The sequence below is a fragment of the Streptomyces sp. NBC_00448 genome, assembly GCF_036014115.1.
In the GTDB taxonomy this organism is placed as follows: Bacteria; Actinomycetota; Actinomycetes; order Streptomycetales; family Streptomycetaceae; genus Actinacidiphila.
This window is the reverse complement of the sequence record NZ_CP107913.1, coordinates 2,463,565-2,924,937: the sequence shown is the minus strand read 5'-3', so window position 1 is coordinate 2,924,937 and position 461,373 is coordinate 2,463,565. Positions and strand designations below refer to the sequence as shown.

365 protein-coding genes, 8 pseudogenes and 2 riboswitches (2 of these 375 cut by a window edge) are annotated in these 461,373 nt (G+C 72.7%); of the genes and pseudogenes, 219 read left to right on the top strand and 154 right to left on the bottom strand.

Translation table 11 applies throughout. The annotated features are described in order from the left end of the window. The 7 genes and pseudogenes from OG370_RS12305 to OG370_RS12275 all read left to right on the top strand — a co-directional run. On the top strand, positions 1-1,096 hold the 3' portion of the coding sequence (locus OG370_RS12305) for a cytochrome P450 (RefSeq protein ID WP_328463501.1). Its footprint begins 122 nt before the window's first position; 1,096 of the gene's 1,218 nt are visible here — the last part of the coding sequence; its start codon lies beyond the left edge, outside the window; the stop codon is at positions 1,094-1,096. A 145-nt stretch (positions 1,097-1,241) separates the two neighbouring features. After that, positions 1,242-10,769, top strand: a complete 9,528-nt coding sequence (locus OG370_RS12300) for a type I polyketide synthase (protein ID WP_328463499.1) — start codon at positions 1,242-1,244, stop codon at positions 10,767-10,769. Between the two features lie 57 nt (positions 10,770-10,826). Next, a pseudogene (locus OG370_RS12295) lies at positions 10,827-18,230 on the top strand (type I polyketide synthase); the annotation flags it as partial. A 74-nt stretch (positions 18,231-18,304) separates the two neighbouring features. Continuing rightward, positions 18,305-18,820: pseudogene (locus tag OG370_RS12290) on the top strand (acyltransferase domain-containing protein); the annotation flags it as partial. 207 nt (positions 18,821-19,027) lie between these two features. Next, the gene (locus OG370_RS12285; RefSeq protein ID WP_328474034.1) at positions 19,028-35,098 is read left to right on the top strand and encodes an SDR family NAD(P)-dependent oxidoreductase; all 16,071 of its coding nucleotides are present in this window, start codon (positions 19,028-19,030) and stop codon (positions 35,096-35,098) included. Positions 35,099-35,241: 143 nt separating this feature from the next. Then, entirely contained in the window at positions 35,242-35,529 is a 288-nt protein-coding gene (locus OG370_RS12280; RefSeq protein ID WP_328463495.1) for a hypothetical protein, read from the top strand. A 210-nt stretch (positions 35,530-35,739) separates the two neighbouring features. Beyond that, complete coding sequence (locus OG370_RS12275) at positions 35,740-37,263, top strand: long-chain-fatty-acid--CoA ligase (protein ID WP_328463493.1); 1,524 nt, start codon at positions 35,740-35,742, stop codon at positions 37,261-37,263. Positions 37,264-37,393: 130 nt separating this feature from the next. Here OG370_RS12275 and OG370_RS12270 read toward each other — a convergent pair whose 3' ends face one another. The 4 genes from OG370_RS12270 to OG370_RS12255 all read right to left on the bottom strand — a co-directional run bounded on the left by OG370_RS12270 (position 37,394) and on the right by OG370_RS12255 (position 44,156). Beyond that, a complete protein-coding gene (locus OG370_RS12270) occupies positions 37,394-38,725 on the bottom strand; it encodes a S53 family peptidase (protein ID WP_328463491.1) in 1,332 nt (443 codons plus the stop codon). A gap of 32 nt (positions 38,726-38,757) precedes the next feature. Beyond that, the gene (locus tag OG370_RS12265; RefSeq protein WP_328463489.1) at positions 38,758-40,701 is read right to left on the bottom strand and encodes a hypothetical protein; all 1,944 of its coding nucleotides are present in this window, start codon (positions 40,699-40,701) and stop codon (positions 38,758-38,760) included. A gap of 85 nt (positions 40,702-40,786) precedes the next feature. Next, positions 40,787-40,948 carry a hypothetical protein gene (locus OG370_RS12260; protein WP_328463487.1) on the bottom strand — a complete coding sequence of 54 codons (162 nt, stop codon included), beginning with the start codon at positions 40,946-40,948 and terminating at the stop codon, positions 40,787-40,789. A 289-nt stretch (positions 40,949-41,237) separates the two neighbouring features. After that, positions 41,238-44,156, bottom strand: a complete 2,919-nt coding sequence (locus tag OG370_RS12255) for an ATP-binding protein (protein ID WP_328463485.1) — start codon at positions 44,154-44,156, stop codon at positions 41,238-41,240. A 336-nt stretch (positions 44,157-44,492) separates the two neighbouring features. Between OG370_RS12255 and OG370_RS12250 the strand changes: the two genes are divergently transcribed. The 4 genes from OG370_RS12250 to OG370_RS12235 all read left to right on the top strand — a co-directional run bounded on the left by OG370_RS12250 (position 44,493) and on the right by OG370_RS12235 (position 48,655). After that, a complete protein-coding gene (locus OG370_RS12250; RefSeq protein WP_328463483.1) occupies positions 44,493-46,091 on the top strand; it encodes a hypothetical protein in 1,599 nt (532 codons plus the stop codon). A gap of 179 nt (positions 46,092-46,270) precedes the next feature. Then, positions 46,271-46,630 (top strand): PaaI family thioesterase, encoded by a 360-nt coding sequence (locus OG370_RS12245; RefSeq protein ID WP_328463481.1) that lies wholly within the window; start codon positions 46,271-46,273, stop codon positions 46,628-46,630. Between the two features lie 61 nt (positions 46,631-46,691). Next, positions 46,692-47,372 carry a sugar O-acetyltransferase gene (locus OG370_RS12240; RefSeq protein ID WP_328463479.1) on the top strand — a complete coding sequence of 227 codons (681 nt, stop codon included), beginning with the start codon at positions 46,692-46,694 and terminating at the stop codon, positions 47,370-47,372. Positions 47,373-47,713: 341 nt separating this feature from the next. Further along, complete coding sequence (locus tag OG370_RS12235) at positions 47,714-48,655, top strand: carbohydrate kinase family protein (protein WP_328463477.1); 942 nt, start codon at positions 47,714-47,716, stop codon at positions 48,653-48,655. A gap of 79 nt (positions 48,656-48,734) precedes the next feature. Here OG370_RS12235 and OG370_RS12230 read toward each other — a convergent pair whose 3' ends face one another. Further along, the gene (locus OG370_RS12230; protein ID WP_328463475.1) at positions 48,735-49,331 is read right to left on the bottom strand and encodes a hypothetical protein; all 597 of its coding nucleotides are present in this window, start codon (positions 49,329-49,331) and stop codon (positions 48,735-48,737) included. Positions 49,332-49,623: 292 nt separating this feature from the next. Next, positions 49,624-50,232, bottom strand: a complete 609-nt coding sequence (locus tag OG370_RS12225; protein ID WP_328463472.1) for a TetR/AcrR family transcriptional regulator — start codon at positions 50,230-50,232, stop codon at positions 49,624-49,626. 199 nt (positions 50,233-50,431) lie between these two features. Between OG370_RS12225 and OG370_RS12220 the strand changes: the two genes are divergently transcribed. Together OG370_RS12220 and OG370_RS12215 are read left to right on the top strand one after the other, a co-directional pair. Next, the gene (locus OG370_RS12220) at positions 50,432-51,337 is read left to right on the top strand and encodes an ABC transporter permease (RefSeq protein WP_328463470.1); all 906 of its coding nucleotides are present in this window, start codon (positions 50,432-50,434) and stop codon (positions 51,335-51,337) included. Continuing rightward, positions 51,324-52,133 carry an ABC transporter ATP-binding protein gene (locus OG370_RS12215; protein ID WP_328463468.1) on the top strand — a complete coding sequence of 270 codons (810 nt, stop codon included), beginning with the start codon at positions 51,324-51,326 and terminating at the stop codon, positions 52,131-52,133. The genes OG370_RS12220 and OG370_RS12215 overlap by 14 nt, the downstream gene beginning before the upstream one ends. A 95-nt stretch (positions 52,134-52,228) precedes the next feature. On the opposite strand, the gene OG370_RS12210 is transcribed toward OG370_RS12215, so the two are convergent. Further along, positions 52,229-53,593, bottom strand: coding sequence for a dicarboxylate/amino acid:cation symporter (locus OG370_RS12210; protein ID WP_328463463.1), 1,365 nt, complete (start codon positions 53,591-53,593; stop codon positions 52,229-52,231). A gap of 600 nt (positions 53,594-54,193) precedes the next feature. On the opposite strand from OG370_RS12210, the gene OG370_RS12205 reads away from it, so the two are divergent. From OG370_RS12205 to OG370_RS12190, 4 genes are all read left to right on the top strand, one after another. Then, positions 54,194-55,126, top strand: a complete 933-nt coding sequence (locus OG370_RS12205; RefSeq protein WP_328463461.1) for a hypothetical protein — start codon at positions 54,194-54,196, stop codon at positions 55,124-55,126. Beyond that, the gene (locus OG370_RS12200) at positions 55,123-55,968 is read left to right on the top strand and encodes a collagen-like triple helix repeat-containing protein (protein WP_328463459.1); all 846 of its coding nucleotides are present in this window, start codon (positions 55,123-55,125) and stop codon (positions 55,966-55,968) included. The genes OG370_RS12205 and OG370_RS12200 overlap by 4 nt, the downstream gene beginning before the upstream one ends. Positions 55,969-56,136: 168 nt before the next feature. Then, positions 56,137-56,766, top strand: a complete 630-nt coding sequence (locus OG370_RS12195) for an AAA family ATPase (RefSeq protein ID WP_328463457.1) — start codon at positions 56,137-56,139, stop codon at positions 56,764-56,766. Between the two features lie 124 nt (positions 56,767-56,890). Beyond that, the gene (locus tag OG370_RS12190) at positions 56,891-58,291 is read left to right on the top strand and encodes an RICIN domain-containing protein (protein WP_328463455.1); all 1,401 of its coding nucleotides are present in this window, start codon (positions 56,891-56,893) and stop codon (positions 58,289-58,291) included. Between the two features lie 51 nt (positions 58,292-58,342). On the opposite strand, the gene OG370_RS12185 is transcribed toward OG370_RS12190, so the two are convergent. After that, positions 58,343-62,386, bottom strand: coding sequence for a discoidin domain-containing protein (locus tag OG370_RS12185; protein ID WP_328463454.1), 4,044 nt, complete (start codon positions 62,384-62,386; stop codon positions 58,343-58,345). Positions 62,387-63,091: 705 nt separating this feature from the next. Here OG370_RS12185 and OG370_RS12180 point away from each other — a divergent pair. From OG370_RS12180 to OG370_RS12140, 9 genes are all read left to right on the top strand, one after another. After that, positions 63,092-63,706 carry a GNAT family N-acetyltransferase gene (locus tag OG370_RS12180; RefSeq protein ID WP_328463453.1) on the top strand — a complete coding sequence of 205 codons (615 nt, stop codon included), beginning with the start codon at positions 63,092-63,094 and terminating at the stop codon, positions 63,704-63,706. A gap of 244 nt (positions 63,707-63,950) precedes the next feature. Next, positions 63,951-67,628 (top strand): prenyltransferase/squalene oxidase repeat-containing protein, encoded by a 3,678-nt coding sequence (locus OG370_RS12175; protein ID WP_328463452.1) that lies wholly within the window; start codon positions 63,951-63,953, stop codon positions 67,626-67,628. Then, on the top strand, positions 67,625-68,761 hold the full coding sequence (locus OG370_RS12170) for a hypothetical protein (RefSeq protein ID WP_328463451.1): 1,137 nt from the start codon (positions 67,625-67,627) through the stop codon (positions 68,759-68,761). The genes OG370_RS12175 and OG370_RS12170 overlap by 4 nt, the downstream gene beginning before the upstream one ends. A 78-nt stretch (positions 68,762-68,839) precedes the next feature. Further along, positions 68,840-70,096 carry a CbiQ family ECF transporter T component gene (locus OG370_RS12165; RefSeq protein ID WP_328474032.1) on the top strand — a complete coding sequence of 419 codons (1,257 nt, stop codon included), beginning with the start codon at positions 68,840-68,842 and terminating at the stop codon, positions 70,094-70,096. Beyond that, a complete protein-coding gene (locus OG370_RS12160; RefSeq protein WP_328463449.1) occupies positions 70,093-71,862 on the top strand; it encodes an ABC transporter ATP-binding protein in 1,770 nt (589 codons plus the stop codon). The genes OG370_RS12165 and OG370_RS12160 overlap by 4 nt, the downstream gene beginning before the upstream one ends. Positions 71,863-71,954: 92 nt before the next feature. After that, positions 71,955-72,764, top strand: a complete 810-nt coding sequence (locus OG370_RS12155; protein ID WP_328474030.1) for an ECF transporter S component — start codon at positions 71,955-71,957, stop codon at positions 72,762-72,764. A gap of 91 nt (positions 72,765-72,855) precedes the next feature. Next, a complete protein-coding gene (locus OG370_RS12150; RefSeq protein ID WP_328463447.1) occupies positions 72,856-73,710 on the top strand; it encodes an HD domain-containing protein in 855 nt (284 codons plus the stop codon). Between the two features lie 18 nt (positions 73,711-73,728). Further along, positions 73,729-73,905, top strand: a complete 177-nt coding sequence (locus OG370_RS12145) for a hypothetical protein (protein ID WP_328463445.1) — start codon at positions 73,729-73,731, stop codon at positions 73,903-73,905. Positions 73,906-74,011: 106 nt separating this feature from the next. Continuing rightward, positions 74,012-74,671 (top strand): MSMEG_1061 family FMN-dependent PPOX-type flavoprotein, encoded by a 660-nt coding sequence (locus tag OG370_RS12140; RefSeq protein WP_328463443.1) that lies wholly within the window; start codon positions 74,012-74,014, stop codon positions 74,669-74,671. Between the two features lie 82 nt (positions 74,672-74,753). Here OG370_RS12140 and OG370_RS12135 read toward each other — a convergent pair whose 3' ends face one another. Beyond that, positions 74,754-75,179, bottom strand: coding sequence for a winged helix-turn-helix transcriptional regulator (locus OG370_RS12135; protein ID WP_328463442.1), 426 nt, complete (start codon positions 75,177-75,179; stop codon positions 74,754-74,756). A 75-nt stretch (positions 75,180-75,254) separates the two neighbouring features. On the opposite strand from OG370_RS12135, the gene OG370_RS12130 reads away from it, so the two are divergent. Both OG370_RS12130 and OG370_RS12125 read left to right on the top strand, forming a co-directional pair. Next, positions 75,255-76,175 (top strand): NADP-dependent oxidoreductase, encoded by a 921-nt coding sequence (locus tag OG370_RS12130; protein WP_328463441.1) that lies wholly within the window; start codon positions 75,255-75,257, stop codon positions 76,173-76,175. 261 nt (positions 76,176-76,436) lie between these two features. Beyond that, a complete protein-coding gene (locus OG370_RS12125) occupies positions 76,437-77,468 on the top strand; it encodes a serine hydrolase domain-containing protein (RefSeq protein ID WP_328463439.1) in 1,032 nt (343 codons plus the stop codon). Between the two features lie 204 nt (positions 77,469-77,672). Here the strand turns inward: OG370_RS12125 and OG370_RS12120 are convergent, their stop codons facing one another. Further along, positions 77,673-79,304 carry an MFS transporter gene (locus OG370_RS12120; RefSeq protein WP_328463437.1) on the bottom strand — a complete coding sequence of 544 codons (1,632 nt, stop codon included), beginning with the start codon at positions 79,302-79,304 and terminating at the stop codon, positions 77,673-77,675. Positions 79,305-79,722: 418 nt separating this feature from the next. Between OG370_RS12120 and OG370_RS12115 the strand changes: the two genes are divergently transcribed. From OG370_RS12115 to OG370_RS12105, 3 genes are all read left to right on the top strand, one after another. After that, positions 79,723-80,547 (top strand): LLM class F420-dependent oxidoreductase, encoded by an 825-nt coding sequence (locus OG370_RS12115; RefSeq protein WP_328463435.1) that lies wholly within the window; start codon positions 79,723-79,725, stop codon positions 80,545-80,547. Further along, positions 80,547-80,978, top strand: coding sequence for a TIGR03668 family PPOX class F420-dependent oxidoreductase (locus OG370_RS12110; protein WP_328463433.1), 432 nt, complete (start codon positions 80,547-80,549; stop codon positions 80,976-80,978). Before OG370_RS12115 ends, OG370_RS12110 begins: the two co-directional genes overlap by 1 nt. 500 nt (positions 80,979-81,478) lie before the next feature. Continuing rightward, positions 81,479-84,676, top strand: a complete 3,198-nt coding sequence (locus tag OG370_RS12105) for a family 78 glycoside hydrolase catalytic domain (protein ID WP_328463431.1) — start codon at positions 81,479-81,481, stop codon at positions 84,674-84,676. 47 nt (positions 84,677-84,723) lie between these two features. Here OG370_RS12105 and OG370_RS12100 read toward each other — a convergent pair whose 3' ends face one another. Beyond that, positions 84,724-84,897 carry a hypothetical protein gene (locus OG370_RS12100; RefSeq protein WP_328463429.1) on the bottom strand — a complete coding sequence of 58 codons (174 nt, stop codon included), beginning with the start codon at positions 84,895-84,897 and terminating at the stop codon, positions 84,724-84,726. A 681-nt stretch (positions 84,898-85,578) separates the two neighbouring features. Between OG370_RS12100 and OG370_RS12095 the strand changes: the two genes are divergently transcribed. Both OG370_RS12095 and OG370_RS12090 read left to right on the top strand, forming a co-directional pair. Next, positions 85,579-86,673, top strand: coding sequence for a hypothetical protein (locus OG370_RS12095; RefSeq protein WP_328463428.1), 1,095 nt, complete (start codon positions 85,579-85,581; stop codon positions 86,671-86,673). Further along, entirely contained in the window at positions 86,670-87,281 is a 612-nt protein-coding gene (locus OG370_RS12090) for a hypothetical protein (protein WP_328463427.1), read from the top strand. Before OG370_RS12095 ends, OG370_RS12090 begins: the two co-directional genes overlap by 4 nt. 407 nt (positions 87,282-87,688) lie before the next feature. Here OG370_RS12090 and OG370_RS12085 read toward each other — a convergent pair whose 3' ends face one another. Further along, entirely contained in the window at positions 87,689-90,124 is a 2,436-nt protein-coding gene (locus OG370_RS12085; protein WP_328463425.1) for a tetratricopeptide repeat protein, read from the bottom strand. A gap of 222 nt (positions 90,125-90,346) precedes the next feature. On the opposite strand from OG370_RS12085, the gene OG370_RS12080 reads away from it, so the two are divergent. Beyond that, the gene (locus tag OG370_RS12080) at positions 90,347-93,466 is read left to right on the top strand and encodes an AfsR/SARP family transcriptional regulator (protein ID WP_328463423.1); all 3,120 of its coding nucleotides are present in this window, start codon (positions 90,347-90,349) and stop codon (positions 93,464-93,466) included. Positions 93,467-93,499: 33 nt separating this feature from the next. On the opposite strand, the gene OG370_RS12075 is transcribed toward OG370_RS12080, so the two are convergent. The 5 genes from OG370_RS12075 to OG370_RS12055 form a co-directional block, all read right to left on the bottom strand. After that, on the bottom strand, positions 93,500-95,005 hold the full coding sequence (locus tag OG370_RS12075; protein WP_328463421.1) for an ABC1 kinase family protein: 1,506 nt from the start codon (positions 95,003-95,005) through the stop codon (positions 93,500-93,502). 216 nt (positions 95,006-95,221) lie between these two features. Beyond that, complete coding sequence (locus tag OG370_RS12070; protein WP_328463419.1) at positions 95,222-95,737, bottom strand: hypothetical protein; 516 nt, start codon at positions 95,735-95,737, stop codon at positions 95,222-95,224. 117 nt (positions 95,738-95,854) lie between these two features. Further along, on the bottom strand, positions 95,855-96,619 hold the full coding sequence (gene fabG / locus OG370_RS12065) for a 3-oxoacyl-ACP reductase FabG (RefSeq protein WP_328463417.1): 765 nt from the start codon (positions 96,617-96,619) through the stop codon (positions 95,855-95,857). Next, positions 96,609-98,042, bottom strand: coding sequence for a coproporphyrinogen-III oxidase family protein (locus OG370_RS12060; RefSeq protein ID WP_328463415.1), 1,434 nt, complete (start codon positions 98,040-98,042; stop codon positions 96,609-96,611). The genes fabG and OG370_RS12060 overlap by 11 nt, the downstream gene beginning before the upstream one ends. A gap of 84 nt (positions 98,043-98,126) precedes the next feature. Then, complete coding sequence (locus OG370_RS12055; protein WP_328463413.1) at positions 98,127-102,338, bottom strand: type I polyketide synthase; 4,212 nt, start codon at positions 102,336-102,338, stop codon at positions 98,127-98,129. 730 nt (positions 102,339-103,068) lie between these two features. On the opposite strand from OG370_RS12055, the gene OG370_RS12050 reads away from it, so the two are divergent. The 4 genes and pseudogenes from OG370_RS12050 to OG370_RS12035 all read left to right on the top strand — a co-directional run bounded on the left by OG370_RS12050 (position 103,069) and on the right by OG370_RS12035 (position 107,490). Then, the gene (locus OG370_RS12050) at positions 103,069-104,604 is read left to right on the top strand and encodes a pyridoxal phosphate-dependent decarboxylase family protein (protein ID WP_328463411.1); all 1,536 of its coding nucleotides are present in this window, start codon (positions 103,069-103,071) and stop codon (positions 104,602-104,604) included. Further along, a complete protein-coding gene (locus OG370_RS12045; protein WP_328463409.1) occupies positions 104,601-105,263 on the top strand; it encodes a hypothetical protein in 663 nt (220 codons plus the stop codon). Before OG370_RS12050 ends, OG370_RS12045 begins: the two co-directional genes overlap by 4 nt. 364 nt (positions 105,264-105,627) lie before the next feature. Next, positions 105,628-106,899 (top strand): annotated as a pseudogene (locus tag OG370_RS12040) (glycoside hydrolase family 71/99-like protein); the annotation flags it as partial. A 75-nt stretch (positions 106,900-106,974) separates the two neighbouring features. Next, positions 106,975-107,490 (top strand): GNAT family N-acetyltransferase, encoded by a 516-nt coding sequence (locus tag OG370_RS12035; RefSeq protein WP_328463407.1) that lies wholly within the window; start codon positions 106,975-106,977, stop codon positions 107,488-107,490. 280 nt (positions 107,491-107,770) lie between these two features. Here the strand turns inward: OG370_RS12035 and OG370_RS12030 are convergent, their stop codons facing one another. After that, the gene (locus OG370_RS12030; RefSeq protein ID WP_328463405.1) at positions 107,771-108,787 is read right to left on the bottom strand and encodes a Gfo/Idh/MocA family protein; all 1,017 of its coding nucleotides are present in this window, start codon (positions 108,785-108,787) and stop codon (positions 107,771-107,773) included. A gap of 107 nt (positions 108,788-108,894) precedes the next feature. Here OG370_RS12030 and OG370_RS12025 point away from each other — a divergent pair, with 107 nt between their 5' ends. Genes OG370_RS12025 through OG370_RS12015 form a run of 3 tightly spaced genes read left to right on the top strand, consistent with a single transcriptional unit; the run spans position 108,895 to position 111,672 of the window. Then, complete coding sequence (locus OG370_RS12025; RefSeq protein WP_328463403.1) at positions 108,895-110,253, top strand: multidrug effflux MFS transporter; 1,359 nt, start codon at positions 108,895-108,897, stop codon at positions 110,251-110,253. 17 nt (positions 110,254-110,270) lie between these two features. Further along, the gene (locus tag OG370_RS12020; protein WP_328463400.1) at positions 110,271-110,465 is read left to right on the top strand and encodes a hypothetical protein; all 195 of its coding nucleotides are present in this window, start codon (positions 110,271-110,273) and stop codon (positions 110,463-110,465) included. After that, entirely contained in the window at positions 110,431-111,672 is a 1,242-nt protein-coding gene (locus OG370_RS12015; protein WP_328463399.1) for a serine hydrolase domain-containing protein, read from the top strand. Before OG370_RS12020 ends, OG370_RS12015 begins: the two co-directional genes overlap by 35 nt. Positions 111,673-111,712: 40 nt before the next feature. Here the strand turns inward: OG370_RS12015 and OG370_RS12010 are convergent, their stop codons facing one another. After that, the gene (locus OG370_RS12010) at positions 111,713-112,372 is read right to left on the bottom strand and encodes a TetR/AcrR family transcriptional regulator (protein ID WP_328463397.1); all 660 of its coding nucleotides are present in this window, start codon (positions 112,370-112,372) and stop codon (positions 111,713-111,715) included. A gap of 91 nt (positions 112,373-112,463) precedes the next feature. Here OG370_RS12010 and OG370_RS12005 point away from each other — a divergent pair, with 91 nt between their 5' ends. From OG370_RS12005 to OG370_RS11990, 4 genes are all read left to right on the top strand, one after another. Further along, positions 112,464-113,390 carry an aldo/keto reductase gene (locus OG370_RS12005; RefSeq protein WP_328463395.1) on the top strand — a complete coding sequence of 309 codons (927 nt, stop codon included), beginning with the start codon at positions 112,464-112,466 and terminating at the stop codon, positions 113,388-113,390. 170 nt (positions 113,391-113,560) lie between these two features. After that, the gene (locus OG370_RS12000; protein ID WP_328463393.1) at positions 113,561-113,782 is read left to right on the top strand and encodes a type II toxin-antitoxin system VapB family antitoxin; all 222 of its coding nucleotides are present in this window, start codon (positions 113,561-113,563) and stop codon (positions 113,780-113,782) included. Further along, positions 113,779-114,198 carry a PIN domain-containing protein gene (locus OG370_RS11995; protein ID WP_328463391.1) on the top strand — a complete coding sequence of 140 codons (420 nt, stop codon included), beginning with the start codon at positions 113,779-113,781 and terminating at the stop codon, positions 114,196-114,198. Before OG370_RS12000 ends, OG370_RS11995 begins: the two co-directional genes overlap by 4 nt. 146 nt (positions 114,199-114,344) lie before the next feature. Next, positions 114,345-115,097 carry a CDP-alcohol phosphatidyltransferase family protein gene (locus tag OG370_RS11990; protein WP_328463389.1) on the top strand — a complete coding sequence of 251 codons (753 nt, stop codon included), beginning with the start codon at positions 114,345-114,347 and terminating at the stop codon, positions 115,095-115,097. Here OG370_RS11990 and OG370_RS11985 read toward each other — a convergent pair. Beyond that, a complete protein-coding gene (locus OG370_RS11985; RefSeq protein WP_328463387.1) occupies positions 115,069-115,575 on the bottom strand; it encodes an adenylyltransferase/cytidyltransferase family protein in 507 nt (168 codons plus the stop codon). The genes OG370_RS11990 and OG370_RS11985 overlap by 29 nt on opposite strands. Positions 115,576-115,801: 226 nt before the next feature. Between OG370_RS11985 and OG370_RS11980 the strand changes: the two are divergent. From OG370_RS11980 to OG370_RS11970, 3 genes and pseudogenes are all read left to right on the top strand, one after another. Further along, positions 115,802-116,995 (top strand): annotated as a pseudogene (locus OG370_RS11980) (glycosyltransferase); the annotation flags it as partial. A 733-nt stretch (positions 116,996-117,728) separates the two neighbouring features. Beyond that, positions 117,729-119,423 (top strand): lipopolysaccharide biosynthesis protein, encoded by a 1,695-nt coding sequence (locus OG370_RS11975; RefSeq protein ID WP_328463385.1) that lies wholly within the window; start codon positions 117,729-117,731, stop codon positions 119,421-119,423. Between the two features lie 305 nt (positions 119,424-119,728). Beyond that, positions 119,729-121,003: a hypothetical protein gene (locus OG370_RS11970; protein WP_328474028.1), complete on the top strand. Its 1,275-nt coding sequence runs from the start codon at positions 119,729-119,731 to the stop codon at positions 121,001-121,003. 16 nt (positions 121,004-121,019) lie between these two features. Here OG370_RS11970 and OG370_RS11965 read toward each other — a convergent pair whose 3' ends face one another. Next, entirely contained in the window at positions 121,020-123,206 is a 2,187-nt protein-coding gene (locus OG370_RS11965) for an MMPL family transporter (protein WP_328463383.1), read from the bottom strand. A gap of 127 nt (positions 123,207-123,333) precedes the next feature. On the opposite strand from OG370_RS11965, the gene OG370_RS11960 reads away from it, so the two are divergent. Next, entirely contained in the window at positions 123,334-123,924 is a 591-nt protein-coding gene (locus OG370_RS11960) for a TetR/AcrR family transcriptional regulator (protein WP_328463381.1), read from the top strand. An 18-nt stretch (positions 123,925-123,942) separates the two neighbouring features. Here OG370_RS11960 and OG370_RS11955 read toward each other — a convergent pair whose 3' ends face one another. The 6 genes from OG370_RS11955 to OG370_RS11930 form a co-directional block, all read right to left on the bottom strand. Then, the gene (locus OG370_RS11955; RefSeq protein ID WP_328463379.1) at positions 123,943-125,436 is read right to left on the bottom strand and encodes a hypothetical protein; all 1,494 of its coding nucleotides are present in this window, start codon (positions 125,434-125,436) and stop codon (positions 123,943-123,945) included. 176 nt (positions 125,437-125,612) lie between these two features. Further along, complete coding sequence (locus OG370_RS11950) at positions 125,613-126,095, bottom strand: VOC family protein (protein ID WP_328463377.1); 483 nt, start codon at positions 126,093-126,095, stop codon at positions 125,613-125,615. A gap of 143 nt (positions 126,096-126,238) precedes the next feature. Then, the gene (locus OG370_RS11945; RefSeq protein WP_328463375.1) at positions 126,239-129,475 is read right to left on the bottom strand and encodes a glycosyltransferase family 2 protein; all 3,237 of its coding nucleotides are present in this window, start codon (positions 129,473-129,475) and stop codon (positions 126,239-126,241) included. Positions 129,476-129,569: 94 nt separating this feature from the next. After that, complete coding sequence (locus tag OG370_RS11940; protein ID WP_328474026.1) at positions 129,570-130,712, bottom strand: RNA polymerase sigma factor; 1,143 nt, start codon at positions 130,710-130,712, stop codon at positions 129,570-129,572. Between the two features lie 8 nt (positions 130,713-130,720). After that, complete coding sequence (locus tag OG370_RS11935; protein WP_328463373.1) at positions 130,721-131,128, bottom strand: YciI family protein; 408 nt, start codon at positions 131,126-131,128, stop codon at positions 130,721-130,723. A gap of 120 nt (positions 131,129-131,248) precedes the next feature. Beyond that, positions 131,249-132,574: an alpha/beta hydrolase gene (locus tag OG370_RS11930; protein WP_328463371.1), complete on the bottom strand. Its 1,326-nt coding sequence runs from the start codon at positions 132,572-132,574 to the stop codon at positions 131,249-131,251. Between the two features lie 263 nt (positions 132,575-132,837). Between OG370_RS11930 and OG370_RS11925 the strand changes: the two genes are divergently transcribed. From OG370_RS11925 to OG370_RS41465, 5 genes and pseudogenes are all read left to right on the top strand, one after another. After that, positions 132,838-133,992, top strand: a complete 1,155-nt coding sequence (locus tag OG370_RS11925; protein ID WP_328463369.1) for a glycosyltransferase — start codon at positions 132,838-132,840, stop codon at positions 133,990-133,992. A gap of 124 nt (positions 133,993-134,116) precedes the next feature. Then, entirely contained in the window at positions 134,117-135,262 is a 1,146-nt protein-coding gene (locus OG370_RS11920; RefSeq protein WP_328463367.1) for a DUF4185 domain-containing protein, read from the top strand. Between the two features lie 75 nt (positions 135,263-135,337). Next, positions 135,338-135,517, top strand: a complete 180-nt coding sequence (locus OG370_RS11915) for a CopG family transcriptional regulator (RefSeq protein ID WP_328463365.1) — start codon at positions 135,338-135,340, stop codon at positions 135,515-135,517. 1 nt (position 135,518) lies between these two features. Further along, positions 135,519-135,863, top strand: a complete 345-nt coding sequence (locus OG370_RS11910; protein ID WP_328463363.1) for a VOC family protein — start codon at positions 135,519-135,521, stop codon at positions 135,861-135,863. A 42-nt stretch (positions 135,864-135,905) separates the two neighbouring features. Next, positions 135,906-136,013 (top strand): annotated as a pseudogene (locus OG370_RS41465) (SAM-dependent methyltransferase); the annotation flags it as partial. Positions 136,014-136,064: 51 nt separating this feature from the next. Here the strand turns inward: OG370_RS41465 and OG370_RS11905 are convergent. Next, the gene (locus tag OG370_RS11905) at positions 136,065-136,619 is read right to left on the bottom strand and encodes a GNAT family N-acetyltransferase (protein WP_328463362.1); all 555 of its coding nucleotides are present in this window, start codon (positions 136,617-136,619) and stop codon (positions 136,065-136,067) included. 226 nt (positions 136,620-136,845) lie between these two features. On the opposite strand from OG370_RS11905, the gene OG370_RS11900 reads away from it, so the two are divergent. Continuing rightward, positions 136,846-137,613: a DUF899 family protein gene (locus OG370_RS11900; RefSeq protein WP_328463360.1), complete on the top strand. Its 768-nt coding sequence runs from the start codon at positions 136,846-136,848 to the stop codon at positions 137,611-137,613. Continuing rightward, positions 137,553-137,903, top strand: a pseudogene (locus OG370_RS41460) (hypothetical protein); the annotation flags it as partial. The gene OG370_RS11900 and the pseudogene OG370_RS41460, both read left to right, overlap by 61 nt. Positions 137,904-138,115: 212 nt before the next feature. Here OG370_RS41460 and OG370_RS11890 read toward each other — a convergent pair. After that, positions 138,116-138,574 (bottom strand): hypothetical protein, encoded by a 459-nt coding sequence (locus OG370_RS11890; RefSeq protein WP_328474896.1) that lies wholly within the window; start codon positions 138,572-138,574, stop codon positions 138,116-138,118. A 67-nt stretch (positions 138,575-138,641) separates the two neighbouring features. Between OG370_RS11890 and OG370_RS11885 the strand changes: the two genes are divergently transcribed. The 6 genes from OG370_RS11885 (at position 138,642) to OG370_RS11860 (ending at position 147,560) form a co-directional block, all read left to right on the top strand. Next, positions 138,642-139,088 (top strand): MarR family transcriptional regulator, encoded by a 447-nt coding sequence (locus tag OG370_RS11885; RefSeq protein ID WP_328463358.1) that lies wholly within the window; start codon positions 138,642-138,644, stop codon positions 139,086-139,088. Beyond that, positions 139,081-140,496 (top strand): MFS transporter, encoded by a 1,416-nt coding sequence (locus tag OG370_RS11880; protein ID WP_328463356.1) that lies wholly within the window; start codon positions 139,081-139,083, stop codon positions 140,494-140,496. The genes OG370_RS11885 and OG370_RS11880 overlap by 8 nt, the downstream gene beginning before the upstream one ends. An 11-nt stretch (positions 140,497-140,507) precedes the next feature. After that, a complete protein-coding gene (locus tag OG370_RS11875; RefSeq protein WP_328474024.1) occupies positions 140,508-141,056 on the top strand; it encodes a cysteine hydrolase family protein in 549 nt (182 codons plus the stop codon). 261 nt (positions 141,057-141,317) lie between these two features. Then, positions 141,318-144,281: a family 78 glycoside hydrolase catalytic domain gene (locus OG370_RS11870; RefSeq protein ID WP_328463354.1), complete on the top strand. Its 2,964-nt coding sequence runs from the start codon at positions 141,318-141,320 to the stop codon at positions 144,279-144,281. Between the two features lie 185 nt (positions 144,282-144,466). Next, a complete protein-coding gene (locus OG370_RS11865; RefSeq protein WP_328463352.1) occupies positions 144,467-146,506 on the top strand; it encodes a LamG-like jellyroll fold domain-containing protein in 2,040 nt (679 codons plus the stop codon). A gap of 280 nt (positions 146,507-146,786) precedes the next feature. Then, a complete protein-coding gene (locus OG370_RS11860) occupies positions 146,787-147,560 on the top strand; it encodes a glycosyltransferase family 2 protein (protein WP_328463350.1) in 774 nt (257 codons plus the stop codon). A gap of 18 nt (positions 147,561-147,578) precedes the next feature. Here OG370_RS11860 and OG370_RS11855 read toward each other — a convergent pair whose 3' ends face one another. Further along, complete coding sequence (locus tag OG370_RS11855; protein WP_328463348.1) at positions 147,579-148,460, bottom strand: NmrA family NAD(P)-binding protein; 882 nt, start codon at positions 148,458-148,460, stop codon at positions 147,579-147,581. Between the two features lie 223 nt (positions 148,461-148,683). Here OG370_RS11855 and OG370_RS11850 point away from each other — a divergent pair, with 223 nt between their 5' ends. Continuing rightward, positions 148,684-148,926, top strand: coding sequence for a hypothetical protein (locus tag OG370_RS11850; protein ID WP_328463346.1), 243 nt, complete (start codon positions 148,684-148,686; stop codon positions 148,924-148,926). 33 nt (positions 148,927-148,959) lie between these two features. On the opposite strand, the gene OG370_RS11845 is transcribed toward OG370_RS11850, so the two are convergent. The 4 genes from OG370_RS11845 to gmd form a co-directional block, all read right to left on the bottom strand. After that, entirely contained in the window at positions 148,960-149,784 is an 825-nt protein-coding gene (locus tag OG370_RS11845; RefSeq protein WP_328463344.1) for a glycosyltransferase family 2 protein, read from the bottom strand. Continuing rightward, entirely contained in the window at positions 149,781-150,560 is a 780-nt protein-coding gene (locus OG370_RS11840; protein WP_328463342.1) for a hypothetical protein, read from the bottom strand. The genes OG370_RS11845 and OG370_RS11840 overlap by 4 nt, the downstream gene beginning before the upstream one ends. Then, positions 150,557-152,782, bottom strand: a complete 2,226-nt coding sequence (locus tag OG370_RS11835) for a LamG-like jellyroll fold domain-containing protein (RefSeq protein WP_328463340.1) — start codon at positions 152,780-152,782, stop codon at positions 150,557-150,559. Before OG370_RS11835 ends, OG370_RS11840 begins: the two co-directional genes overlap by 4 nt. A 67-nt stretch (positions 152,783-152,849) precedes the next feature. Then, complete coding sequence (gmd, locus tag OG370_RS11830) at positions 152,850-153,863, bottom strand: GDP-mannose 4,6-dehydratase (protein ID WP_328463338.1); 1,014 nt, start codon at positions 153,861-153,863, stop codon at positions 152,850-152,852. 186 nt (positions 153,864-154,049) lie between these two features. On the opposite strand from gmd, the gene OG370_RS11825 reads away from it, so the two are divergent. Next, complete coding sequence (locus tag OG370_RS11825) at positions 154,050-155,000, top strand: GDP-L-fucose synthase family protein (RefSeq protein ID WP_328463336.1); 951 nt, start codon at positions 154,050-154,052, stop codon at positions 154,998-155,000. A gap of 113 nt (positions 155,001-155,113) precedes the next feature. Here the strand turns inward: OG370_RS11825 and OG370_RS11820 are convergent, their stop codons facing one another. Next, positions 155,114-156,535: a sugar transferase gene (locus OG370_RS11820; protein ID WP_328463334.1), complete on the bottom strand. Its 1,422-nt coding sequence runs from the start codon at positions 156,533-156,535 to the stop codon at positions 155,114-155,116. Positions 156,536-157,129: 594 nt separating this feature from the next. Here OG370_RS11820 and OG370_RS11815 point away from each other — a divergent pair. Beyond that, positions 157,130-158,239: a small ribosomal subunit Rsm22 family protein gene (locus OG370_RS11815; RefSeq protein WP_443060654.1), complete on the top strand. Its 1,110-nt coding sequence runs from the start codon at positions 157,130-157,132 to the stop codon at positions 158,237-158,239. Here the strand turns inward: OG370_RS11815 and OG370_RS11810 are convergent. From OG370_RS11810 to OG370_RS11795, 4 genes are all read right to left on the bottom strand, one after another. Beyond that, a complete protein-coding gene (locus OG370_RS11810) occupies positions 158,214-158,816 on the bottom strand; it encodes a hypothetical protein (protein WP_328463332.1) in 603 nt (200 codons plus the stop codon). The genes OG370_RS11815 and OG370_RS11810 overlap by 26 nt on opposite strands. Positions 158,817-158,897: 81 nt before the next feature. Continuing rightward, entirely contained in the window at positions 158,898-160,022 is a 1,125-nt protein-coding gene (gene corA, locus OG370_RS11805) for a magnesium/cobalt transporter CorA (protein ID WP_328463330.1), read from the bottom strand. Next, on the bottom strand, positions 160,019-161,650 hold the full coding sequence (locus OG370_RS11800; RefSeq protein ID WP_328463328.1) for a phytoene desaturase family protein: 1,632 nt from the start codon (positions 161,648-161,650) through the stop codon (positions 160,019-160,021). The genes corA and OG370_RS11800 overlap by 4 nt, the downstream gene beginning before the upstream one ends. 51 nt (positions 161,651-161,701) lie before the next feature. After that, complete coding sequence (locus tag OG370_RS11795; protein WP_328463326.1) at positions 161,702-163,048, bottom strand: FAD-dependent oxidoreductase; 1,347 nt, start codon at positions 163,046-163,048, stop codon at positions 161,702-161,704. Between the two features lie 103 nt (positions 163,049-163,151). Here OG370_RS11795 and OG370_RS11790 point away from each other — a divergent pair, with 103 nt between their 5' ends. After that, complete coding sequence (locus tag OG370_RS11790; protein ID WP_328463324.1) at positions 163,152-163,856, top strand: TetR/AcrR family transcriptional regulator; 705 nt, start codon at positions 163,152-163,154, stop codon at positions 163,854-163,856. A gap of 66 nt (positions 163,857-163,922) precedes the next feature. On the opposite strand, the gene ddaH is transcribed toward OG370_RS11790, so the two are convergent. Together ddaH and OG370_RS11780 are read right to left on the bottom strand one after the other, a co-directional pair. Further along, the gene (ddaH, locus tag OG370_RS11785) at positions 163,923-164,744 is read right to left on the bottom strand and encodes a dimethylargininase (RefSeq protein WP_443060653.1); all 822 of its coding nucleotides are present in this window, start codon (positions 164,742-164,744) and stop codon (positions 163,923-163,925) included. A gap of 360 nt (positions 164,745-165,104) precedes the next feature. Next, a complete protein-coding gene (locus tag OG370_RS11780; protein ID WP_328463322.1) occupies positions 165,105-165,761 on the bottom strand; it encodes an LUD domain-containing protein in 657 nt (218 codons plus the stop codon). Positions 165,762-165,921: 160 nt separating this feature from the next. On the opposite strand from OG370_RS11780, the gene sigJ reads away from it, so the two are divergent. Then, positions 165,922-166,863, top strand: a complete 942-nt coding sequence (gene sigJ, locus OG370_RS11775) for an RNA polymerase sigma factor SigJ (RefSeq protein ID WP_328463320.1) — start codon at positions 165,922-165,924, stop codon at positions 166,861-166,863. A 15-nt stretch (positions 166,864-166,878) separates the two neighbouring features. Here the strand turns inward: sigJ and OG370_RS11770 are convergent, their stop codons facing one another. Next, positions 166,879-167,424 (bottom strand): AAA family ATPase, encoded by a 546-nt coding sequence (locus OG370_RS11770; protein WP_328463318.1) that lies wholly within the window; start codon positions 167,422-167,424, stop codon positions 166,879-166,881. 227 nt (positions 167,425-167,651) lie between these two features. Here OG370_RS11770 and OG370_RS11765 point away from each other — a divergent pair, with 227 nt between their 5' ends. After that, a complete protein-coding gene (locus tag OG370_RS11765; protein ID WP_328463316.1) occupies positions 167,652-168,101 on the top strand; it encodes a hypothetical protein in 450 nt (149 codons plus the stop codon). Between the two features lie 42 nt (positions 168,102-168,143). Here OG370_RS11765 and OG370_RS11760 read toward each other — a convergent pair. From OG370_RS11760 to OG370_RS11750, 3 genes and pseudogenes are all read right to left on the bottom strand, one after another. Next, positions 168,144-168,988 (bottom strand): annotated as a pseudogene (locus tag OG370_RS11760) (heme ABC transporter ATP-binding protein). Continuing rightward, a pseudogene (locus tag OG370_RS11755) lies at positions 168,982-169,317 on the bottom strand (iron chelate uptake ABC transporter family permease subunit); the annotation flags it as partial. The pseudogenes OG370_RS11760 and OG370_RS11755, both read right to left, overlap by 7 nt. Before the next feature lie 352 nt (positions 169,318-169,669). After that, on the bottom strand, positions 169,670-170,320 hold the full coding sequence (locus OG370_RS11750; RefSeq protein ID WP_328474018.1) for a biliverdin-producing heme oxygenase: 651 nt from the start codon (positions 170,318-170,320) through the stop codon (positions 169,670-169,672). Between the two features lie 224 nt (positions 170,321-170,544). On the opposite strand from OG370_RS11750, the gene OG370_RS11745 reads away from it, so the two are divergent. Beyond that, positions 170,545-171,315: a bifunctional DNA primase/polymerase gene (locus OG370_RS11745; protein ID WP_328463314.1), complete on the top strand. Its 771-nt coding sequence runs from the start codon at positions 170,545-170,547 to the stop codon at positions 171,313-171,315. 51 nt (positions 171,316-171,366) lie between these two features. Here the strand turns inward: OG370_RS11745 and OG370_RS11740 are convergent, their stop codons facing one another. Further along, positions 171,367-172,359, bottom strand: a complete 993-nt coding sequence (locus OG370_RS11740; protein ID WP_328463312.1) for a hypothetical protein — start codon at positions 172,357-172,359, stop codon at positions 171,367-171,369. Between the two features lie 61 nt (positions 172,360-172,420). Continuing rightward, positions 172,421-173,278, bottom strand: a complete 858-nt coding sequence (map, locus tag OG370_RS11735) for a type I methionyl aminopeptidase (protein WP_328463310.1) — start codon at positions 173,276-173,278, stop codon at positions 172,421-172,423. 118 nt (positions 173,279-173,396) lie between these two features. Between map and OG370_RS11730 the strand changes: the two genes are divergently transcribed. The 4 genes from OG370_RS11730 (at position 173,397) to OG370_RS11715 (ending at position 176,306) form a co-directional block, all read left to right on the top strand. Further along, positions 173,397-173,591 (top strand): hypothetical protein, encoded by a 195-nt coding sequence (locus OG370_RS11730; protein WP_328463308.1) that lies wholly within the window; start codon positions 173,397-173,399, stop codon positions 173,589-173,591. 297 nt (positions 173,592-173,888) lie between these two features. Continuing rightward, the gene (locus tag OG370_RS11725; RefSeq protein ID WP_443060652.1) at positions 173,889-175,205 is read left to right on the top strand and encodes an MFS transporter; all 1,317 of its coding nucleotides are present in this window, start codon (positions 173,889-173,891) and stop codon (positions 175,203-175,205) included. A gap of 124 nt (positions 175,206-175,329) precedes the next feature. Further along, a complete protein-coding gene (gene npdG, locus OG370_RS11720; protein WP_328463306.1) occupies positions 175,330-176,049 on the top strand; it encodes an NADPH-dependent F420 reductase in 720 nt (239 codons plus the stop codon). Positions 176,050-176,114: 65 nt separating this feature from the next. Next, on the top strand, positions 176,115-176,306 hold the full coding sequence (locus tag OG370_RS11715; protein WP_328463304.1) for a hypothetical protein: 192 nt from the start codon (positions 176,115-176,117) through the stop codon (positions 176,304-176,306). 302 nt (positions 176,307-176,608) lie between these two features. Here the strand turns inward: OG370_RS11715 and OG370_RS11710 are convergent, their stop codons facing one another. After that, positions 176,609-177,394, bottom strand: coding sequence for a site-2 protease family protein (locus OG370_RS11710; protein WP_443060861.1), 786 nt, complete (start codon positions 177,392-177,394; stop codon positions 176,609-176,611). Positions 177,395-177,649: 255 nt separating this feature from the next. Between OG370_RS11710 and OG370_RS11705 the strand changes: the two genes are divergently transcribed. Beyond that, positions 177,650-181,228, top strand: a complete 3,579-nt coding sequence (locus OG370_RS11705; protein ID WP_328463302.1) for an AfsR/SARP family transcriptional regulator — start codon at positions 177,650-177,652, stop codon at positions 181,226-181,228. 41 nt (positions 181,229-181,269) lie between these two features. Here the strand turns inward: OG370_RS11705 and OG370_RS11700 are convergent, their stop codons facing one another. The 5 genes from OG370_RS11700 to panB form a co-directional block, all read right to left on the bottom strand. Next, entirely contained in the window at positions 181,270-182,100 is an 831-nt protein-coding gene (locus tag OG370_RS11700) for an ABC transporter permease (RefSeq protein ID WP_328463300.1), read from the bottom strand. Then, a complete protein-coding gene (locus OG370_RS11695; protein WP_328463298.1) occupies positions 182,097-183,161 on the bottom strand; it encodes an ATP-binding cassette domain-containing protein in 1,065 nt (354 codons plus the stop codon). The genes OG370_RS11700 and OG370_RS11695 overlap by 4 nt, the downstream gene beginning before the upstream one ends. 140 nt (positions 183,162-183,301) lie before the next feature. Next, positions 183,302-184,018 carry an anti-sigma factor family protein gene (locus tag OG370_RS11690; RefSeq protein WP_328463296.1) on the bottom strand — a complete coding sequence of 239 codons (717 nt, stop codon included), beginning with the start codon at positions 184,016-184,018 and terminating at the stop codon, positions 183,302-183,304. A 5-nt stretch (positions 184,019-184,023) separates the two neighbouring features. Beyond that, positions 184,024-184,584: a sigma-70 family RNA polymerase sigma factor gene (locus OG370_RS11685; RefSeq protein WP_328474012.1), complete on the bottom strand. Its 561-nt coding sequence runs from the start codon at positions 184,582-184,584 to the stop codon at positions 184,024-184,026. A 336-nt stretch (positions 184,585-184,920) separates the two neighbouring features. Further along, the gene (gene panB / locus OG370_RS11680; RefSeq protein ID WP_328463294.1) at positions 184,921-185,784 is read right to left on the bottom strand and encodes a 3-methyl-2-oxobutanoate hydroxymethyltransferase; all 864 of its coding nucleotides are present in this window, start codon (positions 185,782-185,784) and stop codon (positions 184,921-184,923) included. 168 nt (positions 185,785-185,952) lie between these two features. On the opposite strand from panB, the gene OG370_RS11675 reads away from it, so the two are divergent. From OG370_RS11675 to OG370_RS11665, 3 genes are all read left to right on the top strand, one after another. After that, the gene (locus OG370_RS11675; RefSeq protein ID WP_328463292.1) at positions 185,953-187,548 is read left to right on the top strand and encodes an MFS transporter; all 1,596 of its coding nucleotides are present in this window, start codon (positions 185,953-185,955) and stop codon (positions 187,546-187,548) included. Beyond that, positions 187,545-188,198 carry a TetR/AcrR family transcriptional regulator gene (locus OG370_RS11670; RefSeq protein WP_328463290.1) on the top strand — a complete coding sequence of 218 codons (654 nt, stop codon included), beginning with the start codon at positions 187,545-187,547 and terminating at the stop codon, positions 188,196-188,198. Before OG370_RS11675 ends, OG370_RS11670 begins: the two co-directional genes overlap by 4 nt. Before the next feature lie 521 nt (positions 188,199-188,719). Next, positions 188,720-189,640 (top strand): endonuclease/exonuclease/phosphatase family protein, encoded by a 921-nt coding sequence (locus OG370_RS11665; RefSeq protein WP_443060860.1) that lies wholly within the window; start codon positions 188,720-188,722, stop codon positions 189,638-189,640. Between the two features lie 99 nt (positions 189,641-189,739). On the opposite strand, the gene OG370_RS11660 is transcribed toward OG370_RS11665, so the two are convergent. Next, on the bottom strand, positions 189,740-191,494 hold the full coding sequence (locus tag OG370_RS11660; RefSeq protein ID WP_328463286.1) for an NAD+ synthase: 1,755 nt from the start codon (positions 191,492-191,494) through the stop codon (positions 189,740-189,742). A 106-nt stretch (positions 191,495-191,600) separates the two neighbouring features. Between OG370_RS11660 and OG370_RS11655 the strand changes: the two genes are divergently transcribed. After that, on the top strand, positions 191,601-192,425 hold the full coding sequence (locus OG370_RS11655) for a phosphotransferase family protein (protein ID WP_328463284.1): 825 nt from the start codon (positions 191,601-191,603) through the stop codon (positions 192,423-192,425). Between the two features lie 245 nt (positions 192,426-192,670). Here the strand turns inward: OG370_RS11655 and OG370_RS11650 are convergent, their stop codons facing one another. The 5 genes from OG370_RS11650 to OG370_RS11630 all read right to left on the bottom strand — a co-directional run bounded on the left by OG370_RS11650 (position 192,671) and on the right by OG370_RS11630 (position 199,285). Continuing rightward, a complete protein-coding gene (locus OG370_RS11650; RefSeq protein ID WP_328463282.1) occupies positions 192,671-194,332 on the bottom strand; it encodes a glycoside hydrolase family 13 protein in 1,662 nt (553 codons plus the stop codon). Between the two features lie 156 nt (positions 194,333-194,488). Next, positions 194,489-195,382 carry a carbohydrate ABC transporter permease gene (locus OG370_RS11645; protein WP_328463280.1) on the bottom strand — a complete coding sequence of 298 codons (894 nt, stop codon included), beginning with the start codon at positions 195,380-195,382 and terminating at the stop codon, positions 194,489-194,491. 6 nt (positions 195,383-195,388) lie between these two features. Beyond that, on the bottom strand, positions 195,389-196,351 hold the full coding sequence (locus tag OG370_RS11640) for a carbohydrate ABC transporter permease (RefSeq protein ID WP_328463278.1): 963 nt from the start codon (positions 196,349-196,351) through the stop codon (positions 195,389-195,391). 90 nt (positions 196,352-196,441) lie between these two features. Further along, positions 196,442-197,842: an ABC transporter substrate-binding protein gene (locus OG370_RS11635; protein ID WP_328463276.1), complete on the bottom strand. Its 1,401-nt coding sequence runs from the start codon at positions 197,840-197,842 to the stop codon at positions 196,442-196,444. 417 nt (positions 197,843-198,259) lie between these two features. Beyond that, entirely contained in the window at positions 198,260-199,285 is a 1,026-nt protein-coding gene (locus OG370_RS11630) for a LacI family DNA-binding transcriptional regulator (protein ID WP_328463274.1), read from the bottom strand. Positions 199,286-199,455: 170 nt separating this feature from the next. On the opposite strand from OG370_RS11630, the gene OG370_RS11625 reads away from it, so the two are divergent. Further along, a complete protein-coding gene (locus OG370_RS11625) occupies positions 199,456-201,762 on the top strand; it encodes a galactose-binding domain-containing protein (RefSeq protein ID WP_328463272.1) in 2,307 nt (768 codons plus the stop codon). 80 nt (positions 201,763-201,842) lie between these two features. Here OG370_RS11625 and OG370_RS11620 read toward each other — a convergent pair whose 3' ends face one another. Continuing rightward, entirely contained in the window at positions 201,843-202,697 is an 855-nt protein-coding gene (locus OG370_RS11620) for a helix-turn-helix domain-containing protein (RefSeq protein WP_328463270.1), read from the bottom strand. Between the two features lie 211 nt (positions 202,698-202,908). Further along, complete coding sequence (locus OG370_RS11615) at positions 202,909-203,148, bottom strand: hypothetical protein (RefSeq protein WP_328463268.1); 240 nt, start codon at positions 203,146-203,148, stop codon at positions 202,909-202,911. Between the two features lie 274 nt (positions 203,149-203,422). Between OG370_RS11615 and OG370_RS11610 the strand changes: the two genes are divergently transcribed. The 3 genes from OG370_RS11610 to OG370_RS11595 all read left to right on the top strand — a co-directional run bounded on the left by OG370_RS11610 (position 203,423) and on the right by OG370_RS11595 (position 205,910). After that, complete coding sequence (locus tag OG370_RS11610; RefSeq protein ID WP_328463266.1) at positions 203,423-204,673, top strand: helix-turn-helix domain-containing protein; 1,251 nt, start codon at positions 203,423-203,425, stop codon at positions 204,671-204,673. 170 nt (positions 204,674-204,843) lie between these two features. Next, the gene (locus tag OG370_RS11600; RefSeq protein ID WP_328463264.1) at positions 204,844-205,071 is read left to right on the top strand and encodes a DUF397 domain-containing protein; all 228 of its coding nucleotides are present in this window, start codon (positions 204,844-204,846) and stop codon (positions 205,069-205,071) included. Between the two features lie 176 nt (positions 205,072-205,247). Beyond that, complete coding sequence (locus tag OG370_RS11595; protein ID WP_328463262.1) at positions 205,248-205,910, top strand: HAD family hydrolase; 663 nt, start codon at positions 205,248-205,250, stop codon at positions 205,908-205,910. Between the two features lie 76 nt (positions 205,911-205,986). On the opposite strand, the gene OG370_RS11590 is transcribed toward OG370_RS11595, so the two are convergent. The 3 genes from OG370_RS11590 to OG370_RS11580 form a co-directional block, all read right to left on the bottom strand. Beyond that, on the bottom strand, positions 205,987-206,412 hold the full coding sequence (locus OG370_RS11590) for a hypothetical protein (protein WP_328463260.1): 426 nt from the start codon (positions 206,410-206,412) through the stop codon (positions 205,987-205,989). A 197-nt stretch (positions 206,413-206,609) separates the two neighbouring features. Then, entirely contained in the window at positions 206,610-207,335 is a 726-nt protein-coding gene (locus tag OG370_RS11585) for a dienelactone hydrolase family protein (protein WP_328463258.1), read from the bottom strand. Between the two features lie 266 nt (positions 207,336-207,601). After that, a complete protein-coding gene (locus tag OG370_RS11580) occupies positions 207,602-208,906 on the bottom strand; it encodes a helix-turn-helix domain-containing protein (protein ID WP_328463256.1) in 1,305 nt (434 codons plus the stop codon). Positions 208,907-209,379: 473 nt separating this feature from the next. Here OG370_RS11580 and OG370_RS11575 point away from each other — a divergent pair, with 473 nt between their 5' ends. Then, on the top strand, positions 209,380-210,012 hold the full coding sequence (locus OG370_RS11575) for a hypothetical protein (RefSeq protein WP_328463254.1): 633 nt from the start codon (positions 209,380-209,382) through the stop codon (positions 210,010-210,012). 120 nt (positions 210,013-210,132) lie between these two features. Here OG370_RS11575 and OG370_RS11570 read toward each other — a convergent pair whose 3' ends face one another. Further along, on the bottom strand, positions 210,133-210,396 hold the full coding sequence (locus OG370_RS11570; RefSeq protein ID WP_328463252.1) for a hypothetical protein: 264 nt from the start codon (positions 210,394-210,396) through the stop codon (positions 210,133-210,135). Here OG370_RS11570 and OG370_RS11565 point away from each other — a divergent pair. From OG370_RS11565 to glnA (OG370_RS11490), 16 genes are all read left to right on the top strand, one after another. Then, complete coding sequence (locus OG370_RS11565; RefSeq protein WP_328463250.1) at positions 210,395-210,829, top strand: hypothetical protein; 435 nt, start codon at positions 210,395-210,397, stop codon at positions 210,827-210,829. The two genes, OG370_RS11570 and OG370_RS11565, sit on opposite strands and share 2 nt — an antisense overlap. A 219-nt stretch (positions 210,830-211,048) precedes the next feature. Continuing rightward, positions 211,049-212,791: a DUF6801 domain-containing protein gene (locus OG370_RS11560; protein ID WP_328463248.1), complete on the top strand. Its 1,743-nt coding sequence runs from the start codon at positions 211,049-211,051 to the stop codon at positions 212,789-212,791. Positions 212,792-212,873: 82 nt separating this feature from the next. Continuing rightward, a complete protein-coding gene (locus tag OG370_RS11555; RefSeq protein ID WP_328463246.1) occupies positions 212,874-213,863 on the top strand; it encodes an ABC transporter ATP-binding protein in 990 nt (329 codons plus the stop codon). A gap of 25 nt (positions 213,864-213,888) precedes the next feature. Beyond that, positions 213,889-214,734, top strand: coding sequence for an MlaE family ABC transporter permease (locus tag OG370_RS11550; RefSeq protein ID WP_328463244.1), 846 nt, complete (start codon positions 213,889-213,891; stop codon positions 214,732-214,734). 3 nt (positions 214,735-214,737) lie between these two features. After that, entirely contained in the window at positions 214,738-215,628 is an 891-nt protein-coding gene (locus OG370_RS11545) for an MlaE family ABC transporter permease (protein WP_328463242.1), read from the top strand. After that, complete coding sequence (locus OG370_RS11540) at positions 215,625-216,911, top strand: MCE family protein (RefSeq protein ID WP_328463240.1); 1,287 nt, start codon at positions 215,625-215,627, stop codon at positions 216,909-216,911. Before OG370_RS11545 ends, OG370_RS11540 begins: the two co-directional genes overlap by 4 nt. Continuing rightward, positions 216,908-217,939, top strand: coding sequence for an MCE family protein (locus tag OG370_RS11535; RefSeq protein ID WP_328463238.1), 1,032 nt, complete (start codon positions 216,908-216,910; stop codon positions 217,937-217,939). The genes OG370_RS11540 and OG370_RS11535 overlap by 4 nt, the downstream gene beginning before the upstream one ends. Continuing rightward, complete coding sequence (locus OG370_RS11530; RefSeq protein ID WP_328463236.1) at positions 217,936-219,015, top strand: MCE family protein; 1,080 nt, start codon at positions 217,936-217,938, stop codon at positions 219,013-219,015. The genes OG370_RS11535 and OG370_RS11530 overlap by 4 nt, the downstream gene beginning before the upstream one ends. Beyond that, positions 219,012-220,181, top strand: a complete 1,170-nt coding sequence (locus OG370_RS11525; RefSeq protein WP_328463234.1) for an MCE family protein — start codon at positions 219,012-219,014, stop codon at positions 220,179-220,181. Before OG370_RS11530 ends, OG370_RS11525 begins: the two co-directional genes overlap by 4 nt. Beyond that, the gene (locus tag OG370_RS11520) at positions 220,178-221,368 is read left to right on the top strand and encodes an MCE family protein (protein ID WP_443060651.1); all 1,191 of its coding nucleotides are present in this window, start codon (positions 220,178-220,180) and stop codon (positions 221,366-221,368) included. The genes OG370_RS11525 and OG370_RS11520 overlap by 4 nt, the downstream gene beginning before the upstream one ends. Then, positions 221,368-222,666, top strand: coding sequence for an MlaD family protein (locus tag OG370_RS11515; protein ID WP_328463232.1), 1,299 nt, complete (start codon positions 221,368-221,370; stop codon positions 222,664-222,666). Before OG370_RS11520 ends, OG370_RS11515 begins: the two co-directional genes overlap by 1 nt. Continuing rightward, positions 222,663-223,382, top strand: a complete 720-nt coding sequence (locus OG370_RS11510) for a hypothetical protein (protein WP_443060650.1) — start codon at positions 222,663-222,665, stop codon at positions 223,380-223,382. The genes OG370_RS11515 and OG370_RS11510 overlap by 4 nt, the downstream gene beginning before the upstream one ends. A 15-nt stretch (positions 223,383-223,397) precedes the next feature. Next, on the top strand, positions 223,398-224,117 hold the full coding sequence (locus OG370_RS11505; RefSeq protein ID WP_328463230.1) for a hypothetical protein: 720 nt from the start codon (positions 223,398-223,400) through the stop codon (positions 224,115-224,117). Positions 224,118-224,299: 182 nt separating this feature from the next. Next, positions 224,300-224,854: a hypothetical protein gene (locus OG370_RS11500; RefSeq protein WP_328474006.1), complete on the top strand. Its 555-nt coding sequence runs from the start codon at positions 224,300-224,302 to the stop codon at positions 224,852-224,854. Positions 224,855-224,912: 58 nt separating this feature from the next. Further along, positions 224,913-225,707 (top strand): hypothetical protein, encoded by a 795-nt coding sequence (locus OG370_RS11495; protein ID WP_328463228.1) that lies wholly within the window; start codon positions 224,913-224,915, stop codon positions 225,705-225,707. A 141-nt stretch (positions 225,708-225,848) separates the two neighbouring features. Then, positions 225,849-227,210: a type I glutamate--ammonia ligase gene (glnA, locus tag OG370_RS11490; RefSeq protein WP_328463226.1), complete on the top strand. Its 1,362-nt coding sequence runs from the start codon at positions 225,849-225,851 to the stop codon at positions 227,208-227,210. Positions 227,211-227,299: 89 nt separating this feature from the next. On the opposite strand, the gene OG370_RS11485 is transcribed toward glnA (OG370_RS11490), so the two are convergent. Then, complete coding sequence (locus OG370_RS11485) at positions 227,300-227,734, bottom strand: Asp23/Gls24 family envelope stress response protein (protein ID WP_328463223.1); 435 nt, start codon at positions 227,732-227,734, stop codon at positions 227,300-227,302. 123 nt (positions 227,735-227,857) lie between these two features. Here OG370_RS11485 and OG370_RS11480 point away from each other — a divergent pair, with 123 nt between their 5' ends. After that, on the top strand, positions 227,858-228,535 hold the full coding sequence (locus tag OG370_RS11480) for a histone deacetylase (protein WP_328463221.1): 678 nt from the start codon (positions 227,858-227,860) through the stop codon (positions 228,533-228,535). 82 nt (positions 228,536-228,617) lie between these two features. Further along, a complete protein-coding gene (locus OG370_RS11475) occupies positions 228,618-231,632 on the top strand; it encodes a bifunctional [glutamine synthetase] adenylyltransferase/[glutamine synthetase]-adenylyl-L-tyrosine phosphorylase (RefSeq protein ID WP_328463219.1) in 3,015 nt (1,004 codons plus the stop codon). Positions 231,633-231,732: 100 nt separating this feature from the next. On the opposite strand, the gene OG370_RS11470 is transcribed toward OG370_RS11475, so the two are convergent. The 7 genes from OG370_RS11470 to OG370_RS11440 form a co-directional block, all read right to left on the bottom strand. Continuing rightward, positions 231,733-232,644, bottom strand: a complete 912-nt coding sequence (locus tag OG370_RS11470; protein ID WP_328463217.1) for a phosphatase PAP2 family protein — start codon at positions 232,642-232,644, stop codon at positions 231,733-231,735. An 89-nt stretch (positions 232,645-232,733) separates the two neighbouring features. Continuing rightward, a complete protein-coding gene (locus OG370_RS11465; RefSeq protein WP_328463215.1) occupies positions 232,734-233,774 on the bottom strand; it encodes a LacI family DNA-binding transcriptional regulator in 1,041 nt (346 codons plus the stop codon). A 34-nt stretch (positions 233,775-233,808) separates the two neighbouring features. Then, positions 233,809-235,632, bottom strand: coding sequence for a glycoside hydrolase family 13 protein (locus tag OG370_RS11460; RefSeq protein ID WP_443060649.1), 1,824 nt, complete (start codon positions 235,630-235,632; stop codon positions 233,809-233,811). Positions 235,633-235,781: 149 nt separating this feature from the next. Continuing rightward, positions 235,782-236,687: a sugar ABC transporter permease gene (locus tag OG370_RS11455; protein ID WP_328463213.1), complete on the bottom strand. Its 906-nt coding sequence runs from the start codon at positions 236,685-236,687 to the stop codon at positions 235,782-235,784. A gap of 13 nt (positions 236,688-236,700) precedes the next feature. Then, complete coding sequence (locus OG370_RS11450) at positions 236,701-237,699, bottom strand: carbohydrate ABC transporter permease (RefSeq protein ID WP_443060648.1); 999 nt, start codon at positions 237,697-237,699, stop codon at positions 236,701-236,703. A gap of 126 nt (positions 237,700-237,825) precedes the next feature. Then, on the bottom strand, positions 237,826-239,121 hold the full coding sequence (locus OG370_RS11445; RefSeq protein WP_328463211.1) for an extracellular solute-binding protein: 1,296 nt from the start codon (positions 239,119-239,121) through the stop codon (positions 237,826-237,828). 367 nt (positions 239,122-239,488) lie between these two features. Then, a complete protein-coding gene (locus tag OG370_RS11440) occupies positions 239,489-240,394 on the bottom strand; it encodes a hypothetical protein (RefSeq protein ID WP_328463209.1) in 906 nt (301 codons plus the stop codon). 272 nt (positions 240,395-240,666) lie between these two features. Here OG370_RS11440 and OG370_RS11435 point away from each other — a divergent pair, with 272 nt between their 5' ends. Further along, positions 240,667-241,203 (top strand): GNAT family N-acetyltransferase, encoded by a 537-nt coding sequence (locus OG370_RS11435; RefSeq protein ID WP_328463207.1) that lies wholly within the window; start codon positions 240,667-240,669, stop codon positions 241,201-241,203. Positions 241,204-241,251: 48 nt separating this feature from the next. Here the strand turns inward: OG370_RS11435 and OG370_RS11430 are convergent, their stop codons facing one another. Both OG370_RS11430 and glnII read right to left on the bottom strand, forming a co-directional pair. Beyond that, a complete protein-coding gene (locus OG370_RS11430; protein WP_328463205.1) occupies positions 241,252-243,366 on the bottom strand; it encodes a hypothetical protein in 2,115 nt (704 codons plus the stop codon). A gap of 158 nt (positions 243,367-243,524) precedes the next feature. Beyond that, positions 243,525-244,544, bottom strand: a complete 1,020-nt coding sequence (gene glnII, locus OG370_RS11425; RefSeq protein WP_328463203.1) for a glutamine synthetase — start codon at positions 244,542-244,544, stop codon at positions 243,525-243,527. A 223-nt stretch (positions 244,545-244,767) separates the two neighbouring features. On the opposite strand from glnII, the gene OG370_RS11420 reads away from it, so the two are divergent. The 3 genes from OG370_RS11420 to OG370_RS11410 all read left to right on the top strand — a co-directional run bounded on the left by OG370_RS11420 (position 244,768) and on the right by OG370_RS11410 (position 246,515). Further along, on the top strand, positions 244,768-245,142 hold the full coding sequence (locus OG370_RS11420; protein WP_328463201.1) for a 5-carboxymethyl-2-hydroxymuconate Delta-isomerase: 375 nt from the start codon (positions 244,768-244,770) through the stop codon (positions 245,140-245,142). Positions 245,143-245,144: 2 nt separating this feature from the next. Further along, positions 245,145-246,014: a Gfo/Idh/MocA family protein gene (locus OG370_RS11415; protein WP_328474002.1), complete on the top strand. Its 870-nt coding sequence runs from the start codon at positions 245,145-245,147 to the stop codon at positions 246,012-246,014. 132 nt (positions 246,015-246,146) lie between these two features. Continuing rightward, a complete protein-coding gene (locus OG370_RS11410; protein ID WP_328463198.1) occupies positions 246,147-246,515 on the top strand; it encodes a hypothetical protein in 369 nt (122 codons plus the stop codon). Positions 246,516-246,581: 66 nt separating this feature from the next. Here OG370_RS11410 and OG370_RS11405 read toward each other — a convergent pair whose 3' ends face one another. Continuing rightward, entirely contained in the window at positions 246,582-247,028 is a 447-nt protein-coding gene (locus OG370_RS11405; protein ID WP_328463196.1) for a group II truncated hemoglobin, read from the bottom strand. A 166-nt stretch (positions 247,029-247,194) separates the two neighbouring features. Between OG370_RS11405 and OG370_RS11400 the strand changes: the two genes are divergently transcribed. Beyond that, entirely contained in the window at positions 247,195-248,202 is a 1,008-nt protein-coding gene (locus OG370_RS11400) for an NADPH:quinone reductase (RefSeq protein WP_328463194.1), read from the top strand. A gap of 96 nt (positions 248,203-248,298) precedes the next feature. Here the strand turns inward: OG370_RS11400 and OG370_RS11395 are convergent, their stop codons facing one another. From OG370_RS11395 to OG370_RS11380, 4 genes are all read right to left on the bottom strand, one after another. Next, on the bottom strand, positions 248,299-248,769 hold the full coding sequence (locus OG370_RS11395; protein WP_328463192.1) for a Clp protease N-terminal domain-containing protein: 471 nt from the start codon (positions 248,767-248,769) through the stop codon (positions 248,299-248,301). 7 nt (positions 248,770-248,776) lie between these two features. Next, positions 248,777-248,971, bottom strand: a complete 195-nt coding sequence (locus tag OG370_RS11390; protein WP_328463190.1) for a helix-turn-helix domain-containing protein — start codon at positions 248,969-248,971, stop codon at positions 248,777-248,779. Positions 248,972-249,135: 164 nt separating this feature from the next. Next, on the bottom strand, positions 249,136-250,407 hold the full coding sequence (locus OG370_RS11385; protein ID WP_328463189.1) for a serine hydrolase: 1,272 nt from the start codon (positions 250,405-250,407) through the stop codon (positions 249,136-249,138). Positions 250,408-250,600: 193 nt separating this feature from the next. After that, a complete protein-coding gene (locus OG370_RS11380; RefSeq protein ID WP_328463188.1) occupies positions 250,601-251,221 on the bottom strand; it encodes a MarR family winged helix-turn-helix transcriptional regulator in 621 nt (206 codons plus the stop codon). A 45-nt stretch (positions 251,222-251,266) separates the two neighbouring features. Here OG370_RS11380 and OG370_RS11375 point away from each other — a divergent pair, with 45 nt between their 5' ends. After that, positions 251,267-252,268 carry an EamA family transporter gene (locus tag OG370_RS11375; RefSeq protein ID WP_328463187.1) on the top strand — a complete coding sequence of 334 codons (1,002 nt, stop codon included), beginning with the start codon at positions 251,267-251,269 and terminating at the stop codon, positions 252,266-252,268. Between the two features lie 195 nt (positions 252,269-252,463). Further along, the gene (locus OG370_RS11370) at positions 252,464-253,096 is read left to right on the top strand and encodes an NAD(P)-dependent oxidoreductase (protein ID WP_328463186.1); all 633 of its coding nucleotides are present in this window, start codon (positions 252,464-252,466) and stop codon (positions 253,094-253,096) included. Positions 253,097-253,135: 39 nt separating this feature from the next. Here the strand turns inward: OG370_RS11370 and OG370_RS11365 are convergent, their stop codons facing one another. The 3 genes from OG370_RS11365 to OG370_RS11355 form a co-directional block, all read right to left on the bottom strand. After that, positions 253,136-254,350: a serine hydrolase domain-containing protein gene (locus OG370_RS11365; protein ID WP_328463185.1), complete on the bottom strand. Its 1,215-nt coding sequence runs from the start codon at positions 254,348-254,350 to the stop codon at positions 253,136-253,138. Between the two features lie 285 nt (positions 254,351-254,635). Continuing rightward, complete coding sequence (locus OG370_RS11360) at positions 254,636-256,588, bottom strand: ABC transporter ATP-binding protein (RefSeq protein ID WP_328463183.1); 1,953 nt, start codon at positions 256,586-256,588, stop codon at positions 254,636-254,638. Beyond that, positions 256,585-258,555 carry an ABC transporter ATP-binding protein gene (locus tag OG370_RS11355; RefSeq protein WP_328463181.1) on the bottom strand — a complete coding sequence of 657 codons (1,971 nt, stop codon included), beginning with the start codon at positions 258,553-258,555 and terminating at the stop codon, positions 256,585-256,587. The genes OG370_RS11360 and OG370_RS11355 overlap by 4 nt, the downstream gene beginning before the upstream one ends. Before the next feature lie 139 nt (positions 258,556-258,694). Here OG370_RS11355 and rpmG point away from each other — a divergent pair, with 139 nt between their 5' ends. Continuing rightward, a complete protein-coding gene (rpmG, locus tag OG370_RS11350; protein ID WP_328463179.1) occupies positions 258,695-258,859 on the top strand; it encodes a 50S ribosomal protein L33 in 165 nt (54 codons plus the stop codon). 5 nt (positions 258,860-258,864) lie between these two features. After that, on the top strand, positions 258,865-259,125 hold the full coding sequence (locus OG370_RS11345; protein WP_328463177.1) for a type B 50S ribosomal protein L31: 261 nt from the start codon (positions 258,865-258,867) through the stop codon (positions 259,123-259,125). Positions 259,126-259,264: 139 nt separating this feature from the next. Here OG370_RS11345 and OG370_RS11340 read toward each other — a convergent pair whose 3' ends face one another. Both OG370_RS11340 and OG370_RS11335 read right to left on the bottom strand, forming a co-directional pair. Then, entirely contained in the window at positions 259,265-260,137 is an 873-nt protein-coding gene (locus OG370_RS11340; protein WP_328463175.1) for an ABC transporter permease, read from the bottom strand. Continuing rightward, positions 260,134-261,090 carry an ABC transporter ATP-binding protein gene (locus OG370_RS11335; protein ID WP_328463173.1) on the bottom strand — a complete coding sequence of 319 codons (957 nt, stop codon included), beginning with the start codon at positions 261,088-261,090 and terminating at the stop codon, positions 260,134-260,136. Before OG370_RS11335 ends, OG370_RS11340 begins: the two co-directional genes overlap by 4 nt. A 133-nt stretch (positions 261,091-261,223) precedes the next feature. Here OG370_RS11335 and OG370_RS11330 point away from each other — a divergent pair, with 133 nt between their 5' ends. The 4 genes from OG370_RS11330 (at position 261,224) to OG370_RS11315 (ending at position 266,126) form a co-directional block, all read left to right on the top strand. Next, entirely contained in the window at positions 261,224-261,853 is a 630-nt protein-coding gene (locus tag OG370_RS11330) for a histidine kinase (protein WP_328463171.1), read from the top strand. After that, on the top strand, positions 261,853-262,548 hold the full coding sequence (locus OG370_RS11325) for a sensor histidine kinase (protein ID WP_328463169.1): 696 nt from the start codon (positions 261,853-261,855) through the stop codon (positions 262,546-262,548). The genes OG370_RS11330 and OG370_RS11325 overlap by 1 nt, the downstream gene beginning before the upstream one ends. Next, positions 262,545-263,294 carry a response regulator transcription factor gene (locus tag OG370_RS11320; protein WP_328463167.1) on the top strand — a complete coding sequence of 250 codons (750 nt, stop codon included), beginning with the start codon at positions 262,545-262,547 and terminating at the stop codon, positions 263,292-263,294. The genes OG370_RS11325 and OG370_RS11320 overlap by 4 nt, the downstream gene beginning before the upstream one ends. 402 nt (positions 263,295-263,696) lie before the next feature. After that, positions 263,697-266,126, top strand: coding sequence for a hypothetical protein (locus OG370_RS11315; protein WP_328463165.1), 2,430 nt, complete (start codon positions 263,697-263,699; stop codon positions 266,124-266,126). Between the two features lie 200 nt (positions 266,127-266,326). Here OG370_RS11315 and OG370_RS11310 read toward each other — a convergent pair whose 3' ends face one another. The 3 genes from OG370_RS11310 to OG370_RS11300 all read right to left on the bottom strand — a co-directional run bounded on the left by OG370_RS11310 (position 266,327) and on the right by OG370_RS11300 (position 269,233). Then, a complete protein-coding gene (locus OG370_RS11310) occupies positions 266,327-267,475 on the bottom strand; it encodes a Gfo/Idh/MocA family protein (protein ID WP_328463163.1) in 1,149 nt (382 codons plus the stop codon). Between the two features lie 214 nt (positions 267,476-267,689). Continuing rightward, entirely contained in the window at positions 267,690-268,556 is an 867-nt protein-coding gene (locus tag OG370_RS11305; protein WP_328463161.1) for an Fpg/Nei family DNA glycosylase, read from the bottom strand. 5 nt (positions 268,557-268,561) lie between these two features. Next, complete coding sequence (locus OG370_RS11300) at positions 268,562-269,233, bottom strand: TetR/AcrR family transcriptional regulator (protein ID WP_328463159.1); 672 nt, start codon at positions 269,231-269,233, stop codon at positions 268,562-268,564. A 148-nt stretch (positions 269,234-269,381) separates the two neighbouring features. Between OG370_RS11300 and OG370_RS11295 the strand changes: the two genes are divergently transcribed. Together OG370_RS11295 and OG370_RS11290 are read left to right on the top strand one after the other, a co-directional pair. After that, the gene (locus OG370_RS11295) at positions 269,382-270,317 is read left to right on the top strand and encodes an SDR family oxidoreductase (protein WP_328463157.1); all 936 of its coding nucleotides are present in this window, start codon (positions 269,382-269,384) and stop codon (positions 270,315-270,317) included. Positions 270,318-270,544: 227 nt separating this feature from the next. Beyond that, a complete protein-coding gene (locus OG370_RS11290; protein WP_328463155.1) occupies positions 270,545-270,949 on the top strand; it encodes a VOC family protein in 405 nt (134 codons plus the stop codon). A 146-nt stretch (positions 270,950-271,095) separates the two neighbouring features. Here OG370_RS11290 and OG370_RS11285 read toward each other — a convergent pair whose 3' ends face one another. Together OG370_RS11285 and glnA (OG370_RS11280) are read right to left on the bottom strand one after the other, a co-directional pair. Continuing rightward, positions 271,096-271,965, bottom strand: a complete 870-nt coding sequence (locus tag OG370_RS11285; RefSeq protein WP_328463153.1) for a PhzF family phenazine biosynthesis protein — start codon at positions 271,963-271,965, stop codon at positions 271,096-271,098. A 234-nt stretch (positions 271,966-272,199) separates the two neighbouring features. Continuing rightward, positions 272,200-273,609, bottom strand: a complete 1,410-nt coding sequence (gene glnA / locus OG370_RS11280; RefSeq protein WP_328463151.1) for a type I glutamate--ammonia ligase — start codon at positions 273,607-273,609, stop codon at positions 272,200-272,202. A gap of 252 nt (positions 273,610-273,861) precedes the next feature. Between glnA (OG370_RS11280) and OG370_RS11275 the strand changes: the two genes are divergently transcribed. Further along, entirely contained in the window at positions 273,862-274,329 is a 468-nt protein-coding gene (locus OG370_RS11275) for an RDD family protein (protein WP_328463150.1), read from the top strand. Between the two features lie 224 nt (positions 274,330-274,553). Here OG370_RS11275 and OG370_RS11270 read toward each other — a convergent pair whose 3' ends face one another. The 4 genes from OG370_RS11270 to lipB all read right to left on the bottom strand — a co-directional run bounded on the left by OG370_RS11270 (position 274,554) and on the right by lipB (position 277,739). Further along, positions 274,554-275,234 carry a DUF4191 domain-containing protein gene (locus tag OG370_RS11270; protein WP_328463149.1) on the bottom strand — a complete coding sequence of 227 codons (681 nt, stop codon included), beginning with the start codon at positions 275,232-275,234 and terminating at the stop codon, positions 274,554-274,556. A 32-nt stretch (positions 275,235-275,266) separates the two neighbouring features. Next, positions 275,267-275,548 carry a hypothetical protein gene (locus OG370_RS11265; protein WP_443060647.1) on the bottom strand — a complete coding sequence of 94 codons (282 nt, stop codon included), beginning with the start codon at positions 275,546-275,548 and terminating at the stop codon, positions 275,267-275,269. A gap of 257 nt (positions 275,549-275,805) precedes the next feature. Then, positions 275,806-276,795, bottom strand: coding sequence for a lipoyl synthase (gene lipA, locus OG370_RS11260; RefSeq protein ID WP_328463148.1), 990 nt, complete (start codon positions 276,793-276,795; stop codon positions 275,806-275,808). Between the two features lie 167 nt (positions 276,796-276,962). Beyond that, complete coding sequence (gene lipB / locus OG370_RS11255; RefSeq protein ID WP_328463147.1) at positions 276,963-277,739, bottom strand: lipoyl(octanoyl) transferase LipB; 777 nt, start codon at positions 277,737-277,739, stop codon at positions 276,963-276,965. A gap of 311 nt (positions 277,740-278,050) precedes the next feature. Here lipB and OG370_RS11250 point away from each other — a divergent pair, with 311 nt between their 5' ends. Continuing rightward, positions 278,051-279,703, top strand: coding sequence for a regulator (locus OG370_RS11250; RefSeq protein WP_328463145.1), 1,653 nt, complete (start codon positions 278,051-278,053; stop codon positions 279,701-279,703). 179 nt (positions 279,704-279,882) lie between these two features. Here the strand turns inward: OG370_RS11250 and OG370_RS11245 are convergent, their stop codons facing one another. The 18 genes from OG370_RS11245 to OG370_RS11160 form a co-directional block, all read right to left on the bottom strand. After that, on the bottom strand, positions 279,883-281,139 hold the full coding sequence (locus OG370_RS11245) for an FAD-dependent oxidoreductase (RefSeq protein ID WP_328463143.1): 1,257 nt from the start codon (positions 281,137-281,139) through the stop codon (positions 279,883-279,885). Between the two features lie 279 nt (positions 281,140-281,418). Then, a complete protein-coding gene (locus OG370_RS11240) occupies positions 281,419-282,333 on the bottom strand; it encodes a TIGR01777 family oxidoreductase (RefSeq protein WP_328463141.1) in 915 nt (304 codons plus the stop codon). Positions 282,334-282,355: 22 nt separating this feature from the next. Beyond that, on the bottom strand, positions 282,356-282,868 hold the full coding sequence (locus OG370_RS11235) for a DUF4240 domain-containing protein (protein WP_328473998.1): 513 nt from the start codon (positions 282,866-282,868) through the stop codon (positions 282,356-282,358). 307 nt (positions 282,869-283,175) lie between these two features. Beyond that, on the bottom strand, positions 283,176-284,210 hold the full coding sequence (locus tag OG370_RS11230) for a GNAT family N-acetyltransferase (RefSeq protein ID WP_328463139.1): 1,035 nt from the start codon (positions 284,208-284,210) through the stop codon (positions 283,176-283,178). Positions 284,211-284,397: 187 nt separating this feature from the next. Next, a complete protein-coding gene (aceE, locus tag OG370_RS11225) occupies positions 284,398-287,082 on the bottom strand; it encodes a pyruvate dehydrogenase (acetyl-transferring), homodimeric type (protein WP_328463137.1) in 2,685 nt (894 codons plus the stop codon). Positions 287,083-287,344: 262 nt separating this feature from the next. Next, positions 287,345-287,983: a GntR family transcriptional regulator gene (locus OG370_RS11220; RefSeq protein ID WP_328463135.1), complete on the bottom strand. Its 639-nt coding sequence runs from the start codon at positions 287,981-287,983 to the stop codon at positions 287,345-287,347. 196 nt (positions 287,984-288,179) lie between these two features. Beyond that, a complete protein-coding gene (sucB, locus tag OG370_RS11215) occupies positions 288,180-289,958 on the bottom strand; it encodes a 2-oxoglutarate dehydrogenase, E2 component, dihydrolipoamide succinyltransferase (RefSeq protein WP_328463133.1) in 1,779 nt (592 codons plus the stop codon). 50 nt (positions 289,959-290,008) lie between these two features. Beyond that, positions 290,009-291,397 carry a dihydrolipoyl dehydrogenase gene (gene lpdA / locus OG370_RS11210; protein WP_328463131.1) on the bottom strand — a complete coding sequence of 463 codons (1,389 nt, stop codon included), beginning with the start codon at positions 291,395-291,397 and terminating at the stop codon, positions 290,009-290,011. 260 nt (positions 291,398-291,657) lie between these two features. Further along, positions 291,658-293,172 carry a leucyl aminopeptidase gene (locus OG370_RS11205; protein ID WP_328463129.1) on the bottom strand — a complete coding sequence of 505 codons (1,515 nt, stop codon included), beginning with the start codon at positions 293,170-293,172 and terminating at the stop codon, positions 291,658-291,660. Positions 293,173-293,484: 312 nt separating this feature from the next. After that, complete coding sequence (locus tag OG370_RS11200; protein ID WP_328463127.1) at positions 293,485-294,297, bottom strand: adenosylcobinamide-GDP ribazoletransferase; 813 nt, start codon at positions 294,295-294,297, stop codon at positions 293,485-293,487. A gap of 42 nt (positions 294,298-294,339) precedes the next feature. Further along, on the bottom strand, positions 294,340-294,921 hold the full coding sequence (locus OG370_RS11195; RefSeq protein WP_328463125.1) for a 3'-5' exonuclease: 582 nt from the start codon (positions 294,919-294,921) through the stop codon (positions 294,340-294,342). Positions 294,922-294,988: 67 nt separating this feature from the next. Beyond that, the gene (locus OG370_RS11190) at positions 294,989-295,630 is read right to left on the bottom strand and encodes a DUF1707 SHOCT-like domain-containing protein (RefSeq protein WP_328463123.1); all 642 of its coding nucleotides are present in this window, start codon (positions 295,628-295,630) and stop codon (positions 294,989-294,991) included. 78 nt (positions 295,631-295,708) lie between these two features. After that, positions 295,709-296,572, bottom strand: a complete 864-nt coding sequence (locus tag OG370_RS11185; protein ID WP_328463121.1) for a hypothetical protein — start codon at positions 296,570-296,572, stop codon at positions 295,709-295,711. Between the two features lie 174 nt (positions 296,573-296,746). Continuing rightward, positions 296,747-298,237, bottom strand: coding sequence for an arabinofuranosidase catalytic domain-containing protein (locus OG370_RS11180; RefSeq protein WP_328463119.1), 1,491 nt, complete (start codon positions 298,235-298,237; stop codon positions 296,747-296,749). A 235-nt stretch (positions 298,238-298,472) separates the two neighbouring features. Then, positions 298,473-299,189, bottom strand: coding sequence for a response regulator transcription factor (locus tag OG370_RS11175; RefSeq protein WP_328463117.1), 717 nt, complete (start codon positions 299,187-299,189; stop codon positions 298,473-298,475). 9 nt (positions 299,190-299,198) lie between these two features. Next, positions 299,199-300,614: a sensor histidine kinase gene (locus OG370_RS11170; protein WP_328463115.1), complete on the bottom strand. Its 1,416-nt coding sequence runs from the start codon at positions 300,612-300,614 to the stop codon at positions 299,199-299,201. Between the two features lie 244 nt (positions 300,615-300,858). Beyond that, positions 300,859-301,137 carry a PspA-associated protein PspAA gene (gene pspAA, locus OG370_RS11165; RefSeq protein ID WP_328463113.1) on the bottom strand — a complete coding sequence of 93 codons (279 nt, stop codon included), beginning with the start codon at positions 301,135-301,137 and terminating at the stop codon, positions 300,859-300,861. A 32-nt stretch (positions 301,138-301,169) separates the two neighbouring features. Further along, positions 301,170-301,964: a PspA/IM30 family protein gene (locus tag OG370_RS11160; RefSeq protein ID WP_328463111.1), complete on the bottom strand. Its 795-nt coding sequence runs from the start codon at positions 301,962-301,964 to the stop codon at positions 301,170-301,172. A gap of 195 nt (positions 301,965-302,159) precedes the next feature. Here OG370_RS11160 and OG370_RS11155 point away from each other — a divergent pair, with 195 nt between their 5' ends. From OG370_RS11155 to OG370_RS11145, 3 genes are all read left to right on the top strand, one after another. Then, complete coding sequence (locus OG370_RS11155; protein ID WP_328463110.1) at positions 302,160-302,750, top strand: DUF3043 domain-containing protein; 591 nt, start codon at positions 302,160-302,162, stop codon at positions 302,748-302,750. Between the two features lie 227 nt (positions 302,751-302,977). Continuing rightward, entirely contained in the window at positions 302,978-303,751 is a 774-nt protein-coding gene (locus tag OG370_RS11150) for a methyltransferase domain-containing protein (RefSeq protein ID WP_328473996.1), read from the top strand. Between the two features lie 118 nt (positions 303,752-303,869). Next, positions 303,870-304,991: a S1C family serine protease gene (locus tag OG370_RS11145; protein ID WP_328463109.1), complete on the top strand. Its 1,122-nt coding sequence runs from the start codon at positions 303,870-303,872 to the stop codon at positions 304,989-304,991. Positions 304,992-305,125: 134 nt separating this feature from the next. Here the strand turns inward: OG370_RS11145 and OG370_RS11140 are convergent, their stop codons facing one another. Then, positions 305,126-305,356, bottom strand: coding sequence for a hypothetical protein (locus OG370_RS11140; RefSeq protein ID WP_328463108.1), 231 nt, complete (start codon positions 305,354-305,356; stop codon positions 305,126-305,128). A 211-nt stretch (positions 305,357-305,567) separates the two neighbouring features. Here OG370_RS11140 and OG370_RS11135 point away from each other — a divergent pair, with 211 nt between their 5' ends. Both OG370_RS11135 and OG370_RS11130 read left to right on the top strand, forming a co-directional pair. Further along, positions 305,568-306,791 carry a bifunctional adenosylcobinamide kinase/adenosylcobinamide-phosphate guanylyltransferase gene (locus tag OG370_RS11135; protein ID WP_328463107.1) on the top strand — a complete coding sequence of 408 codons (1,224 nt, stop codon included), beginning with the start codon at positions 305,568-305,570 and terminating at the stop codon, positions 306,789-306,791. Positions 306,792-306,931: 140 nt separating this feature from the next. Next, a complete protein-coding gene (locus OG370_RS11130) occupies positions 306,932-307,993 on the top strand; it encodes a nicotinate-nucleotide--dimethylbenzimidazole phosphoribosyltransferase (RefSeq protein ID WP_328463106.1) in 1,062 nt (353 codons plus the stop codon). Between the two features lie 72 nt (positions 307,994-308,065). Here OG370_RS11130 and OG370_RS11125 read toward each other — a convergent pair whose 3' ends face one another. Continuing rightward, entirely contained in the window at positions 308,066-308,941 is an 876-nt protein-coding gene (locus tag OG370_RS11125; RefSeq protein WP_328463105.1) for a GNAT family N-acetyltransferase, read from the bottom strand. 9 nt (positions 308,942-308,950) lie between these two features. Then, positions 308,951-309,427 (bottom strand): hypothetical protein, encoded by a 477-nt coding sequence (locus OG370_RS11120; protein ID WP_328463104.1) that lies wholly within the window; start codon positions 309,425-309,427, stop codon positions 308,951-308,953. Between the two features lie 79 nt (positions 309,428-309,506). On the opposite strand from OG370_RS11120, the gene OG370_RS11115 reads away from it, so the two are divergent. After that, the gene (locus tag OG370_RS11115; RefSeq protein WP_328463103.1) at positions 309,507-310,079 is read left to right on the top strand and encodes a PadR family transcriptional regulator; all 573 of its coding nucleotides are present in this window, start codon (positions 309,507-309,509) and stop codon (positions 310,077-310,079) included. A gap of 93 nt (positions 310,080-310,172) precedes the next feature. Here OG370_RS11115 and nadA read toward each other — a convergent pair whose 3' ends face one another. Further along, a complete protein-coding gene (gene nadA, locus OG370_RS11110; protein WP_328463101.1) occupies positions 310,173-311,366 on the bottom strand; it encodes a quinolinate synthase NadA in 1,194 nt (397 codons plus the stop codon). 249 nt (positions 311,367-311,615) lie between these two features. Here nadA and OG370_RS11105 point away from each other — a divergent pair, with 249 nt between their 5' ends. Then, positions 311,616-311,969 (top strand): HesB/IscA family protein, encoded by a 354-nt coding sequence (locus OG370_RS11105; RefSeq protein ID WP_328463099.1) that lies wholly within the window; start codon positions 311,616-311,618, stop codon positions 311,967-311,969. 109 nt (positions 311,970-312,078) lie between these two features. Here the strand turns inward: OG370_RS11105 and OG370_RS11100 are convergent, their stop codons facing one another. Together OG370_RS11100 and OG370_RS11095 are read right to left on the bottom strand one after the other, a co-directional pair. Continuing rightward, on the bottom strand, positions 312,079-313,638 hold the full coding sequence (locus OG370_RS11100) for a hypothetical protein (RefSeq protein WP_328463098.1): 1,560 nt from the start codon (positions 313,636-313,638) through the stop codon (positions 312,079-312,081). 144 nt (positions 313,639-313,782) lie between these two features. Then, positions 313,783-313,983, bottom strand: a complete 201-nt coding sequence (locus OG370_RS11095) for a hypothetical protein (RefSeq protein ID WP_328463097.1) — start codon at positions 313,981-313,983, stop codon at positions 313,783-313,785. A 193-nt stretch (positions 313,984-314,176) separates the two neighbouring features. Here OG370_RS11095 and OG370_RS11090 point away from each other — a divergent pair, with 193 nt between their 5' ends. After that, a complete protein-coding gene (locus tag OG370_RS11090) occupies positions 314,177-315,154 on the top strand; it encodes a carbohydrate kinase family protein (protein ID WP_328463096.1) in 978 nt (325 codons plus the stop codon). 61 nt (positions 315,155-315,215) lie between these two features. On the opposite strand, the gene OG370_RS11085 is transcribed toward OG370_RS11090, so the two are convergent. Further along, positions 315,216-316,721 (bottom strand): cysteine desulfurase/sulfurtransferase TusA family protein, encoded by a 1,506-nt coding sequence (locus tag OG370_RS11085; RefSeq protein WP_328463095.1) that lies wholly within the window; start codon positions 316,719-316,721, stop codon positions 315,216-315,218. Positions 316,722-317,024: 303 nt separating this feature from the next. On the opposite strand from OG370_RS11085, the gene ctaC reads away from it, so the two are divergent. The 4 genes from ctaC to OG370_RS11065 all read left to right on the top strand — a co-directional run bounded on the left by ctaC (position 317,025) and on the right by OG370_RS11065 (position 321,631). After that, positions 317,025-318,017, top strand: a complete 993-nt coding sequence (gene ctaC, locus OG370_RS11080; RefSeq protein ID WP_328463092.1) for an aa3-type cytochrome oxidase subunit II — start codon at positions 317,025-317,027, stop codon at positions 318,015-318,017. Continuing rightward, positions 318,014-319,759, top strand: a complete 1,746-nt coding sequence (ctaD, locus tag OG370_RS11075) for an aa3-type cytochrome oxidase subunit I (RefSeq protein ID WP_328463090.1) — start codon at positions 318,014-318,016, stop codon at positions 319,757-319,759. The genes ctaC and ctaD overlap by 4 nt, the downstream gene beginning before the upstream one ends. Further along, a complete protein-coding gene (locus OG370_RS11070; protein ID WP_328463088.1) occupies positions 319,756-320,154 on the top strand; it encodes a cytochrome c oxidase subunit 4 in 399 nt (132 codons plus the stop codon). Before ctaD ends, OG370_RS11070 begins: the two co-directional genes overlap by 4 nt. Before the next feature lie 136 nt (positions 320,155-320,290). Next, positions 320,291-321,631 (top strand): L,D-transpeptidase, encoded by a 1,341-nt coding sequence (locus tag OG370_RS11065; protein WP_328463086.1) that lies wholly within the window; start codon positions 320,291-320,293, stop codon positions 321,629-321,631. Between the two features lie 71 nt (positions 321,632-321,702). On the opposite strand, the gene OG370_RS11060 is transcribed toward OG370_RS11065, so the two are convergent. Then, positions 321,703-322,122 carry a hypothetical protein gene (locus OG370_RS11060; protein ID WP_328463084.1) on the bottom strand — a complete coding sequence of 140 codons (420 nt, stop codon included), beginning with the start codon at positions 322,120-322,122 and terminating at the stop codon, positions 321,703-321,705. 177 nt (positions 322,123-322,299) lie between these two features. On the opposite strand from OG370_RS11060, the gene ctaE reads away from it, so the two are divergent. From ctaE to OG370_RS11030, 6 genes are all read left to right on the top strand, one after another. Further along, positions 322,300-322,920: an aa3-type cytochrome oxidase subunit III gene (ctaE, locus tag OG370_RS11055; RefSeq protein ID WP_328463083.1), complete on the top strand. Its 621-nt coding sequence runs from the start codon at positions 322,300-322,302 to the stop codon at positions 322,918-322,920. Positions 322,921-323,028: 108 nt separating this feature from the next. Beyond that, the gene (gene qcrC / locus OG370_RS11050) at positions 323,029-323,838 is read left to right on the top strand and encodes a cytochrome bc1 complex diheme cytochrome c subunit (RefSeq protein ID WP_328463081.1); all 810 of its coding nucleotides are present in this window, start codon (positions 323,029-323,031) and stop codon (positions 323,836-323,838) included. After that, on the top strand, positions 323,835-324,899 hold the full coding sequence (gene qcrA / locus OG370_RS11045) for a cytochrome bc1 complex Rieske iron-sulfur subunit (RefSeq protein WP_328463079.1): 1,065 nt from the start codon (positions 323,835-323,837) through the stop codon (positions 324,897-324,899). The genes qcrC and qcrA overlap by 4 nt, the downstream gene beginning before the upstream one ends. Next, the gene (gene qcrB, locus OG370_RS11040) at positions 324,896-326,533 is read left to right on the top strand and encodes a cytochrome bc1 complex cytochrome b subunit (RefSeq protein WP_328463077.1); all 1,638 of its coding nucleotides are present in this window, start codon (positions 324,896-324,898) and stop codon (positions 326,531-326,533) included. The genes qcrA and qcrB overlap by 4 nt, the downstream gene beginning before the upstream one ends. Positions 326,534-326,694: 161 nt before the next feature. Continuing rightward, complete coding sequence (gene trpD, locus OG370_RS11035; RefSeq protein WP_328463075.1) at positions 326,695-327,762, top strand: anthranilate phosphoribosyltransferase; 1,068 nt, start codon at positions 326,695-326,697, stop codon at positions 327,760-327,762. A 160-nt stretch (positions 327,763-327,922) separates the two neighbouring features. Next, positions 327,923-328,040: riboswitch (SAM riboswitch) on the top strand. Between the two features lie 272 nt (positions 328,041-328,312). Beyond that, on the top strand, positions 328,313-329,632 hold the full coding sequence (locus tag OG370_RS11030; protein ID WP_328473995.1) for an aminotransferase class V-fold PLP-dependent enzyme: 1,320 nt from the start codon (positions 328,313-328,315) through the stop codon (positions 329,630-329,632). A gap of 168 nt (positions 329,633-329,800) precedes the next feature. Here the strand turns inward: OG370_RS11030 and OG370_RS11025 are convergent, their stop codons facing one another. Together OG370_RS11025 and OG370_RS11020 are read right to left on the bottom strand one after the other, a co-directional pair. Further along, positions 329,801-330,082 carry an Lrp/AsnC family transcriptional regulator gene (locus tag OG370_RS11025; protein ID WP_328463073.1) on the bottom strand — a complete coding sequence of 94 codons (282 nt, stop codon included), beginning with the start codon at positions 330,080-330,082 and terminating at the stop codon, positions 329,801-329,803. Further along, positions 330,079-330,858: a rhomboid family intramembrane serine protease gene (locus OG370_RS11020; protein WP_328463071.1), complete on the bottom strand. Its 780-nt coding sequence runs from the start codon at positions 330,856-330,858 to the stop codon at positions 330,079-330,081. Before OG370_RS11020 ends, OG370_RS11025 begins: the two co-directional genes overlap by 4 nt. 167 nt (positions 330,859-331,025) lie before the next feature. Here OG370_RS11020 and OG370_RS11015 point away from each other — a divergent pair, with 167 nt between their 5' ends. The 7 genes from OG370_RS11015 to OG370_RS10985 all read left to right on the top strand — a co-directional run bounded on the left by OG370_RS11015 (position 331,026) and on the right by OG370_RS10985 (position 339,727). Beyond that, entirely contained in the window at positions 331,026-331,286 is a 261-nt protein-coding gene (locus OG370_RS11015) for a hypothetical protein (RefSeq protein WP_328463069.1), read from the top strand. 264 nt (positions 331,287-331,550) lie between these two features. Beyond that, positions 331,551-332,960, top strand: coding sequence for an NYN domain-containing protein (locus OG370_RS11010; protein ID WP_443060859.1), 1,410 nt, complete (start codon positions 331,551-331,553; stop codon positions 332,958-332,960). Between the two features lie 356 nt (positions 332,961-333,316). Continuing rightward, positions 333,317-334,351, top strand: a complete 1,035-nt coding sequence (locus OG370_RS11005; protein WP_328463067.1) for a C40 family peptidase — start codon at positions 333,317-333,319, stop codon at positions 334,349-334,351. Positions 334,352-334,630: 279 nt separating this feature from the next. Beyond that, a complete protein-coding gene (locus OG370_RS11000; protein ID WP_328463065.1) occupies positions 334,631-335,677 on the top strand; it encodes a C40 family peptidase in 1,047 nt (348 codons plus the stop codon). Between the two features lie 390 nt (positions 335,678-336,067). Next, positions 336,068-337,339 (top strand): hypothetical protein, encoded by a 1,272-nt coding sequence (locus OG370_RS10995; RefSeq protein WP_328463063.1) that lies wholly within the window; start codon positions 336,068-336,070, stop codon positions 337,337-337,339. Beyond that, positions 337,336-338,520, top strand: a complete 1,185-nt coding sequence (locus OG370_RS10990; RefSeq protein ID WP_328463061.1) for a M48 family metalloprotease — start codon at positions 337,336-337,338, stop codon at positions 338,518-338,520. The genes OG370_RS10995 and OG370_RS10990 overlap by 4 nt, the downstream gene beginning before the upstream one ends. 76 nt (positions 338,521-338,596) lie before the next feature. Further along, positions 338,597-339,727, top strand: a complete 1,131-nt coding sequence (locus OG370_RS10985) for a glycosyltransferase family 4 protein (RefSeq protein ID WP_328463059.1) — start codon at positions 338,597-338,599, stop codon at positions 339,725-339,727. Positions 339,728-339,990: 263 nt separating this feature from the next. Here the strand turns inward: OG370_RS10985 and OG370_RS10980 are convergent, their stop codons facing one another. Further along, the gene (locus OG370_RS10980; RefSeq protein ID WP_328463057.1) at positions 339,991-341,787 is read right to left on the bottom strand and encodes an AMP-dependent synthetase/ligase; all 1,797 of its coding nucleotides are present in this window, start codon (positions 341,785-341,787) and stop codon (positions 339,991-339,993) included. Between the two features lie 141 nt (positions 341,788-341,928). Between OG370_RS10980 and OG370_RS10975 the strand changes: the two genes are divergently transcribed. From OG370_RS10975 to OG370_RS10950, 6 genes are all read left to right on the top strand, one after another. Beyond that, positions 341,929-342,690: a metallophosphoesterase family protein gene (locus OG370_RS10975; RefSeq protein WP_328463055.1), complete on the top strand. Its 762-nt coding sequence runs from the start codon at positions 341,929-341,931 to the stop codon at positions 342,688-342,690. A gap of 110 nt (positions 342,691-342,800) precedes the next feature. Beyond that, positions 342,801-343,325, top strand: a complete 525-nt coding sequence (locus OG370_RS10970; RefSeq protein WP_328463053.1) for an SRPBCC family protein — start codon at positions 342,801-342,803, stop codon at positions 343,323-343,325. A gap of 2 nt (positions 343,326-343,327) precedes the next feature. After that, positions 343,328-344,512 (top strand): ArsA family ATPase, encoded by a 1,185-nt coding sequence (locus tag OG370_RS10965; protein WP_328463051.1) that lies wholly within the window; start codon positions 343,328-343,330, stop codon positions 344,510-344,512. A gap of 566 nt (positions 344,513-345,078) precedes the next feature. Beyond that, positions 345,079-345,495 (top strand): DUF5304 family protein, encoded by a 417-nt coding sequence (locus OG370_RS10960; protein WP_443060646.1) that lies wholly within the window; start codon positions 345,079-345,081, stop codon positions 345,493-345,495. Positions 345,496-345,549: 54 nt separating this feature from the next. Next, positions 345,550-346,491, top strand: a complete 942-nt coding sequence (locus tag OG370_RS10955; protein ID WP_328463049.1) for an ROK family glucokinase — start codon at positions 345,550-345,552, stop codon at positions 346,489-346,491. A 174-nt stretch (positions 346,492-346,665) separates the two neighbouring features. Continuing rightward, positions 346,666-347,409, top strand: a complete 744-nt coding sequence (locus tag OG370_RS10950) for an endonuclease/exonuclease/phosphatase family protein (protein WP_328463047.1) — start codon at positions 346,666-346,668, stop codon at positions 347,407-347,409. Between the two features lie 132 nt (positions 347,410-347,541). Here OG370_RS10950 and OG370_RS10945 read toward each other — a convergent pair whose 3' ends face one another. Both OG370_RS10945 and OG370_RS10940 read right to left on the bottom strand, forming a co-directional pair. Continuing rightward, positions 347,542-348,051 carry a hypothetical protein gene (locus OG370_RS10945; RefSeq protein WP_328463045.1) on the bottom strand — a complete coding sequence of 170 codons (510 nt, stop codon included), beginning with the start codon at positions 348,049-348,051 and terminating at the stop codon, positions 347,542-347,544. Next, positions 348,044-348,823 carry an alpha/beta hydrolase gene (locus tag OG370_RS10940; RefSeq protein WP_328463043.1) on the bottom strand — a complete coding sequence of 260 codons (780 nt, stop codon included), beginning with the start codon at positions 348,821-348,823 and terminating at the stop codon, positions 348,044-348,046. Before OG370_RS10940 ends, OG370_RS10945 begins: the two co-directional genes overlap by 8 nt. 138 nt (positions 348,824-348,961) lie before the next feature. Here OG370_RS10940 and OG370_RS10935 point away from each other — a divergent pair, with 138 nt between their 5' ends. From OG370_RS10935 to OG370_RS10920, 4 genes are all read left to right on the top strand, one after another. Further along, entirely contained in the window at positions 348,962-349,684 is a 723-nt protein-coding gene (locus tag OG370_RS10935) for a lysophospholipid acyltransferase family protein (RefSeq protein ID WP_328463041.1), read from the top strand. Between the two features lie 217 nt (positions 349,685-349,901). Further along, entirely contained in the window at positions 349,902-351,215 is a 1,314-nt protein-coding gene (gene macS, locus OG370_RS10930; RefSeq protein ID WP_328473989.1) for a MacS family sensor histidine kinase, read from the top strand. After that, a complete protein-coding gene (locus OG370_RS10925) occupies positions 351,212-351,997 on the top strand; it encodes a response regulator transcription factor (RefSeq protein ID WP_328463039.1) in 786 nt (261 codons plus the stop codon). The genes macS and OG370_RS10925 overlap by 4 nt, the downstream gene beginning before the upstream one ends. 69 nt (positions 351,998-352,066) lie before the next feature. After that, entirely contained in the window at positions 352,067-353,095 is a 1,029-nt protein-coding gene (locus tag OG370_RS10920) for a 6-phosphofructokinase (RefSeq protein ID WP_328463037.1), read from the top strand. Between the two features lie 259 nt (positions 353,096-353,354). Here the strand turns inward: OG370_RS10920 and OG370_RS10915 are convergent, their stop codons facing one another. After that, positions 353,355-354,308: an IS481 family transposase gene (locus tag OG370_RS10915; RefSeq protein ID WP_328463035.1), complete on the bottom strand. Its 954-nt coding sequence runs from the start codon at positions 354,306-354,308 to the stop codon at positions 353,355-353,357. 388 nt (positions 354,309-354,696) lie between these two features. Here OG370_RS10915 and OG370_RS10910 point away from each other — a divergent pair, with 388 nt between their 5' ends. Beyond that, positions 354,697-355,374: a uridine kinase family protein gene (locus OG370_RS10910; RefSeq protein ID WP_328463033.1), complete on the top strand. Its 678-nt coding sequence runs from the start codon at positions 354,697-354,699 to the stop codon at positions 355,372-355,374. A 33-nt stretch (positions 355,375-355,407) separates the two neighbouring features. Here OG370_RS10910 and OG370_RS10905 read toward each other — a convergent pair whose 3' ends face one another. Together OG370_RS10905 and OG370_RS10900 are read right to left on the bottom strand one after the other, a co-directional pair. Further along, positions 355,408-356,154: a hypothetical protein gene (locus OG370_RS10905; RefSeq protein WP_328463032.1), complete on the bottom strand. Its 747-nt coding sequence runs from the start codon at positions 356,152-356,154 to the stop codon at positions 355,408-355,410. Positions 356,155-356,223: 69 nt separating this feature from the next. After that, positions 356,224-358,302, bottom strand: coding sequence for an anthranilate synthase family protein (locus OG370_RS10900; protein WP_328463030.1), 2,079 nt, complete (start codon positions 358,300-358,302; stop codon positions 356,224-356,226). 283 nt (positions 358,303-358,585) lie between these two features. On the opposite strand from OG370_RS10900, the gene OG370_RS10895 reads away from it, so the two are divergent. Both OG370_RS10895 and OG370_RS10890 read left to right on the top strand, forming a co-directional pair. Then, positions 358,586-359,935 carry a class II 3-deoxy-7-phosphoheptulonate synthase gene (locus OG370_RS10895; RefSeq protein ID WP_328463028.1) on the top strand — a complete coding sequence of 450 codons (1,350 nt, stop codon included), beginning with the start codon at positions 358,586-358,588 and terminating at the stop codon, positions 359,933-359,935. A 164-nt stretch (positions 359,936-360,099) separates the two neighbouring features. Continuing rightward, on the top strand, positions 360,100-360,417 hold the full coding sequence (locus OG370_RS10890) for a (2Fe-2S)-binding protein (RefSeq protein ID WP_328473987.1): 318 nt from the start codon (positions 360,100-360,102) through the stop codon (positions 360,415-360,417). A 21-nt stretch (positions 360,418-360,438) separates the two neighbouring features. Here OG370_RS10890 and bfr read toward each other — a convergent pair whose 3' ends face one another. After that, a complete protein-coding gene (bfr, locus tag OG370_RS10885; protein WP_328463026.1) occupies positions 360,439-360,918 on the bottom strand; it encodes a bacterioferritin in 480 nt (159 codons plus the stop codon). Between the two features lie 179 nt (positions 360,919-361,097). Between bfr and OG370_RS10880 the strand changes: the two genes are divergently transcribed. Then, positions 361,098-361,712: a sulfite oxidase-like oxidoreductase gene (locus OG370_RS10880; RefSeq protein WP_328463024.1), complete on the top strand. Its 615-nt coding sequence runs from the start codon at positions 361,098-361,100 to the stop codon at positions 361,710-361,712. Between the two features lie 274 nt (positions 361,713-361,986). Here OG370_RS10880 and OG370_RS10875 read toward each other — a convergent pair whose 3' ends face one another. Continuing rightward, positions 361,987-363,444: an aminotransferase class I/II-fold pyridoxal phosphate-dependent enzyme gene (locus tag OG370_RS10875; protein ID WP_328463022.1), complete on the bottom strand. Its 1,458-nt coding sequence runs from the start codon at positions 363,442-363,444 to the stop codon at positions 361,987-361,989. Positions 363,445-363,590: 146 nt separating this feature from the next. Between OG370_RS10875 and OG370_RS10870 the strand changes: the two genes are divergently transcribed. From OG370_RS10870 to OG370_RS10850, 5 genes are all read left to right on the top strand, one after another. After that, a complete protein-coding gene (locus tag OG370_RS10870) occupies positions 363,591-364,637 on the top strand; it encodes a hypothetical protein (protein ID WP_328463020.1) in 1,047 nt (348 codons plus the stop codon). Further along, a complete protein-coding gene (locus OG370_RS10865) occupies positions 364,622-365,431 on the top strand; it encodes a deaminated glutathione amidase (protein WP_328463018.1) in 810 nt (269 codons plus the stop codon). The genes OG370_RS10870 and OG370_RS10865 overlap by 16 nt, the downstream gene beginning before the upstream one ends. Further along, positions 365,428-366,354, top strand: coding sequence for an ABC transporter substrate-binding protein (locus tag OG370_RS10860; RefSeq protein WP_328463016.1), 927 nt, complete (start codon positions 365,428-365,430; stop codon positions 366,352-366,354). The genes OG370_RS10865 and OG370_RS10860 overlap by 4 nt, the downstream gene beginning before the upstream one ends. Positions 366,355-366,392: 38 nt before the next feature. Continuing rightward, positions 366,393-367,430 (top strand): amino acid ABC transporter permease, encoded by a 1,038-nt coding sequence (locus tag OG370_RS10855; protein WP_328463014.1) that lies wholly within the window; start codon positions 366,393-366,395, stop codon positions 367,428-367,430. An 86-nt stretch (positions 367,431-367,516) separates the two neighbouring features. Then, complete coding sequence (locus OG370_RS10850; protein WP_328473985.1) at positions 367,517-368,278, top strand: amino acid ABC transporter ATP-binding protein; 762 nt, start codon at positions 367,517-367,519, stop codon at positions 368,276-368,278. Positions 368,279-368,360: 82 nt separating this feature from the next. On the opposite strand, the gene OG370_RS10845 is transcribed toward OG370_RS10850, so the two are convergent. The 5 genes from OG370_RS10845 to thiO form a co-directional block, all read right to left on the bottom strand. Beyond that, positions 368,361-369,248: a deoxyribonuclease IV gene (locus tag OG370_RS10845; protein WP_328473982.1), complete on the bottom strand. Its 888-nt coding sequence runs from the start codon at positions 369,246-369,248 to the stop codon at positions 368,361-368,363. A 25-nt stretch (positions 369,249-369,273) separates the two neighbouring features. Next, on the bottom strand, positions 369,274-371,229 hold the full coding sequence (gene pknB, locus OG370_RS10840) for a Stk1 family PASTA domain-containing Ser/Thr kinase (protein WP_328463012.1): 1,956 nt from the start codon (positions 371,227-371,229) through the stop codon (positions 369,274-369,276). A 337-nt stretch (positions 371,230-371,566) separates the two neighbouring features. Beyond that, positions 371,567-372,388, bottom strand: a complete 822-nt coding sequence (locus tag OG370_RS10835) for a thiazole synthase (protein ID WP_443060645.1) — start codon at positions 372,386-372,388, stop codon at positions 371,567-371,569. Positions 372,389-372,390: 2 nt separating this feature from the next. Continuing rightward, positions 372,391-372,597, bottom strand: a complete 207-nt coding sequence (gene thiS / locus OG370_RS10830; protein ID WP_328463010.1) for a sulfur carrier protein ThiS — start codon at positions 372,595-372,597, stop codon at positions 372,391-372,393. Next, positions 372,594-373,757: a glycine oxidase ThiO gene (gene thiO, locus OG370_RS10825; RefSeq protein ID WP_328463008.1), complete on the bottom strand. Its 1,164-nt coding sequence runs from the start codon at positions 373,755-373,757 to the stop codon at positions 372,594-372,596. The genes thiS and thiO overlap by 4 nt, the downstream gene beginning before the upstream one ends. Further along, a riboswitch (TPP riboswitch) is annotated at positions 373,753-373,866 on the bottom strand. It overlaps the preceding gene by 5 nt. Before the next feature lie 150 nt (positions 373,867-374,016). On the opposite strand from thiO, the gene OG370_RS10820 reads away from it, so the two are divergent. The 5 genes from OG370_RS10820 to OG370_RS10800 all read left to right on the top strand — a co-directional run bounded on the left by OG370_RS10820 (position 374,017) and on the right by OG370_RS10800 (position 378,713). Beyond that, the gene (locus OG370_RS10820) at positions 374,017-375,228 is read left to right on the top strand and encodes an NAD(P)/FAD-dependent oxidoreductase (RefSeq protein ID WP_328463006.1); all 1,212 of its coding nucleotides are present in this window, start codon (positions 374,017-374,019) and stop codon (positions 375,226-375,228) included. Positions 375,229-375,321: 93 nt separating this feature from the next. Continuing rightward, positions 375,322-375,696: an Rv2175c family DNA-binding protein gene (locus OG370_RS10815; RefSeq protein ID WP_328463004.1), complete on the top strand. Its 375-nt coding sequence runs from the start codon at positions 375,322-375,324 to the stop codon at positions 375,694-375,696. 96 nt (positions 375,697-375,792) lie between these two features. Next, positions 375,793-376,452 (top strand): thiamine phosphate synthase, encoded by a 660-nt coding sequence (gene thiE, locus OG370_RS10810; RefSeq protein ID WP_328463002.1) that lies wholly within the window; start codon positions 375,793-375,795, stop codon positions 376,450-376,452. Positions 376,453-376,773: 321 nt separating this feature from the next. Continuing rightward, positions 376,774-377,694 (top strand): methylenetetrahydrofolate reductase [NAD(P)H], encoded by a 921-nt coding sequence (gene metF, locus OG370_RS10805; protein WP_328463000.1) that lies wholly within the window; start codon positions 376,774-376,776, stop codon positions 377,692-377,694. 23 nt (positions 377,695-377,717) lie between these two features. Further along, positions 377,718-378,713, top strand: coding sequence for a hypothetical protein (locus tag OG370_RS10800; RefSeq protein ID WP_328462998.1), 996 nt, complete (start codon positions 377,718-377,720; stop codon positions 378,711-378,713). 66 nt (positions 378,714-378,779) lie between these two features. Here the strand turns inward: OG370_RS10800 and OG370_RS10795 are convergent, their stop codons facing one another. The 3 genes from OG370_RS10795 to OG370_RS10785 all read right to left on the bottom strand — a co-directional run bounded on the left by OG370_RS10795 (position 378,780) and on the right by OG370_RS10785 (position 384,165). Continuing rightward, positions 378,780-381,029: a terpene synthase family protein gene (locus tag OG370_RS10795; RefSeq protein WP_328462996.1), complete on the bottom strand. Its 2,250-nt coding sequence runs from the start codon at positions 381,027-381,029 to the stop codon at positions 378,780-378,782. 199 nt (positions 381,030-381,228) lie between these two features. Next, a complete protein-coding gene (locus tag OG370_RS10790) occupies positions 381,229-382,782 on the bottom strand; it encodes a phytoene desaturase family protein (RefSeq protein ID WP_328462994.1) in 1,554 nt (517 codons plus the stop codon). Between the two features lie 759 nt (positions 382,783-383,541). Beyond that, complete coding sequence (locus OG370_RS10785) at positions 383,542-384,165, bottom strand: TetR/AcrR family transcriptional regulator (protein ID WP_328462992.1); 624 nt, start codon at positions 384,163-384,165, stop codon at positions 383,542-383,544. Between the two features lie 169 nt (positions 384,166-384,334). On the opposite strand from OG370_RS10785, the gene OG370_RS10780 reads away from it, so the two are divergent. The 3 genes from OG370_RS10780 (at position 384,335) to OG370_RS10770 (ending at position 386,424) form a co-directional block, all read left to right on the top strand. Beyond that, positions 384,335-384,868: an SAV_6107 family HEPN domain-containing protein gene (locus tag OG370_RS10780; RefSeq protein ID WP_443060644.1), complete on the top strand. Its 534-nt coding sequence runs from the start codon at positions 384,335-384,337 to the stop codon at positions 384,866-384,868. A 69-nt stretch (positions 384,869-384,937) separates the two neighbouring features. Continuing rightward, entirely contained in the window at positions 384,938-385,720 is a 783-nt protein-coding gene (locus OG370_RS10775) for a methyltransferase (protein WP_328462990.1), read from the top strand. A 269-nt stretch (positions 385,721-385,989) separates the two neighbouring features. After that, entirely contained in the window at positions 385,990-386,424 is a 435-nt protein-coding gene (locus OG370_RS10770; protein ID WP_328462988.1) for a DUF3040 domain-containing protein, read from the top strand. 230 nt (positions 386,425-386,654) lie between these two features. Here the strand turns inward: OG370_RS10770 and OG370_RS10765 are convergent, their stop codons facing one another. From OG370_RS10765 to OG370_RS10750, 4 genes are all read right to left on the bottom strand, one after another. Then, positions 386,655-389,054, bottom strand: a complete 2,400-nt coding sequence (locus OG370_RS10765; RefSeq protein ID WP_328462985.1) for a transglutaminase TgpA family protein — start codon at positions 389,052-389,054, stop codon at positions 386,655-386,657. Beyond that, positions 389,051-390,505: a DUF58 domain-containing protein gene (locus OG370_RS10760; RefSeq protein WP_443060643.1), complete on the bottom strand. Its 1,455-nt coding sequence runs from the start codon at positions 390,503-390,505 to the stop codon at positions 389,051-389,053. Before OG370_RS10760 ends, OG370_RS10765 begins: the two co-directional genes overlap by 4 nt. A 221-nt stretch (positions 390,506-390,726) precedes the next feature. Beyond that, a complete protein-coding gene (locus tag OG370_RS10755) occupies positions 390,727-391,770 on the bottom strand; it encodes an AAA family ATPase (protein ID WP_328462983.1) in 1,044 nt (347 codons plus the stop codon). A gap of 151 nt (positions 391,771-391,921) precedes the next feature. Further along, a complete protein-coding gene (locus OG370_RS10750; RefSeq protein WP_328462981.1) occupies positions 391,922-392,476 on the bottom strand; it encodes a beta-class carbonic anhydrase in 555 nt (184 codons plus the stop codon). A 198-nt stretch (positions 392,477-392,674) separates the two neighbouring features. On the opposite strand from OG370_RS10750, the gene mraZ reads away from it, so the two are divergent. From mraZ to OG370_RS10665, 17 genes are all read left to right on the top strand, one after another. Continuing rightward, on the top strand, positions 392,675-393,115 hold the full coding sequence (mraZ, locus tag OG370_RS10745) for a division/cell wall cluster transcriptional repressor MraZ (RefSeq protein ID WP_328462979.1): 441 nt from the start codon (positions 392,675-392,677) through the stop codon (positions 393,113-393,115). 320 nt (positions 393,116-393,435) lie between these two features. Then, on the top strand, positions 393,436-394,404 hold the full coding sequence (rsmH, locus tag OG370_RS10740; protein ID WP_328462977.1) for a 16S rRNA (cytosine(1402)-N(4))-methyltransferase RsmH: 969 nt from the start codon (positions 393,436-393,438) through the stop codon (positions 394,402-394,404). Further along, positions 394,401-395,099, top strand: a complete 699-nt coding sequence (locus OG370_RS10735) for a hypothetical protein (RefSeq protein WP_328462975.1) — start codon at positions 394,401-394,403, stop codon at positions 395,097-395,099. The genes rsmH and OG370_RS10735 overlap by 4 nt, the downstream gene beginning before the upstream one ends. 4 nt (positions 395,100-395,103) lie before the next feature. Further along, positions 395,104-397,293, top strand: a complete 2,190-nt coding sequence (locus OG370_RS10730) for a peptidoglycan D,D-transpeptidase FtsI family protein (RefSeq protein ID WP_328462973.1) — start codon at positions 395,104-395,106, stop codon at positions 397,291-397,293. A gap of 38 nt (positions 397,294-397,331) precedes the next feature. Then, the gene (locus tag OG370_RS10725; RefSeq protein ID WP_328473974.1) at positions 397,332-398,975 is read left to right on the top strand and encodes a UDP-N-acetylmuramoyl-L-alanyl-D-glutamate--2,6-diaminopimelate ligase; all 1,644 of its coding nucleotides are present in this window, start codon (positions 397,332-397,334) and stop codon (positions 398,973-398,975) included. Further along, positions 398,972-400,423: a UDP-N-acetylmuramoyl-tripeptide--D-alanyl-D-alanine ligase gene (locus tag OG370_RS10720; RefSeq protein WP_328462971.1), complete on the top strand. Its 1,452-nt coding sequence runs from the start codon at positions 398,972-398,974 to the stop codon at positions 400,421-400,423. Before OG370_RS10725 ends, OG370_RS10720 begins: the two co-directional genes overlap by 4 nt. After that, positions 400,420-401,484: a phospho-N-acetylmuramoyl-pentapeptide-transferase gene (mraY, locus tag OG370_RS10715; RefSeq protein ID WP_328462969.1), complete on the top strand. Its 1,065-nt coding sequence runs from the start codon at positions 400,420-400,422 to the stop codon at positions 401,482-401,484. Before OG370_RS10720 ends, mraY begins: the two co-directional genes overlap by 4 nt. Before the next feature lie 140 nt (positions 401,485-401,624). Beyond that, positions 401,625-403,028, top strand: coding sequence for a UDP-N-acetylmuramoyl-L-alanine--D-glutamate ligase (gene murD / locus OG370_RS10710; protein ID WP_443060858.1), 1,404 nt, complete (start codon positions 401,625-401,627; stop codon positions 403,026-403,028). 517 nt (positions 403,029-403,545) lie between these two features. Further along, positions 403,546-405,018 carry a putative lipid II flippase FtsW gene (gene ftsW, locus OG370_RS10705; RefSeq protein ID WP_328473972.1) on the top strand — a complete coding sequence of 491 codons (1,473 nt, stop codon included), beginning with the start codon at positions 403,546-403,548 and terminating at the stop codon, positions 405,016-405,018. A gap of 6 nt (positions 405,019-405,024) precedes the next feature. After that, positions 405,025-406,113, top strand: a complete 1,089-nt coding sequence (murG, locus tag OG370_RS10700; protein WP_328473970.1) for an undecaprenyldiphospho-muramoylpentapeptide beta-N-acetylglucosaminyltransferase — start codon at positions 405,025-405,027, stop codon at positions 406,111-406,113. A gap of 83 nt (positions 406,114-406,196) precedes the next feature. Further along, on the top strand, positions 406,197-406,985 hold the full coding sequence (locus OG370_RS10695) for a cell division protein FtsQ/DivIB (protein WP_328462966.1): 789 nt from the start codon (positions 406,197-406,199) through the stop codon (positions 406,983-406,985). Between the two features lie 261 nt (positions 406,986-407,246). Beyond that, positions 407,247-408,512, top strand: coding sequence for a cell division protein FtsZ (gene ftsZ / locus OG370_RS10690; RefSeq protein WP_328462964.1), 1,266 nt, complete (start codon positions 407,247-407,249; stop codon positions 408,510-408,512). A gap of 31 nt (positions 408,513-408,543) precedes the next feature. After that, positions 408,544-409,296: a peptidoglycan editing factor PgeF gene (pgeF, locus tag OG370_RS10685; protein ID WP_328462962.1), complete on the top strand. Its 753-nt coding sequence runs from the start codon at positions 408,544-408,546 to the stop codon at positions 409,294-409,296. 6 nt (positions 409,297-409,302) lie between these two features. After that, positions 409,303-410,022, top strand: coding sequence for a YggS family pyridoxal phosphate-dependent enzyme (locus tag OG370_RS10680; protein ID WP_328462960.1), 720 nt, complete (start codon positions 409,303-409,305; stop codon positions 410,020-410,022). A gap of 94 nt (positions 410,023-410,116) precedes the next feature. Next, positions 410,117-410,734: a cell division protein SepF gene (locus OG370_RS10675; protein WP_328462958.1), complete on the top strand. Its 618-nt coding sequence runs from the start codon at positions 410,117-410,119 to the stop codon at positions 410,732-410,734. 92 nt (positions 410,735-410,826) lie between these two features. Next, positions 410,827-411,114, top strand: coding sequence for a YggT family protein (locus OG370_RS10670; protein WP_328462956.1), 288 nt, complete (start codon positions 410,827-410,829; stop codon positions 411,112-411,114). 46 nt (positions 411,115-411,160) lie between these two features. Further along, entirely contained in the window at positions 411,161-412,453 is a 1,293-nt protein-coding gene (locus OG370_RS10665) for a DivIVA domain-containing protein (RefSeq protein WP_328462954.1), read from the top strand. A 416-nt stretch (positions 412,454-412,869) separates the two neighbouring features. Here the strand turns inward: OG370_RS10665 and ileS are convergent, their stop codons facing one another. Continuing rightward, positions 412,870-416,016, bottom strand: coding sequence for an isoleucine--tRNA ligase (gene ileS, locus OG370_RS10660; protein ID WP_328462952.1), 3,147 nt, complete (start codon positions 416,014-416,016; stop codon positions 412,870-412,872). 649 nt (positions 416,017-416,665) lie between these two features. On the opposite strand from ileS, the gene OG370_RS10655 reads away from it, so the two are divergent. From OG370_RS10655 to OG370_RS10640, 4 genes are all read left to right on the top strand, one after another. Next, the gene (locus OG370_RS10655) at positions 416,666-417,643 is read left to right on the top strand and encodes a TraR/DksA family transcriptional regulator (protein WP_328462950.1); all 978 of its coding nucleotides are present in this window, start codon (positions 416,666-416,668) and stop codon (positions 417,641-417,643) included. A gap of 484 nt (positions 417,644-418,127) precedes the next feature. After that, complete coding sequence (lspA, locus tag OG370_RS10650; RefSeq protein ID WP_328462948.1) at positions 418,128-418,724, top strand: signal peptidase II; 597 nt, start codon at positions 418,128-418,130, stop codon at positions 418,722-418,724. Positions 418,725-418,825: 101 nt separating this feature from the next. Continuing rightward, the gene (locus OG370_RS10645) at positions 418,826-419,767 is read left to right on the top strand and encodes an RluA family pseudouridine synthase (RefSeq protein WP_328462946.1); all 942 of its coding nucleotides are present in this window, start codon (positions 418,826-418,828) and stop codon (positions 419,765-419,767) included. A gap of 20 nt (positions 419,768-419,787) precedes the next feature. Then, the gene (locus tag OG370_RS10640; protein ID WP_328462944.1) at positions 419,788-421,380 is read left to right on the top strand and encodes a Na+/H+ antiporter; all 1,593 of its coding nucleotides are present in this window, start codon (positions 419,788-419,790) and stop codon (positions 421,378-421,380) included. A 59-nt stretch (positions 421,381-421,439) separates the two neighbouring features. On the opposite strand, the gene OG370_RS10635 is transcribed toward OG370_RS10640, so the two are convergent. Continuing rightward, positions 421,440-422,492 (bottom strand): mechanosensitive ion channel family protein, encoded by a 1,053-nt coding sequence (locus tag OG370_RS10635; RefSeq protein ID WP_328462942.1) that lies wholly within the window; start codon positions 422,490-422,492, stop codon positions 421,440-421,442. A 127-nt stretch (positions 422,493-422,619) separates the two neighbouring features. Here OG370_RS10635 and OG370_RS10630 point away from each other — a divergent pair, with 127 nt between their 5' ends. Next, positions 422,620-423,195, top strand: coding sequence for a dienelactone hydrolase family protein (locus OG370_RS10630; RefSeq protein ID WP_328462940.1), 576 nt, complete (start codon positions 422,620-422,622; stop codon positions 423,193-423,195). A gap of 111 nt (positions 423,196-423,306) precedes the next feature. Here OG370_RS10630 and OG370_RS10625 read toward each other — a convergent pair whose 3' ends face one another. The 4 genes from OG370_RS10625 to OG370_RS10610 all read right to left on the bottom strand — a co-directional run bounded on the left by OG370_RS10625 (position 423,307) and on the right by OG370_RS10610 (position 429,031). After that, positions 423,307-424,122 carry a thioredoxin domain-containing protein gene (locus tag OG370_RS10625; RefSeq protein ID WP_328462938.1) on the bottom strand — a complete coding sequence of 272 codons (816 nt, stop codon included), beginning with the start codon at positions 424,120-424,122 and terminating at the stop codon, positions 423,307-423,309. 73 nt (positions 424,123-424,195) lie between these two features. Continuing rightward, a complete protein-coding gene (locus tag OG370_RS10620) occupies positions 424,196-424,879 on the bottom strand; it encodes a hypothetical protein (RefSeq protein ID WP_328462936.1) in 684 nt (227 codons plus the stop codon). Positions 424,880-425,020: 141 nt separating this feature from the next. Beyond that, positions 425,021-428,584, bottom strand: coding sequence for a DNA polymerase III subunit alpha (gene dnaE / locus OG370_RS10615; RefSeq protein WP_328462934.1), 3,564 nt, complete (start codon positions 428,582-428,584; stop codon positions 425,021-425,023). 273 nt (positions 428,585-428,857) lie between these two features. Then, complete coding sequence (locus OG370_RS10610) at positions 428,858-429,031, bottom strand: hypothetical protein (RefSeq protein ID WP_328462932.1); 174 nt, start codon at positions 429,029-429,031, stop codon at positions 428,858-428,860. 225 nt (positions 429,032-429,256) lie between these two features. On the opposite strand from OG370_RS10610, the gene OG370_RS10605 reads away from it, so the two are divergent. The 4 genes from OG370_RS10605 to OG370_RS10590 all read left to right on the top strand — a co-directional run bounded on the left by OG370_RS10605 (position 429,257) and on the right by OG370_RS10590 (position 433,503). After that, positions 429,257-430,474: an NYN domain-containing protein gene (locus OG370_RS10605; protein ID WP_328462930.1), complete on the top strand. Its 1,218-nt coding sequence runs from the start codon at positions 429,257-429,259 to the stop codon at positions 430,472-430,474. A gap of 381 nt (positions 430,475-430,855) precedes the next feature. After that, positions 430,856-431,866, top strand: coding sequence for an ABC transporter ATP-binding protein (locus OG370_RS10600; protein ID WP_328462928.1), 1,011 nt, complete (start codon positions 430,856-430,858; stop codon positions 431,864-431,866). Continuing rightward, the gene (locus OG370_RS10595; RefSeq protein WP_328462926.1) at positions 431,863-432,681 is read left to right on the top strand and encodes an ABC transporter permease; all 819 of its coding nucleotides are present in this window, start codon (positions 431,863-431,865) and stop codon (positions 432,679-432,681) included. The genes OG370_RS10600 and OG370_RS10595 overlap by 4 nt, the downstream gene beginning before the upstream one ends. A gap of 45 nt (positions 432,682-432,726) precedes the next feature. Then, positions 432,727-433,503: an ABC transporter permease gene (locus OG370_RS10590; protein ID WP_328462924.1), complete on the top strand. Its 777-nt coding sequence runs from the start codon at positions 432,727-432,729 to the stop codon at positions 433,501-433,503. Position 433,504: 1 nt separating this feature from the next. On the opposite strand, the gene ybaK is transcribed toward OG370_RS10590, so the two are convergent. Together ybaK and OG370_RS10580 are read right to left on the bottom strand one after the other, a co-directional pair. After that, positions 433,505-434,047 carry a Cys-tRNA(Pro) deacylase gene (ybaK, locus tag OG370_RS10585; RefSeq protein ID WP_328462922.1) on the bottom strand — a complete coding sequence of 181 codons (543 nt, stop codon included), beginning with the start codon at positions 434,045-434,047 and terminating at the stop codon, positions 433,505-433,507. A gap of 18 nt (positions 434,048-434,065) precedes the next feature. After that, complete coding sequence (locus OG370_RS10580; protein ID WP_328462920.1) at positions 434,066-434,782, bottom strand: LON peptidase substrate-binding domain-containing protein; 717 nt, start codon at positions 434,780-434,782, stop codon at positions 434,066-434,068. Between the two features lie 175 nt (positions 434,783-434,957). On the opposite strand from OG370_RS10580, the gene hisD reads away from it, so the two are divergent. The 8 genes from hisD (at position 434,958) to hisF (ending at position 440,979) form a co-directional block, all read left to right on the top strand. Next, on the top strand, positions 434,958-436,265 hold the full coding sequence (hisD, locus tag OG370_RS10575; RefSeq protein WP_328462918.1) for a histidinol dehydrogenase: 1,308 nt from the start codon (positions 434,958-434,960) through the stop codon (positions 436,263-436,265). Next, a complete protein-coding gene (locus OG370_RS10570; protein ID WP_328462916.1) occupies positions 436,262-437,410 on the top strand; it encodes a histidinol-phosphate transaminase in 1,149 nt (382 codons plus the stop codon). Before hisD ends, OG370_RS10570 begins: the two co-directional genes overlap by 4 nt. After that, positions 437,407-438,000, top strand: coding sequence for an imidazoleglycerol-phosphate dehydratase HisB (gene hisB, locus OG370_RS10565; protein WP_328462914.1), 594 nt, complete (start codon positions 437,407-437,409; stop codon positions 437,998-438,000). Before OG370_RS10570 ends, hisB begins: the two co-directional genes overlap by 4 nt. Beyond that, positions 437,997-438,149, top strand: a complete 153-nt coding sequence (locus OG370_RS10560; RefSeq protein ID WP_328462912.1) for a hypothetical protein — start codon at positions 437,997-437,999, stop codon at positions 438,147-438,149. The genes hisB and OG370_RS10560 overlap by 4 nt, the downstream gene beginning before the upstream one ends. A gap of 13 nt (positions 438,150-438,162) precedes the next feature. Continuing rightward, a complete protein-coding gene (hisH, locus tag OG370_RS10555) occupies positions 438,163-438,801 on the top strand; it encodes an imidazole glycerol phosphate synthase subunit HisH (protein ID WP_328462910.1) in 639 nt (212 codons plus the stop codon). 197 nt (positions 438,802-438,998) lie between these two features. Next, complete coding sequence (gene priA, locus OG370_RS10550; protein WP_328462908.1) at positions 438,999-439,724, top strand: bifunctional 1-(5-phosphoribosyl)-5-((5-phosphoribosylamino)methylideneamino)imidazole-4-carboxamide isomerase/phosphoribosylanthranilate isomerase PriA; 726 nt, start codon at positions 438,999-439,001, stop codon at positions 439,722-439,724. After that, positions 439,721-440,227 (top strand): Rid family hydrolase, encoded by a 507-nt coding sequence (locus OG370_RS10545; RefSeq protein ID WP_328462906.1) that lies wholly within the window; start codon positions 439,721-439,723, stop codon positions 440,225-440,227. The genes priA and OG370_RS10545 overlap by 4 nt, the downstream gene beginning before the upstream one ends. After that, complete coding sequence (gene hisF, locus OG370_RS10540; RefSeq protein ID WP_328462904.1) at positions 440,224-440,979, top strand: imidazole glycerol phosphate synthase subunit HisF; 756 nt, start codon at positions 440,224-440,226, stop codon at positions 440,977-440,979. Before OG370_RS10545 ends, hisF begins: the two co-directional genes overlap by 4 nt. Positions 440,980-441,014: 35 nt before the next feature. On the opposite strand, the gene OG370_RS10535 is transcribed toward hisF, so the two are convergent. Next, positions 441,015-441,629 carry an O-methyltransferase gene (locus OG370_RS10535; protein ID WP_328462902.1) on the bottom strand — a complete coding sequence of 205 codons (615 nt, stop codon included), beginning with the start codon at positions 441,627-441,629 and terminating at the stop codon, positions 441,015-441,017. A 126-nt stretch (positions 441,630-441,755) separates the two neighbouring features. On the opposite strand from OG370_RS10535, the gene OG370_RS10530 reads away from it, so the two are divergent. Both OG370_RS10530 and OG370_RS10525 read left to right on the top strand, forming a co-directional pair. Beyond that, a complete protein-coding gene (locus OG370_RS10530) occupies positions 441,756-442,376 on the top strand; it encodes a helix-turn-helix domain-containing protein (protein WP_328462900.1) in 621 nt (206 codons plus the stop codon). A gap of 282 nt (positions 442,377-442,658) precedes the next feature. Then, a complete protein-coding gene (locus OG370_RS10525; RefSeq protein ID WP_328462898.1) occupies positions 442,659-443,966 on the top strand; it encodes an MFS transporter in 1,308 nt (435 codons plus the stop codon). A 177-nt stretch (positions 443,967-444,143) separates the two neighbouring features. Here OG370_RS10525 and OG370_RS10520 read toward each other — a convergent pair whose 3' ends face one another. Together OG370_RS10520 and OG370_RS10515 are read right to left on the bottom strand one after the other, a co-directional pair. Then, the gene (locus OG370_RS10520) at positions 444,144-444,776 is read right to left on the bottom strand and encodes a TIGR03085 family metal-binding protein (RefSeq protein WP_328462896.1); all 633 of its coding nucleotides are present in this window, start codon (positions 444,774-444,776) and stop codon (positions 444,144-444,146) included. A 109-nt stretch (positions 444,777-444,885) separates the two neighbouring features. After that, positions 444,886-445,884: a hypothetical protein gene (locus OG370_RS10515; RefSeq protein WP_328462893.1), complete on the bottom strand. Its 999-nt coding sequence runs from the start codon at positions 445,882-445,884 to the stop codon at positions 444,886-444,888. Positions 445,885-446,010: 126 nt separating this feature from the next. Between OG370_RS10515 and hisI the strand changes: the two genes are divergently transcribed. Together hisI and OG370_RS10505 are read left to right on the top strand one after the other, a co-directional pair. Then, positions 446,011-446,361: a phosphoribosyl-AMP cyclohydrolase gene (gene hisI, locus OG370_RS10510; protein ID WP_328462891.1), complete on the top strand. Its 351-nt coding sequence runs from the start codon at positions 446,011-446,013 to the stop codon at positions 446,359-446,361. Positions 446,362-446,531: 170 nt separating this feature from the next. Further along, positions 446,532-448,040: an anthranilate synthase component I gene (locus OG370_RS10505; protein ID WP_328462889.1), complete on the top strand. Its 1,509-nt coding sequence runs from the start codon at positions 446,532-446,534 to the stop codon at positions 448,038-448,040. Between the two features lie 198 nt (positions 448,041-448,238). On the opposite strand, the gene OG370_RS10500 is transcribed toward OG370_RS10505, so the two are convergent. Continuing rightward, positions 448,239-449,450 carry a S53 family peptidase gene (locus OG370_RS10500; protein WP_328462887.1) on the bottom strand — a complete coding sequence of 404 codons (1,212 nt, stop codon included), beginning with the start codon at positions 449,448-449,450 and terminating at the stop codon, positions 448,239-448,241. Between the two features lie 353 nt (positions 449,451-449,803). Between OG370_RS10500 and OG370_RS10495 the strand changes: the two genes are divergently transcribed. From OG370_RS10495 to gltB, 11 genes are all read left to right on the top strand, one after another. Next, the gene (locus OG370_RS10495) at positions 449,804-450,523 is read left to right on the top strand and encodes a TIGR02234 family membrane protein (protein WP_443060857.1); all 720 of its coding nucleotides are present in this window, start codon (positions 449,804-449,806) and stop codon (positions 450,521-450,523) included. Positions 450,524-451,010: 487 nt separating this feature from the next. After that, the gene (locus OG370_RS10490; protein ID WP_328462883.1) at positions 451,011-451,265 is read left to right on the top strand and encodes an HGxxPAAW family protein; all 255 of its coding nucleotides are present in this window, start codon (positions 451,011-451,013) and stop codon (positions 451,263-451,265) included. Between the two features lie 212 nt (positions 451,266-451,477). Continuing rightward, positions 451,478-451,957, top strand: a complete 480-nt coding sequence (locus OG370_RS10485; RefSeq protein WP_443060642.1) for a DUF2752 domain-containing protein — start codon at positions 451,478-451,480, stop codon at positions 451,955-451,957. A gap of 160 nt (positions 451,958-452,117) precedes the next feature. Beyond that, the gene (trpC, locus tag OG370_RS10480) at positions 452,118-452,927 is read left to right on the top strand and encodes an indole-3-glycerol phosphate synthase TrpC (protein ID WP_328462881.1); all 810 of its coding nucleotides are present in this window, start codon (positions 452,118-452,120) and stop codon (positions 452,925-452,927) included. 80 nt (positions 452,928-453,007) lie between these two features. After that, a complete protein-coding gene (gene trpM / locus OG370_RS41455) occupies positions 453,008-453,151 on the top strand; it encodes a tryptophan biosynthesis modulator TrpM (RefSeq protein ID WP_402445462.1) in 144 nt (47 codons plus the stop codon). Between the two features lie 58 nt (positions 453,152-453,209). Beyond that, a complete protein-coding gene (gene trpB, locus OG370_RS10475; RefSeq protein ID WP_328473966.1) occupies positions 453,210-454,454 on the top strand; it encodes a tryptophan synthase subunit beta in 1,245 nt (414 codons plus the stop codon). Continuing rightward, complete coding sequence (gene trpA / locus OG370_RS10470; protein WP_328462879.1) at positions 454,451-455,269, top strand: tryptophan synthase subunit alpha; 819 nt, start codon at positions 454,451-454,453, stop codon at positions 455,267-455,269. Before trpB ends, trpA begins: the two co-directional genes overlap by 4 nt. Positions 455,270-455,586: 317 nt before the next feature. Beyond that, complete coding sequence (locus OG370_RS10465; protein ID WP_328462877.1) at positions 455,587-456,411, top strand: DsbA family protein; 825 nt, start codon at positions 455,587-455,589, stop codon at positions 456,409-456,411. A gap of 94 nt (positions 456,412-456,505) precedes the next feature. Beyond that, complete coding sequence (gene lgt, locus OG370_RS10460) at positions 456,506-457,516, top strand: prolipoprotein diacylglyceryl transferase (RefSeq protein WP_328462875.1); 1,011 nt, start codon at positions 456,506-456,508, stop codon at positions 457,514-457,516. 176 nt (positions 457,517-457,692) lie between these two features. Next, entirely contained in the window at positions 457,693-458,430 is a 738-nt protein-coding gene (locus tag OG370_RS10455; RefSeq protein WP_328462873.1) for a VIT1/CCC1 transporter family protein, read from the top strand. Between the two features lie 403 nt (positions 458,431-458,833). Then, positions 458,834-461,373 carry the 5' portion of a glutamate synthase large subunit gene (gltB, locus tag OG370_RS10450; protein ID WP_328462871.1) on the top strand. Its footprint extends 2,065 nt past the window's final position, so the window shows 2,540 of its 4,605 coding nt (coding positions 1-2,540); it begins with the start codon at positions 458,834-458,836; its stop codon lies beyond the right edge, outside the window.

The window sequence follows — 461,373 nt, the reverse complement described above, 5'->3', positions numbered from 1 at the left end:
GGTGCCCGGCTACGACGCGATCAACGAGACGCTGCGGGCCGGCGAGTTCGGTCCCTGGGACGACCGGTACAACCGGCTGTTCACGGCCGCCGAATGGAAACTGCACCCGTCGGTGATCGCCCTGACCAACAGCATCCTGGACACCAACCCGCCGGACCACACGAGGATGCGCGACGTGATGGCGCGGGCGTTCAGCGCCCGCCGGGTCGCCGCGCTCGAACCCATGATCCGGCAGATCGCCCGGGACCTGCTCGACGAGATGGCCGAGGAGGCGGCGGACGGCTCCCCGGTCGACTTCATGGACCGGTTCGCCTTCAACCTGTCCGTCGGCGTGGTCGGCGAGCTCTTCGGCATGCCGAAGGAGGACTGGCCGCGGTTCAAGCAGCTGGCCAACGACTGGACGCTGGTCTTCGAGGTGACGCCGACCGAGGAAGACACCGCCATCGCCGACACGGCCTACGCGGAGTTCGAGAAGTACTTCCAGGACCTGGTGGCCAAGCGCAGGATCGAGCCGGGCGACGACCTGGTGAGCGCCGTCGTGCAGATCACCGACCAGGAGAACGCCCCGCTGACCGCGGAGGAACTGGTCTGCAACCTCGGCGTGGTGCTGGCCGCGGGGATCGAGACGACCACGCACATCTTCGGCAACGGGCTCAACCTGCTCTTCAAGCACCCGGAGGTCGCCGCCGGGCTGCGGGCGAAGGAGATCTCGGCGGACAACTTCGTCGAGGAGGTCCTGCGGTTCGACTCGCCGGTCCAGCTCATCGCCCGGGTCGCCCGGGAGGACGCGGAGATCGCCGGCACCACGATCCCGATGGGCGAATGGGCGCTCCTCGCGCTCGGCGCCGGCAACCGGGACCCGAAGCGCTACACCGACCCCGACCGCTTCGACCCGACCCGCACCGCCATCCAGCCGGTGTCCATGGGCGCGGGCATCCACCACTGCCTCGGTGCGCCGCTGGCCCGGCTGGAGGGCGCGGTGGCCTTCTCCGAGCTGCTCGAACGGTTCCCCGACATCGCGCCGGCCGGTGAGCCGACCCGACGGGACCGCCTGACGATTCGCGGGTACGAGAACCTGCCCGTGACCCTCGGCTGACGTCGAAAGCGGCAGCGTCCGGCCATGGCCGCCGTGTTCGGTGAAACGTGCACGGCGGCCGCCGACGGGACGGGCCGGCCGAGAACACACCGGAATCATTCCCGGCTCCTGTCCTGGTGCCAGTCGGACCTCTGTGGAGAAATCGATGACTGAATCCCCCACTGGTAGCGGAGCGAACATCGCGATAGTCGGCATTTCCTGCCGGCTGCCAGGAGCCGCCACCCCGGACGGTCTCTGGGAACTGCTTCGCGACGGCCGGCACGCCATGGGAATGGCGTCCGACAAGAACCGGGCGTCGATTCCGGACGGCGTCGACTGGCCGGGCGGATTCGTCGACGACATCGACGCGTTCGATGCCGCGTTCTTCGGCGTCTCCCCGAACGAGGCGGCGGCGATGGACCCGCAGCAGCGCGTCGTCCTGGAGCTGTGCTGGGAGGCGCTGGAGGACACGGGCATCGTTCCGGCCGCCCTGTCCGGGAGCCGCGCGGGCGTGTTCCTCGCCAGCATCTCCAGCGACTACGCCACCTTGCTGGCCCGCCGGCAGGGGGACGTCAACCGCTACACGCTGACCGGCCTGAACCGGGGGATCATCGCGAACCGGGTCTCCTACAGCCTGGGCCTGCGTGGGCCGAGCCTGACCGTGGACTCCGCGCAGTCCTCCTCGCTGGTCTCGGTGCACCTGGCCGCCGAGAGCATCCGGCGCGGCGAGACGGACCTGGCCCTGGCGGGCGGGGTCAACCTCATGCTGGACCCCGGCAGCACCGCCATGACGGAGCAGTTCAACGCGCTGTCCCCGGACGGGCGTTGCTACACCTTCGACGCCCGCGCCAACGGCTTCGTCCGGGGCGAGGGCGGCGCCGTCGTCGTCCTCAAGAGCGCGGAGCGGGCACAGGCCGACGGTGACCGGATCTACGGCCTGATCCTGGGCAGCGCCGTCAACAACGACGGCCGCACCGACGGCCTCACCGTGCCCAGCGAGCAGGCGCAGCGCGACGTCATCCGGCTGGCGGTCCAGGCGGCCGGCGTCCGGCCGGAAGACGTCCAGTACGTCGAACTGCACGGCACCGGCACCAAGGTCGGCGACCCGATCGAGGCGGCGGCGCTGGGCGCCACGCTCGGCGCGGACCGGCCGGCGGCCAAGCCGCTGCTCGTCGGCTCGGTGAAGACCAACATCGGGCACCTGGAAGGCGCGGCCGGCGTCGCCGGGCTGCTGAAGGTGCTGCTCAGCATCGAGCGCCGCCGCGTTCCGGCCAGCCTCAACTTCGAGCACCCCCACCCCGCCATCCCGCTGGCCGAACTCGGTCTGAGCGTGCAGCGCGCGGAAGGGCCGTGGCCGGACGAGCGGCACCGGCTGGTAGCGGGGGTCAGCTCCTTCGGCATGGGCGGCACCAACTGCCATCTCATCGTGGCCGAGCCGCCGTCGGCTGAACTGCCGCCCGCTGAACTGCCGTCGGGCGAGCCGCTGTCGGGCGAGCCGGAGACGCGGACCCGGCCGGCCGTTCCCACCGACCACGTCGCCGCGCACGGCTGGCCGCTGTCCGGCCGTACCGCGCCGGCGCTGCGGGCACAGGCGGGCCGGCTGCGCGCGCACGTCGAGTCGAGGCCCGGCGTGCCCACCGCCGACACGGGCCTTTCCCTCGCCACCACGCGCCAGGCGTTCGAGCAGCGCGCCGTCGTCCTCGGCGCCGGCCCCGCGGAGTTCCACGCCGGGCTCCAGGCCCTGGAGACCGGCGACCAGGCGGCGAACGTGGTGGAGGGCACCGCCCGCGCCGTCGGCGGGACCGTCTTCGTCTTCCCCGGGCAGGGGTCGCAGTGGGCGGGCATGGCCCGGGAGTTGCTGGACACCTCCCCCGTCTTCGCCGAGCACCTGACCGCGGCCGCGCAAGCGCTCGCCGAGTACCAGGACTGGTCGGTGCTCGACGTGGTGCGCGAGCTGCCCGGGGCCCCGTCGCTGGACCGGGGCGACGTCGTGCAGCCGGTGCTGTTCGCCGTGATGGTCGCCCTGGCCCGCCTCTGGCAGGCGCAGGGCGTCACCCCGGACGCCGTGATCGGGCACTCCCAGGGCGAGATCGCCGCCGCGCATGTCGCCGGCGCGCTGTCCCTGTCCGACGCCGCCGCCGTCGTCGCGCTGCGCGGCCAGGCCCTCAACGCCGTGGCCGGACTCGGCGGGATGGTGTCGGTGGCCGAGCCGGTCGACGCGGTCCGCGGCCGGATCGCCGGCTACCCCGGCCTGCTCGGCGTGGGCGCCGTGAACGGGCCCGGCAGCACCGTGGTCTCCGGTGACCCCGCCGCGCTCGCGGAGTTGATGGCCGCGTGCCGGGCCGACGGCGTCCGCGTCCGCGAGGTCCCGATCGACTACGCGTCGCACTCACCGCAGGTCGACGCCATCGAGCAGGACCTGCTGCGGCTGCTCGGCTCGATCCGACCCCGGCGGGCGGAACTGGCCTTCTACTCGACCGTCACCGGTGGCCTGCTGGACACCACCGAACTGACCGCCGCCTACTGGTTCCGCAACCTCCGCCAGACCGTCGAGTTCGAGTCGGCCGTCCGGGCCGCGCTCGCCGACCACCACCGTGCCTTCGTCGAGACCAGCCCGCACCCGGGACTGGTCGGCAGCATCGGGGAGACGCTGCGGGACGCGGGGGTCACCGACTCGCTCGCGACCGGGACGCTCCGCCGCGGCCACGGCAGCCTCCGGCAGTTCTTCACCGCGGTCGGCCAGTACTACGTGCAGGGCGGCGCCCTCGACTGGGAACCGGCGCCGGGCGTCGGCAGCCGCGTCCCCCTGCCGACGTACGCCTTCCAGCGCGAGCGCTACTGGTTCGCCGTCCCGGACGCGTCCGACGGCCGTCCGGGCGGGGCGGAGGAGATCCTGCCGCGGCCGGCCGAACCGGCCCGGCCCGACCGGGAGCCCGTCGCGGACACCGCCGCCCGCACCGAGGACCTGGTGGGCCTCGTCCAGAAGGCGACCGCCATCACCCTGGGGCACGCGGCACCCGGCGCCGTCGACGTCACCCGTACGTTCAAGGACCTCGGGCTCGACTCGGGGGCAGCGGTCGAGCTGCGCGGCCGGCTCGCCGCCGCCACCGGCCTCGAACTGCCGGACACCCTGGTGTTCGCGCATCCGACGCCGGCCGCGCTCGCCCGTCACCTGCGCGCGGAACTGGCCGGGGACACGGCCGCCGGCACGGACCTCGACCAGCCGGCCGGGCAGCCGGCGGCGAGCTCGGAGCCGCTGGCGATCGTCGGGATGGCCTGCCGGTACCCCGGCGACGCCAACTCGCCCGAGTCGCTGTGGGAACTCGTCGCCGGCGGTCGTGACGCGATCGGGGAGTTCCCCGACAACCGCGGCTGGGACCTGGCGGCGCTGTACGACCCGACCCGGGGCCGCTCGGGCACCTCGTACACCAGGAACGGCGGCTTCCTGCACGACGCGGACGAGTTCGACCCGGACTTCTTCGGCATCAGCCCCCGCGAGGCGACGGCCATGGACCCCCAGCAGCGGCTGCTGCTCGAAACGGCCTGGCAGGCGCTGGAGGACGCCGGCATCGACCCCGCCACGCTGCGCGGCGGCCAGGTCGGCGTGTTCACCGGGGTGATGGCCCAGGACTACGGCCCGCGGCTGCACGAGCAAGCCGACGGATATGACGGCTACCTGCTGACCGGCAACAGCCCAAGCGTCGCCTCCGGACGCGTCGCCTACGCGCTCGGCCTGCACGGCCCCACGTTCACCGTCGACACCGCGTGCTCCTCCTCGCTGGTGGCGCTGCACCTCGCCGCGCAGGCGCTGCGCTCGGGCGAGTGCACGCTGGCGCTGGCCGGCGGGGCCACCGTCATGGCCAGCCCCGGGATATTCGCCGAGTTCAGCCGGCAGAGCGGCCTCGCGACCGACGGCCGCTGCAAGGCGTTCTCGGCGGCGGCCGACGGCACCGGCTGGGCGGAGGGCGCCGGGGTCCTCGCGGTCGAGCGGCTGAGCGACGCCAAGCGGAACGGCCACCGGGTCCTGGCGCTGCTGCGCGGCTCGGCCGTGAACCACGACGGCGCGTCCAACGGGCTTACGGCGCCGAGCGGTCCGGCCCAGCAGCGGGTGATCCGGGCGGCGCTGGCGTCGGCCGGGCTCGGCCCCACCGACGTCGACGCGGTGGAGGCGCACGGTACGGGCACGCGGCTCGGTGACCCGATCGAGGCCGAGGCGCTGCTGGCGACGTACGGGCAAGGTCGCGACGCTGAGCGGCCGTTGTGGCTCGGCTCGATGAAGTCGAACATCGGCCACACGCAGGCGGCCGCCGGGGTGGCCGGGGTGATCAAGATGGTGCAGGCGCTGCGGCACGAGGTGCTGCCGGCGACGCTGCACGTGGACGCGCCGTCTCCGCACGTGGACTGGGAGTCGGGTGCGGTCAGGCTGCTGACCGGCGCGCGGCCCTGGCCGGCCGGGGAGCGGGTCCGCCGCGCGGGCGTGTCCTCCTTCGGGATATCCGGCACCAACGCCCACGTCATCCTCGAAGAAGCGGCCGAGGAGGCTCCGGAGCCCGAGGCGGGCACCGGGACCGGGGGGCCGATCGAGGCCGGCGACCGGACCGAACTGCCGTTGGTGCCGGTGGTGGTGTCGGCGAGGGATGAGGTGGGGTTGCGGGCGCAGGCGGGTCGGTTGCGGGAGCATCTGCTGGCGCGTGCGGAGCTTGGTGTGTTGGATGCGGCGTTCTCGGCGGCGACGACGCGGGCGCATTTGGAGCATCGTGCCGCGGTGTCTGCTGGTGATCGGGAGTCGTTGTTGGCGGGGTTGGTGGCGTTGTCGGTGGGTGAGCCGGGTGTGGGGGTGGTGCAGGATCGTTCGGTGTCGGGGAAGACGGTGTTTGTTTTTCCTGGTCAGGGTGCGCAGTGGGTGGGTATGGCGGTGGGGTTGTTGGATTCTTCTGTGGTGTTTGCGGGGGAGGTGGCGGCGTGTGAGGAGGCGTTGGGTGGGTTTGTGGATTGGAGTGTGGTGGAGGTGTTGCGGGGGGTTGAGGGTGCGCCGTCGTTGGAGCGGGTGGATGTGGTGCAGCCGGTGTTGTTTGCGGTGATGGTGGGGTTGGCGGCGTTGTGGCGGTCGTGTGGGGTGGAGCCGGATGTGGTGGTGGGGCATTCGCAGGGGGAGATTGCGGCGGCGTATGTGGCGGGTGGTTTGTCGTTGGTGGATGCGGCGCGGGTGGTGGCGTTGCGGTCGCGTTTGGTGGGGGAGTTGTTGGCGGGGTTGGGGGGGATGGTGTCGGTGGGGTTGTCGGCTGATGAGGTGGCGGTCTTGATTGAGCGGTATGAGGGGCGGGTGTCGGTGGCGGCGGTGAATTCTCCGCGGTCGGTGGTGGTTTCGGGTGAGGCGGGGTTGTTGGAGGAGTTGTTGGAGGGGTGGAAGCGGGATGGGGTGCGGGCGCGGCGGGTGCCGGTGGATTATGCGTCGCATTCGGTGCAGGTGGGGGTGATGGAGGAGGCGTTGTTGGAGGTGTTGGCGCCGCTGGTGCCGCGTCCGGGGCGGGTGCCGTTCTTTTCGACGGCGGTGGGTGGGTTTGTGGGGACGGAGACGTTGGATGGCGGGTATTGGTTTGGGAATTTGCGTGGGCGGGTGGGTTTTGAGGGTGCGGTGCGGGAGTTGGTGGGGGAGGGTGCGGGGTTCTTTGTGGAGATGTCGCCGCATCCGGTGTTGGTTTCTGCGGTGTCGGAGACGGTGGGTGAGGTGGAGGGTGGTGATCGGGTCAGGGTGATCGGGTCGTTGCGGCGTGGTGAGGGTGGTCCGGGTCGGTTCGCGATGTCGCTCGCTGAGGCGCATGTGGCGGGGGCACAGGTCGACTGGTCCGCGTTCTTTGCCGGTTCGGGTGCCGGGCGGGTTGATTTGCCGGGGTATGCGTTCCAGCGGTCGCGGTACTGGTTGCCGGTGGGGGCCGGGGGTGGGGATCTGGCGGGTGCTGGGTTGGCGCGGTTCGGGCATCCGATGCTGTCGGCCGCGGTGCGCGTCGGCGACCGTGACGAGTGGGTGTTCACCGGGCGGGTGTCGCAGGAGGTCCAGCCGTGGACGCGCGATCACGCGGTGTTCGGCATGGTGATCGTGCCGGGGGCCGCGCTGGTGGAGTTGGCGCTGGCGGCGGGGGTGCGCGCGGGGTGCCCGGTCGTCGAGGAACTGGTGTTGCAGGTTCCGTTGCTGCTGGCCGAGGGCTCGGCGCTCGATCTCCAGGTCACCGTCGGAGCGCCGGACGATCAGGGGCGCCGGGACGTCGCGATCTACACGGCGCCGGGTGAGAGCGGTGGGCAGGAGGCCGCTCAGCCCACCTGCCACGCCCGCGGCAAGCTCGGCTCGGAGGTCGAGGCTCCCGCGGTGCCGTTCCCCGCGTACTGGCCGCCGGAGGGCGCCGTCGCGGTGCCGGTCGAGGGACTGTACGAGCGGCTGGCGGAGGCCGGTTACGAGTACGGGCCGCTGTTCCAGGGGTTGCAGGCGGCCTGGCGCGACGGCGAGCAGGTCTACGCCGAGGTGGTCCTGCCGGACGACCACGCCGGCTCCGGCCAGGGGTTCGGCATCCACCCGGCGCTGCTGGACGCCGCGTTGCACGGCAGCCTGCTGGAGATGCAGGCCGGCTCCCCGGTGGGCCTGCCCTTCGCGTGGTCGGGGATCAGGACCGGGCCGGCGTCCGGGCCAAGGGCCCGGGTCATGCTCACCCCGACGGGCGACTCCGCGTTCCGTATCGACATGGCCGACGACTCAGGGGCCGTGATCGCGGCGGTGGACGCCGTCGCCTTCCGTCCTGTCGACCAGGCGCAGCTCGAACGCGCGCAGGGCAACGGGCAGGACAGCCTCTTCACGGTCGAGTGGGTCCCGGTCCGGGCGGCGGACGACGCCGGGTTGGTGCCGGCCCTGGTGCCGGTGGCCCTGCTCGGCGAACCGGCCGGCCCCGGTGAGCGCTACGCGGATCTGGACGCCCTGGAGTCGACCCTGGCCGCGGGCGCGGCGGTGCCGGACGTGGTGGTCGCCACGGTCGGTGCCACGTCAGGTCCTGGCGACGAAGCCGACGCCGCACGTGCGGTGGCGGCGCGGACGCTGGAGCTGGTGCAGGGGTGGCTGGATGCGGATGCGCTGTCGGGTGCGCGGTTGGTGCTGGTGACGCGGGGCGCGATCGCGGTCGGTGGGGAGGCGCCGGATGTGGCGGCGGCTGCCGCGTGGGGTCTGGTGCGCAGCGCGCAGTCGGAGCACCCGGGGCGGTTCGTGCTGGTGGACCTGGACCCGGCCCTGGACCCGGCTCTGAACCTGGAGTCGGACCTGGAGGCTGTCGGCCGGAAGGCGGAGCCGGACTGGGCCACGCTGGCCTTGCTCGACGAGCCGCAGGTGGCGGTGCGCGAGGGACGGGTGCTGGCACCCCGGCTGACGCGGGCCACCGTGCCCGCCGAGGGGCCGTGGCGGTTGGCGTCGGTCGCGAAGGGATCGCTGGAGGGCCTGGCGCTCGTCCCGTCCGGTGCCGATCGTCCGCTGGATGCGGGCGAGGTCCGGGTCGCGGTGCGGGCCGCGGGGCTCAACTTCCGTGACGTGCTCATCGCGTTGGGCGTGTACCCGGGTGACGCGCCGCTGGGCAGTGAGGCGGCGGGGATCGTCCTGGAGACCGGCCCCGGAGTCACGGACCTGGCGCCCGGTGACCGGGTGATGGGCCTCATCCTCGAGTCGTTCGGTACGGCGGCGATCGCGGATCGGCGGATGGTCGCGCCGATGCCCGAGGGCTGGTCGTTCGAGCAGGCGGCGGCGGTGCCGGTGGTGTACCTGACCGCCTACTACGGGCTGGTGGACCTCGGCGGGTTGGCGGCCGGGGAGCGGGTGCTGGTGCATTCCGCGGCGGGCGGGGTCGGGATGGCGGCGGTGCAGATCGCCGCGCATCTGGGCGCGGAGGTCTATGCGACGGCGAGTCCGGCGAAGTGGGATGCCGTACGGGCCTTGGGTGTGCCGAGTGAGCGGATCGCGTCGTCGCGGGATCTGGAGTTCGCGGAGGTGTTCGCGCGGGAGACCGGCGGTGCGGGTGTGGATGTGGTGCTGGACGCGTTGGCGGGTGAGTTCGTTGACGCCTCGCTCGGGTTGCTGCCGCGGGGTGGGCGGTTCCTGGAGATGGGGAAGGCGGATGTTCGTGACCCGCGGGCGGTGGCTGAGGCTCATCCGGGTGTGGAGTACCAGGCGTTCGACCTTTTCGAGGTGAGTCCTGAGCGGCTGGGGCAGATGCTCGGTGAGGTCGTGGAGATGCTCGACGGGGGTGTGTTGTCGCACGCGCCCATCCGTACCTGGGATATCCGGCGGTATGCGGAGGCGTTCCGGTTCCTGCGGGAGGGGCGTAACACCGGGAAGGTGGTGTTCACCGTTCCGCAGCCGGCGGACCCGCGTCACGCGGTGCTGGTGACGGGTGGGACCGGGGGTCTGGGTGCGCTGGTGGCGCGGCACTTGGTCACTGCTGGTGGTGCGCGGCATCTGGTGCTGGCGTCGAGGCGTGGTCTGGAGGCGCCGGGTGCGAGCGAACTCGCCGCGGAGTTGGAGGCGGCGGGGTGCCGGGTGCGGGTCGCTGCGTGTGATGTGGCGGACCGGGAGCAACTGACGGAACTCCTCGGATCGTTGGAGGTTCCGCTGGCGGGTGTGGTGCACGCGGCCGGCGTCCTGGACGACGGAGTGGTCGCGTCGCTGAGCCCCGAGCAGTTGGACCGGGTGATGCGGCCGAAGGTCGACGCGGCGCTGCTGCTCGACGAGTTGACGGCCGGCACCGACCTCCAGTCGTTCGTCCTGTTCTCCTCGGTCGCCGCGCTCATCGGCAATCCCGGGCAGGGCAACTACGCAGCCGCCAACGCCGTACTGGACGCCGTCGCCGCCCGGCGCCGGGCGCAGGGCCGTCCGGCCGTGTCGCTGGCCTGGGGCCTGTGGGAGACCCGCACCGGGATGACCGGGGAGCTGGACGACGCCGACCTGACCAGGCTGAACCGGCTGGGCCTCCAACCGCTGCCCTCGGAGTTGGGGCTCGAACTGCTCGACGCGGCGCAGCGGGTGGATGCCGCGCTGGTCGCGCCGGTGCAGTTGGACCTGGCCTCGATCCGGGCGCAGGCACGGCAAGGGATGGCGCCGCCCTTGCTCGCCGGACTCGTACGGGTCCAGGTGCGGCAGGCCCGGGCCGCGGGCGGGAACGGGTCGCTGGCCTCCCGGCTGGCCCAGGTGGGACGGGAGGACTGGGAGCAGGTGACGCTGGACCTGGTGACGGCGCAGGTCGCGGCGGTGCTCGGGCACGCGTCGGGATCGGCCGTGGACCCGGGCCGGGCGTTCAAGGAGCTGGGCTTCGACTCGCTCTCCGCGGTCGAGCTGCGCAACCGGCTGACCCAGGCGACCGGACTCAAGCTGCCGACCACGCTCGTCTTCGACCATCCCACCGCGATCGCCGTCACCCAGTACATGATCCCGGTCGCCATGCCCGGCACCGTGCCGAACGGCCGCCGCTCGTCGGAAGAGGACGAGATCCGGGACGTACTGACATCGATCCCGATCAACCGCCTGCGGGCGTCGGGGCTGCTCGACGCGCTCCTGGAACTGGTGAACAACGCCTCGGACGACGGCTCTTCGGCGGAGGACAGCGCCGAGTCGATCGACGACATGGACGCCGCGGCCCTGATCCGGATGACCGAAGAGACCGCAGTTTAAGCACAAGCGTGCCAACCGACTTACCCCCGCTTTGCGCCTGAACCTGGAGGAACAAGCATGGCTGGCGACCAGAACGAGCTCGTCGAGGCCCTGAGGCGGTCGGTCAAGGAAGCCGAGCGACTTCGGCAGCAGAACCGGCGACTCATGGCGCAGTCCACCGAGCCGCTGGCGATCGTGGGGATGAGTTGCCGTTATCCGGGTGGCGCGTCGTCGCCCGAGCAGTTGTGGGACCTGGTGGCGACCGGCCGGGACGCGATGGCGGGGCTGCCCGAGGACCGTGGCTGGGACCTGGAGCGGCTGCACGACCCGGACCCGGACAAGGTCGGGACGTTCTACGCCCAGCGCGGCGGATTCGCCGACGGGGTGGGCGACTTCGACGCGGGGTTCTTCGGGATCAGCCCGCGCGAGGCGCTGGCGATGGACCCGCAGCAGCGGTTGCTGCTGGAGGGGTCGTGGGAGGCGCTGGAGGACGCCGGGATCGACCCGGCCTCGCTCCGCGGCAGCGACACCGGCGTCTTCTGCGGCGTCGGCATCTCGGACTACCCGGGGTCGGGGTCGGCGCCGGGCGGCCGGTCGGACCTGGAGGGTTTCCGACTGACCGGCGGAACGACGAGCGTGGTGTCGGGCCGGGTGGCGTACAGCCTGGGGCTGGAGGGTCCCGCGGTGTCGGTGGACACGGCGTGCTCCTCCTCCTTGGTGGCGATGCACCTGGCCGCGCAGGCGCTGCGTTCCGGTGAGTGCTCGCTGGCGCTGGCCGGCGGCGTGACGGTGCTGTCCACGCCGTTCCTGCTGGTGGAGTTCTCCCGGCAGCGCGGGCTGGCCGCGGACGGCCGGTGCAAGTCGTACGCGGAGGGCGCCGACGGGACCGGTTTCTCGGACGGTGTCGGTCTGGTCGTGATGGAGCGGTTGTCGGACGCCCGGCGCCGCGGACACCGGGTGCTGGCGGTGGTCCGGGGAAGTGCGGTGAACCAGGACGGCGCGTCCAACGGGTTGACCGCGCCGAGCGGCCCGTCGCAGGAGCGGGTGATCCGCGCGGCGCTGTCCGCGGCCGGCCTGCGTCCCGACGAGGTCGACGCGGTCGAGGGCCACGGCACGGGCACGCGGCTCGGTGACCCCATCGAGGCGCACGCGCTGCTCGCGACGTACGGGCAGGACCGCGAGGCCGGTGACCCGCTGTGGTTGGGCTCGATCAAGTCGAACATCGGCCACTCCTCGATGGCGGCCGGCGTGGCCGGGGTCATCAAGATGGTGCAGGCGCTGCGGCACGAGCGGCTCCCGGCGACGTTGCACGTGGACGCCCCGTCCTCGCAGGTGGACTGGGAGTCGGGTGCGGTCAGGCTGCTGACCGACGCCCAGCCCTGGCCGGCCGGTGAGCGTCCCCGCCGTGCGGGCGTGTCGTCCTTCGGGATCTCGGGCACGAATGCCCACCTGATCCTGGAGGAGGCGCCCGCGCAGAGCGACACGGAGCCGGAAGCGGGCACGGGTTCGGGCACAGGATCGGGCACGGGTGCGCAGGCGTCCGCCCCGGCGGAACGCGAGGTCCGGCCGGTGGTGCCGGTGGTGGTGTCGGCGAGGGACGAGGTGGCGTTGCGGGCGCAGGCCCGGCGGTTGCGGGAGCACCTGCTGGCGCGGCCGGAACTCGGTGTGCTGGACACGGCGTTCTCGGCCGCGACCACGCGATCCCACCTGGAGGAGCGGGCCGCGGTGGTGGCCGGTGACCGGGAGTCGTTGCTGGCGGGGTTGGCGGCGCTCTCGTTGGGTGAGCCGGGTGCGGGTGTGGTGCAGGGGCGGGCGGTGCCGGGGAAGACGGCGTTCGTGTTCTCGGGTCAGGGGGCGCAGCGGGCGCGGATGGGGTTGGGGTTGGCGTCGGTGTTCCCGGTGTTCGGGAGGGCGCTGGACGAGGTGTGCGCGGAGTTGGACCCGCTGTTGGAGCGGCCGTTGTCGCAGGTGTTGGCGGGCGAAGAGGGCTCGGTGGAGGCCGAGTTGCTGAACGCGACGCAGTTCACGCAGGCGGGGTTGTTCGCGGTGGAGGTGGCGTTGTTCCGGTTGGCGGAGTCGCTCGGCGTGAGGCCGGACTTCCTGGTCGGTCACTCGGTGGGCGAGATCGCGGCGGCCCACGTCGCCGGGGTGCTGTCCCTGCCGGACGCGAGCGCGTTGGTGGCGGCTCGGGGCAGGTTGATGGGTGCGTTGCCGGCCGGCGGGGCGATGGCGGCGGTGCAGGCCGGTGAGGAGCAGGTGCGGGGGTCGTTGGCCGGGTTCGAGGGCCGGTTGTCGATCGCCGCGGTGAACGGTGTCCGGGCGGTCGTGGTGTCCGGTGAGCGGGAGGCGCTGGAGGAGTGGCTGGGGTTGCCGGTGTGGGAGGGGGTGAAGACGACCCGGTTGCGGGTGTCTCATGCGTTCCACTCGGCGTTGATGGAGCCGATGTTGGCGGAGTTCGCGGAGGTGGCGGGTCGTTTGCGGTTCGCTGAGCCCGTGATTCCGGTGGTGTCGAACGTGACGGGTGCGGTGACGTTGCCGGGTGAGTTGGCGGACCCGTCGTACTGGGTGCGGCACGCGCGGGAGGCGGTGCGCTTCGCCGACGGGATCAGCGCGCTGGCCGGGCTCGGGGTGACGCGGTTCCTGGAGCTGGGGCCGGATGGATCGTTGACCGCGCTCGCCCGCCAGGCGGTGGAGGCCGCCAGCGGCGACGAGGCCGCCGGGCATGCGGTGTTCGTGGCGGCGCTGCGGGCCCGGCAGGAGGAGCCGGCCGCGTTCGCCGGGTTCGCCGCGACCGTGCACGCGGCCGGAGTGCCCGTGGACTGGGCCGCGTTCTACGCCGGCACCGGCGCCAGGACCGTATCCCTGCCGACGTACGCCTTCCAGCGAGAACGCTACTGGCAGTTGTCGGGGGCCGGGGCCCAGGGCTCGGTCGCGGCCGGGGCCGAGCGTGTCGATCACCCCTTGCTGACCGCGGGCGTGCGGATCGGCGACCAGGACCAGTGGCTGTTCACCGGGCGGTTGGGCACGGACACGGACTCCTGGGTCACCGAGCACATGCTGTTCGGCACGGTCGTCGTGCCCGGCGTCACGCTGGTGGAGCTCGCGCTGACGGCGGGCGGCCACGTGGGCTGCCCGGTGGTGGAGGAACTGGTCCTGGGCGCACCGCTGTTGCTCGCCGGCGATTCCTCGGTGCAGCTCCAGGTCACCGTCGCGGAGGCCGACGAGAACGGCCACCGTGCCGTCGCGATCTACACCACCCCCGAGGGCGGCGAGCGGGGCGGGTCGATCTGCCACGCGCGGGGCGTACTCGCCGCCGAGACCGAGCCCGAGCCGGCCGCGGCCTGGGCGGCGCAGTGGCCGCCGCCGGACGCCGAACCGGTCGCGGCCGAGCGGCTCTACGACCAGCTCACCGACCTCGGGTACGACTACGGGCCGGTCTTCCAGGGCATGCGGGCGGCCTGGCGCGACGGGGACGACATCTACGTCGAGGTCGCGCTGGCGGACGAGTACGCGGGTCCGGCCGGCGAGTTCGGCATCCACCCGGCGCTCTTCGACGCGGTGGTACAGGGCGGGGTGCCCCTCTTCACCGGCGGCAGCCAGCACAAGATGCCGTTCAGCTGGACCGGTGTCCGGCTCGGGCGCCAGGGCGTCTCACGGCTGCGGGTCCGCGCCGGGGCCATCGGCGACTCCACGGTGCGGTTCGACGCGGTCGACGACTCCGGCGCCCCGGTGGTGTCGGTCCGGTCCCTCGTGCTCCGGCCGGTGGACCAGGCGCAGTTGGCGGGTACCGCGAGGGCGGCCGACGGCTCGCTGTTCACGGTGGAGTGGGCCGAGGCCGCGGGCGCGAGCGGAGCTGCCCCGGCGAGCGTCGCGGTGCTCGGTGAGGTCGCGGTGCCGGGTTCGCAGGAGGGTGCGGAGACCGGCGAGCTGTTCGCGGAACTCGACGCGCTGGTCGGTGCGGTGGCGGCCGGCGCGGCGGTGCCGGGTGCGGTGGTGGCGGCGGTGCCGTCAGGCGCGGCGCTCGACGGCGGCGGCGCGGTGCTTGACGGCGGCGCGGCGGACGTGGCGCAGACCGCGCACGTGGTGGCCGCGCGGACGCTCGCACTGGTGCAGGAGTGGCTGGCCGCGGAGGCCCTGGCCGAGTCCCGGTTGGTGCTGGTGACCCGGGGTGCGATCGCGGTCGGCGCGGAGGCGCCGGATGTCGCGGCGGCTGCCGCGTGGGGCCTGGTGCGCAGCGCGCAGTCGGAGCACCCGGGACGCTTCGTCCTGGTGGACCTCGACCCGGAGCTGGACCCGGCCGCCGGCGACGCGACGGGCCCGGGGCTTGCCGCACTCGTCGCGTACGACGAGCCGCAGGTGGCGGTGCGCGGCGGCAAGGTGCTCGCTCCGCGGCTGACGCGGGCCGTCGTGCCAGCGGCGCTGGGGACGGAGCCGCTGCTGGGCGCCGGCACGGATGGCGCGGTGCTGGTGACGGGTGGGACCGGGGGTCTGGGTGCGCTGGTGGCGCGGCACTTGGTCACTGCTGGTGGTGCGCGGCATCTGGTGCTGGCGTCGAGGCGTGGTCTGGAGGCGCCGGGTGCGGGCGAGTTGGTCGCGGAGTTGGAAGCGGCCGGCTGCCGGGTGCGGGTCGCTGCGTGTGATGTGGCGGACCGGGAGCAACTGACCTCTCTGCTGGGCTCGTTGGAGGTTCCGCTGGCGGGTGTGGTGCACGCGGCCGGTGTCCTGGAGGACGGGCTGGTGGCGTCGCTGACGCCGGAGCAAGTGGACCGCGTGCTGCGGCCGAAGCTGGACGCGGCCTTGCTGCTGGACGAGTTGACGGCGGAGCTGGATCTGCGGTCGTTCGTGCTGTTCTCCTCGGTGGCCGCGCTGATCGGAAGCGCGGGGCAGGGCAACTACGCGGCGGCGAACGCCGGGTTGGACGCGTTGGCGGCGTGGCGGCGGGCGCAGGGTCGTCCGGCCGTATCGCTGGCGTGGGGTCTGTGGGCGGCGGAGACCGGGATGACCGGGGAACTGGACGCCGCGCAACTCGCCCGGTTGGAGCGCATGGGTGTGCAGGCGCTCTCCTCCGAGCTGGGGCTCGAACTGCTCGACGCGGCGCAGCGGGTGGATGCCGCGCTGGTCGCGCCGGTCCAACTGGACCTGGCCGCGCTGCGCGAGCAGGCTCGGGCCGGTACGGCGGTGCCGTTGCTCGCCGGGCTGGTCCGCTCGCCCGGCCGTGCGGGACGCGCGGGCGGCGGAGGGTCGCTGGCGACCCGGCTCGCGGGAGTCGAGCGCGAGCAGTGGGAGCGGGTGACGCTGGAGCTGGTGACCGCGCAGGTGGCGGCGGTGCTCGGGCACGCGTCGGCGTCCACGGTGGAGTCGGGACGGGCCTTCAAGGAGCAGGGCTTCGACTCGCTCTCCTCGGTCGAACTGCGCAACCGCCTGGTCCAGGCGACCGGACTCAAGTTGCCCGCGACCCTGGTGTTCGACCACCCGACCGCGGTCGCGGTGGCGAAGTTCCTGGTGACGCAGGTGCCCGGTGCCGACGCGGGCGCCGGGAAGGCGGTGGCGGCGCGGGTTCCGGCCAGGCGGCGGGCCGACGTGGACGAGCCGCTGGCGATCGTGGGCATGAGCTGCCGCTACCCGGGTGGCGCGTCGTCGCCCGAGGGGCTGTGGGACCTGGTCGCCGAGGGGCGGGACGCGATATCGGGGCTGCCGGGTGACCGTGGTTGGGACCTGGAGCGGCTGTACGACCCGGACCCGGAGCGGGCCGGCACGGTGTACGCGCGCGGTGGCGGATACCTCGACGGGGCAGGCGAGTTCGACGCGGGGTTCTTCGGGATCAGCCCGCGCGAGGCGCTGGCGATGGACCCGCAGCAGCGGTTGCTGCTCGAAGGTGCCTGGGAGGCGCTGGAGGACGCCGGGATCGACCCGGGCTCGTTGCGGGGCAGCGACACCGGCGTCTTCTGCGGTGCGGTCGCCTCCGAGTACGGCCGGGGCGCGACGCCCGAGCTGGAAGGGTTCAAACTGACCGGCACCACGACGAGCGTGGTCTCGGGGCGGTTGAGCTACACCTTCGGGCTCCAGGGTCCCGCGGTGTCGGTGGACACCGCGTGCTCCTCCTCCTTGGTGGCGATGCACCTGGCCGCGCAGGCACTGCGCAACGGCGAGTGCTCGCTGGCGCTGGCCGGTGGAGCGACGGTGATGTCCGGGCCGTTCCTGCTGGTGGAGTTCTCCCGGCAGCGCGGGCTCTCGCCCGACGGCCGCTGCCGGTCGTACGCGGCCGGCGCTGACGGCACCGGCTTCTCCGACGGTGTCGGCCTGGTCGTGATGGAGCGGCTGTCGGACGCTCAGCGCCTGGGACACAACGTGCTGGCCGTGATCCGCGGCAGCGCGGTGAACCAGGACGGCGCGTCCAACGGGCTGACCGCGCCGAGCGGCCCCGCCCAGGAACGGGTGATCCGGAACGCGCTGGCCGCGGCCGGGCTGCGTCCCGACCAGGTCGACGCGGTCGAGGGCCACGGCACGGGCACCCGGCTCGGTGACCCCATCGAGGCGCAGGCGCTGCTGGCGACGTACGGCCAGGACCGCGACGCCGAGCGGCCGTTGTGGCTCGGCTCGATCAAGTCGAACATCGGCCACTCCTCGGCCGCGGCCGGCGTGGCCGGCGTGATCAAGATGGTGCAGGCGCTGCGGCACCGGCAACTCCCCGCCACCTTGCACGTGGACGAGCCGTCCTCGCACGTGGACTGGGAGTCGGGCGCCGTCAGGCTGCTGACCGAGTCCCGGCCCTGGACCGACCCCGGCCGGCCTCGCCGCGCGGCCGTGTCGTCCTTCGGCGTCTCCGGCACGAACGCGCACATGATCCTGGAGGAGGCTCCGGCGACTGCCGAGCAGCCGGCGGAGCAGCCCGAGAAGAGCCTGCCGGTGGTGCCGGTGGTGGTGTCGGCGAGGGATGAGGTGGGGTTGCGGGCGCAGGCGGGTCGGTTGCGGGAGCATCTGCTGGCGCATGCGGAGCTTGGTGTGTTGGATGCGGCGTTCTCGGCGGCGACGACGCGGGCGCATTTGGAGCATCGTGCCGCGGTGTCTGCTGGTGATCGGGAGTCGTTGTTGGCGGGGTTGGTGGCGTTGTCGGTGGGTGAGCCGGGTGTGGGGGTGGTGCAGGATCGTTCGGTGTCGGGGAAGACGGTGTTTGTTTTTCCTGGTCAGGGTGCGCAGTGGGTGGGTATGGCGGTGGGGTTGTTGGATTCTTCTGTGGTGTTTGCGGGGGAGGTGGCGGCGTGTGAGGAGGCGTTGGGTGGGTTTGTGGATTGGAGTGTGGTGGAGGTGTTGCGGGGGGTTGAGGGTGCGCCGTCGTTGGAGCGGGTGGATGTGGTGCAGCCGGTGTTGTTTGCGGTGATGGTGGGGTTGGCGGCGTTGTGGCGGTCGTGTGGGGTGGAGCCGGATGTGGTGGTGGGGCATTCGCAGGGGGAGATTGCGGCGGCGTATGTGGCGGGTGGTTTGTCGTTGGTGGATGCGGCGCGGGTGGTGGCGTTGCGGTCGCGTTTGGTGGGGGAGTTGTTGGCGGGGTTGGGGGGATGGTGTCGGTGGGGTTGTCGGCTGATGAGGTGGCGGTCTTGATTGAGCGGTATGAGGGGCGGGTGTCGGTGGCGGCGGTGAATTCTCCGCGGTCGGTGGTGGTTTCGGGTGAGGCGGGGTTGTTGGAGGAGTTGTTGGAGGGGTGGAAGCGGGATGGGGTGCGGGCGCGGCGGGTGCCGGTGGATTATGCGTCGCATTCGGTGCAGGTGGGGGTGATGGAGGAGGCGTTGTTGGAGGTGTTGGCGCCGCTGGTGCCGCGTCCGGGGCGGGTGCCGTTCTTTTCGACGGCGGTGGGTGGGTTTGTGGGGACGGAGACGTTGGATGGCGGGTATTGGTTTGGGAATTTGCGTGGGCGGGTGGGTTTTGAGGGTGCGGTGCGGGAGTTGGTGGGGGAGGGTGCGGGGTTCTTTGTGGAGATGTCGCCGCATCCGGTGTTGGTTTCTGCGGTGTCGGAGACGGTGGGTGAGGTGGAGGGTGGTGATCGGGTCAGGGTGATCGGGTCGTTGCGGCGTGGTGAGGGTGGTCCGGGTCGGTTCGCGATGTCGCTCGCTGAGGCGCATGTGGCGGGGGCACAGGTCGACTGGTCCGCGTTCTTTGCCGGTTCGGGTGCCGGGCGGGTTGATTTGCCGGGGTATGCGTTCCAGCGGTCGCGGTACTGGTTGCCGGTGGGGGCCGGGGGTGGGGATTTGGCGGGGGCTGGGTTGGCGCGGTTCGGGCATCCGATGCTGTCGGCCGCGGTGCGCGTCGGCGACCGGGGGGAGTGGGTGTTCACCGGGCGGGTGTCGTTGGACTCGCAGGCATGGGTCCGCGATCACGCGGTGTTCGGCATGGTGATCGTTCCCGGCGTCGCCCTGGTGGAACTGGCACTGGCGGCGGGCGGCCAGGTGGACTGCCCGGTCGTCGAGGAACTGGTGCTCCAGGTTCCGTTGCTGCTGTCCGAGGGCGACGAGCTCGACCTCCAGGTCACGGTGGCGGCGCCCGACGAGGACGGACGCCGTGAGCTGGCGATCTACACCGCGCCGAGCGAGAGCAAGGGACAGGAGAGCGTCCAGCCCACCTGCCACGCCCGCGGCATCCTGACACCCGACACCGGTGTCCCCGCATCCGCGGACTGGGCGGAGACCTGGCCGCCGCAGGACGCCCGGCCCGTCGCCGTCCACGACCTCTACGACCGCCTCGCCGGCCTCGGCTACGACTACGGCCCCTCCTTCAAGGGCCTGCACACCGCCTGGGAGCAGGACGAGTACATCTACGCGGAGGTCGCCCTCCCCGACGACCACATCGCGAGTGCCCGCCAGTACGGCATCCACCCCGGGCTCCTCGACGCCTCGCTCCACGGAGGACTCGGCTGGCTCGACACGGGTGACGACCACGCCGCCCAACTGCCCTTCTCCTGGTCGGGCGTGCGGCTCGGACTGTCCGGCTCCGGCCGGGTGCGGGTCCGTATCACCTCGACGGCCGACTCCGCGCTGCGGGCCGACATCGCCGACGAGCAGGGCGAACTGGTCTTCAGCGCCGAGCAGCTCGCGTTCCGGCCGGTGGACCAGGGACAACTGGAAGGCGCGCGGCGGCCGGAGGCCGGATCGCTCTACACGGTGGAGTGGAGCCCCGTCGCCCAGGCCGCGGACACGGCCCGGCCGCGGGTGGCCGGCATCGGTGAACCGACCGGAACGGACGAGCACTTCGCGGATCTTGGAGCGCTGGTCGCGGCGGTGGCCGCGGGTGCCGAGGCGCCGGCCGCGGTGGTGACGGTGGTGCCGTCCGCCGCGGTGGCGCTCGACGGTGCCGCGGTGGACGTCGCGCGGTCGGCGCATGCGGCGGCGGAGGCGACACTGGGCCTGGTGCAGGGGTGGCTGGCTGCGGATGCGCTGTCGGGTGCGCGGTTGGTGCTGGTGACCCGGGGCGCGGTCTCGACCGGCGGGGAGGCGCCGGATGTCGCGGCTGCTGCCGCGTGGGGTCTGGTGCGCAGCGCGCAGTCCGAGCACCCGGGACGGTTCACCCTGGTGGACCTCGACCCGGACCTGGACCCGGACCTGGAGCCGGCCGGCGGCGACGGAGGAGCGGGGCCGGACTGGACCGCGCTCGTCGCGTACGACGAGCCGCAAGTGGCGGTGCGCGGCGGGCAGGTGCTCGCTCCCCGGCTGACGCGGGCCGTCGTGCCAGCGGCGCTGGGGACGGAGCCGCTGCTGGGCGCCGGCGCGGACAGCACGGTGCTGGTGACGGGTGGGACCGGGGGTCTGGGTGCGCTGGTGGCACGGCACTTGGCCACCGCTGGTGGTGCGCGGCATCTGGTGCTGGCGTCGAGGCGTGGCCTGGAGGCGCCGGGTGCGAGCGAACTCGCCGCGGAGCTGGAAGCCGCCGGGTGCCGGGTGCGGGTCGCTGCGTGTGATGTGGCCGACCGGGAGCAACTGACGGAACTCCTCGGCTCGTTGGAGGTTCCGCTGGCGGGCGTGGTGCACGCGGCCGGCGTCCTGGACGACGGGCTGGTGGCGTCCATGACGCCGGAGCAGCTTGACCGGGTGATGCGGCCGAAGCTGGAAGCGGCTCTGCTGCTCGACGAGTTGACGGCGGAGCTGGACCTGCGGTCGTTCGTGCTGTTCTCCTCGGTGGCCGCACTGATCGGAAGCGCGGGACAGGGCAACTACGCGGCGGCGAACGCCGGGTTGGACGCGCTGGCGGCGCGACGGCGTGCACGGAGGCGCCCGGCCGTATCGTTGGCGTGGGGCCTGTGGGCGGCGGAGACCGGGATGACCGGAGAGCTGGACGCCGCACAACTGACCAGGCTGAACAGGCTGGGCGTACAGCCGCTGCCCTCGGAGCTGGGCCTCGAACTGCTGGGCACCGCGCAGCGGGTGGATGCCGCGCTGGTCGCGCCGGTGCAGTTGGACCTGGCCGCGCTGCGGGCGCAGGCCCGGGCCGGGACGGCGGTGCCGCTGCTCGCCGGGTTGGTGCGTTCGCCGGGCCGCCCGGCCCGCGCGGGCGGCGGAGGGTCCCTCGCGACCCGGCTGGCCGGGGTGGACCGGGAGCAGTGGGAGCGGGTGGCGCTCGACGTGGTGACCGCGCAGGTCGCGGCGGTGCTCGGGCACGCTTCGGCGTCGGCGGTCGATGCCGGCCGGGCCTTCAAGGAGTTGGGCTTCGACTCGCTCTCCGCGGTCGAGCTGCGCAACCGGCTGGCCCAGGCGACCGGAATCAAGCTCCCTGCCACCCTGATATTCGACCACCCGAGGCCGACGGCGGTCGCGAAGTTCCTGGTGACGCAGATGTCGGGCGTGAGCCCCGGGAAGGCGGTGGCGGCGCGGGTTCCGGCCCGGCGGCGGGCCGATGCGGACGAGCCGCTGGCGATCGTGGGCATGAGCTGCCGTTATCCGGGTGGCGCGTCGTCGCCCGAGCAGTTGTGGGACCTGGTCGCCGCGGGTCGGGACGCGATATCGGAGCTGCCGGGGGACCGTGGCTGGGACCTGGAGCGGCTCTATGACCCGGACCCCGACCAGGCCGGCACCGTGTACACGCGCGGCGGCGGATACCTCGACGGGGCCGGGGACTTCGACGCCGGGTTCTTCGGGATCAGCCCGCGCGAGGCGCTGGCGATGGACCCGCAGCAGCGGCTTCTGCTCGAAGGTGCCTGGGAAGCGCTGGAGGACGCCGGGATCGACCCGGCCTCGCTCCGGGGCAGCGACACCGGCGTGTTCTGCGGTGTCGGCCCCTCCGACTACGTCTCGGGGCTGATGACCGGAGGCGGCGGGCCGGAGCTCGAAGGGTTCCGGATGACCGGCGGAACCACGAGCGTGGTCTCGGGCCGGGTGGCGTACAGCCTGGGCCTTGAAGGTCCCGCGGTCTCCGTGGACACGGCGTGCTCGTCGTCGCTGGTGGCGATGCACCTGGCCGCGCAGGCGCTGCGTTCCGGTGAGTGCTCGATGGCGCTGGCCGGCGGCGTGACCGTCCTGTCCGGGCCGTTCCTGCTGGTGGAGTTCTCCCGGCAGCGCGGCCTGTCACCCGACGGCCGGTGCCGGTCGTACGCGGAGGGCGCCGACGGCACCGGCTTCTCCGACGGCCTCGGCCTGATCGTGCTGGAGCGGCTGTCGGACGCCCGCCGTCTGGGGCACAACGTGCTGGCGGTGCTGCGGGGTACCGCGGTGAACCAGGACGGCGCGTCCAACGGGCTTACGGCGCCGAGCGGTCCGGCCCAGGAACGGGTGATCCGGACCGCGTTGGCCTCGGCGGGGCTGCGCCCTGACCAGGTCGACGCGGTCGAGGGCCACGGCACGGGTACCCGGCTGGGAGACCCGATCGAGGCGCACGCGCTGCTGGCGACCTACGGCCAGCGCCGCGACGCCGGGCAGCCCCTGTGGCTGGGCTCGATCAAGTCGAACATCGGCCACTCCTCGACGGCGGCCGGCGTGGCCGGCGTCATCAAGATGGTGCAGGCGCTGCGGCACGGGCAACTCCCCGCCACCCTGCACGTGGACGCCCCGTCCCCGCACGTGGACTGGGAGTCGGGCGCGGTCAGGCTGCTGACCGAGGCCCGGCCCTGGCCGGCGGGGGACCGGGTGCGCCGCGCGGGCGTGTCGTCCTTCGGCGTCAGCGGCACCAACGCGCACGTGATCGTGGAAGAGGCCCCGGCGCTCGCCGAGGAGCCCGAGCAGCAGCCCGAGGTGGTGCTGCCCGTGGTGCCGGTGGTGGTGTCGGCGAAGGACGAGGTGGCGTTGCGGGCGCAGGCCGGTCGGTTGCGGGAGCATCTGCTGGCGCGGTCGGAGCTTGGTGTGTTGGACGCGGCGTTCTCGTCGGCGACGACTCGGGCGCATTTGGAGCATCGTGCCGCGGTGGCTGCTGCTGATCGGGAGTCGTTGCTGGCGGGGTTGGCGGCGCTCTCGCTGGGTGAGCCGGGTGCGGGCACCGTTCAAGGACGCGCTGTCTCGGGGAAGACGGCGTTCGTGTTCTCGGGTCAGGGGGCGCAGCGGGCGCGGATGGGGTTGGGGTTGGCGTCGGTGTTCCCGGTGTTCGGGAGGGCGCTGGACGAGGTGTGCGCGGAGTTGGACCCGCTGTTGGAGCGGCCGTTGTCGCAGGTGTTGGCGGGCGAAGAGGGCTCGGTGGAGGCCGAGTTGCTGAACGCGACGCAGTTCACGCAGGCGGGGTTGTTCGCGGTGGAGGTGGCGTTGTTCCGGTTGGCGGAGTCGCTGGGGATTCGGGCGGACTTCCTGGTCGGGCATTCGGTGGGGGAGATCGCGGCGGCGCATGTCGCCGGGGTGCTGTCTTTGCCGGATGCGAGTGCGTTGGTGGCGGCTCGGGGCAGGTTGATGGGTGCGTTGCCGGCCGGCGGGGCGATGGCGGCGGTGCAGGCCGATGAAGAGCAGGTGCGCGAGTCGCTGGCCGAGTTCACCGGTCGACTGTCGGTCGCCGCGATCAACGGACCGCGTGCGGTGGTCGTCTCGGGTGAGCGGGAGGCGCTGGAGGAGTGGCTGGGGTTGTCGGTGTGGGAGGGGGTGAAGACGACCCGGTTGCGGGTGTCTCATGCGTTCCACTCGGCGTTGATGGAGCCGATGTTGGCGGAGTTCGCGGAGGTGGCGGGTCGTTTGCGGTTCGCTGAGCCCGTGATTCCGGTGGTGTCGAACGTGACGGGTGCGGTGACGTTGCCGGGTGAGTTGGCGGACCCGTCGTACTGGGTGCGGCATGCGCGGGAGGCGGTGCGCTTCGCTGACGGGATCAGCGCGCTGGCCGGGCTCGGGGTGACGCGGTTCCTGGAGTTGGGGCCGGATGGATCGTTGACGGCGCTGGCCCGTCAGGTCCTGGAGGAGGCGGACAGTGAGGCGGTGCTGGTGCCCGCGTTGCGGGCCCGTCAGGGTGAGCCGGAGGCGTTCGCCGCGTTCCTCGGCCAGGCCCACGCGGCCGGGGTCACGGTCGACTGGGCCGCGTTCTACGCCGGCACCGGCGCCAAGACCGTATCCCTGCCGACGTACGCCTTCCAGCGGGAACGCTACTGGCTGTCCTCGCTCACCGGGGCGGGCGACCCCGCCGTATCCGGGCTGGGCAGGCTCGACCACCCGCTGCTCACCGCCGCGGTCCCGGTCGGCGACCAGGGCCAGTGGCTCTTCGCCGGGCGGCTGTCGCAGGAGGTCCAGCCGTGGAGCGCGGACCACGCCGTCCTCGGCGCGGTCATCGCACCGGGCGCGGCACTGGTGGAACTCGCCCTGGCGGCCGGCCGGCAGGTCGGCTGCCCGGTGGTGGACGAACTCGTCCTCCAGGTCCCGCTGCCGGTGCCCGTTCACGAGGCGGTGCCGTTGCAGGTCATGGTCGGCGAACCGGGCCCTGACGGCCGCCGGGACGTGGCGATCTACACCCGGTCGCGTCCCGCCGAGCACGACGGCCCGGCCCCGGCGGACGACGTGATGACGTGCCACGCACGAGGTGTGCTGGCCGAGGAGACCGGCCTGCTCGCGCTGGCGTTCCCGGCCGAGTGGCCGCCGCCGGGCGCCGAACCGGTCCCGGTCGAGGGACTGTACGAGCGGCTGGCCGACGCCGAGTACGAGTACGGCCCCGCGTTCCAGGCGCTGCGGGCGGCCTGGCGCGACGGCCAGGACGTCTACGCCGAGATCGCCCTTCCCGAGGAAGCCGGGTCCGCGCGGGAGTTCGGGATTCACCCGGCCCTGCTCGACGCCGCGCTGCACGGCGGGCTGCTCGACCGGGACGGGACGTCGGCGGTGGAGCTGCCGTTCTCCTGGTCCGGCGTCCGGCTGGACCAGCGCGGGGTGTCGCGGGCACGGGTCCGGATCACCCCGGCCGGACGGTCCGCGAGCCGGATCGACATCGCCGACGAGAACGGCGGGCTGATCGCCTGCGTACGGGAACTCGCCTCCCGGCCGGTGGACCAGGCGCAGTTGGCGGGTACCGCGCGGGCGGCCGACGGCTCGCTGTTCACGATGGAGTGGGCCGAGGTCGCGGGTGCGGACGGCGCTGCCCCGGCGAGCGTCGCGGTGCTCGGTGCGGCGGCCGTGGTGCCGGGTGCGGAGGCCGGCGAGCGGTTCGCGGACCTCGACGCCCTGGTCGGCGCGGTGGCGGCCGGTGCGACGGTGCCGGACGCGGTGCTGACGGTGGTGCCGTCCGGCGCGGCCGAGGGCGGCGCGGTGGACGACGGCGCGGTCGACGTGGCGCGTTCGGTACGTGCGGTCGCGGCGCGGACGCTGGAGCTGGTGCAGGGGTGGTTGGCTGCGGATGCGCTGTCGGGTGCGCGGTTGGTGCTGGTGACGCGGGGTGCGGTTTCGACCGGTGGGGAGGCGCCGGATGTGGCGGCGGCTGCCGCGTGGGGTCTGGTGCGCAGCGCGCAGTCCGAGCACCCGGGGCGGTTCGCCCTGGTGGACCTCGACCCGGCCGGCGACACCGGCGACACCGCCAACAGCCCGGACAACGCCGGCAGCGGTGCCGGCGAAGGAACGGCGCCGGACTGGGCCGCGCTCGCCGCTCTGGGCGACGCGCAGGTCGCGGTGCGCGGCGGGCGGGTGCTGGCACCCAGGCTGGCCCGGGCGACCGCGTCGGCGGCGCCCACCGAAGGGCCGTGGCTGCTGCAAGCGGTCACGAAGGGATCGCTGGAGGGCCTGGCGCTCGTCCCCTCCGACACCGACCGCCCGCTGGCGGCGGGCGAGGTCCGGATCGCCGTGCGGGCCGCGGGACTCAACTTCCGCGACGTGCTCATCACCCTCGGCCTCTACCCCGGCGACGCCACGCTCGGCAGCGAAGCCGCCGGGACCGTCCTGGAGACCGGCCCCGGAGTCACGGACCTCGCGCCCGGCGACCGGGTGATGGGTCTGACCGCCGACACCTTCGGACCTGTCGTGATCGCGGATCGGCGGATGGTCGCACCGATGCCCGAGGGCTGGTCGTTCGAGCAGGCGGCGGCGGTGCCGGTGGTGTACCTGACCGCCTACTACGGGCTGGTGCACTTGGCCGGACTCGAAGCCGGGGAGCGGGTGCTGGTGCATTCCGCGGCGGGCGGTGTCGGGATGGCGGCGGTGCAGATCGCCGCGCATCTGGGTGCGGAGGTCTATGCGACGGCGAGTCCGGCGAAGTGGGATGCCGTACGTGCCTTGGGTGTGCCGAGTGAGCGGATCGCGTCGTCGCGGGATCTGGAGTTCGCGGAGGTGTTCGCGCGGGAGACCGGCGGTGCGGGTGTGGATGTGGTGCTGGACGCGTTGGCGGGTGAGTTCGTCGATGCCTCGCTCGGGTTGCTGCCGCGGGGTGGGCGGTTCCTGGAGATGGGGAAGGCGGATGTCCGTGACCCGCGGGCGGTGGCTGAGGCTCATCCGGGTGTGGAGTACCGGGCGTTCGACCTTTTCGAGGTGAGTCCTGAGCGGCTGGGGCAGATGCTCGGTGAGGTCGTGGAGATGCTCGACGGGGGTGTGTTGTCGCACGCGCCCATCCGTACCTGGGATATCCGGCGGTATGCGGAGGCGTTCCGGTTCCTGCGGGAGGGGCGTAACACCGGCAAGGTGGTGTTCACCGTTCCGCAGCCGGCGGACCCGCGTCACGCGGTGCTGGTGACGGGTGGGACCGGGGGTCTGGGTGCGCTGGTGGCGCGGCACTTGGTCACTGCTGGTGGTGCGCGGCATCTGGTGCTGGCGTCGAGGCGTGGTCTGGAGGCGCCGGGTGCGGGCGAGTTGGTCGCGGAGCTGGAAGCGGCCGGGTGCCGGGTGCGGGTCGCTGCGTGTGATGTGGCGGACCGGGAGCAACTGACGGAACTCCTCGGCTCGTTGGAGGTTCCGCTGGCGGGTGTGGTGCACGCGGCCGGCGTCCTGGACGACGGGCTGCTGGAGTCGATGACGCCGGAGCAGCTTGAGCGGGTGATGCGGCCGAAGCTGGAAGCGGCGCTGCTGCTCGACGAGTTGACGGCAGGCACCGACCTTCAGTCGTTCGTGCTGTTCTCCTCGGTGGCTGCGTTGATCGGAAGCGCGGGGCAGGGCAACTACGCGGCGGCGAACGCCGGGTTGGACGCGTTGGCGGCGTGGCGGCGGGCGCAGGGTCGTCCGGCGGTGTCGCTGGCGTGGGGCTTGTGGGCGGCGGAGACCGGGATGACCGGAGAGCTGGACGCCGCACAACTGACCAGGCTCAGCCGGATGGGTGTGCAGCCCATGGCTGCCGAGTTCGGCCTCGAACTGCTCGACGCGGCACAGCGGGTGGATGCCGCGCTGGTCGCGCCGGTGCAGCTGGACCTGGCCGCGTTGCGGGCGCAGGCCCGGACCGGGACGGCGGTGCCGCTGCTGGCAGGGCTGGTCCGCTCGCCGGGCCGCCCGGCCCGCGCGGGCGGCGGTGGGTCACTGGCGACCCGGCTCGCGGGAGTCGAGCGCGAGCAGTGGGAGCAGGTGGCCCTGGAGCTGGTGACGGCGCAGGTCGCGGCGGTGCTCGGGCACGCGGCGGCGTCGGCGGTCGATGCGGAGCGCGCGTTCAAGGAGCTGGGGTTCGACTCGCTGGCCGCGGTCGAGCTGCGCAACCGGCTGGCCCAGGCGACCGGATTCAAGCTGCCGGCCACCTTGGTGTTCGACCATCCGACCTCGGCCGCGGTGGCGCGGTTCCTGGTGACCCAGGTGCCCGGCGCCGAATCCGGTGCCGTCGCCGCCCCTGCCGTACGGGTTCCGGCCCGGCGGCGGGCGGACGCGGACGAGCCGCTGGCGATCGTGGGGATGAGCTGCCGTTATCCGGGGGGCGCAGCATCGCCCGAGCAGTTGTGGGACCTGGTCGCCGAGGGCCGGGACGCGATAACGGAGTTGCCCGGTGACCGTGGCTGGGACCTGGAGCGGCTCTATGACCCGGACCCCGACCAGGCCGGCACCGTGTACACGCGCGGCGGCGGATACCTCGACGGGGCCGGGGACTTCGACGCGGGGTTCTTCGGGATCAGCCCGCGCGAGGCGCTGGCGATGGACCCGCAGCAGCGGCTTCTGCTCGAAGGTGCCTGGGAGGCGCTGGAGGACGCCGGGATCGACCCGGCCCTGCTGCGCGGCAGCGACACCGGCGTGTTCTGCGGCGCGGTCGCGTCGGAGTACGCCGGTGGGGCGACGCCGGACCTGGAGGGATTCCGGCTGACCGGCACCACGACGAGCGTGGTCTCGGGTCGGTTGAGCTACACCTTCGGGCTCCAGGGTCCCGCGGTGTCGGTGGACACGGCGTGCTCGTCGTCGCTGGTGGCGATGCACCTGGCCGCGCAGGCACTGCGCAACGGCGAGTGCTCGCTCGCGCTGGCCGGCGGCGTGACCGTGATGTCGGGACCGTTCCTGCTGGTGGAGTTCTCCCGGCAGCGCGGGCTCTCGCCCGACGGCCGGTGCAAGTCGTACGCGGAAGGCGCTGACGGCACCGGCTTCTCCGACGGTGTCGGCCTGGTCGTGATGGAGCGGCTGTCGGACGCTCAGCGCCTGGGACACAACGTGCTGGCCGTGATCCGGGGCAGCGCGGTGAACCAGGACGGCGCGTCCAACGGGCTGACCGCGCCGAGCGGCCCGGCGCAGGAGCGGGTGATCCGGGCGGCGTTGGCCGCGGCCGGGCTCGGCCCCTCCGACGTGGACGCGGTGGAAGGGCACGGGACCGGTACCCGGCTCGGTGACCCGATCGAAGCTCAGGCCCTGCTGGCGACGTACGGGCAGGACCGCCCGGACGAGCAACCGCTGTGGCTGGGCTCCGTCAAGTCGAACATCGGCCACTCCTCGGCCGCTTCCGGTGTGGCCGGGGTGATCAAGATGGTGCAGGCGCTGCGGCACCGGCAACTTCCCGCCACCCTGCACGCCGACGAGCCCAGCCGGCACGTGGACTGGGAGTCCGGTGCGGTCAAGCTGCTGACCGACGCCCGGCCCTGGACCGACCTCGGCCGGCCTCGCCGCGCGGGTGTGTCGTCCTTCGGCGTCTCGGGCACGAATGCCCACCTGATCCTGGAGGAGGCGCCCGCGCGGATCGACACGGAGCCGCAGCCGGGCACGGGTACGGGCACGGACTCGCAGGCGTCCGCCCAGGCCGAACGGGAAGTCCGGCGAGTGGTGCCGGTGGTGGTGTCGGCGAGGGATGAGGTGGCGTTGCGGGCGCAGGCCGGTCGGTTGCGGGAGCATCTGCTGGCGCGGTCGGAGCTTGGTGTGTTGGACGCGGCGTTCTCGGCGGCGACGACGCGGGCGCATCTGGAGCATCGTGCCGCGGTGACTGCTGCTGATCGGGAGTCGTTGCTGGCGGGGCTGTTGGCGCTGTCCGTCGGTGAGCCGGGTGCGGGCACCGTCCAGGGCCGCGCTGTCTCGGGGAAGACGGCGTTCGTGTTCTCGGGTCAGGGGGCGCAGCGGGCGCGGATGGGGTTGGGGTTGGCGTCGGTGTTCCCGGTGTTCAAGCGGGCGCTGGACGAGGTGTGCGCGGAGCTTGATCCGCTGTTGGAGCGGCCGTTGTCGCAGGTGTTGGCGGCGGAAGAGGGCTCGGTGGAGGCCGAGTTGCTGAACGCGACGCAGTTCACGCAGGCGGGGTTGTTCGCGGTGGAGGTGGCGTTGTTCCGGTTGGCGGAGTCGCTCGGCGTGAGGCCGGACTTCCTGGTCGGTCACTCGGTGGGCGAGATCGCGGCGGCCCACGTCGCCGGGGTGCTGTCCCTGCCGGACGCGAGCGCGTTGGTGGCGGCTCGGGGCAGGTTGATGGGTGCGTTGCCGGCCGGCGGGGCGATGGCGGCGGTGCAGGCCGATGAAGAGCAAGTGCGCGAGTCCCTGGCCGAGTTCACCGATCGACTGTCGGTCGCCGCGATCAACGGACCGCGTGCGGTGGTCGTCTCCGGTGAGCGGGAGGCGCTGGAGGAGTGGCTGGGGTTGTCGGTGTGGGAGGGGGTGAAGACGACCCGGTTGCGGGTGTCTCATGCGTTCCACTCGGCGTTGATGGAGCCGATGTTGGCGGAGTTCGCGGAGGTGGCGGGTCGTTTGCGGTTCGCTGAGCCCGTGATTCCGGTGGTGTCGAACGTGACGGGTGCGGTGACGTTGCCGGGTGAGTTGGCGGACCCGTCGTACTGGGTGCGGCATGCGCGGGAGGCGGTGCGCTTCGCTGACGGGATCAGCGCGCTGGCCGGGCTCGGGGTGACGCGGTTCCTGGAGCTGGGGCCGGACGGATCGTTGACCGCGCTGGCCCGTCAGGTCCTGGAGGAGGCGGACAGTGAGGCGGTGCTGGTGCCCGCGTTGCGGGCCCGTCAGGGTGAGCCGGAGGCGTTCGCCGCGTTCCTCGGCCAGGCCCACGCGGCCGGGGTCACGGTCGACTGGGCCGCGTACTACGCCGGCACCGGCGCCAAGACCGTATCCCTGCCGACGTACGCCTTCCAGCGGGAACGCTACTGGCTGTTGCCCCGTGCCGCGGCAGGCGACGCGGCCGCGGCCGGGCAGGCGCGGCTCGACCACCCGCTGCTGGTCGCCGCCGTTCAGGTCGGCGACCGTGACGAGTGGCTGCTGACCGGCCGCCTGTCCCTGGAGACCCAGCCCTGGCTCGCCGACCACGCCGTGCTCGGCACGGTCCTCGTGCCCGGCGCCGCCCTGACCGAACTGGCGCTGGCCGCCGGACGGCAGGTCGACGCCCCCGTGGTCGAGGAGCTGATCCTGCAGGCACCGCTGCCCCTGCCCGTCGGCGAGGCCGTCCACCTGCAGGTCACCGTGGCGGAACCCGACGAGAACGGCCACCGTGCCCTCGCCGTCTACACCCGCCCGCAAGGCAACGGACACGGCGAGCGCCCCGAGGCGACCTGCCACGCGCGTGGCAGGCTCGGCTCGGAGGTCGAGGCTCCCGCGGTGCCGTTCCCCGCGTACTGGCCGCCGGAAGGCGCCGTCGCGGTGCCGGTCGAGGGGCTGTACGAGCGGCTGGCGGAGGCCGGTTACGAGTACGGGCCGGTCTTCCAGGGGCTGCGGGCCGCCTGGCGCGACGGCGAGGAGATCTACGCCGAAGTGGTCCTGCCGGACGAGCAGGCCGGCTCCGCCCAGGGGTTCGGCATCCACCCGGCACTGCTGGACGCCGCGCTGCACGGCGGGCTGCTCGACCACGACGCGAGCGCGGCGGTGGAGCTGCCCTTCTCCTGGTCCGGCGTCCACCTGGACCAGCACGGCGTGTCGCGGGCACGGGTCCGGATCACCCCGGCCGGCCCGTCCACGACCCGGATCGACATCGCCGACGAGAACGGCCAACCCCTCGGCTGCGTAACGGAGTTCACCTCCCGCCCGATCGATCCCGCGCAACTGGCGGGAGCGAGGCGGCCGGGTGACGGATCGCTGTTCACCGTCGACTGGATACCGGTCACGGCCGGTGCCGCCGCGGCCCGGGTCGCGATCCTCGGCGAGCAGGCGGGAGCCGGGGAGCGGTACGCGGACCTGGGTGCGCTCGAAGCGGCCCTGGCCGCGGGCGCGACGGTGCCCGAGGCGGTCGTGACCTCGATCGGGACCACGGCACCGGCCGGCGACGAGGCCGGCGCCGCGCGGGCCGCCACGGCGGACGCGCTGACGCTGATGCGGCGATGGCTGGAGAGCGAACGGCTGGCCGGAGCACGGCTCGTGGTGGTGACCCGCGGCGGCGTCGGCGTGGGCAACGAGGCTCCCGACCTCGGCCAGGCTCCGGTGTGGGGTCTGGTGCGCAGCGCGCAGTCCGAGCACCCGGGACGGTTCGCCCTGGTGGACCTCGACCCGGCCGGCGACACCGGCGATACCGGCGGCATCGTTGACGGCGACACCGGCGAGGGAACGGGTCCGGACTGGGCCGCGCTCGCCGCGCTCGACGAGCCGCAGGTCGCGGTGCGCGAGGGACGGGTGACGGCGCCGCGGCTGGCGCGGTCGACCGGCTCCGCGGTGCCCGCCGAGGGGCCGTGGTCGCTGGCCTCGGTCGCGAAGGGATCGCTGGAGGGCCTGGCGCTCGTCCCGTCCGGTGCCGACCGCCCGCTGGATGCGGGCGAGGTCCGGGTCGCGGTGCGGGCCGCGGGGCTCAACTTCCGTGACGTGCTGATCGCGTTGGGCCTGTACCCGGGAGACGCGCCGCTGGGCAGTGAGGCGGCGGGGATCGTCCTGGAGACCGGCTCCGCAGTCACGGACCTGGCGCCCGGCGACCGGGTGATGGGCCTGATCCCCGAGGGATTCGGTACGGCGGCGATCGCGGATCGGCGGATGGTCGCGCCGATGCCCGAGGGCTGGTCGTACGAGCAGGCCGCCGCGGTGCCGGTGGTCTACCTGACGGCGTACTACGGGCTCGTGGACCTGGCCGGACTGACGGCCGGGGAGCGGGTGCTGGTGCACGCCGCGGCGGGCGGGGTCGGGATGGCGGCGGTGCAACTCGCCACGCGGCTGGGCGCGGAGGTCTACGCGACCGCCGGCCCCGCCAAGTGGGACGCCGTACGCGCCCTGGGCGTGCCGGCCGAGCGGATCGCGTCGTCGCGGGACCTGGAGTTCGCGGACACGTTCGCGCGCGTCACCGACGGTGCGGGGGTGGACGTGGTCCTCAACGCGCTGGCCGGCGAGTTCATCGACGCCTCCCTCGGGTTGCTGCCGCGCGGCGGCCGGTTCCTGGAGATGGGCAAGGCCGACGTCCGCGACCCGCAGGCGGTGGCCGAAGCCCATCCGGACGTGCGGTACCGGGCGTTCGACGCGTTCGAGGCCGGACCGGAACACATCCAGGAGATGCTGACCGCGGTGCTGGACCTGTTCGACCGGGGCGTGCTGTCCCACGCGCCGGTGCGGACCTGGGACGTACGGGACGGGCAGGAGGCGTTCCGGTTCCTGCGGGAGGGCCGCAACACCGGCAAGGTGGTACTCACCGTGCCCGGCCCGCTCGACGTGGACGGCACGGTGCTGGTGACCGGTGGCACCGGGGGCCTGGGCGCGCTGGTCGCGCGGCACCTGGCCACCGCGGGCGGGGTCCGGCACCTGGTGCTGGTGTCCAGGCGGGGCCCGGCCGCGCCGGGGGCCGACGCACTCGCCGCGGAGCTGGAGGCGACCGGCTGCCGGGTTCGGGTCGTGGCGTGCGACGTGACGGACCGCGAGCAACTGACCGAGCTGCTGGGCTCGTTGGAGGTTCCGCTGACCGCGGTGGTGCACGCGGCCGGCGTCCTGGACGACGGCGTGGTGACCTCGCTGACGGCGGAGCAGGTGGACCGGGTGATGCGGCCCAAGGTCGACGCGGCCCTGCTGCTCGACGAGTTGACCGCGGAGCTGGACCTGCGGTCGTTCGTGCTGTTCTCCTCCGCCGCCGGGCTGATCGGCAGCCCGGGACAGGGCAACTACGCAGCCGCCAACGCCGTCCTGGACGCGCTCGCCGCCCGGCGGCGCGCGCAGGGCCGCCCCGCCGTGTCGCTGGCCTGGGGCCTGTGGGCCGAGGAGACCGGGATGGCCGGCGGCCTCGACGAGGCGGCGCTGGCCCGGCTGGCCCGCCAAGGCGTCCAGCCCATGCCCGCCGCACTGGGCCTGGAACTGTTCGACCAGGGCAGCCGGCACGACCGGGCCCTGGTGGTCCCGGCCCGGTTCGACACGGTCGCACTGCGCGCCCAGGCCGGCGGCGGCCTCCTGCCGCCGCTGCTGGCCGGCCTGGTCAGCGCCCCGGCCCGCCGCACCCCGGCGGCCGGCGGGGCGCTCACCCGGCGGCTGACCGCCGTGCCCGAGAGCGAACGCGCACAGGTCGCCCTCGAACTGGTCCGCACGCACGTCGCCGCGGTGCTCGGCCACCCCTCGCCCGAAGCGGTAGACCCGGACCGCGGGTTCCGGGACCTCGGCTTCGACTCGCTGGCCGCGGTCGAGCTGCGCAACCGGCTCACCCAGGCCACCGGCCTGCGCCTGCCCACCACGCTGGTCTTCGACCACCCCGAACCCGCCGCCGTCGCCCGGCTCCTGCTCAGCGAGGCCGCGACCGAGGCCGCGGCCGAGTCGGCCGCCGGGACCGGCACGGGTGGTTCGGGCGGAGCGCGCTCGGCGGCCGGGAACGCCGCCCGCGCCTCGTCCGGGGGCCAGACCGGCAACGGCACGTTCAGCGCGCTGATGCACCACGCCCACACGACGCAGTCCATCGCCGAAGCGCTGCCGCTGCTCACCGCGGCATCGAGGTTCCGACCCACCTTCGCGTCGTCCGGGCTGCCGGACGGCGGCGGGCACGTGGTCCGACTCGCCTCGGGCAGCGGCCTGCCGAAGCTGGTGTGCGTGCCGTCCTTCATGCCCGGCTCCGGCCCGCACCAGTTCATGCGGTTCGCCGACCGGTTCGAGGGGACGCGGGACGTCTTCGCCTGCACGCTGCCGGGATTCCAGGGCACGGACTCGGCGCCGGGCTCCTGGCACGCCGCGATCGCGGCCCTGGTCGCAGCGGTCCGCCGGGCGGTCGGCGACGACCCCTTCGTCCTGGTCGGCTACTCGATCGGAGGCGTCATGGCGCACTCGATCGCCGCCCGCCTGGAGGAGGAGGACGCCGGTCCGGTCGGCGTCGTCATGCTCGACACCCCCACGCCGACGGACGAGAAGGAGATCCTCGGTGTCTTCTCCCTGGTGATGACGGAGATCCTCGACCGCGAGCAGGAGGCCGCCGTGATCGACGACGCCAGCTGGCTCGCCATGGGCAGCTACGTACGGCTGCTGGGCGAGCGCGGCCCGGAGGAGATCAGCGCCCCGAGCCTGCTGATCCGTGCGGGCCGGCCGCTGGGCGAGCACGCCGACGTCTCCGACTGGCCCGCGTGGGACGTCTGCGACGACCAGGTGGAGATCGCCGCCGACCACTTCTCCCTGATCGAGGCGTCGTCCGCGGCGACCGCGGAAGCGACCGAGAAGTGGCTCACGGCGGACCGGTCGGCGGAGGAAGACTGACCGGCCGGAAGACCGGCCGGCCCGGAGGGAGATGACAGCAGGAGGACAACAGCAGGGAAGCGGCCGGGCAGACCGGCCGGTACGAGCAGCGAGCAACGACAGCGAGTAACGAGCAGCAAGCAACGATCAGCAGGAGGAATGACATGACGGTCGACGGCACCTGGGCGATCACGTATCAGGGTCCTACCGGTGACAAGCAGGCCGACCTGGTGCTCAGCACCGACGGCACGACCATGACCGGGACCTTCGACGGCACCCCGATCGACGACGGCGAGATCCACGGCACGGAGTTCAGCTACACCGCCAAGCTCACCTCCCCGGCCAAGATCAAGGTCAAGACCACCGGGACCGTGGACGGCGACACCATGAGCGGCAAGGTCAAGGCGGCGTTCATGACGTTCAAGTTCTCCGGGAAGCGCAAGGCGGAGTAACGACCTGGTGCGAGCGCGGCAGGCGCCTGATGCGAGGAGCGGGCTCACCGGGTCGTCGCGTCAGGCCGCTCCTCGCACCAGGTGCCCGCCGCTGCCCGGCGGCCATCACACGGCGGTTCCGACCTCTCCCTCGACTCCCTCGGCTCCCTCGGCAGCGGCCGGAGACCGGAACCCGCGAGCCACCGAGAACGACGTCACGAAGGGCAACCCATGTACCTCACCCAATCGTTGCACCGAGCCGTGCGGCAGTCGCCCGACCTACCGTTCACCGCGTACCGCACGCGCACGTACACGGCCCGGGAGACCTACGACGCGGTCAGCCGTATCGCGGGCGGGCTGATCGGGCTCGGTGTGCGCAAGGACGACCGGGTGGGCCTGCTGTCGCTGAACACCGACCGGTTCTGCCAGGCCGCGCTCGCCACCGCGTGGGCGGACGCGGCCATCGTCCCGCTCAACACCCGGTGGAGCGTGGCGGAGCACGCGTACGCGCTGGACGACGCCGACGTGTCCGTCCTGTTCCTCGACGACGCGTTCCTGCCGATGGCGTCGGCCCTGCGGGAGCGGACCCCGGGCCTGCGCACGATCGTGCACTGCGGTGACCAGCCCACGCCCGAGGGCCTGGTGCCGCTGGCCGAACTGCTGGCCGCCGAACCGGTCGAGGACGTGCACCGGCAGGGCGACGCGATGGCCGGCGTCTTCTACACCGGCGGCACGACCGGCGTGTCGAAGGGCGTCATGCTGGGGCACCGCCAGCTCTTCGTCACCGCCCTGGGCACCCTGCTGCACACCCGCCTCCCGCGCGGCGGCACGTCCATCCTGGCCGCGCCGGCCTTCCACCTGGCCGGGTTCGCCTTCTGGATCGTCGGCATGATGGCGGACATGACGACGGTGCCGGTCGCCATGTTCGACCCGGCCGGGGTGCTGCGCACCATCGAGGAGCACCGCGCCAAGCAGACCCTGCTGGTGCCGGCGATGATCGACGCGATCGTCAGCCACCCCGACGCGGGTTCCTACGACCTGAGCAGCCTGGAACTGCTGGCCTACGGGGCGTCCCCGATCTCCGAGACGCTGCTGACCCGCGCCCGCGCGGCCTTCCCGTCCGCGCAGTTCCTCCAGGTGTACGGCATGACCGAACTGTCCCCGTCCACCACGCTGCTGCTGGACGAGGACCACGACGACCCGGTGCTGCGGCGGTCGGTCGGCCGGGCCGCCCCGTACGCCCGGGTGCGGATCGTGGACGAGAAGGGCACGGAGGTGCCGCCCGGCACGATCGGCGAGATCGTCGCCGCCGGGGACCACGTCATGCTGGGATACTGGAAGAAGCCGGCCGAGACCCAGGAGGCGGTCCGGGACGGCTGGATGCACACCGGTGACGTCGGCTACATGGACGAACGCGGCTACGTGTACATCGTCGACCGGCTCAAGGACATGATCGTCAGCGGCGGCGAGAACGTGTACTCGACCGAGGTCGAGAACGTGGTCGCGAAGCATCCGGCGGTCGCCCAGGTCGCGGTGATCGGCCTGCCCGACGCCAAGTGGGGGGAGCGGGTGCACGCCATGGTCGTCCTGGTGCCCGGCGCCACGCTCACGGCGGAGGAACTGCAGGAGTTCTGCAAGCAGGAGATCGCCGGCTACAAGTGCCCGCGCAGCGTGGAGAGCGTGGCGCAGTTCCCGATGTCGGCGGCCGGCAAGGTCCTCAAGCGGGAACTGCGCGCCGCTTCCGGAGCAGCGTGACGCGGTGACGTCGTGACGGGCCCGGGGCGCGGGCACGAGGACGGGTACGACCCGGCCCCGGCCACGGACTTCGTGGCCGGGGCCGGGTGCGTCCGGCGCCGTCACCTCCGGCGCCGGCCCGCGCCGGGTCTCAGGACCGCAGCGACGCCAGGCCGTCGGGCGAGCCGACGCCGGTCGGGGCGTCGTAGCCCGGGAGGGACGTGCACAGGTAGCTGGTGGTGGGGCACTCGTGGCCGCTGCCGGGGATGCTGACGTTCCGGCCGCCGGCGACGTCGTTCAGCCGCCCGGGGTGCGCGTACAGGCCCGAGGCGTCGTCGACCGTCGCCGTGGCACCGGCCATCACGTACATGGCCGCGACGAGCGGGGTGGCCGCGCTGGTGCCGCCGGCGTGCAGCCAGCCGCCGGGCAGCTGGTCGCCGGGGTCGGGGGTGCTGTCGTAGATCGCGAGCCCGGTGTACGGGTCGGCGACGGCGGAGATGTCGGCGACGGTCCGGCCCGGGCAGGCGGTGTCGTGTTGCCAGGCCGGCTTGTCGACGTGGGCCGAGCAGGCCGCTCCGGCGCCCGACCGGGCCTGGCCGGGTCCCCACGCGGTCTCGGTCCAGCCCCGAGCGGTGTCGCTGCGGTTCAGCGAGGTGCCGCCGACCGCGATGACCGAGGTGAGGTCCGCCGGGTAGGGCGCGTCCAGTTGGTAGCCGGTGTCGCCCGAGGCGGCGAGGATCGGCACGCCGGGGTGGACGTAGGAGGAGGCGCCGACGGGCGTGCCGTCCTTCGCGGCGGCCAGGTTGTCCCAGGAGCCGGTCTCCGTGGCGCTGTAGCTGTTGGAGACCGCGTCGGCGCCCAGCCGCACCGCCGTGTCGACGCCGTCGCCGAGGTAGCTGCCGTTGGGAAGGTCGGCCTCGACCAGCAGGATGTCGCAGTCGGGGCAGGCCGCGGAGACGGCCTCCACGTCCAGGCTGATCTCCACCGCCCAACTGGCGTTGACCGGGGGCAGCGGGGTGGCGTCGCCCCGCTGGTTGACCTTGCGGAAGCAGCCGTTGGCCGTGGTGCAGGCCGGCAGCCCGTAGGTGGCGCGGTAGACGGCGAGGTCGGCCTCGACCGTGGGCGCGTCGTAGGCGTCGACGACGGCCACGGTGCGGCCCTTGCCGGCGTGCGCCTCCACGTCGGCGCCGATGGCGTACGCGGACTGGATGTCGGTCGGGCCGTAGCCCGAGGGCAGCGTGGCCTCCTTGGCGCTGAACGACCGCGCCCCCGCGGCCGACGGGTCCGGCATGACCTCGGCCTGGCAGGCGAGTTGGCCGGGCGGCGGAGCGGAACAGACGGACACCGGGGCGGTGGCGGCGTCGGCGCTGCCGTCGCTGTCGTCGCCGAAGGAGGACGGCGAGACGACCGCGAGCAGGCCGAGGACGGTTGCGGCGACCGCGACCGAGCCGGCCAGCGGCCGGAAGAGGCGTGATTTCGTCACAGTGGGCTCCTGGGAAGCGGGAGTGGTCACGGTCACCGCACCTGGTAGGCGCGCGGCAGGACCTGGTCGATGCGGTTGCCCTGGCCGTCCCACGCGGAGAGCTTGAAGGACACGGTGCCGCCGGAAGCAGAAGCGGGGACGGTGTAGGCGGCCCGGTAGGCGCCGTGGGCACCGGTCAGGTGCAGGCCCTGCCAGGTCGTGCCGTTGTCGTACGACACCTGGAGGGTGGCGCCGGTCACCGGCAGGCTGGAGGAGTACTGCTCACGCGTCACGTCGAGGTCGACGCTGTGCCGCCCGGCGGTGAGCCGGTGCTGGAGGTCCGCGTCGGTGGAGGTGGACGCGAACAGCAGTGGCAGCGCGGCGCAGGGGCCGGTCAGGCCGGTGCAGGGCACCCGGGACGGCAGGGCCTGGCCCTTGCCCGGGTCCGCGGTGAAGGTCCACGTCGTGTCGGTGCCGGGCGACAGGTCGCCGTGGACGCGAGTGGTCTGCTGCCGCAGCCGGTAGGTGGCCCGGCCGGCCGGAACATAGACGGCGGTCCCGAACAGGCTGCCGGTGCCGGTGGCCTGGACCGTGCCGTTCCTGGTCAGGGTGACGGTGCCGGAGTCGTCGAAGCCCACACCCATGGTGCCGGGTGTGCTGTCGCCGTCCTCGCCGATGGCGAAGACCATGGTGTCCGCGTTCGCGCACGCGCCGCAGTAGACGGCGCTGGTCCCGGTGTCGACCTGCACGCCCGGCCGCGGGGCGTCGGCCTCCCAGGTCACGGAGGTGTGGGAACCGGCACGGGGGACGGTGTCCTTGCCGGTGAGCAGGACGCTGGTCTGCTCGTCGTCCATCTGGGTGCGCCAGTCGAGGCCGGCGGACGTGCTCACGTAGTCCGTGAGCGTGGTGCCGGGCGTGACGTAGTCGAACCCGACGGCGCTGCGCACTCCGGCGGTGGCGGCCCATACGGGCGACACGTTCTGGATCAGCAGGTCGGTTCCGGTCGGCCCGGTGGGCGCGGAGAAGGTATGGGTGACCGTGGACAGCGACGTCGGGTCGATCGTGGTCGGGTACGAACTCGGCATGTGGTCGTAGGACTTGGCGACGTGGTACACGTACGGCCGCGCTGCGTCGGCGGGCCCTTCGAGATCGGCCGTGGCCACCGCCGCGAACCGGCCGTGTTTCACCGGCGCGGTGGTGTTGACCGTGACGCCGAGCGGGTCGGAGCCCTGGCTGAGGAACTGGAGGACCAGGCTGTCGGCGTCGCCGTCCGGCGTGCCGTCACCGCGGTAGAGGGCGAACTCGCTGTCGGCGAGCGTCGTCGGGCGCGGCGTGGACGGCGCCTTGATCTCGTGGGTCGAGGTGCGGGCGTCCAGGGTGATGCTGGTTCCGTCGCCGATCGTCACCTCGGGCGCGATGGTGAGGTGCCTGTCCTGCACGTACACGGCTTCGTAGCGGCCGGTGGGCACGCTGACCTTCAACGTGCCCCGGTAGGAGTCGAAGAACGTGTTCGTGTCAGCGGTCCGGTCGGCGCTGACGAGGAGGAGCGTGCCGCCGTTGGCGGGCTTGCCGTCCGTGTCGATCAGGCGCGCGGTGAGCCGGCCCATGGTGTAGGAGCCGTGGCGGGCCGACGACGGCTGAGCGGTGGGCGGCGCGAACGCGTCGGCGCCGCAGGTGCGTTGGGCGAGCGCGGTGGCGTCGTACCCGGCCAGGCCCTTCGTCGCGGACCGGGCGGTGGCGCTTGCCGGCATGAGGTACTGGTGGCCTCCGCTGCGGAAGGAGAGCACCGTCTGCCCGGTGGCGGCGGCCGGGTCGGTGAGCCGGGCGCCGTCGGGGGTGACGGTCGCCTTGAGGCCGCCGGGCAGGGTCACCTGGCAACTCGCCGTGGCGGCCCGGGCGGCGGAGGTCCGGACGAAGGAGGCCGGAGGTGTTCCCTCGGCGTGGGAGGCGGGCACGACGAACAGGCCGCAGGCCGCGGCGAGTCCGAGGGCAGCCACTCTGCTCGTGCGGTGCCCGGTCAGGCGTATGGGTCGTTTCAACGCGGGGGTCGCCTTTCGGTGTTCGGGATCTCGGGTCGCCCGGTCACAGGGGTTCGTAGCCCCCGAAGGGGTCGTCGTCCGAGTCCGCGGGGGGCGGGGGTGGTGCGGTTGCGGTCTGCTCCTCCTCGGACGGTGTCTCGCCGTCCGAGGGGTGTGGTCCGGCCGGGTGCCCGTCGTGCGGGACGTCCTCACCAGAGCGGCTCACAGGGGTGTTCTCCGTCGGTTGTTGCGGGAGGGGCGGTGCGCGCCAGGTGAGTATCGCGACGGCGGTGACCGTCGCACGATGCGTCAAGTGACCTAAAGTTCCGCCGCGTTGCCCCCGCGCGTCACTCGCGCGTCGCCCTGCGGTACTTCAGGGGGCGCAGGGGAGTGCGGCCCGCCTGAGCCTCGCCCGCGAGGCGCCCGCGGCCGTCCTCGGCGAGGCGCCCCCGGCGCCGTCTACCGGGCGGTGAGCCGGGCGGGGCAGGAGGGGCACTCCGGCCGGGTGGTGGGGCTCACCCGGAGGCCCCCGCGGGGGAGATGCCGGCCTGGAGCGCGGCGACCGCCAGGGCGGTACGGGACTTCACCTGGTACTTGCGCATCGCGGAGTTGAGCTGCGCCGCGACCGTCCGCGGTGAACGCGACAGCGACCTGGCGATGTCCGGGGTGGACAGCCCGGTCAGCATCAGTCGCACCACCTCCAACTCCCGCGGCGAGAGCCGGTCGCCGTAGCCGCGCCGGCCACCGCGCGCCGGCTGCCGGTCCCGGGCGGCCACCCGTCGGGCGTCGCCCTCGGCGCCCAGGGCCCGCAGCCCGGCCTCGACGCCGGCGAGCAGGTCGGCCGCCTCGCCGTCACGGCCCGCCGCGGTCAGCGCGACGGCCCGCCGCTCCCGGGCGAGCAGCGCCGCGTGGGGCCGCGGCAGCCGGTCCCACGCGGCGGCGACCGCCTCCCAGTGCGCGGCCGCCCGGTCGGCGGGTCCGCCCGCCTCGGCGAGCCACGCCCGGCACGCCGCCAGCGACGCCTCGGCGGTGAGCGACGTGCTGCCGCGCAGCCCTCGGGCGTACCGGGCGACGAGTTCGCCGGCCTCGTCGGCGCGGCCGGCCGCGAGAACGGCCTGGACCCGGACCGGGGCGATCTCGGTGGCCCACAGCCAGACCCCCTTGCGGGTGACGACCCGCATGCCCTCGTCGGTGAGGGCGAGGCTGTCGGCGACGCGGCCCTCGGCGAGCCGCAGCGCCGCGAGAGCGGCCGCGGGCTCCAGCGCCATGTCGACGATGCCACGGCGCGTCACCTCGGTCAGGACGTGCTCGAACTGGTCGCCCGCCGCGGCGAGTTCGCCGGCCTCGGTGGCGGCGGCCGAGGTGAGCAGCGCGGTGATCAGCAGGCCGTCGAGGGCGATCAGCGGTTCCTCCTCGATGGCGGCGAGCGCGGCGGCGCGTTCGGCCAGGCCCGGCCAGCGGCCGGTGTACCAGTCGAGGTGGGCCGAGGTCACCTGGGCCATGTCCCGCATCCGCAGGTACCCGCTCTTCGCGCCCGCCGCCACGGCCCGGTCCAGCCGGCGCCGCGCCTCCGGGTAGAACCCCCAACGCACCGCCGCGTCACCGATGTTGAGGTCGGCCCTGATGACGCTCAGCTCGTCGTCCGGGCGGGCCGCGATCTGGGGGAGCCCGGCGGCGACGTCCCAACCGCCGGGATCGCCCATCTGCAGCAGGGCGGTCACCCGGTCGACGCGGAAGGTCAGCCGGCGGTCCGCGGGGACCCGGACCTCGACCAGTTCGACCGACTTGTCGAGCCAGCGCCGGTGGGCGGCGACCGGCAAGTCCGCGCCGGCCGGGCGGCTGAGCGAACTCATCGCCGTGGCGGCCTCGTAGGGATGGTCGTCGAGGTCGGCGATGGCGCGCTCCAGTTCGGCCACGCCGGCGGAGTACTGCCCGGTCTGCATCAGCATCCGGCCCAACTGGGCCCGCACCTGGCCGCGTTCGGACCGGGACAGCGCACCGCCGTCGAGCAGGGCGCCCAGCACGCCGAGCAGTTCGGTGCTGCCGAGGTAGCCGGAGAAGGCGAAGACGGGGAACTTCCGGCACAGCCGCGCGACATCTCCGGCCGGCAGGTCGCCGGCCGACAGCAGCGCGTGCAGGGCCGTGACGGCGGCGGGCTGGTCGCCCGAGGCGAGGGCGAGGTCGGCGGCGCGCTCGGTGTAGAGCCGCCAGGCGCCGGTGTCGCCTGCTTCCCCGAAGTGCCGTGGCAACCGGGCGATCGGGACCGGGGACAGCGTCTCCAGGGCCCGGCCGGCGCGCAGGTGCAGGGCCCGGCGCTCGCCGCCGGGTATGTCGTCGTAGACCGCGCGGGCGGCCAGCAGATGGCGGAAGTGGACGCGTCCGGTGGAGTCCTCGACCAGCGCCCTGGCCCGGACCGCCGCGGCCAGGGCGGCACGGGCGCGGGCGTCCGGCAGCCCCGAGACGGTGACCAGCACCGCCGGTCGCACGGGTTCGGCGAGGACGGCGGCGGCGCGCAGCACCTGGCGGTCGTCGGGGGCGAGCCGGGCGGCACGCTCCAGGACGGCGTCGCGGATCGTCGGCGGGACCTCGATCCGGGTGAGGGTCCTGCGCCGCCACTCGCCGCCGTGCCGGATCAGGTCGGCGCGGTCGCCCAGCAGCCGCACGGACTCCTCCAGGGCGAGCGGGAGCCCCGAGGTGTGCGTGTGCAGGAACAGCGCGAAGGCGTCGGAGACGTGTTCGTCGTGCAGCATCGAGGACACGAACTGCCCGGTCTGGGCGACGCTGAGCGGGGTGAGCACGATCCGGGTGTGGACGGTGCCGGGCGCCGGTTTGGCGGTCAGGCGCAGCAGTGGGGAGCCGGCCGGTACGTCCTCCGGGCGGTAGGTCAGCACCAGGCTGATCCGTTCCGCGGCGGGCCGGGCGGCGAGGAACAGCAGGAAGTCCAGGGTGGCCGCGTCGGCCCAGTGGGCGTCCTCCACGACCAGTACGGCGGTGCCGCACCCGGCGAGGAGTTCCCGCAGGGCGCGGAAGAGGCGGTGCCGGGCGGCCCCGGCGTCGTCGAGCGGTTCGGGCGCGGGCGGCAGGGCGTCGGCCCACTCCGGGAAGAGCGGGCGCAGCGCCCCGGCCAGGGCGGACAGGCCCATCGCGGCCACGCCGGTGCGGGTCTGGCGCACCGCGTCCACGACCGGGGCGAGCGTGAGCGTCTCCCGGAACGGCGGGCAGGTCGCGACGAGCGCTCCGTCGAGTGCGGGGGTCGCCAGCACCTCCTGGAGCAGCCGGGTCTTGCCGATCCCCGCCTCGCCCTCGATGAAGACGGTGGCGGGGGTGCCGGCGGTCAGCCCGCGTACGGCCCGGCCGAGTTCCGCCGACCGCCCGACCATCCGGGGCCCGCGGATCGCGGGCAGGTCGTCGGGCGCCGCCGGTTGCTCTGCCAAGGTCTTGCCCTCCCTCACGGACCGCCACCCCGCGCCGGACGGGTCCGGCGACAGACATTGTGTCCCGCCGAGCGCGGCCCTGACCAGGGAACCCTTCGGGCTCGCCGGTGGTGCGGGGTTGGCGGCCCGCGGTCAGGAGGGGGCTTCGCGATGGCCGGGCGGCCGGCGGGCGGACCGGTCCGGGCGAACGGGCGGACCGGTTCCTGCAAACGGGCGGACCGGTTCCGGCGGACGGGTGGTGCCGGGGCGCGGGCGAGGGGACCATGGGGGCGGTACGGCGGTGTTCCCAGGCCACGCTCCGTGCCGCGGGTACCAGGACGAGGTGGGGTGGGGGCCGTGCGCAGTTACGCCAGAGTGGTGGCCGGCAATCTGGTCATCGCCACGCTCTGCCTGCTCCCGGGCCCGATCGGGCTCGCCGTGGCGTACAGCGCCTGGGACGAGGGCGAGAGTTGGGCCTGGATCGCGTTCGTCGTGGGGCTGGTCTGCACGCTGTGCATCCCGTTCGCGGCACTCAAGGCCGCGCGCGGCGACTTCCCCCGGATCACCCGCAGGGACCGGGTGAAGGAGCGGACGAAGGAGCGGGGGAAGCGGCGGGAGAAGGGTGCGGGAGCCCCTCGCGCCGACGACGCCTTCGTGATCTGGGGCCCGTGCTCCCCGACGGGCCACCCGCGGGCACGGCTGGTCCGGGCGGACGTCCTGGAGGCGTCGCTCGTGCGGTACGCACCCGAGGGCGAAGCGACCTTCACCACGTGCTACGGCGACTACACCCCCGACGAGTTCACGCCGCTGGTCCGGCTGCGGCTGCGCGTGCACGGGGCGGAGGACGCGGACGGGACCGAGGACCGGGTCGGGGCCGGGCCGGCCGGGGAACGCGAAGGGGCCGAACGGGTCGACGCCGCCCCCGGGTTCGAGATCACGGGCGAGTGGCGGGTGCCCGCGCTGTTCCTGTCGGCGGTCACGGCGGGCCGCCTGGCCGTCCTCGTCGGACCGGCCGGCGAGGGCGGGGCCGTGCCCGTCGACTCGTCCGGCAGCCCCTCCGAGACCCCGTCCGACCACCCGTCCGAGCTGCGGGCGCACGGCCCGGTCGTCCCCCTGTGGCCGCGCAGCGCCCTGCTCGCCGGCACCCGGACCTGCCGCGTGATCGACCTCGACGGCCGGGTGACCGACGTGACCCGCCATCCCGTCCGCCAACTGCGGCAGATGCGCATCTCGCGGTCGGTGGGAGGAGTCGAACTGGTCGGTGACACCATCGACGTGCGCCGCCTGGACCCGCACACGGCGGCTCGCTACACCGCCGTCGCCGCGCAGGACCGCGCCTTCCCCGAGGACCGGGCGCCGGTGACCGAACCGGGCGAGGAGGCCCGCTGGATCGTCGACCGGCTCCCGGGCGCGCCGGCCGCGTTCGGGTCCGTCCCCCGGCGGTGGTCGCGCCGCGGTGGCGTGCTGGTCCGGGGCCGCTTCCTGGAGATGCGGGCCACGCACACCTTCCAGGACCACGGCCCGGTCCTCCACACGGTGCTGCGGCTCCAACCCGCCGACGGCACACCGCCGTTCGACGTCACCCGGCGGCTGACCGTGCCGCTGGACTACCTGGCGGTCCTGCACCGTACGAGGGAGGTGGTGCTCCGCGCCGCCCCGACCGGCTCCTCGTACGACGTCGACTGGGCCCGTACCAACCTGCTCGCCGGCACCACCGCGGCCGCGGCCATCACCCCCGACGGTCGCGAACTCCCCCTGGCCGGGCGCCCCGACGTGATCTGGTCGCTGATGAACCTGCTGGCCGCCCACGGCCTGTCGAACCGGGGTGCCGTCCTGGACCTGCGCGAGCGCCGGATGAGCGCGGTCGCGGGACCCGCGCTGGAGGTCTTGCGGGGCGCCTCGGCAGTACCCGCCGCCAGCGCTTCCGCCAGCGCCTCCGCCAGTCCCTCCGCCTGAGCCCGACGGCCGGCCGGCGCGGGCGGTTTCGCGGGGCTCCGGCCCGAGCAGGGCGTGGGAGGGTGGCCGCATCGGCGGCGGCGGAGGAGGGGCGTGGACGACCGGGTGCGGGCGGAAGAAGGGGGGCGAGCGCCGAGGTGCGGGCGCGGGTCCGGGAGAGCTTCGAACGCCAGGGGTTGATGAACCACCTCGGTGCGCGGATGACCCGGATCGCCCCCGGCCGGGTGCACATCGTGCTGCCGAGCCGCCCCGAACTCACCCAGCAGCACGGCTACTTCCACGCCGGCGCGACCAGCGCCGGGGGCTACGCGGCCTTGACGCTGTTCCCGACGAGCTCCGACGTGCTGACGGTCGAGTACAAGATCAACCTCCTCGCGCCCGCCGTCGGCGACCACCTCGAAGCGGTGGGCACGGTCCTGAAGTCCGGCCGCACCCTCACCGTGTGCCGGTTGGAGGTGTTCGGCGTCCAGGACGGCGGCCGCAGGCTCGTCGCGAACGGGCAGCAGACCCTCATCCGTGTCGACCGGCCCGAAGAGTGAGCCCGCGGCGCCCCGGTGCGCGAGGATCGGTGTACACCCGGGAGTCGAGGAGGAGCAGCAGATGGAGGAGCGCGTGGACGAGTGCGGGATACAGCGGGTGGCCGACCACGGGACCGGCCGCGGGGCCGACCACGGGACCGACCGCGGTGCCGACCGCGGGGACGCACACACCGACGCCAGGAAGCGCATCGCGCAAGGCCTGCTCTACACCGAGAGTGACGCGATGTTCATGGCAGGGCAGCGCCGTACGGAGTTGTTGTACGAGTACAACCTGACCGCGCCCTCCGAGCCGGAGCGGCGGGCCGACCTGCTCGGCCGGATTCTGGGATCGGTCGGCGAGCGGAGCTTCATCGCCCCCACCTTCCAGGCGGCGTACGGCAGCAACGTCCACATCGGGGACGACTTCTACGGCAACTTCAACCTCTCCCTCATCGACGACGTCGAGATCCGCATCGGCAACGGCGTCATGATCGCCCCGAACGTCACCGTCACCACCACCGGCCACCCGATCCACCCCGACCTGCGGCACGACTACAACCGGTTCTCCAAGCCGGTGACGATCGAGGACAAGGTGTGGATCGGCAGCAACGTCGTGGTGCTGCCCGGCGTGACGATCGGCCACGGCTCCGTGGTCGGCGCCGGCAGCGTCGTGACCCATGACGTCCCGCCGATGGTGGTCGCCTTCGGCTCGCCCTGCCGGGCGGTCCGGCCGATCTCGGACAAGGATCTGGCGCAGCGTTAGACCCCGTCGCCGCCCCAACGGGCCGCGACGACAGAGGAGTTCGCCGGGAAGCCCCCGGCGGGCAAGGGCACGGGTGCATTCGGGCCGGTGCCGGGCGACGACCCCGGCTCCGGCTCCCGCCATGTCCGGCGGCACTCGGTGCCCCCGAATTCCCTGCGAGGTGTTCCTGCCGGCCACCGGGGAGGCGCTCACCTTGCGCTTCTATCCTGTGGGCGAGGGGCTGTGGCACCTCCAGGCGCGTACGGCGGGAGAGGCGGCGCCGCCTTCGACATCCGGGTACGGCAGTTGGACGCGCTGCGGATCACGGAGACCGGCGCCGCCGCGGGAACTAGGAGGGCAACATGACATCCGAGAGCCGGATCATCGTGGTGGGCGAGAGCCTCGTCGACCTGGTGTGGCGGACCGGGGCGGACACCGTCCGCCCGGCGCCCGGCGGCAGCCCCGCCAACGTGGCCATCGGCCTGCACCGGCTCGGCCGCCCGGTCACGCTGATCACCTGCTGGGGCGACGACCCGCCCGGCGCGCTCGTGGCGCAGTATTTGACCGGCACCGGCCTGGACGTGCGCCGCGCGCCGACCGCCGACGGCCGCACCACGGTCGCGCTGGCGTACGTGGACGCGGCGAGCGGGTCGGCGACGTACGACTTCCTCGCCTCCTGGGCGCCGGAGAGCATCCCGGTGGGGGAGGACACCGCGCTGCTGCACACCGGCTCGCTGGCCGTCGTGGTCGAGCCCGGCGCGGAACAGGTGCTGGCCGCCTGCCGGGACGTGCACGGCCGGCCGGGACGCGCGGTCGCGGTGGACCTCAACGTCCGTCCCGCCGTGCAGCCGGACCGCGTCGCCTACCGCACGGCGGTGGAGCGGCTCGCCGCGGTCGCCGACGTGGTCAAGGCCAGCGACGAGGACCTCGGCTGGCTGTGGCCGGACCAGGACCCGGCGGTCTCCGCCCGCGCGCTGCTCGGCCACGGGCCGCGCCTGGTGGTGCTGACCCGCGGCGCGGCGGGCGCCACCGGGTTCACCCCCACGGCCGAGGTCTCCGTCCCCGCGCCGGAGGTGACGGTCGCCGACACCATCGGCGCCGGCGACGCCTTCCAATCCGCCCTGCTGGCCGGCCTGTTCGGCCCGCACCCCGACGGTTCGACCGGGGCACGGCTGCCGTCCGGGCCGCGCGGGCTGGAACGCGTGCTGCGCGCATGCGTGGTGGCCGGCGCGCTCGCCACGACCCGCCCCGGCGCGCAGCCGCCGACCGCGGACGAGCTGCGCGAGGCGACCGCCCTCCGGTAGGGCGTCGCCGCGAGGCCCCTTCCCCCCAGCGCCTTCGGCGGGGGCGGTGCGCTGGGCCCGGCGCCTCCGGCGGCGCGGACTACCGCGCCCAGCGGCCCATGTCCGGCGCGGTGCCGATCAGGCACTCGACATCGGCCGGGAAGCCGGCGAGGGCGTGGGCGGTCAGGCGCAGGTGGCCCTCCAGGCAGACCAGGTCGTCCTGCCGCACGCCGACCAGGACGAGTGGAGGGAACGACGCGCCTTCCGTGAGCGCGCGGGCCGCGTCGAGGAACGGCTCGTTGGACACGTCGAACGCCCGCAGCCCTGCCGTGACGCGGGCGGCGGCGTCGGCCGGCCGGCGGCTGCCGCCCGACAGCTCGACCCAGTAGGAGTAGTCGAGGTAGCGCACGGCGGCTGCCTCGGCGGGGGACAGGACCGCTCTGGTCCATGTGACGCCGGCGGGGAAGTTCTCGAACAGCCCGCGGTTCTCGCCGTACCCGCGTGTCGCGGCGAGCAGATCGCGACGCGCGAGGTTCGCCCAGGCGTCGGAGAGGTCCGGATGCGTGAGCAGCCTCTCGCTCTGCCCGGCCGCCGCGAGGCGGGACCGCAGGTCCGGGCCGAACCTCCGGCTGGGCAACTCCCCGCTCAGGAAGCAGGCGATCATCTCGTCCGCGCTGCTCGTACCCAGTCCCCGCACGTCCGCCAGCCTACGAGCGAGCGCGACCGCGGGGGGCCGGTGCCCGGTGGCGTGTCGAGGGTCCGGGGCGAGCCGTGGCGTTGCGGTGAACTCCTCGGTCTCGGCGGCGGACAGCGGCCGCTGGTCGCCGCCGGCGAGGAGGAGCGACCGGGCGCGGACCTTCTCCGGTTCGGTCGCGGCGTCGACCGCCGAGGGGAACAGCGCCGCGGGGACCGACCTGCGGCTCGCCGTCCACCGACCCGCCGCCCGCCAGAGCCGGCCCGCCGGCCCGTCCCGCCTGACCCCGCCCCCGTCAGGGGAGGCGGGTGGCGGACAGGCCCGCCGCGGTGGCGGCCGCGAGTACGTCGAGGTAGCCGGTCGGTCGGTCGGTGCGGACCATCACCAGCCGCCAGTACACCGGGCCGATGACGAGGTCGAGTGCGAGGTCCAGGTCCGTGTCGGGGGCGAGTTCGCCGCGCTTGATCGCGTTGCCGACGACGGCGGCCGCGACCGCGCGCTGGGTGTCGCGCATGGCGGCGTGCGCGGCGTGCGCGATGTCGGGGTTGCGGGCGGCCTCCGCGAGCAGGTCGGGGACGATCTGGGCGGCGAGCGGGTGCTCCAGCAGCCGCGCGGTGACCTCCAGCAGCTCCCGTACGTCGCCCCGCAGCGTCCCGGTGTCGGGTGCGGGCATGCCGTGCACCGCGAGGGCGGACACCACGTCGAGGACGATCGGCAGCTTCGAGGGCCAGCGCCGGTAGATCGCGGCCTTGCCGACCCCGGCCCGGCGGGCGATCCGCTCGATCGACATCCGCCCGTAGCCCACGGCGGCCAGCTCGTCGAAGACAGCGGCGCGGATGGCGTCCGTCACCCCCTCGCGGAGCACGGCGGCGCCGGCTGGTTGACGACGGGGATTGGGTTCCATGCCCCGAGCATAGCGTCACGACGGAACGGTTGCGTTCCGTTGTGACGGTCGCCTAGAGTCTGTGGTGCGACGGAACGGTGCCGTTCCGTTGTGTCTCGTTTCGTTCGGTTTCCCTTCGTTCCGTCCCGCGTGCGCCACACCACCCGCGACACGTCGGCGGGGGTCCGGCGATTCGCTCCTCCGGTTGAAAGCGCCCTCCATGACACAGCGCCTCGCCCCCGTGCACGAACCACCGGCCCACGCCATGAGCCCCTCCGAACTCGCCGCGATGTACGGCTTGTCGGTCAGTGGTGCTCGGCCCGGTCTGGTGGCTTACACCCGTCAGTTGTGGGGTCGTCGACATTTCATCAACGAGTTCGCGAAGGCGCGGACGGCGGCGCAGTACACGCAGGCGCGGTTGGGTCAGCTGTGGCAGGTGATGACGCCGTTGCTGAATGCGGCGGTGTACTACCTGATCTTCGGCATCCTGATCGGTACGCATCGGGGTATCGACAACTTCATCGCGTTCCTGGTGACGGGTGTCTTCATCTTCACGTTCACGCAGTCGTCGGTGCTGAGCGGGGTGAAGTCGATCTCGGGGAATCTGGGGCTGATCCGGGCGTTGCATTTTCCGCGGGCGTCGATGCCGATCGCGTTCACGTTGATGCAGTTGCAGCAGTTGATGATGTCGATGTTCGTGTTGCTGGCGATCGTGTTGATGACCGGCGAGGTGCCGGACATGTCATGGTTGCTGATGTTCCCGGCGTTGTTGTGCCAGTGGGTGTTCAATACCGGGTTGGCGTTGATCGTGGCGCGGTTGGGCAGCAAGATGACGGACTTGTCGCAGTTGATGCCGTTCATGTTGCGGACGTGGATGTACATGTCGGGGGTGATGTACTCCATCACGAAGCTGACGACGACGGCGCCGCATATTCTGCGGATTCTGCTGGATGTGAATCCGGCGGCGATCTATATCGATCTGATGCGGTTCGCGTTGATCGACAGTGTGACGGCGGCGCAGATGCCGCGGCATGTGTGGGCGATGGCGGTGGTGTGGTCGCTGGTCGTCGGGGTGGGCGGGTACATCTACTTCTGGAAGGCGGAAGAGTCCTATGGCCGTGGCTGAGCAGCCGGCGCTGCCGCCGGTGCAGGTGAGTCGTCCGATGGTGCCGACGGTGATCGTGGAGGACGTGAACATCGTCTACACGGTGTACGGGGCGGGGACGGGTAAGGGGAGTGCTTCGGCGGCGTTGGGGCGGATGCTGTCGAAGAAGCGGCGGTCGTCGAATGTGCGGCGGGTGCATGCGGTGAAGAACGTGAGTTTCACGGCGTATCGCGGTGAGGCGATCGGGATCATCGGGTCGAACGGTTCGGGCAAGTCGACGTTGTTGCGGGCGATCGCGGGGTTGTTGCCGCCGGAGTCGGGGCGGATCTACACGGATGGGCAGCCGTCGTTGCTGGGGGTGAACGCGGCGTTGATGAACGATCTGACCGGGGGGACGAATGTGATCCTGGGCGGGTTGGCGATGGGGATGTCGCGGGATGAGGTGCGGTCGCGGTACAAGGGGATCGTGGACTTCTCGGGGATCAACGAGAAGGGTGATTTCATCTCGTTGCCGATGCGGACGTATTCGTCGGGTATGGCGGCGCGGTTGCGGTTCTCGATCGCGGCGGCGAAGGATCACGACGTGTTGATGATCGACGAGGCGCTGGCGACGGGTGACCGGGCGTTCCAGAAGCGGTCGGAGTCGCGTATTCGGGAGTTGCGGAAGGAGGCGGGCACGGTCTTCCTGGTCAGTCACAGCAATGCGTCGATCCGGGACACCTGTGAGCGGGTGATCTGGTTGGAGCACGGGGTGATGCTGATGGACGGTCCGACCGAGGACGTGCTGACCGCCTACGAGGCCAAGACCGGCAAGTAGCGCCCCAGCGGCGCCGCAACGCCGACGGGCCCGCTCTCCCGATCGAGGGAGAGCGGGCCCGTCGCCGTGTTCCACGGAGATCCGCCGGGCGGCTGTTAGACGGCCGCGGTCAGTTCGCGGTCCAGGGGCTGGTCCTGGTCCTGATCCTGGTCGTGCCGGATGTCGTCGACCGGGGACGCGGTCGCCGAGTCGAACGCCTCGCGGTCGAGGATGCCCTCCTGCGCGGCCACGATGATCGGCGCCACGATCTGGCCCGCCACGTTCGTGGCGGTGCGCATCATGTCCAGGATCGGGTCGATCGCCAGCAGCAGGCCCACGCCCTCCAGCGGCAGGCCGAGCGTGGAGAGGGTCAGCGTCAGCATGATGGTCGCGCCGGTGAGGCCGGCCGTCGCCGCGGAGCCGACCACCGAGACGAACGCGATCAGCACGTAGTCCTGCACGCCGAGGTGCACGTCGAAGATCTGCGCCACGAAGATCGACGCGATCGCCGGGTAGATCGACGCGCAGCCGTCCATCTTGGTGGTCGAGCCGAACGGCACCGCGAAGGAGGTGTACGTCTTCGGCACGCCGAGCCGCTCCGCCGACTTCTGCGTCACCGGCAGGGTGCCCACCGAGGAGCGGGACACGAACGCCAGCTGGATCGCGGGCCAGGCGCCCTTGAAGAACTGCAGCGGGTTGACCTTGGCGACCGTCGCGAGCAGCAGCGGGTAGACGCCGAACAGGACCAGCGCGCAGCCCACGTAGACGTCGGCGGTGAATGTCGCGTACTTGCCGATCAGGTCCCAGCCGTAGGAGGCGATGGCGTAGCCGATCAGGCCGACGGTGCCCAGGGGCGCGAGCCGGATGACCCACCACAGGGCGGTCTGCAGCAGTTCGAGGACGACCTCGCTCAGGGTCAGGACGGGCTTGGCCCGCTCGCCGACCTTCAGCACCGCGATGCCGGCGATCACCGCCATGAACACGATCTGCAGGACGTTCAGCTCGGTGAAGGGCGTGATGACGTCGGTCGGGATGATGCCGGTGAGGAAGTCGATCCAGGAGCCCGAGTGCTGCGGCAGCTTGCCGTCCTTGGCGGTGAGGCCGGTGCCGGAGCCGGGGTTGGTGATCAGGCCGATCGCGATGCCGATGGCGACCGCGATCAGCGACATGATCATGAACCAGAGCAGCGTCCTGGCGGCCAGCCGGGCCGCGTTGTTGACCTTGCGCAGGTTGGTGATCGACACCAGGATCGCGAAGAAGACCAGCGGTCCCACCGCGAGCTTCAGCAGCTGGATGAAGAGGCTGCCGATCTTGTCGAGCGTGGTGGTGAGCCAGCTGATGTCCTGGCCGCGGGCGAGCCAGCCGAGCAGGGCCCCGAGGACGAGGCCGGTGACTATCTGGGCCCAGAACGGGACCTTGGGCAGGGAACGGCTGCGGGGTCCGGCCGGACCGGTGCTGCCGGCGGCGGTGTTCGCGGACACGAACGCACTCCTGACATGGCGTGGGGATGGGGACGGGAGGTGCCGGCCGCCACGCGCGCGGGAGCGGGTGCCCGCCGGACCGCGGGCCGGCACGCACGGGTGCGGCCGGGGCGGGGGAGGGCGAGGGGATGCGCTGCTGCGCGGGTGTGGCGCCGGGGAGGTTCAGGCGGTGCGGCGACAGACCGCGGACATGCAGCGGCAGAGATCGACGTGCAGACGCGACACGAGCGGAGTGCTCATGCCATGTTCAGGGTGCACGGATATCTTCACGTCCGACAGTTAACACGGTGGCTTTGGGACATTCAAAGCAGTTCTTGGGGTCTGCTTGACGGTGTGCGGCAACGCCCTTGCGCCTCGCGGTAGTTGGGTGCGAGGGCGGCCGGGCGCTGTGAGCTGGATCACGCGAGGGTTCCGGCGGCGGGCGTCGCGGTGGGTGCCGGGCGGGCGGCGACGGGTATCGGCGGCCGCCGACCGTGGCGGCATCGGAGTTACCCGGGGTAATCGCGGCTACCGCCGGGTAATGGCGAGCGCCGCAGCATAGCGCCGGTCGCCCCGTTCGCAACCTCTGCGCGGTGCCGGTTGTCGTGCTGTACTGGCCAGATGAAGCGCAAGCTCAGGCAGGCCTTCACCGCGCACGGAGGGCGGGCCGCCGGTGCCGCGGACGCCCCCGCCGGGGGCGTCTCCGGCGGTGCCGCCGACGCACTGGCCGAACTGGTGCGCCGCAGGGTCCGGCTCATGATCGAGATCACCGCACGGGCGGGCGAGTACCGCAGGGGCCTGGTGAAGGCGGCCGGCCGGCTCAGCCCCGAGGAGGCGGTGATCCTCGACGACCTGGAGCAGCACGGCCTCCAGGTCCCGCAACTGCGCGACGTGCTGCGCGGCGGCCACGTGCTGGTCGACGACCCGGAGCTGTACGAGAAGTGGCGGGCCGGCAAGGGCAACCACGCGCGGCTGTCCAGCCACCACCGCGACATCGACAAGAAGCGCTACCCCGACTTCGGGATGCGCGGCCACGTGGTCCGGGAGAAGCTGCACGGCCGCACCGTGAACGGCACCTGGGTGCAGCTGGAGAAGACCCCGGCCGCGTTCGGCGGCAGCAAGAAGCCCAGCCTGGACGACCTGCGGCACCTGATGGACTACGTCCAGTACCGCTTCACGGGCAGCAACGTCGGCCCCTGGGGCCTGTCGCGGATGACCGAGCGGCACCCGATGTACCTCTCACCGGTGGTGGCCGTGCCCACCACGCTCACCCCGCCGGTCGCGCAGACGCTCACGCGGACGCTGCGCCGGATCGAGCAGAGCGACGACATCACCGCCGTGTCGAAGGAGCTGGCGGCTCACTTCCCGCCGCCGGACCGGCCGGACCTCAGCGGCGAGCTGGGCCAGGCGCTGACCGGCCGGGGCGGGCGCGGGCTGTTCGGCAACTCCGAGGTGTGGGTCACCCAGGCACCGTCGCAGGTCGCGGCCCGGGTGCTCCGCGAGACGCACGAGCCGCCCGCGCAAGGCACGTGGCAGACAGGAGGGCCCTCATGAGCGACGAGCGCGACGACCTCCCGCCCACCGGACCCCCGAACCCGGCCGGCGAGCCGAACCCGGCCGGCGAGCCGGACCCGGCCGGTGACCCGGGCGCTCCTGGTGACCCGAGCACCCCGGCCTCGCCCGGACCCGGCGAGGCGTCCGTCCCGTCCGGCCTGGTGTCGGCCGTGGTGAGCCTGGTGAACACCGGGCCGGTACTGCTCGGCGCGTACACGATCGCCGAACTGACCGCCGTGGACGCGGTCGTGGACTTCCTGGAGGCCCGGCCGTCGGACGACGAACTGGCCGAGGCCGTCCGCTCCCTGGCCGCGCGCGAACTGCTGCTGGCCGGTGACGGGGAGCAGGTCCAGGTCCGCGGGGACCTGGGCATCGCGGTGGCGTTCCAGCAGCGGGCCCGCCGGGTGCTCGACGCCCGTACGACCGGCACGGTCGCGGGGGAGCCGTGGCGCATCCTGTTGCTCCCGCAGCCCGAGCGGATCTGCCTGATGGTGCGGATCGACGCGCTCGGCGTGCACCAGATCGGGCTCTACAAGCTCGAAGAGGCCGTGCGCATCCTCGTGGACTGGCTGCCCCGCGGGCAGGCGGCCGAGCCCGATCCGGGCCTCGGCGCCGACGACCTGCTCGCCGGTGCGGAGCGGGCCGCGCTGCTCACGCTCGTGGAGTACACCGCCGAGGGGTCCGCCGAGATCGCGGGCGCCAGCACCGACCTGGTGCTCGCCCGCAAGGGCGGCCGGCTGCACCTCCTGACCCGGGACCCGGCGCACGACGACAAGCTGGAGCCGAAGCCGGTGTCGGGCAAGGACGAGATCCGCGACCGCCTCGTCAGCCTGCTGACCTGAGCAGACCCCGCCACCCGAGCGGACCCCATCACCTGAGCGGACCCCGCCCGATCCGATCCGATCCGCCCGATCCGGCCCGGTCCGATCCGATCCGGCTCGCCCGCCCCGTCTGCTATCCCTGAGCGGGTGCCCACACCTCCCACACCTCCCACACCTCCCACGGCTCCCGTGCCCGCACCGCCCCCCGACCCCGCGCCGCCTCCCGCCGCCCTCCCGACGCTGATCGTCGTCAGCGGTCCGCCCGGAGCCGGCAAGACCACGCTCGCGCACGCGATCGCCCGCGCGGTGGGGTGCCCGGCCGTCTGCCGCGACGAGATCAAGGAAGGCATGGTGCACGCCACCCCCGGTCATGTGCCCGGCCCGGCGGACGAGTTGAACACGCGCACGCTGCCGGCGTTCTTCGGCGTGCTCGAACTGCTGCTGCGGGCCGGGGTGACGACCGTCGCGGAGGCGGCGTACCAGGACCGTCTGTGGCGGCCCGGCCTGACGCCGCTGCTGACGACGGCCGACGTCCGCGTGGTCCACTGCACGGTCCGCGCAAGCGTGGCGCTGGAGCGCACCCGCCTGCGGCTCGCGGCGAATCCGGTGCGGCGCGCCCACGAGAGCGGCCCGCCGCAGGACCCGGCGGCGCACGCGGTCCGGCACGACGCGTTCGACCGGGTCGCCCTGGACGTGCCCTGGATCGAGGTGGACACCACGGACGGATACGCGCCCGGGCTCGACGAGATCGTCGCCTTCGCGGGCGGCCCGCGCCGGCCGGGCTCCGGGGAGCGTTCCACCCCACGTTCCCCCACGTGACAAGGCCGGTGGAGCCGGAGGGAGTTGCCGGGCGGACGGAAGGGCAACGTCCTCGCCCCCGCGGCTGCGGATTACTGCCCATGGGGCCGCTGACGAGGGGGCCGGCTGATCCTAGGGTGGACAAGTGAGCCTTTGGACCTCTTTGGAACCCGCGTCGGCGACCGTCGATCCCGGCGGGAGCACCACCGTACGACTGCGGGTGCGCAACACCGGCGACGTGGTGGACGAGTACCGTTTCGAGCCCGTCGGGAGCATCGCCCCCTGGGTCCAGGTGGAACCGCAGCTGCTGCGGCTCTACCCGGGCACCACGGACTCGATCCTGCTGACCTTCACGCCGCCGCGCACCCCGGACGCCACGGCGGGCCCGAACCCGTACGCGATCCGGGTCGTCCCCACCGAGAGCCCCGAGGCCACCACGGTTCCCGAAGGCAACCTCACCATCACGCCGTTCACCGAGGTCCGCGCCGAGATCGTGCCGCCGACCGTGAAGGGCCGCTTCCGCGGCAGGCCCCGGCTCGCGGTCGACAACATCGGCAACACCAAGCTCACCGCCTCGATCAGGGGCACCGACAACGGCGACCAGCTCGCCTACGACATCCACCCGGCCAACGTGCAGATCGAGCCGGGGCGGGCGGCGTTCGTGAAGACGACGCTCAGGCCGCGGCAGATGATCTGGTTCGGCTCCAGCCAGCAACGCCCGTACACGCTGGACGTGTCGCGGTCCGGGGCGATGCCGCTCAGCGTCGACGGGAGGTACGTGCAGCGCGGCTTCCTGCCGCGCTGGATCGCCGCCGCCTTCTGCGCGCTGCTCGGTCTCGCGGTCGCCTTCACGATGATCTGGCTGACCCACAAGCCCGCGGTCGGCTCGCTCGCGACGGCGAAGGTCAACCCGGCCGGCTTCGCCACGCTGACCCCCTCGCCGCCGGCGCCCAGCACCCCCGTCACCACACCGCCCACCACCCAGGCCCCGACGACCAACCCGACCGCGGGCGGTGGCGGGGGCGGGGGCGGCGCCCCGGCCAAGAAGAAGCCGAAGAGTCCGGTGCCGGCGACGAGGGTGCTGCTGCGGAACACCACCACCAACAAGTGCGCCGACCTCCCCGGCGCCGACGACGGCAAGTCCGGCGGCCCGGTCAACGAGTTCACTTGCATCGGCGACGACACGGACAACCAGCTGTGGGACCTGGAGGTGCGGTACCCCAAGCTGGGCCCCGGCGGCACCCAGCTGTTCCAGATCCGCAACGACAAGGACCGGCTCTGCATGGACCTGCCGAACCTCGGCGCGGAGCCGATCACCACCCCCATCACCGAGTTCGCCTGCAACGGCACCACCGCCGACAACCAGCTGTGGTGGATCGACAAGCAGCCCGACGGCGCGTACTGGATTCGCAACTACGCCAGCGACAACAAGTGCCTGGACGTGTCCGGCAGCAGCACCGGCGGCGACAACACCATGCTGACCCTCTTCAACTGCACCGACACCGATGACCAGGAGTGGCAGATCGTGCACCCGAACACGGACTGATCCGCGGCCGGCGACCGGCCCGCTCCTGGCCGTCGGTGCACCGGTCCCGGGTCAGCCGCGCGCGACCGTGCGGGGCACGTTGTAGCCGTCCACCCGCAGCGCCGGACGGCCCGACGGCAGCGCGCCGTCGGGCCACGACAGCGTGAGGGTGCGGGACTCACCGGGCAGCAGCCACAGGTAGTTGTCGCCGTACAGCGTCGGCAGCACCCGCTGCCCGCTCCGGTCGTCCAGCAGCGAGAGGCGGACCATCGCCGCGACCGCGCCGCCGCGGTTGGCGACCGTCGCCGTCGCCTGCGAGCGGCCGCCGGAGCGGGTGACCCGGCCGAGGCCCGCCGACACCCGGACCTGCGGGGCCCGGTTGAGCGCCTTCATGTCGGCCGTCTCGCGGTAGCGCCAGTACGTGTTCTCCGACAGCACGCGGCCCTTGGCGTCCGTCAGGGCCAGCCGCAGCAGGTGCAGGTCCGGCAGGCCGTCCGTCCAGCCCGCGGTGAACGCCGGCGCCGTGCCGGAGGACGCGACATCCACCTTCGCGGTGCGGGTGCCGCCCAACTGGTGGCCGGCCAGGTCGTACAGCCTGGCGGTGACCATCGCGCCCTTGAGCGCGCCGGCGGTGTGGTTGACCGCGGTGACCTGCCACTTGACGGCGTCCGCCTGGACGTGGAAGGGCTCGCACGCCTTGCGCGCGCCGTAGTACGTGCCGTTGACGTCGAAGTCGTAGTCGTAGGTCTGCCACACCGTGCTGTGCCACGCCGGGTGGGACATCCACAGCATCAACCCGGTGGCGTCCTGCCACAGGTTGGCGTTCCACGCCTCGAACATGGCGCGGGTGTTCTCGTAGTTGACGAACTGCGCCTTGCGGGCGAAGTCGTCGAGGTCCTTCGCGGTGTCGAGGCGGTCCTCGATCGCCGTCGCGTAGTGCTGCGGCTGCTGGTTGCCGTTGGTGCTCCAGTCGTGGTGGTACCAGGCGGTGCCGATCGGCCACTCGGGGCTGTCGCCGACGAGGTGGCGCATGCTCTCCGCGGTGGACACCACCGGCATGCCGATCTCGGTGTGGAAGCCGAAGCTGTGGCTGCCGTACGTCGACGCGTCGAAGTAACTCGCCGGCTCGACCCAGTTGTAGGGGCCGCCGCCGGTGATGATGCCGCCCGCGGAGTTGTTCTGGTAGAGGGTGCCGGGGGCCAGGCCGGTGACCGCGGCACGCATGCCGTCGTCGATCGCGGCGGGCGGGTTGCCCTCGTTGGCGCCGCACCAGACGACGACGCTCGGGTGGATGCGGTAGCGCAGCACGGTGTCCCGGGCCTGGGCGTTGAACACGTCGTGGTCCGGCGGGTCCATGCCCCAGGCGTTGGGGAAGTCGTTCCAGACCAGGATGCCGTGCTCGTCGCAGGCCGCGAAGAACTCCTCGCGGTCGCTGCTGCCCACCCAGTTGCGGATCATCGTGAAGTTCATGTCGCGGTGCATGCGGACCGCCGCGTCCATCCGCTCGGCGGGCATCCGGCGCAGGAGTTCGTCGTAGCCCCAGTTGCCGCCTCGGGCGAAGACGGGCACGCCGTTGACGCTGATCCGCAGCGGCTGCGGCGAGTTGTCCACGGACTTCACGTCAGTCCACGTGGTGCCGTCGTCGGAGGTCTGGATCGTGTACGTCTTCGCGTAGGCCGCCTCCCAGAGGACGACGACCCGGTCGAAGGGGACGGCGGAGCCGAGGTCCACCTGGACCCACTGGCCGTCCTGGTAGGCCGAGGACCAGCGGGTGTTCGGGTCCCCGTCGGTGGCGTGGGCGGGCCCGTTGCCCGAGCCGTCCTCGGTGCTGGAGGCGGTGGCCGTCCTGTGCAGCGCGAGGTCGGTGTCCGGGGACGCGCTGTCGATCACCGACAGGGTCCACAGCGAGAACCCGTAGCCGGTGGCCCGGGTCGCGCAGGCGAGCCGGACGTAGCGGGCGGTGCGGCGGTCGAAGTCCTCGGTCTGCAGGCTCGCGTCACCGGCGTTGAACGGCAGCGGCACCGCGGTGTTGTCGACCGCCTTGGCGTCGGTCCACGTCGAGCCGTCGGTGGACACCTGCACGACGTAGGACTTCGCGTACGCCTGCTCCCAGGTGAGGTCGACCCGGTCGAAGGCGACGGACGAGCCGAGGTCCACCTCGATCCACACGTCGTCCTGGGCGGCCGACGCCCAGCGGGTGTTCGGGTCGCCGTCGGTGACGTTCGCGGGCCCGTTGCCCGAACCGTCCTCGGTGGAGGACGCGGTGGCCGTCCTGTGCAGGGCCAGGTCGGTGCCGGACGCGCTGTCGACGACCGCGAGCGTCCACAGCGAGTAGCCCCAACCCGTCGCCCGGGTCAGGCACTTGATCCGCACGTACCGGGCCTGCTGCTTGTCGAGGGCGACCGGCTGCGTGTACGCGTCGGTGCTCGCGCCGAACGCGACCGGCAGGTCGCCCTCGTAGCCGAACTGCCGGATGCCGAAGCGGGTGGTGCGGCGGTCGCTCTCCTGGCCGCCGACGGACGCGACGAGCGTGAGGTCGTGCAGGTCGGCGTCGCCGTAGCCGTTGGGCCACCACAACTTCGGGTCGCGCAGCCGCAAGGCGGCGAAGGCGTCGGGTGCGAAGACCACGTCCGTGGTGGCGCCCGCGGCCACGGTGACCGCTTGGGAGACCTGCACGGTGCCGAACGACGCGGTGACGGTGACCTTCCGCTCGGCGGTGTCGGCGTTGCGTACCGGCACGGTGACGGTCAGTTCCGCGCGGTCCGTCGCGGGCAGGCCGGGCAGCTTCGTGTCCACCCGGGCGTCCCCGATGACGGCATGGCCGGTCGAGCGCAGCCGGACGTGGTTCCAGATGCCGGCGGCGCGGTCGCGTACCGCCGGCATCCAGTCCCAGCCCGAAGCGGACAGGTACGTCGGCGAGTTGAGGTTCATCTGGCCGGCCCCCGCGTCAACGAACGACTGGCCCAGCGGGCCCTTGTCGCCGGGGCTGCCGGGGACCGGCATCGGGGTGATCCGCACCGCGAGCACCTGCCCTCCGTGGGCGGCGAGTTGACCGGTCACGTCGGTGGCGGAGCGGGCGAACGGGTGCGCCATCGTGGCCACCTGGCTGCCGTTGAGCCAGATGTCGGCCTGGTGGTTGACGCCGTCGAACTCCAGCCAGACGTGCCGGCCGGCCCCGGTGCGCAGGGCCCGCGGCAGGTCGAAGTCGCGGCGGTACCACCAGGAGTGGCGGGACAGCGCCTCGGGAATGTGCAGGTTGTTCATCCCGGCCACCGGGTCGGGCAGCTTGCCCTGGTCCACCAGCGAGGTCAGGACGGTGCCGGGGACGGTCGCGGGCAGCCACCCGCTGTCGTCCACGCCGGTACGGGAGAGCCGGGCGCCGTCCGCGCCGGCCCAGTCGTCCAGGGTCAGCGTCCAACCGGACTCCAGCGGCACCGTGCCGTCGTCGGCGGCCTTGAGGGCGGGCGGGGTGTGGTGGTGGCTGCCCCAGTCCGTCCAGCCGGTGGCGCCGGGGCGGTGGCCGCGGGCGGTTCCGTACACCTCGAAGCCGTTCAGACCCAGCGGGTTGGCGCTGGAGCGCTTGCGCACGGTCAGCCGGACCCAGCGCGCGGTGACCGGCGTCGCCGGGGCGATCTCGACCACGCCGCCGGTTCCCGCGCCGGTCCGGTACAGGCTGGTCCAGGACGTGTGGTCGCGGGAGGTCTCGACGACGAAGTCCACCGCGTAACTGGAGAGGATCTCCTGGCCGGTGGTGCCGTCCCAGCGGTTGCCGCTCGGCCCCTCCAGGAAGACCGGGTCGCCCTCCTTCGCCTCGAACGTCAGGCGCAGCGAGGTGACGTCGCAGTCGCCCTCCAGGTCGACGGCGATCCACTGCGGGTCGCCGTCGGCGGCGCGCCAGCCGCTGCCCTTGACGCCGGCGGAGTTGAGCCGGTCGACGACGAACGCGCCGGGCGTGGGCGCGTAGTCGGTGGAGGAGACGGATATCGGCCGGTATGCGGCGAGTTCGGCCTTGCCGGCCGAGCTGCCCGGCTTCGCCGCGCCGGCGGCGAAGCTCGTACCCGGCAGCGCGAGCCCGAGGCCGAAGCCGGCCAGCAGGGTGGAACCGGCGGTGACCACCGAACGACGTGAGGGACGGCCCGAGGGGCCGGCCGTGGGAGAGCCCGAGGAGGAGCCCGAAGGGTGACGCGAGGGGCGGGCAGGCGGGTTCGACATGCGCGGCGACTCCATGGCAGTTGAGCACGGGAACGGGGCAGACGTGCAGCACAACGCGTCTGACAACGTTGCCATAGAGTCCGCCGACGGCACGCCTCTGTCAAGGGTTCGCGAGCGGACCGGGACGTCGCACCCGGGAGCCGCAACGCGGCCCGGGCGGGCAGCCGTCGATTGCTTCCCGTCCTCTGCTTCCCGTCCTCGGCGCGAGGGCGGGAAGCAGGGGGCGGGTTCCACCGCGGGTCGTGACGGCGCGAGATCATCTGCCGCCGGTGGACAGCCGGCGCCGCCACTGGCGAGGTTCACCGGTTGCCGGCGGGGGAGCCGGAGGGCGTCGACGGTCCCGCCGCCCGGCGCCGTGGTCGCCGACGGGATCGGCAGGGGCGGGTGCGTGACCGCCCAGTCGGTGTCGGCGCCGCCCACCGGGCCGAGCGGAGTCGGGTCTCCGCATGGACGGATCGCCCAACCGCCCGAGCCCTGACCGCCTTCCACCTGCCGGCTCCCCGCCCGCGCCACACGTGCGGGCGCGCCCGCACGGGCGCCGGCGGCCGGAGATACGCGGGCGGCGGAATCGGGCACGTATGGGTGACGGGCGTAGAGAGGCTCCGCGGCATGAGCGTCGAGGTCGAGGTCGAGGCCGTACGGTCCGCGAGCCCGGAGGTGGTGGCGGCGTTCGGCCGCCTGCTGCCGCAACTGTCCGCATCCCTGGGGCCGTTGGACCACGAGGCGGTCGAGCGGATCGTGAGCTGCGAGACCAACACCGTGCTGGTCGCCCGGTCCGGCGGCGAGATCGTCGGCACCCTGGTGCTGGTGCTGGTGCTGGTGCTGGTGCTGGTGCTGGTGCTGGTGCTGGTGCTGGTGCCGCCGCCGCTCGCCTCCGGCCTGCGCGGGCGCGTGGAGGACGTCGTGGTGGACGGTGCGGCGCGCGGCCAGGGGGTCGCGGCGCCGCTGACCGGGCACGCGCTGGGGCTCGCGCGGGAGGCCGGCGCGCAGCGTCGACCTCACCTCGCGCCCGGAACGCGCCGCCGCGAACCGGCTCTACGAGCGGCTCGGGTTCGCGGCGAGGCGGTCGACGGTGTACCGGTTCGCGGTCGGGGAGTAGCGGGCGCCGGGCGCCGGTTGCCGTCGCGGGGGCGGCTCGCGCGGCCTGCTCGGCTCGCGTGGCGGTGGAGGGGCCGGCGGCAGCGCCCGCGGGGGAGTGGTGAAGGCAACGGTCCGTCACGTTGACGGGACGCGCCGCCGCGTGGTGCCATGAAACGCATTTCCGATTCAGCAGCCAGGGGAAGCCGGTCGAAACCCGGCGCTGACCCGCAACCGTAGGCCCACCGCGAGGCGGGCGAGCCGGACCACCTGCGCTGAACAGCAAGTCACGCTCGCCGTCGAGGACTACGGCACGGACGACAGGCCGGTTCGTGTGCCGGCCTTCCCTCCGTGGCCCGCGCTCCGCGCCGGCCGGACCGGGGGGCCACCCGTGCTCGTTCTCGCCAGGCGTCGCCGTCACAGACGGCCGCGCACCGCCGTGCTGCTCACCGCGGCCGCGCTGACCTTCGGCTCGGTCGCGGCCGGCCTGGTGTCGGCCGCCGCGCCCGCGCACGCCGACCCGATCGGCGACTGCACGCCGACCAAGGGCGCGGTCGTCGCGGTGGACTTCGCGCACTGGGGCGGCCCGGTCGTCCGCGGCTGCGACGCGAACCCGACCACCGGCATGAACCTGCTGCACAACGCCGGGTTCACCACCACCGGCACCGTGCACGACGGCCCCGGCTTCGTCTGCCGGATCGGCGACGCGGACTACGACGGCGGCACCGAGTACCCGACGGCGGCCGACGAGCCGTGCGTGCTCACCCCGCCGGCGGACGCCTACTGGTCGTTCTGGATCGCGCCGGCCGGGCAGCACACCTGGACCTACAGCCCGCTGGGCGCGCTGAGCGACCACCCGGAGGACGGCGAGGTCGAGGCGTGGATCTTCGGCCCGACCGACATCGGCGGCACCACCGGCGGCCCGTCCTTCACCCCCGACTCCGTACGGGCCCAGGACACCTCGGCCACCACCCCGCCGACCACGCCTCCGACCACCCCGCCGACGTCGCCGACCAGCCCCCCGGCCGCGGTCGACGCGGACCTGGCCGGTGCGGCGAAGTGGCTGACCGGGCGGCTCACCGACGGCGACCACGTGTACGACGGCGACCGGGACACCACCGACCTCGGCGCCACCGACCACACCGCCGTGGCACTGGCCGCGGCCGGCGGGTCCGAGGCCACGGTCCGCAGGATCGACGCGTACCTGACCGCGCACCTCACCGACTACCTCTTCCCCGACCCGACGGTCTCGGTGCCGAGCGTGGGCGCCACCGCGAACCTGGCTCTGCTCACCGAGATCCTCGGCGCGGACCCCGCCAAGGTCGGCGGCCGCGACCTGCTGGCCGACCTCACCGACCACGTCTGCAAGGCCGCGGGCAGCCAGGGCGACTGCACCGCCGCCGGCGACTTCTACAGCGTCGGCTCGCCTGACACCCAGGCGCTGGCGCTGCTCGCCCTGGAGCGCGGCGGCGTCACCCCGCCGGCCGCCGCGGTCTCCCGGCTCACCGGCATGCAGTGCGCTGACGGCGGCTTCTCCGCCTCGATGCTCGGCGCGAGCGAGCGCTGCTCCTCCGACCCGGCGATCACCGCCGACGCGGTCATCGCGCTCAAGCAACTCCCGGGAACCGCAGATGTGTTGAGCAAGGCCGGCGACTACCTGACCGGCCGGCAGGCCGCGGACGGCGGCTTCGTGCCGTACGGCGCCGCGTCCGCGGACACCGCCACCACCGCGGCCGCCGCGCAGGCGCTGCGCCTGCTCGGCGACACCGACCAGGCGGTGAAGGCCCGCAACTGGGCGGTCGCCCGCCAGACCGACGACGGCGGATTCACCGCGGACAGCTCCGGCGGCGCCCCCAACGTCTACGCCACCACCCCGGCGCTGCTCGCCGCCACCGGCACCGACCTCGCCACGCTGACGTTCGGCGCGCAGCACACCACCCCGCCCACCTCCCCGCCGACGACCGCGCCCACCACCCCGTCGGACACCTCCTCGCCCTCGCAGTCCCCGACCGCGGTCGGCCCCGACCTGGCCAAGGGCGTCGCCTACCTGGTGAACCGCGACAACCTGGTCGACGGCCACTCCTACGAGTCCTCGCCCGGCTTCGCCGACTTCGGCATGACCATCGACGGCCTGTTCGCCCTGGCCGCGACCGGCGGCGCCGACGACACCCTGGCGTCGATCTCGGACTTCCTCCAGCACGGCAAGGACGCCGGCGGCCGCGGTATCGACGCCTGGACGCTGATCGGCACCTCCTACGCCCAGGGCGGCTCGCTCGCCAAGGAGGCGGTGGCGGCCGAGGTGCTCGGCGCCGACCCCCGCTCCTTCGGCGGCCACGACCTGATCGCCGCGCTCGACGCCACCATCTGCGCGAAGGCCGACACCTCGGGCGGCTGCGCGGCCAAGGACGACTACGCCTACGCGACCTCGGTGTTCTCCCAGTCCCTCGGCGTCATCGCGCAGATCCGGGCCGGCGATGCCGACCGGGCGGCGGGGCCGATCGCCTACCTGGAGAGCCTGCAGGACGCCGACGGGGCCTGGCCGAGCCTGATCCCGTCCGGCGGCGACCAGGACGCGGACAGCACCGCGATGGCGATGATGGCGCTGGACCTGGTGCCCGGCGACGCGGCGGCGCGGGCCGTCGCGAAGGGCGGCACGTGGCTGGCGGGCAAGCAGCTGCCGAACGGCGGGTTCCACGGCGCGGCCGGCGACTCCGTCAACTCCGCGGCCCTCGCGATCCAGGGGCTCTCCCTGGACGGCGCCGGCGGCGGCACGTACACCGGGCAGATCGCCAAGGCCCGCGCGTTCCTGGCCGCCGAGCAGAACCCGGACGGCGGCTTCCGGGTCGCCTCCGACGCCGACCAGACCACGTCCGACCTGCGCGCGTCCACCCAGGCGCTCGGCGGCGCGGTCGGCACCTCCTTCGGCACGCTGCTGCGGGACCTGCGCGACCAGAAGGCGGCCGCGGCCGGTGCCGGCTACCTCGTCAAGCAACTCGACGGCGGCGACCACCTGGCCAACGACTACGGCCCGGACTACGGCCTCACCGCCGACCTCACGCTCGCGCTCGCCTCGACCGGCGGGCAGGACGAGGCGCTGACGAAGACGACGGGTTACCTCGCCGGGCATGTCGCGCAGTACGCCGACCCGGACGGCACGTCCGACTACCCGGGCCCGTACAGCGGTTCGACGGCCAAGCTCGCGCTGGTCGCCGAGGTGATGGGGCAGGACCCGCACCACTTCGGCGGGTTCGACCTGCTCACCACGCTGACCGGCCACGTCTGCACCGCGGCCACCGACGACGGCGCGTGCACCGCGCCGGGTGACTTCTCCCAGGCGTACTCCACGGTCTCGCAGGCCCTCGGCGTGCTCGCGCTGGCCCGCGGCGGCGTCACCGTACCGGCCGCCGCGGTCGACCGGCTGCTCCAACTCCAGTGCAAGGACGGCGGGTTCTCCTCCACGCTGATCGCGGCCGGTGCCGACTGCACGTCCGACACGGACACCACCGGGTACGCCGTGCAGGCGCTCACGCTGGTGCCGGGGCACGCCGACGCGGTCGCCGCCGCGCGGGCGTACCTCGTCAAGGCGCAGCAGAGCAGCGGCGGTTACCAGGGCGCGGCCGGCGTCAGCACCAACTCCACCGCGCTGGCGGTGCAGGGCCTGCTCGCCACCGACCGACTCCGTCCCGAACCGGCCCGCAGCGGGCAGGAGTTCCTGGTGTCGGCGCAGAACGCCGACGGCGCTGTCCGGATCACCGCCGACGCGGGCGACTCCGACGTCCGCTCCAGCACGCAGGCCGTGCCGGCCCTCGCCGGCACCCCGCTGACCACGCTCACCCACGCGCTCGGCCCGATCACGGCCGTCGGCGGCGGTGACGACGGCGGTGCGTCCGGCGGCTCGTCGGGCGGTTCCGGCTCCGGTTCCGACTCCGGCTCCGGTTCCGGCGGCACGCTCGCGGCGACCGGTACGGCGGTGCTCTCGCTGGCCGCCGCTGCCGCGATCCTGCTGGCCGCCGGCGCCGCGATGACGGCCCTGCGCCGCAGGTCGGCCGACGAGGGGAGGCACCAGTGAGGAAGCTCTTCAGCCGGACGCGTCGGGCGGCGGCGCCCGGCTCGGGCCCCGGCGTACGGGAGCGGGTCGTCCGCGTGGGGGCCGCGCTCGCGGTGCTGTGCGCGGCCGCGCTGACCGGGCTCGGCCCCGGGGCGGGCAGCGCGGCGGCGAGCCCGCTGCCGATGAGCAAGTGCACGACGACCTCCGGCGTGGTGCTCGCGGTGGACTTCAGCCACTGGGGCGGCCCGCTGCTGCGCTCGTGCGGCACCACGCCCACCACCGGCTACGCCCTGCTCAACCAGGGCGGTTGGCAGACCACGGGCACCCAGCACGACGGCCCGGCCTTCATCTGCCGGATCGGCTACGCCGGTTACCAGGGCGGCAAGCAGTACCCCACCAGCAAGGACGAGGCGTGCGTGCTGACGCCGCCGGCCACCGCGTACTGGTCGTACTGGCACGCCGACCCGGGCCAGAACAGCTGGTCCTACAGCCAGTTGGGCGCGATGAGCTACCACCCCAAGCCCGGCAGCGTCGATCTGTGGATCTTCGGCGCGACGAACACCGCGGGCACGCAGGGGCGGCCGACGTTCTCCCCGGACAGCGTGCGGGCGCGCAACACGTCGCCCGGGGGCGGGAGTTCGACCTCCGGCGGGGGTTCGACCTCCGGCGGGGGTTCGACCTCCGGCGGCGGCGCGGGGAAGCCGCCCGCGACGCACTCGCCGTCCGCGTCCGGCGGGCATCCGGGGGCGGGTGGCACGAAGGGCGGGACCGGCGGCAAGGCCAGTGCCTCGCCCCATCCGTCGGGCACCGGCCCGACCCCCACGGCGAGCCCGAGCTGCCCGGCCACCGCGACGGCCACGCCCACGCCCACACTCACGCGCACCGCGACGCCGACGCGCACGGCCACGCCGAGCCTGACCCGTACGCCGGCCACCACGGCCACCCCGAGTTGCCCGCCTGCCGCCACTCCCAGCGCGGACGCGGGAGCGGGCACCCGGTCGTCCTCCGCTCCGCCGGTGGTGGATGCCTCGCCGACGGCCGCCGTCCACCACTCCTCGGGCTCGTTCGTTCCCATCGCGGTGACGTCCGTGCTGGTGGCCGTGATCGGCGGCGCGACCGTCGTCCAGGTGCGGCGCCGCCGCCGCGCGGAGTAGTCGGTGACCCCCAGTGCGGCGGCGCCCAGCGCCGAGGGGCCGCCGCCCGAACCGGCTCAACCGGCGAAACCGGCTCAACTGGCTCGACCGGCCGGTTCCGGGCGGCGGTTGCCGCGCACCCTGCACCCGATCGCCTGGTGGATCTGGGGCATCGGCCTGGCCACCGCGGTCAGCCGCACCACCAACCCGCTGCTGCTCGGCCTGGTGCTGGTCGTGCTCGGCTACGTCGTCACCGAGCGCCGTACCGACGCGCCCTGGGCGAAGGGATTCAAGTACTACCTGTGGCTCGCCCTGACGGTGATCGTGATCCGGGTGGCGTTCCGCTGTGTCTTCGCCTCCGGCATCACCCCGGCCGACCACATCATGTTCTCGCTGCCGCACATCCCGACTCCCCACTGGTACGCGGGAATCCAACTCGGCGGCCCGGTCTCGCTGGAGGCCACCCTGTCCGCGGCCATCGACGGGCTGCGGCTGGCCTGCCTGCTGTGCTGCATCGGCGCCGCCAACACCCTCGCCAACCCCAAGCGCGCGCTGCGCGTGCTGCCCGGCGCGCTGTACGAACTCGGCGTCGCCGTCACGGTGTCGATGAGCGTCGCGCCCCAACTTGTGGAGAGCGTACAGCGGGTGGCCCGCGCCCGCCGGCTGCGCGCGGACCGGGCCAGGGGGCTGCGCGCGCTGCGCAGCATCGTCATCCCGGTGCTGGAGGACGCGCTGGAGCGGTCGCTGTACCTGGCCGCCGCGATGGACTCGCGCGGCTACGGCCGGGCCGGCACCGCCACCCGCGCCTCCCGCCGGGCGACCGGCGCGCTGATGCTGGTGGGCATGCTCGGCCTGTGCACCGGCGTCTACGGGCTGCTCGACGGCACCACCCCCCGCGCGCTCGGCCTGCCCGCGCTGCTGGCCGGCTCGTTGCTGTGCTGCGCCGGGCTCGCGCTCGGCGGTCGCCGGGTGCGCCGCACCAGCTACCGGCCCGACCCGTGGCGCGCCGCGGAGTGGGTGGTGGCGGGCTTCGGCTGCGCCACCGCCGCCGTGCTGTTCCTCACCGTCGGGTACAGTGCGAGCGACCTCAACCCGTCGCTGTATCCGCTGCGTTGGCCGTCGCTGCCGCTGCTGCCCGCCGCGGCGGTGCTGCTCGCGGGGGTCGCCGCTTTCGCCGCGCCGCCGCCCGCGCGCGCTCCCGGCCGGGCGGCGGCCACCTCCCAGCAGGCGGGCCGGAAGACCGGGAAGTCCGGCAGGACCGGCAGGACCGGGACATCCGCGGTGCCTGGGAACTCCGCGCCCGCGCCCACCTCCGCCCAGGACACCGACGACACCCACCGCGAGGCCCTGCTGTGATCCGTTTCGACCAGGTCAGCGTCCGCTACGACGGAGCCGCCGCGCCCGTGCTGCGGGCGGTGGACCTGCGGATCGAGGAGGGCGAACTGTGCCTGGTGGTGGGCCGCACCGGCGCCGGAAAGTCCACGCTGCTCGGCACGATCAACGGCCTCGTGCCGCACTTCACCGGCGGCACCCTGGCCGGGCGGGTCACCGTCGACGGCCGCGACACCGCGCACCACCCGCCACGTGAACTCGCCGACGTCGTCGGCGTGGTCGGCCAGGACCCCTCGGCCGGCTTCGTCACCGACACCGTGGAGGAGGAACTCGCCTACGCCATGGAGCAGTTGGCGATTCCCGCGGACGTGATGCGCAAGCGGGTGGAGGAGACCCTCGACCTGCTGGGCCTGGCCGACCTGCGGCACCGCGCGCTCAGCGAACTCTCCGGCGGCCAGCAGCAGCGGGTCGCGATCGGCTCCGTGCTCACCGCCCACCCCCGCGTCCTCGTCCTGGACGAGCCCACCTCCGCCCTCGACCCGACCGCCGCCGAGGACGTGCTCGCCGCCGTCACTCGCCTCGTGCACGACCTCGGGGTGACCGTGGTGCTGGCCGAACACCGGCTGGAGCGCGTCGTGCAGTACGCCGACCGCGTCATCCACCTCACCGGCGACGGCACCGTCACCGACGGCCCGCCCGGCACCGTATTCCGCACGTCCACCGTGGCGCCCCCGGTGGTGGACCTGGGCCGCCTCGCACGGTGGGACCCGCTGCCGCTGTCCGTACGTGACGCCCGCCGCGCCGCCGCGCCGCTGCGCGAACGGCTCACGCCGCTGCCGGTGCCGCCGCCGCGCCCAACGGCGCCCGAGGGTGGGGTCGTTGACCGCGCCGCCGCCGAGCCCGTCGCCGCGGAGCCGGCCGTACCGGTGCTCAGCGCCAAGGGCGTCGTGGTCCGCTACGGCGAGGTGATCGCCGTCCGCGAGGTGGACCTCGACCTGCGGGCCGGGCAGGTCACCGCGCTGATGGGCCGCAACGGCTCCGGCAAGTCCTCGCTGATGTGGGCGCTGCACGGCGCGGGCCCGCGCCAGGCCGGCACCGTACGGGTCGGGGCCGGGCCGGAGGCAGCCCCCTCCGGCGCCGAACAGCCCCCGCAGCGCGGCTGGTTCGGCCGGCGCCGGGCGCGTACCGCCGAACGGCGCGGCCCGATCGGCCTCGTCCCGCAGACCCCCACCGACCTGCTCTACCTGGAGACCGTCGGCGCCGAACTCGCCCAGGCCGACCGGGAGTCCGACACCGCGGGCGCGCCCGCGGCCCGGGCGATCCTCGACCGGCTCGCGCCCGGCATCGCCGACGACACCCACCCCCGCGACCTGTCCGAGGGACAGAAGCTCTCCCTGGTGCTGGCCATCCAGCTCACCACCGCGCCCACGGTCGTCCTGCTCGACGAGCCGACCCGCGGGCTCGACTACCAGGCGAAGCGGGCCCTCATCCAGATCGTCGACACGCTCTCCGCCGAGGGCCGCAGCGTCGTGATCGCCACCCACGACGTCGAGTTCGTCGCCTCCAGCGCCGACCGGGTGATCGTCATGGCCGAGGGCGAGATCGTCGCCGACGGCCCGACGGCGGAGATCATCGTCGCCTCGCCCGCGTTCGCCCCGCAGACCGCCAAGATCCTCGCGCCGCTGCCGTACCTCACCGTCCCCCAGGTCGCCGCCGCGCTCGACGCGCACGACGGCCTCGACGCGCACGGCGGCGCGGACGACCTCGGCACGGCGGAGGCTTCCCGATGAGCGCGCCCGCCGCCCGACCCGCGGACGACCACGCGGCCGCGAAGAACCGTACGACCGGGGAGCGCCGTACCAGCGCGGTGCGGCTGCACGCCATGGCCACCGTGACCGTGGTGCTCGCCGCGTTCATCGGGGCGGTCGCCTTCTTCTGGCCGTTCGTCGTCGCGCCCGGCCGGTTCGGCGCCTCCTACGCGCCGCCGCTGATCTTCGGGGTGCTGCTCGTCCTGGTGCTCGCCGTCGTCTTCGCGGAGATCGCCGACGGCGGCATCGACGCGAAGGCGCTGGCCATGCTCGGGGTGCTCTCCGCGGTCAACGCGGCCCTGCGCCCGCTCGGCGCCGGAACCGCGGGCGTGGAGACCGTCTTCTTCGTCCTGGTGCTGGCCGGCCGCGTCTTCGGCCCCGGCTTCGGCTTCACCCTCGGCTGCACCTCGCTCTTCGCCTCCGCCCTCCTCACCGGCGGCGTCGGCCCCTGGATGCCGTACCAGATGTTCGGCTGCGCCTTCGTCGGCATGCTCGCCGGCCTCCTCCCGCGCGCCCGCGGCAAGCGGGAGGTGCTGATGCTGGCGGTCTACGGCTCCGCGTCCGGTTACCTCTTCGGCTTCCTGCTCAACCTCTCCTTCTGGCCCTTCTCGCTCGACCCCGGCAGTTCCCTCGCCTACCTGCCCGGCCTGCCCTTCACCGAGCAGTGGCACCGCTACCTCGCGTTCGACGCGGCCACCTCCCTCGGCTGGGACACCGGCCGCGCCGTCACCAACTTCGTCTGCGTCCTCATCGCCGGCCCGGCCGTCCTCACCACGTTCCGCCGCGCGGCCCGCCGCGCCAACTTCACCCCCGCGATCCACTTCACGGACCCGCTCCCGCCGCCGGACCCGCTCCCGCCGCCGGCCCCGACCCCGCCGCCGTGACGCGTCGGCGACGCGCAGCCGGCGTCCGCGCATCCCCGTATCCGCCCATCGGTTCCTCCGTCCCACCGCCCGCCCGGCCTCAATTGACCGGGTGAACAGCCGGACGGATCAGAGCGCGTCGCAGGGCGCCGGGGTCGGGAGGGCCCGGCCCGTCCCGACCAACGTCGTGGGTCTGGCCGCGGAGTTCACCGACCCGCTCTGGCGGGTACCCGTGCGCCTGCCCCCCGTGGAAGTCGACCTGCTGCGTACCGAGCCGCTCCGGCGCCTGCACTTCGTCGCGCACGCGGGGGCCTCGACGATCAGCACCTTGCAGTCGTACTCCCGGCTGGAGCACACCCTCGGTGTCCTCGCGCTGGTCGCGCACTTCCGCCCGCGGGACGAACTCCTGCGAATCGCGGCGCTGTTGCACGACATCGGGCACCTGCCGTTGAGCCACACCTTCGAAGGCGTCCGGGGCCTCGACCACCACGCCATCGGCGTGCGGTTGCTGCGGACCGACCCGATCCGTGGCGTGCTGGAGCGGTACGCGATCCGTACCGAGGACGTCGCCGTCGCGCTCGGCGGGCAGCCCGCCTCGCCCCTCACCAACCGCTCCGGGCTGCTGAACCTCGACCATCTCGACACCTCCGTGCGCAGCGGACGCGCGGCCGGACGCCTCGATGCCGATCCCGCCGTGCTGCTGGGACGGCTCGTCCTCAAGGACGCCGCGGTGTCGGCGGACCGTGAGAGCGCCGCGTCACTGGTCGGCCTGGTCTGCGCGGAGGCCCGGCTGCATACCTCGTGGGACAACGTGGGTCCGGTCGCGGTGGTCCGGCGGCTGGCCGGCCGGCTGCTCGACCACACCACCCTCACCCCCGACCAACTGTCCCGGACGACCGATCCGCAGCTGTGGTCCGCGTTCGACGCCTGCGCCGCCACGCGCGCGGAGAGCGCCATGATCCGGTAAGAGCCAAACCGATTGCGGGTGACGGTCGGGCATGCCCGCGGGGATGGTTCCGGTGGGGACTTCTCGCTGCGCAAGATCTACCGTTCCGCGCCGCCGGTGGAGGGGCAGCCGATCGAGGTGTCCGCGCCCGAGCCGGCGGCCGAGTTGGACGCGCTGAGTTCGCTGGCCACCGACTTCCACGTCCGGTGGAGCTGAGTGCCCGCTCGCGGTGCCGTCCCCACGTCTGCACGTCTGCACGTCTCCACGTCCCCACGTGCATCGGCCAAGTGCGGTCGCGGGGCGGCCGATTAGGGTCGGTGGCATGACGACGTCCCTTACCGGCAGCGCCTTCGACTCACTCCGTCGCGACGCCGTGCGCGACCAGGACGCGCTGCGTCGGATCTACCAGCAGCCCAGCGACGCGGCCGTGCGCAAGCAGATGAACGAACTCACCGAGCAGACACGCCGGTTGATCGGCTGCTCCTCGCTGGTCCTGGTCGCCAGCGCGGACGCCGACGGCAACTGTGACGTCTCCCCGCGCGGCGGCCCCGCCGGGTTCGTCGCCGTCCTGGACACACGGACGGTGGCGATACCCGACGCGACCGGCAACAAGCGGCTGGACACCCTGCAGAACGTCATCGCCACCGGCCGGGCCGGGCTGCTGTTCATCATTCCGGGGCGCACCACGACGCTCAGGGTGAACGGCCGGGCCTGCGTCTCCACCCGCCCGGAACTGCTCTCCCAACTGACCGCCGTCGGCAAGCCGCCGGCCAGCGCGCTGGTGCTGGGGATCGAGGAGGTCTACCCGCACTGCCCCAAGTCGCTCATGCGCAGCGCCGCCTGGAAGCCGGAGGAGTGGCTGCCGGCCGACGCCCAGCCGGCCTCGGCCGAGGTGACGCTGGCCCAACTGCGCGAGCCGGAACTGACGATCGCCGACATCGAGCAGGCGGAGGCGGACTCGCTGAAGTACCGCTACGAGTAACGCCTGGACCCGCGCGAGCCGCCCACCTCACGGGTTGCCGTGATTCCGGTTGCCCTGATTCCGGGACTCCCGAGTCCGCGGCTCATGGACCGGATACGGGCGGCGCCGCTGCCACGCCCTGGTCGTAGTCCGTGCGGGCGCTCTGGACTTCCTCGATATGGCACTCGGCCCATGCCTTGATCGCGGTCATCACCGGGAGCAGGCTGCGGCCGAGCGGGGTGAGCCCGTAGTCCACCCGGACCGGCACCGACGGGGTCACCGTGCGGGTGAGCAGGCCGTCGCGTTCCAGCGTACGCAGCGTCTGGGTGAGCATCTTCTGGCTGACCCCGGCGATGATCCGGTTCAGGTCGCTGTACCGCCGCGGCCCGTCGGCCAGCGCGTTCAGCACCAGGCTCACCCACTTGTCGCTGATCCGGTCCAGCAGTTGGCGGGCCGGGCAGGTGGCGAGGTAGGCGTCGTAGGCGGCGCGCTCGTCGGCGCGGCGCTGGGCGGCGGTGCGGGTGGCCATGGCACTCCCGGGTCGGGTAGGCACTCCGAAGTGCGTACTTCCCGGTGGAGAGTAACACTCCGTAGGTTCGTGGCCATGAGAGCTGTGATCGTTCGTTCCTTCGGCGGCCCGGAAGTCCTTGAGGTGGCGGAAGTGGCCGTGCCGGAACCGGGTTCCGGCCAGGTCCGGATACGGGTCGCCGCCGCGGCGGTCAACCAGGTGGACCTCCAGACCCGTTCCGGCGCGCTCACGGCGGGCGGCCTGCTCCCGGAGCGGGCGGTCATCGGCCTCGGCTGGGATGTCGCCGGCACCGTCGACGCACTCGGGCCCGAGGTGGTCGGCTTCCGACCCGGCGACGCGGTGATCGGCTTGTCCGACCGGCTGGCGCTGCCACTCAAGACCCAGGCCGAGTACGTGGTGCTGGACGCGGACGCGGTCGCCGCGGTGCCGGCGGGCACCGACCTGGTGGCTGCCGCGACCCTGCCCCTGGGCGGGCTCACCGCTGCTCAGGCGCTCGACATCGCCGGGGTCGAGCCCGGCGACACGCTGCTGGTCACCGGAGCGGCCGGGTCGGTGGGCGGCTACACGGTGCAGCTCGCCGCGCTGGCCGGTGTGCGGGTGGTCGCGGTCGCGGGCGGCGGCGATGAGGAGTTGGTGCGCGGTCTCGGCGCGGAGTTCTTCGTGCCGCGCACCGCGGATCTGCCCGCCGCGGTACGCGACTTGGTACCCGGCGGCGCGCAGGCCGCGGTCGACGCGGCGTCCGTGGGCATCCTCGCGCTGGACGCGGTGCGCGGCGGGGGCTCGCTGGTCGGTGTGCTGGGCAACGCGCCGACGCCGCTGCGCGGCATCCGGGTGGGCAACGTCTGGATTCGCGCGGACGGCTCCCGCCTCGCCGAGTTGGCCGCCGCCAGGCTGCGTCCCCGGGTCGCCGACGTCCTGCCGCTGGACGAAGTCGCCGAGGCGCACCGCAGGTTGGCGGCGGGCGGGCTGCGCGGTCGCCTGGTGCTGGTGCCGTGAGCGGATGTCGTGGGCCGATGCGGTGAGCTGATGTCGTGCGCCGACGTGGTGAGCCGCTGCCGTGGGCTGACAGGGTGGGCCGGCGTGGTGAGTTGGGACGTCCGCGGAACGGACAACGAGACGGACCTCGGGCTCCAGTTCATCGGAAGAGCCTTCCCCGGACAAGTTCGCCAATGTTCGCCGCCCGCGTAGGGGCTGCGTCTCCCGCACCGCCCCGTGAATGATGCAACGATGAGTCAATTTCATTTGGTTGAGGGAGCGTTGGCCGAGGTCGTGTCGCAGGGGCGTTGCCTCGGTGCCGCGCTGCGCGTGCTGCACGACGGCGTGGAGGTCCTGGACCTTGCTGTCGGTGACGCCACTGCCACTCATACGATGGCGACGGGCACTGTCGTGCCGTGGTTCTCGGCATCGAAGCTGGCGGCGACCGTGGCCGTTGCCCGCGCATGGGAACTGGGCCTGCTGCACCCGAACGATCGCGTCGTACAGCACCTTCCGGAGTTCGCCGGACCTGGCAAGGACGACATTCGCATCGAGCATCTCCTGACCCACACCGCGCCGTTGCGGGCCGTCGACCGTGAGACCGGCCGACGATTCGCCGACGGCAGGCATGCCCTGCTGGAGTTGGTCCTGAGCGGTGACGCCGACCCCGATTGGACGCCTGGCACCCGAGCGGCCTACCTCGGCCACGCCGGGTATCTGCTCCTCGACGAGATCGTGCGACGAGGCAGCGGCCGACCGTTCGCGGACTTCCTGCGCCAACAGGTCACCGCGCCGCTGCGGTTGACCTCTCGACTGGGTGGTCCTCCCGGCGTCGATGTCGTTGACGTGCCGTGGTTCGGCCCGGCCGAACTGGCCTCCCGCGTTGCGCGTTTCGACGTCAGTATGGGGTATCCCAGCGCCTGCATGGCGGGCCCGTTCGGTGATGCCGCGGAGATCTGCGAGATGGTACGGCAGGCTGGTACACGGCACGGCCGACGTATCCTCTCGCCCGAGACCTGTGCCGCCTTGGTCACCGATCAGCGACCGCCAACGCTGATCGACGAGTCCGCCGGGCGCGCCCGGCGCTGGGGACTGGGCATGGTCCTCGCCGCAGAGAACTTCGGACCTGCCTCACCTGCGTCCTTTGGTGCGTTGGGAGGAACGGCATGCCTGGTCTTCGCAGATCCCGAAGCCGGCCTCACCGTCTCCCTGTATTTCAACGGGAACACCGGTGCCGCCGACAGACTCAGCCGTGACCAGCGTGTCATCGACGCGCTCTACCGCGACCTCCGACAACTCGGACTGCGGCCGTAAGGGCCGAGAATACGGTGGGCGAGCATAAAACCGTTTCGGCGGATATCGGCGCTGCCGCGGGCTCTGGGGGACCCTTCCCGCCGGGGCGGGCTGACCAAGGCGCTGTACTCTGCCGCGCCTGTCGTGCCGGGGTATCCCGAACTCGCGGGCCCCCGGGCCGTGACCGCGCGGCGGGCAGCGGCCACCCCACCGATGCGGATTCCCTCACACCGGTTCCTCGGAGACGCGGGCCTCTTCGAAGTCCGGCTCCGGTAGCGGGCGCTTCGGCTTTGCGACGGCAGGCAACGTGATCAGCAGCACAGCTGCTCCGAGGAGGGCGATGACCGCGATCCAGCCCGCGCCTACATGCATCGCGTGGACAAACGCGTCATCGGCAGCCTGGGCAAGCGCGGGCCGGTGGGCAGCGGCGGCGACGTGGCGGGCCTGTTCGGCGGAAACCCGCGCCTGATCCCGCACCGGAGCGGGCGCATCCTTCAGCGAAGGTGCTATCGCACGCCGGTACGTGATCGACATGATCGTGCCGCCCACCGCGATTCCGATCACGCTGCCGGTCTGCCGCACGGTGTTGGTGACGGCCGATCCCGCACCGGCCTGTTCCAACGGCAGGTTGCTGATCAGTGCGGCGGTGACGGGGCCGATCACCACGCCGATCGAGAGGCCCTGCACCAGCAACAGGATCTCGATCCAGGCGAGTGGAGTGTGCAGTCCGAGGAACCCGTACCCGGCCATGGTCAGCGCAGCCACGGTGAGGGCCGGCGCGGCGACAGGGCGTAGGGACAGGCGGCGGACCAGGCGCGTACCAAGGGGCGCCCCCGCGAGCGCGCCGAACGCGGTCGGGATATTGGCCAGGCCGGCCTTCATCGGCGAGAACCCGAGGGCGCCTTGCAGGTAGAACGCGTTGTAGAAGGTGATGGCGGCCACGGCGAAGAGCAGCAGTCCGAGCGCCACGTTGCCGCCGCCGAAGGTGCGGTGGGCGAGCAGGCGCGGATCGAAGCTGGGCGCCTTGACGCGCAGTTCGGCGAGCACGAAAACGGCCAGCAGGACCAGGCCGGTGACGATCGGCGCCCAGACGTCGGTACGACTCCACGCGGCCACCTGCCCCGCCCGGATCAGTCCGTAGGCCAACGCCACGAGCCCACTGATCGACAGCAGCATGCCGGCGGGGTCCAGCTGCCGCCGGGTGGGGCTGCGGAAATTCGGCACCAGCGCGGCGAGTCCGACCAATGCCAATACCGCGACCGGGACATTGATCAGAAAGACCGAGCCCCACCAGAAATGATCGAGCAGGAACCCCGCGAGTACGGGGCCGGCGGCCATTCCGACACCGGCCGACGTCGAGAAAATGCCGATCGCGGCAGCCCGCGCGGGGCCGGTGAAGGTCCACATGAGGATGGCCAGATTGGTGGGCGTGATCAGCGCGCTGCCCACGCCCATTGCGGCCCGAGCCGCAATCAGCTCGCCCGCGTCGCCCGCGTACGCCGCCCACAGCGAGGACCCGGCGAAGATCACCAACCCAGCGGAAAACACCGTCCGGTGACCGAAGCGATCGCCCAATGCGCCTGCGGTGAACATCAATGTGGCGAAGGCCAGGGTGTACGAACCGGTCGCCCATTGCAGTTGACCGGGATTGGCCCCCAGTCCACGGACCGGGTCCGCAAGGGTCTCCAGTGTCGTACTCAGAACGGTGTTGTCCAGCCAGATCAGCAGCGAGCACAACATGAGAACCGCAAGAATCAACTGCTGCCTGGATTTCGGCAACGCTGGAGACGTGGTCATGAACACCTTCGGATAGCGATCGGCGAGGGCCTGAACGACTGGACCATAGGTAAACGCCACGGCGCTGTCAAGCTTTGATTTTCTGGTCAATGCCGTTGCGGTCGAACGTGCTTTATGCCCTCTGCCGGATTTGCTTGCCGAACAATTCTGTGCCCTCCGGCGGAAGTGCGAGTCGAGGGAATTCATGACGCCTGGAGGGTTGCGACCGAGCGGATCTCATGCCCTCCAGCGATCCCCGTTCGTCCCGCGGCTGCCGGAACGTGGAGACGATGCCGTCAACGCCGACGGCATGCACGGGCTCGCCGACGGTCCACTCCGGCGCCGACCTGCCCGCCGGTACGGCGCCCCCGGTGCGGCCCCACCGTCGCGGCCCCCTCCGGGACGTCAGCGTCGTGATCCACGGCCCCGGGTGATATTCCTGTACGGGGAGTGCCGGAGCGTAGCGCTCCGTGCGAAAGAGCGATGAGGAGCCAGCCGTATGAAGTTCGGGATCTCCACGTTCATCACCGACCGCAGCATCCGCCCCGCGCCCCTCGGTCGGGCCCTGGAGGAGCGGGGATTCGACTCGCTGTTCATCGCCGAGCACAGCCACATCCCGGTGGACCGCCGCTCGGCCTACCCCGGCGGCGGCGAACTGCCCGAGATCTACTACCGCACCCTGGACCCGTTCGTGGCGCTGGCCGCGGTCGCGACCGTCACCGAACGGCTCCTGGTGGGCACGGGCATCGCGCTCGTCGCCCAGCGCGACCCGATCCACACGGCGAAGGAGGTGGCCTCGCTCGACCTGATCTCCGGGGGGCGGGTCGTCTTCGGCGTCGGGGTCGGCTGGAACCGTGAGGAGATGGCGAACCACGGCACCGACCCCGCCGTCCGGGGCCGGCTCGCCAACGAGCGGCTGCGCGCGATGATCGAGCTGTGGACGAAGGAACAAGCCGAGTTCCACGGTGAGTTCGTCGACTTCGACCCCGTCTACGCGTGGCCGAAGCCGGTCCAGCAGCCGCACCCGCCGATCTACGTCGGCGGCGGCCAGGGCGCCTTCCCCCGGGTCGTCGAACTCGGTGACGCCTGGCTGGCCAACAGCCTGCCGCCGAAGGTGCTGGGGGAACGGATCGAGGAACTGCGCGCCCTGGCCGGCCGCGACGTCCCGGTCACGGTCTACGCGGCGCCCGTCAAGCCCGAGACCATCGAGGCGTACGCCCAACTCGGCGTCGAGCGCGTGCAGTTCTACCTCCCGTCCGACCCCGAACCGGCCGCCCTCGCGCATCTCGACCGCTGCGCCGAGCTGGCGGGCCGCTTCAGCTGATGCCCGCGCTGAGCGGAACCGAGGCACGCGAACGGTTCGCGGCGTCCCCGATCGCCCGGCTCGCGACCGTGGACGCCACCGGCCGCCCGCACCTGGTCCCGGCGGTCTTCGCGGTGGCCGGGGACCGGCTGGCCATGGCGGTGGACCACAAGCCCAAGCGTTCGCCCCGGCTCAAACGACTCGCCAACATCCGTGCCAATGCGGCGGTTTCGCTGCTCGTCGACGGTTACCACGAGGACTGGGACCGGCTGTGGTGGGCCCGCGCGGACGGGCGGGCGCGGGTGCTGCCCCCCGCCGCGGGGTCCGTCGAAGCGGCGCGCCTGACCGCCCTGCTCGTGGCCAAGTACCCGCGCCACTACGCGGATCGGCCGCCGTCCGGCGAGGTCGTGGAGGTCCTCGTCACCACGTGGACCGGCTGGCGCGCGACCTGATCCGCCGCGCCCGCGGGGCCTGATCCGATGGTCCGGCGCGACCGGATCGTACGGCCGGCGCGACCGGATCTTACGAGTCCGCGGTGCGCGATCGTACGGGGCCGGCACGACCAGAACGCACGGGCCCGCGGCGCCCGATCGTACGGTCCGGCGCGGATCGATCCCGCGTGCCCCGGCACTCGATCGTACGGCCGGCGCGGCCCGACCCCCCGCGCCCGCGGCACCCCGCACCACCGGCTCCCCCCACACGGCCGCCGACGGACAGCCCGCGCTTCCTCTGTACGCGCCGAACCGCCTGATGTAACGTCGCCGACGTACATGAGGCTTGAATCGATTCAAGCAATCGTTTCGCCTCACCACCCGCCCCCGGAGGTGCCGCAGTGTCGCCGTCAACGCAGAAGCCGGAAACGGCTTCGGCCGCGGTCCCGACCGGGGCCCGGGGCCGCACCCGGGGGAGCCGGGCCGGGGCCGGCCGGGGCCGGGGGAGAAGCCGCGGCGCCGTGGCGGCGCTGCTCTGCGCCGTACTGGCGCTGTTCCTGCCGGCCGCGGGCGCCCACGCGGCGTCATCACGGATGAAGGTGACGGGCCTTCAGGCGGACTACACGGCACAGCCGTTGGGCATCGACGACGCCCACCCCAGCCTGAGCTGGCAGTTGGGCTCGCCGGTCAACGGCGCGCGGCAGACGGCGTACCGGATTCTCGTGGCGAGCACACAGGACCGGCTCACGCCGGGGCGGGCCGACGTGTGGGACAGCGGGAAGGTCGGCTCGGCCGCGTCCGTGGGCGTGCCGTACGGCGGTCCCGCGCTGCGCTCCTCGCAGCGCTACTTCTGGACGGTCCAGGTGTGGGACGGCCAGGGCGCCGGGTCCGGCTGGGCGCCGGCCACCTGGTGGGAGACGGGGCTGCTGCACGCGGCCGACTGGCAGGGCGCGCAGTGGATCAGCCCGGACACCGCCGGGCAGGGCAACTGGTCGGACTTCGACCTGGACGTGGACTTCACCATCCGCAAGGGCGCGGCGAGCGTGCTCTTCCGCGCGCAGGACGCGAGCAACCTGCTGATGTGGCAGATCAACTCCGAGGTCGACCCGGGCAAGGTCATGCTGCGCCCGCACGCCGAAGTGGGCGGCTCCTTCAGCCACATCGTGCCCGACGTCGACGTCAGCCAGGTGATCACGCAGCAGAACGTGGGCGACAAGCACCACTTGAGGATCGAGGCGGACGGCCCGACGATCAGCACCTGGATCGACGGCACCCTGGTGAACACCCTCACCGACCACACCTTCACCCAGGGCACGATCGGCTTCCGCGTCGGCGACGCGACCGAGGACTCGCTCTACGGCGCGCTCGCCGTCCACGGCCTCGACGGCAACTCCCTCTTCTCCGACGACTTCGCCGCCGACCCCGACCCGTCCTTCCCGCAAGCACAGGTCAACGACGGCCAGTTGGAGCCCACCTCCGGCATCGAACTGCTCGACACCAGCCCCGCCGCCCCCATGCTGCGCCACGACTTCACGCTCGGCGGCAAGAAGATCGCCAGTGCCCGCGCCTACGTGGACGGCCTGGGCCTGTACGAACTCCACGTCAACGGCCACAAGATCGGCGACGACGTCCTCAGCCCCGCCGACACCCCGTACGACCAGCGGGACCTGTACCAGACCTACGACGTGACCTCCCAACTGCGCTCCGGCGCCAACGCGGTCGGGATCTGGCTCGGCAACGGCTACGGGCCGCGGTTCAGCCCGTACGGCTTCCGGTGGCTGGGACCGAAGCAGGCGACGATGCTGCTGGAGGTCACCTACACCGACGGCACCCGCCAGACGGTCACCACCGGCTCCGGCTGGACCTGGTCGAACGGCCCGATCACCGCAGACGACATGTACGGCGGCGAGACCTACGACGCGCGCCAGGCCCAACCGGGCTGGGACAGCCCCGGGTTCGACACCTCGGACCAGCACCCGGTGACGGCGGTCGCCGCGCCCGGCGGCAGCCTCGTCGCCGACGACGTCCCGCCGGTGCGGGTCACGCGGACGCTGCGCCCGGTGCGCATGACGCAACCCCAGCCGGGCGTCTACGTCTACGACCTGGGCCAGAACATCGCGGGCTGGGAGCAGTTGCGGGTGAAGGGCCCGGCCGGCGCCACCGTGCGGATGCGCACCGCCGAGGAGGTCGGCGCCGACGGCATGCTCGACACCAGGACCAACCGCAGCGCCGCCGCCACCGACCGCTACACGCTGGCCGGCACCGGCCGCACCGAGACGTACGAACCCCGCTTCACCTACCACGGGTTCCGCTATATCGAGGTCACCGGCTACCCGGGCACGCCCACCCTCGACTCGATCTCGGGGCGGGTCGTGCACGCGGACGTGGCGTCCACCGCCACCTTCGACTCCTCCGACCCGACGCTCGACCGGATCTGGCAGAACAACCAGCGCACCATCCTCAACAACTCGATGAGCCTGCCCACCGACAACCCGGTCCGCGACGAGCGCACGCCCCCGGGCATGGATGTGCAGGCGTACCACGACGCCTCCACCAGCGAGTTCGCGATGGACCGCTTCTACGCGAGCTACCTGCGCGACATGCCGCCGGGTACCGCGCTGCCCAACGACGCGGGCAACGCGCAGAACCCGGACATGGGCGGCGACCAGATCTCGCTGGCCTGGACGCTCTACCAGCAGTACGGCGACAAGGCCACGCTCGCCGCCATGTACCCGGCGATGAAGGCGTTCGTCGACAAGAACGCGACCGACGTCCCCGGGCACATCTGGCCGGCCGACCACGGCTTCGGCGACTGGTGCCCGCCGGTCTACGGCCCCGGCGTCAACGGCGGCCTCGGCAGCCCGAGTGTCGGCTCCTGCACCAGCGAGGTCTCACTGGTCAACACCGCGCTGTCCTACCTCCAGGCGTCCGACACCGCGCTGGCCGCCCAGGCGCTCGGCGACACCGCCGACACCGCGCACTTCACCGGCCTCGCCTCGGACATCAAGGACGCGTTCAACGCGGCGTTCCTCAACTCCACGCACGACGGCTACGCCGACGGCCGGCAGACCACCAGCATCCTGCCGCTCGCGTTCGGCATGGTCCCCGCCGCCGACCTCACCGCCGTCGGCGACCAGCTCGTCCACACCATCAGCGTCACCAACCAGGGCCATCTGGACACCGGCATCTTCGGCACCCGCTACCTGATGGACGCGCTCACCGCCATCGGCCGCACCGACCTCGCGACGAGCGTCCTGGACCAGACGTCGTACCCGGGATTCGGGTACGAGATCTCCCAGGGGGCCACCACCGACTGGGAGGAGTGGACCTACGACTCCAGTATGGAGTCGCACGACCACGCGATGTTCAGCGGCATCAACGCCTCCTTCACCTCCGTGCTCGGCGGGATCAGCGCGACGAGCGCGGGCTACGGCACCCTCGCGGTCGCACCCCAGGTGCCCACCGGCCTTACCCACGTCTCCGCCTCGGTGCGGACCGTCCGCGGCCCGGTCGCCTCGACCTGGACCCGCACCGCCCACTCCTTCGTACTCGACGTCACGATCCCCGCGAACGCCACCGCCACGGTCACCGTCCCCCTCCTCGGCTCCCCCGCCCACCACCTCCACCCCACCCCCGGCGCCCACCTGTCGCGCCTCACCCCCACCACGGCCCAGTACGCCGTTACCTCCGGCCACTGGCACTTCACGCTCACGCGGTGACGAGGATGGCGGGTGGGGGCGCCGTGCCCTCACCCGCCATAGTCGAACTACGCCTGGTTCGTGCCGACGTGGTACGACATGCAGACGCTCGGTGATATCGCCTTCGCCATCGCGGGCGGGGTCGCGGCTTCCGCGGTGGTGGAGAGAAACCCCACGGAGAGCACGCCGGCGAGAATGGCGGAAACGGCCAGAAGACGCGGCGAGAAGACAGACTTGTTCACGGACGTGGTTCTCCAAAGAGCTTCATCTGAGTTGACGCGTGGATTTCATGGCAGCGCATTCGAGCGCAAGCCACGGCGGTCGCACGCTGCTTGCAGAGGAGGCGGCTTCCGGGCGGGGCAAGCTTGGCCAGGCATGCCCGTGGGGGCGCCGGTCCGTCGGCTCCAGCTGTTGCGTGGGGAGCCTAGCCTAAGGATCACCTGGCGCCTAACGCCCTTGGCCCATGAGGCAGTTGGCGCAAGCGGCTCGGTAGGATGCGGACCTGCTGACGGCGGCTCCGGCACCCCTCGGCCCGGACAACCACTGGCCAGCGGTTCCGGTGCCCTCGGGCGCCCCGCAGACTCCGGCGGGCCGGGGTGGGGTGGGGGTCCCTCACCCGGGCGTCAAGGCCGCTGCAAGCTCCCTGCAAGGAATCCTCCGCACCCCCCGGGTAATTCCCCGACACGGCCCGATCAGGTGCGCCGAAACCGTCGGCGCGGGTGGGGTCGAGTCACCCGGATCACGGGGTCCGGGCAGGCGGAGGGGGAGTTTCTATGCACGCCGAAATCGGCCCGGAAAGGCCGATGGATTGGGAAAGCGAACAGTGGATGACGGTTCGCGGCTGCAAGAAAGTACTGGTGATCGCCACAACGCTGACGTATGCTCAGCGGCTTTCGGACATCATCCCGATGTTCGATTCCGACATGAGGGTGCAGCTTTTCTTCACCGTGGCTCCGCACGCCTTCAGCGAGGGCGTGACGCGGTTCCTGCGCCGGCTCGGCGCCCCGGTGATCCCGTGGGAGCAGGCGGTGCGGGGCGAGTTCGACCTGGCGCTCGCGGCGGGCTGGGAGCACATCGACCAGGTCCGCGCGCCGCTCGTGCTTCTCTCACACGGCGCCGGGCAGATCAAGGTGCAGCGGGTCTGGCGCGGCCGGCCCGGCCAGGAGCGCCCGCCGGGCATGCTCAGCCGGGACAACCTCACCCGGGACGGGCGCGTGATCCCCGCCGCGGTGGCCCTGGCGCACCGCGACGATCTCGCGACGCTCGCCCGGAACTGCCCCGAGGGCGTGCCCGTGGCCACGGTGGTGGGCGACCCGGTGTACGACCGGCTCGTGGCGAGCGTGCCGCACCGGGAGGAGTACCGGGCCGCGCTCGGGCTGGGCACCGGGCAGGAACTGGTGCTGGTCTGCAGCACATGGGGCCCGGGCGCGTCCTTCTCGGCACTGGACGAGTTACTGCCGCGCCTGCTCAGCGAGTTACCGCGCCGCCGCTACCGCGTGGCGGTGCTCACCCACCCCAACATCTGGGCAGGGCACGGCTGGCGGCAGGTGCACGCGTGGCTGGCCGACTACCGCCGCAGGGGCGTAGCGCTGGTGCCGCCGGAGGCCGACTGGCGGGCGCTGGTGGCCGCGGCGAACTGGGTCGTGGGCGACCACGGTTCGGTCACCTCGTACGCCACCGTCACACCCGCACCCATCCTGCTGGCCCGCTACCCGCACCGCCGGGTCCACCACGCCTCACCGGCCGCCGCCCTCGCCCGGATCGCCCCGGCGCTGGTGACGGCCCGCCCGCTGGAGACCCAACTGCGGTACGCGGCAGAGGAGTACCGGCGCGAGGAGTACGACGCGGTGGCCGCCCGGCTCTCCTCCGAACCCGGCCGGTTCAACCAGCGCGTCCGCGCGCTCGTCTACGGGCTGCTGGGCATCGGGCGGCCCGCCTACCCGGTGCCGCCCGAGCCGGTCCCGGCGCCCGCGCCGCTGGACCGGTGGACGGCGGACGCGAGGGGTGAGGCGGCATGACGCCGCGGCGCAGGGGTACGGTGCCGCGCCGCGCCGTCGTGGCCGTGTATCGGCGGAAGGCGGTAGGCGGTGCGAGCAGCCCGGTCGGGCTGATCGTCGTGCGGGAGTCCGCGTGCCCGCGGGTCACCGTCCGGCGGTTGCCGCGCGGCGGGTGGCCCGCAGCGGGCAAGGTCGTCGACGAGCACGTGAACGCGGAACTGGTGGCGGGCTCGCCGTGGACGGAGCGGGCGGACGTCCTCATGCTCGGCTGCGCGCACCGGCCCGATACGGCGGCGCGGGTGGCCGGCGAGATGCTGGCGCGGTTCCCCGGCTGCCTGGTGGCGGCGGTTCCCACGACCGGCGGCGGCTGCGTCGCGACGGCCCGCGACGGCGAGTGCGTGGCCGTGGCCCCGGCGGCCGGGCAGCGCCCGCCGACGGCCGACGAACTGGCCGTGGCCGTGTCGTGCCTGCACGCCGAACTTGTCCTCGGCGGTTCGTGGGCCGACGTGAGGGCGATCTGCCTCGCGGCGCCCGCCGGGCCGCGGGCGCCGCAGGGCGGTCAGGTGCGGCTCAGGCCGCACCCGGCCCCGCCGGCGGGCGCGCCACCCGGCGACCGCCTCCCGGCGTGAACGAGGCCGCGCCGATGCGTACTTCCCGCATCGGCCGGCACCCGCAACAGCACTGACCCGTACGAACGCCACGACCCGCACCAACCGGCACCCACGGCACTGACCCGCACTCACGGCGCCGCCCCGATCGGCGGGCGCTCAACCCGACCCGCACCGCACCCACAGCGCCCCGCCCCCACTCACGGCGCCGCCCGACCGGCGGGCGCTCCCACCGACCCGCACCAACCGGCACCCACGGCACCGACCCGCACCCACGGCGCCGCCCCGCGCCCACGGCGCCGCCCCGCACCCATGGCACCAACCGGCACCCACGGCGCCGCCCCGATCGGCGGGCGCTCAACCCGACCCGCACCGACCTCCATCGATCAGCACCCCACCGCACCTGCCTGCGCGTACCCGAACCCGCGTCAGGACGAGGCGTCTTCGGGCGGCGGCAGACCCCGAAGGCGCCCTTCCGCGCGCTCGGAATCGACCGGGCTGACAGCGGCGTAGATCCGCAGCGCGTCCTTGTAATGCCCCCGCGCGGCGGCCAGTTCACCGTCCTGCTCGGCGAGCCGGCCCAGCATCTCCAGGGTTCTGGCCTGCCAGTAGGCGGACCCGGACGCCTCGAACTCGGCGAGGCCGAGCCGTAGTTCGCGCTCGCCGTCCTCGCGCCGGCCGGCTCGGGCCAGGGCGAACCCGAAGAGCGCCCTGGCCCGGGCCGCGTCGTAGGGGTCGTGTTCCGCCGCCAACTCCCGGTGGGCCCGGCCCAGGCGCTCGGCGGCGCCCTCGAAGTCGTCCTGTTCCAGGGCGAGTTCGCCCAGGCGCAGCCGGGACAGCGCGGCGCCGCGGTGGTAGCCCACCGACTCCCGCAGTTCGAGGGCCCGTTCGTACGCCGCCGCGGCGCGGTCCGGTTGCCCCGCGCCCCGGTAGGAGCTGCCGAGCCCGCTCAGGGCCTGCGCCTCGTCGCGGAGGTTGCCCTCGGCGCGGGCGAGGTCGAGGGCCTGGGAGAACCACCGAGCCGCCTCGTCGTAACGGCCGGAGCTGCGCAGCCCGATGCCTCCCGAGGTGAGCATGCGCGCCTGTCCCGCGGTGTCACCGTCCAGACGCGCCGAGGCGAGCCCGGTCTCGTGGGCAGATATCCACGAGTCGTACAGCCGCAGCCGCAGGAACATCGGCCACAGCGCGTCGGCGAGTTGCCACGCGGCGGCGTGCCACTGGTGGCGGGCCGCCAGCCGCACCGCTGGTGTGAGGGCCTCGCGGTGCGTCTCCAGCCAGGCGAGGGCCGCGCTCTCGTCGGCGAACGACCCGGCCGCCCGGGGCGGGAAGCGGTAGTCGCGCGGGAGGGTGCGGTGGCTGGGGGAGAGCAGCTCCTCGGCGGACGTGGCCATGGCCAGGCACCAGTCGACGTAGCGGCGCAGCGCGTCCTCGCGGGCCGGCGCGGTCTCCTCCGCCTCCGCGCGCTGGGCCGCGTGCAGCCGCACCAGGGAGTGGAAGTGGCACAGGCCGGCCCCCGCCGGTTCCAGCAGGTTCGCCTCGACCAGCACCTCGATCAGCCGCTCGGCCTCGGCGTCGGAGAGCCCCGCCGCTGCGGCCGCCAGCGCCGGATCGAACCGCGTGGCGGGCAGCAGGCCCAGGCAGCGGTAGAGATGGGCGGCGTCCGCGCGCAGCGCCCGGTAGGACGCGTCCAGGACGGTCTGCACGGTGTCGGTGCCCTCCGCTCGTAGTTCGCCCAGCAGCCCCGCGCCCGCGGTCAGCGCGTCGCGCAGCGACGCCACCGGCTGGTCCGGGCGCGCGGCCAGCCGCGCCGCCGCGAGCCGTATCGCCAACGGGAGCCCGGCGCACAGCGCGACCACCTCCCGCACCGCCGTCGGCTCGCGCTCGGCGCGGGCGCGGCCGGCGCCCCGGGCGAACAACTCCTCCGCCGCCCGCGGGCCGAGCACGTCGAGCCGGCAGAACCCCGCCCCGTCCACGGCCAGGCCGGTCAGCCGGTGCCGGCTGGTGGCCAGGACGAGGCTGCCGGGCGCGCTGGGCAGCAGGGCGCGCACGTCCGCGGCGGTCAGCGCGTTGTCCACCATGACGGCGAACCGGCGGGCCGCGGTGACCGAGCGCCACAGGGCCGCGCGCTCGGCGAGACCGGTCGGCTCGACGGTCTCGCCGAAGGCGCGCAGCAGGTACCCGAGCACCTCCGCCGCGCTCGCCGGGTCGCCGGGCGAGCCGTCGCGCAGCGCCACGTAGAGCTGGCCGTCGGGGAACTCCGCCGTGCGGGAGCCGAGCCACCGGGAGACCAGCGCGGTCTTGCCGACGCCGGCCTGGCCGCTGACCACGATCACCTGGGCCACGCCCGGCTCCCGTCCGTCGCGCAGCTCGTCCAGTGCCCGCAGGTCCCGCCGCCGGTCGGTGAAGTGCGCGGGGACGGGGAGGAGTTGACGTGGGATGGGACGTTCCGGTGCGGCCGGCTGCGGCATCTGGTGGACGTGGATTCCGCCGGTGATGTCCCGCGCCTGGACGACCGGGCCGTGCACTTGCGCGTTGCCGCCCAAAGTGTTGGCGACCATGTCGACGCCCCCGCCCGCCGCGGGAAACCGCGCCATCCACTGCCGAATCCGGTCCAGCAGCGGGCCGTTGCGCGCCGCGCACGCGGCGAGAACGGCGGCCTGGTCGCGTAGAGTCGCCGACACGGCGGCGGCGCCGGAGCCGACGGGGTCCGCTTGCAGGTCGTGCCATGCCGCGGCGAGGACCGGGTCGTCCGCGGCCGCGGCGTCCACCAGTCGCGCGAGTTCCTGCCAGGCGGCCGAGCCGTGCCCGGTGGTATCGGAAAACTTGGCCGATAACAGAGCCTCGGCCACACCCTCGTCCCGCATTCTTCCCCGCCCCTCGCCGACAACGGCCCCTCGCGGCCCGCGGGACGCCCGCATCGGACGTCCCGTTCCGCGGTGTCCCTTCAAGGAATACCCTGCGATGGCGGTATGGGCGCTTCTCGGTCCGGCAGGAACAGCCCGTTTGAGTCGCGGTGTGCGCGTGTCCGCCGGCCCGGTCGGTGGCGGGCCGCCTCGTACAGCGGAACCGTCCGGTGGGAGACACTGATGGAGTTCCAGATACGCGTACTGGGGCCGGTGGAACTGCGTGCCGGGGAGCGCTGGACCGCCCTCGGGTCGACCAAGGAACGGACCGTGCTGGCCGCCCTCGCCTGGGACGTGGGCAGCGCCGTCAGCGTGGACCGGCTCGTCGACCGGGTCTGGGACGACAACCCCCCGGCCAAACCCCGCGACGCGCTGTACGCCTACGTCTCCCGTATCCGCCGGGCGCTGCACGACGTCGCAGGACCGGCCGCTCCCGCGCTGGAGCGCCGTACCCACACCTACATCCTCCAGGCCGACCGGGCGGCCGTCGACCTGCACCGGTACGTGGGACTGGTCGACCAGGCGCACGCGGTCGCCCGGCGCGGCGACGGACAGGAGGCGCTGCACCTGCTCCGGCAGGCCCAAGGGCTCAGGCGCGGCGAACCCCTGGCGGGCCTGCCCGGCACGTGGGCGGCGGGCATCCGCGCCGCGATGGACGGGAAGGAGGTGGACGCGGCCACGCTCCAGGCGGGCGTCGCCCTGCGGCTGGGCCACTACCCGGACCTGGCCCCGCGCCTGGCGTCCCTGGCCGAGGCGCACCCGACCAACGAGACGCTGGTGGAACTGCTCGCCGTCGCGCTGTACGGCACCGGCCGCGCGGTCGAGGCGGCCGACGCGCTGCACCACTTCCTGAGCCGGCTGGTGAGGGAGTTCGGCACCGCCCCCGGCGACCGGTTACAGGCCGTCCAGCAGGGCATCCTCAGCAGGGTCCCGGTCGCCGACCTGCTGCCACCCGCGCCGGGAGCGCCGGCCGAGCCTCCCCCCGCGCCGGAGCCCGACCGCACCGACAACCTGCCCCACGACATCGAACTGGTCGGCCGCGCGCCCGAGATACGCCGGCTGTCCGCCGGCACCCACACCCCGCACGGCACGGCCGCGGTGGTCTCGCTCGAAGCGGTGGACGGCATGCCGGGCGTCGGCAAGACCTCGCTCGCGGTGCACGTCGCCCACCAGTTGAGCGACGGCTACCCCGACGGCTGCGTCTTCCTGGACCTGCGCGGCGGCGCGGAGGCCGGCGCGATGCCGGTCGCGGACGCGCTGACCGACCTGCTGCACCTGTCCGGCGTCCCGGTCGCGAGCATCCCGCAGCACGTCGACGCGCTGAGGTCGGCATGGCACACCGCGATGGCGAACCGCCGGCTGATCCTGGTCCTCGACAACGTCGCCGACGCCGACCAGGTGCGGCCGCTGCTGCCGTGGGCGTCGCCGTCGCTGGTCATCCTCACCAGCCGGCGCCGGCTCACCGAGATCCCCGGAGTGCGGCCGGTGACCCTCGACGTCATGCCGCTGCGCGACGCGGTCAGCATGTTCCGGCACCGGGTCGGGGCCGAGCGGGCGCCGACCGCCGACGCGACCGCGCAGATCGTCCGGCTGTGCGGGTTCCTGCCGCTGGCGATCGAACTCGTGGCGAGCCGCTTCCTGTCCCGGCCGGCCTGGAGCGCGGCGGAACTCGTGGACTCCCTGACCCGCGCCGGCAGCCGCGTCCCCCAGATCCGCGACGGCCGCCGCGAACTGGCCCGCGCGTTCGAGGTGTCGTACCGCCCGCTGACGCCGCTGCAGCGGATGGTCTTCCGGCGGCTGGGCACGCACCTGGGCCCCGAGGTGGGCCCGCACGCGGCCGCCGCGCTCAGCGGGCTGTCCGTCGAGGACACCGACCGCGCCCTGGAGGGCCTGCTCGGCTGCCACCTGCTCCAGGAACCCACCGCGCACCGCTACCGGTTGCACGACCTGCTGCGCGACTACGCCCAGGGCCTGGCCGCCGCCGAGGACGGCCCCGAGGAGACGCGGGCGGCCGTCGAACGGCTCGTCGACTTCTACCTGGCCATGGCGGACCTGGCCGACCGCCAGGTGTACCCGTTCCGCTGCCGTGTCGAGGTCGCCACCTCGCTGCCCGCCCCCGCGCCCTGGGGCACCCGGGGCGACCCGAGCCGCTGGCTCCTCACCGAAGGCCCCAACCTGCTGGCCGTGCTGGCCTGGTCCGGCGCGCACCGGCCGACCCGTGGCACCGCCCTCCTCGCGCACGTCCTCGCCGGCTTCCTGGACACCGAGGGATACCTGACGACCGCCGACTCCGTGCTGCGCAAGGCGGTCGCGTACTGGCGGGACACCGACGACCGGACCGGGTACGCGTGCGCGCTGCTCGACCTGGCCGCGGTGTCCATCCACCGCGGCCAGTACGACGAGGGGAGCGCCGCCGCGCGCACCGCGCTCGACGAGGCCCGGGCGGTCGCCGACCCGGAGATCGAGGCGGAGGCCCTGCACCAGCTCGGCATCGCCCTGTGGGCCGGCGGGCAGTACGCGCAGGCCGTCGACTGCCACCACGCCGCGCTCGTGCTGCGCGCGGACGGCCCCGCGCTGCAACAGGCCCGCAGCCTCAACATGCTGGGCACGTTGTTACTGGTGACGGGCGACCCCGAGCGGGCGCTGGAGGTCTTCCTCGACACGCTGGGGAAGTTCCGGGAGGTGCGCGACCGGCGCGGCGAGTGGCGCACCCTGAACAACCTCGGGGAGACCCACGCCAAGCTCGGCGACCTCGAACAGGCCGACACCGCCTACCGCCAGGCGCTCGGGCTCGCCCGCCACGTCGGCAGCCGGGTGGACTGCGCCACGCTCCAGATGAACCTGGCGGGCGCGCTGCTGACCGCCGGGAAACCGGACGAGGCCCTCGCGCTGTACCAGGAGGTGCTGCCCGTGCTGCGCAGCGTGGGCGACCGGCGGAACGAGGCCATCGCCCTGCACGGAGTCGGCCGGACCCTGCAAGCGGTCGGGCAGTTCCACGAGTCGATCGGCCACCACACGGCCGCGCTCGCCGTCGCCCGCGAGATCGGCGCGGTCCACGAGGAGGCCGAGACGCTCAGGGACCTCGGCATCGCGGAACACCGGGTCGGCCGGCTCGCGCAGGCGGGACGGCACCTCCAGGACAGCCTCGCCATCGCCGAGCGCATCCAGGCACCCGCCGAGGAGACCGCGACGCTCACCGCGCTGGCCGACCTGCGCCGGCAGCAGGGGGCGGCCGAGGAGGCCGACGCGCTCCGCGCCCGGGTCCGCGCGCTCCAGGTGAAGCACCGGCTGCCGAGGGCGTAGGGCGCGGCGTCCCGGCAGGCGGTCAGCGGGAGTTCAGCGGGGTCCGCTACGGCGGCGGCCCAGCAGGTAGGCGGCGGCGGTGAGGGTGACGACGGTCTGGGCGGAGGGGGAGCGGCCGCCGCCGCGGGCGCGGGGCAGGCGGGTGCCGTGCATGCGGACGGTGAGGTCGCGGTTGGCGCCGTCGTTGGCGACCGCGCGCCACTGTTCGAGCGCGGCGGTGCTGCCGAGCAGCAACTCGGTCAGGTTGGCGGCCAGTTGCTGCGGGGAGGCGTACTCGGCGAGCATGTGCCGCAGGATGCCGTTGACCTCCGTCTTGAACACCTCGCCCACCACGATGTCCGGGTAGAGGTGGCGGACGGAGCCTTCGAGGTTGCCGAAGGACTTGCCGAGCAGCGAGGTGGAGGGAGCGGAGGCGATGCCGCGCCGGGACGCCTTCTCCAGTACCGAGGTGAGCGCGCCGCCGAAGTTCAGCTGGTCGAGGCTGGCGCCGGACAGCCGGGGGGTGAGGGCGGCCATGTCCGAGGCGAAGCCGGGCAGATCGGCCCACGGCGTGGCGTGGCCCATCGCGGTCCAGGCGTTCGCCAGGCTGTAGCCGTCGTTGCGGGCCATGGCCATCAGCACCAGCGCCAGGTGCATGCTGGTGCGCTTGTCGATCCGGCCGACCATGCCCCAGTCGATCAGGGTGGCCCGGCCGTCCGAGGAGACGAAGACGTTGCCGGGGTGCGGGTCGGCGTGGAAGAAGCGGTCGACGAAGTACCCCCGGTACATGAACCGCAGCAGGTCCTTGCAGATCTCCTCGCGCCGACGGGCCGGGATCGTACCCCGGTCGACGTGCCGGATCGATTCGCCGTCGGCGAGCGACTGCACCAGCACCCGGGGCGTCGCGTGCAGTACCTCCGGCACGCTCAGGGTGCGGTACGAGCCGATGGCGTCCCTGGCCCGGTCCATGTTCGCGGCCTCGCCGGTGAAGTCGAGTTCGGGCTCCATCGCGTCGAAGAGGCTGCCGAGCATCGCGTCGAGGTCCATCACGGCGCTGAACCGCGGCGCGGCCCGGCCGAGCAGCCGTGCGGCCCTGCGCATCAGCGCCATGTCGGCGGCCACCGACTCCCGGATGCCGGGGCGCTGGATCTTCACCACCGCGGGCCGCCCGTCCGACAGCGTCGCCCGGTGCACCTGCGCGATCGAGGCGGTGCCGAGCGGCGTCACGGTGTCGAGGTCGTCGAAGCGCAGCTTCCAGTCCGGGCCGAGGTCCCGCTCCAGCACCGGCTCCAGCAGGTAGAACGGCAGCGCCTCCACCTTGTCGTGCAGGTGCTCCAGCTCGGCGGCCAGCGCCGGCGGCGCCAGGTCCGGCCGGGTGGCCATCATCTGTCCCAACTTGATGTAGAACGGGCCGAGTTGCTCCAGCGCCTCCCGCACCGCCACGGCCCGCCGCCGCTCGGCGTCCGGGTGCTCGCGGGTCGCCCTGCGGGTCTGGTTCACCAGCAGGGCGCCCAGCACCCCTGTCACCGTACGAAGACGGTTGCGGATGGCACCCGCCATACGGCCGCGCCTCGCCTTCCGGGTGGTGGTGGGGTTCCCCGCGCCCCTCGGCGGTCGCCGTCCTCGCGCGGAAGCGGAGGAAGCGGGAGGAGCCGCACGGGCAGGGGCGCGGGGGAGTCGCGCGGGGGCAACTCGGCTGGCCGGAGACCCTGTTGGGAGCCTGGTCGGGCGCCCGGTGGGGTCAGGGCGGGGTCAGGTGGGGCGCCCGGTGGGGCGTCAGCCCTTGCGGGCACCGGTGACCGTGGCCGCGCCCGGGAGCACGTCCAGCAACTTGGTGACCGCCTCGGTGAGTTTGGCGATCTGGCCCGGGAGCGACAGCAGGGTCTCCGCGAGGTTCGCGGTGCTGCCGGCGGCCCCGGCGATGCTGCCGAGCGCGTCCAGACCCGGCAGCCCGCCACCCGCCAGCGCGGCCAGCGGGTTGGCGGCGCCTGCTCCTCCGCCGAGCGCGGCCAGCGGATTGGCGGCTCCCGAGATCAGGCCGGCCAGGGCCGGGGCGGCGGGGCCGGCATCCACCAGGGCCTGCACGGTTCCCAGCGGGAGCCCGGCCAGCCCGGGCAGCTTCGCCAGGGCCGACAGATCGGCACCGCCGCTCTTCCGCTTGTTCCTGGACTTCCGGTTGCCGCGGTCGTCGTCATCGTCGTCGTCGCGGTCGAGGAACTCGTCGACGGCTTTCTTGTAGTCGTCCGTGACGTCGCCGATGAGGTCTTTGAAGGTGTCGAACGTGGAGGCCATGGGTTCTCTCCTCGGAGGTGGGTCGAAGGGGCGGGGGAGTGGGAGGGGAAGGCGGGGGAAACGAGGTGCAGGGGGAGCGGGAGGCCCGGGCGGACGGGGAAGGCCACCCGGGGCGGATCAGAGGGTGAGGCCGCCGGACATCTCGATGACCTGCCCGGTGATGTAGCGCGCCCGGTCCGACGCGAGGAAGCACACCAGCGCGGCGACGTCCTCCGCCGAGCCGAACTCCCGTGTCGGGATGAGGCTTTTGACGCGTTCGAGCTGCGGCTCGGGGATCGCGGCCGTCATGTCGGTGGCGATGAAGCCGGGCGCGACCGCGTTCACGGTCACCCCGAGGCCGCCGACCTCCTTCGCCAGCGCCTTGGTGAAGCCGATCACCCCGGACTTGGAGGCGGAGTACGCGGTCTGGCCCGGCGCGCCGTGGATACCGGAGGCGGAGGTGACGTTGACGACGGTGCCGCGCCGGCGCCGTACCAGCGGCATCACCAGCGGCCGGGTCACGTTGAACATGCTGCCGAGGTTGGTCTCCACCACCTCGTCCCACTGCTCGCGGCGCATCCGGGCGAAGCTGACGTCGTGGGTGACGCCCGCGTTGTTGACGAGGACGTCCAGCTCCCCGTCGAGCGCGCGCAGCGCGTCCGCGGCGAACCGGCTCGCGTCCACGGTGTCGCCGACCCGGCCCGGCAGCGCGGTGCACTGCTGGTCGGGGTAGGCGGCGCTCATCTCGTCGGACAGTTCGGCGGCGGCAGCGGCGCTGGAGTGGTAGCCGAAGACCACGTGGGCGCCCTGCGCGAGCGCGAGCCGGACCACCGCGGCGCCGATCCCTCGCGCGCCGCCGGTGATCACGCACTTGCGCCCGCTCAGCGGCAGGTCATCGGCCACTGCCGGCCCCCTCCCCGGCCATCACGAGCTTCGCCTTCTTGTTGTCGACCTCCCGCTCGCGCAGCGCGCGGTACCGCTCCTCGGCGAGCAGCGTGGAGACCATCGGGGTGTAGAACGGGCCGTCGCCGACCAGGGTGATCTTCTCCGGGGTGATCTCGGCCAGGCCGCGCGAGGCGAGCCCGTCCCAGACGGTGGCGAACTCCTCGTACACGTCGACGCCCATCGCGGCGCGCAGCCCGGACCGGTCCAGTTCCATGCCGAGCAGGTGCCGGAAGACGGTGGCCAGCACCCAGTCGTCGGACTGGTAGCGGAAGGCCCGTTCGACCGGCAGCCGGCCCTCGTCGACCGCGGCCTTGTACAGCGACAGGTTGCGCTGGTTGATGTACGACCAGGAGCGGCCCGGTCCGAGGGTGGCGGCGCCGAAGAACGAGATGGCCGCGTAGCCGAGGCCCACCGCGTCCGCGACGTCGTGGAGTTGGGGCCGGTAGCCCTCGCGGAAGTCCCGGCTGGTCGGGTCACCGGGCTTGCGGAAGCTGTACGCGCCGTGCTGCTCGTAGCCCTGGTCGAGCAGGTAGTCCCGGCCGACCCGGTACATCTCCAGGTTGCTGAGGGTGCTGGGCAGTTCGTGGAAGCGGTTGAGCGCGAAGTCGGTGGGGCCGCCGACGTTCAGCTCGTAGTGGGTGATGTCGTAGACGTCCCAGGAGACGAGGGTCTTGAGGTCCTCCAGCATGGTCTCGACGGTCTGCTGCGGCCAGCCGAAGATCACGTCGACGTTGGCGGCGAGGCCGAACTCCCGCGCCCAGTCCAGGCTCTGGATGACGTGCCGGGTGGTCTGCTTGCGGCCGCTGAGGCTGTTCAGCCGCTCGTTGACCTGCTGGACGCCCATGCTGATCCGGTTCATCCCGGAGTCGCGGATGGCCTGCATCTTGTCGCGGGTGAAGAGCTGCGGGATGCCTTCCAGGGTGAGGTCGGCGCCCTCGGCGATGTCCGGGAAGAGCCGGTTCACCAGCTCCATGATCTTCAGGTAGTGCGCCGGGCGGTACAGGTTGGAGGTGCCGCCGCCGAAGTACGCGGAGCCGAGCCGGGCGCCGGTCAACCGGTCCCGGTGCAGCTCTGCTTCGCGCTCGACGTAGCCGTAGTAGTCCTCCAGGGCGTCGTTGCCCTTGAACTCCTCGACCGGGAACAGGCAGTAGCCGCACTTCCCCGGGTCGGTCTTGATGCAGTACGGCACGCCGATGTACAGGAACAGGTCGGGCGCCTGGCCGGCCTTCTGCAGCTTGCGGCGGTCCTCGCTGATCTCGTCGGCGGCGACGGTGGGTTCGGTCCAGTAGCGCGGCGACGGGAAGCCGTGCTGGATCTTGTTGACCTGGCGTTGTTCGAGGTGGCTGTCGATGTAGTCCGTGACGTACGTGGAATCCAGCATGGTCCGGCTCATTCCTCCGGGAGGTTTTCGCGGGTTCGGGGCGCTGGGGCGCGCCGGGTACGGCTGCGTACGGGCACGGGGGGATCAGACGGGCGCGGCGGCCGGTTCCAGGGACAGCACGCGGTCGAGGAGGAAGTCCGCGAGCCCGTCGATGGTCTGGTAGTCGAGGGCTTCCATCGCCTTGTAGCGGAACTCCAACTTCTCCTGGATACGGCGCTGGAGCGCGGTGACGCGGAGGGAGTCCAGGCCGATCTCCAGCAGCGCGAGGGACGGGTCGATGCCGTCGGCGACCGAGTCCATCTCGGCGGACGCCTTGCCCAGCGTCTCCCTGACCTCCTCGGCGAGCCACTCGATCACCGTCTGCTTGCGGTCCTCGGGGCCGAGCGGCGCGAGCGCCTCCAGCAGCTCCCGGCGGTTGCGGCCCGGGCCGTTGCCGGCGCCCTCGCCGGGGTCGGGCAGGTCGTCGCCGGCCAGCGCGCCGGCGTGCCGGAACTCGACGCCTTCGAGGTCGGCGACGATCCGGCCCTCGGCGTCGGTCAGCCGCAGGTCGACCACGAAGCCGGTCCGCGCGTCGTGCGGGCGGCGCCGCACATGCGCCCAGACCTCGCCGGGCAGCGGCCCGGGCAGGGTGAGCCGGCGCAACGCGACCGGGATGTAGCCGCCGGCCAGCAGGGAGTTGGCGGTCTCCGTGGCGCCGGTCTGCGTGTCGCCGCTCTCCGTGCTGTCCCCTGCGGTCGGGGCGGACGCTCCCGCGGGGGTGAGGAAGAGCGCGGCGGCGAGCTGGAGCGCGCCGTCGAGCACGGTGGCGAGCCGGTACGGGTGCGGCTCGGCGGGCGCGCCGTCGGGCGCGGAGGTGATTCGGCCGAGGGCCTCCTCGCGGCCGGGATCGGCCAGTCGCAGCTCGCGCACGGTGGCGAAGTGGAAGCCGTGTTCGAGGCCGCCGTCGCGCAGCGTGCCGTAGAGCTGGGCGGGGCGCAGCTCGTGGGGTGCCTCGGCGCGCAGCGCGTCCGGCAGCCGTCCGGCCCGCTCGGAGCGCGGGGCCGGTGCGATGGTGCCGTGGCAGTGCTCGGACCAGTTGCTCCCCGAGCTGCTGCCGGTGACGGTGAAGCGGCGCTCACCGCCCGGCTCGGGCGCGGTCAGGGTGACCCGGGCGGTGGTCGGCACGCCCGGCGGGAGCACCAGCGGGCGGTTGAACTCCACGTCGCTGAGGACGAGTTGGCCGCGCCCCTGTCCGTTGGCCGCGCCACCCGCCTCGGTGAGCGCGCGGACGGCCAGGTCGAGGTAGCCGGTGGCGGGGAAGACGGTCGCGCCGTGCACCCGGTGGTCGGACCAGGGCGCGGCGGCGGTGAGGCGGTGGTCGTGGATGCTCGCTTCGGGGCGCTGCGCGGGGATCGCGGTGGCGGGCGCCGGCACGGCGGCGGTCGCGGCGGCCGGGGCGGCGGTCGGGGCCGGCGCGCTCACGGTCACCGGCGGGGCCGGGGCGATGGTGGCGGCCGCACCGGCGGCGTTCTCGGTCGGCGCGGACGGGTCGCCCCACCAGTAGCGGTCCTTGCGGAAGGGGTACTGCGGCGCGGCCGAGGTGCGCCGGTAGCGGTCACCGCGGTAGAGCCGGGACACGGCGAGGTCGGCGCCCGCGGTGAACAGGGCGCCGGCGGCGGTCAGTACGCGCCGTACGTCCTGCCGGTCGCGGTCGAGGGTCGGGATGACGGTCACCCCGCGGTCGGCGAACGCCTCGGCGATGTGCGAGGCCAGCGCGGCGTGCGGCCCGATCTCCACCACGAGGGTGCAGCCGGAGTCGACGGCGGTGCGCACCGCGTCCTGGCAGCGTACGGTCTCGCGGGCCTGGGTGGTCCAGTACTCCGGGCCCTCCTCACCGGTGAGCGGGCGGCCGGTGGCGCCGGAGATCACCGCGCACTCGGGCCGGTTCGGCCGCAACTCGGCCGCTTGCTTGTGCAGTTCGGGCAGTGCGGGGTCCATCAGCGGGGAGTGGAAGGCGTGCGAGGTGTGCAGCCACGCGGTGTCCACCCGGGCCTTCGCGGCGAGTTCGGCGATCTCCTCGACGGCGTCGGCCGCGCCGGAGACGACCACGCTGCGCGGTCCGTTGACCGCGGCGAGCGCGACCCGCTCCTCCCGCCCGGCGAGCCAGCCGGCGACCGTGTCCGGGTCGGCGCTGACCGCCAGCATCCTTCCCTCGCGGGGCAGTTCGGCCATCACCCGGCCGCGCTGCACGCTGAAGCGGGCCGCGTCCTCCAGCGTCAGCATGCCGCCGACGCAGGCGGCGACCAGCTCGCCGATGCTGTGCCCGGTCACCGCGGAGGGGCGCACGCCCCAGGAGCGCAGCAACTCGGCGAGGGCGTACTCGACGGCGAACAGCGCGGGCTGGGCGAAGCGGGTGTCGTGGATGTCGGGGGCGGCGGCGCCCTCGGCCTTCTCGGCGCCCTCCGCTCCCTCGGCGCCCTCCGCTCCCTCGGCGCCCTCCGCTCCCTCGGCACCCTCGGCGCCCTCGGCCGCCTTGGCCTCCTCCGCGCCCTCACCCGCGTCGCCGAACAGCACGTCGCGCAGGGGCACTTCGAGGGTGCCGTCCATCGCCGCGGCGCAGCGGTCGATCGCGTCGGCGAACGCCGGTTCCCGCTCGTACAGTTCGCGGGCCATTCCCGGGTACTGGGTGCCCTGGCCGGAGAAGACGAAGGCGACCTCGGCGGTACCGCGCGGGTGGCCGCTGGAGACGGCGGCCGAGGCGCGGCCGGTCTGCCACTGGCGCAGGCTGTTGGCGAGTTGGCTGCCGCCGCGGCCGGTCACCGCGATCCGGTGCCGCAGCGCGGCGCGTCCGGCTGCGGCGGTGAACACCGCTGCGGGAAGGTCCTGTTGCTTGGTGCGGGACAGGAAGTCAGCCCAACGGCCAGCGAGTTCCCGCAGGCTGTCGGCCGACTTCGCCGAGAGCACCAGCAGTTCGTCGGTACGCGACGGCGCGGCGGCCGGCGGCTGCGGATCGGCCGGCCGGGGCCGGGGCGCCTCGCGCAGCAGCGCGTGGGCGTTGGTGCCGCTGTAGCCGAAGGAGTTGACCGCGGCCATCCGGGGGGTGTCGCGGCGCGGCCAGCTCACCGGTTCGCCGGGGATCTGCACGGGGCTGCCGGCCAGGTCGATCTTCGGGTGCAGCCGGTTCAGGTGCAGGCTCGGGTAGATCGTCTCCCGGTCCAGCGACAGCGCGGCCCTGACCACCCCGAGCAGGCCGGCGCCGGCCTCGATGTGCCCGACGTTGCTCTTCCCAGAGCTGACGTAGAGCGGCTGGTCGGCGGGGCGGGCGGCGCCGTAGGTGCGCAGGATGGCGTCCATCTCGATGGGGTCGCCGACCGGAGTGCCGGTGCCGTGCGCCTCCACGTAGTCCACCTGGGTGGGCTGCACGCCGGCGCCGGTCAGCGCGGCCCGGATCACCCGCTGCTGGCTGCTGCCGTCGGGCGTGGTGAGGGTGCGGGTGCGGCCGGTGTGGTTGAGCGCGGTGCCCACCACGCTGGCCAGGATCGGGTCGCCGTGCTCCTCGGCGAGCGACTGCCGCTTGAGCAGCACCGCCACGCAGCCCTCGCTGCGGACGTACCCGTCGGCGTCGGCGTCGAAGGTGCGGCACTGGCCGGCCCGGGAGAACAGGCCGAGCTTGGAGAAGGAGATGTGCACGTTGGGCGCGAGGATCGCGTTGGCGCCGGCCACGATCGCGGAGTCGCACTCGCCGGTGAGGATGGACTGCCGGGCCAGGTGCAGCGCGACCAGCGAGCCGGAACAGGCGGTGTCCACGGTCAGGCACGGGCCGCGCAGGCCGAGGAAGTGCGCGACCCGGCCCGCGGAGATGCTGTCGGTGTCCATCGCCTCGTAGGCGCTGATGGTCTCCAGGCCGCCGCGGTTCTTCATCGTGGAGTAGTCGTAGGACATCAGCGCCATGAAGACGCCGGTGTTGCTGCCGGAGAGCTCGTCGGGGTTCTGCCCGGCGTTCTCCAGGGCGTGCCACACGGTCTGCAGCAGCATCCGCTGCTGCGGGTCCATGTGCACGGCCTCCACGTCGGAGATGCCGAAGAAGGCGGCGTCGAACCGGTCGATGTCGTCGACGAAGCCGCCGTGCCGGACGTAGGTGTGGCCGGGGCTGAGCGGGTCCGCGTCGTAGAGCGCATCGACGTCCCAGCGTTCCGGCGGGACCTCACGGACGCAGTCGCGGCCCTCCTCGAAGACCGCCCGGGCCTCCTCCAGGGTGTGCACGCTTCCGGGCAGGGTGCAGCCGACGCCGACGACGGCAATGGGTTCTGTTTCCAACTGGAGTGCTCTCCTTCGAAGACGGGGAAACGGCGCGGATTTCCGGTGATCCGCGCCGCGTTGCCGACGGCCCGGCGGCCGGAGGATTCGCGCGCCCGGCGGCGTGGCGAAGCGCCCGCGACGCGATTTCTCGACAGAGGTGCCGGCCGGTGCCGGCGTTGTCGCCGACGGACCGGACGGAAGTGGGTCCGCGGGTGCGGGAATTCGGGCCGGCGGAGCGGAATTCGGTCGGCGGATCGACTTTGTCGGCGTCCGGTGAACGGGATTCATCCGGACCGGTAACGGCATCTGGCGGTGATCAGCGCTGCTCGGCGTGGCTCGGTGGTCGAATGCGTGCTCGGAAGAACCGGTCCTGGTTCTGCTCGGAACCGACCGGATGTCACCAAGTGAAGCAGCCAACCGCACCACCTGTGCAACCCGTCGCGGCGACATCACCCGAACGGGTCCAACTACCTGGAGTCGTCCGCGGATTGGGCGGTCCCGTGGCATCGGACCGGCGTTCGGGGCAATTATGCGGCACCGCATAATTGCCCCTACGGGTACATTGTTGTGGCCCGGATATTCCCGCCGTTCCGTGTACGGGCGCGGCGCCGCGATCCACCGGGTTATCACCGAATCAGCACACGCTGTACCTCGTTGGAATGAAAGACACTTCCCTGGTGGGCGGGTCGGAAACAGCCGCCTTACTGTTCAGGGCGCAGCACGCGAGACGGCAGAGAGGGCGTAAGACGTGAGGGGACAGCAGGCGGTGACGGCCCACCCGTTCGCCAGGCCGAGGAACCCGTCCGGCCACGAGCCCGGCCAGGAGCCCCGCGGTGTGCTCGCCGAAGTCGCCGGCTACGCGGAGACGTATCTGTCCGCCGACCGCCCGGTGCGCGCCCACGACCCCGGCCGGCTGGCCGACCTGCTCGGCGGCCCGCTGCCGATCGCCGGCCACTCCGAACAGGACACCGTGCAGCGGCTGATCGCGGCCGGGGAGGCCGGGGCGCTGGCCTCCGGCGCGGCCCGCAGCTTCGGCTACGCGGTCGGCGGCGCGCTGCCGGTCGGCGTCGCCGCGGACTGGCTGACCAGTGTGTGGGACCAGTGCGACGTCTTCCACGACCTCAGCCCGCTCTCCTCGGTCGCCGAAGAGGTCTGCGAGAGCTGGCTGGTGAAACTGCTCGGGCTGCCGGCCGGCACCGTGATGGGCCTGACCTCCGGCTGCACCACCGCCAACCTGGTCTGCCTGGCCGCGGCCCGCGAGCACCAACTCCGGCAGGCCGGCTGGACGGTCAACGAGCAGGGCATGTCCGCCGCGCCGCCGCTGACCGTACTGGTCGGCAAGGAGACCCACATCTCGGTGCTGCGCTGCCTGCGGCTGCTGGGCCTGGGCGGCGCGATCCGCTACGTGGAGGCCGACGACGAGGGCCGGATGGCGGTGCCCCACCTGCGCGAGCTGGCCGCGGCGGCGCCCGGCGGGCTGATCGTGTGCGGCCAGGTCGGGTCGATCAACTGCGGCTCGGTCGACCCGCTGCGGGCCGTCGCCGAGGTCACCCACGCGTACGGCGGCTGGCTGCACCTCGACGGCGCGTTCGGGCTGTGGGCCGCGGCCACGCCGCGCCGCCGCCGGCTGCTGGACGGCGCCGACCTGGCCGACTCCTGGTCCTGCGACGGCCACAAGTGGCTCAACACCCCCTACGACAGCGGGCTGGCGTTCTGCGCCCGGCCCGAGCCCTTCCACCAGGCGGTCGGCATCCACGCCGACTACATCCACAGCACCGAACGCACCGGCCGCGACCCGATGAACTACCGGGTGGAGATGTCCCAGCGGGCCCGCTCACTGACGCTGTGGGCGGTGCTGCACCACCTCGGCCGGCAGGGCATCGCGGACCTGGTCGACCGCAACTGCGCCGCCGCCTGCCGCCTCGCCGTCCGGCTCGCCGCGGAACCCGGCATCGACCTCCTGGCGCCGGTCCGGCTCAACCAGGTGCTGCTGCGGATCGGCGACGACGCGCACACCAACCGGGTGGTCGAGCGGCTCAACTCCGAGGGCACCTGCTGGGTGACGCCCACCCAGTGGAAGGGGCGCGGCGCCGTACGGCTGTCGGTGTGCAGCTGGCGCACCGACGAGGAGGCGACCGGACCCGCGGTGGCCGCCTTCCTCGCCGCCCACCGCGCCGCCGGCTCCGACGACAGCATCCCCCGTACGCCCGGCGCTCCCCGTACGCCCGGCGCTCCCCGCACTCCCGGTACTTCCCCCGACGAACGACAGGAGACGACACCGTGACATTCGAGTTGGAGCCGACCGAGGACGTCGACGAGGTGGCCGACATCCTCACCTCGGCGTTCCACGAGGACCCGGTGATCGGCTGGATGGTCCCGCACGAGCTGCCCGGGCGGGACGCGTACGTGAAAGGGTTCATGCACGCCTGGGTCCGCTTCATGCTCGACCACGAGGGCACCGCGCTGATGTCGCCCGGCCGCGACGCCGCCCTGGTCTGGGAGCCCTCCGAGCGCGAGCCCGTCACCGTCGCGGACCAGGAGGCGTTCGAGGCGGCGATCACCGCGGTGACCGGTCCCGCGGCCGGCCGCTGCCGGCAGCTGATCGGACTGCTCGACGCGCACTACCCGACCGACCTGCCGCCGCACGTCCACGGCGCGCTCGCCGCTGTGCGCCCCGGCAGCAGCAGCCCGGGCGCCTTCGTCCGGCTGGCCGGGGCGATGCTGCTGCACCTGTACCGGAACGGGCTCGGGGTGTACTGCGAGGCGTCCTCCGAGTCCAGCTCGGCGCTGTGGCAGCGGTTCGGGTCGCTGCCGATCCGGCCGCCGATCCTGCTGCCGGGCACCGACATCGCGCTGACCCCGCTGTACATGAGCATCGAGGACATCACCCGGCACCCGGCGCTGCCGGTGCTGCTCGGCGACCATCAGCCGTTGACCGCGTGACCGCGTGACCGGGAGGCCTCGCTGGTACGGCCGGCCGTCGAATTCCGAACCCGGTCATCCGATCTTTCATCTCCGGAGGGAGCGCTCAACACCCCATGAATCCCCGTCGATTCGGGCAAAGGGCACGGAACTCCGGATCTGGTCTGGACCCTTGACGGGATGTTTGGTTCAGCAGTTGAATCCCCGGTGTTCGGGCAACCGCATTACCCAACAGTGCTCAGCGTGGCGTGAGTGGCGAGACTGCACGCCAACCCCCACCGCAAGCATGCGCAAACCTCGCGGAAACACACCGGCGAGCCGCGACACACACGGTATGTCCTGCCATGGGGCCTGAGTTCAACCACTGAACATCGGAGTCATCGACATGGGTGTGTCACGTCGTACGTTCCTCACCACCGTCGCCGGCGGTTCGGCCGCCGCGGGGATCGCGGCCGTCGGGCTGGGCGCGGGGACCGCGGGTGCGGCCACGACCGAGCCGGCGGCCGTACGGCCCGCGGCCAGCGGCGCCGGCGACGTCGTCGGCAAGATCACCGTGGGCTACCAGGGCTGGTTCGCGTGTGCCGGGGACGGCGCGCCGATCAACGGCTGGTGGCACTGGAGCCAGAACTGGGGCCAGGCGCCCTCCACGTCCAACAACGCCATCAAGGCGTGGCCGGACATGCGCGAGTACGCCAAGGGGTACCAGACCGGGTACGCGAACCTCAACGGAGGCGGGGCCGCCACCCTCTTCTCCTCGTACGACCAGCAGACGGTCGACACCCACTTCGCGTGGATGAAGACCTACGGCTGCGACGCCGCCGCCCTCCAGCGCTTCAACCCCAACAGCAGCGAGGGCCCGACCCGCGACGCGATGGCGCAGAAGGTGCGCAACTCCGCCGAGTCCAAGGGCGTCAAGTTCTACGTCATGTACGACGTCTCCGGCTGGACGAACATGCAGTCGGAGATCAAGGACGACTGGACCAACAAGATGAAGGCGCACACCGCGAGTTCGGCGTACGCCCAGCAGAACGGCAAGCCGGTGGTGTGCATCTGGGGCTTCGGCTTCAACGACGACAACCACCCGTTCAGCGCTGACGCCTGCCTGGACGTCATCAACTGGTTCAAGGGGCAGGGCTGTTACGTCATCGGCGGGGTGCCGCGCGAGTGGCGCACCGGCACCGGCGGCTCACGGGCCGGGTACTCCGGCGTCTACCACGCGCTCAACATGATCTCGCCCTGGATGGTCGGCGCGATCGGCAACGCGGGTGACTCGGACAACGCGTACACCACCTACACGGTGCCCGACCAGGCGGACTGCAACGCGAACGGCGTCGACTACCAGCCGTGCGTGCTGCCCGGCGACGTCTCGGCGCGGCAGCGCGCGCACGGCGACTTCATGTGGCGGCAGTTCTACAACATGTGCCGGGCGGGGGCGCAGGGCATCTACATCTCGATGTTCGACGAGTACGGCGAGGGCAACCAGATCGCGAAGACCGCCGAGAACGCGTCCATGGTGCCCTCCGGGTCCGGTCTGTGGGCCCTCGACGAGGACGGCACGGCCTGCTCCTCGGACTACTACCTGCGGCTGACCGGTGACGGCGGCCGCATGCTCAAGGGCCAGATCGGCGTGACCGCGACCCGGCCCACCCCGCCGGTCGCCTGACGCCCACCGGTCTGACGCGCGGTACGCACGGTACGGCCGCTCGGCGCGGGACACCGTAGCCTCTGCGGTATGAACGACTCCGTACACGTGCGTACCGCCACTTCAGAGGACATCGAGGGCATTGTCACGTGCAGCGTGGCGCTGCTGACGGAGGACGCCGCGGTCCGCGACCCCCGGGTGGAGCCGCTGTGGACGCTGCGGCACGGCAAGGAGTCGTTCGCGGCGACCCTCGCGGACCCGTCGTGCCTGCTGCTGGTGGCCGACGACGGGGCCGGCGCCGTCGTCGGCTACCTGCTCGGGGTTCTCGCGGAGCCGGTCGGGGTCCTGCCGATCCGCAGCGCCACGCTGCGCGCGCTCTACGTCGCGCCCGAGCACCGCGGTGGGGGCACCGGCACCCGGCTCACCGCGGATTTCTTCGGCTGGGCCCGGCAGCGCGGCGCCGTCCGCGCCGAGGTCAACGCGTACGCCGCCAACGAGGCGGGCCGCCGCTTCTACGAACGCCAGGGCTTCACCACCCGCGCGGTCCGCCTCGACCTGGACCTCGCGGTGCCCTCGGCAACGGAAGCGCCTCGCCACGACGGCTGAGGGCCCACCCCCGACCGCGCCCCTTCGGCCAAGCGCCGTTGTGCTTGCGGTCCGTTCCCGACCGCGCCCCGGTGGCCTGATGAGTGCGCAGTTCCCCGCGCCCCCTGAGGGTGACCCTCTCTCCGCGGAGGAGCCGCACCTACTCAGGGGCGCGTGGGGGTTCTCCCGCTGGCTCCGCCGGGGGCACCCCCACCCAGGCGAAGCTCTGGGGGAGAACTGCGCGACAAGCCCCCCACCGAGAGGTGGTCCCTCAACCGACAGGACGGGGCAGCCGGGCGGGTCAGTCCACCCCCGGATAGTGGACGTCGATGCGCTCGCGGATGCGGTCCAGCGTCCCCATGATCGAGAGGGAACCGTCGAGCGGGACAAGGGGGGACTCGGTCTCGCCGGCGCGCAGCGCCCTCATGACCTCCGCGGCCTCGTGCCGCATACTCCCGCGGTCGTGGTCATCGCTGATGTCGGCGAGCCGCACCGTCTGCGGCGCGACCCCCTCCCGATGCACGGTGAACCGATCCGCGTTGAAGAACCCGTCGGGAATCTCGATCCGCCCTCCGGTCCCGGCAATCGCCGCCGGCGCCCCGATATCCGCGGTGAACCCGCAGCTCAACGTGGCGACGGCCCCACCGTTCCAGCCGAGCACGATCCCGGTCGCCGCGTCCACCCGCTCGGGCGTCAACTGCGCCCACGCCTCGACCGTGTCGGGTTCCCCGAGGAAGAGCTGCGCGAAGGACACCGGGTAGACACCCAGATCGAGCAGCGCGCCCCCGCCCAGTTCGGGATCGCGCATCCGGTGCTCGGGCGGGAAGTCGTTGAAGAACCCGAAGTGCGCGCTGATGTGCCGCACTTCACCGATCACACCCTCCTGCACCAGCGCCAGCAGATGCAGGATCAGCGGGTTGCAGTACGTCCACATCGCTTCCATCAGGAACAGGTCGCGCTCGCGGGCGATCCCCACCAGCTCCCGCGCTTCACGGGAGTTGATGGTGAACGCCTTCTCGCACAGCACCGCCTTCCCGGCCTCCAGGCACAGCCCGGCGGCGGCCCGGTGCGCGGAGTGCGGCGTGGCCACGTACACCACGTCCACCTCCTCGTCCGCGGCGAGTTCGGCCCAGGTGCCGTACGCGCGCGGGATACCGTACCGCTCCGCGAACGCCTTCGCGCTCTCGGTGCTGCGCGAGCCGACCGCGACCACCTCGGCGTCGTCCGGCAGCGACAGCAGGGCCTTCGTGAAGCTGGCGGCTATCCCGCCGGTGGCCAGGATGCCCCAGCGAATCCTGCCGGTCGTGTGCTCGCTCATCGTCCGTACGCCCTCGCTCGTTGCGGACCTCACATCTCGGTCCCCGGATATTCGTGCTCCGTGCTCCCCGCAGACTGAAAGGATAGGCAACGCTTCAACGACTTCCGATGGAGAGTGCCGCCGTGCAGGACGCCGGGCCGGATACCCCCGCCCAGTTCACCGCAATCCCCGCCCCCACCACCGCCCCCACCCCTTCCCCGACCTCGACCCCGATCCCCGCTCCCCGTAGCGGCGGCCCTCGCGGTCCCCGCCCGGCGCAGGCCCGCGCCGGCTTCGTCGTCACCCTCGCCCTCGGCGGCCTCACCGCGCTGCCGCCGCTGTCGATGGACATGTACCTGCCCGCGCTGCCGCGGGTCTCGCAGGCCCTGCACGCGTCGTCCGCGACCGCGCAGATCTCGGTGACCGCGTGCCTGGCCGGCATGGCGCTCGGGCAGCTCGTGGTCGGCCCGCTCAGCGACCGCTGGGGCCGGCGCGGCCCGTTGCTGACCGGCATGGTCATCTACGTGCTGGCCACCGTGGCCTGCGCCTTCGCCCCCACGGTCGCGCTGCTGATCGCCTTCCGGCTGATCCAGGGGCTGGCCGGCTCCGCGGGCATCGTGATATCCCGCGCGGTGGTCCGCGACATGTACGACGGCCTGGCGATGGCCAGGTTCTTCTCCAACCTCCAGCTCATCTCCGGGGTGGCCCCGATCATCGCCCCGGCGATCGGCGGCCAGGTCCTGCGGCTGACCGACTGGCGCGGCATCTTCGTGCTCTGCGCGGTGGTCGGCACCCTGCTCACCCTGGTGTGCTGGCGCCGGCTGCAGGAGTCGCTGCCGCCCGAGGGCCGCCACGCCGGCGGGCTGACCTCCACCTTCGGCTCGATCCGCGGGCTGGTCGCGGACCGGGTCTTCACCGGCTACGTCCTCGCGGCCAGCTTCGCCTTCGCGGCGCTGTTCACGTACGTGTCCGCGTCGTCGTTCGTCGTCCAGGACATCTACGGCGCGTCCCCGCAGACCTACGGGCTGCTCTTCGGCCTCAACTCCGTCGGCCTGGTGGCCGTCGGCCAGTTCAACGGCAAGGTGCTGATGGGCCGGGTGGAGATGAACAAGGTGCTCGGCGTCGGGCTCGCGCTGATCACGCTCGCCTCCACCGCGCTCGTGCTGCTGACCACCGGCGTCCTCGGCCGGGCCACGCTGCCGGAGATCGCGGCCGCGCTGTTCGTGCTGATGGCGTCGATGGGCCTGGTGATGCCCACCGCGAACACCAGCGCGCTGCTGCGCACCCGCCGGCACGCGGGCGCTGCCTCGGCGCTGCTCGGCACCTCCTCCTTCCTGGTGGGGGCGATCCTGTCCCCGCTGTCGGGCGTGGCGGGCGACGGCACCGCGGTCCCGATGGCCGTCACGCAGCTCGGCTGCGTGCTGGTCGCCGTGGCGTGCTTCGTCGGGCTCTGCCTGCGCGGTCGGCGTACGGTGGAGGGACCGTAGACCCTCGGGAGGTTGCGATGTCCGACGATCCGGAGAAGACCTGGGCGTTCAAGACAGCCGACAGCTCACTGCACACGGGGTCGGAGCACTCCGTGGACCCGGAGGACCTGGTGATGGCCTCCGGCCGGGACTGCACCCCGGAACTGATCGAGCAGGCCCGCAAGGCACTGGAGGAACATGGCCCCGCCGCTGTCGAGAGGTTCCTGCCGTGAGGCCGACCTCGACGCCGACGAGCTGCACCGGATCGTCCCCGAGCTGACCTCCTGGCTGGAGCCCGGCCCCGACGCCGACCGCCCGCACCCCTGGTGCGCGGGCGCCGTCGTCGTGGCCGGGCGCGGCCGCACCGTGGCACTGCACGAGGCGGTCGGCTGGGCGGTCCGCTACGCGGCGTACGACGAGCACGCCGACCGCGGGGTGGAGCTGCCGCGCGAGCAGTGGGTGCCCGCCCGGCCCGACACCGTCTTCGACCTCGCGTCGGTCACCAAGCTGTTCACGGCCGTCGTCGCCGTCCAGCAGATCGCGCGCGGCACGCTGCGCCTGGACGCGCCGGTCGCCACGTACGCGCCCGAGCTGACGGCCGCCGCCGCGCACGGCATCACGCTGCGGCACCTGCTCACCCACACCTCCGGGCTGCGGCCGGAACTGCCGCTCTACGACGAGCCCGACGCGGCCGCCCGTGCCGCCCGGCTCGCCGCCGAACTCCCACTCGCACCGCCGGGCAGCAGCCGCACCTACTCCGACCTGAACCTGCTGCTGCTCCAGACGGTGCTCGAACGCGCCACCGGCCGCACCGTGGACCGGCTCATCGCCGACCACGTCACCATGCCGCTGGGGATGACCGACACCCGATACAACCCGCCCGCCTCCACGCTGCCGCGGATCGCCGCCACCGAGGACCAGCGCAGGCCGTGGGGCAAGCTCGACCGGGGCATGGTGCACGGCACCGTCCACGACGAGAACGCCTACGCGATGGGCGGGGTCGCCGGGCACGCCGGGCTCTTCTCCACGGGGTGGGACCTGGCGCTGTTCTGCCGCGCGATCCTCGACGCCGCCGCGGGCACGTCGGACACGCTGCTGTCCGCCGCGGGGGTGCGGCTGCTGCTCGGCCGTGACGCTGAGGGTGATGCCTCCGGCGGTGATGGCGGCCCCGACAGTGGCGGCTCTGACGGTGACAGCTCTGACGGTGGCCGTGGCGTGCCGCTCGGCTTCGAGTGCGATCAGCCGTGGTTCATGGGGGAGTTGGCCGGGCGCGGTGCCATCGGGCACTGCGGTTTCACCGGAACCAGCCTGGTGCTGGACCCGGCGACCGACTCCTTCTTGGTGCTGCTCACCAACTCCGTCCACCCGATGCGCGGTTGGCGGGAGGGCAGCAGGCCGCGGGCCGAGGCGGCGACCCGGTTGGCGCGCGCGGTGCGGTAGTTCGGCGCGGGTGCTCCGCGCGGCGGTTCAGCGCGGTGGTTCAGCGAGAGGGCCCGGCCGGCCGCGGCCGCAGCGCGTCCATGACGAGCTCGATCAGGCGGTCGGCCTGCTCCGGGCTGTCCGAGGTGGCCGCGGTCATGAAGATCCCGAGGAGCATCATCGTGACGTCGTCCGCCGCGACGTCGCCGCGGATCGTGCCGTCCTCCGCGCCGCGGGCGAGGAGGGCGCCGATGGCGCCGCCGATCCGCCGGCGCGTGTCGGGGGTGGCGATCGCGCCGGAGGCCCACCCGGCGCGCAGGACCTCGGCCATGCCGTGCTTGGTGGCGACGAAGGCGGCGTAGCGCCGCATCCACGCGCGCAGCGCGTCGGCGGGCGCCAGTTCCTCCAGCAGGCGCGGGACGCTGCCGGTGACGGCGTCCAACTCCGCCGCGTACACGGCTTCCACCAGTGCCTCGCGGGTCGGGAAGTGCCGGTAGAGGGTGCCGATGCCCACGCCCGCGGCACGGGCGATCCCTTCGAGCGCGGCGGTCTCGCCGGTGGTGGTGAAGGCGACGCGGGCGGCGTCGACGAGCTTGTCCCGGTTGCGCAGGGCGTCGGCGCGGGAGGCGCGCTTGCGTGCCGCGGGTGCGGGCCCTGGCTCGGGGACGGACCCGGGTTCGGGTGTGTGCGCGGGGTCGGGTGCGGAATCGGCGCCGGACAAAGCGGAGGGACCTCCGGTAAGGCTGCTACAGTGGAAATGCGGAGGCTCCTCCGCTTACCTCATCGTCTCATGAGTGAGGACATACCCTTCCATGGCTGAAATCCCCGCTCCGCACGCGGGCGGCACCGCCGACCTCGGCGGCCTCACCGTCTCCCGCATCGGCTTCGGCGCGATGCAGCTCGAACGCCTCCATGGTGACCGCGACGCGGCGATCGCCCTCCTGCACCGCGTCGCGGAGCTGGGCGTGAACCACGTGGACACCGCGCAGTTCTACGGCGACGGCTTCGTCAACGGGGTGATCCGCGACGCCTACCGCGACGCCACCGGCGGGTCCGACGGCTCCGGCGTCATCGTCGTCAGCAAGGTCGGCGCCACCCCGGACGCGGGCCGTATCCCGCTGCGCCTCGCCCAGCGCCCCGACGAGCTGCGCGCGAGCGTCGAGGACAACCTCAAGAGCCTCGGCCTCGACCGCATCCCGGTGGTGAACCTCCGCCGCGCGGACTCCGGCCCCGGGCTGCGCGCCGAAGGCGACCAGGTGGTCGACCTCGACGACCAGCTAGCGGTGATGACCGCGCTGCGCGACGAGGGCAAGATCGGCGCGATCGGCCTGAGCGCCGTCTCGCTCGACACCCTGCGCCGCGCGCTCCCGGCCGGCGTCGTCTGCGTCCAGAACTCCTACAGCCTGGTCGCGCGCGAGGACGAGGAACTGCTCGCACTCTGCGTCGCCGAGAACATCGCCTGGGTGCCGTTCTTCCCGCTGGGCGGCGCGTTCCCCGGCCTGCCCAAGGTGACCGACGCCCCGGAGGTGCACGCGGCGGCCGAGGCGCTCGGTGTCACGCCCGCGCAGATCGGCCTCGCCTGGCTGCTGCACCACACCCCGAACACCGTGCTCATCCCGGGCACCGCGGACCCTGCCCACCTGGCGGCCAACGTCGCCGCGGGCGCGATCCGGCTGGACCCGGCGACGCTGGCGGCACTGGACGCGGTCAAGTCCCGCACCGGCGACTTCGAACTCTGATCCCCCGTCCATCGGTCCGCCCTGGCCACCCGGCCGGGGCGGACCGACGCGTCAGGACCCGTCGGCGTCCGGCCTGCGTTGCGCGAGCTCGGATGGGTGCACTCCACGACTGGGCGGGGAAGTCGCGCGGGATATAGACTTCGTGTTGCCCTTATATAAAGGAGTCCAACATGACGGTGACGACTATCGACCTCGACGACGACGCACTGGACAAGGCCATACGTGTCGCCGGAGGTGGCACCAAGAAGGATGTGGTCAACGCCGCCCTTCGCGAATACGCCGAACGCCACGAGCGGGCCGCGCTCGTGGCCAGGCACTTTCAAGCCGCCCAGCAGTGGGACTACGAGGGCTGGCGGCAGCGCCGCGTCGACGACAAGCAGGGTGGCGCGTGATCCACTACCTGCTCGACTCCTCAGGTCTGTGGCGTCTCCTGCGGGAGGAGCAGCTCAGGGAAGCGTGGCTGGACACCACCACTCTCCAGACCATCGGCTCGTGCGCCGCGCAGCGCGCCGAGTTCCGGCGCTCAGCACGGAACGTCGCCGAGTACGAGGCCATGGGACGGATGTTCACCGACCTTTATCCCGACGTACCTGTTCCGAAGAGGGTGTGGGACTGGATCGACGCGGCCCAGTACGCTCTCGCCGAGAAGGGGGTGCTCGGCGCGGCCGGGCCGCTCGACCTGATGATCTGCGCGACCGCCGCGCATCACGGGCTGATCGTCCTGCATGACGACGCCGACTTCGTCACCGCAGCCCGCTTCCTGCCCGACGTGAGCGAGCGGAACGTGCGCGACGCCCCGGCGTTGTAGGTCCTGCCCGGAGCCGAAGGGGCTCGGGAGCAGCAATGGCGTGGGTGGTGCGTCCGTTCCGTCGGCCGGCGCGGGAGTTGGGGGCTGAACGGGGCACGGGGCGGGGGCTGCTCCGGCAGGATGTGGGGGGAGCGAGGGGGGACCGTATGGCGGTGCGGGCGGGCGAGGGCGGCGGGAGGCCGCTCGGATACGGCGAGGCGCTGCGCCGGCTGCGGGACGCGCAGAAGAGCGCGAAGGGCGTGTCGCTCTACTCGCGGTACGTGAACCGGCCGGTGGGGCGGGTGCTGGCGGCCGGGGCGTACCGGGCGCGGCTGAGCCCGAACCAGGTCACCCTGGTCAGTGCCGCGTGCAGCGCGTTCGGAGTGGCCGCGGTGGCGGTGGCGCGGCCGTCCTGGCCGCTCGCCGTGGCCGTGTACGCCGCCCTCGCCGTCGGCTTCGCCTTCGACTCCGCCGACGGCCAACTCGCCCGGCTGCTGGGGAAGGGCGGCCCGGCGGGGGAGTGGCTGGACCACGTGGTGGACTGCGCGAAGATCACCGCGCTGCACGCCGCCGTGCTGATCACCTTCTACCGGCACTTCCGACTGCCGGGCGACGGCTGGCTGCTGGTTCCCCTCGGTTTCCAACTCGCCGCTGTCCTGGTCTTCTTCGGCGGCCTGCTGACGGACAAGCTGAAGCCGAAGGGGAGTTCGGGCCCGGCGGCCGCGCCGTCACGGCTGCGGGCGGTCGCGCTGCTGCCGGTCGACTACGGCGTGATGTGCGCGGTGTTCCTGCTGCTCGGCAGCGAACGGGCCTTCCGCTACGGCTATACCGCGCTGTTCGCGGCGCACGCGCTGTTCCTCGCGGCCTTCCTCACCAAGTGGTTCCGCGAGCTCACCGCGCTTCAGCGCCAGGCGGGTTGACCGGCGGCACCCCGGCCGCCACCGCGCTCGCGCCGCTCCCGGCACCGCCGGGCGGACCGGTGAGGAGGTCGAGGGCACGGCGTAACTGGGTGCTGGACGTGTGCACCGTGTAGGGGAAGTAGACGATCTCCACGCCGACCGTCGCGAACCTCTCCTCCAGCCGCCGCCCCTTGTCGGTGCCGCGCCAGTCGTCGCCCTTGAACAGCACGTCGAAGCGCACCTGGCGCCAGGTCTCCAGCTTGTCCGGCACGGTCTCCACGAACGCGGCGTCCACGAACCGCACGCTGCGCACGATCTCCAGTCGCTCCACCAGCGGCACCACCGGGCTTCGCCCCTTGGCGAGTTGGGCCATCTCGTCGGAGACCACCCCTGCCACCAGGTAGTCGCACTGGCTGCGCGCGTGCCGCAGGATGTTCAGATGGCCCACGTGGAAGAGGTCGTAGACCCCCGGCGCGTAGCCGACCCGGTGCAGCATCATTCGACCCCCAGCCGTACAACGCTCCCCAGCGCTGCCGAGTCTCAGACGATAGCCGGACGTATCGCGGTCAAAGGGGGATTCGTGGAATTCCGAACTTCAACGCTTGGCAAGCTCAGGTGTGGAGAGCGCGTGAACGACTAAGGTGTGCACTTGTCTGGATCTGGGGGCACGTCCCGGGGGGAAGGAACACTTCGTGGGTTCGTCGGGTCTGCGCCGCCGGCTGCTGCTGGTCTCCACCAACTACGCGCCGGAGCACGCCGGGATAGGGCCGTACGCCACGCAGATCGCCGAGCACTGGGCGGCCGGTGGCGCGGAGGTGCACGTGCTCACCGGCATGCCGCACTACCCGGCGTGGAAGCTCGACCCCGCGTACGACGGGGTGCGGCGGGTCGAGGAGGACCGGGCCGGGGTACGGGTGCACCGGCGCGGACACGCGGTGCCCGCGCGGCAGACCGCGCTGCGCCGGGCCACGTTCGAGGTGAGCGTGCTGCGCGGCGGGCGCGACGAACCGGCCGGGATGGGGCGGCCCGACGTGGTGTTCGCGCAGATGCCGAGCCTGGCCGGCGGCGTGCTCGGGGCGCGGCTGGCCGAGCGCCACCAGGTGCCCTTCGTGCCGATCGTGCAGGACCTGATGGGCGCCGCGGCCGCGCAGAGCGGGATACGCGGCGGCGGGCCCGCCGCCCTGGCCGCCGGGCTCGTCGAGAAGTACGCGCTGCGGCGGGCCGCGCTCGTCGGGGTGATCCACGAGTCGTTCACGGCGAAGGTGGCCGCGATGGGGGTGCCGCCCGAGCGGATACGGGTGGTGCCGAACTGGTCGCACGTACAGCGCCCTTCGCGGCCCCGCGCGGAGATGCGGGCCCGGCTGGGGTGGCGGCCGGGGCAGACCGTGCTGCTGCACTCCGGGAACATGGGGCTCAAGCAGGGCCTCGACGTCCTGGTCGAGACGGCGCGTTCGGCCCCCGAGACCCGGATCGTCCTGATGGGCGAAGGCAACCAGCGCGAGTACCTGCGCTCGCTCGCGGGCGGCCTGCCCAACCTCGACTTCCTCGCCCCGGCCACCGACGACGAGTTCCCCGAGGTGCTGGCCGCCGCCGACTTCCTCCTGGTCACGCAGCGGGCCTCCGTCCGCGACATGAGCCTGCCGTCCAAACTCACCTCCTACTTCGCGGCCGGGCGCCCCGTGATCGCCTCGGTCTCCGCGGACAGCGGCACCGCCCAGGAGGTGCTGCGCTCCGGCGCCGGCGTCGTCGTCGCGCCCGAGTCCCCGGGGGAGTTGCTCGCCGCGGTCCAGGCGCTCACCCTCGACCCCGCCCGCACCGCCGTCCTCGCCGCGGCCGGCCCGGTCTACGTCGACGCGCACCTCTCCCGCGATGCCGGGCTCGGCCGTATCGACGCGTTGCTCTCCGAGGCGCTGGCCGAACGCGCCCCCGCGGCAAGCGAGTCCACCGCTCCCGCGCCGGGCCCGGCACCTACTGCCGTGGCGGAGGCGGAAGTTGCCGAGCAGCCCGACGTGCCCGGGGTCCCGGCGGAGCCTGCGGTCGGGGCCGGCCGGGGGGACGAGGCCGCCTCCGGGCAGCCGGTCGGGGCCGCGTCGGTCACTACTGACGGTGCGCCGGATACTGCTCCCCGTACGGCAGTTGGGGGCGAGACCGGCGTTCAGGGGCGTACGGAGCCGGGTCCGGCGCCTGCCGTTCCGCCTACCGTTCCGCCCGTCGTTCCGCCTGCGGTGGCGGAGCCGGACGGTCGGGCGGTGCCCGCGAGGCCCGCGCACGTGCCGACTGTGCCCGACGAAGCCCCGGGCGCGGAAGGCCCGCCGCCGTCGGCAGGAGCGGTCGCGCCGCCGCGGCCCGTGGCTCCGCCACCGCCGGTCGGGCCGCCGCGCCCGACCGCCCCGCCGCGCCCCTCCGTTCCGCCCCAGGCCGGTGCGGAGCCGCCGGAGGCGGAAGGCGAAGACGGCGCCGACGTCCCCGAGCCCTCGGCCGCGGACCCGGCCCAGGCGGCGGCCGGAGCCGACCCCGTCACGGGACCGGGCGAGGCGGACTCCGACCCGGGCCCGGAGACGGAAACGGGCGAGGCGGACTCCGAAGCCGTCGCCGGGAGCGAGGAGCCGGAGGTGCCCGCGGGGGCGCCCGCGGGGGAAGGCGGGGCCGGCCGTGAGCGGTGAACTGCGGGACGACGGCGAGGAAGTGGACCTCGTCCGCGACCAGGTACGGCAGATCGTCCGGTACAAGGGCCTGATCGCGGCCGGCCTGGTGGTGGGCCTGGCCGGCGGCGCCTTCCTCGCCCTGGGCGGCGCGAACACGTACGCCGCGAGCAGTTCCGTGATGGTGCGGGCGGCGACCGCGGACCCGTTCGCCGCGGGCGCGACGCCCGACAAGGGCATCGACATCGGCACCGAGCGCCAGTCCGCGATGAGTACGACCGTCGCCGAGGCCGCCGCGAAGGAGGTGAAGCAGCCGGTCAAGAAGCTCCAGCACTGCCTCCAGGTGACGAACCCGCCCAACACGCTCGTCCTGCGCTTCACTTGCGCCGCCCCTGACGGCGAGGACGCGGCCGCGTGGGTCAACGCGTTCACCAAGTCCTACCTGAACGACCGGGAGTCGGCGACCAAGGCCACCATCAAGAAGATGGTGAAGGGCTACCAGGACCAGCTCAACCCGCTGGTCAAGCAGCGCAACGACCTGCTCGACCAGATAGCCGCCACCACCGACAGCCAGGTCATCGGCACCCTCGTGTCCGTGCAGACCAACCTGCTCAGCCGGATCACCGAACTCAACGGCGACATCAGCGGGTTACGGGCGCTCGACACCACCCCGGGCGTGGTGATCAAGCCCGGCACGGTGCCGGACGCGCCGACCGGCCCCGGGACGACGCTGATGCTGGGCCTCGGCGCCGCCGTCGGACTCGCGCTCGGCCTGCTCGCCGCGTGGCTGCGGCTGGTCTTCGACCCGCGCCCGCGCTCCGCGGGCGAGGTCACCCGCGTGATGGACGCACCGGTGCTCGGCACCCTGCCCGGCGGGCGCGACCGGCGCGACCGGCGCGACCGGCGCGACCGGCAGGGCCCGGCGGGCCACCAACCGCTGCTCGCCGAGGGCCAGTCCACCGGCCGGCTCGCCGAGGAGTACCGGGCGATCGCGTTCCGGCTCAGCCACGACCGGCGGTTCGCCGCACGCCGCAGGCTGCTGGTGGTGGAGCCACGCGGCAGCAGTGACGCCGCGGCCGCGGTCGCCGTCAACCTCTCCGCGTCCTTCGCCGAGATGGGCAAGGAGGTGCTGCTCGTCGAGGCCGACCTGCGCACCCCGTCGCTGTCCGGGCGGCTGCGCTCGGCCGACCCCGGCCGCCCCGGCTGGGCCCGCACCCCGGGCCTGGCCGAAGGGGGTTGGCCCGCCGGGCTCCAACTGCCCGTGGACACCGGCGAGTACGGCTCCTTCGACCTCGTGCCCGGCCGCCGTGTACCCAACGTGGCCCGCGCGCTGACCTCCGGCCAGGCCGACCGGCTCTTCGCCGAGGCCGACGACCCCGGCACCGTCGTGGTCGTCCTCGCCCCGCCCGTCCTGTCCTACGCCGACGCGCTCGCGCTCGCCGACCGGGTGGAGGGCGTGGTCGTGGTCTGCGACCCGGCCGAGGTGCGCCGCGAAGACCTTGTGCGGGTAAGGGAGTTGGTCGCGGGGGCCGGCGGCGCCGTACTCGGCGCCGTGCTGCACCGCACCCCGGCCGTGCCCGGTCGCTCCCGGTTCCTGCCGCGCCGCCCGCGTTCGGGCCGCCGCGCCACCGCGCCCGCCTCCGCCCGTGACGCCACGTCCACCGAGCCCTTCCCCGCCGACCCGGAGCGCCACCCGGTCCCTTGACCGGCCCCGCACCGCGGCCCGCCGCGGCCCCCGGGGCCGAACTCCCGCATCGCGCTGCCCCGTACGGCGCCTCCTACGGCAACGCGTCCGGCAGCCCGTACGACGCTCCCTACGACGACCTGTACGGCGATCCGCGCGAAGCCCCCTACGAAGGCCTTGCCGAAACCCCGGACCTGGTCGAAGTCCCGTACCGGCAAGCCCACTTGGCCGTCGATGCCGACGGCGGCACGGACAGCGACGGCGGCACGGACAGCGGCACGGACGACAGCACGGACCCGGACGGGCCGCGCGGCAGGCGCCGCGGGTTGGCCGCCGTCGTCAGCTCCGTCGCCGACCAGGGCGTCGCCGCCTTCACCAACATCATCGTGCTGGTGGTCGCCGCCCGGCTCTCCACGGCGGCCGGCTTCGCGGTGTTCTCGATGGTCTACATGGTCTTCACGGTGCTGCTCGGCGTGAACGTCTCCTACGTCGGCCAGGCCCTCGTGCTGGAGCGCGGCTCGCGCCGGGTTCGGGCCGCCTGCCGGTCAGCCGTGGCGTTCACCGCGACCGCGTCCGCCGTCCTCGGCTGGGGCATGGCCGCCGGGCTGCTCCTCGTCCCCGGCTCCACCGCGCGCGGGCTGGCCGTACTCGGCCTGGTGATGCCGGTGGTGCTCACCCAGGACGGCATGCGGTACTGCTTCTCCGCGCTGCGGCTGCCGCACCTCGCGCTGGCCGCCGACACCGTACGGCTGCTGGTCGCGGTACCCGCGCTGGCCGTGCAGCCGCACGGCGCGGGCGCGGTACGGCTGGTGGCCGTGTGGGGGATATCCGGGGTGCCCGCGCTGCTGGTGGGCGCCGCGCTGCTGCGGAGCCGGCTGCGGGCCGCGCCCGGCGAGGTACGGCCGCCGGTGGACATCAGGCCGTACGTCCGGCGCGGACACCTCGGGCAGCGGTTCGTGGTCGAGTTCGGCGTCGGCAACGCCACCAGCCAACTCGCCGTGGTCGGCCTCGGCCTGTTCGCGGCGCCGCTCGCGGTGGGCGCCCTGCGCGGCGCGACCACCCTGTTCGGGCCGATGAACGTGCTGTTCAACTCGGCCACCGCGTTCGGGCCGCCGCTGCTGAACCGCGTGCGCGGCACGGCGCGCAAGGTGCGCGCCACCGCCGTGCTCGCCGTCGCGCTCGCCGCGGTCGCCACCGCGTGGACGGCCGTGCTCATGCTGCTGCCCGCCCACGCCGGCCGGGCGCTGCTCGGCGACACCTGGGCCGCGTCCTCCGGGCTGCTGCCTGCCTCCGGCAGCCAGTACGCGTGCATCGCGCTCGGCACCAGCGCCCTGCTGACCCTCCGCGTGCTGCGGCCGCGCGCGACCCTCCCCATCCAGGTGGTCTTCTCCCTCGCCTCGGTGCTCTTCATGCTCGGCGGCTACCGCCTCGACGGCGTGCTCGGCGCCGCCTGGGGCCTCGCCCTCGGCTCCGCGCTCAAGGCGATCGCGCTGTGGCTGCGCATCACCGCCGAGCGCCGCGGGCCCGGGAGGAGGGTCACTTCCGACCCCCTCCCGGGCGGGTCCGCGGCCCCGGAGGACCTGTCGGCCGGTTCTGCCTGAAGCCGAGCGGCTGCGGTCAGACGCCGGCGAGGTGCTGCTTGCTGTCGTCGAGTTTGTCGTCGAGCCGCTCGCCCTCGATGTCGGGGTCCGGCACGTAGCGGGCGAACCAGCGCGGGTGGTGCCAGGCCCTGGCGCCGAGGATCGCCATGGCGGCGGGGACCAGGGTGAGGCGGACCACGAAGGCGTCGACGAGGACTCCGACGGCGAAGCTGAAGCCGATCTCCTTGGTGGTCGGATCGGGAGCGAAGATGAACGCCACGAAGATCGACGCCATGATCAGCGCGGCCGCGCTGACCACGCGGGCGGACAGCCCGGTGCCCAGGACCGCCGCGTGGCGGGCGTCGCCGGTCCTGCTGAACTGCTCCTTGATCCGCGAGACGACGAAGACCTCGTAGTCGCTGGACAGCCCGAACATGATCGCCAGCAGGATGACGGGCAGGAAGCTGAGGGTCTGGGTCGGCTCGATGCCCAGCAGGCTCTTGCACCATCCCCACTGGAAGACGGCGACCTGGGCGCCGAACGCCGCGCCTGCCGACAGCAGGAAGCCGAGGATGGACTTGATCGGCACGATGATGGTGCGGAAGGCGAACGTGAGCAGCACGAACGCCAGGGCGACGACGGTGACCAGGAAGATCGGTAGGGCGTCGGCGAGTTTGGCGGACACGTCGATGTTGGTGGCGGTGACGCCGCCGACCAGGAGGTGGGCGCCGGTGCCGGCCTCCAGGGTGGTGCGCTGGTCGCGGATGTGGTGGACGAGGTCGGTGGTGGCGGCGTCGTTGGGGCCGGTGGTCGGGATGACGTTGATCAGGGCCATGTCGTGCGTCGTGACGGCGACCGAGGACGAGGCGACGCCGGGCACCTTGCTGATCGCGGCACTGATCTGCTGGGCCTGGCCGGTGGTGGCCACGTCGTCGGCCACGACGGTCAGGGCGCCGTTGTAGCCGGGACCGAAGTGCTCGGTGGTCAGGTCGTAGGCGCGGCGGGAGGTGTCGCTGGTGGGCAGGGCGCTGCTGCCGGGCAGGCCGAGGTCCATGCTCGCCGCCGGGATGGCCAGCACGCCCAGGGCTATGACGCCGATGGCCAGGACCGGGACGCGGCGGCGGACGACCCAGCGGGCCCAGCGGGTGCCGGCCAGCTTGTCGGGGTCGGTGGCGGCGGTGCGGGCGGCCGGCTGGGCGCGCCGCAGCAGCGGCAGGCGGCTGAAGCGGGCCGCTCCGCGCCTGCCGAGGATGCCGAAGACGGCGGGTACCAGGGTCAGGGCCACCAGCAGGGCCAGGGCGACGGTGGCGGCTGCGGCCAGGCCCATCGTGGTCAGGAAGGGGATGCCGACGACCGCGAGTCCGCACAGGGCGATGATGACGCTCAGCGCGGCGAAGACCACCGAGCTTCCCGCGGTGCCGGCCGCGCGGCCGGCGGCTTCCTCGGGGTCGCGGCCCTCCAGGAGGAAGGTGCGGTAGCGGGCCAGGATGAACACGGCGTAGTCGATGCCGCAGGACAGGCCGAGCATGGTGGCCACCGAGGTCGATGCGGCGGCGATGTCCGTGACCGCGGACAGCGCGGTGATCCCCATCATCGTGGTGACCAGTCCGAACACGGCGGTGATGATCGGCAGGCCGGCCGCGACCAGCGAGCCGAACGTCAGGCACAGGATGACCAGCGCGACTCCGATGCCGACGGCCTCGGAGCTGGCTCCGGCGGCGGCCTTGGGATAGACCGAGCCGCCGAACTCCACCCGCACTCCTGCGTCGCGGGCGGCCGAGACGGCCGGGTCCAGCTGGTCCAGGGTGCCGGTCTTCACCTCCGCGGCCTGCGCGTCGTAGGTGACGGTGCCCAGCGCGATCCGCTTGTCGGGTGAGACGGTCCTGGCCTGGAAGGGGTTGGAGGCGCTGGTGACCTGGCTGACCTTGCCGAGCGCGGTGACCGCCCGGTCGATCGCGGCCTGGTTCCTGGCGCTGGTGATGTTCCCGTCCTTGACCGCGAACACCACCTGCGTGGAGGCCCCGGAGGCGGAGGGCAGCTTCTCCTTCAGCAGGGTGAGGGTCTGCTGCGCCTCGATACCGGGGATGGTGACCGTGTCCGTGGTCTTGCCGCCGCTCGCGCCGGCGATCACGATCGCCGCGACGACGACCGCCACCCACGCCGCCAGCGTCTTCCAGCGGTTGCGGAAGCACCAGCGTGCAAGGCGGTACAGATAGGTGGACAAGGCGGGACTCCCTGCTCGTCTCAGGAAAGGGGGGAGCAGCGGTCGCGTCCCCCACCACCGCCTCGATTGCCACCATAGGCAAACTTATCCTGAGTGGCAAATATGCCGCCCCTGCTACACTGCCGCCATGGCTGAAGCAGTGACGTCGCTCCGCGAACGGTCCAAGGCCAAGCGCCGGGCCGCCATCCAGCGGGCCGCGCTGCGCCTGTTCACCGAGCGCGGCTACGAGGGCGCCACCATCGCGGACATCGCCGAGGCGGCCGAAGTCGCTCCCCGGACCGTGCGGATGTACTTCCCCAACAAGATCGATATCGCGACGTCGGCCGCCGACGACATCGCCACGCATGTGACCGCGGTGTTCAAGGCGCATCCCGACCTGTCGTTCAGCGAGGCCATCGACCAGTGGATACTCGCCGAAGCCGACACCACCGATCCGGAACTGGCGCGGCTGGTGGCCGCCATGTACGACGCCAACCCGACTCTGCAGGCCGTCTCCAGCACACACTCGGCCGCCGCCAGCCAATCCGGCGAACCCGCCCTCCTCGCGGAACTCGGCCTCGCCCCCGACGACCCCCTCCTCCCCGTCGTCACCGCCGCCATCAGCTCCGCCGTCGGCGAGTACGTGACCACCGCCCTCAAGAACGGCGTCCCGCACGAGCCCCACCAGCGGTTCATGTGCTACCTGCGCAGGATGATCAGCGCCGCCCGGGACAGCTGACCTCACAGGGCAACACGGCTAGCGCAGCGTTCGGCGGGGGTTGTCGGTGAACGTGCCGACCAGTGCCAGGCAGAGCAGGGCGATGCCGATGCGGCCCGCGGCCTGGAGGAGAGGGCCGCGCAGGAGGATGAAGGAGTAGCCCGCGGCCATCGGCACCACGACGGCCGCGAGCGTGCCCGGGCGGCTGCCCTCGGAGGTGCGGCGCGCGTAGCGGATGTCGATCCGCGAGCAGGCGTACCCGAGCAGAAGGAAACCGCCGGTCATGCCCAACGGGCCGAAGTCCAGCCAGAGTTCAGCCCACAGCGGGGACGAGAGGTTGGTGTTGGTCATGCCCATCCAGCGGCCGACCAGCACCCCGGAGTCGAGCGGCTTGCCGTGCCACACCGAGCGCGGCACGAAGAAGAAGACGTCGGCGGCGAGTTGGCGCCCGTGCGTGTGCCCGGTGCCGGACTCCACGTAGGTCAGGGTGTTGGCGAACATGCCGACCTGGTCGTAGTCCTTGAGGGTCAGCGGGTCGAGCACCGAGGTGGACTGCACCGGGTGGTAGCCGCCCGAGTCGTAGCGGAACCGGTCCAGGAACGGGAAGAGCAGCAGCGCCGCGACGACCCCGCCGACCAGCGCGGTGCGATAGACCGCGGGGCTGCGCGGGAACGCGGTGAACAGGATCGAGAAGACCACCGTCAGGAACCAGTAACGCGGGTTGGAGACGGGGTTGTTGACGATGACGTTGATGACGACCAGGCCGCCGAGCGCGACCAGCGCGGGCAGGTTGCGGCGGGCCCGGCGGGAGGTCGTCATCCAGCGGATCAGGATCAGCAGCGCCAGCAGCGCGGGCACCGTGCCGAACCCGCGGATGAACGCCGAGCCGACGTGGCTGTCACCGCCGGCCCCGGTCAAGCCGCTGGCCTGTACGGTCTCGCTGATGTCCTGGCGGCTGGTGAAGAACACGGCGGGGCCGCCGAGTTCGACGATGCACAGCGCGCTGCCGGCGTACGCGAGGAGGATCAGCAGCCACAACCGCTGCCGGGCCACCTGCGCCTGCGGGCGGCGCCGCCGTAACCGGTCGGGCGGCTGGAAGCGGGCCGCCAGCGCACCCACGTCGTAGGCGACGCAGCCGACCAGGGTGAGCGAGATCGCCAGCACCGTGTCGGAACGCGTACCGACCACCGGGGTCGGCACCTGCCCGATCACCTCCTGGGCGAGCGGCGCCACCCCCATCGCCACGTAGCCGAACAGCCAGAACGCGCCCTGCACCAGACGCCGCCGCCGGCTCAGCACCATCGCGCACAGCCGCCCACCCGCGTAGCAGGTCAGCGCCAGTTGCAGCCAGAACCCGGCGTCGCGCAGGCCGGGGCCCGGTTGCGTCAGGACGTAGCCGGGCAGCAGCACGACGACGGAGATCACCAGGGGTACGGCCAGCGCCCGCGACAGCACGGCTCGCGACAGCACAGCCCGTGGCACGGCCCGTGGGTCCTGCGCGGCCCGCGCCTCCCGCGACACGTCGAGCGCCATGGCCCCCCTTCCCCTGCGCGAGTCTAGGCCGCGCGGGCGGGGGAGGGGGCGGGTACGCGAGGGTCGGCCCGGCACCGTTCAGGGCCCGGTCCCCTTGAGGGCCCGCACCGTTCGGGGCCCCGCACCGTTCGCGGACCTGTCTTGTCCAAGCCCCGGCGCCGCAATCCCCGCCGGGGTCAGGAACCGTCGAACGCCGCCTGGAGCGCGGCGATGTCGAGCTTGCCCATCTTCATCATCGCCGCCATCGCGCGGTCGGCCTTCTCCCGGTCCTGGTCGCCGAGCAGCGCGCTCATGACGCTGGGCACGACCTGCCAGGACACCCCGAACCGGTCCTTGACCCAGCCGCACGGCCCCTCCTGGCCGCCGCCCTCGGTCAGCCGGGACCAGTAGTAGTCGACCTCGGCCTGGTCGGCGCAGTCGATCTGGAACGAGATCGCCTCGCTGAAGGTGAACTGCGGTCCGCCGTTGAGCCCCAGGAACTGCTGCCCGTTGAGCGTGAACTCCACGGTGATCACCCCGCCGGTCTCACCGGGCCCGGACTCCGTGTAGCGGCTGACCGAGCCGCGCGAGGAGTCCTTGAACACCGAGAGGTAGAAGTCCGCCGCCTCTTCCGCCTGGCCGTCGAACCACAGACACGTGGTGAGCTTTCCGCTGGTCATCGCTTCCTCCGTGGTCGTACGCGGGTGGCGGGCAGCGGATGCCGCCGCGCCGTCGTCGCGTCCTTGCACCCCTTAGGACGGTCCGGCGGCGCGAAACTCATCGGCCGCGCGGAATCCGGCGCCGCGGTGCGCTGCCCGCGCCGTCAGCCCTTCCTGCCGCGGAGCCGGCGGACGAGCCCGCCCAGCGGGGTGCGGCCGCCGCTCGCCGGAGCGGCCGAGGGAGACGCGCCGCGCCCCACGCGCAGGGACAGGTCCTCCCCGCCCTTGGTCCAGTACGGCTGTACGGTCCGCTCCACGCCCGCCGGGTGCGGCCGGGCCGCCGGGGGCGAGACCAGTTCCGGCGCCCGCCGCCCGCCGAGCCGGGCCGACTTCGTCCAGCCGAGGGCGGCCAGCCGGACATGGAAGTCCCATGCCCCGTCGGCGAGCGGCCGTCCCGACACGACGCTCGCCGGGTCGAGGACGGCGGTGCCGGACACCGTCACGGTCTCGACGCCCACGTCCCCACCGTCCCCGCCGGCTCCCGCGGAAACGCGTTCCACCGTGCAGTCGGTCTCCAGCGGATACCGCGCCCCGGTCTCCCGTTCCCGCAGCACCAGCGTCGCCCGCGCCCGCTCGGCGCAGGCCGCGCCCGTCAACTCCCGCTCCCCGAAAGCCCCGTGCAGCTCATGCGACACCCCGGAGGGCGCCAACCGCTCCTGTCCCGGGACGAGTTCGACCGGCCGACCGTCGGCCGCCAGGGTCGCGGTGAACGTCACCGCCAGCGTGCCGTCCGCCCGCCAGGCGACGTCGAGCAGCGTCGGCAGGCAGGCCAACGACCTTTCCCAGCGGACGAGTTCGACCAGATCCTCGGTCCGCCCGGCGCGCACCAGCGCCAGCGTCAGCCGCTGGTGGGCCGGCAGCCCTTCGGCGGCCGTGGCGGACGCACTCTCCTCCAGGGTCCGCCTGATCTCGGCGAGCAGCGCCGCCCGCTCCGCCTCGTCCGCGTCGAGCAGCCGGGCGCCGCCGATCCGGTCCAGCACCTCCACCCGCAGCCAACGGCGGTGCAGCCGGTCGCGGGCCGCACCCGGCGCGGTGAGCGCGTCGGCCGCCGCCATCACCTCGCGCAGCCCCGCGTAGTACGCGGCGGGCGTGGCGGGCGTGGCGGGCGCCGCACCGGCCGGCTTCCGCGCGGGCGCGTAGGAGCAGCAGACGTACGACCCGAGGACGGCGGTGCGGCGGGCGCGCAGCAGCGCGGCCACGGTGAACGCCTGATCGTCGAAGGGCGCGGCGGAGGAGCCGAACCGCAGGCCGTGCCGGCGCACCATCGCGGTGTCGAAGAGCTTGTCCGTGGTGAGGCTGTCGCCCAGCGGGTCCCGGCTGAGCCTGGCGTCCGGCCGGTCGCGCGCGTACAGCTCCTGCGGGACCGGCCGCCCCTTCGCGCCCGCCAGCCGGCCCGCCACCACGTCGGCGTCGTGCTCCAGGCCGTACGCGTACAGGCGGCGCAGCGCCTCGGGGGCGAGCCGGTCGCCCGCGCGGAGGAAGAGCAGGTACGCGCCGCGGGCCTCGGCCGCCGCCGTGTCGCGCGGGTCCGCCCCGGTCCGTACGACGCGTACGCCCGCGGGTAGCGGTTCCGGTACGGCGTCGGTGGGGCGGGCCGCGACGAGGGTTTCGACGGCGCCCTCCGCCCAGTCCTGCGCGGCCACCGACGCGAGGCTCGCCGCCACCTGCCCGGCGTCGTCGCCCGCCCGCACGATGACGCTGACCCGGGGGCCGGCCGGCAGCGCGGGTTCGTGGCCCGGCTCCACCAGCAGCACGACCGCGGCAGCCGCACTGTCACCATCGGCCGCGCCGCCACCCCCGGCAACACCCGCCGCGCCGCGCGCACCGAATTCCTCGGGGGCGGCGCCGACGCGCAGCCCGCCGACCGCCGCGGTCGGCACGGCCGGCCCGCCGGCCGGCGCCGTCAGGTCCGTGGTGCGGTCCAGCCCCGGTCCCAGCACGCGGACCTGGACCTCCCAGGCCCCCGCGTCCGGCGGGTTGCCGCCGGCCGCGCGGCGCGGGTCCACCGTCGCCGTCGCCCGTATCACCGGGCGCAGCCGCTCCACCCCGTCGGCCCGCGGCGGCAGTTCCTCCCACACCACTTCCACGTCCCGCGGGAGCATCCACTTCACGGCGGTGCCGCGGTGGCGCAGCAGCACGTCCACGCGGAAGCGGGTGAGGTGGTCGGTGAGGTCCACCGGTTCCAGGCCCGGTTCCAGGCCCAGGCCCTCGGTCAGTCGTGGGTCGAGCAGGTACCTGCCGTCGCGCCGCTCCACCGTCAGCGCGGTGCCCTCGTCTCCGTAGCCGAACGACGCCTCGAACTCCAGGCGCAGCCGCTCGCGGTGGAAGGCGGCGCCGGTCAGTGTCGCGTCGGCGCGCAGGGTGTCGGCGCGGCGGGCCAGGGTGAGCAGATCGGCGGTGCGGGCGGCCCGCGCCAGGTCGGCGCGTACGCGTTCCAGCCCGACGAGCCCGTCGTGGACCGCCGGCGTCAGGTAGTCGGCCGCGACCGAGCGGAGCGCCTCCACCAGCCGGTCGCGGTAGTCGCCGTCGGGGTAGGCGGGGAAGATCGGCTCGCTGAGGTACTTGACCATGTCGGCCCGCCAGAACCGGCGCAGCCACGTGTCGCGGACCGGGCCCGGCTCGGTCTCGGCGAGCAGCGCGTCGAAGATCTCGCGAAGGTTGCCGGCGTAGGAGTCCGGGTCGAGCCGGTCGGGTGTCGCGTGCCCGCCGTCCTCGCGTTCGAGGTAGTAGTAGCAGGGGTAGTCGCCGACGATCGACACGGACGTGGCGCGCAGCACCGCCGGCACCATGAACAGCAGGTCCTCGCCGACGTAGTGGCCCACCGGGAAGCGGATGCCCTGCTCGCGCAGGAAGGCCGTGCGGTACATCTTGTGCACGGTGAGGCTGTCGTGCAGCGGGGCGGTCCGGTAGGTCACCGACTCCCGGTTCCGGCTCATCAGCGCCTGCGGGGCCCCGCGCAGCCGGTGGGTGATGGTGACCTTGCCGATCACGATGTCCGAGCCGTTGCGGCGGCCCATCGCGTACATCCGCTCCAGGGCTTCCGGGCCCAGGCTGTCGTCGTGGTCGACGAACTGGACGTACTCGCCGCGCGCCATGTCGACGGCCACGTTGCGCGGGTGTCCCGGCCAGCCGGTGTTCTCCAGCCGCACCACGCGGAAGAGCGGGTCGGCGTCGGCCAGTTCCTCCAGGCGGTCGGGGGTGGAGTCGGTCGAGCCGTCGTCGACGAACAGCACCTCGAAGTCGGCGCGTGCCATGGTCTGGCTCTTCAGTGCGGCGATGAGTGGTTCGATCAGTGCGCCCGTGTTGTAGGTGGGCACGATGACGGTGACCTGCAATGACACGCTGTTCTCCAGGAAATGGTGCAAAGATCCGTTATCGAATGATCATCCTATGTGTGGACTATGGGCTCCTTTCGGCCGTGCCGACCCGCCGGCATCAGCGGCCGCCGATGTTGAGGCGGGCGGCCTGGCGGGTGAGGTGGTTGCGTTCGGCGAGGGTGGGGGCCCGGCGGGCCGCTTCGGCGTAGAGGCGGGCCGCGGTGGAGCGGTCGCCGTCGCGTTCGTGCAGGTAGGCGGCGACGGCGGTGTGGCGGGGGAGGGTGTCGTCCAGGTCGGCGAGCGCGGCCAGGCCGGCGCGGGGGCCGTCGGCCTCGCCGACGGCGACGGCGCGGTTGAGCCGGACCACCGGGCTGTCGGTCAGCCGCACCAACTCGTCGTACCACTCGACGATCTGCACCCAGTCGGTCTCCTCCGCGACGGCCGCGTCGGCGTGCAGCGCCGCGATGGCGGCCTGGGCCTGGAACTCGCCCAGCCGGTCGCGGCCGAGGGCCGCCTGGAGGATCTGCACGCCCTCGGCGATCGCCCGGGTGTCCCACCGGCCGCGGTCCTGCTCGGCCAGCGGCACCAGGCTGCCGTCGGGCGTGGTCCGGGCCGCGCGCCGGGCGTGGTGCAGCAGCATGAGTGCGAGCAGCCCCGCCACTTCGGGGTGGTCGATCGCGGCCGAGAGCTGCCGGGTGAGCCGGATCGCCTCGGCGGCGAGGTCGATGTCGCCGGAGTAGCCCTCGTTGAAGACCAGGTAGAGGACCCGCAGCACTGTGGCCACGTCGCCGGGCCGGTCGAACCGTACGCCGGAGACGGTCCGCTTGGCCCGGCTGATCCGCTGCGCCATCGTCGGCTCCGGCACCAGGTACGCGGCGGCGATCTGACGGGTGGTCAGCCCGCCGACGGCGCGCAGCGTGAGCGCCACCGCGGAGGACGGGGTCAGCGACGGGTGGGCGCACAGGAAGTACAGCCGGAGCGTGTCGTCCACCGCGGACGCGGGCCCGGGCGGCGGCTCCTCGTCGACGCGGTCCTCGCGCCGGCGCCGGGCGGAGTCCGCCCGGGTCGCGTCGAGGAACCGCCGCCAGGCCACCGTGACCAGCCAGCCCTTCGGGTCCCGCGGGGGATCGGCCGGCCAGACGCGGACCGCCTCGACCAGCGCGTCCTGGACGGCGTCCTCGGCCGCCGCGAAGTCTGCTCCGCGGCGGACGAGGATGCCGAGCACGCCCGGGGTGAGGCTCCGGAGCAGGGCCGCGTCCATGTCGGCGGTCACTCGGTGATGGTGGGCGGCTCGGTCAGGAACGGGCGCAGCTCCAGCCACTCGTGGATCGGCTTCCCGCCGGCGCCGGGCGCGGCCGACAACTCCCCGGCCAGCTCGACCGCGCGCGCGTAGCTGTCGACGTCGATCACCATCCAGCCGGCGATCAGGTCCTTCGTCTCGGCGAAGGGGCCGTCGGTGACCGGCGGCCGGCCCTCGCCGTCGTACCGGACGAAGGTCCCCTCCGGGGCGAGCGCCTGGCCGTCGACGAACTCGCCGGTCTTCTCCAGCCGGGCCGCGAAGTCGTTCATGTACCCGATGTGGTCCGAGATCTCCTGCGGCGTCCACTGGTCCATGGGCACGTCGTTCACTGCGGCCGGGGCGCCGCGGTAGTGCTTGAGCAGCAGGTACTTGGCCATGGTGGTTCTCCTTGGTGCGGGGGGCGGCCCATTCTGGCCGCGCTCACCCCGGGGACGGAGCACGGCGCGGGTTCTCGACACGACCGCCGGAATTTCTTTTCTGGACGTCCGCAACATGGCCTACGGGCGTCGCTCGTCCCGCGTGGGCGTCACGCCGGGGGTGGGCGGGTTCTGGTCCGCCGAGTGCTTCCTGCCCCGTCCGGTGGTGGACGACAGCGGCTTCCCGCCCGCCCGCAGCTCCGTCTTCTTGTGCTTGCCCTTGCCCTTGGCCGCGTGCGACGGCACCACGTCCTGCGGGAAGATCAGCTGCTGGCTCTGCCAGGTCAGTGCCGCCGGCATCTCGCTCGTCCAGGTGCTGAAGTTGTGCACGCCGTGGTCGGGGAAGATCGACGCCGTCCGCATCGGCGTTTTCGCCATCTGCAGGAACTCCTGCGCCTTCGGGTAGATGTGCTCGTCCCCGTGCTTGCTCGCGGCGACCAGCACCGACACCTGCGGGATCGGCAGGTGCTTCAGCCGCCAGAACAGGTCGTGGGAGTCGATCCGCTTCTGCCGGGAGATCCCGCTGCCGAACAGGTTGCCGGTGGTGATGTCCTGCTTGATGACGAAGTCGGGGGACAGCGCCGCCGCCGAGGTGAACACGTTCGGGTCGCGCATGGTGAGCTGGAGCGCGCAGGTGCCGCCGGAGGAGTAGCCGAGCGCGCCCCAGGCGGTGGCGCTGTGGCCCACCCGGTAGGTGGCCCGGAGCGCGTCCGGCAGGTCCTTCGCCAGGAACGTCTCCGTCTGCGGGCCGCCGGGCACGTTCACGCACTCGGTGTCGCGCGGCGGCGCGATCGTCGGCCGGATCTCCACGATGATCGTCGGCTGCATCTTGCCCTGCTTCATCAGCTGCTGGGAGATCTGCCAGACCCGCAGCCCCTGCGCGAGGTTGTAGATGCTGCCCGGGTAGCCGCTCATCGCCAGGATGACGGGGAAGCGCTGGCGGGCGTACGCCTTCTGGAAGTACTGCGGCGGCAGGTAGACGAACGCCGGGTCGATCACGCCGGTGCGCCGCCCGATCACCCGTACCGACTCGACCCGGCCGTTCGCCGAGGCCGGCGCGCTCGGGATGCCGCTGACGCCCTTGAGCAGCGAGGTGTCACCGGGCTCGATCAGGGGGGTCCGGCTGACCACGGAGGTACCGGAGGCGTTCGGGCTGAGCGCGACCGGGGCCGTCTTGCCGGTGCCGAACAGGTCGCTCCACGAGCCGTAGAACTGGTAGTCGGCGTTGACGGCCGCGAGCAGCGCGGTGATCGTCACGAGCTGGGTCACGCCGATCACGGCGAACCGGGCCGTGACCCACGCCCACCCGGTGCGTGCGAGGCGCGGCCACGTCCACACCGTGAGCACCACGCACGCGGCGGCCAGCCCGGCCAGTACGTACGCCGTGGTCCAACTGGTGAGGTTCATGTCGCTCCCCCTTTTCTTTCCGTTTCCACAGTGCTAGAGGGCTGAGGGGGCCGGTGCGTTCCGTGCGAAGAGTGTGACGATGTCCCAACCGTCCCCGAGCGCCCCCCGATCACCGGGATGCCCTACCCCGGACGGCTCCCGCGGCTAGGCTGTCCGGACGGTGCCCGGGGGGTGCCGACCGGTGCCGGGAGACGCCCGGATGGGCCGGGGCGGCGCGCGGGCGCCGTACCAGGGGAAGCAGCACAGGGGGAGGCGTCGCGTACGTGAGAGTCCTGCATGTGGTCACCCTGCACACGCCCACCAACGACTTCGGCGGTCCGACCAGGGTCGCGCTGAACCTGTCGCGGGGGCTGCGGGCCAAGGGCGTCGACGCCCGGATCGCCACGCTCGGCGACGGCTTCACCGGCCCGCTGCCGACCGAGCTCGAAGGCGTGCCGTCCTTCGTCCACCAGGCCCGGCACCTCCTGCCGGCGTTCGAGGTGAGCGGGATCACCTCGCCGGGACTGCTGGCGAAGGCGCGCCGGATGGTCAAGGGCGCGGACGTGGTGCACGTCCACCTGATGCGGGACCTGATCACGCTGCCGTTCGCGCTGATCGCCCTGGAGGCCGGGGTGCCGCTGGTGGTCCAGACGCACGGCATGATCGACCCCACCGAGAAGGTCTTCGCCAAGGCCGTCGACCTGCTCGGCATGAAACGGGTGCTGCGCCGGGCCGACGCGATCCTGCACCTCACCGCCACGGAGCGCGACGGCGTCCAGGCGGTCGTCCCCGACACCCCGCTGACGACCTTCCACCGCCTGGTCAACGGCGTCGTCCGGCAGGACCGCCGCCCGCCGCGCACCGGCGACCGCCCGCCGACGATCCTCTACCTCGCGCGGGTGCAGAAGCGGAAACGGCCCGAGGACTTCGTCGCCGCGATGCCCGCGGTGGTCGCCATCCACCCCGACGCCCGCTTCGTCCTGGCCGGACCCGACACCGGCGCACTCACCGGGCCGCTGCGCGCCCTCGCCGCCGAACTCGGCGTCGGGCACGCCCTGGAGACCCCCGGCCCGCTCGGCCACGACGACGTGCTGCGCCGCCTGCGCGACGCCGACGTCTACGTCCTGCCGTCCGTGGTCGAGCCGTTCGCCGTTTCCCTGCTCGAAGCGATGTCCGTCGGCGTGCCCGTCGTCGCCGCCGCGACCGGCGGGCTCTCCCCGGACATCGAGGCGGCCGGCGCCGGCGTCATCACCCCCAGCCGTCCCGACGCCGACAACGGCCCCCTCGTCGCCGCCGCCATCCTCGAACTCCTCGAACCCGACGCCAACGCCCGCGCGTCCCGCGCGGCCTGGCAACTCGTCGAGGAGCGCTTCTCCCTCGACGCCGTCGTCGACGACCTCCTCACCGTCTACGCCCGCGTCGGCGCCCGGCAGCCGTAGCGCGGGACTCGCCGTTTCGCCGCGCTCCCGTCCGTCCCCCTCTACCGTTCGACCAGAAGACGTGTGCGCCGGGGCGGGCTGCGCCGGCGGACACCGGGAGCCGACACGGTTGGAGGACCGACCCATGTCCCACACAGGACGACCGAGCCGCCGATCCGTTCTCAAAGCCGGTACGGGGTTCGCCCTGGCCGGCGCCGGTGCGCTGAGCGCCGGTCTGTACGGTGCGGCTCCGGCCGCCGCGGCCCAGGCCGGCACCCCGCTGTGCGACCAGCCCGGCGACTCCGCGAGCGCCGTGGGCCTGGGCTCCGGGGACCTCGGCATCCCGTACCACCGCGAGCACGATGGCAGTTGGGGTTACGTCTTCGGCGACTCGTGGGCGGGCATGCAGCAGGCGGACGGCACCTACCTCGGCTCACCGGTGATGCTGAACCAGGCGGGCTTCGACCCCTCCGGCGCGACGCCGATCTCGTTCACCTGGGCCGAACCGGGCGGCAGGGCAGCCCAGTTGTTCGACTACACCCACAACGCGGACAACGGGTACGGCACCGAGGTCAGCCGAATCCCCAACGACTGCATCGAGTTCGGCGGCCGCACATACATCCAGTACACCTCCGTGGCCACCTGGGGTCCGCCCGCCGGGTACGACGGCTCGCTGATGTCCGGTGTCGCCTACTCCGACGACTACGGCGCGACCTGGACCGACTTCTCCTACCACTGGGACGGTGACGTGCGGGGCGTCAACCAATCGATGTACGGCATGTGGTCGTTCGCGGGCATCGACCCCGACGGCTGGCTCTACATCTTCTCCAAGCGCTGGAACGGCACCCACAACAACACCGCCGACGGCGGGGCGATCCAGCTCTTCCGCATCCAGCCGGGCGACTTCCACAACGGCGACTTCGGCGCCCAGCAGAACTGGGCCTACCTCGACGGCTCCTGGCAGTGGACCACCTCCGCGCCGCCGTCGGTCATCCTGTCCGGCAACAACACCGGCGAGTTCTCCGTGAAGCTCATCAACGGCACCTACTGCATGAGCTACTTCGACGTGGTGCTGGGGGCGATCTGCACCCGGACCGCGCCCCGCCCGGACGCGGTGTGGAGCACCCCCGTCCCCCAGATCACCGCGCTGACCGTCCCCAACCTGTACGGCGGCTACATCCACCCGGGCAGCCCCGCCGCGACGTCCCTCACCCTCGTCGTGTCGCAGTGGAACGGCACGGTGGGCCAGGCGCCTTACTGGGTACGCCAGTTCGACGGCATCAACGCGTAGGGGGAGCGCGGGGCCGTTCTCCGCCTCCTGGAGTAATGCTAGCTTGCTAGTGGGCTAGGGTGCTAGTGTCGCCCTGTGAGTGGCGAAGAGGTCAAGCAGTTCAACGTGTACCTGCCGGTCGGGCTGATCAAGCAGGTCAAGTACCACGCCATCGAGTCGGGCTCGTCCCTCTCCGCGCTGGTCGCGGACGCGCTGCGTGCCTACCTCGACGACACCGACGGGCAGCAGCGGAAAACGTCCGAGAAGGAGAGTTGACATGACGACCGAGGGCATCGAGGCCGTGTTCCTGACGACCCACAACTGGGGCAGGACGGCGAAGTTCTTCCAGACGCTGGGCTATGAGCTGGAGTTCTCGACCGACCACGACTCCGGTCAACTCCGCAACGGCGACGGCCCCTACGTCTTCGTCGCCGAGGTCCCCGAGGACCGTGAGCCCGAGACGCGGATCGTGTTGAAGGTGCCGGACGCGGACGCCTTCCGGGCCGATCCCGCCGTCGAGGTGGTCTCGCCGTTCGAGGAGACCCACTTCGGGACCAGGGAGATGACCGTTCGGGACCCCGACGGCCGGCTGTGGAGCCTCCAGGCTCCCGCCAAGAGCTGACGGCGACGAAGAGCGCGACGGAAGGCGTACACCATGGGCGACGACGTACGACATATGCCGGGAGCCGTGCTCGCCGCCCGCTACTTCAGCGGTCGGACCGACGGACTCCGCCTGTCGAGCGGCGAGGACCTGCTGGTGGTCACCACCTGACGTCGGGGCAGGGGCCGGGTCCGTCTTTCGGGGTCGGGGCCGGGGCCGCCGTCAGCTCACGCCGCTCGGGCGGTCCAGGCGCCAGATCGCGAAGGTCCCGCTGCCGGCGGAGGCCGTGGGCGGCGTGCCCTGCTCGTGGCGGAGTTCGGTGAAGCCCAGCCGGCGCGGCACCGCGGCGCTCGCGGTGTTGGCGACGTCGTGCTCGATCTCCAGGTACTCCACCTCCGGCAGCGTGAACATCTCGGCGACCAGGGCCGCCGTCGCCCTCGTCGCGATGCCGCGGCCGGTGGCGGCGGGGTGCAGCCAGTACCCCAGGCGCCGGCCCCGAGGGTCGGCGTACCGGTAGGACTGGCACATGCCGAGGAGCGCGCCGCCGTCCGCCTCGATCGCGTAGTTGTACACGTCGCCGCTCGCCCAGTTCGTCCCGGCCTTCGCGAGGAAGTCCCGGGTGGCGGCCTCGCCGTGGCGGGCGACCCACGGCTCCCAGGGCAGCAGGTGCTCCACGGATTCTTCGATCAAGGTGAACGCCGAGGCGTAGTCGCTCTGCCCCTGCCAGCGTCGCAGGACGAAGTCCCCGCACTCGATGATCTGCCTCGGTCGTGCCATGCCGACCATGATCGTTCGTGGGGCGGCCCGCCGCAACGGACCGGGCGGGCGGCCCCTTTCGTGGCCCCGGCCGCGGTAAAGCCGCTCCCGGTGCCGCTCCCGGTGCCGCTTCTGCCGCCGCCGCGATGAGTTTCGCCCGGCGCGCGAGTCCCTTCTGGTGACCGCCGACGCACGCCGACGCATGCCGTACGGCGCCGCCCGGCACCGGACACCCCTGGAGGACACCATGACGACCTCATCCGACGACCCGACCCGCCCGCCCATCGTGGACATGGACACCTGGCAGACCGCCCGCGACGCACTGCTGGTCCGCGAGAAGGCCCACACCCGCGAGGGCGACGCGATCGCCGCCGCCCGCCGCCGGCTGCCGATGGTGGAGTTCGACGGGACCGTCAAGGTCGTCGGCCCCGACGGCCCGGTCCCGTTCCTCGACCTGTTCCAGGGCCGCGACGAGCTGCTGGTCTACAAGCACATGTGGTGGGACGGCGCGCCGCACCAGGGCCAGTGCGAGGGCTGCACCGTCTCCGCCTGGCACCTGAAGGACGCCGTCTATCTGAACGCCCGCGGTGTCTCGTTCGCCATCCTGACGCCGGGCCGGTGGGACGAGGTGGCCCCCTTCGTCGAGTTCATGGGCTACACCCAGCCCTGGTACTCGGTGCGCGACGTGGCGGAACCGGTCGGCGGGGCGATGGGCCACCTCACCGCCTATCTGCGCGACGGCGACCGCACGTTCCTCACCTACTCCACGACCGGTCGCGGCACCGAGGCCGCGAGCGGGTCCTTCGACCTGCTCGACATGACCCCCTACGGCCGCGGCGAGGCGTGGCAGGACAACCCGGAGGGCCGGCCCGAGGGCCACGGGCCCTGCTGGTACTGGCGCACGGATGTGGACGGGAACGCCACCTGGGGCCCGACCGGCCGCCCCACCCCGCAGTGGACCCGGCCCGGCGCGACCCCCGAGGAGAGCCTCGGCCGCGAGGGGCACCGCCACTGACGCGCGCTCGCTGTCCGCGAGGGAGCGGTGAGGCCGGTCCGGCTCACCGCTCCCAGGACGACGCTCGTATCCGCACCGGGCCGTGCGGGCCGTGCCGCCCGTCCTTACTAGGCGTACGACGCCACACCGTCCAGGTATCCAGGGGCAGAAGCCGATGGCTGTACGGGCAGGCCTTCCCGGCGCGGCCTCGCCGGGTGGGGAACCGCGACTGCGGCTGGCGGTCGCACGGGGAGCGCGAGGTGTTCGCGTTGTGGGTGTGGTCGGGACCGGACTATCAGGGTGCCGCCGAGGCGCTGGGAATTCCGGTGGGCGCGGTGCGTTCCCGGCTCGCCCGGGCGCGGGGTCTGCACCGAATCCCCAAGGAACATCTGATGAGCGCGATCCACCGGGGACGTCGCGCCTCCCGCCGTTGCCGTCATCGCCCTGCCCGGCGGCCACGACGGCACCCCGACCCCGGCCGCCCGGACCACGGAACACGGCTCCCCTGCACGCCCGTTGACGATCACCACCACCGCCGCGTACACCGCTCCAGCGGGAGGGCGACGGCCGGGTCGACCTCGCGATCACCGACCCGGCGGGCACGTCGCTCGACCTGCCCACGCTGCCACGCGACCTCGACCGCCTCGGTGTCCCGGCCGTCGTCCACGCCGGAGACCCCGGCTGCACCGAGACACCGACCGGCGCCGCCGGCGCCGACCCGCAACGGACCTGGCACATCGACCTCACGGGGGGCGGCAAGCCCGTCCTGTCCATCCGGCCCGAACGGATTCCCGCCGGGCAACACCTCCTCGCCGGCTTCCCGCCGGCCCGCACCGACCCCGACCGCGCCGGGTACGTCATCACGGCCGGTGGCGACGCCCTTGAGGAGTGCGCGGGTCCCGTCGACCACCCGGTTCCGGAACACCGGGTCCCGCACCAGGGGCGGAGCCGCGCAGCGGGCGCCCCTTCTCGTCACAGCCACTCACATATCCAGTTTACCTGCGCAGGTAAACTGGATAACCTGAGCTGATGATCCTACGGTGGAACCCATGAACGGAGATCGCACACCCTCGTCCTCGGCCGTTCGCGCCTCGCAGGAGGTGCGGGCGGTCATCGGGCGGCTGCGGCGCCGTATCCGGGCGGCCGCGGGCGCCGAAGGCGTCAGCTTCACCCAGCTGTCGGTGCTCGCCCGGCTCATCGACAACGACGGGCTCACCACGAGTGACCTCGCCGCGATCGAGGGCATGCGGCACCAGTCGATGGCGACCGTCGTCGCCGGGCTGGCCGACCAGGGCATGGTGGAGCGCCGCCGCGACCCCGGCGACGGCCGCCGGCTGCTGATCGCGCTCACCGCGGAGGGGCGCCGGCAGGCGGAGGGGGACCGGCAGGCGCGCGGCGAGTGGCTCGCCGCCGAACTGGAGGAGAAGTGCACCGAGGAGGAGCGGCAGACCGTGATCGCGGCGATGTCCGTACTGGAGCGGCTCGTCCATGACTGACCAGACGACCGCCACCGCTCCCGGTGACACCGCGAAGGAGGGCTTCGACCGCCGGCTCATCCCCCCGATGATGCTGGGTTCGGTGCTGAACCCGATCAACTCGACCATCGTCGCGGTCGCGCTCGTGCCCATCGGCAAGGCGTTCGGGGCGCCGCCGTCGCAGACCGCCTGGCTGGTCTCGGCGCTCTACCTGGCCACCGCCCTGGGGCAGCCGATCGTCGGGCGGCTGATCGACCTGTTCGGCCCGCGCCGGCTGTTCCTGCTGAGCACCAGCCTGGTCGGCGTCGCCGGTGTCGTCGGCACGCTCGCCCCCGACCTCGGAGTGCTGATCGGCGCGCGGGTCGTGCTCGGGTTCGGCACCTGCGCGGGCTACCCCGCCGCCATGGCGCTGCTGCGCAGCGAGGGCGAGCGGACCGGGCACGACAGCCCCGCGGGCGTGCTGACCATGCTGGCGGTCGCCAACCAGACCATCGCCGTGATCGGCCCGCTGCTGGGCGGCGCGCTGATCGGTCTGGGCGGCTGGCGCGCGACCTTCGCGCTCAACATCCCGCTGGCCGTGGTCGCGGTCGCCCTCGGCGCGCTGCGGCTGCCCAAGGAGCCGAGCACCCGCACGGTGGACCGCGGCGAACCGGCCGCGCGGATCGACCTGCCGGGCATGGGCCTGTTCGCGGCCATGCTCTTCTCGCTGCTGATGTTCCTGATGAACCTGCACGCCGCCAACTGGTACCTGCCGGTGATCACCGTCGCCGCCGGAGCCGCCTTCGCGTCGAGGGAGTTGCGCGCGCCGACACCGTTCATCGACCTGCGGGTGCTCGGCGGCAACGCGCCGCTGCTGGGCACCTACGGCAGGGCGCTGGTCGCCTACGTCGTGTCGTACGCCTTCCTCTACGGGTTCACGCAGTGGACGGAGGAGAGCTACGGCCTGTCGCCCTTCCACGCCGGGCTGGTGCAGATACCGATGTTCCTGGTGGGGATAGCCGTGTCCGTCACCGTCGGGCGGCGCAACGGGGTGTTCGCCAAGCTGATGCTCGGTGCCGCCGGGCAGATCGCCGCGTGCGCGCTGATGCTGGGCCTGACCGCGGCGAGCCCGGTGTGGATGCTGCTGCTGATCGCGGTGGTCTTCGGGGTGCCGCAGGGCTCCAACAGCCTGGCGCTGCAGAACTCCGTGTACTTCCAGGCCGATCCGCAGCGCACCGGGTCCTCGGCGGGCCTGCTGCGGACCTTCGGGTACCTGGGCTCGATGGTCGCGTCGTCCGCGACCGCGGCGTCCTTCGGGCAGCGCGCGAGCACCGGCGGGATGCACCACCTGGCGTGGCTCATGCTCGGCGCCGGGGTGCTGTACCTGCTCATCACCGTCTTCGATCGAAGCCTGCGACGCCTCTCGGTCGACCCTTCCGACCCGTCATGAAAGGCACCACCGTGTCCCGTACCGCCCTGCTCGCCATGGACCTCCAGGTCGCCACCGCCCGCGTCGCGCCCGACGGCTATCTGCCGCGCGTCGTCAGGACGTTGGAGACCGCCCGCACCGCCGGGGTGCTCGTCGTCCACGTCGCCCTGCAACTGCGGCCCGGCCACGTGGACGTGCACCCCCGCAACAAGCTCTTCGGCGCCCTGCCGGCCGACCGGTTCACCCCCGACGACCCCGGCGTCGCCATCCACCCGGACATCGCCCCGCGCGGCGACGAGATCGTGGTCCACAAGAACCGCATCAGCGCCTTCGCCGGCAACGACCTCCGGCAGATCCTCGACGCGCGGGACGTCGACCACCTCGTCCTGATCGGCATCGCCACCAGCGGCATCGTGTTGTCCACCGCCCTCCAGGCGATCGACCTGGACTACCAGGTCACCGTCCTCTCCGACGCCTGCGCCGACTCCGACCCCGAACTCCACGACGTTCTGCTCACCAAGCTCCTCAACCGCCGCGGCGACGTCCTCACCACGGAGGAATGGGCAGCCACCCTGGCGTGACGGCCGAGGGCGCGCCGGCCCAGGCGTGGGCCGGCCAGGTGCCGGCCAAGCGCCGGCCGCGGAGTGCCCGACCCGGGCGGATTTCAATAACGATTCAATCCGCCCGGGTCGGCGGCCCCTCTGGCAATTTCTCCTCCTCTCTTGACTCGATGTGCGTTCCGCCGTAGGTTCTGCGCGGCCTGGTTGAAACGTTACATAGCCGGGCGCCGAGAAGCGCCGGGTACCGGCCGCGTTCCGGACCGAGAGGGAGGCCCTCCGCAGATGGGACCACGCAAGGGACGCCGGGCGTTCGCGGTGCTGCTCTTCTTCCTCCTGGTCGTCTCGCTCCAGCCGGCGCTGCCGGCGGGGGCGAGCGCCGCGCCGGCGCCGGCCGGCCCCCGCACCGGCCCCGACCTTGGCCGGGGCGACTGGATCGGCGTGAACCCGACCGACACGAACTGGTCGGACTACACCGTCGACGTCGACTTCACCGTGCGGAAGGAGGCCGCCAGCGTCTACTTCCGGGCCCGGTCGGGACCCGCCGACTCCTACATGTGGCAGGTCAACGTGACCGGCCCCGTACCGGTGTTGAAGAAGCACGTCTGGGCCGGCGGGGGCGTGGCCGCGGTGAGCGAGACGCCGATCGGCGACGTCATCGGGCCCGACGCGCTGCACACCCCGCACCACCTGCGCATCACGGCCGACGGCGACACGATCACCACCTCCGTCGACGGCGTCGCGGTCGACACGACGCAGGAGTCCGCCTACGCGGAGGGCACCATCGGGTTCCGGGAGTCGCCCACCGAGGAGGCGACCTACCGCGACCTCACCGTCACCTCCACCGCCGGGAAGACGCTGCTCGACGACCCGTTCACCGCGGGCGAGCACAACGCGTTCGGCGCCGGCACGATCGGCGCCGACGGCCTGGACGTCGCGAACGCCGACGCCATGCTGCAACCCGACGCCCGAACCCCCCGGCTGCGCCACGAGTTCACGCTGCGGAAGAAGGTCAGGAGCGCGCGGCTGTACTCCTCCGCGCTGGGCATCTACGAGATGAGCGTCGACGGAAAGCGGGTCGGCGACGACCTGTTCGCGCCCGGCTGGACCAACTACCGCGACCAGGTCCAGTACCAGAGCTACGACGTGACCGGCCTGCTCGCCCGCGGCGCGAACGCGATGGCCGCCCAGCTCGCGCCCGGCTGGTACGCCGGCGACGTCGGCTGGTTCGGCACCGGGCAGTACGGCACGACCCCCGCGCTGTGGGCGCAGCTCCAAGTCACCTACACCGACGGCTCCGTGGAGTTCGTCGACACCGACCCGTCCTGGCAGGGGAGCACCGACGGGCCGGTGACGTCCGCCGACAACTACATGGGGGAGTCCTACGACGCCCGCGCGGACCAGCCAGGCTGGACCGAACCCGGCTTCGGCGGCACGGATGGTACGGATGGCACGGGCGGTGCGGCTGGCGCGAGTTGGGCGCCGGTGGACGTCCAGCCGAGCCAGGCGTCGAAGGTCGTGCCGCAGATCGGCCCGCCGGTGCGGGTGACCGGCACCGTCAAGCCGGTGAGCGTCACCGAACCCCGGCCCGGGACGTACGTCTACGACCTCGGCCAGGACATCTCCGGGGTGGTGCGGCTGAAGGTGCGCGGCCCGGCCGGGACCACGGTCACCCTCCGGCACGCGCAGGCGGTCGATCCCGACGGCACCCTCTACACCGACAACCTCGCCGCGGGCCCGGCCCCTTACCTGACCGCCGCCCAGACCGACACCTACACGCTGCGCGGCGGCGGCACGGAGACCTTCCAACCGGACTTCACCTACCACGGGTTCCGGTACGTGGCGGTGACCGGCTACCCCGGCAAGCCCACCCTCGCGGACCTGACCGGGGTCGTGGAAGGCACCGACGCGCCCGTCATCGGCAGCTTCTCGACGTCGAACCCCATGGTCGACCAGCTCCAGTCGAACATCACCTGGAGCGAGCGGGACAACCTGTTCTCCGTCCCGACCGACACCAACGCCCGTACCGAGCGTCTCGGTTGGACGGGCGACGCCGACTTCTTCGCGCCGACCGCGACGTTCAACCGCGATCTCGACGGCTTCTACCGCAAGTGGGAACGCGACCTGATCGACAGCCAGTCGCCGCAGGGCGTCTTCGACAACGTCGCGCCGACGTGGACGGTGGGGGACTCCGGCTACGGCGGGGGCTGGGGCGACGCGGGCGTGGTCATCCCGTACACCACCTGGCAGAGCTACGGCGACACCGCCATCGTGGAGAGCAGCTACAGCGCCATGCGGACGTACCTGTCCGCGCTGGAGTCGATGAGCACGGACCTGATCCTGCCGGCGTCCTTCGCCCCCGCCGGTGACTGGATGAACGTGAACCAGTCGACCCCCTCCGACCTGATCGCCACCGCGTACTTCGCCTACGACGCCTCGCTCATGGCGCAGATGTCGGCGGCGATCGGCCGCGGTGACGACGCGGCCGGCTACCGCGCACTGTTCGCACGGATCGCGGCCGCGTGGGACGCGAAGTACGTCGCGGCCGACGGCAGTATCGCCGGCAACAGCGAGACCGGCTACGTACTCGCCCTCCACCTCGGCCTGTTGCCCGAGAGCGCGCGCACCCAGGCGGCGGACCGGCTGGTGGGACTCGTCCAGGCGGGCGGTGACCATCTCGCCACCGGCTTCGTCGGCACCCAGTGGCTGCTGCCCGTCCTGTCCGCCTCGGGGCACACCGACCTCGCCTACCGCCTCCTGGAGCAGACCGGCTACCCGTCCTGGGGCTACGAGATCGCGCACGGGGCGACCACGGTGTGGGAGCGCTGGGACGGGATACTCCCGGACGGCTCGTTCAACCCGAACGTGAACGGCAACTCCTTCAACCACGCCGTGGACGGCGCGGTCGGCGACTGGATGTACCGCACCATCGCGGGGATCGTGCCCGACCCGGCGCACCCCGGCTACGCGCGCTTCTCCGTCCGGCCGCAGCCCGGCGGCGGGCTCACCCACGCCGAGGCGACCCTGCGCTCGCCGCACGGCACGATCAGCAGCAGCTGGCGCGACGCCGGGAAGGGCCTGGTCATGGAGGTCACGGTGCCCCGCGGCAGCACCGCGACGATCTACGTCCCCGCCACCTCGGCGCACCGGGTCACGGCCGCGGCGGGAGCCCGTCTCGCCAGGTGGGCCGACGGCTACGCCGCTTACACGGTGGCAGCAGGCCACTACACCTTCCGGGTCCGCGGCTGAGCGGTAGCGGGTACGCGACCGAGCCGTGGCGGGTCCGCGACCGGGCCGTGGCACCGCGTGACCGGGCCGCCCCGGGCGGCCCGCTGTTGGGGGAGTGTTCGGCCGGTGGCCTCCGCAGGGCCGTCCTGCGGTGCGGGAACGATCTCTAGCGTGACGCCGTTCGAATCCTCACCTTTGGAGTAGAGATGCACGGCTCACCCGACAATGCGCCCGGGGCGCACGAGACGAACGACGGCCAGGACGGCCACGGCGAGGGGTGTTCCTGCCCGCGCACCGCGGACCTGGACGGCGCGGGTCTCGCCGCGTCGAGCCGCCGCACCTTCCTGCGCGGCGCCGGTGTGATCAGCGCGGGCGCGGCCGCGGCGGGACTGCTCGGCGCGGTGCCCGCGTACGCCGCCGGCGAGGCGAAGGGCGCCGCGAAGGGCGGCGGCGAGGACGACGACCCCTACGGCCGGACGTCGATGACGCCCGCGCCGCGCGGCAAGTGGAGCCCGGACCCGGACGACCCGCGGTTCACCGTCGTGGTGATGCCCGACACCCAGTACATGTTCGACCAGGACCGCATCCACCCGGTGCCGGTCGAGGCGTCGTTCCGCTACGTCCTGGACCCGGCCGGCCGCGCGGGCGGCAACGACGAGAACATCGTCTTCCTGGCGCACCTCGGCGACGTCACCCAGAACGGCCTGACCGAGGAGTACGCCGCGGCCACCAAGGTCTTCGACCTGCTGGACCGGGCCGGGGCGTCGTACGGCGTGCTCGCCGGCAACCACGACGTCTCCGACACCGACCAGCGCGGCTCCACCCCGTACCTGAAGACCTTCAGCCCGGCGCGGGCCAAGCGGACGCCCAGCTACCACTCCTCCAGCCCCGACGGCTACAACACCTGCCACATCTTCAAGGCCGGCGGCCGGTCCTGGATGCTGCTCTCGCTGGACTGGCGGCTGTCGGAGCAGGGCTTCGCCTGGGCCGACGCGGTCATCAAGGCGAACCCGAAACTCCCGGTGATCGTGACCACCCACGAGATCGTCAACGCCGACGACAGCAGCGAGGCGTCGCTGTCCGAGTACGGGCAGCAGCTGTGGGACGGCCTGATCAAGGACAACGACCAGATCTTCCTGACCCTCAACGGCCACTTCTGGCCGCCCGGCAGCACCGTGCTGAAGAACAGCGCCGGCAACGACGTGCACCTGCACATCACCAACTACCAGGACCGGTACTACGGCGGCGCCGGCATGATCCGCTCCTACCGCTTCGACCTGAACCGCGGGGTGATCGACGTCGCTACCTTCTCGCCGTGGATTCGCGAGCTCGCGGCCAGGGGCGAGCTGAACGAACTGGCCGCGAAGGAGATCGAACTGACCTCGCCGGTCGACTACTTCTCCGTCGCGATCGACTTCGAGCAAAGGTTCGCGGGCTTCGCGCCGGTGCCGTCGCGCGCCGCCCGCCCGGCGCGGCGGATGCTGGTGCCCGGCACGCTGGCGTACTGGCGCTTCGACGAGGGCGGCAAGGCCGGCAAGGACGTGGCCGCCGGGACCGTGGTCAAGGACCAGGCAGGACACGGCAACGACCTGGAGCTGCGGAGCGTTCCGGGCACCGCCGCACACGCGCTGACCTGGACCGGGGACCACCACCCCGACCAGCCCGGCCACGGCAGCCTGGTCTTCGCCGGTCAGGGCAACCCGGTCACCGGGGCGTACTTCCGGACCGTCGACCGCGCGCCGATCAACGCTCAGACCTTCGCCCGCGGCTACACCTTCGAGATGTTCTTCAAGGTGCCCGCCGACTGGGACGGCGGCCGCAACGGCTGGTCGTCGATGCTCAGCCGCAGCGGCAGCGCCGGGAAGGCGGGCAAGAACGGCCCCGCGGCGACCGCCGAGGAGCCGGTGCTGACGCTCAGCCTCTCCAGCGGGATCGAACTCCAGTGGAACGTCTACCCGCTCAACCAGACCGGCGCGGCCACCAACTGGAGCCACCTGCTCCAGCAGGAGGAGTGGTGGCACGTCGCGGTCGTCAACGACGGCCGGATCACCAAGCTCTACGTCAACGGCTGCGAGGAGGGCCGCAACCCCAACAGCACCAACATCGGCCTCACCTCCCTCAACCTGCCCTTCCTGCTGGGCGGTTACGAGTGGGACGGCGCGATCAACCAGGTCTTCCACGGCTCGATCGGCGATGTACGCATCGTGGACCGGGCGCTGCCGCCGAGCAGCTTCATGAACGCCTGAGCCTCGACGCTGGAGCCTCAGCGCCCGACCCTCGACGCCTGAGCCTCAGGGCCCGACCCTCGACGCCTGAGCCTCAGCGCCCGACCCTCGACGCCCGGCCCTCCCCGCGGACGGTCACTCCGGCGGCGGCGCGGACGAACCCGCCCCGCCGCCGGAGCGGCGGGTACCGCCAGTGGCCGCCCTGCATGGCTCTGACCAGCGACAACACCATGCAGGGCTGCTCCTGGTCGATCGCAGTGCTTGAATGGACCGTCGTTCCGGCTGAGCAAGGAGAAACGCTGTGCCTCTGGTGTCTGTCGTGATGCCCGTGTACAACTCGGCTGCCACGCTCGGCGCGGCCGTCCGGTCGGTGCTCACGCAGACCCACACCGATCTGGAGCTACTGGCCACCGACGACCAGTCGTCCGACGACTCCATGGACCTGCTGATGGAGTTCGCCCGGCAGGACGAGCGCGTGCGGCCGCAAGCGGCACCCGAGCGCGGCGGTGCCGGCCGGGCCCGCAACCTCGCCATGGAGCGGGCCCGGGGGGACTACGTCGCCTTCCTCGACAGCGACGACATGTGGCTGCCGGAGAAGACGGAGCGGCAGCTCGCCTTCGCGGCGGCCGGTAGCGCCCCGCTGACGTTCACCTCGTACTTCAAGATGGACGCCGACCACGACGGCGAGAGCATCGACTTCGTCCCGAACGGACGCGTCGTCCGCGCGCGGGAGCACGTGGACTACCGCGCGATGCTGGTCCAGGACCACATCGGTGCCCTCACCGCCATGTACGACCGCAACGTGCTGGGCACGAGGCTGATGCCGGAGATGCGGAAGCGGCAGGACTACGCCCTGTGGCTGTCGATCATGCGCGACGGCGCCGACGCCCGGGGCCTCCCCGAGCCGCTTGCCGTGTACCGGGCCCACCAGGCGGGTTCGCTGTCGTCCAACAAGCTGTCGCTCGTCCCGTACAACTGGGAGCTGTACCGCGAGCACGAAGGACTGTCGGTCCCGCGGGCGACGCGGGCGCTGACCGGCGCGGTGTGGCAGTCGCTGCGCAACTCGCGGATCTAGTCCTTTCCGGCCGCGGCGCTAGCTCGCCTCGACCGCGGGCTTGAGGACGTCCCGCATCCACTGGCGGTAGGTCGTGGGCGCGGTGTTCTCCGGGGTGCGGGCGACCGCGTGGTCCAGGCCGCGCTCCTTGGCGATGTCCATGTCGATCAGGCTCTGGGCCATCGCCTCGGAGAAGCCGTAGCCGACAAGCTGCTTCCTGTCCTGGTCGCGGTCGCCCCGCTCGTAGCGGACCGGGGTGCCGAGCACCTCGGAGGCGAGGGCGGCGACCTCGTCGAAGGTCAGGTCGTCGGGGCCGAGGAGGTCGAGGGTGTCCTGCCCGGTCCAGCCGCGGTCCCGCAGCAGGCGGGCGGCACGGTCGGCGATGTCGCGGGTGGCGGTGAAGGGCAGCTTGAGGTCGCCGGGGATCGTGCCGGCGATCACCCCGCGCTGCCTGATCAGATCCACCTGCCGGGTCAGGTTGTCCATGAAGGTCGGCATGGCCAGCGCCCGGAAGTGCACGCCGGTGCTGCGGATCAGGTCCTCCATCGCCAGCGACCCGGAGACGTGGCCCGCGTAGAGCTGCGTGCCTCGGCCGAGCGCCGAGACGGTGACGACGCGCTGGACGCCGTGCCGCACGACCGCGTCGGCGAAGGGGATGCTGAAGGTGACGTAGGCGTCGTAGACGCTCGGCGCGCGCACGTCCGCCGGGACCAGCCAGAACACGGTGTCCGCCCCGTCCAGCGCGCGGTCCACCACGTCCCGCTCCCGGTGCGACCCGGTCACCACCTCCACCCGGCCCCGAATCCCGGCCGGCAGCCGGTCCGGGTCACGTACCACGACCCGTACGTCCTCGCCGTGCTCCAGCAGGTCCGCCAGGACCCGGCTGCCGATGTGCCCCGTCGGTGCGGTGACAACGATCATGATGCGGCCTCCTGCTCGCTCGAAGTAAACTCTACCGTACCGTTTACTTCGACGCCCGGCAAGATCGGCGGCCCGGGCGGGGGTGAGGGCGGGGGCGGGGTCGGGACGGTCGGAGGGGATTGACGGGATCAAAAGTCCAGACCATTCTCATGGCGAAAGTGCGGCTCCCCCACCCGTCGGCCGGTCCGCCGGCCGCCCTGTTCGCACGAGACGAGGCATCCGCATGGCTCGCAGGTCCGGCAGCAGTCCGGGCGCCGACCCGAAGGTCACGGTCGACGGCTCCACGGTCACCTGGGGCTCGCACCTGCAGGAGGCCGCCGCGGCCGGCGTCGTGGCGATCCTCTTCGGCGCGGGCACCTACGGTGTCCCGGAGATGGTCGGCACCGACCAGACCGGGCCGGGCGACTTCGGATACTGGGTGACCCGCACCCAGTCCTCTCTCGCCGACCCGGCCCCGCCGCCCTGAGCGACCCGCTCGACGCGGCGTCGAGGGACCCGCTCAACCCCGCTGGTTCTCGCGCGCCTTGAGGCCGATCTGCCAGCGGTAGAAGCTCATCGCCAGTGCGTAGTCCAGGCCGGCGCGGCCGTCGAGGAAGCCGCGCCGGTAGACGTAGGCGTAGGCGAAGGAGACCAGCGGTTTGAACGGCGCCTGGTGGAAGAGCTGCCCCTGGCGGGACTTGACCTTGCGGATGGCCTCCTTCACCGAGGGGTTGAGTTCGAGCCACGCCTCCCAGTCGGAGTAGCGGTTGTGCCGGTCGAACCAGGTGCGCACCGGGTCGAGGTCCTCGTGCTCGATCGGGGCGCGCAACCGGGCCGCGGACGGCGCGACCGGCTGGTAGTGGCCCTCCTGCTCGCCCATCCCGGGGGCGTCGAGGTCGCCGAGTTCCGGGAAGTGGCAGCGGGTGCGGTCCAGCAGGACCCGCTTGACGATGGTGTGGCCGTGCCGCAGCCGCCGTCCGGCGAACCAGTAGCCGAGCGGGATGTCGAACGCGGCGACCGACGGCGGTCCGGCCGCGAACACGGTCCGCAGCTCGGCCAGCAACTCGGGGCTGGGCGTCTCGTCGCCGTCGAGGAAGAGCAGCCACGGGATCTCGGTGCGCACCCGGTCCAGGCACCACTGCTTCTTCTTCGGATACCGGCCGTCCCAGGTGTAGTCGACCACCTGCGCGCCCAGCCGCGCCGCGATCTTGCAGGTGTCGTCGGTGCTGTGCGAGTCCACCACGACCACCGCCTCGACGTGGTCGATGACCGAGGAGACCGTACGGGCGATGTTCTCCGCCTCGTTCTTGGTGGGGATGACCACGACCAGCGGGAGCTTGTTCACGAGGTCCCTCCGGAGGGGGTGGGTGATGCGGTGGCGGAGTGGGCCGGTGCGGCGAGCGGGGGCAGCCAGGCGTAGCAGCCGCTGGAGGTGACCGTCTCCGCCGTGGCAGGCACCGTCAGCACGGCCTTCGCCGCGGTGCCGGCCGAACCCGAGGAGAGGGTCTTGCCGTGGGCGCCGGTCACCCGCCAGGTGCAGCCGGAGGAGACGGCCGGTGCCTGGTAGCGGCCGGGGGCGACGGACCTGCCGGCGACCGGTGCGGCGGCGACGGCGAAGCTGCCGTCGGCGAAGCCGCGCGCGGCCGCGTCGAGGACGTAGCGCTGGTCGGGGCACAGGGTGCGCACGGCCGCGGTGGCGCCGGACCCGCTGATGTCGCCGGTGACGATGGCGCTGGCGGAGGCGGCCGGGTCGATCGCGGAGGTGCGGGTCAGCCGTTCGCACACCTCCTGGCCGCCTTCGAGGACGGCGACCGGGTCGTCGCCCTTGGGCACCCGCCCGGACAGGTACTTCCTGTCCTTCGTGCTGAAGGCGCCGCCGCCGGGCGGGGTGAGCTGGTCGTCGGGCACCTTGGGGCCGTCGGCGGCGGAGCCGGGCGCCTCCGAGGAGTCGCCACCGGTCGAGCCGCCGCTCGCGGCCTGGCCGGTGGGGGCGCCGGCCGCCACGGACGGGTGGTGATCGGCCCCGCTCCCGTTCCCGCCGCTTCCGCAGCCGCCGAGCAGCGCCACCGCCGCCGTCACGAGGACGGCGGCGACGGCGGTGCGGCGTCGGGCGCCGGTCACCCGGCGGTCCTGAGCGCGTAGTGGCTCGCGACCTGCGCGGCCGTCAGCACGGTCGGGTAGACCGCGGCCTCGTCGATCGAGCCGGCCAGGTCGTCGCTGGTGGGCCGGGTCGGCCAGCCGTTGAGGTTGTCGCCGCCGACCCGCCAGTAGCCGGCGTACGCCTCGCTGCCGGTCATGGCCGTGTTCGACCCCTTGAGCACGCCGTCGACGTAGAGCTTCGAGCCGCCGGTGCCCTCGGTGGCGACCACGTGGTGCCAGGCGCCGTCGTTGTACTTCGCCGAGGTGGTGATCGTCTGGACCTTGGGGGAGTTGATGCCGAAGACCAGCTGCCCGCTGTTGAGCATGTAGATGTGCTTGTCGTAGTGGACGCTGGTCTGGGTGGGGTCGTCGCCGAAGCCGATGATCTTCCCGCCCTTGGTGGTCGTGGTCTTGAACCACGCCTCGATGCTGTACTGCTTCGGCTGCGGGTGCTGCCGGTCGCTGTACGTCCACTGCGAAGTGCCGTTGAACGTGTACGCCTTGGAGCCCGGCACCGCGCCCGGCGTCACGCCGTGCACCGGGCCGCCGACGCTGACCCCGCTGTCGTCGGACGCCGAGGAGTCCGCGGTGTAGGAGCCGGACGCCGCGTCGTACCGCCAGTACAGCGTCGCGCCGTCGGCGAGGACCTTCGCCGGGTACGCCTCGGCCGAAGTCGGCACCGTCGCGGACGCGTTCGGCGACAGCGCGGTGGTGTTGGTGCCGTCGCTCGCCGAGACCCGGTAGGTGTACTTCACGCCCGGTGTGACGTCGGTGTCGGTGAAGGTGATCTGCGGGCGCACCCACGGAAGCGAGCTGCCGGTGGTGGTGTAGATCGGCGTGGTCGAGCCGTTGCGGTACACCCGGTAGGTCAGCAGGCTGTCGTCGAGGTCGAGGCTCGACTGCCAACTGACCTTCACCGAATCCGGGTTGATGCTCGTCACCGAGGTCTGCGGCAGGCTCGGGGCGGTGGTGTCCGGGGAGCTGGGGAAGCGGGTCAGGCCCTGCTGCGCGGTGCCGTTGACCGTGGTGAACTCCCCGCCGACCCACAGGTATTCGGTGGAGCCGACCGAGGAGAACGACATCACCCGCGGGCCGATCTGCTCGCCGATCCCGTCGTTGGTGTCGGGGAACCACGACACCAGGTGCGGGTCGCCGACCGGCTCGGCGAGCAGGTGCTTGCGCACCGAGTTCGGGTACTCGCCCATGCTGGAGCAGTCGTGGGCGTGGCTGCCGCTGTACAGCACGCTCTGGTAGACCGCGACCGTCTGGGTGGCCCCCAGGCAGTTGTCCCGCCAGACCTGGCTGAAGTCGGTGAGGCTGAAGCGGGCCCGGCCGTCGAAGACACCGCCGCCGGTGCCCTCGTTGCCGGTGTAGAAGCTGTTGCTCGCCGGGTCGACGTAGATGGTCTTGGTGACGGAGGCCGCGTCGAAGAAGCCGGTCGGGTATGCCTTCACCAGCGTGCCGCCGGTGGTGGCGTCGACGACCGCGAGGGAGTGCGAGTCGGCACCGTCGACGGTGTTGAAGTCACCGCCGAGGATGGCGTCCTCGCCGTTCGGGGTCAGCGCGAGCGCCCGGCCGGGGTTGTCCACGTCGGGCGCCCACGGCAGCAGCGCGCCGTCGGCGGCGCTGACCGCCGCGTAGCGGTGCCGGGTGGTGCCGTCGACGGAGGTGACGTCGCCGCCGAAGTACACCGCGTCGTCGGTGGCCACGATGGTGCGCACCGTGCCGCTCACCGCCGGGCGGAAGGTGGTGCTGACGGCGCAGGTGGCCAGGTTGATCGCGGCCAGGCTGCTCACGCCGGTGCCGCCGGCCGTGCCGAAGAAGCCGCCCGCGTACAGCGTCTTGCCGTCGGGGGAGACCGCCAGCGCCCGTACCGTGGCGTTGTCCGAGCCCACGGTGAACGCGGGCTGGCAGCCGGCGGGTTGGCCGGTGGCCGCGTTGAACGACGCGAAGTTCCCGGCCGCCGTCTCGCTGGTGCCGGCGGCGGCCCCCGGCGGGCGGATCGTGGAGAAGGTGCCGCCGGCGTAGACGTCGCCGCCGGACTGTGCCATCGCCCAGACGATGCCGTTGGTCTGGTAGGTGGGCAGGTTCCCGGCGGTGATGCCGACGGGTGGTTGCAGTGCGGTCGCCGGGGGCGGCCCCACGATCCCCAAAGCCGCGGCTGCCAAGGCGAGGGCAGCCGTCAACACCGGCCATCTGCGCATGCGTTGCTCTCCTCTACGGAATGTGCCCGGGATGGTGCGGGAAGGTGCCGAAGCTCTCGCCTCGGCGCTACCGGTCGATGCGGACGCTCGCGCCCGCCAGCTGATCCGCCACCTGCCGCATGTCGGCGTCCACCATCAGCCGGGCCAGCTCCTCGACCCTGACCTGTGCTCGCCAGCCGAGCAGGTCGCCGGCCTTGGAGGCGTCGCCGATGAGCGCGTCCACTTCGCTGGGCCGCTCGTACTTGGGGTCGTAGCGCACATGCTCGGCCGGGTCGAGGTCGGCGTGCGCGAACGCCGTGTCGAGGAACTGCCGTACGGTGGCGGCCCGTCCGGTGGCCACCACGTAGTCCTCGGGTTCGTCCCGTTGCAGCATCCGCCACATCGCGTCCACGTACTCCGGTGCGTAGCCCCAGTCGCGGACCGCGTCCAGGTTTCCGAGGTAGAGCCGCTGTTGCAGGCCGGCCTTGATCCGGGCCACCGCGCGGGTGATCTTGCGGGTCACGAAGGTCTCGCCGCGGCGCGGTGACTCGTGGTTGAACAGGATGCCGTTCACCGCGTACATCCCGTACGCCTCACGGTAGTTGACCGTCGCCCAGTAACCGAAGACCTTCGCGCAGGCGTAGGGGCTGCGCGGGTGGAAGGGGGTGCCCTCGTGCTGCGGGGGCGGGGTGGCGCCGAACATCTCGGAGGAGGACGCCTGGTAGACACGGGCGCCGATGCCGCTGGCCCGGACCGCCTCCAGCAGCCGCAGCGCGCCCAGGCCGGTGACGTCACCGGTGTACATCGGGGCGTCGAAGGAGACCCGCACATGCGACTGGGCGCCGAGGTTGTAGATCTCGCCCGGCTGGACGTCGCGCAGCAGGTTCACCAGCGCCACCCCGTCGGACAGGTCGGCGTGGTGCAGCACCAGCGACCGGTGGGCCTCCTGCGGGTCCTGGTAGATGTGGTCGATCCGCTCGGTGTTGAAGGACGAGGAGCGGCGCACGATGCCGTGCACCGTGTAGCCCTTGGACAGCAGCAGTTCGGCCAGGTACGAGCCGTCCTGCCCGGTGACGCCGGTGATGAGGGCGGTCTTGCCCACGTGTTCCCCCAGAGGTGGAGTGGTCGGGGCCGGTTGCCGGACCCGTGGCCGGGGCCGCCAAGCCGGGCCGTCGGTGTGCGGTCGGTCAGGCGCGCACCCGGGACAGGCTGTCAGGGCAATTCAGGGAATCGGCGGAACAGGGGGATCGGCACCATGCCGCCCCGAACGGCTGGCACAATCGCCGCCATGACCGAACTGCTGCCGCCCGGCGCCCGGATATTCGTCGCCGGCCACCGCGGGCTGGTCGGTTCCGCGATCGCCCGCCGGCTGACCGCTGACGGCCACCGGGTGCTGACCCGGACCCGCGCCGAACTCGACCTGCGCGACGCCGCCGGCACCGCCGCCTACCTGCGCGACACCCGGCCGGACGCGGTGGTGCTGGCCGCCGCCCGGGTCGGGGGGATCATGGCCAACTCGACCTACCCGGTGCAGTTCCTGGAGGACAACCTCGGCATCCAGTTGAGCGTGATCGCCGGCGCCCACCAAGCCGGCGTCCGCCGGCTGCTGTTCCTCGGCTCCAGCTGCATCTACCCTCGGCTGGCCGACCAGCCCATCCGCGAAGAGGCCCTGCTCACCGGCCCGTTGGAGCCCACCAACGAGGCGTACGCCCTCGCGAAGATCGCCGGCATCGTCCAGGTCCGGTCCTACCGGCGACAGTACGGCGCCGGGTTCGTCTCGGCGATGCCGACCAACCTCTACGGCCCCGGCGACAACTTCGACCTCGCCACCTCGCACGTGCTGCCCGCGCTGATCCGCCGCTTCCACGAGGCCGAACGCGACCGGCTGCCCGAACTGGTGCTGTGGGGCAGCGGCACCCCGCGCCGCGAGTTCCTGCACGTGGACGACCTCGCGTCGGCCTGCGCGCTGCTGCTGCGGGAGTACGACGCCGACGAACCGGTCAACGTCGGCTGCGGTGAGGACCTGACCGTCCGCGAACTCGCCGAGACGGTAAGGGACGTGGTCGGCTACCGCGGCACCATCGGCTGGGACACCGGCAAGCCCGACGGAACCCCGCGCAAGCTGCTGGACGTGTCCCGGCTGCGGTCGCTGGGCTGGCGGCCGCGGATCGCGCTGCGCGACGGCATCGCGTCGGTGTACGCGGGCTGGCGGGCCGAACAGGGCGCCGGCGCCGCGTAATCCGGGTCCGGCGCCGCGTAAGCCGGCGCCGCGTGATCCGGCGGCGCGTACTCCGCGTGTGGGCCCGGGGCCGGTGCCGGGCTCGGGCCCTTGCGGGGTTCTTGGCCGCTCCATCAGTAGGCCCCGCGTCCGTCGACGACCGCCCGCAGGGTACGGGCCATCACGTCCACGTCGCCGGCCAGCGACCAGTTGTCGACGTACCGCAGGTCGATCGCCAGCGTCTCGTCCCACGACAGCTCGCTGCGCCCGCTGACCTGCCACAGCCCGGTGATGCCCGGGCGCACCGCGAGGCGGCGGCGGGCCACCTCGTCGTAGCGGGCCACCTCGTCGGGCAGCGGCGGGCGCGGGCCGACCAGCGACATGTCGCCGCGCAGCACGTTCAGCAGCTGCGGCAGCTCGTCCAGCGAGCAGCGCCGCAGCACCCGGCCGATCCGGGTGATCCGCGGGTCGCGGCGCATCTTGAACATCAGCCCGTCGTTCTCGTTGCCGCCGGACAGCTCCAACTCGGGCCTGCGGGACTCCGCGTCGACCACCATCGTGCGGAACTTCCACATGGTGAACGGCGCACCCGCCCGCCCGTACCGGATCTGCCGGTGGAAGGCCGGGCCCGGCGAGGTGAGCCGGATCGCGGAGGCCAGCACCGCGAACAGCGGGGCGAGCAGCAGCAGTCCGAGGGCCGCGCCGGTCCGGTCCACCGCGGTCTTCAGCGCGACCGGGGTGCCGGCCCGGGTCGGTGGCGCGATGTGCAGCAGCGCGAGGCCCGCGGGCGCGTCGACCCGCATCCGGGCCAGGCCCACGTCCACCAGGCCCGGCACCACGGCGAGCGGCACGCCCGCGTCGTGCAGCGCCCACGACAGGCGGCGCAGCCGCTCGGCGGTCAGTCGCGGACCCGGCGAGACCAGGACGAGTTCGGCCCGGTGCTCGCGGACCGCGCCCAGCACGATGCCCGCGTCCTCGGCCGGGCCGGTGGGCGTGACCGGGCCGAGCCGGGAGGTGACCGGCGCCGCGCACTCCAGCTTCGCGCCGCCCACCGGCACCACCCCGACCACCACGTAGGCGTGCCCGGTCCTGGCCGTGAGGTGGCCCACCACGTGGTCGGCGGCGCTCGGTTCGCCGATCACCAGCACCCTGCGGACCGCCCGGGCGGAGTGCCGGGCGGCGGTCAGGTGGCGGTGGGTGACGGCGCGCGCGGCCGTGGCCAGCAGCGGTGCGACGCCGACCCCGGCGAGGGACAGGGACGCGCTCGCGTTCTCCTCGAACGCGGTGCGCAGCACGGCCAGGACACCGAGCAGGACCAGCCAGTCGCCGAGTACGGCGGCCAGGCCGCGGCTCTCGCCGAGCGCGGCGGCGGTGTAGCGGCGGCGGCAGGCGCGTACCGCGAGCCAGGCCGCGGCCGCCAACGCGCCGCAGACGGCGGCGTGCGGCCGGCCGGTGCGGTGCAGGAGCGAGGCCAGCGGGAGAGCGGCGCCCAGCGCGTCGACGGTCAGCGTCAACGGCAGGTACCAGGGCGCCTTGTCGCCGTGGGCGCTGTGCACGCGGTGGACGCCGTGCCAGCCGTGCAGGGCGCGCGCGGCACGGGCCCGACAGGAGCCGCCGGGCGCGCCCCCGGGTCTTCCGGGCGTGCCGGCCGCGTGCGGCGGCCCGGGCGCACCGGACAACACGGGAACGGTGGGAACAGCGGGAAGGGCGGACGCGGTGGAGGTGGCGTGCGCGGCCGGCATCGCGTGCGCGGCAAGGGCATCGGTGCGCGCCGATGCCCTGGTGCCTATCGCGTGCCGTGCGCCGCCGCGCGCGGATCTTGGTGGTGGCTCACTGTCTACGGATGTTCCGGGCAGGGCAGGTGTTGCCGAGGTTGTTTCGCTACGCCGCATGGACCCCCCTGGCACCTCGCGACCGACGTGGAGCCCCAGCACTTCCCCAAGTGCTGGCGCTCCGTGACACCAGCGAACGCTAAGCCACGTAGGGCCCGTTCCGCTGCCGATTGCACATATTCGAGTCGATGTCATGACAGAGTTGACCTTCGTGTCGCAGACGGTCAGCTCGACGGTGTATAGCGCGGGACCGGCCGCGGCGCCAGGGGTGCGGTAAGGGGAGAAACCCTGGTCGAACGCCCCTTACAGTTGGATGTCGTGTCTCTCGTTCCCACTGTGCACCTGCCCGACGATCTCGCCGCCGCGCTCACCCGCAGGCTCGCCGCCACCGCCCCGACCCAGGCGTCCGCCCAGGTGGACCGGCTGATCGAGCACTACCGCGGCGCCACGCCGACCGCCGCGCCCGTGCTGCGCGACGCCGCCGACGCGGCGGCCTACGCCGCGTACCGGATGCCCGCCACGTACGCCGCCGCGCGCTCCGCGCTCGCGGCGCTGCACGTCCGTACCGCCGGCTGGACCCCGGCCACGCATCTCGACCTTGGCGGCGGCACCGGCGCCGCGCGGTGGGCGGTCGGAGACGTCTGGCCCGGGGCGGACGGCCCGGCCGGCACCGTACTGGACTGGTCGGCGGCCGCCCTCGACCTCGGCCGCGCGCTCGCCGCGGACTCCGCGACGCCGTCCGTGCGCGCCACGACCTGGACCCGCGCCCCGCTGTCCGGCGCGCCCGCCCTGCCCGCCGCCGATCTCGTGACCGTCTCCTACGTGCTCGGCGAGCTGACCCCCGGTGACCGCGCCGCCCTGGTCGAGGCCGCCGCCGCGGCGACCCGGCCCGGGGGCGTGGCGCTCGTCGCCGAACCCGGCACCCCCGACGGCTACGCGCGGATCATCGGTGCCCGGGACCGCCTCGTCGCCGCCGGGTTCACCGTCCTCGCGCCCTGCCCGCACAGCGGTCCGTGCCCGGTCACCGGCACCGACTGGTGCCACTTCGCCGCGCGCGTGCACCGCTCGGCCCTGCACCGCCAGGTCAAGGGCGGCACCCTGCCGTACGAGGACGAGAAGTTCAGCTACGTCGCCGCGGCCCGTCCCGCCGGGCCGGGGGATTCCGCCGGGTCCGCCGGGTCCGCCGAGGTGACGGGCTCGGCCGCGGTGCCCGCCGCGAACCGCATCGTCCGCCACCCCCAGACCCGCAAGGGCCAGGTCCTGCTCGACCTGTGCGCCGCCGCCGGCGACCTCACCCGCACCACCGTCAGCAAGCGCCAGGGCCCCCTCTACCGCGAGGCCCGCGACGCCTGTTGGGGCGACCCGTGGCCGCCGGACCAGCCGCCGGCCGGGCCGGACCCCGCTACGGGCTCCGCCGACCCCTGCTGAGCACGCGCCAGGCGTAGACGCCGCTGTTGCCGGCCGCGCCGTCCACGAAGGCGTCGAGCTTTCCGCGGAACGGCACGGCCACCGCCCCGCCGCCGCAGACCACGTCCTTCGTCCCGCCCCGCGCCCGTACGGTGAGGTGGCCGCTGCCGGAGCAGGCGATCTGGAAGAGGTGCGGGCCGGGCAGCGTCTCGGCGATCTCCTCCCCGGTGTGCGCGGCCCAGTCGTAGCCCGAGGCGACCGGCCCGCCGAGATAGCCGGCCGGACGGTACCGGCCGACGAGGTCGAGGGCGGGCTCGGCGCCGGCGCTCAAGGTGGCGGCGGAGGCGGCCCGCGAGACCGAGGGCGCGGCACCGGCGGCGCCGGACGCCGACCGCGCGGGGGACCCCGTATCCGAGCCGGACCCGGAGCACGCGGCGAGCGCGACCGCGCAGGCGCCGATCAGGAGCGCGGCGCCGCTACGCCGTACAGCCCGCGCGGACGCCGCCGAACCCCGTGCGCGGGCGGGACGGTCGGGCGCTGCCGAGGTGCAATCCCGAAGTGCCGCAAGCTGGTTGGCGCCGTGCCGTTCCTCCGCCATGTCAACTCCCCCAGGGGCCCGGCGGGTTCCGGGCGTCCTGCCGGGGATGACGGGAGCGGCCGGGGTGTCGGTTCCGGCCGGTCACAACCAGCCGACGCGGTGGAAGGCGCGGTAGCACAGGCCGGACAGGGCGGCGGTGACGCCGAGCATGATCGGGTAGCCGTAGGTCCAGCCGAGTTCGGGCATGTGGTGGAAGTTCATGCCGTAGAAGCCGGCGATCATCGTCGGGATGGCGAGGATCGCGGCGCCCGCGCTGATCCGGCGCATGTCGACGTTCTGCTGCACGGCGAGCTGGCTGAGGTTGGCCGAAAGCAGGCCGTCCACCAACTCGCCGTAGGCGATGAGGTGTTCGCGGACGTGCGAGAGGTGGTCGGCGACGTCGCGGAAGTAGCGGCCCATCTCGGCGTTGATCAGGCCGTCGGCGCCCTCGGTGAGGCGTTCCAGCGGCCGGGCCATCGGGAAGACGGCGCGCTTGAACTCGATGAGCTCGCGCTTGAGTTGGTAGATGCGGCTGGCGTCGTCGCCGTGCTCGGGGGAGAAGACGTCGGACTCCAGGGTGTCGACGTCGAGTTCGACCGCGTCGGCGACGTCGAGGTAGTCGTCGACGACCTGGTCGGTGATGGCGTGCAGCACGGCGGAGGGGCCGTGCGCGAGCATCTCCGGGCGGCTCTCCAGGGCGCGCCTGACCCGGGACAGGCCGGGCGCGCTGCCGTGCCGGACCACGACCACGAAGTCGGGGCCGAGGAAGATCATCACCTCGCCGGTGTCGACCACCTCGCTGGTCGCGGTGAGCTTCTCGTGCTCGACGAAGACGACGGTCTTCAGGACGAGGAAGAGGGTGTCGCCGTAGCGCTCCAGCTTCGGCCGCTGGTGGGCGTGGACGGCGTCCTCGACCGCGAGCGGATGCAGCCCGAAGACCTCCGCGATCTCCTCCAGGTGCTCCGCGTCCGGCTCGTGCAGCCCTATCCACGCGAAGCCGCCGCGCTTGCGGGCCTCGTCCAGGGCCTGCTGCGGGGGCAGGGAGGCGGCCCGGCAGCCGTCCTCGTAGACCGCGCAGTCCACCACCACGTCGGCCGTGCAGCGCCGCTGCTCGGGCAGGTCGCCCTCGCCGTCGAGGGAGTGCCACCGCCCGGTGCGCCGCCACTGGCGGCCGAAACCGCGCCGGGAACCGTCCTTGCGGTGGATCACCGCGGGCCTGTTCGTCATCGTGCCTTCTCCAGTACCGCTCTTGCCGCGTTGTGCCCGGGGACGCCGCTGACTCCGCCGCCGCGGACCGCGCCCGCCCCGCAGAGGAAGACGTTCGCACATCCGGTGCCGACCCCCCAACGCCCTGTGGCCTGGGTCACATCGGCGCCGGTATCACCGTACCGGCCCCCGTCCGCCGCCCCGGCCCTCTCCCCGTCCGGCTCCTCGTCGGCGTACGGCCAGGACAGGTCGCGGTGGAAGATGTGGCCGCCCGGCAGTCCCACCTCCCGCTCCAGGTCGAGCGGCGACTTCGCCTCCAGGCACGGCCGCCCGTCCGCGTCGGTGGCCAGGCAGTCCGCCAGCGGTTCGGCGAGCACCGCGTCGAGCTGGGCCAGCGTCGCGGCCAGCAACTCCCGCTTGGTGCCCTCCGGGTCGGCCGCGAAGAGCCGGGCGGGCGCGTGCAGCCCGAAGAGGGTGAGTGTGTGCGCGCCGGTCGCGGCCAGCTCGGGGGAGAGGATCGACGGGTCGGTCAGCGAGTGGCAGTAGATCTCCGACGGCGGCGCGTCCGGCACCCGCCCGGCCGCCGCCTGCTCGTACGCCGTCTGCAACTGCCCGTAGCCCTCGGCGGCATGGAAGGTGCCGGCGAACGCGTCCCGCGGGTCCACCGCGCGGTCCCGCAGCCGCGGCAGGCGGCGCAGCAGCATGTTCACCTTGAGCTGCGCGCCCTCCGGCCGGGGCGGGCGCTCGGCGCCGAGCAGGCCGGCGAGCGCGTCCGGGGAGGCGTTGACCAGCACGTCGCGGGCCGCGACGGTACGGGTCCGGCCGCTCCCGGCGTCCTCGTACGTCACTTCCGCGATCTTGCCGTCCGTCGCGATCCCGGTCACCTCCGCGCCGGTCACGATCCGCGCGCCCGCCGCACGGGCGGCGGCCGCGAGCGCGTCCGTGAACGCGCCCATCCCGCCGATCGGCACGTCCCAGTCGCCGGTGCCGCCCCCGATCACGTGGTAGAGGAAGCAGCGGTTCTGCCGCAGGGACGGGTCGTGGGCATGGCTGAACGTGCCGATCAGCGCGTCGGTGAGGACCACGCCGCGCACCACGTCGTCGGTGAACGCCGCCTCCACGGTCTCGCCGAGCGGCCGTTCGAACAGCGCTTCCCACGCGGCCGGATCACCCACCCTGCGCTCCAGCTCCGCCCGGGTCGGCAGCGGCTCGGTCAGCGTCGGGAAGACCTGCCGCGCGACGTGCCCGGTCATCGCGTAGAAGCGCTGCCACGCCTCGAAGTCCCGCTCCGAGCCGGTCAGCCGCGCGAACTGCTCCCGGGTGCGCGCGGTGTCCTCCGCGTCCACCAGCAGCCCGCTGTCGCCGTGCGGGGTGTACGACGAGATGCGGCGGCGGCGCACCGCGAAGCGCAGGTCCAGGTCGTCGACGATCTTGCGGGGGAGCAGGCTCACCAGGTACGAGTAGCGGGAGAGGCGGGCGTCTACCCCGGTGAACGTCCGCGTCGACACCGCGGCGCCGCCGGTTGCCGGCAGGCGCTCCAGCAGCAGCACGTTGCGGCCGGCTCTGGCGAGGTATGCGGCGGCCACCAGTCCGTTGTGGCCGCCGCCCACGATCACCGCGTCGTGCTGCGCATCGCTCGAAACGTCCATCCCGGCACTCTACGGTGCCCCTGACCCGCCCGGCTGCCCCGTTCTGTCGGTTCAGGGACCACCTGTCGGTGGGTGGTTGCGCGCGCCCCTGGGGTACTGCGGCTCCCCCGGCGCAAGCACGGTGCGAGCCGCACGTACCAAGGGGCGCGGGGAACTGCGCGACCAGCCCACCACCGGCAGGTGGTCCCTCGGCCGGCAGGACGGGGCAGCCGGGCGGGTCAGGGGCGCCGTGGGGGGGTGCCAGGAGGCGATGGGGTCGAAGCTGCGGAGTGCGGCGGTGGGGGAGACGCGGGAGGCCGCGGCGATGGTGAGGTCGCGGAGGAGGGTGGTGGAGCGGTGCCGGGTGGCGAGGAGCCGGGCCACTCGGGCGGAGGAGGCGACGACGGAGGTCGTACGGGCCAGCCGCGCGGCCGTGTAGGACGCGAGCGCGGCACCCGTTTCCGCACCGGCAAGGTGATACGCGAGGACCACGGCGTCCTCGACCGCTTGGTTGCCGCCCTGCCCGAGGAAGGGGGTGGCGGCGTGGGCGGCGTCGCCGAGCAGGACCGTACGGCCGCGGTGGAAGGCGGGGAGCGGCTCGCGCAGGTGGTGGAGGTCGTTGCGGAGGACCTCCGCGGGCGCCGCGGCGGCGATGATCGCGGGGACGGGCTGGTGCCACCGCCCGAACCGCTCCAGCAGTTCGCCCCGCTCCCCGTCGGGACCGGTGCCGTGGCCGCCGGGCGGGGCGAGTGCGGCGGCGTACGCGTAGACGCGGCCGTCCGCCAGCGGCTGGGTGCCCCAGAGGCGGCCGGCGCCCCAGGTCTCGTGGGGCGCGAAGGGCTCGGCCGGGGTGGCGACGACCGTACGCCAGGAGGTGAAGCCGCTGTACGCGGGCCCGGGGTGGGAGGGGAAGAGCGCGGAACGCGCCGGGGAGTGGATGCCGTCGGCGGCCACGACGAGGTCGGCGGTGAACTCGCGGTCGTCGACGGTGCGTACGACCGCCGGCCGCCCGTCGGGGTCGCCCTCGTCGAGGAGCTGGGCGGCGCTGCCGGTCCGCAGGGCGCCGGACGGCAGTCGCGCGGCGAGGCGCCCGATCAGGTCCGCGCGGTGCACCAGCACGATCGGCCCGCCGAACCGCTCGGCGGCAGCCGCGCTGCTGGTCCGGGCGAGCCAGCGGCCGGAGGGGCCGCGCATCCCGCCGTCGCCCTGCCACGCGCCCAGCGCGCGCAGCTCCGCGCCGAGGCCGACCGTGTCGAAGGCCCGTAGCCCGTTGGGCGCGAGCGCGATGCCGGCGCCGACCGGCGCGAGCGTGTCGGCCCGCTCCAGGACGGTGGTCCGCCAGCCGCGCAGGTGCAGCGCGAGCGCGGCGGTGAGCCCGCCGATGCCGCCGCCGATGACGACGGCGTGCGCAGTGGACATGTCTCTCCTCCTGTCCCGACCGGGGCCGGACCCCCGTTCACTACAGCTGTAGTGGAGACGGCTCACCGTACTACGGATGTAGTGGAGGTGGTAGAGATGGGGCATGGCCAGCCACTCCGCCGCCGCGCGCGCCGACCTCGTCGCCGACACCGCGCTGACCCTGCTCGCCGAACGCGGCATGCGCGGGCTCACCCACCGTGCCGTGGACGAGGCGGCCGGGCTGCCCCAGGGCTCGACCTCCAACCACGCCCGCACCCGCCTGGCGCTGCTCGAAACGGCGGTACGGCGGCTGGCCGAGCGTGAGGCGTCGGTGCTGGCGCTGAGCGAACTGCCCCCGGGCACGCCCGCGCCGGGGGAGAACCCGGGAGCGGGCCCGGAGGCCGGGGCGGGCTCGGGGGAGCGGGCGGGTGCGCGGGGGGAGGCCGACACGGCGGCGGCGGCCGGTACGCCGGCGGACCTGATGGCCGACGCCCTCTCCCTCGCCCTGCACCGCTACCTCACCCGCCACCGCGCCCTGCTGGTCAGCCGGTACGAACTCGCGCTCGAAGCCACCCGGCGGCCGGAGCTGCGCGAGGTCTACGACGCGGCCGGGCGGCGGTTCCAGGAGCCGCTGGCGGCGATGATGGCCGCGGCCGGCTCGGCCGAACCCGAGCGGCACGCACTGTCGTTGACCGCCTGGTCCGAGGGCATGCTCTTCTCCTGCGCGGTGGGCGGTCACCACGCCGCCGCCCCCAGCAGGGAGGAGTTGCGGCGCGGTTTCCGTGAACTGCTGCGCGGTGCCTTGGGTGAGGCCGCGCCCGACGCCTGAACCGGCTGCCGACGCCTGAACCGGCCGCCGGGGTCAGCCGGTTGAGCCGGTTCGGTCGTCGCCGGGTCAGCCGGTCGGCGGGCGCAGCTCCATCGTGCAGCACTTGACGCTGCCGCCGGCCTTGTGGAACTCCGACATGTCGACCGGCACCGGGACGAACCCGCGGCTCCGCAGCGGCGTGTGCAGGCCCTTCGCGGCGCGCGGCAGCAGGACGTTGCGGCCGTCGCCGACCGCGTTGAGCCCGAGGACCGCGGCGTCCTTCTCCGTGGCCAGGAGGGCGTCCGGGAAGAGGCGTTCGAGGACGGCGCGGCTGCCCGGGGTGAAGGCGCCCGGGTAGTACATGATCTCGTCGGCCGTGTCGTCGAGCACCGCCAGCGCGGTGTCGAGGTGGTAGTAGCGGGGGTCGGTGAGTTCGAGGCTGATCACCGGGCAGCGGAAGAACTCCTGCGCCTCGTCGTGCGCGAGCGGGCTGCTGCGGAAGCCCTGCCCGGCCAGCAGCCAGGAGGACGTCACCGCGAAGTCGCCCTCGCCTTCGTTGACGTGGTCCGGTTCACGGATGTCGGGGTAGCCGTGGGCGCGGAACCAGGCGAGGTGCGCGGGGGCCTCGGCGGTCCGCTCCGGGTTGGCGAACCGCGCGCCCAGCACCCGGCCGTCCACCACCGTGGCGCCGTTCGCCGCGAAGACCATGTCGGGCAGGTCGGGCAGCGCGTCCATCACCTCCACGGTGTGGCCGAGCGCGCGGTAGCGGTCGCGCAGGTCCTCCCACTGGAACAGGGCGAGCGCCGGGTCCACCGGTTTCTTCGGGTCCATCCAGGGGTTGATGCTGTACGTCACTCGGTAGTGCGCCGGTGGGCACATCAGGTACCGGCGGGGCGTCGCGATGCGCAATGGGGGCTCCTCGGGGGATGGGTGAGTGCCTGACTTGCACGAGCGCCCTCCCGTCGGACGGTCGGCCCGAGGGAGGACGCGGGGTCCTACGAGTGCATTGTGCGCTCATTCGGGTGCCCCTGACCCGCCCGGGTGCCCCGTTCTGTCGGCCGAGGGACCACCTGCCGGTGGTGGGCTTGTCGCGCAGTTCCCCGCGCCCCTTGCATACTGCGGGTCCTCCTGCGGCAAGCACGGTGGGAGCCGCACATATCCAGGGGCGCGTGGGGGTACCTCCCAGGCGAAGCTCTGGGGGAGAACTGCGCGACCAGCCCACCACCGAGGGGTGGTCCCCGAACCGACAGAACGCACCACCCCGGAGGGTCAGAACCCGATCGCTTCGCGGAGGAGGAGGACGGTGCCGCGGTCGGGGAGGTGTTCCGCGTTGAGGACGAGAACGCGGTTGACGGCACTGGGCCACCCGTACGCCTCGCGGGTGCGGGCACTTTCCAGCGGGAGGCAGTGCTCTTCGACGCGGCGCAGCGCGGTGTCGAGGTCGGGGACGACCTTCTGCGCACCGACGACCCAGATCGCGCGGGCGGCGCCGCCGGCGTAAGCGGGCAGTTGGCTGCCGCTGCCGGAGGCGATCACGAGGGAGCCGGTCTCGGTGAGCGCGGCGACGCTGCCCACGATGACGTCGGGGACGGCGAGCAGCCGCCGGATGTCGTCGGCGCCGGTGACGCGGTCCATCGCGAGGACGCGTGGCTTGACGGCGTCGTACCGTCCACCCGCGTTGATGTCGTCGTCGATGCCGGACAGGCGGAGGGTCTCGCTGGCGGCGGTGAACACGCCGGCGCCCTCCGGGATCAGCTCTTCGACGCGGGCGCGCGCGGCGGCGGCGTCGTCGAGGATCTCCACGGTGAAACCGTGTGCGGCCAGCGCGGCGGCGGCCCGCTCCAGGCGCTGGGCGGGTGCCGCTTCGGCGAAGGGCGTCGCGGGTATTTCGGGCGTCGCGGATGTTGCGGATGTCGCTGCGGTCATGATGTCGGTGGACTCTCTGCTCGCCGGAAGGGGTGTCCCTCTCAGCGGTTCGACAACGCGGGCCGCCGGAGTGTGAGGCGGCGGCACCGGCCTCACACTCCGGCGGGCTGTGTTGTCGTAAAGGGGAGGACGGAGACGAACCGAGGGAGCCGTCGGCACCATGACCACCCGAACCGGGCGAGTACACGGCCGGCCCGATCCGGGCCTGGACGCGTTCCTGAGCGAGCGGCGCCGGCTGGTCAACCTGGCCTACCGGCTGCTGGGCTCGCTGGCCGAGGCCGAGGACGCCGTCCAGGAGACCTTCGCGCGCTGGTACGCCATGTCGCCGCGGCAGCAGGAGGCCATCGCGTCCCCCGGCGCCTGGTTGACGACGGTCGCCGGCCGGATCTGCCTCAACCTGCTCGGCTCGGCGCGGGCCCGGCGGGAGACCTACGTGGGCGAGTGGCTCCCCGAGCCGCTGCCGGACCGTACGGAGTGGATCGACGGGCGGCCGGGCGCGGCGGCCGAGGTGGACCCGGCCGACCGGGTCACCCTGGACGAGTCGGTGGATCTGGCCCTCCTGGTCGTGCTCGAAGCGATGACTCCGGCCGAGCGCGTCGCGTTCGTCCTGCACGACGTCTTCCGGTACTCGTTCGCGGAGGTGGCCGGCATCGTCGGCCGTACGCCGGCGGCCTGCCGGCAGTTGGCCTCCTCGGCCCGCCGCCGGGTCCGCGCCTCGCGGCCCTCCACGACCGCGTCCGCCGAACGCACCCTTGTCGTCAGGGACTTCAAGCAGGCGTGGGAGGCCAAGGACATCGGCGCGCTGATCTCCCTGCTCGACCCCGACGCCACCGCGACCGCCGACGGCGGCGGCCTCGCCGCGACCTTCGTGCGGCCGATCGAAGGCGCCGGGCGGATCGCCCGCGCGTGGATCGAGATCGCCCGCCGCCGGCCCGACGACATGACCTTCCTGGAACGCACGGTCAACGGCCGGCCCGGGCTGGTCGCCCTCCAACGCGGCCGCGCCGTCACGGTCTTCGCGTTCGACGTCGCGGACGACCGGATCAGGCGGATCTGGGTCGTCCGCAACCCGGAGAAGCTCCGCTCCTGGAAACCGAGTTGACGTGCGGGCCCGTTCTCAGCCGGCGACGCGGGCCGCGTCGAGGCCGGTGAGGATCTGGTCCACGGTCTGGTGGGGGGTCTGGTGCGACGTGTCCAGCCAGAGCCCGCGGCGCGGGGTGTCCCGGCGCAGCGCCTCGTCCAAAGCGTCGATCGTCCAGGGGCCGCCGTAGCCGTTCTTGGGGCGGTCGGCCTCCCGCATGGCGACCGCGTCGGGGCGGGGCGCGAGGACGACCAGATACCGGGGCCTGGTCGTCACGGCGTCGAGGTAGGTGTCCAAGTGGCCGCCGAGCACGACGTCTTGGACGATCACCGTCCAGCCCTCCCGCGCGTACAGGTCCGCGACCGCGGCGGACGCCCGGTGGCGCAGCCGCAGTTGGGCCGTTGCCTCGGTGCTCGGCCGCGGGGTGAACTCCTCGCGCCCGGAGACGATCATCCGCCGGAAGCCGTCGCCGCGCAGGTGCACGGAGCGCGCCAGCCGCTCGGCCGGCAGTTGGGCGACGGTGGACTTCCCGGACGCCATGACGCCGGTGACGAGCACGACCGCGGAACCGAGTTCCCGCACCTGTTTGCCTCCGTCTTGTCCGGCCGAGTGGACACGAAACGTCTCGCCACGCCCCCGACGGATCTGCCGAGGAGCAGGTTCGGTGATCGCGAGGAGCCGACACGGCAGGCCAACTCCTTTTTTCACAAGGGGTGATGACCATGACTATGCTCCCTTCCGCCGGTGCTGGCGATCCCGCCTGCGGCCCGTCGGGCGTGCACAGGACCGGGGAGTAGGAGAAGCAACTCATGCACATCAAGGACAGCGAGCTGACCACCACGTTGTCGGCGCAACTGGGAGAGAAGCTCGAAGCGGCGGCGTACGCGCGGCTGAACACCGCGCTCAGCCCCGCTCGCATGCTCACGCCGCTCGGCAACTACCTGGTCGCCAGGCCCGCGGCCCGATCGGCGGCCCGCAAGATCACCGATGCCACCGACGTGCCGATGGACGCGGCCATGGTGCTGGGGATCACGGCGGACGCCCTGCACGTGTGGAAGGCGGACCCGATGCTCAACCAGGTGCACGACCACCTCGGTTCGGTGCCGCTGTCCCGCATCACGGGGCTGCGGGTGGAGGGCGGCCGCACCTGGCAGGACGTGCGGATCATCCTCGACGACGGCAACGAGATCACCCTCCAGGCGCGCGGCGAGATCCACGCGATCGCGAGTGCCTACGACCAGCGGGGCGCGGGCGCCTGACCAGCGCGGGGCCCGAGGCAGGCACTGCCTCCCCACCATGGGCTACCGGCGCGGCAGCACCACCGGCAGGCCGGTGCGGGGGTGGCGGAAGACCTCCACCGGGTGCTGGTAGACCCGGGTGAGCAGGGCGGCCGTGAGGACGCGGGCGGGGGAGCCGTGGGCGGTGAGGCGGCCGGCGGACAGCACGGCGACGCGGTCGGCGTGCGCCGCGGCGAGCCCGAGGTCGTGCAGGACGACCACGACGGCGCGGCCGGCGGCGGCCTGATCGCGGCAGACGCGCAGGACGAGTTCCTGGTGGCGCAGATCCATCGCCGCGGTCGGCTCGTCCAGGAGGAGGAGCGGCGCCTGCTGGGCCAGGACGCGCGCGAGGGCGACGCGGGCGCGCTCGCCGCCGGACAGCGCCGGATACGGCCGCCCGGACAGGGCGTGGACGCCGGTGGCCGCCATCGCGCCGGCGACCGCGGCATCGTCGTCGCCGGTGCCGTCGCCGGCGCCGCGCCCGGCCCAGGGCGCCCGCCCCATCCGGACCACCCGGTCGACCGTGAACGGGAAGGCGAGCGGCGCGGACTGCGGCAACACCGCCCGGCGCAGCGCGAGTTGCGCCGGCGTCCAGCTCGCTACGGGCGCGCCGCCGACCAGCACCTCGCCGCGGCCGGCAGGTCGCCCGCGAGCGCGGCCAGCAGCGTGGACTTGCCCGCGCCGTTCGGGCCGACCAGGGCCAGCACCTCCCCGGCGGGTACGGCCAGCGACACGTCCTTCAGCACCGATCGCGCGCCGAGCCGTACCCGCAGCGCGCGGGCCCCGGCGAGCACGTCGCCGGGCCGGGCCGGGTCCGGAGGTGCGGGCCGGCGCGGGAAGAGCCCCGTACCGGCCGGTCCGCCGCGCAGCCGAGCGACGCCCCGACCGGCACCGCGAGCACCACCCGTGGCACCCGCACGTCCCACAGCACGGACTCGCCGACCCGGTCCAGCCGGTGGCCGCCGAGCCCGATCCGGTGCGCCACCGACGCCACGACGTCCCCGGTACCGATGTGGTACGCCCCCACGCCGACCGACAGCAGCGCGAGCAGCACCAGTCCGACGGACAGCGCCGTGCCGAGTACGGCCTCGCGCCGCGCGACGCCGGGCCGGACAGCGGCCAACCGGCGTGTGGGATACGGCAGTTCGGAGGGTTCCGCGATGCACGCGAGTGGACCGACGGCCGTATCCGCGGCCATATCCGCTTCTGCAACAAGGGGGCTGTACGGGACCACCGCTGACCTGCCGCCATATGCGCCGGCGGCACCCGTACGCGTACGTGCCCCCACCGAACGACCCGCCGCTCCGGGTGACGTGGGCCGGGGGTGCCGGCGGGCGGCCGGGCGGACGGTGGCCACCGCGACCGCCGGCGCCTCGTCCTGCCGGGCCGTCACGTCGCCGACTTCCGTATTCCGTCGGCCAGTTCGCGCAGCACCACATCCGTGCGCGGGCGTGGGGGCACCTCCCAGGCGAAGCTCTAAGGGAGAACTGCGCGACAAGCCCCCACCGGCAGGTGGTCCCTCAGCCGACAGGACGGGGCACCCCGGGGGGTCAGGCGCCCGCGAGCTCCGCCAGCAGGGAGCCGTTGAAGGTGAAGGCGAGGCGGGACTCGGCGATGACGCGGTCCTGGTCGGCGGCGTCGAGCGGCATCGCGTCCAGCAGGGTGCGGTACTCCCGCTTGAAGGCGGCCGGGTTGGGGATCGCGTCGAAGACGTAGAACCGCACGCCGTCCCCCTTGTGGTCGAAGCCCCACGTCTTCTGCGCGGTGTCGCGCACCACCTGCCCGCCGGAGAGGTCGCCGAGGTAGCGGGTGTAGTGGTGCGCGACGTAACCGGCCGGCCAGCTGGCGGCGACCTCGGCGATCCGCGCGGTGTACGCGGCGGTGGCCGGCACCGGGACCGCCTTCTGCCGCCACCCGGGACCGCGCAGGTGGTCCAGGTCACGCTCCAGCGAGGGCACCCGCAGGAGTTCGGGGTACAGGAACGGCCCGGCCACCGGATCGTCGGCGAGCGCGGCGGAGCCGTCCTCCAGCGCGCGGTACACGAACCACAGTTGCTCGGTGTAGCGGGCGTACGCCTCGACGCCGAGGCGGCCCCCGAGCATGTCGCTCATGAACTCCGTGTTGTTCACCTGGGTGTGCAGGTCCTGGCTCGCGGTGCGGATGACGGTGGAGAAGGGGGCGGCGACGGGCAGCGGCGACAAGGTGAACTCCTGAACATCGGTCGGGCGGGGACTCAGGTCCACCTAAGTAAGGCTTGCCTAACTTCTTTCGTCAAGACCTTGCCGACACCCCGTCGGTAAAGGTTGCACGGGAACACTTCCACCCCGAGTGGCTGTTCAATCCAGCCAGGAGGCAGGATGGCCTCCACCGTGGGCGTACCGTGTCGAGTACCGCCGGTGGCCCCGGGGGCGAGGGAAGGAGCTCGATGGCAGGCAGGAACAGGTTGTCCGGCTGGTTGCGCCGAGGCGCGGACAGTGGGTCGTCCTCCTCGACCGCCGCCCGCCCCGCCCGGGCGCCGCGCTCCGCCCGCGGCTCCCGCTCCCGCCCCTCCGTGCCCGACCCGCGGCGCGACGAACTGACCCGGGCCGCCGCCCAGGCCGGCTTCCGGCTGGTGCCCGCCGCCCACCCCGAGGGCTTCGGCTGTTCCTGCGAGCGGATCGGCTGCCCCATCCCGGGCCTGCACCCGATCTCGCTGGCCTGGCAGACCCAGGCGTCCACCGAGCCGCAGCGCGTCGAGGACTGGCTGCGCACCAACCCGCTGGCGAACTTCGTCACCGCGACCGGCATCGGCCACGACGTGCTCGACGTCCCCGCGGACGCGGGCCGGCTCGCCCTGGAGCGGCTGACCGTCGACGCCGCCACGATCGGGCCGGTCGCCGCCTACGGCGAGGACCGGCTGATGTTCTTCACCGCGACCCGCGGCACCCCCGCCGACGAGGACGAGTGGTGGCCCTGCGAGCTGGACAGCCACCCCGAGACCGCCGACGAGCACCCCGGCATCCGCTGGCACTGCCGCGGCAGCTACGTCCTGCTGCCGCCCGCGCGGCTGCCCTCCGGGAACTCCGTCCAGTGGCTCGACGGCCACGGCCCCGACCTGCCGCTGCCCGACCCGCTGCCCGTACTCGCCGTCCTCACCGACGCCTGCGCCCAGTTCGGCTACGAGTTCGAGCCCGAGTCCGTCGCGTGGGGCCGCTGAGCGAACCCCGGGCAAGCCCGCGGCGAGCCGCACTCACCCAGGGGCACCCACCTACTCTCCCTTCGCGGAGACCAGTCCCGTCAGGCTGCTGAGGAACGTCACCTTCGCGCCGGCCTTCTTCGGCGGCACGGCCACCATGTTCTGGGCGACGCGGGTGAGGGTGATCGACGTCGTGGGAGTGCCCGAGGTGAGCGCCTTCGTGTCCTTGTCGAGCGTGAGCTGGTACCCCGCACGGAAGGTCGCCCGGGACTGGTGGCGCGAGCCGAAGAAGACGATCGCGCCGCCGTCGGTGGTGCGCAGCGCGACGGGCGCGAAGTCGCCGGAGATGTCGGGCTGATCGGCGTACTGGGTCACGGTGTTGGCGGTCCGCGCGGACTTCTCGTGGCTCGTCTTGAGGCCGGAGGTGGCCGGCCCGTCCGTGAACAGCCGTGCCGTGCCGGCCCCGTTCTTCCCGTCGTCCTTCCCGCTGTCCAGGTAGTCGGTGTACTGCGCGCTCAACTGCCCCGGCTGGACCTGCAGATCGGTGCCCGCCAGCGGCAACGCCTCGGCGTGGCCGTGCTTGTCGACCGCGAAGTGCGGCAGCGCGTCGGGCGTGGCCACCCCCAGGAAGTCCGCCATCCACGGCTCGTCGGGGCCGCCGCGGCGGAACGCCAGCAGCCAGCGCGAGTCGCCGTTGCGGTCGGTCTGCGCCTCCGCCACGAAGAACTTCGGCCAGCCGCGCTGCTCGGGGATGAGGAACTTCGCGTGGGAGAACTTCAGCGCCGAGTAATCCTCGTTCCCCTGGGGGTTGTTGGCGTGCTTGGCCCGCACCCCGGCCTGGTCGATCGTGCCCAGCGGCCCGGCCTCGATGGCCGCGATCGCCTGCTCGTCGTACGACTTGGTCGCCTTGTTGTTCTGCGTGGCGAAGTTCGCCAGCACCTTGGCCGCCTCGGCGGGCCGTATCGACGGGATGAGTGCGCGCTCGCCGTGCACCGTCACGCAACCGGCCAGCGGCACGGTCAGCGCGATGGCGGCGGCCCCGAGGCACAACCTGCGGCGGATCATGGCGCGTCGGCTCTCCTTCGTACCCGGTGGGATCGCCGCAAACCCTACCGGGCGCCGCCCGTCAAGGGAGCGTGAGTACCTCGGCTCCTTCGGCCGTCACGACCAGCGTGTGCTCGAACTGGGCAGTCCGCTTGCGGTCCTTGGTGACGACCGTCCAGCCGTCCTCCCACAGGTCGTACTCGTACGTGCCCAGCGTCAGCATCGGCTCGATGGTGAAGGTCATCCCCGGCTGCATCACCGTGGTCGCCCGCGGGTCGTCGTAGTGCGGGATCACCAGGCCCGAGTGGAAGGCGGTGTGGATGCCGTGCCCGGTGAAGTCGCGCACCACGCCGTACCCGAAGCGCTTCGCGTACGACTCGATCACCCGCCCGATCACGTTGATCCGGCGGCCCGGCCGCACCGCCTTGATCGCGCGGTCCAGCGCCTCCCGGGTGCGCTCCACCAGCAGCCGCGACTCCTCGTCCACGTCCCCGACGAAGTACGTCGCGTTGCAGTCGCCGTGCACGCCGTTGATGTACGCGGTCACGTCCAGGTTGACGATGTCGCCGTCCCGCAGCACCGACGAGTCCGGGATGCCGTGGCAGATCACCTCGTTGACCGAGGTGCACAGCGACTTCGGGAAGCCGCGGTAGCCCAGGTCCGACGGGTACGCCTTGTGGTCGACCATGTACTCGTGGGCGATCCGGTCCAGCTCGTCCGTGGTCACCCCGGGCGCCACGGCCTTCGCCGCCGCCTCCATCGCCTGCGCGGCGATCCGCGAGGCGATCCGCATCCGTTCGACGGTCTCCTCGTCCTGCACCTCGGGACCCGTGTACGGGGTCGGCCCCGGCTTGCCCACGTACTCGGGGCGCGGGATCGCCCCGGGCACCTGGCGGGCGGGGGAGAGGGTGCCGGGTACGACCAGCGACTGACCAGACATGCCGACGAGTGTATCCACGGGAGATCGGGCACGATGGGAAGGGGCTGCGCCCGGCAACGGGAGGGGCTCGGCCGGGCCGGGCGGCCCGCACCCGCCGGTGAGCGAGAAGGAGAGCGCGATGGCCTTTCACAAGGCGAACAAGCCCGCGGGGAAGCCGGGGGAGTGGTTCTACTGCCTCAAGCACAAGCGGGTCGAGGAGGGGCCGGACTGCCCCTCCAAGGACCGGTTCGGCCCTTACGCGACCAAGGGGGAGGCCGAGCACGCGATGGAGCGGGTGGCTGAGCGCAACGACGAGTGGGACTCCCGGGAGTAGGTGGCGGTGACCCGCCCGGGTGGGGTGTTCTCGTAGTTGCGGGACCTTGCGGTGGGTGGGTGGCTTGTCGCGGCGTTCTCCCCCAGAGCTTCGCCTGGGAGGTGCCCCCACGCGCCCCTGGGTGTGTGCGGCATCTCCGTGCCTCGCTCGGCTGCTCGCCGTTCTAGTTGGGGTCCTCGCTCGGCCGCAGTCCGGTGGGTGGCTTGTCGCGCAGTTCCCCGCGCCCCTGGGTGTGTGCGGCTCTTCCGTGCCTCGCCGCGTCACATCGGTGGGTGTTTGTCGCGCCGTTACCGGAAAATGCGTTGCCGGGGGAGTGGTGGGGCGGGCAGATTCGCGCGGGTGAAAGTGAAGGGGCTTCTGCCCGATCTCGCGCCTTGGCGCACCTCGCGGGACTTCCGGCTGATGTGGTCGGCGGGGGTGGTGACGAACTTCGGCAGTTTTCTGACGATGGTCGCGCTGCCGGTGCAGATCAAGGAGCTGACGGGTTCCGCGGTCGCGGTGGGTGCGGTGGGCGCGGTGGAGTTGGTGCCGCTGATCGTGTTCGGCCTCTACGGGGGCGCGCTCGCCGACGCGGTGGACCGTAAGACGCTGATCGTCGGGGCGGAGGCGGCGCAGGGCCTGCTGGTGGTGGGCCTGCTGCTCAACACATCGGCCCCGCATCCCGCGGTGTGGCCGCTGTACGCGGGCGCGGCGCTGTCCAGCGCGCTGGCCGGGCTCCAGCGGCCCGCGCTCGACGCGATCGTGCCGCGCATCGTGCCCCGCGACCAGCTCGCGGCGGCCGCGTCGCTGAACGCCCTGCGCTGGCAGATCGGGGCCATCGCGGGCCCCTCCGTCGCGGGCCTGGTGATCGCGTACGCGGGCCTCGGCTGGTCCTACGGCATCGACGCGGTGACCTTCGCCGTCTCGGTCCTCCTCGCCCTGGGGCTGCGCCGCTCGCCCGCCGCGCACGACGCCCGCCCGCCGTCGCTGCGGGGGATCGCCGAGGGGGCGCGGTACGCCTGGAGCCGCAAGGAGTTGCTGGGCACGTACCTGATCGACATGGTCGCGATGTTCTTCGCCTACCCGGCGGCGATCTTCCCCTTCCTCGCGGACGACCTGCACGCGCGCTGGTCGCTCGGCCTGATGTACGCGGCCGGATCGGTGGGGTCGCTGCTGGTCAGCCTCACCAGCGGGTGGGCCTCGCGGGTGCGCAGGCACGGGCGGATGGTGGTGGCCGCGGCGGCGGGCTGGGGGCTGGCGATGGTCTGCGCGGGCTGGTCGGGCCGGATCTGGCTGGTGCTGGTGTTCCTCGCCGCGGCCGGCGCCTGTGACATGGTCAGCGGTATCGGCCGCTCCACCATGTGGAACGCGACCATCCCGGACGGCCTGCGCGGCCGGCTGGCCGGGATCGAGCTGCTGTCGTACTCCACCGGGCCGCAACTGGGCCAGGTCCGCTCCGGCGGTGTCGCCGCGGTCAGCTCCGCGCGGACCTCGGTCTGGTCCGGCGGGCTGGCCTGTGTCGCCTCGGTGGGCCTGCTGGCGCTGGCGCTGCCCGCGCTGATGTCCTACGACTCGCGGGACGCGGCCCCGGTCGACGCCGCCGGCCCCGCCGACCGCCCCGTCCTTTCGGGGTAGCCGCCGGGCGCCGCCGCCCGCGGCATGACCGCCGCGGTCCGCCCGCCGTCCGCCGCTGTGCCGTCCGTTACTGTCCGGGAGGCGCAGGCACCTGCGGGGGCGGGGCGGTGCGAAGATGGGCCGCATGACCGCTGACGATGTGAAGAAGCCCGCCGCCAAGGACCCCTGGGCCCTCCCGGACGTGTCGGCGCTGACGGTGGGAGTGCTGGGCGGAACCGGCGACCAGGGCCGGGGCCTGGCCTACCGCCTGGCGCGGGCCGGCCAGTCCGTGGTGATCGGCTCGCGGGACGCGGCCCGCGCGGAGGCCGCCGCGGCCGAGCTGGCCGCGGGCGAGAAGGGCGCCGCGGGAGTCCAGGGCGCCGAGAACGCGGAGTGCGCCCGCCGCAGCGACATCGTGATCGTGGCGGTCCCGTGGGAGGGCCACGCGAAGACCCTCGAAGCGCTGCGCGAACCCCTCGCCGGCAAGCTCGTGATCGACTGCGTCAACCCGCTCGGCTTCGACAAGCAGGGCGCCTACGCGCTCACCCCCGAGGAGGGCAGCGCCGCCCAGCAGGCCGCCGCGCTCCTCCCGGACTCCCGGGTCACCGCCGCCTTCCACCACCTGTCGGCGGTGCTCCTCCAGGACCCCGCGGTCGAGTCGATCGACACCGACGTCATGGTGCTCGGCGAGTCCCGCGCCGACACCGACCTCGTGCAGGCGCTGGCCGGCCGTATCCCCGGTATGCGCGGCGTGTTCGCCGGGCGGCTGCGCAACGCCCACCAGGTCGAGTCCCTGGTGGCCAACCTGATCTCCGTGAACCGCCGTTACAAGGCCCACGCCGGGTTGCGCGTCACCGACGTGTGACGTCCGGCGGCCCGCCCGGCCGCGCCGCCCCCGACCATTCCCACCAGCACAGGAGCCCGACCGCCATGCCCCGCCTCGCCCTCTACTCCCTGATCGTGTGCCTGCTGGCCGTGGCGGCCGCGGTGGTGTCCTTCGTCAACGGCCAGTGGATCGGGGTGGTCTGGGTGCTGCTCGCCGGCCTCACCAGCAACATGTGCTGGTACTACTACCGCAAGGCGAAGTTGACGGCCGCGGCCGGGCAGCGCGCCGCCGGGTGACCCGACGGCGCGGCTAGGCCGTGTTTTGGAAGTCCCTCCCCCCCTGCCTTCGGCGGGGGAGGTGCCCCCATCCCGTGGCGCCTGGCACGCACGCTCTCCCCCTGCCTTCGGCGGGTGGGAGTGCCTCCGGCGAAGCCAGGGGGAGTGCCCCCAGCGTTGTCGGGCTTGTCCGAGTAGGCCCACTACGAGGACAACCCTCCGCCTTGCGATCTGGGGGCACCCCCACGCCGAAGGCTGTGGGGGAGCACCAGACGCCACGGGCCCCGCCCTTTGGGCGGACGGCGCTACTTCCAAAACACGGCCTAGTGCTTCCAGAACTGGAACAGGTAGTAGCCGTAGCCCGCCATCCAGTCCGGCACCTTGAACCACGTCATCACGTGGTACATCGCGTCGAAGAACTTGACGTTCACCGAGTGGATGTAGAGCACCCCGAAGACCGCGAGCATCCCGAACGGCGCGAACGGCTGCACCTGGCGGCGCACTTCGTGGGACAGCCACGGCTCGATCACGCCGTAGCCGTCCAGGCCGGGGATGGGCAGGAAGTTCATGATGGCCGCGGTCACCTGGAGCAGCGCGAGGAACCCGAGGGCGGCCTGGAAGTCGTGCGGCCAGGAGTCGGCCAGGCCGAGGGTGAACGGCAGCATCAGCAGGATGGCGAAGAGCACGTTGGTGAGCGGGCCCGCCGCCGAGATGAGGCTGTGCCGCAGCCGGCCGCGGATGCGGTTGCGCTCGATGAGCACGGCGCCGCCGGGCAGGCCGATGCCGCCGAGGATGACGAAGATCAGCGGCAGCAGGATGGACAGCGCGGCGTTGGCGTACTTCAGCGGGTTCAGCGTGAGGTAGCCCTTGGCCTCGATGCTGGTGTCGCCGCTGTGCAGGGCGGTACGGGCGTGTGCGTACTCGTGCAGGCACAGCGAGAAGAGCCAGCCGGACAGGACGAACAGGAACACCGCGAAGCCGGCGTCGGACGCGTAGCCCGCCCACACCGCCCAGCCGGAGACCACCATCACCGCGGTGATGCCGAGGAACACCGGGCTGATCCGGCGGTTCTCGCCTCGCCTGGTCATGCGCAGCGGGGTGACGGTCATGTGCGGGCTCCTCGCGGGGGCGATCAGCGGGCGGGGTCGGCGGGCGTGGTCGGCGTCGGGCGGGTCGGCGGTGTGATGCCGCCCGATCATGCCATCCCGGGCGGGCTCGGACACGTGCCACGTCCGCAAAACGGACGGCGGCGGGCCCTGGTTCCGGCCCGCACCCGCCGCTATCCGCCGTGGCCGGGCGCTACCGCGCCGCCGGCCCCGCGCACTTCGTGACACCGGCCACGCCGACTCCGTCAGAATGGGGCCGTGCGATACACGATCCTCGGCTCCACTCAGGCCCTGCGGGGCGACGGCGAACCCGTCGCGCTCGCGGGCGGCCGGCTGCGCGCGCTGCTCACCGCGCTGGCGTTGCGGCCCGGCCGGGTGGTCGGCGCGGACGTCCTGATCGACGAGGTGTGGGACGGCGAGCCGCCGACCGGGGCCACCGGGGCGTTGCAGGCGCTGGTCGGGCGGCTGCGGCGGGCGCTGGGGCACGACGCGGTCGGGTCGGTCGGCGGCGGCTACCGGCTGGAGGCGGCCCGCGACGACGTGGACCTGTACCGCTTCGAGCGGCTGGCCGAGGAAGGCGCGCAGGCGCTGACCGAGGGCGACCCGGTGAAGGCCGCCGGGCTGCTCGGCGACGCGCTCGCGCTGTGGCGCGGCCCGGCGCTGGCCGACCTGCCGGACCGGGGCACGGCCGCCGTACGCAGCGAGGCGCTGCGGCTGGACGCCCACCGGCAGCGGCTGACCGCGCAGCTCGCGCTCGGCCGGGCCGGGCAGGTGTTGCCCGAACTCGCCGAACTGGCCGCCGAGCACCCCCTGGACGAGCCGCTGCGGGCCCTGCACATCCGCGCCCTGCGCGCCGCCGGCCGTACCGCGGAAGCGCTCACCGCGTACGAGGCGGTCCGCCGCGACCTCGCCGACCAGCTCGGCGCCGACCCCGGCGACGAACTGCGCCGCCTGCACGCGGAACTGCTCCACCCGGCACCGGCCGCGCCGTCCGACCGGGCCGGCGAGGGCGACCACGGCCCGCGGAGCCGCCCCGGTGCGACCGGCACACCGCCCGCCCGTAGCCACGCCCACACCTACACCCCCGCCCCCGGCGCGGACTCCGCCGACGGCGCGCCCGCGGGCTGGACGTACGACCGCACGCCCGCCGGCGGCGCGGCCGTGGCCGACCCGGACCGGGGCCGTACCGCGGGCGGCCATGGGTCCGTGGAGCGCGGGCTCGGCAACGCCCGCGCCCGGCTGACCAGCTTCGTCGGCCGGGAGAGCGACCTCGCGGCGGTGCGGCAGGACCTCGCGCAGGGGCGGCTGGTGACGATCACCGGCCCGGGCGGCACCGGCAAGACCCGGCTCTCCCAGGAGGCCGGTGACCTGGTCGCGGGCCGCTGGGCCGACGGCGTCTGGTACGCCGAGCTGGCCCCGGTGAGCGACCCGCGCACCCTCCCCGAGGCGGTGATCAGCTCGCTCGGGCTGCGCGAGACGCTGCTGCACTCCGGCAGCGCCGCCGAGGTGGCGATCGCGGCGGAGACCGGCCCGCGCGACGCGGCACGGCAGCTCGCCGACTACTGCTCCAGCCGCGAACTGCTGCTCGTGCTGGACAACTGCGAGCACGTCATCGACGCGGCCGCCACCCTCGCGGAGTCGCTGCTGGCGAACTGCCCGGGCCTGTCGGTGCTCGCCACCAGCCGCGAACCGCTCGGCGTACCCGGCGAGTTGGTGCGCCCGCTGGACCCGCTGCCGGACCCGACCGCGCTGCGCCTGCTCGCCGACCGGGGCGCGGCGGCCCGCCCGGGCTTCTCGGTCGACGACGACCCGGTGGCCTGCGCGGAGCTGTGCCGGCGGCTCGACGGCCTGCCGCTGGCGATCGAACTCGCCGCGGCGCGGCTGCGCAGCCTGTCGCCGCGGCAGCTCGCCGACCGGCTCGACGACCGCTTCCGCCTGCTCACCGGCGGCAGCCGTACGCTCCTGCCCCGCCAGCAGACCCTGCGTGCCGTCGTCGACTGGTCCTGGGACCTGCTCGACCTGGCCGAGCGCGTCCTGCTGCGCCGGCTGGCGGTCTTCCGCGGCGGCTGGACCCTGGACGCGGTCGAGGCGGTCTGCGCGGACCCGGCGCCCGGCGCGGAGCCCGGCGACGGGACGCCGGCCGGGAGCGCGGCGTCCGCCGCGGACCGGATAGCGTCGCCGGACGCGGCCGCCCTGCTCGCCTCCCTCGTCGACAAGTCCCTGGTGCTGGCCGACCAGGACGAGGACGGCTCCCGCTACCGCATGCTGGAGACCATCTCCGAGTACGCCGCCGAGCGGCTCGACGCGTCCGGCGAGCGCGCCTCCGTCGAGCGCCGGCATGTCGTCTACTTCCGCGAGTACGTCCGCGCCGCCGACCCGGGACTGCGCGAGCACGGCCAACTCGTCTGGTTCGAGCGGCTGGAGCGTGAGCACGACAACCTGCGGGCCGCGCTGCGCCGGGCGGTGGACGCCGAGGACGAGCAGGAGGCGCTGCTGCTGGTGATCGGCTGCGCCTGGTTCTGGGAGGTGCGCAACTACGTCTCGGAGCGGCTGTACTGGCCGGCCGCGGCGGCCGCGCTCGGCCCGGACCCGTTCGCCGAGCCGCCGAACCTGGAGCCGGTCGAGAGGGCCCCGCTGGACGACCCGCCGCCGCTGGAGGGCGAGCGGCTGCTGGAGGCGCGCCGGCACGTCCGGGTGATCGAGCTGTCCGCCCACGACAACGAGAACGACTGGTGGTCCGACGACAACATCGTCAGGGTCGGCAGGGCCCTGATCGAGACCTATCCGCCGCACCTGCCGCAGTCCGCCCGGCAGCCGGGCATCGCCCGGTCCTTCGGCGCGTTCTTCTCCGGTGACCTCGAGCGGGTGCACGAGCTGATGGACGAGACCGTCGAGTGCTGCCGCCGCTTCGGCCGCACCTGGGAGCTGGCCTTCGCCCTGCAGTTGCGGGCGAAGGTGAACAACGACATCAGCGAGCGGCTGGACGTCTCGCTGGAGGACATCGGCGAGAGCCGCCGGCTGTTCGAGCGGATCGGCGACGAGTGGGGCACCGCGGAGACGCTGTCGGGGGAGGCCGAGGCGGCCGGCAACATGGGCGACTGGCCGCGGGCGGCCCGCTGCTGCCGCGAGGGCATCGCGCTGGCCCGCAAGATGGGCGCGCACCAGCACGTGCCGGTGCTGATGGTCCGGCTCGGTGAGGCGCTGGCGAGCATCGGGGAGGTGGCGGAGGGCGAGCGGGTGATGCGCGAGGGCATCGCGGACGCCGAGCGGTTCGGTTCGGCCAGCTACGGCGCCGCCTTCTACGGAAGGGTGCAGCTCGCCGGTCTGCTCTCCCGCCGGGACCGGCTGCCCGAGGCCCTGGAACTGGTCGAGAAGACCATCACGGAGAGCAACGGCGGCGGCTCCCCGGTGCCCGGCTTCGTGAGCGGGATGCTCAACGGCATGAAGGGCTACCTGGTGGGCCGGTCCGGTGACCCGGCGCGCGGGCTGGCCCTGCTCGCTGACGGCATCGCCGAGATGAGCCGCCACCCGCTGGCCCAGGTGATCACGCCCCGGCTGGCGATCGTGATGTCGCCGGGAGTCGTCGAACTGCTGGTCCTGCTCGCCGAGTCCGAGCCCGGGGTCAGGCCGGAGCGGCTGACCCGCGCGGCCACGCTGCTGTCCGCGCACGACCGGCTGCGCCCGCTGGCGATCGCCCCGCTGGAGGCCCGCGACATCGAGAACACCCGGCGCCGGCTGCGCGCACTGCTCGGCGAGGCCGGGTTCGCCGCCGCGTTCGCCGAGGGCGACGACCTCGATGTCGCCGAGGCCGTCGCCCTGATGTGCGACGTGGACTGACGGTCCGTCGGGTGGCACCGGTCCGCGGTGCCAACGGACGCTCAGGTCTTCTTGCGGAACCGCGCCACCGCCAGCGGCGCCGTCACCACGGTGATGCCGATCGACCAGGCCACCACCATCCACACCGAGTGCGCCACCGGGCCGCCGTTGATCAACGCCCTTGACGCGTCCGCCAGGTTGGAGAGCGGATTGACCTTGGTGAAGCTCTCCAGCCAGCCCGGCATCGTGGTCGGCTTGGCGAAGATGGAACTGCCGAACTGCAACGGCATGAGCACGAGCATGGCCACCCCCTGGACCGCCTGGGCCGTCTTCATCGTCAGACCCAGCAGAATGAAAATCCACATCAGCGAGGCGCCGAAGACCAGGGACAGCAGCACCGCCAGCAGCAGGTGCGGGACGTCCGTTCCGACGCTCATGCCGAGCGCGAAGCCCATGCCGAGCAGGATCGCCATCGCGATCATCATCCGGCCGACCTCGACCACGATCTTCGCGATCAGTACCGAGGACCGCGCGATCGGCATCGTGCGGAACCGGTCCATGACCCCCTTCCGGAAGTCGTCGTTGATGCCGGTCCCGACCGCCATGGCGATGTTCATGCCCATCATCGCCATCAGGCCGGGGACCACGTAGTCCACGTACGCGTGCTGGTGCCCCTTGCCGGAGACCGCGCCGCCGAAGACGTAGACGAAGAGCAGGGTGAAGATCACCGGCATCAGCAGGACGTCGAACATCGACTCCGGGTCCTGCTTGATCTGGAGCATGTTGCGGCGGGCCAGGGCACCGATGTGCCGGAGGTTGGCCCGTACGCCGATCCTGCCCTCGTTCGCCGTGACCTTCGCCGGTGCGGCCAGTGTGGCCGAAGCCGCGCTCATACCGAGACCTCCACGTTCTGCTGCGCGTTCGTCGTGCTGTGCGGGGCGGCCGGGCCGGGCCCGTCGCTCCCGGTGGGCCCGTCCTCCGCGACCGACGCCTTCTGGCCGGTGACGGCGAGGAACACCTCGTCCAGGCTGGGCAGGTGGGTCTCGATGTGCGCGATGCCGAAGCCGCGGGCGCCCAGCAGCCCCACCACGGCGGTGAGCTGGTCGTCGCTGAGGATCGGCACGCTGACCAGGCCGTCGTCGTCGGTGCGGGCGCCCGCGACGCCGTCGAGCCCGGCCTCGGCGATCGCGGCGGCCATCCCGGCGGCCTCTGTGGCCTCGCTCGGCCTGATCCGCAGGGTGCGGCCGCCGACCTTCGCCTTCAGCTCGGCGACCTTGCCGCCGGCGATGATCCGGCCGCGGTCGATGACCGTCAGCTCGTGGGCGAGCTGCTCGGCCTCCTCCATGTACTGGGTGGTGAGCAGCACCGTCGCCCCTTCGACGACCATCCGCTGCACCTCCTCCCACACCTCGTTGCGGGTGCGGGGGTCCAGGCCGGTGGTCGGCTCGTCCAGGTAGAGCACCGCGGGGCGGCCGATCATGCTCGCCGCCAGGTCGAGGCGGCGGCGCATACCGCCGGAGTACTGCATCGCCGGCCGCTTGGCGGCCTCGGTGAGCGAGAAGCGCTCCAGCAGTTCGTCGGCGCGGGACCTGGCCTCCTTGCGGGGAAGGTCGAGCAGCCGCCCGATCATGTACAGGTTCTCCCGGCCGGAGAGCTTCTCGTCGACCGAGGCGTACTGCCCGGTCATCCCGATCACCCGGCGCAGCTGCCGGGGCTGCTTGAGTACGTCGTAGCCCGCCACGTGGGCGCTGCCGGCGTCCGGCCGCACCAGCGTGGACAGCACCCGTACGAGCGTGGTCTTGCCGGCCCCGTTCGGGCCGAGGACGCCGAGCACCGTGCCCTGGCGCACTTCCAGATCCACCCCGTCGAGGGCTTTGGTCGGGCCGTAGTGCTTGACCAGACCGCGCACCTCGACGGCGGCGGTCCCACCGTTCTCTGTCAGTCGCGTCGTCATGTCCACCACCATGCAGGGGCTCACCGACACGGCACCGATATCCCACCGACAGCGATATGTCGGCGGGATATCGGTGACGAAAGCAGCAGGTCAGCGCGGTGCTGACGAGACGGTACGGTGATCGCCGGGCGTCCGCCGGGTCAGCCGGCGGTGCCGCGCGGGCGGTCCGTGGGCTGCGCGCCGGCCTGCGGGATGCTCAGCAGCAGGGTGCCGTCGGCGGCGCGCACCTCGAACCGGCTGATCGCCGTCGGGTGCATCCCGGTGGCGCCGCTCACGGTCAGCGCCTTGGGCTGCCCGCCCGTGTCGTACCCGCCCTGCGGCACCGACCAGGTCGCGACGGTCTCCCGGGAGTCGTCGCGGCCCACGGCGTCCAGGTGGCAGTGGTCCGGGCCGCGTACCCCGGCCAGCCGCAGGCTGACCGCGGTGCCCCACGCCTTGTCGGTGAGCCCGACGACGGCGGACACCCCGGTCGACGGGTCGCGCGCCGAGTCCTGCGCGCTCGGGAGGGCACTGGCGGCAGGGGTGGCGGTGCCGTCGTGGGTGGCCAGCACCGCGACGGTGGGCCCGCCGACGACCAGCGCCGCGGCCACCGCGACCGCGACCAGCCGCCGCCTGCGGCGGGCCCGGCGCTCGCCGGAGACCTGCCGCAGCAGCCGGTCGAGCAGCGCGTCGCCGGGCGGCTCGGGGAGGCCGATCCCGTCCTCCCGCAGCTCGGCGAGGACCGGCACCACCCCGCTCAGCTCGTCCAGCTCCCGCCCGCACTCGTCGCACCCGGCCAGGTGCTCCTCGAACGCCGACATCTCCGCGTCGTCGAGGGCCCCGAGCAGATAGGCGCCCACGTCCACATGAGGCGTCATGGGGTTCACGAGGTGGTCACCCCTCTCTCCTCCAGTGCGTTCCGTGCGGCGCGCAGCGCGTAGAAGACCCGGGACCGTACGGTGCCGGGCGGCAGCCCCAGCTCCTCGGCCGCCTCGCTGACTGTACGGCCCTTGAAGTACGTCTCGACGAGTGCTTCGCGGTGGGCGGGGGACAGGTCCTGGAGGGCGTCGGAGATCGTCATCAGGCGCAGCGAGCGCTCCAGTTCGTCGCGCGCCGGCAGCAGGTCCAGGGCGGCGGGGGAGGTCTCGGGGGGCCGGGCCTGCCGGCTGCGGTGGCCGTCGATCACGATCCGCCGGGCGACGGTGACCAGCCAGGGCCGCAGCGACCTGGCCGCCGGGTCGAGCTGCGCCGCGCTCTTCCAGGCCCGCAGCAGCGTCTCCTGCACGACGTCCTCGGCGAGGTGGCGGTCGCCCGCGACGAGCTTGAGGACGTAGGTGAACAGGGCGCCCGCGTGCTCGCGGTACAGCGCCCGCATGAGGTCTTCCTCCGGGACCGCGCCGTCGGACCCGGGCGCGGACCCGGGCGCGGGCTCGGCGCCGGCCACCGGCCCAGCGCCGGCCACCGCACCGGGCCGGGCCGTGCCGTCGGGCCCGGGCGGGCCGGGCGGCCGCGCCGCACCGGCCTGTTCCGGTAGCTCCGGAGGGGGTCCGTCCACGGGCGCATCCTGCCGCACCGGCGGCTCCCGGTCGAGTTCGCGTATCGCGGATCGAGACATCAGCGGGTGGCTTTCCGAGGGTGGCGGGTCGCCGCGGCGGCGGCGCTCACGCCCTCCGTACGGACCCGCGGCCGGAATGTCTCATCCGGGCGGCGGAAAAGCCGCGGCAGGCGCAGGCGGGCGGGCCCGGACCCACCCGGACCCGCCCGCCTGGCCACCTCGACGTCAGTGGAAGGTGTGCTCCTCGGCCGGGAACTCCCCGCCCACCACGTCCTGCGCGTACGCCTTCGCCGCGTCACCCAGGGTGCGGCGCAGGTCGGCGTACTGCTTGGTGAAGCGCGGCACCTTGCCGCCGGTCATCCCGGCCATGTCGGTCCACACCAGCACCTGCGCGTCGGTGTCGGGGCCGGCGCCGATGCCGATCACGGGGATCTCCAGGGTGCGGGTGATCTCGGCGGCGACCTCGCTCGGCACCAGTTCCAGCACCAGCGCGAAGGCGCCCGCGTCCTGCGCGGCCTTGGCGTCCTGCATCAGGCGGTGCGCTGCCTCGTCGCCACGGCCCTGCACGCGGTAGCCCAGGGTGTGCACGGACTGCGGGGTCAGGCCCATGTGCGACATGACCGGGATGCCGGCCTCGACCAGCGCCTCGGTCTGGGCCAGCGAGCGCTTGCCGCCCTCCAGCTTCACCGCGCCGACGCCGGCCTCCTTCACCAGCCGGGTCGCGCTGCGCAGGGCCTGCACCGGGCCCTCCTGGTACGAGCCGAAGGTCAGGTCGCCGACGATCAGGGCCCGCCGGGTGCCGCGGACGACGGCGGCGGACAGCATCGTCATGTGGTCGAGCGTGACCGGCACGGTGGTGTCGTAGCCGAGGTGACAGTTGCCCATCGAGTCACCGACCAGCAGCACGGGGATGCCCGCCTCGTCGAAGACGGACGCGGTCATCGCGTCGTACGCGGTGAGCATGGGCCACTTCTCGCCGCGCTCCTTGGCAGCGCCCAGGTCACGCACGGTCACCCGGCGGGAGCCGGTCCCGCCGTAGAGCGCCTTGGGGTTGTCGGCTGGGTTCTGGGCAGCCGGAAGTTGCGTCATGGTGACGGCTCCTTCATGTCATCTCGAGGCGCCCTGACGGCGTCCCCGGACCACCTCCCATGCTGACACGCCCGGCGCCGCGCCGAAAGCCCTCCGATGAGGTGCTGCTTTTACCCGGGCTTTACGATACGAGACGGGGCCGTATCGTAAATGGGGTACCCTCGTGCAATGGCCGCTGACGTGATTGTCACCAAGGTGCCCGAGGCGATCCATCGCCGCCGCTGGGCGATCCTCACCGTGTTGCTGTTCAGCCTGCTCGTCGTGGTGCTGGACAACTCGATCCTCAACGTGGCGATGAAGACGATCGCCCAACCCGCCCCGACCGGACTCGGCGCCAGCCAGAGCGAGTTGGAGTGGGCGATCAACTCGTACACCCTGGTCTTCGCCGGCCTGCTGTTCACCGCGGGCCTGCTGGGCGACCGGCTGGGCCGCAAGAAGGTGCTGCTCTTCGGCATGTTCGTGTTCGGCGGCGGCTCCGCGCTGTCCGCGTTCGCCGGCTCCGCGGGCGAACTGATCGCCTGGCGCGGCGTGATGGGCCTGGGCGGCGCGTTCATCATGCCCGCCACCCTCGCCATCATCATGAACGTCTTCGAGCGCGAGGAGCAGCCGCGCGCCATCGGCATCTGGGCGGGCGTGGTCGGCCTGGCCATCGCGGTCGGCCCGATCACCGGCGGCCTGCTGCTCCAGCACTTCTGGTGGGGCTCGGTCTTCCTGGTCAACGTGCCGATCGTGGTCGCCGCGCTGATCGCGATGTTCCTGATCGTGCCCGACTCCAAGGACCCGCGGCCAGGCCGGCTCGACCCGGTCGGCGTGCTGCTGTCCATCGCCGGCCTGGTGCTGCTCATCTACGGCATCATCAAAGGCGGCCAGTACGGCGACTTCACCCGCCCGGAGGTGTGGGTCACCTCCGTGGGCGGCCTCGCCATCCTCGGCGGCTTCGTCTGGTACGAGGCGCGCAGCGACCACCCGGCCCTGGACGTCGCCTACTTCAAGAAGCGGCAGTTCTCCGCCTCGGTCGCCGCGATCGGCCTGGTCTTCTTCGCGCTGATGGGCGTGACCTTCTTCATCGTCTTCTACACCCAGTCGGTCCGCGGCTACAGCGCCCTCCAGTCCGGCCTGCTGCTGCTCCCGCTGGCCGCCGCCCAGATGGTGTTCGCGCCGCGCGCCCGGCTGCTGGTCGACAAGCTCGGCGCCCGGGTGGTGTGCGCCGGCGGCATGGTGCTGACCGGGCTGTCCTTCCTCGGTTTCCTCATGCTCGGCCAGTCCACCCCGATCTGGGAGCTGGAGGTGCTGTTCTTCGTGATGGGCACCGCGATGGCGCACGTCATGCCGCCCGCCACCGTGATGATCATGTCGTCGCTGCCGCGCGAGAAGGCCGGCTCCGGCTCCGCGGTCAACAACACCTTCCGGCAGGTCGGCGGCGCCCTCGGCGTGGCCGTGCTCGGCTCGGTGATGTCCACCGTCTACCGCAACGGCATCAGCACCCACCTCGGCAGCCTGCCCGCCGACAAGCGGCACGCGGCCGGCGAGTCGATCGAGGCGACCCTCGGCGTCGCGCAGAAGATCGGCCCGCGCGGCAACGTGCTGATCCAGCCCGCCAACGACGCGTTCATCCACGCCATGCACATCACCGCGGCCGCCTCCGCGGCGGTCGCGATCATCGGCGGCGTGATCGCGCTCGCCTTCCTGCCCCCCAAGGACGCACCGGCGCGCGCGGCCGGCGGCGGCTCGGAGGAGCGGGAGATGGTGGGAGTCGAGCAGTGACGGAGGGCACGCCGGCGGGCGGTGCCGGGGACCGTACGCCGGACGGTACGGCGGCGGCCACGGCACCGCGCGGACGCCCGCGCAACGCGGCCGTCGACCGTACGGTCATCGACACCGTGCTGCGGCTGATCTCCGAGGGCACGTCGATCGGCGACCTGACCATGGAGGGCATCGCCCGGGAAGCGGGCGTCGGCAAGGCGACGGTGTACCGGCGCTGGTCCGGCAAGGACGCGCTGCTGTTCGACGTGCTCGACACCGTGGACCCGCCACCACCGGTCAGCCGCACCGGCGACCTGCGTGCGGACCTGGTCTGCGCGGTCGAGTTCATCCGCCGGCACAGCCTCGCCAAGCGGGAGTCCGCGCTGCTGCGGACCATGGTGACGCAGATGCAGAGCAACCCGCGGCTGTGGAAGCGCTACCACGACACCGTCATCGCCGGCCGCCGCCAGATGCTCAGGGGGCTGCTGGAGCGCGGGATCGCCACCGGCCAGATCCGCCCCGAACTCGGTACCGACCTCGAACTGCTCTGCGACATGGTGGCCGGTCCCGTGCTCGCCCGCGCCACCCTGCGCCCGGACTCCTCGCTCCCCGAGGACCTCGCCGACCGCGTGGTGGACACCCTCCTGGACGGGATGCGCCCCCGCGACTGACCCGTCACCCGTCACCGTCACCGTCACCGTCATCTGTCAGCGTCATCTGTCCTCGTCATCGGCCGGCGGCCCACCCGGAAGAATCCGAGGGGGTCGCCGGCCGCTGTGTGATGGTCTTGTCACAGTCCTCCCGGTAAGTGCCGTGCCGCGGAACCCGACACCCCCGTCAAGCCGTCGGTTCACATACGAATCCCGTAGGGTCGCCTCGGGTCGGTCGCACGGATCTCCGCGTGGGAACTCCGTGTTGGCACTCCGCGGTTGAAGGAGCGGTGTCCGGTGAGCCGGTGACCGACGACAACGCGGCAGACGCACCTGCCGGGCGGTGCGACGCCGCGGAGATCCGACGACAGGCCCTAGGGTTCTGAAGCACCCGCAAGCGGCAGGCAAGGACTTCTATGACGCAGGCGCAGAACAGCACGGACGCGAGCACGGACGGCGGCGACCCGGCAGGGTCGGGAGCCGCGTCCGGAGCGCGAGACCGGCTGCGCGCCCGCTTCCTGCGATGGTGGCGGCCGGACGGGATGTGGCGGCGCGGGATCGCGACGGCGGTGGTCGCCGTGGTGCTGACCGGCCTGCTGGTCTTCCACGCGCGGGTGCCGAACCGGGTCGGCAACCTCGGCAGCCTGCTGGAGACGTTCCTGCCCTGGCTCGGGCTGATCGTGCCGGTGCTGCTCGTGGTGGCGGTGCTGCGCCGCTCGGTCACCGCGCTGATCGCGGTGGTGCTGCCGGCCGTGGTGTGGTTCAACCTCTTCGGCGGGCTGATGACCGACAAGTCCGGGTCCGGCGGCGACCTGACCGTGCTCACGCACAACGTCAACGCCGAGAACCCCGACCCCGACGGCACCGCCAAGGACGTGATCGCCGCCCACGCCGACCTGGTCGCCCTGGAGGAGCTGGCCTCCGACGAGGTGTCCCGCTACAGCCGCGACCTCGCCGCCGCGTATCCGTACCACTCCGTGCAGGGCACCGTCGGGCTGTGGAGCAAGTACCCGCTCAGCTCGGTCCGCCCGGTCGACATCCGGCTGGGCTGGACCCGGGCCATGCGCGCCACCGCCGACACCCCGCACGGGAAGGTCGCGGTGTACGTGGCGCACATGCCGTCGGTGCGGGTGAAGTTCGACGCGGGCTTCACCGCCGGGCAGCGCGACCGGGCCGCCGACGCGCTCGGCAAGGCGATCGCCGCGGAGCAACTGCCGCACGTGGTGCTCCTCGGCGATCTCAACGGCACCATGAACGACCGCGCGCTCGCCTCCGTCACCTCCCAGATGCGCTCCACCCAGGGCGCGGCCGGCAACGGCATGGGCTTCAGCTGGCCGGCGTCCTTCCCGATGGCGCGGATCGACCAGATCATGGTCAGGGGAATCGAGCCGGTCTCCTCCTGGACCCTCCCCAAGACCGGCAGCGACCACCTCCCGGTGGCAGCGCGGCTCGAACTGCCCTGACGGGACCCTCCGGGGTGCCCCTGTCCGCCGGTCGCGCGACAAGCCACCGCGGACCGCGAGGTCCCGTACGGCGGGGACGGGGCAGCCGGGCGGGTCCGCTCAACCCCCTTCGCGCCAGCGGTTGGTGATGGGCAGGCGGCGGTCCTTGCCGAAACCCTTCGCCGAGATCTTGGTACCCGGCGGGTACTGCCGCCGCTTGTACTCCGCCGTGTCCGTGAGCTTGAGCACGCGCGTGACCAACTCCTCGTCGTACCCGGCCGCGACGATCTCGTCGCGGCCCTGGTCCCGGTCGACGTACAGCTCCAGCACGCGGTCCAGCACGTCGTAGTCCGGCAGGGAGTCCGTGTCGACCTGGCCGGGCCGCAACTCCGCGCTCGGCGGCTTGACGATCGAGTTCTCCGGAATCGGCGGCGTCTCACCGCGCGCCTCCGCGTCCGCGTTGCGCCAGCGGGCCAGGCGGAAGACGGTGGTCTTGTAGACGTCCTTGATCGGGCCGTACGCCCCCACCGAGTCGCCGTAGAGAGTGGAGTAACCGACCGCCAGCTCGCTCTTGTTGCCCGGGGCGAGCACGATCTGGCCCTCCTGGTTGGAGATGGCCATCAGCGTCACCCCCCGCAGCCGCGACTGGAGGTTCTCCTCGGCGAGCCCGGTCAGCTTCAGGGACTCCATGTACGCGTCGAACATCGGGGCGATCGACACCGTACGGAAGTTGAGCCCGGTGCGGCGGGCCAGCTCGGCCGCGTCGCCCTTGGAGTGGTCCGAGGAGTACGCCGACGGCATCGACACCCCGTACACGTTCTCCGCGCCGACCGCGTCGCACGCCAGGGCCGCGACCAGCGCGGAGTCGATACCGCCGGACAGCCCGATCAGCACCGAGCGGAAGCCGTTCTTCTCGGCGTACGCGCGCAGGCCGGTGACCAGCGCGCCGTAGATCTCCGCCTCGTCGCTCAGCCGTTCGGTCTCGACGCCGGTGAACTCCGGCCGGTACGCGGGGACCGGCTCCGCGGAGAGCGTCACATGGCGCAGCTCCAGGCCGTCCGCGACCCGTCCCGCGGGCACCTCGGCGGCTGCCGCGGGCAGTTCCAGGTCGAGCAGCACGCACTCCTCGGCGAACTGCGGCGCCCGGGCGATCACCTCGCCGTCCGGCCCGACCACGATCGAGTCGCCGTCGAAGACCAGCTCGTCCTGCCCGCCGACCATCGCCAGGTAGGCCAGCGTGCAGCCGGCCTCCCGGGCGCGCTTGCGGACCAGATCCAGCCGGGTGTCGTCCTTGTCGCGTTCGTACGGCGAGGCGTTGACCGACAGCAGCAGGCCCGCGCCGGCCTCCCGGGCGCCCGGCACCCGGCCGCCGTCCTGCCACAGGTCCTCGCAGATCGCCAGCGCCACATCGACGCCGCCGACCCGGATCACCGGCATCGTGTCGCCCGGCACGAAGTAGCGGAACTCGTCGAAGACCCCGTAGTTCGGCAGGTGGTGCTTGGCGAAGCGCAGCGCGACCTTGCCGCCGTGCAGCACCGCCGCGCAGTTCTGCGGCGCGCCGGCGGGCTGGCCGTACTTCGGCTGGGCGTTCTCGCTGCGGCCGAGGTAGCCGACCACCACCGGCAGTCCGCCCAGCCCCTCCGCGGCCAGCTCGCGCGCCAGGTCCACCAGCGCGGCCCGGCTGGCCTCGACGAACGACGCGCGCAGGGCGAGGTCCTCGACGGGGTAGCCGGTCAGCATCATCTCGGGGAACGCGACCAGGTGGGCACCCTGCTCGGCCGCGTACCGGGTACGGCGCAGCACCTCCGCGCGGTTCCCGGCGATGTCGCCGACGCGGGAGTCGATCTGATTCAGTGCGAGGCGTAGTTGAGGCACGTCCCCCAGTCTAATCGTCACCCCGACGCGATGTCGCTGTCGCCCTTCCCACACCGGACCCGGAACACGTGGCGCCCGAGCGGGCGGGCGGGGGAGGATCGGTGCCATGAGCGCCGTTCCGTGGAGCACCCACGCCCTCGACCTCCGGTCCGACCGGGTGGTGAAGACGTTCCTGCGGGGACGCCACGACGAGTGCGGGCGCGAGTGGCGGGCGCTGACCCTGCTCGACGCCCACGCGCCCGGCCTCGCCCCCGCGCCGCGCGGCTCGGACCTGACCGCCGAGCAGCCGGTCGTGGTGATGTCGCGGCTGCCCGGCGAGCCGCTGCGGGGCCGGCCGCTGGACGCCCGGCAGCTCGCGGCGCTGGCCGCGACCGTGGGCGAGCTGTACGCGGCGGTGCCCGCCGAGGTGCTGCGTACGGTCCCGCCCCGCCCGAACCGGCCGGAGCGGCTGGTCGCCCAGATCCATGCCTGGACGCCGGACGTCCGGCCGCGGGTCGGCGCCGAGGTGGGCGCCGCGATGGACCGCGGCCTGGCATGGCTGGCCGGGTCGGGCCTGGAGCGCGCCCCCGCCGCCGCACCGGACGTTCCCGCGGTCTTCGGTCCCGGCGACGGCAACCTCGCCAACTACCTGTGGGACGGCGCCCGGGTGCGGGTGGTCGACTTCGAGGACTCCGGCCGCAGCGAGCGTCCCTTCGAGCTGGCGGAGATCACCGAGCACGCGGGCTCCTGGGTCGAGCACCCGCTCGACGTGGAGGCGTTCCTGGGCCGGTTCGACCTCGGCGCCGCCGAACGCGCCCGGCTCGGGCAGTACCGCAGGCTGCTGGCGCTGGTCTGGCTCTTCCTGGTCTGCTTCGACGACCCCGAAAACCCCCGCAACCCGCCCGGCACGGCCGATCGCCAGGCCGGCCGGCTGCGACGGCTGCTCGGCTGAGCCGGGGCCCGGCGTACGTGTCGACCCGGTCGTGCCGACCCGGGCCCGGGCATACGTATGGGGCCGACCCTGACAAGGTGAGCCGGCCCCACACGTGCTGTCGCGCGCTCCCGCGGACGACGGACCCAAGCCCGCCGCCGGCGACCGCGCACAGGAACACCGTAACCGTTTCCGGTCAACGGGGGAACGGGTTCCGGGTGGCAGGGGCGCCCTGGCAAGGCGCCCCCGCCCCGGAGGTGGTCCGGTCAGACGCGCAGCCACACCGCCGTGTCCTGCGGCACCCGGCCACTCTCCGTCAGCGGCCCCGACGTGAGCAACAGCTCCTCGTGCGCGGGCAGTTCCACCGCGGCCTCGCCGAGGTTCACCACGCAGACGAACCGGTCCGAGCGGCGGAAGGCGAGCACCTCGACATCGCTGTCGAGCCACTCGAACGGGCCGTCGCCGCCCAGCTCGGGCTCGTCCTTCCGCAGCCGTATCGCGGCGCGGTAGAGCGAGAGCATGGACGCCGGGTCGGCGGACTGGATCGCGGCGGTGCGCGCCGCCCACTCCGCCGGCTGCGGCAGCCACGACTCGGCCGAGCCGGCCGGGCTGAAGCCGAACGGCGGGACGTCACCGGACCACGGCAGCGGCACGCGGCAGCCGTCGCGGCCCGGGTTGGTGCCTTCGGAGCGCAGGTACATCGGGTCCTGCAACTTGCCGGTCGGGATGTCCTCGACCTCCGGCAGCCCCAGCTCCTCGCCCTGGTAGAGGTAGACCGAGCCGGGCAGCGCCAGCGTCAGCAGCGCCGCCGCCCGGGCCCGGCGGGTGCCCAGCTCCAGGTCGGTCGGCACCCCGAACGCCTTGGTGGCGAAGTCGAACCCGGTGTCCTGCCGGCCGTAGCGGGTCACCGTGCGGGTCACGTCGTGGTTGCACAGCACCCAGGTGGCGGGCGCGCTCACCGGCGCGTGCGCGGCCAGCGTGGTCTCGATCGAGGTGCGCAGCCGGGCCGGCTCCCACGGGCAGGCCAGGAAGTCGAAGTTGAACGCGGTGTGCATCTCGTCCGGCCGCAGGTAGCGGGCGAACCGCTCGGCGTCCGGCAGCCACACCTCGCCGACCAGGATGCGGGTGCCGGGGTAGGAGTCGGCGATCCGCCGCCAGTCGCGGTAGATGTCGTGCAGGTCGTCGCGGTCGACGTACGGGTGCGCGGGCAGCACCGCGTCGGCGCCCGCGGACGGGTCGGGCAGGTCGGGCAGGTCCGGGTCCTTGGAGACCATGGCCGCGGAGTCGATGCGGACGCCGCCGGCGCCGCGGTCGAACCAGAACCGCAGGATGTCCTCGTGCTCGGCCAGGACCTCCGGGTGGTTCCAGTTCAGGTCCGGCTGCTCGGAGTCGAAGAGGTTCAGGAACCAGTCGCCGGGCGTGCCGTCCGGGTTGGTGGTGCGGGTCCAGGCCGGGCCGCCGAACTGCGACGGCCAGTTGTTCGGCGGCAGTTCGCCGTGCTCGCCGCGGCCGGGCCGGAACCAGAACCGCTCGCGCGCGGGCGAGCCGGGGCCGGCCGCCAGGGCCTCCTTGAACCAGGGGTGCACCGCGGAGATGTGGTTCGGCACGATGTCGATGATGGTCCTGATGCCCAGCGCGACGGCTTCGGAGATCAGCTTCTCGGCCTCGGCGAGCGAGCCGAAGACCGGCTCGACGTCCCGGTAGTCGGCGACGTCGTAGCCGCCGTCGGCCATCGGCGACGGATACCACGGGCTGAACCACAAGGCGTTGACGCCCAGCTCGGCCAGGTACGGCAGCCGGGAGCGCACGCCGGCGAGATCACCGGTCCCGTCTCCGTTGCTGTCAGCGAAGCTTCGCGGGTAGACCTGGTAGATGACCGCGCCGCGCCACCAGTTCTCGTCGGCCTCGGGCTGAGGGGTGTCTGCCACGTCAACGTCCTTTCGGGCAGGTGGGACCCCGCCGCCGGCCCCTGATGGCGGGGATGCTGGCATGAGGGCCGGCGGCGGAGTGCTGCTGGGTGGTGCGGATGGGGCTTGCGGGTGCGTGGGTTGTGCGGTCGCAAGGCCGGAGGAGCGGTCGGGGCGTCAGCCCTTGAGGCTGCCCGCGGTCAGACCGGACATGATGTTGCGCTGGAAGAGCAGGAAGATCAGCAGGGTCGGCACCGCGGAGATGGCCAGCGCGGCGATGATGACGTTCTCCGGGACGCCCTGCGAGAGCGAGTTGATACCGAGGTTGATCGGCTGCTTGTTCGGGTCGGGCTCCACCAGCATCGGCCAGAGGAAGTCCTTCCAGACGTTGACCACCGCGAAGATCGACACCACGCCGAGGATCGGTCGGGACATCGGCAGGATGATCGACCACAGCGTGCGCAGCGGGCCGGCGCCGTCGATCGAGGCGGCGTGCATCAGGTCGTTCGGGATCGAGTCGAAGAAACGCTTCAGCAGGAAGATGTTGAAGCCGTTGGCCACCGTCGGCAGCCAGATCGCCCACGGGGTGCCGATCAGGTTGAAGTGCAGCAGCGGCAGGTCGAGCACCGTGACGTACTGCGGGACGATCAGCACCGCGGACGGGATCATCAGCGTGGCCAGCATGCCGGCCAGGATGATGTTGCCGAACACCGGCCGCAGCTTGGAGACCGCGTACGCGGCGGCGACGTCGAAGACCAGCTGGAAGAGCAGCGCGCCGAACGCGTAGTACAGCGTGTTGAAGAGCAGCTTGGCGAGCTTCAGCTGGGTCCACGCGGTGTGGTAGGTGCCCGGCTTCGGGTGCTTGGGGAAGTACGTCGGCGGGTTCGCGACGACCTCACTGGCGGACTTGAAGCCGCCGGTGACCATCCAGTACAGCGGGCCGAGGAAGACCAGGGTGAAGACGATCAGCACCACGGTCAGCACGATCCGGTAGGTGATCCTGCCCTTGCGGCGGCTGAGCGCGGCCGACGAGATCAGGGTGCGGTTCGCTTGCGAGGAGATGGCTGCCATGGTCCGTTATCCGTCCTGCTCGCTGGTCCGGCTCAGCCGCGTGTAGACGCCCGAGAAGACGATCAGCACCAGCAGCAGGAAGAGGCCCAGCGCCGCGGCGCTTCCGAGGTTGTTGTAGCGGAATCCGTACTGGTAGATCATGTAGACGACCGTCATGGTCGAGTTCTCCGGGCCGTTGCCGCCCGCCAGCACGAAGACGTTGGTGAACTCCTGCATGGTCGCCACGATCTGCAGCAGCAGCATCAGCGACAGCACCATGCGGGTCTGCGGGATCGTGACGTGCCAGATCTTGCTCCACAGCCCGGCGCCGTCCAGGTCGGCGGCCTCGTAGAGCTCGCCGGGTATGTTCTGCAGCGCGGCCAGGTAGATCAGGGTGGCGCTGCCCATGCTCATCCAGGTGGCCGCGATCACCACCGAGATCATCGCGGTATGGGACGAGTCGAGCCATTGCGACGTCGGTAGGTGGAGCGTCTTGAGGATGTGGTCGAAGAGACCGTAGTCCGGGTCGTAGAAGTACTTGAAGAGCAGGCCGCCGGCCACCGGCGGGAGCATCACCGGCAGGTAGACGAGGATGCGCAGGTACGCCTGCGCGTGCCGCAGTTCGTTGAGGATGATCGCCACGAAGAAGGGCAGCGCGAACCCGATGACCAGCGCGTAGCCGGTGTACTCGGCGGTGTTCTTCCACGCGGTCCAGAAGAACGGGTCGTGGTAGACGCGGTCGAGGTTCTTCATCCCGACCCAGGACGTCACGCCCCGCTTCTTCTCCTGGAAGCTCATGATGAACTCGCGGACCATCGGGTACCACGAGAAGGCCAGGAAGCAGATGACCGCGCCGACGAGGAAGCCGTAGGCCTGGAGGTTCTCCGCCGCCTTGCGGCGCAGCCCGCTTCTCTCGGCACGTCGGCCTGGGCCGGCCGGGCGCCCGGCGTGGCGCTTGGTCGTTTTCTCGGGGACGGTCGTCGCCGCCATGAGGGCTCCTCGGCTGAAAGTGGTGCGGTGATGTCAGGTGCCCGCGAAGCGGGGACCGGTCGCCGGACCGGCCCCCGCGGGGCTGTGCGGTCAGCTACTGGCGGCCAGGAGCTGGTTCACCTGGTCGGTCGCGGTGTTCAGCAGCTTGTCGATGTCCGCGTTCTTGTTGGTCAGCACGCCGGACATCACGGTGTCGAGGACGGTGTAGACCTTCTGCGCGTTCGGCGGCTCGGCGAGCACCGGGGTGTCCACGCCGGTGTAGGACTTGAAGTTGTCCACCGGGATGGTCGCGCTGGCGGCCTTGAGCTGGTTGTCCTGGTCCTTCGCCGAACCGGTGAAGAAGAAGGGCTCGGGCAGGCCGACCGGCAGGCCGTCCGCCTTGGTGCGCACGTAGTTGAACTGGCCCTTGCCGAGGGTCAGGTACTTGAAGTTGATCCAGGCGATGCCGGCCTTGATCTGGTCCGGGCTGTCCGACTTCTTGAACATGTAGTCGTTGCCGCCCATGAGCGCGATCTTGCCGCCGGGGATCGGGGCCATGCCCAGGTCCTTGTAGTCGGCGTGGTACTGCTGCACCTCAAGGGTGACGTCGTCGGGCGCGCCGACGTACATGCCGATCTTGCCGGTGCCCATCGCCTTCTGGACGTCACCCCAGACCAGGCCGGGGGTGGCGGGCATGGACTTGTCGGTCCAGCGCATGTCGTGCAGGGTCTGCAGGACCTGCTTGGTGCCGGCCTCGTTGAAGGTGGCCTTGGTGCCGTCCTCGCTGACCGCGCGGACGCCGACCCCGTTCATCTCGGAGACCAGGTGCCAGCCGCCCTGGTTGCCCGCCGAGTTGTCCATGTAGCCGGTGATGCCCTTGCTGCCCAGCTTGTCGCTGATCACCTTGGCGTCCTGCCGGACCTGGTCCCAGGTGGTCGGCGGGTTGTTCGGGTCGAGCCCGGCCTCCTGGAAGATCTTCCGGTTGTAGATCAGGCCCATCTTGTAGTTCGCGGTGGGCAGACCATAGAGCTTGCCGCTGTCCTTGAGGACGTTGAGCACGCTCGGGTCGATGCCCGCCAGGTTCGGGATCGTCTTGGCGTTGACGTACTCCGAGATGTCGGCGGCCTGGCCGGCGTCCAGCACCTGCTGGAGGTCGGTGTAGTACGAGTAGAACGTGTCCGTCTGGCTGCCGGCCTGCAGCTGCGCGGTGAACTTGGCCGGGTCCTCGCACGGGAACGCGTCTTTGCTCTTGACCGTGACGTTCGGGTAGATCTTGTTGAACGCGGCTACGTCGTCGATCCACTCCTTGCGCTCGGCCTTCTTCGTGGTCGGCGGCTCGCAGTCGACGCTGACGGTCACCTTGGTCTTCGGGTCCAAGGGGGTTCCGGCGCTGGCGCTGCTGGGCTTGCTCCCGGAGTCGTCCTTCTTGCTGCTGGAACACGCGGCACCGGTCAACCCGATCCCCGCGACCAGCGCGACTGCCACCAGTCTGCGGTAGCCGATTCTGCTCATTTTCTACCCTTCCCCTGAACCACTGCGCGTCGTTGGACTGCGATCTGGGACCCCCGTGGCACGTGAGGCACATGCTGTCCGGCGCGAGAGTGCGCCGCCGTCCCGGGTTGGCTCAACGTACTTAACCCGATAGATGTCCGCAAGATGTCGCGTGAATTTCGCAAAGACACGACTTGGTTACGACGGGAAGGTGTGCGGTGCCCTCGGGGGCCGGCGGCCCATGACCGCTGGTCAGGGGGCTTGACGGGTAGCGGTCACAAATCAGGGGCGCGGGAAACCGCGCGACCGGCCCGTCGCCGCGGCGCGCCGGGTCCGCAGGCCCAGCCGCAACGGTGAGTTTCCGGACCACCGGCCCGTGGCCGGTTCCTCGCGCAGTTCCTCGCGCCCCTGGGGGTACCCGGGAGTACCGGGCGCCGTTCACGCGTTGGCGCGAGCCTCCGGGTGGGGGATGCGGGCCGCGTCGCGGACCGGTCCGGTGGACCCGCGGACCACCAACTCCGGCTCGAAGAAGAGCTCGTCGTGGTCGACCGAGGCCCCGCTGATCTCGCCGGCGAGCAGGTCCACCGCGGCCCGCCCCATCGCCTCGATCGGCTGCCGGACCGTGGTCAGCGGCGGCTCGGTGCAGTTCATCAGCGAGGAGTCGTCGTAGCCGATCACCGAGATGTCCTCGGGCACCGACAGCCGGCGCCGGCGGGCGGCCCTGATCGTGCCGAGCGCCAGCAGGTCGGACGCGCAGATGAACGCCGTGATGCCGCGGGACAGCAGCCGGCTCGACGCGGCCTGCCCGCCCTCCAGCGTGAACAGCGCGTGCTCGACGGTGACCGAGGGGTCGACCCGGCGGGCGGCGGCGAGTTTGCGGCGCGAGGGCACGTGGTCCGGCGGGCCGAGCACCAGCGCGATCCGTTGGTGGCCAAGGGAGATGAGGTGGTTCATCGCCTGCTCGACCGCCACCGCGTCGTCGCACGAGACCCGGGGGAAGTCGAGATGGTCGATGGCCGCGTTCATCAGCACCGTGGGCAGGTTGCGCTCGGCCAGGCGGGCATAGTGGTCGTGCGGTGACTCGGCCTGGGCGTAGAGCCCGCCGAAGAAGACCACACCGGAGACGTGCTGCTGGAGCAGCAACTCCACGTAGTCGGCTTCCGATACGCCGCCGGCGGTCTGCGTGCACAGCACGGGAGTGAACCCCTGTTGGGCCAGCGCACCGCCGACGACCTCCGCGAAAGCGGGGAAGATGGGGTTCTGCAGCTCGGGCATGACCATGCCGACCAGCCGGGCGCGTTCCCCGCGCAGCTGGGTGGGCCGTTCGTATCCGAGCACGTCAAGGGCGGTGAGGACCGCAGCCCGGGTCGCATCGGAGACGCCCGGCTTTCCGTTCAGCACGCGGCTGACGGTGGCCTCACTCACCCCGACCTTCTTTGCCACCTCGGCAAGTCGTCGTGTCATGGCGTCGATTCTAGTACAGGTACCGCAAGTTTCTTGCGGCCTATTTGCGGGATCTCTGCAAGCCATCCAATTTTTGCGAAATCCGATCGACATCTTGCTGTGTCGTGTTCGTCATCCCTAGGGTGTGCGTCACATCAGCGACTCCCGTCAGAAGGGAACCCCCCCACCCCATGGACACCAGACGTCGCTCCTCGCTTGTGCTGGCCTCGGCCACCGCGGCGGCAGTGGCCGCGGGCGGCCTGATCGCCCTGACCCTCACCGCCCCGGCCGCCAGCGCGGCCAACTCCGCCAAGGCGTCGGCGGTCTCGCCGTTCGACGTCAGCGGCGGCGCGTCGGTGCCGTTCACGGAGTACGAGGCCGAAGCGGCAAACACCAACGGGAAGGTGATCGGGCCCGACTACACCCAGGGCACCGTCGCCTCCGAGGCGTCCGGCCGCCAGGCGGTCACCATCAACCAGGGCCAGTACGTCGAGTTCACCCTCACCAAGGCGGCGAACGCCGTCGACGTCGCCTACAACCTGCCGCAGGGCGCCTCCGGCACCCTGTCGGTCTACGTCAACGGCACCAAGCTCAGCCAGAAACTCGCCGTCACCTCGCAGTACAGCTACGTGGACACCGGCAACATCGCCGGCTCGAAGACCCACCACTTCTTCGACGACTCCCGTATACAACTGGGCCAGAACCTCGGTTCCGGCGACAAGGTCAAGCTCCAGCTCGACTCGGGCGACACCGGCACCGCCACCATCGACGTGGCCGACTTCGAGCAGGTCGCGGCAGCCGCCGCGCAGCCCGCGAACTCGGTCTCGGTGGTCGACGACGGCGCCGACCCCAGCGGCAGCGGCGACTCGACCCAGGCGTTCCGCCAGGCGATCACCGACGCCAAGGCCGCGGGCAAGGAGGTGTGGATACCGTCCGGCGTCTACACGATCACCTCGCAGCTCCCGATCGACGACGTCACCGTGCGCGGGGCGGGCAACTGGTACTCGGTGGTGCACAGTTCGCACTTCATCGACCAGACCAGCGCGACCGGCAACACCAAGCTCTACGACTTCGCGGTCATCGGCGCGGTCAGCACCCGCAACGACAGCTCGCCCGACAGCTTCGTCACCGGCAGCCTCGGTCCGAACTCCGTGGTCTCCGGGATGTGGATTCAGCGCGAGAAGTGCGGCCTGTGGCTGACGGGCAACAACGACAACCTCACCGTCGAGAACAACCGGATCATCGGCACCACCGCTGACGGCCTCAACCTCGACGGCAGCGCGCAGGGCGTCACCGTCAAGAACAACTTCCTGCGCAACCAGGGTGACGACTCGCTCGCCATGTGGTCGCTGGGCTCGCCGGACACCGGCAACACCTTCACCGGCAACACCATCGTGCAGCCGAACCTGGCCAACGGCATCGCGATCTACGGCGGTTCGAACAACACCGCGTCGAACAACGTGATCGCCGACACCAACGCGCTCGGCAGCGGCATGGCCATCTCCAACCAGGCGTTCCTGCAGCCGTTCAACCCGCTCTCGGGCAAGGTCACGGTCTCCGGGAACACCCTCATCCGCACCGGCGCGATGAACCCCAACTGGAGCCACCCGATGGGGGCGTTGCGGGTCGACTCGTACGACTCGGCGATCACCACGGTGGACGTCCAGATCAGTGACACCACCTTCATCGACAGCCCCTACAGCGACTTCGAGTTCGTCTCGGGCGGCGGCCACGGCTACGACGTCAGCGGGGTCACGGTCAGCGGCGCGACCGCGACCAACACCGGGACCGTGGTGGTGCAGGCCGAGACGCCCGGCTCCGCGACGTTCAGCAACGTCACGGCCACCGGCACCGGTGCCACCGGCGTCTACAACTGCTCCTACCCGGTGGGCCTCGCGCCCTTCACCATCAACCAGGGCACGGGCAACAGCGGGTGGACCGGCACGTGGGGCGACTGCTCGACCTGGCCGCAGCCGGGTGCCGGTGACAGCAGCGGCGGCACGTCCTCCGGTACGTCCTCGGGTACGTCCTCCGGTTCGACCGACGGTGGGACCACCGGCGGCACGACGCCCCCGCCCAACGGCAACCTGGCGCAGGGCCGCCCGGCCACCGACACCGGCCACGACGACGTCTATGTCGCGTCCAACGCGGTCGACGGCGACGCCAACTCCTACTGGGAGAGCACGGACAACGCCTTCCCGCAGTCCCTCACCGTCGACCTCGGCTCCACCCAGACCGTCGGCCGCCTCGTCCTGAAGCTGCCGCCGGCCACCGCGTGGGCCACCCGGACCGAGACCCTCTCCGTCCTCGGCTCCACCGACGGCTCCACCTTCACCTCGCTCAAGTCCTCGGCCGGCTACACCTTCGACCCGTCCTCCGGCAACACCGCGACGGTCTCCCTCGGTTCGGCCTCCGCCCGCTACCTGAAGCTCACGTTTACGGCCAATACGGGTTGGCCCGCCGCCCAGCTCTCCGAACTGGAGGCCTACGCCTCGTAGTTCGCCCTACGGCCCTACGGCACGTGCGCGACCCAGGGTGCCCCTGTTCCCGGAACTCCAGCCGGGGACGGGGGCACCCTTCACCTTTGCGGCGCGTGCTCCTCCAGCGCGGTGCGGAGGAAGGTGAGCGAGTCCGTCCGCGTGAGGGCGCTGTCCCGCAGCAAGTCGTAGGCCAGGCGCAGCGGTTCCACGTCTTCGGGTTCTTCGACGAGGTGGCCGCTCCAACTGCTCTGCGTGTAGGCGACGATGTGGCCGTCCTGGAAGAAGATGAGTTCCAGGCAGCTGCGGATGTGGTGCGGTCCGGTGCCGAACGGCACGACGTGCAGGGACACATCGGGTTGCGGGGCGACCTCGATGAGGTGTTCCAGCTGTGCGGTCCAGGTCCGGGGGTCGCGGGCTTTGCGGCGCAGCACGGCTTCGTCGATCAGGGCGCGGTAGTGGACGGGGTCCGGGCCGGTGAGGCGGTCCTGGCGTTTCAGCCGTGCGGTGACCTGGGTGCTCAACTGCTGGATGGTGTGCGGCCGAGCGGTACGCAGTTGCTCTTCGGCGTAGGCGCGGGTCTGGAGGAGGTACGGCACGGCGCTGACCGCGTACTCCTGGACGCTCACCGCGTCCGCCTCCAAGGGTGCCAATCCGAGGAACGGGCGGTCCTTCGCCTCGCGTTTGGCCAGGTGCCACAGCTTCACCAGGAGTTCGCCGGTGCCGTACACCTTGTCCAGTGCTGTGGCCGCTTCCACGGTGCCGAGGCGCTGTCCCCGCTCCAGCCGGTGGAGGTAGGACTGTTCGTACATGCACTTTGCCGCGAGTTCCATGAGCGTCAGCCCCGCCTGCTGCCGCCGATAGGCCAGCTCACTCGCGTACAACTCCCGCGCGGATAACCACTCCCAGTCGATGAGCGTCTTCGTCTTGCCGTCCCCGCCGCTCGTGCCGGCCATACGGCTCTCCTTTCTACGGTGTCGGTCGTGGTGATGGCATTCCGTCCGGGCGCGCGGGAATTCCGCGTGCCGGGCCGCCACGTCCCCTTGTCCGGACTCGAACCGGAGTCATCGGGCCTGCCCGCACGAATGAACGGAGAGCGTGCGGTGCCGCCCGGGCTCTTCCTGACTGAGCTACAAGAGGGAGTTCACGCAACGAGGGCAGGCCCGATCAACGGGATACGTCCACCGTCGATCCCACCCGATCGCTACTCCCGGGGAGGCCCAGCAGCGCCCCACGGCTGTCGGCGACCCGCAGCGCGTCCGACAACGCCGTACACAAGTGCGCCACCATGCCGTGGAGTTCGGGCTCCGAAGGTGCCGCCTCCGCCAGCGTCCGGCGGACAAAGCCCAGCAGTTCCCGGCCCATCCCGAGCTGCACCGACTCCATCTCGTCGGCCAGCCGCCACAACGCGTCACACTCATCCGACCGGAGATAGCACGCACCCCCGTCCGGCCCCGGCCACGGCAGAAGCCGGCCGCCGCTCACCGCGGGCCCGCCCGCATCCGCTTTCGCCCCGGGTGGCCACGACTCCATGAACCCGCGCATGTCAGCCTGCCTTCGTCAGGTTGTCCACGCCCCCGGACCGGTAAAACGGTCACGGGGGTCTGCCGTGACAAGACCTTGCCGCCACAAATCGCCCAGTCCCATCCCAAGGCCCTATAGGGCGCCCTATATTTGAGGCATGGAGGAAACGCCCGGGCCTCTGTGGTCCCACCCGCAGTTAGCAACGGCGATTGCCAGTGAGGACTGGGGCGCCGTCTTCCGCACGTACCGCAAGCTCACCGGATTGAGCCAGACCAAGCTGGGTGAACGGACCGGCCTCGCCCAGTCCGACGTTTCCGATATCGAACGCGGCCGGCGACGAGTGACCTCCGCCGAGGTGCGGCAGCGGATCGTGGTCGGGCTCGGGCTACGGGACCGGTTCCAGGCTCTTGGTGCCGAGGCCGACAGCGGGAGCGGTCCAGTTCCCGGTCTGTCCCTGGGCAGCGCGCCAAACGAGGACCTGCTGGCCCGGGTAACGGGCGTGGTTGATGGAGACCAGCGGGTGGATGCTGCCACCCTCGACTGGCTCGACCGGCTGTTGGCCGAGCATCGCAGGGCCGAAGATCACATCGGCTCAAGGCCGTTGGTGGACGTGATGCACCAACAGCTACGCACCGTTGTGGAGTTGTACGCCGGAGCTCGGGGGCCTTTGACCGACCGGGTGGTCCGGCTGGCGGCGGAGCATGCACAGTTCCTTGCGTGGATGGCCCAGGATCAGGATGACCCGATCACGGCTCTGGCTTGGTACGACCGCTCCCACGAATGGGCGTTGGAAGCAGGAGACGCCAACATGGCGGCCACAACTCTCAACATGAAGGCGCACCTGGCGTGGTCCAAGGGTCGAGCTGTGCGTTGTGTGAACCTTGCGGAAGCCGCGCGGTGGTCGGCTCCTGGTACTTCTCGCGGCGTACAGGGGATGGCCGCGCAGATGGCTGCTCGTGGCCATGCGCTGGGCGGTGCGCGTGCTGAGGCGGACCGCCTCTTGGATGAGGCGCAGAGTCTCGTCAACGAAGCGGCCGGTCGTCCAGAGGATGAACCGGTCTGGATGTACTTCTACGACGAGACCTGGTTCACCATGCAGCGCGGCATGGCGGCACTGCATCTTCGTGACTGGCAGACCGCCGTTGATCAGTTGACGATCGGACTGGGAGCGATGCCAGACGTCTATCGGCGGGACAAGACGTGGTTCCGGTCCTGCCTTGCTCATGCTCTGGCAGGAGCGGACGAACCGGCTCGGGCGCTCTCCGTGGCCTTGCCAACCGTTAAAGACGCAGCCGCCGTCGGTCGCCCCCACTCGTGGAACGAATTGCATACGGCAACGGCTGTCCTGCTACGACGGGGCGCGAAGGAGGGACATCAGTTGGTAGCGGCCCTCAAAGACAACGACTGAGCGTTCAATGTGGTTCGAGGACCAACCGCCGGTCGCCTACGTCGAGGGCCTGTACACGGGCAGAGTGCACGACTCTCCGGCGATGGTTGAGCGGTTCCAGAACACATACGATCTTGCCCTGATGGACGCGCTCCTCACCCTCCTGCGAGCCACAGCGAAGGACTTCGGACATGACCTCTGACCACATAATCGCAACGGCCTCGACGCTCACCGGATGGCGCAAGAGCAGCTACAGCGGCCCCGATCAGGGCAGCTGCCTTGAAGTCGTCGACGGCATGCCCGGAGTGGTTCCGGTTCGGGACTCGAAGGACCCTGACGGCCCCGCGCTCGTCTTTCCCGCGGACGTCTGGAGCGCGTTCGTGCGCAGCGTCCGGACGGGGGAGCTTCCCTCGCTGTAGCCCGTGGCGGCCCTGTGGTCCGGACCGGTCCGGAGCGCAGGGCCGTTGGGTGCCTGCCGGATCTGCGGTCCGGGCCAAGGCTCGCGTGCCGGGGCGTCTTGGGCGTCCTGCCCCCTGGCAGAGCACGGGTTCGTCGTCGCGTGCCCCGGTCCAGAAGACCCGTCTACGCTGCAGTTATGAGCCATGCGATGGAACTCGTCATATTCGACTGCGACGGGGTACTGGTCGACAGCGAGCGCATCGCCGTGCGCGTGGATGCCCTCGTCCTGGCGAAGTGGGGGTGGAACCTCACCGAGGCCGAGATCGTCGAGCGGTTCATGGGCCGCTCGAACCAGTCCATGGCGAGGGAGGTGGAGGCCCACCTCGGGGACAGCCTGCCGGCCGGCTGGCAGGACGAGATCGAGCCGCTCTACCGCGAGGCGCTGGCCGCCGACCTCGTCCCCGTCCCCGGCGTCGTCGATGCCCTCGACGCCCTTGACGCGGTCGCCGATCTCTCCACCTGCATCGCGTCCAGCGGAAGCCACGACAAGATGCGTTTCACCCTGGGGCTGACCGGTCTCCGTCAACGCTTCGAGGGCCGCATCTTCAGTGCCGACGAGGTCGAGCACGGCAAACCGGCGCCCGACCTGTTCCTCCACGCCGCGCAGCGGATGGGCGTCTCGCCCCAGGCGTGCACGGTGGTCGAGGACAGCCCGTACGGACTGGAGGCGGCCCGAGCCGCGGGTATGCGCGCGTTCGCCTACGCGGGGGGAATGATTCCCACGCACCGCCTCGAAGGCCCCAGTACCGTCGTCTTCGACGACATGCGCAAACTGCCCGGCCTCCTCACCGATCGGTGACGGGGGCTCCCGCACCCTCCCGGGCCGGCTCTGACCACTCGTTTCGAGCCGACGGTTCCCCACGCGGGGGATGCCGTCAACTCCGCTCGCTGCCAGGCACGTTCCTCTGCAGGCGGTACCAGACGATCCCGGCGACGACGACACCCGAGGCGAGATAGAGCCAGCGCAGGTCGGACGTGCTGCTGCTGTTGAGGGAGGACGTCGAGAAGACGGCGGCGCCGACCACGGCCGCGGCCAGGGCCGCCGGGGAAACGCGCCGCTTCGGCGTGCCCTGGCGGGCGCGGACGCCCATGACCAGCGCGTAGGCGCCGAGGGCGAGGGCGAGGCCGACGAGGGGAGCCGTCAGACCCGGCATGCCGTCACGGGGAGTCTGCAGGGCCACAGCGGCGCCGAACATGACGGCGCACACCGGCGGCACCCAGAGCGGCAGGGGCGGACGCGCCGAAGCGTCGTGGGAACGGCGGGCCTGTCCGAGGTTGCTCCTCGTTTCTGCTGCGTCCATGGGGGCCATTGTGGCAGCCGAACGCCCGGTGCCCCCATCTGCCCTCGGTGCCGAGGGCATCCTCGGTGTGCAGCCGGCTGTGGAGAACGTCGAGGTTCACCGCGCATCGAGGAGGGGCAGGGCCGGTCCTCAATGCGCGGTGGCCTGGCCCGCACCGCCCACCCCCTACCGTCCGGGGGCGGCCTGGCGGCCCGGTTCTACTTCAGGTGGCGGTCGAAGAACCGGGTCCCGTCCACCAGCTCGAACGTCGGGGTGCCGGTGTGCCCGCCGAGGTTGGCGTGCAGCGTCTTCTCCTTGGTGCCGAAGGCGTCGAAGAGGTCCAGGGCCCGCTGCCGGGGGTTGCCCCGGTCGTCCCACTGGAGCAGGAACAGCAGCGGAACGGTGACCTGGCGGGCCTCCTCGCGCTGGGCGCGGGGCACGTAACCGCCGGCGAAAAGACCGGCGGCTTTGATGCGCGGCTCGGCCACGGCCAGCCGGATGCCGACGGCGGTCCACCCCGAGTACCCGACCGGGCCGCCGTCGATCTCGGGCAGCGTGAGGAGGGCGTCCAGGGTGGTCCGCCATTCCGGGACCGCCTTCTCGACCAGCGGGCCGACGAAGGACTCGAAGATCTCGTCGACCGGTTCGCCGGCCTGCATCGCCCGGCGGAGCTCGGCGCGGGCCTGGTCGTCGGTGGCGGAACGGGGCCGGTCACCGCTTCCGGGGGCGTCGATGGAGGCGACCGCGTAGCCGGCTGCCGCGTAGTGCCGGGCCCGGGCCACCAGCCGGGCTTCCGTCCTGGGCAGGCCGTTGTTGTGGGCCATCAGGATCAGCGGGGTCGGTACGGCGGATTCGGGCGTCCACAGGGTGCCGGGGATGTCGCCGAGGGTGAAGTCGCGGGCGAGGACGCCGTCGTCGAGGCGTTGTTCGGAAACGAACCGCATGGTCGTGCCTTTCGGGAGTGCGCGTGATCGGCGCTCCCGGACGACCTATCGCCCGGCCGTGACCCTGGAGGGGAGCACCCATGGAGATACTGTGTTCACGGGTACCACCTCCTTGTTCTCTCGCACGGCTTCCGGAAAGGTAGCAGGGGTCGGCGTGGGCGGCAACGGGTTTCGGCGGGCGTGCCGGGAGCCGCCGTGGGACGCCGGAAACGGGTGCCGGGGACGCGTGGGCCGGTTCCGTGACCGGGGCCGTAGCCGCCGCCGTATTACGCCGTGGGGGAGCCGTCTTCCCCGTACTGGCGCAGGTGTAAGGCCCGCAGCGCGATCTCCGTGGCGAAACGGTCGTCCGGGTGGGCCAGTTGGTCGCCGAAGGCGCGGTCGAGGATGCGCATGCGGTAGCGGACCGTCTGCGGGTGGACCCCCAACTGGTCGGCGACCTGGCCCGCGGTGCCGCGGGTGGTCAGCCAGATCCGTAAGGTGTCGATCAGGCGGGTGCGCTGCGCCGGCGTCAACCCGACCAGCGGCCCGAGGTACTTCCGGGCCATCTGGTCGGCGAGCGCCGGGTCGCCCAGCAGCCACAGCGGCAGCAGATGGTCCTCGCTGAGGATGAGCGAGTCGTCGTCGGAGGCACCGTCGACCGCTCCGGAACCCCCGACCGCCCCGGCGCCCCCGCTCACCCCTGCACGCCCGGCCGCGCCGGAACCCCCGACCACCCCCGAACTGGCCAGCGCCAGCGTGTGCCGCGCCCAGCGCAGCGAATCCGCCGCCTCGCCGAGCGCCGTGGTCAGCCCGACCGCGGCCCGGCAGCCGCCGAGCGCCGCGGTCAGCGAGGCGCGCCGCTCCTCGGTGAACGGCCCCGGTATCAGCAGGTGCGGCTCGGGATCGGCGAAGTCCTGGAGGACGTCGCGATCGAGCGCGGTGCGGGCCGGCCGGGTGCCGAAGGCGACCGCCACCATCGTGATCTCCTCCGGCAGCGGCCACGCCGCGTGCTCGGCGAGTTCGGCCAGCGCGCTGCGCGCCACCGCGGTGCCGCCGAGAATGCGGCGCAGCAGCCGGCGGCGCCGGTTGTCCGGCTCCTCGCCCAACTCGGCGAGCGCCTGCACGTATCCCTCGCGGGACAGCTCGGCCAGGTCTCCCATGTAGGCGAAGAGCGCGTCGGCGAAGGTCAGCATGAAGGACGCGGACAGGTTGTAGCGGCGCCCGACCGTACGCACCCGGCGCAGCGCCACCTGACAGCCGATCCGGTACGCGGCCTGGAGGTTGTCCAGGCTGCGGCCCTCGTACGCCTCGAAGCGGCCGAACCGGCGGCAGAGGTCGTCACGCAGCGAGGTGGTGGCGGTGGGGGCGGCCACCCGGTCCACGAACGTGGCGATGCTCTGCTCGATCCCGATTTTGATCACCCGGCTGTTGGGGCCCTCCAGGAGATGCCCGTATTCGGGGATCGCGGCGACGATTTCAGCCGCCATCTCTTTTAATAGACTCGGCAGTTCAGGGCGCATGATCGCGGCGAACTCCCGTGGAATCGGACCCGGTGCCTCCGTTTGCTCCGGGGTCTGCCGCATTACGGTCATGTCCGCCCCCTCCCGTGCGCCCCATCGCGCCTCGGTGACCTCGCTGCAACATAGACCAAACGTCTACGGAGCGCAGCCCCATGGACACGGAAACGTTGTCATCCCTGGCCGGGCGGGCCCCGTCCCCGGCCTGCGGGGGCCTGGCGTGGCGACGGTGGCGCGGGGCTCGCGGGCCGCGGGGGCCCGCTGATCGCGAAGTGGCCCGCGGGCCTGCAAGTGCTCACTCTTTTACAAAGTGCCCGGTGGCGATGTTGCCCCGGTGACAGAAAAATACCGGTCGGTAGCGGCCGGTGGAGATTCTTCGGCCGGATTCTTGCGCCCTCCGGTTACCCGTGCGTAACGTCCTCCACCGCAAGGGCAACCGACTGGAATCGGTACCCAACGTTCCAGGTAGTGAGTCGCAACCGAATTGCGCCCGAGCAGCGCAGACATCGGTTTTATCAGGCACGCCAACTCCCAGGAAGGAACAGCCCGTGCGTAAGATCTCCCCTCTCGTCAAGGGTGGCGTCGTCACCGGCGCCGCGCTCGCCGCGTCCCTCGTCCTCGCCATCAGCCCGGCCTCCGCGGCCGGCACGTGGTCGGTCACCGGCGGCGGTTCGTTCACGGCCACCTCCACCAACACCACGCTGAAGGACACCGCCACCGGCACCACGCTCAGCTGCAAGTCGTCCACCGCGACCGGCAGCGCGCCGAACACCACCGGTGCCAGCGGCACCGGCATCGCGTCGATCGCCGGCGTGACCTGGACCACCTGCTCCGGCCCGCTGGGCATCACGTTCACCGTCACGGCCGACAACACCCCGTGGGCGCTGAACGCCGTCAGCTACAGCGGCGGCGTCACCACCGGCACCCTGACCGGTGTCGAGGCGCACATCAGCGGCCTCGGCTGCACCGCCACCTTCGCGGGCGCGAGCGCCACCACGCCGGCCACGCTGGACGTGAGCTACACCAACTCCACGCACGACCTGAAGGTGTTGGGTACCGGCAACCTGCACGCCTACAACGTGTCGGGCACCTGCCTCGGCCTGATCAACACCGGTGACGCGACCACGTACACCGGCGACTACATCGTCTCGCCGAGCACCCTGCAGATCACCTCGCCGTGACCCGGCGGATCTCGTAGCGGGCGGGTTCGCTGCACCACCGCATCGCCGCACCACCGCACGAGCAGGGACCCCGGCCCGCGGTCTGAGGCCGGGGTCCCTGTGCCAGGGAGGGGACTTGCGTCATGAGAGCAGCTTCGAGGGGGACGACGGGATGAGATTCACCCGGCGGAGGATCAGGGCGAGCGCCGTGCTGGGTGCGGCCGTTTTCGGCGGGGCGCTCATGCTGGGTGCTCCGGCGTCGGCGGCAACGGGTTCCGCCGCGGACGGCGGATGGACGGTCACGCCGGGGGGTGCGTTCTCGGCCACGTCCACGTCGGCCGTCATGGAGGACGCCACCACCGGTACGGCGTTCACGTGTGGGCTCTCGGTTGCGGGCGCGCTCATGACGGGTTCCGGACTGCCGGGCGCGGGCATCGCAGACATCACCGTGGTGTCGTCGTTCACTTGCAGCGGCCCGCTCGGCATCAAGATGACGGCCACGGCCGGCCACCTGCCGTGGGGGGTGAACGCCTCCGGATACGACGCGGCCACCGATGCCACGACGGGCACCCTGACGGGCGTGTCGCTGCACTGGAGCGGTCTCGGGAACACCGACGACTTCGACGGCCCGGGCGGTGCCGGTTCCGGGACGGGAACGATCGACGCCGCGTACGTCAACGGAACCCACCAACTCAGGCTCAGCGGCGGCAACCTGCGGACGTACAACACCGCGGGCACATTCCTCGGCCTCATCAATGACGGTGACGCGTGGAACTTCACCACCACCCTGAACGTCACCCCGGCCCAGACCATCCGCCCGGACGGCGTGCCCGGCTGACGGTCCCCGCGGTGAGCCCAGGCGAGGCGCAGGGCCCCGCCAGGACTCACTGGAGGACAAAATTCCGGTTGCCGTTTGTCACCCGATGACAAGAATTCCGGGCTCCGGAAATTCGCCGGATCTTCGGCCGTTCGATCACTTGTCCACCCTTATTACCCACACGTAATGTCCTGCCGCCAGGGCTGGAAGAGGAGTTCGGAAATGAGGGGTGCCGTGCGAGTGAGCCGACCGCGTCCGCGTCGAGTGGTGCAGCTCGCGGGCGTCGCGGCCGCCGCGCTCCTGGCGGGGCTGCTGCCGGGCACGGACTCCGCGGCGAGCGGCGAGCCCGACGGGGTCTCGCTTGCGTACACCTGCCAGTTCGGCGCCGGCCAGGACCCGCAGGACATCAGCGTCGGCATCAAGCAGGCGTACCCGGCGGACGGGACCGTCGGCAAGCCGATCCAGCCGGGCGACCTGACGCTGACCGTCGGTATCCCGCGGGCCGCCGTCACCGCGCTGGTCCCGGCCGAGGCCGACACCCTCAGCGGCAGCACCGACATGAAGACGAACGTCACCCAGGGCACCTCGCGGACCGTGGTGATCTGGCCGGACCTGACCGCGAAGTCCACCACCGTGGCCGGCAGCGGCGATCTCGACCTGGTCTTCACCGGCAAGGTGCCGGGTGTCTCGGTGACGGCCGGGGGTGATCTGGTCTTCGCTGCCGGCGACCTGGACCTGACGCTGCATCCGCAGTCCGCTGCCGGTACGCCCTCGGACCCGGGCACACCCACCGCGGACCCGTCGACCCCCGCCGATTCCGGTACGGGCGGAAGCAGTTCGGACGACAGTGGAGCGGTCAGCCCGTCGGACATCTCCGGCAACGCTCCCGCCGGTTCCGGCACCGTCGCCAGTGGCAGCGCCGCAGGGTCGCTCACCGACATCACCGGGCTGTGCGCGGCCAAGGCAGGTCAGGACATCACCCTCGGGACGGTGACGGTGCCCGGTGGCACCTCTTCGACGCCGTCCTCCGGCACCTCGACCGGCGCCACGGGGACGTCCGGTACGCCGTCCGGCTCCCCGTCGTCCTCCCCGTCCGCGGGCAGCTCGCCGACAAACACGCGTACCACCATCGTCCCGCTGGACACGTCTCCGCCGCACTCGGGCCGGACCACCTGCGATGCGGCGCCGAAAGGTGAGCTGGATCCCAGCCGACTGCCCACTCCACCGGCAGGAGCCATCATCCTGCCCCCTGCAGGAGTGACCTATCCGGACGCGCTCCTGTGTGGTTACTTCACCGGATTCTCCAACGTCAACAAGCTCAACGGCGCGATGATCGTCAACGATCCCCGTGGCAAGCCTGGGCTGGCCACGATCAATACGGATCGCCGCCTTGCCGTGGTGCCGGCCATCAACTACTACGAGCAGGATTCGCTTCTCGGGATTCAACTGCCCACCTCGCACTCGACGTTCCTCAGTTTCGAGTTCGTGCCGATCACTGCTGACGTGAACTTTGTCGCCGAAGGCCCCATGACCGTCGCCAGCAACGGCTATCCCGCGCAGGGGATTCCCCAGATCACCACAGTCGGCGGCTACCAGGACCTGCGGCTCAGCAACGTGAAGGTCAACGGCGTGTCCATGAACCTCGGTTCCGGCTGCCACACGGCCAAGCCGCTGAACGTCGTCCTCACCGGTCGGCAGGACGAGGGCCTGCCGGGCGACGACGGCAGGCCGGACTACGTGCTCGAGACCGGCGGGCCGCTCGTCGACAACAACCTGGTCATCCCGCCGTTCACGGGTTGCGTGACGCGTGACGGCGACAACCTGAACTCGCTCTTCACCGCGTCCCTTTCGGGACCGGGCAACACGCTCAACTTCGTCCAGGCGCCGCTGTGTTCACCGAGCGACGGCACCACGCCGCAAAACTGCGTCGAACCCGACATCCCGCTGCCCCAGCTCCCCGTCCGCGCCGGGTCCACCAAGTGACCGCCGCCGCCGGACGTACCTCCGTCCACCGCACCACCGCCCCCCACCCGTCCGTCCACCACAACCGCCCCCGGGAGGTGCAATGGGAATCGAAGTGATCGTCGAGGGTCTGACGAAGTCCTTTGGCAAACAGACCGTCTGGGAAGACGTGACGCTCACTCTGCCGCCCGGCGAGGTCAGCGTGATGCTCGGGCCTTCCGGCACCGGCAAGACCGTGTTCCTGAAATCCGTGATCGGCCTGCTCAAGCCGGAGCGGGGCCGGGTGATGGTGAACGGCGTCGACATGGTCGGCGGCAAGGAGCGGGACATCTACGAGACCCGCAAGCTGTTCGGCCTGATGTTCCAGGACGGCGCGCTGTTCGGCTCGATGAACCTCTTCGACAACATCGCCTTCCCGCTGCGGGAGCACACCCGCAAGAAGGAGTCGGAGATCCGCCGCATCGTCATGGAGCGGATGGACATGGTCGGCCTGATCGGGTCGGAGGGGAAGCTGCCCGGCGAGATATCCGGCGGGATGCGCAAACGCGCCGGGCTGGCACGGGCGTTGGTGCTGGACCCGCAGATCATCCTGTGCGACGAACCGGACTCCGGGCTCGACCCGGTGCGCACCTCGTACATCTCGCAGCAGTTGATCGACCTCAACGCGCAGATCGACGCCACGATGCTGATCGTCACGCACAACCTCGACATCGCCTCGACCGTGCCGGACAACATGGGGATGCTCTTCCGGCGCCGGCTGGTCGCCTTCGGGCCGCGCGAGTTGCTGCTGACCAGCGACGAGCCGGTGGTGCGGCAGTTCCTGGGCGGCCGCAAGGAGGGCCCGATCGGGATGGCCGAGGAGAAGGACGAAGCCACCCTGGCCCGCGAGCAGTCGACCGACCTGCCCGCCGAACTGCCGCGCCGGATCGCCCCCCAGCTCGAACCGAGCCCCGGACTGCCGCCGCGCCAGGCCGTGCAGCGCCGCCGGGCCCGGGTGCTGGCGATGTGGGACGACCTGCCGGTCGCCGCGCGGACGGCCATGAAGGCCGGACTCGCCCCCGCGCAGGCCCCCGTACAGGAGGAGCACGCATGACCGGGCCCGCCGCGGAGGTGGCCGGATGACCGCGCCGCCCGTACCGGAGTCCGCACCGCGGAAGGTGTCGCCCGCGCGCTCCGCGGCCGTCCCCCGCCGCTCCATCCCCGGCGCCGGCGCGCTGCGCGAGACCGGCCAGCTCCTGACGCTTGCGGCGACCACCGTCCGGGACACTTTCCGGCGGCCGTTCCAGATCCGCGAACTCATCGAGCAGTTCTGGTTCGTGGCGAGCGTGACGATCCTGCCCGCGGCGCTGGTGTCGATCCCGTTCGGCGCCGTGATCGCGCTTCAAGTCGGTTCGCTTGCGCAGCAGTTGGGGGCCCAGTCGTTCACCGGCGGGGCGAGCGTGCTGGCGGTGATCCAGCAGGCCAGCCCGCTGATCGTGGCGCTGCTGATCGCGGGCGCGGGCGGCAGCGCGATCTGCGCGGACCTCGGCTCGCGGAAGATCCGCGAGGAGCTGGACGCGATGGAGGTGATGGGCGTCTCCCCGGTGCAGCGGCTGATCGTGCCGCGGGTGCTGGCCACGATGCTCGTCGCCCTGCTGCTCAACGGCCTGGTCTCGGTGGTCGGCACCGCCGGCGGCTACTTCTTCAACGTGATCGTGCAGCACGGCACCCCGGGCGCGTACCTGTCCAGCTTCTCCGCGCTCGCCCAACTGCCCGACCTGTACATCTCCGAGATCAAGGCGGTGATCTTCGGCTTCATCGCCGGGATCGTCGCCGCCTACCGCGGGCTGCACCCCAAGGGCGGCCCGAAGGGCGTCGGCGACGCGGTCAACCAGTCCGTGGTCATCACCTTCCTGCTGCTGTTCGTGGTCAACGTGGTGCTGACCGCGATCTACCTCCAGCTCGTGCCGCAGAAGGGAGCCTGAGCGATGGCCCTGCTCGACAAGGACGCCCCGCGGCCCGAGCCGCCCGAGCCCGCCGCCGCGCCGCAGCCCCGCGCCCGCCGGGTGCGCCCGGGACGCTGGCTGCGCTGGCTGGACGACACCGGCGACCACCTGCTCTTCCACGTCAAGGCCGTGCTGTGGGTGCCGCGCACCCTGCGCCGCTACCTCAAGGAGGTACTGCGGCTGCTGTCCGAGGTGGCCTTCGGCAGCGGCGGCCTGAGCGTCATCGGCGGCACCGTCGGCGTGATGATCGGCATGACGCTGGCCACCGGCACCGTCGTCGGCCTGCAGGGCTACGCGGCGATGAACGAGCTGGGCACCGCCGCGTTCACCGGCTTCATCTCCGCCTACTTCAACACCCGCGAGATCGCCCCGCTGATCGCCGGCCTCGCGCTGTCCGCGACCGTCGGCGCCGGGTTCACCGCACAGCTCGGCGCGATGCGGATCAACGAGGAGGTCGACGCGCTGGAGAGCATGGGCGTGCGCTCGATGCCCTACCTCGTCACGACCCGGATCATCGCCGGCGTGGTCGCGATCATCCCGCTCTACGGCATCGGCCTGCTCAGCAGCTACGCGGCCTCCCGGCTGGTGACCGTGTGGTTCAACGGCCAGTCGCCCGGCACCTACGACCACTACTTCAACCTCTTCCTCGCACCGGAGGACGTACTGCTGTCCATACTGAAGGTGCTGATCTTCAGCGTCGTGGTGATCCTCGCGCACTGCTACTACGGCTTCACCGCCAAGGGCGGCCCGGCCGGGGTGGGGATCGCCGTCGGACGGTCGGTGCGCAACGCGATCGTGATCATCTCGCTCACCGACTTCTTCCTGTCGCTGGCGCTGTGGGGCGCCACCACCACCGTGCGGGTGGCGGGATGACCACCACCGACACCCGTACCCCGGGGCCGCCGCCCGCTCCGCCCGCCCCGCCGGCCCGCCCGGTCCGCGGCTGGGGCAGCGGCGCCGCCCGCCGCCGCACCGCCGGCATCATCTTCCTGCTGGTGCCCGCGCTGCTGGCCTGGCTCGCGGTCGCCGTCTACGACAAGTCGTTCAGCAACGACGCCAAGGTCACCGTGGACACCGGAAGCGCCGGCAACGAGATGAACCTCGGCGCCGACGTGAAGATGCGCGGCGTCGTGGTCGGCCGGGTCACCGCCATCCACGCCAACGGCACCGGCGCCCGGCTGACGCTGGCCATCGACCCCGGCAGGCTGCACCAGATCCCGGCCGGCGTCACCGCGCAGATGCTGCCGACCACGCTGTTCGGCGAGCGGTTCGTCGCGCTCGTACCGCCGGCCGACAGTCCCTCGGGCGGCCCCGCGCTGGCCGCGCACAGCACCATCCCGCAGGACCGCTCCGCCGACGCCGTCGAACTCGAACAGGTGCTGGACAACGTGATGCCGCTGCTGACGGCCGTCCAGCCGCAGAAACTCGCCGCCACCCTCAACGCGGTCGCCACCGCACTCGACGGCCGCGGCCAGGAACTCGGCACCACCCTGGTCCAGCTCGACCGCTACCTCACCAAGCTCAACCCCCAACTGCCCGCGCTCACCGACGACATCAAGCAACTGGTGACGGTCAGCAACACCTACAACGCGGCCGCGCCCGACATCGTCCAGGCGCTCACCGACTTCACCAAGACCAGCGGCACCATCGCCCAGCAGCAGGCCAACCTCAGCACGCTGTACGGCTCGACCACCGCCACCGCGCAGGACATCACCACCTACCTGCGGCAGAACAAGGAGAACCTGATCCACCTCGCCGCCGACAGCCGCGGCACCCTGCAACTGCTCGCCGAGTACGCCCCGTCCTTCCCCTGCACGCTGCGCACCCTCGCCGACTTCGTGCCGGCGATGGACAAGGTGCTCGGCAAGGGCACCGACGAACCCGGCCTGCACGTCGACGTCACCGCGGTCGCCTCCCGCGGCAAGTACGTGGCCGGCAAGGACACCCCGGTGTACGACGCGAGCGGCGGCCCGCAGTGCTACCCGGTGCCGTACACCGGCCGCGGCACCACCCCGATCGCCAACTCCCCGCAGGAGAACGAGCTGGTCGACGAGTTGCTCGCGCCCGGCATGAACACCTCGCCCGGAAAGCTGCCCGACTGGAGCAGCGTGCTGACCGGGCCGGTCTACCGCGGGGCGGAGGTGACGGTGAAGTGAACCGCCGCAGCCTGACCGGGCCGATCGTCAAGTCGCTGATCTTCATCCTGGTCACCGCCTTCGCCACCACGGTGCTCGCGGTGAGCATCGCGGGCGCCGGGGTCGGCAACACCTCCGGCTACAACGCCGAGTTCACCGACACCACCGGGCTCAACAAGGGCGACAGCATCCGGATCGCCGGCGTCAAGGTCGGTCAGGTCGAGTCGATCAAGGTGGTCAGGCACCGGGTCGCCAAGGTGCACTTCTCCGTGCAGAAGGGCCGCACCCTGCCCGCCTCGGCCACCGCGACCATCAAGTACCTCAACCTGGTCGGCCAGCGCTACATCGACCTGGAGCAGGGCAGCGGCCCGGTCGGCAGCAGCCTGCACCCGGGCGCCACCATCCCGCTCGGCCACACCACGCCCGCGCTGGACCTCACCGAGCTCTTCAACGGCTTCCAGCCGCTCTTCGAGGGGCTCTCCCCGAAGGACGTCAACCAGCTCTCCGGGGAGATCGTGCAGGTCCTCCAGGGCGAGGGCGGCACCGTGGACAGCCTGCTCGGCAACATCGGCTCGCTCACCACCACGCTCGCCGCGAAGGACCAGGTGATCGGCCAGGTGATCGACAACCTCAACTCGGTGCTGACCACCGTCAACACCCGCGAGGCCGGCTTCAACGACCTGATCACCTCGCTCCAGCAACTCGTCACCGGCTTCTCCGCCGACCGCGAGCCGATCGGCCAGTCCATCACCGCCATCTCCCAACTCACCACCAGCACCGCCGGGTTGCTCCAGGACGGCCGGCAGCCGCTGAAGAACTCCATCGCCCAGCTCAACCGGGTCTCCACCAATCTCGGTGACAACACGCCGCAGTTGCAGAAGTTCCTCACCACCACCCCGGGCAAGCTCCAGACCATCGGCCGGCTGGCCTCCTACGGCTCGTGGCTCAACCTCTACCTGTGCCAGGCCACCGTGCACGGCGTCACCACCTCCGACGGCAGCGCGCCGCCCACCGGTATAGCGATCACCGAATCGAGGTGCCGGTCATGAGGCTGAGACCGCCCACGCTCCGCCTGCGCCGCCACCCCGCCCGGCGCGGCCACCCGCTCTTCCGGCCGCTGCGCGAGCGCAACCAGATCGCGGTCGGCGTCGTCGGCCTGCTGGTACTCGCTCTGCTCAGCCTCGTCGCGTACAACGCCGACGCGCTGCCGCTGATCGGCGGCGGCACCACGTACTCCGCCCACTTCACCGAGGCGGCCGGCCTGAAGAGCGGCAACGAGGTGCGGGTGGCGGGCGTCAAGGTCGGCAAGGTCACCCATGTGGGGCTGGACGGCGACCAGGTCAAGGTCACCTTCCGGGTCCGGCACACCTGGATCGGCGACGCCAGCACCGCCGCCATCGGCATCAAGACGCTGCTCGGCGAGAAGTACCTCGCGCTGGACCCGCTCGGCGACCGCGAGCAGGACCCCGGCGACACCATCCCCAAGTCCCGCACCACCTCGCCGTACGACGTGACGCAGGCGTTCAACGGGCTCGGCCAGACCTTCGGCGCGATCGACACCGACCAGCTCGCGGCGAGCTTCCAGGCGATCTCCGACACGTTCAAGGACACCCCGGCCTCGGTGCGTACCGCCGCCACCGGGCTGTCGTCGCTGTCCAAGACCATCTCCAGCCGTGACGCGCAGCTCGCCTCGCTGCTCAGCGGTAGCAAGAAGCTCACCAAGACCCTCTCCGACCAGAACAGCCGCTTCCAGGAGCTGATCTCCGACGGCAACCTGCTGCTCGGGGAGGTCGAGAAACGGCGGACCGCCATCCACTCCCTGCTCACCGGCACCCAGAACCTGGGCACCCAGCTCAACGGCCTGGTCGCCGACAACGACAAGCAGCTCGCGCCCACCCTGGCCGCCCTCGACCGCGTCACCAACGTGCTGCTCGCCAACCAGAGCAGCCTCGACAAGGTGCTGGCGCTGGCGGGCCCCTACTACCAGGTGGTCGGCAACACCCTCGGCAACGGCCGCTGGTTCGACAGCTACCTGTGCGGGCTGGTGCCGAAGAACTACCTGCCCAGCGGCACCCCGCCGACCACCGGCTGCATGCCGCCCAAGGCGACCGGAGGAGCGTCGTGAGCGTCTTCCCGCGGCGGCTGAGCCGCGCGCTGTCCGTGGCGGTGGTGCTGGTGATCGTCGCGGCCGCGGCCGTCACCGCCGGGTTCGTCGCCCTCGGTGGGCCGTCCGGCAAGCACGTCACCGCGTACTTCGACCGTACGGTCGGCGTGTACGCCGGGTCCGACCTGCGCATCCTCGGCGTGAAGGTCGGCACGGTGGAGTCCGTCAAACCGCAGGGCAAGCAGGTCAAGGTGGCGCTGCGGCTGGACCACGGCATCAAGGTGCCGGCGAAGGCCGGCGCCGTGGTGGTCGCGCCCAGCGTGGTCGCCGACCGCTACATCCAGCTCACCCCCGCGTACACCGGCGGCGCCCAACTGGCCGACCACGGCGTCATCCCGGCCGCCCGCACCGCGACACCGGTCGAGATCGACCAGCTCTACGCCTCCGTCACCCAGCTCAGCAAGGCGCTCGGCCCCAACGGCGCGAACACCACCGGCGCCCTGTCGAACCTGCTCGACGTCGGGTCGCAGAACCTCAAGGGCAACGGCAAGGACATCGGCGACAGCATCGACCAGCTCGGCCAGGCCACCAAGACCCTCAACGGCCACAGCGACGACCTGTTCTCCACCCTCGCCTACCTCCAGTCCTTCACCACCATGCTCAAGAACAACGACGGCAAGGTGAAGACCGCCACCGACCAGCTCTCCACCGTCAGCGGCTTCCTCGCCGACGACAAGGAGGACCTCGGCGGCGCGCTCCAGCAACTGTCCACCGCGCTCGGCTCGGTGAAGACCTTCATCCAGGACAACCGCGGCCGGCTGAAGACCAGCATCACCAAGCTCACCCCGATCACGCAGACGCTCGTCGACCAGCGCGCCTCGCTCGCCGAACTCCTCGACGACGCCCCGCTCGCCGCCGACAACCTCCTCAACACGTACAACCCGAAGACCGGCACGCTCGACGGCCGCACCGACATCAACGAGCTGAGCATGGGCGGCAGCGTCGACCCGACCGACACGACGTCCACGGCCGGCACGGGCACCACTGGCACCACCTCCAACACCGCTGCGAGGAAGGGCACTTCGGGTCCGAACGCCTCCACCCCGCCGCTGCCGCTGCCACCGGTCGGCACGGTCTACGGCAGCAGCGGCAGTGACGGCAGCGGCAGCAAGGGGGCGGCCAAGTGAACGCCCGCCACGCGGCCGCCGCGGCCCTGCTCACCGCGACCGCCCTCACCCTCACCGGCTGCTCCTTCACCAACGTGCAGAGCATGCCGCTGCCCGGCGGCGCCAACCTCGGCAGCCACCCCTACACCGTCAGGGCCCAGTTCGCCGACGTCCTCGACCTGGTGCCGCAGGCGTCGGTACGGGTCAACGACGTCGCCGTCGGCCGGGTCACCAAGATCGCGCTGGCGCACGGCGGTTGGTCGGCCATCGTCACCATGAAGCTCAACGGCAACGTGAAACTCCCGTCGAACGCCTACGCGCACCTGGAGCAGTCCAGCCTGCTCGGCGAGAAGTACATCCAGCTCGCCGACCCGCCCAGCACCGAACCCGCCACCGGCAAGCTCCAAGCCGGCGACACCATCCCCACCTCGCACACCAACCGCAACCCCGAGGTGGAAGAGGTCTTCGGCGCGCTGTCCCTGGTGCTCAACGGCGGCGGCATCCAGCAGATCCACACCATCAGCACCCAGCTCAACAAGGCGCTCAGCGGCAACGAACCCGCGGTCCGCGACATGCTCACCCAGGTCAACACGCTCGTCTCCGACCTGGACGCCCACAAGAAGGACATCACCGACGCCCTCGACGGCGTCAACAAGCTCTCCGCGACCCTCGCCACCCGCGACCAGAAGATCGGCACCGTGCTCACCAGCCTCAGCCCGGGCCTGAAGGTGCTGGAGCAGCAGCGCGGCTCGCTGGTCACCATGCTCCGCTCGCTCGACACCCTCTCGGGCGTCGCCACCGACACGGTCAACCGGAGCAAGGACGACATCGTCGCCGACCTGAAGTCCCTCGGCCCCACCCTCCAGCGGCTCGCCGACGCCGGCGACGACCTGCCCGACTCCCTCCAGGTGCTGCTCACCTACCCGTTCACCGACGAGGTGCTCAACGGCGTCAAGGGCGACTACCTCAACGTCTACCTCGACCTCACCGCGGCCTCCGGTACCCAGCTCATCCCCGAACTCCAGGCCGGCGACAGCGACTACCCGGGCCTGCAGTCCGTGGACCCCTCGGTGCGGAAGAAGTCCGCGAAGCCCCCGACCGGTCTGCCGTTGCCGCTGCCCTCGGTCACGACGCCGTCGAGTACCACCCCTTCGGGCGCCACCCCCTCGGGCACATCCTCGTCGGCCACCACCTCAGGGGGCCACTGATGCTGACCCGCGCCACCGTCGCCAAGAACATCGCCTTCCTGATCGTCGCGGTCCTCGTGATCGGTTTCGTCGGCGTCCGCTACGCCGACCTCGGCCGCTACGTGGGCTTGCGCGGCTACTACACCGTGGACGTGCAACTGCCCGAGGCGGGCGGCCTGTTCGAGCACGCCGACGTCACCTACCGGGGGGTCTCGGTCGGCCGGGTCGGCCCGATCCGGCTCACCCCCGACGGCGTCGAGGCGGAACTGCGGATCAACAACTCCGCCCCGCACATCCCCAGCCGGCTCTCCGCGGTCGTCGCGAGCCTGTCCGCGGTCGGCGAGCAGTACATCGACCTGCAACCCCGCACCAGCGACGGGCCCTACCTGCACGGCGGTTCGACCATCGCGCAGGCCAGCACCAAGGTGCCCGCGCCCGTCACCAACCTGCTCACCAGCGTCAACGACCTCGCCCAGTCCGTGCCGTTGGACGCCCTGCGCACCGACGTCGACGAACTCGGCCTGGCGTTCAGCGGCCAGGGCGACAACCTCCAGTCCCTGCTCGACACCAGCAGCGAGTTCCTGACCGCCGCCGACGCCAACCTCCCCGTCGACACCACGCTCATCAACGACGGGCGGACGGTGCTGCGCACCCAGGTCGACGAGTCGGACGCGATCAAGAACTTCGCCACCAGCGCCAACCAGCTCGCCGCGCAGCTCGACGACTCCGACACCGACCTGCGCCGCCTCATCGCGGCCGCGCCCGGCGCCGCGACCCAGGTCAGCGCGCTGCTGCGGGACGTCGGCCCCAACCTCAGCGTGGTGCTGGCCAACCTGCTGACCACTTCCGACATCGCGGTCACCCGGCAGAACGGCATCCAGGAGTTCCTGGTGAAGATGCCCGCCGTGGCCGCCGCGGGCTCCTCGGCGGTCAAGGACGGCAAGCTGGACTTCGGCATGGCCGTCACCTTCTTCTCACCGCTGCCGTGCACGTCGGGATACGGCGGCACCACCTACCGCAACGGCCTCGACACCAGCCCGCCGGCCACCGCGTTCAACACCGCGGCCCGCTGCACCGCGCCCGCCTCCTCCGGTACCGACGTCCGCGGCTCCGCGCACGCGCCCGGCGGCGGGGGAGTGCCGACCCCCGCGCAGCCGGGGTCGGTCCTGCCGACGTCCACGCAGTCGTCGACGGCCGCGGCTCCCGCGGCCACGCCCGCCGTGGGGCCGGCGCTGCCCGGCGCCCTCGCCCTGCCCGCGCTGCCCGCCGCCGGGCCCACCACCATGGCGGGCCTGCTCGGCCTGGAGGACCAACGATGAGCGGTACGACGGATGAGGCGGAGCCGGACGTGAGCACGGAGGCGGAGCCGGAGTTGGAGCCGGACCCGGATGCGGACCCGGAGCGGGAGTTGGGACCGGATGCGAAGGGGGAGCCGGAGTTGGGGCCGGAGTCCGACGAGGGGGCCGCGGACGCCGACGAGGGGAGGTCCACCCCGCGCCGCCGGGCCGCCGGCGTCCTGCGCGCGCTGCGGGCCCGGCGGACCGCGGTCGCCTGGGCCACGATGCTGACCGCCGCGCTGCTGCTGTGCGGGCTCTCCGCCTGGTCCTACGCCGACACCCGTGGCGACGGCGCGCTGTCCTACGGCAAGGCCCGCGACGCCGCTCAGGGCGCGGGGGAGCAAGGGGTGGCCCGGCTCAACACCGTGGACTCCGCGCACGTCGACCGCGACCTCGACGGCTGGCTCGGCGTGACCACCGGCCCGCTGCACGACCAGCTGACCCGTACCCACGGTTCCGACACCGCGACGATGAAGGCGGCCGGCACCTCCACGAACGGCACCGTCACGGACGCGGCCGTCACCGAGCTCGACACCCGGGCCGGCACCGCGAAGATCATCGTCACCGTCCAGGTCCGCCTCACCCCCAAGTCCGGTACGGCCACCACCGATCGCAAACGCTTCGAAGCCAACCTGTCCCGTACCGCCGGCACCTGGAAACTCGCCGCCCTCACCGCGGTCCCGATCGGCGCGAGCTAAGGGATGACCACCGACATGACGACAACGGACAAGACCGCGGCCGCGCCCGAGGAAACCGAGCACGCTGAGCGAATCGCGCGCGCCGACCCGGCCGAGGCGGCCGATCCCGTCGACACCGACACCGACAGCACCGCCGACAGCGGTACCGACACCGACACCGACGCCGATCGTTCGGCGGAGCCGGGCGCGGGCGGGCGGGGCGCCTGGGCCGGGCGGGTGCTGCGGCGCGCACGGTCGTACGGATGGCGGCGGATCGCCGGGGCCGCCGCCATCGCCGTCCTGCTGCTGGGCTCCGGCGGCCTGCTCTACGCCGCGCAGGACCTCAAGGACCCGGCGGCCACCCGCAACCACGCGCTCACCGACAGCGCCGCCACCGACCAGGTGATCGGCGACGTCAGCAGCGCGCTGAGCCAGATCTTCGCGTACACGCCCGACGGCACCGACGCCACCGAGCAGGCCGCCCGCAACGTCCTCGCGGGCAGCGCGGCCACCCAGTACCAGGCGCTGTTCGCGCAGATCAAGCAGAACGTCGCCACCCAGCAACTCACCCTCACCACAAGGGTCGTACGGGCCGGCGTGGTCAGCCTCACCGGCGACCACGCCCGCCTGCTGGTCTTCCTCGACCAGACCGCGCAGCGCGCGGGCTCCACCGCCACCAGTGCCGCCGCCCAACTCTCGGTCACCGCCGAGCAGAAGAACGGCCACTGGCGGATCACCGCTCTCAAGGCCCGCTAGGGGAGAGGCAGATGCCACGTATGCGTTTCGGCTCGCGCCCACCGCGCAAGGACGACCCCGAGGGCGTCGAGCACGTCGAGCACGTCGAGGACATCGCGGATGTCGAGGACGCCGCGGACGTCGCGAAAGCGGCCGAGCCCGCGCGGGTACGGCGCCCGGCGCCCGCCGGACGGCGGCCGTTGCTGGGCGCGGCGGTCGCCCTGGTGGTGGCCGCGGCCGTCGCCGCCGCGTGGACCGGCTGGTCGTGGTACTCCGCCGCGCACGACGACAACGCGGCGTTCGCCCGTACCCGGGACACCGTGCTGGCCGCGGGCGAGCAGGCCGTGCAGAACATGAACACGCTCGACCACGCCCACCTCTCGGCGGGTCTCGCCGTGTGGGAGCAGAGCACCACGGGCGACCTGCACAGCCAACTCGTGCAGGGCCGGGCCGACTTCGAGAAGCAGGTGCAGCAGGCGCAGACGGTCAGCACCGCGAAGGTGCTGAGCGGCGCGGTGACCGACCTCGACGACCGCACCGGCAAGGCCGATGTGATGGTCGCTCTCCAGATCACCGTGCAGGCGCCCAAGTCGAAGCCCGCGGTGAAGGAGAGCCGGCTGCTCGGCGAGATGACCCGCACCTCGGCCGGGTGGAAGCTCAGCGCGCTCGGCGACGCGCCGATGGGCGACAGCGCCTCCACCGCGGCCGACCCCACGGCAGCCCCGACCGCCGATCCCACCGCCACCGCCGGCCACTGACGCCCGCAGCGCCGTACCGCCGTACCGCCGCACGTCGTCCGCGAGAGGACCGCAGCCCATGTCGACCACCCGCCACCTCATCAACCGGCAGCGCAGGCTCGCCGCGGCGTCCGCGGCGGCGAGCGAGCGCACCGTACGACCGGCCCGCGACCGTACCGACGGTACCGACCGTACGGCCGCGGGCTCCGGCTCGGGCAGCGGCACGGCCGAGCGCGCCCCCGCCAGGTCCGGCCGGACCGCGACCGCGGTCCGCCCGCGCCGCCCCGCCGCCCCGGCCGAGACCGCCGGGAAGGACGAGGCGGCCCCGCGCCGTACCGCGTCCCTGCGGCTGCCCGCCCGCTTCCCCCTCACCATCGCCGTGCTCGCCCTGCTCACCGTGCTGCTCGGCGGCTTCGCGGCCTGGGCGGCCGGGAAGGCGTCCGCCCTGCACGACGGCTCGGCCACCTCCAACACCGCGCTCACCGACAACGCCCGCACCGCCGAGGTCAAGGGCCAGATCGCGCAGGACGTGAACTCCGTCTTCTCCTACGACTACACCGACACCGCCCGGACCGACACCGCCGCGAAGAAGGTGCTCACCGGCAAGGCGGTCCAGCAGTACGCCACGATGATCGCCCAGGTGAAGGCGGCCGCCCCGAAGCAGAAGCTCGTGCTGACCACCACCGTCACCGACACCGGCGTGGAGATGATCAGCGGCGACCGGGCCCGGGTGCTGGTCTACGCCGACCAGGCGAACACCTCCACGGCCAAGGGCGCGAACGCCGGCAGCGCCTACTCGGCGGCCATGTTCGCGGTCGACGCGGTCCGCCAGGCGGGCAGCTGGAAGATCGCCTCGATCGACACCTTCGCCTGACGTCTTCGGCCGATCCCCTCCGCCGTGCACTATGGAGGAGCGGCGCCCGCAACCCGTGCGAAACGGTGTGGTGCAATGCTCCTGATCCCCCGGGTTGCCGACGGCGGGGGAGCGGTGCCTGACCGGCGAGGATGGATGGATATGGACAAGCAGCAGGAGTTCGTTCTCCGCACCCTGGAGGAGCGGGACATCCGCTTCGTACGGCTGTGGTTCACCGACGTGCTCGGCTACCTGAAGTCGGTCGCCGTCGCCCCCGCCGAGCTGGAGCAGGCGTTCGACGAGGGCATGGGCTTCGACGGCTCCGCGATCGAGGGCTTCGCCCGGGTGTACGAGTCCGACATGATCGCCAAGCCGGACCCGAGCACCTTCCAGATCCTGCCCTGGCGTGCGGAGGCGCCCGGCACCGCCCGGATGTTCTGCGACATCCTGATGCCCGACGGCTCCCCGTCCTACGCCGACCCGCGCTACGTCCTCAAGCGCGCCCTGGCCAAGACCTCCGACCTCGGCTTCACCTTCTACACGCACCCCGAGATCGAGTTCTTCCTGCTCAAGGAGCGCCCGCTGGACGGCAGCCGGCCGACCCCCGCGGACAACTCCGGTTACTTCGACCACACCCCGCAGAACGTCGGCATGGACTTCCGCCGCCAGGCGATCACCATGCTGGAGTCGATGGGCATCTCGGTCGAGTTCTCCCACCACGAAGGCGCCCCCGGCCAGCAGGAGATCGACCTGCGCTACGCCGACGCGCTGTCCACCGCCGACAACGTGATGACGTTCCGGCTGGTGATGAAGCAGGTGGCCCTGGAGCAGGGCGTGCACGCCACCTTCATGCCCAAGCCGTTCTCGGAGTACCCCGGCTCCGGCATGCACACCCACCTCTCGCTCTTCGAGGGCGACCGCAACGCGTTCTACGAGTCCGGCGCGGAGTTCCAGCTCTCCAAGGTCGGCCGGTCCTTCATCGCGGGCCTGCTCCGGCACGCCGCCGAGACCGCCGCCGTCACCAACCAGTGGGTCAACTCCTACAAGCGGATCTGGGGTGGTTCCCAGCGCACCGCGGGCGCCGGCGGCGAGGCCCCCTCGTACATCTGCTGGGGCCACAACAACCGGTCCGCGCTCATCCGCGTGCCGATGTACAAGCCCGGGAAGACCGGCTCCACCCGCGTCGAGGTCCGCTCCCTCGACTCCGGCGCCAACCCCTACCTCTCCTACGCCGTCCTCCTCGCCGCCGGCATGAAGGGCATCCAGGAGGGCTACGAACTCCCGGCCGGCGCCGACGACGACGTCTGGGCCCTCACCGACTCCGAGCGCCGCGCCCTCGGCATCGAGCCCCTGCCCCAGAACCTCGGCGAGGCGATCGACCTCATGCAGCGCAGCGAACTCGTCGCCGAGACCCTCGGCGAGCACGTCTTCGACTTCTTCCTGCGCAACAAGAAGCAGGAGTGGGAGGAGTACCGCTCCGAGGTCACCGCGTTCGAGCTGCGCAAGAACCTGCCGAACCTGTAAGCACGGGTCGGCGACTGAGCGAGGCGCCCCCGGGCCCGCCTTGGGGCGGGTACTCCGGGGGTGGCAGGACAGGGGTGCCCGGGGGCGGGTCAGCGGACGCGGCCCTCGTCCTCGTCGGTGTCGGAGTCCTCGCCGGGGACGTGGACGTCGCGGACGTTGATGTTGATCTCGACGACCTCGAGTCCGGTCATCAGCTCCACCGCGCTGGTGACGCTGCCCCGGATGTCGGAGGCGGTCTCGGCGATGTGCGTGCCGTAGTCGACGACCACGTCGATGTCGAGGGCCGCCTGCTCCTCGCCGACCTCGACCTTCACCCCGCGGGTGTGGTCGTCGGAGCGGGAGACGCGGTCGCGGACCGCCCCCACGGCACGAGCGGCGCCGCCGCCCATCGCGTGGACCCCTTCGACCTCCCGGGTGGCGATCCCGGCGATGGTGGCCACCACCGTGTTGGCGATCGTCGTCTTCCCGGCGGTGTCCTTCTTGCGCCCGGGTGTTGTCTTCGCAGTGCTCTCCGCGGTTGTCATGGGGCAAGCCCCTTCCCTCTCGACTGCTCGCTGACGAAATGCGGGCTCTCTACCACTGTGAACCCGCACCGGCACCCGTGCCACTCTGATGCCGTAAGGGTCCGCGCGGGTCACACTGGGCGGATGGGCGCGCACACGGTCTGGTACGTCTCCTACGGCTCGAACACGCATCTCGCCCGGCTGACCCGGTACCTGGTCGGGGGCCGTCCGGCGGGCGGCGCGCGGGCCTACCCGGGGTGCCGGGACGCCGCGCCGCCGGCCAGATCCGTGCCGTGGGAGCTGCCCGGCACCGTGTACTTCGCGACGCACTCCCCGGTGTGGGGCGGCGGGCGCGCCTTCTACGACCCGGACACGCCCGGCCGCGCCCTGGCCCGCGCGCACCTGATCACCGTCGGCCAGTTCTCCGACATCGCCGCACAGGAGATGTACGCCGAGCCCGGCCGCGACCTCGACCTCACGCAGGTGCTGGCCACCGGGCGTGACCGGCTGGGCCCGGGCCGCTACGAGACGCTGGTGCGGGCCGGCTCGCTGGACGGCGTGCCGCTGCTGACGTTCACCGCGCCCTGGTCGATGGCCGAGGTGCCGTGGACGGTGCCGTCCGCCGCCTACCTGGACCACCTCGCGGCGGGCCTGCGCGAGGCGGGCGGCCGGCGTGCCGCGGACATCGCGCGCTACCTCGCCGCACGTCCGGGCGCGGCCGGGCACTGGATCGCGCGCGACGGGGTACTCGTGCCTGCGCGGCAGGGCGATCCGGCGAACCCGCAGGCCCCGCAGGGCGCCCCGGGCCCGCCGGACGGCTAGGCTCGGAAGGGCGGCTGGAGCGGGTGCGGCCGTTCGCCGTGTGGTGAGTGCGGGTTAGGTGTGGTGACCCCCGGGAGGGCCGATGCAGGGGCGACGCAGCAGTACCTTCTCCCGGTTGCTGCGGCACGGCTTCACGGATGCCGCGACCGCCGAGCGCCTGCTGGAGGACGACGTGCTGGCGGGCGTACGCGGTGACCCGGTGCTGCTCGAAGCGCTCGGCGCCACCGCCGACCCCGACCAGGCGCTGCTCGGCCTGGTCCGGCTCGCCGAGGCACTGGACCCGGGCGAGCGCCGCACCCTGCTGGACACCGTGACCAGCGCCAAACCGCTGCGGGACCGGCTGCTGGGCGTGATGGGCGCCTCCGAGGCGCTGGGCGACCACCTGGCCCGGCACCCCGAGGACTGGCACGCCCTGGTGACGTACGAGGCGCGCGACCTGCACCCGGGGGTCGAGGAGTTCGAGGAGGGGCTGGCCGCCGTCCGCACCCCGGACGCGCTGCGCGCGGCGTACCGGCGGTGCCTGCTCGGCATAGCGGCCAGGGACGTCTGCGGCACCAACGACCTGGTGCGTACCGCCGCCGAGTTGGCCGACCTGGCGACGGCCACGCTGCGGACCGCGCTGGCGATCGCCGCCGCGGAGCTGCCGCAGGACGCGGCGGCCTGCCGGCTCGCGGTGATCGGCATGGGCAAGTGCGGCGGGCACGAACTGAACTACGTCTCCGACGTGGACGTCATCTTCGTCGCGGAACCGGCCGAGAGCGCCGCCGAGGACGACGGCTCCGCCGACGACACCGCGGCGCTGCGGTCCGCGACCCGGCTGGCCGTGCGGATGATGGGCATCTGCTCCGACACCACCGCCGAGGGCACCATCTGGCCGGTGGACCCCAACCTGCGGCCCGAGGGCAAGAACGGCCCGCTGGTGCGCACCCTCAGCAGCCATGTCGCGTACTACCACCGCTGGGCGAAGACCTGGGAGTTCCAGGCGCTGTTGAAGGCGCGGCCGGTCGCCGGGGACGCCGCGCTGGGCGCCGAGTACGTCGCCGCGATCCGCCCGATGGTGTGGCAGGCCGCCGAGCGGGAGAACTTCGTCACCGACGTGCAGGAGATGCGCCGGCGGGTCGTCGACACCATCCCCGCCGCGCAGGTCGAGCGGGAGCTGAAGCTCGGCCCCGGCGGGCTGCGCGACGTGGAGTTCGCGGTGCAGCTCCTCCAACTCGTGCACGGCCGCAGCGACACGAGCCTGCGCAGCGCCACCACCCTCACCGCGCTCGCCGACCTGGCCCGGGGCGGCTACGTCGGCCGCGCCGACGCCGCCGCGCTGGACGCCGCCTACCGCTTCCTGCGGCTGATGGAACACCGCATCCAGCTCCAGAAGATGCGCCGCACCCACCTGGTGCCCGACGACGAGGCAGGACTGCGCCGGCTCGGCCGGGGCCTGGGATTTCGCGCGGAGCCGGTGCAGAGCCTCAACCGGGAGTGGAAGCGGCACGCCCGCGAGGTGCGGCGGCTGCACGAGAAGCTGTTCTACCGCCCGCTGCTGGACGCCGTCGCCCAGCTCGACAGCGACGAGACGCGGCTGAGCACCGACGCCGCCCGGGCCCGGCTCCAGGCGCTCGGCTACGCCGACCCGGTCGCGGCGATCCGCCACCTGGAGGCGCTGGCCAGCGGGGTCAGCCGCAAGGCCGCGATCCAGCGCACCCTGCTGCCGGTGCTGCTCGGCTGGTTCGCGGACTCCGCCGACCCCGACGCCGGGCTGCTCGGCTTCCGCAAGGTCTCCGACGCGCTGGGCAAGACCCCGTGGTACCTGCGGCTGCTGCGTGACGAGGGCGCCGCCGCCCAGCGGTTGGCCCGGGTGCTCTCCTCCGGCCGGCTCGCCCCCGACCTGCTGATGCGCGCCCCCGAGGCGGTCGCCCTGCTCGGCTCCAGGGACGGCCTGATCCCGCGCGACCACCTGGCGCTCGAGCAGGAGGTGCTGGCCGCCGTCGGCCGCGCGGACAGCCCCGAGCAGGCCATCGCGGCCGTGCGCGGGGTCCGCCGCCGCGAGCTGTTCCGCACCGCCGCCGGCGACCTGATCGACACCTACGGCGACGACGAGGAGTCCGACGGCCCGCTCGACCCGGCCGTCCTCGTCGACCGGGTCGGCACCGCCGTGTACGGGCTGACCTCGGCCACCGTGGCCGGCGCGCTGCGGGCCGCCGTCAACGCGGTCACCGGCGGCGACGCCCACCCGCTGCCCACCCGCCTCGCCGTGATCGGCATGGGCCGCTTCGGCGGTCGCGAACTCGGCTACGGCTCCGACGCCGACGTGATGTTCGTGCACGAGCCGCGCGAGGGCGTCGACAGCGGCGACGCCGGCCGGGCCGCGATCGCCGTCGCCAACGAGCTGCGCCGGCTGCTGCAGATCCCCACCACCGACCCGCCGCTGCTGATCGACGCCGACCTGCGGCCGGAGGGCAAGTCCGGCCCGCTGGTGCGCAGCCTGGCGTCGTACGAGGCGTACTACCGGCGCTGGTCGCTGGGGTGGGAGAGTCAGGCGCTGCTGCGGGCCCGCCCGGTGGCCGGCGACCTGGAGCTGGGGGAGCGGTTCATCGCGCTGATAGACCCGCTGCGCTACCCCGAGGACGGCCTCGACGAGGAGGCGGTGCGCGAGATCCGCCGGCTCAAGGCGCGGATGGAGAGCGAGCGGATGCCGCGTGGCGCCGACCGCACCACCCACGCCAAGCTCGGCCGCGGGGGGCTGTCCGACGTGGAGTGGACGGTGCAGTTGCTCCAACTCCAGCACGGCGCCCGGCTGCCGTCGCTGCGCACCACCGGCACCCGGGCCGCGCTGGCCGCCGCGCACGCCGAGGGTCTGATCGCGGAGCCGGACCTGCGGATACTGGACGAGGCGTGGGTGCTGGCGACGCGGGTGCGCAACGCGGTGATGCTGGTCCGCGGCCGCCCCGGCGACACCTTCCCCGGCGACGGGCGGGAGCTGGCCGCGGTGGGTCGCTACCTCGGCTACCCGGCCGGCCACGTCGGCGACATGCTGGAGGACTACCGCCGCCGTACCCGCCGCGCCCGCGCGGTGGTGGAGCGGCTGTTCTACGAGGCGTGACGCGAATCGGGCGGCACCGGGAGGGGTTGGGGACCTGCGGGTTGGGGACCTCCGGGTTCGGGACCTGCGGGTCGGGGCCCAGGCCCGGGACCTGCCGCGGTCAGGACTTCGCGGTGTGCTGGTCCTCCAACTGCTGCTCCCAGGAACGCGGCAGGTGGTACACCCACCGTCCGTACAGCAGGCACACCAGGCCGTAGCCGGCGCCGAGGCAGACCACGCCGCCGATCGCGTCCAGCCAGAAGTGGTTGCCGGTGGCGATGATCACCGTGAGGGTGAACAGCGGGTAGAGCAGGGCCACCACCCGCACCCACGTCCGCTTGGCCAGGTTGAAGACGGTGACGCCGCACCACAGCGACCAGCCGATGTGCATCGACGGCATCGCCGCGTACTGGTTCGACACGTGCGCCAGGCTGCCCTGGGAGAGCGAGCCCCAGGTGTGGTGCACGGCGACCGTGTCGATGAAGCCGGCGCCGGCCAGCAGCCGCGGCGGGGCCAACGGGTAGGCCCAGAAGCCGATCAGCGCCAGCCAGGTGGTCGCGAACAGCACCAGCCGGGGCGGCGCGTAGCGGTCGGGATGGGCGACGTACAGCCACACCAGCACACCGATGGTGATCACGAAGTGCAGTGAGGCGTAGTAGTAGTTCATCCCCACGATCAGCCATGTCACCGAGTTCAGCGCATGGTTGACGCTGTGCTCGATGCCGAGGTCGAGGTGGCGTTCGAAGCTCCACACGTCGGCGGCGTGCCGAAGCGCGGTGCTGCGCTCGGCGGGGACCGCGTTGCGGATCAGGGAGTACACCCAGTAGCTGACGCCGATCAGCACCAGTTCGAACCAGAGGCGGGGCCGGCGCGGGGTGCGCAGCCGGTGCAGCAGCGCGCCGGGCGACCAGCCGGAGCCGGGCGCCCGATAGGCGCCGCCCGCGCCCCGCCCGGCGCCGTTTCCGGCGGCGTCCGAAGGGTCGGTACGACGGTCCTTCAGCGACTTGGCGGTGTTGGCGGTCGATTCCCCCATGGGACACCAGTCTGCCAGACCCGGCCGGTCAAACGGGTGCCATGCCCGCTGAACCGGACATCCCGCGTGTCGTGCCCGACCGCCACCGGTCAACGGCCCGCCGGCGCCCCGCGGTCGGCGGGCCCGGCGGCCGTCGAGCCGCGGACCACCAGTTCGGGCATGAAGACGAACTCGCTGTGCGGGGGCGGGTTGTCGCCGATCTCCTCCAGCAGCGCGTTCACCGCGGCCTGACACATGGCGGGAACCGGCTGCCTGATGGTGGTCAGCGGCGGATCGGTGAAGGCGATCAGCGGGGAGTCGTCGAAACCGACCACCGAGATGTCGCCGGGCACCGTGTGGCCCAGTTGCCGGGCGGCGCGGATCGCGCCGAGCGCCATCATGTCCGAGGCGCAGACGATCGCGCTGCAGCCGTCGGCTATCAGCGCGCCGGCCGCGGCCTGACCGCCCTCCAGCGTGTACAGCGAGTGCTGCACCAGCGCCTGGGCGTCCTCGGCCGACAGCCCCAGCACGTCGCCCATGGACGCGAGGAAGCCCTCGATCTTCCGCTGCACCGGCACGAACCGTTTCTGCCCGACGGCCAGGCCGATCCTGCGGTGCCCGAGCGCGGCCAGGTGCGTGACGGCCAGCCGGACCGCGGCGCGGTCGTCCACCGACACCGAGGGCGCGTCGATCTTGTCGGAGTGGCCGCTGATCAGTACGAACGGCACGCCCTGGCCCTTGAGCCGGGCGTACCGCTCGGTGTCGGCGGTGGAGTCGGCGTGCAGGCCGGAGGCGAAGATGATGCCCGCCACCCCGCGCTCGACCAGCATCTCCACGAGTTCGTCCTCGGTGGAACCGCCCGGGGTCTGGGTGGCCAGCACCGGGGTGTAGCCCTGCCGGGTCAGCGCCTGGCCGATGACCTGCGCCATCGCCGGGAAGATCGGGTTCCCCAACTCGGGCGTGATCAGCCCGACCAGGCCGGCGCTGCGCTGTCGCAACCGGACCGGGCGTTCGTACCCGAGCAGGTCCAGCGCGGCCAGCACGGATTCACGGGTGGCCGCGGAAACACCTGGCTTGCCGTTGAGCACCCGGCTGACCGTCGCCTCACTGACCCCCGCCTGGGCTGCGATGTCTGCGAGCCGCGCGGTCACAGCACCGGATGCTACGGGGCGGAACACCGCCATGTCAGATCGCCCACCAAATTGCCGTGTCGGCGGCGATCGTGACGAATTCGCCCGAACCTCCGGTAATCGGGTCGCCGTCGGGCCGCAGCGGGTCGGGTCGCCGGGTGTCCGGCCGCCGGGTGTCCGGTTCCGCGGCCGGTCCCTCGCTGGACAGCAGCAGCCGGCCCGGCCGGGGCAGCCGTACCGGCGAGGAGGTGGGGTTGAGGGTGCAGACGAAGGCGCCGCCGGTCGCGTCACGGCGGAAGGCGAGCACCCCCTCGGGCGCGTCGAGCCAGTTCACGGCGGTGCCGGCGCCGAGCGCGGGGTGGTCGCGGCGCACCGCGAGCGCGGCGCGGTACAGCTCCAGGGTCGAGTCGGGGTCGCCGGTCTGCGCCTCGACGCTCAACTCGGCCCACTGCCCGGGCTGCGGCAGCCAGCTCGGCCCGCCCTCGGCCGGCCCGAAGCCGTACGGCGCGGCCTCGCCCGACCACGGGATCGGCACCCGGCAGCCGTCACGGAAGCCGTCCTGCCCGGCCGCGCGGAAGAACGACGGGTCCTGGCGCACCTCGTCCGGCAGGTCGGTGACGTCGGGCAGCCCCAACTCCTCGCCCTGGTAGAGGTAGGCCGAGCCGGGCAGGGCCAGCATCAGCAAGGTCGCCGCGCGGGCCCGGCGCAGGCCGAGCGCGCGGTCGCCCGGGGTGCGCAACTGGGTCGGCGGCGCCACGGGGTTCTGCCCCGCGCTGACCGGCGGGAGGTTGCCGAGCCGGGTGGTGTGCCGGGTCACGTCGTGGTTGGACAGCACCCAGGTCGCGGGCGCGCCGACCGCGCCCATCGCGTGCAGCGACCGGTCGATCACCTCGCGCAGCGCGCCCGCGCTCCAACCGGCGGTCAGGTACTCGAAGTTGAACGCCTGGTGCAGCTCGTCGGGGCGCAGGTAGAGCGCGGCCCGCTCGATCGTCGGCGTCCACGCCTCGGCGACCGCGATCCGCTCCCGGCCGCCGGCCGCTCCCACCGGCCCGTACTCGTCCAGGATGCGCCGCCAGTCCCGGTAGATCTCGTGCACGCCGTCCTGGTCGAAGTACGGCATCGCGGCGGTGCCCAGCAGCGCCACCTGGCCGGAGTGGCCGATGTCGGGCAGGCCCTCGGCCTTCACCAGGCCGTGCGCGACGTCGATCCGGAAGCCGTCGATGCCCAGGTCCAGCCAGAACCGCAGCACCGAGCGGAACTCGTCGTGCACCGCGCGGTGGTTCCAGTTGAAGTCCGGCTGCTCGGGGGCGAACAGGTGCAGGTACCACGCGCCGGGGGTGCCGTCCGGTTCGGTGACGCGGGTCCAGGCCGGGCCGCCGAAGATGGACTCCCAGTCGTTGGGCGGCAGTTCGCCGTGCGCGCCCTTGCCGGCGCGGAAGTGGAAGCGGTCGCGGGCCGCGGAGCCCGGGCCCTCGCGCAGCGCCTGCTTGAACCACTCGTGCTGGTCGGAGCAGTGGTTCGGCACCAGGTCCACGATGACGCGCAGGGACAGCGCGTGCGCGGCGCGCACCAGGTCGTCGGCGTCGGTGAGGTTGCCGAACATCGGGTCGACCGCGCGGTAGTCGGCGACGTCGTAGCCGGCGTCGGCCTGCGGGGAGGCGTAGAACGGCGACAGCCACACCGCGTCGACGCCGAGGTCCCGCAGGTAGGGCAGCCGGGCGGTGATGCCCGGCAGGTCGCCCATGCCGTCGCCGTTGCCGTCGGCGAAGCTGCGCGGATAGACCTGGTAGATCACCGCGTCGCGCCACCAGTCTCCGCGCCCGGCGTCTGCGTCGGTCGCGGCGGCGGTGCTGGGCGCGTCGGTGAGGTGCTGGCTCATTGATTCCCTTTGGGGTTCGGGGGAACGACTAAGTGGCGTGCGGACGTGCGCGGGTGTGCGTCCGGGGTGCCGGGCGCTGATGCGGGGCCCGGGTCCGGGGTCGGGGTGCCGGGCGCAGGGTCCGGGTCGGATGCGGGGTGCTGGGCGCGTCAGCCCTTGGTGCCGCCGGCCGTCAGACCGGTGACCAGGTGACGCTGGACGAGCAGGAAGACGACGGCCGCGGGTATCGCGATGAGCACCGAACCCGCGGTCATCGCACCCCAGTTGGCGCGGATGCTGGACGCGTAGGTGGGCAGTCCCGCGGCGAGGGTGTAGTGCGTCTTCATGAACTGGCTGGAGTAGGCGACCTCGCCCCACGCGGTGAGGAAGCTGTAGAACGCGGTGACCGCCAGGCCCGGCCGCGCCAGCGGCAGGATCAGCCGCCAGAAGGTGCCGAACGGGCTGAGGCCGTCCATCCGGCCCGCCTCGTCGATCTCCCGCGGAATGGTGTCGAAGTAGCCCTTGAGCATCCACGCGCAGAACGGCACGGCGATGGTGCAGTACACCAGCACCAGGCCGAGGTAGCTGTCGAGCAGGTCCAGCCGGGCCATCAGGTTGTACAGCGGGACGATCAGCACCGCGACGGGGAACATCTGGGTGACCAGGAAGATCCACATCAGCTGCCGGTGGCCGGGGAACTTCATCCGGGAGATCGCGTAGCCGGCGCTGGCCGCGATGAACACGCCCAGCACCATCGTGGCGCCGGCGACGATCACCGAGTTGAGCATCCAGTGCGGGAAGCCGCTGTGCAGCAGCACGAACCGGTAGTTGTCCAGGCCCAGATGGTGGATCACCTGGCCGGGCTGCTGCCAGGCGCTGTCCGGGCCGAGCGAGATGAAGACGATCCACAGCACCGGGAAGACCGCGACGGCGCTGGCGGCGATCAGGGTGGCGTGCAGGGCGAGCGAGGCGCCCGTGCCGCGCTGCCCGCGGCCACGTGGTGTGCGGCCGTCCTGTCCGCGGCCGGGCCGCACCTGGCCGCGCGGGTTCCGGCCGCGCTGAATGGTGGCACTCATGGGTGACAGCTCCTCAGCTCTGCTCGGTCTTGATGCGGCTGCGGTAGAAGGTGGAGAAGGCCACCAGGATCAGCAGGATGACGATGCCGTACGACGCGGCGCCGGCGTAGTCGGAGATGCCGACGAACGCCTTCTCGTAGGCGAACGTCACGAGGATGTCGGTGTCGCCGCTGGTGTTGCTGCCCAGCAGCAGGTAGATGATCGGGAACATGTTGAACGTCCACACGGTGCTCAGCAGGATCACCGTGCTGGTCACCGGGCGCAGCCCGGGCACCGTCACGTTCGTGAAGCGCTGGAACGGGGAGGCGCCGTCCATCTCCGCGGCTTCGTAGAGCTCGCCCGGGATCGACTGGAGGCCGCCGAGGATCGCCACCATCATGAACGGCACGCCGCACCAGACGTTGACGATGATGACCGCGACCTTCTGCGCGAACGGCGTGCCCAGCCAGTCCTGGGACGGCAGCCCGACGACGTTGATGACGTCGTTGAAGACGCCGTACTGCGAGTTGAACATCAGCCGCCAGGCGAACACCCCCACGAAGGCGGGCACCGCCCACGGCAGGATCAGCGCGAGCCGGTACAGCAGCCGGAACCGCATCGGCCGGTTGAGCAGCACCGCCATGCCCAGCCCGACGGAGTAGGTGATCCCGACGCAGGCGACGGTCCAGATCACCGTCCACTCCAGCCGCGGGTAGAAGTCGCCGTCCTGGCCGGAGATGATCTGCCAGTAGTTGTGCAGGCCGACGAAGTGGTAGCTGGCCGGCACGTGCACGGGGCCGATGTTGGTGGCGACGTTCTGCGCGGTGGCGTTGGTGAAGGACAGGTAGACGCCGTATCCGAGCGGGTACAGCACCAGGACGCCGAGGACGATCACCACGGGGGCGACCATCGCCCAGGCGTACCAGTGCTTGTCCCAGGAGCGGGCGATCGACGTCAGCAGGCCCTGCCTGGGCTCCTTGGACCGCGCGGGGCGGCCGGGGCGCTCGGCCCGTTCTACGGTGGCGGTGGTCATCTCTCCTCGGCTCTGTCGTTGCCTGGGGCGGGTGGAGGACCGGGCCGGCCGGTCGGGCGCGTGGGCCCGCCCGCCGCGTGCTGCGGCGGGCGAGACCCCGGCCGGCCGGCCCGGAGCCGGTGGGTGCTACTGCACCGAGTAGTCCGGCAGCAGCTTGCCGAACTGCTTGGCCGCGTCGTCCAGTCCGCCCTGGACGGTGGCCTTGCCCTGGAGGATCTTGATGTACTCCTGCTGGAGCGGGGTGAACAGGCTGCCGACCTGCGGGAGCGCGACCCGCGGCCGGGCGGTGTCCAGGATCGGCTTGAACCCGGCGATCTGCGGGCTCTTCAGCACGTCGGCGGTGTACGCCGAGGTGCGGGTGGGCAGCGTCCCGTTCTTCACCGCGATCTGCTCCTGGCTGGCGGTGGAGGTCATGAACTGGGTGAACAGGTAGGCCGCGGGGAGGTTCTTCGAGCCCTGGTAGACGGCCAGGTCCTGGCCGCCGGTCGGGGCGAGCGGCTTGCCGGTGGAGCCGGCCGGCACCGACGCGTAGCCGAGGTTGCCGCCGTCCTTGAAGGCCGAGCCGGTCAGGTCGTCGCCGACCGACCAGGGGCCCTGGATCAGCATGGCGACCTTGCCGGTCTTGAACGACGTCTGCATGTTGTCGTAGGCGTTGGCGAAGTCGATCTTCAGCGAGGAGGTGTCGTAGATCTTCTTCGCCTCGGTGACGGCCTTGACCGCCTCCGGGGAGTTGACGGTGACCTTCTTCGCGGACGGGTCGGCCAGGTCGGCGCCCTCACCGAAGAGGAAGGGCAGCAGGAAGTACGAGTCGGGGTTCATGTAGGTGCCGGTGACGCCGGTCTTCGCCTTGATCTTCGCGGAGTCCGCGACCATCTCGTCCCAGGTGGTCGGGGGCTTGGCGATGCCGGCCTGGGCGAACACCTTCTTGTTGTAGAGCAGCCCGAGGGTGTCGGTGACCGACGGCACGGCGTACGACTTGCCTTCGTACTTCGTGGTGTTGAGCGGCCCGGCCACGAAGTCGCCCGTGTCGGTGAGGGCGGTGGTGCCGTCCAGCGGCGCGATGTAGTGCAGCGAGGCGTACTCCGGGATCAGCCCGACGTCGGTCCTGATCACGTCGGGCGCGCCCTTGCCGCTCTGCGCCGCGGTCTTGAACTTCTGCTCCACGGTGGTGAAGTCCACGTTCTGGTAGTTCACCTTGATCTTGGGGTACTTCTTCTCGAAGCCGGCGATCAGCGCCTTGTACGCCGGTGCCTCGACCTTCGCGTCGGAGGTGTCCCAGTACGTGACCGTGCCCGACACCTGGGCGGGGTCCTTCGCCTTGCCGCTGTCCTGCGTGCTACCACTGCCACTGCCGCCGCCACAGGCGGTGGCACCGAGGACGATGGCCGCGGCCATCGCCACGACGGATATGCCGCGTCGCATACCTGACTCCTTGATGAGGGAAGTGCCCGTTCACCCGATCCGACGTCGAACGACCCCACCCACAGGCCGTTTCCGCTCGGGCTGGGCAGGACCGTAACAGCGGTGCAACACTTTGCGAAAGAGGCTGCAAGAAACTTTCTGCAAGAGCCTGCACCGCCGATCCACCGCCCCTGCGCCCCCACCCGAGGGCTCCCGGCCCCCGACGGCGCCCCCAGCGACCCCTCCGCGCCCCGCCCACCCGAAAACGCTTACGCCCTTTTGCAGCAACCCGATTGCCGCCCCACCCCACCCCTCGAACACCTCCGCCGGACCGAGGCCAAGCCCGGTCCGGCGAAGGGGGTGTGCTGGTGTGGTGGGTGAGTCCGGCTCAGCCGGCGTTCGTGAAGAGTTCGTCGACGGTGCTGACGGTGAGGGTGCGGGCCAGCCACAACTTGAGGTCTTCGCGGTCGTGGTGGGTCAGGATGCGGTTGCGGGCCTCGTCGGACACGGGGATCTGGCGCTGCTGGAGCATGAGCAGCACGGACTCGGCCATTCCCTCGGACTTCCCCTCGGTCAGACCTTCGCTCTTGCCTTCCAGGAACGTCTCCTCGATGAGCGTTCCGCGGCCGGGGAAGTAGGTTCCGTTCTTCATCAGCTTCCTCCAGGTGTCGCGTGCCGGGGTGCCCCCCAGGCCGATCTCCAGCATGGTCGAGTAGTACTTGAACGATTCGGCGTCCGCTGTGCCGAGGGCCTGCGCCAGCGCTTCCAGTATGGCGGGACTGTCCCGGTGGCGACCATGCGTCATGGCCGAGAACGTGGCGAGGGCCAGGTGTTCCGCCGCCTCGGCCGGGTCCGTGATCACCGGGATGTTGTCGGGGCCCAGGGAGAGCGGGCGCACCGAGAGGGCGGTCCAGCCGCCCCAGCCGTGGCGGAAGGGGCCCGCGGTCCACTCCGCGGTCGTCCTGTCCTGGCAGACGACCAGCAGCAGCGTCGGACAGTCGTACTTCGCGCTGAGGTAGGAGAGGTAGTACGCCCAACTCGAGGGCTTCTTCTCGTCGCGGCGCCCTTGGGCCTCGATCGCGAGGAGCAGTCCGTTGGAGCCGTCGTCGGGTTTGAGGCGCAGCACCGTGTCCACCCGCCGCTCCACCGGCTGCATCTCCGTGACGTCCGTCGGCAGGACCTCGATCACCGGTTCGTGCGGAATCCGCACGCCGAGGATGCCGAAGACGGGGGTGAGGAGTTCGGGGCGGTCCTGGAATATGCGATGCGACGCTTCGTGTCGGGAAGTGACCATGGAGTGACCGTATGGGAGCCGTTCGGGTGCACGTCGATGATCGGGAATTGATCACCCGATGGAGTGATTTGACCGGATGAATCAGCCAACTTCCTGGCTGGAAAGAGCCGAAGGGGGCTCGCTGTGAGCTTTCCGGAGAGCGAGGTCTGCACAACATCCGCACAGGGACTGCGTGTTGTGGGCACGACCTTCACGGAGGTGTCGCAAGTGAGGCGTGTCACCCGTGCCCCGGGTGGGGGAACCTTTGGGGCATCTTGCGCGTCCATGTACCCATGAGCACCCCGCAACTCGAGATCCGGCACGCCTCGATCGAGGATTTGGACGAGATCTGTGGAGTTCACGCCCGAGCCAGGGCCACGTATTACGGGGGACACCTGGCGAGCGAGGTCTACAGCGGGCCGGCCGAGTTGGAGCGGCAGCGGGCGGGGACCGCGCAGGCGATCGTCTCGCGGGAGCGCACCGTGCTGTGCGCGACGCGGCAGGATCACATCGTGGGGTTCGCGGTGCTCGGCGCCCGGTTCGACGGAGACGAGCTGTTCCACTTCCACATCGACCCCGAGGTGTGGCGCACCGGCACCGGCACCGCGCTGCACCAGGCGTGTGTCGCCGAGTGGCAGGCCGCCAAGGTCGCCGTGGCCCGCCTGGAGGTCTTCGCGCCGAACGCCCGCGCCCGTGCTTTCTACGCCCGGCAGGGCTGGGAGGAGGACGGCCGCGACGACGACCACGTGACGATGCGGCTCCTGGTGCCGCAACTCCCGGCCCAGCCCCCGGTTCTCGCCCCGAGCCCGGCGCCCTCCCAGCCGTCCTAGCCCGACCCGGGCTCCGGCCTCTTTCGGCCCGCCCGACCCCGGCCCGTCCTAGTCGTTGCCCAGCGGCGCCAGCGGCTTGCCGTCGGTGAGGCGCCCGGCGAGGGTCGCACGGGTGCCGCGCGCGGCCGGGGTCGCCAGGAAGGGCCCCTCGGACGTGGCGTTCACCCCGTGCGTCGCCTTGATCGACGCGGTGTCACGGCTGCCGGCCGCCAGCAGGTACCAGTGGTCCGCGGGCGACTTCCACATCACCCCGGCCATCACATGCTGGTCGAAGCGGCTGCACGCGTTCCCGTCGGCCTGCTGCCCCGCCAGCGTGCCGAGCTCGTCGGCCTTCGCGGCGGGCGGCACGAACTGCACCAGCGCGATGCCCGGCCCCCGCCAGGTGTCCGCCCGGTCGCACGTCCACGACGCGTCGCCCGCGCCCTCGGGCAGCGCGGTGTCCGCGAACTCCCAGTCGTTGACGGCCTTCACGCCCTGCCCGCGCAGCTCGACCAGCCGGCACGCGCTGTGCGCCCAACTCACCAGCGCCTTCGGCCCGGTGGCCTCCACCGGCGCCGCCGCCTCGCCCACGGACGGCGGCGGGGTGTACGTGAGGTGCACCGGCGCGAGGTCGCCGAGGTCGGTGAGCAGGAAGGAGTGCTTCTCGGCGATCGAACTGGAGGAGCGCAACTGCATCACCGGCCAGGTCGTCCCGCACGCCGCGGAACCGGTGGTCCCCGCGGTCGCGCCCGCCCCCGCCATCGGCACCGGGTCGGTCACGCCGTCCGCGGACCGGTGCAGGTCGGTCGCCGCCTGGTCCGGCTTGAACAGGTCCCGGACCTGCGTCTGCGCCACCCACGGCGCGGTCAGGAAGCGGGCGTTGCCGTCCACCCGGTCCACCAGCAGCGCCGCCGACGTGGTCAGATCCGCGTCCTCGGCCTGCGCGAAGTCGAGCGCGGCCCGCCCGGAACCGGTCCTCGGCTGGGCGTAGCGCACCACCCGCAGCCCGTCGTAGAAGATCACCACGGTCGCGGCGTCCTCGTCCCCGGCGAAGAGCAGTTGCGGCGGCTGCGCGGGGCCGCTCCTGGGGGTGCCCGCGGTGGAGCTGACGTCCACCGACGCCCCGGGGTTCGCCCACACCGACAGCGCCCGGCCGAGCAGCGCGGTGTCCTTCGTACGGCTGCCGCGCGCCGGCCAGGCCGAGAAGTCCAGCCGGGCGGTCGCCTTCCACTGGGTGGCCGGCACCCGGACCAGCGCGGCCGGGTCCAGCGCGTGCGGGTCGGCGGCGGGCGTGCCGGAAGCCGCGTAGTGCTGCGAGGAGGAGCCGCTGCCGGCGATCGCGAACAGCAGCGCGCCGACGGCGACCACCGCGGCCGCGCTGCCGCCGATCCGTCCCCGGCGGCGGCGCCGCAGCAGGTCGGTGGGGCGCAGTTGCAGCGTGCAGGCGTCGAACTCGCCCGACGCCATCAGCAGTCGGCCCGCGGCCGGGCCCGCCGCCGTCGCGCCGGAGCGGGCCCCGGCACCGGTGAACGCGTTGCTGCCCAGGCCCAGGCCCGGGCCGGCGTCGACGCCCGTACCCGTCACGACCCCGGTCACCACGCCCGGCATGGCGCCCGTACCGGTGCCGCCCGCGACCGCCTGCGCGGGGACGCGGACGCCGGCCGCCGCCCGTACCGCCTCGCGCGGGTCGCCCACGCCCGCCGCGTCCAGCACGCCGCGCGCGTCCGGCTCGCCCAGGGCCTCCGCGGACATCAGGGCGTACGCCGCCCGGGCCGGGGCCGGCAGCGCGGACAGCGCGCGGTAGAGCGCCAACTCCCCGTCGCCGCCCGCCTGCGGGTGCGCCCGCAGCCCCATCACCCGCGGCATCCGTACGCCCTCCAGGGCCGCCCGCAGCCGGCCCTGGTCGTCGAACTCCAGTGCCGCGCGCAGCACCCGCACCCGCAGCACCCCGTACGCGCCGCCCTGCCGCGAGGGCGCGGGCGAGGTCGGCAGCGCGGACTGCACCAGCCGGTGCGCGGCCATCGCCCGGCGGTGCTTGCCGAGGCCGGCCGGCAGCGTCACGTAGGCCAGCCGTACCAGCCGCGGGTAGTGCTCGATCAGGGCCGCCTCGGCCTGCGCCACCGACACGGTGGCGGACGAGCCGCGGGAGGATGCGGAGGTCTCGGATGCCGCTTGCGTCTTCACGCAGTGTCGAACGAGCCGTCAGTGCGATGGTCACCCGGCGGCGTCACCCGATCGTGTGAGGGCTGCCGCGGCGGGACGCCGGAGGGACAACGACAGGGGCGCCCCCGCCGGTTCGGCGGAGGCGCCCCCTCGCGGGCCGGAGTGGTACGGACCCGGTCTCAGACCAGGCCGGCCTTCTCCAACGCGCTGCCGCAAGTGTCCACGATCAGCCGCGTCACCACGTACGGGTCGATGTTCGCGTTCGGCCGGCGGTCCTCGATGTAGCCCTTCTGGTCCACCTCGACCTGCCACGGGATGCGCACCGACGCGCCGCGGTTGGAGACGCCGTAGCTGTACTCGTTCCACGGGGCGGTCTCGTGGGCGCCGGTGAGGCGGTGCTCGACGCCGGGGCCGTAGTTCTTGATGTGCTCCAGCGGCTTGTCGTCGCGGCCCAGCGCCTCGGCGGCCTCGATGATCGCCTCGTAGTTCTCGCGCATCTTCTTGGTGGAGAAGTTGGTGTGCGCGCCCGCGCCGTTCCAGTCGCCCTTGGCGGGCTTGGGGTCGAGGGTGGCGGAGACGCCGAAGTCCTCGGCGGTGCGGTAGAGCAGCCAGCGCGCCACCCACAGGTGGTCGGAGACCTCCAGCGGGCTGAGCGGGCCGACCTGGAACTCCCACTGGCCCGGCATCACCTCGGCGTTGATGCCGGAGATGCCCAGGCCCGCGGCGAGGCAGTTGTCGAGGTGCTTCTCCACCACCGGGCGGCCGAAGATCTCGTCGGCGCCGACCCCGCAGTAGTAGCCGCCCTGCGGCGCCGGGAAGCCGTTCTCCGGGAAGCCGAGCGGGCGCGAGCCCTGGAAGAACGTGTACTCCTGCTCGATGCCGAACAGCGACTCCTGGTCGGCGAACTTCTCGGCGATCTCCCGCAGCGCCGCGCGCGTGTTGGACTCGTGCGGGGTGCCGTCGATGTCGAAGACCTCGCACAGCACGAGTTTGTCGTCGCCGCCGCGGATCGGGTCGGCGAAGGTGGCGACCGGCTTGAGTACGCGGTCCGAGGCGTGGCCCTCGGCCTGGTTGGTGCTGGAGCCGTCGAAGCCCCAGATCGGCAGCTCGGCGCCGTCGGCGAGAATCCTCGTCTTCGAGCGGAGCTTGGCCGTCGGCGCGGTGCCGTCTATCCAGATGTACTCAGCCTTGTAGGTCACGGTGACGCCATCCTTAACGAACGTGAGCGCGGGTGCGGCCCCGAGCCGCGCTGATCGGGCCGGTACGCAGCGTCCCAACGGCGGTTTTCCCGTCCGTTGCCCAGGTGTTAACCACGTGTGAACTGGCCGCCGTGACCAGCGGGAACCTCCTCATCCGCCCCGCCCGTCCCAGAGGGTGCCCGCATTCCCCGGGCCGGCACCCGGCCCGGGTAGGGTCGGTGACATGCCGCACAGCATCGTGGAGTACTCCGCCGAACTCGCCGACACCTTCGACCGACCCCGTTTCGCCAAGGGCCTGCACGAAGCCCTCGTGCGGATCGCCGGCGGCCGGGCCGCGGGCTGCAAGACCCGCTTCGTCCGGCTCGACGAGACGTACATCGCCGACGGATCATCGGGCTACGCCATGGTCCACGTGCAGACCGGCATCCTGTCCGGCCGCACCCCGCAGGTGAGGCGGGAGCTGGCCGAGGCGGTGCTGGAACTGCTGCGCGACTCCGTCCCGCCGCTGCCGGCCGCGGAGCTCCAGATGTCGGTCGACGTACGGGAGCTGGACCGCGAGACGTACGCCCGCCACGAGACGCCGGCGGTGCGCGCATGACGCTGCGGGTGGGGCTGCTCGGGACCGGCCCGTGGGCGTTGAAGGCGCACGCACCCGCGCTGGCCGCCCACCCGGGCGTGGAACTGGCCGGGGTGTGGGGGCGCCGGCCGGAGGCGGCCGAGCAACTGGCGCGGGAGTTCGGCGGGCGCGCGTACGGCGACCCCGACGCGCTGATCGACGACGTGGACGCGGTGGCGATCGCCCTGCCGCCGTCCCTCCAGGCACCGCTGGCCGCGAAGGCGGCGCGGGCCGGACGCCACCTGCTGCTGGACAAGCCGCTCGCGCAGACCGTCGAGGCCGCGCGGGAGGTGGTCACGGCCGTGGAGTCCACCGGGGTGCGCTCGGTGGTGTTCTTCACGCTGCGCTTCGACGCCGGCGCGTCCGGGTGGCTGGAGCGCCAGGCCGCGGCCGGACAGTGGTTCACCGGCCGCGCCGACTGGTACGGCGCGGTCTTCGGCGGCGACACCAGCCCGTACGCCGACTCGCCGTGGCGGCGGGAGAAGGGCGGGCTGTGGGACGTCGGCCCGCACGCCCTGTCGGTGCTGCTGCCGGTGCTCGGCGACGCCACCGAGGTGCACGCGGCCCGCGGCCCGGGCGACCTGGTCCACCTGACGCTGCGGCACGACTCCGGCGCGTCGAGCACCTCCGTACTGACGCTGACCTCGCCGCCGGCCGGCGCCGGCGTGGCGATCGAGTTCCGGGGCGCGCCCGGGATCGCGACGTTCCCCGACGGTGTCAGCGGCCCGGCGACCGACGCGATGGCGCGCGCGATCGACGCGCTGACCGCCGCGGAACCGCACCCGTGCGACGCCAGGTTCGGGCTGCGGGTCACCGAGATCCTCGCCGCGGCGGAGGAAGCCCTCGGCTCGTAGGGGTTCTGGTCCCCGATTCCCAGGGGCAAATCCGCCCGGGTGCGCGCAAAGGGCGCACCCGGGCGAAAAGGATCACGGTCAGGGCGTGTTGCACCCCTACCGGACACCGTGGCCGATGCCTATCGTCGAAGGATGAACGCTGCGGACTGGTGGTCGATCGAGGTCATGGACGCCGAGCGCGCGGAGATCTCCGCCGCGGCGTGGCGCGACGCCCACACCCAGGCGCTCGCCGAGTCGCTGGTGACCAACGGCGCGACGCAGTGGGAGTGGTACACGCACAGCTGGGGAGTCGTGCTCGAAGTCGCCTTCCTGACGGAGGAGTCGTGGCTGTGGTGGCGCTCGCTCCCCGGCACCCGGGCCGCGCTCGACGCGGTGCCGGACCCGCTGGCCGGGCTGCTGGTGCACCGGGGGCACGGCGGGGCGTCGGGCAGCTATGTGCCGCGCGGCCCGCGGATCGCCCCGACGGCGGACCGGGTGGAGCTGCCCGAGCCGTCGATGTAGCCGACAGCGGGTGACGGGTGACGGGTCTGCCGGCCACGGGGCTGCGGGTGACGGGGCGCGGTGGGCTCAGTCCAGCCCGTCCCACCCCCAGCGCGGCGTCGGCCCCGGGTCGCCCACGGTCGCGCCCGGCTGGGACACCGACTTCGCGATGCGCGTACCCCACTCGACGTACTCCGCGAAGCGCCGCTGCAGCAGGGCGTCGGCGGGCAGTTCCTTCGCGGCCGTGGCGAGCATCAACTCCACCCACCGGGCCCGCTGTTCCTCGGTGATCGCGAGGTCGACATGGTGGGAGAGCAGGGCGTGGTGGCCGCCGAGCTTCGCGCTGTACTCCGCGGGGCCGCCGAACACCTCCGACAGCCACACCACCACGTGCTCGACGTGGGTGGGCGTGAAGTCGGCGAAGACCGGTGCCAGCAGGGGGTCCTGGAGGACCTGGTCGTAGAAGGAGTCGATCAGGCGGTGCAGGGCGTCGGCACCGCCGAGGGCGTCGTAGAAGCTCGGCTGCTCGGGCATGTGTCCCATCCTCGTTCCGGGGAGGGCCGGGAGCACGCGGCTTCGCCGCGAGCGCACCAAACGGAGCAGCGGCTTCCGCGAGGAGGGGGCGAACGAGGGGCAAGTGCCGTTCCGTGGCCGCGCCGCGCGGGGAAGAGAAGCGCGCCGGGAGTAGTTTGCTCTGATCATGAAGGCCATCGTTTACACCACCAGTGGCGGACCCGACGTACTCACCCTCACCGACCGGCCGGTGCCGGAACCGGGGCCCGGTGAGGTGCGGGTGAAGGTCCGGGTCTCCGGAGTCAACCCGACGGACTGGAAGTCGCGGCAGGGCACGGAGCCGGAACGGCCGCAGGTGCCCAACCAGGACGGTTCCGGCGTGATCGACGCGGTCGGCGCGGGCGTGCCGGCCGAGCGGGTCGGCGAGCGGGTATGGCTGTGGGAGTCGGCCCACCGGCGGCCCGACGGCACCGCGCAGGAGGTCACCACGGTGCCGGCCCGGCAGGCCGTACCGCTGCCGGACCGCGCGTCGTTCGACCTCGGCGCCAGCATCGGGGTGCCCGCGATCACCGCCCACCGCGCGCTGACCGTGGCGGAGTACGGCCCCACCCGGCTGGCCCCCGGCGCGCTCGACGGGCGTACGGTCCTGGTCGCCGGCGGCGCGGGCGCGGTGGGCAACGCCGCGATCCAGCTCGCCCGTTGGGCCGGCGCCACCGTCATCACCACGGTCAGCGGCCCGGAGAAGGCCGCGCTGGCCACCGCGGCCGGCGCGCACCACGTCGTCAACTACCGCGAGCAGGACGCGGCGGCCGAGATCCGCCGGATCGCGCCCGACGGCGTGCACATCGTGGTCGAGGTCGCACCGGGGCACAACGCGGAACTGGACGCGGCCGTCACCGCGAACAACGCGGTGATCGCGTTCTACGCGGACGACTCCCAGGAGTTCGTCGCGCCGGTCCGCTACTCGATGTTCGCGAACCTGCGCTGGCAGGGGCTGCTGCTCTACACGGTGCCGGACGAGGCGAAGGACGAGGCCGTGGCCGCGATCACCGCCGCGCTCGCCGACGGCGCGTTGCGGGCCGGCCCGGAGGTGGGGCTCCCGTTCCACCGTTTCCCGCTGGAGCGGACCGCGCAGGCACACGAGGCGGTCCGGGACGGGGCCGTGGGCAAGGTGCTGATCGACGTGGCGCCGTAGGGAGTTCGCAGGCGGTGTAGCCGTTTCGCGGAGGGCGCGCGGGCGGGCGTAAGGACGGTGCCCTTACGGCGTGGTGCGCGCGGAAGTCGTACGAGGTCAGGTGGCGGCGAGCCGTTGCCTGACCTCGCCCGGGTCCAGGGAGAGCGCGCTCAGCAGATCCGCTGCCGGGTCCGGGTGCCGGGCGGTGAGCAGCGCCAGCAGGAGGTGGCGCGGCTCGATCCGCCGTCCCTTGCCGTCGCGGTCGGCGAACCGCTTGGACTCGCCGACCGCCGAACGCGCCGAGGAGTTGAGCGGCAGTCGCCGGTTGCCCCGGGTGGGCGGCGGGGCCAGCGCCACGTCCAGGTGGACGCCGATCGCGCGGAGCGCGTCACGGTCCATCGCGTCCATCGCGGACCGCCCTTCGGCGAGGGTCGCCCCCAGCGCCCGCGCGGGCGGTTCCTTCGGGAAGTGCATCAGCGCGAGCAGCAGGTGGTCGGTGCCGATCCTGCGGTCGCCGCGCCGTTCGGCTTCGATGCGGGCGAGTCCGAGCACCGGCTTGAGCCGTGGTGCCGCGCTGCTTTCCGACATGGCCGTCTCACTTCCCGTATTTGGCGTGCACGGACTGGCGGGACACCCCGAGAGCGTCCCCGATCTGCTCCCACGACCACCCCTCGCGCCGGGCGAGTGCCACGTGCGTCGCCTCCACCTGTTCGGCGAGCCGGTGCAGGGCGCCGACGGCACGCAGGCCGACGGAGGGGTCGTCCGAGTCGATGACCGCGGTGAGGTCCATGCGTGTCAGTTTGGATTGACGAGTGGCCGGTTGTCAACGCAGGCTGACAGACGGGTGGGGGTGGCGGCCGTTGGCGGGCTGTGGCCTGGTGCGGGATGCGTGTGGGTAGCGGGATGCCGGATGCCGGATGCGGGCTCGGGGCGACGGTGCGGGACGGGGCGGGATCAGGCGGCGTCGACGTACGCCTGCGCCGCCGTGCGGGCGACCCGTTCGACCTGGTCGATGCCGCCCTGCTCGGACTTCTGCCCGGACGACAGCACGCTCACCAGCAGCCGGTGCCCGTCGTACGTCACCTCGCCGATGCTGTTGATGTCCCACAGCCCGGTGGCGCTGCGCTGGAGCCAGCCGTTCTTCAGCGCGTAGCCGGAGCCGTCGGAGTCGGCCGCCGACACGCCCCAGCGCTCGCCGTCGATCACGGACCTCATCAGCCCGGAGGCGTACGCGCGCGAGGACGCGGAAAGGGGCGAGCCGCTGTCGAACACCGCCTGCAGCAGGGCGATCTGGTCGCTCGCGGTGGTCTGGGTCAGCCCCCACAGGTCGCCCTCGCCGCCGACCGTGTGGTCCAGCCCGAACGTCTTGTTCGCGGCCGTCAGCCCCGCGCTCCGCCCGATGGTCCGCCACAGGTCGAGCGCCGCGTCGTTGTCGCTGCGCTCGATCATCGCGGTGGCCAGGGTCCGCTGCGCGGCGGTCAGCCGGGTGCCGGCGTGCTGGTCCTGGAGCAGCAGCGTGGCGAGGATGTCCACCTTGACGATGCTCGCGGTGTCGTACGAGGTGGCGCCGGTCTCGTACGTGGCCGCGGCGCCGCCGTCCGCGTCGGTGACCGCGACGGACACGTGGCCGCTGACCCCGAGGGCCCGGACTGCCGTGGTCACGGCGGCGTCGGGCGAGGTGGTGGTCTGCGCCGCGGTGGCGGTGGCCGACGAGGCGGTCGTGGCGGTGGCGGGAGGCGTCGACTGCGTCGCGGAAGCGGTGGTGGTCGCGGTCGGCACGGTCGTGTCGGCGGTCGGGCCGGTGTCGGAGCCCGCCTTCGCGGACGGGGACTGCACGATCGTGGCGAGGGTGAGGACGGCCATCACGGCGAGGGCGGTCACGGAGATCAGCAGGGGGCGGACCCAGGGGCGTGCGGGGGAGGGGTCGGGTTCGGGCTCGGGTCGACCGGGTGCGGCCCGCTCGGGTGCGGTGGGCGTGGCGGGTGCGGCGGGTGCCCCGGATGCCTTGGGCGCGTCGGCTGCCCCGGGTGCCCCGGGTATCTCGGCGGGGTCGGCCTCCTCGGCGCCGGCGTCCAGGGTGCCGGTGGATTCCGGGGCGTCGGAGCGGTCTGCGCCCTCCTTGGCCACCGGTTCGCCCGGCGCCGCGCCCGTACCGTCGTCGTGTGTGCCGGCCATGGCCGCCCACCCCCCGCCTTCGCGGTCCGCCAACGGTCTGTGCTGTTCCATGCCGCCGACGGTAGGAAGGGATTCTGGGGTTCCCCTGAGAGCCGGGTGGCAATCGTCTGAGACACGCCCGCCGCGAGGCGCCTGCGGACAACGGCCGACGCTATGCGCGAAGTGTTGTCGCCGGGTATCCCCGCCGTGACGATCGGCGCACCGGCCCCCGGGGTGGCGTCACGCGGTCCTGTCGCCGGTCCCGTCACGCGGTCCCGTCGCCGAGGGACAGCAAGAGGGTGCGCAACGCGTCGGCCAAGGCGTCCCGTTCGTCCGTGTCGAGGGCGGCGAGCAGGCGGTGCTCGTTGGCCACGTGGGCCGGGAGCGCCTCGTCGATCACGGCACGGCCCTGGTCGGTGAGCCGGACGTGGACCACGCGGGCGTCGGCCGCACTGCGGCTGCGGGCGACCAGACCCGCCGCCTCCAGCCGGTCCAGGCGCTGGCTGACCGCGCCCGAGGTGACCATCGCGGCCTGCATCAGTTGGGCCGGGGTGAGGTGGTGCGGGGGGTCGCTGCGGCGGAGCGTGGCGAGGACGTCGAAGGAAGCGGCGTCCAAGCCGTGCTCGGCGAAAACGCGGCGCAACTCGCCCTCCAGCAGGCGGGTCAGCCGCTTCAGCCGGCCGATCACCGCCATGGGGGAGGCGTCGAGGTCGGGGCGGCGGCGGGACCACTGGTCGAGTACGAGGTCGACGTGGTCGCGGGCGGGTGCGGGTGTGCGCTCGGTCTTCGGTTCGGGTTCGGGCTCCGGCGCCGCCGCTCCCGTTCCCGTTCCCGCTTCGTCGGGCTGCCTGTCAGCGCCGCCCTCGCCCTGCTCCCTGTGCGTCATGGCATCACACTAGCCAATCTCTTAGCGCTGAGATACTTTCTCTTAGTGCTAAGAAATCGGGCGGGGATCGTCCTGCTCACCGCGCTCGCCCCCAGCGTGTGGGGGACCACCTACTACGTCACCACGGAATACCTGCCCCCGGCCCGGCCGCTGCTGGCCGGCGTGCTGCGCGCGCTGCCGGCCGGTCTGCTGCTGGTGGCGATCACCCGCCGGCTGCCGCACGGGGCGTGGTGGTGGCGCTCGCTCGTGCTCGGCACCCTGAACATCGGTGCCTTCTTCGCGCTGCTCTTCATCGCCGCGTACCGCCTGCCCGGCGGGGTCGCGGCGACCGTCGGCGCGCTGCAACCCCTGCTGGTCGCGGTGTTCTCCGCGGCGCTGCTCGGTGACCGGCTCACCGCCCGCACCGCTCTCACCGGCGTGGCCGGAGTGCTCGGCGTCAGCCTGCTGGTGCTCAGGTCCGGCGCCCACCTCGACGGCCTCGGGATCGCCGCCGCGCTGGGCAGCGCCGTGGTCATGGCGACCGGGGTCGTCCTCAGCAAGCGGTGGCCCGCGCCCGCGCCGCTGCTCGCCGCCACCGGCTGGCAACTCGTTGCGGGCGGAATGCTGTTGCTCCCCGTCGCCCTGCTGGTCGAGGGCCCGCCGCCCGCGCCGACCGCCGGGAACGTCCTCGGCTACGGCTATCTGGCGCTGGTCGGTGCGGCGCTCGCGTACGCGCTGTGGTTCCGCGGTATCCGCGAACTCCCCGCGGTCAACGTGACGTTCCTCGGCCTGCTCAGTCCCGTGGTCGCCACCGTCGTGGGGTGGCTGGCGCTGGGACAGGAGCTGACGGCCGCGCAGGCGGCGGGCGGCGCGCTGATCCTGGGCGCGCTGGTGGTCGCCCAAGTACGGCCCAGGGCGGAGCCGTTGGACGCGGCTGCTTCGGGTGCCTCGCGTCCTACGCCCGGCTCGTATGTCTCGCGCGCCTCGCACGTCTCGTGTTCCTCACCCGGAGCTCCGGCCCAGGTCGCCGCCGCGCCACGGCCGTCCGGTCGGCGGCCCGGCCCCTGAACGAACCGTTCGCGAGGGCGAGTTGACCCAGAGGTCGGAGCCGCACCGTACTCCCGTACTCCCGTATTCCGGTACCCGCTCCCGTGCGCCGGCCTCCCGGCCTCCCGGCCTCCCGGCCTCCCGGAAAGGTTCGACCGGCCGGCCCCCGCGGAACTCCGCTCCCCACCCGCCCCTTGCCAACCGATGGAGTCAGCGATGCGTATCACCGTCTTCGGGGCCGCCGGAGCCGCCGGCCGCCGTATCACCGTCGAGGCGCTGTCCCGAGGGCACGCGGTCACCGCCGTCGTACGGTCGCCCGCCCGCTTCGCCGAACTGCCCGACGGCGCCCTCGCCCGGGTCGGAGACGCCCTGTCCGCCGCCTCGGCAACGGAGTTGGCCCGCGACCAGGACGTCGTGATCGCCGCCACCCGGCCCGCGCCCGGGCGCGAGAGCGAACTCGTCCTCGCCACCGAGGCGTTGCTCGCCGCCGTGACCGTCACCGGAGCGCGGCTGCTGGTGGTCGGCGGCGCCGGCACCCTGACCGTCCCGTCCGGCGGCACCGTCGCCGACGCACCCGACTTCCCCGCCGACTGGCTGCCGATCGCCCGCGCGGGCGCCGAACAGCTCGACCGCTGCCGCGCCGCGCCCCGCGCCGACTGGGCCTACCTCAGCCCCGCCGCCCTCCTCACGCCGGGTGAGCGCACCGGCCGATACCGCCTGGGAGCAGACGAGTTGGTGACCGACCAGCACGGCGTCTCGGCGCTCTCGTACGAGGACCTCGCGGTGGTCCTGCTGGACGAGGCCGAGCACCCCGAGCACCACCGGTGCCGGTTCACGGCCGGCTACTGACCGGGGCGGGTGCTCCAACGCCCCTACACCGCACAGCCGTTACGACGACGCGCGGCCGCACAGCGCGTGGTCGGTCAGCGTCTCCACCGCGCGGTTCACCTTGTCCTGGTCGATCAGGGCCGTGGTGGTCGTGATCGACACGGTCACCGCGCGGCGGCCGTCGGCGGAGACGGCCGGGCGGGTGTACACGCCGAGACCGTCACCCTCGTGCATGTCGTAGGTACCGCCGCAGGTCAGCGGGATGACGCGCAGCCCCAGGCCGTAACCGCCCTGGGTGCCGGCGGGCGGCACGGGCAGGTCGTCGTAGGGGACCGTGGTGCGCATTTCGGCCAGTTGGGCGGGCGGCAGCAGGGTGCCGGAGGCGAGCGCGCGGAAGAACGTGTTCAGGTCGGCGGGGGTGCTGACGACCCCCGAGTCGGCGGTGTGCTGGAAGCTCTGGTCGGTGAGGTCGACGGGTTTGCCGTCCGGGCCGGTGATGGTGACGCGCTCGTGCGGGCCGACGAGGTACGGGTCGGCGCCGGGGATGTAGGTGTGGCGCAGTCCGAGCGGCGCGATCACCCGGTGCTCCACCAGCTCCCGCCAGTCCTGGCCGCCGCTCGCCTTCTCGGCGATCATCCCGGCCAGCAGGTAGTTGGTGTTGGAGTAGGCCCAGCGGCCGCCGCCGGGCGTGAAGAGCGGCGGATGGCTCATCGCGATGGCGACCAACTGCTCGGGCGGGGTGTCGTCGAAGCGGTTCTCGTCGAAGTGGTTGATCATGCGGTCCTGGACGTCCGGGTCCTCGACGTAGTTGTAGATCCCGCTGGTCTGCTGGAGCAGGTCGCGCACGGTGATCAGGCGGCCGTCGTTGCCGTGGCCGCTGACGACCCCGGGCAGCCAGTGGTCGACCGTGTCGTCCAGCGACAGCTTGTGCTCGGCGACGAGTTGGAGGACCACCACCGCCGTGAACGTCTTCGTGGTGCTCGCCACCCTGAACTCCGGCTCCCACGGCACGGGCGCCTTCGAACCGACCCCCGCCGTGCCGTACCTCGCGCGCAGCGGGCCCTCGCCCCGCCGGTCCACCCGCGCCACCACGTTGATGTCCCCACCCCCGGCCGCCCGTACCGCCGCGAGGTCCTTGCGCAGGTCCGCCGCCGAGTAACCGCCGCCGCCCGCACGCGTATCCGCCCCCGCGGGCACCGCCGCGAGCGCCGACGCGGCCAGCGCCACCACCCACGCCGCCACGACCGTCCGCTTCCCCGTCACCGCAACCCGCATCGCATTCCCCCGTCACTCGGCTCGCCCGTGTCCCTCACGGGTACCACACGTCGAGTCAAGCGCCCGGCCCGCCGATGTGCGATGCGGCTGCCACCCGGGGGAGGGGTAGGGAGATCCCCCCGATGCCGGGGCACTTCCTCGGCTGAGCGAGCGTCAGCGGTCGGGGAGGGGCGCGGCGCGTCCCCGTGTCCGGGGCAGCGGCCGGAACCGTGCGGCCGGAACCGAGGTGCCATAGCCACATGGCCGGAACCGCGTGGCCGGCACCGAACCGCCGTGCGGGCGGTGTCAGCTGGGGCGCGACCAGGCGTCCCACAGGGCCGCGTACGTTCCGCCGGCCGCGCGCAGCGCCTCGTGGGTGCCCTGTTCGGTCACCCGACCCCCTTCCATGACGAGGATCGTGTCGGCGGTGGCGGTCTGCGAGAGCCGGTGGGCGACGAGGAGGGCGCTGCGCCCGCGCAGAACCGTGGCGGCGGCGGTGTCGAGCAGCCGTGCCGAGTCACTGCCGCCTTCGGCCGTGGCCTCGTCGAGCACGACCACCTCCGGGTCGAGCAGGAACAACCGGGCCAGGGCGAGGTGTTGGGCCTGGCTGGGGGCGAGGTGGTGGCCGCCGGCGCCGATCACGGTGGCGGCGCCGTCGGGCAGCGCGTCGACCCATCCGGTCGCGCCGACCGCCTCGAGGGCGGCGGTGACCTCCGCGTCGGACGCGTCGGGCCGCGCCAACCGTATGTTGGCGGCGACGGTGCCGGCGAACAGGTGGGTCTCCTGGGTGACGAGGGCCACCCTGCGGTGCAGCTCGGCGGGGGAGAGGCCGGCGAGCGGCACCCCGTCCAGCGTCGCGGTGCCGCGCCGGGGCGTACGGAGCCCCGCCAGCAGCGTGGCCACCGTGGACTTGCCGGAGCCGGTGGTGCCCACGACCGCCACATGCCGACCCGGCTCGATGCGCACGCTCACGTCGTGAATGACGTCCGGCCGGTCGCCGTAGCCGAAGTCCGCGCCGTCGAGCCCGAGGACGGGCCCCCGCCCGGACCGCGACTTCTGTCCCGCCCCCTCGCCCGGCCGAACTCCCGTCGCCGGAACACTTGGTGCGGGTGCGGGTGCGGGTGCGGGTGCGGGTGCGGGTGCGGGCGTCGGCCCGGACTTCGACGAGGGCTCCGCCGCGGAATCCGGTGCGTTCCCCGCCACCGCTGCCGCCTTCGCGGGCGCCGCGTCGAGGACCCCGATCAGGCGGGCCAGCCCGGCCGCCGCCTGCTGCACGCTGTCGAACGCGCCGAGCACCGCGTTGATCGGGTCGAAGAGCCCCACGAAGAAGAGGGCGGCCGTGGTCGCGGCGCCGACGCTCGCCGTGCCGGACCGCACCAGTACGGACGCGGCGAGCAGGATCGCGCCGAGGCCGATGAACTCCGCGACGTTGAGCCGCCCGAAGAAGCGCGTGGCGGTGCGGGTGGCCTTGAACTCGTACTCCGCCGCGGCGAGGGACGCGTCCTCGACGCGGGTGTACTGGCGGCCGCCGAGCCGCAGTGCCCGCACGGTCGGCAGCGCGGCGAAGGCGCCCAGGAGAGCGGAGGTGCGGTGGCCCTCGGCGGTGCGGCCGGCCGCGTAGATCGGGCGTGACGTGCGCAGGTACCAGCGCAGGGTGTGCGCCTGCAGCGGCACCGCGAGCAGCCCGGCGATCGCGAACCGCCAGTCCAGGGAGGCCAGTCCGACCAGGGTGGCCAGGATGGCGAGGGCCGCGGTCACGAAACTCCCGAATCCGCCCTGCGCCGCTTCGGTGACGCGCTCCACGTCGCCGGAGACGCGCGAGACGAGGTCGCCGCTGCCGCCCGCCTCCACCGTGTCCACCGGGAGGGCGAGCGCGGTGCCGACCACCTCCTCACGCAGGTCTGCCACTTCGGGCAGCACGACGCGGGCGAGCAGGACGTTCGATGCCCAGGTGGCCGGCGCGCCCAGGACCGCCGCGGCGGCGAGCAGGGCCACCGGTCCGATCACCGCGGAGGTGCCGCGGCCGTCCACGACCGCCTGCGTCACCCATCCGATGGCGATCGGGCCGACGAGGCCGAGCGCGCTCTCGGCGACCATCACGGCCGTGGTCGCCGCGAGCAGCAGACGGCGTCGGCGGAGCGCGGCGCGCAGATACCCGCGGGTGCGGCGGCCGTCGGCGACCGGGAGCAGCGGCCGGTCGGCGGCGGGTGCGGCGGCCGGGCCGGTGGCGGGGTCAACGGTGGAACCGGCGGCGCTCACCGGGTCAGCAACTCACGGTAGGCGGCGTTGTCCCGCATCAGGCCGGCATGGGTGCCGCTGTCCGCGGTGAGCAGGGTGACGGCCGGGCCGGGCGGCGACCCCTCGCCCTCGGGGCCGGGGTCGCCAGTGTCGCGATCCTTGCCGCGCGGTCGTACGGCACCGCCGTCGGCAACTCCCGTGCCGCCGGGGCCGGTCGGGCCCCCCGTGGTACGGCCTTCCGCCGCGGCGCCGTCCCCTCCGCGGCCGGCTGCCGCCACCTCCTCCGGCACGGCGGCGTGCAGGAAGAACACCCGGTCGCAGCGGGAGAGCAGCGCGGGGCTGGTGGTGACCAGCAGCGAGGTCAGTCCGTCGCGTGCCCGCAACTCGCGCAGGCGGCCGGCGATACGGTCCTCCGTCGCCGCGTCCACGGCCGTGGTCGGGTCGTGCAGCACCAGCACCGGCGGGGCCGCCGCCAGAGCGCGGGCGAGGGCGACGCGCTGCCGCTGCCCGCCGGACAGGCTCTCCCCGCGGTCTCCTACGGGCGCCTGCGCGCCACCAGGCACCGTGTCGATCACCTGGTCCGCGAACGCCGCCCGGGTGCCGCGCTCCGCGGCCTTCGGGTCGGGCGCGAGCAGCGCGATGTTCTCCGCGATGGTGCCCGGGAACAGCACGGCATCATGCGGCGACACCAGCACCCGTGCCCGCAACTCCTCCAACGGCACCTCGCCCACCTCCTTTCCACCGATCTCGATCCGTCCCGCCCCGGGCTCGCCCTCCCGCACCAGCAACCCCGGAATCCGCCCGGCCAACCCGGGCACATCGACCACCAGCCCCGTCAACTCCCCACGCTCAGCCTCGAACGACACCCCCGCGAACCCACCGACCTCGACTCCCGCCACCACAACCCGCGCCCCCTGTCCCTCCGCCCACTCACCCGGGAGAAAGCCGTCCCGCACTTCCTCCCGCATCCCCACGACCTCGAGCACCCGCCCCGCCGACGCCACCGCCCGCGCATACGCCGCGCTCGCCCCCGAGACCACCTGCATCGGTCCCACCACGAATCTTGCCAATCCCAAAGCCGCCACAAACTCCCCCAAACCCATTCGACCCGAAAGTGTGAGCCACCCGCCCACTCCCGCGATCACCGTCAAGTACGCGCCGGTGAAAGCCGTTCCCACCGCCGACAGCAGCGACTGCGACGACACCGCCCGCAGCGACGCCCCCAACGCGGCCCGGCTGGCCCGCCCGTACTGTTCCGCCGCGGTCCGCTCCGCCCCGATTCCCTTGAGCACGCGCATCCCGCGCACCAGGTCCTCCGCGAGCACCGCGGCCTGCCCGGCCTCGTGCTGCTCGGTTCCGCTGTGCCGCCGCAACCGCCGCGCGACCCGGTCCTGCACGACCAGCAGCAGCGCCGTGCCGAGCAGGATCACCGCTCCCAGCGGCAGCGAGAACCACAGCAGCAGCGCCGTGGAGACCGCGAGCACCGCCACCGCCGCCACCGTCTGCGCGACGATCCCGGCGAACGCGCCGACCCGGCCGGCGTCGCTCGCCGCGCGGGTGAGCAGGTCGCCGGGGGCGAGCCGTATACCGCCGGTGGGGCGCAGCACCCGCTCCGTCACCCACATGCGCACCACGTGCCCGGTGTGCTGCTTGGCCCGCATGCTCGCCCGCGCGCCGAAGCGGTACGACAGCGACAGCAGCACGAAGTCCGCGGCGAGCACACCCAGCCACAGCGCGATCGCCCACCGGCTGCCACCCGCGACGGCCTGGCTCACCGTCGCGCCGACCAGCACCGGCACCATCGACTCGCCGAGCTGGTGCGAGCTGTAGAGCGCCGACGCGGCCACCAGGTCCCGACGCCGCGCCCGCAGCGCACCCCACAGCAGCGCGCGCGACGACGGCCACTCGACCGCGGGTGCCGCCGGCGGGGGCGCGGCGGGAGAGGGAGCGGCCGATTGCGGCGGTATCGGTGGGGCGTCGACTGTCACCAGACCGACCCTAAAGGCCCGTCCGGTGGCGTACGCGCACCACGAAGCCAAGCAGTATCGCTGACCGGCCACACCTGCCGCCCCGAAACCGATCCCGCCCAGCTCTTGAAAATGAAAACCAAAGTCGTATAGTGGGGGAATGGCCAGAAACGAACTGCGTCCCGTCGTCAAACTGCGGTCCACCGCGGGCACCGGCTACACCTACGTGACCCGCAAGAACCGCCGGAGCGACCCCGACCGCATGACCCTCCGCAAGTACGACCCCGTCGTGGGTCGACACGTCGACTTCCGTGAGGAGCGCTGAACACCATGAAGCCTGCGATCCACCCCGCCTACCGCCCCGTCGTCTTCCGCGACCGCGCCTCCGGCCACGCCTTCCTGACCCGCTCCACGCTCACCACCGACCGCACCGTCGAGTGGAGCGACGGCCGTGCCTACCCCGTCTTCGACGTGGAGGTCTCGTCGGCGAGCCACCCGTTCTACACGGGCACCCAGCGCGTCATGGACTCCGCCGGCCGCGTCGAGCGGTTCAACCGCCGCTACGGTCACGCGGCACCCGAAGAGCGGTGAGGACCCTGCCGCCCCACCGCCGGGGCGCGCGCTCGCGCCAAGCCGTCCCCGGACGGAGCAGGAACCCGGCCCGGCACGTCCGACGTGCCGGGCCGCGCCATGTCCTGGCACCCGGAGCATGTCCTGGCACCCGGGGTCCTCAGACGTCGCGACGCCGTATCACCACCACGGCGACGACCCCAGAGACGACCGCCCACGCCGCCAGTGCGATCCACGAACCGTGCACCGACGCCGGGTACTTCCCGAAGTCGATCGGCGCCGCCGGATTGGCGACCAGTCGACTCTGCGCGTCGCCCGGAAGCGTGTTCCCGATCTGCCGCAGCAGCTTGTAGCGGTCGCCCCCGAACAGCAGCGGCACCAGGAACAGCAGCGCCACCACCGCGACGACGGAGGCGGTCGCGTGGCGGAACACAGCGCCCAGTGCCATGCCGAGCAGCGCACACACGGGCGCGATCAGCGCATACGCGGCGACACAGCGTACGCACCCGGGATCGGTGATCGACAGGCCGACATGGCGCGAGGCCAGCATCGCGTTGCTGCCGAAGAAGGACACCGTGGACACCGTCGTCCCCATCACCAGCGTGACCGCGGTGACCACGACCAGTTTCGCGAGCGCCACCGCCCGCCGGTCGGGCACCGCCGCGAACGTCGTACGGACCATGCCGGTCGCGTACTCGCCGAACACGGTGATCGCGCCGACCACGGCCGCCGCGAGCATCACCAGGTCGGCGGAGATCTGGTTCAGGCCGTGGAAGATCGGGTCGTACGTCACCGGCCCGCGGCCCGGCATCGGTGGCGGCGGGTGGTCGATGTAGGTGAAGTCGGAGCGGACGGCGTTGAGGTTGACCACGACGGCGACCACGACGCACGACGCGAGCACCCAGTACGTCGACCGCAGCGACCGCAGCTTGATCCACTCGGCGGCGACGAGGTCGGTGAACCGGGGTCGGGGCCCGCCCCCGTCCGCCGAGAGGAGCGGATCACCGGACACGGCAGGGGACGCTGAACTCATCGGGTCTCTCCCGTCCGGTGCCCGGCCTCGGTCCCGGCCGGTGGCCCCGCCGGGTACTCGACGCTGTCGGCGGTCAACCGCAGGAAGGCGCTCTCCAACGACGACGACCTGGTGGCCAGTTCGTAGAGCGTGAGGCCGTGGTGCCCGGCGAGTTCGCCGATCCGGCGGGCGGGCAGCCCCGACACCTCGACCGCCTCCTCGGACTCGGACGCCTGCCGAACTGTCGCGCCCTCCTCCGCCAGCAGTGCCGTCAGCGCCGCCACGTCGGCGGTGCGCACGCTGACGACCGCGGCCCCGTGCGCTGCCCCCGACAGGGCCGCGAGGTGCTCGTCGGCGATCAGCCGGCCGCGCCCGATCACCAGGACCTGCTCGGCGGTGTGCTCGATCTCGCTCATCATGTGGCTGGAGACCAGCACCGTGCGGCCCTCCGCGGCGAGCCGGCGGAACAGGCCGCGTACCCACAGCACCCCTTCCAGATCAAGGCCGTTGAGGGGCTCGTCGAACAGCAGCACCCGCGGCTCCCCGAGCAGCGCCGCCGCGATGCCGAGCCGCTGCTTCATGCCCAGCGAGAAGCCGCCGATGCGCCGCCCGGCGGCCTTGCCGAGCCCCACCTCCTCCAGGACGTCGGCGACCCTGCCGCGAGGGATGTGGTTGCCGCGTGCCAGCGCCGACAGGTGCGCGGCGGCGCTGCGCCCGCCGTGCACGTCCTGGGCGTCGAGCAGTGCCCCCACGTGCCGCAGCCCGCGCGGGCGGTCGGCGAACGGCACTCCGTCGACCGTGACGGTGCCGCCGCTGGGGGCGGTCAGGCCGAGGATCATCCGCAGGGTGGTGGACTTCCCGGCCCCGTTCGGGCCGAGGAAGCCGGTGACCCGTCCCGGACGTACACGGAACGACAGGTCGTCGACGGCGACCGTGGCACCGTAGCGCTTGGTCAAGTGCGTTGCTTCGATCATGGCTTCACGGTGCCGGGAGCGCCGCCCGCCCCGCATCGGGCCGCGGGCCGCATTCCCGGGGCCGTGCACCAGCCCCCGGGACTACGCCTTCGGGCCAATGTGCCGCCCCGCCCCGGGCGCCTACGATCGGCGCATGCCCGCCGCATCCCGTGCTCCGACGCGTACGCCCCTGCTCAGGCGTCCGCCACTGGGCGTGTGGGTGGCCGTCTTCTGGGTGATGGTCGTCCTGGTGCGCAGCTTTCAGCGCCGCAACGAACTGGCCCACCTCACCAGCCTCAACGGCAACATCGAGGACGGCTCGCTCCTCGTCACCGCCCTTGTCACCACCTTCGTCGCCCTGCTGGTCTTCCGGCTGCCACTGGCGGCCCTGGTGGTCTCGCTGTCCGGGTCCGTCGCCGCCATCGGCACCGGCGTGCCCGAGACACCGGTCGTGCTGTTCCTGCTGGCCGCTGTCGTCATCGGCTACATCACCGCGACGCGCTCGCGCCTCATGTCGGTGGCCGGCGCCGTCCTCTCCTGCGTGGTCGTGCTCGTCAGCCAGGACAACGGCGCCGTGTGGGCGGCACTGATCGCCATCACGTTCGTCGCCTGGCTGGTGGGCAACACCGTCCGGCAGAGCCGTACGCACACCGAGGCCCTGCGCCGCCGCGCCACCCAGCAGGCGGTGACCGAGGAGCGGTTGCGGATCGCCCGCGAACTGCACGACATGGTCGCCCACAGCATCGGCATCATCGCCATCCAGGCCGCGTCGGCAGCCGCGTGATGGAGACCCAGCCCGCCGAGACCCGCAAGGCGCTGGACGCCATCGAGGCCACCAGCCGCGAGACCCTGTCCGGCCTGCGCCGCCTGCTCGGGGCACTGCGGGAGACCGACACCGACGGTGGCGAGCCGCCCCGCGACCCGGCGCCGGGCCTCGCCGACCTGGGCGGCCTCGTCACCACCACGCACGAGGTGGGCGTACGCGTCGAGGTCCGCTGGAAGGGGCAACGCCGCCCCCTGGCGCCCGACATCGACCTGTCGGCCTTCCGCATCGTCCAGGAGGCGGTCACCAACGTGGTCAGGCACTCGGGCACCCGCGACTGCGCGATCACCCTCGACTACCGGCAGGACGCGCTGCTGGTGGAGGTGGTCGACCTCGGTTGCGGCGGCCGGCCGTCCACGGCGAGCGGCGGCTACGGCATCGTCGGCATGCGCGAGCGGGTCAGCCTGCTGCACGGCGAGTTCAGCGCGGGCCCGCGGCCGGGCGGCGGCTTCCGGGTGGCGGCGCGGCTGCCGCTGCCGGCGGGTGACGCGGGCGCGGTGTCGACCGCGGAGACCGGTGGCCGCGCGGGTGCGCAGGAGCGTACGGAACCGGCGACGGATACGGCACCTGCCGGTGCTGCCGGTCCCGCGGGCGAGGAGTGCCTGCCCGTGAGCGTCACCGAGCCCGCTTCACCCGCCGGACGGGTTCGCGGATGATCCGCGTCCTCCTCACCGACGACCAGCCGCTGATCCGCACCGGTCTGCGCGTGCTGATCGCCGACACCCCGGACATCGAGGTCGTGGGGGAGGCGGGTGATGGCGCAGAGGCGGTGGCGCTGGCCGGGCAACTGCGCCCGGACGTCGCCGTGATGGACATCCGCATGCCCGGCATGGACGGTATCGAGGCCACCCGGCTGATCACGGGCGCGGCCGGCGACGGGACACGCGTGCTCGTCCTGACGACGTTCGACGACGACGAGTACGTGTACGCGGCGCTGCGGGCCGGGGCGAGCGGGTTCCTGCTCAAGGACATGCGGCTGGAGACCATCCTCGACGGCATCCGCGTCGTCGCGGCCGGCGACGGGCTGATCGCGCCCGCCGTGACCCGGCGGCTGATCGAGGAGTTCGCCCGGCGGGCGCCACTCGCCGGCGCACCGGCACGAGGACCGTCACGGGGAGGGGAAGCGGATCGGAGCGGGCGGCGCCGGGAGGCCGGGCACGGAGGGCCGGACGAGCCGGACGGGCAAGAGGGGCAGGACGAGCGACTGCGCGGCATCACCGACCGTGAACGGGAGGTGCTGACGCTTGTCGGACGCGGGATGTCCAACACCGAGATCGCGCAGACCCTGTTCATCAGCGTGGCGACGGCCAAGTCCCACGTGGCGCGGCTGTTCTCCAAACTCGGCGCGCGCGACCGGGTCCAGCTGGTGATCATCTCGTATGAGACAGGGCTCGTGGGCTGAATATCGGACTTCTCGTGCGGGCTGTGGATAACTTTGCGCACGGAGGTGGACGCAGCCCGTAACGTGGTTCTCGCGTGGTGCAGGGAGCGCCGCGTTCATTCCCGTCCGGGAAGCCGGGGATGACGGGGGATACCAGGGGTGCCGGGGGTAGAAATGGACGGGTTCGTTTTCGGAGAGTTCCGCGTGGTGGTCGGCGGCCGCGGCCACGGTGTGAGAGTGGAGCGCGCCGCGCCCGAAGGCGGTCGGCGAGGCGGGGGCCGAGGCGGCGGTGAGGGCGAAGCCGGCCCGGCTCAGCGCGTGCCGCGGCGGCGGGCGAACCATCCGCACACGGGCGCGGTGGGCACACTGGTGGGGCGGGAAGAGCAATTGGGGCTGATGCGCAGCGCCGTGCGATCGCGCCGCATGGTCGAATTCACCGCGAAATGCGGCTCGGGAAAGACCTCTCTGCTGCGCGCCGTCGCGCCGGATGCATACATCCGCGTCGGTGCCGCCGATCTTGAGGATTTCCTCCAGGACATGGTCCGCGAATTCTACGAGTACCCGCCGGGAGCACCCCGGTTGACCACGGACGAGTGCCGGCGCGCCCTCGAGCAGGTCGTCGCCGTGGTCGCGCTGGATGACGTGGGATACGGCCCGTTGCAGCTCGCCGATCTGCGGGACGCGTTACGCGGGTGCGCGGTGCTGATGGGCGCGGTCCGCCCGGGAATCGGGCGGCTCGGGGTGTCCCACCCGCTGCCCGGCCTCACCTCTGCGGACGCGATGACCTTGCTCTCCCGCGACCTCGACCGGATCGTCGCCGAGTCCGAACTGCCGCACGCGCGACGACTGGTGGCCGTGGTCGGCGGCAGACCGCTCGCATTGCGCCAGGCCGCCGCGCTGGTGCGGCACGAAGGCCGCCGCTTCGCCGAGTTGGCGCAAGAGGTCGAGCTGGACCCGGGAGTGCTCGACGAGTTGGCGATCGCCGCGCTCGACCCGGAGTCCAAGCGCGCGTTGGCCGTGCTCGCACTGCTCGGCGGCGCTCACCTGCCCGCCCGACTGGTCGCGGCGATGGCGGAAGTGCCGGCCGGCGCCGAGCGGTTCGACCGCCTGTGCGCGCGGGGGCTCGCCGAGAAGCGCGGTGACCGCTTCGGCCTGCCGACCGGGCTCCCCGAGCCCTACCTGCGACTGCTCCACCGCCACCTCGACTTCGGCGTCTCGCTGCGGGCCCTCGGCAACTGGATCGAGGCGCGCGACCCGTGCGGCGCCGAGGCGAGGCAGGCAGCGGACGCGGCGGTGCCCTTGCTGGACACGGCGGCCGGCCGCCGCGAATGGGACACGGTGATCGCGCTCGCCGCGATCGTGGAGCCGGTGCTGTGTATCCAGGGGCACTGGAGGTCCTGGCAGCGGACGTTGGAGATCGGGCGCATCGCGGCCCTCGAACTGCCGGACGCCGTGGCGGAGGCCCACTTCGCCCACCAGGAGGGCACACTCCATCTCCTGGAAGGCCGTCCGGATGCGGCCAGGGACGCGCTGGCCCACGCGTTGGAGCTGCGCACCCGCTACGCGAGGGCCGCGGACGGCAGCGCGGCGGAGGAGACCCGGGCCAACCTCGCGCTCGTCGCGGACGATTGCGGCGACTGGCGAGGTGCGGGCGGCGCGGGCGTCCCGCGGGCCTCTCTCGGCGGTCGGCTGGCGGGCATGGGCCGTGCGGCGAGCCGCCGGGCGCGGGCCCGGGCACGTCGGCGGCGCAGAGCACTCGTGGGAATGGGCGCGGCGACCGTGGTCCTCGCGGCCGGTGTGGCGGTCGCGGTCGGCGCCGTCGGGAGGGACGCGCTGGGCGGAGCGGGCGGCTCGGGCTGGCACCACAACGCCTCGGCGGCCGGGGCCAAGGGCGGCTCGGCGGCGTCGGGCGGCCTGCCCAGCGCCCACCGGATCGACGGCGGCACCAAGGACCAGGGCGCCCCCGGCGGCACCCTCCCCACCGGGTCCGACGACCCGGCCGACCCGGGCGCCGCACTGAAACCCCTCACGATCAAGGGCACGGGAGACTACGGCGACGTGCACGCGGGTTCGGCCGGCGCCGCCCCGGTCGCCAAGCTGACCATCACCAACCCGAACGGCAGCCCGGTCCCGCTGGACGCGATCAGCCTGTCCGCCCCCTCCGACTTCGCCATCACCACGGGCTCGTGCCACACCGGCGAGGGCATGTCGCCCGGGTTCCTCGACGACGAGGCGGGCGGTGGTCCGGCACCGGCCAAAGGGCTGGCGGCGGGCACCAGTTGCAGCGTGAGCGTGCGGTTCGCGCCCACCGCGCTCGGCAGGCGCGCCGACACCCTCACGGTCAGCTACGGCAAGGACGGCAGGAGCACCGCCCGTCTCACCGGCCGCGCCTTCGCCACGGTCAAGGTGACCGTCACCCCGGACACGGGCGGCCGGCGACACGGTTACGTCGACATCGCCGCCGACGGAACCACCACCAAGTGCGACCAGCCCACGCCCTGCACGGTCCGCTACTTCGACGCGAAGGCCCCGCTCTCCCTCAAAGCCCACGGCGACTTCGCGGGCGCCGACAGCTCCGGCGCCGCCGGGGACAGCGGCGGCACAGCCGGCGCGAGCGGTAGCGGCAGTTCGAGCACGGCGGGGAGCATAGGCGGCGCGGGCGACGCGGGCGATTCGAGCACGTCCGGGGGTTCCGGTGCGTCCGGCGGATCGTCCGGGGCCGGCGGCACCGTGAGCGAGCCGTATCAGCCGGACACCTGGACCGGTCCGTGTGCCGGTTCGGTGGACGAGTGCGACCCCACCCCGGGTGGCGACGTCACCACCAGCGTGCACTTCGCCCTGGGCAGCTCATGACTCCTTGGTTCCGAACTCGGCCGCGGGGCACGGCAGTTTCCGGAGGCACGGGTGCGGGCCCGCACAGCGGCTCGCCATGTCCCCGGTCCGCAGGCCCGCCTGTCCGACCGGCTCGGTGCGAAGACCGGCCCGACCGGCGCCCGCCCGAGCCGACCGCCACACCGAGCAGCCGAGCCCACCGAGCCCGGCCGGCCCCACCATCAGGCGGTGGCCCACGCCTCCTCCGCGGTGGTCACCGGCGCCCCTGTGCGCGCGGACTCCTCGACGGCCAAGGCGAGCAGGTGGTCCTGGCAGCCCTCGGCCAGCGGGTAGGGCTCGGGCCCCTCGCCGCGCACCCAGGCGCCGGTCCGGCACAGCAGGTCCACCACCGCGAGGTCGTCCTCGGACAGGCTCGCGCCGACGTAGTCGTTGCGCCACACCACGCGGCCGTCGAAGGAGATGTGGTGCACCTCGGCGCCCTCGAGGTTGAGGTCGGTGCCGGTGCGGCGGCGGACCAGCGCGGACTCCACCGGGGTCCGCGGGTCGGCCATCCGCACCACGCTGTCGTCCACGATCTCGCCGAGCGAGCCGCGGACGACGACCCGGCGGGCGCGCAGCGGGTTCCACCACTGGTTGTCGGTGAAGTCGTACAGGCCGGTGCGGCCGGCGCCGAAGTCGATCAGGGCGAGGGTGGTCGTCGCGTCTTTGGGCGTCAGGTCGTCCGACCAGCCCTTGGGGGAGAGCGGGTCGGCCAGCGGTGCGGTGAAGGCGCGCGCGGTCACCGTCGCCGGCCCGAAGCCGACGCCGAGGGTGTGCCGGATCAGGGACATCGCGTGGTACATGTGCGTGGAGGAGAGCTGGACCGAGGTGGCCGCGCCGATCACCCCGTCGCGGACGAGGGCGATCCGGGCCGCGTGCCCGGGCATCAGCACGTACTGCTCGGCGACCTGCACCAGCGCGCCGCCGTCCGCGGCCGAAGCCGAGTCCCCGTCCCCGCCGGTAGCGGCGCGGCGGGCGCCGCCCACCGCGCTCCACAACTCCCGGAGCCCCGCCGCGTCCGGCGCCGGCGGCGTCTCGGCCAGCACCGGCACGCCCTGCTCCACCAGGTCCCGCACCGCTCCGGGAGTCACGTCCCAAGGCACCGACGGGATCACGAACTCCGGTTCGGCCGCGAGCAGTTCGTCGACCGTACGGTAGGCGGGCACGCCCCATGCCGTGCGGACCTGCTCGGCCCGTTCCGCCGAGCGGGTCACCACCCCGGCCACCGCGAGCCGCTCGGGCAGTGCCCGGGCGAGCCGTACGAAGAACTCCGACCGCCAACCGCTACCGACAATGCCGAACCGTATCGGCGCCGCGTCCACGTCACCCATCGCGCCGGCCTCCAGCCGCTCGCTTGCCCGCGGGCACGTCACCGTCCCGCCTCACTGCTGGAAAACCATACGGTCAACGCCCCACGCACCGACATCCGGTCCCGCCACCCGGTACCGGCAGCCCACCGCGGCGGGTGCCCCCATCGGGCCGCACGGGTACGCAAGGCAACCCGGGCCGACCCGGGCGCGGCTCACCCTGTGCGTCGCCGGGGCGCTACTTCAGCAGTCGCGACATCCGCCGGTCCGCCAGCGGCTTCCCACCGGTCTGGCAGGTCGGGCAGTAATTGAGCGCCGAGTCGCTGAACGACACCTCGCGAACGGTGTCCCCGCACACCGGGCACGGCTCGCCCTTGCGCCCGTGCACCCGCAACCCGCTCTTCTTCTCGGCCTTCAGATCCCGCAGCGGCAGCCCCCGCGAGCGCTCCACCGCGTCCCGCAGCGTGCTGCCGATCATGTCGTACAGCAGCGCCGCCTCCTGCCCCGACAGTTTCGCGGCGAGCTTGTACGGCGACATCTTCGCCGCGTGCAGGATCTCGTCCGAGTAGGCGTTGCCGATCCCCGCGATCACGCTCTGGTCGCGCAGCACCCCCTTGATCTGCCGCCGCTCGCCCGCCAGCAGCCGCGCGAACGCCTCGGGGGTGAAGTCCGCCGCCAGCGGGTCCGGCCCCAGCCGCGCCACGCCCGGCACCTCCGCCAGGTCGTGCACCACGTAGACCGCCAGCCGCTTCTGCGTGCCGAACTCCGTCACGTCGAAGCCGGTCCCGGCCGGCTCCGCGAGCCGTACCCGCAGCGCCAGCGGCCCCTTGCCGGGCCGGGGCGGCGCGTCGGGCAGGTTGTCGTTCCAGCGCACCCAGCCCGCCCGCGCCAGGTGCATCACCAGGTGCAGGTCGCCGGCCGCCAGGTCGAGGAACTTGCCGTGCCGCGCGACCGCGTCGAACGCCCGCCCTTCCAGGTCCGCGACCCCCGGGCGGTACGTCTTGAGGGCGTTCACCGCCAGCGGGTACACCCGCTCGACGGTCCGCCCCACCAGGTGGTCGTCGAGAAACCAGCGCAGCGCTTCGACCTCGGGCAATTCAGGCATACCCCCTATGATGCCTCCGCGTCCCGCGCTTCCCCGGCCTGAGCTTCCCCGGCCCGCGCGCTCCCGTCACGCGCTGTCCCGTCCCACACTGCGTCGTTCCGCGCGTTCCCGTCACGCCGTTCAAGGGTGGCGAGGAAGCTCTCCGCCGCGTCCTGGACCCGGGCCCGGTCGCCGGTGGCGAGCAGGTCGAGCAGCAGGCCGCGGATCGTCGCGATCACGAGCGTGGCCGTGCGTTTCGCGGTCACCGGGTCGGTGCCGGGCCCCTGCGTCTCGCACAGCGCGTTCATCCAGTCGGCGACCACCCGGTCCAGGAACTCCGCGAACTGCTCCGGCGCCTGGAGCGCGCGCCCGTAGACGGCGAAGAACAGCCTGAACTCCGCCCCCTGCCGCGGGTCCGAGGTCCGGGTCCAGACCGCGCGCACCGCCGTCGCCAGGTCGGGCTGCTCGCCGAGGGTGTCGTTGGTGGCCGCGAAGATGCGCTCCCGCAGCCGCCCGAGGATGGCCTCCAGCATCTGCTCCTTGGTGCCGAAGCGGTGCACCAGGGTCGTGGTCGACACGCCGAGCGCGGCGGCGACCGGCCGCCACGACAGCTCGGAGAACCCGTGCTCGACCGTGTAGTCCACCACCGCGTCGAGCAGCTCCGCCCGCCGCTGATGGTCGACCGGGCGCCCCGCCATCGCTTCCTCCTGCTGCTCCCGTACACGGCCCGCCGCCCCCGGCGCTTCCGCCGCCGGGCGTGGCCTCGGTTTGACATTTCTGGTACGACTGTACACAGAATATTTCTAGCACGACCGTACAAATAATAAGACCCTCTGGAGGTTCCCCGTGCACGTCTTCGTCACCGGAGCATCGGGCTGGATCGGCCGCGGGCTCGTTCCCGACCTGATCGCCGCCGGCCACAAGGTCACCGGGCTGGCCCGTTCCGACAACTCGGCCCGCGCCCTGCGCGACGCGGGCGCCGAGGTCCGCCTCGGCTCGCTCGACGACCTCGACACCCTGCGCAGTGCCGCCGCCGACTCCGACGGCGTCGTCCACCTCGCCTTCAAGCACGACATCGCCTTCGCGGGCGACTTCGCCGGGGCCACCGGCGCCGACCGCGCGGTAATCGAGACCTTCGGGGAGACCCTGGCCGGCACCGGCAAGCCGTTCGTCATCGCCTCCGGCATCCTCGGCGTGCTCGGGCTCCCGCCCGGCGCCGTCGCCACCGAACGCGACGGGCCGGCCGCGCCCGCCGCGGAGCAGGGCGCCCCGATCGCCGGCGCCAACGCGCGGATCGCCAACGCCCACTACACGCTCGCCCTCTCCGACCGCGGCGTACGCTCCTCGGTCGTACGGCTGCCCCCGGCCACGCACGGAAACGGCGACAACGGGTTCATCCCGACCGTGATCGGCTTCGCCCGCGAGAAGGGCGCGGCCGCCTACGTCGGCGACGGCGCCAACCGCTGGCCGTCGGTCCACCGCGACGACGCCGCCCGCCTGTTCCGCCTCGCGCTGGAGTCCGCGCCGGCCGGGTCGGTGCTGCACGCGGTCGGCGACGAGGGCGTACCGATCCGCGAGGTCGCCGAAGTCCTCGCCGAACGCCTCGGCATCCCCGCGGTCTCCGTCCCGCCCGAGCGGGCCGGGGAGTACGTCGGCTGGCTCGGCGGTTTCTGGGGCACCGACGGCCCCGCCTCGGCGCGGCTCACCCGCGACCTGCTCGGGTGGGAACCGACCCGCCCGGGCCTGATCGCCGACCTCAAGGAGGGCCACTACTTCGCATGACGCCCCCGGTCCGCCTCGCCTGACGCGCCGGCGCACCCTCCAGCCCCGGCGCCGTACAATCGCCACTCCGGTCGGGCCGCCCCGCGAACCCGGCCCGCCCGGATCGGCGAACCCGCCGACGAAGAAGGTGACTTGCCGGTGCGCCACCACGACCGACGCCACGACCACGACCGACGCCACGACCACGACCGCGGGACCACCGCGATGCCCGACCGGTCGGCCGCGCCATGACCGCCCCGACTCCCGGCGCGCTCCACCACGTCGAACTCTGGGTCCCCGACCTCGACCGTGCGATCGCGTCGTTCGGCTGGCTGCTCGAAGCCCTCGGCCACACGCCCTTCCAGCACTGGGACCGGGGACGAAGCTGGCAGCTCGGTACGACCTACCTCGTCATCGAGCAGTCCCCGGACCTCACCGCAGCCGCCCACGACCGCTGCCGTCCCGGCCTGAACCACCTGGCGTTCCACGTCGCCGACCCGCCCACCGTCGAGGCGCTGGCCGCCGAGTCCCGCCACCACGGCTGGCGCCTGATGTTCCCCGACCGCCACCCCCACGCCGGCGGCCCGGACCAGTACGCCGCCTACCTGGAGAACGACGACGGCTTCGAGGCCGAACTCATCGCGATCCCCTGACCACCGCCCCCGACCCGAGCATCCGGCTTGCGCACCAGTTCGCACGCGAAGCCGACGACTTTCGGAGAGACCCCTGTCGGTCGTGCGGTGGCCCGGCATCCCACTCGGTGACGGGGCGCCGTCGTACGCGAGGATTCCCCGCCCGACTACGGCATAGGGACCGTCTCGGTGATCTCCGCGGCACCGCCCACGCGTACCAGCGGGCCCGAGGGGCCCTGCTCCGTGGTGGCCGTGATCGTGGAGGGGCTGCCGAGCGAGTCGCCCATGTCCACGGCGATGTCGGTGATGCCCCGACCGGCCAGGTCGGCGGCCAGGCAGGCGGTGCTGTTGGCGTTGGCGATGTCCTCCGCCACGCCGATCGACGGGGCGAACATGCGGGCGGCGACGCGGCCGTTGGGGGTCGGCACGGAATAGACGTAGCAGCCCAGCAAACCGAGACGGTCACAGCCGGCCCTGAGCCGTGCGAGGTCCGGGTCGAGCGCCGCGAGAGCCGACCGCGTGGTGACGGGTACCAGCAACCGAGGCCGTCCCACCGAGGCTACGCGGATACCCGGCGCGAGCGAGTCCGCGGTGACCCCGAGCGCGGGCAGGACGAGTTCGCGCTCGACGGGCGTGGCCTCGCGCAGGTCCACAGGGCCGGGCTCGAACGCCGCCCTGAACTGCGCCTTCTCCCGTAGACACCAGCCGGAGAAGACCCGCCCCGCCGTACGAAGCGTGGCCAGGTACTCCGCGCCCCCGGCGCGTTCGGCGAGGAACGCCAACGCCGCAACCGTTCCATGGCCGCAAGCGGGCAGTTCCCCCTCGGCGGTGAAGAAGCGCAGCGACACCCGGGGCACACCCTGCCGACCGTCGTCCACCGAGACGAAGACGGCATGCGACGTCCCCGCCGTCACCGCCACACGCCGGCGCTCCTCATCGGTCAACGCCACGTCGTCCACCACCGCGGTGGGGCTCCCCCCTCGACCTCCACGCACACAAGCGCGAACGATCACCACAGCCGGCCCCCGCGCACCCATCAACTCTCCTCCCCCGAAGCCCGAACATGCGCCACCCGCCAAGCCCGCAACGCATCGCGCCCCGTCATGGAAGGCACGGCCGAGGACGTCGCTGTCCCGGGTCGCCGGGCGCCGAACTGGCGGCGCGGGCGATACGAGCCCGTTGACGCAGAGATCCCCAGGCCGGCGAAGTGCTGACCTGGGGAATCTCCGGGACCGGGGACCCTGGGACCCCGGCGCACCCGACCTCGCGGTTTAGATGTCGAAGTAGAGCTCGAACTCGTGCGGGTGGGGGCGGAGCTGGAGGGGGGCGATCTCGTTGGTGCGCTTGTAGTCGATCCAGGTCTCGATCAGGTCGGAGGTGAAGACGCCGCCGGCCTGGAGGTACTCGTTGTCGGCCTCGAGGGCCTCGAGGACCGCGGGGAGCGAGGTCGGGACCTGGGCGACGCTCGCGTGCTCCTCGGGGGCGAGCTCGTAGAGGTCCTTGTCGATCGGCTCAGCCGGCTCGATCTTGTTCTTGACGCCGTCCAGGCCCGCGAGGAGGAGCGCGGAGAAGGCGAGGTAGGGGTTGGACGACGGGTCCGGCGCACGGAACTCGACGCGCTTGGCCTTCGGGTTGGAGCCGGTGATCGGGATGCGCATCGCGGCGGAGCGGTTGCGCTGGGAGTACACGAGGTTCACCGGGGCTTCGAAGCCGGGCACCAGGCGGTGGTAGGAGTTCACCGTGGGGTTGGTGAACGCCAGCAGCGAGGGGGCGTGCTTGAGGATGCCGCCGATGTAGAAGCGGGCGGTGTCGGACAGGCCCGCGTAACCCTGCTCGTCGTAGAAGAGCGGGGTGCCGCTCTGCCACAGCGACTGGTGGACGTGCATGCCGGAGCCGTTGTCACCGAAGATCGGCTTGGGCATGAAGGTGGCGGTCTTGTTGTTGCGCCAGGCGACGTTCTTGACGATGTACTTGAACAGCATCAGGTCGTCGGCCGCGGCGAGCAGCGTGTTGAACTTGTAGTTGATCTCGGCCTGACCGGCGGTGCCGACCTCGTGGTGCTGGCGCTCCACCTGGAGCCCGGCCGCTTCGAGTTCGAGGGAGATCTCGGCGCGCAGGTCGGCGAAGTGGTCGACCGGCGGGGCGGGGAAGTAGCCGCCCTTGTAGCGGACCTTGTAGCCGCGGTTGTCCTCGGTGGCGCCGGTGTTCCACGCGGCCGCCTCGGAGTCGATGTGGTAGAACGACTCGTTCGCGGAGGTCTGGAAGCGGGCGCTGTCGAAGACGTAGAACTCGGCCTCGGGACCGAAGTACGCGGTGTCGGCGATGCCGGTGGAGGCGAGGTACGCCTCGGCCTTCTTCGCGACGTTCCGCGGGTCACGGCTGTACTGCTCGCCGGTGATCGGGTCGTGGATGAAGAAGTTGATGTTCAGCGTCTTGTCCCGCCGGAACGGGTCGACGCGGGCGGTCGACAGGTCCGCGCTCAGCGCCATGTCGGACTCGTGGATCGCCTGGAACCCGCGGATGGACGAGCCGTCGAAGGCCAGTTCCTCGGTCGGGTCGAACGTCGAGACCGGGACCGTGAAGTGCTGCATCACGCCGGGCAGGTCGCAGAAGCGGACGTCGACGAACTTGACGTCCTCGTCCTTGATGAACTTGTTGACGTCGTCGGCGTTCTGGAACATCCAACTCCTCCTAGGCCCGGCCCCGCGGGTCGGGTTGGCGATCGAGATGTGCGGCCAGTGCGGTGGCGCACACTGCCCTGACCTTAGGGATCAGGGATTTCTCCAGCATGACCCATTTGTTTCGCAGAGGTTAACCGCGATGCCCCGGAATCGCCCCCGGCCGCCCGCCGCCCAGCGTCCGCAAGGGCAGCCGGGAGGGGCGTCAGGTGCCCGCCCGGTGGTCCGTTCGTGCGCGGGGTTACCGTGGATGCCGTGGACAACAGGGAAGTAGTGGGATCGTGGCTCTCCGGGCCGCGCGCGGCCGCGGAACAGATGGGCGTGGAGTTCGGCTACCGCGGTGAGCGGCTGGGCCTGCCCGAGGACGGACCGGGGTCCATCGCCTCCATCGGCCGCCGGGTCGCGGCGATCTTCATCGACTGGGTGCTGTGCGTGGTGATCGCATACGGCCTGATCGCTCACCGTAATGTGCACACCGCGAACAACTGGGCGCTCGTCGTCTTCGGCGCGGTCAGCCTGATCGGGCTCGCGCTGGTGGGCAGCACCCCGGGGAAACTCATCACCCGGCTGCGGGTGATCGGCGTTGACGGCCGCCGGCTCAGCCCGCTCGCCGCGCTGATCCGTACGGTGCTGCTGCTCCTGGTCGTCCCGGCGGTGGTCTGGGACCGCGACACCCGGGGGCTGCACGACAAGGCCGCCAAGGCGGTCCAGGTCCGGATCTGACGGCGGGACGCGGGAACGGGAACGCGAGGACGGGGAACGCGGGAACGGGAACGCCGGAGCACGCCCCGGGAACGTGAGAACGGGAACGCGCCGACACGAAGCGCGCGGACGCACGAAAAGGGGCGCCGGGATCTCCCCGGCGCCCCTTCGGCGTGTTCGGCTTCGGCAGGCGAAGCGGCTCGGCTTCCGACGGGCGAAGCGCTCCGCTCCGCCGGGCTGAGCGCTCAGCGCCCGCGCGGCATCCGCATGCCCTTCGGCATCGGGCCCTTCGGAATCGGCATGTTGCTCATCAGGTCCCCGAGCGCCCGCAGCCGGTCGTTCACCTCGGTGGTCTTCGGACCGCTCAGCGACCGCGGCAGCCGCAGCAGCGTCGTACGGATCTTCTTCAGCGGGAGCTGGCCCTCGTCGTCACCGACGATGTAGTCGTGCACCGGTACGTCGTAGACGACCCGGGCGACCTTCTTCTTCTCGGCGGCCAGCAGCCCCTTCACCCGGTTCGGGTTGCCCTCGCCGACCAGGACGATGCCGGCCTTGCCGACCGCCCGGTGTACGACGTCCTGGCTCTTGTTCATCGCCACCGCGGGGGTCACGGTCCAGCCCCGCACGTTCTGCAGCACGGCGGCTGCCGCGCCCGGCTTGCCGTCGAGCTGCCCGAAGGCGGCCCGCTCGGCCCGGCGGCCGAAGACCACCGCGGTCGCCAGCAGGCCCACCAGGAGGCCCAGGATGCCCGCGTAGATGGGGTGGTTGATCAAGAAGCCGAGGGCGAGGATGACACCGAAGGTGACGATTCCCACAGCCGCAAGGACAAGACCGATCTTCGAGTCGGCCTGCCTGGTCATCTTGTATGTCTGGACGATCTGCGCGAGCCGTCCAGAACTGCTCTCGGATGTTTCCTTCCTCGCCATGTGGCAAGGATACGTGGCCTGTCGGTACGCCGTCACCGCGGCCGGGCGGCTCCGCCGCGCTCCGCGCCCGCGAGCGCCGCGATCTCGTGCTCGGCCTCGCGCCGGTCCTTGGCGCGCTGCCGGTCCGCCACGACGGCCGCCCATGCGTTCCTGCGGGCGGTCTGCTGGCCGCCGCTCAGCAGAAAGGTCTCCACGGCGCGCAGCGCGCCCGCCACCGGCACCGCCGGGGCATGCCGCCGACCGCGGCGGAAAAGGGTCCGGCGGCCGGTCAGGAGGCGGCCGGGAACGTGCACCTGCTCGGACGACGACGGCATGGCGTCCCCTCGGGAGGAAGGAGGAAGGCGGTGGACGGAGCGGGAAGAGCGGCGGTACGGGTCTGGCGGCAGTACGGGGCCTGGCGGACGTACGGCGGTGCGGGACCTACGGCGGTGCGAAACCTGCGGTGCGGGACCTGCGGCGGTACGGAACGCGTGCGGTGCGGGACCTACGACGGCGCCGCGGTGCCCGACACGACAACGGTGCGGCGAGAACAAGTCTCGCCACACCGTGTTACCAGCCGGTGACCTTCCGGTCAATCGCGTATGAAAGCCGCACCGCCGGCGTGTGCCGGGGCGTCCTGGCCGGCCCGCCGGTCGATGGCCTGCTGGAAGAGCCGCCCGGCGCGGTACGACGAACGCACCAGCGGCCCGGACATCACACCCGCATAGCCGATCTCCTCGGCCTCCTCCTTCAGCTCCACGAACTCCGCCGGCTTCACCCAGCGCTCCACGGGGTGGTGCCGTGCCGAGGGCCGCAGGTACTGCGTGATGGTGATCAGCTCGCAGCCCGCGTCGTGCAGGTCCTGCAGCGCCTGGCTGACCTCCTCGCGCTCCTCGCCCATCCCCAGGATCAGGTTGGACTTGGTGACCAGGCCGGCCTCGCGGGCGCGGGTGATCACCTCCAGCGAGCGCTCGTAGCGGAAGCCTGGGCGGATGCGCTTGAAGATCCGCGGCACCGTCTCCACGTTGTGCGCCAGGACCTCGGGGCGGGCGCCGAAGACCTCGGCGAGCTGCGCGGGCTCGGCGTTGAAGTCGGGGATGAGCAGCTCGACCTTGGTACGGCCGCCCGCGCGGTCCGCGGTCATCGCGTGGATGCGCCGGACGGTCTCCGCGTAGAGCCAGGAGCCGCCGTCCTCCAGGTCGTCGCGGGCGACGCCGGTGATGGTGGCGTAGTTCAGGTCCATGGTGAGCACGGACTCGCCGACCCGGCGCGGCTCGTCGCGGTCGAGGGCCTGCGGCTTGCCGGTGTCGATCTGGCAGAAGTCGCAGCGCCGCGTGCACTGGTCGCCGCCGATGAGGAAGGTCGCCTCGCGGTCCTCCCAGCACTCGTAGATGTTGGGACAGCCCGCCTCCTGGCACACGGTGTGCAGGCCCTCGCTCTTCACGAGTTTCTGCATCTGCGTGTACTCGGGACCCATCTTCGCCCGGGTTTTGATCCACTCGGGCTTGCGCTCGATGGGGGTCTGGCTGTTGCGGACCTCAAGGCGCAGCATCTTGCGTCCGTCGGGTGCGACTGCAGACACGACCGGCTCCCTCTAAAGCTTCGATTCTACGGCGAACACCAGGGTACGCCCGTACTTCCCACGGCTCATCATCGATGCAACCTGCGGCATGGACGGGGCATTCCCGTCCGCGCCGGGCCGCCGTCCGCTCGGCTCGGACCGCGCCGGGCCGACGCCGTCCCGTCGGCTCACACCGCGCGGGGCAGCGGGACGGCCGTGCCGAGCACCGCGGCGAGGTGCTTCTCGACCACCGGCAGCACCTCGGCCACCGGCACGTCGCGGCCCAGTTCGGCCGAGAGCGAGGTGACGCCCGCGTCGCGGATGCCGCACGGCACGATCCGGTCGTACCAGGTGTTGTCGGGGTTGCAGTTGAGCGCGAAGCCGTGCATGGTCACGCCCTTCGCGACGCGGATGCCGATCGCGGCGAGCTTGCGGTCCTCGCGGCGCTGGCCGGCGTTGGAGGGGGCGTACTCCGGGCCGTTCAGCCGCGGGTCGAACTCCTCGTCGGCCAGCCGCGGGTCGAAGTCCAGGGTCAGACCGCCCGGGCGCTGCTCCACGGGGTCGCCCAGCACCCACACGCCGCTGCGCCCCTCCACCCGCGAGGTCTCCAGGCCGAAGTCGGCGGCCACCTGGATCAGCGCGTCCTCCAGCCGGCGGACGTGGGCGACCACGTCGACGGGGCGGGGGAGCTTCATGATCGGGTAGCCGACGATCTGGCCGGGGCCGTGCCAGGTGATCTTGCCGCCGCGGTCGACGTCGACCACGGGGGTGCCGTCGAGGGGGCGCTCGTTGTCGGCGGTGCGGCGGCCGGCGGTGTAGACCGGCGGGTGTTCGAGCAGCAGGCAGGTGTCGGGCACCTCGTCGAGGAACCGGGCCGCGTGCACACGGCGCTGCTCCTGCCACGCTTCCTCGTACTCGACGGCGTCGGCGCCGAACCCCAGGTGGACGAAGCGCAGTTCGCTCACGGCTACTCCTACTCCTCTGCGGTACGCGACGGAGGCGCGTTGCCGGCCACGGCTGGTGGTGCGGCCGGGCGCACCTCAGCCACTGTACGGCGGCGCGCGGAGGGGCTGTGCCGCGGGCCCTGCGCGGCCCGGGTCCGGCCACCTCCCGACCACCGCCGCGACCGCGATCCCGCCGCACAGGAACTGTCCGGAATGCGACCAGTTGTAGTCCATTCGGGCGAATATACGGCTCTTACGGTGAGCTTCCCGGCACTGACCGTTACATTCACGCCGTTCTTGAGACCGCCCAGAGGAAGTGGACCGTACTGCCGATGACGGACCGCCCCACGCAGCGAACGCCGAACCTTCCGACCAGCGCGGCGCCCCGCCAGGCGCGTACCGAACGGCAGAACCGAGCCAACACCAAACTCGCCGAGATCATCGCGGAAGCAGGCTTCTCGCATGCGGGACTCGCCCGCCGGGTCAACCAACTCGGCGTCGAGCACGGCCTCGACCTGCGCTACGACAAGACGTCGATCACCCGCTGGCTGCGCGGGCAGCAACCCCGCGGCACCACGCCGGCGCTGATCGCGGAGGTCTTCACGCAGCGGCTCGGCCGCCGGCTGGCCGCGCCCGACCTCGGGCTCGACGCGTGCGCGCCGGTCTACGCCGGGCTGGAGTACGCGGCCACGCCCGAGGAAGCGGTGGACATCGTCAGCGGGCTGTGGCGCAAGGACACCGGGAACCAGGCCGAGTTGCGGAAGATCGCGTTCACCCCGGCGGGACTGGTGGTGCCGAGCCGGGACTGGCTGATCGGGCGGGCCGACGAGCGGGTGGGGCAGGGGCCGCAGCATCCGGTGGCCCCGGTGCCGTCCGTGGCGGCGGAGGCGGACCCTGCGGACGCCGACGGGGAGCGCCCGGCCGGGGCGGAGGAGCCCGGGGGCGGGGCCGTGGCGATCCAGGGCGCCTGGGCGGCCCGGGCCGTGCGGGTGCCGACGCAGAGCCGCGGGGCGCGCGAGGGCGAGCCGGTCGTGCTGCTCGGGGGCCATGCGGGAGCGAGGGCGGGCGGTGGCGTGCCCGGTCGGGTCGGCGCGGGCGACATCGCCGCCGTACGCGCCGTCGGCGACCTCTTCCGCTCCCTCGACCACGCCTACGGCGGCGGGCACGCCCGGCAGGCCCTCGTCCGCTACCTGGAGCACGAGGCCGAGCCGCTGCTGCGCGGGTCCTACGGCGAGGCGCTCGGCCGCCGGCTGTTCGCCTCCGTCGCCGACCTCACCCGGCTCGCCGGGTGGACCTCGTACGACATCGGGGCGCACGGCCTCGCACAGCGCTACTTCGTGCAGTCGCTGCGGCTGGCGCAGGCGGCCGGGGACCGGGTCTACGGGAGCTACGTCCTGGTCACGATGAGCCGTCAGGCCGTCTACCTCGGGCACGGGCGCGAGGCGGTGCAACTCGCCCGGGTCGCCCAGCAGGGGGTCGGGTCGGGGGCGCCCGCGGTCGTGCACGCGCTGATGCACGCGGCCGAGGCGCGCGGGCACGGGCTGATCGGGGAGGCGCGGGCCTGTGCGGGGGCGCTGGCGCGCGCCGAACGGTCGCTGTCCGCCGCCCGCGGCGGGGACGAGGTGCCCGGGTGGGCGCGGTTCTTCGACGAGGCGCAGCTCGCGGACGAGTTCGCGCACTGCCATCGGGACCTGCGGCAGTACCGGGCGGCGGTGCAGTACGCCGAGCGGTCGTTGCAGCTCAGGGCGGCGGCGTACGCACGCAGCAGGTTGTTCTGCCGCACCGTGCTGGCGTCCGCGCGGCTCGGGCTGGGCGAGGTGGAGGTCGCCTGTGCGCACGGGGTGGAGGTCGTTCGCGGGGCGAGCGAGATGAGGTCGGTCCGCGCGGGCGAGTACGTCCGGGAGTTCCGGGGGCGGTTGGAGCCCTTCCGCGACACGGTCGCCGTCCGCGCGTTCCTTGACCGCGTGGCCGCGTTACCGCGCTGATCGACCGCGTGGCCGCGTTACCGCGCTGACCTCCCCGCCCTCCCTCCATCGCCGGGCGGCTCCACCTGTGCCTCCGGGGGTGGACACGGGGGATTTCCGGCCCGGGGGGACCTGGGAGCGTACGGGGCCAGGCGGACTCGCCCGCCCCCGTGCGCCCCGCTCGCCACCCCGGGACGGGATCACCCCGGGAAACCCGTCGCGAGGTCGCGGAGTGCGGCCGCGGCGGCGCGGCGGCCGGAGAAGAGGGCGCCCTGGATCGTGGAGGTGTCGCGGTGGTCGCCGCAGACGTAGAGGCCGGCGAGGAGGCGGACGGGGCGGCGCAGGTCGTGGGGCGGGGGCATGGCGGGGACGGAGTGGGGCGTGGTGCGCAGCGAGAGGAGGTCCCAGCGGTCGGTGGAGGTGTCGTAGAGGTCGGCGAGGTGGGAGCGGATGGTCTTGTCGTCGGAGCCGTCCGGCGGGGGCCCGAGGACGACGGAGGTGACGAGAGTGCGGCCGGTGGGCGCGCGGGTGGGGTCGATGGCGGTGGCGGCGTAGGTGTGGGAGACCGGCCCGAGGCGGTCGGCGTCGAGGACGAGCACGGGTTCGCGCAGGGGCGCGGCGGGCGCGGCGTGGTGGACCACGGTGACCGGGTGGAAGCCGGGCACGCGCAGGCCCGGCAGGAGCGCGGCGGCCGCGTGGGCGTCGGTGGCGACGACCACGCCGCGGCAGGGGAGTTCGGCGCCGTCGGTGGTGTGCACGGCGTTCGCGGCGACATGGGCGGCGCGGACCCCGAACCGTATGGTGCCGGGCGGGAGCGTGGCGGCCAGCCGTTCGGGCAGGCGGGCGGCGCCGCCGACCGGCAGGCAGGCGCGGCCGCGGGCGAACCCGCGCAGCACGATGTCGGCGACCCGGCTGGACGTGCCGAGTTCGGCGTCGCACAGCAGCGCGGCGAGCAGCGGCCGCAGGAAGCGCTCGACGGTGCGGGGCGCGAAGCCGCGGCCGGCCAGCGCGAGGGCGGCGGTGCTCTCGGGGCGCGCGGTGATGCGGTCGGTGGGCGTGGCGGCGAGCCGGTCGAGCGCGGTGCCGAGCCGGGCCCGGTCGCGGGCGGAGCCGAGCGGTGCGCGGGCGCCGCGCGGGCCCCCGACCCGGTAGGCGCGCCCGCCGGAGCGGACGAGCGCGCCGGGGGCGAGATGGGCCAGCGGCAGGCCGCGCAGGCCGCTGGCGCGGCGCAGCTCGGGGTAGGCGGTGTTGAGGAGTTGGGGTCCGTGGTCGAGCCGGAAGCCGTCGACGGTGTCGGTGGCCATCCGCCCGCCGACGCGTTCGGAGGACTCCAGGACGGTGACGCTCAGGCCCCCTTCGGTCAGATGGTGTGCGGCGGCCAGGCCCGCCGGGCCCGCGCCGATGACGATCACATCCGTGGCGGCGGCCACGCCTTTCGGGCGTGCTGGTGAGAGCACGATGCCCCTCCCGAGGTCGGGTCCGGTCCCCGCTGGCGTCTGCGCGACGGGCGTGGCGGACCGGAGCGACGAGCGGGGCCCTGATCCGCTGACGCACCGTCACATACCCACTGCGACCAGGTGGTCGGCGGGTGGGCTCGGCTCGCGCGAAACGCTGCTAAAGGTCATGCCCTCATCAAAGGCAAAGGATGCGGGGCGGACCGGCCCGATCCGGCCCTTTCCGGTGCGTTTTCCGGCCGTGGGTCCCCGCGGACGGCGCCGGGGCCCTCGGGCGTGCCCTCAGACCCGGTTGCGCGGTGGCAGCGCCGCCTTGATCGCGTCGTCGAGGTCGGGGTGCGCGAAGGAGAACCCGGCGTCCAGCAGCCGCTTGGGGCGCACCCGCTGACTGCCCGTCACATCGCCGGCGAACTCGCCCAGCACCGCGCGCAGCACGAACGACGGCACCGGCAGCACCGTCGGGCGGTGCAGCACCCGCCCCATCGCCTTGGTGACGTCGCTGTTGGTACGGGGCTCCGGGCCGGTCAGGTTCACCGGCCCCGACAGCTCCTCGTTGTCGATGGCGTACCGCAGCGCCGCGACCTCGTCCTGCAGCGAGATGAAGCTCCAGTACTGCCGCCCGCTGCCGAGTCGCCCACCCAGCCCGGCCCGGAAGAACGGGAACAGCGCCCCCCACGCGCCGCCCTGCGGGGAGACCACCAGGCCGGTACGGGCGTGCACCGTACGGATGCCGGCCGCGCGCGCCGGGTCGGCCGCGGCCTCCCACGCCTGGACCAGGTCGGCGAGGAACCCCTCGCCCGCCGGGCTGTCCTCGTCCACGAAACGGTCCCCGGTGTCGCCGTAGAAGCCGATCGCGCTGCCGGCCACCAGCACCCGGGGCTTCGGGTCGAGCGCGGCCATCGCCTTCGCGATCGTGGCGGTGCCGTCCACCCGGCTGTCGAGGAGGACCTGCTTGCGCTTGTCGCTCCAGCGCCGCTCCGCGACCGGCGCGCCCGCCAGATGCACGACCGCCTCGCAGCCGGCCAGCCCGTCGGGGTCCACGGTGCCCGCGGACGGGTCCCAGCGGACCTCTCCCGGGCCGTGCGGGCTGCGCCGGACCAGCGCGACGACCTCGTGGCCGTCGGCCGCCAGCGAGGCGGTGAGGGCGGAGCCGATCAGCCCGGAGGCGCCGGTGACTGCGATACGCATGCGGGCCATTGTGCCCGGTCGGCCCACCGGCCTACCCGAAGCGCGCCCACAACTGGGGGAAACGGGCCGCCATCGCCTGGTCGTCGTCGAACTCCGGGCGCTCGCCCTCCGGGCCGTCCTGCCGCGGCAGCTGCAGATCCGGCAGCCGCACACCCGTCAACTGCTCGTACGCCTCGTCGGCGGCGTACCCCAGGTCCTCGGCGTCGCCGTCCGCCTCGGGGTCGAACTCCGGTACCAGGAAGGCCAGGTCGTCGGGGGAGTGCAGGGCGCCCTCGAAGACGTGCCGGCCCTGGCCGATCAGCCAGCAGCGGAAGAAGTCGAACGCGTCCTCGTCGGCGCCGCCCAGCATGATGTCGGCAGCGCCCCACAGGTCCCACGAGAAGGCCCGGTTGAAGCGGGTCTCGAAGTGCCGGGCGAAGTCCAGCACGGCGTCCGGATCGAGCCCGGCCAGCCGCTCGACCATCAGGTCGGCGTGCTCCTCCGGATCGTCGTCCGACGCCTCGCGGGTGCTGTCGACGATCTCCCAGAACTCCGTCTCGTCCATCACGCGTACAGCTTCCCGCCCCAGGGTGCCCTGTGCAACGCGACCCCCCAGGGTGCTTGGTTGCTGTTCGGTTGCGGGACCGCCCGCCGGTGGGTGGCTGGCCGCGCGGTCCTCCCCCAGAGCCTCGCCTGGGTGGGGGTACTCCCCCCCGGCGGAGCCAGGGGGGAGTACCCCCCCACGCGCCCCTTGGTGGATGCCCTCTCTTCGCCCAGTTCCCCGCGCGGAACCAGGGGCGCGGGGAACCGCGCGACCAGCCCACCACCGGCCGCAAGGTCCCGCGACGTACGGAACGCACCACCCCGGAGGGTTACGCCCGCAGCGTGAGCTGATACGCCACGGTGCGGCGTAGGGGGCGGAAGCCCAGCGCCGCGTTCACCGCCAGCATGTGGCGGTTGTCGTCGGCGGTGTTGGTGACGACCTCGGTCACCTCGGGGTGCGCGTCCAGCAGGTGCCGCAGCATCGCCGACTTCAGCCACAGGCCGAGCCCGTGACCTCGGTGGGCGGCCACCACGGCCGTGTCGAGCTGCTTCGCGCGGGCACGGGCGCTGCTCGTGTCCCCGGCCCCGCCGTCACCGCCCTCGTCCGCCTCGGCCGGCAGCGTCAGCTTCGTGTACCCGGCCACCGAACCGTCGGCCTCGCTGATCGCCGCGTGGTTCAGCAGCCGCTCACCGCGGCGGGCCGCCAACTCCGCGGTCATCCGCACCCGCTCGGCGTCCCAGCGGGTCCTGCCGACCTCCAGGCTGCCGCTCGGCATGTCCGCCAGGGCCGCCCGGGCCGCCGCGAAGGACTCCGCGAGGGCGTCCGGCGGCGCGCCCTCCCAGGCCGCCAGCCGGTACCCGGGGTGCGGTACGTCCGGCAGCTTCACGATCCGCTCCGGGATCTCGGCCAGCACCAGCCGCTGCCAGGTCAGCCGCAGCGCGGGTACGAACTCCCGGGTGGCGAGGAAGCTCTCCCCCGGGGTGCCGGCCAGCACTTCCGTCGACAGCCGGCGGCAGTCCTCCTCGGTCGCCGCGGCCACCACCGTGGCCAGCAGCCGCGACCCCATGCCCATCCTGCGGTGCGCGGGATGGACCGTCAGTTCCACCGACGCGAGGCGGCCACCGCCCTCGGCGGCCGGCAGCCGGAGCTTCGCCGTGGCCACGCCCTCGTCGTTCGCGCCGTGCACCAGCCACAGGGCTAAGCGACTGCCGGGACCGACGGTGGTCAGCGAGGCCCGCACATGGGCCAGGGTCGGCAGCGGGTCTCCCGGGCGGTCGTGAGCGAGCGCCGCGGACCGCACCCGGTGCCACGCGCGGACGTCGTCAGCGGTGGGGGAGGTCAGCCGCCGTTGTTTGGTAGGCATCCGGGGGAACTTAACCGGTTGGTGTAGCAGCCCGCAATCCCTTCCGGCGGGTACATTCCGCACGTCACGGCGGCCGCCCCTCGGAACACGCCGTTCCGAGGGGCGGCCGCCGGACATGCCGCGTCAGGACCCGCGGCGGGGACTGCGTGAAGGCCCCGCCGCGAGCCTTGTCAGGACACTCGGTGCCTCAGAGCCCGTAGCGCTCCGCGGCCTCCTTCACCGTCTCCGGTTTGACCTCGCCGCGCCGGGCGAGCGCGGCCAGCGCCTGCACGGTGAGCGACTGCGGGTCCACGCCGAAGTGCCGGCGGGCCGCGTCACGCGTGTCGGACAGGCCGAACCCGTCGGTGCCCACCGACGTCCAGTCCTGCTCGACCCACTGCGCGATCTGGTCCGGCACCGCCCGCATCCAGTCGCTGACGGCCACCACCGGACCCGGCGCACCGGCCAGCGCCCGCGTCACGTACGGCACCCGGTCCTCGCCGCGCAGCCGCGCCGCGTCGCACTCCAGCGCCTCGCGCCGCAACTGCGTCCAGGACGGCGCCGACCACACGTCCGCGGCCACGCCCCAGTCCTCGGCGAGCAGCCGCTGCGCCTCCAGCGCCCAGTGGATCGCGGTGCCCGACGCCAGCAGCTGCGCGCGCGGCGCGTCGGCGGCGGCAGGTGCCGCCTGCTGGTAGCGGTACAGGCCCTTGACGATGCCCTCTTCCACACCCTCGGGCATGGCGGGCTGTACCTTCGGCTCGTTGTACACCGTCAGGTAGTAGAAGACGTCCTGGTCCTCGCCCTCGACGGCCGGACCGTACATCCGCCGCAGGCCCTCGCGGACGATCACCGCGACCTCGTACGCGAACGCCGGGTCGTAGGAGAGCGCCGCCGGGTTGGTGGAGGCGAGCAGGTGGGAGTGGCCGTCGGCGTGCTGCAGGCCCTCGCCGGTCATGGTGGTGCGGCCGGCGGTGGCGCCGATCACGAAGCCGCGGCCCAGCTGGTCGGCGAGCGCCCAGAACTGGTCGGCGGTGCGCTGGAACCCGAACATCGAGTAGAAGATGTAGAACGGGATCATCGGCTCGCCGTGCGTGGCGTACGACGTGGCCGCGGCGGTGAAGTCGGCGAGCGAACCGGCCTCGGTGATCCCCTCGTTGAGGATCTGGCCGTCCTTCGCCTCCTTGTAGTAGAGCAGTTGGTCGCGGTCGACCGGGTCGTACGTCTGCCCCTTGGGGGAGTACAGCCCGGCGGACGGGAAGAGCGACTCCATGCCGAAGGTGCGGGCCTCGTCGGGCACGACCGGCACCCAGCGGCGCCCGGTCTCCTTCTCCCGCATCAGGTCCTTCACCAGCCGGACGAACGCCATGGTGGTGGCGATCTCCTGGGTGCCGGAGCCCTTCTCCAGCGACTTGTACGCCTTCTCCGGCGGCAGCGGCAGCGGCGCCGCCACGACCTTGCGGGCCGGCGCCGGCCCGCCCAGCGCCGCCCGGCGCTCGCGCAGGTAGCGCATCTCGGGGGAGTCCTCGCCCGGGTGCCAGTACGGCACCACGTCGGCGTCCAGCGCGCTGTCCGGTATGGGCAGCTCCAGCAGGTCGCGCATGGTGCGGAACTGCGCGCCGGTGAGCTTCTTCATCTGGTGGTTGGCGTTGCGGGACTCGAAGCCCGCGCCGAGCGTGTAGCCCTTCACGGTCTGCGCGAGGATCACCGTGGGGGCGCCCTTGTGCTCCAGCGCCGCGCGGTAGGCCGCGTACACCTTGCGCGGCTCGTGGCCGGCGCGCGAGGTCTGGAAGAGCTCCAGCAGCTTCGCGTCGGTTAGCCGCCCGCCGATCGCACGCAGCGAGGCGTCCGCGCCGAAGAAGTGCTCGCGCAGGTAGGCCGCGTCGCTGGTGGCGTAGGTCTGGAACTGGGCGTCCGGGGTGTCCCGCAGCCGCCGGATCAGCGCGCCGTCGGTGTCCTGGGCCAGCACCTCGTCCCAGGCCGCGCCCCACAGTGCCTTCACCACGTGCCAGCCGGCCGCGCGGAACTGCGCCTCCAGCTCCTGCACGATCTTGAAGTTCGGGCGGACCGGGCCGTCCAGCCGCTGGAGGTTGCAGTTGATGACGTAGGTCAGGTTGTCCAGGCCCTCGCGGGCGGCGAGCGCCAGGGCGGCGGTCGACTCCGGCTCGTCCATCTCGCCGTCGCCGAGGAAGGCCCAGACGTGCGAGGCCGAGGTGTCCTTGATGCCGCGGTGCTCCAGGTAGCGGTTGAAGCGCGCCTGGTAGATCGCCGAGAGCGGGCCGAGGCCCATCGACACGGTCGGGAACTCCCACAGCCACGGCAGCCGCCGCGGGTGCGGGTACGACGGCAGGCCGTCACCGCCGGCCTCCTGCCGGAAGCGGTCCAGGTGGGCCTCGGTCAGCCGCCCGTCGAGGAACGCGCGGGCGTAGATGCCGGGCGAGGCGTGGCCCTGGATGTAGAGCTGGTCGCCGCTGCCGGCGCCCTCCTTGCCGTGGAAGAAGTGCTGGAACCCGGTCTCGTAGAGCCAGGCGGCCGAGGCGAAGGTGGCGATGTGGCCGCCGAGGCCGAGCTTGCTGCCGCGGGTGACCATCGCCGCTGCGTTCCAGCGGTTCCAGGCGGTGATCCGCGCCTCCAGCGCCTCGTCGCCCGGGTACGCGGGCTCGGCGGCGGTGGGGATGGTGTTGATGTACTCGGTCTCCAGCGGCGTCGGCAGGGCGAGGCCGCTTTCGCTACCGCTCTCCAGGGTGCGGCGCATCAGGTACGCCGCCCTGTGCGGACCCGCGGCCTTGGCGACCGCGTCCAGGGACGCGCGCCATTCCGCGGTCTCCTCCGGGTCGACGTCGGGGATCTGGTCGAGCTGACTCGGCCGGGTACGGCCTACGGCGTCAGGCATGGGTGTGTGCCGCCTTCCAGACAACGGAGGGAGGGGGTGGGAAGTGTGAGTCGGGCACGACAGGTTGCTCCCCACTGACCGACGTTACGCTTCGATCGATGATCGATCAATGGCCCGTGGGCAAGTAACTGGAGGTCGGCACGGGGTGCCAGCCTTTAAGGCACCCAGTGACAGGCAGGCTTCGCCTTGGAAACGGTGGCGGAACGGGCACGGACCGAGCCTACCGAAGGGCGGCGGGGCTCCCCGCGGCCCTTCGGCAGCCCTACACCTGCGGCGCGCAGCTCAGCACGTGGGACTTGATCAGCTCGCCGATCCGGGGGTCGCGGGCCACGAACGCGTCGACCAGCTCCTGGTGCTCGTCGGCGTACGCGCGCGGCGCCGGGCTCAGCCACCGCATCGACAGCGTGGTCCACACCTCGATCCCGAGCGACTCCCAGACGTGCAGCAGCACGCCGTTGTCGGCCGCGCGGACCAGTTCGTGGTGGAAGGCGACGGTGTGCCGCACCTGCGCCTCGTCGTCGAGGGCGGTGTCGGCCGCCCGGAGCGCGGCCACCTCGCGCTCCAGCGCGCTCGGGTCCTCCGCGAGGGTGCCGGCCGCCAGCTCCGCCGCGACCTGCTCCAGGCCGGCCCGCACCGGGTAGCTCTCCTTGACGTCCGCCGCGGTGAGCCCGCGCACGCGCACGCCCTTGTTCGGCGCCGACTCGATCAGCCGCAGCGTCTCCAGCTCGCGCAGCGCCTCACGTACCGGCGTCTGACTGACCTGGAGCTCGACCGCGATCCGCCGTTCCACGATCCGCTCGCCCGGCTTCCAGCGCCCGCTGACGATGCCGTCGAGGATGTGCTCGCGGATCTGCTCGCGCAGGCTGTGCACGACCAGATGAGGGGCGGCGGCTTGGGCCATGGGGGCGCGCTCCTTCACTGTTGCGTGCCTATGACGATACGACGCGGCGGTGCACCTGCCGCCCGCCGGGACGTATCCGGCTCCTACGCGGCGGCCGGGACCTGCCTGGACAGCGGCGGGACGCGCCGGCGCCCCCGCACCCGGTGGACGGGGCGGGGGCGCCGTTGACGCGGTACCGCTCAGGCGCGGGAGGCGCTCACAGGCCGAGCTCGACCTCGAACTCGCCCGCCTCCAGGATCTCCTTGACCGCCGTCAGGTAACGGGCCGCGTCGGCACCGTCCACCAGCCGGTGGTCGTAGGACAGCGCCAGGTACGTCATGTCCCGGACGCCGATGACCGTGCCCTCGGCGGTCTCCACGACCACCGGGCGCTTGACGGTCGCGCCGATGCCGAGGATCGCGGCCTGGTTCGGAGGCACGATGACCGTGTCGAACAGCGCACCGCGCGAACCGGTGTTGCTGATCGTGAAGGTCGCGCCCGCCAGGTCGTCCGGGGTGATCTTGCTGGCCCGGACGTTGCCCGCCAGCTCGGCGGTCTTCTTGGCGATGCCCGCGATGTTCAGGTCGCCGGCGCCCTTGATGACCGGGGTCATCAGGCCCTTCTCGGAGTCCACCGCGATACCGATGTTCTCGGTGTCGAAGTAGGTGATCGTGCCCTCGTCGTCGTTGATGCGGGCGTTGATCACCGGGTGGGCCTTGAGCGCCTGGGCGGCGGCCTTGACGAAGAACGGCATCGGGGAGAGCTTCACGCCCTCGCGTGCCGCGAAGGACTCCTTGGCCAGCCCGCGCAGCCGCATGACCCGGGTGACGTCCACCTCGACCACGCTGGTCAGCTGCGCCTGCGAGTGCAGGGCCTTCATCATGTTGTCGCCGATGACCTTGCGCATCCGGGTCATCTTGACCGTCTGGCCGCGCAGCGGCGAGACCTCGACGGACTTCGCCGCCTTGGGCGCGGCCGCCGCCGGAGTCGCGGCGGCCTTGGCCGCCTCGGCCGCGGTGAGCACGTCCTGCTTGCGGATACGGCCGCCGACGCCGGTGCCCCGCACCGCGCCGAGGTCCACGCCGCTCTCGGCGGCGAGCTTGCGGACCAGCGGGGTGACGTAGGCGCCGTCGCCGGCACCCGCGGCAGCCGCCGGAGCGGCGGGAGCGGGCTGGGCGACCGGAGCCGGTGCGGGAGCCGGAGCCTGCGGGGCGGGCGCCGGGGCGGCCGGAGCCGGAGCGGCGGCCTGCGGAGCCGGCGCGGCCGGAGCCGGTGCCGGAGCAGGGGCGGCGGGAGCGGGAGCCGGGGCCGCGGGGGCCGGGGCGGGCGCGGCAGGCGCGGGAGCCGCCGCCGGAGCGGCACCGGCCGCACCGATGACCGCCAGCTTCGCGCCGACCTCGGCCGTCTCGTCCTCCTGGACCAGGATCTCCAGCAGGGTGCCGGACGCGGGCGACGGGATCTCGGTGTCGACCTTGTCCGTGGAGACCTCGAGCAGCGGCTCGTCGGCGTCCACACTGTCGCCGACCGACTTCAGCCAGCGGGTGACGGTGCCTTCGGTGACGGACTCGCCCAGCGCGGGCAGCACCACGTCGGTGCCGGACGCGCCGGAACCACCCGCGGCCGCCTGCGCGGTCGGGGCGGGGGCGGGAGCCGCGGCCTCGGTGGAGGGCGTGGCGGCGGCCGGGGTCGGCGCGGGCGCCGGCTCCGGGGTGGGGGCCGGCTGCGCGGCGGGAGCCGCGGGCGCCGCGGGGGCGCCCGAGCCGTCGTCGATCACTGCCAGCTCGGCGCCGACCTCGACCGTCTCGTCCTCGGCGACCTTGATGGACGCCAGGACGCCGGACGCGGGAGAGGGGATCTCGGTGTCGACCTTGTCGGTCGAGACCTCGAGCAGGGGCTCGTCGGCCTCGACACGCTCGCCCTCGGCCTTCAGCCAGCGGGTGACGGTGCCCTCGGTCACGCTCTCGCCGAGCGCCGGCAGGGTTACGGAAACCGCCATGGTTGCGGTTGCTCCTAACGATCTGTGCGGATGGGTGGCGTGTTCGAGGGTCAGTCGTGCGAGTGCAGCGGCTTGCCGGCGAGCGCCAGGTGGGCCTCGCCGAGAGCTTCGCTCTGCGTCGGGTGGGCGTGGATGAGCTGCGCGACCTCGGCGGGCAGCGCCTCCCAGTTGTAGATGAGCTGCGCCTCGCCGACCTGCTCGCCCATCCGGTCGCCGACCATGTGGATGCCCACGACGGCGCCGTCGCGCACCTGGACGAGCTTGACCTCGCCCGCGGTCTTGAGGATCTTGCTCTTGCCGTTCCCGGCCAGGTTGTACTTGAGCGTGACGACCTTGTCCGCGCCGTACACCTCCTTGGCCTTCGCCTCGCTGATGCCCATCGAGGCGACCTCGGGGTGGCAGTACGTCACCCGCGGCACACCGTCGTAGTCGATCGGCACGGGCTTGAGGCCGGCCACCCGCTCGGCGACGAGGATGCCCTCGGCGAAGCCGACGTGCGCGAGCTGGAGGGTGGGCACCAGGTCGCCCACCGCGGAGATCGTCGGCACGTTGGTGCGCATGTACTCGTCGACCAGGACGTAGCCGCGGTCCATGGCGACGCCCTGCTCCTCGTAGCCGAGGTTCTGCGAGACCGGGCCGCGGCCGATCGCGACCAGCAGCACCTCCGCCTCGAAGGTCTTGCCGTCGGCCAGGGTGACCTTGACGCCGTTGTCGGTGTACTCGGCGCCCTGGAAGAAGGTGCCCAGGTTGAACTTGATGCCGCGCTTGCGGAAGGCCCGCTCCAGCAGCTTCGAGCTGTTCTCGTCCTCGACCGGCACCAGGTGGGGCAGGCCCTCGACGATCGTCACGTCGGTGCCGAAGGACTTCCACGCCGAGGCGAACTCGACGCCGATCACGCCGCCGCCCAGGATGATCGCCGACTGCGGCACCCGGTCCAGGACCAGGGCGTGGTCGGAGGAGATGATGCGGTTGCCGTCGATGGTCAGGCCCGGCAGCGAGCGCGGTACGGACCCGGTCGCCAGCACGATGTGCCGGCCCTGGATGCGCTGCCCGTTCACATCCACCGAGGTGGGGGAGGAGAGCCGGCCCTCACCCTCGATGTACGTCACCTTGCGCGAGGCCACCAGGCCCTGCAGGCCCTTGTAGAGGCCGGAGATCACGTCGTCCTTGTACTTGTGGACGGCCGCGATGTCGATGCCCTCGAAGGTCGCCTTCACACCGAACTGCTCGCTCTCACGAGCCTGGTCGGCGATCTCGCCGGCGTGCAGCAGCGCCTTGGTGGGGATGCAGCCCTGGTGCAGACAGGTGCCCCCGAGCTTGTTCTTCTCGATCAGGGCGACGTCGAGTCCAAGCTGTGCGGCACGCAGGGCAGCCGCGTAACCGCCACTGCCACCGCCGAGGATCACTAGGTCGAAAACAGTGCTGGCGTCGTTCGCCACGTCACGTCCTCCATGCATGGGTTCGCCGGAGCCGGTCCACCTAGACCGGACGGCGGCTTTGGTTCGGCCGCTTTGTCTCAAAGGGGGCCCTGTCGTGCCGACCCACATCTTCGCACTTGTTGGCGGCCGGTGAGGCATCGGGCCATGCGGTGTGACGTAGCAGGTACGGCCCCGGGCAGATCACCCAGGGCCGTACGTGACACATCTCACCGGGTCGTCCCATTTACCGCCGGCGGATCAAAGGGGCTCGCCGGCTGTTGTCAGAAGAGGTTGCCCTCTGCCGCGGTGCGGGCCAGGCCGACCAGTGTGCGGACGGCCGTGCCGGTGCCGCCCTTGGGGGTGTAGCCGAACGGCGCGCCCTCGTGGAAGGCGGGGCCGGCGATGTCCAGGTGCGCCCAGGTGATGCCCTCGCCGACGAACTCCCGCAGGAACAGCCCGGCGATCAGCCCGCCACCGGGCCGCACCCCCATGTTCGCGATGTCCGCGACCGGCGAGTCGAACGTCTTGCGGAGCTGCTGCGGCAGCGGCATCGGCCAGGAGTCCTCGCCCTCCGCCAGCGCCACGTCGTGCACGGCGGCCCGGAAGTCGTCGTCGTTGGCCATGATCCCGAACCGGCCGTCGCCGAGCGCCAGCACCATCGCCCCGGTCAGCGTCGCCACGTCCACGATCGCGTCCGGCGACTCCTCGGAGGCGCGGGCCAGCGCGTCGGCCAGCACCAGGCGGCCCTCGGCGTCGGTGTTCAGCACCTCGACGGTCTTGCCGCTGTACATCTTCAGCACGTCGCCAGGGCGGATCGCGTTGCCGCCGGGCATGTTCTCGGCCAGCGCCAGCCAGCCGGTCACGTTGACCGCCAGGCCGAGCTTCGCGGTCGCCAGCACCGCGCCGAACACGGCGGCCGCGCCGCTCATGTCGCACTTCATCGTCTCGTTGTGCCCCGGGGGCTTCAGCGAGATGCCGCCCGAGTCGTAGGTGATGCCCTTGCCGACGAAGGCGAGCGTGCGGGTCGCCTCGGGGTGGGTGTAGGCGACCTTGACCAGCCGGGGCGGCGTCGCCGAGCCCTGGCCGACGCCGAGGATGCCGCCGTAGCCGCCCTTGGTGAGCGCCTTCTCGTCCAGCACCTCGACCTTCAGGCCGAACTCCTTGCCCGCCTCCTGGGCGGCCGCGGCGAACGCCTTCGGGGTGAGGTCGTTCGGCGGGGTGTTGATCAGGTCGCGGGCCCGGTTGACCTCGGCGGCGACCGCGACGGCGCGCGCGGCGGCGGCCTTGTGCTCCTTGTCGCGCGGCTTCGCGCCGACCACGGCGACCTCGCCGAGCGGCCCGCGCGCGTCCTTCTTGCTGTCGGAGCGGTAGGCGGTGAAGGCGTACGCGCCCAGCAGCGCACCGGTCGCGACGGCCTCGACGTCGGCGGCGGTGGCCGCCGGCAGCGCGAAGACGGCCTTCTTGGCGCCGGCCAGGGTGCGGGCGGCGACGCCCGCGGCCTTGCGCAGGGCCTCCGCGTCGTACGGCTCGTGGTTCCCGGCAGGCTCGCCGAGGCCGACCGCGAGCACCACGGGCGCCTTCACGCCGTCGGGCGCGGGCACCTTGGTCGACTCGCCCTCGGCGCCGGACGCGCCCAGGGTCTCAAGGACGGCGGCCAGTTTGCCGCCGAACGCGTCGTCCACGGCGTCCGCTCCCGGCGCCAGGCGCGGGCCTTTTGGGCCTTTGGTCACGCCTACGACGACGGCGTCCGCGCGCAGCGCTGCGGCGGAAGAGGCGCTTAGTGTCAGAGCAGTCACGGTGGGTGGGGTCCTAACGGTCGAAGGGGTGCGGGCCGCCACGCCGGCGGAGCGGCCCTCCAACGAGCCTACGCTGCCGCGTTGCGGCTCAGTGGCCGGGCGGGCGGACGTGTCCGCGCCCTTCCGGGCGCGTCCGCGGGCCCGCGGTCCGCGACGGCGGCAACCGGGCGCCGGTACGGGGCGGTTGCCCGGCCGCGGCCTTACCACCCGGGGCACGGCAGGGATACGACGGGGAGCGGGCGCGCGAGCCCCTGCGAGGCATCGGTGGCGGGTCGTCAGGACGGCGGCCGGTGGCGGCCGGTGGGCCGGGGGTCAGCGCAGCGACAGCACCAGCAGGGCGGCGGTGGCGGCGGTCTCGCACAGCGCCCCGAACACGTCGCCGGTCACCCCGCCGAACCGGGCCCGGCACCTGCGCAGCAGCACCTCGGCCGCGGTCACGGCGACGGCGACGGCGAGCAGGAGGCGCAGCCACGTCAGACCGTGGAAGCCCGAGCCGGCGACCGCGGCGAGGCCGGCGCACCCCGCGGCCACCGCCCACGCCGTCCGGGCCGGCAGCACCCCGGCGACGGCCGCCCCGAGGCCGCCCGGCCGGGCCGCCGGCACCCCGCGCCGGGCCGCGAGCGTCATCGCGGCGCGCCCCGCCACCGCCCCGGCCACCGCGGACGTGAAACCGTAGACCCACCCGTGCCCGTAGCACGCGGCCAGCGCGGCGACCTGCGCGAGCAGCACCAGCGTCAAGGTCACCACGCCGAAGGGCCCGATGTCGGAGCGCTTCATGATGTCCAGCGCCTGCGCGGGCGGCTTGCCGCTGCCCAACCCGTCGGCGGTGTCGGCCAGTCCGTCGAGGTGCAGCCCCCTGGTCAGTACGGCCGGCACGGCGACCGCGCCCACCGCGGCCAGCAGCGCGCTCGCCCCGGCCGCGTGCAGTCCCGCGCCGACCGCGCCCGCGCCGGCCCCGATCACCACGCCCACCAGCGGCGCCGCCGCCATCCCGCCGCGCGCGGCCGCCCGGTCCCAGCGTGTCACCCGCACCGGCACCACCGTCAACGTGCCGAACGCGAACCGCAGCGCGTCCCCCGTACGCACCCTCGCCTCTGCCTGCGGCCCCGCCGCTGCCTCGTCCACCGCGTGAGGCTACCGCTCCCGCCTCCGCGGCCTGCGCGGACCTCAGCGGGGCAGGGCCGGCCAGGCCCCGCGGCCGACCAGGTCGAGGACGAGCGCGGCGATGTTCCACGCGTCGTCCGCACCGCTGTGATGGCGTCCTTCGAGCGGCAGCCCGGCGATCTGGAGGGCGCCGCTCATGCCCGGTTTCCGGCGCAGCCCGTGGGCTGTCGTGAACACGGCCTTGGCGTTGGTGTGGGAGCGCTCGGTGGGATAACCGAAGGGGTACGCCACCGCGTCGGCCTTGCTCTGCCGGGCGAACTGCCTGCGGTCGTACTCGCCCCAGCTCGCCCACGGGCGTTCCTCCGCCGCGTACTCCGCCACGAGCAGCCGGCACGCCTCCGCGAAGGTGACGCCCCGCGCCACCTCGGCCTGCGTCAGGCCGGTCAGTTCGGTGCAGAACGGGCTCACCGCGGACCGGTGGGGCCGCACCAGGATGCGGTGCCGCGACACCCGGCGCCTCGCCAGGAGGTCGACCACGGTGAGGCCGATCTCGATGATCTCGCTCACCGAGCCGGGCGGCGGTTGCCCCTCCCAGCAGGTGGCTTCCACGTCGATCACGTTCAGCAGCGCGGATTCGGCTCCCATCCGGCGAGCGTAGGGCGCCGCACCGGCACCGGGCACCCGGTTTTCGCGCCGTAGCTGCTTGCCGCGGCTACTTGCCGCCTCCGAGCATCCGGCGCAGCAGGCCCGGCCGGCGGGGCGGTCGCGGGGGCTGGATCACCACGTTGCCGCCGGTCAACTTGCCGGTGATGACGATCTGGTGGGTGATGGGGATGCCCTGCGGGCGGTCCTGCGCGTGGCGGTGGCGCACCGAGCCGCCGCGGATGTCGATCTCGTCGGCGTCCACGGAGTAGCCGTCCGGGACGATCAGCCGCAGGTTGCCGCCGCGCAACTCGACGTCCACGTGGGTCACCGCCCCGCGCACCGTCGCGGTGGAGAAGTCCAGCACCACGTTGCCGCCGCGCACCTCCGCTTCCAGGCGGCGCGGTGCCACCCACGGGCCCTCGTACCGCAGGCTCGCGCCGACCCGCCGCACCCGTACGACGTCCTTCGTCCGTACCGCCTCCGCCGGCGTCACCGGCGTCTGCCCGGGCAGGTCCGCGACCAACGGCGCGAGGGCCCCGTACGTCCGTGCCCCGAAGCAGCTCTCCAGCCGCTCCTCCAGCTCCTCCAGGCTCAACCGGCCGTCGCCCGCGGCGACGCGCAACACCTCCGCGACCCGCTCCCGGTCCTCATGCGAGACCCGCTGGTCCAGCTTTTCCCCACCCGCCCACGGCACCGGCTCCTGAGTCATGTCCGGCACCCTATGACAGCCCACCCGCCCGCGCAGCCACCCCCGACTCAAAAGGAACGGCCGCGCGGGAACCCGTACTCAGCCGGTGGGTTCGTCGTCCCCGGTGAAGATCTGCTCGGCGGTTTCCGCGGTCAGGGCGCGCCGGAACCACGCGCGGAGGAGGTCCGGGTCCTTGCATTCGACGATGCGAGTGCGGCGGTCGTCGCTGAGCACGATGCCGCGGGACTGGGCCACAAGAAGCAGATTCTCCCTGTGGCCCTCCACACGGCCTTCGTCGCGGAGCTTCTCCGAGGTCTCGGAGCGGAAGAAGGAGAGGTCGACGGCCATGAGGTCCTTCCAGATGTGTGCTGCCGGGCTGGTGCCCAGTCCGAGTTCGGTGAGCTCCCTGAAGATCGAGGCGGTGGACTCGTCGACCGTCTTCAGGGCGGAAGCCAGTGCATCCAGCATCATATCCGCTTCGGGATGCTCACCATGAGTGATCGCGGAGAAGACGGCCAGGGGGATGTCCTTGGCGGCTGCCTCCTTGTCGGTGATGACCGGCACGTTGTGGGGGCCGAGGACCAGGGGGCGGACGGTGAGGCTGCGCCAGTGGGATATCCCGAAGTGGAAGGGCCCCTTGGCCCAGCGGGCCGTCTTCTCGTCCTGACAGGTGACCAGAAGGACCGCTGGCTTGCGGTACTTGGCTTGCAAGTAGGCCAAGTAGTACGCCCAACTGGCGCCCTTGTCCGGGGCCTTGCGGCTCTGCGCTTCGATCGCGAGCAGGTAGCTCTGGCCGTCGGCGCTGTCGATCTGGAGGAGGGTGTCGAGGCGCCGTTCGAGCGGTTTGAGCTCGGTGACGTCGGTGGGCAGGAGGGAGACCGCGACCGGGTCGGAGAAGGGGAGTCCGAGGCGGCGGAAGGTCCGGGCGAAGATGCCGGCGTCCTCTTGGAAGATCCGGTGCATCGCCTCATGCGATGAGGTGACCATAACCACGGAGCGTAGGTGGTCGTTTACGTGCAGAAACGATCAGTCGGTGGCATGCCCGCTTGGCCGAGCAAACGGACAACGGCCGGCCCGGCGCGCGCCCCGCGATGAGGGCGCGCGCCGGGCCGATGGAGCAAGGGCGTCGTCACACGCTCAGTTGAGCGTAAACTTCTGCGCCGCGGACCCGTTGCAGTCCCAGATCCGCAGCCTCGTGCCGTTGTCGGTCGCGCCGTTGGGGGAGTCGAGGCAGCGGCCGGACTGGGGGTTGAAGAGGGAGCCGTCGGACTGCTGCTGCCAGACCTGGCCGCCGACGCCGTTGCAGTCCCAGAGTTCCACCTCGGTGCCGTTGGCCGTGCCGTTGCCGATGATGTCGAGGCAGCGGCCGATCGTGCTGAGGGAGCCGTTGGTGTGGTGGGTCCAGTACTGGTCCTCCGCGTAGGACTGGCAGTTCCAGAGCTGGACCGCGGAGCCGTCGGTGCCGGTGTCGTCGGCCGCGACGTCGACGCACTGGCCGCCCGGCCCGGTGATCGTGCCCTGGGGGCCGTTGGGGATGTTCGTCTCGCCGGAGTAGCCGACGGAGACGACGTTCGCCTGGACGGCGTCCTCGGCGGCGTCGGTCGGGTAGCCGGAGACCATCACGCCCTCGAAGAACGTCCCCATGTTCCGGTTGCTGTTGTCGCCGCCGGTGCCCAGGATGATGCCGCCCTCCTGCTGCATCGGCATGTAGCCGCCTCTGGTCGGCAGCGATCCGTTCCACCATGTCGACAGACCGCCGGACTGCGAGTTGCCGCCCTTCAGGGCGTACGTCGTCTGCCCGTTGTTCTTCAGCACGGCGGTGACGAAGGTGCTGTTGTTCCCGGCGTTGGCGGTGTTGGAGCCGTTGTCGCCCTGGAACATGCCGTTCTCCATGTCCGCCTCGACCCAGGGGCCCGAGCCGGTGCACGGTGCGAAGTAGCAGGTGGTCGCGATGGACACGGCGTCCATGTGGCCGTTGCCGGTGTCGGCCGCGGTGGACTCGGCGTTGCCGTAGTCGAAGCAGCAGTCGGAGCCGACGTGGGTGCCGCTGGCCACCATGTACGCGCCCTCGGGCTGGCCGTTGACCGCGGTGCCGGACGCGGCGCCGTTCGAGCGGTAGCCGACGCCCGGTGAGATCCAGATGCCGTACGCCTTGTGACCGCCGGCGGTGACGGCGAGTTCGCTCGCGTCGGCGCCCCGGTCCGCGCTGCCCGCGGTGCCGGCCGGCCCCGGGTCGAGGTCGTTGTGCCGGGGCGACTGGTCGTAGACCTTGCTGATGCTGCACGTGGTGTCCGCGCAGAACGAGTCCTGCGTGGCGGCGTTCGCGTAACCGCCCTGCGCCAGCAGCCCGATGTCGGTCTTGGCCCCGTCGGAGGCCCGGGTCACCTGGTACAGCGGGCCGTTGTACGAGGCGTAGAGGGCGCGGGTGGTGCTGTGCGCGGCCACGCACGGGGTGCCCGCGGCGGCGTAGATGTCGCACGGCAGCGAGTCGGCGGCGTGCGCCGACGTGCCGGGCAGGCTGATCAGCACGCCGACCACGAGCGCGAGCGCAGCGACGGCCGACAGCAGGATTCCGCGCAACCGGGGGACATGTCCTCGTCCCACGGCCGCGGTTGGGTCAGTGTGCATGGCGCGCTCCTGTGGTGGGGGGTGGTGGGAGCTTGCTTCAACATGACGCTACGGCAGCCGAGTTCAGCCGCGGTCCGGCTTCCGGCGGCTCGCTGGGAACGTACGCGCGCTGATTGGTTGGGTCAACATTTGTTGCTTTCATTTTTCTGAGAGCGCGTTCACCTGTCCGAATCTGTGCGTTTCTCGGCGGCGGAATTCCGGCGCGGTGCCCTCCCGGCGGCAACGCTCCCCGAGGTCAGGGGCGTTGGGGGCGGACCAGGCCGGATTCGTAGGCGGCCACGACGAGTTGGGCGCGGTCGTGGGCCGCGAGTTTGGCCATGGTGTGGTTGATATGTGTCTTCACGGTGAGCGGGCTGACCCCGAGGCGGGCGGCGATCGCGTCGTTGGTGAGGCCGCCGGCGACCTCGATCAGGACCTCGCGCTCGCGGGAGGTGAGCGTGTCCAGACCCGGCACGGTGCGCGGTTCGTCATCGACGCCGTGCTGCTGGGCGACGAACCGGGAGATCAGGCTCTTCGTGGCGGCGGGGGAGAGCAGCGCCTCACCCTTGGCCACGGTGCGGATCGCGCTGAGCAGCTCGTCCGGCTCGGCGCCCTTCCCGAGGAACCCGGAGGCGCCGGCGAGGATCGCCCGCACCACGTACTCGTCCGCCTCGAAGGTGGTCAGCACCAGCACCGCGATCCTGGCGAGTTCGGGGTCGGCGAGGATCTCCCGGGTGGCCGCGATCCCGTCGGTGCCCGGCATCCGGATGTCCATCAGCACCACGTCCGGCCGCTCGGCCCGCACCAGCCGGACGGCCTCGGCCCCGTCCACCGCCTCGCCCACCACGACCATGTCCGGCTCGGACTCCACCAGCATGCGCAACGCGCCCCGTAGCAACGCCTGGTCGTCGGCGAGCAGCACCTTCACGACGCCGAGCGGGGGAACGTCACCGTTGCCAAGGGTCGTCGCCATACGGCCAGGTTACGGGGACGGCGTCGCCGCACCGTGCGGGGGCACCGCCAGCGGCAGCCGGACCGAGACGCGGAAGCCGCCGCCGGGCCGGGCGCCGGTGCGGCAGACCCCGCCGAGCGCGGAGGCGCGTTCGTGCATGCCGAGCAGGCCGTGGCCGCCCCCCGCTCCTCCCGCGCCGCCCCCCGCTCCTCCCGCGCCCGTGCCGCGCGCCGAAGCACCCGCGTCCGGGCCGCCCGCCGCCGTACGCACGCGCTCCGGCGCCCCGCCGCGCGCCTCCTCCGGCCCGCCGCGGTCCCGCGCCACGCCGGCGTCCTGCTCCGGCGCCATCCCGCCGAACAGCGGTGACGCCGGCCCGGCCGCGGCACCGGGCGCGCCGTCGTCGTCCACCACGACCCGCAGCTCCCCGCCGGCCCGGCTGATCCGCACCACCGCGCCCGCCTGCGGCCCGGCGTGCTTCTGCACGTTGGTCAGCGACTCCTGGATCACCCGGTACGCGGTCAGGTCCACGGACGCGGGCAGCGCGGGCGGCTCCGCCCCGTCCGGCCCCTGGCCCTCGCACTCGACCGCGACCCGCAGCCCCGCCCGCCGGAAACCGTCCAGCAACTGGTCCAGCACCGCCAGCCCCGGCGCCGGCTCCATCGGCGCCTCGGGCTCGCCGGACTGCCGCAGCAGCCCCACGGTGGTGCGCAGTTCGGCCAGCGCGGTCCGGCTCGCCTCGCGGACGTGGGCGAGGGCCTGCTTGGCCTGGTCCGGGCGGGAGTCCATGACATGCGCGGCCACGCCCGCCTGGACGTTGACCAGCGCGATGTGGTGGGCGACGACGTCGTGCAGCTCGCGGGCGATCCGCATCCGCTCCTCGGCGACCCGCCGCCGCGCCTCCTGCTCCCGGCTGCGCTCGGCCCGCTCCGCGCGCTCCTCGATCGCGGTGATGTACGCCCGGCGGCTGCGCACCGCGTCACCGGCCGCGGCCGCCATCCCGGTCCACGCGAAGACCGCGAAGTTCGCCTGGCCGTACCAGGGGCCGTTGCCGAAGGACATCGCGAGCGCGGTCAGCCCGACGCAGACCGCGAGACCGGTCAGCCACGTGGTGTGCCGGTCGGTACGGGCCGCGACCGTGAACAGCGCCATCGCCGCCGCCAGGATCACCGGGACCCGGCCGTCGGCCGGGCGCAGCGCGGTGAACACGGCGCACAACGCGCAGGTGAAGGCGAGCACCGACCACGGGGCGCGGCGGCGCAGGCTCAGCGACGCGCAGGCGGGCGCGGCCAGCCCGACGTCCACCGGGCTCAGCTGGTAGGTGTCCGCGCCCAGCACGCTGCCCAGCAGGATCACCACGAAGACGGCTGCCGCCAGCCCGGCGTCGGCCGTGGTCTGGTGGGCCCGCAGCCACTGCCACGGTGCGAGGACTCCCGATGGGTACTGCACGGTAAGCAACGGTAATACCCCCTGCGGGGTGCCTGGCGGTCTCGAGCTTCTTCCGCGGAAGGAGCCGCACACACGCAGGGGCGCGGGGAACTGCGCGGTCAGCCACGTCGCGGCCCCGCGGGTCGTCACCGACCCGAAGGGGCTGTTGCTGTCGTGTCCGGACCACCGGCCGGTGGCCGGTTGCCCGCGCAGTTCCCCGCGCCCCTGTTGGGCACCGTTGTGACGGCCGAACTGCCCCGGAGGGCTATCCCGGGATGAGGCCGTCGTCGTTGAGCATGTCGCGGACCGTCTCCAGGGTGGCGTCCGGTGCCGGGAGGATCAGCTCCGACGGCATCAGGGCGTCGTCGGGGAGAGGTTCACCGAAGCCGCGGACGCCGTCGAGGAGGGCGCTGAGGGTTCGGCGGAAAGCGGGCTCGTCGCCGGACTGGACGGCGGCGAGCAGTTCGGTGTCGAGCTTGTTGAGCGCGGTGAGATGGGAGTCCTCCACCTGCACCTGGCCCTCCCCCATGATCCGTACGATCACGACGGCCTCCTCCGTAAGGCTCGGTAGGGCGACTAGTTCTTGTCGAACCGGGGCGTGTCCTGGGGCTGCCCCTGGGTGCCCTGGCCGTTCTGACCGCCCTCGATCGCCGGGGTGCTGCCACTGCCGCCGGCCAGCTCCGCCTTCATCCGCTGGAGTTCCAGCTCGACGTCGCTGCCGCCGGAGAGCCGGTCCAGCTCCGCCTGGAGGTCGTCCTTGGCGAGGCCGCTCGGGTCGTCCAGGGCGCCGGAGGCCATCAGCTCGTCGAGGGCACCGGCCCGCGCGCGCAGCTGCTCGGTCTTGTCCTCGGCACGCTGGATCGCCATGCCGACGTCGCCCATCTCCTCGGAGATACCCGAGAAGGCCTCGCCGATCTGCGTCTGCGCCTGGGCCGCGGTGTACGTGGCCTTGATGGTCTCCTTCTTCGTGCGGAAGGCGTCCACCTTGGCCTGCAGCCGCTGGGAGGCGAGCGTGAGCTTCTCCTCCTCGCCCTGGAGCTGGGTGTGCTGCGTCTCCAGGTCGGTGACCTGCTGCTGGAGCGCGGCCCGGCGGGACAGCGCCTCGCGGGCCAGATCCTCCCGGCCGAGCGCGAGCGCCTTGCGGCCCTGGTCCTCGTAGGTGGATGACTTCTTGTTCAGCTCGTTGAGCTGCAATTCCAGCCGCTTGCGGGACGTGGCCACGTCGGCCACTCCTCGGCGCACCTTCTGAAGCAGCTCAAGCTGCTTCTGGTACGAGTAGTCGAGGGTCTCGCGCGGGTCCTCGGCCCGGTCCAGGGCCTTGTTGGCCTTCGCGCGGAAGATCATTCCCATCCGCTTCATGACACCGCTCATGGGCCTCGCGCGCCCCCTTCTCGGCAACTGCTCCAGCACCTCTACAGACCCCAGCCTACGGGCCTTGGTTCCATTACCGCACTGTTCGGGATCGGATGCGGTCATCCGTAGGGACGATCACGGTTCGGTGACCTAGGGCCCAAGGAGTACGTGAGGGGCTGGGGTGCGGCGCCGGAACCACGTAACCTGGGAGATGTGTTCCGACGTCGTTCCCATGATGAGCAGGCCCAGAGCGCCAGTAACACGGCGCTGCTGGAGGACCAGTCGCGTGACCCGCAGGCTCCCAAGGGCCGCCCCACGCCCAAGCGAAGCGAGGCGCAGAGCCAGCGCCGTAAGGCGGTGAGTACGCCCACCGACCGGAAGTCGGCGGCGAAGCAGGCCCGGGAGTCCCGCAGGGTCGACATGGCCAAGCAGCGCCAGGCGCTGGCCGGAGGCGACGAGCGCTACCTGCCGCCGCGCGACAAGGGACCGGTGCGCAAGTTCGTCCGGGACTACGTCGACTCCCGCTACCGCGTCGCGGAGTTCTTCCTGCCGCTGGCGGTCGTGATCCTGGTGCTGAGCATCGCCGGCTCCATGCAGGACCTGTCGCTGCTGCTGTGGCTGGTCGTGATCGTGGCGATCGTGATCGACTCGGTGGTCACCAGCGTGCTGCTGCGCCGCCAGCTCCGGCTGCGGTTCGCGGACAAGAACACCAAGGGCGCGACCGCCTACGCACTGATGCGGACCCTCCAGATGCGGCGGCTGCGGCTGCCGAAGCCGCAGGTCAGCCGCGGCACCAAACTCTGACCGGAGGGCACGGGGGCCCGGCGGGGTACGACTACGGATACGGCGACGGCGCGCCCGGCGGTATGCCCGGAGGCGCCGCCGGGCCGCTTGGCGGGCCGGCCGGTTCCGGCGACGGGTCGGGGGCCCGTGACGGGTTCGACACGGGGTTCGGCCGAGGCGGCGGGCCGGGACCGGCACTTCCGGGCGGACCCGGCTCGGGCGGCTTCACCGGCGGCGCCGACAACTGGCTGGCCGGGCTCGGCGGACTGCGGAACACCGTCCGCCAGGAGCTGGTCGCCCGCCAGCTCGACGAGCAGCTGGACGCGTGCTTCCCGCAACCGGCCGGCGCGCACGCCCGGCGCCGGCTGCGGGTGCTGGACATCGGCCCCGGCCAGGGCACCCAGTCGCTGCGGCTGGCCCGGCTCGGCCACCTGGTCACCGGCCTGGAGTCCGACCCGGCGATGCTGGCCGCGCTCCACCAGGCGGTCGCGGCCGAGCCCGCGGACGTCCGCGAGCGCTTCGTGCTGCTGCGCGGCGACGGTCGCGAGACCGGCCGGCACTTCGGCCCCGCCTGCTTCGACGTGGTGCTCTGCCACGGCGTGCTGATGTACGTCCCCGACCCCGAGCCGCTGCTCGCCGCGCTGGCCCGCGTGCTCACCCCGGGCGGCCTGCTGTCCCTGCTGGTGCGCAACGGTGACGCGCTCGCCATGCGCCCGGGCCTGTTCGGCGACTGGACGGCCGCGCTGGGCGCCTTCGGCTCCGACGCGTACACCAACCGGCTCGGCCTGGCCACCCGCGCCGACCGCCGCGCGGCACTGACCGCGGTGCTCGACGGCATCGGGGTGCCGCTTCGCGCCTGGTACGGCGTGCGGATCTTCACCGACAGCGCCCCCGACCAGGCGCTGATCCCGCCCGACCCGCACGAGCTGGACCTGCTGCTGGCGGCCGAGGAGCAGGCGGGCCGGACCGACCCGTACCGCGCGGTGGCGGCGCTGCTGCACCTGTGCGGGGTACGGGGCTGAGCGGGGTACGGGGCTGAGCGGAGCGCCGCGCTGAGCTGCGTACCGCGCCGAGCGGTCATACGACCCGATTGGCGGTCCGGGCCGCGCCACGGGACTTCGCGAAAGCGACAATTCGGGCATGAGTCGATCGCGCAACGACCACCGCCGCCACCGTTTCCTGCTGCCCGTCACCGGTACCGCCGTGGCGTGCACCGCCGTCCTGCTCGCCTCCGGGTGCAGTCCCGCGCCCCGCGCCGCGTCCGACGCCGGCCCCGGTGCACCCGTCGCCAAGGCCGCGGTGGACAAGGCCGGCTCCTCGGACGCCCTGCAGAACGCCTACCAGAGCACCGTCAAGAACGTGCTGCCCTCGGTCGTCCAGATCACCACCAAGCAGGACCTCGGGTCCGGCGTCGTCTACGACAGCAAGGGCGACATCGTCACCAACGCGCACGTCATCGGGAACGCCACCTCGTTCCAGGTGTCGCTGGCCACCGGTGGCAGCCCGCTGGCCGCCAGGCTCGTGTCGTCCTATCCCGCGGGCGACCTCGCCGTCATCCGGCTCTCCTCGGTGCCCAAGGGACTCAAGCCGGCCACCTTCGCGCCGGGCGGCACCGCCGCCGTCGGGGAGATCGTGCTCGCCATGGGCAACCCGCTCGGCCTGTCCAGCAGCGTCACCCAGGGCATCGTCTCCGCGACGGGGCGCACCGTCAGCGAGAGCGGTTCCGACGGCTCCAGCGGCTCCAGCGGCGGCACCGGGGCCACCATCCCCGACATGGTGCAGACGTCCGCGGCGATCAACCCCGGCAACAGCGGCGGCGCGCTGGTCAACCTCGACAACCAGGTGATCGGCATCCCCACCCTCGCCGCCACCGACCCCCAGCTCGGCAGCGGCGCGGCGCCCGGGATCGGGTTCGCCATCCCCTCCTCCGCGGTCAAGCGGATCGCCGACCAGATCATCAAGAGCGGCAAGGTCACCGACTCCGGGCGGGCCGCGCTCGACGTGACCGTCCGCGGGGTCGTCGGATCGAACTTCCAGCCGGCCGGCGCGGCGATCGTCAGCGCGACGAAGGGCGGCGCCGCCGCGAAGGCCGGGCTGAAGGCCGGGGACGTGATCACGAAGGTCGGCTCCACACCGATCACCACGGTGCAATCGCTGACCGAGGCGCTGGCGGCGCTCAAGCCGGGCGACAAGGTCAAGGTCACGTATGTGCGGGACTCCAGCACGAAGACGGCCGAGGTCACCCTCGGGTCATTGACCTGACCTGACCTGACCTGACCGGACCCGCCCGAATGCCCCGTCCCGTGCGTTCCGGGACCTTCCGGTGGGTGCGCGGCCGGCCACCCGGGGACCGGAAGGTCCCGGCACATCCGCGACCGGGCAACCCGGGGGGCCCGTTACGGCTCGTCCGTCGCCGCTTCGTCGGTTGGCGAGGAGAGGCTCATGGGGCCGTAGACGCGGGTGCCGTCCTCGAAGAGGGTGACCTGGTCGGCGCCGCCGGCGGCAAGCTCTTTCCAGACCTCGCCGACCCACGACTCGGCGTCGCCCTGGGTGGGGAACTCCTCCGGCTGCACCGCGGGCTCCACCTCGGTGCCGTCAGCCGCCTCGAACCGCCACGTCCACGCCATGTGCTTCTCCTCGGTCCGGGAAATGGAGGACAGTGCCCAGGAAGCGTATCGGCACGATTCGCCGGGGCATCGATGATCCTTCCAGCGCGCCCCGGAGCCGTCGAGAGGGCGCCCCGAAGTCGCCACGCGCCAGGGTGCCCCGGGCGTCGTACGGCAGCCGCTCGGGCGGCCCCCGCGCGCCCGCGCCCGCCGGGCGCGAGACGATCGTCCCGTGGAACTGACTCTGCTCGGCACCGGCGGCCCCGAGGGCCTGCCGGTGCCCGACTGCCCTTGTGCCGCCTGCGCCCTCGCCACGGGGGAGGGGGCGCGCGGCGCCACCTCGGTGCTCGTCGACGGCGTCGTGCTGCTCGACCTGGTCCCGGGGGCCGCGCTCGCCGCGGCCCGCGCCGGACAGACCCTCGGCGGGCTACGCCTCGTACTGCTGTCGCATCCGCACGACGGCCCGCCGGTGGAGATCCCGCCCGGGCTGCCCGCGCCGGCCCGGGTGCCGGACGGGCAGCGGCTGTCGGTGCTGACCGGGCACCGGGTGCGTGCCGTCGCGACCGACGCCCTCGGCACCGGGTACGAGATCGAGTCGCCGCAGGGGCTGCGCGTGCTCTACCTGCCGCCGGGATGCGCCCCGGCGGGCCTCGCGGACAACGGCGACCACGGTGCGGGGGCGGACGCGGTGCCGTACGACATGGTGCTGCTCGACGTGGTCGGGCGGCCCGACGCGCTCGCCCGGCTGCGGGCAGCCGGCGACGTCGCCGGGACCACCGACGTGGTGGCGGTCCACCTCGGCCACGACGCGCCGCCCGGGCCCGAACTCGCCCGCCGCCTCGCCGCGCTCGGTGCCCGCGCGGTGCCCGACGGCACGACCCTGGTCGTCGGCGACTACCAGAACGTCCCCGACCTGCCGCGCCGCACCCTCGTCCTCGGTGGCGCGCGCTCCGGCAAGTCCGCCGAGGCCGAACGGCGCCTCGCCGCCTTCCCCGACATCCTCTACGTCGCCACCGGCGGCACCCGCGACGGCGACGCGGAGTGGGCCGAACGCGTCACCGCGCACCGTGCGCGCCGCCCCGCCGGCTGGCGCACCATCGAGACCTGCGATCTGCTGCCGCTGCTCGCTGACCCCGCGGGGGCGCCGCTGCTCGTGGACTGCCTCTCCCTGTGGCTGACCCACGCGATGGACGCGGCCGGCGCCTGGGACGACGAGACCTGGCACCGGACCGGGGCGGCGGCCGTCCAGGCCGACATCGACGCCCTGCGCGCCGCCTGGCGCGCCACCCGCCGTACGGTCGTCGCCGTCTCCAACGAGGTCGGCTCCGGGGTCGTCCCCGCCACCTCCGCGGGGCGTCGCTTCCGCGACATCCTCGGCCACCTCAACGCCGCTCTTGCGGAGGAGTCCGAGCACGTCCTCCTCATGGTGTCAGGGCTCCCCATCCGCCTCCGCTGACATGCTGCCCCTGACCCCCCGGGATGCCCGGTGCTGTCGGCACAGGGACCACCTGTCGGTGGGCGGTCCCTCAACCGACAGAACACAGCAGCCTGGAGGGTCCGCGCGGCCAAGCGCAGCGGACCGGTACTGTTCGGCGGGTGAGTGGGATTGAGATGGACGACTTCGGGGCCCTGGTGGAGCGACCGGACGCGGGTGTGCGCCGGGACTCGCAGGAACGCTGGAGCGGGCTGGTGCAGCCGTCCGGCGGGCTGGGGAAGGTCGCCGAACTGGCGGACTGGCTCGCCGCGGTGCAGGGGCAGGTGGTGGCGCGGCCGATCACCCGGCCGCGCGCGCTGGTCTTCGCCGCGGACCACGGCGTCGCGTCGCTGGACGTGTCGGCGCGGCCCGCGGGCAGCGTCGCGGAGCTGGTACGGGCCGCCCTCGACGGCACCTCGCCCGCCGCGATCCTGGCCCGGCAGTACGGCGCGGAACTGCGCATCGTGGACATGGCGGTCGACTGCGACCCGGCGGAGCTGCCCGCACCGGTCACCGCGCACCGGGTACGGCGCGGCTCGGGCCGGCTCGACATCGAGGACGCGCTGAGCCCCGAGGAGACGGAGAAGGCGTTCCGCTCCGGGCTGGCGCTGGCCGACGAGGAGGCCGACTCCGGTACGGACCTCGTGCTCCTGGGTGACCTCAGCGTCGGCGGCACCACGGCCGCGGGTGTGCTCATCGCCGCGCTCTGCGGCACCGACGCCTCCGTGGTGACCGGGCGGGGGTCCGGCATCGACGACCTCGCCTGGATGCGGAAGTGCGCGGCGATCCGGGACGGGTTGCGCCGTGCGCGGCCCGTACTCGGGGATCAGCTCGCGCTGCTCGGGGCGGTCGGCGGGGCCGACTTCGCCGCGATCACCGGGTTCTTGCTGCAGTCCGCGGTGCGTAAGCTGCCTGTCGTTCTCGACGGTGTGGTCAGCGCGGCCTGCGCGCTGGTCGCCCAGCGGGTCGCCTTCCGCGCGCCCGACTGGTGGGTGGCCGGGGCCGGCACGGGTGAGGCCGGGCAGGCCAAGGCGCTCGACCGGGTGTCCCTCGAACCTCTCCTCGACCGTGCCGTGGCCGTCGGTGGAGCCGCCGGCTCCCTCCTGGCGCTCCCCCTCCTCCAGGCCGCAGCCGCACTTTCCGCCGGGCTCGGACCCTCCGAAGAGCCCCAGCCCGTCGACTGAGGGACCTCGCGGCCCGTCGTGGCTGGTCCCTGAGCCGACAGATCCGGGGCGCCCGGGGGGTCCGGGGCACCCTCAGGGCAACGTGCGGGAGGGGATGGCCAGTTCGGGTGGCCGCAGACCCCGTAAGCAGAGGAAACCGTCGTTCGTGATGTCGAGCCCCCCGGCGACGGCCACGTCGAGCGCCCACTGGGACTCCGCCGAGACGTGGGTGACGCGGGCGGCCTCGCCGGGCGGGGTCGCGACGAGTGCCGCGGTGAGCAGGCGGGTCGCGAGGCGGCGGGAGGTCGCCGCGAGCGCCTCGACATGCCCGCCGCGGGAGTAGCAGTAGCCGCTGCCCGCGAGATCGTCCACGACGAACAGGGCGTTGTGCCGCAGGAGTTCCTCGTGGTCGGGGCCGTGCGCCCCGCCCCGGGTGCGCCGGTCGACGGAGTCCATCAGATCGCGGTGCCGTTCGGTGCCCTGGTGGACGGCGCCGTCCAGCGGGTCGAGCCCGGCGGTGTCCACCCGCCCCGACAGCCGCAGCGTCGGATGCAGGGTCAGCCCCGCGCGCCGCAGCGTCCGCGCGGCCACCGGATCGCTCGGCGCGCACGCGATCCCGCGCAGGCAGGCCCGCCCGTAGTGCAGCGCCCGCGCCAGCAGCGCCTTGCCGACCTCCTTGCCCTGCGCGCCCGGCACGACCGCGAGCAGCGACAGCGCCCACGTGCCCTCGCGCCGCGACGACAGCACGGTGCCCACCGGCCCGGCCGTCTCGTCCTCGACGATCCAGCACCCGCCGGGGTCGCACCTGGCCAGATGCCGCGTGCGGCTGTCCTGCCGCGCGGCCCGTGCCGCGTCGTCCGTGGCCGGCCCGCCGTCATCCAGGGACCGCGGCACGCCGAACGCGGCCGCCGCGATCTCCCGTACGACCCCGGCGTCCTGCGCGTCATCGCGTACGGGGCGAAGAATCACCGTTCGACTTTACGATACGTCAGAGACCGCCGGTTCAGGGCTGTTCACGGGCGCCTGGCGCGGACGGAGCGCACGGACCGTGGCCCGCGCGATCAGGGGCGTGCCCAGGGCCGCGGGCAGGACCCAGGCGACGATCGACCCCAGCCCCAGGTTCACGACGAGGAACGCCGTGACGAACGAGATGTAGGAACTGCACATCAGGTTGATGTGCCAGATCAGCCAGCCGCTGAAGGCCGCACGCCGCACCCACCAGCCGGCCAGTGCCGCTGCCCAGGTCAGCGCGCCGATCACGCCGAGCCACCACAGCGAGGGCCGGTAGGCGACCAGGCCGAACGCGCTCAGGCACAGTGCGCCGGTCAGAACCTGGTAGGCCCGGCCGAGAAGCGGATGGCGCCCCGGGCGCTTGGGCGCGAGCATCGCGGCCGGCCCCACCAGCAGCCCGAGGCTGCCGGACACGACATGGACCACCAGCACGACAGCATGCATGAAAGCTCCCCCATATGCCACAGTGGACTGTGTCGACCAGACAAACACCGTCCACTGTGGACTGTCAAGGGAGATGTGCGTGACGCGGACCGACCTCAACCCGACGGCCGCCTCGCTCCTCGGCTTCCTGCACGCGGGCGAGGCGAGCGGCTATGAACTGCTGGGATTCGCCGAGGCGTTCATCGGGGACTTCTGGAGCCTGACGCGCAGCCAGGTGTACCGGGAACTCGGCGCGCTCGACGAACGCGGCCTCGTCGTCGCCGGAGCCACCGGGACGCGCTCGCGGCGCCCGTACACCCTCACGGATGCCGGGCGGGAGGCTTTCGCGGAGTGGATGGCGCAGCCACCGGAGACCGAGCAGATCCGGTACCCGCTGCTGCTGACGCTGGCGTTCGGCGCGCATCTCGACACCGGCAGGCTGCTCGAGTACGTCGAGCGGCACCGCGCGGCCCACGAGCAGCGGCTCGCCGGATACCTCGACGCGGAGAAGCAGGGCGGCCTCGATCCGTACCAGCGCGCCACGATGCGCTTCGGCATCCACTACGAGCGGGCCGCGCTCGCCTGGATGAGTGAACTGCCGGACATCCTCGCGGAAGTGCCGGAAGTGCCGGAAGTGCCGGAAGTGCCGGAAGTGCCGGAAGTGCGGCGCTGAGCGTGCGGCGGCCCCGGCGGCGGAGGTGCGCCGGCCGGGGCCGTCGGGTGCTCGGGCCCGTTCGGGCGCGGGCGGGGGTGCGGGGCGGGTGCGTTACGGCAGGGCCAGCATCTGCTCCAGCGCCAGCTTGGCGAAGTGCTCGGTCTCCGCGTCGACCTGGATGCGGTTGACCAGCTTGCCGTCGGCCAGGGACTCCAGGGTCCAGACCAGGTGGGGCAGGTCGATGCGGTTCATGGTGGAGCAGAAGCAGACGGTCTTGTCGAGGAAGACGATCTGCTTGTCGGGGTGGGCGGCGGCCAGGCGTCGGACGAGGTTGAGCTCGGTGCCCAGGGCCCACGCGGAGCCCGCGGGCGCCTCGTCGAGCATCTTGATGATGTGCTCGGTGGAGCCGACGTAGTCCGCCGCGGTGACGACCTCGTGCTTGCACTCGGGGTGCACCAGGACGTTGACCCCGGGTATGCGGGCCCGGACGTCCTCGACCGACTCCAGCGAGAACCGGCCGTGCACCGAGCAGTGCCCGCGCCACAGGATCATCTTCGCGGCCCGCAACTGCTCGGCGGTGAGGCCGCCGCCGGGCTTGTGCGGGTTGTAGACCACGCAGTCGTCGAGCGACAGGCCCATGTCGCGTACCGCGGTGTTGCGGCCGAGGTGCTGGTCGGGCAGGAAGAGCACCTTCTCGCCCTGCTCGAACGCCCACTCCAACGCGCGCCGGGCGTTGGACGAGGTGCAGATGGTGCCGCCGTGCCGGCCGGTGAACGCCTTGATGTCCGCCGAGGAGTTCATGTACGACACCGGGACCGTGACATCGGCGACACCGGCGTCGGCGAGGACGTCCCAGCACTCGGCGACCTGCTCGGCGGTGGCCATGTCGGCCATCGAGCAGCCGGCCGCGAGGTCCGGGAGGATCACCTGCTGGGCGTCCGAGGTGAGGATGTCCGCGGACTCGGCCATGAAGTGCACGCCGCAGAAGACGATGTACTCGGCGTCGGGCCGGGCGGCCGCGTCGCGGGCGAGCTTGAAGGAGTCGCCGGTGACGTCCGCGAACTCGATGACCTCGTCGCGCTGGTAGTGGTGGCCGAGGATGAAGACCTTCTCGCCCAGCCGGGCCTTGGCGGCCCGTGCCCGCGCCACCAGGTCGGGGTCGGACGGCGCGGGCAGGTCGCCCGGGCACTCCACGCCGCGCTCGCTGCGCGGGTCGGACTCGCGGCCGAGCAGCAGTAGGGCCAGTGGCGTGGGCCGGACGTCCAGGGGCTCCGTCGGGACAGTCGGCGTTTGTGTGGTGGTCACGGGCCCGTAGCCCTTTCTTCGCAGCGCGCAGACCTTCTCGTCTACTTGACGTTATCTATCATAACCCGTTCGTGTCAGATTGACGATGCCGGTTTCGTCAGTGTGACGCATACCGCTGGTCATCCCTTGGGCGTGTGCGAACATGGAGGGACGAGTGAGGAAGAAGTCGCCACGGACCCGGAATGAATCCGAATAGGCGTCGGTTAGGCATCGATAGCCAGCAGTCCGTACAACCCGGGAGTGAAGCACATGACGGTTCAGGACGAGACCACCACGACGGACGGCATCCTCCTGTCCGACGCTGCCGCCGCCAAGGTGAAGAGCCTGCTCGAGCAGGAGGGCCGCGAGGACCTCGCCCTGCGGGTCGCCGTCCAGCCCGGCGGCTGCTCGGGCCTGCGCTACCAGCTCTTCTTCGACGAGCGTGCCCTCGACGGCGACGTGGTCAAGGACTTCGGCGGCGTCAAGGTCGTCACCGACCGGATGAGCGCCCCGTACCTGGGCGGCGCCTCCATCGACTTCGTCGACACCATCGAGAAGCAGGGCTTCACGATCGACAACCCGAACGCCACGGGTTCCTGCGCCTGCGGCGACTCCTTCCACTGAGTCGCTGAGTCGCGGATTCCCCCGCGTCGCACAGCAGCGGTCGCACGGAAGCGGCGGCACCCCCCATGGGTGCCGCCGCTTCGTCATGTCCGGCGGGTCGCGGGGCCGGTCAGTGGCCCGCGAGCGGCCGGTCGTTCGAGGCGTCCACCACCTTGCGGTCGCCCAACGGCGCCGCCAGCGTCACCTTCTGGCTCATCGACCGGATGATCATCGGGCACACCGTCCCCTTCGGCTTCGGCGTCGCGACCACCGACACCCGCACCTGGCCGCCGCTCGCGCTCGCCGACGCCTGGTAGGTGTCGCACGCGCCGCCCTCGTAGACGAGCGTGAGGGTGCGGCCCGCGGTGGTGTAGGAGTCGATCGGCACACGGTGCACGGTCCGGCCGCTCGGCGGGTTCGCCGGGTCCGCCGGGCTGGTGGGCAGGATCGGCCCGCCCGGGTTCAGCGACGGCGGGGGAGAGGCCGGGCCGGTGGGCGGCACGCTGCCGGGGCTGCCGCTCGGGCTCGCGATGTAGCGCGGGTCGACCGCGGTCTGCGCCACCACCGAGGTCCGGGTCGCCCCGGCCGGCGCGGTCTGGAAGAGCCAGGCGGGCACCAGCGTCTGGACGCCCGACACGTACTCCAGCGCGAGCCCGAAGGACGCGCCGCGCACCTCGGTCGACTGCCCGCCGCCGCTGCTCGGCACGCAGGGCGACGAGGAGGCACCGCCGGACGTCGTGGAGGTGGCACCGGATTTCGCGCCGGACTTCGCGGACGGCGCCGGTACGGCCCGGCACGGCACGATCCCGCCGTTCACGGCGCCCGGGTGCATGATCGTGGTGGAGGTGTTGAGCTCCTTCAGCGCGGTGGCCGCGCTCACCACCGGGTAGGTGTCGCCCTTCGCGAGGTCCGACAGCCGGCCGAAGCCGTTGCTGATCCGGCCGTCCGCGCCGATCTGCAGCGACGTGGTCCAGCCGTGGGTGGACATCCCGCCCACCCGCGGGTCCGCGCTCACCGTGCGGATCGGGCCGACCGCGGTCGAGGTGTCCACCTTCGCGCCGGACAGCCCGAGCCCCTTGAGCACCGGCGCCGCCACGGCCGCCGCCTTCGCCGCGGGGACCGGGGAGGTGTCGGAACCGCCGGTCCGCGCGCCCGTCGCGGGCGCGCCGCCGGAGGTGTACGTCCAGGTGCCCGGCGCCGTCCTGCTCACCATGAGCGACGGCCTGGCGGCGCCCGCCTCGGCGCCCACCCGCCACGAGCCGTTCTCCGTGCGCACGCTGCCGGGCACCCCCAGCAGCCGGGCGAGGCGCTGCACGTCGGCGGTGGTCACCGCGCCGGACGCGTCGTAGATCGCGGCCTTCTCGGGTCCCTGCGGCAGCGTGCCGGTCAGGTGGTAGAGGTCCGCACCACCGTCGGTCGGCCCCGAGGCGCCCGGCGCGGCGCCGTTCACCGGGGCGTCCATACGGAGCGGGCTGGGGTCGCCCGCGTTGCCACCGCCTCCGCCGCCCGCCGCGGACGCCCACCAGGCGCCACCGCCGCCGACCACGAGTACGGCCGCCGCGACCGCTGCGATGGCCCACCGGGGTTTACGGGTGGGGCGGTCGCCGCTCTCCGGGCTCTCGGCGCTCGCCGCGGGCTGCGTGCCACGGGTGCTGCCTTCGTTGGCGCCGTCGTCGCGTTCCTTGCTCACTGGGTGCTCCTTCGGCTCTGTCGACCGTCAGGTGCACATGGGACGTGGCGGAGCGCGAAGCGGTTCCACCGTTCGGGTGAGGCTGTGGCGGGTGGGGTGCGAAAAGGTGCGAGGTGCGGGAGCGGCGCCCGGTCGGGCGCCTGGTCAGGCGCCGTACTCCGTCATGTCCCGCACGGCGGCGACGGACTTCGGCGGGACGTGGATGCCCGGGGGGCGTAGGCGCGCGGGCTGCGGCGCGGCCGGGGCCGAGTGGCTCCAGTGCTGCGCGGTGCGGTGGCAGTCGCCGAGCAGTTCCGCCATGCTTTCGGGGTTTTCCGTGTACGCGCCGGTGCGAGGAGTACTCATACCTCGACCCTAGGCACGTTCGCGGGGCGGACAAAGGGCTACCAACCGGTAATTTTCGGCCGTCCGCGGTCGTGGCCGGGATTGGCGTTGCCGGCCGGGGGACGGCCTGCCCACCGGGGGGAACCCGGCCATCCACTCCACGGGGACCGGTAGCGTGAGGGGACCTCACCACCGTTTCCCGGGAGTCGCCGTCGTGCGTATCGCCGTAACTGGATCAATCGCCACCGACCATCTGATGACCTTCCCCGGCAAGTTCGCCGATCAGCTCGTCGCGGACCAACTCCACACGGTGTCCCTGTCGTTCCTCGTGGACGCGCTGGACGTACGGCGCGGCGGTGTCGCCGCGAACATCTGCTTCGGCATGGGCCAGCTCGGCACGAAGCCGATCCTGGTCGGCGCGGCCGGCGCCGACTTCGCCGAGTACCGGGCCTGGCTGGAGCGCCACGGCGTGGACACCGACTCGGTGCGGATCTCCGAAGTGCTGCACACCGCCCGCTTCATCTGCACCACCGACGCGGCGCACAACCAGATCGGCTCGTTCTACGCCGGCGCGATGAGCGAGGCGCGGCTGATCGAACTGCACCACGTCGCGGAGCGGACGGGCGGCCTGGACCTGGTGTCCATCGGCGCCGACGATCCGGAGGCGATGATCCGGCACACCCAGGAGTGCCGGACCCGGGACATCCCGTTCGCCGCGGACTTCTCCCAGCAGATCGCCCGGATGAACGGCGACGACATCCGGATTCTGGTCGACGGCGCCGCGTACCTGTTCAACAACGAGTACGAAGCCGGGCTGATCGAGTCCAAGACCGGCTGGAGCGCCGAGGAGATCCTGGACCGGGTGGAGAACCGGGTGACCACGCTCGGCGCCAAGGGCGTGCGGATCGAACGCAAGGGCGAGCAGGACATCGTGGTCGGCTGCGCGCAGGAAGAGGCGAAGGTCGACCCGACCGGCGTCGGCGACGGCTTCCGCGCCGGGTTCCTGTCCGGCCTGTCCTGGGGCGTCGGCCTCGAACGCGCCGCCCAGGTCGGCTGCATGCTCGCCACCCTGGTGATCGAGACCCTCGGCACCCAGGAGTACGAACTGCGCCGCGGCCACTTCATGGAGCGGTTCACGAAGGCGTACGGCGACACGGCCGCGGACGAGGTGCGCGGGCACATCGGCGCCTGACCGTACCCCGCGGCACCGGCCCGGCCGTTGCCGCAGCATCGCACGTACGGGACGCCCCCGCTCAGCCGCGGCGCCGCACCAGGTAGGCGACGCCGCGCTCGGCGGGGCGCTCGCCGACGTACTCCTGCGCGCGCATCTCGCACCACGCGGGGATGTCCAGCCGCGCGGCCTCGTCGTCGGACAGCACCGTGACGAGGCCGCCGACCGGAACGTCGCCGATCACCTTGGCGAGTTCGATGACGGGGATCGGGCAGCGCTTGCCGAGCGAGTCGACCAGCAGGCCCTCGGTCGCCACTTCCGGCGCATCCGTCCTTGGCGTCTCCGCCTCCGCTGCCTCCACCCCCGCCTGCTCCACCTCTGCCGCGTCATCGTCCCCGGCGCCAACGGCCGCTCCGCGTACGGCCGTCGGGGCGCCGAGCTGTGCGCGCACCTGCTCCACCACCTCGGGCAGCGCGTCGAGGAAGCGGTCGACGTCCGCCGCGGAGGTGCCGGCCGGCAGCGACACCCGGACGTTCCCCTCCGACAGCACCCCCATGGCCTTGAGCACATGGCTGGGCGTCAGGGTGCTCGACGTGCACGAGGACCCGGAGGAGACCGAGAAACCCGCCCGGTCCAGACCGGTCAGCAGCGCCTCCCCGTCGACGTACAGGCAGGAGAACGTGACCAGGTGCGGCAGCCGCAGCCGGTCGTGGCCGACCACCTCGACGTCGGGGACCAGGCGCGGCACCGCCGCCCTGATCCGGTCCACCAGCACCGACAGGCGGGCCGCCTCGGCCGCCGCCTCCGCGCGCACCGCCCGCAGGGACGCGGCCGCGGCCACGATCGCGGGGAGGTTCTGGAAGCCGGGGGAGCGGCCCGACTCCCTTTCGTCGGCGGGCTCCTGGGGGGCGTAGCGGGTGCCCTTGCGGACCGCGAGCAGCCCGACCCCGGGCGGCCCGCCCCATTTGTGCGCGCTCGCCGCCAGCAGCGACCAGGCGCCCTCCACCGGGCCCCACGCCAGCGACTGCGCCGCGTCCACCAGCAGCGGCACCCCGGCGGCGCGGCACAGGTCGGCGACCTCCGTGACCGGTTGGACCGTGCCCACTTCGTGGTTCGCCGACTGGAGCGCGGCCAGCGCCGTACCGCCGCCCCCCGACTCCGGCCCGGTCCGCGGCCGCCCCTCGCCCGCGAGCGCCGCGGCGAAGTCCGCCGGCCGCACCCGGCCGGTCCGATCCACCCCCACTTGTACGGTTTCGGCCCCCGGGACCGCCTCCGCCGTGTGGAGTACCGCCGAATGCTCCACCGCCGAGACCACCAGCCGGCGGCCGACCCGGCGCCGCCCGGCGGCCGCCCCCGACACGGCGGAGTGCAGTGCGCGCGTCCCCGAAGGAGTGAACACCAACTCGTCGGCGCGGCAGCCCACCGCCTCCGCGGCGGCCTCGCGCGCCGCGTCGAGCAGCAGCCGCGCCTGGCGCCCCTCGCGGTACAGCCGGGCCGGGTCGGCCCATCCCTCGTCCAGCGCGGCGAGCAGCGCCTGGCGCGCCACGGGATGCAGGGGAGCGGCGGAGGCCGCGTCGAAGTAGGGCACCTCAGCACGCTACAACCCGCGCCGCCCGCCCCGGCGCGCCGCTCGGCGCGGCGTCAGAACACCCGCGGCGTGGCGCATTTCCGGGATCGGACCGGGCCTGATCCGCACCCGATCCGCACCTGATCCACCCCTTCGGGGAGCGCCCCGGCGCGTTGGCCCCCCTCCCCGCGAGACTCCAAATAGCGTCCAGTAGGGTTTGTGCCGCATAAACATCCACACCTACGCGCCCGCGCTCGGGCCGACCGACCAGCAGACGGCCGGAACACTCGGGACGCGCGGGCGAGACTCTCGGGAAGGCGCTACGTGAGTCCCAACGGCTCCGACCTCCCCCACGGCCAGGACGGCGTGGGAGGTACCCCATTGTCGCGGCGCCCGGTGCGGCGATGGCTGCCGCGGGCGCTGGCCGCGGGCCTGGTCCTGGCAACCGCAACGGGTTGCTCCTACAAGGACTACCCCCGCCTCGGTATGCCCACCCCGGCGACGGAACAGGCACCGCGAATCCTCTCCCTCTGGCAGGGCTCCTGGGCCGCCGCACTGGCGACCGGTGTACTGGTATGGGGCCTGATCCTGTGGAGCGTGATCTTCCACCGGCGCAGCCGGACCAAGGTCGAGGTCCCTCCGCAGACCCGTTACAACATGCCGATCGAGGCCTTTTACACGATCGTTCCGATCCTCGTGATCGCGGTGCTGTTCTACTTCACCGCCCGGGACGAGACGAAGCTGCTGGACACCTCGAAGAAGCCGCAGCACGTGATCAACGTGGTCGGGTTCCAGTGGAGCTGGGGCTTCAACTACCTGGAGAACGTGGACGGCAACCCCGCCACACCCCCCAAGGTGCCGGCGGAGCTCAACGAGATCCCGCAGAACAAGCTCGACTGGCAGCCCGGTGAGGAAGGCGTCTACGACGTCGGCACCGCGGCCAGCAAGGACCCGGACACCGGGCTTCCCGGGCCGACCCTGTGGCTGCCGAAGGGCGAGTCCGTCCGGTTCGTGCTGACCTCGCGTGACGTCATCCACGACTTCTGGGTCATCCCCTTCCTGATGAAGATGGACGTCGTCCCGGGCCAGACCAACGACTTCCAGGTCACCCCGAGCCGGCTCGGTGACTTCAAGGGCAAGTGCGCCGAACTCTGCGGCGTGGACCACTCCCGGATGCTGTTCAACGTCAAGGTGGTCACGCCGGCGCAGTACGAGCAGCACCTCAAGGACCTGGCGGCAAAGGGTCAGACCGGTTATCTGCCGTCGGGCATTGCCACCACGGGCAACGCGAAGAACTCGGAGCCCAAGACCACATGAGCATTCTCAACGAACCTCAGGGAGCGGCGGAGGCCGACGACTCCTACGAGGACGAAATCCCGGCCCGGGTCAAGAAGCCCGGCTCGATCGCGGTGTCGTGGCTCAGCACCACCGACCACAAGACCATCGGCACGATGTACCTGGTGACGTCGTTCGCCTTCTTCCTGATCGGCGGCGTCCTGGCGCTGCTGATGCGGGCGGAGTTGGCGCGCCCGGGCAACCAGTTCCTGTCCAACGAGCAGTTCAACCAGGCGTTCACGATGCACGGCACCGTGATGCTGCTGATGTTCGCGACGCCGCTGTTCGCGGGCTTCACCAACTGGATCATGCCGCTGCAGATCGGCGCGCCCGACGTGGCGTTCCCGCGGCTGAACATGTTCGCCTACTGGCTCTACCTGTTCGGCTCGCTGATCGCGGTGGGCGGCTTCGTCACCCCGCAGGGCGCGGCCGACTTCGGCTGGTTCGCGTACTCGCCGCTGTCCAACGCGGTGAACTCGCCCGGCGTCGGCGCCGACATGTGGATCATGGGTCTGGCGCTTTCCGGCTTCGGCACGATCCTCGGCGCGGTCAACTTCATCACCACGATCATCTGCATGCGCGCCCCCGGCATGACGATGTTCCGGATGCCGATCTTCTGCTGGAACGTGCTGCTGACCGCGGTGCTCGTGCTGCTCGCCTTCCCGGTGCTCGCGGCCGCGCTGCTGTGTCTGGAAGCGGACAGAAAATTCGGCGCACACGTCTTCGACGCGGCCAACGGCGGCGCACTGCTATGGCAGCACCTCTTCTGGTTCTTCGGCCATCCAGAGGTGTACATCATCGCGTTGCCGTTCTTCGGCATCATCTCCGAGGTCATTCCGGTCTTCAGCCGCAAGCCGATGTTCGGCTACATCGGCCTGGTCGCCGCGACGATCTCCATCGCCGGCCTTTCGGTGACGGTGTGGGCGCACCACATGTACGTCACCGGCGGTGTGCTGCTGCCGTTCTTCTCCTTCATGACCTTCCTGATCGCGGTACCGACCGGTGTGAAGTTCTTCAACTGGATCGGCACCATGTGGAAGGGCTCACTGAGTTTCGAGACACCGATGCTGTGGTCCATCGGCTTCCTGATCACCTTCACCTTCGGTGGTCTGACCGGTGTCATCCTCGCGGCGCCACCGCTGGACTTCCACGTCTCGGACTCGTACTTCGTGGTCGCGCACTTCCACTACGTCGTCTTCGGCACCGTGGTGTTCGCGATGTTCGCGGGCTTCCACTTCTGGTGGCCGAAGATGACCGGCAAGATGCTCGACGAGCGGCTCGGGAAGATCACCTTCTGGACGCTGTTCTTCGGCTTCCACGGCACCTTCCTCGTCCAGCACTGGCTGGGTGTCGAGGGCATGCCGCGCCGCTACGCGGACTACCTCGCGGCGGACGGTTTCACCACGCTGAACACGGTCTCCACGATCAGCTCGTTCCTGCTCGGCCTGTCGATCCTGCCGTTCCTCTACAACGTCTGGAAGACGGCGAAGTACGGCAAGAAGGTCGAGGTCGACGACCCGTGGGGCTACGGCCGTTCGCTGGAGTGGGCGACCTCCTGCCCGCCGCCGCGGCACAACTTCCTCACGCTGCCCCGGATTCGCTCCGAGTCCCCGGCGTTCGACCTGCACCACCCGGAGATCGCGGCCATGGACGCGCTCGCCCACAGCGGCGCCCCGGCGGCTTCCGCGCTGTCCGGCTCGGATGAGACGGAGGCCGGCAAGTGAAGGTCCAAGGCAAGATGTTCCTGGGCTTCGCCGTCTTCATCCTGGCGTCGGCGATCGTCTACGGGATCTGGTCCAAGGAAGCGGCCGGCACCACGGCGCTGTTCATGGCCTTCGCCCTGTGCACCATGATCGGCTTCTACCTGGCGTTCACCGCCCGGCGGGCCGACACCGGAGCGCAGGACCGGGAGGACGCGGACGTCGCCGACGACGCGGGCGAGCTGGGCTTCTTCAGCCCGCACAGCTGGCAGCCGCTCGCCCTGGGCATCGGCGGCAGCCTGGCCTTCCTCGGCATCATCTTCGGCTGGTGGCTGCTCTTCTTCTCCCTGCCGGTGATCCTGATCGGCGTGTGGGGATGGGTGTTCGAGTACTACCACGGTGAGGACCGCACCCAGTAGGCGGCGCAGGCGGCCGCTGAGCGGCCGCCGGCACGAGGGGCGGGTCCGGAGTACCAGTACGGTGCTCAGGACCCGCCCTCACCGTTTTGCAGGCGTCCACCGCGCGGAAACCGGCGGCCGTTCATAGCGTGAACGCATGAACCACCTTCCCGAGCGCCCCCGCCCCCGCCGCCTGATAACCGTGCGCCGCGCGATTCTCGCGGCGCCCCTCGCGATAGGGCTCACCGCCTGCGGCGGTGGCGGCAACCCGCTGGCAGCCTCCCCCCACGACGCCGCGGCCAAGGTCACCTTCGGTACCTCCGGCCGTGGCAAGGCCAACCCGGCCAAGCCCCTCAAAGTCTCCGTGCAGACCGGCTCGCAGATAACCGACGTCACCGCGACCGACTCGACCGGGCGGTACGTCAGCGGCCAGCTCAGTGCCGACAGCAAGCACTGGCACTCCACCACCCCGCTCGCCGCCGGCGCGCACTACACCGTTCGGGTGAGTACCGAGGACTCGGGCGGCCACCCCGGCCGTAAGACCCTCACCTTCGACACCACCGGAGCGGCGGCCGGCTTCCACGTCACCTTCGGCCCGAACGCCGGTACCTACGGCGTCGGCGAGCCGATCACCGCCACGCTCAGCGCCCCTGTCAAGGACAGGCAGTCCCGCGCCGTGGTGGAGTCCCACCTCCAGGTCAGCAGCAACCCCCAGGCGGCGAAGGGCTCCTGGTACTGGGTCGACGACCGCACCCTGCACTACCGCCCCAGCGCGTACTGGCCCGCCCACGCCACGATCAGCGCCCGCAGCACCCTCAGCGGCGTGCAGATAGCCAAGAAGCTGTACGGCGGCGCGGACAAGCCGCTCACCGTGCACACCGGCGACCGGATCGAGGCGCTCACCGACGCGTCCACCGACGAGATGACGTTCAAGGACGACGGCAAGGTGGTCCGCACCCTCCCGGTCACCACCGGGAAGCCGGGCTTCGACACCCGTAACGGCATCAAGGTGGTGCTGGACAAGGAGTCGTTCGTCCAGATGAAGAGCTCCACCGTCGGCATCGCCGCGGGCAGCTCGGACTCGTACGACCTGCCCGTCTACTGGGCCACCCGGGTGACATGGAGCGGCGAGTACGTGCACGCCGCGCCGTGGTCGGTCGGCTCCCAGGGGTCCGCCAACGTCAGCCACGGCTGCACCGGCATGAGCACCGAGGACGCGGAGTGGTTCTTCGACCACGTCCGGGTCGGCGATGTCGTGCGGGTCGTCAACAGCCAGGGCCCGATGATGACGCCGTTCGACAACGGCTTCGGCGACTGGAACCTGAGCTGGGCCCAGTGGCAGAAGGGCAGCGCGCTGAACGGCGGTTCCGGCGGTGGCGCCGGCAGCACGCCCAGCACCCCCAGCGGTTCGGGGGCCGGCAGCACCGACCAGGACCAGACCACCCCGGTCGACGTCCCGGCCGGCACCCCCGCCCGCCTCACCCCGCAGACAGCTTGATTTTTGCCGCGATCCCGCCTCGCGTGGGCGCCGTCATCCCTTCACCCACCGGCCGCCGTCGCTCACCGGTCCTACCGGTGGGCGACGGCCTTCGTGGTGGGCTCCAGGCGGCGGTGCAGGAGGACCGTCAGGGCGTCGGTGAGGGCCACCGGGTCCACCGGATGGGTGATCGCGGCGTCAGCGCGGCTCCAGGTGGCCAGCCAGGCGTCCTGCGGGCGCCCGATCAGCACCATCGCCGGCGGGCAGTGGAAGATCTCGTCCTTCGCCTGGCGGCACACGCCCATTCCGCCGGCCGGGTTGGCCTCCCCGTCCAGCACCATCACGTCGATGCCGCCCTGCTCCAACTCGCTCAGCACCGCGGGCAGCGTCGCGCATTCCACGTACTGCACCGGGGGAAGGTCGGCGGAGGGGCGGGTGCCGACGGCGAGCCGGACCTGCTCCCGGGTGTTCGCGTCGTCGCTGTAGACCAGCACCGTGGCGGTCGCCTGCATCGTGGCTCCTCCTCGTGAAGGTTTTCTCAAGTGGCTCGGATGCTACTCCCGCCAGGGTGTTTCCGAGGAGGGGTCGCCCGATCGAAGGACACCCAACTAGGCCGTGCGGGTCGCGGAAGGTGCTTGACACACCGAAGGGGGACCCCCGGAGTCAGCGCCGGATAAGGGACCGACATAATGTCGGACGTGGCGACAGCAACAGCAGTAGAAACCGGGCACGCGCACCCGTCGGTCAACCGGCCGAACCTCACCAGCGTCGGGACCATCATCTGGCTGAGTTCCGAGCTGATGTTCTTCGCGGCCCTCTTCGCGATGTACTTCACCCTTCGGTCGGTCACTGGTGAGACCTTCTGGAAGGCCCACGCCGACGCGCTGAACGTGCCGTTCTCCGCGACGAACACGACGATCCTCGTGCTCTCCTCCTTCACGTGCCAGATGGGCGTGTTCGCCGCCGAGCGCGGTGACGTGAAGAAGCTGCGCTCGTGGTTCATCGTGACGTTCGTGATGGGCGCGATCTTCATCGGCGGGCAGATCTTCGAGTACACCAACCTGGTCAAGAAGGACGGGATCTCGCTCAGCTCCGATCCGTACGGCTCGGTGTTCTACCTGACGACCGGGTTCCACGGGCTGCATGTGACGGGTGGTCTGATCGCGTTCCTGATGGTGCTGGGCCGCACGTACGCGGCCAAGCGGTTCACCCATCAGCAGGCGACCGCGGCCATCGTCGTGTCCTACTACTGGCACTTCGTCGATGTCGTCTGGATCGGCCTGTTCGCCACGATCTACCTGATCAAGTAGCCGGTACCGCGCGGTCGGCGCAGCGTCGCACTCCGGACGGAGGACGACGGCCCGCCGACGGCACAGCCAGAAGCATCGACACAAGAGATCCTGACACCGGGGTAATCCGTGAAAAAGCTCTCCGCACGACGGCGCCATCCGCTGGCGGCGCTTGTCGTCCTACTCTTCGCGCTCGCGGCCACCGGGGGGCTGTACGCCGCGCTCGCGCCGGCGCCCAAGGCGCAGGCTGACACCTCGCAGTCCTCCCTCGCCATCGAGGAGGGCAAGAAGCTCTACCAGGTCGGCTGCGCCAGCTGCCACGGCATGTCGGGGCAGGGCAGTTCAAACGGCCCGAGCCTGGTGGGCGTCGGCTCGGCCGCGGTGGACTTCCAGGTCGGCACCGGCCGCATGCCGGCCAAGCAGCCCGGCCCGCAGGTCGAGGCGAAGAAGAACACCTACAGCCAGGGCGAGATCGACCAGCTCGCCGCGTACATCGCCTCTCTGGGCCCCGGCCCGGCGACCCCGACGAAGGACCAGTACAGCCCGGCCTCCGCCGATGTCGCCAAGGGCGGCGAGCTGTTCCGGACCAACTGCACGCAGTGCCACAACTTCGTGGGCAAGGGCGGTGCGCTGACGCACGGCAAGTTCGCGCCGAGTCTCAAGGGCGTCTCGTCGAAGCACATCTACGAGGCGATGCAGACCGGCCCGCAGAACATGCCGTCCTTCCCGGACAGCACGATGCCCTCCGACGCGAAGGCGAACATCATCGCGTACCTGAAGGCCGTGGACAGCGCGCAGAGCCCGAACCCCGGCGGCTTCACGCTCGGTTCTCTCGGCCCGGTGTCCGAGGGTCTGTTCGCCTGGGTCTTCGGCCTCGGCACGCTGATCGGTCTCACGACCTGGCTCGCTGCACGGACGACTAAGGCCAAGAAATCATGAGCGACGAGACTGGATCGCACAACGACGTGCCAGAGAACCTGCCGAGCGAGCGGGGCGGGCACCACGGCGACGAGGTCGCCAAGCCCGACCCGTTCGCCGACCCCGGGCTGCCGCCCCACGAGCACCGGCGCCAGGACATCGACGAGAAGGCGGCCAGGCACTCCGAGCGAGTGGTGGCCGGCCTGTTCACGCTGTCGATGCTCGGCACCATCGCGTTCATCGCGTGCTTCGTCATCTTCCCGGTCGACAAGATCGTCTACATCTTCCCGTTCGGGCATGTCAGTGCGCTGAACTTCTCGCTCGGCCTCACCTTGGCCGTGGCGCTGTTCGGCATCGGCGCGGGCGCCGTGCACTGGGCCCGGACGCTGATGTCGGACGAGGAGGTCGCCGACGAGCGGCACCGTATCGACGCCGACGACGAGCTGCGGGAGAACGTCCGCCAGCAGTGGATCACCGGCGCGAAGGAGAGCGGCTTCGGCCGCCGCAAGCTGATCCGCAACACCATGATGGGCGCGCTCACCATGGTGCCGCTGGCCGGCCTGGTGATCCTGCGCGACCTCGGCCCGCTGCCGGAGAAGAAGCTGGACCACACCATCTGGGCCAAGGGCAAGCAGCTGATCAACACCAACACGAACCAGCCGCTGCGTCCCGAGGACGTCGTCGTCGGCTCCCTGACCTTCGCCCAGCCGGACGGACTCGAAGAGAGCCAGGACGACTTCCAGGAGCAGATCGCCAAGGCGGCCCTGATGATCATCCGGCTCAAGCCGGACGACATCAAGGACAAGCGCGAGCGCGACTGGAGCCACCAGGGCATCGTCGCCTTCTCCAAGATCTGCACCCACGTCGGCTGCCCGATCAGCCTGTACGAGCAGCAGACGCACCACGTGCTCTGCCCGTGCCACCAGTCGACGTTCGACCTCTCCGACGGCGCGCGGGTGCTCTTCGGTCCCGCGGGTCACCCGCTGCCGCAGCTCCGGATCAGCGTCAACAGTGAGGGCAACCTCATCGCCCTCGGCGACTTCGAGGAGCCCGTCGGCCCGGCATTCTGGGAGCGCTCATGAGCACCACGACCGATGCACCGACCCGGCGTGGCCGCCCGACGAACCCCGGTGAGCGGGTCGCGGAGTGGACCGACGGCCGGCTCGGACTCTACAAGCTGGCCAAGTCCAACCTGCGCAAGATCTTCCCGGACCACTGGTCCTTCATGCTCGGTGAGGTCTGCCTCTACAGCTTCGTGATCCTCATCCTCACGGGTGTGTATCTGACGCTGTTCTTCCACCCGAGCATGAACGAGGTCGTCTACAACGGCCCGTACGCGCCGCTCGACGGCCAGCGGATGTCCGAGGCGTTCGCCTCCACGGTGCACATCAGCTTCGAGGTCCGCGGCGGCCTGCTGGTCCGGCAGATCCACCACTGGGCCGCGCTGATCTTCATCGCCGCGATGATCGTGCACATGATGCGCGTCTTCTTCACCGGCGCGTTCCGCAAGCCGCGCGAGCTGAACTGGCTCTTCGGCTGGACCCTGCTCTTCCTGGGCATGTTCACCGGCTTCACCGGCTACTCGCTCCCGGACGACCTGCTGTCCGGCACCGGCGTGCGGTTCATGGAAGGCGCGGTGCTCTCCACGCCGATCGTCGGCACCTACCTGTCGATGTTCCTGTTCGGCGGGGAGTTCCCCGGGCACGACTTCGTCAGCCGGTTCTACTCGGTGCACATCCTGCTGCTGCCGGGTCTGATGGCCGGTCTGCTGGTGGCCCACCTGATCCTGGTGTTCTTCCACAAGCACACCCAGTTCCCGGGTGCCGGCAAGACCGAGAAGAACGTGGTCGGCTCGCCACTGCTGCCGATCTACACCGCGAAGGCGGGCGGCTTCTTCTTCCTGGTCTTCGGTGTGATCGCCGCGATCGCCGCGATCGCCACCATCAACCCGATCTGGTCGATCGGCCCCTACCGGCCGGACCAGGTGTCCACCGGGGCCCAGCCAGACTGGTACATGGGCTTCTCCGAGGGCCTGATCCGTGTGATGCCCGGCTGGGAGATCAGGGCCTGGGGCCACACCCTGGTGCTCGGCGTCTTCATCCCGCTGATGGTCTTCCCGCTGGTGATGATGGCCATCGCGGTGTACCCGTTCATCGAGTCCTGGGTCACCGGGGACAAGAGCGAGCACCACCTGCTGGACCGTCCGCGCAACCGTCCGGTGCGCACCGGGTTCGGCGTCGCCTGGCTGACGCTGTACTTCGTGCTGCTGATCGGTGGCGGCAACGACCTGTTCGCCACGCACTTCCATCTGTCGATCAACGCGATCACCTGGTTCGTGCGGGTCGCCTTCTTCCTGGCACCACCGGCCGCGTTCTGGGTCACGAAGCGGATCTGCCTCGGGCTCCAGCGCCGCGACCGCGACAAGGTGCTGCACGGGCGGGAGAGCGGCATCATCAAGCGGCTGCCGCACGGCGAGTTCATCGAGGTGCACGAGCCGCTGTCGCAGCAGCAGTTGCACGTGCTCACCGCGCACGTCCAGCCGCAGCCGCTGGACCTCGGGCCCGAGACCGACGAGAACGGTGTCGCGCGCAAGGTCAGCCCCGTCGCGAAGGTGCAGGCGAGGCTCTCCCAGGGGTTCTACGGCGAGCACAGCCAGATCCCGAAGCCGACGGTCGAGGAGTACGAAGAGATCACCAGCGGCCACGGCCACCACTGAGCCGTCGACACGCTGCCAAGGCCGCCCGGGTACGCCCGGGCGGCCTTGTCGTTCCCGGGCGTACCCCGGGTGCACGGGAGGACCCCCACGCGCCCCTGCGGAGCACACCCCACCGATAGGGTGCGGTCAGACGTGTTGCCGTATTCCAGGAGCGTGAAGCCATGAGCGTTGTGCACCCCGCCGGAGGCGAACCCGGGGCCGCGCGCTCGTGGCCGGACATCCTCGGCGCCCTGATCCGCAGGGACGACCTCAGCTCCGCGGAGACCGCGTGGGCGATGGACTCGATCATGAGCGGCGAGGCCACCGACGCCCAGATCGCCGGCTTCGCGGTGGCGCTGCGCAGCAAGGGCGAGACGGTTGCGGAGATCGCCGGACTGGTCGAGGCGATGTACGCGCACGCGACGACCATCGAGGTGCCGGGCCCGACCGTGGACGTGGTCGGCACCGGCGGCGACCGGTCGAACTCCGTGAACATCTCCACGATGTCGGCGATCGTGGTGGCCGGCACCGGCGCCCGGGTGGTCAAGCACGGCAGCAGGTCGGCGTCGTCGAGGAGCGGCGCGTCCGACGTGCTCGCGGCGCTGGGCGTCAACCTCGACCTGTCGCCGCAGCGGGTCGCCGAGGTCGCGCAGGAAGTCGGCATCACCTTCTGCTTCGCCGTCAGGTTCCACCCGGCGCTGCGTCATGTGGCCACCGCCCGGAGCGAGTTGGGTGTGGCGACACCGTTCAACTTCCTCGGCCCGCTGACCAACCCGGCCCGGGTGAAGGCGCAGGCGACCGGGGTCGCGGACCTGCGGATGGCGCCGATCCTCGCCGGGGTGCTCGCCGAACGCGGCTCGTCCGCACTGGTGTTCCGCGGTGACGACGGCCTGGACGAGCTGACCACCACCGCGACCTCGCAGGTGTGGGTGGTCGGGGACGGCAAGGTCGAGCACGCCGGCTTCGACCCGCGGGACGTCGGCCTGGAACTGGTGCCGGTGGAGGCGCTGCGCGGTGGCGAGGCGTCGTACAACGCGGACGTGGCCCGGCGGCTGCTCGCCGGTGAGCGCGGGCCGGTGCGGGACGCGGTGCTGCTCAACTCGGCTGCCGCACTGACCGCGTTGACGCCGGCGAGCGGCGGCACGCTGGAGGAGCGCATCATCAAGGGCCTGGAGCGGGCCGCGGAGTCGATCGACTCGGGTGCGGCCGAGGCCGTGCTGGAGCGGTGGGTGGCGGCCACCCGCGGGTAGCGGCGTGGCGCGCGGACACCGGAACGTACGCGGGCGCGTACCGCCGGTGGGCGCGGAACGGGCATATCGGTACACAGCGTGCGGGCGCGGGCGTGAGGCGCCGTCCACTGAGCGGACGGCATCTTGCGCCCGCGTCGCTGTATGGCACAATCTTGTTCCAGGTCACGAGTGACAGCGCAAAGGCCCCGGCTCGCTGTCCGGCAACCCTCCGTCCGAGGCGGGGTGCCCCGGGTGATGACCAGGCTGTGATGCAGCGAGGCTCACAGCAAGCCGGACTGGGGAGTTCTTTCATGAGCAAGCGAATGCGTTAGGGCCAGTCGGCCCCGGTTCTGCAACCAGCAATTCCGCCCGATCACCATGCTCCGCGCCGCCCGCGCAGTCGCTTTCGGCTGCACGCTTCGTGGTGCTTTCGCCTGCCTTCCGCCGGGAGTTCGCCTTGACCGTCACCACCAGCACCACTGGTCCCACCAGCACTACCGGCGTCAGCGCCGCCGCCCGCCCCGCCGCCGGCACCGCCGCCACCGACTGCCCCGCCTGTACGACCACCCCGCTGCCCGTGCTCGGCCGTGACGTGCGGGTGCCGCTCGTCACCGGCGGGGAAGTGGGGTACGCCGCCCTCGACTACGCCGCCAGCGCCCCCGCCCTCCAGCGGGTGTGGGACGACGTCGCCGCCTACGCGCCCTACTACGGCAGCGTGCACCGCGGCGCCGGCTACCTGTCGCAGCTGTCCACCGACCTGTTCGAGCAGAGCCGCGAGACCGTCGCGGAGTTCCTCGGCTGCCGGCCGGACGACGAGCTGATCTTCACCCGCTCCACCACCGACTCGCTCAACCTGCTGGCCTCGGCGCTCCCGGCCGGCACCCGCATCTTCGTCTTCGACACCGAGCACCACGCCGCGCTGCTGCCCTGGCAGCGTGCCGACGGCGCGCGGGTGGAGTACCTGCCCGCGCCGCGCACCCCCGAGCAGGCCGTCGCCTCCCTCGACGTGGCGCTGCACGGCGCCCCCAAGGGCCCGAAGCTGGTCTGCGTGACCGGCGCGTCCAACGTCACCGGCGAGATCTGGCCGGTACGGGAACTGGCCGCCGCCGCGCACCGGCACGGTGCGCGGATCGTGCTCGACGCCGCCCAACTCGCCCCGCACCACCCGGTGGACATCACCGCGCTGGACGTCGACTGGGTCGCCTTCTCCGGGCACAAGCTCTACGCGCCCTTCGGCGCCGGGGTGCTCGCCGGCCGGGCCGACTGGCTGCGGGCCGCCGAGCCGTACCTCGCGGGCGGCGGCGCCACCCGCAAGGTCGCGCGCTCCGGCGAAGGGCTGTCCGTCGAATGGCACTCCGGCACCGCCCGCCACGAGGCCGGGTCGCCGAACGTGATCGGCGCGTACGCCATCGCGTCCGCGTGCAAGGCGCTCACCGAGGCCGGCTTCGACTCCCTTGTCACCCGTGAGCGTGAACTCCTCGCCCGGCTGCGGGACGGGCTCGCCGAGCTTCCCGAGGTCCGCGTGCTCTCCCTGTTCGGGTCCGGCTCCGCCCGGGTCGGCGTGCTCTCCTTCGTCGTCCGCGGCTGGAACTCCTCGCACTTCGCGGCCGCGCTCTCGGCGGAGTACGGGATCGGGGTGCGGGACGGGCTGTTCTGCGCGCACCCGCTGGTGCGGACCCTGCTCGACACGGAGCCGGACGAGCCGGGGGAGTGCGGGGCGCCCGACGCGGCGCCCGGCGAGCGCTCCCTCAACGCCGTGCGGGTCAGCTTCGGGGCGGGTACGCCGGAGGAGCACATCGAGCGTTTCCTCGGGGCCGTGCGGACCCTCGTCCGCGACGGTGCGGCGTGGCGCTACCGCACCGAGGCCGGGCGGTGCGTGCCCGTACGGTAACGGGACCGCCCGCTTCCCCGTCACCGTGAGTTCCCCCAGCGCCCCTGGGTGTGTGCGGCTCCTCCCGCGGAAGGAGGGTGCCCCCACGGGGGCGCGGGGAACTGCGCGACCAGCCCGGGCGGACCGGATGGTCCGGAGCGGACCGTCGGGGGCAGGGCCTGCGGTTCCTCAGGAGTCCAGCCCGATGGAGAACGCGGCCTCCAGATCGTGCTGGGAATACGTGCGGAACGCGACGTGGGTGTCGGTCACTTCCACCCCCGGGATCTTGGAGATCTGCCCGGGGATGATGTCCGCGAGGTCATCGTGGCGAGCCACTCGTACGAGTGCGACCAGGTCGTACGTCCCGGTCACGGAGTACACCTCGCTGACGTGGTCCAACGCGGCGATCGACTCGGCGATCTCGGGGATCTGGTCCACTGAGGTCTTGATGAGCACGATCGCGGTGATCACGGCTGGACGTCTCCTTGGGTGGGTCCGATGACGACGCTCACCTTACGCCGTGGCCGGTAGCAGACCCATGCCCACAGGAACCCGAAGGCGAAGCCGACCACGTGGGCGAGGTAGGCGACGCCGGGGCCGCCCTGCGCGGTCTGGGCGGCGAGCCACTGCAGGACGAACCAGAAGCCGAGCACGACCCAGGCCGGGAACCGCAGCGGCACGAAGAAGAGGAAAGGGAAGAGGCTGGTGACGCGGGCCTTGGGATAGAGGTAGAGGTAGGCGCCGAGGGCACCCGAGATCGCCCCGGAGGCGCCGACCAGGCTCTGCGTGTCGTCGGTGTTGGCGAAGGCGAAGCCGTACGTGGCGAGGTAGCCGGCCGCGAGGTAGAAGAGGGCGAAGCGGACCCGGCCCATGCGGTTCTCGACGTTGTCGCCGAAGACGTAGAGGAAGAGCATGTTGCCGATCAGGTGCAGCCAGCCGCCGTGCACGAACATCGAGGTGAGCACGGACAGGAACGGCACCTTGGGGAACGTGCCCGGGGTCTTGCAGCCGGCCGGCAGGTCGAGCTCGCCGACCGGGAGCCGCCCGTGGAACAGCTCGCTGGGGATGACGCCCCAGCGGTCGAAGTAGACCGTCTGCGCGCACTGGAGCGCGTGCCCGCTGCCGTGCAGCCGGACGAAGCCGGAGAGCGGGCTGAGCAGGAACACCACGGTGCAGATGCCGATGAGGGCGTAGGTCACGACCGGCGGGCGGCGGACCGGGTTCTTGTCGTACACCGGGATGACCATGCACTGATCATGACGGAACGGGACCAACCGGCAAGGACCGCCTCGCCGCAGCGCGCCGGACCTCCGAGGCCGTAGGGTGACCGGGGCACACACGCCCCTCACGTTGGGTATGGGTGAGCCATAGTCCGCCTAGTAGACGCACCGAGACGAGAAGAGGTGCGGAGCCGATGACGGTTCCCCTGCCGACCGCGACCACCCGGTGGCGCTGCACGCTGTGCGGCAATCTGACCAGGTTCGACGTCACCCGCTCGACCCGCGTGGTCGAGTACGTCCACCTCGATCTGGGCGGTGAGCCGCGCACCGAGGAGACCGAGGTGCTCAGCGAGACCGTGGAGTCCGTGCGCTGCCGCTGGTGCAACGCGGTGGACCAGGTCGAACTGGTGGACCGCCCTGGCAAGGACGTGACGGACGGTTCCGCGACGGGTTGAGCTCTGTTACGGGGACAATGGAAGCAGCAGGCGGCGGCCGGAGGGATCGAAGGGGGCCGGGAGGGCGCCGAGGAACCCGACAGGGAGTGACTGGTGGATGGTAACGGCGGCCTACCGCTGCCCGACGAGGAGAGCGGGCCGGGCGCCGGAGCGGCGCGGGACGCCGAGCCGGTGGAGCGCGCCGTGCCCGCGGACAGCAGCGCGCCCGCCGACCGTACCGGCCCGGCCGAGCCTTCCGCCGAGCATGCCGCGGAGCACACGGACGTGGAGCACGCGGACGCGGCGGGTGAGGACGAGGCGGGCGGGGACGCGGCGGCTGACGACGCGCGCGGCGCCGAGCAGGACGGCGCGGTCGAGTCCGCGCTCGACCGGCCGCTGCCCGAAGGCGTACGCCACCGGGTGGTCGCCATCGCCGCCGACGCCTTCGGCGGGTTCACCTTCCCCGAACTGCCGGTGTCGCTGCGGCCGTATGCCCGTTTCACGCCGTCCCGCCGGGTGAAGTACGCGGCGACCGCGCTGGCCGCCGCGCTGGAGTCGGACCCCGGCTTCCGGCTGAAGGTCGCCGGGCGGCTGCGGGAGGCGCAGCCGGAGCTGACCGGGGCGCTGGACTCCGGCACCCCGCCGCCGGCCGCCGACCCGCTGGACGTGGCCGCGGCCGCGTATCTGCTGCGGCCGGAGGGGTGGGCCAAGCTCGTGGCGACCGCGGGCGAGGAGGCCCAGCGGGCCGACGCCGAGCGGGTCGACGAGGAGACGGTCCGCGAACTCGCCCGGCTGCGCGAGGAGGTGGTCGCGCTCCAGGCCCAGGCCCGCGCCGACGCGGCCCGCGCCCGCGGCGAACTCGACGCCGTACGCAAGGACGGCGACGCGCTGCACCGCAAACTGCGGGCCGCGCACAGCGACGTGAAGCGCGCCGAGGCCGCGCAGCGCAAACTCCAGGCCGAGCTGGACGAGGCCCGGGCGGCCGCCGCGCGCGAGCGTGCCGCGGCCGAGAGCGAGGCGCGCCGGCTGCGGACCCGGCTGGCCGAGGCCGAGGCGGTGGTGGAGGCCGGCCGGCGCGCGGTGCGCGAGGGCCGCAGCGTGGAGGAGGTCCGGCTGCGGCTGCTGCTGGACACGGTGCTCGACGCGGCGGCCGGGCTGCGCCGCGAGCTGGCGCTGCCCCCGCGCGACACGCTCGGGGTACGGCCCGCGGACACCGTGGACGCGGTCGCGCCCGGGGCGTTCAGCGCGCGGGACATCGCCACCCGGGCGCTGTCCGCGACCGACCCGGCGCTGCTGGACCAACTCCTCGCACTGCCGCAGGCGCACCTGGTGGTCGACGGCTACAACGTCACCAAGACCGGTTATCCCGCGCTGCCGTTGGAGAAGCAGCGGCTGCGGCTGCTGGGCGGGCTGGCGGCGCTGGCCGCGCAGAGCGGCGCGGAGGTGACCTGCGTCTTCGACGGCGCCGACCTGGACATGCCGGTGCTGCTCGCGCCGCCGCGCGGGGTGCGGGTGCTGTTCTCCAAGGCCGGTGAGACCGCGGACGAGTTGATCCGGCGGCTGGTGCGCGCGGAGCCGCCGGGGCGGCAGATCGTGGTGGTCTCCGCGGACCGCGAGGTCGCCGACGGCGTGGCGAAGGCCGGGGCCCGCCCGGTCGCCTCGGTGCTGCTGCTCAAACGGCTCGCCCGGGTGTGAAACGGGCATAGCGCCCGACAGGCGTACGGACGGTGCGAAGCGCGCGGGAGGTTTCCCGCGCGCTCTGTGGTGGTGGCGTGAACTCACCGGCTTTTTCCGGCCGTTCGACGGCGGCTTGCGTTCACGAGCGCACGACCGCCAACGCAGTGTCCTCCTGCCCTCACCCCGGGTACAGGGCGCGTAAAGAATATGCGAAGCGGTCGAGATTTTGCCTGCAAGGATTTGAACCGATCACAGTTCGGTCACTAGGGTCTGGGCTCGTACCTCCGCGCAGTCGATCATCCAACCCGGGTGGCGCTCGGAGGCCGCCCGCCAGTGAACCGGTAGGCGGCTGAAGGAAGAAGGAGACCGCCTTCGTGGCGTCCCACCGTCGTCCCAAGCCGACAAGCCGCGTGCGCGTCACCGTGCTGACCGCCACCGCGGCGGCAGCGGTCGCGCTGTCCTCGCAGGCTGCCAACGCCGCCGCCCCGGCCAAGGAGTCCGTCAAGGACGCCAAGACCAAGGTCGACGCGCTCTACGACCAGGCCGAGCAGGCCACCCAGAAGTACGACGCGGCCAACGAGAAGCTCAAGTCGTTGCAGAAGGACGCGTCGAACCTCCAGGACCAGGTCGCCCGCCAGCAGGAGCACCTGAACAAGCTGCGGGACAACATCGGCGCGATCGCGGCCTCGCAGTACCGCAGCGGTGGCATCGACCCCTCGCTCCAGCTCTTCCTCTCCTCCAACCCGGACGACTATCTGGACCAGGCGAGTTCGCTCGACCAGATCACCTCGCTCCAGGCCGGTGCGCTCACGCAGCTGGAGAACGCGAAGCAGACGCTGGACCAGGAGCGGGCGGAGGCGGCCGCGAAGCTCGCGGAGGTGCAGAGCACCCGCACCGACCTGGCCAAGAACAAGAAGGACGCGCAGGCCAAGCTCGCCAAGGCGCAGTCGGTGCTCAACGGCCTGACCGCCGCGCAGCGCGCGCAGATGGCGCAGGACGACGCGGCGGCGGCCAACCGGGCCAGCTCCCGGGTGGACCTCGGCAACACCAAGGCCGCCAGCGCTCGCGCCAAGAATGCGTTCGACGCCGCCGTCTCGAAGATCGGCGACCCGTACTACTACGGCGCCTCCGGCCCCAGCCAGTTCGACTGCTCGGGCCTGACCTCGTGGGCCTACGCCCAGGCCGGCGTGACCATACCCAGGACCTCGCAGGAGCAGGCGAACGCCGGCACCCGCATCTACAACGCCTCGCAGCTCGAAGTCGGCGACCTGGTCATCTTCTACGGCGACTTCCACCACGTCGGGTTCTACGCGGGCGGCGGCCAGGTGCTGCACGCCCCGAAGCCGGGCGCCGTGGTGCGGTACGAGGCGATGAGCGACATGCCGTTCGAGTTCGGCGTGCGGATCTGACGCACCCGCGCGGGGCGGAGTGCCCCGGCTGATGACATGGCCCGGGCGGCCGCTCCGTTGAGGGGGCGGCCGCCCGGCGCGTTCGTGCGTACGCGTTCGTTCGTATGACAGTCGGTGTCGACGGTGACGCGCCCGACTCCCGTACGGCGGACGGGTGATGAACACCTTGCCGAGAGGCCCGACGGCGGGCGCGTGACCTGCGGTTCACGGTCGCGGTCCGGATCGGGGTGGCCGCGGATCTTTGAACCGTGCGCCACAGCGCGATTACTGTCAGCGTTCGTGGCTTCCCATCGACGCACTCCGCAGCCGGGACTTGCTTCCCGTACCACCAGGGTCACCGTGCTGTCGGCGGCGGCAGCGGCGACCGCCGCGCTGTCCGGCGGTGCCGCCCAGTTCGCGGCGGCCGACCCTGCCGGCGGCACCGCCCCGGACGCCGCGACCCGGCTGGACCAGCTCTACCAGCAGGCCGAGCAGGCCACCCAGAAGTACGACGCCGCGCAGGAGACCGCGAAGCGGCTGCGCGGCGAGGTCGCCGACCTCCAGGACCGGGCCGCGCGCGGCCAGCAGCGGGTCAACGCGCTGCGGGACGACCTCGGCGCGGTCGCGGCCTCGCAGTACCGCGAGGGCGCGGTGGACCCGACGCTGGCGCTGCTGCTCTCCGACCGGCCGTCCCAGTACCTCGACCAGGCGACCGCGCTGGACCGGCTCGGTGCCCGGCAGGCCGCCCGGCTCGGCGAACTCCAGGAGGCCGAGCGGACGTTGCGGCAGGAGGGGGACCAGGCGACCGGCAAGCTCGCGGAGTTGCGGAGCACCTCGCAGCAGCTCCAGCAGCGCAAGGAGGAGGTGCAGCGGGCGCTGGCCACGGCCCAGACCCTGCTGCACGCGATGCCCGCGGCCCAGCAGGCCGCATTCCGCGGGGGCGGTGACCGCGCCTCCCGCGACCAGGTGCTGCCGCCCCTGCTGGACCTGCCCGCGTCCTCCGGGCGCGCCGCGGTCGCCGTCGCCGCGGCCCGCCGGATGCTCGGGACTCCCTACGTGTGGGGCGCCACCGGGCCGAACTCCTTCGACTGCTCAGGGCTGATGCAGTACGCGTACGCGCAGGCCGGGGTGGCGCTGCCGCGGACCTCGCAGGAGCAGATGAACGCGGGGCGGCATGTCTCGCTGGACCAGGCCCGCCCGGGTGACCTCGTGATCTACCGTTCCGACGCCAGCCACGTCGCGATGTATGTCGGCGGGGGCCAGGTCATCCACGCCCCCTACCCGGGCGCCCGGGTGCGCTACGACCCGGTCACGATGATGCCGATCACCGCGATCACTCGTCCTTGACGGTCCGCCCGGGCTGCCCCGTCCTGCCGGCCCCCGGACCACCGGCCGGTGGTGGGCTGAGCGCGCAGTTCCCCGCGCCCCTGATCGGTGCGGCTCTTCCGCGGCGCCTGGCCACAAGCCCGCCGGCCCAGCCCCCCGTCCTGCCGGCCCCCGGACCACCCGCCGGTGGTGGGCTGAGCGCGCGGTTCTCCCCCTGGCTTCGCCGGGCGGTGCCCCCAGCGCCCCTGGGGATGTGCGGCCGCTCCCGCGGAAGGAGGGCGCGCCCCAAAGGGGCGTGGGGACCTGCGCGAGCAACCGGCCACCGGCCGGTGGTCCGGGAACAACGCCGCGGGGGCTGGGCCGGCGGGCCCGGCGAGCCTCAGGGAAAGGTGGGCACCGTACGATCGCTGCGTGCACGATGCGGCTCGATCACTTCGGACGGTGCGGCTCATCCGCGGAGCGCGCGGGGTCGCACTCGGCGTGTGCGGGGTGCTGCTGGCCGGGGGGTGCACCGGGTCGGGTGGGACGGCGGCGAAGAAGACCTCCTCGGTGGACGCGGCCGCGCGGGCCCTGCTCGCGCGGCGGGCGACCGCGGTGCTGCACCACGACCGCGCCGCCTTCCTCGCCGGGATCGACCCGGCGGCCACCCGCTTCCGCACCCGGCAACGCGAGGTGTTCACCGATCTCGCCGACGTGCCGCTCGCCGCGTGGTCGTACCAACTCGTCCGCACCGGCGCGTTCGCGCTGCCGCCGACCGCCGACGGCAGCAGCCGCACCGCCGCCGAGGTGCGGCTGAGCTACCGGCTGCGCGGCTACGACAGCAGCCCGGTGGTCTCCACCGCCTACCTGACCCTCGCGCGGCACGGCACCCGCTGGTACCTGGCGGGTGATGACGACGGCGACGCGAGCGGCCACCGCACCGCCGTACAGATCTGGGACCAGGGTCCGGTGCGGGTGGTGCGCGGCACGCACAGCCTGGTGCTGGGGCTCGGCAGCGAGAAGACGCTGCGTGGCTACGCCGAGGACGCGGACCAGGCCGTGCCCGAGGTGCGGCACGCGTTCGGCTCCGGCTGGCCCGGCAGCGTGGTGATCGAGGCGCCGTCCACCCTGGACCAGATGGCGGCGCTGCTCTCGGCGAAGCCGGCCGACTACCGGGAGATCGCCGCCGTCACCACCGGCGAGGGCGGCGGCAACGCGGCGGCGCCCGCGGACCGGGTGATCCTCAACCCGGCGGCGTTCGGCGAACTGTCCGCGTTCGGGCGGCAGGTGGTGCTCACCCACGAGACGACGCACGTCGCGACCCGGCTGTCCACCACCGCGTCCACCCCGCTGTGGCTGTCCGAGGGCGTCGCCGACTGGGTGGCCTACCGCGACTCCGGCCGCACCGCCCGCGAGATCGCGCCCGAGCTGGCCGCCGACGTCGAGGCCGGCCGTACCCCTGCCGCGCTCCCCACCGACGCCGACTTCCGCTCCACCGCCAAGGGCCTCGCCCAGGCGTACGAGGGCGGGTGGCTCGCCTGCCGGATGATCGCCGACCAGTGGTCGCCGGACACGCTGACCACGTTCTACCGCGCGGTGGCGAAGGGCGGCACACTCGACTCCCACCTGCGTGCCTCGCTCGGCATCGGGCTCGCGGACTTCACCGCGAAGTGGCGGGCCTACGTGGAACAGGAGTTGGGTTGAGCGGGCAGGACGCGAACGGCGAGAACGGCCGCGGCGAGGCGCAGAGCCCCGAACCCGTGGGCGAGGGGCCCGACTTCACGGCCGAGCAGGTCGCCCGGGGACAGGCGCTGCGGCGGCAGGTGCTGCCGCTGTCGCTGGCCTCCTCCGCGGTCTCGCTCGCGCTGCTGCTCGCGCTCGGGCTGACCGGAGGCGGGGCGCGGCTGGTCGGCGCCTTCGGGACCGCGTGGGCGGTGCGGGTGGTGGGCGGCGCGGTCACGCTCGTGCTGCTGGGCGAGGCGGCCGGACTGCCGTTCGCCGCGCGGGGACGGGTGGTCAGGGCCCGCTACGGCCTGGTCACGCAGGGCTGGGGCGGCTGGGCGGTGGACCGGCTGCGCGGGCTGCTGGTGTCCCTGCCGCTGGCGCTCGGCGCCCTCTTCGCGGTCTACGCGCTCGCCGGGGTGACCCGCTGGTGGTGGGTGTGGGCGGCGCTCGGCGCGGCCGTGCTGACCGTCCTGCTCTCCTTCCTCGCCCCGCTGGTCTTCGAACCGCTCTTCAACCGCTTCACGCCCATGCCCCCGGGACCGCTGCGCGCCGACCTGCTGGCGCTGGCCGCCCGCGACGGCGTCGCCGTACGGGACGTGCTCGTCGCCGACGCCTCGCGCCGTACGACCGCGCTCAACGCGTACGTCTCCGGGTTCGGCGGCACCCGGCGGATCGTCGTCTACGACACCCTGCTGAGCACCGCCGACCCGCGCGAGGTCGAACTCGTCGTCGCCCACGAACTCGGCCATGTCGTCCACCGCGACGTGGCGCGCGGCACCGCGCTGGGCGCGGTCGGCGCCGCCGCCGGGGTGTGCGTCCTGGCCGCCGTCGTCAGCTGGGACCCGCTGCTGCACGCCGCCGGAGTACGGCACTTCGCCGACCCCCGCTCGGCCTGGCTGCTCGCCGCAGTGGCCGCGGTCGGCGGCGCTCTCGGCGGCCCGCTCACCGCCCTCCTCAGCCGGCGCGTCGAGCGCCGCGCCGATCGGCACGCCCTCGACACCACCGGCGATCCCGCCACCTTCATCGCCATGCAGCGCCGGCTCACCGTGGCGAACGTCGCCGACCCGGCGCCGCCCCGCCTCGCCCACGCCCTGCTCGGCAGCCACCCCACCGCCGCCGAACGCATCGCCGCCGCCCGCCGGTGGGCCGCCGGACACTGACCGCGCACCGCCGCTCAGGGTGCCCGGACGGGTGGCGCGGCCCGCCGGCCGGGGCGAGGCGGTACTGTCGGCGGCGATGGAAAAGACCCTCATCGTCACCAACGACTTCCCGCCGCGGCCCGGCGGCATCCAGGCGTTCGTGCACAGCATGGCGGTGCGGATGGACCCCGAGCAGGTCGTGGTGTACGCCTCGACCTGGCGGGACGGGCGCGAGGTCGCGCGGTTCGACGCCGAGCAGCCGTTCACCGTGGTGCGGGACCGTACCAGGATGATGGTGCCGACGCCCCGGGTCACCCGGCGCGCGGCGGAACTGCTGCGGGAACACGGCTGCTCGTCGGTGTGGTTCGGGGCGGCCGCGCCGCTCGCCCTGATGGCGCCCGCGCTGCGCAAGGCGGGTGCCCGGCGGCTGGTCGGCACCACGCACGGCCACGAGGCCGCGTGGGCGCAGCTCCCGGCCAGCCGGCAACTCCTGCGCAGGATCGGTGAGGGCACCGACGTCCTGACCTACCTGGGGGAGTACACCCGGTCGCGGATCGCGGCCGCGCTCACTCCCGAGGCGGCCGAGCGGATGGTGCGGCTGCCGCCCGGCGTCGACGAGAACGTCTTCCACCCGGGGCCGGACGGCGTGGTGCTGCGGGCGCGGCTCGGGCTCGCCGACCGCCCGGTGGTGGTCTGCGTGTCGCGGCTGGTGCCGCGCAAGGGGCAGGACACGCTCATCCTCGCGATGCCGCGCATCCTCCGCGAGGTGCCCGACACGGTGCTCCTCATCGTCGGCGGCGGGCCGTACCGCGGCGAGTTGGAGAAGCTGGCGGCCCGCACCGGGGTGGCCGCGGCGGTCCGGTTCACCGGCAGCGTGCCCTGGTCCGAACTGCCCGCACACTACGGCGCGGGGGACATCTTCGCGATGCCCTGCAGGACCCGGCGGGGCGGGCTCGACGTTGAAGGGCTCGGCATCGTCTACCTCGAGGCGTCCGCGACGGGGTTGCCCGTCGTCGCCGGCGATTCCGGGGGGGCTCCGGACGCCGTGCTCGACGGTGAGACCGGGTACGTCGTCCCCGGGGGGTCGCCCGAGCAGGCCGCCTCCCGCATCCTCACGCTTCTGCGTGACCCGGAGTTGCGGCGGTCCCTCGGGGAGCGCGGGCGGGCGTGGGTCCACGAAGCGTGGAGCTGGGATCTCCTGGCGGACCGCCTGAAGGGTCTTCTTTAGGCCGTCGCCGGACCTTCCCTCGGTGGTGGGCTGGTCGCGCAGTTCTCCCCCTGGCTTCGCCGGGAGGTGCCCCCACCCCCAGAGCTTCGCCTGGGTGGGGGTGCCCCTGGCGGAGCCAGGGGGAGTACCCCCAGCGCCCCTTCGGAGCGCACCCTCCTTCCGCGGGAGTGGCCGCACATACCCAGGGGCGCGGGCAATCGCCCACCGGCAGGTGGTCCCTCGACCGACAGGACCACCCACCCCGGGGGGCAGGGGCACCCTCCCTACGCGGAGTAGATCGCCTCGATGTCGGCGGCGAAGTCCGCGGCCACGACGGAGCGTTTGAGCTTGAGGGACGGCGTGAGGTGGCCCGATTCCTCGGTGAACTGGCCGGGCAGAATGCGGAACTTGCGGACGGACTCGGCCTTGGAGACGGCCGCGTTGCCCTCGTCGACGGCGTGCTGGACGGCGGCGAGGAGGTCCGGGTCGGAGGAGAGCTCCGCCGGGGTGCGGCCGGCCTTCTGGTGCTGCTCGGCCCAGCGCGGCAGGAACTCCTCGTCGAGCGTGACGAGCGCGCCGACGAAGGGCCGCTTGTCGCCGACGACCATGCACTCGGCGATGAGCGCGTCCGCGCGGATGCGGTCCTCGATCACCGCGGGCGCGACGTTCTTGCCGCCGGCGGTGACGATGATCTCCTTCTTGCGGCCGGTGATCGTCAGGTACCCGTCGTTGTCGAGGGTGCCGAGGTCCCCGGTGTGGAACCAGCCGTCGGAGACCGCCTCGGCGGTGGCCGCGTCGTTGTTCCAGTAGCCGGTGAACAGGTGCTCGCCGTAGAGCAGCACCTCGCCGTCGTCGGCGATCCGTACGGTGGAGCCGGGCAGCGGCTGGCCGACGGTGCCGATCTTCGTACGGTCCCACGGGTTGAACGCGGTGGCCGCGCAGGACTCGGTGAGGCCGTAGCCCTCCAGGACGGTGAAGCCGAGGCCGCGGTAGAAGTGGCCGAGCCGCTCGCCCAGCGGGGCGCCGCCGGAGATCGCGTGGGTGGCGCGCCCGCCGAGCACCGCGCGGAGCTTGGCGTAGACGAGCCGGTCGAAGACGCGGTGGGTCAGCCGCAGCGTGAACGAGGGGCCGCCGGGGGTGTCCAGCGCCTTGCTGTACTCGATCGCGACGTCCGCGGCCTTGTCGAAGATCCGGCCCTTGCCGCCGGCCTGCGCGGTGGCCCGGGCGGTGTTGTAGACCTTCTCGAAGACCCGCGGAACCCCGAGGATCAGGGTCGGCCGGAAGCCCTGGAGGTCCTCGGTGAGGTTCTTGACGTCGGGCACGTGTCCGAGCCGGATCGGAGCCATCACGCTGCCCACCTCGACCAGGCGGCCGAGCACGTGCGCGAGCGGAAGGAAGAGCAGCACCGAGGAGTGCCCGGTGCGGAAGAGCGGGCTCAGCCGCTCCACCACGTTGCCGCACTCCGCGAAGAAGCTGCGGTGGCTGAGCACGCAGCCCTTGGGGCGGCCGGTGGTGCCCGAGGTGTAGACGATCGTGGCCGGGGCGTCGGCGCCGGCGGCCGTGGAGCGTTCGTCGACCACCGCCTCGGAGACGTCGCTGCCCGCCTCGACCAGGGCCCGCACCCCGCCGCCGTCGATCCGCCACACCTGCTTGAGCTGCGGCAGGTGCTCCCGTACGGACTCCACCGTCTCCTCGTGCGGCTGCGACTCCACCACCACCGCGACCGCGCCGGAGTCGGCGAGAATCCACTCCACCTGGGAGGCGGACGACGTCTCGTAGACGGGCACGGTCACCGCGCCCGCCGTCCAGATCGCGAAGTCCAGCAGCGTCCACTCGTAGCGGGTCCTGGACATCACCGCGACGCGGTCGCCGGGCTCCACCCCGGAGGCGATCAGGCCCTTGGCGACCTCCCGCACCTCGTCGAGGAAGCGGGCCGCCGTGATGTCCTGCCAGTGCCCGGCGGAGTCCTTGCGGCCGATGACGGGCGTGTCCGGGTGCTGCGCGGCGTTGCGGCGGATCAGGTCCGTCAGGTTGCCGTCCGCGGGAAATTCGTACAGGGCCGGAAGGCTGAACTCACGCAAGGCTGCTGCTCCTCATCGGTGCCGCGTCGCACCCGGAGGGAAGATATGGACTGCGAGGACGTTACCCATCGGTAAAGCCTCGGGATAGGGGGCGCAGGGCAGATGTTCTCAGGGTCACACACCCGAGCATAGGGTGACGGCATGCGGGTTCACGTGGTCAGTGACGTACATGGCGCGGTCGAGGCGCTGGCGAGGGCGGGGGACGGCGCGGACGCGCTGGTCTGCCTCGGCGACCTGGTGCTCTTCCTCGACTACGCCGACCACTCCCGGGGCATCTTCCCCGACCTCTTCGGCGAGGCCAACGCCGACCGGATGGTGGCCCTGCGCACCGCCCGCCGCTTCGACGAGGCACGGGCGCTCGACCGCGAGTTGTGGGCCGGCCGGGACCGGCCCGCGCTGATCGAGCAAGCCGTGCGCAAGCAGTACGCGGAGCTCTTCGCCGCGTTCCCCACCCCGACCTACGCCACCTACGGCAACGTCGACGTGCCCCGGCTGTGGAAGGAGTACGCCCGGCCCGGCACCACCGTCCTGGACGGCGCCACCGCCGAGATCGGCGGCCGGGTCTTCGGCTTCGTCGGCGGCGGCCTGCCCACCCCGATGCACACCCCGTACGAGATCGACGAGGAGGCGTACGCCGCGAAGGTGGCCGCCCTCGGCCCGGTGGACGTGCTGTGCTCGCACATCCCGCCGGCCGTCCCCGAACTCTGCTACGACACGTCCGCCCGGCGGTTCGAGCGCGGCAGCGAGGCGCTGCTCGACGCGGTGCGGTCCGTGCAGCCGAAGTACGCGCTCTTCGGGCACGTCCACCAGCCGCTGGTGCGCCGCACCCGGATCGGCCGCACCGAATGCGTCAATGTCGGCCACTTCAACCACACCCGCGTCCCCTGGTCGCTTCAGTGGTGACCTGCCGCACGGCCCGGCGCGATAGCCTTCCCCACGTCGGGACAGGCCGAGCAGTACGAGCGCTATCAGCACTTTCACCAGATGCACCAGTAGTCCGGAGGGCCACGGCGATGGCGGAACACACGAGGTCGAGCATCACGATCGAGGCGGCGCCGGCCGCGGTCATGGGCGTCATCGCCGACTTCGACCGCTATCCGGAGTGGACCGGCGAGGTCAAGCAGGCGGAGGTGCTCGCCACCGACGACGCCGGGCGCGCCGCGCAGGTGCGGCTGGTGCTGGACGCGGGCGCGATCAAGGACGACCACACCCTGGCGTACGAGTGGATCGGCGCCGACGAGGTGCGGTGGTCGCTGGTGAAGTCCCAGATGCTGCGCACTCTCGACGGCTCCTACGCGCTCGTGCCGCTGGACGGCGGCACCCGCACCGAGGTCACCTACCAGCTCACGGTCGACGTGAAGATCCCCATGCTCGGGATGATCAAGCGGAAGGCCGAGAAGGTGATCATCGACCGGGCGCTGGCCGGCCTGAAGCAGAGGGTGGAGTCCGGCGACGCGGACCGGCCCGCGGAGGGCGCCGAGAGTGCCGAGGGCGCCGGTACGGACGCCGAGTCCGGCACGTCCGGCAAGTCGGTCTGAGCGTGACCGCGGTACGCACCCTTCTGGTCACCGGCGCGTCCGGGGCCGGCCGCAGCACCGTCGCCGCGGGCGTCGCCGCGGCGGCGGCCGGCGGCAGCCGCACCCTGCTGCTCACCGCCGACCGGGCCGCCGCCGAGATCACCGTGCCGGGTCTGACGGTCGGCCCGGTCGATCCGGCCGCCGCCTTCCGCGAGGGCGCGCTCGACGCGCAGAGCCGGACAGGCGCGCTGCTCGCCCTGCTCGGCGCGGCGCCGCTGGACCCGGAGGAGCTGACCGAACTTCCCGGCGCCGACCCGCTCGCCCTGCTGCGGGCGCTGCGGCAGGCCCGGGTGCTGTCCGACCAGGACGACGCGGGGGCCGCCGGTCCGTCCCCGTGGGACCTGGTCGTCGTGGACCTGCCCGCCGTACGGGACGCGCTGCGGATGCTCGCGCTCCCGGAGCAACTGCGCCGCTACCTCTGGCGGTTGCTGCCCCCCGACCGGCAGGCCGCCCGCGCGCTGCGCCCGGTGCTCGCCCAACTCGCCGGCGTCCCGATGCCCGCCGAGTGGGCGTACGACGCCGCGGCCCGCGCCGACCGTGAACTCGCCGCCGTACAGGCGGTGATCGAGGACCCGGGCACGGCGGTGGCCGTCGTCCTCGACCCCGGGGCCCGGCCCCAGGAGGCGCTGCGCACCGCGCGGACCGGGCTGGCCCTGTACGGGCACCGGCTCGCCGCCGTCGTCGCCAACCGCCTGCTGCCGACCGGCTCGGCCGACGCGTTCCTCGCGGGGCTGTCCGGGCAGCAGCAGAGCGAGCTCAAGGCGGTGGCCGAGAGCTGCGCCGCCGACGGGGTGCCGCTGGTCGAACTCCCGCACCTCGGGCGGGAGCCGCGCACCCCCGCGGATCTTGCCGAGCTGGGCGGGGTGCCGCTGTCCGGCGGCCCGGCGCGGGCCGCCGAGCCCTGGGAGGTCGAGGATCTGCTCGGCACCGAAGGGCACTTCCTCTGGGTGCTTCCGCTGCCCGGGGCCGACCGCGAAGGACTCGACCTGGTCCGGCGCGGGGACGAACTCGTCGTCGACGCCGGTGGGTTCCGCCGTATCCTCCCCCTCCCCTCCGCCCTCCGCCGCTGCACCGTCCAGGGTGCCGCCCTCCGCGACGGCGCTCTACGGGTGCGGTTCGTCCCCGACCCCACGGTGTGGCCGAGCTGAACCCCCCGGGTGGCCCGGTTCTGTCGGTTCCGGGACCACCTCCCGGTGGTGGGCTGGTCGCGCCGTTCTCCCCCAGAGCTTCGCCTGGGAGGTACCCCCACGCGCCCCTGGTTGCGCTCGGCTCTTCCGTGAAAAGAAGCTCGCTTCTTCCTTGCGCCCGGGTGTGTTTGGTTCTCGCGGTACTTGGTCGCGCTGGACTGCCGTCCAGGCTGCCCCTTGCGGGGTTTGCCGGATCTCCTCCCGGTGCTGGGCTGGTCGCGCAGTTCCCCGCGCCCCTTCGTTGTGGCTGTTCGCCGCGGGGACAGCGCACCTCAACCACATCACCCCACTCCGTACGAAGGTCGGCTTACCCAGGGGCGCGGGGAACTGCGCGACCAGCCACTCGCCGGGGGAAGATCCGGCACCCCCCTGCAAGGGGCAGGCGCGGCGGAGCCGCACCACGGGAGAGCCGAGCGAAACCAGGGGCGCGGGGAACGCCGCGACAAGCCACGACGGGCCGCAAGGTCCCGGAACCGGGAGAAGGGGGAACCCTGGGGGGTTCAGGTACCGTCGGAGATACATACCGTTTGGAGCCGATCATGAGCGAAGCCAAGGACCGTCCCGACGCCGACGCGTGGGCGAAGGCCAGCGCGGAGGACATCGCGGCGGAGCACACGCGGCGAAGGGCACAGGCGGGCGAGATGCCGGGCTCGGCGGCGGACGAACTGCGCAGGCTGGCGGAGGCCGTGGGGGACGCCGTGACGGAGCGGCTGGCCACCCTCCGCAACCCGGCCGTGCAGATGGCCGCGCAAGGCGTCATCTCCCAAGTGCGTTCCGTTGTCGAACCCATCAAGGAACGGAACCCGGATCTGTTCGATCACTTGAGCACCGCGGGAGCCGAACTCCTGGCGGCTTACCGCTCCGCGGTGGCCGGAGCGGAGGCCCGCTGGACCTCAGGTGGGAGCTCCGCGCGTTCAACCGCTGAACACATCGACCTCGACTGACCCCCTCTCCGGTACGGTTCTCTTAGCGGGGATCGACCGAAAACTGAGGGACACATGGGACTCACCATCGGCGTCGACATCGGCGGCACCAAAATCGCGGCCGGAGTGGTCGACGAGGAAGGCTCGATTCTCGAGACCGTCAAGGTGCCGACACCGTCGACTTCCGAAGGCGTCATCGACGCGATCGTGGCGGCGGTACGCCAGGTCAGCACCGGTCATCAGATCGAGGCCGTCGGCATCGGCGCCGCCGGCTACGTCGACGACAAGCGCGCCACCGTGCTCTTCGCGCCCAACATCAACTGGCGGCACGAAGCGCTCAAGGACAAGGTCGAACAGCGCGTCGGGCTGCCCGTCGTGGTGGAGAACGACGCCAACGCGGCGGCGTGGGGCGAGTACCGTTTCGGCGCCGGACAGGGCCACTCCGATGTGATCTGCATCACGCTCGGCACGGGGCTCGGTGGCGGCATCATCATCGGCAACAAGCTGCGCCGCGGCCGGTTCGGCGTCGCCGCGGAGTTCGGCCACGTCCGCGTGGTGCCCGACGGCCTGCTCTGCGGCTGCGGCAGCCAGGGCTGCTGGGAGCAGTACGCGTCCGGCCGCGCCCTGGTCCGGTACGCGAAGCAGCGGGCGAACGCCACCCCGGAGAACGCCCAGGTGCTGCTCGCCCTCGGCGACGGCACGCCGGAGAGCATCGAGGGCCGGCACATCAGCGCCGCCGCCCGGCAGGGCGACCCGGTCGCGATCGACTCCTTCCGCGAGCTGGCCCGCTGGGCCGGCGCCGGCCTCGCCGACCTCGCCTCGCTCTTCGACCCGTCCGCGTTCATCGTCGGCGGCGGCGTCTCGGACGAGGGCGAGCTCGTCCTCGACCCGATCCGCAAGTCGTTCCGGCGCTGGCTGATCGGCGGCGAGTGGCGGCCGCACGCCCAGGTGCTCGCCGCCCAACTCGGCGGCAAGGCAGGGCTGGTGGGGGCGGCGGACCTGGCCCGCCAGGGCTGAGCGCTCGGGTCCGGCCCGGACCGGAAACGGACCGACTGGACCCGACCCGTCGCACCGGACCCGGTCCCACCGGACCGGTTCCACCTGACCCATCCCACCCGACCGGTTCGACCTCTCCGGCTCGGCCCCTCCGGTCCGAGCCGACCCGGACGACACGACGAAAGCGCAGCGCGAGTGGAAGATCTGCCGAGTTCCGCCACGGAGCCAGGGGGCTCGGCGGTCATCCGCGTACTGAGTTACAACGTCCGCTCGCTGCGGGACGACACGGCGGCGCTGGCCCGGGTGATCCGTGCCTGCGCCCCCGACCTCGTCCTGATCCAGGAGGCCCCGCGGTTCTTCCGGTGGCGCAAGGCCGCGGCCCGCCTCGCCGAGTCGACCGGGCTCTTCTACGTCACCGGCGGCGCTCCTGCCGCCGGGCCGATGGTCCTCGCGTCCCTGCGGGCCCGGGTGATCCGCACCGAGGACATCCTGCTGCCGCGCACCCCCGGGCTCCACCAGCGCGGCTTCGCCACCGCCGTGCTGGGTTTCGGCGGCGCCCGGCTGTCCGTGGTCAGCGCCCACCTCAGCCTGCGCGCCGACGAGCGCGCCGAGCAGGCCGACCTCCTGCTGCGCCGCCTCGACGCCCTCGGCGAGGAGCACCGGGTGGTCGGCGGCGACCTCAACGACCCGCCCGGTGGGCGCGCCTTCCGGCGGCTGGCCGGCGCCCTTCAGGATGCCTGGGCCACCGAACCGTGGGGCGGCGAGCCCACCTCTCCCGCGCTCGGTCCCCGTCGGCGGATCGACGCGATCTTCGCCTCCACGGGCATCCAAGTCCTCGGCGCCGGCGTCCCGTTGGACCTCCCGGGCGTCAAGCGCACCGACCTCGCCTCGGCCACCGACCACCTCCCGGTGCTGGCGGCCCTGCGCGTCCCGGCCTAGCGCCTTTCCGCCCGGTCCGGGGCCCTGCGTCCCGGCCCAGGGGCGCGCGTGTCCCGGCCCGGGCCGTTTCCTCCGGACGGCGGCCGGGCCGCACCGACCACGGCCGGGCCGCCCGTACGGCGGGGCCGCCGGTCAGACGACGGCGCCGCCGTCCGGGCGGTCGTCGTCCTCGTCGCCCGTCCGCATCCGGGCGACCAGCGTGGCGAACCCGCCGACGAACCCCCCGACGCCGACCAGGATCACCCACCAGGTGATGTCGAGCTGGAGCAGGACGTAGACGAGCAGCAGCAGCGGCCCGCCGAGCACCGCGAGCCAGGCGAACTTGGTGGTGACGTCGGCCTCGGGCAGCGGCGGCGGCTCCGGCGGGACGTAGTGCGCGTCCTCGTCGTCATCCTCGACTTCGTAGTCCCGCGGCCCGGAGATCACCGGGTGGATGACGATGCTGCGGGTCGGCGGTGGGGTGATGGCCGCGGGGTCCTCGGCGGGCGGCGTCTTCGGCTGGTCCGGCGTCACGTTCTCGGCCTCGGGCCAGGACCCGGCCCCGGGTTCGGGCTCCTCGTCGTAACCGGCGACCAGGGCCGCCCAGGCGGCGTCCTCGTCGAGCGGCGCGGCGCCCTCGTCCTCGCGATCGGCGTCAGCCACCGGCGGTGACCTCCTCGGTGGCCGTGGTCGCGGACAGCCGCTCGATGAACGCGTGGGACTCGGCGAAGATCCGCTCGGCGTCGTGGTCGAGGGTGGCGACGTGGTAACTGCGTTCCAGGACCAGCTCGGTGACGTCGGTGGAGGAGATCCTGCCCAGCACCATCGCCGTGTTGGACGGGTGCACCACGTGGTCCTCCCTGCTGTGCAGCAGCAGCACCGGCTGGGTGACCTGGGGCAACGACGCGCGTACCACCGGCCAGAACTTCGTCAGCGAGTGCAGGGCGCGCATCGGCACCCGGGAGTAGCCCAGTTCGACGCCGCCCTCGCGGGCGATGTCGCTGGCGATGCCCGGTGCGGACGGCAGGATGTGCCGCAGCAGCGGTACCGCCTTGATCTGCAACCCGTCGGCCTTCACCGACGGGTTGACCAGGACCAGCCCGCTGATCGCGGCGCCGTGCTTCTCGGCCAGCCGCAGCGTGAGGGTGGCGCCCATGGACAGGCCGCACACGAACACCCGGGAACACGAGTCGAGCAGCGACCGCAGTGCGCGGTCCACCTCGGCGTACCAGTCCGGCCACCCGGTGGCCTGCATGTCCTGCCAGCGGGTGCCGTGTCCGGGCAGCAGCGGCACGGACACGGTCAGCCCCCACTCCGCCAGGTACTCGCCCCACGGCCGCATCGACTGAGGGGAGCCGGTGAAACCATGGCAGATCAGGACACCGGTCTCGCCGCCTTCATGGCGGTACGCTTCTGCTCCGGGCATGAGCGGCACCGTGCATCTCCTGTTCAACGACGCGTACGCGGGTACACGGGAGTCGGACGTTCAGCGTACGCGGACCCGATCCCCAGGGGTAAGCCCCACCGGCCCCCGCGCGGGTTAAGGTCGTCGCGACGGCAACAGGAGGCCCCGTTGTTCTACGGCGCGATGAAGATCGTTCTCGGCAAGCCGATCAAGGCTGTCTTCCGCCCGTGGGTGGAGGGGATGGAGAACATTCCGAAGGACGGTCCGGCGATCCTCGCCAGCAACCACCTGTCCTTCTCGGACTCCTTCTTCCTGCCGTCCATGCTCGACCGCAAGGTCACCTTCATCGCGAAGGCGGAGTACTTCACCACCCCTGGGGTCAAAGGGAAGTTGACGGCCGCGTTCTTCAAGGGCGTCGGGCAGCTCCCGGTCGACCGCTCGGGCGCGCGCGGTGCCGGCGAGGCCGCGATCAACAGCGGGATCGCGGTGCTCGAACGGGGCGAGCTGTTCGGGATCTACCCCGAGGGGACGCGCTCGCCCGACGGCCGGCTCTACCGCGGCAAGCCGGGCGGCCTCGCCCGGGTCGCCCTCGCCACCGGCGCGCCCGTCATCCCGGTGGCCATGATCGACACGGAGAAGGTCCAGCCGGTGGGGCAGGTCATGCCCAAGCTCTCCATCCGCCCGGGCATCCGGATCGGCCGGCCGCTCGACTTCTCCCGCTACAACGGGATGGAGCACGACCGGTTCATCCTCCGCTCCATCACCGACGAGGTGATGTACGAGATCATGAAGCTGTCCGGGCAGGAGTACGTGGACATCTACGCGACGGCGGCGAAGCGGATGATCGCGGAGGCGGCGAAGGCGGCCCCCCCGTCCGATCCGGAAGCGTGAGTCCCGGGACCTTCTCCGGTGGGGTGGCTTGATTCGCTCCGTCGGGGCTGAGCTCGTGTACCGGCCGCAGGCCGGTGGGTGGTTGCGCGCGCGGTTCCTCCCCCCCAGCGCCCCTGGTTATGTGCGGGTCCTCCGTGAACAGACGGTCGCGACCCGGGGGAGCCCGGGGAGGGGGGGAGACTGGCGGTTCGGGGGAAAGGAATGCGTGGCCGTGAAGATGTCGGTGGAGCTGCCGCTGTGGCGGGCGTTGCTCGCGTATCGGGTGCTGACGTGCGGGTACGCGGTGGCGCTGTACGTGCATGCGTACGGGGAGCTGCGGCATCCGCTGCCGGGCGGCGTGTACATGGGCGTACTGACGCTGTGGACGTTCGCCACGCTGGGCCGGGTGAAGAACGCGGCACGCTGCACGCCCGCGTTCCTGGTGGTGGACCTGGCCGTCGCGGTGACCGGGGTGCTGCTGACCGCGGTGGTGGACGCGCCCGCGCGGATAGAGTCCGGCGCGTTCACGCTTCCGTCGATCTGGACCGCCGGATCGGTGCTGGCGTGGGCGGTGAAGGGCGGCTGGCGCTGGGCGGCGCTGGCCGCGTCGGTGGTGGCCGCGGCCGACCTCGTGGAGCGCGGCACCCCCAGCCCGGAGACCCTGCACAACCTGGTGCTGGTGTGGATCGCGGCGATCGCCATCGGCTACGTCGTCGAGGTGGCCCGGGCGAGCGAGCGCACCCTGGCCCGGGCGCTGCAGATCGAGGCGGCCACCCAGGAACGGGAGCGGCTGGCCCGGGACATCCATGACAACGTGCTCCAGGTGCTCGCGATGGTGCAGCGCCGGGGCGACCAGGCGGGCGGCGAGGCGGCGGAACTCGGCCGGCTGGCCGGCGAGCAGGAGGTGGCGCTGCGTTCGCTGATCTCGGGCACCCCCGCGCCGTCGCCGACCGCTCCCGACGGCTCGCCCGTGCCGGACTGCCCGGTCGACCTCGGGACGCTGCTGGCCCGGTACGCCTCCGGCCGGGTCACCGTGTCGGCGCCGGGCACGCCGGTGCCGCTGGACCCGGGCGCCGCGGCCGAGCTGGCCGCGGCGGTCGGCGCGGCACTGGACAACGTCCGCAACCACGCGGGCGAGCAGGCGCACGCCTGGATTCTGCTGGAGGACGAGCCGGACGCGGTGCTGGTGACCGTGCGGGACGACGGCCCGGGCATCGCGGAGGGCCGGCTGGCCGCGGCGGCGCAGGAAGGGCGGCTGGGCGTCGCGCAGTCGATCCGGGGCCGGTTGCGGGACCTGGGTGGCAGCGCCGAGGTCCTCTCGGTGTCCGGCCAGGGCACGGAGGTGGAACTGCGGCTGCCGAAGGCGGTGTCGGAGAAGGGGCGGCCGCGGCGTACGGGCCCGCACCCGGCGACCGCGGACCCGCGCCCCGCCGCCGTATCCCCCGCGCTCCCGCGCCCGGGGACCGTACCCGTGGGCCCGGTAGCCTCGGCCGTACGCACCGAACCGGCCGGCACCGACGCGGGCCGGACCGAAGGGGGACCCACGCCATGACCCTCGGCACCGCCGAGCACGCCGGGCCGGACCGGCCCGTGACGGTGATGGTCGTCGACGACCACCCGATGTGGCGGGACGCGGTCGCCCGCGACCTCGCCGAGGCCGGTTTCGAGGTGGTCGCCACGGCGGGCGACGGGCCCGAGGCGATCCGCCGGGCCCGCGCGGCCCGTCCCCAGGTGCTCGTCCTGGACCTGAACCTGCCCGGCGCGTCCGGGGTGCAGGTGTGCAAGGAGGCCATCGCGCACGACGCGGCGCTGCGGGTGCTGGTGCTGTCGGCCAGCGGCGAGCACACCGACGTACTCGAAGCGGTCAAGTCCGGTGCGACGGGCTACCTGTTGAAGTCCGCCGGGCGGGCCGAGCTGGTGGACGCGGTACGCCGTACGTCGGCCGGCGACCCGGTCTTCACCCCGGGCCTGGCCGGGCTGGTGCTGGGGGAGTACCGCAGGCTCGCCACCGAGCCGGTGCCGGCGAAGTCCGACGAGCCGGCCGCGCCGCGGTTGACCGAGCGCGAGACGGAGGTGCTGCGGCTGGTCGCGAAGGGCCTGAGCTACAAGCAGATCGCCCAGCGCCTGGTCATCTCGCACCGCACCGTGCAGAACCACGTGCAGAACACCCTCGGCAAGCTCCAGTTGCACAACCGGGTGGAGCTGGTCCGGTACGCGATCGCGCGCGGCCTCGACGACGAGGGCGACGAGGAGGACCGGGCCGACGTGCGCGGCCGGGGTGATCAGGGCGCCCGGGGGAGCGCGGCGGACGACCGCAGGGACGGCGACATGTGACCCAAGTCACGCTAGCTTGGCGGAGGTTGCACATCCGGCACAGCTGGCTTGCGACGAAGGGAAGAGTCCATGCGGGTCGGAGTCCTGACCGGCGGCGGAGACTGCCCCGGCCTCAACGCGGTCATCCGCGGCATCGTCCGTAAAGGCACCCAGGAATACGGCTACCACTTCACCGGCTTCCGCGACGGTTGGCGCGGCCCCCTCGAAGGGGACACCGTACGTCTCGACATCCCCGCCGTCCGCGGCATACTGCCGCGCGGCGGCACCATACTCGGCTCCTCGCGCACGAACCCGCTCAAGGTGGAGGGCGGCGCCGACCGGGTCCGGCGCACCCTCGCCGAGGAGGAGGTCGACGCGCTCATCGTGATAGGCGGCGAGGACACCCTCGGGGTTGCCGCCGAACTGTACGAACAGCACGGCATCCCCTGCGTCGGCGTCCCCAAGACCATCGACAACGACCTGTCCGCCACCGACTACACCTTCGGCTTCGACACGGCGGTCAACATCGCCACCGAGGCGATCGACCGCCTGCACACCACCGCCGAGTCGCACATGCGGGTCCTGGTGGTCGAGGTGATGGGCCGGCACGCCGGCTGGATCGCGCTGCACTCCGGCCTGGCCGGCGGCGCCAACGTCATCCTCATCCCCGAGCAGCGCTTCGACCTCGACCAGGTCTGCGCCTGGGTGGAGAGCCGCTTCAAGATCCGGTACGCGCCGATCGTGGTCGTCGCCGAGGGCGCGATGCCCCGCGACGGCGACATGGTGCTCAAGGACGGCACCCTCGACTCCTTCGGGCACGTCCGGCTGTCCGGCATCGGCGAGTGGCTCGCCCACCAGATCGAGAAGCGCACCGGCAAGGAGGCCCGCACCACGGTGCTCGGCCACGTCCAGCGCGGCGGCACCCCCAGCGCCTTCGACCGGTGGCTGGCCACCCGGTTCGGGCTGCACGCCATCGACGCGGTCCGGGACGGCGACTTCGGCACGATGGTCTCGCTGCGCGGCACCGCCATCGTGCGGGTGCCGATCGGCGACGCGACCACCCGGATCAAGACCGTCGATCCGGCGCTCTACGCGGAGGCGGAGGTGTTCTTCGGCTAGGCCGTGTTTTGGAAGTAGCGCCGTCCGCCCAAAGGGCGGGGCCCGTGGCGTCTGGTGCTCCCCCACAGCCTTCGGCGTGGGGGTGCCCCCAGATCGCAAGGCGGAGGGTTGTCCTCGTAGTGGGCCTACTCGGACAAGCCCGACAACGCTGGGGGCACCTCCCGCCGAAGGCAGGGGGAGAGCGTGCGTGCCAGGCGCCACGGGATGGGGGCACCTCCCCCGCCGAAGGCAGGGGGGGGAGGGACTTCCAAAACACGGCCTAGCTGTACTGACCCGTTAGGTTGGGGACGCGGCTGGCGGGTGGTTGGCCTTTGAGTGCGGTGTGTCCGCGGTGGTGATTGTAGGTGTGGAGCCACTGCTGATAGGCGGCGCGTCGTTCGGCGTCGGTGCGGTAGGGCTTCGCGTAGGCCCATTCGTCCAGCAGGGTGCGGTTGAACCGTTCGACCTTGCCGTTGGTCTGGGGCCGGTAGGGCCGGGTGCGTTTGTGTGAAATACCTTGCTCGGCAAGGGAGTTGCGCCACAGATGTGACTTGTAGCAGGAGCCGTTGTCGGTCAGGACCCGCTGGACGGTGATACCGGCGGCGGCGAAGAAGGCGTGGGCGCGCTGCCAGAACCCGACGGCGGTCTCTTTCTTCTCGTCGGCCAGGATTTCGCTGTAGGCCAGGCGGGAGTGGTCGTCGATGGCGTTGTGCAGGAAGCTCATGCCCGCCTTGGTGCGGTTCTTGCGGCCTGCTTGCCGGCCGAGGACCTTGTGGCCGCCGCCGTCGGGGATGTTGCCGAGTTTCTTGATGTCGACGTGGACGAGGTCGCCGGGGGCGGCGTGTTCGTAGCGGCGGATCACCCGGCCGGTGGCACGGTCCAGGTGGGCCAGACGGGCCAGCCGGTAGCGGGTCAGGACACGGTGCACGGTCGCCGGGTTCAGCCCGAGAAGGTAGGCGATACGGGCCGGTCCCCACCGGCGCAGGACACGGACCTTGATGATCCGCCGCTCGGTACGGGTCGGTGTCCGGCGCGGGCTGGAGTGCGGGCGCGAGGAGCGGTCGACCATCCCGGCCTCGCCCAGCTCCCGGTAGCGGGCCGCCCACCGCTGAGCCGTGGTGGGCGAGACCTGGAAGCGTTCGGCGGCCCGGCGCAGGGTCCACCGGTCGTCAACGATGCAGCGGGCCAGCCGCAGACGGCCGGTCTCGGTCAGAGGTGCATTACGGTGGGGCATGAGGGCCTTCTGATCGTTCGATGTCGATGTCGCAATCCACACCGAACCCGGAAGGCCCTTACTCGTTCAAGATCACCCCACCGTGATCACTGTCACCAACCTCCGTGGACAGAACACCTAGCGCGGCCGTCGCTTCCCCGCCGCGGTTGCGGCCCCGGTGACGGCTGCCGGTTCGGGCTCGGCTCCCGCCTCGGTCCGGCCCTGGTCACCGCCCTGGTCGCGGCGCCGGACGCACCGGTTCCGCACGCTGCCCGACTCCTGGCCTACGGCGCTTGCCGTAGGCCATCCGCGCGCCCTACCATCCCTCCACCCGGCATGTCCGGCCGCTTTGGTTTTCCCCTTCTCGTCCCTGTCCCCACCTTTTTTGAGCACCTGAGGAGCGCCCGGTATGACGGGTGTTGTGGGAGGGCACGCGGTGCCCGTACTCGCGGTCGCAGGCGGCACCGCTTCCGGCAAGTCCACCCTTGCGGAAGCGCTGGCGCGGCACCATCCCGAGACCGTCGGTCTCGTCCACCTCGACGACTTCTACGTGCCCGCGCACGATCCGGGGCGCGGGGTGCGGACGTTGAGCGCGACCGGGGCGGAGACGCTCGACTGGAACCACCCCGGTTCCATCGACGAGGACGCCGTCGCCACCGCGATCGACGCCGCGGCCACCGGCGGGCGGCACCGGCTCGTCGTCGTGGAGGGGCTGTTCGCGCTCACCCTGCGCGCGGTCGCCGAGCGCGCCACCTGGCGGGTGTACGTGGACACACCCGACGACATCCGGCTGGCCCGGAAGATCCTGCGCAAGATCGAGGTCTTCGGGCAGGACCCGGGGGTCTCGCTGCGCAACTACCTGCTCAGCGGGCGCGAACGGCACGCGGAGTACGTGGCCCCCGCGCGGGACCGGGCCGACCTCGTCCTGGACGGGACGACGTCGGAAGCCGGGCTGCTGGGCGCCGTCGCGCACCTGGTGGGCGACGTGCTGGGACTCGGCGCGGAGGGACTCGGCGCGGAGCCCCGGCACGTCGGGCTCGGCGCCGAGTCTCCGCACGCCCCGCACGCGCAGCCCCTGGCCGTATGACCCGGTGACCCCGGCCCCGGCCGCTCCGTCCGGTCACCAGCTCTCGCGGAGGACGGCCAAGGCGAACGCGAGCCGCAGGTCGAGCCAGTCGGCCCGGGGGACGTAGGGGCGCTGGCGGCCCTGGCCCGGGAGGTAGTCGAGGACGTCCTCGTCGCCGGCCCGCCAGGTCACCGGCTTCGACGGGGAGCGCCCGCTGTCGCCGATGCCTTCGCGGTCTCCGTCGCCGTCGAGCCCGATGGCGCTCAGCGCCAGGCCCGCCGCCACCACGGCCGCGGTGCCGACCGCCGCCGTGGTCACCCGGCCCGCCACCTCACGGGTCGAGCCGGTCGCCCAGTGGTGGCGGGCCACCACGTTCGGGTGTCCCGGCTGCTGGAACCACAGGGTCTGCTGGACGGAGCGCTTGGCCCGCGGGGTGCGGAACACCCGGCCGATCTCCGCGCCGGCCGGGTCGACCACCCGGTGGCCGTCGACGTCCCCGCGGTCCGCGGTGTCCGTCCCCGTCCCGGCCAGCGGCAGCACCCGGCACACCGGAGCCCTGTCCTGGGCGCCGTACAGGTCGTACAACTCCTCGGCCGTGTGCGGCTGTTCGATGAACACCGCGGGCGCGAACCGGTTCTCGCCGCCGTTCGGCACCCGGACCGCCGGCGGCCCGTAGGCCGGGCGCACGATGCGGCTCTCGTCGCCCCGCACCCGCCGGCCGACGACGAAGCGGGTGACCTCCCGCCACGGCACCGGGTCTTCCTCCGGCGGCAACTGCGGCCTGCTGCGGCGGAATCCCATGACTGCGCTCCCTCCCCCGAGCCGCCCGTCCCGTCGGCCGGGCGGCCCCCGAAAACCACGCCGACCACGCTATACCGGCGGTCGCACCGCCCGGGCGGTGGTGGCGATGTGGGTGAGGAGTCCGGCGGCGAGGGCGGCGCCGTCGAGGGAGAGCACGGACTCGGGGTGGAACTGGATGCCCGCGAAGCCCGGTCCGCGCAACGCGTGGATGTCGCCGGAACCCGGGTCGCGGCTCAACTCGATGCCGTGCATGGCCAGTTCCTCGGCGGCGTCGGCGTCGCAGCGGGCCGTGAAGGTGTTGTAGAAGCCGACCGTCGTACGGGTGCCGAAGTAGTCGACCGCCTCCTGCGCGCCCTGCGCCGGGTGGTCCTTGCGGACCAGGTCGAGGCCGAGTTCGGCCGCGATCAACTCGTGGCCGAGGCACACCCCGAGCAGCCCGTGCGCGTGGTCGCGCACGAGGTCGGCGGTGAGGGCGCGCAGGAACCGCATCTTTGCGTCGGCGGAGTCCGCCGGGTCGCCGGGGCCGGGGCCCAGCACCACCGGCCCGAGGTGCGCCAGCGCGGCCTCCCGCAGCCCGGGCTCGTTGTAGCGCCGTACGGCCACGGTGCGGCCGGAGGAGCGCAGCACGTGCGCGAGCATCGCGGTGAAGGTGTCCTCGGCGTCCACCACCAGCACCGGTCCGCCGGACGCCGCGTCCCCGTCGGCCGGGGCGGTGGCCGGGCCGCCGGTCCGCATCCGCAGCCAGAACGGCGCGAGCTTGGAGCGCCGGGCGTCCAGCGCGGCCCGCACCCGGATGTCGTCGGCGAGCCGGGGCGCGGCCGTGCCCGCGTCGGACCCCGCCGAGGCCCGCCGCGTCCCCGCGGGCGGCGCGAGCACCCCGAGCGCGGTGAGCACCCCCGCGGCCTTCGCGTGCGTCTCGGCGACCTCCGCGTACGGGTCGGAGTGCCGCACCAGGGTCGCGCCGACCGGCACCTTCAACTCGCCGGCGGGGGAGATGTCGGCGGTGCGGATCAGGATCGGCGAGTCCAGCGTCTGGGCGCCGCCCGCGTCCCGCCCGACCAGTGCGAGCGCGCCCGCGTAGTAGCCGCGCCCGGAGCCGTCGCGGCCGCGCGGTTCGTACCGCTCGATCACCCGGCAGGCGTTCTGCACCGGCGAGCCGGTGACGGTCGCGGCGAACATCGTGTCGCGCAGCACCTCCCGCACGTCCTTGCTGGAGCGCCCGCGCAACTCGTACTCGGTGTGCGCCAGGTGCGCCATCTCCTTGAGCCGCGGCCCGATCACGACCCCGCCGAGGTCGCCGACCGTGCACATCATCTTCAGCTCCTCGTCCACCACCATGGTCAGCTCCTCCACCTCCTTCGGGTCGTGCAGGAACTCCAGCAGCCCCTCGGCGGACGGCCCCTGCGCCGGGTAGCGGTAGGTGCCGCTGATGGGGTTCATCACCACGGTGCCCGCCCGTCGCCCACCACCACCCTCAACCGAGAGCGCTTCGCGCTCGCCCCTTCCACCGGACATCCGCACATGCACCTCCGGGCTGGCGCCGACCAGCGTCCGCTCGGCGGTGTGCACCGTGTACGTCCAGTACGCGCCGCGCTCTCCGCGCAGCAGCCGGGCGAACAGCGCCAGAGCCGCCGCCGGGCCGAAGTCCGGGACGAAGCCGCGGAAGGTGCGCCGGATCACGAAGTTGGCGCCCTCACCGGTGCCGATCTCGTCGTCGATCACCCGCCGCACGATCCGCGCGTACGCGTCGTCGTCGACGTCGAACGCGCCGCCCTCGACTCGCACCTCGCGCCCGGCCGACAGCGCCTCCAACGCGGCCAGCACGTCGGCGAGCGGGAGTTCGTACGCCTCCTGCGGGCGCAGCACGGCCAGCGGGGTGCCGTCGTCGTGGACGTCGAAGCCCCGCTCGCGGATCTGCCGGTACGGCACCAGGGCCAGTGCGTCGGTGACGGGGGCGCCGGGCGCGCCGGAGGGCAGCGGGATGCCGGCGAGCGTGTCGGCGTGCTCGATCGGGCCGAGCAGCACCTCCACCACGTCCCGCGGGTGGCCGGGGGTCTGGCGGTGCAGCAGGGCGAACGGCGGGCAGCCGGGGGTGAGCAGGCGCTCCACGAGTCGCGCGGCGGTGGGAGGCGGGGCGGAGAGGGGCACGGCGGGCGTTCCTTCCTTGACGGGCGGGGAAGGGGGCGGCCGGACCCGGAAACACCGAAGGCCGCCCCCTGGGCGGCCTTCGCGAGGTGATCTGCGCGCGATGTCTAACGGGCCGCCGGAGAAGCGGTCCGCCAGCAGGTGTGCTGGGTGGTGCGGGTGATCATCGCGGTCATGGCACCGACCCTACCGCACCGCGGCGGCGGCCGTCCGTATCCGGCCGCGAGATGTCTCATCCACTGAGCGGCCCGATCCGGCACCCATCGGACCCCGTACTGTGGAGCCCGTGACCGTGAAAGCCGAAACCCATGCCGGGGTCAACACCTGGCAGTCTCTTCCCGCGGCGCAGCAGCCCGAGTGGCCGGACCCCGAGGCTCTGCGCGACGTGATCGCCGAGCTCGCCTCGTATCCGCCGCTGGTCTTCGCCGGCGAGTGCGACCAACTGCGCAGCCGCATGGCCGCGGTGGCCGAGGGCAAGGCGTTCCTCCTGCAGGGCGGCGACTGCGCCGAGGCGTTCGACGCCGTGGGTGCGGACCAGATCCGCAACAAGCTCAAGACGCTGCTCCAGATGGGAGCGGTGCTCACCTATGCCGCGTCGGTGCCGGTGGTCAAGGTCGGCCGGATCGCCGGGCAGTACAGCAAGCCGCGCTCCAAGCCGACCGAGACCCGCGACGGCGTCACGCTGCCGACCTACCGGGGCGACTCGGTCAACGGCTTCGAGTTCACCTCCGAGGCCCGCATCCCGGACCCGGAGCGGCTCAAGCGGATGTACCACGCCTCCGCCTCCACGCTGAACCTGGTGCGCGCCTTCACCACCGGCGGATACGCCGACCTGCGCCAGGTGCACGCCTGGAACCAGGACTTCGTGAAGTCCTCGCCGTCCGGGCAGCGCTACGAAGCACTCGCCCGCGAGATCGACCGCGCGCTGACCTTCATGGCCGCGTGCGGCACCGACCCGGCCGAGTTCCGCACGGTCGAGTTCTACGCCTCCCACGAGGCGCTGCTGCTCGACTACGAGACCGCGCTGACCCGTACCGACTCGCGTACCGGCAACCTCTACGACGTCTCCGGGCACATGGTCTGGATCGGCGAGCGGACCCGGCAGCTCGACGGCGCGCACATCGAGTTCGCCTCGCGGATCGGCAACCCGATCGGCGTGAAGCTCGGCCCCGGCACCAGCCCGGAGGAGGCGCTCACCTACATCGACCGCCTCGACCCGGACCGGCAGCCCGGGCGGCTCACCTTCATCGTGCGGATGGGCGCGGACAAGGTGCGGGACAAGCTGCCGACGCTGGTGGAGAAGGTCACCGCGTCCGGGGCGAAGGTGGCGTGGGTCTGCGACCCGATGCACGGCAACACCTTCGAGGCCGCCTCCGGCCACAAGACCCGCCGCTTCGACGACGTCCTGGACGAGGTCAAGGGCTTCTTCGAGGTCCACCACGGCCTGGGCACCCACCCCGGCGGCATCCACGTCGAGCTGACCGGCGACGACGTCACCGAGTGCGTCGGCGGCGGCGACGAGATCTTCGTCGACGACCTGCACCAGCGGTACGAAACGGCGTGCGACCCGCGGCTCAACCGCAGCCAGTCGCTGGACCTGGCCTTCCTGGTGGCGGAGATGTACCGGGGCCAGTAGCACCCCGGGAGCCGGGAGACCCGGCGCCGAGACGAGGCACCGAGATACGGCAGAGGGGCGCGGATCACATCGATCCGCGCCCCTCGTGGCTTTTCTTCCGCCGGGACCTCTGGGTAAGGTAAGGGTTACCTCAGTAGCCCTTGGCCTCGATCGGCGGTGACCGCGTGTACGTCTGCTCCTGCTTCGGCATCACCGAGCAGCAGGTCAAGCAGCACGCCGAGGAAGGCCGCTGCACCCCGCGCCAGATCGCCTCGGCCTGCAAGGCCGGCACCGACTGCGGCTCCTGCGTCAAGCGCATCCAGGCGGTCCTGGGCCGCGGCGACGGCTGCGCCACCCGCACCAGGCTGGAGCCGGCGAAGGCCCCGGTAGAGCCGGCGACCGTGCCGCTGGAGCCCGTGACGGCGCCCTTGGAGCCCTCGGTGCTGCCGCAGCCCGCGTCCGTGCCGCCGGCCCTTCCGCTGCCGCTGCGGCGCGTCGCCTGACCGGCACGACCCCGCCCCGCGTCAGCTCTCCGGCTGCTCGATCTGCTGCGCGATGTAGAGCGGCTCGCCCAGCTTCTCGATCAGCCCGAGCTGCGTGTCCAGGTAGTCGATGTGGTGCTCCTCGTCCTTGAGGATGTCCTCGAAGAGCCGCGCCGAGGTGATGTCGGCCTTCGACCGCATCAGCTCGATGCCCCGGCGCAGCCGGTCGATCGCCTCGACCTCCACCAGCCGGTCGGCCTGGAACATCTCGGTGACGGTCTGCCCCACCCGCACATGGAACAGCCGCTGGTAGTTCGGCAGGCCGTCCAGCAGCAGGATGCGGTCGGTGATGATCTCGGCGTGCCGCATCTCGTCGAAGGACTCGGCGCGGGTGTTCTTCGCGAGCTTCGTCCACCCGAAGTTGTCCTGCATCTTCGCGTGCAGGAAGTACTGGTTGATCGCGGTCAGTTCGGCCGTCAACTGCTCGTTGAGGAACTCGATGACCTCGGGGTCGCCCTGCATGGCAACGCCGTCCTTCCCGTTCGGGCTCGACAGTTCCGGGCATCCTCGCACCGCTCAGCGGCCTGTTCCAGTAAGTGCACGCTTACGGCGTCGCCGCCCGGCGCGGCGAAACCCCTGGTGGGGGCGGTGAGCGGCGCCTCGCGGCGGAAGCATCGCGGCGGGTCTGTCACCATGGGGGTATGGGTCGGCACGAGCATCCGGAGGGGCGGCTCCCCCCGGGGCAGCGGCTCCAGCGGGGCTGGCCGGTCACGCACTACGGCCCCGTGCCCCGCTTCCGCCCGGACCGCTGGGACTTCCGCGTCTTCGGTGCCACCGCGCAGGGGGCGCGGCCGGTGTGGAACCACGACGAGTTCTCCGCGCTGCCGTACGCCACCGTGGTCGCCGACTTCCACTGCGTCACGAAGTTCTCGATGACCGGGATGGAGTGGGGCGGGGTCGCCGCCACCACCGTCGCGAAGCTCGCGCCGCCCGCGGACGACGTCACCCACGTCATGGTCTGGGCCGAGTACGGCTTCAGCTCCAACCTGCGCATCGACGACTTCCTCGACGACCTCACGATCTTCGCGACGCACGAGAGCGGCCAGCCGCTCACCGCCGAACACGGCTTCCCCGTCCGCCTGGTGGTCCCCAAGCGCTACGCCTGGAAGGGCCCCAAGTGGGTCCGCGGCATCGAGTACATGACGGCCGACCGCCGCGGGTTCTGGGAGGAGCGGGGCTATCACAACGTCGGGGACCCCTGGAGCGAGCAGCGCTACTCCTTCCAGGAGACCCCGGGAGACGGCCCCGAACTCTAGGCCGCGTGGGGGGAGTCGGCGAGGCGTGCCGGCGCGTCCCTAGGCCGTATTTTGGAAGTAGCGCCGTCCGCCCAAAGGGCGGGGCCCGTGGCGTCTGGTGCTCCCCCACAGCCTTCGGCGTGGGGGTGCCCCCAGATCGCAAGGCGGAGGGTTGTCCTCGTAGTGGGCCTACTCGGACAAGCCCGACAACGAAGCGAGCGTGTGTGCCAGGCGCCACGGGATGGGGGCACCTCCCCCGCCGAAGGCAGGGGGGGAGGGACTTCCAAAACACGGCCTAGGGCGCGTCCGGGGCGACGGCGGCCCGCGCGAGGACGGCGGCCGTCCTGTCCAGCGCCTCCGGGTCGTCGGTGAGGCGGCTGGTGGCGACCCGGACGTGCGGCAGGGAGTAGGAGACACAGAAGCGGCTGCCGGGGGACACGGTGATACCGCGCGCCGCCAGGGTGACCAGCGTGGAGGTCTCGTCGGCCACCGGCACCCAGAGCATCAGGCCGTCCCGGTTGGCCGTGGGCACGCCCTGCCGGGCCAGCCGGTCGGCCAGCCCCCTGCGGCGCAGGTCGTACCGGTCGGCGGCGGCCCGCACGGTACGGCTCGCCGTGTCGTCGGTGAGCAGGTGGGCCAGCGCGTCCTGGAGGATGCGGCTGGTCCAGCCGATGCCGAAGGTGCGCAGCACCCGGGCGCGCTCGACCACCTCGCGCGGCCCGCCGAGCACGGCGATGCGCAGGTCGGGCCCGTATGCCTTGCTGTAGGAGCGCACCAGCACGGTGCGCTCGGGCAGATGGGTGCCGATGCTGCCGGCGGCGGTCCGGGCCAGCGGGCCGATGCCGTCGTCCTCGATGACGGTGATGTTCCGGGCGGGCTCCAGGACGGCGGCCAGCGCGGCGGCCCGGGCCGGGCTCACGGTCCAGCCGCAGGGCGCCTGCGCCCGGGCCTGGTGCAGGAAGAGCGTGGGGCGACGGGCGACGGCGTCGGCGAGCGAGTCCGGCAGCGGCCCCTCCGCGTCACAGGCGACGGGCAGGATCTGGGCTCCCAGGGACTCCAGGATGTCCAGCAGCCGAGCCGCCGTCGGCTCCTCCACCGCGACCCGGTCGCCGGGTGTGATCAGCGCCTGGCAGAGCAGGTGTACGCCTTCGTAGCCGCCGCCCACCGCCATCCACGCCTCCGGCTCGAACGGCCAGCTGCCGCGTACGGCGTCCAGAAGGGCTGAGGTGACGGCCGTGCGCGAGTAGTCGTTGAGCTGGGGCGTGCGGGCGCCCGCGAGCAGGGCGCCGTCCAGGGCCGGCAGCAGCGCCCGGTCGGGGGCGGCCACGGCGAGGTCCAGGGTGAGGTGGGGACCGAGGTCGCCGACCCTTTCGTAGCGCACCGGGTGGGGCACGGACGGTGGCCCGCTGACGACACTGCCGCGTCGGCCGAGCGTGGCGATCGTCCGGCGTCCGCGCAGCAGGGCCCACGCCTCCGCGACGGTGCCGGGGCTGACCTCCAGCGCGGCGGCCAGGGCGCGCACGGTCGGCAACGCGCTGCCGGGCGCCAGGTCACCGGCCCGGATGAGGTCGGTCATGGCCGCCGCGATGCCGCGGGCGCTGGGGTCGGTGATCCGCCCGGCCAGCCGGACCGCGGACCAGCCCCCGCCCTCCTCTTCCGTGGCCGTGCCGCCGGCATCCTGCGCCGCGCCCGCCACGCTGATGGCCTTCTCCTGCATCGCCCCGCCCTTCGCCCGGACCGCACTCTGACGCACCCTCAGCAGGTTACGACGTGGAAAACCTATGTTCAGTAACAAAACAACTCTTGTCTACCGTCCTGGGTGAACAATAGCCTCCTTTGCATCGCAGGCCGTATGAGAGCTATGCGTGGAAAGTTCGTACACGCGAGGAGTTGCGCACTGTGTCCTCCCCTGTGGTCCGACTGGGACTTCGTGACTGGGACCATCTCGTCCCGCTGGCCTCCGGTGGCGTGGAGGTACCGGGCTGCGCGGTCCGCATCGAGTCGCGCGAGGTCACGCCCGACGTGCTGGCCGAGCCCGGACTCGACGGCGGTGAGACCTCGTTCAGCCGCTATGTGCAGGCCGTGGCGGCCGGGGACGACCGGCTGGTCGGCCTGCCGGCGTTCGTGATGCGCGGCTTCCGTCACCGCTGCGTGCTGGTGCGCACCGACAGCCCGCTGCACGCGCTCGAGGAACTCGCCGGAACCCGGATCGGCCTGACCGGCTGGCCGGACTCCGGCAACACCTGGACCCGGGCGCTGATCCGGGCCGCCGGGGTGGACCTGACCGGGGTGGAATGGCGGGTGGGGCCGCTGGAGACGGGCGAGATCGGCAAGAGCCGGCTGGGCGCGCGCCCGCTGCCGCCGAACGTGTCGGCCATGGCGGCGGGGGAGTCGCTGGTCGGAGAGCTGGCCGCGGGCCGCGTGGACGCGATCCTGACACCGTTCATGCCGCCGGAACTGTTCACGGCCGGCAGCCGCTTCCGCCACCTGCTCGCCGACCACCCGGCCGCCGAGCGCGCGTACTGGCGGACCACCGGGTTCGTCCCCGGCATCCATCTGGTGACGCTGAAGCGCGAGGTCGTGCGGGCCCATCCGGACCTGCCCGCCGCGCTGCTGGCGGCGCTGGAGGAGTCCAAGCGCCGCTGGGTGGGCCGCCGCCGCCTGCTCGCGGACACCGAACCCTGGCTGCTGCACCAACTCACCGAGTCGGCGCTGCTCTTCGACGGCGACTGGATGCCGTACGGAGCGCTGCCCAACGCCGCGATGACCCGGGCGTTCTGCGCCGAACTCCATGAGCAGGGCGTCTGGCCCGAGCCCATCGACCCGGCCGTGGTCTTCCCGGACCCGGCCCTCGACACCGTCGACGTCACCGAACCGCCCGCCGCGACCACAGCTCACCGGTCCGCGGCCCCGACCGGGAGCAGCATGCCATGCGTACAGCAGTAGGACAGTTCGCCGCCCGTCCGGACTGGCAGGACAACCTCGCCGCGTGCAAGGACGCACTGGAGCAGGCCGAACGCGGGGGCGCGGACCTGCTGGTCCTGCCCGAGGGCGTCCTGGCCCGCTTCACCGAGGACCGGCACCGTATCCGCGAGGTCGCCCAGCCGCTGGACGGCCCCTTCGTCAGCGAGCTGAGCGCGGCCACCCGCGGCGGCGGCGCCACCGTGGTCGTCGGCGTCCACGAGCCCTCCGACGACGGTCGGGTCTTCAACACGCTGGTGGTCCTGCGCGACGGCGCCCTAGTCGCCCGCTACCGCAAGCTGCACCTTTACGACGCCTTCGGCGACCAGGAGTCGGTGAACGTCCGCCCCGCGGACGAGCCGCCGGTCGTCGTCGAGGTGGCCGGCACCGGAGTCGGCCTGATGACCTGCTACGACGTACGCTTCCCGGAACTGGCCCGGCTGCTGGTGGACGCGGGTGCCGAGGTGCTCGCGCTGCCCGCGGCCTGGGTGCGCGGTCCTGCCAAGGAGCGGCACTGGGAGGTCATGGTCACCGCCCGCGCGCTGGAGAACACCTGCTGGGTGGCGGCCAGTGGCGAGTGCGGTCCGCGCAACATCGGCAACAGCATGCTGGTGGACCCGCTCGGCACCGTCCGGGCGCGGCTGGCCGCCGGTCCCGGGCTCGCCTGGGCCGACATCGACCCCGAGGCCACGGCGACGGCCCGGCGCACCCTGCCGGTGCTGGCCAACCGCCGCTTCGCCGTCAACCCCGACCCGATACTCCTGGGAGGCCCCTCATGAGATCCGCCCTTGCCGCCACGGCCGCCGCCCTGACCTGCGCCCTCGCTCTGACCGCCTGCGCAGCGAACCCGCCGGAGTCCCAGGGCGGCGCGCAGACCTCCGGCGGCCGGCAGACCTCGATCACCGAGGACCCCGCGCTGCACGCCATGCTGCCGGCCAAGAACCGCTCGTCCGGCACGCTGGTGTCGGTGAACGGCGGCTCCTTCCCGCCGTACGAGATCGCCGGGTCCGACACCTCCAGCCTCACCGGCGCCTCCGCGGACCTGGCGGACGCGCTGGGCCGGCTGCTCGGCGTGAAGATCCAGAACGTCACCGCCGACGGGCTGCCCTCCGAACTGACCGGCATCAAGGCGGGCCGCTACGACCTGGCGCTCGGGCCGGTCGGGGACTTCAAGGACCGGCAGGGCGCGAACGACTTCGTGGACTGGGTCAAGGAGTTCGTGGTCTTCGCCGTCCCGAAGGGCAACCCGGGCGGCATCGACTCGTTGGCCACCGCCTGCGGCCGGCGCATCGCCGTCCAGGCCGGCGGTTCGGCGGAGTCCGTCATCCGCTCGCAGTCCCAGACCTGCGTCAAGGACGGCAAGAAGGCCGTCGCCGTCCAGTCGTACAAGGACCAGCCCAGTTCGATCCTGGCCGTGCGGTCCGGACGGGCCGACGCGTTCTTCTCCTCCGAGTCGCCGCTGACCTACTTCGTCTCGCAGTCCAAGGGGCAGCTGGAACTGTCCGGCACCAAGTCGGCCAACGGCTTCCACGACCTGTACCAGGGCGCCGTCGTCGCCAAGGGCTCGCCGCTGCGCGGCGTGCTGGTCAAGGCGCTCCAGAAGCTGGTCGACGACGGCACGTACGGATCGATCATGAAGAAGTGGAACCTCACCCGCAATGAGCTCACCACGCCCGGCATCAATCTCGGCGGCGACGCCTGAAATCCGCAGCAGACCCTTTGAGAGGAGGTGAGCCGGCCATGGCCACCCCGCATTCCGCGACCGCCCAGGACGGCCCCGACACGACCGGTCCGCACACCGGCGCAGCCCGGTCCGGCCCCGGCGACGGCGCCGCGCCGCTTTCCGTCCACGGCACCGTCGACGTCTCCACCGCGGCGCGGGTCCACCACCCGCTGCGCTGGCTGTCCGTCCTGGTCCTGGCGGTGCTCGCCGCCCAGCTCGGGCACTTCCTGGTGACCAGCCCCAACTTCGAATGGGGCACGGTCGGCGCCTACTTCGACGCCCAGCTCATCGGCCCCGGCATCGCCACGACCATCGAACTGACCGCGGTCGCCATGTTCATCGGCATCGTCGGCGGCGTCCTGCTGGCCATCGGGCGCATGTCGGACAACCGTGTGATGCGCGGCGCCTGCGGGCTGTACGTCTGGCTCTTCCGGGGCATCCCCGTCCTGGTCCAGCTCATCTTCTGGTACAACCTCTCGGCCCTGCTTCCCCGGATCTCCCTCGGCGTGCCCTTCGGCCCCGAGTTCGGGCACGCGGCGACGAACTCGCTGATCAGCCCGTGGTTCGCGGCCATCCTCGGCCTCGGGCTCAACGAGGCCGCGTACATGGCGGAGATCGTGCGCGGCGGCCTGCTCGGGGTGGACCCGGGACAGACGGAGGCCGCGTCCGCGCTCGGCATGGGGCGGGCCAGAATCCTGCGGCGCGTCGTGCTGCCGCAGGCCATGCGGTTCATCGTGCCGCCCACCGGCAGCCAGGTCATCAACATGCTCAAGGCGACCTCGCTGGTGAGCGTCATCGCCCTGGCCGACCTGCTCTACACGGTGCAGTCGGTCTACAACCGCACCTTCGAGACCATCCCGCTGCTGATCGTGGCGTGCCTGTGGTACCTGATCATGACGTCCGTGCTCTACGTCGGGCAGTCGTTCATCGAGCGCCACTACGCCCGCGGAGCGACGCGCAACACCCCCCAGAGCTTCTGGGACTTCGCGTTCTTCCGCCGGCAGCGCGCGACCCTCGCGCCGCAGGCACGGGAAACCGAGGAGACGATCTCATGACGACGGACGAGACGGCCGTGCGGAGCGTGACGGGTTCGCGGAGCGTCCCGGTCGCCACCGGCCCGGCCGGGACGAAGGCGGCGCCGATGGTGGTGGCCCGCCAGGTGCGCAAACGGTTCGGGCACCAGGAGGTGCTGCGCGGCATCGACCTGGAGGTGGGCACCGGCGAGGTCGTCGTCCTGCTCGGCCCTTCCGGTTCGGGCAAGTCGACGCTCCTGCGGTGCGTGAACTACCTGGAGCAGATCGACGCGGGCTCCATCCATGTCGACGGCCGGCTGATCGGCTTCCGCCAGTCGGGCTCGCGCGTGACGCACCTGCGTCCCCGGGAGGTCACCCGGCAGCGTCGCGACATCGGGATGGTCTTCCAGCACTTCAACCTCTTCCCCCACCAGACGGTCCTGGCCAACGTGATGGAGGCGCCGGTCGGCGTCCTGCGGGTCCCGAAGGCAGAGGCACGCGAGACGGCGCTGCGGCTGCTGGACCAGGTGGGCCTCGCCGACCGGGCGGGCGCCTACCCGCGGCAGCTCTCCGGCGGGCAGCAGCAGCGGGTGGCCATCGCCCGCGCACTGGCCATGCGGCCCAAGCTGATGCTCTTCGACGAGCCGACCAGCGCCCTCGACCCCGAACTCGTCGGCGAGGTGCTGGCCACCATGCGGACGCTGGCCGAGGAGGGCCTGACCATGCTCGTGGTCACCCACGAGATCGCCTTCGCCAAGGAGGTGGCGGACCGGGTGGTGTTCATGGACGACGGGCAGGTCGTCGAGAGCGGACCGCCCCGCCAGGTCCTGGACAATCCCGCCCAGGCCCGCACGCAGGCGTTCCTCAGCCGCTTCATCCAGGAGACCTGACGGCCGCGCCGCCCGGGTCCAGGTCCGGGGCCGGGTCCGGGTCCGGGTCGCGCCGCCCCGGTCCAGGCCGCACCGCCGCGGGTCAGGCCGCGCCGCCCACCGGTTCCGGGCGAAGGGACTGGAGCAGCTTCACGTCCGAGGCGTGCCCTTCGGGTCCCCCCGGGGTCTCGATGATCAGGGGCACCCCGGACGTCGCCGGGTGGGCCAGGATCTCGCGGAAGGGGTCGGCCCCGATCCGCCCGGACCCGATCCCTTCGTGGCGGTCGAGGTGGGAGCCGCACCCCGCCTTCGAGTCGTTCGCGTGGATCAGCCGAAGCCGCCCCGCGCCCGCCGCACTCTCGATCTCCGCGAACATGCGCCCCACCCCGCCGGGCGCGGCGATGTCGTGCCCGGCGGCGAACACGTGGCAGGTGTCGAGGCACAGCCCCACCCGGGGATGCCGGTCCAGCGCGTCGAGATACGGCCCCAGGTCCTCGGCCAGGGAACACAGCGAGGACCCCTGCCCGGCGGTCGACTCCAGCAGCAGCCACGGGTCGTCGTCGTGCGTCAACTCGTCCAGCAGCGGCCGCATCCGCTCCCGTACCTGCCCCAGCGCGGCCTCGCGGCCCCGGCCGCCGGTCGCCGAACCGGTGTGCACCACGACGCCGAGTGCGCCGATCGCCCGCGCGCGGCGCAGCGAGTGCCGCAGTGACGCCACCGAGCGGTCGACGGTCTCCGGGGTGTGCGAGCCGAAGTTGATCAGATACGGCGCGTGGACGTACGCCGGCAGGGACGCGGCGGCGCACCGGGTACGGAACTCCTCGTCCTGCACCGGGTCGCCCGGGCCGGTCGCCCAGCCGCGCGGGTTCGCCACGAAGACCTGGACCGCCTCCGCGCCCAACTGCTCCGCGTAGCCCAGGCCCTTGGCGGCGAGGCCGCCCGCCACCGGCACGTGCGCGCCGACCGGGTTGCGCAGCCGGCCAGGTGTCATCTGCTCGTTCACTCGAACACCGGTCTCAGCGCACCCACAGGGTGATCGTGGCGCCCTTGGGGGCCTGGCTGCCGCCGTCGGGCGACTGGCTGAACACGGTGCTGCCGAAGAAGATGTTGATCACGCGGACGTCGAAGCCCGCGGCCTGGAGGATCTTCTTCGCGTCGCCCGCGCTCTTGCCGGTCACGTCCGGCACCGGGAACTGCTGCTGGCCCTTGGAGACCGTGATCGTCACGGAGTCGCCCGCGGCGGCCTGGCTGCCGCTGCCCGGCGACTCCAGCGCCACCTGGTCCTTGTCGGCCTCGTCGGAGAAGACCTTGCCCGGCGCGAGCACCACCTTCAACCCGGCCGCCTCCAGGTCCTGCTGGGCGTCGGTGACCGACTCGCCGACCACGTCCGGCACGTCGATCGGGGCGCCGCGCGAGACGGTGATCGCGATGGGGGTGCCCGGGGCCAGCTCGGTGCTGCCCTTCGGGTCGGTGGAGACCACCTCGCCGCGCGGCACGTCGTCGTCGAACGCCTGGGTGACGGTGCCCGGGGTCAGGCTCGCGGCCTTGATCTCCTTGCGCGCGGTGGCCAGGTCGCGCCCGGCGACGTCGGGCACCTGGACGTGCTGGGGGCCCTTGGAGACCGTCAGCGTCACGGTGCCGTTGCCCCGGACGCGCTTGCCCGGGGAAGGGTCGGTGGCGATCACGCTGCCGCGCGGCACCGTCAGCGAGAAGTCCTGCTTCACCTTGGTGTCCAGGCCGGCCTTGTCGAGCTTCTGCTCCGCCTTCGCCTGCGGCAGCGACAGCACGCCCGGGACGGTCGTGAACTGGCCGTCGTTGATGTACCAGACGCCCGCGGCGACGCCGATGAGGACCAGCACGGCGACGAGCAGGGCGAGCGGGCCGCGGCGGGAGCGGGCCCTTCCCCCGGGTGCCGGGGCGGGGGGAGGGTCGTCGGGCGGCGGGGCGGGCAGCAGCAGGCGGGTGGTGCGGTCGGTGACCGGGGCGTCGGGCAGCGCCACGACGCTGGTGGGCTCCTCGGAACCGGCAGGTCCGGCGGGTGCCGCGTCCACGGGCTCGGGCACCGGCACCGGTACGGGCGCGGCCTGCGTACTCGCGCCGCCCGGCCGCGCGTCCAGTTCCTCCGGCGAGAGGGCGGCCCGGGCCGTACGGGCCTCGGCGAGCAGTTCCACCGCGTCCGCCGGGCGGGCCTGCTGAAGCCGGGCACAGGCCCGCGCCACCAGCGCGTCCAGCAGCGCCGGCACGGTCGGCATGACCGCGGAAGGGGCCGGCACGTCCTCGTTGACGTGCTGGTACATCACCTTCATCGGGGTGTCGCCGTCGTACGGCTTGCGGCCGGTCAGCATCTCGTACAGCACCACGCCGCACGCGTACACGTCCGCGCGCTGGTCGACCGTGCCGTGCCCGATCTGCTCCGGCGCCAGGTACGACACGGTGCCCAGCACCACGCCCGTGGACACGCTCGTCTTGGTGTCGATCGCCCGGACCAGGCCGAAGTCGGCGACCTTCACCCGGCCGTCGTCGCCGATCAGTACGTTCTCGGGTTTCATGTCGCGGTGCACCAGACCCGCGCGGTGGGCTGCGCCCAGCGCCGCGAGCACCGGTTCCAGGATGTCCAGCGCCGCGTGCACCTGGAGCGCGCCGCGCTCCCGCAGCACGTCCCGCAGCGTGCACCCGGCGACGTACTCCATCGCCAGATACACATACGTGCCGTCCGCGCCCTGGTCGAAGACGCCCACCACGTTCGGGTGCGCCAGCTTCGCGACCGCCTTCGCCTCGCGGATGAAGCGCTCCACGAAAACAGCGTCCTCGGCCAGCCGCGGGTGCATGACCTTCAGTGCGAGTTCCCGGTCCAGCCGGGTGTCCATGGCACGGTAGACCGTCGCCATCCCCCCGACGGCGATGCGCCCCTCGACCAGGTAGCGCCCGTCGAGCATCTGCCCGACAAGCGGGTCCTGCACGCTGGTGTCCACGGCCACCGATTCTACGAGGCGCTTTGCGTGGTTCGACGTGACCCGCGCGGTTCGCTACGCGGTTGTGACGGTACGGCTCCCCGCCGCGGGGGTTCCCCCTCGTCCCCGGGTGCGCCCCGGTGGCCGGTTGCGCGGGCAGTTCCTCCCCCAGAGCTTCGCCTGGGAGGTGCCCCCAGCGCCCCTGGGTGTGTGCGGCTCCTTTCGCGGGAGGACGGTCACCCGCAAGGGGCGCGAGGAACTGCGCGCGCAACCCACCACCGGGGCGCGGCCGGGAGCGGGCCGCAACCCTGGCGGCGGGGAGCCGTGGGGGCCGCACCCGGGAGCGGGACGGGGACCGTCAGGACGGGGAGTCGGGGGGCGCCCCGAAGGTGGGGGCACCGTCGGTCGGGGAGGAAGCGAGGGCACCGTACCTGCGGGGGATGCGGCCGGCACGGTGGGCGAGCCGGCCGCCGGCGACCGCGTGCCGCATGGCCGCGGCCATGAGCGCGGGCCGCTGCGCCCGGGTGACCGCAGACGCGAGCATGACGGCGTCGCACCCGAGTTCCATCGCCAATGCCGCGTCGGAAGCGGTGCCGGCACCGGCGTCGAGGATGACGGGCACCGACGCGCGCTCCACGATGAGCCGAAAATTGTGCGGGTTGCGAATGCCGAGCCCGGACCCGATCGGCGCGCCGAGCGGCATGATCGCCGCGCACCCGACATCCTCCAACTTGCGGGCGAGCACGGGATCGTCGTTGGTGTACGGCAGCACCGTGAACCCGTCGTCCACCAACGTCTCCGCGGCGTCGAGGAGTTCGACCGGATCGGGCAGCAACGTCCACTCGTCCGCGATCACTTCGAGCTTGACCCAGTCGGTGCCCAGCGCCTCCCGGGCCAGCCGCGCGGTGAGGACGGCCTCGCCCGCGGTGAAGCACCCGGCCGTGTTCGGCAGCACCCGGATACCGTGCCGGTCCAGCACCGACAGCACCGAACCCTTCGCGGTCGGGTCCAGCCGCCGCATCGCGACGGTCGTCAACTCCGTACCGGACGCGAGGAGCGCCTGCTCCAGCACGTCGAGACTGGGCGCCCCGCCGGTCCCCATGATCAGCCGGGACCCGAACACGGCGTCCCCGATCCGCAGCGGATCGGCCGTCCCCGCGGACTTCACCGATGTCGTCACGGTCAGCCTCCCTGTACCGCGGTGAGGATCTCCACCCGGTCGCCTTCGGCCAGCGGGGTCGCCGCCCAGCGCGAGCGCGGAACGACGGTCTCGTTGAGAGCGGCGGCCACCCCGGAGGGCGCCGTGGTGAACCGCGCCACGAGGGCGCCGAGTTCGATCGGTTCGTCGAGGGTGCGCCGCTCCCCGTTGACGAGCACGCTGATCGTCATACCGCCTGCTCCTCACGCGCGGTCGCCGCGAACCGGCCGGCCCCGAACGGCCTGGCGTAGTCGGGAAGTTCGCCGGTGTCCAGGGCGTGGCCCAGCACGTCCCCGGTGATCGGGGTGAGCAGCACACCGTTGCGGTGGTGCCCGGTGGCGAGCAGCAGGCCGTCCAGCTCGGACGGCCCGAGCAGGGGCGCGTTGTCGGGGGAGCCGGGCCGCAGTCCCGCCAGCGTCTCGGTGAGCGGGAGTTCGGTGATTCCGGGTACCAACTCGTGTGCGTCCCGCAGGAGTTGGTACGCCCCGCCGGCGGTCACCGCGGTGTCCCAGCCGAACTCCTCGCTGGTCGCGCCGAGTACCAGCTCGCCGTTCTCCCGCGGCACCAGGTAGACGTGGCTGCCGCGGACCACCGCGCGGACCGTGCGCGACAGGAACGGCGCCCGCGCGGCCGGCACCCGCAGCCGCAGGATCTGCCCCTTCACCGGCCGCACCGGCGGCAGCGCGTCCTCCGGCAGCCCCGGCAGCCGGCCGCTCTCGCAGCCCGCGGCCAGTACGGTACGGCCCGCCGACACCCTTGTGCCGTCGGCGAGTTCCGCGCCGGTGACCCGGTCGCCGGCGCACTCCACCCGCACCGCCTTCGCCCGTACGAACTCCACGCCCGCGGCCCGCGCGGCCCGCAGCAGCGCCGCGGCCAGCCGGCGCGGGTCGACCTGGTGGTCGCCGTCCACCCGCAGGCCGCCGCGCACCCCCGGGGCCAGCAGCGGCTCCAGCCGGCGGCAGTCCCGCCCGCTCAGCCACTGCGCGGCAAGCCCGAGCGAGGTCTGGAACGCGTGCAGGTCGCGCAGGTCCGCCCGGTCGTCCGCGTCCAGCGCCACCGCGAGGGTGCCGCACGGGCGGTAGCCGGTGTCCAGGCCGGTGGCCGCGGTCAACTCCGCGACGAAGTCCGGGTAGCGCGCGGCCGACGCCAGGTTCAGGTCGAGCAGCGTCTGCTCGCCGTACTGCAACTCCGTCACCGCGGCGAGCATGCCCGCCGCGACGTGGGCGGCTCCGCCGCCGGGGGACGGGTCGGCCACCACCGTGGCCAGCCCGCGCTGGGCGGCGCGCCACGCCGTCACCAGCCCGATGATGCCGCCCCCCACGACGAGGACGTCCGTTGTTCGGGTACGCATGAGTCTCGGCTGCTCCCTTCGCCGGCATGACCCGGATCAGGTTCGTACGGTCGGCGGCCGACCAGCCACCCTCTCAGCCCGGTCCGTCCGGGCTCCCGCGATCTCGCTTGCCGGTCAGCTTAGCGGAGGGCCCCGGCCCGGACGCCGCCCCCGTCCGCCGCCCGACCGCCCCCGTCCGCCGCCGCGTCGAGGGCGAAGCAGGTCCGCGGCTCGGACGGGGCGGGCGTCCGGCGCGGCACCGACGGGTTAACGTGGCCCGGTGAGCGAGCGTCACGCAGTGATCGTGGGAGCCGGCATGGCCGGCGTGCAGACGGCCGTCGAGCTGCGCCGGCAGGGCTGGCGCGGCCGGATCACCCTGTTGGGAGACGAGCCGCACCTGCCGTACGACCGCCCGCCGCTGTCCAAGGCGGTGCTGCTCGGCGCGGAGGGCGGCGCCCTCACCGACGTGCACTTCGACGTCGACTTCGCCGCGCTCGACGTGGACCTGCGGCTGGGCGTGCACGCGCAGGCGTTGCGCGCCGAGCGGCACGAACTGATCACCGACACCGGGCGGGTGGACTACGACGCGCTCGTGCTGGCGACCGGCGCGTACGCGGTGGCCCTGCCCGGCACGGCCGGCCTGCCCGGCGTGCACCCGCTGCGCACCCTGGACGACGCCGCCGCGCTGCGCCCCGTACTCGACCGGCGCGAGCACGTCGTGGTGGTCGGCGCCGGCTGGATCGGCGCCGAGTTCGCGACGGCGGCCCGGCAGGCCGGCTGCGAGGTGACGGTCGTGGAGGCGGCCGACCGCCCCCTCGCCGGGGTGCTGCCCGCCTCCGTCACCGCACACATGACCGGCTGGTACGACGAAGCGGGCGTCACCCTGCGGACCGGCACGCCGGTGGCCGCGGTCGAGGCGGGCGGGGTGGTGCTCGCCGACGGCAGCCGGCTGGCGGCCGGCGCGGTGGTGGTCGGGGTCGGCGCCCGTCCCTCCACGGGCTGGCTGGCCGGCTCCGGGGTGACCCTGGACCCGCAGGGCGCGGTACGGGCCGACGAGCGGCTGCGGACGACCGCGGCCGACGTCTTCGCGGTCGGCGACTGCGCGTCCTTCCCCTCGGCCCGCTACAACCGGCGCCTGCTCATCCACCACTGGGACAACGCCGTCCAGGGACCGCGCACCGCCGCCGCGAACCTCCTCGGCGGCGAGGAGGCGTACGACCCGGTGCCGTACTTCTGGTCCGAGCAGTTCGGCCGCTTCGTGCAGTACGCCGGATTCCACCGGGACGACGACCAGTTGCTCACCCGCGGGGACCCCTCCGGCACGTCCTGGTCGGTGCTGTGGCTGCGCCGCGGCGTGCTGGTGGCGCTCCTCGCGGTGGGGCGGCCGCGGGACATGGCACAGGCCCGCAAGCTGATCGCGGCCGGCTTCGAGCCGGACCCCGCGCTCGCCGCGGACCCGGCGGTGCCGCTGAAGTCCGCGGTGCCCCGCTGACCGACCCGGGCGCGGGAACGACACGGCGGGCACCACTACCGTGACGGCTCAGCGGTGGGAGCGATTGTCGGCCGCAGGTGGCAGGCTTGTCCCGTGACTGTTTTCTCGTCGGTTGACGCACACATTGACGCTCTGGTCCCCTCCTGGCTCACCCTGCCCGAGGTCGCGGAGCGTCTCGGCCTCGAAGTGACCCGGATGCGACCGCTGATCAAGGAAGGGCAGCTCATCGCGGTTCGCCGCGGGGAGAACAAGGTCCTGATGGTGCCGAGCGACTTCATCGGAGACGGAAAGATCGTCAAGGGGCTGCCCGGCACGTTGACGCTGCTGAAGGACGACGGGTTCACGGACGACGAGGCCCTCGAGTGGCTCTTCACGCCCGACCCGACCCTGCCCGGCACCCCCGCCAACGCGCTGCGCGAGAATCGCGGGACCGAGGTGAAGCGCCGCGCGCAGGCGCTCGCCGTGTAGCCCGCGCCCGCCGCGGGCCGCCGCCGCGCCCGTACCGCACCCGCGTACGTGCGCGGCGGCGGCCCGCCCGGGGCGCATCGACCCCGGGAGCCCGCGATGCCCACTCCAGCTGCGTCCGCCCGCCTCGCCGACGCGCGGCTCTACCTGTGCACGGACGCGCGTACCGCCCGCGGCGACCTCGCCGAGTTCGCCGACGCGGCGCTGCGCGGCGGCGTCGACATCATCCAGCTCCGGGACAAGGGCATCGAGGCCCGCCAGGAGCTGGCCGCGCTCGACGTACTCGCCGACGCGTGCCGCCGGCACGGCAAGCTGCTCGCGGTCAACGACCGGGCCGACGTCGCGCACGCGGCCGGCGCCGACGTGCTGCACCTGGGGCAGGACGACCTGCCGGTGCCCGCCGCCCGCGCCCTGCTCGGCCCTGACGTGCTGATCGGCCGGTCCTGCCACGCCGAGGCCGAGGTGGACGCCGCGGCGGTCGAGCCCGGCGCGGACTACTTCTGCACCGGGCCGGTGTGGCCGACCCCCACGAAGCCGGGACGCCCGGCTCCCGGGCTCTCCCTCGTCCGCCACGCCGCCGCCCTCGGCACGGAACGGCCCTGGTTCGCGATCGGCGGGATCGATCTCACGAACCTCCCCGCCGTGCTCGACGCCGGCGCCCGCCGGATCGTCGTCGTCCGCGCGATCACCGAAGCCCCCGACCCCTACCAAGCCGCTTCCGCCCTGACCCGATCCCTCCGCTGCGCGGTGCCCCACTGACCCACCCGGGCCCCCTCCCGGAAGACGTCCACCCTCCAGGGGCGCGGGGTGCCGTCGCGGAGCGCGTCACCCACTCAGGGGCGCGGGGAACTGCGCGCGCAACCATGTTCCGGCCGGTGGTCCGGACACGACAGCAACTGCCCCTTCGGTCCGGTGCGACCCGCGCCACCATCGCGGCTCGCGCCCCTGCGGGGTGAACGCCTCCCGCAGCAGCGGGTCCGCCCGGGGAGGGCAGGGCACCCTTGTCCGAGGGCCACGGGTCCACCCGGGAGTGGCCGCGAGCACTAACGTGTGGCGACCGCCACACGTTAGCCTGCTTGCATGGCCCTGGGGACTTCATCCACACGCACGGACCGCGCGATCACGATCCGTGAACTGCTCGCGTCCGGTCAGCGCTCGTACTCGTTCGAGTTCGCCGCGCCGCGGACCGAGAAGGGCGAGCGGACGCTGTGGAGGGCGATCCGGCGGATCGAGGCGGTGCGCCCGACCTTCGTGTCGGTCACCTACGGCGCCGGCGGCTCCTCGCGGGAGGGCACCGTGCGGGCCACCGACCGGATCGTCTCGGACACCACGCTCACCCCGTGCGCCCACCTGACCGCGGTGAACCACTCGGTCGCCGAACTCCGCAACATCATCGGGCAGTACGCGGACGCGGGCATCCGCAACATCCTCGCGGTGCGCGGCGACCCGCCCGGCGACCCGATGGGCGAGTGGGTGCCGCACCCGCAGGGGCTGACGTACGCGGCCGAACTGGTGCGGCTGGTCAAGGAGTCGGGGGACTTCTGCGTCGGGGTCGCGGCGTTCACCGAGATGCACCCGCGCTCGACCGACCCGGCCGAGGACACCCGGCACTTCCTCGACAAGTGCCGGGCCGGCGCCGACTTCGCGATCACCCAGATGTTCTTCGACGCGGACGCGTATCTGCGGCTGCGGGACCGGGTGGACCGGGCGGGCTGCACCGTGCCGATCATCCCCGAGGTGATGCCGGTGACCAACGTCCGGCAGATCGAGCGCTTCTCGCAGCTCGGCAACGCGCCCTTCCCCGCCGACCTGGCCGAACGCATCCTCGCGGTGCAGGACGACCCGGCGGCGGTAAGGGAGATCGGCATCGAGTTCACCACCGAGATGTGCCGCCGCCTCATGGCAGAGGACATTCCGGGGCTCCACTTCATTACTCTTAACCACTCCACCGCTTCGCTGGAGATCTACGAGAACCTCGGGCTGCATCGGCGGGCGGCGTGACCCCTAGGTGAGGAAGTGGGCACATGGGCTACTCGGTGCTCTACATCGCGTTCGGCATCGTCGCGCTGTGGCTGCTGGGCGAAGTGCTGTTGCAGTACAAGGCCCGGCTGCGCTGGCGGGTGCTCGCCTTCGCGGGGTTCCTCGGCCTGGTCATCGGGGTCGCCGACCGCAGTGTGGTGCTCATCGTGCTGGGCGCGCTCGCCTTCGGCACCGGGCAGAGCCAGGTCACGCTCTCCTACAAGCGGGGCTTCTCCACGGGCTGGGCGATAGGCGGCCGCCCCGGCTCCAGCCGGCGCCGCAGGGCCGCGGGCGCCCGCCCGGCCGAACCGGTGCTGGAGGTCGGCCCGATCGAGGCCGACCAGGCGGCCGGCCCGGACCCCGCCCAACAGCCGCTTCCGGCTGAGGAGTTGGCGGGCGTGGGCGCCAACGCGACGGCGGTGCACGACTTCTCGGTCCCGTCGGGCGACGCGCAGGTCCAGGGCGGGTACGGCGCCGAGCAGGCGGTGTACCAGCCGATGCCGATGCAGGACGACAGCGGCGAATACCCGCTCTACGACGGCCAGTCGACGTACACCCCCGACCCGTACACCAGCGGCGGCTACGAGGGATACGGCGCGCAGGGCTACCAGAGCTGGACCGGCTACGAGCAGCAGCAGCCGGCCTGGGACCAGGGGCAGGGGCAGGGGCAGGGAGAACGGCAGGACCAGGGCCAGGACGGCGACGGCTACCAGGAGCAGCCCGCGCCCGCCGGGGCCTCGTACGGCTACGACCCCGACGACTACGACGTGTTCGGCAACGCGCGCGGCACCGACGGCGGCGGGTACGGCGGGGAGGGCGCCGGGGACTGGCAGTCCCCGCAGCCCTACCCGCAGCAGCCCGCGGCCGACACGTACGGCGGCTACGGCTACGACCAGCAGGCGTACGGCCGGCAGCAGCCGTACATCCCGCAGCAGCAGAACCAGCCGCCGTACGAGCAGCAGCAGGAGTACGCGGACCCGTACGACCCGTACCGCTACTGAGCGCCGGTCCGCCGCCCACAGCCGACGGTCGACCCTCAACCGTCGGGCGAGCCAACCGGACTTCGGCTAGCGGCCGTTGAGCAGGGACGGCAGCCGGGCCGCGGACAGGCCCAGGCCAGCCGGGGTGCGCCAGGGCTGCCCGGGCCGGGGCACCGTGGCCGCGAGGTGCGGGTAGTGCTTGAGCAGCGACTCCTCCGTGTACCGGGCGCAGCCCTCGTGCCAGGTGAGGATGCCCGCCATCCAGTCCCGCAACTCCTGGGCGTAGTCGAGCAGTACTCCGCGTGCCGTCTCGTCGAGGTCGAACTCCTCGAAGAGCGTGGGCAGTTGGGTCTCGGTGATGTGCTGGAACTCCGCCATCCGGGCGGCCATCAGGTCCCCGACGATGTCCATCGCCTCCTGCGGCCCGCAGTCCAGGAAGTTCTGCACCACCAGCACCGCGTTGTGGATCTCGCCCTCGAACTCGATCTCCTTGCGGTACGAGAACACGTCGTTGAGCAGGCAGGCGAAGTCCTGGGCGGCGACCTCCATGCCGCGCACCGGCCGGGAGCGGTAGATCTCGTCGGGCAGCGCGTCGCCGTGGCCGATCCGGGACAGGCTCATCGTCAGGTCCGAGCCGAACGTCTTGCGGCGCATCTCGATGTAGTCCACCGGGTCGGGCACCCGGTTGAGCTTCTGGTTGGCCAGCTCCCACAGCCAGCTCTCGCACATGTCCTCGATCGCGGCGCGGAACCGCTGCCGCGCCGGCGGCGCCATCGGGCCCGCGGTGCGCTGCCACAGGTCCGCCAGCGAACGTTCCAGCGCCGTCAGCGGCGGCGGCACCGCGCCCGCGTCCAGCGGCATGAACAGCTTGAACCGATCGGTGGTGATCCGGGCCGCCGCCATGTCGCCGGCCCGGCCGAAGACGATCGGGTAGTAGTCGTCGCCGTAGGTGCCCCAGGCCAGCCAGTCCGTGGTGAGGTCCAACTCGTCCTGGGAGGCGGCCGGATGGATGCCCGCGGCGCACAGTGCGAAGTCGTACCCGGCGAGCTTCTCCTCGTTCCACAGCCCGCCCGGCACCGGGAAGCCGGGCTCGGCGTCCAGCAGGCCCATGCGCCGGCCCCATGCCAGGTTGTGTGCGCGGGAGGCGTCCAGGTGCGGGCTGAGCGTCGTCTCGAACGGCATCGGGACCGTCGCCCGCCGCACCCAGCCGACCTGTTGGAACGGCGCGTGGCCGTAGGCGCGGGCCCGCTGCGGCAGCGTCGCGGCCAGCGAGCCGGCGATCTGCGCGGCCGACGTGCCGATCCCGGTCGGCCCGCCGAGCACGCCCACCGCCCGCGCCTCGTCGCTCGCGCCGTTCATGTAGCGGCTGGAGCGCATGTGCCACTCGTGGCCGCCGGACTGCCAGTCCTGCAGCCCCTTCACGTAGGCGAAGACGCCCAGCCGCTGCGCCGGGTCCAGCCCGAACTCGTCGAAGAGCGGCTCCACTTCGGTGAACGCGGTGTGCTCGAACTGCTGGAGCCGCGAGGTCAGCAGGTCGTTCACCGTGTCGGCGGCCTCCTGCGGGGTCTGGTCGAGGAACCGTTCCAGCACCAGTACGGCGTTGGACAGTTCGCCCTCGTCCTCGATCTCGCGCTGGTACGAGAACAGGTCGTTGCGCAGGTGCACGCTGTCGGCGAAGCAGTCGCGCAGCACCCGCATCGGGCGGCTCGCCGCGATCGCGTCGGGCACCTCGGCGCCCGCCGCGTGCTCGATCAGGTTCGCCGACCACGGCGCGCCGCCGACCTTGCGGCGCATCTCGATGTACTCGATCGGGTTCGACACCCGCCCGGTGCTGATGTTGGACAGCTCCCAGAGCGACTCCTCCAGCAGGTGCCGGGTGCTCTCGTGGAACCGCCGCCGGTACCCTTCCGACATCTGCGGCACCGTCCGCCGCCACAGGTCGGCCAGGCCCGCCTCCACCTGGTTCGTCGGCTCGGGGACCTCCTGCGCGAGGTCCACCGGCATGAAGGCCGGCAGCCGGTCCAGATACGCCTTCGCGCCCGCCATGTCCGGGGTGCGCTTGAAGATGTCGAGGAAGTGGTCGTCGAAGAAGAACACCCACACGTACCAGTCGGTCACCAGGTCCAACTCCGGCCCCGAGGCGTCCGGGTGGGTGTACGCGCACAGCAGGGCGTAGTCGTGCGAGTCGAAGTCCGATTCGGCCCAGATGCCCGAGCCCTCGATCATCGTCATCTCCCGGGCCCACTCCTTCGAGTGCTCCCGGGCGCGTTCGAGGTGCGGGTTCAGCCGCGCCGGGTACGGCACGTAGAACTTGGGCAGTTCGAAGGGCTGCGGCATCTCCGTTAAGACCTTCCGCTCAACTGATCACCTGTACAGCCCCTCACGCTAGGTCGGCCCCACCCGGTGCCGTGAGCCGGTAACGCCCTTTTCCGCCCGATGGGTTGAATTCGCCCCCGCGGGGGTTAACGATCTTGTTCCCGGGCTCGCGGCGGAAGGTGGGGCGCCCCGGGCGCGTACTCCGGAGGCGGAGCGGAGGTCAGCGGCTGCCGCCCGGGCCGCCGGCGACGAGGTCGGCGACGATCGCCGCGGACATGCCCGCGTGCGGGAGCCCGCCGCCCGGGTGGGCCCAACCCCCGAGGAAGTAGAGCCCGTTGAACGCCGTCTGGTTGGGCGGGCGGAAGAGGGCGCCGCCGGCTCCGGGGAGTGTGGGAACCGGCACCGAACCGCCCGCCGCCCCCGTCTCCCGCTCCACGTCCCGCGGGGTGCGGACCTCGCGCCACAACTCCCGCTCCCGCAGGCCGGGAACGGCCCGCTCCGCCACCTCCAGCATCCGCTCGGCGAACGCGTCCACGAAGTCCCCGCCGGACCAGTCCACCCCGGAGCCGGAGGCGGAGCCCGAGTGGGAACCGGAGTTGGTGCGCCCGGCGGTGTGCCGCGGCACCGTGGCCGTCACGGTGACCGCCTCGTGCCCGTCGTCCGGCCGCGTCGCCGGGTCGTCCGGTCGCAGCACGGTGACCGTCAGCGCCCCCGGCGCCGGCACCTCGGCCCGCACGTGCCCGAACACCCAGTCCAGCGCGGCCCCCCGGTCTGCGGCGTGCACGACCGTACGGTGCGCCGCACCGGCCGGGCGCGAGCCGCGCAGCGCCACGTGCACCGTGCAGCGCCCTGGCTCGTCCCGCGCCCCGGCGAGCGGCCGCAGGTCCTTCCCGCCCGACGGGAGGGTCTCCTGCGGGAGGCAGGGCACCGGCACGGACGCGGCCACCACGTCGGCGGCCCCGGTCGAGTGGTCGGTGAACCGGAGCCCGCGCACCCGGCCGTCGTGCACCTCCACGCCCATCACCTCGGCGCCGAACCGGAACTCCACCTTCCGGGCTCGGCAGCGGGCGTACAGCGCGTCCGCGAGCGCCCGCATCCCGCCGCGGACGTACCAGACGCCGAACGACTGCTCCAGGTACGGCAGTACGGCCGCCGCCGCGGGCGCCGTACGCGGGTCGAGCCCATTGCCCAGGGCGTACCACTCCAGCAGCGCGGCCGGGCGCGGATCACCGCCGAGCTCGTCCGCGGCCACGTCGGCCAGGTGCGGCGGGCGCCGCAGCAGGCCCTTGCGCCGGGCCGGGTACGGGTCCTTGGACAGCGGCTTCGGGTCCCCGATCGGCTCCTCCAGCAGCGGCCTGCGGACGCCCTCCCACACCTGCCGCGCCCTCACCAGCACCTCGCTCCAGCGCTCGCCGCTGCCCGGGCCGAACGCGCCGTCCAGCGCCTCGATCACCCCCGAGCGGGAGGCGTTCGGCAGCGACACGTCGGTGCCGTCCGCGAAGACGTGGCGGCCGGCCGGGTCGGTCTGCACCAGCTCGACGCTGTCCTCCAGGCTCTCCCGGCCGGTCTTCACGAACAGGTCGCGGTAGACCGCGGGGAGCTGGAGCAGGCCCGGGCCGGTGTCGAACGCGAAGCCGTCCCGGGCGAAGGCGCCCACGCCTCCGCCGTACGTCTCCCCGCGTTCGTACACCACGACGTCGTGTCCGCCCGTCGCGAGCCGCGCCGCCGCCGCCATCCCGGCCATCCCGGCGCCCACCACCGCAATCCGTCCCATGCGCCGAGCGTATCCACGCCGTGGGTTCAGCGATCCGCCCGGGTTGCCCGGCCCCTGCCCGTGCCCGGACCTTGCGGTGGGTGGGCGGTTGCTCGCGGCGTTCCCCGCGCCCCTGGATTTCGCTCGGCTTTTCCGGTGTGCGGCTCCGCCGGCCCTGCCCGCCGCCGTGGGTTGTCGGATCTTCCCCGGGTGGGGGCTGGTCGCGCAGTTCCCCGCGCCCCTGGGAGGTGTGCGGCCACTTACGGGGTGGGCCGACCCGGTGCGCGGCCACTTTTCCCGCGGCGAACAACCAGCCCACCAGGGGCGCGGGGAACCGCGCGACCAGCCCTCAACCCACAGAAGATCCGGCAAACATCCGCAGCAGCAGCCCGGACGGCGGTCCAGCCCGCCAAACCCCGAGCGAAGCAAGCACACCCGGGCACCCCGAAGGAAGCGAGCTTCTTTTCGCGGAGGAGCCGAGCACTCCCAGGGGCGCTGGGGGTACTCCCCCTGGCTCCGCCGGGGGCACCCCCACCCAGGCGAAGCTCTGGGGGAGGAACGCCGCGACCAGCCATAAGTGGACGTATGGTCCCGGGACGGGGGAAAGGGGCAAGGACGGAGGGGCCTACCTAGGTAGGGGGATGAGTAGCTGTACGGATGGCGAGGCGCGGCGCAGCCGGAAGAGTAGGGGGTGCGGAAGGGGCGCGGCCCGGACCCGCCGACACGGGGCGGCGGAAACGAGCACGCGGGCACCGACCGCAACGGGGGATGGCCCGCGGATCACCGAGCACAGCGGTGGGCCGCGGCGCCGCCCACCCGCCCCTGGAGCAGCCGCGACAGCGCCTCGTGGACGTCGTCGAGGCTGCGCTCGGGCTGGAACGCCTGCCAGTCGAGCGCGGCGACCAGCACCATCCCGAAGAGCGCCGACGCGGTCAGCGGCACATCGATCTCGCCACTCACCTCGCCGCGTTCCATCGCCTCCCCGAGCACCTTCTCGACCACGGCGACCGCTTCCTGCCGGACGGTCATGAGCGTGTCCTGCCAGGTGCGGTTGGTCCGCCACAGTTCCGCGACGTACAGCTGCGTGAAGGACGGGTAGCGGGCGATGAAGGCGAGCCCCGAGCGGATCATCGCGTCCAGCGCGTCGACCCGGCTGCCGCCGCGCGCCACCGTCTCGTCCGCGGCCCGCCGCAACGACACCGTCAGCAACCCGACGCCGTGCCGCAGCAGCTCCTCGAACAGGACGTTCTTGCTGGCGAAGTTGTAGTAGACGGTCCCCTTGGCGACCCCGGCGCGCTCGGCGATCTCGTCGACCGTGGTGGCGGAGAAGCCCTGCTCGGCGATGAGGGTGACGGCGGCCTCGAACAGCTTCTGCCGGGTGGCCTGGCGTCGTGCGGTGGTCATGGCCCTGATTCTGCCCGCACCGTGACCGCCGTGTTTCCACCGCATCACGCCGGCGTGGCCCGGGATACGCGCGTAGCACGTGGGGTTCGCGCAGGTCAGAGCCGATTGTCAGTGGTGGCGTCGATGATGGGAAGCCGATGAGGAAGCAACGGAGACCAGGAGGTTCGCCATGGCCGTTCCCGCGATGCCGTTCGTGCCGCCGACCCCGCCCGTGCCCGCGCTGTCCGCGACACCCGGGGGCTTCGGCGCCCCGGCCGGTCCAGGCGCTCCCGCCGACGTCCACCCCGTGCTGCGCCGCGCCGCCGCGTCCCCCGGCGCGCTCGACCTGCTCACCCAGGCACACATCGGACTTCAGGAAGCCGCTCTCCTCGAACCCCCGCACGAGCGGTACGCGACGGCCCACCTGGCCGCGCTGCGCACCGCCGCCGCCGTGCTCGCGGTGCGCGGCCGCCCCGAGCCCAATCCCCGCAAGCGCGGCCGCATCCGCAGCGTGTGGGAGGTGCTGCCCGAGGTCGCGCCCGAACTGGCCGAGTGGAGCGCCCTGTTCGCGGCCGGCGCCGAGCGCCGGGCGCGGGCCGACGCGGGCATAGCCGGCGCCGCCGGCCCGCGCGACGCCGACGACCTGCTGCGCTCCGCCGCCATGTTCCTGCGCCTGGTGGAACGCATGCTTCTGCTCCGGCCCGCGCCCGGCGGCACACCTTAGAGTTGGGGGTGCGACGGCCGACGCCGTCGGTCACCGCAGCCAGCACCACCGCGAGGAGAGCCGCCCGCCATGTCCCGTGCAGGGTCCCGTCCAGGAGGGGTGGACCCGATCCGACCCCGTGCCAGCCTTCGTACCGCCGTGGTGTGGGAGGTGCTCCAGGGCGCCCTGGAGCGGCGCGCCAAGTCCTCGGACCGGCCGGCGCTCGACGTCCTCGACACCGGCGGCGGCACCGGCAACTTCGCGGTGCCCGTCGCCCGGCTCGGCCACCGCGTCACCGTCGTCGACCCGAGCCCGGACGCGCTGTTCGCCCTGGAGCGGCGGGCGGCCGAGGCCGGCGTCACCGACCGGGTCACCGGCGTCCAGGGCGACGTCCACGGCCTGCTCGGCGTGATCCGCCCCGGCGGATACGACATGGTGCTCTGCCACGGCGTGCTGGAGTACGTCGACGACCCCGCCGAAGGCGTGCGGAACGTGGTGGAGGCCCTCCGCCCGGCCGGCTCGCTGAGCCTGCTCGCCGCCGGGCGCGGCGGCGCCGTGCTGGCCCGTGCGCTCGCCGGGCACTTCGGCGAGGCCCAGCAGGCGCTCCTTGACCCGGACGGCCGATACGGCGCGGCAGACTCCCTGCCCCGCCGCTTCACCGCCGACGACCTGACCCGCCTGGTCACCGACGCGGGACTGCGCACGGCTTCCGTGCACGGTGTACGGGTCTTCGCCGACCTCGTGCCCGGGGTGCTGGTCGACACCGAGCCCGGCGCCGCGGAGGCGCTGCTGCGGCTGGAGCTGGCGGCGGCCGAGGACCCCGGGTTCCACTCCGTCGCCACCCAGCTCCACGTCCTCGCCGAGCGCGACTGACCCGCCCCGCAGGGGTACTCCCGGGCGGAGCCCGGCCGTGGCCCCGGCCCGACCGGGGGCAGACCGCACCGGACCGGGCCGCGGAGTCGGTCACAGGCCCGCCCGCGGCGTCATTCCTCACCGTATGCTGGCATGACGTGACGCTCGGCGGGGAAGAAGTGCCCCGTCGGATTGGCGCAGTGGGGTGGGTTTCACGGAGGGGAATCCCGCCTATCCTGAAAGGGTCGGACCGGTCGCGGCCCCGCGCGACCGACGAGTAGGAGGTCTCCGTGCCGCTCTCGGAGCACGAGCAGCGCATGCTCGAGCAAATGGAGCGAGCGCTGTACGCCGAAGATCCCAAGTTCGCGTCGGCGCTTGAGGGAAACGGAGTGCGCGCGTTCACCCGTCGTCGGGTCTACCTGGCCGTGCTCGGTTTCCTGTGCGGGATCGGGCTGCTCATGGGCGGCATGATCGCGCAACAGTCCTGGATCGGCGTCGTCGGCTTCCTGGTGATGCTGGCGTGTGCGGTGCTCGCGGTCACCGGTTGGCGTCGCGCCAACCGTCCGCCCGAGGCCGGGCCGCCCGGACCTCCCGGGCCCACCGCGGTCCCCGGGCACATCGGTCGCCGCTTCGGGGCCCGCCGGCGCCAGCAGCGCCGCGGCAAGGTCATGGACCGCATCGAGGAGCGGTGGCAGCGCCGCCGCGACCAGCAGCAGGGCCAGTAGCGGCCGGCAACCGCCGGCGCCCCGGCCGCACCTCGGGCGCACCGCTCGCGACCGCAGGGCCCAGGACCGTACGACGTACGACGCGGGACCGTAAGCCGCACCGCGCGGGACCGCACGGCGCATGACGCACCACGCACCACGCACCACCGTACGCACCACGTAAGAAGGGCGCGCCCCCCGGTGGGGGCCGCGCCCTTTCTCACGTCTCCGGTCGGCTCCGGCCTGCGCCCCTACGACGCCTCCCGGGCCGCCCTCCTGCGCAGCGGCGCCGTGAGCCGCTGCCCGGTGGCCCGGGTGCGCGAGGCGAGCGCCGTCCAGCGGGCGGACAGCGCCCATCCGATCCGGGCCGCCGAACGCGGCAGCAGAGCCGCCCGCAGCCGCCCGCGCCGGTTCGTCCCGGCCTTCAGGCCCCGGCGGACGCGCTGGACGTCCTCCGAGAGCCCGGGGACCGGCCGGGGCTGCGCGGCGTAGAGGGTCTGCTCCACGGCCGTGGCGAGCTTGGCGGCGGACTGCGCCGACTCACCCTCCAGGTGGCCGTCCCGCACCAGCCGGGCCATCGCCCGGCGGGGGGTCTCCGAGTCGTCCGGCGGGATGCCGTAGTCCCACCCGGTGTCGACGACCTCCCGCCACGCGGACAGCGCGAGCCCCTCGGGCCGGTCCCCGCCGCCGAGCCGGTGTCTGCGGACCCGCGAGCGCCACGTCAGCGGGGCGGTGAGGAGCAGCAGCACGATCAGCGCGGCCAGCACCACCAGTGCCGCCCGGCCGCCGCCGAAGCCGCCGCCGGAGCCGCTGCTCGCGGGCAGCGCGGCCTGCGAGCAGTCGCTGCCCGATGTCGCGTCGCTCTGGTCGCAGCTCTGCGTCGGAGCGGGCGTGCCGGTCGTGGCGGGCGCCGAGGTGTGCGGCGCGAGGTCCTGCTCGTTGGGGTCGCCGGTGGGGGAGGGGGCCACGGTGTAGTCGGGCGCGCTGCCGCGGTACGGCGTCGGCTCGAACCGGGTCCAGCCGATCCCCTCGAAGTACAGCTCGGGCCAGGCGTGCGCGTCCTTCAGCCCCACCGACATCACCCCGTCGGCGTTGGCCTCGGGCGCGCCGGGGGTGAAGCCGATCGCGACCCGGGCCGGGATGTGCAGGGTGCGGGCCATCGCCGCCATGGTGAAGGCGAAGTGGACGCAGAAGCCCTCCTTCGTCTGCAGGAACCGGGCGATCGCGTCCACCCCGGTGCCCGCCTTGGCCTGCGTGTTGTACACGAACTGGCCGGAGGTGAAGTAGTTCTGGAGGTCGACGGCCTTCTGGTAGTCGCTGGTGGCGCCCCTGGTCTCACGCAGCGCGGTCTGCTTGACGATCGACGGCAGCGAGCCGGGTACCTGCTCGTACTGCTTGGCGATCCGCCCGGTGGCCTCGGGTGCCGCGGCGAGCTGGGCGGCGGTCGGCTCGACCTGCATGCTGGCGACGGTGTAGCGCTGGCCGGCCGCGGTCTGGCCGTGCGCGCCGACGATCATCCGGCCCTCGGGCTGGTACTTCCAGTCGCCCGTGGTCCGCACGCTCGTCGCGGGGAACGGCACCGGCAGCATGCCCTGCACGTAGCTGTCGTCGACCCGCACCTGGGTGGTGGCGGTGGTGTACTTCACGTCCGTCGCCATGCCCTGGGGGCGCGGCAGCGCGTCCGGGAGGGCCTCGGTCGGCAGGTTCGACGGCGACCACTGCGTGCCGTCGAACTTGTCCAGCGCCGCGATCCGCAGATACATGCCCGCGGCGGGTTTGGCGTTGGTGGTGTAGGTGAGCACCTCGCTGTTGCTCGGCTGGTTCAGGTTGTCCTGGAGGGCGGCGATCAGGTTGACCGAGCCGCCGCCGCGGCCGCCGATGCCGCTGCCGCCGCCATGGCCGGAGGCGTCCAGCAGGCCGCCGCCGAGCGAGGGCAGCGCGGCGGGCGCGACCAGCGCGATACCCAGCGCCATCGCCCCGATCCGGCGGGCGCCGCGCACTGGTGTGGGCCTGGCCGGGCCGGCCTGGCCGCCGCCCCAGGCGTTGCGCGGCGGCGGGCTGCTGAACACCCGGCCCCAGCGGGACATCCGGTCCCGGCCCTCGGCGAGCAGCAGCAGGAGGTAGCCGGCCGCGGCCAGCAGGAAGTACAGCCAGGCGGCGCTGCCGCTGTCCAGGCCGGCGGCGACGGAGTACAGCGCGAGCAGCGGCAACCCGGCCGGGGCCGCGCTGTTGTAGGTGACCGCCATCGCGTCGACGGTGAGCGCGACGAGGGTCACGCCGCCGATCAGCAGGATTCTGATGCCGGGGGTCACCGGCGCGGGGATCGAGTAGTTCGAGACGTCGGTGATGCCCTGCTGGACCACCTGGCCCAGCTGCTGGAGGGCCTGCGGGCCCGGCAGCACGCCGCCCAGGGCCTGCTGCGAGGCGAACATCACCGTCAGCACGACCAGCGACAGCACCGCCTGGACCAGCACCGTCAGCGGCCTGGCCAGCGGTATCCGCCGGCACGCCGCGCCCACCGCGGACTGGAAGAGGACCAGCAGGATCGCCTTGGCGAACCACCCGCTGTCGTCGGTCAGCGGCAGCAACGCGGCGGCGGCCAGCAAGGAGGCCACCACCGCGCACACCGTGAGCCGTGCGCGTCCGCTCATCCCGCCGCCCCCGCTCCGCGCGGCGCCTGGTGCGCCTGCGCCGCTTGCGTCTCCTCGCGTGACCGGTAACGGTCCGCCTGCTGCCACAGTTCCGGCAACGCGGCGCCCGGCTGCACCTCCACCACGTTCCATCCCGCCTCGCGCAGCATCCGCACCGCGCGTTCGGTGCTGTCCGGCTCCGCGCCGTCGACGCCGGGCTGCACCGCGGACAGTTCCGGGCCGGGCCTGGCGCCCAGCTCGCGGGCCAGCCAGTCGTCGCTGTCCAGCACGAACGCCACGGCGCCGCCGGCCCGTTGCCGCATCCGCGCGATGGTGGCCGCCTGCTCCTGGTAGAGGTCGCCGAAGAACCCCACCAGCAGGCCCTCGTTGGCCGACCGCAGCACGTCGTACGCGGCCGCCAGGGTGTCGCCGTCGGAGTGGTCGACCACCGCGAGGGTGTCCAGCAGCAGCCCGGCCATGTCGCTGGAGTCGCCGCCGTAGCCGGAGGTGCCCTCGGGGCCCGGCACGCTGCTGCCGGTGTCGGTGAGCAGCCGCACCGCGAAGCCGCGCTCCAGCATGTGGGTGGCCACCGACGCGGCGCCGGACACCGCCCACTCGAAGGCGGAGTCCGGGCCGGCGCCGAAGTAGGCGTCCCTGCGGGTGTCGAGCAGCACGGTGCAGCGCGCCCGGTTCGGCTGCTCCTCACGGCGCACCATCAGCTCGCCGTACTTCGCGGTGGACCGCCAGTGCACCCGGCGCAGGTCGTCGCCGTGCCGGTAGCCGCGCGGGATGACGTCGTCGTCGCCGGCCAGTGACAGCGCGCGGGTGCGGCTCTCGCCGTATCCGGAGGACTCGCCGGCCAGCCGCACCGGCGGCAGCGGCTCGACCTTGGGCACCACGGTGAGGGTGTCGAACGCGCTGAACGAGCGGGTCAGTTCGACCATCCCGAACGGGTCGGTCAGCCGCAGTTGCAGCGGGCCCAGCGGGTAGCGGCCGCGCAGGTCGGAGCGGACCCGGTAGGACACCTCGCGGTGGCCGCCGGGCTCCACCCGGTCCAGCACGAACCGGGGCCGCGGCCCGAGGACGTAGGGCACCCGGTCCTGGAGCATCAGCAGGCCGGTGGGCATCCGCGAGACGTTGTCCACCCGCAGGTGCACCCGCGCCTCGGACATCGCCGGCACCCGGGAGGGCGCCAGCCGCCGGCTGCCGGCCACCCGGTAGCGGGTGCGGTAGAGCACGGCCACGCACACCAGCGGCAGCGCGGCCAGCAGCAGCCCGACCCGCAGCAGGTCGGACTGGCCCAGGACGTACGAACAGGCGGCGGCGGCGACCCCGGCGGCGACGAACGACCGGCCGCGGGTGGTCAGTCCGCCCAGCGCCCGGCGGAAACCGCCGGTCGGCCGCTCGTCGTCGGACGAGGGCCCGACCGGCGGGACGCCCGGGGGCCGGGGGGCCGCGTAGGGCCCGGTCACCTGGGACCCGCCGTACGGCCCGGCGCTGTCCGGTCCGGCGCCGTGCTCTCCGGTGGGGTGCCGTCCCGGAGACCGGTGCCTGGAGCCGTAGGGGGTGTCGCCGTACGGGCCGTCACCGTAGGGTCCGACGCCGTAGGGGCCGTCGCCGTACGGGCCCGCGGACGGTGCCCGCCCCGGTGGGCGGGAGCCCGGCGGGGGTGGCGGGGTGGCGGGCGAACCCATCACAGGCCCCGCGCGTCCGGCGTGCCCTGGGGTCGCCCGCCCGGCCGCTGCGGCCAGGCCCCGGCGCCGTTGCCGGCCGCCGGATCGGGCACCGGCACCCGCTGCACGATCTCGGTCACCACCTGCTCCGGCGTACGCCGGTTGAGCTGCGCCTGCGCGGTCGGCAGCAGCCGGTGCGCGAGGACCGAGGACGCCAGCGCCTGCACGTCGTCCGGCAGGACGTACTCACGGCCGTCCAGGGCCGCGGAGGCGCGGGCGGCCCGCACCAGGTGCAGCGTGGCACGCGGGGAGGCGCCCAGCCGGAGGTCGGGGTGGCTGCGGGTGGCGCCGACGAGGGCGACCGCGTAGCGGCGGATCGGGTCGGCGACGTGCACCTGCCGGACCGCCTCGATCAGCTTCACGATGTCGTGCGCGTGCGCGACCGGTTGGAGGTCGTCCAGCGGGGAGACCCCGCCGTGCACGTCGAGCATCTTCAGCTCCGCCTCCGGGCTCGGGTAGCCGATCGACACCCGGGCGGTGAAACGGTCCCGCTGCGCCTCCGGCAGCGGATAGGTGCCCTCCATCTCCACCGGGTTCTGGGTGGCGATCACCATGAAGGGGCTGGGCAGTTCGTAGGTGGTGCCGTCGACGGTGACCTGGCGCTCCTCCATCGACTCCAGCAGCGCCGACTGCGTCTTCGGCGAGGCGCGGTTGATCTCGTCGCCGACCACGATCTGCGCGAAGATCGCCCCGGGTTTGAACTCGAAGTCCCGCTGCTGCTGGTCGAAGACGCTCACGCCGGTGATGTCCGACGGCAGCAGGTCGGGAGTGAACTGGATACGCCGTACGGAGCAGTCGATCGACCGCGCCAGCGCCTTGGACAGCATGGTCTTGCCCACGCCCGGCACGTCCTCGATCAGCAGATGCCCCTCCGCCAGCAGAACGGTCAGTGCGATGCGTACGACCTCGGGCTTGCCCTCGATCACGTTCTCCACGCTCCGGCGCACCCGCTCCGCGGTCGTGGTCAGATCGCTCAGTTCCGCTCGAGCGTCAAAGGTCGTCACCCGGTACTCCTCGGCCTGTTCCATTGGGGCCCCAGGGTCTCGGTCGTCCCTGGACCGCGGCCCTCCCCGATTGCGCAACGCCCGCCGGAGGCGAGACGTGCCGCACGGTGCATTCTTCCCTTACGGGGAGGGCCGCGTCACTCGCCTGCCGTTACTTGTTCGTGATTTCCCGCAGCAGGCCGGTGTGCACGTCGAAGACGAAGCCGCGCACGTCGCCGGTGTGGGCCAGGAACGGGGAGGTCCGCACCCGGGCCATGGACTGCCGCACGTCCTGGTCGATGTCGGTGAACGCCTCGACCGCCCAGGTGGGCCGCTGGCCGACCTCGTGCTCCAGTTCGGTGCGGAAGTCCTCGGTGATGGTCTGCATGCCGCAGTTGGTGTGGTGGATGAGTACGACGGAGCGTGTACCCAGCGCGCGCTGGCTGATGGCAAGGGACCGGATGGTGTCGTCGGTGACCACACCGCCGGCGTTGCGGATGGTGTGGCAGTCGCCCAACTCCAGGCCGAGCGCCTTGTGGAGGTCGAGGCGGGCGTCCATGCAGGCCACGACCGCCACCCTCAGGACGGGGGCGGCGCCCATGCCGGGGTCGGTGAACTGTTCGGCGTAGCGCTGGTTGGCGGTGACCAGCCGGTCGGTCACGGAAGCGTCGGCGCCCGGGTCTTCGGGGGCGGGGGGATTCGCGGGAGCGCTGGCATGTATCGACATGTCTATGACGGTATCCGAGCCTGCCAGGACCGCATCGGCGCGCCCTCCCACGCCGGGCTGCGTGCCGGGGAGTGTGCCCGGGCGTACGGAGGGGCGCACAAGGCGTACGGAGGGGCGCGCCCGGGCGCGGCCGCCGTTGACGGTGGGGCATGGTGGAGTAAAGTGGCGCGAAGTGGTGCCGTCTGCGGGAGGTGTGCCGTGTTCCTGGGATTCCTCGGGACGTACACCCCGCGGCTGGACGACAAGAACCGGCTGGTGCTGCCGTCCCGGTTCCGCGAGCAGCTCACCGACGGACTGGTGATCACCCGTGGGCAGGAGCGCTGCCTGTACGTATGGCCGGTCGAGGGCTTCCGGGCCGCCACCGAGCAGCTGTCCACCGCGCCGCTCACCTCCAAGACCGCCCGTGACTACCTGCGGGTGCTGTTCGCCGGTGCGCATGACGAAGTGCCCGACAAGCAGGGCCGGGTGACGGTCCCGCAGCCGCTGCGGGACTACGCGGGCCTGGTCCGGGAATGCGCGGTGATCGGCGCGAACACCCGGGTGGAGATCTGGTCGGCGGAGGCGTGGGAGCGGTATCTGGCAGACCAGGAAGACACCTTTTCGGCCCTGTCACAGGAGGTTCCGACCGGATTACTGTGAGCGCGGCCCCACCCCGACGAGGGACGTGCACCACTTCGTCCCACCCCGGTGCGGACGCGCGGCCCGGCCTCCTCCCGCTCCCCGGCTCCGCTGGCACCACTTCCCCGGTGCCAGGGGAACGTTTCTCCCGAGCGGGCGGGGACCAGGTTCCGCGTCCACCGAGCCGCTGCCGGCCGTAGCGTGTCCGTCGTGCTTGTCTGGCAGGCGACGTTCCTTCGCCGGACCGCCGACCCGACCCGTACGACCCCGTACGACCGTCCCCACCGTTCGACGCCGTTCCCGACCGTGCGACGCCGTCCCTACCGTTCGATAAGGGCCACATGAGCAACCCGTCCCCGTCCCCGCGGCACATCCCGGTGATGCTGCGGCGCTGCCTCGACCTGCTGGCCCCCGCGCTCGCGCTGCCCGGTGCCGTCGTGGTCGACGCCACGCTGGGGCTCGGCGGGCACAGCGAGGCGCTGCTGACCACCTTCCCCGCCTGCCGGTTGATCGCGGTGGACCGCGACCCGGCCGCGCTGAAGCTCGCCGGGGAGCGGCTGGCGCCGTTCGGGGAGCGCGCCACCCTCGTGCACGCGGTGTACGACGAACTGCCCGACGTGCTGGAACGGCTGAGGGTGCCGCGGGTGCAGGGCGTGCTCTTCGACCTCGGGGTGTCCTCGATGCAGCTGGACGAGGCCGACCGCGGCTTCGCCTACTCCCAGGACGCGCCGCTGGACATGCGGATGGACCAGTCCACCGGGATCAGCGCCGCGGAGGTGCTGAACACCTATCCGCCCGGCGAACTGGTGCGCATCCTGCGGGCTTACGGCGAGGAGAAGTTCGCCCGCAAGATCGTGGACGCGGTGGTGCGCGAGCGCGAGCGGGAGCCCTTCAGCGGCAGCGCGCGGCTGGTCGACGTGATCCGGCAGGCGCTGCCGCAGGCCGCCAAGCGGACCGGCGGGAACCCGGCGAAGCGCACCTTCCAGGCGCTGCGGATCGAGGTCAACGGCGAGCTGTCGGTGCTGGAGCGGGCCGTTCCCGCGGCGGTGGCCGCGCTGGCGGTGGGCGGCCGGATCGCCGTGCTGTCGTACCACTCGCTGGAGGACCGGCTGGTCAAGCAGGTCCTCGCGGCCGGTGCCGCGCACTCCGCGCCGCCGGGCCTGCCGGTGGTGCCCGAGCAGTACCAGCCCCGGTTGAAGCTGCTCACCCGCGGCGCCGAACTGCCGGGCGAGGACGAGATCGCCGAGAACCGCCGGGCCGCGCCGGCCCGGCTGCGCGGTGCGGAGCGCATCCGGGAGGACGTGCGATGAGCGGCGGCGCGGGACGCGACGGGCGACGCACCGGCCGCGGCACCGTACGTGACGCGGTGCGCGGCAGCGCCCTGGGCGCGCGGCTGGGCGCCGGGCGGTCCGCAACCGCGCGGCGCACCCCGTTCGTCGTTCTGGTCGTGACGCTGCTCGCCGGGGGACTCATCTCGCTGCTGATGCTCAACGCGGCCCTGAACCGGGACTCGTTCAAGCTCGACAAGCTCCAGGACCAGACGACCCACTACACCGACCAGCAGCAGCAGCTCCAGCAGGAGGTCGACGGCTACTCGGCGCCGGACTCGCTGGAGCAGCGGGCCCGCGAGCTGGGCATGGTGCCCGGCGGCGACCCGGCCTTCCTCGACCCGAACGGCAAGGTGCAGGGCTCGCCTTCGCCCGCGACCGCCCCGCCGGCGCCCCCGCCGACGACGACCGCGCAGCCGCCCACGACGACGCCGGCCACCCCGTCCACCGGGTCCACCTCGTCCGCCACGAATCCGGTGGGGACGGCCGCGAACCCGGCGGGGACGGCGGACCCGGGCGAGGCCGGCGCCCCGACGGGCACCGCGCCGGTGAACGGCACCTCGCCGCGCACCACGCAGTCGATCACCTCCTCGTCGACCACTTCCACCAGCGGCCCGACTTCGACGACGTCCACCACGTCCTCGACCTCCACGACGACCCCGACCCCCGGCAGGTGAGCGCGTGACCCCTCGCGACGACGCAGACCGCCCGCGCGGCGGCGGCCCCCGGCGGCCGTCCTCCTCCGGCGGTGCCGGCGGTGCGAGCCGGGAGGGGGGCAGGGACGCCGGCGCGGCACGCGACGCCCGGTACGGCGGGGGCCGGGACGGCTCGGCGCCGCGCCCGCAGGCCCGCCGCACCGCCCGCCCCACCGCGCCCCGCCCCGACGCCGACCCCGCGGACGGCGGCCGGCCCCGCGCCCCCCGCGTACCGCGTCCCGGCGGCTCGGGCGCCCCCGGCCCCCGTCGCGCCCGCCCGCCGCGCCCCGCCGGCCGTTCGCCCCGCCTGCGGCCCCCGCAGCCGGGCGGCCCCCGGGCGGTGCGCCTCGGCGCCGTCCGCCCGCGGCTGCGGCTGGTCGGCGTGGTGCTGACGCTGGTGATGTCGGTGTTCGTGGTGCGGCTGCTCCAGGTGCAGGCGGTCGACGCGTCCGCGTACGCCGCGAAGGCGGCCGTCAACCGCTGGGTCACCCACGAGGTCACCGCCGACCGCGGCACCATCACCGACCGCTCCGGCGTGGACCTGGCGACCACCGTGGACGCCTACGACATCACTGCGGACCCGTACCTGTTCACGCCCGCGCAGGCGAAGGTGAACGACGCGCCGCAGCAGGCCGCGCAACTGCTCGCGCCGATCGTCGGCGGCGACGCCACGAAGATCGCCCAGCAGCTCGCCACCCCGAACTCCCGCTACCAGATCATCGCCCAGCAGCAGTCCCCGCAGGCGTGGAACCAGATCCAGGACCTGAAGTCCACCCTCGCCGCCAAGGGCCCGAACGCCAACGTGCTCGCCGGGATCTTCCACGTACCGCACTCCAAGCGGGTCTACCCGGCCGGCGACCTGGCCGCGGGCGTCGTCGGCTTCGTCAACGGCCAGGGGCAGGGCGCAGGCGGCCTGGAGTCCATGCTCGACAAGGAACTCGCCGGGAAGAACGGCAAGATCCGCTACGCGCAGTCCGACGGCCGCCAGGTGCCCACCGCCGGCAGCCAGGAGCAGCCCGCCGTGCCCGGCACCGACGTGCAGCTCACCCTCGACCGCGACATCCAGTGGGCCGCCCAGAGCGCCATCACCAAGCAGGTGCAGAAGTCCAAGGCGGACCGCGGCTACGTCATCGTGCAGGACCCCCGCACCGGCCAGGTGCTCGCGATGGCCGACGCCCCCGGCTTCAATCCCAACGACCTGACGCACGCCGACCCCGCGTCGCTCGGCAACGCGGCGATGCAGGACGCCTACGAGCCCGGCAGCGTCAGCAAGCTGATGTCGATGTCCGCGATCATCGACACCGGCGCGGCCACCCCCACCACCCGCGTCACCGTGCCCGGCACCCTGCCGCGCGCCGACCGGATCTTCCACGACGACGTCGACCACGGCACCTGGTACCTCACCCTCAACGGGGTGCTCGCCAAGTCCAGCAACATCGGCACCATCGAGGCCAGCGGCCAGCTCGGCAAGACCCAGCCGCAGGCCAACCAGGTGCTCTACGACTACCTGCGGAAGTTCGGCATCGGCCGGCCCACCGGCATCGGCTTCCCCGGCGAGACCCCCGGCATCCTCGCCAAGCCCCAGAACTGGAACGCCTCGCAGCAGTACACCATCCCGTTCGGCCAGGGCCTGTCGGTCAACGCGCTCCAGGCCACCTCGGTCTACTCCACGATCGCCAACGGCGGGGTACGCGTCGAGCCCAGCCTGATCCGCGGCACCACCGGCCCCGACGGCCGGTTCGTGCCCGCCGCCGCCCCGAAGAAGACCCGTGTGGTGTCCGCGCAGACCGCCAGGACCGTCTCGCAGATGCTGGAGTCGGTGGTCGGCAGCGAGCAGGGCACCGGCATCAACGCCCGGATCGACGGCTACCGGGTCGCCGGCAAGACCGGTACGGCCAACCGGGTGGACCCGCTGACCGGCCGCTACAAGGGCTACACCTCCTCCTTCCTCGGCTTCGCGCCGGCCGACAAACCGCGCGTGACGATCTCCTGCGTGATCCAGAACCCCACGAAGGGCAGCTACTTCGGCGGCGACATCTGCGGCCCGGTCTTCAAGCAGGTCATGCAGTTCGCGCTCAAGTCCCTGGGCGTGCCGCCGTCCGGCGCCCCCGCCCCGAAGCTGCCGGTCACCTGGAACCCGTCCGACCCGGCCACCAACGACAAGAAAGTCGGGTGATCACCATCGGCGGCCGACCCACCCCGCCCGCGCCTCCCGTGCCCGGCGGCACCACCAGGCACGACAGCGGTCGTTTTGGCCCGGACCCCGGCTCGCCGGGTAACCTCGCCGCCGTGCCCACAGCTGATCAACCCACCCTCAGACAGCCGGGTGCACCGCGCCCGGCGCACGTGCGCCCCACACCGCTGGCCGACCTCGCCCGCCGCCTCGGCCCGTCCGCGGCCGCGCCGGCGGACGACGGCCCGCAGGTCACCGGCATCACCCACGACTCCCGCGCGGTCCGCCCCGGCGACCTGTACGCGGCCCTGCCCGGCGCCCACGTGCATGGCGCCGACTTCGCCGCGCAGGCCGCCGAGGCCGGCGCGGTGGCCGTACTGACCGATCCCGACGGCACCGAACGCGCGGCCGCGACCGGACTGCCGGTGCTCACCGCGGCCGACCCGCGCGCCGAGATGGGCGAGCTCGCCGCCGTCGTCTACGGCCGCCCCGGCGAGGGCATGCTGCGGATCGGCATCACCGGGACCTCCGGCAAGACCACCACCTCCTACCTCGCCGAGGGGGGCCTGCGGGCCGGCCACGCGGCCGGCCGCACCGGGCTGATCGGCACCGTCGAGACCCGGATCGGCGACGAGCGGATCAAGAGCGAGCGCACCACCCCCGAGGCCACCGACCTCCAGGCGCTCTTCGCGGTGATGGGCGAACGCGGCGTGGACGCGGCGGTCATGGAGGTCTCCAGCCACGCCCTGATCCTCGGCCGGGTCGACGGCACCGTCTTCGACGTCGCGGTCTTCACCAACCTCAGCCCGGAGCACATGGAGTTCCACTCCGGCATGGAGGACTACTTCCAGGCCAAGGCGCGGCTGTTCACCCCGCAGCGCAGCCGCCTGGGCGTGGTCAACCTCGACGACGAGTACGGCCGCCGGCTCGTCGCGGAGGCCGGCGTGCCGCTGGTGACGTTCTCCGCGCAGGGCAGCCTCGACGCCGACTGGCGGGCCGAGGACGTCCAGGCCGGCCTGATGGACAGCCGCTTCACCGCGATCGGCCCCAAGGGCGAGCGGGTACAGGCGGTGGCGCCGCTGCCCGGCCCGTTCAACGTCGCCAACACCCTTGCCGCGCTGGCCGCCCTGGCCGCCGCCGGCCTTGACCCGCAGACCGCCGCCGACGGCATCGCCGCCGTGCCCGGCGTCCCGGGCCGGCTGGAGCGGGTCGACGCCGGACAGCCCTATCTCGCGGTCGTGGACTACGCCCACAAGACCGACGCCGTCGAGTCGGTGCTGCGCGCGTTGCGCACCACCACCGATGGCCGTATCCACGCCGTGCTCGGCTGCGGCGGCGACCGGGACGCCACCAAGCGCGCTCCCATGGGCGCGGCCGTCGCCCGGCTCGCCGACACCGCCGTGCTCACGTCCGACAACCCCCGCTCGGAGGACCCGCTGCAGATCCTCAGCGCGATGCTCGCCGGCGCGGCGCAAGTGCCGGCCGCACAGCGCGGACACGTCATCGTCGAACCCGACCGGGCCGCCGCGGTGGCCGCCGCCGTCGCGCTCGCGCGGCCCGGCGACATCGTGCTGGTGGCCGGCAAGGGACATGAGCAGGGCCAGGACATCGCCGGAGAGGTGCGCCCCTTCGACGACCGAGCGGTGCTGCGCGCCGCGATCGATAAGGACCGACAAGAACAGTGATCCCTCTCACCCTCGCCGAGGTCGCACGTGCGGTCGGCGGGAGCACGCACGACATACCGGACAGTGCGGTACGCGTCACGGGTCCGGTGGTCAAGGACTCCCGCGAGGTGGTCCCCGGCGCCCTGTTCGTCGCGTTCGCCGGAGAGCGCTCGGACGGCCACGACTTCGCCGCCGGGGCGGTCGCCGACGGGGCGGTGGCGGTGCTCGCGTCCCGGCCGGTCGGCGTGCCCGCCATCGTGGTGGACGACGTCCAGGCCACGCTCGGCGCGCTCGCCCGGCACGTCATCGAGCAGTTGGGCGCGACCGTGGTGGCGCTCACCGGCTCGGCCGGCAAGACCAGCACCAAGGACCTGCTCGCGCAGCTCCTGGAGCGCCTGGCACCGACGGTGTGGACGCCCGGCTCCTTCAACAACGAGATCGGGCTGCCGCTGACCGCGCTCAGCGCCGACGAGGGCACCCGGCACCTGGTGCTGGAGATGGGCGCCCGCGGCATCGGCCACATCGCCTACCTGACCGGGCTCACCCCGCCCCGGATCGGCCTGGTGCTCAACGTGGGCAGCGCGCACATCGGCGAGTTCGGCGGCCGCGAGCAGATCGCGCAGGCCAAGGGCGAACTCGTGGAGGCGCTGCCGGCCGAGGCCGAGGGCGGCGTCGCCGTGCTCAACGCCGACGATCCGCTGGTGAGTGCCATGCGCACCCGAACCAAGGCGAAAGTGGTGACCTTCGGCGAAGCCCCCGAAGCGGACGTACGCGCCGAGAACGTGACGCTGGGCGCCGACGGCCGGCCCCACTTCACGCTGCGCACACCCTCCGGGTGCGCCGAAGTGACCTTGCGCCTGTACGGTGAGCATCACGTGTCGAACGCGCTCGCCGCGGCCGCCGTCGCCCGTGAACTCGGCATGCCTGTCGAGGAGATCGCCACCGCGCTCTCCGCGGCCGGCACGCTCTCGCGCTGGCGGATGGAGGTCACCGAGCTGCCCGACGGCGTGACGGTCATCAATGACGCCTACAACGCGAACCCGGAATCCATGAGGGCAGCCCTGCGGACACTCGCGGCGATGGGCAGCTCCGCACAGGCTCGGGGGGGCCGTACGTGGGCGGTGCTGGGCAAGATGGCCGAACTCGGTGAGCAGTCGCTCGCGGAGCACGACGCGGTGGGGCGGCTGGCCGTCCGACTCAACGTCAGCAAGCTCGTGGCCGTCGGCGGCACGGAAGCCGCATGGCTGCAAATGGGCGCCTACAACGAGGGTTCGTGGGGTGAGGAGTCGGTGCACGTGTCCGACGCGGAGGCGGCGGTCGACCTGGTACGCGCAGGGGCGCGGCCGGGAGATGTCGTGCTGGTCAAGGCATCGAGGTCGGTCGGACTTGAGTCCGTCGCCCTCGCGCTGATCGAGGCCGGCGGCGGCGCCGACGGCCCGGGAGCGGCCCGCGAGGGTGCCACCCGATGAAGCAGATCCTCGTCTCCGGCGTCCTGGGACTGTTCCTGTCGCTGTTCGGCACCCCCCTGCTGATCCGCCTGCTGGCCCGCAAGGGCTACGGGCAGATGATCCGGGACGACGGCCCGAAGACCCACCACAGCAAGCGCGGCACGCCCACCATGGGCGGTATCGCGTTCATCCTGGCCACGGTGATCGCGTATGTGGTCACCAAGCTGGCCACCGGTGACAAGCCCACCGTCTCCGGTGTGCTGGTGCTGTTCCTGACCGTCGGCATGGGCCTGGTCGGCTTCCTCGACGACTACATCAAGATCGTCAAGCAGCGCAGCCTGGGCCTGCGGGCCAAGGCGAAGATGGCCGGCCAGCTCATCGTCGGCATCGGCTTCGCGGTGCTCGCGCTGAACTTCCACGACTCGCGCGGCCAGACCCCGGCGTCCACGAAGCTCTCCTTCACCTCGGACTTCGGCTGGTCGATCGGCCCGGTCATCTTCGTGATCTGGGCGCTGTTCATGATCCTGGCGATGTCCAACGGCGTGAATCTCACCGACGGCCTCGACGGCCTGGCCACCGGCGCGTCCGTGATGGTCTTCGCCGCCTACACCGTCATCGGCGTGTGGCAGCACGGCGAGTGGTGCGGTGCCCCGGTCAGTGCCAACGGCGCGTGTTACGAGGTGCGCGACCCGCTCGACCTGGCCGTGGTGGCCGCCGCGCTGATGGGCGCCTGCTTCGGCTTCCTGTGGTGGAACACCTCGCCGGCGAAGATCTTCATGGGCGACACCGGCTCGCTCGCCCTCGGCGGGGCGCTGGCCGGTCTGGCGATCTGCTCGCGCACCGAGTTGCTGATGGCCATCCTGGGCGGCCTGTTCGTCCTGATCACCATGTCCGTGGTCATCCAGGTCGGGTCCTTCCGCCTCACCGGCAAGCGGGTCTTCCGCATGGCGCCCCTGCAGCACCACTTCGAACTCAAGGGCTGGAGCGAGGTCCTGATCGTGGTCCGGTTCTGGATCATCCAGGGCATGTGCATGGCCGTCGGCCTCGGCCTGTTCTACGCGGCCTGGGTGGCGGCGTCGTGACGGGCACTCAGCCCGGCGCCGGCGGCCCGGCCGGGTCCGAGCAGAGCCCGGCCAGGACCGAGGACGGCCCGGCCCGGTTCGACGACCCGGCCGACTTCAAGGACGCCCGGGTCACCGTCGCCGGGCTCGGTGTCTCCGGGGTGCCCGCGGCGAAGGCGCTGCACCACCTCGGCGCCCGCGTCACCGTGGTCAACGGCCCGGCCGGCGACAAGCAGCACGCCGAAGCGGCCGAACTGGAGGCGCTCGGCATCGCCGTACGCCTCGGCGACGCCGACACCCTCCCCGACGGCACCAACCTGGTCGTCACCACCCCCGGCTGGAAGCCGTCCAGTCCGCTGTTCGCGGCGGCCGGGGCCGCGGGCGTGCAGGTGTGGGGCGACGTCGAACTCGCCTGGCGGCTGCGCGGACCCGGCGCGGCACCGTGGCTGGCCATCACCGGCACCAACGGCAAGACCACCGCCACCCGCATGCTCGCCGCGATCCTCACCGCGGCGGGCCTGCGCACCGCGGCCGTCGGCAACATCGGCGTCTCGCTCTTCGACGTCATCCTCGGCGACCAGGAGGGCGGTCCTTACGACGTCCTCGCCGTCGAACTGTCCAGCTACCAGCTCCACTGGGCGCCGAGCATCCGCCCGCACTCCGCGGCAGTGCTCAACCTCGCGCCCGACCACCTCGACTGGCACGGCTCGATGGCCGCGTACGCCGCGGACAAGGGCCGGATCTACACGGGCAACCAGGTCGCCTGCGTGTACAACACCGCCGACCCGGAGACCGAGCGGCTGGTGCGCGAGGCCGACGTCGAGGAGGGCTGCCGGGCGATCGGCTTCACCCTCCAGGCGCCCACGCCCTCGCAGTTCGGCGTGGTCGACGGCATCCTGGTGGACCGCGCGTTCGTCGAGGACCGGCAGCATCAGGCGCAGGAACTCGCCGAGGTCGCGGACGTCCGCCCGCCCGCGCCGCACAACATCGCCAACGCGCTGGCCGCAGCCGCGCTCGCCCGCGCCTACGGGGTCCGGCCGGATGCCGTCCGCGAAGGGTTGCGGGCCTTCCGGCCCGACGCCCACCGCATCGCCGAGGTCGCCGTCGTCGACGGCGTCACCTACGTCGACGACTCCAAGGCCACCAACACGCACGCCGCCGAGGCGTCGCTGACGTCGTACCCGTCGGTGGTGTGGCTGGCGGGCGGTCTCGCCAAGGGCGCGGAGTTCGACGCGCTGGCCGCGGCGGCCGCCTCCCGGCTGCGGGCGGCGGTCCTGTTCGGCGCCGACCGGGCGGTGATCCGCGAAGCGCTCGCGCGACACGCCCCGCAGGTACCCGTGGTGGAGCTGGAACGGACCGACACTGGGGCGATGTCCGCCGCCGTCGGCACGGCCCGCGACCTCGCCCAGCCGGGCGACACGGTCCTGCTCGCCCCGGCCTGCGCGTCGATGGACATGTTCACCAACTACAACCAGCGCGGTGACGTGTTCGCCGAGGCGGTACGCGCCCTCGCCGCCCGTGGCGGCGGACCGGAGGAGGCCGGCCCGGCCGACCACGGCCGCTGACCCGCGGTCCCGGCTCGGGACGGCGGCCGGCCGTACCCGCGCACCGAGGAGGGGACGCATGCCGCGAGACCGCTTCACCGCCCACGGCGGCGAGGACCGTCCGCCCCCGTCCGGCCGCCGCCAGGCCGACGGCGCGTCCCCGCGTACCCCCGGCCCGGACCGGCTCCCGCCGGCCGGACGCAGCGGCGGCGCGCCGAAGGGCACGCCCGGCGCCCGTGGCACCGATCCGCTGCCGCCGTCCGGTCGTACCGCCTCCGGTGGCGGCCGCGCGGGCGGAGCACGGTCGCCGGGCGAGCGCCCGGCGCCGGATCGCGGCCGGCCGAACGGTGCTGACGGGGCGTCCGGGAACGGCCGCCGGGCCGACGAGGGACGCCGCACCGACCGGGGCCGGCTGTCCGGTGCCGGCGGGATCTCCGACGGCCCCCGGCCTTCCGGCGAGCGCCGGGCCGACCGGGCACCGAGCGCACCGCGCGCGGGCCAGGGCGCCGAGGGCGCGCCCGCGGGTTCCGGGCGGCGGATGCCGTCCCCCGCGGGTCGCGTGCGGCGGGCCGCCGGCGACGGCCCGGCCCCGCGCGGCAACGCTGCCACCGCGGACCAGGGCGGCTCCCGGGCCGCCGCCGCGGAGCGCGCCGCCGTGCGCCGCGCGGCGACGTCCTCGCCGGAGCGCCCGCGCGGCGGCCACGTACCGGCCGCCCGCCCGCCCCGGTTCACGGCCGGCGGCAACCGGCCGCGCGGCAGCGCGCGGCGCGGCGCCGCACGGCTGCCGAAGCAGGTGCGCGACGCGTGGGACCGCCCGCTCACCGCGTACTACGTGATCCTCGGCGCCGGGCTGCTGATCACCGTGCTCGGCCTGGTGATGGTCTACTCCGCGTCGATGATCCAGGCGCTGCGCTACGGCCTGCCGTCGACGTACTACTTCCGCAAGCAGCTGATGGCCGTGGCGATCGGCTCGGTGCTGCTGTACGCGGCGGCGCGGATGCCGATCCGGCTGCATCGGGCGCTGGCCTACCCGCTGCTGCTCGGCGCGGTCTTCCTGATGTGCCTGGTCCAGGTGCCGGGGATAGGGCAGACGGTCAACGGCAACACCAACTGGCTGTCCATCGGCGGCCCGTTCCAGCTCCAGCCCAGCGAGTTCGGCAAGCTCGCCCTGGTGATGTGGGGCGCCGACCTGCTGGCCCGCAAGAACGAGAAGAAGCTGCTCACCCAGTGGAAGCACCTGCTGGTGCCGCTGGTGCCGGTCGCCGTGCTGCTGCTCGGCCTGATCATGCTCGGCGGCGACATGGGCACCACCATGGTGCTCACCGCGGTCCTGTTCGGCCTGCTGTGGCTGGCCGGCGCCCCCACCCGGCTGTTCACCGGTGTGCTGGCCGCGGCCGGCGTGCTGGCCGCGCTCTTCGTGCTGACCAGCCCCAACCGGATGGGCCGGCTGCACTGCATCGCCGCGACCTCACCCGGCGCCAACGACCAGTGCTGGCAGGCCGTGCACGGCATCTACGCCCTCGCGTCCGGCGGCTGGTTCGGCACCGGCCTGGGCGCGAGCGTGGAGAAATGGGGCGAACTTCCCGAGCCGCACACCGACTTCATCTTCGCCGTGACCGGCGAGGAACTGGGCCTGGCGGGCACGCTGTCCGTACTCGCCCTCTTCGCGGCACTAGGCTACGCGGGTATCCGCGTGGCCGGTCGCACGGAGGACCCCTTCGTCAGGTTCGCAGCGGGTGGCGTGACCACCTGGATCACGGTCCAATCCGTGATCAACGTCGGTGCGGTGCTCGGCCTGCTGCCGATCGCCGGTGTCCCGCTCCCGCTGTTCTCCTACGGAGGCTCGGCCCTCCTGCCGACCATGTACGCCGTGGGGCTGCTGATCTCCTTCGCCAGAAGCGAGCCGGCGGCGCGGGCGGCCCTGGCCATGCGGGAGCACAACTCCCTGACCGGGGCGATGAAAAGGACGATGCGACGGCGTACCGGAAGGCGGCCGTCGGGAGAGCGGTGAATGACGGTGCATGTCGTACTCGCCGGTGGGGGGACCGCCGGCCACATCGAGCCGGCGCTCGCGCTCGCCGATGCCCTGCGCAGGCAGGACCCGACCGTGGGAATCACCGCACTGGGCACCGAGCGCGGCCTGGAGACCAGGCTCGTGCCCGAGCGGGGCTACGAACTCGCCCTCATCCCCGCGGTCCCGCTGCCGCGCCGGCCCACCCCCGAACTGATCACCGTCCCCGGTCGGCTGCGCGGCACCATCAAGGCCGCCGAGCAGATCCTGGAGCGCACCAAGGCCGACTGCCTGGTCGGCTTCGGCGGCTATGTCGCCCTGCCCGGCTACCTCGCCGCCAAGCGCCTCGGCGTGCCGATCGTCGTCCACGAGGCCAACGCCCGGCCGGGCCTGGCCAACAAGATCGGCTCCCGCTACGCGCACACCGTGGCCGTCTCCACCCCTGACAGCAAGCTGCGCGACTCGCACTACATCGGCATCCCGCTGCGCCGCTCCATCGCCACCCTCGACCGCGCCGCCGCCCGCCCCGAGGCCCGGCACGCGTTCGGCCTCGACCAGAACCTGCCGACGCTGCTGGTCTCCGGCGGCTCCCAGGGCGCCCGGCGGCTCAACGAGGTGGTGACCACGGTCGCCCCGCGGCTCCAGCAGTCCGGGGTGCAGATCCTGCACGCGGTCGGCCCGAAGAACGAACTGCCGCAGTCCGACAACATGCCCGGCATGCCGCCGTACCGTCCGGTGCCCTACCTCGACCGGATGGATCTCGCCTACGCCGCCGCCGACATGATGCTGTGCCGGGCCGGCGCGATGACCGTCGCCGAACTCTCCGCGGTGGGGCTGCCCGCGGCGTACGTGCCGCTGCCGATCGGCAACGGCGAGCAGCGGCTCAACGCGCAGCCGGTGGTCAAGGCGGGCGGCGGCGTGCTCGTGGACGACGCGGAGCTGACGCCGGACTGGGTGCTGGGGAACGTCCTTCCCGTCCTCACCGACCCGCACCGGCTGTACGACATGTCCCGCGCCGCCGCGGAGTTCGGCCGCCGCGACGCGGACGAGCTGCTGATGCGAATGGTCTACGAGGCGATCGCCGCCCGGCGGTAACGGGGACTCTCGCGGCGGGTTGCCGTACCCGCGGGCGAACCCGTTGCAGGATAGGAGCACCATCGCCCACTCCGGAGGCCGAGATGACCCGACTGGCAGCGCCCGGCGCGAGCCGCGTGCGGGGCGGCCCGCTCCGACCGTCACCTCGGCCACCCCGCGGCACGGCGCGCCGCAGGCGGAACGTACTGCTGCTCGCGCTGGTCGCGTTGACCGTGGTCGGCGGGGGCGGCGGCTACCTCGTGTACGGCTCTCCGCTGCTGCGGGCCGAACGCGTCAAGGTCACCGGCAACTCCGTATTGACCGATGATCAGATCGTCAGCGCGGCGAAAGTCCCGCTCGGCGGCGCCCTGTTCTCCGTGGACACCGGCGCCGTCGGCAAACGGCTCACCGCCGCGCTCCCGCGAATCGACCACGTGGACGTGGACCGCTCCTGGCCGCACACCGTAAAGCTGCGGATCGTCGAACGGACCCCGTCGGCGGTGCTCAAGGACGGCACCCGCTACACCGAAGTCGACCGCGGCGGCGTGCGATTCGCCACCGTCGACCGGGCGCCGCGCGGGGTGCCGCTGGTGCAGTTGACCGACCCGCAGGCCGCGAGCGTTCGCCAATTCGGCACAAAGGGACTGCTGCGCGCCGCCATTGCCGTCTCGGCCGAGTTGCCGCAATCCCTCAGTGGCCACGCCACCGCGATCCGGGTGCGTTCCTACGACGGCATCACCGTCGAACTCTCCGGCGGGCGCGAGGTGGTGTGGGGGAGTTCCGAGAACGGCGCACGCAAGGCGCGCACGCTCACCGCGCTGATGAAGGCGCAGCCGGACGCGACGCACTACGACGTCAGTGCGCCCACCGCCCCTGCTGCTTCCGGGAGTTGACGGCTGCGAGGCCAGCCGCGACAAGGCGTTCGCACCCGGCTGCGCGAAGGACGGCGTGATCACATAGGGTGAAAAGAAAAACGGGAGGTTCGGCGTGTTCGTTGAACCGCCACCGCTTGTCGACTTAGTGTCTCGTCCCAAGGGAACACATGGGACTGGCGTACTGGTAACCCTAAACCTCAGGGTTAGGGTTCGGAACGGCACCGGCGAGCGTACCGACCGTCCCACACGATTCGTAACTCGAGGCGAGAGGCCTTCGACGTGGCAGCACCGCAGAACTACCTCGCAGTCATCAAGGTCGTCGGCATCGGCGGCGGTGGCGTCAACGCCATCAACCGGATGATCGAGGTCGGTCTCAAGGGCGTCGAGTTCATCGCGATCAATACCGATGCGCAGGCCCTGCTCATGAGCGACGCCGACGTCAAGCTGGACGTCGGCCGCGAACTGACCCGGGGCCTCGGCGCCGGCGCCAACCCCGACGTCGGCCGCAAGGCCGCGGAGGACCACCGCGAGGAGATCGAAGAGGTGCTCAAGGGCGCCGACATGGTCTTCGTCACCGCGGGCGAGGGAGGAGGCACCGGCACCGGCGGCGCCCCCGTCGTGGCCAACATCGCCCGCTCGCTGGGCGCGCTCACCATCGGCGTGGTGACCCGCCCCTTCACCTTCGAGGGCCGCCGCCGCGCCAACCAGGCCGAGGACGGCATCGCCGGCCTGCGGGAGAACGTCGACACGCTGATCGTGATCCCCAACGACCGGCTGCTGTCGATCTCCGACCGCCAGGTGAGCGTGCTGGACGCCTTCCGCTCCGCGGACCAGGTGCTGCTCTCCGGCGTGCAGGGCATCACCGACCTGATCACCACCCCCGGCCTGATCAACCTCGACTTCGCCGACGTCAAGTCGGTGATGTCCGAGGCGGGTTCCGCGCTGATGGGCATCGGCTCCGCCCGCGGCGACGACCGCGCGGTGGCGGCCGCGGAGATGGCGATCTCCTCGCCGCTGCTGGAGGCGTCCATCGACGGCGCCCGCGGTGTGCTGCTCTCCATCTCCGGTGGCTCCGACCTCGGCCTGTTCGAGATCAACGAGGCGGCCCAACTGGTCAGCGAGGCCGCCCACCCCGAGGCGAACATCATCTTCGGCGCGGTCATCGACGACGCCCTCGGCGACGAGGTGCGGGTGACCGTCATCGCGGCCGGCTTCGACGGCGGCCAGCCGCCCACCAAGGGCAGCCGGGAAAAACTGGTCGGCGGCTACACCGGCCGTGACGACTCGTCGGGCTCGTCGTCCGGCACCCCGACCGGTTCGTCCGGCGCCGGTGCCGGACGGGGCGCCGGCTCCGACGCGGGCCGGCTGACCCCGTCGTTCACCGGTATCGGCAGCGTGCCGGCGCCGGTCGAGCGGGAGCCCGAGCCGGACAGCGAGCCGGTCGCCGAGAACCCCGGCACCCCGTCCGGCCCGCTGGTCCCGCCGGCCCGGCCGTACCAGGACCCGGCCGTCGAGGAACTCGACGTTCCCGACTTCCTGAAGTGACCGCCCGGAAGTGATAGGGCACAGCACGGCAGTGGACGGCGCGCACTTCGCCTTCACCGACAGGTGGGGCGGGGTGAGCGCCGTTCCGTATGACAGCCTCAACCTCGGTGGCGCGGTGGGCGACGACCCGGCCGCGGTCCGGGCCAACCGGGAGCGCGCCGCGCGGGCGCTCGGCCGCGACGCGGACCGGGTGGTGTGGATGCACCAGGTGCACGGCCGCGACGTCGTGGTCGTCGACGCACCCTGGGGCGAGAGACCGGTCCCGGCGGCCGACGCCGTCGTCACCACCCGCGCGGACCTGACCCTCGCGGTGCTCACCGCCGACTGCGTACCGGTGTTGCTCGCCGACCCCGCCGCCGGCGTGGTCGCCGCCGCGCACGCCGGACGGCCCGGACTGGTGGCCGGCGTGGTGCCGGCCGCGGTCGGCGCGATGGTCGCGGCCGGCGCGCGGCCGGAGCGGATCAGCGCGCTGCTCGGCCCCTCGGTGTGCGGTAAGTGCTATGAGGTGCCCGCCGCGCTCCGGAGCGAGGTCGCGTCCGCCGTACCCGAGTCGTACGCCGAGACGAGTTGGGGCACGCCCGCGCTCGATGTGAGCGCCGGCGTGATCGCCCAACTCGCGCGCTGCGGCGTACGGGTGATCGAGGGTCCGACGGTCTGCACGCGGGAGTCCGCCGACCACTTCTCGTACCGCCGCGACCGCACCACCGGCCGGCTGGCGGGCTACGTCTGGCGCGACGGCGGGCCGGACGGCACGGCCGCCGCGGCGCCGGAACGGACCGGGTGAACGGGCGTGTCGAGCAGAGCCGAAGAGATCGCCGCGAACCTGGCGGTGGTACGGGAACGGATCGCGCGCGCCTGCGAGGCGGCCGGCCGGAGCCGTGACGAGGTCACCCTGATCGTGGTGACGAAGACCTACCCGGCCGAGGACGTCCGGGTGCTGTCCGGCCTCGGTGTGCGGCAGGTCGCGGAGAACCGCGACCAGGATGCCGGACCCAAGGCCGCCGCATGCGCCGACCTCCCGCTGACCTGGCACTTCGTCGGCCAGTTGCAGACCAACAAAGCGCGCTCCGTGGTCCGTTACGCTGACCACGTGCACTCCGTCGACCGTCTTCGCCTGGTCACCGCACTGTCCGCCGCGGCCACCGCCGCGGGAAGACGGCTCGGTTGCCTGGTGCAGGTCGCCCTCGACGCCGAGTCCGGCGACCGGGGCGAACGCGGCGGGGTGGCACCCGACGCGGTGGGCCCGCTGGCCGACGCGATCGCCGCCGCCGACGGGCTGCGGCTCGACGGTGTGATGACGGTCGCGCCGCTGGCGGGGGCGTACGCGGGTCAACCCCGCGCGGCCTTCGATCGGTTGGCGGAAATCTCATCCCGCCTGCGCGAGACGCATCCGGCTGCGAACATGGTCTCGGCAGGGATGAGTCAGGATCTGGACGAAGCGGTGGCCGCCGGAGCGACACATGTACGCGTCGGTACGGCGGTACTCGGAGTCCGTCCCGGGCTCCGGTAACGTCACCAAACAAGTCGGACCACAGCATAAATATGGTGTGGCGGCCGCCCCGAGCGGCGGCCGCGGACCGAACCCCGCTGAGAGGACGCAGAGCATGGCCGGCGCGATGCGCAAGATGGCGGTCTACCTCGGTCTCGTGGAGGACGACGGATACGACGGACCGGGGTTCGACCCCGACGACGAGTTCGAGCCCGAGATGGCCACGCCGCCCAGCGGCCGGGCCGACCCGGAGCCCGAACGCGCCGCCGCTCGTAGGCCGCACAGCCAGCACGTGCCGCCGAGCCCGCAGCCGCAGGACGACCCCCCGCGGCTGGTGCATGCCCCGGCGCCGCGCGAACCGCGGATCGCCCCAGTGGCATCCATCACACCCGAACGTCAGAACCTGGAGAAGAACGCACCGGTGATCATGCCCAAGGTCGTGTCAGAGCGGGAACCGTACCGGATCACCACGCTGCATCCCCGGACCTACAACGAAGCCCGTACCATCGGGGAACACTTCCGTGAAGGCACCCCGGTGATCATGAACTTGACCGAGATGGACGACACCGACGCGAAGCGACTTGTCGACTTTGCCGCCGGTCTGGTCTTCGGCCTGCACGGCAGCATCGAGCGGGTGACGCAGAAGGTCTTTCTGCTCTCGCCTGCTAACGTCGATGTCACGGCGGAGGACAAGGCTCGCATCGCCGAGGGTGGGTTCTTCAACCAGAGCTAGCCTGAACCTGGTCTGACCAGGCAGAACGCAACCGCACGACATGTAGGACCCGGCCGGCAGGCCGATGGATGAGCAGGGGAGAGGGAAGCGCGATGAATGTCGCACTCCAGGTGCTGTACATCGCGCTGTACGTCTTCCTGTTCGTGCTCATCTTCCGATTGGTGATGGATTACGTCTTCCAGTTCGCCCGTTCGTGGCACCCTGGGAAGGCGATGGTGGTCATCCTGGAAGCCACCTACACTGTCACCGATCCGCCACTTAAGCTTCTGCGGCGTTTCATCCCGCCGCTACGTCTCGGGGGCGTGGCGCTCGACCTGTCCTTCTTCGTATTGATGATCATCGTGTTCATCCTGATCTCCGTCGTAGGGGGTTTGATGTGAACGGTGTGGGCTCCCGATATGTCGACGATCACGTTGAGGTGAAGAGATGCCGCTGACCCCCGAGGACGTTCGGAACAAGCAGTTCACGACCGTCCGCCTCCGAGAGGGCTATGACGAGGATGAGGTCGACGCCTTCCTCGACGAGGTGGAGTCGGAACTGACCCGACTGCTCCGCGAGAACGAGGACCTGCGGGCCAAGTTGGCCGCGGCGACTCGGGCCGCCGCTGCCAACCAGCAGCCGCAGAACATGCGCAAGCCGGAGCAGCAGGATCGTCCGGTCCCCGCCGCCATATCCGGACCGCAGCCGGTGCAGCAGCAGATGCCGCAGCAGCAGATGGGCCCGCCCCAACTGCCGGGTGGCGCACCGCAGCTGCCGGCTGGACCGAGTGGGCAGCAGCAGCACGGCCCCGGCCCGGGCCAGATGGGGCAGATGGGGCAGCACCCCATGCAGCAGCAAGGCCCCGGCCCGATGGGCCAGATGGGCCAGCACCCGATGCAGCAGCAGGGGCACCCCATGCAGCAGCAGGGTCCTGGTGGCATGCAGGGTCCCGGTGGTCCGGGTATGCAGGGGCCTGGTGGTCCCGGCGGTCCGGGCATGCAGGGCGGCCCCGGCCCGATGGGCCAGCACCCGATGCAGCAGCAGGGCCCCGGTGGCGACAGCGCCGCCCGCGTCCTCTCGCTCGCCCAGCAGACCGCCGACCAGGCGATCGCCGAGGCGCGGTCCGAGGCCAACAAGATCGTGGGCGAAGCGCGCAGCCGCGCCGAGGGCTTGGAGCGGGACGCCCGCGCCAAGGCCGACGCGCTGGAGCGGGACGCCCAGGAGAAGCACCGCGTGGCCATGGGCTCCCTGGAGTCCGCGCGGGCGACGCTCGAGCGCAAGGTCGAGGACCTGCGCGGGTTCGAGCGGGAGTACCGCACCCGGCTGAAGTCCTACCTGGAGTCGCAGCTGCGCCAGTTGGAGAACCAGGCGGACGACTCGCTCGCCCCGCCGCGGACCTCCCCGCCGGCGCCGTCGCTGCCCTCCGCGCCTTCCATGGGCGGCAGTTCCATGGGTGGTGGCGGTTCCATGGGCGGCAGCAACTCCATGGGCGGGATGGCGCCCGCGGGTGCCGGAGCGATGGGCCACGGCGGTTCCGGTGGGCCTTCCTACGGAGCCGGCGCCGCGCAGAACGGCTCCATGGGCGGCGGGCACACACCCGGGCCCACGTATGGTGGCCAGCAGCAGATGTCTCCCGCGATGACGCAGCCGATGGCTCCGGTACGGCCGCAGGGGCCACAGCCGTTGCAGCAGGCACCGACGCCGATGCGAGGGTTTCTGATTGACGAGGACGACAACTAGGACGTTCTCCACCCAGCACGACGAAGGTCCGGGCCCCCGGGGAAACATTTCCCCAGCGGGGCCCGGACCTTTCCCTGCCCGTCTGCCCGTCTGCCTGCCTGCCCGTCGGTCCCTCAGGGTGCCCCTGCCGGGGCGGGGTTGCCCCGACCGGCGACGGCACCCCGGGGCGGGGGCACCCTCATCCGTGAGGGCGCCCCCGCCCGTTCGCGGCTAAGCCGTGTTTTGGAAGTAGCGCCGTTCGCCCGAAGGGCGGGGCCCGTGGCGTCTGGTGCTCCCCCACAGCCTTCGGCGTGGGGGTGCCCCCAGATCGCAAGGCGGAGGGTTGCCCTCGTAGTGGGCCTACTCGGACAAGCCCGACAACGCAGCGAGCGCGCGTACCAGGCGCCACGGGGCAGGCGGGACTTCCAAAACACGGCCTAGGCCCTCCGCAGGGTGAACGTGAGCGACAGGCCCTCGTCCGTGAAGGCGGGGCCGGACTCGGGGGCGGGGGCGCCCTGGGAGAAGTCGGTGGCCAGGACCTCCTCGGAGATCAGGGAGCCGTGGGCGTCGAGAGCCCCCGTGACCTCGGGGTCGGTCGAGGTCCAGCGGATCTCGACCCGGTCCGCCACGTCGAACCCCGACTGCTTGCGCGCCTCCTGGATGAGCCGGATCGCATCGCGGGCGAGCCCGGCGAGCCGCAACTCGGGCGTGATCGTGAGGTCGAGCGCCACGGTCGCACCGGAGTCCGACGCGACGGACCACCCCTCGCGAGGAGTCTCCGTGACGATGACCTCCTCCGGGGAGAGCGGGACGCTCTCCCCGTCGACCTCGACACTCGTGGTGCCGCTCTCCCGCAACTGCGCCGACAGGACACTCGCGTCGGCGGCGGCGACAGCGGCCGCGACCGCCTGGACCCCCTTGCCGAACCGCTTGCCCAGCGCACGGAAGTTGGCCTTGGCACTGGTGTCGACCAGGGACCCGCCCACCTCGGAGAGGGACGCGAGCGAGGAGACGTTCAGCTCCTCCGCGATCTGGTCGCGCAGTTCGGACGGCAGCGTCGCGAAACCGCTCGCCGCCACGAGCGCGCGGGACAGCGGCTGCCGGGTCTTCACCCCGGACTCCGCGCGGGTGGCGCGGCCGAGTTCGACCAGCCGGCGGACCAGCCGTACCTGCTCGGACAGCGCCGGGTCGATCCGCGCGGCGTCGGCCACCGGCCACTCGGCGAGGTGGACCGAGTCGGGGGCGTCGGGCACCACCGGGACCACCAGGTCCTGCCAGACCCGCTCGGTGATGAACGGCACGAGCGGCGCCATCAGCCGGGTGAAGGTCTCCAGCACGTCGTGCAGGGTGCGCAGCGCGGCCGCGTCGCCCTGCCAGAACCGCCGCCGGGAGCGCCGTACATACCAGTTGGACAGGTCGTCGACGAAGGCGGACAGCAGCTTGCCGGCCCGCTGGGTGTCGAAGTCCTCCAGCGCGGCGGTGGTGTCGCGGACCAGCGCGTTGAGCTCGCCGACCAGCCAGCGGTCCAGCAGCGGCCGGTCCGCCACCGCCGGGTCGGCCGCGGACGGCGCCCAGCCGGAGGTGCGGGCGTACAGCGCCTGGAAGGCGACCGTGTTCCAGTAGGTGAGCAGCGTCTTGCGGACCACCTCCTGGATGGTGCCGTGCCCGACCCGGCGGGCCGCCCACGGCGAGCCGCCCGCGGCCATGAACCAGCGCACCGCGTCGGCGCCGTGCTGGTCCATCAGCGGGATCGGCTCCAGGATGTTGCCGAGGTGCTTGGACATCTTGCGGCCGTCCTCGGCGAGGATGTGGCCGAGGCAGACCACGTTCTCGTACGAGGACCGGTCGAAGACCAGGGTGCCGATGGCCATCAGCGTGTAGAACCAGCCGCGGGTCTGGTCGATCGCCTCGGAGATGAACTGCGCGGGGTAGGTGCGCTCGAAGATCTCCTTGTTGCGGTACGGGTAGCCCCACTGCGCGAACGGCATCGACCCGGAGTCGTACCAGGCGTCGATCACCTCGGGCACCCGGGTCGCGGTCTGCCCGCACTCCGGGCAGGGGAAGGTGACCGCGTCGATGTACGGGCGGTGCGGGTCGAGGCCGGACTGGTCGGTGCCGGTCAGCTCGGTGAGGTCGGCGCGCGAGCCGGCGCAGGTGAGATGGCCGTCGGCGCAGCGCCAGATGGGCAGCGGGGTGCCCCAGTAGCGGTTGCGGGACAGCGCCCAGTCCACGTTGTTGTCCAGCCAGTCGCCGTAGCGGCCGTGCTTGACGGTCTCCGGGTACCAGTTGGTGCGCTCGTTCTCCCGCAGCAGCGCGTCCTTGACCGCGGTGGTGCGGATGTACCAGGACGGCTGGGCGTAGTAGAGCAGCGCGGTGTGGCAGCGCCAGCAGTGCGGGTAGCTGTGCTCGTACGGCAGGTGCCGGAAGAGCCTGCCGGCCGCGTCGAGTTCGGCGACCAGCGTCTCGTCGGCCTTCTTGAAGAAGACCCCGCCGACCAGTGGCACGTCCGGCTGGAAGGTGCCGTCCGGGCGGACCGGGTTGACCACCGGCAGGCCGTACGCGCGGCAGGTCCTGAGGTCGTCCTCGCCGAACGCGGGGGACTGGTGCACCAGCCCGGTGCCGTCCTCGGTGGTGACGTACTCGGCGTTGACGACGAAGTGCGCGTCGGGGATGTCCACGTAGTCGAACGGGCGCTGGTACGTCCAGCGCTCCATCTCGCGGCCGGTGAAGGTCTGCCCGGTCGTGGTCCACCTTTCGCCGAGCGCCTTGCCGAGCAGAGGTTCGGCGACGACCAGCCGCTCGGTGCCGTCGGTGGCCACCACGTACGTCACGTCGGGGTGCGCGGCGACCGCCGTGTTGGAGACCAGGGTCCAGGGGGTGGTCGTCCACACCAGGAGGGCGGCCTCGCCGGCCAGCGGGCCGGAGGTGAGCGGGAAGCGCACGTAGACCGAGGGGTCGACGACCGTCTCGTAGCCCTGCGCGAGTTCGTGGTCGGACAGCCCGGTCTGGTCGCGCGGGCACCAGGGGGCGACCCGGTAGTCCTGCACCAGCAGGCCCTTGTCGAAGATCTGCTTGAGCGACCACCACACCGACTCGATGTACTGGGGGTCCATGGTGCGGTAGGCGTCGTCGAGGTCCACCCAGTAACCCATGCGCGTGGTCAGCTCGGTGAAGGCGTCGGTGTGGCGGGTCACCGACGCGCGGCACTTCGCGTTGAACTCCGCGATGCCGTACTTCTCGATGTCCTGCTTGCCGGTGAAGCCCAGTTCCTTCTCCACCGCCAGCTCGACCGGCAGGCCGTGGCAGTCCCAGCCGGCCTTGCGGGTCACGTGGTGGCCCTGCATGGTCTTGAAGCGCGGGAAGACGTCCTTGAAGACGCGCGCCTCGATGTGGTGGGCGCCGGGCATGCCGTTGGCGGTCGGCGGGCCCTCGTAGAAGACCCAGTCCGGGCGGCCCTCGGACTGCTGGACCGAGCGGGCGAAGGTCTTCCGCTCGCTCCACAGCTCCAGCACCTCGTGTTCGAGGGCGGGCAGGTCGACCTGTGCGGGCACCTGGCGGTACTGCGGCTGGCGCGGCTGGCTCATCAGGGTTCTTCCTCCGGCGGACGCTTGTCGCTTGTCGCGTTCTTCCGTCGGAGGGACGAGAGCCTGTGCCGGCGCTCCCGCGGTACCACCCTCCTTGGCGGTGTGCCGGGCCCGTACGGGACCCACCGCCCCCTCATTGGGGTCGCGAGGCCGGTTCTACCAGCGGACGGGCGTGCTCACCGCACGCTCGTGGGCCTTCTTCCGGCGACTCCGGGGTGATCTTCGCACCGCGCACACCCCCGGGCTTCCACCGTCCCCGGGTCGCTCATGGCTGCGTGCGGCGCTACTCGTCCCATCCACGCCTTTCGCTGCGCCCAGTGTACGGGCCCGCGCGCCGCGCCCGCGCACCGTTTTCCCCCGCCCCGGCCCGGCCGCCGCGCCCGCCTTCTTCCGCCCTCCGGTGGCCTTCCACCTGCCCGCCCCGGACGCCGGATGACCCTAATGGCCGTCTTTGTTCCGGAATGCGGCATGGTTCGCGGGTTACGGCGGAATACCTGACGGTGAGCTGGGCACAACGGATGCAGACCGGTTCCCCGCCGAGGGGTGCCGGTCGGCCCGGCAGCGCGCCCCGTTGCCGCGGATCGATGCCCGATTTACCGTTTCCGGCACGATTCGCGAACGAGATCACTGACGTGAAGGGGTCGCGGCCATGGTCGTGAAGAAGTCCGCCGCCACCGCGGCGGCGGCGAGTGAACCGGCCAAGAAGGCCGCCGGGAAGAAGGCGGCCACGAAGAAGGGCGCGACCGGCACGGAATCGGCGGCGGAGACGCCCGCCGCCCGCTCGGCGAAACGGACCGCGGCCGAGCGGACGGCGAAGAAGAGCGCGGCCGGCGGTGCCCACACCGCGACCCGCCGCACCGGTGGGACCGAGGCTTCTGCGGAGGAGGCGCCGACAGGCGTGGAGGACACAGCCACTGAGGCGACGACGGGGGCGGGGGCGACCGGGACTGCGGCGCGGAAGAAGACGGCCGCGGCGAAGAAGACGGCGGCGAAGAAGTCCGCCGCCAAGAAGTCCGCCGCCAAGAAGGTGCCCGCGAAGAAGACCGCGGCCAAGAAGGCGGCCGGCAAGAAGGCCGCCGCGAAGAAGACTTCGGCAGCTCAGCGGCCGAAAGCCGAAGCGGCGTCCGCCGGCGAGGCTGGGACCAGGAAGACAGGAGCCCGCAAGGTGGGAGCTAAGAAGACGGTGGCCGGGACGGCCGACTCCGCGGTGCCCGCGGCGCGGAACGCGGCGGAGCCGGGCGGCCTCGCGGTGCTGCCCGGCGAGGACCCGTGGACCCCCGAGGAGGTCGAGGAGGCGCGGTCGGAGCTGCTCGCGGAGGTGGAGCGGCTCAAGACGGAGATCGCCTCCTCCGAGGCCGCCGTCGCCGGCCTGCTGCGCGACTCCGGGGACGGCGCGGGCGACGAGGCGGACACCGGGTCCAAGAACATCACCCGCGAGTCGGAGCTGGCGCTCGCCGCGAACACCCGGGAGATGCTCACGCAGGCGGATCATGCGCTGCGCCGGCTCGACGAAGGGACGTACGGGCTCTGCGAGGTCTGCGGCAAGCCGATCGGGAAGGCCCGTATGCAGGCGTTCCCCCGGGCGACGCTGTGCCTCGACGACAAGCAGCGCCAAGAGCGCCGCTGAACGGTGCCCCTGCCCCCCCGGGTGCCCCCGTTCTGTCGGCTCCGGGACCACCTGTCAGTGGGTGGCTTGTCGCGCCCCTTGGTTTGTGCGGCTCCTCCGCGAAGGACGGTGGCCCCCCGGGGGGGCGCGGGGAACTGCGCGACAAGCCCAGTACCGGCCGATGGTCCGGACACTCGCCGCGGGGGCTGGGCCCGCGGGCCTGGCGCGCCATGGTGGTGGCTGAGCGCGCAGTTCTCCCCCCAGAGCTTCGCCTGGGAGGTGCCCCCCCGCGCCCCCGGGGAGGGCTGGCCTTCTTTCGCGGAAGGAGCCGCACAGACCAAGGGGCGCGTGGGGGCACCTCCCAGGCGAGGCTCTGGCGGAGAACGGCGCACCAAGCCGTCCACTGACAGGTGGTCCCGGAACGGACAGTGCGGGGAAGCCCGGGGGGTCGGGGGCCCTTGGTACCCTCGCACGGAGGGTCGGGCACACAAGGCTAGGGACTGACGTGACGGAAGCGGAGCGCACCATCACCACACCGGAGACGCCGGACGCGGAGGCGGGCGCGAAGAAGGACGCGGGCGGGGCCACCGAGGCGGCGCCGGCGCCGCGCGCCAGGCGCCGGGTCGCCGTGCTGATAGGCGTCGCGGCACTGGCGTACCTGCTGGATGTGCTCTCGAAGCTGTGGGTGGTGCACAGCCTGGAGAACCATGATCCGGTCGACATCTTCGGCCACTACCTGCGGCTGGACGCGATCCGGAACGGCGGCGCGGCCTTCGGCATCGGCCAGGGCATGACCGTCGTGTTCACGGTGATCGCCACCGGCGTCATCGTGGTGATCGTCCGTCTCTCCCGCCGCCTGTACAGCGTCCCGTGGGCGATCGCGCTCGGCCTGCTGCTCGGCGGAGCCTTCGGCAACCTCACCGACCGCGTCTTCCGCACCCCCGGCGGGTTCCAGGGCCGGGTGGTCGACTTCATCGCGCCCGAGCACTTCGCGATCTTCAACCTCGCCGACTCCGCGATCACCTGCGGCGGCGTCCTGATCGTGGTGCTCTCCTTCCTGGGTATCGAGCCGGACGGCAAGCGCCAGCAGCGCGACGACTGACCCCGGGCCCGGGACCGTACGGCGTCCCCCCGGCGTCCCCCGGAGACCGCTCGGCGGCCGCCCGGCGTCCGGGCCGCGCCGCGTCCGGCATACTCGACCAGGTGAGTACGCTTCCCGAGGTCCGCTCCCTTCCCGTGCCCGACGGCCTGGAGGGCGAGCGCGTCGACGCCGCCATCGCCCGCATGTTCGGCTTCTCCAGGACGAAGGCCGCCGAACTGGCCGCGGCCGGGAAGGTGTCGATCGACGGGGCAGCGGCGGGCAAGTCCGAGCGGGTGCACGGCGGGGCGTGGCTCGAAGTGGAGATGCCCGCGCCTGCCGCCCCCGTACAGATCGTCGCCGAGCCCGTCGAGGGCATGGAGATCGTGTACGACGACGAGGACGTGGTGGTCGTGGTCAAGCCGGTCGGGGTCGCCGCGCACCCCAGCCCCGGGTGGACCGGAACCACCGTGATCGGCGGGCTGGCCGCCGCCGGGTACCGGATCTCGACGTCGGGCGCCGCCGAGCGCCAGGGCATCGTGCACCGGCTGGACGTGGGCACCTCCGGGCTGATGGCCGTGGCCAAGTCCGAGCGGGCGTACACCCGGCTCAAGCAGCAGTTCCGCGACCGCGTGGTGGACAAGCGCTACCACGCCCTGGTGCAGGGCCACCCCGACCCGATGAGCGGCACCATCGACGCGCCGATCGGCCGGCACCCCACCCACGACTACAAGTGGGCGGTGACCGCCGAGGGCAAGCCGTCGGTGACGCACTACGACCTGATCGAGGCGTTCCGCTCCGCGAGCCTGCTCGACATCAAGCTGGAGACCGGCCGCACCCACCAGATCCGGGTGCACATGGCCGCGCACCGCCACCCCTGCGTCGGCGACCTCACCTACGGGGCCGACCCGACGCTGGCCAAGCGGCTCGGGCTGACCCGGCAGTGGCTGCACGCGGTGCGACTGGGCTTCGAGCACCCCGCGGACGGCGAGTGGGTCGAGTTCGAAAGCACGTATCCCCAAGACCTCCAGGCCGCGCTGGACGTGGTGAGGGCCGACAGCCAGTAACCGCGTGGCAACCTAGCGGCGTGGATCAACTCGCGCTGTTCTTCGCGATCATGCTGGCCGCGATCGTCATGGTGCCCGTGGCCGACCGGGTGGGGCTGCCCTCGCCGGTGCTGATGACCGTGCTGGGCGGCGTGCTGGCGCTGATCCCGCAGGTGCCGAACATCGAGATCAACCCCGAGTTGATCCTGCCGCTGGTGCTGCCGCCGCTGCTGTACGCCTCGGTGCAGCGCACCTCGTGGCGGCAGTTCGCGGCGAACCGGCGGGCGATCTTCCTGCTCGCGGTCGCCCTGGTGTTCCTCACCACCGCGGTGGTCGCGGTCGTCGCCAACGCGGTGGTGCCCGGGATCACGCTGGCCGCCGCCGTCACCCTGGGCGCCCTGGTGGCCCCGCCGGACCCGGTCGCGGCGACCGCGGTGGCCGGCAGCCTCGGCCTGCCCCGCCGGATGATCTCCATCCTCGAAGGCGAGGGGCTGTTCAACGACGTCACCGCGATCGTGCTCTACCACGTGGCGGTCGCGGCGGTGCTCTCCGGCCACTTCTCGCTGCCGCACGCCGTCCTGGAGTTCGTCCTGTCGGCGGTCGTCGCGGTCGCGGTCGGGCTGGTGCTCGGCTGGGGCGCGAACAAGCTGATGGGCGTGGTCGGCGACGCCACCTTGCAGATCGGCCTGTCACTGCTGGTGCCGTTCGCCTCCTACGCGATCGCCGAGGGGCTGCACGGCTCCGGCGTGCTCGCCGTGCTCACCGCGGCGCTCTTCCTCACCGAGTACGCCTTCGAGGCCGACGACGTGACCGCACGGCTGGCCGGCAACACCTTCTGGGAGATCGTCGACACCCTTGTCACCGGGATCGCCTTCGGGCTGATCGGCCTGGAGATGCACCACGTCTTCAGCGCGGGCGCCGGACACTGGGGGCCGATGCTGCGCGACGCCGGGCTGATCGTCGCCGTCGTGGTCGGCGTCCGGCTGCTCTACCTGCTGCCCGCCGCGGCCATCGCCAAGCGGCTGCACACGCTGCGTGACATGGACGAGGACATCCCGCTGACCTGGCGGGAGACGGTCACCATGTGGTGGGCCGGGATGCGCGGGGTGGCCTCCGTCGCCCTCGCGCTGGCGATCCCGCTCACCACGGACCACGGCGACCCGTTCCCCGCCCGCGCCCAACTGCTCTTCATCGCCTTCTCCGTGGTCCTGGTCACCCTCGTGATCCAAGGGCTCACGCTGCCCTGGCTGGTGCGCAGGCTCGGGGTCACCGGGGACATCGAGGTCGAGCACGACCAGGAGCGCGCGCTGGCGCTGCGCGCGATGAAGGCGGCCAGGAAGCGGCTCAAGGAGATCGAGACGGCGGAGGACCTCGACGAGGAACTCGCGGAGATGCTCTACCACCGGGCGATCGACCTCGGGGCCCGTATCTCGCCCGACGTCCTCGACGACGAGCGGCGCGAGAGCCACGCGGGGCGCGCCCGGCGGATCAAAGCGCTGCGCCGCATCCAGGACGACATGCTCTCCGCGGCCCGCCATGAAGTGCTCGCCGCCCGCAGCGAACCCGGGTCCGACCCGGAGATCGTGGATCGCGTGCTGAGGCATCTCGATCTGCGGTCCATGCGAGGGGTGTGACGGGACCCGGCGGGGTGGTGCGCTCTGGCGTTTCCGGACCACCGGGGGAGGTCCCGGGACTACGTGGCGGGGCTGGGCGGGGGGTCGTCCTGCACGCGAATGCTGACGCGGGGGAGCGCGTACGGGTGCTCCGTGCGGAGCCAGTCGATGAGTTGTTCGCGGATGAGGCAGCGGAGCGCGAAGATGTCGCCGGCGTCCTTGGCGGTGGCGACGGCGCGCACCTGGACGGTGGTGGGGGTGGTGTCGAGGACGACCAGGCTCCAGGCCCGGTGGTCCCACTCGGCGGCCTGCTCCAGTATCTCCAGCAGGCGCTTGCGCATGAGGTCGACGGGCGCGGAGTGGTCGAGGTGGAGGAGGACCGCGCCGGTCATCCGGGGGTCTCCGCGCGACCAGTTCTCGAACGGCTTGCTGGTGAAGTACGAGACGGGCATGGTGATCCGGCGCTCGTCCCAGGTCCGTACGCTCAGAAAGGTGAGCGTGATCTCCTCGACCTCGCCCCACTCGCCGTCGACGACCACGGTGTCGCCGATCCGCACCATGTCACCGAAGGCGATCTGGAGCCCGGCGAAGAGGTTGCTGAGGGTGGACTGGGCGGCCACACCGGCGACGATGCCGATGATGCCGGCCGAGGCCAGCACGGACGCGCCGACGGTCCGCATCTCCGGGAAGGTGAAGAGCATCGAGGCGACCGCGATCACGCCGACGATCGCGGTCAGCACCCGCTGGATGAGGGTGAGTTGGGTGCGCAGCCGGCGGATCTTCGGCACGCTGTGCGCGGTGGCGGCATAGCGGGCGTAGGAGGAGTCGATGACGGCGGCCGCGACGCGGACCACCAGCCACGCCGACGCGGCGATCAGCACCAGGGTGAGCGCCTGGCCGATGGCCGCCGCGTGGTCGTCCTCGAAGTGCGCGGCGTGGTAGGCGCCGCGCAGCAGGGCCGTGCAGAGCACCACCTGCGACGGCAGCCGGCAGCGGCGCAGCAGGTCCCACAGCGGGGTCTCCGGGTGCCGCGCGTCGGCCGAGCGCAGCGCCCGGTCGCCCATCCAGCCGACCAGTACCGTCAGCACGACCGCCGCGCCGACCACCACGATCGGCCGCAGCGTGCTCTCCATGCCCACCACCTGCTTCTCTTCCCGTCCGTCGGCAGCCCCGTAAGGCACCTGTGTACGGCGTCCGACCCGCCGCTGGCAACTGGCACCATGGGACCCGTACCCGACGGACCGTGAACGAAGGCCCCTTGTGACATCTGCGACGATCGTGCTGCTGCACTCCACCTACGGGCTGCGGCCCGCCGTACACTCCGCGGCCGAGCGGCTGCGCGCGGCCGGGCACGAGGTGTACGTGCCGGACCTGTTCGACGGGCGGGTGGCGGACAGCGTCGAGGACGGCCGGAAGATCCGCGACGAGATCGGCAACGAGGAGTTGCTGCGCCGGGCGATCGTGGCCGCCGCCCCGCACTCCGAGAAGGGCCTGGTCTACGCGGGGTTCTCGATGGGCGCCGCGCTGGCGCAGAACCTCGCCCTCGGCGACGAGAAGGCCCGCGGGCTGCTGCTCCTGCACGGCACCTCGGACATCGCGGACGACGCGGCCACCGACATCCCGGTGCAGCTCCATGTCGCCGACCCGGACCCCTTCGAGCCGGACGACTGGCTGAACGCGTGGTACCTGCGGATGCGGCGGGCCGGCGCCGACGTCGAGGTCTTCCGCTACCGCGGCGCCGGCCACCTCTACACCGACCCCGATCTCCCCGACTACGACGAGGAGGCCGCGGAGCGCACCTGGCCGATCGCCCTGGACTTCCTCGCGGAGCTGTAGCCGGAGGCCGACGGTGAGGCACTCCTCGGCTGCTTCGTGCGGCCGAGGGGGCTGACTGCGGACCCGGGGGTCGGGCGGCACCGGGCCGCCCGACCCGACCAGGTGCCCGTGCTACTTCAGGTCGGCCTGGATTCCGGCTGTCACGGTCGCGACCGGCACGCCGTTGACGTCCACGTTCTTGCCGTTCACGTGCACCGTCGGGGTGCCGGAGATGCTCTTGTCGTCCAGGAACTTCTCGAACACGGAGCTGGTGTCCATGGCCCACTTGTCGTAGGTGCCCTTCGTCACCGCGTCGGAGAACTTCGTGTTGCCCTTCAGCGCGGGGACCTTCTGCGCGATGGAGATGAGCTTCGCGGGGTCGCTGAAGGTGTCCTTGTTCTCGTCCGGGTGGACGGCCTTGGAGTACAGCAGGGTGTGGAACTGCTCGAACGCGTCCGTCGACACGTTCAGCGCCGCGCCCAGTGCGCTCAGCGCCTGCTTGGAGCCGGTGCCGCCGAGGTTCGTGTCCAGGAACGTGCCGATGTGCAGCACGATCTTGTACTTGCCGTCCTTGACGCCTTGGAGCACGGCCGCGCCGGACTCCTGCTCGTAGGCGGCACAGTACGGGCAGCGCATGTCCTCCCACTCCTCGACCGTGTTCTTGTTGTTCGGGTCGCCGAGGGTGATGACGGTGCCGTTGGTGCCCGAGGTGTTGGCCGGCTTGACCAGGGTGGCCTTCGAGGCGGTCGTCCACTTGCTGGGCTTGCTCGGCTTGTTGGCGTTGTTGACCGCCACGGCTATGCCGCCCGCCGCGGCCAGGACCACGACGACGCCGGCGGCGACGATGATCTGGCGGCGCACCTTCGCGCGCTTGGCTTCCTTCTCGCGCTGGGCGCGCAGCCGCTCGCGCGCGGCGGCCTTGCTCTGCTTGCTGTTCCTGGTGCTCATGGCTGATGTCTCCGGATGAAGAAGTACGCGTGAATGTGGGGGAAGGACGTGCGGGTCGGGCCGGCTGCCTGGTTCAGGCAGCGAGCGCGAGCGGCGGTCCTCGGCGTACGACGGAGTGCAGCAGCGGCCGGGCGGCGAGGTGCGCGACGGCCGGGGTGGCGGGGCGGACCCGGCCGGGGGTGGTGCCCGCCATGGCGCCGATCGCGGCGACCGCGAACAGCAGCGGCCGGAACGCGGCGACGGCCACCGCCCGCAGCACGCGGTGCACCGCGGCCTCACCGCGCCGCAGCCACCAGGACGCGAGCAGGCCGACCGCGACGTGCACGGCCAGCAGCAGCCACGGGAGTGCGGAAGCACCGTGGTGGGAGGTGGCGGCCTGCGCGGGGGAGACGGTGGGAAGCTGCGTGCCGACCTGGCCGCCGTGGCAGACCACCGCCTCGTGCAGCGACCGCCACGAACCGGTGACAGGGCCGCCGTCGGGCCCGTAACAGGACTGCTGGCCGGAGGTGAAGAGGGTGTCCACGGCCAGTTCCAGCGGCACCATCATCCCGCTGATCGCCCAGAAACCGCGCTCGCGGCCACCGAGCGCGTAGGCCAGCCCGAAGACGGCCGCGAAAGCGCCCAGGACGACGGTCAGCGGCAGCGGCTTGTGGGCCATCAGGACGTGCGAGGTGGAGGAGAGCGTGACACAGAGCGCGGCGAACAGAGCGGCACGCGCCGCCCTCAGCCGCGGACGTATCGCGCCCAGGGTCTCCATGGGCACAGAGTGTGCCACGCGAACCTGTATGTGTGACCTAAAGGGCGGACACCAACCGGAGACGATCCGGCCCGGCCGGACGGCACCGCGGGTACGGTGCGCCCGGCCGGGCCGATCGGGACTTACGGTGCGTTCACCGGGTCACGCGACGCCGAGCCAGACGTCGGCGCCGAAGGAGACCTTGATCTCCGAGGCGACCGTGGTGGGGTCGACGAGGAATCCCAGCTCGTACACGGTGGTCTTCTGCGGGCCGGAGACCTTCGCGCGTACCGGGCTCTCGCCGGGGTGGGCGGACAGGATTCGGCGCAGTTCGTTGATCGCGTCGTGCCGAAGGATCTTGTGCTCGCGGAAGGCCAGTTGCACCGGGGGCTTCCCGCCGCTCTCCGCGGAGGACACGTCCAGCTCCGCCAGCTCGGAACCGATGATGTTCATCGTGCCGTCGCGGTCCTGCGCCCGGCCGCTGATCGAGACGACGCTGTCCGGGATGAGCGCGTGACCCACCAGCTGGTAGGTCGCGGGGAAGAAGCACACCTCGATGCTCGCGTCACGGTCCGCGAAGGTGACCGCGGCCCAGGCGTTGCCCTGCTTGGTCATCTTGCGGTCGACCCCGGTGATGAGCCCCGCGACCTTCACCGGCCGTTCCTGGCCGGAGGCCAGCAGCTCGGCGAGCGTGGTGTCGCGGTTGCGCGCGAGGATGTGCTCGGTGCCGTCCAGCGGGTGCGCCGACACGTACAGGCCGAGCATGTCCCGCTCGATGGCGAGGAGTTGCTTGCGGGGCCACTCGGTCTCGGGGATGGCGAAGTCCAGCCCGAAGGTCGGTACGTCCTCGCCGGGGCCGCCCAGGTCCGCGAACAGGTCGGACTGGCCGTACGCCTCGGCCTTCTTGACCGGGACGATCGCGTCGACCGCGTCCTCGAAGACGGCGGACAGGCCCATCCGGGTGTGGCCGAGCGAGTCGAACGCGCCGGCCTTGATCAACGACTCGATGGCCCGCTTGTTCAGGACCGGGATGCTCACCTTGTCCAGGAAGTCGGCGAACGAGGTGAACAGGCCCTTGGACTTGCGCGCCGCGATCAGCGCCTCGATGACGCCCTCGCCCACGTTCCGCACGGACTTCAGACCGAACCGGACGTCCTCGCCGACGGCGGTGAACTCCGCGACCGAGGCGTTCACGTCGGGCGCCAGGACCTGGACGCCGCTCTTGCGGGCGTCGGCGAGGTAGATGGCCGCCTTGTCCTTGTCGTCCCCGACCGAGGTGAGCAGCGCCGCCATGTACTCGGCCGGGTAGTTGGCCTTGAGGTAGGCGGTCCAGAACGACACCAGCCCGTAGCCGGCGGTGTGCGACTTGTTGAACGCGTATCCCGAGAACGGGAGCATCACGTCCCACAGCGCCTTGATGGACTCCTCGGAGTACCCGTTGTCCCGCATGCCGCCGTGGAACTTCTCCCACTCGGCGGCCAGCACCTCTGGCTTCTTCTTGCCCATCGCGCGGCGCAGCAGGTCGGCGCCGCCGAGGGTGTAGCCCGCCAGCTGGCGGGCGATGGCCATGATCTGCTCTTGGTAGATCAGCAGGTGGAAGGTGTTGCCGAGGATCGGCTCCAGCGCGTCCTTCAGCTCCGGGTGGATCGGCTCGACGGCCTGCCGGCCGGTCTTGCGGCTGGCGTAGTTCATGTGCGCGTTGGCCGCCATCGGGCCCGGCCGGTACAGCGCCAGGGCCGCCGCGATGTCCTCGAACCGGCTCGGCTCCATCGCCTTGAGCAGCGTCCGCATGCCGCCGCCGTCGAGCTGGAACACCCCGAAGGTGTCTCCGCGGGCCAGCAGCCCGTAGGTGTTCTTGTCGTCCAGCGGGATGTTCTCGGTGCTGAGGTCGACGCCGCGGTTCTCCCGTACGTTCTGGATCGCCTGGTCGATCACGCCCAGGTTCCGCAGGCCGAGGAAGTCCATCTTGACCAGGCCCATGGACTCGCACGACGGGTAGTCGAACCCCGTGATCTTCGTGCCGTCCTTGCGCATGTGCAGCGGAATGCGGTTGGTCAGCTTGGTCTTCGACAGGATGACCGCGGCCGCGTGCACACCGGTGTTGCGGATCAGCCCCTCGACGCCCTTGGCGCTGTCCACCACCTTCTTGACGTCGGGCTCGTTCTGGTAGAGCGTCCGGATCTCGCCGGCCTCGCCGTACCGCGGGTGCTCGGGGTTGAAGACGCCGTCGATCGGGATGCTCTTGCCCATCACGTCGGCCGGCAGCGCCTTGGTGATGCGCTCGCCGTGCGCGAAGGGGTAGCCGAGAATCCGCGAGGTGTCCTTGATCGCGTTCTTGGCCTTCAGCTTGCCGAAGGTGTTGACCAGCGCGGTGTACTCGTCGCCGTACTTCTCCACCACGTAGGCGACCATCTGGTCCCGCTTGCGGTCGTCGAAGTCGAGGTCGACGTCCGGCGGGTTGATGCGCTCGGGGTTCAGGAACCGCTCGAAGAGCAGGCCGTGCTCCAGCGGGCACAGCTCCGTGATCCTCGTCGCGTAGGCGACGATCGAGCCGGTCGCCGATCCACGGCCGGGGCCGACCGGGATCTTGTTGTCCCGCGCGTGCCGGCAGATGTCCGCGACCACGAGGAAGTACGAGGAGAAGCCCATCGGACCGATGACCTTCATCTCGGTCTCGAAGCGCTCCAGCACCTCCGCGGGGATCGGGTCGCCGTAGCGCATCGCCAGGCCCTTGAGCACCTCCTGGCGCAGCCACGACTCCTGCGTCTCGCCCTCGGGCACGTCGGGGTACTGCGGCATCTCGTCCTCGAGGTCGAAGACCTCGTCGTACGCCTCGATCCGCTCGGCGATCAGCAGCGTGTTGTCGCACGCCTCCGGAAGTTCCTTGAACAACTCCCTCATCTGCGCGGCGGTCTTGAGGTAGTAGCCGGTGCCGTTGAACTTGAAGCGGTTCGGGTCGTCCTTGTTCTTGCCGACCCCGATGCACAGCAGGTTGTCGTGCGCGTCGGCGTGCTCCTCCAGGACGTAGTGCGCGTCGTTGGTCGCCAGCAGCGGGATGTCCAGGTCCTTCGCCAGCCGCAGCAGGTCGTCCCGTACGTTGCGCTCCAGGTCCAGGCCGTGGTCCATCAGCTCAAGGAAGTAGTTCTCCTTGCCGAGGATGTCCTGGTAGTCGGCCGCGACCTTGCGCGCCTCGTCGTACTGGTTCAGCCGCAGCCGGGTCTGGATGGCGCCCGAGGGGCAGCCCGTGGTGCCGATGATCCCGGCCGCGTGCTCGGAGATCAGTTCCATGTCCATCCGCGGCTTGCCCGCGGGGAACTGCCCCGTGTAGCTGGCCTCCGTCGACAGGTAGAACAGGTTGCGAAGGCCCTGGACGTTCCGCGCCCACATCGTCATGTGGGTGAAGCGGCCGCCGCCGGAGACGTCCTTGCTTCCCTCGCCGTCGTCCGACATCGCCCGCTGCCCGCCGGGACCCCAGAACTCCTGCTTCTTGTACCGGCGGTGCGACGGTGCGACGTACGCCTCGATGCCGATGATCGGCTTCACCGCGTCGAAGCCCTTGGCGACCTGCTGGAACTCGTACGCACCGAACATGTTCCCGTGGTCGCTCATGGCGATGGCGGGCATGCCCTGCCGCGCCACTTCGGTGAACATCGGCTTCAGGCGCTGGGCGCCGTCGAGCATCGAGTACTCGGTGTGATTGTGCAGGTGAACAAAGCTGTCGGCCACCGGGCTGGCACCTCCAGGACGATCGCGGGGAAGCCTCCACCCTAGTCGCTCGCCGGGGCGATCCGCCGGTGCATCGCCCGCACCCGGGGGCGGCCGCCGTACCCCGTGCCGGCGGCGCCGCGCCCGCCGCGGTGCCGCGCCGCCCTCCGCCTTTTGGTGCCCGCCCAACTCGTATAACGAGGTGCGGACTTCGCGGGGACGGCGGCGGGACGAACGCGGGGGCGCCCCCCGAAAGGGGCACCCCCGCGTCCGGTAAGTGCGCGTGCGGCGCGATCAGTTGTGGCCGAACTTCTTCTGCTGCTTGCGCGGGGCGTGCGTGCTGGAGGGCATCATGTGCTCCTCGGCCAGGGCGCTCTTGCTGTGCTGCTCCTGGTTCTCGCCCGCCTGGTTCGACCGCTCGTCGTGCTGCTCGCGCTGGGGGCGGTTCTGGTTCTTGTTCTTAGCCACGATCGTGCCTTCCTAGTGAGGGGATGTTGGCCGATGGGCCGCAATCAGACTTACATGTGGGGACGAACGCCGCATTTCGGGCAGTTGGGGGTGTGGGAGGCCGGGAAATACCGCTGACCGCCACGCCGAAGATCGCGTTCGCGGTCATAACCCCCGAGCATTCGGGCACACTCGGGGGAAGCTCAGGGGGCATCCGTGCCGGGGGTCGACCGGAAGAGGTGCAACATGGACCGCTGCGTCGTCCTGGTGGACGCCGGGTATCTGCTGGGCGCAGCGGCGAGCCTGCTGGCCGGCGAACCGTCGCGTTCGAGGATCACGGTTGATCATGCCGCCGTGGTCGCCGGCCTGCGCGAACGCGCCGAACTGGAGACCGGACAGCCGCTGCTGCGGATCTACTGGTTCGACGGCGCACCCGACCGGGTTCCGCAACCCGAGCACCGCCGGCTGCGGGTGATGCCGCGGGTGACGGTCCGGCTCGGCGCCCTCACCCGGACGGACGGCAGGTGGGCGCAGAAGGGCGTCGACGCCGCGATGCACGCCGAACTGTCCGAACTGGCCCGCAACCGGGCCTGCTCCGACGTGGTGCTGGTCACCGGCGACGGCGACCTGCTGCCCGGGATGATGTCGGCCAAGGAACACGGCGTGGCCGTCCACCTGTGGGCCGTGCAGGCCGCCGACGGCGACTACAACCAGTCCGAAGACCTGGTCGCCGAGGCCGACGAGCGGCGGGTGCTGGATCGGGAGTGGATCACCGCGGCGATCCGGGCGAAGGAGATCGCCGGCGCGTGCGGGCCCGCGCCCGGGCCGCGGCCCGGAGTACGCCCGGACATCGCCGCGATCCTGTCCGCGCCGCTGCCGGAGTCCAGCGGCTCGCCGCACCCGGTCCAGGCCCCGGCGAAGAACGGCTCCGCGCCGACCGAGCACCCGGACGACGCCGCGGCGGCCGCCCCGTCCGGCAAGGGGGTGCCCACGCCCAAGGACCTCGCCGACCTCGGCCGCTCCCACGCCGCCGCCCCGCCTGCGGCGCCCGTGGTCCACCCGGCGCCGAGCACCCTGCGGTGGTCCTCCGACAAGGGGTGGACCGACCGGCCCGGCGCCGACCAGCCCGACACCTCCGGGCTGCCGACTCTCGCGCAGCTCACCACGGCGGAGCAGCGGTGGGCCGACCGCGAGGCCGACATCACCGCGGTCAGCGGTGATCCCTACGAGGTGGGGCAGGTGTTCGCCCGGCGCTGGATCGCCCGGGTCAGCGACCCGACCCACCTCCAGCACCTCTCCACGCACTACCCGCGCGTGCCGCACCGGCTCGACGGGGAACTCCTTCGGTACGCCGCTCGCTTCGGGTTGCTGGCGCACAAGGATGACCAGATCGACGAGAATGATCGCTACGCGATCAGGGCGGGGTTCTGGCGCGAGTTCGACGCAGCCGCGACTCCGGATTAGCCCGCAGCATCCGGGGGCGTCTTTCCGTTTGCGGGAGACGGTCACACATGAGGTGGCCCGGCCCGTTGCGGTGGCGCGCCGGGCCGCGGGCCCAGCCCCTGCGGGGGGTTTGCCGGACTACCGGCCGCTGGGTGGTTGGTCGCGCGGTTCCCCGCGCCCCTTGGCGGTTTGCCTTGTCCGCAAGGGCAACCACGGCCCAGCCCCCGCCGGGGGTTTGCCCGGACGCCGGCCGGTGGTGGGCTGGTCGCACGGTTCCCCGCGCCCCTGCTGAGTTGCCCTGGTCCGCAAGGGCAACCGCTGATCGTTGCCGGGGGCGCCGTTGTTTTGCGAAGGGCACCCCGTTTCGTGGGGGGCGGGGCGGAGCGCGTACTCTCGGTGCTCGTGAGGACGGGCACCGAGACACGGGCGAGACCGGCGGTAGCCGCGTGCTCGGTACGCGGACTCGTACGGACGTACCCCGGAGGACGGGGGCGGCGCGGCAGGGACATCCCGGCCGTGCGGGCGAACGACGGCATCGACCTGGACGTCCGCACCGGCGAACTCTTCGGCATCCTCGGCCCGAACGGCGCGGGCAAGAGCACCCTGGTGCGGCAGCTCACCGGCCTGCTGCGGCCGGACGCCGGCAGCATCGACCTGCTCGGGCACGACCTCGTCAGGCACCCCGAACGCGCCGCGCGGCTGATCGGCTACCTCGGCCAGGAATCCACCGCGCTGGACGAGCTGACCGTCGCGCTCGCCGCCGAGACCACCGGCCGGCTGCGCGGAATGGACACGGCCGCGGCCCGCGCCGCCCGTGACGAGGTCCTGGACGAGCTGGGGCTCGGCCCGATAGCGGCCCGCCCGATCAAACGGCTCTCCGGCGGCCAGCGCCGCCTCGCCTGCTTCGCCGCGGTCCTCGTCGGTCCGCGGCCGGTCCTGATCCTGGACGAACCCACCACCGGCATGGACCCGATCGCGCGCCGCGCGGTGTGGGCGGCGGTCGACCGGCGCCGTACCGAGCACGGCGCCACGGTGCTGCTGGTCACGCACAACGTCATCGAGGCCGAGACGGTCCTCGACCGGGTCGCGGTGCTCGACCACGGCCGGGTCATCGCCTGCGACTCGCCCGCCGGGCTGCGCTCCCTCGTCGAGGGCGAGGTGCGGCTGGACCTGGTGTGGCGGCACGAACCGCCGACCGACCTGCCCGCGGTGGCCGCGCTGCGCCTCCTCGCGGAGGTCTCCGGCCGCCGCTGGACGCTGCGGCTGCCGCAGGAGCGGGCCAGGGCGGCGGTCGCGGAGGTCACCGGCGGCCCGGCGTTCGCCGCGCTGGACGACTTCACGCTGGCGATGCCGAGCCTGGAGGACGTGTACCTGGCGCTCGGCGGCAGCAGCGAGGGACTGGTGAAGGTATGACAGTGGTCGCCCCGGTCGGCACCGAGCCCGGCGAGCGGGTCGGCGGCGGCATCGCGCCGCTCGCCCCCAAGGCCCGGCTGTGGCCCGCGCTCGGCGCGGTCTACCGGGCCCAGCTCTCCCGCGCCCGGGTGGCGCGCATCCCGCTGCTGTTCGTCGCCACCTTCCAGTCCATCGGGATCATGGTGATGCTGCGGGGCGTGGTGCACGCCGGCGACGGCGAGGCGGCGCGCTCGGTGGTGGCGGGCTCCAGCGTGCTGGTGGTCGCGTTCGTCGCGCTGAACCTGCTCGCCCAGTACTTCGGCCAGCTGCGCGCCTCCGGCGGGCTCGACCACTACGCGACGCTGCCGGTGCCACCGGCCGCGGTGGTCCTCGGCGCGGCCGGCGCGTACGCCTCCTTCACGGTGCCCGGCACGCTGGTCACCGCGATCACCGGGTGCGTGCTGTTCCATCTCAGCCTGGCCAACCTGTGGGTGCTGGTGCTCGTGGTGCCGCTGGCCGGGGCCGCGATGTCCGGGCTCGGCGCGGCCTTCGGGCTGCTCGCGCCCCGCCAGGAGATCGCCACGCTGCTGGGCCAGCTCGGCATGTCCGCCGCGCTGCTGCTCGGGGTGCTGCCCGCCTCGCACATGCCCGCGCCGATCGGCTGGGCCCGCGACCTGCTGCCGTCCACGTACGGGGTGGAGGCGTTCGCCCGGACCTTCGGGCGCGGCAGCACCGACTGGGGCGCGGTCGCCGGTGACCTGACGGTGTGCGCGGCCGTGGGGGTGGCCTCACTGGCCGTGGCGACCTGGGCGTACCGCAGGGCCGCCTGTCGCTGACCGGCCGGTGGGGCGGTTGCCAGGAACACCTGGCACGATGGCCTGGTGACCGCTCCTCTGACTCCTCCCGAGCCTCCGCACTCCGGGCCCCCGCAGCCCGAGCCCTCGCAGTCCGAGAGCCGGCACGGCCCGCAGAGTCCCGACGGCCCGCGGGGTCCCGAGAGCCCGCGGGGTTCCGACAGCGCGCGGGGTTCCGACAGCGCGCAGAACCACGCGAGTCCGCAGGGCCCGCCCGGCCCGCAGCTCTCGCCGTACCCCGTCGGCGACGGCGCCTCGCTCGCGCCGTACAAGGTCGAGCCGGACCGGGACACGGTGCGCACCGCGCTGCGCAACGGGCTGATCGTCGCCGTCCTCGTCGCGATCTGCGGGATCATCCTCGGGCTGTTCTGGCTGTGGCTGTCGCCGCGGGTGCCGATGGTCTCCGACGGGCAGGCGGTCTACCTCAAGGACACCGAGGGCGAGGAGGCGATAGGCGGCGACGGCACGTTCGTGGTGATCGCGCTGATCCTCGGCGCGCTCACCGCCGCCGCGGTGTTCTGGCGCTACCGCAGGGGCGGCCTCGGGGTCGTGTTCGGTCTGGCGGTCGGCGGCGCGGTCGCCTCCGTCATCGGCTGGCGGCTGGGCGTGTGGCTCGGCCCGACCACGAACATCGTCGCGCACGCCAAGCAGGTCGGGCCGAAGGTGGTCTTCGACGGCCCGCTGGAACTGCGCGCCAAGGTCGCGATCGTGGTCTGGCCGGCCGCCGCGATGCTGGTGCACTCCGCACTGACCTACGCGTTCGGGCCCCGCGACGAGTCGTACACGGGCACCTGGACCGAGTGAGTCAGCCGCGGGTGCCCGGACGGAGCAGCGGGGCGGTGGCCGCGGCGGTGAGCTCCACCAGCGCGGCCGGTGCCAGCTCCACCTCCAGGCCCCGCTTGCCCGCGGACACGAAGACCGTCGGATGGGACAGCGCGGTGGCGTCCACCACCGTCGGCAGCGCCTTGCGCTGGCCGAGCGGGGAGATGCCGCCGCGTACGTAGCCGCTGCTCCGCTCGGCTGCCGCCGGGTCGGCCATCGCCGCGCGCTTGCCGCCGGCCGCCGACGCCAGCGCCTTGAGGTCCAGCGAGCCGGACACCGGCACCACCGCCACCGTCAGCGCGCCGTCCACCTCCGCGACGAGCGTCTTGAACACCCGGCCCTGGTCCGTGCCGAGCGCGGCCGCGGCCTCCTCGCCGTAGGACAGCTCGGAGGACGGGTCGTGCGCGTAGGCGTGCAGGGTGTAGGGCACGCCGGCCTCTTCGAGGACGCGCAGCGCGACGGTCGCCGGGGGTCCCCCCGCCGAAGGCAGGGGGAGGGTGCCGCCGGTACGGGACTTCTTCGCCATGCCCCGAAGCCTGCCAGGTCAGTTCGCGCAGATCGGCTGCTGGGTCAGATCCACCGCGGGCAGCGACGGCAGCTTCTCGATGACCGCGCTCTCCCGGCGCAGCAGCCGCAGCTCCTCGGTGAGCCGGGCGGCCGAGTCCGGCGCCTCCAGCAACCGCTGCTTCGCCGGCGTCTCGGCGATCATCGTGGCCGCCACCAGATACGACAGCACCGTCGGGTTGTCGGTGAACTCCTGCGAGGACAGGCTGCGTTCGCGCGACCCGGCCAGCCGCTTCTGGTAGGTGCGGAAGGCCCGGGTCACCTCGGGCGCCAGCGCGCCCGCCCCGGTGCCCGCCTCCTCCGCCAGCTCCTCCACCTCGCCGGTCAGATACGCGCCGGACGCGTCCACCGACAGGAGCCGGAACCGTACGATGCCGGTCGCGTGCATCCGGAAGCCGCCGTCGCCGCTGTCCACGATGTCCGCCACGTCGGCGACGCAGCCGAAGCCGTACAGCGCCGCGAGCGGGTCGTCGCCCAGGCCCGCGGCCGGACCGGTGGCCCGGCCCTCCTGACCGGTCGGCGCGATCTCCTGGCCGTTCTTGATCGCCACCACCCCGAACCGCCGCGGCGCGTCCTCCGGCAGCGCCCGCAGGTCGCGCACCAGCGCGCGGTAGCGCTCCTCGAAGACGTTCAGCGGCAGTACCAGCCCCGGGAACAGCGGCGAACTGAGCGGGAAGAGCGGAAGGCGATCGGTCACAGCGGCCAGCGTACGGGCAGTACGCCCCCGTTCGGCACCCTTCCCGGCACCCGCGTCCCACCTGCGGCGCGACCGCGCGGCGGCAGCCCGTCGGGCGCGGCTCGGCGACCGTGGACCGTATCACGGAGTGGAACCGCGGAACGGGGGCGGCGAGCGGGTCTCTACACTTGGCAGCGTGATCTCCCGAATCGATCTGCGCGGTGCCGCCTTCCCCGACGGTGGCATCGACCGCGACCTGCTGCCCCGGGCCGAGTTCGACGTGGAGGCCGCGCTCGACGCCGTGCGGCCCATCTGCGAGGACGTCCGCCATCGTGGCAGCGCCGCGGTGATCGACTACGGCGAGCGGTTCGACGGAGTGCGGCCGGAGCGGCTGCGGGTGCCCGCGCAGGCCCTCGCCGACGCCCTCGCCCAGCTCGACCCCGAGGTGCGCGCCGCCCTGGAGGAGTCCATCCGCCGGGCCCGGATCGTCCACCACGACCAGCGCCGCAGCGACACCACCACGCAGGTGGTGCCCGGCGGCACCGTCACCGAGCGATGGGTGCCGGTGCAGCGGGTCGGGCTGTACGTCCCGGGTGGCCTGGCCGCGTACGCGTCCTCCGTGGTGATGAACGTGGTGCCCGCGCAGGAGGCCGGCGTCGAAGGTGTCGCCGTCTCCTCCCCGCCGCAGAAGGACACCGGGCTGCCCTCGGCGCCGGTGCTCGCCGCCTGCGCCCTGCTCGGCGTCGACGAGGTCTACGCGGCCGGCGGCGCCCAGGCGATCGCCATGTTCGCCTACGGCACCGACGAGTGCCGCGCGGTCAACCTCGTCACCGGCCCCGGCAACATCTACGTGGCCGCCGCCAAGCGCCTGCTCAAGGGCCGGATCGGCATCGACGCCGAGGCCGGACCGACCGAGATCGCCATCCTCGCCGACGCCTCCGCCGACCCCGGCTTCGTGGCCGCCGACCTGATCAGCCAGGCCGAGCACGACACCCTCGCCGCCGCGGTGCTGGTCACCACCTCCGCGGAACTCGCCGCCGCCGTCGACAAGGAACTCGACGTCCAGGTCGCCGCCGCCAAGCACCGCGAGCGGATCACCGCCGCGCTCTCCGGCCGCCAGTCCGCCACGGTGCTGGTCGACACCCTGGAGCAGGGCCTGGAGGTCGTCGACGCCTACGCGGCCGAGCACCTGGAGATCCAGACCCAGGACGCCGCCGCCCTCGCTGCCCGGGTACGCAACGCCGGCGCGGTCTTCGTCGGCCCGCACGCCCCCGTCTCGCTCGGCGACTACTGCGCCGGCTCCAACCACGTGCTGCCCACCGGCGGCTGCGCCTGCCACTCCTCGGGCCTGTCCGTGCAGTCCTTCCTGCGCGGCATCCACGTCGTGGACTACTCCCGCGAGGCGCTCGCCGAGGTCGCCCACCACGTGGTGGCGCTGGCCGGCGCCGAGGACCTGCCCGCGCACGGCTCCGCCGTCACCGTACGGTTCGGAGGCGGATCGTGACCTCCCTCGACGACCTGCCGCTGCGCGACGAACTGCGCGGCCAGTCCGCGTACGGCGCCCCGCAACTGGACGTGCCGGTGCGGCTGAACACCAACGAGAACCCCTACCCGCTGCCCGAGCCGCTGGTCGCCCGGATCGCCGAGCGCGTCGCCGAGGCCGCCCGCGGGCTCAACCGCTACCCGGACCGCGACGCGGTCGAGCTGCGCACCGAACTGGCCGGCTACCTCAGCCGCACCGCCGGCCACCAGGTCGGCACCGCCCAGGTCTGGGCCGCCAACGGCTCCAACGAGGTGATCCAGCAACTCCTCCAGGCGTTCGGCGGGCCCGGCCGCACCGCGATCGGCTTCGAGCCGTCGTACTCCATGCACGCGCTGATCTCCCGCGGCACGGGCACCGGCTGGGTCTCCGGGCCGCGGCACGCCGACTTCACCATCGACACCGACGCCGCCCGCCGCGAGATCGCCGCGCTCCGCCCCGACGTCGTGTTCATCTGCTCCCCGAACAACCCGACCGGGACGGCGACCGACGCCGAGACCGTCCTGGCGCTGTACGACGCCGCGCAGGCCGCGAAGCCGTCGCTGGTGGTGGTGGACGAGGCGTACGGCGAGTTCTCGCACCAGCCGTCGCTGCTGCCGCTGATCGACGGCCGGCCGAACCTGGTGCTGACCCGCACCATGTCCAAGGCGTTCGGCGCGGCGGGCCTGCGGCTGGGCTACCTGGCGGCCGACCCGGCCGTGGTGGAGGCCGTCCAACTGGTGCGGCTGCCGTACCACCTGTCGTCGGTCACCCAGGCCACCGCGCTCGCCGCGCTGGAGTACACCGACACGCTGCTCGGCTACGTCGAGCAGCTCAAGGTCGAACGCGACCGGCTGGTCGGCGAGTTGCGCGCGATCGGCTACCAGGTCACCGACTCGGACGCGAACTTCGTCCAGTTCGGCCGGTTCGCCGACAGCCACGCCGCCTGGCAGGCCGTCCTCGACCACGGCGTCCTCATCCGCGACAACGGCGTCCCCGGCTGGCTGCGGGTCTCGACCGGCACCCCCAGCGAGAACAGCGCGTTCCTGGACGCGGCGAAGGCCGTGTTCACGACGTACAGCACCGAGCACAGCGGCGGCGACAGCCGCACCGACAAGGAGTCCGCATGACCCGCGTGGGCCGCGTGGAGCGCACCACCAAGGAGACGTCCACCGTCGTCGAGATCGACCTCGACGGCACCGGGCAGGTCTCCGTCTCGACCGGCGTGGGTTTCTACGACCACATGCTCGACCAGCTCGGCCGGCACGGCCTGTTCGACCTCACCGTGAAGACCGAGGGCGACCTGCACATCGACACGCACCACACGATCGAGGACACCGCGCTCGCGCTGGGCGCCGCGTTCAAGCAGGCGCTCGGCGACAAGGTCGGCATCTACCGGTTCGGCAACTGCACGGTGCCGCTGGACGAGTCGCTCGCCCAGGTCACCGTCGACCTGTCCGGCCGCCCCTACCTGGTGCACACCGAGCCCGAGCACATGGCGCCGATGATCGGCTCCTTTGACACCACGATGACCCGGCACATCCTGGAGTCCTTCGTCGCCCAGGCACAGGTCGCCCTGCACGTCCACGTGCCCTACGGGCGCAACGCGCACCACATCGTGGAGTGCCAGTTCAAGGCGCTGGCCCGGGCCCTGCGCTACGCCAGCGAGCGCGATCCGCGCGCCGCGGGCATCCTGCCGTCGACGAAGGGCGCGCTATGAACAAGGGGTCATCCCTCTTCATCCTGCTGGGGCTGTTCCTGGCCGGCGGGGTCTACTCGTTCTGGAAGCAGAAGCAGTCCAGGAGCCTGATCACGCTGCTCGCGGTCGGTTCGGTGATGGCGCTCGTCACCGGGCTGCTCCAACTGTGAAGGGGGCGCGGCCATGACGAGCAAGAGCGTCGTCGTCCTCGACTACGGGTTCGGCAACGTACGGTCCGCCGAGCGGGCGCTGGCCCGGGCCGGCGCCGAGGTGGAGATCACCGCGGACTACCGCAGGGCGATGGACGCCGACGGGCTGTTGGTGCCCGGCGTCGGTGCCTTCGACGCCTGCATGGAGGGCATCAGGAAGGTCCGCGGCGACTGGATCGTGGGTCGCCGGCTGGCGGGCGGGCGCCCGGTGCTGGGCATCTGCGTCGGCATGCAGGTGCTCTTCAGCCGCGGCATCGAGCACGGCGTGGAGAGCGAGGGCCTGGACGAGTGGCCCGGCACCGTCGCCCCGCTGCGCGCGCCGGTCGTCCCGCACATGGGCTGGAACACCGTCAAGGCCCCGCAGGACTCTCGTCAGTTCGCCGGCCTCGACGAGGACGCCCGGTTCTACTTCGTGCACTCCTACGCGGTGCGCGAGTGGGAGATGCCGCCCTCGACCAGCGCCATCCGCTCGCCCAAGGTCGCCTGGACCACGCACGGCGAGCCGTTCGTGGCCGCGGTGGAGAACGGCGCGCTGTGGGCCACCCAGTTCCACCCGGAGAAGTCCGGTGACGCGGGTGCGCGGCTGCTGGAGAACTGGCTCGACACGCTCTGACACCCGCGGCCGGCACCGCAGATGTCGCCGGCACCCCGGCCGGGCGCGCGTCCGGGCCGGCTGAAGTTCCGCTCGACCGCCTGGCGCCGATGGGCCGGCGGACCGGCCGGCTGCCGGACCACCGGCTCACCGACCGACCGTATGACCGTACGACCGACCGCCCCGCATCCGACCGATCCCCCGAGGACCGCATTCCGATGAGCACGCTCGAACTCCTCCCCGCCGTCGACGTCCGCGACGGCCAGGCCGTCCGCCTGGTGCACGGCGAGTCCGGCTCGGAGACCTCCTACGGCGACCCGCTCGCCGCGGCGCTGGCCTGGCAGCAGGCGGGCGCGGAGTGGCTGCATCTGGTCGACCTCGACGCGGCGTTCGGCACCGGCGACAACCGCGACCTGATCGCCGGGGTGGCCCGGACCATGGACATCAAGGTCGAGCTGTCCGGCGGCATCCGTGACGACGACAGCCTCGCGGCGGCGCTGGCCACCGGCTGCACCCGGGTCAACCTCGGCACGGCCGCGCTGGAGAGCCCGGAGTGGGTGGCCAAGGTGATCGCCGAGTACGGCGACCGGATCGCGGTCGGCCTCGACGTGCGCGGCACCACGCTGCGCGGCCGCGGCTGGACCCGCGACGGCGGCGACCTGTACGAGACGCTGGCCCGGCTGGACTCCGAGGGCTGCGCGCGGTACGTCGTGACCGACATCGCGAAGGACGGCACCCTCCAGGGCCCCAACCTGGAGCTGCTGGAGAACGTGTGCGCGGCCACCGACAAGCCCGTGGTCGCCTCCGGCGGCGTCTCCAGCCTCGACGACCTGCGGGCGATCGCCACGCTCGTCCCGAAGGGCGTGGAAGGCGCGATCGTCGGGAAGGCGCTCTACGCGGAGGCGTTCACGCTTCAAGAAGCCCTGGAGGCTGTTTCCCGATGACCGAGTCCCCGGAAGTCCCGGAATCCCCGGAAACCCAGGATTCCCCGGAGTCCGCGCGATCCCCGCAGGTGCACCGTGTCCGTTCGGACGACAGCTCCTGGGAGGAGGCGATCGGCTCCTCCCGCGTGGTCGCGGCGGGTGACCGGGTCATCGTGGCCGGGATCATGCCGGCGCCCACCAGCGGCACCGTCCCGGGCGACGCCGAGCCGTACGACCAGACGATCAGCGCCTTCCGCAGCGCGCTGTCCGCGCTGGAGCCGTTCGGCCTGGACGCCGGCAGCGTGATCCGGACCCGGATGTACCTCAGCCACGCGCGGGACGCCGACGAGGTCGGCCGGGCGCATCTCGAGGTGTTCGGGGCGGTGCGGCCGGCCGCCACGATGGTCGTGGTGGCGGGGTTCGCGGACTCCCGGGTGCTGGTCGAGGTGGAGATCGAGGCGTACCGCGGCGACGCGCGGGGCGGGCCCGTAGAGCCCGGCGAACGAGAAGAGGGCGGCGCATGAGCCTCGCGGTCCGAGTCATCCCCTGCCTGGACGTGGACGCCGGGCGGGTGGTCAAGGGCGTCAACTTCCAGAACCTGCGCGACGCCGGCGATCCGGTCGAGATGGCGAAGCTGTACGACGCCGAGGGCGCCGACGAGTTGACCTTCCTCGACATCACCGCGTCCTCCGGGGACCGGGAGACCACCTACGACGTGGTGCGCCGCACCGCCGAGCAGGTCTTCATCCCGCTCACCGTCGGCGGCGGGGTGCGCAGCGCCGACGACGTGGACAAGCTGCTGCGGGCCGGCGCGGACAAGGTGGGCGTGAACACCGCGGCGATCGCCCGGCCCGAGCTGATCCGGGAGATCGCCGAGCGGTTCGGCCGCCAGGTGCTGGTGCTCTCGGTCGACGCCCGGCGCACCCCGACCGGCTCGTTCGAGGTCACCACGCACGGCGGGCGGCGCGGCACCGGCATCGACGCGGTGGAGTGGGCGGAGCGCGCGGCCGACCTCGGGGCCGGCGAGATCCTGCTCAACTCGATGGACGCGGACGGCACCAAGGACGGCTACGACACCGAGATGATCGCGGCGGTGCGGGCCCGCGTGACCGTGCCGGTGATCGCCTCCGGCGGCGCCGGCCGGGTCGCCGACTTCCCGCCGGCGGTGGCCGCGGGCGCGGACGCGGTGCTGGCCGCTTCCGTCTTCCACTTCGGCGACCTGCGGATCGGCGAGGTCAAGTCGGCGCTGAGGGAAGCGGGTCACCGGGTCCGCTGAGGCCGTCGGGCCGTTCGCCGCCCCGGCTCCCGCGGTCAGAGCGCCGTGCCCAAACGGGTGCCGACGAGCACCGCGAAGTCGGGCGCGAGCGGGATCTCGACCGTGTGCAGGGCGGGGTGCTCCAGCCAGTGCAGGCGGGCGGTGTCCGGGCGGCCCTGGAAGGTGGGGGGCTGCCCGCCGGAGGGCGTGAAGTCGTCGACGACGAGCAGGCCGCCGGGCGTGAGGAGGGCCGCAGGGTCGGCCGCCGCGCCACCCGCGTCCTTGCCCTGGCCGCCGCCGTCGAGGACGAGCAGGTCGAACGGCCCGTGCGCGGCTATCTCGGTCCACTGGGCGCACACCACGTTGACGTCGGGCGCGTACGGGGCGAAGAGCTTGGCGGCGGCCTCGGCCCGTACGGGGTCGCGCTCGACGCTGACCGCGGTGGCGCCGGCGCGCATCCCCGAGACGAGCCAGGCCAGCCCCACCCCGCAGCCGGTCCCGGTCTCGCCGATCCGCCGCGCGCCGGCGGCCAACGCGTGCAGCAGCCGCCCCTGTTCAGGCCGGCAGGAGTAGGGGAAGTCGAGTTGCTGGGCGGTCTGTGCCGCGCGTTCGACCAGGGGCGGAAGGTCGGCGGGGTCGGCGAGGTGGGCACGGGTGCCGTGGAGAGACATGGCTGCCATCCTGCCGGGGGCGTGGCGCGGACGCGGGAAGTCCGGGGAATCGGCGGGCGGAGACAGGAAAGAGAAGTTGCGCAAATAGTGTTGCGCAATTTTTCTTTCCTATCTACCGTAGGGAGGGTGGCAGACGAACAGGCAGCTCCGGCTCATGAACCGCGCAATCGCGCACCGCGCATCACCGACCTGGAAGCGCTGAAGGTGTTCACCCACCCGCTGCGCATCCGGATCTACCGCGCGCTGTTCACCGGCGGTGAGGCCACCGCCTCGCGGCTGGCCGACCAGGTCGACGAGGCGGTGTCGCTGGTCAGCTACCACCTGCGCAAGCTCGCCGCGCACGGCTTCATCGTCGAGGCGCCCGGGCACGACGGCGACGGCCGCGAGCGCTGGTGGAAGCTCTCCTCCGACCGCGGCTTCAACTTCCGCAACTCCGACTTCGACGACCAGCCCGAGGGCGTCGCCGTTCTCAGCCAGGTCACCCGGCAACTCCTGGCCACCCGCGCGGAGCGGTACGAGCAGTACCTGGACGAACTGCCCGCGTGGTCCAAGGAGTGGACGGAGGCGGCCTTCTCCAACGAGTTCATGCCACGGCTGACGGCCGCCGAACTCCAGGAGATGGCCGACGAGATCGGCGCCCTGATGTGGCGCTGGGCCGATCGCGGCAAGGCCGCGGAGGAGGCCGGCGACACCGAGGGCCGTGAGCACGTCTTCGTCCAGATGTACGGCTTCCCGCACCGCGGGTAGCGCCGAGGACGGGTTGGCGCCCAGGTCCGCCGACAGGGCCTCTGGCGGGGGTTGAGGCAGTCCACCCCTGCCCGGCGCCGCCCACCGACAACCGATCCACCCCGCACCCCACCCGGCGCGCATCTCACGCGACAGCCCGCGGGTAAGGCCCGCACGCCCTGATGCCTGCCCCTTGCCGAGTCCGCGGGTAAGGCCCGCATGCCCCCTGACGGCGCCCCTTACGTACGACTTCGTCCGCCACGCGCAGCGTCCCCACTCGCCCACCAGGAAGGCCCATCCGCCATGATCGGCACCGCGCACGCCTCCCCGGCGCCCACCCGTACGACCGCAGCCCACCGCGACCTGAACGTGCTGCGCTGGCTGACCGCGTACACCGCCTCCCTGCTCGGCGACAGCGTCTACTTCCTCGCCCTCGGCTTCGCCGCCGCGAAGGTGGCACCGGCCGCGGAGGTGGGCCTGGTGATGGCCGTCGGCGCCGTACCGCGCGCCCTGCTCATGCTCGGCGGGGGAGTGGTGGCCGACCGCTTCGGGCCGCGCCTGGTGGTGATCGGCAGCGACGCGGTGCGCTGCGTGCTGATCCTCACCGCCGCCGCGGTGCTCGCGCTGACCACGCCCGGCCTGTGGCTGCTGGTGGCCGTCGCCCTCGTCTTCGGCGTCGTGGACGCGCTGTTCATGCCCGCGGTCGGCGCGCTGCCGCCGCGGCTCGTCGCCCGCGACCAGCTCGTCCGGCTCCAGGGGATGCGCGCGCTCGCCGTGCGCGCCGGCGACATCGCCGGGCCGCCGCTGGGCGGGCTCGCCATGGGCCTCGGCGGCGCGAGCACCGCGTTCGCCGTGGCCGGCGGCCTGTTCGCGCTGTCCGTGCCGCTCCTGCTCACCATCCGCGTCGGCGAGTTGAAGCGGGACCGCGACGCCGCACCGGCGGGCGCTCCCGAGCCCGTGGACGGCCAATCCGTGGACAGCCAACTCGCGGACGGCGAGCCCGTCGACGGCACCGCCTGGGACGAACTGCGCGACGGGCTGCGCTACATACGCCGGCACCGGCTGGTCGGCCCGCTCGTGCTGTCCGGCGCCATCAGCGAGTTCGGGCTCATCGGCCCGCTCAACATCGGCATGGTGCTGCTCGCCCGGCAACGCGGCTGGGGCTCCGGCGGATACGGCTGGATCATCGCCGCGTTCGGGGCCGGCGCGGCCGCCAGCGCGCTGCTGATGGCCGTACGCGGCAGGTTCCGCAGGGCGGGTGTCGTGCAGATCATCACGCTCTTCGCCAGTTCCGCGACGATCGGGCTGATCGGCGCGGCCCCCGTCCTCGGCGTCGCCGTCGCGCTCGCCCTGCTCGCCGGGCTCATCTGCGGGGTCTGCGGGGGCCTGGCCGTGGCGATGATCCAGTCCGCGTCCGACCCCGCCTACCTCGGCCGCGTCACCTCCGTCATGAGCCTCACCGGCTTCGGCATCGCGCCCCTCGTCTACCCCGTCTTCGGCGCCGCCGTCGCCTCCTTCGGCCCCACCCCGGTCTTCCTCACGGCCGGCGCCGTCAGCATGCTCGGCGGTGCCGTCGGACTGGCCTCCCCGGCAGTGCGCTCCGCGAAGTGAGCCGCACTTGTCCACCCGGGTTTCAGCCCTCTTCCGCGGAGGGAGCCGCACTACCTCAAGGGGCGCGTGGGGGCACCTCCCAGGCGAAGCTCTGGGGGAGAACGGCGCGACAAGCCACCGCGGACCGCAAGGTCCCTCAACTCACGGGACCGGGCAACCCCGGGGGGTCCAGCTCGGCTACACCCCCAGATTCGCTTCGGAGGCCGTCGCGACCGCGTCCTCCGGGCCGTCCGTCTCGACCTTCGCCGCGGCCTGGCGGCCGAACACGAACATCGCCAGCTCGGCCGGCTCCCCGGTCACGGTGACGACCGGCGTGCCCTTGTGCGCGACGACGGTCCGCCCGTCCGGGCAGCGCAGCACGAGCCCGACCGGGCTGCGCCGCCCGAGCAGCCGGGCGGCCCGCTCCAGCCGCGCCCAGAGCGCGTCCGCGAAGACGGGGTCGATCGTGCGCGGGGTCCAGTCCGCCGCCGCACGCCGTACGTCCTCGGTGTGGACGTAGAACTCCAGGGTGTTCGACGCCTCGTCCACCTGCTTGAGGGAGAAGGGCGACAGCCGCGGCGGGCCGGTCCTGATCAGCTGGACGAGCTCGGCGAAGGGCTTCGCCGCGTACTCCTTGCGGACCCGCTCCAGGCGGTCGGCGAGCCGCGGCACCACCATCCCCACGGCCGCGTCGCCCCGGCGTTCCCGCACCACGACGTGGGCGGCGAGGTCCTTGGTGGTCCAGCCCGCGCAGAGCGTCGGGGCGTCGGGCCCCGAACGCTCCAGCAGGTCGGCGAGGAGCAGACGTTCACGCTGCGCATGGGTCGTCATACCGCAAGGCTAACCATCCGGCGGCCGAAAACATCCGCTTCCGGCCGCCGGATCAACTCAAGTCGTGCGAACGGGTGCGCCGCTCCCGCGCCGCCGCACCCGTCGCCGGTCAGAGCTTGCTGTACAGCTTGGTGTGGTTCGACCCGTTGTTGCGGGTCAGCGAGCAGGTGACGGTCTTCTTGCCCTGCAGCTCGTACGTGATGAGCTTCGGGAACAGCGCGTACGGGTAGTACTCCCGGCCGTCGTGCGGCAGATGCTTGCGCGCGTCGGTCTGGCACAGCGACAGCGCCTTGCTCTGGATCTCCGCGTCGGTGGAGAAGGTGCCGCTGAGCGTCTCGTTCGCGACGACCTGCGCGTCGTGCGCGGAACTGCACGAGCGCTTCGTCACCTCCGAGACCGTCGACGTCAGGGACGGCGCGTCGAAGCAGACCCCCGGCTTCAGCGAGACGTACGGCACCAGCTTCTCGTCCGGCGAGGACGGGTCGGTGGGCAGGCCGGTGTCGTCGCCGGTGGGCAGGTCCGTCGGGAGGTCCAGCGTCGGGTCGTCCGTCGGGAGGTCCGTCGGCAGCGTGAAGCTGGGCGTGGGCAGCCCGGTCGGCAGCCCGCTGATGCTGACGCTGTGGGTCGGCTTGTCGTCGGCGTTCTTCTTCTTGTCGCCGCCGCTGCTGGCCACCGCGACCCCGCCGACGATCGCGCCGATCACCACGACCGCGCCGACCGCGAGCCACACGTTGCGCTTGGTGTTGTTCGGCGGCGGGGGCGGCTGGTAGCCGAAGCCCTGCGGGTCGCCGGGGTAGCCGTAGCCGGCCGGCGGCATCGGCGCGCCGGGCTGCCCGGGCGGGCCGTACCCGCCCTGCTGGCCCTGCTGCGGGTAGCCGTACGGCTGCTGGCCGTCGGGCTGTTGGGGGTAGCCGTACGGCTGCTGACCGTCGGGCTGCTGCGGATATCCGTACGACTGGCCGCCGCCCGGCTGTTGGGGAGCGCCGTAGCCGCCTTCACCCGGTGGCGGAGGAGGCGGTGGCGGGCCGAAACCCTGCGGCGGCCCAAAACCGCCGCCCTGGTCAGGAGGCGGCGGGGGACCATCTGGCGGCGGCGGAGGAAAACCCATGGCGAAAGGATGCCCCATACGGGTGACACGGGGCGAGCGGCTACCGTATAACGGACAATCGCCTTGCGGCGTTTGCCAGTTAATGCGGCTTTTCTCGTTGCGGCGAATCGGCGGCAGAATGGTTGTATGCCGTCGTCCTCGCTCGACCCCGCGATCACCGCGCGCCTGAAGCGCAACCCCGATGGGCTGGTTCCGGCCATCGCCCAGCAGTACGACACCGGTGAGGTGCTGATGCTCGGGTGGATGGACGCGGAGGCACTCCACCGCACCCTCACGACCGGCCGCTGCACCTACTGGAGCCGCAGCCGCCACGAGTACTGGGTCAAGGGCGACACCTCCGGCCACGTCCAGCACGTCAAGTCCGTCGCCCTCGACTGCGACGGCGACACGATCCTCGTCCGCGTCGACCAGGTCGGCGCGGCCTGCCACACCGGCGACCGCACCTGCTTCGATGCGGATCTCCTGCTGGAGGCTTAGCGGACCCGCCGGGGTGCCCCGTTCTGCCGGTTCAGGGACCACCTGCCCGGTGGGGGCTTGTCGCGCGGGGAACCGCGCGACAAGCCACCCACGGACCGTGAGGTCCGGCTACGCACAGGACGGGGCAGGGCGGGCGGACAGAGAGAGCCCGGCACGGCTACCCTCCCGCCATGGATATCGCTACGTTCCGCAAGCTCGCCGTCGACCGTCGCGTCATTCCGGTCAGCAGGCGATTGCTCGCGGACGGCGACACCCCGGTCGGCCTGTACAGAAAACTCGCGGGCGAGCGCGTCGGCACCTTCCTGCTGGAATCCGCGGAGGACAGCAAAGCCTGGTCCCGCTACAGCTTCGTCGGGGTCCGCTCGGCCGCGACGCTGACCGCGCGCGACGGGCAGGCGTACTGGCTCGGCACCCCGCCGGTGGGCGTCCCGGTGGACGGCGACCCGCTGGCCGCGCTGCGGGCCACCGTGGAGGCCCTGCACACCCCGCGCGACCTGGTCGAGGGCATGCCCCCGTTCACCGGCGGCATGGTCGGCTACCTCGGCTACGACATCGTCAGGCGCCTGGAGCGGATCGGCGAGCACGGGAGCGACCAACTCCGGCTTCCCGAACTGACGATGCTGCTCACCTCGGACATGGCCGTGCTGGACCACTGGGACGGCAGCGTGCTGCTGATCGCCAACGCGATCAACCACAACGACGAGGACACCGGCGTGGACGAGGCGTACGCCGACGCGGTGGCACGGCTGGACGCGATGCAGGCGGACCTGGGCCGCCCGGTCGAGCACCCGCCGGTGGCGCTGCCGCCCTCGGAGCTGCCGGAGTACACCACCCGGTGGGGCGGCCAGGACTTCCGGGACGCGGTGGAGGACGTCAAGGAGCGGATCAGGGCCGGCGAGGCGTTCCAGGTGGTGCCCTCGCAGCGGTTCGAGACCCCGTGCACGGCGAGCGCGCTGGACGTCTACCGGGTCCTGCGGGCCACCAACCCGAGCCCGTACATGTACCTGTTGCGTTTCCCGGGCGAGGACGGGAACGCGGAGGGCGGCTTCGACGTGGTCGGCTCCAGCCCCGAGGCGCTGGTCAAGGTCGAGGACGGGCACGCCATGGTGCACCCGATCGCGGGCACCCGGCCGCGCGGCGCCACCCCGCAGGCCGACGCGGCGCTCGCCGAGGAACTGCTCGCCGACCCCAAGGAGCGGGCCGAGCACCTGATGCTGGTCGACCTCGGCCGCAACGACCTCGGCCGGGTCTGCGAACCCGGCAGCGTCGAGGTGGTCGACTTCATGTCGGTCGAGCGCTACTCGCACGTGATGCACATCGTCTCGACCGTCACCGGCCGCGTCGCGCCCGGCCGTACCGCCTTCGACGTGCTCACCGCCTGCTTCCCGGCGGGCACCCTCTCCGGCGCGCCCAAGCCCCGCGCGATGCAGATCATCGAGGAACTGGAGCCCGCCAGGCGGGGGTTGTACGGGGGCTGCGTCGGCTATCTCGACTTCGCCGGCGACTCCGACACCGCGATCGCCATCCGTACGGCGCTGCTCCGCGACGGCACCGCCTACGTCCAGGCGGGCGCGGGCATCGTCGCCGACTCCGATCCGGTCGCCGAGGACACGGAGTGCCGCAACAAGGCCGCCGCCGTCCTGCGGGCCGTGGGCACCGCCAACGCGCTGTCGGGGTGATGGGACCCCCGGGGCGCCTTGTTCTGCCGGTCGAGGGACCACCTGCCGGTGGGAGGTGGGGGTCCCTCCCGGGCGAAGCTCTGGGGGGAGCGCAGCGCCCCGCGCCCCTGGGTTCGTGCGGCTCTTCCGCGGAAGAGCCGCTACCCAGGGGCGCGGGGAACCGAACTCAACTGGCTACCCGGGCGGACCCGTTCGGCTTCAGCCGGTGAACGCGGTGAGCCCGTTCGGGGTGCCGAGGCCGGTGGGGCCGTCGTACCCGGTGGCGCCGCCGCACAGGTAGGACGTGCTGCAGGAGCCGTTCGACCCGCTGGTCACGTCGTTGAGGGAGGACGTGTGGCTGTACGGGAACGACGCCGGCGTGGAGCCGGACGACGGGGTCCCGGCGAGCGCGTAGACCGAGGCGATGATCGGCGAGGACACGCTCGTGCCGCCGAAGACCTCCCAGCCGCCGTCACCGCCGTAGGTGTCGTAGACCGCCACACCGGTGCTCGGGTCGGCCACCGCGGAGACGTCGGCCACCGTGCGCTTCGAGCAGCCGCTGTCCGTCTGCCAACTCGGCTTCGCGTCATAGGCCGAGCAGCCCGAGCCCGAACCGCTCCACGCGGACTCGCTCCAGCCGCGGGCGGAGGAGTCGGCGGTCAGCGAGGTGCCGCCGACCGAGGTGACGTACTGCGAGCCCGCCGGGTACTCCACGCCGTAGCCGGAGTCGCCCGCGCTGACCGTGATCGCCACGCCCGGGTGGTCGAAGTACGAGCTGTCGTACGACGAGTCGGACGAGGACTCGCCGCCGCCGTAGCTGTTGGAGACGTACTTCGCGCCCAGCGACACCGCGGTGTTCACCGAGGTGCCCAGGTCGGTCATCGAGGCGCTGCTCGCCTCCACCAGGAGGATGTGGCACTGCGGGCAGGTGGCACTGACCATGTCGAGGTCGAGCGAGATCTCCTCGGCCCAGCCGGCGTCGGCGCTGGGCAGCGAGGAGGCGCTGCCGCTCTGGCCGACCTTGCTGAAGCAGCCGTTGGCGGTGGTGCACGCCGACAGGCCGTAGGTGGAGCGGTAAGTGGCGAGGTCCGCTTCGGCGTTGGGGTCGTCGTACGCGTCGACGATCGCCACGGTCGCGGCGGAACCGCCGGTGGTGGGCAGGTTGTAGGCGGCGTGCAGGTCGTCCGGGCCGAAGCCGGAGGGCGCCGCGGCCGGGTCGACCGCACCGCTGGACCTGGCCAGCGTGCTCGCCCCGCTGGTGACCTTGACGGCCTGACACGCCATCTGGCCGGCGGTCGTGGCGGTGGCGCAGGAGTGGGCCGTCCGCAGGCCGTGCACCGCCGGGGCCGCCTGCGCCGAGGAGGCGAGGGCGAGACCGGACGCGGCGAGCCCCGCCGCTGCGGTGAGGGCGAGGCCGGTACGGAGGGACATCGGGCTGAGGGTGCCGAGGGTGAAGCGCAAGCGACTGCCTCCTGTGGTGGGGGGAACCGAGGAGCGTGTGTGAACGCTGGGATTTCTGTGCGGTTTTGGGAACAGTGGGACGGGCGGAACGCTATGTCTGACGGGCGCACGTCAACAAGAAGCGGGCGGTGATCTCCGCTTTACCTTCACGTGGCGGACGCGCTGACTCCCCATGACCTACGCGCGATCCCCCCGCGCTCCCGTCGTGCCGCCGCCGGACCCGCCCCCGGGCCGCACCCGGACCCGCCCCCCGCCGAGGGGGCGCCGCGCGGGCAGGGGATAGTGGAAGGGTGAACACGTCTTCGGCCGCGCCTGAGCAACCCGTGACGTCCACCGAGCAGCCCGCGCCGGACGCCGGGCCCGAGCCGGCGGACCCCGCCGGGCCCGGTGTCGTACGGCGCGCCGACTCCGACCGCCGCACCGCCTACCGGGCCCTCGCCGTCGCGCTGGCCTGCGGTGTCCTCGGCGCGAGCCTGGTGCTGCTGGCCGCGGGCAAGACCTGGGCGCACGGCACCGCCTCCTCCGCGGGGCACGCCATGCCGGTGCACGCGGGCGGCAGCCAGATGACCGCACTGCCCGGCGCGCTCGCCCTGGTCGGGCTCGCCTCCCTGGTGGCGATCTTCGCGGTGCGCCGGGTCGGCCGCTACGTCGTCGCCGCGCTGCTCACGCTCAGCGGCCTCGGCGCCGCCGTCACCGCGCTCACCCGGCGCGGCGACCACGGCGCCCTGGACTCCGCCGCCGCCACCGCGACCAGCCTCACCCACGCCACCGCCGCGCACACCAGCACCACCGGCTGGCCGTTCGTCTCCGTCGCGGGCGGGCTGCTGCTCCTCCTCGCCGGCCTGATCGCGCTGCGCCACGGCTCCCGGTGGCCCGCGATGTCCAGCCGCTACGACCGGCCCGGCGTCCGCGCCGCCCGCGCGTCCGCGCCCCCCGTGGTCGACCCGGACCGCCCCGAGGACCTGTGGAAGGCCCTCGACCGCGGCGAGGACCCCACGGAGGACCCCGCCGGGGGCCACGCGGACAAGCCCGCCGCGCGCTGACGGCGGGGTCCGCCCGCGGGGTGCCCGGTCGGTGACCCGGGTGGCGACTGCGCGGGGAAGCCCGCCGAGCGAGGTCCGTGGGCCCCGCGGACCCGTTGCGGGTGCCGCCGCTGGTGGCCGGCAGGGGAAGTTCCGCGGGGGAGCCTGTCCGGGGTCGCGCGGGGAAGCCGCCGTGCGGCAGTGGCGGCCGTTCGCACGGCGCGGGTGGCGGCAACTCGCGCCCGATGCGCCATGAGCGGGGCTGCGCGCGCGTGCGCCGTCGCGTGCTGCGCGCCTTGACACCTCCCCCGCGCGCGCCCGCGGGGGAGGTGTGGACAAGCCCGCCGCGCGCTGACGGCGGCTGCCCGTGGCCGCGCTTCGGGCGGTGTGCCCGGCCTGCGGCCGACGCGCTCCCACCCCGGTGCGCACCCCACCCCCCGCACGCGCAACAATGGGGGACGAAGTGGGAGGCGCAGGACGCCCCGACCCGACTCAGCAGGGAGCACTCATGGCGGCACAGCACGACCACGGACACACGCCCGCCGCCTGGACCGGCGTGATCATCGCGTTCGTCGGTTTCTGCGTGGCCGGCGGCTTCATGGTCGCGGCGAACTCGGCCGGTTTCTGGGTGGGCATGGCGATCGCCGCCCTCGGCGTCATCGTCGGCGGGGTGATGAAGCTGATGGGCCTCGGCCAGACGTACAAGCCGATCGCGAGCGGCGACAGCTCCTCCGAGGAGTCCCACGCCCACGCCGGCGTCTGAACCGACGACCGGCCCGACCGGTCGAACGGCTCAGCCGGACCAGTGGCTGAGCCGGCGGGAGCGGTCGGACCGCACCACGGTCCGCGGCGGCTCGACGGCCGATCCGCCCGCCGCAGGACCCGGTAGGGCCTCGTAGTACCTCGCAGGGCGCAGTCGCCCGGACCCCGTTCCGCGCGCTGCGCCTTCGTGCGTCCCGGGGCAGAATCGGCGCTGTGACCCACCTCACCCCCGAGGCTCCCGCCCGCGCGGCCCCCCGCGGCCCGCGGCCCCCCGGCGGCACCGGCCGCGACCCGCGCGCCGCCCTGCGCCGCGCCGCCGTACCGCTCGGCGTACTCGGCGGCGTGGCGGCCGCGTTCGCCTACGTCGGCAGCGTCGACCCCAACACCCCCGGGCACTACCCGGCCTGCCCGCTGCTGTACTACACCGGCGTGTACTGCCCCGGTTGCGGCGGCCTGCGCGGCGCCTACGCCCTCGTGCACGGCCACGTCCGCACCGCGCTCGGCTGCAACGCGGTGGCGGTCGCCGGATACGCCGTCTTCGCCGTCGTCTGGGTGCTCTGGGTGGTGCGCGCGGTCCGCGGCAAGCCGTTCGAGCCGAACGTGCGGCCGGCGTGGCGCTGGGCGATCGGCGCGCTGGTCCTCGCCTTCACGGTTGTCCGGAACCTGCCCTTCGGCGCGGCCATCGCGCCCTGACCGGCACGGCGGCCGTGACGGCATTCGTCCAGGTGGTGGGACCGGACACGGCACGATTCGGGTACCGAGCCCACCGCCCGATACCATCGGGCTGCCGGCGGTCAACCGCCACTGGCTTGATCATTTCGCTGCTCGACCCGGCCGGAAGGGGAGTTCTCGCGTGAGTGTGCTCGACGAGATCATCGACGGAGTACGAGCCGACCTCGCCGAGCGACAGGCCCGGGTCTCCCTTGACGACCTCAAGGAGCGTGCGGCCAAGGCGCGCGACGCCCGCGACGGCGTGGCCGCTCTGCGCGGCGAGGGCGTCAAGGTGATCTGCGAGGTCAAGCGCTCCAGCCCGTCCAAGGGCGCGCTGGCCGCGATCGCGGACCCGGCGGCCCTCGCGGCGGACTACGAAGCGGGCGGCGCCGCGGCGATCAGCGTGCTCACCGAGCAGCGGCGCTTCGGCGGGTCGCTCGCCGACCTCGAAGCGGTCCGGGCGAAGGTCGACACGGCCGTGCTGCGCAAGGACTTCATCGTCACCGCCTACCAGCTGTGGGAGGCCCGCGCCTACGGCGCCGACCTCGCGCTGCTCATCGTCTCCGCGCTCGACCAGGCCGCCCTCGTCTCCCTCGTCGAGCGGGCCGAGTCCATCGGGCTCACGCCGCTCGTCGAGGTGCACGACGAGGAGGAGGTGGAGCGGGCGGTCGACGCGGGCGCCCGGATCATCGGGGTCAACGCGCGCAACCTCAAGACGCTCGAGGTGGACCGGGACACGTTCGCCCGGGTCGCGCCCGAGATCCCCGACCACATCGTCAAGGTCGCGGAGTCGGGGGTGCGGGGCCCGCACGACCTCATCGCCTACGCGCACGACGGTGCCGACGCGGTGCTGGTGGGCGAGTCGCTCGTCACGGGCCGCGATCCCCGTACCGCCGTCGCCGATCTCGTGGCGGCCGGTGCGCACCCCGCCCTGCGGCACGGCCGCGACTGACCCCCGAGGCGCCCCGTCCTCCCGGAACCGGCGGAACCGCCGAGCCCGGGGGGTCCGCCCGGCCAGCTAGACTGCGGAGCATGGCCATCGCTCAACGTCTCGCACCCGGGTGCAAACCCCGGGGCTGCCGCGCGCCCGCGCGGCGGGTGCTGGGGCGACGGGTGAGGTACGTGATCGGCTGCGAGCCGGGTCAGGTGAACGGCAGGCGATGGCGCCGCGGCTGAGCCGCGCAGCAGCTGTCAGCCCGACCACCACACCCCCCAGGGGACACGTATGTCCGATATGCCAGACGAACACACCTTCTTCCTGCCCGACCCGGAGGGCTCCGTGCCCACCCCGGAGGGCTACTTCGGCCCGTTCGGCGGCAAGTTCATCCCGGAGGCGCTGGTCGCCGCCGTGGACGAGGTCGCCGCGGAATACGAGAAGGCGAAGACCGACCCGGCCTTCGCCGCCGAGCTCAACGACCTGATGGTCAACTACGCGGGCCGCCCCAGCGCGCTGACGGAGGTGCCGCGGTTCGCCGAGCACGCCGGCGGCGCGCGGGTCTTCCTCAAGCGGGAGGACCTGAACCACACCGGCTCGCACAAGATCAACAACGTGCTCGGCCAGACCCTGCTCACCAAGCGGATGGGCAAGACCCGGGTGATCGCGGAGACCGGCGCGGGCCAGCACGGCGTGGCGACCGCCACCGCGTGCGCCCTGTTCGGCCTGGAGTGCACGATCTACATGGGCGAGATCGACACGCAGCGCCAGGCCCTGAACGTGGCGCGGATGCGGATGCTCGGCGCCGAGGTGATCGCGGTGAAGTCCGGCAGCCGCACCCTGAAGGACGCGATCAACGAGGCGTTCCGGGACTGGGTCGCCAACGTCGACCGCACCCACTACCTGTTCGGCACCGTGGCCGGCCCGCACCCGTTCCCCACGCTGGTCCGCGACTTCCACCGGGTGATCGGTGTGGAGGCCAGGCGCCAGCTGCTGGAGCGCACCGGACGGCTGCCCGACGCCGCGGTGGCCTGCGTCGGCGGCGGCTCCAACGCCATGGGCCTGTTCCACGCCTTCCTGCCGGACACGTCCGTGCGGCTGGTCGGCTGCGAGCCGGCCGGGCACGGCGTGGCCACCGGCGAGCACGCGGCGACGCTGACCGTCGGCGAGCCCGGCATCCTGCACGGCTCCCGGTCGTACGTCCTGCAGGACGACGAGGGACAGATCACCGAGCCGTACTCGATCTCGGCCGGCCTGGACTACCCGGGCGTCGGCCCGGAGCACTCCTACCTCAAGGACACCGGCCGCGCCGAGTACCGCGCCGTCACCGACGACGCGGCGATGCAGGCGCTGCGGCTGCTGTCCGGCACCGAGGGCATCATCCCCGCCATCGAGAGCGCGCACGCGCTGGCAGGCGCCCTGGAGATCGGCCGCGACCTGGGCCCGGAGGGCCTGGTCCTGGTGAACCTGTCCGGCCGCGGCGACAAGGACATGGACACCGCCGCCCGCTACTTCGGGCTCTACGACGAGGGGGACGCGAAGTGAGCGGCACCGTCACGCTTCTGGAACAGACCATCGCCCAGGCCCGGGCCGAGCACCGCGCCGCGCTCGTCGCGTACCTCCCGGCCGGCTTCCCGACGGTCGAGGGCGGCATCGAGGCGGTCAAGGCGGCGTTCGAGGGCGGCGCCGACATCGTCGAGGTCGGGCTGCCGCACAGCGACCCGGTGCTCGACGGGCCGGTCATCCAGACCGCCGACGACATCGCGCTCAACAAGAACCACGTCCGCATCGCCGACGTGCTGCGCACCGTCCGCGAGGGCCACGCCGCCAGCGGCAAGCCGGTGCTGGTCATGACCTACTGGAACCCGGTCGACCGGTACGGCGCCGAGCGGTTCGCCGCGGAGCTCGCCGACGCGGGCGGGGCGGGCTGCATCCTGCCCGACCTGCCGGTGGAGGAGTCCGAGGTGTGGCGCAAGGCGGCCCAGGCGCACGGCCTGGCCACCGTCTTCGTCGTCGCCCCCTCCAGCCGCGACGAGCGGCTGGCCCGGATCACCTCGGCCGGCAGCGGCTTCGTCTACGCCGCCTCCCTCATGGGCGTCACCGGCACCCGGGCGAGCGTCGGCGAGCAGGCGGCCGGGCTCGTGGCCCGCACCCGCGCGACCACCGAACTGCCCGTCTGCGTCGGGCTCGGCGTCTCCAACGCCCAGCAGGCCGCGGAGGTCGCCGCGTTCGCCGACGGGGTCATCGTCGGCTCCGCGTTCGTCCAGCGGCTGCTCGACCACGAGGACCTCTCCGAGGGCCTCGCGGCAGTACGGTCCCTGGCGGCCGACCTCGCGGTGGGCGTTCGCCGGGCGTCCTGACCCTCCGGGGTGGGTGGTTCTCGGTTCAGGGACCACCTGCCGGTGCTGGGTTGCGCGCGCCGTTCCCCGCGCCCACTTTTTTGGTGCGGCTCCTTCCGCGGAGGAAGGGTGCGCCCCGAAGGGGCGCGGGGAACTGCGCTCCCCCAGAGCTTCGCCTGGGAGGTACCCCCAGCCGCCCACCCACCGCGAGGTCCCGGAACCGACAGCACCGGGCAGCCCGGGGGGTCCCGTCACCCTTACGTGCACAAAACGTCACCCGCCCGGGCGAAATCACCCCACGGCACAAGCCAAGCGCAGCGCTCCCGCGTTGGAACGGCGTGAGCGAGAAGAACCGGAACGGAAAAACCAGCGCGCGCCAGGCGCTGCAGGCGCAGCGCGAGAGGGACAAGGCCCGGGCGAAGCGGAAGCGGACCCTGATGGTGGCGGGAGGAGTCGTGGTCGTGCTGGCCGTCGCCGCCGGCATCGCCATCGCGGTGGCCGACCACGACAGCAACAAGAAGAGCACCGCCGGCGACTCCGCGGGCACCGTGACCGCGCCACGCGGCGCCACCGGGAAGGACAACCTGGTGATCCCGGTCGGCGCGGCCGACGCGCCGTCCACGCTGACCGTGTACGAGGACTTCCGCTGCCCGGCCTGCGACGCCTTCGAGAAGAGCTTCACGCCGACGATCCACAGCCTGGAGGACAGCGGCGAGCTGCGCACGGAGTACCACCTGGTCACCCTCATCGACGGCAACCTGGGCGGTGACGGCTCGCTGAACGCGGGGAACGCCGCCGCCTGCGCCCAGGACCAGGGCAAGTTCCGCGCCTTCCACGACGTGGTCTACGACAACCAGCCGGACGAGCAGGACGACAAGTTCGGCGACAAGCAGAACCTGCTCACCCTGGCCGGGAAGGTCCCGGGCCTGAAGAACGCGGCCTTCACCGCCTGTGTGAACAACGGCACACACGACGCGTGGGTGAAGAAGTCCAACGAGGCGTTCAACACCGCCGGCTACAACTCCACCCCGACGGTGCTGCTCAACGGCAAGAGCATCTACGGCACCTCGGCGCTGACCCCGGACTCGCTCAAGCAGATGGTCCAGGCCGCGAACAAGGGCAAGAAGCCCGGCAAGGTCACCGCCACGCCCAGCCCGTCCTGACCGTTCCGACCCTCCGCCGGAGGTAGGACGTTATCCAGACGTAGCCGGGCGGGTTGCCGTATCACCCGCCCGGCACGGTAGCGTCGGGACTGCCATGGAACTCGCATACATTCCCAGCCCGTCGCGCGGTGTCATCCATCTCGGACCGATCCCGCTGCGTGGCTACGCGTTCTGCATCATCATCGGCGTCTTCGTAGCCGTCTGGCTCGGGAACAAGCGGTGGATCGCCCGCGGCGGCAAGCGGGAGACCGTCGCGGACATCGCCGTGTGGGCGGTGCCGTTCGGCCTGGTCGGCGGCCGTCTCTACCACGTGATCACCGACTACGAGCTGTACTTCACCAACGGCAACGACTGGGTGAACGCCTTCAAGGTGTGGGACGGCGGCCTGGGCATCTGGGGCGCGGTGGCCCTGGGCGCGCTGGGTGCGTGGATCGGCTGCCGCCGGCGCGGCATCGCGCTGCCGGCCTACGCCGACGCGATCGCCCCCGGCATCGCCTTCGCCCAGGCCCTGGGCCGCTGGGGCAACTGGTTCAACCAGGAGCTGTACGGCAACCACACCAGCCTGCCGTGGGGCCTGAAGATCACCAGCACCGCGGGCGACCGGGTGCCGGGCATCTACCAGCCGACGTTCCTGTACGAGTGCCTGTGGTGCGTCGGCGTCGCGTTCCTGGTGATCTGGGCCGACCGCCGCTTCAAGCTCGGCCACGGCCGAGCCTTCGCGCTCTACGTGGCGTCGTACTGCGTCGGCCGCGGCTGGATCGAGCACATGCGGTCCGACTACGCCCATCACATCCTGGGACTGCGTCTCAACGACTGGACGGCGATCGTCTGCTTCATCGGTGCCGTGGTCTACATGGTGGTGTCGTCCCGGCTGCGGCCCGGCCGGGAGGCCGTGGTCGAGCCCGCCGCGGTGGCGGCGGACGGAGCCGAAGGCGCCGAGCCCGGCGAGGCGGGTGACGCCGCGGACTCCTCGGCGTCCGAGCCCTCCGCCGCGGGCGACGCGGTCGACATGACCAAGGCGTCGGCGGAGTCCGACGTGGCCGATGTCGATGCCGGTGCCGCGCCCGCCGGGGCGAAGTCCGAGCAGCCCTCGCAGTCCTCCTGACCTCCTGATCCCGCCCCGGCGCCCCCTTCGCAGCCGGCGCTGACCCCCACGCCGGGGGACGAATTCGCAGGTCAGGGCAGCCTTCCCTTGCTGGCGGCGACCCGGAATGCCACGTACGGTCGAACCGTTGGCAGACGTACGCGGGTCGCTGGGGCGCCCGGGGGAGGGGTAGGGACATGACGACGGCCACCATCGAGCCGGCCGGTGCGGCCGCGCCGTACCACGAGCCCGAGCACACCCACCGCGACGTCAGCGGCGGGTGGCTGCGGCCGGCGGTGTTCGGCGCGATGGACGGGCTGGTGTCGAACTTCGCGCTGATGACGGGGGTCGCGGGCGGTGACGTGAGCGCCCGGACCGTGGCGGTCACCGGTCTGGCCGGGCTCGCCGCCGGGGCGTTCTCGATGGCGGCCGGCGAGTACACCTCGGTCGCCTCGCAGCGCGAGCTGGTCGAGGCGGAGCTGGCGGTCGAGCGGATCGAGCTGGACCGCAACCCGGAGGCGGAGCTGCGCGAGCTCGCCGCGTTGTACGTGTCGCGCGGAGTGGAGCCGAAGCTGGCCCACGAGGTGGCCCGGCAGCTGTCCGTCGACCCCGAGCAGGCGCTGGAGATCCACGCCCGCGAGGAGCTGGGCGTCGACCCGCACGACCTGCCCTCGCCGCTGGTCGCGGCGGCTTCCTCGTTCGTCTGCTTCGCGCTGGGCGCGCTGCTGCCGGTGCTGCCGTACCTGCTGGGCGCTTCGGTGCTGTGGCCGGCGGTCGCGCTGGCGATGGTCGGGCTCTTCGGCTGCGGGGCCGCGGTGGCCCGGGTCACCGCGCGTTCCTGGTGGTACAGCGGGCTGCGGCAGCTCGTGCTGGGCGCCGCCGCGGGCGGTGTCACCTTCGCGCTGGGCTCCCTGATCGGCTCCGCGGTCGGCTGACCCGCCCCCTTGACGACCGGCCGTACCATCGAAAGTACGGGTGGGGCCGACAACCTGGCACAAGGTTCTGTTTCCCCCTCGTTTCAGCGTCGGCCGCACGGGGCATCAGTCGGTAACGCAACCGGCAGAGCTTTCCCGAAAAGGTTCATCGAGCTGCGCGCGGGCACCCCCGCTCGCAGCGCCGGGATCGTCCGTAAACCCCGCGGTACGACGCTGGCCTGAAGTAGCCGTTCCACCTCCCGAGATTCACCCCGCATGTCCACATGCTGGAATCGAGTATCCGCTTCTCGAACACTCGTCCATCATGTAACCTGCACGAAATCGCAGAGGGCCAACGTCGTCCCTGTTGCGCATGCCCATGACGGGCGATGCATATCAGCCAAATGACGACGACGGGAGAGCCATGCGTTCGCGTTCCGCGTTCATGGACGGGCGCCCCGCCCCGCAGGGGATGTACGATCCCCGCCACGAGCACGACGCCTGCGGCGTCGGCTTTGTCGCCACCCTCAGCGGTGAGGCGAGCCACGCGCTCGTCCAGCAGGCGCTGACCGTCCTGCGCAACCTGGAACATCGCGGCGCCACCGGTGCCGAGCCGGACTCCGGCGACGGCGCGGGCATCCTGTTGCAGATCCCGGACACCTTCCTCCGCGCGGCCGTCGGCTTCGAGCTGCCCGCCGCGGGGCAGTACGCCGTCGGCCTCGCGTTCCTGCCGCACGAGCACGACGACCGTACCAAGGCCGTCGACGCCATCGAGCGGATCGCCGCCGAAGAGGGCCTGACCGTCCTGGGCTGGCGCGAGACGCCGACCGACCCCGACCTGCTCGGTGCCACGGCCCGCTCCACCATGCCGTACTTCGCCCAGCTCTTCGTCGCCGACCAGGCCGGGCACCGCGCCGGCATCGACCTGGACCGGCCCGCGTTCGTGCTGCGCAAGCGCGCCGAGCGTGAAGCCGACGTGTACTTCCCGTCGCTGTCCGCGCGGACCATCGTCTACAAGGGCATGCTCACCACCGGCCAGCTGGAGCCGTTCTTCCCCGACCTGTCCGACGAGCGGTTCGCCACCGCCATCGCGCTGGTCCACTCCCGCTTCTCCACCAACACCTTCCCGAGCTGGCCGCTCGCCCACCCGTACCGGTTCGTCGCGCACAACGGCGAGATCAACACCGTCAAGGGCAACCGCAACTGGATGCGGGCCCGCGAGTCGCAGCTGGCCAGCGAGCTGTTCGGCCCGGTGCGCCCGGCGGACGGCAGCACCGCGCAGGCCGCGGGCTCCGCCGGTACCCCCGCCGACCTGGAGCGGATCTTCCCGATCTGCACCCCCGGCGCCTCCGACACCGCGTCCTTCGACGAGGTGCTGGAACTGCTGCACCTCGGCGGCCGCTCGCTGCCGCACAGCGTGCTGATGATGATCCCCGAGGCGTGGGAGAACCACGCCTCGATGGACCCGGCCCGCCGCGCCTTCTACCGCTACCACTCCACGCTGATGGAGCCCTGGGACGGTCCGGCCTGCGTCACCTTCACCGACGGCACCCTCGTCGGCGCGGTCCTGGACCGCAACGGCCTGCGCCCGGGCCGCTACTGGGTCACCGACGACGGCCTGGTGGTCCTCGCCTCCGAGTCCGGCGTGCTGCACGACATCGCCCCGGAGCGGGTGGTCCGCAAGGGCCGGCTGCAGCCCGGCCGGATGTTCCTGGTCGACACCGCCTCGCACCGCATCGTCGAGGACGACGAGATCAAGGCCGAGATGGCCGCCCAGAACCCGTACGCGGACTGGCTGGACGCCGGGCTGATCAACCTCGCCGACCTGCCCGAGCGCGAGCACATCGTGCACACCCACGCCTCGGTCACCCGCCGCCAGCAGACCTTCGGCTACACCGAGGAGGAGCTGCGGGTCATCCTCGCGCCGATGGCGCGCACCGGCGGCGAGCCGCTCGGCTCGATGGGCACCGACTCGCCGATCGCGGCGCTCTCCGAACGGCCCCGGCTGCTCTTCGACTACTTCACCCAGCTCTTCGCGCAGGTCACCAACCCGCCGCTGGACGCCATCCGCGAGGAGCTCGTCACCTCGCTGATCTCCACCATCGGCCCGTCCGGGAACCTGCTGGAGCCCAGCCCGGCCTCCTGTCGCAACATCACCCTGCCGTTCCCGGTGATCGACAACGACGAGCTGGCCAAGCTCATCCACGTCAACGCCGACGGCGACCTGCCCGGCCTGAAGGCCGCCACGCTCTCCGGCCTGTACCGGGTGGCCGGCGGCGGCGACGCGCTCGCCGCGCGGCTGGCCGAGATCTGCGCCGAGGCCGACGCCGCCATAGAGGACGGCGCCCGCCTGATCGTGCTCTCCGACCGGCACTCCGACGCCGAGCACGCCCCGATCCCGTCGCTGCTGCTCACCTCCGCGGTGCACCACCACCTGATCCGCACCAAGCAGCGCACCCAGGTCGGCCTGATCGTCGAGGCCGGCGACGTCCGCGAGGTGCACCACGTCGCGCTGCTGATCGGCTACGGCGCCGCTGCCGTCAACCCGTACCTGGCCATGGAGTCCGTCGAGGACCTGGTCCGGGCCGGCACCTTCCTGCCCGGCGTCGACGCAGAGACCGCGATGCGGAACCTGATCAAGGCGCTCGGCAAGGGCGTGCTGAAGGTGATGTCCAAGATGGGCATCTCCACCGTCGCCTCCTACCGCGGCGCGCAGGTCTTCGAGGCGGTCGGCCTGGACGCCGAGTTCGTCGACACCTACTTCCACCTCACCGACACCAAGATCGGCGGGGCGGGCATCGACGTCATCGCGCAGGAGGTCGCCGCCCGGCACGCCAAGGCGTACCCGGTCTCCGGCATCCCCGCCGCGCACCGCCGGCTGGAGATCGGCGGCGAGTACCAGTGGCGCCGCGAGGGCGAGCCGCACCTGTTCGACCCGGACACCGTCTTCCGGCTCCAGCACGC

Coding starts and splice junctions, on each gene's coding strand:
- OG370_RS11675 (WP_328463292.1), top strand. CDS start 185,953: ATGGCCGCTGACGTGATTGTCACCAAGGTGCCCGAGGCGATCCATCGC.
- sucB (WP_328463133.1), bottom strand. CDS start 289,958: ATGGCGGTTTCCGTAACCCTGCCGGCGCTCGGCGAGAGCGTGACCGAG.
- OG370_RS11185 (WP_328463121.1), bottom strand. CDS start 296,572: ATGCACCGGATCTTCCAAGAGGACGCCGGCATCTTCGCCCGGACCTTC.
- OG370_RS10670 (WP_328462956.1), top strand. CDS start 410,827: ATGAATGTCGCACTCCAGGTGCTGTACATCGCGCTGTACGTCTTCCTG.
- OG370_RS11700 (WP_328463300.1), bottom strand. CDS start 182,100: ATGAGCGCGGCTTCGGCCACACTGGCCGCACCGGCGAAGGTCACGGCG.
- OG370_RS12200 (WP_328463459.1), top strand. CDS start 55,123: ATGAGCGACGAGCGCGACGACCTCCCGCCCACCGGACCCCCGAACCCG.
- ctaD (WP_328463090.1), top strand. CDS start 318,014: ATGAGCATTCTCAACGAACCTCAGGGAGCGGCGGAGGCCGACGACTCC.
- OG370_RS10915 (WP_328463035.1), bottom strand. CDS start 354,308: ATGCCCCACCGTAATGCACCTCTGACCGAGACCGGCCGTCTGCGGCTG.
- OG370_RS10525 (WP_328462898.1), top strand. CDS start 442,659: ATGATCGGCACCGCGCACGCCTCCCCGGCGCCCACCCGTACGACCGCA.
- OG370_RS11740 (WP_328463312.1), bottom strand. CDS start 172,359: ATGATCCGCCGCAGGTTGTGCCTCGGGGCCGCCGCCATCGCGCTGACC.
- OG370_RS10665 (WP_328462954.1), top strand. CDS start 411,161: ATGCCGCTGACCCCCGAGGACGTTCGGAACAAGCAGTTCACGACCGTC.
- macS (WP_328473989.1), top strand. CDS start 349,902: ATGTCGGTGGAGCTGCCGCTGTGGCGGGCGTTGCTCGCGTATCGGGTG.
- aceE (WP_328463137.1), bottom strand. CDS start 287,082: ATGCCTGACGCCGTAGGCCGTACCCGGCCGAGTCAGCTCGACCAGATC.
- OG370_RS11565 (WP_328463250.1), top strand. CDS start 210,395: ATGACGGGTTCCGGACTGCCGGGCGCGGGCATCGCAGACATCACCGTG.
- OG370_RS10800 (WP_328462998.1), top strand. CDS start 377,718: ATGGGCTACTCGGTGCTCTACATCGCGTTCGGCATCGTCGCGCTGTGG.
- OG370_RS11600 (WP_328463264.1), top strand. CDS start 204,844: ATGACCTCTGACCACATAATCGCAACGGCCTCGACGCTCACCGGATGG.
- OG370_RS12075 (WP_328463421.1), bottom strand. CDS start 95,005: ATGGCGGGTGCCATCCGCAACCGTCTTCGTACGGTGACAGGGGTGCTG.
- OG370_RS10780 (WP_443060644.1), top strand. CDS start 384,335: ATGGCCGTTCCCGCGATGCCGTTCGTGCCGCCGACCCCGCCCGTGCCC.
- corA (WP_328463330.1), bottom strand. CDS start 160,022: ATGACGAACAGGCCCGCGGTGATCCACCGCAAGGACGGTTCCCGGCGC.
- OG370_RS10860 (WP_328463016.1), top strand. CDS start 365,428: ATGAGATCCGCCCTTGCCGCCACGGCCGCCGCCCTGACCTGCGCCCTC.
- OG370_RS10490 (WP_328462883.1), top strand. CDS start 451,011: ATGGCGGCACAGCACGACCACGGACACACGCCCGCCGCCTGGACCGGC.
- OG370_RS11480 (WP_328463221.1), top strand. CDS start 227,858: ATGGGCGCGCACACGGTCTGGTACGTCTCCTACGGCTCGAACACGCAT.
- OG370_RS11020 (WP_328463071.1), bottom strand. CDS start 330,858: ATGGTCATCCCGGTGTACGACAAGAACCCGGTCCGCCGCCCGCCGGTC.
- OG370_RS12215 (WP_328463468.1), top strand. CDS start 51,324: ATGGCCGTGGCTGAGCAGCCGGCGCTGCCGCCGGTGCAGGTGAGTCGT.
- OG370_RS10750 (WP_328462981.1), bottom strand. CDS start 392,476: ATGTCGATACATGCCAGCGCTCCCGCGAATCCCCCCGCCCCCGAAGAC.
- thiS (WP_328463010.1), bottom strand. CDS start 372,597: ATGACGATCAGCGTGCTCGTCAACGGGGAGCGGCGCACCCTCGACGAA.
- OG370_RS10790 (WP_328462994.1), bottom strand. CDS start 382,782: ATGGGACGGATTGCGGTGGTGGGCGCCGGGATGGCCGGGATGGCGGCG.
- OG370_RS11870 (WP_328463354.1), top strand. CDS start 141,318: ATGGGACCACGCAAGGGACGCCGGGCGTTCGCGGTGCTGCTCTTCTTC.
- OG370_RS10505 (WP_328462889.1), top strand. CDS start 446,532: ATGGATATCGCTACGTTCCGCAAGCTCGCCGTCGACCGTCGCGTCATT.
- OG370_RS11190 (WP_328463123.1), bottom strand. CDS start 295,630: ATGACTCAGGAGCCGGTGCCGTGGGCGGGTGGGGAAAAGCTGGACCAG.
- OG370_RS11960 (WP_328463381.1), top strand. CDS start 123,334: ATGGCTGAAGCAGTGACGTCGCTCCGCGAACGGTCCAAGGCCAAGCGC.
- OG370_RS11730 (WP_328463308.1), top strand. CDS start 173,397: ATGGCCTTTCACAAGGCGAACAAGCCCGCGGGGAAGCCGGGGGAGTGG.
- OG370_RS11620 (WP_328463270.1), bottom strand. CDS start 202,697: ATGGCCGGCACGAGCGGCGGGGACGGCAAGACGAAGACGCTCATCGAC.
- OG370_RS11460 (WP_443060649.1), bottom strand. CDS start 235,632: ATGAGCCAGCACCTCACCGACGCGCCCAGCACCGCCGCCGCGACCGAC.
- thiE (WP_328463002.1), top strand. CDS start 375,793: ATGCCCACTCCAGCTGCGTCCGCCCGCCTCGCCGACGCGCGGCTCTAC.
- OG370_RS10545 (WP_328462906.1), top strand. CDS start 439,721: ATGACCGAGTCCCCGGAAGTCCCGGAATCCCCGGAAACCCAGGATTCC.
- OG370_RS11265 (WP_443060647.1), bottom strand. CDS start 275,548: ATGCCGTCGTCGTCCGAGCAGGTGCACGTTCCCGGCCGCCTCCTGACC.
- OG370_RS11095 (WP_328463097.1), bottom strand. CDS start 313,983: ATGAGTACTCCTCGCACCGGCGCGTACACGGAAAACCCCGAAAGCATG.
- OG370_RS11405 (WP_328463196.1), bottom strand. CDS start 247,028: ATGCCCGAGCAGCCGAGCTTCTACGACGCCCTCGGCGGTGCCGACGCC.
- OG370_RS12015 (WP_328463399.1), top strand. CDS start 110,431: ATGGCCCCGCCGCTGTCGAGAGGTTCCTGCCGTGAGGCCGACCTCGAC.
- OG370_RS11455 (WP_328463213.1), bottom strand. CDS start 236,687: ATGAGTGCCACCATTCAGCGCGGCCGGAACCCGCGCGGCCAGGTGCGG.
- OG370_RS10605 (WP_328462930.1), top strand. CDS start 429,257: ATGGACCGCTGCGTCGTCCTGGTGGACGCCGGGTATCTGCTGGGCGCA.
- OG370_RS10635 (WP_328462942.1), bottom strand. CDS start 422,492: ATGGAGAGCACGCTGCGGCCGATCGTGGTGGTCGGCGCGGCGGTCGTG.
- OG370_RS11540 (WP_328463240.1), top strand. CDS start 215,625: ATGACCACCACCGACACCCGTACCCCGGGGCCGCCGCCCGCTCCGCCC.
- OG370_RS11900 (WP_328463360.1), top strand. CDS start 136,846: ATGACGACCTCATCCGACGACCCGACCCGCCCGCCCATCGTGGACATG.
- OG370_RS12180 (WP_328463453.1), top strand. CDS start 63,092: ATGAGCGTCGAGGTCGAGGTCGAGGCCGTACGGTCCGCGAGCCCGGAG.
- OG370_RS11645 (WP_328463280.1), bottom strand. CDS start 195,382: ATGGCAGCCATCTCCTCGCAAGCGAACCGCACCCTGATCTCGTCGGCC.
- OG370_RS11445 (WP_328463211.1), bottom strand. CDS start 239,121: ATGCGACGCGGCATATCCGTCGTGGCGATGGCCGCGGCCATCGTCCTC.
- OG370_RS10655 (WP_328462950.1), top strand. CDS start 416,666: ATGGTCGTGAAGAAGTCCGCCGCCACCGCGGCGGCGGCGAGTGAACCG.
- OG370_RS10795 (WP_328462996.1), bottom strand. CDS start 381,029: ATGCCGCAGCCCTTCGAACTGCCCAAGTTCTACGTGCCGTACCCGGCG.
- OG370_RS10535 (WP_328462902.1), bottom strand. CDS start 441,629: ATGTCTCTCCACGGCACCCGTGCCCACCTCGCCGACCCCGCCGACCTT.
- OG370_RS10560 (WP_328462912.1), top strand. CDS start 437,997: ATGAACAAGGGGTCATCCCTCTTCATCCTGCTGGGGCTGTTCCTGGCC.
- OG370_RS11630 (WP_328463274.1), bottom strand. CDS start 199,285: ATGACACGACGACTTGCCGAGGTGGCAAAGAAGGTCGGGGTGAGTGAG.
- OG370_RS11590 (WP_328463260.1), bottom strand. CDS start 206,412: ATGGACGCAGCAGAAACGAGGAGCAACCTCGGACAGGCCCGCCGTTCC.
- OG370_RS11635 (WP_328463276.1), bottom strand. CDS start 197,842: ATGAGCAGAATCGGCTACCGCAGACTGGTGGCAGTCGCGCTGGTCGCG.
- OG370_RS12030 (WP_328463405.1), bottom strand. CDS start 108,787: ATGAGCGAGCACACGACCGGCAGGATTCGCTGGGGCATCCTGGCCACC.
- OG370_RS11390 (WP_328463190.1), bottom strand. CDS start 248,971: ATGGACCTCACCGCGGTCATCGACTCGGACGACCCCTCCGTCGGCCTG.
- OG370_RS11220 (WP_328463135.1), bottom strand. CDS start 287,983: ATGGCCCAAGCCGCCGCCCCTCATCTGGTCGTGCACAGCCTGCGCGAG.
- OG370_RS11230 (WP_328463139.1), bottom strand. CDS start 284,210: ATGCCTACCAAACAACGGCGGCTGACCTCCCCCACCGCTGACGACGTC.
- OG370_RS11290 (WP_328463155.1), top strand. CDS start 270,545: ATGACCGCCCCGACTCCCGGCGCGCTCCACCACGTCGAACTCTGGGTC.
- OG370_RS12280 (WP_328463495.1), top strand. CDS start 35,242: ATGACGGTCGACGGCACCTGGGCGATCACGTATCAGGGTCCTACCGGT.
- OG370_RS11395 (WP_328463192.1), bottom strand. CDS start 248,769: ATGTCGGAAAGCAGCGCGGCACCACGGCTCAAGCCGGTGCTCGGACTC.
- OG370_RS11625 (WP_328463272.1), top strand. CDS start 199,456: ATGGACACCAGACGTCGCTCCTCGCTTGTGCTGGCCTCGGCCACCGCG.
- OG370_RS11515 (WP_328463232.1), top strand. CDS start 221,368: ATGCTGACCCGCGCCACCGTCGCCAAGAACATCGCCTTCCTGATCGTC.
- OG370_RS11335 (WP_328463173.1), bottom strand. CDS start 261,090: ATGATCGAAGCAACGCACTTGACCAAGCGCTACGGTGCCACGGTCGCC.
- OG370_RS11595 (WP_328463262.1), top strand. CDS start 205,248: ATGAGCCATGCGATGGAACTCGTCATATTCGACTGCGACGGGGTACTG.
- OG370_RS11325 (WP_328463169.1), top strand. CDS start 261,853: ATGGAGACCCAGCCCGCCGAGACCCGCAAGGCGCTGGACGCCATCGAG.
- OG370_RS12025 (WP_328463403.1), top strand. CDS start 108,895: ATGGAGAGTGCCGCCGTGCAGGACGCCGGGCCGGATACCCCCGCCCAG.
- npdG (WP_328463306.1), top strand. CDS start 175,330: ATGACCGCTGACGATGTGAAGAAGCCCGCCGCCAAGGACCCCTGGGCC.
- OG370_RS11865 (WP_328463352.1), top strand. CDS start 144,467: ATGCACGGCTCACCCGACAATGCGCCCGGGGCGCACGAGACGAACGAC.
- OG370_RS12220 (WP_328463470.1), top strand. CDS start 50,432: ATGACACAGCGCCTCGCCCCCGTGCACGAACCACCGGCCCACGCCATG.
- qcrA (WP_328463079.1), top strand. CDS start 323,835: ATGAGCGACGAGACTGGATCGCACAACGACGTGCCAGAGAACCTGCCG.
- OG370_RS12135 (WP_328463442.1), bottom strand. CDS start 75,179: ATGGCCACCCGCACCGCCGCCCAGCGCCGCGCCGACGAGCGCGCCGCC.
- mraY (WP_328462969.1), top strand. CDS start 400,420: ATGAAGCAGATCCTCGTCTCCGGCGTCCTGGGACTGTTCCTGTCGCTG.
- OG370_RS12020 (WP_328463400.1), top strand. CDS start 110,271: ATGTCCGACGATCCGGAGAAGACCTGGGCGTTCAAGACAGCCGACAGC.
- OG370_RS11885 (WP_328463358.1), top strand. CDS start 138,642: ATGAACGGAGATCGCACACCCTCGTCCTCGGCCGTTCGCGCCTCGCAG.
- OG370_RS10985 (WP_328463059.1), top strand. CDS start 338,597: ATGGAAAAGACCCTCATCGTCACCAACGACTTCCCGCCGCGGCCCGGC.
- OG370_RS12115 (WP_328463435.1), top strand. CDS start 79,723: ATGAAGTTCGGGATCTCCACGTTCATCACCGACCGCAGCATCCGCCCC.
- OG370_RS11610 (WP_328463266.1), top strand. CDS start 203,423: ATGGAGGAAACGCCCGGGCCTCTGTGGTCCCACCCGCAGTTAGCAACG.
- OG370_RS11370 (WP_328463186.1), top strand. CDS start 252,464: ATGCGTATCACCGTCTTCGGGGCCGCCGGAGCCGCCGGCCGCCGTATC.
- OG370_RS11545 (WP_328463242.1), top strand. CDS start 214,738: ATGGCCCTGCTCGACAAGGACGCCCCGCGGCCCGAGCCGCCCGAGCCC.
- OG370_RS11985 (WP_328463387.1), bottom strand. CDS start 115,575: ATGATGCTGCACCGGGTCGGCTACGCGCCGGGGGTCTACGACCTCTTC.
- OG370_RS11655 (WP_328463284.1), top strand. CDS start 191,601: ATGAGCGCCGTTCCGTGGAGCACCCACGCCCTCGACCTCCGGTCCGAC.
- OG370_RS10735 (WP_328462975.1), top strand. CDS start 394,401: ATGAGCGGCGGCGCGGGACGCGACGGGCGACGCACCGGCCGCGGCACC.
- OG370_RS11060 (WP_328463084.1), bottom strand. CDS start 322,122: ATGCAGGCGACCGCCACGGTGCTGGTCTACAGCGACGACGCGAACACC.
- OG370_RS11905 (WP_328463362.1), bottom strand. CDS start 136,619: ATGGCACGACCGAGGCAGATCATCGAGTGCGGGGACTTCGTCCTGCGA.
- OG370_RS11365 (WP_328463185.1), bottom strand. CDS start 254,350: ATGCGGGTTGCGGTGACGGGGAAGCGGACGGTCGTGGCGGCGTGGGTG.
- OG370_RS11780 (WP_328463322.1), bottom strand. CDS start 165,761: ATGACCGCAGCGACATCCGCAACATCCGCGACGCCCGAAATACCCGCG.
- OG370_RS12005 (WP_328463395.1), top strand. CDS start 112,464: ATGGCTGAAATCCCCGCTCCGCACGCGGGCGGCACCGCCGACCTCGGC.
- priA (WP_328462908.1), top strand. CDS start 438,999: ATGAGCACGCTCGAACTCCTCCCCGCCGTCGACGTCCGCGACGGCCAG.
- OG370_RS12300 (WP_328463499.1), top strand. CDS start 1,242: ATGACTGAATCCCCCACTGGTAGCGGAGCGAACATCGCGATAGTCGGC.
- OG370_RS11195 (WP_328463125.1), bottom strand. CDS start 294,921: ATGGGAGCCGAATCCGCGCTGCTGAACGTGATCGACGTGGAAGCCACC.
- OG370_RS11400 (WP_328463194.1), top strand. CDS start 247,195: ATGAAGGCCATCGTTTACACCACCAGTGGCGGACCCGACGTACTCACC.
- OG370_RS11285 (WP_328463153.1), bottom strand. CDS start 271,965: ATGGGTGCGCGGGGGCCGGCTGTGGTGATCGTTCGCGCTTGTGTGCGT.
- OG370_RS10905 (WP_328463032.1), bottom strand. CDS start 356,154: ATGGGATTCCGCCGCAGCAGGCCGCAGTTGCCGCCGGAGGAAGACCCG.
- OG370_RS11300 (WP_328463159.1), bottom strand. CDS start 269,233: ATGGCGGGGCGCCCGGTCGACCATCAGCGGCGGGCGGAGCTGCTCGAC.
- OG370_RS12070 (WP_328463419.1), bottom strand. CDS start 95,737: ATGGCCTCCACGTTCGACACCTTCAAAGACCTCATCGGCGACGTCACG.
- OG370_RS10865 (WP_328463018.1), top strand. CDS start 364,622: ATGCGTACAGCAGTAGGACAGTTCGCCGCCCGTCCGGACTGGCAGGAC.
- OG370_RS12110 (WP_328463433.1), top strand. CDS start 80,547: ATGCCCGCGCTGAGCGGAACCGAGGCACGCGAACGGTTCGCGGCGTCC.
- OG370_RS11990 (WP_328463389.1), top strand. CDS start 114,345: ATGGCGGTGCGGGCGGGCGAGGGCGGCGGGAGGCCGCTCGGATACGGC.
- OG370_RS11175 (WP_328463117.1), bottom strand. CDS start 299,189: ATGGCGACGACCCTTGGCAACGGTGACGTTCCCCCGCTCGGCGTCGTG.
- OG370_RS11725 (WP_443060652.1), top strand. CDS start 173,889: ATGCGTTGCCGGGGGAGTGGTGGGGCGGGCAGATTCGCGCGGGTGAAA.
- thiO (WP_328463008.1), bottom strand. CDS start 373,757: ATGCGTACCCGAACAACGGACGTCCTCGTCGTGGGGGGCGGCATCATC.
- OG370_RS11385 (WP_328463189.1), bottom strand. CDS start 250,407: ATGGAACAGCACAGACCGTTGGCGGACCGCGAAGGCGGGGGGTGGGCG.
- OG370_RS12205 (WP_328463461.1), top strand. CDS start 54,194: ATGAAGCGCAAGCTCAGGCAGGCCTTCACCGCGCACGGAGGGCGGGCC.
- OG370_RS10880 (WP_328463024.1), top strand. CDS start 361,098: ATGGGTCGGCACGAGCATCCGGAGGGGCGGCTCCCCCCGGGGCAGCGG.
- OG370_RS11585 (WP_328463258.1), bottom strand. CDS start 207,335: ATGCGGTTCGTTTCCGAACAACGCCTCGACGACGGCGTCCTCGCCCGC.
- hisH (WP_328462910.1), top strand. CDS start 438,163: ATGACGAGCAAGAGCGTCGTCGTCCTCGACTACGGGTTCGGCAACGTA.
- OG370_RS12000 (WP_328463393.1), top strand. CDS start 113,561: ATGACGGTGACGACTATCGACCTCGACGACGACGCACTGGACAAGGCC.
- OG370_RS11690 (WP_328463296.1), bottom strand. CDS start 184,018: ATGACGCCTCATGTGGACGTGGGCGCCTATCTGCTCGGGGCCCTCGAC.
- ctaE (WP_328463083.1), top strand. CDS start 322,300: ATGTCGGACGTGGCGACAGCAACAGCAGTAGAAACCGGGCACGCGCAC.
- OG370_RS11790 (WP_328463324.1), top strand. CDS start 163,152: ATGGCCAGCCACTCCGCCGCCGCGCGCGCCGACCTCGTCGCCGACACC.
- OG370_RS12285 (WP_328474034.1), top strand. CDS start 19,028: ATGCTGTCGGCCGCGGTGCGCGTCGGCGACCGGGGGGAGTGGGTGTTC.
- OG370_RS11550 (WP_328463244.1), top strand. CDS start 213,889: ATGACCGCGCCGCCCGTACCGGAGTCCGCACCGCGGAAGGTGTCGCCC.
- OG370_RS11910 (WP_328463363.1), top strand. CDS start 135,519: ATGACGACCGAGGGCATCGAGGCCGTGTTCCTGACGACCCACAACTGG.
- glnA (WP_328463226.1), top strand. CDS start 225,849: ATGGACAAGCAGCAGGAGTTCGTTCTCCGCACCCTGGAGGAGCGGGAC.
- OG370_RS11435 (WP_328463207.1), top strand. CDS start 240,667: ATGAGCACCCCGCAACTCGAGATCCGGCACGCCTCGATCGAGGATTTG.
- OG370_RS11485 (WP_328463223.1), bottom strand. CDS start 227,734: ATGACAACCGCGGAGAGCACTGCGAAGACAACACCCGGGCGCAAGAAG.
- OG370_RS10675 (WP_328462958.1), top strand. CDS start 410,117: ATGGCCGGCGCGATGCGCAAGATGGCGGTCTACCTCGGTCTCGTGGAG.
- OG370_RS11160 (WP_328463111.1), bottom strand. CDS start 301,964: ATGAGCGGTGTCATGAAGCGGATGGGAATGATCTTCCGCGCGAAGGCC.
- OG370_RS10595 (WP_328462926.1), top strand. CDS start 431,863: ATGACAGTGGTCGCCCCGGTCGGCACCGAGCCCGGCGAGCGGGTCGGC.
- OG370_RS11825 (WP_328463336.1), top strand. CDS start 154,050: ATGACCGAACTGCTGCCGCCCGGCGCCCGGATATTCGTCGCCGGCCAC.
- OG370_RS11450 (WP_443060648.1), bottom strand. CDS start 237,699: ATGACCACCGCCACCGTAGAACGGGCCGAGCGCCCCGGCCGCCCCGCG.
- OG370_RS12225 (WP_328463472.1), bottom strand. CDS start 50,232: ATGGAACCCAATCCCCGTCGTCAACCAGCCGGCGCCGCCGTGCTCCGC.
- OG370_RS11640 (WP_328463278.1), bottom strand. CDS start 196,351: ATGGCGGCGACGACCGTCCCCGAGAAAACGACCAAGCGCCACGCCGGG.
- OG370_RS12235 (WP_328463477.1), top strand. CDS start 47,714: ATGACATCCGAGAGCCGGATCATCGTGGTGGGCGAGAGCCTCGTCGAC.
- metF (WP_328463000.1), top strand. CDS start 376,774: ATGGCCCTGGGGACTTCATCCACACGCACGGACCGCGCGATCACGATC.
- OG370_RS10455 (WP_328462873.1), top strand. CDS start 457,693: ATGACGACGGCCACCATCGAGCCGGCCGGTGCGGCCGCGCCGTACCAC.
- trpM (WP_402445462.1), top strand. CDS start 453,008: ATGGCCATCGCTCAACGTCTCGCACCCGGGTGCAAACCCCGGGGCTGC.
- OG370_RS11410 (WP_328463198.1), top strand. CDS start 246,147: ATGAACGCTGCGGACTGGTGGTCGATCGAGGTCATGGACGCCGAGCGC.
- OG370_RS10520 (WP_328462896.1), bottom strand. CDS start 444,776: ATGACGACCCATGCGCAGCGTGAACGTCTGCTCCTCGCCGACCTGCTG.
- ybaK (WP_328462922.1), bottom strand. CDS start 434,047: ATGGCGAAGAAGTCCCGTACCGGCGGCACCCTCCCCCTGCCTTCGGCG.
- OG370_RS11795 (WP_328463326.1), bottom strand. CDS start 163,048: ATGTCCACTGCGCACGCCGTCGTCATCGGCGGCGGCATCGGCGGGCTC.
- OG370_RS11470 (WP_328463217.1), bottom strand. CDS start 232,644: ATGGGGGAATCGACCGCCAACACCGCCAAGTCGCTGAAGGACCGTCGT.
- OG370_RS11320 (WP_328463167.1), top strand. CDS start 262,545: ATGATCCGCGTCCTCCTCACCGACGACCAGCCGCTGATCCGCACCGGT.
- OG370_RS11495 (WP_328463228.1), top strand. CDS start 224,913: ATGTCGACCACCCGCCACCTCATCAACCGGCAGCGCAGGCTCGCCGCG.
- OG370_RS12060 (WP_328463415.1), bottom strand. CDS start 98,042: ATGCTGGATTCCACGTACGTCACGGACTACATCGACAGCCACCTCGAA.
- OG370_RS11530 (WP_328463236.1), top strand. CDS start 217,936: ATGAGGCTGAGACCGCCCACGCTCCGCCTGCGCCGCCACCCCGCCCGG.
- ileS (WP_328462952.1), bottom strand. CDS start 416,016: ATGAGCCAGCCGCGCCAGCCGCAGTACCGCCAGGTGCCCGCACAGGTC.
- OG370_RS10500 (WP_328462887.1), bottom strand. CDS start 449,450: ATGTCCCTCCGTACCGGCCTCGCCCTCACCGCAGCGGCGGGGCTCGCC.
- OG370_RS11140 (WP_328463108.1), bottom strand. CDS start 305,356: ATGGCGTGGACGTGGCGGTTCGAGGCGGCTGACGGCACCGAGGTGGAG.
- rsmH (WP_328462977.1), top strand. CDS start 393,436: ATGAGCAACCCGTCCCCGTCCCCGCGGCACATCCCGGTGATGCTGCGG.
- OG370_RS10775 (WP_328462990.1), top strand. CDS start 384,938: ATGTCCCGTGCAGGGTCCCGTCCAGGAGGGGTGGACCCGATCCGACCC.
- OG370_RS10620 (WP_328462936.1), bottom strand. CDS start 424,879: ATGGAGACCCTGGGCGCGATACGTCCGCGGCTGAGGGCGGCGCGTGCC.
- hisI (WP_328462891.1), top strand. CDS start 446,011: ATGCCGTCGTCCTCGCTCGACCCCGCGATCACCGCGCGCCTGAAGCGC.
- hisB (WP_328462914.1), top strand. CDS start 437,407: ATGACCCGCGTGGGCCGCGTGGAGCGCACCACCAAGGAGACGTCCACC.
- OG370_RS10855 (WP_328463014.1), top strand. CDS start 366,393: ATGGCCACCCCGCATTCCGCGACCGCCCAGGACGGCCCCGACACGACC.
- OG370_RS11250 (WP_328463145.1), top strand. CDS start 278,051: ATGACGGACCGCCCCACGCAGCGAACGCCGAACCTTCCGACCAGCGCG.
- lgt (WP_328462875.1), top strand. CDS start 456,506: ATGGAACTCGCATACATTCCCAGCCCGTCGCGCGGTGTCATCCATCTC.
- OG370_RS11810 (WP_328463332.1), bottom strand. CDS start 158,816: ATGGCGGAGGAACGGCACGGCGCCAACCAGCTTGCGGCACTTCGGGAT.
- OG370_RS10970 (WP_328463053.1), top strand. CDS start 342,801: ATGGCGGAACACACGAGGTCGAGCATCACGATCGAGGCGGCGCCGGCC.
- OG370_RS10845 (WP_328473982.1), bottom strand. CDS start 369,248: ATGACACCTGGCCGGCTGCGCAACCCGGTCGGCGCGCACGTGCCGGTG.
- OG370_RS11065 (WP_328463086.1), top strand. CDS start 320,291: ATGAACCACCTTCCCGAGCGCCCCCGCCCCCGCCGCCTGATAACCGTG.
- OG370_RS11180 (WP_328463119.1), bottom strand. CDS start 298,237: ATGCACACTGACCCAACCGCGGCCGTGGGACGAGGACATGTCCCCCGG.
- OG370_RS11310 (WP_328463163.1), bottom strand. CDS start 267,475: ATGGGTGACGTGGACGCGGCGCCGATACGGTTCGGCATTGTCGGTAGC.
- sigJ (WP_328463320.1), top strand. CDS start 165,922: ATGACCACCCGAACCGGGCGAGTACACGGCCGGCCCGATCCGGGCCTG.
- OG370_RS12090 (WP_328463427.1), top strand. CDS start 86,670: ATGACGCCGCGGCGCAGGGGTACGGTGCCGCGCCGCGCCGTCGTGGCC.
- OG370_RS11800 (WP_328463328.1), bottom strand. CDS start 161,650: ATGGACGTTTCGAGCGATGCGCAGCACGACGCGGTGATCGTGGGCGGC.
- OG370_RS10925 (WP_328463039.1), top strand. CDS start 351,212: ATGACCCTCGGCACCGCCGAGCACGCCGGGCCGGACCGGCCCGTGACG.
- OG370_RS11955 (WP_328463379.1), bottom strand. CDS start 125,436: ATGGCGCTCGACGTGTCGCGGGAGGCGCGGGCCGCGCAGGACCCACGG.
- OG370_RS11745 (WP_328463314.1), top strand. CDS start 170,545: ATGGCAGGCAGGAACAGGTTGTCCGGCTGGTTGCGCCGAGGCGCGGAC.
- panB (WP_328463294.1), bottom strand. CDS start 185,784: ATGACGCAACTTCCGGCTGCCCAGAACCCAGCCGACAACCCCAAGGCG.
- OG370_RS11380 (WP_328463188.1), bottom strand. CDS start 251,221: ATGACGCACAGGGAGCAGGGCGAGGGCGGCGCTGACAGGCAGCCCGAC.
- map (WP_328463310.1), bottom strand. CDS start 173,278: ATGTCTGGTCAGTCGCTGGTCGTACCCGGCACCCTCTCCCCCGCCCGC.
- qcrB (WP_328463077.1), top strand. CDS start 324,896: ATGAGCACCACGACCGATGCACCGACCCGGCGTGGCCGCCCGACGAAC.
- OG370_RS11570 (WP_328463252.1), bottom strand. CDS start 210,396: ATGAGCGCGCCCGCAACCGAGAGCCCACACGTGAACGCCGTACCGGTG.
- OG370_RS11880 (WP_328463356.1), top strand. CDS start 139,081: ATGACTGACCAGACGACCGCCACCGCTCCCGGTGACACCGCGAAGGAG.
- OG370_RS11235 (WP_328473998.1), bottom strand. CDS start 282,868: ATGGACGAGACGGAGTTCTGGGAGATCGTCGACAGCACCCGCGAGGCG.
- trpD (WP_328463075.1), top strand. CDS start 326,695: ATGAGCGTTGTGCACCCCGCCGGAGGCGAACCCGGGGCCGCGCGCTCG.
- OG370_RS11505 (WP_328463230.1), top strand. CDS start 223,398: ATGACGACAACGGACAAGACCGCGGCCGCGCCCGAGGAAACCGAGCAC.
- OG370_RS11835 (WP_328463340.1), bottom strand. CDS start 152,782: ATGCGCAGATGGCCGGTGTTGACGGCTGCCCTCGCCTTGGCAGCCGCG.
- OG370_RS11120 (WP_328463104.1), bottom strand. CDS start 309,427: ATGCATGCTGTCGTGCTGGTGGTCCATGTCGTGTCCGGCAGCCTCGGG.
- OG370_RS12275 (WP_328463493.1), top strand. CDS start 35,740: ATGTACCTCACCCAATCGTTGCACCGAGCCGTGCGGCAGTCGCCCGAC.
- OG370_RS11145 (WP_328463109.1), top strand. CDS start 303,870: ATGAGTCGATCGCGCAACGACCACCGCCGCCACCGTTTCCTGCTGCCC.
- OG370_RS11930 (WP_328463371.1), bottom strand. CDS start 132,574: ATGAACCTCACCAGTTGGACCACGGCGTACGTACTGGCCGGGCTGGCC.
- rpmG (WP_328463179.1), top strand. CDS start 258,695: ATGGCCAGAAACGAACTGCGTCCCGTCGTCAAACTGCGGTCCACCGCG.
- ftsW (WP_328473972.1), top strand. CDS start 403,546: ATGCCGTCCCCCGCGGGTCGCGTGCGGCGGGCCGCCGGCGACGGCCCG.
- OG370_RS12080 (WP_328463423.1), top strand. CDS start 90,347: ATGGAGTTCCAGATACGCGTACTGGGGCCGGTGGAACTGCGTGCCGGG.
- OG370_RS11440 (WP_328463209.1), bottom strand. CDS start 240,394: ATGGTCACTTCCCGACACGAAGCGTCGCATCGCATATTCCAGGACCGC.
- OG370_RS10975 (WP_328463055.1), top strand. CDS start 341,929: ATGCGGGTTCACGTGGTCAGTGACGTACATGGCGCGGTCGAGGCGCTG.
- OG370_RS11105 (WP_328463099.1), top strand. CDS start 311,616: ATGACGGTTCAGGACGAGACCACCACGACGGACGGCATCCTCCTGTCC.
- OG370_RS11240 (WP_328463141.1), bottom strand. CDS start 282,333: ATGGCCCGCATGCGTATCGCAGTCACCGGCGCCTCCGGGCTGATCGGC.
- OG370_RS11935 (WP_328463373.1), bottom strand. CDS start 131,128: ATGGCCAAGTACCTGCTGCTCAAGCACTACCGCGGCGCCCCGGCCGCA.
- OG370_RS12035 (WP_328463407.1), top strand. CDS start 106,975: ATGAACGACTCCGTACACGTGCGTACCGCCACTTCAGAGGACATCGAG.
- OG370_RS10785 (WP_328462992.1), bottom strand. CDS start 384,165: ATGACCACCGCACGACGCCAGGCCACCCGGCAGAAGCTGTTCGAGGCC.
- OG370_RS11850 (WP_328463346.1), top strand. CDS start 148,684: ATGGCTCGCAGGTCCGGCAGCAGTCCGGGCGCCGACCCGAAGGTCACG.
- OG370_RS10765 (WP_328462985.1), bottom strand. CDS start 389,054: ATGAGCGGACGCGCACGGCTCACGGTGTGCGCGGTGGTGGCCTCCTTG.
- OG370_RS11920 (WP_328463367.1), top strand. CDS start 134,117: ATGTCCCACACAGGACGACCGAGCCGCCGATCCGTTCTCAAAGCCGGT.
- OG370_RS12245 (WP_328463481.1), top strand. CDS start 46,271: ATGAACCACCTCGGTGCGCGGATGACCCGGATCGCCCCCGGCCGGGTG.
- OG370_RS11950 (WP_328463377.1), bottom strand. CDS start 126,095: ATGACCAGCGGAAAGCTCACCACGTGTCTGTGGTTCGACGGCCAGGCG.
- OG370_RS11695 (WP_328463298.1), bottom strand. CDS start 183,161: ATGACGACGCGACTGACAGAGAACGGTGGGACCGCCGCCGTCGAGGTG.
- OG370_RS10955 (WP_328463049.1), top strand. CDS start 345,550: ATGGGACTCACCATCGGCGTCGACATCGGCGGCACCAAAATCGCGGCC.
- OG370_RS11270 (WP_328463149.1), bottom strand. CDS start 275,234: ATGGCGAGGAAGGAAACATCCGAGAGCAGTTCTGGACGGCTCGCGCAG.
- OG370_RS10695 (WP_328462966.1), top strand. CDS start 406,197: ATGACCCGACTGGCAGCGCCCGGCGCGAGCCGCGTGCGGGGCGGCCCG.
- OG370_RS10850 (WP_328473985.1), top strand. CDS start 367,517: ATGGTGGTGGCCCGCCAGGTGCGCAAACGGTTCGGGCACCAGGAGGTG.
- glnA (WP_328463151.1), bottom strand. CDS start 273,609: ATGTTCCAGAACGCCGACGACGTCAACAAGTTCATCAAGGACGAGGAC.
- OG370_RS11555 (WP_328463246.1), top strand. CDS start 212,874: ATGGGAATCGAAGTGATCGTCGAGGGTCTGACGAAGTCCTTTGGCAAA.
- OG370_RS10625 (WP_328462938.1), bottom strand. CDS start 424,122: ATGAGCACCAGGAACAGCAAGCAGAGCAAGGCCGCCGCGCGCGAGCGG.
- OG370_RS11305 (WP_328463161.1), bottom strand. CDS start 268,556: ATGCCTGAATTGCCCGAGGTCGAAGCGCTGCGCTGGTTTCTCGACGAC.
- OG370_RS11715 (WP_328463304.1), top strand. CDS start 176,115: ATGCCCCGCCTCGCCCTCTACTCCCTGATCGTGTGCCTGCTGGCCGTG.
- OG370_RS10515 (WP_328462893.1), bottom strand. CDS start 445,884: ATGGGTTTTCCTCCGCCGCCGCCAGATGGTCCCCCGCCGCCTCCTGAC.
- OG370_RS12240 (WP_328463479.1), top strand. CDS start 46,692: ATGGAGGAGCGCGTGGACGAGTGCGGGATACAGCGGGTGGCCGACCAC.
- OG370_RS11340 (WP_328463175.1), bottom strand. CDS start 260,137: ATGAGTTCAGCGTCCCCTGCCGTGTCCGGTGATCCGCTCCTCTCGGCG.
- OG370_RS11765 (WP_328463316.1), top strand. CDS start 167,652: ATGCACATCAAGGACAGCGAGCTGACCACCACGTTGTCGGCGCAACTG.
- OG370_RS11855 (WP_328463348.1), bottom strand. CDS start 148,460: ATGATCGTTGTCACCGCACCGACGGGGCACATCGGCAGCCGGGTCCTG.
- OG370_RS12140 (WP_328463443.1), top strand. CDS start 74,012: ATGACGACGTCCCTTACCGGCAGCGCCTTCGACTCACTCCGTCGCGAC.
- OG370_RS12085 (WP_328463425.1), bottom strand. CDS start 90,124: ATGCGGGACGAGGGTGTGGCCGAGGCTCTGTTATCGGCCAAGTTTTCC.
- OG370_RS12155 (WP_328474030.1), top strand. CDS start 71,955: ATGGCCACCGTGACCGTGGTGCTCGCCGCGTTCATCGGGGCGGTCGCC.
- OG370_RS10910 (WP_328463033.1), top strand. CDS start 354,697: ATGACGGGTGTTGTGGGAGGGCACGCGGTGCCCGTACTCGCGGTCGCA.
- OG370_RS11510 (WP_443060650.1), top strand. CDS start 222,663: ATGAGCGGTACGACGGATGAGGCGGAGCCGGACGTGAGCACGGAGGCG.
- trpB (WP_328473966.1), top strand. CDS start 453,210: ATGCCAGACGAACACACCTTCTTCCTGCCCGACCCGGAGGGCTCCGTG.
- OG370_RS11345 (WP_328463177.1), top strand. CDS start 258,865: ATGAAGCCTGCGATCCACCCCGCCTACCGCCCCGTCGTCTTCCGCGAC.
- OG370_RS11665 (WP_443060860.1), top strand. CDS start 188,720: ATGTGGCGGCGCGGGATCGCGACGGCGGTGGTCGCCGTGGTGCTGACC.
- OG370_RS11420 (WP_328463201.1), top strand. CDS start 244,768: ATGCCGCACAGCATCGTGGAGTACTCCGCCGAACTCGCCGACACCTTC.
- OG370_RS11315 (WP_328463165.1), top strand. CDS start 263,697: ATGGTCGAATTCACCGCGAAATGCGGCTCGGGAAAGACCTCTCTGCTG.
- OG370_RS12130 (WP_328463441.1), top strand. CDS start 75,255: ATGAGAGCTGTGATCGTTCGTTCCTTCGGCGGCCCGGAAGTCCTTGAG.
- OG370_RS11475 (WP_328463219.1), top strand. CDS start 228,618: ATGCAGGGGCGACGCAGCAGTACCTTCTCCCGGTTGCTGCGGCACGGC.
- OG370_RS11015 (WP_328463069.1), top strand. CDS start 331,026: ATGACGGTTCCCCTGCCGACCGCGACCACCCGGTGGCGCTGCACGCTG.
- bfr (WP_328463026.1), bottom strand. CDS start 360,918: ATGCAGGGCGACCCCGAGGTCATCGAGTTCCTCAACGAGCAGTTGACG.
- OG370_RS10920 (WP_328463037.1), top strand. CDS start 352,067: ATGCGGGTCGGAGTCCTGACCGGCGGCGGAGACTGCCCCGGCCTCAAC.
- hisF (WP_328462904.1), top strand. CDS start 440,224: ATGAGCCTCGCGGTCCGAGTCATCCCCTGCCTGGACGTGGACGCCGGG.
- OG370_RS11580 (WP_328463256.1), bottom strand. CDS start 208,906: ATGACCGTAATGCGGCAGACCCCGGAGCAAACGGAGGCACCGGGTCCG.
- OG370_RS12095 (WP_328463428.1), top strand. CDS start 85,579: ATGAGGGTGCAGCTTTTCTTCACCGTGGCTCCGCACGCCTTCAGCGAG.
- OG370_RS11710 (WP_443060861.1), bottom strand. CDS start 177,394: ATGACCGTCACCCCGCTGCGCATGACCAGGCGAGGCGAGAACCGCCGG.
- OG370_RS11940 (WP_328474026.1), bottom strand. CDS start 130,712: ATGGACGCGGCCCTGCTCCGGAGCCTCACCCCGGGCGTGCTCGGCATC.
- OG370_RS11330 (WP_328463171.1), top strand. CDS start 261,224: ATGCCCGCCGCATCCCGTGCTCCGACGCGTACGCCCCTGCTCAGGCGT.